Raw genomic sequence first — 353766 nt, forward strand, 5'->3', positions numbered from 1 at the left:
CGCCCTCGTCAGTGAGCGGACTTATAGAGGACACCCCTCAAACAAGTCAACACTGACAATCCAAAAAAATACAGATTTTATGTAAGTTGCTGATTAGGCTGGGGTATTTCGGGTCTACTCAAAATCCGACCCCACCAACGGCCTCGCGGGCCTTCATATTTGGTCTCTGACTTCACCCGACAGCGTCGCCTTGCTAAGGTCTCTCGATCCAGATCATCCGGGAGACCCCTATGCTTGTTCTCAATGAAGACGAAACGCGCCGTGCCTTGCCCTGGCCTGCTCTTATAGGGGCTATAGAGAACATGTTCCGGGTGGGCTGCGTGACGCCCTTAAGGCACCATCATGACGTAGAGGTGCCCGGTGAAAGAAACGCAACGCTACTGATGATGCCCGCATGGGTTCCGGGTTCTTATCTTGGCGTGAAAATCCTGTCCGTCTTTCCCGACAACGCGCAGAGAGCCCTGCCAGCTATCTTTGGTACCTATCTTCTGTCGTCCGGAAAGACAGGCGAGATGCTTGCGGCGATTGAAGGTGGCGAACTGACGGCACGACGGACGGCGGCCACTTCGGCGCTCGCCGCGCGCCATCTGGCACGGGAGGACGCCTCCGCAATGCTGATGGTGGGAACAGGGCGCTTGTCGCTTAATCTGATGGAGGCCCATGCCGCGGTCCGCCCCCTTACCTCTTTTACGGTCTGGGGTCGCAATGCCGACGCGGCGGCAGCAATGGCCCAGAAGGCACGCAAGATCGGTCTGGACGCGCAGCCTTGTGACGATCTGGAGCGGAGCGCTCGGGAGGCTGATTTAATCTCCTGCGCCACACTGTCTGACCAACCTCTTGTCAAAGGCGAATGGCTTAAACCGGGTGCGCATCTCGACCTCGTCGGGGCCTTTAAACCATCAATGCGGGAGAGCGACGACATTGCGGTTCAACGCGCGACGATTTTCGTCGATACCTATGACGGCGCGCTGACGGAAGGTGGCGACCTTGTTCAGCCCCTCGGTTCCGGGGCAATCGAGCGCAGCGAAGTTGTCGCGGAGCTTTCCGAGCTTGTCTCCGGACGTTATGGAGGCCGCAAGAGCAAGGATGAAATTACGCTGTTCAAATCGGTAGGTGCTGCGCTGGAGGATCTGGCCGGCGCGATACTCGCTTACGAAAGCGTCATTGCAGAAAACCATTTGTGAATGAAATGTCGCAGACAAACATGATGATGCTGCCGGAATTGCCAGTAACGGAGGTTCTCGCTGAGATTGGCGGCGCTTTGGCCGACTTCGGCCAGGCGATCTTGTCGGCACCGCCCGGCGCGGGCAAGACCACACTGGTGCCGCTTTACCTCCTGCATCAGCCATGGCGCGGAGATGGCAAGATTATCCTGCTGGAACCGCGACGGCTCGCGGCGCGCGCGGCTGCAAGCCGCATGGCGTCACTGCTTGGCGAAACCGTGGGCGAAACCGTCGGCTATCGTATGCGGCTGGACAATCGCATATCCGCGAAAACACGCATCGAGGTCGTCACGGAGGGCGTTTTCGCCCGCATGATACTAGACGACCCCGAGCTATCAGGTGTTTCGACGGTCATCTTCGACGAATTTCATGAACGTTCGCTGGACGGCGACTTTGGTCTTGCCCTTGCGCTGGATGTCCGCAGTGGACTGCGCGACGATCTTCGCGTTCTCGTCATGTCGGCTACGCTGGACGTGGAGAGAATCAGTGAGCTGCTGACAGACGCGCCGGTCATCAAAAGCCTGGGACGTAGTTTTCCAATCGATATCCGCTACGACGAACGCAATGGGCAGGAGCGCGTAGAAGACAGGGTTGCCAGGGCCATTATCGCCGCCCATCAATCGGAAGCCGGTTCCATTCTTGCTTTTCTGCCAGGACAGGGAGAAATTACGCGGACGGCCGAACGGCTTGAGGGGAAGTTCGCAGCAGAGACGAGTGTCATACCTCTCTATGGCAACCTTTCCCAGAAAGATCAGGATGCTGCTATACAGCCCACCGGGGCTGGAAGACGCAAGATCGTGCTGGCGACGTCCATTGCCGAAACCTCCATCACCATCGATGGTGTGCGGGTCGTCATAGATAGTGGTCTGCAGAGACTGCCGGTATTCGAACCCTCCACAGGCATGACGAGGCTTGAGACCGTGAAGGTTTCCCGCGCCTCGGCCGATCAGCGCGCTGGCCGCGCGGGACGAACAGAGCCTGGGATTGCAATCAGGCTGTGGCACGCAGGCCAGACGGCTGCGCTCCCTGCTTTCACGCCGCCGCAGATTCTGGCAAGCGATCTTTCTGCTCTTGCGCTGGACCTGGCGCATTGGGGTGTGGCTGATCCCGCTTCGCTATCCTTTCTGGACCAGCCTCCCGAAACGGCACTTCGCGAAGCGAGGACCCTGTTGACGAGCCTTGGCGCGCTGGATGCTGCAGGAGCCATAACCCCGCGTGGCAGGCAGATGCGGGAATTGGCCCTCCCCCCTCGCCTTTCCGCCATGGTCATTGCGGCACAAGAACACGGTCATGGCAATCAGGCAGCTCTGTTGGCGGTCCTCTTGACGGAACAGGGGCTTGGGGGAAGCGACATCGACCTTGAGGAAAGGCTACGTCGCTTCAAGCAGGAAAAGGGAGAAAGAGCGACGGCGGCAAGGGGGCTTGCAGGCAGGATCGCGGCTTCGCTCGGAAGAACCGCTTCCGTCGATCCTGTGACTGCAGGACAGCTGCTGCTTCATGCCTATCCCGATCGCATCGCTTTTCAACGTGGTGGACGCGGGCGCTATGTCATGGCCAATGGGCGTGGTGCGGAACTTTCAGAAACGGAGCGTCTCGCTGCCGAGAAAATGCTCGTTGTGGCTGACGTCACTGGCCGCGCAGCGCAGCCACGTATTCTGGCTGCCGCTTCCATCAGGCGCGAAGATGTCGAGGATTATTTGCCGGATTCCATCGCCAGGGAAGATCAGCTGTTTTTTGACAAGGCCAGCGGTCAAGTCCGCGCTCGTCGCGTCACGCGCATCGGCGCGATCATCCTTGAAGAGGCACCGCTTGGCAAGCCGGCTGGCGAGAAGGCCGCGCTCGCCCTTGCCGGTGGCATTCGAGAGCATGGGTTGGGCCTTGTCAATTTCTCCAAGGAAGCGCAGCAATTGCGGCAACGTCTTGGTTTCCTGCATCGGACGATAGGTGATCCGTGGCCGGATACGCGTGATGAGGCGCTTCTGGCTCGGCTTGAAGAGTGGTTCGTTCCGTTCCAGCATGACGTCAACAGCATTCAGGCCATCAAGAGTGGTGCGTTGATGGAAGGGCTGATGTCTCTTGTTCCGCATTCGGTGCAGCGCGAGCTTGGCAAATTGCTTCCCTCCCATTTCGAAGCGCCGACGGGACAACGGCACCCTATAAGCTATGAGGGGGAAGAACCGACACTGACCATTCGCGTCCAGGAGCTTTTCGGCCTGCGCCAACACCCAACACTGGCGGGCGGCAAATTGCCACTGCTTCTGGAATTGACCTCGCCCGCCCACAGGCCGATACAGACAACACGGGATCTGCCGGGTTTCTGGGCTGGATCCTGGAAGGACGTTCGCTCGGATATGAGGGGGCGGTATCCGCGTCACCCATGGCCGGAAGATCCGGCCTCTGCGCAACCGACCACTCGCGTGAAACCACGCGGGACCTGAAAAAGGAAGACGGCAAATGGCAGCTCAGCCAGAAGAAAACACACGACTTGGCCGCGCCAGCCGTCATATCCGCCTGCAAACGATCGTCTGGTTGCGTTGGCTGGCCGTGGCAGGGCAGACGGCAACCATTCTTCTGGTTGGCTTCGGGCTCAATTTTCCCTTGCCGCTTCTGACCTGCGCAGTGCTGATCGGCGCGCTGGCGGTTGCAAATCTGTTTCTATCCGCCAGATTTCCGGCTACCTACCGGCTTGAACCCTGGGAAGCAACGCTTCTTCTGGCTTTCGACCTGCTACAATTGACGGCGCTGATCTACATCACGGGTGGTCTCTCCAATCCGTTTGCACCGCTCATCTGCGTTCAGGTCATCATTGCCTTTGCCTCGCAGCCCATGAAACACTCCCTCATGTTGCTGGCATTTGCCCTGGCGTGCGTTACATCCATCGCGTTCTCCCCCTTTCCCGTTCCATGGTATCCCGGCGAAACATTGCCGATCCAGATCATCATCCACATCGGCATCTGGTGCTCCATCGTGGCGATGATGCTGTTTGCCGCCTTCTATGCATACCGTGTTTCGCATGAGGCCAATCAGCTTGCCGATGCGCTGGCAGCAACGGAACTTGTGCTTGAACGCGAAAAGCACCTCTCCCAGCTCGATGGTCTGGCTGCAGCCGCCGCTCATGAGCTTGGCACCCCTCTGGCGACGATCAGCGTTGTTGCCAAGGAAATGGAGCGGGAACTGGGAAATGACGAACGCTTTGGCGAAGATGTTGCGCTTCTGCGCAGCCAGAGCGAAAGATGCCGCGATATTCTGCGGCGATTGACATCCCTCTCAGCAGACGGTGAGGAGCACCTTCGCAAGCTGCCCCTGTCTTCACTGATCGAAGAGGTCATTGCACCCCACCGCGAATTCGGGATCAAACTCCGGCTCATTGAAAAGAGCGGCAGAAGCGGCGAGCCTGTTGGCGCCAGAAACGCCGGCATCATCTATGGTCTCGGGAATCTTCTCGAAAACGCCGTCGATTATGCCCGTGAGCTTGTGACGGTTACATCCTCCTATGATGCCCATCATGTGAAGGTCGTTATCGAGGACGATGGGCAAGGCTATGCGCCGGACATTCTCGCCCGGATCGGCGAGCCCTATGTCACGAAGCGCCAAAACGAAACCCGGGCTGGCGGACTTGGTCTCGGCCTCTTTATCGCAAAGACCCTTCTGGAGCGCTCCGGTGCGGTTCTGACTTTCGAGAACCGGATCGATGATGGACCCGGCGCACGAGTCGCTATCGTCTGGCCGCGCGAAATTATGGAAGATAAGAAGAACAAATGAGTTTATTCTGCCTTCGGGTGCAATAAGGTCGGTTGATAGAAATAGACTGCGGAGAATGCCGGGATGAGTGACGACAAGCGGGACGAAAAGGGTGCAGCGTCGGCGAGCGAGGCTGCTGACGCGATAGGACCGGATAATTCCCTTCTGATCGTTGATGACGATGGCCCATTCCTGCGCCGTCTGGCGCGCGCCATGGAGACACGTGGCTTTGCCGTCGATACTGCCGAGTCGGTTAGCGAAGGCATCGCAAAGTCCAAGCTTTCGCCGCCCAAATACGCCGTCGTGGATTTACGTCTGGGCGATGGAAATGGACTGGAAGTGATCGAGGCGATCCGTCAGCACCGTGACGACACCCAGATCGTCGTCTTGACCGGATATGGCAACATTGCCACCGCTGTGACGGCCGTGAAGCTGGGTGCGCTCGATTATCTGGCAAAGCCCGCCGACGCCGATGACGTGTTCAATGCGCTGACCCAGCGCGAAGGCGACAAGATGGACCTTCCGGAAAATCCCATGTCGGCAGACAGGGTTCGCTGGGAACATATTCAGCGCGTCTATGAAATGTGCGAGCGCAATGTTTCAGAAACGGCACGACGTCTAAACATGCATCGCCGCACCTTGCAGCGCATATTGGCCAAGCGTGCTCCCAAGTAGACTTGTCAGTTGCAAGGCCGTCGCGTTCTGCCGCGTCTCTTCAGTCTGAATAGCTTTTGCCGGTGGACCACTCGGCCATCATCAGGCGCCTCGCAGCGGTCCTGGAAAAATCGAGCATCAGCGACTTGCGGGCGGCTGGTGGCAGTTTATGCTCCGGTGCTTCACGCACCATATGGGCGCCATAGCCATCGGAAACGAACAATCCGCAGTCTTCCGGGAAAATGTCGAGCGGGACGGCAGTATGGGTGGCAAAGAACAGCCGGTCGCAATGGGCGCGATAATCCGGCCATTTTCGATCCACCCTGAAATCCTCTATCGAGGATTTGATCTCCACGATCCATATCTCTCCCTTGGCGGAAACGCTGATCAAATCCGCCCTGCGGCCACTTGAAAGCGAGAGTTCCGGCAAAATGGAATGGCGCATTTCGTTCAGCAATATCTGCACGCCACGCCTGACCAGCATCGCATTTTCCGACTGGCGACCGTCGATTAACGGGTTGTTATTGACGATGGAAAGAATAGTCATGGAAAAATCCGGCTGGTATGGGTCTATGATGTTGCAAAAAGGCCATCCGAGCGCAATTTCGTGCGCCATATTCTATTGCTGCGGTGCAACGGCTTGCCAAGGCCAGAGTAATCGAAAATAACCCGTCTATTCAATAAGCTTCATGCATCGCCCCGATTTGGTGATATTTCCCGCGAGAACATCATGCGCATTCGCACTTTTTTGACTGCCCTCGGTCTGTCGTCGGTATTTGCTTTGACCGGCTGCGCCTCCACGGCGACCAAGACGACACCTGCCACACCCGCCTCCGCGCCAGCCTTTGTCGAAACGACACAGATTTTCGGTGACGAAGTTTACGGCGCGACAACCGATGCTGGTTACGCCTTGCCGGCAATCCCGATCAACAAGGTGGACAAGCGCTTCCACCGCCAGATCGTTGCGTATGAAACACCCGAAAAGCCAGGCACCGTTATCGTCAATACGCGCGAACGCTTCCTGTATTACATTCTGCCAGGCGGCAAGGCCGTGCGTTATGGCATCGGCGTCGGCAAACAGGGCTTTGCATGGGCTGGTGAAGCCTATGTTGCGTGGAAGCAGGAATGGCCAATGTGGCATCCGCCAAAGGAAATGGCTGACCGCAAGCCGGAAGTCGCTCGCTATGTGGAAGCTGGTATGGGCCCGGGCCTGACCAATCCGCTGGGTGCACGCGCCATGTATCTGTTCAACGAAAAAGGTCAGGACACGCTGTTCCGCATCCATGGTTCTCCAGAGTGGAATTCCATCGGCACCGCGGCTTCCTCCGGCTGCATTCGCATGATCAACCAGGACGTCATCGACCTCTACAGCCGCGTCCGTCCGGGCCGCAGTTCCAAGGTCATCGTGATCCAGTAAGAATCAACGATCTCACCAAAAAAGCCGCCGGAACATCTCCGGCGGCTTTTTTATGTCTGGTCTTGTAACTACCCTGCCTGCGTCGCCTTCAACTCCAGACGGCGGCGGTGCAAGACGGGCTCGGTATAACCGTTCGGCTGTTCCCTGCCCTTCAGCACCAGCTCAAGCGCAGCCTGAAACGCAATCGAGCCATCGAAATCAGTCGCCATTGGCCGGTAAGCCGCATCATTTGCGTTCTGCTGATCGACGACGGCTGCCATACGCTTCATCGTTTCAACGATCTGCTCTTGCGAAACCACACCATGGCGCAGCCAGTTGGCCATGTGCTGGGCGGAAATGCGCAGGGTCGCGCGATCTTCCATCAGGCCGACATTGTTGATATCGGGCACTTTCGAACATCCAACGCCCTGGTCGACCCAGCGCACGACATAGCCAAGGATGCCCTGCGCGTTGTTGTCGAGCTCGCGCTGGATATCCTCGGCGCTCCAATTCGGACGGACAGCGACCGGCACGGAAAGAATATCCGAGAGCCTGGCACGGTCGCGCGTCTTCAGTCCGTCCTGCACGGTCGCAACATCCACGCTGTGATAATGCGTTGCGTGGAGCGTCGCTGCCGTTGGTGAGGGCACCCAGGCGGTGTTGGCGCCAGCTTTGGGATGCGCGATTTTCTGCTCCAGCATCGCCGCCATCAGGTCCGGCATTGCCCACATTCCCTTGCCGATCTGCGCGTGACCGGCAAGCCCGCATTCAAGGCCGATATCGACGTTCCAGTTTTCATAAGCGGAAATCCAGGCCGCCTGTTTCATATCGCCCTTGCGAATCATCGGACCCGCTTCCATCGAGGTATGGATTTCGTCACCGGTGCGATCGAGGAAGCCGGTATTTATGAAGACAACACGGTTCTTCGCTGCGCGAATGCATTCCTTGAGATTGACCGTCGTGCGGCGTTCCTCATCCATGATGCCCATCTTGATTGTGTTGGGTTCCATCCCGACCAGTGCTTCGACACGCGTAAATATGTCTGCGGCAAACGCGACCTCTTCAGGACCATGCATCTTTGGCTTGACCACATACATGGAGCCAGCGCGTGAATTTTGACGGCGTCCCTTGGCTCCAACGTCATAAAGCGCGATCAACGCCGTGACCACCGCATCCATGATGCCTTCCGGGATGTCCCGACCGTCCTTGTCGAGGATGGCTGGATTGGTCATGAGGTGGCCCACATTGCGAACCAGCATCAGCGAACGACCGGGCAGTGAAAGCGATGAGCCATCGGCAGCGACATAGTCACGATCCGCGTTGAGGCGGCGGGTAAAGGTCTTGCCACCCTTGGCCACCTCCTCTGTCAGGTCTCCGCGCATGAGGCCCAGCCAATTGCGATAGGCAACGACCTTGTCCTGCGCATCGACCGCGGCCACCGAATCTTCGCAGTCCATGATCGTCGTCAGAGCAGACTCAAGGACGATGTCCGAGAGGCCAGCCTTGTCGCTTGCACCGATCGCGGTCGACTTGTCGATGATGATTTCGACGTGGAGACCATTCTTGGCAAGCAGGACCGACGACGGGGAGGCAGTCTCGCCCTTGTAGCCGACGAACTGGGCAGCATCGTTGAGGGTCTGCCAATCGCCCCCGATTTCGACATGCAGGGCACCGTCTGCGATCTTCAAGCCGGAGATATCAGACCAGCTGCCATGCGCGAGGGGAGCTGAACGATCCAGAAAATCACGCGCCCAGGCGATGACCTTCTCCCCTCGCTTCGGGTTGTAATCCCGGCCTTTTTCGGCCCCGTCCGCTTCAGAAATCGCATCTGTGCCATAGAGCGCATCGTAGAGTGAGCCCCAGCGCGCATTGGCAGCATTCAGCGCGTATCGCGCGTTCATGACGGGAACGACGAGCTGCGGACCGGCGATCCGGGCAATCTCAGGATCGACGTTTGCGGTTTTTACCGTGAAGTTCTCGCCTTCGGGCAGCAGATAACCGATATCGCGCAGGAATGTTTCGTAGGCAGCAAGGTCTACCGGCGCACCATTGGCGCGGTACCAGTCATCCAGCTGGACCTGAAAAGCGTCTCGCTTTTGCAGCAACTCCCGGTTCTTCGGGGAGAGCTGATGCACGATCTCTGAAAATCCTCGGAAGAAAAGGTCTGCGTCCAGGCCTGTGCCGGGCAGAACCTCCTTCGTCAAGAAATCGAAGAGCGTCTGCTCAATGGAAAGTCCGTGCTGCTCGATGCGGCTCACTTTGCGTCTCCCTATCTGCATATTTGCAGACAGAGTGGACGCTCAAACCACCGCTCGTCAATCAGGCATCACCGCCAAAGTTCTTTTCTTTTTTGGAAACAATCTGGCGCAACCTGTTCCAGCTTTTACAGGAGTCGCTGCAACTCCGGCAGCTTCTCATTGACGAGCCAGCCGTAATAGTTCTCTTCCGGCCATGCTGGCCCCTCGCCTGCTGCTGCCCTCTGACGGTTTTTCTGCGCGAGAACCGCCGCCCGCTGCTGTGATCCGCCGAGATTGTAGAGCGTCGAGGTCACGCCCGGATTTTTGGAGATGTCCATATCCGCAATCGATTTGTAGTCATCGATCGACTTTCGGATCGCCGCTGCCATATAGGCCAGCGAGCGATCGGGATCCATGATCGCGTTGTAAACAGCTGCGGCATCATTCTCATCCAGCTTTTCATAGCCGGAAATTCTGGCGACGGTGTCGGACAGCATCAAAGCGGTCAGCGGGTTGATCTGCCCGAGCCCGAAGGTCTGACCGGCATAGAATGGCTGGAAGAAGACTGCACTGAAACGGTTATCGGGATAACTGACGCCATTGACCTGTTTGCCGCGGAAACTGTCGTCCCAGACATCTTCGCGGCAAGTCCAGAGGCTGACGGATTCCCGCTTGGACTGGCATTTCGAAAACTGCTCATGCGCCAGAAACTGCGCAATGCTTTCGTCCTTGTAGCCGAATCGAAAACTGTTGCCCGCATAGGACGCCGCTTTGACGTAGTAGGATTGAAGCCGGTCATAGGCATCCACATTATAAGTGTGTTCACCGACGATTGCGCCAATCATATGAATGGGGTCAATTCCGTAGCGTCCTGCCGTGGATTTGATCTTGGCAATGAGCTGCTTGTCGCCCGACAGCAGATCCAGCACTTTCTGATATTTGCGATCAAATGTGGAATTGGAGCCCTTGGTGCGGCGGGAAGACGCGCCGGGCACACCGGGCTGATCTTCGTTGCGATTTCCCGGCGGCACCACGCTTGCAGCCTCCGCAAAGGATTGGGAGACGGCGCCAAAAACCATGACGGCAGCCAGGACCAGAAGAATTTTACGCACGAGCGGATGCCTTTTTCTCGGCCGACGCGAGCGCCGGACCATTCCCTCAAGAGCCATTAACGTTTTCATTAGCGAAAAGCGTGGTCAAATGTCGAGACAAGGCCAGTAAAATAAGAGTGCGGCAAGATTTGCCGCACTCCGCATTATCTTAGAGAATGTAGCGCGACAGGTCCGTATCGGCGGCGATATCGCCCACATGCTCCTTGACATAATCCTGGTCGATCTTGACCGCAGAGCCACTGCGATCCGGTGCGTTGAACGAAATTTCGTCCAGTACCCGTTCCATGACGGTTTGCAGGCGACGCGCACCGATATTCTCAACCGAGGAATTGAGATGCACCGCGACGTCGGCCAAAGCATCGATGGCATCATCGGTGAATTCCAGGTTCAACTCCTCCGTTGCCATCAGCGCAATATATTGACGGATGAGGCTCGCTTCCGTCTCCGTGAGAATCCTTCGGAAGTCCTCTTTGGTCAGCGGCTTCAGTTCGACCCGAATGGGCAGTCGGCCCTGAAGCTCGGGAAGAAGATCGGAGGGCTTCGAAACGTGGAACGCGCCTGATGCGATGAAGAGAATATGATCGGTCTTGACCGGCCCGTACTTGGTCGAAACCGTCGTTCCCTCCACCAGCGGCAGAAGATCACGCTGGACACCCTCACGAGAGACGCCCGCGCCCATGCCGCCGTCGCGTGCAGCGATCTTGTCGATTTCGTCAAGGAAGACGATGCCATCATTCTCTACCGATTTTACGGCTTCGCGCTGGATGAGCTCGTTGTCGAGAAGCTTGTCCGACTCGTCGCGAATAAGGTCCGCATAGGATTTCTCGACTGTCGTGCGGACCTTCTTGGTGCGGCCACCCATAGCCTTGCCGAACATGTCGGAAAGATTGAGGACGCCGATATTCGCGCCCGGCATTCCCGGAATTTCGAAACCGGGCATTCCAGAGCCTGCGTCAGCGACTTCGATATCGATTTCCTTCTTGTCCAGCTCTCCATCGCGAAGCTTCTTGCGGAAGCTTTCCCGCGTGGCCGGAGAGGCCGTAGAGCCGACAAGGGCATCCAGCACACGTTCTTCTGCGCTGGCATGAGCCTTGGCCTGTACTTCCGTGCGTTTCTTTTCCCGGACGAGGCCGATGCCGATTTCCACGAGATCGCGAATGATCTGCTCGACGTCGCGGCCGACATAGCCGACCTCGGTAAACTTCGTCGCCTCGACCTTGATGAAGGGCGCTCCGGCCAGTTTCGCAAGACGACGGGAAATCTCGGTCTTGCCGACACCGGTCGGCCCGATCATGAGGATGTTCTTCGGCATCACCTCATCGCGCAGGCTGTCATCGAGCTGCTGGCGGCGCCAGCGATTGCGCAGGGCGATCGCCACGGCACGCTTGGCGTCATGCTGACCGATGATGTGGCGGTCGAGTTCTGAAACGATCTCGCGGGGAGAAAAATTCGTCATTGTCTTCCTTTCGGCGTCTCTGTTGCGACCAGCCATGTCGGCCCGGCCCACAGAACCCATATGTTTGGCGGCCGCAGCTTATTCTGCGTCGAGCGTTTCGATTACGAGATTATGATTGGTGTAAACGCAGATATCAGCGGCGATATCGAGTGCCTGTCGCGCCACTTCTTCGGCCGACTTTTCCGAATCCATCAGGGCACGCGCTGCCGCAAAGGCGTAGTTTCCGCCAGATCCGATTGCGATTGCCCCGTGTTCCGGCTCAAGGACATCGCCATTGCCGGTAATGGCCAGGGTTATCGACTTGTCAGCGACAAGCATCATGGCTTCGAGATTGCGCAGATATTTGTCGGTGCGCCAGTCCTTGGCAAGCTCCACGGCAGCGCGCATCAATTGCCCGGGATATTGCTCCAGCTTCTTTTCAAGCCTGTCGAGAAGCGTGAAAGCATCTGCGGTTGCCCCGGCAAAACCGGCAATCACTTCGCCCTTGCCGATGCGGCGCACCTTGCGGGCATTGCCTTTCATCACGGTCTGACCGAGACTGACCTGACCGTCACCGGCCATGACGACCTTGCCGGCCTTTCTCACAGTAATAATCGTTGTCATCAAACACCTGTTTGCCCAAAATGGGCGTTGTCGGACCGCCCCTGCGGTCCCGTTCGAAGTCTATGTAAGTCCGGTTTTTGCGATTGCAAATCGGCACGCCCGGCTCCACCTTCGGACAATCGGGCCAGGCGATGTCTTGGCTGGATATTTGTGGGTCATGCTGATATGGAACGCCAATATCGATACGGAGCAGCCAGATGGCAGAACGCAGAGCTGAGATTTCCCGCAAGACAAACGAGACGGACGTCTTCGTGCGCGTGAACATCGACGGAACAGGCAAGTCGCAGATTTCCACGGGTGTGGGATTTTTCGACCATATGCTGGAGCAGCTCAGCCGCCATTCTCTGATCGACATGGACATCAATGTGAAGGGTGATCTGCACATCGACGATCACCACACCGTGGAAGATACCGGCATTGCCATCGGTCAGGCCATTTCCAAGGCACTCGGAGACCGTCGCGGTATTACCCGCTACGCTTCTCTTGATCTGGCCATGGACGAGACCATGACAAAGGCAGCCGTCGATATTTCCGGTCGCCCCTTTCTGGTCTGGAACGTGATGTTCTCGGCCCCAAAGATCGGCACTTTCGATACTGAGCTTGTTCGGGAGTTTTTCCAGGCGCTTGCTCAGAACGGCGGCATTACCTTGCATGTTCTCAACCACTATGGTGCCAACAACCACCATATCGCCGAGACCTGCTTCAAGGCAGTTGCACGTGTTCTGCGCACTGCGACGGAAATCGATCCGCGTCAGGCAGACCGCGTGCCTTCGACAAAGGGTATGCTGGCCTGAAAAGGTCAGGATCTGCACGCAGTGACGCAAGAGCAATCACGTATTCGTCACTTAGCGCAAAACGACGTCAGGAACGCCAATGATCTCATATATCGTTCTGGAAGCACCCGGTGGTCCGGATCGGGATCACCGCTCGACACGCCTGATTGCCGATCGTTTTTCCTGGCTCGCCTTTCTGTTTCCCTGGATATGGTTTGCCGTTCAGCGCCTGTGGTGGGTCGCCATCGGGCTGGTCATTTTGCAAGTCGCAGCGGGGCAGGTTTCTGCGCTTAATGGCTTGGCCGCAACAGGTCTTGTTTTCGCCCTTGCCGCGGCCTCGATAGCCGGATTCGAAGGCCGAAATCTTGTCGTTCGAGATCTTTTATCGAGAGGATGGACCTTCAAGACCGTTGTTGCGGCACCAGACCTTGCAACGGCAGAAGATATGTATTTTGCGAGCCTGCCGCTGTCTGAAACAGGTGTGTCCAACACCGTTCCGCATACGGACTGGAAGCGAGATACAAAGAGCGGCAGTTACAAGACGAACGATCCGGCAGGGTCGTTTCAGTTCGATCTGAATGGAAGGCGCTGATCATGCGTGTGGCAATTATCGATTACGGCTCCGGCAATCTTCGTTCGGCGACCAAGGCATTTGAGCGGGCGGCGCACGAAGCCGGTATCGATGCGATCATCGATCTCACCGATGATCCCGATCGCGTTGCATCGGCCGATCGCATCGTTTTGCCGGGTGTCGGTGCCTATGCGGACTGCCGCGCCGGTCTTGCGGCCGTTCCCGGAATGCATCAGGCTTTGACCGATGCGGTGGAGACCAAAGGGCGTCCCTTCATTGGCGTCTGCGTCGGTATGCAGTTGATGTCGTCTCGCGGACTGGAAAAAACGATAAGCCAGGGTCTTGGCTGGATCGAAGGGGATGTCGTGGAGATGACCCCAGCTGACCCGACGTTAAAGGTACCGCAGATCGGCTGGAATACGCTGGAGCTTCACAGGCCGCACCCTGTCTTTGAAGGCATCAAGACCGGCCCGGACGGTCTGCACGCCTACTTCGTCCATTCCTACCACCTTGCCGCAAGAAACGAGCATGACGTTATCGCCACCACCGATTACGGCGGTGCCATGACGGCTTTCGTGGGTCGCGACAACATGGTCGGCGCCCAGTTTCACCCGGAAAAAAGCCAGACACTCGGCCTTGCCCTGATTTCCAATTTCCTGCGCTGGAAGCCCTGACATGATCTTATTTCCCGCAATCGACCTCAAAGATGGCCAGTGCGTTCGCCTCAAGCTGGGTGATATGGAACAGGCCACCGTCTACAACACAGACCCCGGCGCTCAGGCAAAGGCGTTTGAGGGCCAGGGTTTCGAATGGCTGCATGTGGTGGACCTGAACGGCGCCTTTGCCGGCCAGACTGTCAATGGTGACGCCGTCGATGCCATTCTCAAGTCCACCAGCAACCCCGTCCAGCTGGGTGGCGGTATTCGTACGCTCGATCACATCGAGGCCTGGCTGTCGCGCGGTCTTGCCCGCGTTATTCTGGGAACCGTTGCCGTGCGCGATCCGGTTCTGGTTATGGAGGCGTGCAAGCGTTTCCCCGGTCAGGTGGCCGTTGGTATCGATGCCAAGGGAGGCAAGGTCGCGGTAGAGGGTTGGGCCGAAGCCTCCGAACTCGGGGTCATCGAACTTGCACAGCGTTTCGAGGGTGCTGGTGTTGCCGCAATCATCTACACCGATATCGACAGAGATGGCATTCTGGCTGGCATCAACTGGGCATCCACCCTGGAGCTGGCGAATGCGGTATCGATCCCGGTCATTGCATCGGGTGGATTGGCGTCGATTGAAGACATCAAGAGGATGCTGGAGCCTGACGCGGCAAAGCTGGAGGGTGCGATTTCCGGTCGTGCCCTTTATGACGGGCGCATCGACCCGGCTCAGGCACTGGCTTTGATAAAGGAGGCGCGCGCATGACCCTGAAAGCCCGCATCATACCCTGCCTCGATGTGAAAGATGGCCGCGTGGTCAAAGGCGTCAATTTCGTCGATCTCATCGATGCGGGTGACCCCGTCGAAGCGGCGAAAGCCTATGACGCTGCCGGTGCCGATGAGCTCTGCTTTCTCGATATCACTGCCTCGTCAGACAATCGCGATACCATTTTCGATGTTGTCTCCCGCACAGCCGATCATTGCTTCATGCCTGTTACGGTCGGTGGCGGTGTTCGCGCCGTCGGCGATATCCGAAAGCTGCTGCTGTGTGGCGCTGACAAGGTGTCCATCAATTCGGCGGCCGTGAAGGACCCGGATTTTGTTGCGCAGGCCGCCGATAAATTCGGCAACCAATGCATCGTGGTCTCGATCGACGCCAAGAAAGTTTCGAGCGCCGGTGAGACGGATCGATGGGAGATTTTCACCCATGGCGGTCGCCAGGCCACGGGCATCGACGCGGTGGAATTTGCCATCAAGATGGTCGAGCGCGGCGCTGGCGAATTGCTTGTCACCTCCATGGATCGTGACGGGACAAAGAGCGGCTATGACATCGCCTTGACCAGAACGATTGCCGACCAGGTTCGTGTCCCCGTGGTTGCTTCGGGTGGCGTCGGAACGCTTGATGATCTCGTTGCTGGTGTCAGGGATGGCCACGCGACGGCGGTTCTGGCTGCATCCATCTTCCATTTCGGAACATATTCCATTGGCGAAGCCAAAGCCTACATGGCCGATCACGGCATCGCCATGCGTCTTGATTGATCTCACTAGGATATTGCGAGATGACTGCATTTTCCCTTTCCGATCTGGAGCGTATCGTGGCGCAACGCGCCAGCGCCTCGCCGGAGGAATCCTGGACTGCGAAACTCGTCGCTTCGGGCCAGCCACGTGCCGCCAAGAAGCTTGGTGAGGAAGCGGTGGAAACCGTCATCGCCGCCATCTCCAACGACCGCAAGAACCTGACGGATGAGGCAGCCGACCTGCTCTATCATCTTCTGGTCGTGCTGAAGATTGCGGACCTCCCCTTGTCGGAGGTGTATGCGGAACTGGAACGGCGCACGGCACAATCAGGCATCAGCGAAAAGGAATCGAGGCCTGGAAAATGACGACTGTGGCACGCATGGGAGGACAAGGCATGCCAAACACGCTCGATCATTTCCGCCCCGATGAATATTCGCCCTATCACTTCTTCAGTTCAGAACAATGGGCAAAATTTCGCGCCGATACGCCGCTTACCTTGTCCGCTGACGAGGTAAAGCGTCTGCGCTCGCTGGATGACCCTATCGATCTCGATGAGGTCCGGCGGATTTACCTGTCCCTGTCTCGCCTGTTATCGACCCATGTGGAGGCTTCGCAGCTGCTGTTTCAGCAGCGGAACCAGTTTCTGAACATGGCCGACGTCAACAAGACGCCGTTCGTGATCGGCATTGCCGGCTCCGTTGCCGTTGGGAAATCGACGACTGCGCGTATATTGAAGGAGCTTCTTGCGCGCTGGCCGTCGAGCCCGAAGGTCGATCTCATCACCACTGACGGCTTTCTTTATCCCAACGACGTCCTGCGGCGCGAAAACATGATGGACCGCAAGGGCTTCCCGGAAAGCTACGATATCGGTGCCCTGCTGCGCTTCCTGTCGGCGATCAAAGCCGCGCAGCCGGATGTCCAGGCGCCACGATATTCACATCTGACCTATGATGTGGTGCCAAACGAGTTCACCACCATCGATCGTCCTGACATTCTGATCTTTGAAGGCATCAACGTGCTGCAATCCCGCGACTTGCCTGCGGGTGGGCGGATCGTGCCGATGGTTTCCGATTTCTTCGATTTCTCGATCTATATCGACGCCGATGAAAGCCTGATCCACAACTGGTACGTCAACCGCTTCATGAATCTGCGCCGGACCGCGTTTCGCGATCCTTCCTCCTACTTCAACCGTTACGCCACGATTTCGGAAGAAGCGGCGCTGGCAATCGCCGAAGGGCTTTGGGAAAACATCAATCTGAGAAACCTCAGGCAGAACATCCTGCCATCCCGCCCCCGCGCTGACCTTATTCTGCGCAAGGGCAAGGACCATCTGATCGACACGGTCGCGCTGAGAAAACTCTAGTTTTTCGATGGGGCAAAAAAAGAGAACCCTAGTCGTTATCTGGCCTGCCGCGCATCTTCTTGACGTCAGAGCGGCCGGATTTTTCCTTCAACCGGCGCTCAACCGACCCCTTGGTGGGCTTGGTTGGCCTGCGTACCGGTGGCGGTGGCTCCGCCGCCTTGAGAATCAATTCCTTGAGACGTTCGCGGGCGTCTTCGCGGTTGCGTTCCTGCGTGCGAAACCGGTTGGCCTCGATCATCAGCACGCCATCCTTCGAGACTCGCCTGCCGCCGAGCTGCAGGAGATTGGTCTTCACCCGGTCCGTCAGAGAGGGTGATCCGGCAACATTGAAAAACAGCTGAACGGCGGTAGAGACCTTGTTGACGTTCTGTCCGCCAGGCCCCCCGGCCAGCACGAATTGCTCCGTCAGTTCCCATCCGGCAATCGTTATTCTGTTGCTGATAAAAAGCGGTGCACTGGCCATCTTTATTCTCCGGCGGCGGTGATGCCACAGATCGGGGCGAATGGAAACCATCAGCCTCGTGTGAAAAGATTGCAGCGCGCAAGGCTCAGGCCCTCACTGGACGTCACGCGGCGACTTTCCGAAAGGATCCAACGACGGCGATTTTGTGGTTCGCGGGCTCCTAAGGACCAGCCCGAGGATAAGGTTGGGAGTGCAGAAAGGTGTCCGGCCACGAAAAAACCCGGCACAAGGCCGGGTTTCGTTTCACGTGAATCCAAAAGCGACCTTATTCAGCAGCGATCTTCAGGCCAGGCGCTGCTTCGCGCACCTTGCTGTCGACATGGTCTTCGAACTTGGTGAAGTTCGTGACGAACATGGAAACCAGCTTCTTTGCCTGCGCATCGTAAGCGGCACCATCTGCCCAGGTTGAACGCGGATCGAGAATGCCGTTATCGATGCCTTCGAGCGCCGTTGGAACAGCAAAGCCGAAGTTGGCGTCCGTCCGGAACTGCGCGTTCTTCAGTTCACCCTTCAGCGCTGCCGTGAGAAGCGCACGTGTTGCCTTGATGGGCATACGCTTGCCAACGCCATAGGCGCCGCCGGTCCAGCCGGTGTTGACCAGCCAGCAGTCAACGCCATGCTTGCCGATGAGGTCACGCAGCAGATTGCCGTATTCTGCAGGGTGACGTGGCATGAACGGCGCACCGAAGCAGGTCGAGAATGTTGCTTCCGGCTCTGTTACGCCCTTTTCCGTGCCAGCCACCTTTGCCGTGTAACCGGACAGGAAGTGGTACATGGCCTGTTCGGGCGTCAGACGTGCGATTGGAGGCAGGACGCCGAAGGCATCTGCGGTGAGCATGATGATGGTCTTGGGATGACCGGCAATGCCCGTTTCCGATGCATTCGGAATGAAGTGCAGCGGATATGCACTACGGGTGTTTTCCGTCAGCGAGTTGTCGTCGAAATCAGGAACGCGGTTTTCGTCCAGAACGACGTTCTCGAGCACGGTGCCGAAACGACGGGTGGCGGCATAGATTTCAGGCTCTGCCTCTGCCGAAAGCTTGATGGCCTTGGCGTAGCAACCACCTTCGAAATTGAAGATGCCTTCCTCGCCCCAGCCATGCTCATCGTCACCGATCAGTGTGCGCGCAGGGTCAGCCGACAGTGTCGTCTTGCCGGTGCCGGACAGACCGAAGAATACGGCTGCGTCACCTTCAGGCCCGACATTGGCCGAGCAGTGCATGGGCATGACACCCTTGGCAGGCAGCAGGTAATTCAGAACAGTGAAGACGGATTTCTTGTTTTCACCGGCGTAGGATGTGCCACCGATAAGAACTAGGCCCTTGGTCAGGTCGCAGGCAATGACGGTCTCCGTCCGCACACCATGACGAGCGGGATCGGCCTTGAAGCTCGGCAGGTTGATGATTGTCAGCTTCTGCGTGAAGGAAGACAGCTTCTCGCGCGAAGGGCGGATAAGAAGGTTGCGGATGAAAAGACCGTGCCATGCCAGTTCCGTAACAACGCGAGTCGGCAAGGCGTTGCCTTCGTCCGCGCCGCCGATCAGATCTTGAACATAGAGGGTCTTGCCAGCAGCGTGAGCGAGCATGTCCTTGTGAAGCAACTCGAAGTGCTCTGGCGAGAGCGGCTTGTTGTTATCCCACCAGATCTTGTCTTCGGTGGAAGCGTCGCGAACGACGAACTTGTCTTTTGGCGAACGGCCCGTGTGCTGACCCGTCACGGCGCGCAAGGCACCATCTGCAGTCAGATCGGCTTCACCATTTCGGATGGCGTGCTCGTACAATTCGCTCTCAATGAGATTGTAATGCACGGCGGCTACGGCCGACAAACCAAGCGTCGACACGCCATTTTCAGGATTGTGTACTCCAAGTTCCTTCACGGGCGCATTCCTTTTTCAGACAAAGCCGTTCAAAATTCTCCCGGAAATTAATCTGCGTTTTAAAAAAACACAAGACGGTTACTTTAAAATATCTAATAATTTCAATATATTAATCGATTTAAAAGATTTTATTTCATTTTAAATCGGTTTAGTTCGCAGCTCGTGCCGGAAATACCGTCGGCGCTGGAATTTGATCCCGGCGGAGCGACCGATAATGTGGTATTTTCCTTTGCCACAATTTGTTCCACCTTTATACTCAAGACAAAGGCTCACGGCGCGCAACCTTGGCTGGGATGATGTCGGGAGTATTGATGAATGACGATGGAGACCAATATTATGCAAACGATTGCGCTTGTGGACGACGACCGGAATATTCTGACTTCGGTCTCGATCGCCCTGGAAGCAGAAGGCTATAAGGTCGAAACGTATACGGACGGGGCTTCCGCTCTTGACGGGCTCGTCGCGCGCCCTCCGCAACTGGCAATCTTCGATATCAAGATGCCGCGTATGGATGGGATGGAACTGCTGCGCCGCCTCCGGCAGAAGTCGGATTTGCCGGTGATCTTCCTGACGTCCAAGGACGAGGAGATCGACGAATTGTTCGGCCTGAAGATGGGCGCCGACGATTTCATCACCAAACCTTTCTCGCAAAGACTTCTCGTTGAACGTGTGAAGGCGATTCTGCGTCGGGCAAGCAGCCGTGATGCAGCGGTGCCGGGCGCAAGCCCCCTCAAGCCTACCGCGGACCAGCAGGCTCGCACCCTTGAGCGCGGCCAGCTTGCCATGGATCAGGAACGCCACACCTGCACCTGGAAGGGAGAACCCGTGACCCTGACTGTCACAGAGTTCCTCATCCTGCATTCGCTGGCGCAGCGCCCCGGCGTCGTCAAAAGCCGCGATGCCCTCATGGATGCCGCCTATGACGAACAGGTCTATGTCGATGATCGTACGATCGACAGCCATATCAAGCGGCTTCGCAAGAAGTTCAAATTGGTCGACAACGACTTCGATATGATTGAAACGCTTTACGGCGTAGGATATCGCTTCCGCGAAGCAGCCTGAGACACGGCTGAAGAGACAATGACGCCGCGATTGGAGCGGCGCTGAGGAATGACGTTGCTGAACAAGGCGCAGGACAGCGTATCGGATCAAACCGATGCCGACGACCGTGATGGCGGTCGGCGGTATCGCATTCATCCGTTGACGATTGTCCGGCGTATCTTCGGCAATGCTGTGTTCTCCAGCCTTACCCGTCGTATCCTCTTCTTCAACGTCGCCGCGACGGTCGTTCTGGTTGGCGGCATTCTCTACCTCAACCAGTTTCGTGAGGGGTTGATCGACGCCCGCGTCGAAAGCCTTCTGACGCAGGGCGAAATCATCGCCGGCGCAGTTTCAGCTTCGGCGTCGGTCGATACCAATTCCATCACTATCAATCCCGAGAAACTGCTGGAATTGCAGGCGGGTCAAAGCATCACGCCCGTTCCCAATGATGAGGATCTCAGCTTTCCGATCAATCCTGAGCGTGTGGCTCCGGTGCTGAGACGGCTGATTTCTCCGACACGAACACGCGCAAGACTGTTCGACGCGGACGCCAATATTCTGCTGGATTCGCGCCACCTCTACTCGCGTGGTCAGGTTTTGCGGTACGACCTGCCACCTGTAACGCCGGAGACCCAGACCTGGGGTGACTGGTTCGCCAGCGTCTTCAACCGTATGCTTCAACCCAGCAGTTTGCCGCTCTACAAGGAAACACCGGGCGGAGATGGCTCGATCTATCCCGAAGTGATGAATGCGTTGACGGGCGTGCGTGGCGCGGTCGTGCGCGTCACGGAAAAGGGAGAATTGATCGTTTCGGTCGCCGTTCCCGTTCAGCGCTTCCGCGCCGTCCTCGGCGTCCTGCTGCTGTCCACACAGGCAGGCGATATCGACAAGATCGTTCACGCCGAGCGTCTGGCAATCATGCGCGTGTTCGGCATTGCGACGCTGGTCAACATCGTGCTTTCCCTGCTTTTGTCGTCTACGATTGCCACGCCACTGAGACGACTTTCGGCAGCGGCCATCCGTGTGCGCCGTGGCGCAAAGGCGCGCGAGGAAATTCCCGATTTTTCGGCACGTCAGGACGAAATTGGCAATCTTTCCATCGCCCTGCGGGAAATGACCAATGCGCTCTACGACCGTATCGACGCCATCGAGAGCTTCGCTGCCGATGTGAGCCATGAGTTGAAGAACCCTCTGACCTCCTTGCGCAGTGCTGTGGAAACGCTTCCTCGCGCCAAGACCGAGGAGTCGAAACAGCGGTTGACCGAGATTATTTTCCACGACGTGCGTCGCCTCGACAGGCTCATCAGCGATATTTCAGACGCCTCGCGCCTGGATGCCGAGCTCGCGCGGGCGGACGCCTCGCCTGTGGATCTTGAAGTGCTGCTGAGCAGTCTGGTGGAAATTTCCAGGCAGATCAGCACCAAGAAGAAGAGCGTCACCATCGATTACGCCGTCGATCACAAGCCCGGGACCAAGGTCAGCTATATCGTCAATGGACACGACCTGCGCATCGGGCAGATCGTCACCAACCTGATCGAAAATGCCCGGTCCTTCGTGTCTCAGGACGGTGGACGGATTTTCGTGCACCTGCTGCGCCATAAGGATCGCTGCATCATCCGCGTCGAAGACAATGGCCCCGGCATTCAGGCCGAGGATATTGACCGGATTTTCGAACGTTTCTATACCGACCGCCCCGCAAGCGAGGGCTTTGGTCAGAATTCCGGCCTTGGTCTTTCGATCAGCCGTCAGATTGCCGAAGCCCATGGCGGCAGCCTGAAAGCAGAAAATATCATCGACAAGTATGGCGTGATTTCCGGCGCTCGCTTCAGCCTTTCGCTTCCCGCAGCGAAGAACGCGCATGAGCGTTGAGCCAACCAATTTTCATGGCACCGCCATCGTCATCGGCAAGACCGGCCTTCTTTTCGTCGGGCCATCCGGCAGCGGTAAAAGCGAGCTCGCCTTCAGTTTCCTGACCGAGGCGGAACGCTGTGGCCTTGATGCCGCCCTTGTCGCCGATGATCAAATCTTCATATCCGTAAGAGATGGTGCAGTTATCGCCAGACGACCTGCCACTATTGCGGGCCTTCTTGAGCTTCGCGGCAGCGGCATCGTGAAACTTCGAAGCGTTGAAACGGCGCAGATGCATTACGCCATCACGAGCGTTGCATCTCCTGACACGCCACGCCTGCCTCCTGACAATGAGATGCTGGAAATCGCCGCTGGCGCTCACCTGCCCCTGCTGCGAATTGCTCGTGACAGCATCATGCCCTATGGAAAATTTGCTGCACTTGCTCAGAATCTTTTCATGACAAAGGGAATGTGAACGGATATGCCACATTTTGGGGCTTGCGCTTCGGATTTTCCTCATCAAGATGTTGCCCCACCGATGGACATGATTGCGGCATTGCGATAGTCGGCAATCAAGGTGCGTGTGTAAGGGAGCATTTCATGATCGGACTAGTGCTTGTCACTCATGGCAAGCTGGCCGAGGAGTTTCGTCACGCTGTAGAGCATGTGGTCGGCCCTCAGAAATTGATCGAGACAGTCTGTATTGGTCCCGAAGACGACATGGATCAGCGGCGGCAGGATATCCTCGACGCCGTAACGCGCGCCAATGACGGAAACGGTGTCATTATTCTGACCGACATGTTCGGCGGAACGCCATCCAATCTCGCCATTTCTGTCATGAACAGCGGCAGCGTCGAAGTGATTGCAGGCGTCAATCTGCCCATGCTCATCAAGCTGGCCGGTATCCGTATGGAGGATAACATGGAGAAGGCCTTGCAGGAGGCCTCCGATGCTGGCAGAAAATATATCAACGTCGCCAGCCGCGTTCTTAGCGGCAAATAAAAGAAGCCCAATCGATGTCGCCTGTCTCCCGAGAATTGCTGATCGTCAACAAGCGTGGCCTTCATGCGCGCGCATCTGCAAAATTCGTGCAGATGGTTGATGGCTTCGATGCGGCGATCACGGTTTCCAAGGACGGCATGACCGTGGGTGGCACATCGATCATGGGGTTGATGATGCTGGCGGCAAGTCCCGGCTGCACGGTCCTCGTCGAAGCGTCCGGCAATCAGGCTGAGGAAGCGTTGGCCGCCCTTGAAGCTCTGGTTGCAGACCGTTTCGGCGAAGAGGTTTGATAACCAAACCATATAAAGACATAAAGACTTCTTTATATGCTTATTGCCAGAATGAGCTAGGCCTGCTAAACCGCAGCCTATCATTCCAGGCAGCGGCTGGCCCCTGCCATCTTTGAGCAGGAGACCTCCATGAGCGTTGAGAAAGACTACATCGTCGCCGACATCAACCTTGCAGATTATGGCCGCAAGGAACTCGATATAGCTGAAACGGAAATGCCGGGCCTGATGTCCTGCCGCGCCGAATTCGGCCAGAGCAAGCCTTTGAAGGGTGCCCGCATTTCCGGCTCGCTTCACATGACCATCCAGACTGCCGTTTTGATTGAAACGCTGAAGGAACTTGGTGCCGACATTCGCTGGGCATCCTGCAACATCTTCTCGACTCAGGACCACGCAGCAGCTGCCATCGCGGCATCGGGCATCCCGGTTTTCGCCGTGAAGGGTGAAAGCCTGACCGAATACTGGGAATACACCGACAAGATCTTCCAGTGGGCCGATGGCGGCGTTTCCAACATGATCCTCGATGATGGTGGCGATGCCACCATGTATATCCTCCTCGGCGCACGTGCCGAAGCCGGTGAGGACGTCCTGTCCAACCCAGGCTCGGAAGAGGAAGAAATCCTCGTCGCACAGATCAAGAAGCGCCTTGCCGCTTCGCCCGGCTGGTTCACCAAGCAGCGCGATGCGATCAAGGGCGTTACCGAAGAAACGACGACAGGCGTTCACCGCCTTTATGATCTCTCGAAGAAGGGTCTTCTCCCCTTCCCGGCCATCAACGTCAACGACAGCGTTACCAAGTCGAAGTTCGACAACAAGTATGGCTGCAAGGAATCGCTGGTGGATGGCATCCGTCGCGCAACAGACGTCATGATGGCCGGCAAGGTCGCCGTCGTCTGCGGCTATGGCGATGTTGGTAAGGGCTCCGCCGCTTCTCTGCAGGGCGCCGGCGCTCGCGTGAAGGTAACGGAAATCGATCCGATCTGCGCACTTCAGGCCGCCATGGACGGTTTTGAAGTCGTCCGTCTCGAAGACGTTGTGTCCTCGGCCGACATCTTCATCACCACGACCGGCAACAAGGACGTCATCCGCATCGAGCATATGCGCGAGATGAAGGACATGGCGATTGTCGGCAATATCGGCCACTTCGACAACGAAATTCAGGTCGCTGCGCTGAAGAACCTGAAATGGACCAACATCAAGCCACAGGTTGACATGATCGAGTTTGCCAAGGGCAACCGCATGATCCTTCTGTCGGAAGGTCGTCTGCTGAACCTCGGCAACGCAACCGGCCACCCATCCTTCGTTATGTCGGCTTCGTTCACCAACCAGGTTCTGGGTCAGATCGAGCTGTTTACGAAGCAGGGCGAGTACAAGAACGACGTTTACGTGCTGCCAAAGCACCTGGACGAGAAGGTTGCACGCCTCCACCTTGAGAAGCTTGGCGTAAAGCTCACCGAACTTTCTGACGTTCAGGCAGATTATATCGGCGTGTCCAAGCAGGGTCCGTTCAAGGCAGAACACTACAGATATTGATTTTATAGTTAATATCCACACCTAAAGCACTAGATATGGAAATCGCGGACTTGACAAAGTTCGCGATTTCTTTTTGCGCCCTCCCTTCCCGGAGGTTTCCGAAGGCGGTAATGTCTCAAGACTTGATTCGAGTGCGACCCAGCGCTCGGAAATGGGATGTCTTGTCGAAGATGCGGCACATAGGACGGAGACAGACCGGGGATGACGGTAGAAAAATCAAACTCGCAACCGCGGGTTAACATCGACTGTGAGCAAGCTGGCGAGTTCGCGCCTGCGCCTGGACGCGTGGTAAGCGCTGTGGGCGGGGCACTTGGCTTTGTGCGCAGGAAGGCTGCAGCCGTTTCGGCATTGATGGCAGGCACTGTTCTGAGTGGCTTCTTCTCATGCGTGGCACAGGCGCAGCAAAACGTGGTTCTCGAAACGGGTGAGCGCCTGTTTTCGTCGTCTGAAACCATCACCTATTCGCTGTTTATCGGCATTGTCTCGGCAACCCTTTTCTCGATCGTCTGGCTTGTGCGCCAGCGCGGGAATATCGAAGCCGAAACGAATGAATATCGCGCGGCGCTTGCGGAAGCCAACTCCAAGATTTCCAAATACGAAGCGCTGATTTCCGACAAGTCGCGCCGGATCGTTATCTGGGAAAGTGCAGGCGAAAAGCCTGAATTCATCGGGCAGCTGCCGCCGGAAACCGGCGTGCCGCATGCAGATCAGGATTTTCTGGCTTTTGGTCGCTGGCTGCGACCGGCTTCTGCAGCACCTCTCGAGAAAGCCATCGAGAAACTCCGCAGCCACGCCCAGAGTTTCGACCTGACCATTGAAACGCAGCGTGGAGAGGTCATCGAGGTCGAGGGACGTGTGTCCGGCGGAAAGGCCTTTACACGTTTCGTCGCTCTCAACAATGTTCGCGCAGAGCTTGCCGAGTTGAAGGTGGAGCGCGAGCGCCTTGTCTCATCCATTTCGACCTTTCAGGACCTGCTGGATTCGATCGAGCAGCCTGTCTGGCGGCGCAATTCAGACGGCGCGCTGACATGGGTCAATCATGCCTATGCGCAGGGTGTCGATGCCCGCGATCCGGAACAGGCGATCGGTGAACAGCGCGAGCTGCTCAACACGGTCACCCGCCAGAAAATCCGCGCAAGTGCCACGCCCGAATCGCCCTACCACGACCGTATCTCCACCGTCGTGTCCGGCAATAGAACCTTCTTCGATGTCGTCGATATCAAGACGCCGGGTGGTTCTGCAGGCATAGCCATTGATGCGACGGAAGCAGAGACGGTGCGCGAAGAGTTGAAGCGCACGCTGAAAAGCCACGCCGAAACACTCGATCATCTGGCGACACCGGTCGCGATCTTCGATGGCCGGCAGCGGCTGCAATTCTATAATCAGGCTTTCGTCAGCCTCTGGGGTCTCGATCTCGTTCTTCTGGAATCCAAACCGGACAATTCCGAGCTTCTTGATCGCCTGCGTTCCGCCGGCAGGCTGCCTGAACAGTTGAACTGGAAAAGCTGGAAGGAAACCGCGCTGTCCGTCTATCGCTCGCTCGATACGAAGACGGACCTCTGGCACCTTCCTAACGGCCAGACGCTGCGCGTCATCGCCACTGCACATCCGCAGGGCGGCGCCACCTGGGTGTTTGAAAACCTCACCGAGCAGGTCGACCTGCAGATGCGCTACAACACGCTGGTCAAGGTGCAGGGCGAAACCATCGACCACCTTGCCGAAGGCGTGGCGGTGTTTGGCGCAGATGGTCGTATCCGCCTATCCAACCCCGCCTTCCGTGCACTCTGGGCGATTACTGCCGAGCAAGCGGAAGCTGGCAAGCATATCCGATCGATAGAGGAAGCCTGCGCGCAATCCTATGAGAAGCCCGACGGCTGGCGCGCTTTCAGCAAGTTCATTACCAGTTTCGACGATGAACGGCTTTCGAAGCAGGGCACACTGGAACTGCTGTCCGGCCTCGTCCTCGACTACGCGATCATTCCTTTGCCGGATTCGCAGACGATGCTGACCTTCGTCAACATGACGGATAGCGTCAGAGCCGAACGCGCCTTGAAAGAGAAGAACGAGGCGCTTCGCAAGGCGGATGAACTCAAGAATGATTTCGTCCAGCACGTTTCCTACGAACTGCGCTCGCCACTGACGAACATCATCGGTTTTACCGATCTGTTGAAAACCCCCGGCATGGGCGACCTCAACGACCGTCAGGCGGAATACCTTGATCACATCTCCACCTCGTCTTCGGTGTTGCTGACAATCGTCAACGATATCCTTGACCTGGCCACGGTCGATGCGGGCATCATGCATCTCAACTACAGCGAAAACGACCTCAACGACCTGCTGGACGATGTCTCTGTCCAGATTACCGACAGGCTGCAGGAAAGCGGCGTTTCCTTGGAAATTGTGGCTCCTGCCCATCTGGGCATGATCGTTGCGGATCATCAGCGTCTCAAGCAGATTCTTATCAAGCTTCTGACGAACGCCGCCAATTTTGCGCCGGAAGGCACCGTCATTACACTCACCTGCCAGCGCAGCGAGGGTGATTTCGTATTCTCCGTTGCCGACAGGGGCCCGGGAATTCCGGAAGACATGCTGAAAACGGTTTTCGACCGCTTTTCCACACATGGGAATGGTGGTCGCCGCACGGGTGCGGGTCTGGGCCTTTCCATCGTTGAAAGCTTTGTCAGCCTCCATCATGGCAAGGTCACAATCGACAGCCGCCCGGGAGAAGGCACCGTTGTCAGCTGCCGCATCCCATCCGGCAAGCGTCCGCACTCCATCGCCGCCGAATGAACGAGAAGACGTGGCCCTTTTCCATATTTCTTGCCAATGAAGCCGAAACGATCCGGCTTGGCGAGGAACTGGCGCTCACCGTCAAGCCGGGGGACTGCCTGGCACTCGTCGGCGATCTGGGTTCCGGAAAGTCGACACTGGCGCGAGCCCTGATCAGGGCTATTGCCGATGGGGATGAGCTGGAAGTTCCCAGCCCCACCTTCACCATCGTCCAGTCCTATGCGCTTCGTTTCCCGGTTAGCCATCTCGATCTCTACCGCCTCTCGGATGTCTCTGAACTCGACGAGTTGGGCCTTGATGAAATGCTCTCCGATGCCGTCTGCCTTATCGAATGGCCTGAGATGGCAGCCGGCGAATTGCCGTCCGACAGCACAATCACCTTGCGGCTTTCACACGAGGGCGAAGGGCGGATTGCGACCATAGATGCGCCGCCCAGGCTAAGAGCGCGGTTCGAACGCGTGCTGGCCATCCGGGATTTTCTTCAAGAGGCTGGCAGAGCCAAGGTGTCGCGCCGATACTTCAGCGGCGATGCCGCCTACCGTACCTATGAGCGCGTGTGGGACGCTGCCGGTCAATGCCTCCTGATGGACTGGGAACCGCCGCCAGCCGGTCCCGCGATCAAAGACGGCAAGACCTATGCCGAGATCGTCCATCTGGCCCGAAGCGTGACGCCTTTTGTCGCCATCGATCATTTCCTCTCGGGCAACGGCTTTTCCGTGCCTGCGATTATCCACCAGGATCTTGAGCGCGGAATTCTGCTGCTGGAAGATATGGGGCGCGGCGGCGTTCTGGATGACAATGGCGATCCCATCGAAGAGCGGTATTTCTCAAGCGTGGCCTGTCTGGCGGCATTGCATGACACCCCTGCCCCATCCACAATCCGCGTGGACGAAGGCATTACGTATCAGGTCCCGCCCTTTGATGCTGATGCGATGAAAATCGAAACGTCGCTCTTGCTGGACTGGTACTTGCCGCATGTTCGCGGCCATGAAACGCGTAGCGATGAGAGGCAGAGCTTCTTCGTGGTCTGGGACGAGTTGATCGGAAAGCTTGCGGATACTGAGAAGAACCTGCTGCTTCGAGATTTTCATTCTCCAAACATCATCTGGCAGGAGCACGAAACCGGGATCCGCAAGGTCGGCATCATCGATTTTCAGGATGCGATGATCGGGCCAACGGCCTATGATCTGGCATCCATCATTCAGGATGCACGCGTTACGGTGTCCAGCGATCTTCAGGCGCGCCTGATGTCGTATTATCTCGATATTCGTCGCAAGAACCCGACCTTTGACGAAACCGCCTTTCTCAAAGCCTATGCCATCATGGCAGCGCAGCGGAATTGCAAGCTGGTTGGCATCTGGGTCAGGCTGATGAAGCGCGACTCCAAGCCTCACTACATGAAGCATATGCCGCGTACTCTCTCCTATCTTCGCTCGGCGCTCGCCCACCCCGATCTCCGCCCTCTGCGAGCATGGCTTGCGCAGGCTGGTGTCGACATCCAATAGCCGCGGAGTATCCTCAATGACGATCAAACAGGCGATGGTGCTGGCCGCAGGTCTTGGGACGAGAATGCGACCGATTACCGACACCATTCCCAAGCCCCTTGTTCCAATCGCCGGACGAGCGATGATCGACTACGTTCTCGATCTCCTGGTCGCGGCGGGCGTTGAGACGGTGGTTATCAACGTACACCACCATGCAGACCAGATGGTGTCTCATCTGGAAGCGCGACACGATGTCGAAATCCTGATTTCAGACGAGCGCGAGCAACTGATGAATTCCGGCGGTGGGCTGGCGAAGGGGCTAAAACTTTTGTCACCCGGCCCCGTCCTCGTCATGAATGCCGACCTGTTCTGGATTGGCGAGCAGGCGACACAACCAAGCAACCTGAAACAGCTGTCAGCCTTCTTCGATCCTGCCAAAATGGACATGGCTTTGCTCTGCGTCGATATGGACAGGACGACCGGCCATAACGGGAAGAAGGATTTCAGCCTCCCCGACAGCGGCAGACTGACACGATACAATGAAGGCGAACCGCGTCCTGTGGTTTATGCGGGCGCTATTGCCATGGATTCCCGGCTTCTTGAGGATGCCCCGGCGGAAGCTTTCAATCTCAACATTTATTTCGACCGAGCCATTTCCCAAAACCGACTTTTTGGGCTCCCACTTCACGGTCAATGGATTACCGTTGGCACACCGGATGCTATAGAGGATGCGGAACGAACCATCGCAGCCGTAGCAACCGACAAGTGAGATACATCATTGGCGAATGCCAAGCGTATACTAACCATAGCCCCGGGAACGCCATTCCTCAAAACGATTGCGGAAAGCCTATGTGACGGCAGACTGGCGCCCGATTTTCACTATGACGCCTCGGATCCGCTTTCTCTGGCGAAAGTCACCATCTACGTGCCGACCCGCCGTTCAGCCCGCGTGCTGCGCTCGGAATTCGTGGACTTCCTTGGAGGGCAGTCGGCCATTCTGCCGGTTATCAGGCCTCTGGGCGAAACGGATGACGACAGTGGCTTTTTCGATATAGAAACGCCCGCAACGATCGATCTCGCGCCGCCGATTTCCAGCACGGCAAGGCTGGTTGAGTTGGCACGTCTTATCCTCGCATGGCGCAACAGTCTGCCGGATGCGATCCGGGCGGTCCATTCCGATTCGCCCCTGGTGGCACCGGCAAGCCCGGCCGATGCGATCTGGCTTGCCCGTTCGCTCGGTGAAGTCATCGATGCCATGGATACGGAAGACCGGGATTGGGACGCGCTCGCCAAACTCGATACGGCCGACCATGCGCAGTGGTGGCAGTTGACGGCTGACTTTTTAAAGATCGCCAGCGTTTTCTGGCCAGCGCGCCTGGAAGAGCTGAACAAGTCCTCAGCGGGGCGGCACCGCAACGCCATTTTGCGCGCAGAGGCCGAACGCCTGACAAGAAGCGGTTGGGACGGTCCCATCATCGTTGCAGGCTCAACTGGCTCGATTCCGGCGGCAGCGGATCTGATTGCCGCAGTCGCATCTCTGCCGCAGGGCACAATTGTTCTGCCGGGGCTGGATGTCGAGATGCCCGAGGATCAATGGCTGGCAATCAATGAACATCCGCATGATCCTTCCAACCGCACCCATTCGCAATATGGGCTTTTCGTCCTTTTGCAGAAGCTCGGCGTGTTGAGAAGCGATGTCGAGCAGATCGGACGCGTGGATCGCGACCTGAAAAACCGGGCGGCGATTTTTTCCACCGCCATGGCACCTGCCAAAGCCACCAGCGAATGGAACGAGTGGCGTACCGACAAGGACGACACGTTCTTCGACACTGCATTCGCCGCTGCCGCCATCATTGAAGCCGCCAATGAGCGGGAAGAGGCGACAGCCATTGCAATTGCGCTCCGGCTCGCACTAGAAAAGCCTGCAAGCACTGGCCAGTCTCAGGCGGCGCTCATCACGCCGGATCGTGGGCTGGCGCGAAGGGTGGCGACCGAGCTTGCCCGCTTTGGCATCGAGGCAGATGATTCCGCCGGTACGCCGCTATCGGCCACGCCACAGGCAGGCCTGCTGCAGCTTGCCCTGGAAGCGATCCTGCGTCCCGGCGATCCCGTCGCGGCCATGTCTCTTCTCAAGCACCCGCTGTCACGTTTCGGTTTCGAAAATGCGCAGGTGAAGTCGGCAGTCGCAGCTCTGGAGTTGCTGGCTCTTCGTGGCGGGAAGACAGAAACGACACTCGATACGCTTGATGCATTGCTTGAGCAGCAGTTGAACCTACACAAGCTCGACCGGCACCCGCCTCAATGGCGCCAATCTCTGCCGGAAGGCAGCGAAGACCTCGCCGCCACGCTTGCGGCTCGCCTCAAGACTGCAATCGAGCCATTGGACTCAGCCTTTATCCGAAAGACACCCTTTGGTGGCCGTCTGACGGCGCGCCTGACGCTGGCAGATTGGGCCGAGCGCACGGGCCGCATCCTCGAAGCCATCGCAATCGATGAGGCAGGAGATCTGGCGGCGCTTTGGTCCGGTGAAGCGGGTGAAAAGCTCTCCAGCCTGCTTGCCGAGTTGATGGAATGCGGCAGCGTTCTGGAGGCCGACGGGCCTCAATGGATAGACATCATGACGGCACTGGTGGCGGGTGAATCCATCAAACCGCGGGCAATGCGTCACCCGAGAGTGTTTATCTTCGGTGCCCTCGAAGCTCGTCTCCAAAGCGTCGATACGCTGATCATCGGCGGGTTGAACGAAGGCATCTGGCCCGCACAGACGGCAAACAACCCGTTTCTTTCCCGCAACATGAAGACGGCAATCGGGCTTGAACCGCCCGAACGGCGGATCGGTCAGCTCGCCCACGATTTTGAGATGGCAAATGGGACGCGCGAGATTTTCTATAGCCGAGCGTTGCGACAGGGCTCTACCCCGGCCGTCGCATCTCGCTGGCTTCAGAGGCTGCTTGCGCTTGGCGGCGATGCATTTACGCAAAAGCTGAAAGAGCGCGGCAACGCTTACCGTCACTGGGCCAACATGCTGGACGAAGGTGAAAGCCAACAGCCTGCGAAGCGTCCTGCACCCACCCCGCCAGCAGAGCTACAACCAAAATCATATTCCTTCAGCGAGGTCGGCAGGCTGCGACGGGATCCCTATTCGATATATGCGCGTCGCATTCTCAAGCTTGATCCGCTGGACGAATTCAACCGGGATCCCGGCGCTTCTGACCGTGGCACCCTCTATCACCGCATCATGGAAACCTATTCCCGAGAGGGGCACTTACCCGGTACACCCGCTGCTGAAGAAGCGATGTTGCGCGTGCTGCACAGCTGTTTTGACGACGAGAATTTGCCGCCACACATCGATGTCATCTGGAGGCCACGCTTTCTCGCGGTCGCCAGGGAATTTCTGAAATGGGAGAAAGACCGCCGCGCGATCGTGAAACGAAGCCTTATCGAGGCACGGGCCGGTCAGGAAATACCGGAAGCGGGTATTCGCCTGACGGGCGTTGCGGACCGTATCGACATCAAGACCTCAGGGAAAGTCGACATCATCGACTACAAGACGGGGCTGTCGCCATCGGTCAAACAGGCACGTTCACTGCTTGACCCACAATTGGCTCTGGAGGCCGCGGCCCTGATGCGTGGTGCATTCCGCGATACCGGTTCGGCAATACCGGAAGACCTGATCTATGTCCGTCTGCGTCCGGGGGAACGTTTTGGAACGGATACGGTCAACAACGAACATGCGAAGGCGACGGCCAAAACGACACCGAAATCCGCTGTTGAACTCGGCACCGATTCAATCGAGCAGCTGGCAAATTTCGTCAAATCCTTGCGGGAAGGCAGGAACGGCTTCGTGTCCCGGCTGATCCCGGAGGAACAGCAGGCTTATGGCGGTGAATACGACCATCTTGCCCGGGTTTCCGAATGGTCGACGGCTGAACCGGGAGATGGCGATGCGGAATGAGATTCTAGATCACGGCCCGGAACGTGATGATCCGGCCAGCTGGATCGACTGGACAAGTGCACAACAGACCCGCGCTTCAGACCCCGCTAGCTCGGCGTGGGTGTCTGCGAATGCAGGTTCCGGCAAAACGCATGTCCTGACACAGAGAGTGATCCGCCTTCTTCTGGCCGGGTGCAGACCCTCTGCCATCCTGTGTCTGACCTATACAAAGGCGGCGGCTTCGGAAATGTCGAGCCGTGTCTTTGACCGTCTGGCGGACTGGGCGACATTATCGAACGCCGAGCTGAGTAACAGGATCGCCGCGATCGAAGGACGTGCTCCCGATCAGATCAAGCTGAAAGAAGCCAGACGACTGTTTGCCAAGGCGCTGGAAACGCCGGGTGGACTGAAAATCCAGACCATCCACGCCTTTTGCGAAGCGCTTCTTCACCAATTCCCGCTGGAAGCAAATGTTGCGGGCCATTTCTCCGTTCTGGACGACCGCGCGGCCAGTACGCTGCTGGCGGAAGCACGTCGTGCCCTGCTGACTGCCGTATCGACGGAGAACGACAAACCGATCGCGCAGGCTCTGGCCTATGTTCTCGACATCGCCGACGAGAGCGGTCTTGAGTCCTTGCTTTCCTCCATCGTTGCCAACCGTAACCCGATCAGGGCTTTTCTCGATCAGGCCCGGCAATCCGGCGGCATCGATGCCATGCTGCGCCAGAAGGCCGGTGTCGGCAGCGACGAGACCGAGGAGACCGCGGCATCGTCCTATTGGCCCCTCCCCGGCCTTTCCGGACTGTCACTGGAAACCTATCTGACATCGGCAGACGAAATCGGTGGATCACGCGTGATCGATGTCGCCTATGCGCTGCGCGAGGCCGCAAGAGCGACGGATGTTTTCAAGCGTGTCGAGTTCATTGAAGCCGCCCTCCTGACCTCTCAGGGGGCTGCCAAGTCGGATGCCTATGTCATCAACAAAGCCATGCAGAAATCGGCCCCTGCCCTGCTGGATGACCTTATTGTGGCCCGCGCCCATGTGGTGGCCTGCCGGGATCGGTACCGCACCATTCGGATGCTGGAAGCCACGAAACATGCGCTCACCTTGGCGGAACGGCTGATCGGTGACTTCGAGGATCTGAAGAAGCAACGCAGCCAGCTGGATTTCGAGGATCTGATCGAAAGAGCAGCGACACTGCTGAACCGCGACACGGCGGGCGCCTGGGTGCATTACAAGCTCGATCAGGGCATAGATCACATTCTGGTGGACGAGGCGCAGGATACCAGCCCCGTGCAATGGTCCATCATCCAGTCTCTTGCGGCAGATTTCTTCCATGGAGAAACCGCACGCGAAGGCCGCCGAACGCTGTTTGCGGTAGGCGACGAAAAACAGTCGATCTACTCGTTTCAGGGGGCTCGGCCCGAGCGATTCTCGCAGGAAAGCCGGGAAACACAGCGCCGCGTCAAGGCTGTGGAACAAACATTCCATTCCGTTCGCCTTCCTCTTTCATTTCGTTCCACGGCGGATGTTCTGGCGGCTGTCGATCAGGTCTTCTCGCTGCCTGAACATGCCGAGGGCCTGAGTGCCGAGCGCGAACCCGTCGAACATCGTTCGAACCGCCAGGGCCAGGCTGGCACGGTGGAACTGTGGAACATGGTTGCAGCTGAACCAACGGAGGACGACGAGGACTGGACAGCGCCCTTCGATGCCCTGCGTGAAACTGCACCGCCTGCTGTTGTGGCGCGACGAATTGCATCTCGCATCGCAGACATGATTGGCCGGGAAACCGTGATTGAGAAGGGTATCGAACGACCCGTCGAGGCAGGCGATATTCTGGTTCTCGTTCGAAAGCGGCACGCCTTCGTCAACGCCCTGACCAGGGAGCTGAAACAACGAAAGAACATCCCGGTTGCCGGTGCCGACCGCTTGCGCCTGACAGATCACATTGCAATCCAGGACCTGCTGGCGCTCGGCCGCTTCGTGCTGTTGCCGCAAGACGACCTGTCGCTTTGCGCACTTCTGAAAAGCCCGCTCTTCAATCATTCCGAAGAGGATATTTTTGAGGTCGCGGCAAAGCGCCCGCCGGACATCAGCGTCTGGCAGCATTTGCAGGCACTGTCGCAAGAGCAGCCAAGCGGTCCGTTCTCGCACTCGGTTGCGCGGCTGACGCACTTTATTGCGCTTTCCACGACGCTGACGATTCATGATTTTTTTGCAGCGGTTCTGACCCTCCATGAGGGGCGGGCGAAGTTTCTGGGACGGCTGGGCAATGAAGCCAGTGACGTTCTGGATGAATTTCTGTCTTTCGCACTCGACCATGAAAAAGCGGGCCTGCCGGGGCTGCAGTCTTTCATCTCAGTCATGGAAAGTGACGCTCCGGAAATCAAACGTGAGCAGGACAAGGAACGTGGCGAAGTCAGGATCATGACGGTTCACGCCTCCAAGGGCCTGGAAGCCCCTGTCGTCTTTCTGGTGGATGGAGGCTCCAAGGCCTTCATCCATAGCCATCTGCCGAAACTCCGCTTCATTGAAAACAGCGACGCCTCGCTGCCAGTCTGGTTGCCGGGCAAGGGCTTCGATAATGCTCTGGTCTCAAAGGACGAGGAGCGGCTGAAGCTTTCCGCCGAGCAGGAATATCGCCGTCTGCTCTATGTAGCCATGACGCGCGCTGCCGATCATCTGATCGTTTGCGGATATCGCGGTCCGCGTGAAAACCCGGACTGCTGGCATGCGATGATCGCAAGATCGCTGGCTGCCGATGAAGAACGCTGTCAGGCTCACCAATTTTCAGCGGGTGGCGAGGAATGGGATGGTTTGCTGTGGCAATCCACGACACGTGCCGTCAGGTCAGCAGGGATAATCGAACCCCTATCCCCACCGTCTCGCGAGGCGCTGCCGTCGTCGCTTACAACGCCCTTGCCGCCACCGCCGCCGCTCCCGCGGCCCTTGAGCCCTTCCGGTGCCGGCACGATCATCGATGACGGAGCGGAGGATCTGATCGTCAAATCCCCGCTTTTTACGAAGCAGGAAGTCTCATCCGGTCTTGCTTTGCAACGCGGCCGACTGATCCACCGCATGCTGCAGACCTTGCCGGACTATCCCCCGGAGGAGAGACCAGCAGCTGCGTTGCGCTATGCAGAGCGCGCTGCGCGATTCTGGCCGAAAAACGAGCGTGAAAAGCTGGTCCAGTCGACACTTGCCGTGCTGTCGGCACCGGATCTTCAGCCAGCATTTTCCGAAAATAGCCGCGCTGAAATCTCGATCATGGGCACGTTGCGACTGGGCAGGAAAGACTATGCCGTTTCAGGCCGGATCGACCGGCTCGCCGTCGAGGGCGACAGGGTCATATTGATCGACTATAAGACGAACCGCGTTCCACCCGTCAGGGAAGATCAGGTGTCACCGGCGCATATTGCCCAGCTGGCGATCTATAAAAGCATTTTGCAACCTCTCTACCCCGGCAAGTCGTTTACGTGCGCTCTCGTCTACACGGAAAATGCGTCCTTCTTGACCTTGAGCGATGAAGCACTGTCGGCCGCCCTTGCCGCAATCGAGACAAAGTGAGATACCGGGCATTGAAATCGCCCACGAAGCGCATCACATTCTTGCCAACACAGGTCATCCGACCTCAATGACACTGAAAGGAGAGCCATCCATGGCTACCGTGAAAGTCGATACGTCCAATTTCCAGTCTGAAGTTCTTGATTCCGCAGAACCCGTCGTCGTCGATTTCTGGGCAGAATGGTGCGGCCCGTGCAAAATGATTGCGCCAAGCCTTGAAGAAATCTCCACCGAGCTCGCTGGCAAGGTCAAGGTCGTCAAGCTCAACATCGACGAAAACCCGGAACTGGCCGCACAGTTTGGCGTACGCTCCATCCCTACCCTTGCAATGTTCAAGGGCGGCGAAGTTGCTGACATCAAGGTAGGTGCTGCTCCGAAGACCGCCCTTTCCGCCTGGATTTCCAGCGCTGCCTGATGTCTTGAAGGCATGATAACAATGAAGCCCGGCATTGCCGGGCTTTTGCTTTTTTATGGGCCACGTTTCGCCTCAAAGGCTGACTCGACGGTCAGGTCGGCGCTGTGCCGTTCAATGCCAGGGCATTGCCTGCAAGATAGAGCGAGCCACCAATCAGAATACGCGGTGGCTGTTTACCCGGAGCCAGACGTTTCGTCAGCTCTTCCAGCGCTTCCTCTATCGAGGATGTTGGCGCTGCCACCAGTCCAGCATCAAACACGGCGTGCGCAAGCACAACCGGGTCGATAGCCGCATCAGTCCCTTTGATGGGAACCGTAAACACATAAAGTGCGATATCGGCGAAGGCCTTGAAATACCCGACCTGATCCTTGGTATTGATCATACCGGCAATCAGAAAAAGTGGGCGCGCCTGTTTTTCTTCAAATCCCGCCATTGCTTCAGCAATCACCTCGCCGGCACCGGGATTGTGACCGCCATCGATCCAGATTTCGGAGCCAAGCGGTGCCATGTCGACCAACCGGCCTGACGTGATCCGCTGCAGCCGACCTGGCCATTCAACGGACGCCATGGCCGTTTCAATCATGCGATCGGTCACTTCGAATCCCGCTGCCTTGACGGCGCGGATAGCCGCTGCCGCATTGGCCAGCTGATGACGGCCGGGAAGTCTGGGCAATGGCGCATCGACGAGACTGAATTCGTCCTGATAGACCAGCCGTCCAAATTCTTCATGCGCCGAAAAGTCCTGCCCATAAACCGCAGTCGGGCATTTAAGACGCTCCGCGGTCGCTACCAGAACTTCCAATGCCGCATCATATTCCTGGTGACCGATCACAACAGGCGATCCGGCTTTCATGATCCCCGCCTTCTCGGCAGCAATCAGTTCGACACTATCGCCGAGATAGGCCTGGTGATCCAGCGAGATCGGCATGACAACCGAAACCGCCGGATTGGCAATGACGTTGGTGGCATCGAAACGGCCACCAAGGCCGACCTCGATAATGGCAACATCAGCCGGTTGTTCTGCAAACAGGACAAAGGTTACAGCCGTCAGTATCTCAAAGACGGTTATCATCTCCCCGTCATTGGCGGCTGCCACGCGCTCCAGCGCCTCCGCCAGAACCGCGTCTTCGACATAGCGGCCTCTTTCACCGCGCAAACCGAGGCGGTAGCGTTCATGCCAATTGACGAGATGGGGCGAGGTATGAACGTGAACGGCAAGCCCTGCAGCTTCCAGCAAAGCACGGCAGAACGCGGTGACCGATCCTTTGCCATTGGTTCCGGCAACATGGATGACGGGCGGCAACCGCTTGTGCGGATTGCCGAGCCTGTCGAGCAGACGGGTGATCCTGTCGAGAGACAGATCGAAGCCCTTGGGATGGAGCCCCAGGAGCCGCTCTATGATCCGTTCTGCCTCGCTATAGGCGGGCGTCGTCATATCCGTCATCTGCTCCTCCGGAGCCAATTCAGACTTATCAGGCAGAAGCTGCCAAAGGCACCACGTCCGCCGTTGCCTGAACATTAGACTTGGTCAGGATTTTAAGAAGGCTTGCCAGCGTATCGGGAATCTCGCGCCGGTCCACGACCATGTCGACCATACCGTGATCCAAAAGGTATTCAGACGTCTGAAAGCCTTCCGGCAGCTTTTCGCGGATTGTCTGCTCGATAACGCGCTTACCGGCGAAGCAGATTTCGGCACCGGGTTCTGCAATGTGCACATCACCCAGCATGGCATAGGACGCGGTAACGCCGCCCGTTGTCGGGTTGGTGAGAACGACGATATAGGGCTGGCCCGCTTCCTTGAGCATGTTGACCGCAACGGTGGTGCGCGGCAACTGCATCAATGAAAGGATGCCCTCCTGCATACGGGCACCGCCCGATGCCGGGAACATCACAACCGGGCAGCGCTCGGAAATGGCGCGCTCAAACGCCTTGACGATTGCCTCACCGGCCGCAATGCCGAGCGAGCCGCCCATGAACTGGAATTCGTGCACGATAGCGACGATCTTCAAGCCCTTGAGCTTGCCGACGCCGGCAAGGATCGTATCTTCCTGCTCCGTCTTGGTGCGGCTGTCGCGCAGACGGTCGGAATATTTTTTCGAATCGCGAAACTTCAGCGGATCCTGCGCCACCTTCGGCTGGGCAAGGGCTTCGTATTCACCGCCGTCAAAAAGATCTTCAAGACGTGCCTTGGCTGGCATCTTCATGTGGAAGCCAGACGCCGGAATGACCCACTTGTTTTCTTCCAGGTCCTTGTGAAAGACCATCTCGCCAGTTTCCGGGCACTTGATCCAGAGGTTTTCAGGCGTTTCGCGACGGCCCAGCATGGAGTTGATCCGAGGGCGTACGTAGTTGGTGATCCAGTTCAAGTCTAATACTCCTGCCTATCTGCGCTGAACCGAAAACTTACTCGGCAGCTGCAAGGCGTGATACACGCACGCCTGTTGAAAGCCCCTTTACCAGTGTCGTCACTGAGGGCACGGTGTCATTGGTGGCCTTGCCATCCTTGGTCAAACTTCCGGCGATCTGATTGACGATGGCAGAGCCGACGACAACGCCATCTGCAACTGCGCCAATCGCCTTAGCATGGTCTGCCGTCTTGACGCCAAATCCGACGCATACCGGAAGCGCCGTGTGCGATTTGATCCGCTCGACAGCGCCCGAGATCGTCGATGGGTCCGGCAGTGCAGAACCCGTGATCCCGTTCATGGACACATAATAGACGAAGCCCGACGTGTTCTTGAGAACCGCAGGAAGGCGCTTGTCATCGGTCGTCGGGGTCGCGAGACGAATGAAATTGATACCGCGGGCGAGCGCAGGTACGCAAAGCTCGTCGTCCATTTCCGGAGGAAGATCGACAACGATCAGGCCATCTATGCCTGCTTCCAGCGCATCGTCCAGAAACTTCTCAACGCCATAGATATAGATCGGGTTGTAATAGCCCATCAGCACGATCGGCGTGTTGTCGTCCTGCTTGCGGAACTCGCGTGAAAGCGACAGCGTGGTCCTCAGCGTCTGCCCGCCCTTGAGAGCGCGCTGCGCAGCCAGCTGGATCGCAGGGCCGTCTGCCATCGGGTCAGAAAACGGCATTCCAAGCTCAATGACATCGGCACCAGCTTCCGGCAGCGATTTCATGATGCCGAGCGAGGTATCGAAATCCGGATCCCCACCCATGAAGTAAGTAATGAGCGCCGGGCGGTTTTCAGCGCGCAGATCAGCAAAGCGCTTGTCCATACGTGCAGTCATGATCAGGCACCCATTTCCAGAAGTTTTGCCACGGTGAAGATGTCCTTGTCGCCACGTCCGCACAGGTTCATGACGATAATCTCATTCTTGTCCATCTTGGGCGCGCGCTTGACGACTTCCGCCAGCGCATGGCTGGGCTCCAGCGCCGGGATGATCCCTTCTGTGCGGGTCAGAAGCTGGAAAGCATCGAGTGCCTCAGTGTCCATGATGGGCACATATTCGACGCGACCGGTATCCTTGAGCCACGAATGCTCAGGACCGATACCGGGATAGTCGAGGCCAGCCGAGATCGAGTGGCCTTCCTTGATCTGTCCGTCACCGTCCTGCAACAGATAGGTGCGGTTGCCGTGAAGCACGCCTGGCGAGCCCGCTGTCAGGGACGCACAGTGCTCTTCCCCTTCCAGACCCTTGCCGCCCGCCTCTACGCCGACAATTCTGACGCTTTCGTCATCGAGGAACGGATGAAACAGCCCGATTGCGTTTGAACCACCGCCGACTGCTGCGACCAGCAGGTCAGGAAGGCGGCCTTCCGCTTTCATCATCTGCTCGCGAACTTCGTGTCCGATGACGGACTGGAAGTCTCGGACCATCTCCGGATATGGATGCGGCCCGGCTGCCGTGCCGATCATATAGTAGGTGTCATCGACATTGGTCACCCAATCCCGCAGAGCTTCGTTCATGGCATCCTTCAGCGTGCCATGGCCAGCGGTAACAGGCACGACCTCTGCGCCGAGAAGCTTCATGCGGAACACGTTTGGTGCCTGACGCTCCACATCGGTCGCGCCCATATAAACGACGCAGGGTATGCCAAAACGGGCGGCCACGGTGGCCGAGGCAACGCCGTGCTGTCCAGCGCCGGTTTCCGCGATGATGCGAGTCTTGCCCATGCGCTTGGCTAGCAGGATCTGCCCCAGGCAATTGTTGATCTTGTGCGAACCGGTGTGGTTCAGTTCATCGCGCTTGAAATAGATCTTCGCGCCGCCAAGCTCCTGCGTCAGTCGTTCGGCGAAATAGAGCGGGCTGGGACGGCCGGTATAATGGGTGTTGAGATGGGAAAGCTCGGCCTGAAATTCAGGGTCAGTCTTCGCCTTATCCCACTGAGTCTGAAGCTCGAGAATGAGCGGCATCAGGGTTTCGGCCACAAAGCGGCCTCCATAGATACCAAATCTGCCGTCCTCATCGGGACCGGCGCGGAAAGAGTTGGGTTTCGGCGTCTCGTTCACTCTCAAACTCCCTGCGGCCTGGCCGATCTGATCGCATCGAAAAATGCGTCGATCATGGCAAGATCCTTGACACCCGGCGCGCTTTCGACACCGGAAGATGCATCTATTCCCAGAGCCCCGGTCACTTCCAGGGCTTCAGCGACGTTGTTTTTGTTCAATCCCCCGGAAAGCATGTAATCGACGCCTTCGTCAAGAGAGCGCAACAAGGTCCAGTCGAACGACACGCCGTTGCCGCCTGGCAGATCCGAACCTGCGGGTGGCTTGGCATCGAAGAGAAACTTGTCGGCAATTCCTATATAGGGATTAATTTTGGCGAGATCATCGCCATCGCGGATGGAAAACGCTTTTATGACAGGCAGTCCATAGACGGCCTTGACGTTCAGCACCCGCTCCGGGCTTTCGCTCCCATGCAATTGCAGCATGTCCGGTTTCAATAGGTCGATGATCTCATCAAGCTCGTCATTATCCGCATCGACAGTAACGGCGACGATCTTGACGCTACCGCGCACGGCATCTGCCAACTCGCCCGCAACATCAGGCTCGATATTGCGCGGGCTCTTCTCAAAAAAGATGAAGCCTAAGTGGCTGGCGCCCCGTCTTACAGCGCGCTCGATCGCGTCCGCCGACTTCAATCCGCAAATCTTGATATCCGGTTTCATGGCTTTGGAGGTGCCATGAAACAGCCCGTGAGTCGAGCCCTATCGATACGGGGAAACAAAGAGCGGTGATGTTTCACGTGAATCCAAACCGTTTCTGCAGCAACTTAACCGAAATCGATGGCGTGGAGCTGCGACCCGTGCCTTTTCAACCAGGCTTTCGACGCTTCCATATCCGGACACAGCCTGTTGCAGAGTGCCCAGAAATTGGGACCGTGGTTCATTTCTTTCAGATGCGCAACCTCATGCGCCGCCAGATAGTCGATGACACTTTCCGGTGCCATGACGATCCTCCAGGAAAAACTAAGATTGCCGTCATGGGAGCAGGATCCCCAGCGGCTGCGGGTATCCTTCATGGAAATGGAGCGTACCGGCTTACCAATGGCTCCGGCATGGAGGGCAACCAATCTTTCCAGGTCGGCGCGGGCTTCTTTCTTGAGAAAGGTAGCGATGCGGCGACCCATGTGTTCCGGCGCGCCACTGACCCTGAGGACTGCCTCCCCCTCTGCATTTCTCGCCAGCTGCGTAACACCGCGCAATGTGCCGGTATGTTCGATCCGGTGAGCAACGCCGCGAATGGCGATCATTCCGCCATCCCTGATACTGCCCTCTTCCTGCGAAAATTTCGAGAGCTTGGCCTTTAGCCAGCCATTATGGCGCTCTAGGAAGTCATCGACCTCGCGGTGATGCAAACCGTATGGAATTGTCATTTTCAGCGCCTTGCCGCCCGGTTCTATGCGAAGCGTTATGCGTGTGGCGCGCTGATTTTCCTTGATGGTGATGGGTACGCTTCTATTTCCGACGTCCACCATGCGTTGAGCGGGCGGTGCTTTGCCGGATGATGACGGTCTCAAGGATTTTCGAAGCAGGGAGAACATGCCCTTTCATAGCGATTCGGCGCTGAAAAAGCTATTGGCCCGCCATCAACGCGCGCGGCCATGTTTGTGCATGAAGGCGAGCATTCTGGGGACAATGTCTCGCCGGAAACGGGAGCCGTTGAAAACGCCATAGTGTCCTACGTCCGGCTGCATGTAATGATCCCGCTTGTCAGCCGGGATATTCCTACAGAGGTCATGGGCGGCCTTCGTCTGGCCCAGACCGGAGATATCGTCGTTTTCTCCTTCCACCGTCAACAACGCCACGCGCGTGATGGACGCGGGATCGACCGGTACTCCCCGGTGAATCATCGTGCCCTTGGGCAAGGCATGTTCGATAAAGACCCTTTCCACGGTCTGCAGATAAAACTCCGCCGTAAGATCCATGACGGCGAGATATTCGTCATAGAACTCGCGATGCTTTTCCGCCGAGTCCCCGTCATTCTTGACGAGGTTGAGATAGAAGTCCTTATGCGCTGTCATGTGCCGGTCGAGATTCATGGACATGAAACCCGATAATTGCAGGAAGCCGGGATAGACGTTGCGACCAAATCCCTGTTGTGGCCACGGCACCTGCATGACGACATTGTCTCGAAACCAGTCGATGGATTTCCCCTTGGCCAGTTCGTTCACCGCAGTGGGATTGATACGCGTATCGATGGGGCCACCCATGAGTGTCATCGAGGCCGGCGCAAATGTATCGCCATTCGCTTCCATCAACGAAACTGCCGCCAGAACGGGGACCGATGGCTGGCAGACAGCGACCACATGCACGCCCTCACCCAAGTGGTGCAGGATGTCGATGATATAGGTGATATAATCATCGAGATCGAAACCACCTTCAGTCACGGGCACGACACGCGCATCCGCCCAATCGGTGATGTAAATATCGGCCGAAGGCAGAAGCGCTTCGACCGTTCCGCGCAGCAGCGTCGCATAATGGCCCGACATGGGCGCAACCAGCAGGATCTTGGGATCTGCTTTTCTGCTCGCAGGCAAATCCCGCTTGAAGTGAACGAGGTTACAGAAGGGTTTGGAGAAGGTGATTTCTTCTTCAACGGCAACTGAACGCTCGTCTACGGTGGTGGAAGACAGACCGAAGGTCGGCTTTCCGTAGCGTCGCGTAAGCCGCTCGAAAACCTCAAAACCGGCATCCAGGCTGCGCCCGAAAGCGGTGTTGGACAGAGGGTTCATTGAATTGTTGCATGCCTGACGCATGAGTTCAGCGCTGGCTCTCAGCGGTGCCATGGCCGCGTGGTTCATTTCATAGAGGTGATAAAACACGAATGAACGCCTCCCGTCGTTGATCGCAGTCTTTTTGACAGGATAGCACCTTTTCGCAGCTGCACAAAATGCAACAAGCGCCAGCGGTTTTTCCGCAGGCGCTTGTCATATCAGACGTCATCAAAGATGTAGGTGTTTTACCTAGATGTCGGCGACAAAGGTCTGCTTCTGGGTGCCGAGACCTTCGATACCAAGTTCCACGACATCGCCTGCCTTCAGGAAGCGTGGCGGCTTCATGCCGAGGCCGACACCGGGAGGGGTGCCGGTGGAAATGACGTCACCCGGGTGCAGCGACATGAACTGGCTGAGATAGGACACAACATTTGCCACGCCATAGACCATCGTCTGGCTCGAACCGTTCTGCATCGTCTCGCCATTGACCTTGAGCCACATGCCTAGATTTTGAGGATCTGCGACTTCATCCTTCGTGACGAGCCAAGGGCCGATCGGGCCGAAGGTGTCGCAGGATTTACCTTTGGTCCACTGTCCCTGACGTTCGGACTGGAAGGCGCGTTCGGAAACATCGTGGGAGACGCAATAGCCGGCAACATAGTCGAGAGCATCGGCTTCTGACACATATTTGGCAGTCTTGCCGATGACAACGCCAAGCTCGACTTCCCAATCGGTCTTTTCGGAGCCGCGGGGAATGATGACGTCATCATTAGGGCCGACGATTGCAGATGTTGCCTTCATGAAGATAACGGGTTCTGGTGGCACCTTTGCGCCTGTCTCTGCCGCATGGTCGGAATAATTCAGGCCGATGCAGATAAACTTTCCCGTACCTGCAACGCAGGCGCCTATGCGGTCGTCAGAAAGAATTGGAAGCGACGCCAAGTCGATCCGTGCGATCTTTTCCAGCCCCTCTGGAGAAATGGCTTCGCCACCAATGTCTTTCACATGAGCCGAAAGATCGCGGATATGTCCATCTGCGTCCAGAATGGCGGGCTTTTCCTGGCCCGGCTGGCCAACACGCATCAACTTCATAATATCACTCCCAATTGCTGAACGGATTATGCATATATGAACGAACTATTTATCCTTGTCACCCCTCGCGCCCTCATCTGGCGAATGCGTATATTCTTCTGGCACCAGCCACGCGCTTGACACGTTGTTATCGAAATCTCCTATGAGGTTTTACCGATATGAGCCAAGATTGATGTTCCAGTTTTTCGAGGAAACAATATGACCCACAGCAATACCCGCCAGTCCGAATATCCGGTTGATCCCCTTTTTCTGGATCGATGGTCACCGCGCGCTTTTGATGGCGCGAATATGCCAAAAGAACATCTTCTGACCATTCTGGATGCGGCACACTGGGCGCCATCGGCTTCCAATCTTCAGCCGTGGCGCTTCGTCTATGCCCATAAGGGCAGCGCGCAGTGGGACACATTTTCCGAGCTGCTCATGGAAGGCAATCGGGTCTGGGCGAAGAACGCTTCCGTCCTTTTGTTCATCATCTCTCGCAGCTACAGCATCTCCCGCGACGGAGAGAAGAAGCCCGCAGCAACCCATTCATTCGATGCGGGCGCAGCCTGGTTCTCGCTCGCCATGCAGGCACATCTTCTCGGCTATCACGCGCACGGCATGGCCGGCATCTTTACCGACAAGATCGTGGAGACGCTAAAAGTGCCGGAAGGCTATGTTGTGGAAGCCGCGGTGGCGATCGGCACACTCACGGACAAAAGCACGCTGCCGGAAAATCTCGCCGAACGTGAGACACCCAGCAAGCGGCTGCCACTGGCTGACGTCGCATTCGAAGGAAGCTTCACAGGAAAGGCAGACTAGTTCTTTTCTGAGGAAGCGAGCACCAAGCCACTCTTGATGCTGCATTCCAAAAACAAAGGCCCGACAGAGCATCCGTCGGGCCTTTTGTTAATTTTCTGTTTCACGTGAATCGCCCTGACGGAGATCCACAGAGAAATATCAGATATCGAGGTTTGCAACGCTCAGGGCATTTTCCTGGATGAAATCCCTGCGTGGCTCTACCTCGTCGCCCATGAGACGAGCGAACAATCCGTCCGCATCAGTCGCGTCAGGAATCTTTACCTGCAGCAGCGAACGGACGTTGGCGTCCAGAGTCGTCTCCCACAACTGTTCCGCATTCATCTCGCCAAGACCCTTGTAGCGCTGCATGGAAAGACCCTTGCGCCCTGCAGCAAAAATGGAATCGAGAAGCGCGCGCGGTCCGGAGATTGTCTGGCTGCCGTCCTTGCGCTGCAGGACAGGCGGTGTTGCGTAGATTTCAGCCATGCGGGAAGCCAGCTGGTCGATATGGCGGGCGTCCGCGGAGCCGAGCAGTCCCATATCCAATGTCGATACTTCCTTGACGCCGCGCACCATGCGCCAGAATCTCAACCCGCCATCGCCAAGGACCTCACCGGTCCAGCCACGTTCCGTTTCTTCTGCGATCATGTCCAGACGACGCGCGACTTCCGCCACTGTGGCTTCGGCCTTGCTGGCATCAGCTGAAAGTTCCGGGTTGAGGGCACCAGCGATTGCAGCCTGTTCGACAATCGAACGGCTGTAACGCGAATGGAGGCTTTCGATGAGCGTCCGCATCCGCACAGCATCCAGAATGACTTCGCGGAGGTCCTCGCCTACGCGCACTTCACCCGAACCGACGGTTAGCGACGCTTCCTCGATACCCATCGAAATCAGATATTCTTCCAGTGCCTTCTCGTCTTTCAGATACTGCACGGACTTGCCGCGTGTGACCTTGTAGAGCGGTGGCTGGGCGATATAGAGATGGCCGCGCTCGATAAGCTCCGGCATCTGACGGAAGAAGAACGTCAAAAGCAGCGTGCGAATATGCGCGCCGTCGACGTCAGCATCGGTCATGATGATGATCTTGTGGTAGCGAAGCTTGTCGGCGTTGAATTCATCCTTGCCGATGGATGTGCCGAGAGCGGTAATCAGTGTGCCGATTTCCTGGCTGGACAGCATCTTGTCGAAACGGGCGCGTTCGACGTTCAGGATCTTGCCGCGCAAAGGAAGAATAGCCTGCGTTTCACGCGAACGGCCCTGCTTGGCGGAACCACCGGCGGAGTCACCCTCGACAAGGAAGACTTCGGACTTCGCGGGGTCGCGCTCCGAGCAATCGGCAAGCTTGCCGGGCAGCGAGGCTATGTCGAGCGCACCCTTGCGACGCGTCAGTTCACGCGCCTTTCTGGCGGCTTCACGGGCAATCGCCGCTTCAACGACCTTGCCCACAAGCACCTTTGCTTCTGCCGGATGCTCTTCGAACCAGGTGCTGAGTGCTTCATTCACGAGGTTTTCGACCGCTGGTCTGACTTCCGACGATACGAGCTTGTCCTTCGTCTGCGACGAAAACTTCGGATCCGGGACCTTCACCGACAATACGGCCGTCAAACCTTCGCGGCAGTCTTCACCCTGAAGGGAGACCTTTTCCTTTTTGGTGATGCCGGAACTATCCGCATAGGACGTGACCTGACGTGTCAGTGCCCCACGGAAACCGGCCATATGCGTGCCGCCATCGCGCTGGGGAATGTTGTTGGTAAAGCACAGGACGTTTTCGTGGTAGCTGTCATTCCACCACATGGCGACCTCGACGGTGATACCGTCCTTTTCGCCCCTGATGGCAACCGGCTTGTCGACCAGCGGCTTCTTGGCACGGTCGAGATAACGAACGAAGGCTTCAAGCCCGCCGTCATAGGTCATCTCTTCCTGCTTTATGTCGGAATGGCGCTTGTCTGTCAGAAGAATGCGCACGCCGGAATTGAGGAAGGCCAGTTCGCGCAGGCGGTGCTCGAGCGTGGCGTAATTATATTCCGTCATGGTGAAGGTGTCGGAGCTGGCAAGGAAGGTGACTTCAGTGCCTGAACGACCTTCGTAGTCTCCGACAATCTTCAGCGGGCCATCGGCCACGCCGTGGGTGAAGGTGATTTCATGGACCTTGCCGCTGCGCCGGATGCGCAGCTTCAGCCACACGGACAAGGCATTGACAACAGAAACGCCAACGCCATGGAGGCCGCCGGAAACCTTGTAGGAGTTCTGGTCGAACTTTCCGCCAGCGTGCAGTTGCGTCATGATGACTTCGGCGGCGGAAACGCCCTCGCCCGTATGTATGTCGGTGGGAATACCACGACCGTTATCCGTAACAGTCACTGAGCCATCCGCATTCAGCGTGACGGTCACCAGATCGGCGTGACCGGCGAGTGCTTCGTCAATGGCGTTATCGACGACTTCGTAGACCATGTGGTGAAGACCGGAACCATCGTCGGTATCGCCGATATACATGCCTGGGCGCTTGCGCACAGCATCAAGGCCCTTCAGGACCTTGATGGAATCGGCTCCATAAGCTGCACTGGCTGCGTTTTCGCTCGACGATGTTTCAGTCATAAGCACTCTTTCCAACTGTGTCTGCCGCAGCGCGTGCCAATGACACGGCGCGACAGCGAATCACTTTCAATCTGACGTGTGACTATAGAAATTCCGCCTCGATAACCAAAGTCCACAAGCGCCAAAACCCTGCACAAAGCAGGGGATAGCGAGGGTTTCAGTCGCAAGAACGGCTTTTTTGCAGCACGGCTGCCAATTCATCTATCACACTTGGTGGCAGCTTGCGAATATCCCGTGCCAATCCGTTGGCGAGAGCCGTATATTCCTTTGGCAACCCGGCGGTATCGATGACAACGCGGGGATCGGAAACGCCAGCCAGCGAAAACAATTCATCGGCCTCGTCCCAGATAATGTTAAAATATCCGGCTATGCGCTGCAAAAGATCAAAGCTCGGCGTGCCTCGCTTTCCATGTTCCAGCGCCGAAAGATAGGCTGGCGATACGCCTATGGCCAAGGCCATCTGCCGTTGAGTGACCCCTTTTTTCTCGCGAAGAACCCGCACGGCTTCCGAGAAAGGCGTCACGAGGTATCTCCCCGGCGCCGCGCGAGGCGAACATAGAGCGCGCCATCGCCGCCATGGTTCATGGAGGCGTCCTCATAGGACGATATGAGGTAACGGTACTCCGGTTTGGAAAACCACATGGGCACCGCCCTCTTCAACGCGCCGTCACTGCCCAGGGAGCGTCCCTTGCCGGTAATGACGAGGACATGTCTCAGGCCGCGTTCGTGGGCTCGGACGAGAAAATCCAGAAGAACGGCGTGAGCCTCGCTCTGGAACATTCCGTGCAGATCGATGCGCGCCTCAAGCGGAAGCCTGCCACGGGTCAACTTGCGTTTGACCGGTTTTTCCATGGGGCTATGGATGCGTTTTCGATCAGCCTCGGTTGCCGGAAGTTGGGGCACCGTCTCGACGATCATTTGAGGAAACGGTGGAATCGTCTTTACGGTTTTTGGTTCAGCCACCGGCTGGGCTTCAGCTTCAAGGGCCTCAAATTCCAGCAAGTCTTCAACGCGCCCGGAGACAAGCCTCGTCGTCCTGGCGACCTTTCCCCACAAGATGCGTTCGTCCTTGCCGAGTTTGCGGCCGCCCTTCATTACCGAAACCTTTCCGCCGCCCCACGGGGGATCAGTATATAGAAATCCGCCGCATTGCGCACGGTGCCGGCAAGCTCTCCCGCGACATCCCCTGACCCGGTGAAAATGTCACCGCGGGCTGGCCCGACGATGGCGGAGCCCGTATCGAGTGCCAGCATCAATCGCGCAAAGGATTGCCCATCATCCAGATGCGTAAGGCTTTGCGAGGCGATGTAGAACGGAAAACCGAATGTATGAATAAGCCTGTCGACGGCAAGAGAACGCCCTGCGACCAAGGGCACCTTGGCGGCGGCAATCGGCCCAAGATCCAGACTTTCCACATCGGCTTCGCGAAAGAAAATATAAGACCTGTTGTGCCAGAGAACCTCATCAACTTGCTCGGGATGATCGCGTAGCCATTGACGGATGGTCTGCATTGAAACGGTAGCGGGATCCAGTTCACCCTTATCAAGCAAGAGGCGACCGATCGGGGAAAATGGATGTCCTGCTTTTGCCGAATAGGTAATACGCTTGATCGTCCCATCAGCGTATCTCAATCGCGCTGCGCCCTGTACGTGGACGAAAAACAGATCAACCTTCGACTTTGCCCAGGCAATTTCAAGCCCGCGGCCATCAAGATAGCCGCGATCAATCTCGCCCCTGTCTGGATAAGGCGAAATCTCGCCTTCCCGCTCCAGCCCGAAAGCATAGTATGGATCCATGCCGTCAGGCCGATTGCTATCGTCGAGGTCGATGAGATCGTCAGGCCGACGATATATAGGGTATTTCCAGACATCATCCGGCGTGCGGGATACTTCCAGTTCCGGTTCGTAAAACGCGGTAACGAAACCCGCCTTGCCTGATGACAATGAAATCTTGAAGGGCAGACACTGCTCTTCGAAGAATTTGCGAGAAGCGGCAGGGTCCGAGGTTTCGACGGATTGCGCCTGTTCCAGAAGTGGCAGCAGGTCAGACGCGGTAAGACCCAGCTTTCCCGTTCGGTAGGGCTTACCCCTGCGCAAATGTTGCAGAATGGCGCTTAATGCCGGAAACAGATCTGCAGGGTCGTCCCGTTGCCAACCCGGCAGGGCGGCAAAAGGCACTTCCTCCAATCGAAATTCCGGATCGACGCCTGTCATTGTTCGGATTCGGTCGCGATCAGCTTCCAGTTCGGATCACGCGAGCGGATGTCACGCGAGAACGTCCAGATGTCATCGACTTCGGAAACATTTTCGGCATCGCCATCGATCAGCTTTCCGTCCTTGTCATAGGTGGCGGAAATTAGCTGGCTGACGATCCTCAAGGTGATCTGCTCTTCCGCATCACGGATGCTGGCATTGGTGATGTCGATCTTTTCAATGCCGACAAAGGTGGACTTCACGACTTCGCCACGGCTTTCACGGTCCGTAATCGCCGCATTGAAGCCGTCATAAACCTCTTTTGAAAGCAGGTTTTTAAGCGCCTTGCGATCGCCATCTGCAAAAGCCATCACGATCATTTCGTAAGCCATACGGGCGCCGTTCAAGAATTCTTTCGGGCGGAAGGAAGGGTCCGTCTTTGACAGCTCCCGAAGCGAATCATTCAGCGGCGAACCGGCAGGAGCAACGGCATCGATTTCGGCAAATCGGTTCTCTTCGTCGCCTTCTCCCTTTTTCGGCAAGGTCACAACCTTGTTATCGTCAGAGAGTGATTTGGCAGCATCGCGCGGGCTATAGGGATCCATTGGCGGCTTTTCATTGCCTGTACGACGGCCAAGGACGCTACGCAGCTGAAGAAAAATCAGCACCGCAGCCACTAGAAAAAACAATGTTATAAAGTCGCTTGAGCCCATCTTTTACCGAAACCGCCATTTAAATCCAATTTTCTACACATCATATAGTCTGCATCTGCCCATCATTCAAACAGGCAGATTCAATTGCCGGTTTCCTGAGCATGGATTTCGGCAATATGATTTTTGCCGAGGCACCGAATTTTCCGCAAGGAGCAGCGGAAGTGGTTCGGTGTGACTTTTTTCGATAGGTTGTAGTATCAGCGAATAAGCCATCGCAAGGCTGTTGAGCTCCAATACCAAAAGGCAGGATTTATGCGTTTTTCTTTTGTCCCGGTCATCGCTCTGTTGATGCCAATACTGGAAATTGCCGGCTTCATCATTGTCGGCAAGGCTCTGGGCTTGTGGCTGACATTGGGGCTTATCCTGCTGACGTCTTTTATCGGGCTTCTCATTCTCCGTTCAGGCGGTCTTGGAATGGTCCGCGATCTTCAAAACGCTAGCAAGACAGGTGCTGAACCGGCTGCCGCAATGATCAGCGGCGGACTGCGTGTCGTGGCCGGTATACTTCTTTTCCTGCCCGGCTTCATCACGGATATCCTCGGGCTTCTCCTGCTTGTTCCGGCCTTCAGGGCTTTGATCTGGAAAGCAATGGGCCCGCGGATCGTCGTTGCGACATCCTTCAAGTCGCCGAATTTCCGCTCGGGACCTCAGGGCGCAGGCCCGGGCAAGGTCGTGGACCTCGACGAAGAGGACTTTCGTCGCGACGGCCCAAATTCATCGCCCTGGTCGCCCTCCAGAGATGATCGCGACCTGCCCAAACCGTAACGGCCCAGCAGTTCAAAGGGTTGTAAGCCCCTTGCCTAGGTGATAGACGGGCTTCCAATAATTCAATCCGCGAGGACATATCATGACAACTGAAAATGGTGCGCAGGAAGGGGCAAATCCTTCCCTCAACATACTGACCCAGTACACGAAGGATTTGTCGTTTGAAAATCCAGGGGCTCCGCGGTCGCTTCAGGCACGTGATGGTGCACCTGCCATCAACATCAACGTGAATGTCAACGCGAACCCGATTTCCGGTTCTGACTTCGACGTCGTGCTGACACTGAATGCCGAGGCAAAGGATGGCGACAAGGTTCTCTTCGTCGCCGAGCTGGTTTATGGCGGCGTGTTCCGCATCACCGGTTTCCCGCAGGAGCACATGTTACCGGTTCTGTTTATCGAGTGCCCTCGCCTGCTCTTCCCATTTGCACGCCAGATCATTGCTGACGTGACACGCAACGGTGGCTTCCCGCCTTTGATGATCGATCCTATCGATTTCTCGCAGATGTTTGCGCAGCGCGTTGCTGAGGAACAGGCCCGCGCCAAGGTTCAGGCCGTCCCGAACTGATTGCAGTAGAGTCTTAAAAAGAAAACCCGGGTCCAGCACCCGGGTTTTTTGTTTGATCTTACTGAAGGTATTTGTTCCAGATCGCCTTCTCACCCATGGCCTGCACAAGCTTCTCATGCGCGGCGACCGTTGCCGGATCAAGTCTCGGCGGCAAAGGCCGAGTTCTGACAAGTGCTTCCATAGGGACATCGTCCACCACCTCGGTCACCTTGGACTTGACGGCGCCGCCAAAACCAAGCGCGGTCTGACGCCCACCGATCATTTCGATATAGACTTCAGCCAGGAGTTCGGAGTCGAGCAACGCGCCGTGCTTGGCACGGTGTGAATTGTCTATGCCATAGCGTCGGCACAGGGCGTCCAATGAATTGGGCCCCATCGGATGTTTCCGGCGCGCCATGGACAAGGTATCGGTCACCAGCTCGGGCGACACTGGCTCTATTCCCAACCGCGCAAATTCAGCATTGATGAAGCCCATATCGAAGGTGGCATTGTGGGCCACCCAGCGAGCACCCTCGAAGAAATCGCGGATTTCCTGCACAACCTCTTCGAATTTTGGCTTGTCCTGCAAAAATTCGTCGGTAATGCCGTGCACTGCAAGAGCGTCAGGATGGACCTTGCGGTCTGCCGGATTGATGTAGAGATGAATGGTTCTACCCGTTGGAAAATGATTGAGGAGTTCGATCCCACCAATTTCGATGATGCGGTCAAACTTCGACTCAAGGCCCGTGGTTTCCGTATCGAATATGATTTCGCGCATTTTCTAAGTCTCACTTCCACGGTCGGATTTCAGCTTGTCGAGAATTGCCTTCACCTGCAGTCGTGCATCCGCAATTCCGTTGCTCGTATCTATTATGTAATCCGCGCGTCTTCTTTTTTCCTCGTCTGGCATTTGACGCGCAAGGATCATCTGAAGTTTTTCTTCTGTCATTCCCGGCCGATCCATCACGCGCTGCTTCTGTATCTCCGATGCACATGTGACAACGACGACGACGTCCACTCGGTTTTCAGCGTCCGTCTCAAACAGGAGTGGAATGTCCAGCAACGCAAAATCAAATCCTGCCTCACGGGAGGCCTGAAGAAAGGCCGCTTGCCGTTTGCGAACCAGCGGATGCACGATCTCTTCAAGGACTTTAAAATTAGCCGGATTCTCGCGCAAGAGATCGCCGAGTATTTTCCTATTAACTTCGCCGTTCTCAACGACCCCCGGAAAAGCCTTCTCGATCGGCTGAACGGCTTCATCCAGATAAAGTTGGTGGACGACAGCATCTGAATCGCAAACGGCCACGCCTTCATCTTCGAAAAGCTTTGAAGTCGTCGACTTACCCATTCCGATCGATCCGGTGAGGCCGATGGTGATCATGCGTGAACGTCCATATCAGCGATGATGAGGCTTCGCAGTTCTTCATCGACATCAGGTTTTTTGCCGAACCATTTTTCGAACCCGGGTCTGGCCTGATGAAGAAGCATTCCCAGACCGTCTACAGTCGAAAACCCCTGCTCCTCTGCCATTTTCAGAATGGGCGTTTTCAGCGGTACATAGACAATATCAGTCACCACCGCACCGGAAGCGAGCTTCGAGAAATCAATGAAAGGCGCTTCGCTTCCATCCATGCCCAGGGATGTCGTATTGACGAACAATCCCGCTCCAGCGGAGACTTCGCCGAGTGCAGCCACCGAGTGCGCAAAGATATTGCTTCCAAAGCGGTCACGAAGCTCCTGCGCTTTCGAAACAGTCCGATTAAGCACATTGATTTCACGCACACCGCGATTTCTTAGTGCTTGCACGACAGCACGGCTCGCGCCCCCTGCGCCGAATATGACCGCCTTATCTGTGCGGTCCCACCCCTTATGGTATGCATCGAGATTGGCAAGAAAGCCAAAGCCATCTGTATTTGTTGCATGGATCTGCCCGTCTTCTAGCCACAGTGTGTTAACAGCGCCGAGTTCCTGAGCCAGATCATCAGGACGATCCGCCAGTCGATAGGCGGATTCCTTATGGGGTATCGTAACATTGCCACCCACGAAACCATTGGTGCCAGACCGCAGGCCGTTCATGAAATCAGGCAAGGAAGCGGGTTCGATTGCGACCGCTTCGTAAGAACCGTCTATTTTAAATTGTCTGAGCCAATGACCGTGAATAAGTGGCGAACGCGAATGTTTGACAGGATAGCCGGTAACGAACGCCTTGATGGTTAATGTTTCACGTGAATCAGGCATCGACCAGACCCAATTCGCGCATTTTTGTTAACAATGGCAAAAGCGGCAGTCCTAGAATGGTGAAATAGTCACCCTTGATTTCAGTGAAAAGCTGAATGCCCTCGCCTTCAAGCTGGTAGGCACCAACGCTTGAAAGGACCTTCGTCCCTACTTTTTCAAGATGGCGTGCGACGAAGTTGTCGGTCAGTTCCCTTACCGTCATGTCCGCAATCGTCACCACATCCCACAGAATTTCGCCATTCCTCGCAATCGCTGCTCCACAATTCAGGCGGTGCGTCTTGCCCCCGAGCGACATAAGGTGCACGTGCGCCTCGCTCATATCTTTAGGCTTGTGATAGATGCGTGAACCCAGCGACATCGTCTGGTCGCATCCTAAAACGAATGCGTCTGGCTTGAGGATACTGACGGCTGCAGCCTTCGCTTTCGCCAGCTCGCCGGCAATGTCTTGCGGCGAAGCACCGTCTTTCTCTAGTTTTGCGTCGATCGCGCGTTCATCGATCTCTGCTGGCTCGACAGAAAATTCCAGGCCCGCATTGCGCATCAGCATCTGGCGCGACGCACTGGACGACGCAAGTATTAGTTCCGGTCTCATCAACCATGGTCTCCGAACAAGGGTGCGAAGGATTAACGCGTCCTCTGGCGAAGAGCAAGAATGGCTGCTGCCGTCTCTTCAATGGAACGTCTCGTCACATCAATGATCGGCCAATTGTTGCGGGCGCATAGCGAGCGAGCATATTTCAGCTCCTCCATGATGGTTGCCCGATCAATATATTGCCCGCGATCAAAGCCGCCGGTCGCTCCAAGTTCCCTGTTTTCACGAACCTGGGAAATGCGATCCGACGTTGCCACGAGGCCGACGATGAGCGGCTTCGTTGCCTTGTAGAGGCTTTCAGGTAGCGGCACATCTGGCACGACAGGGATATTGGCGGTCTTGATGCCTCTGTTGGCCAGATAGATGCTCGTTGGTGTCTTGGACGTGCGGCTGATCCCCACAATGACGACATCAGCCTCATCATAACTTTCCGGGAATTGCCCGTCGTCATGGTCCATGGCAAAATTCAACGCTTCGATGCGCGCGAAGTAATCTGCATTCAAGGCATGCTGCGCCCCTACCCGCCTTCTCGAGGCCGTGCCGAGATAGGTCTGGAAGATGCCGATAACAGGCTCGAGGACGTTGACACAGGGAACACCTATGGCGTGACAGCGCAGATCGAGAAACGCGGCAAGCTGTTCATCAACAATCGTATAGAGAACGATGCCGGGCTTCTCATCGATGCTGTCTATCACCTTTTGCAGCTGTTTCTGGTTCCGGATCATCGGATACACATGCTCGAGTGGCATGGCAGAATGAAACTGTGCGGAAACAGCCCTACCGGCTGACATCAGGGTTTCGCCCGTGGAGTCAGAAATCAGATGGAGATGAAAGAAACTTTTTTGGTTCTCCACGCTAATTCCGTGCCCCTGTTGATAAAGCTGGACAACATCATCGCTTTTGCCAGCCAGGGATCAGGCTGAGGGAAAAACCGGCTTTTGTCCACAATTGGAGGGACGGTGTAGCAAGTGAAGCGTGCCCTGTGAATTGTGAGGACAAAAACAGTTAAGAAATTCTGCCTAACCGTTATCCACAAGACGGCGCAAAAATACAGGGGATTAAATAATTGAAATTTATGGCGATATATGGGTTTTCAACACTAACGCAGCAAACGTGGCTGGAACATCTTTCATCTTCGTGGCTTAGGTCAGCTTGCGGCATTTCCGCCAGATAGATTTTAATCCTTGCTACCCACAGACTCTAAGAAATAGAAAATCTTATAGATCTCTTAGATTCTTTTTTTAGAAAAGTTGGCCGACATGTCCGAGCGAAGCGTAATGAAGGTTTTAAATGGAGAAGCGCTGTCTCCTCCCCCGATCTGGCTCATGAGGCAGGCAGGTCGTTACCTCCCGGAGTACCGGGAAACGCGGAAGGTTGCCGGAAGTTTCCTTGATCTCTGTTATAATCCTGAACTCGCGACAGAAGTGACTTTGCAGCCAATTCGCCGTTTTGATCTGGATGCGGCAATTCTGTTTTCCGATATCTTGGTGATCCCTGACGCGCTGAAGCGAAATGTAACCTTCACAGAGGGTAGAGGGCCAGCGATGGACCCGATTGATGTGGCGGGCATTTCCACTCTCAAACGTGACGATGTATTGGCCCACCTTCGGCCAGTATTTGAGACCGTTAACAGGCTACGTCGCGAGCTTCCCTCCAAAACGACACTTCTCGGTTTCTGTGGTGCGCCCTGGACGGTTGCTACCTACATGATTGCCGGTCACGGCACACCTGATCAGGCACCTGCCCGGCTTTTCGGCTATCAGGAACCAGAAGCGATGGAAAAGCTTCTGGCGTTTCTCGCAGAGGTGTCTGCCGACTACCTTGTCGAGCAACTCGACGCCGGCGCCGATGCTGTGCAGATTTTCGATTCCTGGGCGGGTGTCCTGGGAGAAGCCGAATTCGAGGCTTTTGCGATAAAACCTGTCGCCCGCATCATCGAGTCCGTCAGAGCAAGACGGCCGGGAGCTAAAATCATCGCCTTCGCCAAAGGCGCGGGCATCCTCCTCAAGGACTATCGTCAGAAGACGTCCGCAGATGCCATTGGCCTTGACTGGAGTGTGCCGCTATCCTTCGCGCAAGATCTGCAGAAGGATGGTCCCGTTCAGGGAAATCTCGACCCGATGCGAATGGTTGCTGGAGGCAAGGCGCTGGAGGAAGGGATAGATGCAATCCTAGACAAGCTTGGCCAAGGTCCGTTGATTTTCAATCTAGGCCATGGAATTACGCCGCAGGCTGATCCGGAAAATGTTGCCAGGCTCGTTGCCCGTGTCAGGGCACGCGGGGCAACAGCATGACGACAGGCAAGCAAACGTCGGCAGATGCGGGCCGCAAAACCCGGCTGCGTGCGGCGGTAGCGCTAGGTGCACTCGTTGCCCTGGCGGCCGTCGTTCTTCATGTCGACTCGGCAGACGCCTATCTCTGGATCAAGTCCCTCCACATCATCGCGGTCATTTCCTGGATGGCAGGATTGTTCTACCTGCCCCGGCTTTTCATCTATCACACGGACGCTGCGCCCGGATCTGAAAAGTCCGAAACGTTCAAGGTCATGGAACAGCGGCTGATCAAGGTGATCATGAACCCTGCTATGATGATTTCCTGGGTGTTGGGGCTCTATCTTGCCTGGTCGGCCTTCGGTTTTTCTGGCGGCTGGCTCCATGCGAAAATCGGGCTCGTCGTGCTGATGACGGTGACGCATGTGTATTTTAGCAGAAGTGCACGGCGCTTTGCCCGCGATCAGAACACACGCTCAGCCCGTCACTGGCGGTTGATGAATGAGGTTCCGACCCTGCTGATGATCGCGATAGTCGTACTTGTGGTTGTGAAACCCCTCTCTTAAAGGTCTATCACGATAAATTTCTCGGAATTGGTGCTTTCCTCTTGCGGCTTTCCCGTTCAATCGCTATTTTCGCGTCACTCATCTCAATGGCATGTGAATTATTCAGACGTCTGCGGGGAATTCCCCAGTAGCTGATTCGCGATCACGCCCTTCCCCACACATATTTAAAGACGGTCTTTCTCTTCATGGCTGAAATGAAGCTTCAGGAACTTAAGAGCAAATCTCCTACCGATTTGCTGACTTTTGCCGAATCCCTGGAAGTCGAAAATGCGAGCACGATGCGCAAGCAAGAGCTCATGTTTGCAATCCTCAAGGTACTGGCAAGTCAGGACATCGAGATCATCGGCGAAGGCGTCGTCGAGGTCCTGCAGGATGGTTTCGGCTTCCTGCGTTCGGCGAATGCGAATTATCTCCCGGGCCCTGACGACATTTATATTTCGCCGTCCCAGATACGCCGCTTCTCTCTGAAGACAGGCGATACGGTTGAGGGACCGATCCGTGGTCCCAAAGAAGGCGAGCGTTATTTCGCGCTGCTCAAGGTCAACACGATCAATTTCGATGATCCGGAGAAAATCCGTCACAAGGTCCATTTCGACAATCTGACGCCTCTTTATCCGAATGACCGCTTCAAGATGGAGCTGGATGTTCCGACATCGAAGGATCTCTCGGCCCGCGTGATCGATCTCGTTGCACCGCTCGGCAAAGGTCAGCGCGGCCTGATCGTGGCGCCGCCGCGGACTGGTAAAACTGTCCTGCTGCAGAATATTGCGCATTCCATCACGGCGAACCATCCAGAGTGCTATCTGATCGTGCTGTTGATCGATGAGCGGCCGGAGGAAGTCACCGACATGCAGCGCTCGGTCAAGGGAGAGGTTGTCTCCTCTACCTTCGACGAACCCGCTGTTCGGCATGTACAGGTCGCCGAAATGGTCATTGAAAAGGCCAAGCGTCTGGTGGAACACGGCCGTGACGTCGTGATCCTGCTGGACTCGATCACCCGTCTTGGCCGCGCCTATAACACGGTTGTTCCATCCTCCGGTAAGGTTCTGACCGGTGGTGTTGACGCCAATGCCCTTCAGCGCCCCAAGCGCTTCTTCGGCGCGGCGCGTAATATCGAGGAAGGCGGATCGCTCACGATTATCGCGACCGCTCTGATCGATACTGGAAGCCGCATGGACGAAGTCATCTTCGAAGAATTCAAGGGTACGGGTAACTCGGAAATCGTTCTTGACCGCAAGGTCGCAGACAAGCGCATCTTCCCGTCCATGGATATTCTCAAGTCCGGCACGCGTAAGGAAGACCTGCTTGTGCCTCGCCAAGACCTGCAGAAGATTTTCGTGCTCCGTCGCATTCTCGCCCCGATGGGCACTACAGATGCGATCGAGTTCCTGATCGACAAACTAAAGCAGACGAAGAACAATGGCGATTTCTTCGACTCCATGAACACTTAAGTCGTCTGTTTTATAAGAAGTGATCAGGCCGCGTCCCATGGGCGCGGCCAATTTCATTGTACTGATGGTGTGAGGTCTTATCGCAGAAAGGTCGTTCCGCTCATCTGCGATGTGAGAGTTGATCTGATGACGATATCGCAAGACACTATTTACGCATTATCGAGCGGCTCACTTCCCGCTGGAGTGGCTGTAATCAGGCTAAGCGGCGCGAAAGCGCAGAGCGCCTTGAGTCAGTTGATTGGCGGCGATCTCCCTAAGCCCCGTTTTGCCGCCTTGAGAACGATTCGTAACCGAAATAATTCTCCAATCGATCAAGCTCTTGTGTTGAATTTCCCGGCGCCAAAATCCTTTACGGGGGAGGATTGCGTAGAGATTCATGTCCACGGCGGACGTGCCGTCGTAGATGCTGTGTTCGCAGAACTTGGCTCCATAGATGGTATGCGTGCAGCGGAAGCAGGAGAGTTCTCCAAAAGGGCCTATGATAACGGAAAGATGGACCTGGTCGAGGTCGAAGGACTTGCTGATCTCCTCAAAGCTGAGACAGAGATGCAACGTCGATTGGCGCTGGAACAGACAAGCGGTAACCTTTCTGAGCTATATGACGACTGGGCTAACAGGCTAACCAGATGTCGAGCATTCATTGAGGCAGAACTGGACTTTGCTGATGAAGATGATGTTCCTGGCTCGATTTCAGACCGGGTCTGGGTCGAAGTGGGGGCAATTCGCGATGAACTTGTATCTCATCTCCGAGCAGCTGAGCACGCTGCGATTATCCGCGACGGTTTTAAAGTTGCCCTTATTGGCGCACCGAACTCTGGCAAGTCCAGCCTGCTTAATGCCTTAAGCGGTAGAGACATCGCCATCGTTACTGATATCGCGGGGACAACACGTGATGTCCTGAGTGTCGACCTCGATCTTGGTGGCTATCTTGTAACGATCTTCGACACCGCCGGCCTAAGAGAGACTGACGACGTCGTTGAGAAGGAGGGTGTGCGACGGGCAGAGAAAACAGCCGCCGCTGCCGATATGGTGATCCAGCTCTCGGCTTTTGATTCGGCTCCGCAACAATTTATCAACGTCTCCGCTGAAGCTTTTGCAATATGGTCGAAATCAGATTTAGCACCGGGGCGCGACGACATTGCCAGCCTGCGGGTGTCTTCCAAGACCGGCGATGGATTAGAGGAACTGAAGAGCCTTATCCGAAATCAGATCGAAAACAAAACTGGCTCCGGCCTTACGCTGGCGCCCGGCAGGCTCAGGCACAAAAATAGGCTTGTAGAGACGTTGAACTATGTTAGTGATGCCCTTAATTCGACCGATACAGATCTGGCAATCAGGTCCGAATATCTTCGTCTCGCTGCGACAGCGCTTGGGCGAATTACTGGCCGCGTTGACGTAGAGCAATTGCTAGGCGTCATCTTCTCCGAATTCTGCATCGGGAAGTGATTCACGTGAAACATTCGGATTTTTCCGACGAGGCATTGAACAATATGACCTATGACGTTGTTGTTATTGGCGGTGGACACGCCGGATGTGAAGCCGCGGCCGTTTCGGCTCGATACGGCGCTGAGACAGCGTTATTAACCCATAACAGGGCGACGATCGGGGTAATGTCGTGTAACCCCGCCATCGGTGGTCTTGGTAAGGGTCACCTTGTCCGCGAGATTGATGCAATGGACGGCCTCATGGGTAGGATGGCGGACGCTGGCGGTATTCAGTTCAGGATGCTGAACAAGAAGAAGGGACCCGCCGTTCGCGGCCCTCGTACGCAGGCAGATAGGCGTCTCTACCGAGAAGCGATGCAGTCCGAAATTGCATCAACGCCCAATCTTACTGTCATCGAAGGGGACGCATGGGACGTCGAGACGCGCGATGGCGCAGTCATTGCTGTCGTTCTCGCGAATGGACATCGGTTGCCTTGCAAGGCGGTTGTTCTCACTAGTGGTACCTTCCTCCGTGGCCTTATTCATATCGGTTCCGAAAAGACACCTGCGGGAAGAATGGGCGAGAAACCCTCCCTGGGTCTTTCTGCAACGCTTGCCAGAGCAGGCTTGGCGATGGGTCGGCTAAAGACTGGAACGCCCGCCCGACTGGATGGCCGGACGATAGATTGGCTTTCGGTTGAGCGACAGGGAGCAGATGAGGATCCTGTTCCCTTTTCATTGATGACCGATACGATCGTCAATCCGCAAATCGAGTGCGGGGTAACCCGAACGACGCCTGCTGGGCACAAGATAATTCAGGATAATATCCATCTTTCAGCAATGTATTCCGGGCAGATCGAGGGCGTCGGGCCACGCTATTGCCCGTCCATAGAGGATAAGATCGTCAGATTTGGCGAGCGCGACGGACACCAGATTTTTCTTGAGCCAGAAGGTCTGGACGACCACACGATTTACCCTAACGGTATTTCAACGTCACTTCCCCTGTCTGTCCAAGAACAATTTGTCAAAACGATACCAGGTTTGGAAAACGTCACGATCCTCCAGCCCGGTTATGCGATCGAGTACGACTATGTAGATCCTCGTGAATTGCACATGTCGCTCGAAGTAAAGAAAATACCTGGACTCTTCCTCGCCGGTCAAATTAACGGCACGACTGGCTACGAAGAAGCCGCGGCTCAGGGCTTGGTTGCGGGCATCAATGCTTCCAGGCATGCGTCTGGTGCTGACGCAGTTCATTTCAGCCGAACTGAATCCTATATTGGCGTCATGATTGATGATTTGACGTCAAAGGGCGTCAGCGAACCTTATCGCATGTTCACGTCGAGAGCTGAATATCGATTGTCTCTCAGAGTCGATAATGCAGACCTCCGACTGACGCCACTAGCGATGTCTTTGGGAATTGTTGGAACATCTCGCTCCGAAAAGTTCTCCAATCTTCTTGAAAAACTCGATGGGGGTCGAAACTATCTAAAGGCATTATCGATTAGCCCTTCTCAAGCCGCCAAACACGGCCTTCAAATCAATCAAGATGGCCAACGCCGTAACGCTTATGAGCTGCTAGCTTATCCTGATATCGATACAGCAAGGCTCAAGATCATTTGGCCAGAGATTGCATCGCTGTCCCCAAAGGTCTCGGAAATTTTGGAGATTGAAGCGAGCTACGCCGTTTACATGCAGCGGCAGAGTGCCGACATTGTCGATATAAAGAGAGATGAACAACGTATCATTCCAGATGATTTCGATTTCTCCACGATTTCTGGACTGTCAACCGAACTGCGACAGAAGCTGCAAAAGGCGCGGCCAGCCAATATATCACAAGCGACACGGGTCGACGGGATGACCCCGGCTGCCATTTCTTTGATATTGGCCCTCATACGTAAATCTGCGGCCCAAGATCGGTTGCAATCACACTCCTAACGAGTCCTATAATGATTATAAACGGTCAGAGTGTTTCACGTGAAACACAACAGCGCCTCGAGCATTTTGTTGAATTATTTAAGAAATGGAATGCTGTTACGAATCTCGTGGCGCCTTCCACGCTTCATGATATTTGGACGCGCCATATTGCTGACAGTGTGCAAATTTTTCAGCTCCTGCCAGAGCCAATCCGCTGGGCGGATCTTGGCAGCGGTGGCGGATTTCCGGGAGTCATAACCGCAATTCTGCTTGCTGAGACAGGCGGCGGATGGGTCAATCTGGTTGAGAGTAACCATAAGAAGGCTGGTTTCTTGCGCCTGGCTTTGGCTGAGACAGGGGCAAGAGGCAGTATCCATCCGGTCAGAATTGAAACGGCACCGGAAACCGTTGGTACGGTTGATGCCATCTCGGCTCGAGCACTTGCAGATCTCGACACTTTGCTCGGATATGTCCATCCCTGGGCGGCTGCGAACGAAAAATTGCGCGCGCTGCTCAACAAAGGCAGGGATTATGAAGCCGAGTTGGAAAAAGCTCGTGGTCGTTGGCAGTTTGATCTGATAAAACACCAAAGCAGCATCGACGCAAACTCCGTTGTTCTGGAGATCAGCAATTTGCATCGACGTGCTGATTGACCAAGTCAGGTGCCGTTCAATGTTGGAAAAGAACCGAATAATAACGATCGCTAATCAAAAAGGCGGTGTCGGTAAAACGACGACTGCCATAAATCTTGCCACCGCCCTTGCTGCAATAGGCGAGAAAGTTCTTGTTATTGATCTAGATCCGCAAGGGAATGCGAGCACGGGACTTGGAATTGATAGGCGTGAGCGCAAGTTTTCTTCCTACGACCTGCTGATCGGCACAAATACGGTTTCTGAAACGGCGGTCCCAACTGCGGTCCCAAATCTCGATATTGTTCCATCGACAATGGATCTTCTTGGATTCGAGATGGAGGTAGCGAACGCGACAAACCGCGTTTTCCTGCTAAAAAAGGCTCTCGAAACCACTGACGCCCGTGCATATTCATATGTATTAGTGGACTGCCCCCCATCCTTCAATTTGCTGACGATGAACGCGATGGCAGCAGCGCACTCTGTCCTCGTTCCTCTTCAGTGCGAATTCTTCGCCCTTGAGGGATTAAGCCAATTGCTCGATACCGTCAGCCAGATAAAGAGCACCGTGAATCCAGCTCTGGATATTCAAGGCATCGTGTTGACGATGTTCGACTCCAGGAACAATCTGGCGCAGCAGGTGGTGAGTGACGTAAGGACCCATCTCGGCGAGAAAGTCTATCATACACTTATACCGCGAAACGTTAGAGTGTCTGAGGCGCCATCTTATGGGAAGCCCGCCATTCTATATGACTTGAAATGTGCTGGCAGCCAGGCCTATCTGCAGCTGGCCTCTGAAGTTATTCAGCGCGAGCGTTTACGCAAGGCGGCATAGTGCCTCGCGTCACCTATTGGCCAGATGCAATCGACCCTAGTTAATGTGTGGAGTATCTTATGAGCGATGATCTATCGAAGCGCCGACTTGGGCGTGGCCTCGCGGCGTTGATCGGCGAGATGGATCAACCCCTTCCTGTTGGGGAACCTCAGCGGACGGTCAACGCCGACCGTACGGTGCCAATCGAATTTGTCGCTAGAAGCCCTCGCAACCCTCGCCGTCACTTCGATGAGAATGAGCTGCAGGATTTGGCATCGTCAATCCGCCAGCACGGGATCGTTCAACCGGTTGTTGTTCGTACCGTGGCAGACAATCGCTTTGAAATCATTGCCGGTGAAAGGCGCTGGCGTGCGGCACAACTGGCAGGCTTCGCAGAGATACCTGTTATCGTCCGCGATGTCGACGATCGGACCGCGCTCGAACTTGCAATCGTTGAAAACGTTCAGCGTTCAGACCTCAACCCCCTCGAAGAGGCTCTGGGCTATGATCAGCTTATCGCGGAACATGGCTATACCCAGAATGATCTTGGCGAAATCATCGGCAAGAGCCGGAGCCACGTTGCTAACAGTCTGAGGCTGCTCAAGCTTCCAGAGCCTGTCAGAGATATGCTCGCAGAAGGGTCATTGTCGGCGGGTCACGCCCGCGCTCTGGTATCAACGTCAGATCCGGTTCAGCTGGCAAAAACGATCGTCGCTAAGGGGCTCTCTGTACGTGATGCCGAACGGATTGCTCAGGCGGACATCAAACAACAACTCGACCCCACGCAAAGTCGCAAAGCGGAAAATGAAAAAGACTCTGACACCGTGGCGTTGGAGCGCACTTTGAGCGACGCACTGGGGCTTGATGTGAAGATTACCCACAAAGGCAGCAGCGGTAACATCCGGATCAATTACCGGACTCTCGAACAGCTCGAGGCAGTTTGCCGCTTGCTTGAACAAAGATGATGAAGAGCATACGTTAAGTGGCCAGGGTAGTTTCTTTCCTCTGGCCGAACTGCGCTCTTAATCAAAAGTCGATAGCGCGCCCCTTTATTTCGTAGTCCCCGAAACGAACTGGCTCTGCGCCGCCTCGCCCACCGGTTTCTGGCGGCAGTTCCAGTTCTTTCGCCTTCAAGCGTCGGGCCTCAGCCTCATCAAGCGCACGTTGTGCTGCTGGCGAGATTTTCCTAGGGTTTTCACCCGTGTTGTCGTTGTCGGCATCGTGCATGTCTTCTGGTCCATGGAGTCATTGAAAAACGTATCTCAGTAACCAGATTATACGCTGTGCTGATCTTTGATAAGCAATTTCATATCTGGAAGGAGCGTTTTAGATGAACTTGATGCGTACGGCCATGTTGTTGGCGTTTATGACGGCCTTGTTCATGGGCATCGGGTTTCTCATCGGCGGCAAAGGCGGCATGATGATCGCGTTCCTCGTTGCCGCAGGTATGAACTTCTTCTCCTACTGGAATTCGGACAAAATGGTCTTGAAAGCCTATCGCGCCCAGGAGGTGGATGAGCGCACTGCACCTGAATTCTTCGTGATGATCCGAGATCTTTCCCAAAATGCCGGTCTGCCGATGCCTAAGGTCTATGTCTATGACAGCCCGCAGCCGAACGCCTTTGCGACGGGCAGGAATCCGCAAAATGCTGCCGTCGCGGCTTCGACGGGCCTGTTGCAAAGTCTAACGCCGCAGGAAGTCGCAGGCGTCATGGCACACGAGCTGGCGCATGTTCAGAACCGCGATACATTGACGATGACGATTACCGCGACACTGGCGGGCGCCATATCGATGCTCGGCAATTTCGCATTCTTCTTCGGAGGAAACAGGGAAAACAACAATCCTCTCGGCTTCATAGGTGTGCTGGTCGCCATGATTGTCGCGCCACTTGCGGCGATGCTGGTGCAAATGGCGATAAGCCGTACGCGCGAATATTCCGCCGACCGACGCGGCGCAGAGATATGTGGCAACCCTCTTTGGCTGGCATCAGCACTTCAAAAAATTTCTGGGGCTGCGCGACAAATCCATAATGACGATGCGGAGCGTAATCCTGCCACCGCGCATATGTTCATCATCAATCCTCTGTCCGGCGAGCGGATGGACAATCTCTTTTCCACGCACCCAAATACGGAAAACCGGGTCGCAGCCCTTCAAGCTATGTCGCAGGAATTCACGCAGCCATCGACCTACGGTCAATCAGATGGTACAGCGATGCGAAAATCCCGCTCCGTGCCCAAAGTTGGCGCATCTGGCGGAAGCAACAGCGATCGCAAAGGGCCTTGGTCTTGACATTGAACAATCCTGCCAAACCGGCAAGGCAACAAAAACGAAATCAGTCTGGCAGGGCGCATGAAGGTTCTGAAGCCAACTCCGATTGGAAGCCCGGACTTGCTGCGCGTGTTGCGGCGGTCAAAATCATCTCTGCGGTTCTCGACAAGAAAACATCTCTCGACGGAATGTTGGACGGGGAAAATGGAAATCCCGCTTATCGCGCACTGAGCCTGGCGGACCGCGCGCTGGTTCGCGCCATTGTCAATACGGCGCTCCGCCACCTGCCGCGGATCGAGGCTGCCCTGGCGTCCCTTCTTGACGGGCCACTTCCGCAAGGCGCACGTTCACTACACCATGTGCTTATGGTGGGTGCGACGCAGATGCTCTATCTCGATGTTCCCGACCATTCTGCCGTGGATCTGGCCGTCGAGCAGGCGCATCGTGACCCACGAGCAAGACGTTTCGTCAAACTTGTGAACGCTGTATTGCGTCGACTTGGACGAGAGAAGCAGACAGTCATCGAGTCAATTTCGGCCGTTCCCGTTCTTCCCGCTTGGTTTTATTCGAGACTGGCGAAGGTGTATGGCGACGATGCGGCCAGCCGTATATCCGACGCTCAGCTTATTCCCTCTGTCATCGATGTCACGGTGAAATCAGATCCTGATTTCTGGGCGGAAAAACTCAATGGCAAAGTCATGCCCAATGGCAGTGTCAGGCTGAATTCCTTTGAAGGTGCAGTTTCTGCGCTGCCTGGTTTTGATGATGGCGAATGGTGGGTTCAGGACTTTTCTGCGAGTATGCCTGTCCGCCTCATGGGCGATCTGACGGGGAAACGCGTTGCGGATCTCTGTGCCGCGCCGGGTGGGAAAACAGCGCAGCTCATCCTGGCTGGCGCTGAAGTTACCGCTCTCGATCAATCTGGAAATCGCCTTCGCCGCCTGCGCGAAAATCTCAAACGATTGAAGCTTAACGCCGAAACGATTGAGCTCAACATGTTGAAATTTCAACCTGATGAGTTGTTCGATGCGGTCCTGCTTGATGCGCCCTGCTCTTCCACAGGCACATTGCGCAAGCATCCGGACGTGTGCTGGACAAAGGATGCCGCCGATATTGCAAAACTGGCAGCCCTTCAGGAGCAGATGCTGCGCCATGCTATCACGCTTGTGAAGCCGGGTGGCATCATTGCCTTCTCCAATTGCTCGCTTGATCCCTCGGAAGGCGAAGAGATGGTGGCCAAAGTTCTCAAAAGCGAGAAGACGCTCGAACGTATCCCGCTGTCGTCCTCTGCCTTTCCTGAAATGGCATGTGCCATTGACGCGAGTGGCGATATGAGAACGACGCCAGATATGTTCGGGGGTGTCGATGGCTTTTACGCGAGCCTTTTGCGCAGACGGTAAGTAGGTCTCGGATTCCGATAGCCATTTTTGGTGTTTGGTACCCGCACGCGGCACCCGCGTGGGGCAGCTGTAGGTTTCTCCGTTAACGAAACATGAAGCTTTTCATGAAAGATTGAATGACTTGTCAAATGCTGCCTGGCAGCCGTAATCATCTGAAATACCACAAGTCCTTGCGTAAACGGGAATTACAGGTTTGGTAGGCTCCCTGAAGAGCGGCTTCGGTGTTGCGAGGTTGTTTTTGCGCATCCTCTGGAACAGTACCATGATTGGTATTGCGCCTTTGCGTATACGATTTTTCACACTCACGGATCGGACGCCCACGGGCCTGGTAGCAGCCCCGACCGATCTCCATGCCGTCGACCCCTATATAGCCGAAGAACTCGTGCGCGGTCGCATCGCGTTGGCAGGGCGCATCTTGGAAACCGGCGGAGTGTCGCCTTTTACAGTGGACATGCCAACGCCGGAATTCGAGGAAGCGCTCCATGCTTTTGGTTGGCTTCGTCATGTCAGGGCCAGTAAATCTGAAGAAGCGTCTGTTCGCGCGCGTATTCTCGTTTCCGACTGGATGGCTGGACATGGACGCAGAATTGTCGGTGCGGCCTGGAAGAGTGAAATCGTCGCTGAGAGATTGATCGCCTGGCTGTCTCACTCCCCGGTTATTCTGCAAACCGCGGATGCGGGCTTCTATCGACGATTTCTGAAGAGCCTCGGCTTTCATGTGCGCTATCTGAGCCTTATTGCGAAGCACGCTCCAGATGGCGAAACGCGGCTCAAAACCCGCATTGCCCTTGCCATGGCATCTATTTCGTTACCCAACCGGCCATCGAGAATTGCCCGCCATGGCATGAAGCTTGATAAGGAACTGGAGCGGCAGATATTGCCGGATGGCGGGCATATCTCGCGCAATCCTCGCATCATGCTGGATCTTCTGCTCGATCTTCTGCCTTTAAGACAAAGCTACATCAATCTGGGACATGATGTACCACCCGGTCTTGTGCCGGCTATTGATCGCATGTTTCCTGCTATCCGCTTCTTTCGACATCAGGATGGCGACCTTGCGCTTTTCAACGGTTCTACAGCAACTCTTGCGAATGAGCTCGCATCTGTGCTGCGATATGATGAGACATCCGGGCGACCCTCCCGTACTTTGCCTGACATAGGCTACCAGAGGCTTTCGGTTGGTGATACGTCAATACTGGTCGATACCGGAATCCCGTCGCGTCTTGAGCTCTCGAAGGGTACGCATTGTGGTTGCCTGTCTTTCGAATTCTCGTCCGGCAGAAGCCGATTTATTGTGAACTCGGGTTATCCAGCTTTCGCAGCCCCCGCATTCCAGCGCGCAAGCCGATCCACTGCAGCTCATTCCACAATCACCATTAACGACACCTCATCCTCTCGTATTTCCCGATCCAGCCTATTTGGGCCAATCATGTATCCGGGCGTCACCGACGTTACGGCAACCCGTGAAACAGATGTTAAAGGCTCCGACATCCTTACAGCGTCGCATGACGGCTATCTCAAGAGCTTTGGATATATCCATCAGCGTCAGATCGAGTTGAATGCCGATGGGAGCAAGATAAAGGGACGCGACCTGGTGCAGGCCCAGCATGACGACCCGAAACGTCTGTCGGTTTCGGATGAGGTCGTCTGTCGGTTTCACATTCACCCCTCCGTCGAACTGGTTTCTCTCGATGAGGAGTCTGTCATGATGCGGGCAACGGACGGGACAAGTTGGGTTCTTGTGGCTCCAGGACATGTCCTCTCCATTGCCGATGATGTGTTCATGGCGCATGCTTCGGGTGTTCGTCCTTCTCAGCAGATAGAAATTTCCTGCATGGTCACAGGCAGCGTTGACATCCGCTGGCTCATAGAGCGACGGGTTTAAGCCTCCGCAAAGGCCATGCACATACCTGCATGAATTGCAGCTTGGACCGTCGGCTCTGTTTATTATTCGACAAAGCTGTGCTAACGCGGCGGCTATCGCTGGAGGCGTGTCTCCGGCCGGTCCTTTCCGCATCACGGAGTTTCCCGATGGCTGTCGTTTCAAAGAAGATTCCCGCCCCAGATAAAGTCAAGATCCGCACTGCTCTGCTATCTGTTTCAGACAAGACCGATATCATCGAGCTGGCCAGTACCTTGATCAAGCTCGGCGTCAAGCTGCTGTCCACCGGCGGGACATCCAAGGCCATCGCCGATGCGGGCCTGCCAGTAACGGATGTTTCCGACATTACCAATTTTCCGGAGATCATGGATGGGAGGGTAAAGACGTTGCACCCGGCTGTTCATGGCGGCCTTCTCGCCATTCGTGATGACGCAGAACATGTGGAAGCCATGCGTGCGCATGGAATAGAAGGCATCGATCTTGCGGTCATCAACCTCTATCCCTTTGAAGACGTCCGGGCCAAGGGCGGCGATTATCCCACCACAGTCGAAAATATCGATATTGGCGGCCCTGCCATGATCCGCGCCTCGGCAAAGAACCACGCCTATGTCACCGTGATCACCGATCCGTCTGATTATCCTGCACTGCTTGAGGCTCTTCAGTCCGACGATGGCCAGACAAGCTATGCTTTGCGTCAGACATTTGCTGCGAAAGCCTATGCGCGCACCGCAGCTTACGATGCGGCAATTTCAAACTGGTTTGCCGATGCTCTCAAGATCGAAACTCCACATTATCGCGCCATCGGCGGCGTCTTGAAAGAGAAGATGCGCTACGGTGAAAATCCGCATCAGAGTGCGGGTTTTTACCTCACGGGTGAAAAGCGGCCGGGTGTGGCAACAGCCACGCTGTTGCAGGGCAAGCAACTCTCCTACAACAATATCAACGACACCGACGCAGCCTATGAACTCGTTGCCGAGTTTTTGCCGGAGTCTGCGCCCGCAGTGGCAATCATCAAACACGCCAACCCTTGCGGCGTGGCGACGGGCAGCACTCTTCTGGAAGCCTATAAGCGGGCGCTCGCTTGCGACCCCGTCTCGGCCTTCGGCGGGGTGATCGCGCTCAACCGCACGCTTGACGCTGAGACGGCCGAGGAAATCATCCAGCTCTTTACCGAGGTCATCATCGCCCCTGACGTGACCGAAGAAGCAAAGCTGATTGTTGCTCGCAAGCCCAACCTCAGGCTTCTGTCGGCAGGTGGGCTGCCTGACGCGCGCTCTCCCGGCATCACCGCCAAGACCGTTTCTGGCGGGCTTCTGGTCCAAAGCCGCGACAATGGCATGGTGGAAGACCTCGATTTGAAGGTCGTCACCAAGCGTGCACCGACACCGCAAGAGCTTGAAGACATGAAGTTCGCCTTCAAGATTGCCAAGCACGTGAAGTCCAACGCGGTGATATACGCCAAGAACGGCCAGACCGCAGGTATCGGTGCCGGCCAGATGAGCCGTATCGACTCCGCGCGAATTGCAGCGCAAAAGGCCGAAGATGCGGCGAAAGCCATGGGCCTTGCAGAGCCGCTGACCAAGGGTTCCGCTGTGGCGTCCGAAGCATTCTATCCATTTGCGGATGGCCTGCTGGCCGCAATTGCCGCGGGCGCAACGGCTGTTATCCAGCCGGGCGGCTCAATGCGTGACCAGGACGTCATTGATGCGGCCAACGAGCATGATGTCGCGATGGTCTTTACCGGTATGCGTCATTTCCGCCATTGATTGATACCTAGCCCAATGAAAAAATGCCGCCGTTGATTTGGAGATCACGGCGGCATTTTTCATGGTTTCACGTGAGACACAATTCAGGTGACGGCTCCGACCTGCCACGGCACGAATTCATTGTCGCCGTAGTCATAGATTTCACTGACTGTCTTATCTCCCGAGGCGACGGCAATGATGTGCTCGAAAATTCTTTCGCCGGATTCTTCTATCGTCTCGTTGCCAGTTACGATCTCTCCGCAGTTGATGTCCATGTCTTCCCGCATGTGCTCGAACATTTCGGAGTTGGTGGCAATCTTGATGCAGGGGGCTGGTTTGAAGCCTGAAACAGAACCACGTCCCGTGGTAAAACAGATGACGTTGCATCCTCCGGCAACCTGCCCCGTTACGGCCACAGGGTCGTAGCCCGGGGTGTCCATGAAGACAAAACCTGGTTCCGTGACTGTCTCCGCGAATTCATAGACGGCCTTCAGCGGCATGGAGCCGCCCTTGGCCACGGCGCCAAGTGATTTTTCGAGGATTGTTGTCAATCCGCCCAGCTTGTTTCCATGCGAGGGATTATTGTTCAACTCGTCGCCGTTGCGAGCCGTATAGTCTCGCCACCAATCGATCCGTTGCAGAAGTTTTTCCGCGACTGCAGGTGTTGCTGCTCGGCGCGTCAGCAGATGCTCGGCACCGTAGATTTCGGGTGTTTCTGCCAGAACGGTGGTGCCGCCATTACGGACGATCAGATCGGAGGCATATCCAAGTGCCGGATTGGCCGATATCCCGGAATAGCCGTCGGAGCCTCCGCATTCCAGCGCCACCTTCAGGGCAGACAAGGGTTGTTCGCTTCTTTGCGCGGCATTCACACCGGGCAGCATTTCCTTGATATGGGCGATGGCGGCATCGATGGTTTTGCGGGTGCCACCATGCTGCTGGATTGTCATGGTGCGAAGGCGGACACCCTCTTCCATTTTGTAGTGCTCTAGGATCGGCGCGATCTGGTTGGTTTCACATCCCAATCCAATCAGCAGAATGCCGCCAAAATTCGGGTGGCGGGCGTATCCCTGGATCGTGCGGATCAGAAGTCGGTAACCCTCGGATTTTGTATTGATCGCACAACCGCTGCCATGCGTCAGCGCCACAACGCCATCGATGTTGTCATAGCCATCCAGACCGCCATCGCGGTTGAAATAATCTGCTATGTAGCGCGAGACGGTCGCGGAACAGTTCACGGAGGCAATGACGCCGATGTAGTTGCGCGTGCCGACGCCACCTGCCCCGCGGTCAAAGCCCATGAAGGTGCGCCTTTGAGCAAGCGGCAACATTCCCTTTTCTTCAATATCGACGCTGAAATGGTGGGCATGTTCCGAGGGCACCATGGCGAGGTTGTGCAGGTGAACAAGCCGCCCGGCCTCGATGTCCTGCGTAGCCACGCCGATTACCTGGCCATATTTCAACACCTCTTCGCCGATACCTATCGTCTTCAGGGCAACCTTATGGCCGCGTCCGATTAGATCCAAAGCCTTCAGGCCATTCCTGCCCGTTTCCCCTCCGGCTGGAATGGAGCGGCGCGCCACCGCGACATTGTCGCGCGTGTTGAGCAAAATGGTTGCCTCTGAGTTCTCGGTCACGCGGTTTCCTCCCTCGTCATTCATCGATCAGTTCTCGACCCATCTGCGTCTGGAACTGTCCAGATGCAGATGCATGGCGGCCTGCGCCAGCAGCGGGTCTCGTGCTTCGAGCGCGGCCAATATGGCCTCGTGCTCCTGCAAGGCAAAAATCCAGGTGTTCTTGTCTTCGAACTTCACCCGAAATTGCGCGGAAATTGGGCTGTGGCGTTCATCAAACAGATTCTCCACCAGTCTCGCCAGAACGCCGTTGCCAGACTGTTCGGCAATGATCACATGGAACTGGCGGTCCTGATCGAGAGGTTTGCGCCCTGCATCGATCTCGTGGCGCATGGCGTCCAGCGTCGCTCGCAGATTTTCCATGGCTGCGGGCGTGATGCGGCTTGACGCCAATTGGACGGAAGCGCCCTCCAGCGCAGCCCTCGCCTGCATCAATTCGGATGGGCTTTCCCCCAGCGACTTCGTGCCAGAGCGGACCTCCGGTGGCTGCACGGAAACATAGACGCCTGACCCCATCCGGATTTCGACGCTGCCGTCAATTTCGAGCGCAATCAATGCCTCTCGCAGCGATGGTCTCGAAACCCCGAGCCTCTGCGCAAGCTCGCGCTCGGGTGGCAAGCGGGCACCTGGCGCGAACTCGCCGCCATCGACCAGTTCTCGTATCTGATCTGCAATTTGCTGATAGAGCCTTCTAGGCTCCGGTGTTTTGGCCTGACCAGTCATAAATTTCTTTCGATGGCTCTTTGAGACTGCCGAGTGGCCTTACCGTATTCATTGAAATGAAAACACGCAAGGAAATGTTTATCCGATTGAAATTCAATAGGTAATTTTTTATCTCCAAAACCTTCCGACCCTGTCTATGAGTTCAAATCACAATCATCTGCCAAATTGGCTTGACCAAATTTCAAAAGCGGCCTAACCATTTCGCACATTAGAAATGCCTTGGGTGGAGTTGAGGCATTTCCGGGAGGGTATCATTTGTCGCAGGACATCTCTGTCAATCTGGATTCCTCCGGGAGCGCGCAGTCGCACCTCGAGCACGGCCGCGTCCTGCTCCAGCTTGAGAATATCAGCAAGGAGTTTCCGGGCGTCAAAGCCTTGAGCGATGTGCATTTCGATCTTCGATCTGGCGAGGTTCACGCCATCTGCGGCGAAAATGGTGCTGGCAAGTCCACCCTCATGAAGATTGTCAGCGGCGTCTATCAGCCGACCAGCGGTACAATCCTGCACAAGGGGCGTGCGGTTCAGTATGCGTCTCCGCTGGAGTCGGAAGCCGCGGGCATCGCCATCATCCACCAGGAACTCAATCTCGTCCCCCATCTCAGCATCGCCGAGAACATCTATCTCGCACGTGAGCCCAGACGCGGGTTTCTGGTTGATCGAAAAAAACTGCGGGCGGATGCAAGCCGGTGTCTGCGCCGTCTCGGCATCGATCTTGATCCCGACCAGTTGGTCCGAGGCCTTTCCGTGGCCCAGTGCCAGATGGTGGAAATCGCCAAGGCACTGTCGCTCAATGCCGAGGTTCTCATCATGGATGAGCCAACCTCCTCCCTGACAGAGCAGGAAACCCGGCTGCTTTTCAAGGTCATCAGGGACCTCAAGGCCTCAGGCGTCGGCATCGTCTATATCTCGCATCGCCTTGATGAAATGGCAGAGATCGTCGACCGGGTGACCATCTTGCGGGATGGCCGCTATATTTCGACGGACGATTTTTCGGCCGTGACGGTGGACGATATCGTGACGCGCATGGTGGGACGTTCTCTTGAAGAGAAGTTCCCGGAGCGGATGTCGAAACCATCGGATGACGTGATATTTTCGGTAAAGGGTCTGAGCCGGAAGGGTGTGTTCCACGATATCAGCTTCGATCTGAGGCGCGGAGAAATTCTTGGCTTCGCCGGATTGATGGGCGCGGGCCGCACGGAGGTGGCAAGGGCTATCTTCGGTGCAGATGGATTTGATGCCGGCACAATTACATTCGAAGGTCGTGAGCTTGCCATCTCATCACCGCAGGACGCCATCGCCGAAGGAATTGCCTATCTTTCGGAGGATCGCAAAAGCGATGGTCTTGCAATCAAGATGTCGGTGGCCGCCAACACGTCGCTCGCCAACATGGATGCAGTCTCCAACCGCTTCGGCCTTATCGATTTCAAGAAACACGATGATGCCGCCAGGCGTTATGTCGATCTTCTCAACATCCGGACCCCGTCGATAAAGCAGACTGTCCGGCTGTTGTCGGGTGGCAACCAGCAGAAGATCATCATCGGCAAATGGCTGTTTCGGCAATCACGCATCCTGTTTTTCGATGAACCGACCCGCGGCATCGATGTTGGCGCGAAGTTCGCAATCTACAAGATCATGGACGAACTTGCCGCCAAAGGCATCGGCGTCATTCTCATCAGTTCGGAGTTGCCGGAAGTGCTTGGCCTCACGGACCGCATTGCCGTTTTTCACGAGGGCCGAATTACCGGCATCGTTGAAACGGCCAGGACCAATCAGGAAGAAATCATGCGCTATGCCTCCGGCTATAGCAGCGGAGACAGACATGTCAGATAATACGCCCGCGCCAAAGAGCTTCTCCTTCAGCGATCGGCAGAAGGATATCATCCAGAAATTTGCGGCCCTTGGCAGTCTTGTCGTGCTGACAATGGTGTTTTCCGCCACCAGCGATGCGTTTTTTACCGTCAACAACGCCATGACGATAGCGCTGCAGGTAACGTCGATTGCCCTTCTTGGTATCGGTGCGACATGCGTCATCATTACCGGAGGGATCGATCTCTCGGTTGGTTCGGTTCTGGCATTGGCGGGTGTCGTTGCGGCGCTGGCGGTCAAGGAACTGGGGATGCCGGTTCCCGTCGGCATGTTCTTTGGTATCCTGACCGGTTCCCTGTGTGGCCTGATCAACGGAGTGCTGGTCACGCGCTTCAAGCTGCCACCCTTTATCGCCACTCTTGGCATGATGCTGATTGCACGTGGCGTTGCCCTGCAGATCACCGGCGCCCGCGCCGTGTCTGGCCTTGGAGAATCCTTTGGCGAACTCGGCAACGGTTCGCTTTTCAAGGTGGTGACCATTGGTGATGATGGTTTCCCGAATGTCGTCTTTCCCGGCATTCCCTATCCGGTCATATTGATGATCGTCATCGCCATTGCGGTGGCCTTCATGCTCAACCGATCCGTGCTGGGGCGTCACATCTATGCGGTTGGCTCGAATGCCGAAGCGGCGCGTCTGTCGGGTGTCAATGTTGCCCGTGTGACCAACTTCACCTACGTGCTTTCCGGCACGCTTGCCGGGCTGACGGGCTGCGTTCTGATGTCGCGCCTTGTCACCGCCCAGCCCAATGAGGGTGTCATGTACGAGCTCGACGCGATTGCCAGTGCCGTAATCGGCGGCACCTCGCTGATTGGCGGTGTGGGTACCATTTCCGGTACCGCAATCGGCGCTTTCGTTATCGGCATCCTGCGCAATGGCCTTAATATGAACGGCGTTTCCGCCTTCACACAGCAGATCATCATCGGTCTCGTCATTCTCGGTACGGTCTGGATCGACCAGCTCCGTAACCGCCGCTGACGCAGTTTTGATGGCGTATGGTCTCTTTCGCGAGAAGAGAAACATATGAGAGGGTGCGGACCCATTCCGCGGGATGACCGGCGCGCGACGAGGAGATATCGCCTGCCGGTACTATGGAGGACATCATGAAAAGACTGACAACTGCCCTTTTGACGTCGGTTATCGCTCTATGGAGCGTCTCGACCGTGCAGGCTGGCGAAATCGCCGTCATCGTCAAGACCGTCAATTCCACCTTCTGGCAGAACGTCCAGAAGGGCGCAGATGCGGCGATGAAAAACTCATCCGGCAACACCATGACCTTCCAGGGCCCGGCGTCGGAATCCGCCATCGCAGATCAGGTCAATATGGTCGAAAATGCCGTCAACCGAAAGGTGTCCGGCATCGTGCTTGCCCCTTCCGATCCTGACGCACTTGTCCCAGCCGTCAAGAAAGCGTGGGAAGCCCGTATCCCTGTTGTGATTGTCGACTCGCAGCTCGCCAAGGGTGCCGAGCAGTATTACCAGTCGTTCCTTGCCACCGATAACAAGAAGGCGGGTGAACTGGCGGCTCAGGCACTGATCGAGAAGGTTGGCAAGGAAGGCAAGATTGCCGTCATGTCCTATGTCGCCGGTGCCGGCTCTGAAATCGGCCGCGTTGGCGGTTTCACTGACTATATCAAGGCCAATTCGAAGCTTGAGATCGTTGGCCCCTACTACTCGCAGTCGCAGATGGCCACCGCCCTGAACCAGACGACAGACGTTCTGGCCGCCAATGCTGATCTCAAGGGCATCTTTGGCGCAAATGAACCGACGGCCATCGGTGTCGGTCGCGCTCTGGCGCAATCCGGAAAGGCAGGAAAAGTCGTTGCCATGGGCTTCGACGGCAATCAGGATCTGCAGGGCTTCGTCAAGGACGGAACGTTGGCTGGCATCGTCGTTCAGGGCTCGTACCAGATGGGCGAAAAGGGCGTGGAAACCGTCACCAAGCTCATCAAAAAGGAAAAGGTCGAGAAGTTCGTCGATACCGGCGTCGTCGTTGTCACGAAGGACAATATCGACAAGCCGGAAGCCAAGAACGTCCTTTACTAAACAACAAACCTTGGGAGGGCGACTGCGGTCGCTCTCCCTGCCCTGATCCAGATGTGAGAGTAGCGCGATGAAAGTCTCCGAAAAACGTAAAATTCCGCGCCGGGATGTGGATGTCACGGTCATGGGCCTTGGTTGCGCGCAAATGGGAAACCTGTACCGCGTTACGCCCTATGAAGAATCGAAAGGTGCTTTCGATACGGCCTGGGAACACGGGATACGATATTTCGATACGGCTCCCTTTTACGGCTACACCCGCTCGGAGCGTCGCCTCGGCACCATGGTGACGGAGCATGAGCGTTCAGATTATACGCTGAGCACCAAGGTTGGACGTGTCATGGTGCCGGATGATACGGTAGGCCCGGAGGAAGATGCCTATGTCGCCCCCCTGCCCTTCCGCCCGGCCTATGATTATTCCTATGACGGAATTCTCCGGTCCTTTGAGGCCAGTCAGCAGCGTCTTGGCATTCTGAAGCCGGATATTCTTTACATTCACGACATCGGTACCGTCACACATGGGGACAGGCACGCGCATTACTGGGACCAGTTGACGAGTGGCGGAGGCTTCAAGGCGCTTGCGAAACTTCGGGATGAAGGCTCCACCGGCGCCGTCGGGTTGGGCGTCAACGAATGGGAAGTCGTCCGTGATGCTATGGAGATTTTCGATATCGACGTGGCGATGCTTGCCGGTCGCTATACGCTGCTGGAGCAGGATAGCCTGACTTTCATGGATACCTGTGCAGCGCGGGGCGTCGCCATCGTCGCAGCCGGTGCCTTCAATTCCGGAATCCTCGCGGGAAATCGCAAGTTCAACTATGCCGATGCGCCCTCCGATATCCTTGCAAAGGTCGATGCCCTGCATGACGCCTGCGATGAAATGGGGGTTTCGCTGCAAGCTGCCGCATTGCAATTCCCGTTGGCGCACCCTGCCTGCGTCACGGTTGTTTCCGGCGCGCGTAACGCGGCCCAGCTCTCCTCAAACATTGAATGGTTTGAGCAGGACATTCCCGCCGAGTTCTGGAGCGAACTGGAGAAGCGGGGATTGATTGCCGAAGGGGCACCCGTACCACGGGCCAGGGCGTCATCATGATCATCGATGCCCACCAGCATTTCTGGCGTCTTAAGGACCGTGATGGCCAATGGCCGCCCGCGTCTCTGGACGCGATCTACCGTGACTTTCTGCCCGACGACCTCCTGCCGCTGATCGGAAAGGCCGGGGTGGAGGGAACGGTGCTGGTGCAGACAATGGAGACGGATGCCGACACCGACTTCATGCTGGACCTGGCGGACGGCCATAGCTTCATCAAGGCTGTTGTCGGCTGGGTAGACCTGAGAGCCGAGGATGCGCCGGAGCAGATAGCGCACCGTTCGTCCCATCCGGCCTTCAAGGGTGTTCGACCCATGCTGCAGGACATTGCAGACATAGGCTGGATCTGTGACGCTGAGCTAGAACCTGCCATCACGGCCCTGATCAAGAGCAATCTTGTCTTCGATGCACTGGTTCGCCCGGCGCAGCTAGAAGACCTCCTCCGCTTTGCCCGCCGTTACCCAGCGCTGCCGGTCGTTATCGACCACGGCGCCAAGCCCCTGATTGCCAGCGGGCATTATAGTGCCTGGCGTCGCGATATGGCGGCGCTGGCAAGTCTTCCCAACGTTTACTGCAAGCTTTCAGGGTTATTGACGGAACGGGGAGAACAAAAGCCTGAGGCCGTACGTCCTTACGCTGAAACCATTCTGGATCTTTTCGGGCCGCAGCGTGTGATCTTCGGGAGTGACTGGCCGGTGTTACGTCTGGCTGGCGACTATCAGGATTGGCTGGATTTCTGCCGGGACATAATTCCCCCTATCCATCACGAAGCAATTTTTGGCGCAAATGCCGTTCGATTTTATTCTCTTTCTGACAGGTGACCTATGCTGGCGATTTTTTGCGATAAACCCGGACTGCTTAGCGCGAAGGAACTGCCAAAGCCCCATCGTGGCGAAGGTGAGGTTCTCGTGCGCATCCGCCGCATCGGCGTTTGCGGAACAGATCTGCACATTTTCACCGGCAACCAGCCTTACCTCTCCTACCCGCGCATCATGGGGCACGAACTCTCCGGCACGGTAGAGGAGGCTCCACAGGGTAGCGCGTTGTCTTCAGGTGATGTCGTCACCATCATGCCCTACATTTCTTGCGGAACGTGCAGCGCCTGCATCAAGGGCAAGAGCAATTGCTGCCGCAATATCGGGGTCCTGGGTGTCCACCGTGACGGCGGCATGGTGGAATATCTGAGTGTACCTCAGCAATTCGTCCTCAAGGCTGAAGGCCTCAGTCTCGACCAGGCGGCGATGACCGAGTTCCTTGCCATTGGCGCGCACGCGGTGCGGCGTGCGTCGGTGGAAAAGGATCAGTCCGTTCTTATCGTCGGTGCTGGCCCGATTGGCATGGCGGTTGCGGTCTTTGCCGTGCTGAACGGTGGTGTCGTGACCATGATCGACAGTCGCAGCGACCGGCTGGACTTCTGCAAGGAGCAGTTGGGCGTCGCCCATATCGTCCAGCTGGGCGATGGCGACAGGGACGCGCTTTCCGATATCACCGATGGAGATTTCTTCGACGTGGTATTCGATGCCACGGGCAATCCCAAGGCCATGGAACGCGGCTTCTCCTTTGTTGGCCATGGTGGCTCCTATGTGCTTGTGTCCATCGTCGCCAGCGACATCACCTTCAACGACCCGGAATTCCACAAGCGCGAAACGACGCTGCTTGGAAGTCGCAATGCGACGATCGAGGACTTTCAGACAGTGCTCGCGGCGCAGCGTGCGGGCAACGTGCCCGAGAGCTTGATTACCCACCGCATGGCGCTTGCCGATGTTCCCTCCCGTTTTGCTGACCTGACGAACCCGAAAGCTGGCGTCATCAAGGGCATGGTTGAAGTGGCCTGATCCATTCACCCTGCCTGCCAGGCATCAGAATTATGACCTCCAGACCGCGAGTAAACGGCCATGACCAAAATCACAGACCTGCGCGTTTTTGACTTGCGCTTTCCCACCTCACAAAGCCTCGATGGTTCCGATGCGATGAACCCGGACCCCGATTATTCGGCGGCCTATGTCATTCTGGATACGGACGACGAGACCCTGAAGGGTCATGGCCTGACATTCACCATCGGGCGCGGGAACGACATCTGCTGCATGGCTATCGAGGCGATGCGTCATCTCGTGGTCGGCACCGAGCTCTCAACGGTCCTCGACAATCCCGGCCAATATTGGCGGCACCTGACCAGCGACAGCCAGCTTCGCTGGATTGGGCCGGACAAGGGCGCAATGCATCTGGCGACAGGCGCGGTTGTGAATGCGGTGTGGGATCTCTTGGCAAAAAGCGCCGGCAAGCCGGTGTGGCAACTGGTAGCCGACATGGGCCCGGAAGAGATCGCAGATATTGTTGATTATCGTTACCTCACGGATGTGCTGACGCGGGATGAGGCTGTTGCCATCCTCCGCAAGGCTGAGGGCGGCAAGGCGCAGCGTGTTGAAACCCTCAAAAACGAAGGTTACGCCTGCTATACGACCTCTGCCGGTTGGCTGGGCTATGATGACGAGAAGCTGCGTCGTCTCTGCCAGGAGGCGATTGATGCCGGATTCAACCACGTCAAGATGAAGGTCGGCCGGGATCTGGCCGACGACATCCGCCGGCTCACCATCGCGCGCGAGGTCATCGGGCCGGACCGGTATCTGATGATCGACGCCAATCAGGTCTGGGAAGTCGATCAGGCGATTGAGTGGGTCAACCAGCTTGCCTTTGCAAAGCCCTTTTTCATCGAAGAGCCGACCAGCCCCGACGACATTGCCGGTCACCGCAAGATCCGCCAGTCCATTGGAGATGTGAAGGTGGCAACCGGCGAAATGTGCCAGAACCGCATCATGTTCAAGCAGTTCATCGCCGAGGGCGCGATCGATGTTGTCCAGATCGATTCCTGCCGCATGGGTGGACTGAATGAAGTGTTGGCGGTGCTGCTGATCGCCGCCAAGTATGATCTCCCCGTCTGGCCACATGCAGGCGGCGTCGGGCTTTGTGAATATGTCCAGCACCTGTCGATGATCGATTACCTCGTCATCTCGGGAACCAAACAGGGACGCGTCATCGAATATGTCGATCACCTGCATGAGCATTTTCTGGAGCCCTGCGACATTAGGGATGCCGCCTATATGCCACCGAAACGTCCCGGATTTTCCATCGAAATGAAGCCGGAGTCGATCATGGCCTATACCTTTGCGGGATAGCGCTGGCCGCTCGAATTCCTGCATGGACAGCATCGTTGCCGCGCACTGGTAATTTACCGCCATTTCCGCCATATAGAGGCAATTGCGCCAGCCAGACTGCGCACTTGCCCCTTACAGGTTCAGGATGATGGTAAACACGGTAGAATTTGCGAAGATGAACGGTCTTGGAAACAAGATCCTGGTCATTGACATGCGCGGACGCAAGGATCTGGTCACGCCTGAGGCTGCGATTGCGCTGGCCGCCGATGCCGAAACCGCCTTCGATCAGATCATGGCAATTCATGATCCGAAAATCGAGGGAACGGATGCCTATATCGATATCTTGAATTGCGATGGCACCAAGGCGCAGGCCTGTGGCAACGGAACGCGCTGTGTTGTCCAGGCGCTGGCTTCCGAAACAGGCAGGAAGGCTTTCACATTCCAGACGGTCGCTGGCATTCTCAACGCGTCCGAGCATGAAGACGGAATGATATCCGTCGATATGGGATTGCCGCGCTTTCGCTGGAACGACATTCCCCTGGCGGAAGAGTTTCACGATACCAGCCGCATCGAACTGCAGATTGGACCGATCGACGATCCGATCCTGCACTCGCCCGCCGCCATGTCTATGGGCAACCCGCATGCGGTATTCTGGGTTGATCGCGATCCGATGACCTTTGATCTGGAACGCTTTGGCCCTCTCCTTGAGAGCCATCCAATGTTTCCTGAAAAGGCCAATATCACCTTGGCGCAGGTTATATCCGAAGGCGCATTGCGCACCCGTACCTTCGAGCGCGGCGCAGGCTTAACGCTCGCATGTGGCTCTGCTGCCTGTGCTGCCGCCGTTTCAGCAGCCCGCACGGGGCGAACCGGTCGCACCGTCGAAATCGATGTCGCCTCCAGTCCGGTGCGCATCCCGCTTAAAATCGAGTGGCGCGAGGACAACCATGTCGTGATGACCGGACCTGCGGAATGGGAGTGGTCCGGAACCGTTGATCCTAAAACGGGGACGTGGCAGCGCGACGTGGGCGGCGAAAAGGCGGCCCTATGAGCGGCGTCGAGGTCATAACCTTCGGCTGCCGCCTCAACACCTATGAATCGGAAGTGATGCGGGCAGAGGCCGAGAAGGCGGGGCTGAACAATGCCGTGCTGGTCAACACCTGCGCCGTGACAGGCGAAGCCGTGCGTCAGGCGCGCTCCGCCATTCGCCGTGCGCGGCGCGAAAATCCCCATGCTCGTATCATCGTCACGGGCTGTGCCGCGCAGACAGAGAAGGAAACCTTCGCCGAAATGCCGGAAGTCGATGCTGTGCTCGGCAATGAGGAAAAGCTGAAGAGCGCTTCCTACCGCGCCCTTCCCGATTTCGGCGTATCGGCGGAAGAGAAGCTGCGCGTCAACGATATCATGAGCGTGCGCGCCACCGCGCCGCAGATGATCAAGCATATTGACGGGCACGTGCGCGCTTTCATTCAGGTGCAGAATGGCTGCGATCACCGCTGCACCTTCTGCGTCATTCCCTACGGGCGCGGCAATTCCCGCTCGGTGCCGATGGGTGCGGTGGTGGATCAGGCCCGCAAGCTGACGGAAAACGGCTATCGAGAGGTCGTGCTGACCGGCGTCGATGCGACCAGCTACGGTGCTGACCTGCCGGGAGAACCGACGCTCGGCTATCTCGCAAAGACGCTGTTGAAGCAGGTGCCGGAAATCCTGCGTCTCAGATTGTCGTCTATCGACAGCATCGAGGCCGACCGGCATTTGCTGGATCTGATCGCCGACGAGCCCCGCTTCATGCCGCATCTTCACCTGTCTCTCCAGCATGGTGATGACATGATCCTCAAGCGAATGAAGCGTCGGCACATGCGCAGCGACGCCACTCGCTTCTGTCGCGACGTGAGGGCACTCAGGCCCGATATTGCCTTTGGCGCGGATATGATCGCCGGTTTCCCGACCGAAACCGAGGAAATGTTTGAGAATGCGGCAAGCCTGGCCGAGGAATGCGGCCTGTCCAGCCTGCATGTGTTTCCCTATAGTCCGCGTCCCGGCACGCCTGCAGCCCGTATGCCACAACTCGATCGCTCCGTGATCAAGGAAAGAGCCGCGCGGCTTCGCCAGCGCGCCGAGGTGTTGCGGTCTGCTCATATGGATGGAATGGTCGATAGTCACCAGACCATCCTTGTCGAGAATAACGGCTTTGCCCATACCGACAATTTCACCCTTGTCGCGGCGCCCGAACTTGCGCCACGCACCCTTGCGCAGGTGGTGATTACGGGGCACAACGGAAACCATCTAGAGATGAAATGTCTGGCGGCGCAAGCTGCGTGAATGAGAGATGCGGAAACGTCATGGCCCTTGGCTTCATCAAAAAAGTTTTTTCGTTCGGCAAGGAAAAGGCTGAGACGGACAGACCGGATAGCGACGTCACGCCTGAGGGTGTCAGCGAAGCCTCATCATTCGAGCAGGTGCTTGTAGAAGCCGAAGCGCACGCGCCTTTGGCAGAAGATCCCGTTTTACCCGTTGAAATGGAGACTGCAGGAGGCCCTTCTCCTGATGAGCAAGAAGCCAGCGACGGTCCAGACAACGACGGCGAAGACGAAGACGCGCCGCTTCTGCCCGGGCCGGAACAAGTCGGCGATATGGGCATGGTGCCATTGTCTCTGCTGCAAGCTGAAGCGCAAGCGCTGGATGAAGGCGCTGACCTCAACGAGCCAGTGCCAGCAGCCGACGCGCCGCTGGATGATGCGGCGATGGACAGGCTGCTCGATGAGGCAGAAGACGCGACGGCAACTGACGACATTCCAGCCCCTGCCGTTCTTCCGAAGGGCTTCAGCACCGCAAGTGAGCGGATCGACCCGGTAGAGCCAGAACCCGAGCAGAAGTTGACCTGGTTCCAGCGCCTGCGCGCCGGGCTTTCCCGGACATCGCTGCAACTCACCAGCCAGATCTCGGCTCTTTTTACGAAGCGCAAGCTGGATGAAGATACGCTGGATGAGCTCGAAGACCTGCTGATTCAATCCGATCTCGGTGTCGAGACAGCCATGCGCATCACTGGCGCGTTGTCCTCGGAGCGCTACGGCAAGGATGTCAGCGGTGAAGATGTCGCCCGGATCATGGCGGGCGAAATTACCAAGGTTCTTGCACCGGTTGCCAAGCCGCTTGAGCTTGATCTTTCGCACAAGCCGCATGTCATCCTCGTCGTCGGCGTCAATGGTACGGGCAAGACGACGACCATCGGCAAGCTGGCCGCCAAGCTCTCCGGCTCTGGCCTGAAGGTCATGCTGGCGGCAGGCGATACATTCCGCGCTGCGGCCATCGAACAGCTGAAAATCTGGGCGGATCGCACCGGCTCGGAATTTATCGGAACCAAGCTCGGTGCCGATGCGGCGGGTCTCGCCTATGACGCCTATGAGCAGGCGCGCGCCAGGAAAAGCGACGTCCTCATCATTGATACGGCCGGTCGCTTACAAAACAAGACGGAATTGATGGCCGAGCTCGAGAAGATCGTTCGAGTGCTTGGCAAGCTCGATCCCGACGCACCGCACACGGTGCTGCAGACGCTGGACGCGACCACGGGGCAAAACGCAATGAACCAGGTGGAGATATTCCGGAATGTCGCGGGTGTCTCCGGCCTGATTATGACAAAATTGGATGGCACGGCCCGAGGTGGCATTCTGGTTGCTATTGCTGCAAAGCATAAGCTGCCGGTGTATTTCATCGGCGTTGGCGAAGGCGTGGACGATCTGGAGCCCTTCGAGGCGGAAGATTTCGCCAAAGCGATTGCAGGAGTTTGACAATGGATGTGGAAAGCAATCAGCGCGAAAGCGAAAAAATGGTCCGCGAGATCAGCCCGCTGCTCAAGTTCGTGCTGGAGCTCGGCCCGCTGCTGGTATTTTTCTTTGCAAACTCACGTGGGGAGTGGCTGGCGAAGACCTTCCCTGTCTTGACGGAGTTCGGCGGTCCGATATTCATCGCGACCGGCCTTTTCATGTGCGCGACAGCCTTGGCTCTGACAGTGTCCTGGCTTCTTACCCGCACATTGCCGATGATGCCGCTGATCTCGGGTCTTGTCGTTCTGGTTTTCGGCGCGCTCACGCTCTACCTTCAGAACGACACCTTCATCAAGATGAAGCCGACCATCGTCAATGCACTCTTCGGCGTCATTCTCCTGGGTGGGCTGCTGTTTGGCCAGTCTCTGCTCGGTTATGTCTTCAACTCCGCGTTCAAGCTGAATGACGAAGGTTGGCGCAAGTTGACCATTCGCTGGGGATTTTTCTTCCTGTTTCTGGCCGTTCTTAATGAGGTTGTCTGGCGCGGCTTCTCTACGGATACATGGGTTGCCTTCAAGGTTTGGGGAACCATGCCGATCACCATCATTTTCACGATGGCGCAGATGCCCCTCATCATGCGGCACTCCGTTGAGCCGCTCAACAAGGACAAGCCATGACGCTCGCCGGGACGTCTCCCTCTCGCTCCTCGTCGCACAAGTGGTATGTCGTGGCAGCAGCGTTGCTTCTGGTACAGGTCCTAGTCCTGTACCTCATGGGGCGTCTTCCCATGTGCGAGTGCGGTTACGTCAAGTTATTTGAGCCGGGCGTAAACACGCCAGGCAATTCCCAGCACCTCGCCGACTGGTACACGCCGTCCCACATCATACATGGCTTCCTGTTCTACTGGTTCGCCTGGCTGTTGCTGCGTCAGAAGCCCTTGTCCATGAGGCTGTCGCTTGCTGTTCTCATTGAGGCAGCGTGGGAAATTCTGGAAAACTCACCTGTTATCATTGATCGATATCGTACAGCGACCATGGCGCTCGGCTACGCCGGTGACAGTATCCTCAATTCCGCGATGGACACCGTTTTCATGGTGCTTGGCTTCTTCTTCGCCGCTCGCGTGCCGGTCTGGCTGACGATTCTCGTCGCCATCTTCTTCGAGATACTGACCGCCTGGCTGATCCGGGACAATCTGACGCTGAATGTCCTGATGCTTGTCGCTCCCATCGAATCCATCAAGACGTGGCAAAACGCGTTGTGATCGCTGACGCACCGCCTCAATCGCCCGCGACAGCCTTTTCTATGGCTGGGATGATGTCGCGTTCATAGGTCGCGGCGTCTATCGGGCCGACCTTCTTGTAGACGATGGTGCCGTTCCTATCGACCAAATAGGTTTCCGGAATGCCGTAGACACCCCAATCGATGGCGGCTTTCCCATTCGGATCGGTGCCGATTGCGGCATAGGGGTTCCCAAGCTCGCCTAAGAACCGCAGCGCGTTTTCAGTTTTGTCCTTGTAATTTATGCCGACCACATTCAGTCGCTCGTCTTTGGACATCTCCTTCAACATCGGGTGCTCCTGCCGGCATGGCACGCACCAGGATGCAAAGACGTTCACGAGGGTGACCTTGCCCTTTATGGCCGCATCATCCAGGGCTGGCAGGCCGGAACCGTCAAGCGGTGGCAGGGCCAGTTTGGGTGCCTGTGTATTGATCAGGGCAGAGGGAATAGCGCTGACATCGAGGCCGTTGACGTCTTGCTCATATAGCATCTTGGCGGCGATGGCGGCGAAACCTGCAAAGGCAACCAGCGGCAGGAAGGCCAGAAATATCCGCGCCTTTTTACCCTTTGCAGCGGTCGCAGGCTCACTTTTTTCTGTCATGCTTTGGCTTCCGGAGAATTGCGACGAGACCGACGCCGGATGCCCGATGCCTCAAGCTGTGCAAGCTCCTTGCGGCGGGCGCGGCCATCCAGCCATACCCAGGCAATCAGGGCGAACGTGATCAGCCCTGTCAGGGCGTAGGACATGCCAATGTAGAATGCATGGCTCATGGCTGGCTTGCCTCCCTGCTTGCCATGCGTGCTGCGAGGCGTCGTTGAGCAGCGATGCGCCTGCGCAGGATTTCGTTGCGCATGGCGGCGATATGGAGCGTAAAGAAAAGAAGCGTGAAGCCCAGCGCCATGACAAGCAGTGGCCAGAGGAACTCAGGGGCAATCGCCGGTCCACTCATTCTGATGACGCTTGCCGGCTGGTGCAGCGTATTCCACCACTCGACCGAGAACTTGATGATGGGGATATTGACGAAACCGACGAGAATGAGGACAGCGCTCACGCGGGCGGCCTTTGACGGATCATCCATCGCCTTGTTGAAGGCGATAAGGCCCAGATACATCAAAAAGAGAATGAAGACCGAGGTCAGGCGCGCGTCCCAGACCCACCAGGTTCCCCACATGGGCTTTCCCCAAAGCGAACCTGTCACCAGTGCAATCAGGGTAAAGGCCGCGCCGATGGGTGCTGCGGCCCGATGGCTGACATCCGCCAGGGGGTGACGCCAGACCAGTGTGCCGATGGCCGACGCTGCCATGACGGTGTAGCACATCATCGATAGCCAGGCTGCAGGCACATGGACATACATGATACGGACAGTATTGCCCTGTTGATAATCGCTATCCGTCGTGAACGACAGATAGAGCCCAATGGCCAGACAGAGCGCCGACAGCGCTGCAAGCCAGGGCAGAACACGTGCCACCAGTGCCAGAAACCGAGTGGGATTGGCAAGATCGCTGAATTTGATGATTGCAAGGCTCGTATCGTTCATGGCGTCTTTCTACAGCGAGACCGGGATTGCCGCAATTGATCCTTATCAATCCATGGAACTGCGCAACGCCAAAGCTGCGAAGAACGGACCGACGACTGATGAAAATAGCGTGATTGCCGCAAGGATAAGCAGGGGTGGCATGAAGGGCGCTGGATCCTCAACTGCCGCATAGGACGCGCTCACGCCGAAGATCAGTACGGGAATGGCAAGCGGCAGCACGAGGATCGATACCAGCAAACCGCCGCGCGGCAAGGCTACGGCCACCGCAGCGCCCACTGCACCAATGAAGGTGAGTGCAGGGGAGCCAATCAGCAAGGTCAACATCACCGCACCGATGGCGATTTCGCTCATATTCATGAAAAGGCCGAGCAGTGGCGAGGCAATCACCAGCGGCAGGCTGGTTGCCGTCCAATGCGCAAGGCATTTCACCGCAACCGTCAGAACAAGCGGCGTCTCCTGCATCAGGATAATGTCGAGTGATCCGTCATCGCGTTCTGCCTGGAACAGGCGGTCGAGACCGAGCAGAGCCGCCAGAAGCGCGCCAATCCAGATAATGGCGGGGCCTATGCGTGACAGGAGATTAAGGTCAGGCCCAACCCCGAAGGGAATAACGGCGACGACAGTCATGAAGAACAGCACGCCGATCAGCGCCCCGCCGCCAGCGCGGATTGAAAGCTTGAGATCGCGCAGGAAAATCGCGGTCATGACAGAGTGACCTCCTGTCTTGAGACGTCACCACATCGCATCGCGGGCAACTGACGTTTCTGCGGTTGCAGGATTGAGTTTCTCACCACGCTTCTTCCACTCCTGCAAAGCCGCTCATTTGCAATTGATGGGCATCGCGCAAGCCAAGCGGCTGATGCGTGGCGGCAAGAACGATCCCTCCCCGCTCAAGATGAGATGTGATCAACCCTGCAAAGATGGCATCGGCGTGCGAATCAAGCGCTGCGGTCGGTTCATCCAGTATCCAGACGGGTCGCCATGCCACGAGCAACTTCGCCATTGCAAAGCGTCTTTGCTGGCCCGCCGAGAGATAGCCGAAGGGAAGATGGGTGATCCCGGACAGGCCAACCATGTCTGCGGCCTCATCGATCTCGAAGGCTTCACCCTGGTTGAAGTTTCCCAGGAAGCTCTTCCAGAACTGAAGGTTTTCCAGAACGGTCAGTTCCTGTTTCATCGCGTTTTTGTGGCCCATATAATGAGCTGCTTCGCAAGCAGGGATATCATCAGCAATTCCTTTGCCGGCTATCTTTACCGCGCCCTTTTCAGGGCGGAGCAGACCTGCAACGACCCGCAGCAAGGTCGATTTTCCCGAACCATTCGGCCCGGTCAACACCAGCGCCTCTCCATTCGTTAACTTGAAGGAAACATTCATGAATATCAGGTCTTCCCCCCGTCTTGCGGAGAGATTTTCTGCTGTCAGCAGCATCTGGCGACCTCGGTTAAGATTTTAATCATCTCGATGCAAAAAAATCGATTTAGGTGTTTTTCCGGTCTGGCACGTTTCGACGAAATTATCTATATGACTTTCAACCACGCCAGCGGTCGGCGTGATCATCATATAGCGCCGGACCTGAAGGTTGTGAAAACAGTCTTCTCGTGCGGACAGCGGAAATGACCGTACCCGCATCCTGATGTGCATGAGTGCATAGGTGTCCGCACGCGCGTGTTGGCTATCAGAGGAAGCGGGGTTTTTATCCGTGGCTAAATCTCTCGACAGTTTCAATTGTCGCTCTATTCTTACCGTTGACGGTAAGGATTATGTTTATTTCAGCCTGCCGAAGGCGGAAGCGAACGGTCTTGCCGGTGTTTCCAAACTTCCATATTCGATGAAGGTTCTGCTTGAGAACCTGCTGCGTTTTGAAGACGGCCAGACCGTTACCAAAGATCATATTCTTGCTGTTGCAGAGTGGCTCAACAACAAGGGCCGTGTTGAAAACGAGATTGCCTACCGCCCTGCCCGCGTTCTGATGCAGGACTTTACCGGCGTTCCCGCAGTCGTCGATCTGGCTGCCATGCGTGATGCGATGGTTGCTCTCGGTGGCGATCCCGAGAAGATCAATCCGCTGGTTCCGGTCGATCTGGTCATCGACCACTCGGTCATCGTTGACGAATTCGGCACGCCAAATGCCTTCGCCCGCAACGTCGAGCTGGAATATCAGCGCAATGGCGAGCGTTACCGCTTCCTCAAGTGGGGCCAGCAGGCGTTCCAGAACTTCCGGGTTGTTCCTCCTGGCACAGGCATCTGTCACCAGGTCAACCTCGAATATCTCGGCCAGACGGTCTGGACCAAGGAAGAAGACGGCGAGACCATCGCTTACCCCGACACATGCGTTGGCACGGACAGCCACACGACCATGATCAACGGTCTGGGCGTTCTGGGCTGGGGCGTTGGCGGTATCGAAGCTGAAGCGGCCATGCTTGGCCAGCCGGTTTCCATGCTTCTGCCTGAAGTCATCGGCTTCAAGCTGACGGGCAAGGTTAAGGAAGGCGTTACCGCGACCGACCTCGTGCTGACAGTCGTTCAGATGCTGCGTAAAAAGGGCGTGGTTTCCAAGTTCGTTGAATTCTTCGGCCCCGGCCTTGATTCGATGACGTTGGCCGACCGTGCGACCATCGGCAACATGGGCCCTGAATACGGCGCGACATGCGGCTTCTTCCCGGTTGACGGCGAAACCATCAACTACCTCACCATGTCTGGCCGCACCAAGGACCGCATCGCGCTGGTCGAAGCCTATTCCAAGGCGCAGGACATGTGGCGTACCGGCGATGGTGCCGACCTCGTCTTCACCGACACGCTGGAACTCGACCTCGGCGACGTTGTGCCATCCATGGCTGGCCCGAAGCGTCCGGAAGGCCGTCTGCCGCTCGAAACCATTGCACCGAATTTCGCAACGGCGCTCGAAAACGACTATAAGAAGCCCGGCCAGCTCGACACGCGCTATGCGGTTGAAGGCGAAGACTTCGATCTGGGCCATGGCGACGTCGCCATCGCAGCGATCACGTCCTGCACCAACACGTCAAACCCATCGGTTCTGATCGCCGCTGGTCTTCTCGCCCGCAACGCCGTTGCAAAGGGTCTGACATCCAAGCCTTGGGTCAAGACATCGCTGGCACCTGGATCTCAGGTCGTTGGTGAATATCTTGCAAAGTCCGGTCTGCAGAAGGATCTGGACGCCATCGGCTTCAACCTTGTTGGCTTTGGCTGCACGACCTGCATCGGCAACTCCGGTCCGCTGCCAGCACCGATCTCAAAGACCATCAACGACAAGGGTCTGATTACCGCGGGCGTCCTCTCTGGCAACCGTAACTTTGAAGGCCGTATCTCGCCCGACGTTCAGGCGAACTACCTCGCTTCGCCTCCGCTCGTCGTTGCCTACGCGCTCGCCGGTACGGTCCAGAAGGATCTGACCAAGGAGCCGATCGGCACGGGTTCTGACGGACAGCCAGTTTTCCTGAAGGATATCTGGCCGACATCGGCAGAAATCCAGGAATTCATCCTGAAATATGTCACGCGTGAACTCTACGAGTCCAAGTACGCGGACGTCTTCAAGGGTGATGAAAACTGGCAGGCCGTTCAGGTTCCTCCGGGCCAGACCTATGCGTGGGACGACAAGTCCACCTATGTCCAGAACCCTCCTTACTTCGTGGGCATGGGCAAGACCGGCACAGGCTTGAAGAACATCAAGGGCGCGCGCGTTCTCGGTCTCTTCGGCGACAAGATCACCACCGACCATATTTCTCCGGCCGGTTCGATCAAGGCAGCATCCCCTGCAGGTGCCTACCTCACCGGAAACGGCGTGGCGGTTGCAGACTTCAACCAGTATGGCACGCGCCGTGGTAACCACGAAGTGATGATGCGCGGCACCTTCGCCAACATCCGTATCCGTAACCACATGCTTGGGCCAAACGGCAAGGAAGGCGGCTACACCATCCACTATCCGTCCAAGGAAGAGATGTCGATTTACGATGCGGCCATGCAGTACAAGGCTGAGGGCGTTCCGCTCGTCATCTTTGCCGGTGTGGAATATGGTAACGGCTCTTCGCGTGACTGGGCTGCCAAGGGTACCAATCTTTTGGGCGTGAAGGCCGTGATTGCGCAGTCGTTCGAGCGTATTCACCGCTCCAACCTCGTCGGAATGGGCGTTGTGCCGTTCGTCTTCGAGGAAGGCACGACATGGGCAAGCCTCAACCTCAAGGGCGATGAAACCGTCGAGATCGACGGTCTCGAAGGCGATATCAAGCCACGCGAGAAAAAGATTGCCAAGATCACCTATGGTGACGGCAGCGTGAAGGAAGTTCCGCTTCTTTGCCGCATCGATACGCTGGATGAAGTGATCTACATGAACAATGGTGGCATTCTGCAGACCGTTCTTCGCGATCTGGCCGCCTAAGGCGCACGCCTGATGAAGTTTGAACGCCGGGAGCAATCCCGGCGTTTTTGCGTGAAAGGTAGTGCGATGGTCGTGCTGACTATTGCCTCACCCCATCGTGACTTTCCATTGAAGAGGCTTAGGCGTTATTTTCGCCATCGGCTTCCCGACATGAATTGATTGCATCAATAGTCTGGAAAAATGTCCAGGCAAGGGTTCTCGCAATGTCTCTCAAATACGGGTCTCTGAATTTCGGTCTTTCGGTCTTCGCCTTGAGTATGCTTGCTTCCGTCTCGGTCCAGGCGCAGGAGCAGGTGAAGGGCGTTGTCGAATTGTTCACGTCGCAGGGATGCGCGTCCTGCCCGCCTGCTGATGAGGCCTTGCGCAAGCTCATCCAGAAGGGTGATGTGGTTGGACTGTCTTACCATGTCGATTACTGGAATTATCTTGGCTGGGCAGATTCGCTGGCTTCTAAGGAAAATACTGAGCGTCAGTATGGTTATGCCAGAGCGCTCGGTCGCAACAATGTCTATACCCCTCAAGCGGTCGTCAATGGCCGTGACCACGTGAAAGGGGCGGATGTGCAGGCCATTTATGGCCGCCTGGACGCTTTCACTCGCGCTGGCGAAGGCTTGAGTGTGCCAGTCAAAGCCTCGCGTGTGGCAGATGAGATCGCCATCGATATCGGAGAGGGGAAGGGCAAAGCTGACGTGGTGGTCGCTTACTTCAACCGAGAGCAAGTGGTCGACGTGCAGAAGGGTGAGAACCAGGGAAAGAAGATATCATACTGGCATAGCGTTTATGACGTGCAGACGGTTGGGATGTGGGACGGAAAGTCCATGTCCGTTAAACTTCCCGCCAGCATTCTCAGCAAGGCCAAAAACGGCGGCTGTGCGGTGTTGCTGCAGACGTCCGATGCGCAGGGCAATCCGGCAGCGATCGTCGGGGCGAGTGTCCTGCTGCAGTAAGGGGAAGCATCTCAGGGGGCTGAGGGAGATCCGATCCGGGCATTGGGGGCTGGGGGTAAAGGGTCAATGCACCGGACCGGGTCATCTTGGTGCCTAGGCATCAATTGACAATAGCTATATTCCACTCAATTCAGGCCATGGTTTGACCGAAATAGGGCATTTGCTAATGCACTTCCTGCCCAAATCCTTACCGCGTAAAGCCGGCCAGCCTGGCCAGAACGAAGCTTGCAATTTCGCCGACAGAGCGGCAGACTGTCTTGAAATTGTCATTTGCCGTCGAGCGGGGTTACCTGATGACCGATCAGCCGGATGCGCAGCGCGCAGCTTCTTTTCACAGAGATAGTTCACCCGTTGTCGATCTTCGCGAGTACAAGCAGAGCAAGGACCCCTTGCCGATTACCTTCCACCGGCGTGAACTGGACGCCATCCTGCGCATCTACGGACGCATGGTGGGAGAAGGTGAGTGGCGGGACTATGCTATCGACCATCTGAAAGACAAGGCGGTGTTCTCGGTCTTCAAGCGGTCAGGGGAAATGCCTCTGTTTCGCATCGAGAAGAACCCGAAGCTTGCCGCAAAACAGGGCGCTTTCAGCGTCGTCAATGTCGATGGCCGCATCCTCAAACGCGGACATGAACTGTCACAGGTCCTCAAAGTGTTTGATAAGGTACTGCGACTGATCGAGTGACTGCTCATCTTCGTTGAGCCGAAAGCATAAAAAAAAAGGCGGCCCGAAAGCCGCCTTTCTTGATTCAAGTCTGATCGGTTACTCGTCGCGGTTACCAAGAAACTGCAGAAGGAACGTGAACAGGTTGATGAAGTCGAGGTAGAGCGTCAGTGCGCCCATAATAGCCTTGCGACCAGCAACGGCCACATCGTCACCATCGAAATACATTTCCTTGATCTTCTGCGTGTCATATGCGGTCAGGCCAGCAAAGATCAGCACGCCGATGGCGGAGATCGCAAAGCCCATTGCGGATGACTGCAGGAAGATGTTGACGATGGACGCGATGATCAGGCCGAACAGACCCATGATCAGGAACGAGCCGAGGCCGGAGAGGTCTTTCTTGGTCGTATAGCCGTAAAGCGACAGGGCGCCAAAGGAAGCAGCTGTCACGAAGAACGTCTGTACGATGCTCTCGCCGGTAAAGACGATAAAGATCGACGAAAGGGAGACGCCCATCAGCGCAGCGTAGGCCCAGAAGGTAGCCTGTGCAGCAGGTACGCTCATCTTCTCAATACGGAAGCTCAGGAAGAACACCAGCGCGAGCGGTGCGAACATGATGACCCAGCGCAGCGGCGATGTGTAAAGCAGCTGTGCGAAGGCAGGATTTGAAACCGCCAGAGTGTAGGTGCCGAACGAAGCCACGCCGGTAATGACCAGCGCAAGAGCCATCAGGTTGTAAACCTTCAGCATGTATGTGCGAAGACCTTCATCGATCATCGCACCAGACTGGGCACGGCCTTGGGCCATGCGATTCTGGTAGTTGTTGAAATCAGCCATTGTTTCCTCTTTTGAGCTCCGAAGTTCCTACGGTGTCGGGATATGACCGTACTCGGGATCATAACCCAGGCGCCGCTGCGGAGCTACAGCAAGCCTACCGGAGAATATGAGGATATCCCATTTCAGTTACAAGAGCTTTCAATGTCGAAAAAACACCGTATGCGCGAAAACCGATAACGTTTTGGAGATTGAACTTCCCGATTAATCGCAAAGGTTAAGTTGCGCGCAATTTTCTAGCGCCACGCTATGCATGTGGCCACCCGAAATATTCATTCTCCGCTCAGGCAATTTATCTCACAAGACATGAGAGCTACTCGCCGGTTTGACGCAGCACGGGCGCTGCCTTCTGGCCGAGGATTCGCCATGTCCCGATAAGGCCAATGCCAACCGTCATCACCAAGGCGATAAGGATGGTTGCGATCGCAACATCCGGCAGGAAGCTGGATGGCAGCTTCATGATCCGGGCGACGACAAACCATGCGGAGACCCCACCTGCGAGGAGTGCGAATACCGCAGTGGCCAGACCAAGCATCATATATTCATACGAGAAAGCGCGGATTAGCATGGCACGGGTGCCACCGAGCGTTTTGAGAATGACAGCGTCGTGGGTCCGTGCCCGGTTTCCAGCCGCCAAGGCACCTGCGAGAACCAGGACAGACGCAATCAGGGCAACAGCCGCTGCGGCCCTGATCGCCGTCGCCAACTGTTCAACCAGACTGTTGACCAGATCGAGCGCGTCCTTGACCCTGACCGTGGTGATGGTGGGGTAGCTCGCGGTGACCTTTCTCAATATTTCGCCTTCCTGGGCGGCAGTCGCGCTCGGGTCTGCAAGGGTTGCCAGCCAGGAGTGAGGTGCGCCGCGGAACGTGTTGGGCGAAAAGACCATGACGAAGTTGAGCGAAAGCGACTCCCACTGCACGTCGCGCAGGTTGGCAATTTTTGCGGTAATGTTACGTCCCAATACGTTGACGGTCACGCTGTCGCCGATCTTCAGACCCAGTTCGCCCGCCTCTTCCGCCGCAAAGGAAACGAGAGGCTCGCCGCTATAATCGCCGCTCCACCACGTGCCCTCTGTGAGCTTGGCATTGTCGGGCATGGTTTGGGCATAGGTGATGCCACGGTCTCCGCGCAGGACCCATCGGCCCGCAGCAGGCACTTCCATCTTGGTCACGTCCTGGCCGTTGAGAGCAAGGATGCGACCCCGCAGCATGGGCACCTCCGTCAACGTACCCTCCGGCGCTTCTTTTTGGACAAGCGCCTTGAACCCATCCCGGTCGGCACCTTGAATGTCGACGAAGAAGAAATTCGGTGCCCGCTCTGGCAGACTGCCCGTGAGTTCCCGTCTAAGATTGCCGTCGATCAGCGTGAGCGTGACCAGCAGGGTCAGACCGAGCCCCAGTGATAACACTACGGAGGGTGTCAAAGCGCCGGGGCGATGAATGTTGCCGATCGCCAGCCGCAATGCTGCGGAATGGACGCGAGGGCTTCTCTTGGCAACGGCCCTGATGCCCCAGGCCACAAGCCTGAGAACGATAAAAGCGAAAGCGACCGCTCCCAAAAAGACCGACGCGATATATCTCTGTTCAGCCGAATAGATCGCCATGCTGGCCAACAGGGCAAGAAGCAAGCCAGTGGCGGCCAGATAGGGCCATGACGGCAATCGGTTGGCTTCAAATCCCTGTTCGCGGAACAATGCGGTGGCAGGGACTTCGCGAGCCTGACCCAATGGCAAGATCGCGAAGGCCAGTGTTGTCAACAGCCCGAACAGGGCGGCCATGAACAGCGCGCCGGGGTAGATCGCCAATTCGTCCGGAACAGGCAGGACACCTTCGAGAAAGCGCATGGCCACGAGCGGAGTAACCGCCCCCAACGCCAGTCCGATTGCGATACCGATGATGGCAATGAAGGCGATCTGGAAGAGATAGGTTAGTGTCACGACGCTGGCCGGTGCGCCGAGGCATTTGAGCGCTGCTATGGTGGTACGCTTGGAGTCGAGGAAGGCGCGCACCGCGTTGGCAACCCCAACGCCGCCAACGATCAATGCTGTCAGCCCGACCAGTGTCAGGAATTGAGAGAAACGGTTGACGTTTTCCGTGAGCGACGGTGCTGCCCGGTCGCTCGTTCGGATCGACCAGCCGGCACTCGGAAACTCACGATTGGCCTCTTCGGTGATCCCGCTTCGCCTGGCTGTGTCGTTCAAGCGGATCTTGTAGGCGTGCTCCACCAGGCTGCCATTCTGGATGAGCCCGGAGGTTGCGAGCGCCTCGCGGCTGATGAGAAGTCGCGGCGCAAATCCAAAACCATCCGACAGCGCGTCGGGCTCAGTAACCAGCGTCGCTGAGATTTTTAGCCGGACGTTGCCCAGCAGGACCTCATCGCCCCGTTTGATGCCCAGCCGCTCCAGAAGAAGCGGAGCGACGACCGCGCCATAGGCTTCGCCCTGCCTTGCCAGCAGTTGGGGAAGTGGCATTGCGGGGTCTGACTCCAGCTTGCCATAGAGCGGATAGGCTCCGTCGACAGCCTTTACCTCGGCAAGGGTCTGTTGCGACCCATCGGCGAGCCTTGCCATCGACCGCAGACCGGTCGAGACGGCAACGGTCCCCAGATTGTCGAGATAGGCCAATTCATCCGGCGAGGCTTCGCGGTTGCGCAGTTCGAAACGAACATCGCCCGCCAGAATGGATTGCCCCTGCGTTGCGATGGAACTGGTTATGGCGCGGGAGACGGAATTGACTGCAGCAATGGCGCCTGTGCCGAGCGCGATGCAGGCAAGGAAAATGTAAAAGCCGCTGAGGCCGCCACGTATTTCACGTCTTGCCAGACGCAGCGCATTACCAAGGCGAAAGAAAAAAAGCGATCTGACCTTCATACCGACGCTGCCTGTCTGGCAACTGAGGTGGCGCTGTCACTTTCGATTTGACCTGACCTGACCTTGATCTGGCGAGAGCAGCGCGCGGCAAGCGACACATCATGGGTAACCAAAATCATTGTCATGCGGCGCTCCATCTGTTTGGAAAACAGAAGGTCGGCAATCTGCTTGCCGGTATCGGTATCGAGGTTGCCTGTCGGCTCGTCGGCAATCAGGACCGCAGGGGAAGGCGCGAGTGCGCGAGCAATGGCAACGCGCTGCTGTTCGCCCCCGGACAGCTGCCCCGGATAGTGGTTGAGCCTTTCACCCAGGCCCACCGCGACGAGTTCCTTGCGCGCGATATCAAAGGGATTGGCTACATTCGCCAGTTCCAGCGGCACGGCAACATTTTCAATGGCTGTCATGTTGGCAATCAGGTGGAAGGATTGGAAAACGATGCCGACATTGCGGCCGCGAAACTCGGCCAGCGCGTCTTCGCCCAATTTGTGAAGCTCCGTTCCCGCAATTGTGATCTTACCGCTGTCGAGCCGCTCCAACCCGGCAAGAACCATCAGCAGGGTCGACTTTCCCGAGCCGGAAGGGCCGACAATTCCAACCGCTTCGCCTTCATTGATGACGAGGTCGATGCTCTTGAGAACGTGGACGGACGCGGCGGCATTACCGAGGGTTAGATCAGCCTTATTCAGATCTATGATGCTTTTCGTCACAATTCGCGTTCCTATATGTAAGAGACATTGGCAGCTCGATAGCGATCTTGGGCAGCCCGAAAGACATCAAATGTTTCGGCATTGCCAGACAAATTAGGGAGGCCGATATGGGTTTTAAAGCTGCTACCGCTCAATTCATCGTCATATGCGCAGCATTGCTGCCAGCAGGGGTCGTGCATTCGCAGTCAAAGCCGGTCGAACTGGTCGGCTTTGGCGACAGCCTGATGGCGGGATATCAGCTGCCGCCGACAGAAAGCTACACGGCTCAACTGGAAGCGGCGCTTCGAAAGAAGGGTATGAATGTTGCAGTCGCCAATGCCGGTGTTTCAGGAGACACGACCGCTGGCGGTCTGGCGCGGGCGGACTGGTCTGTCCCTGACGGAACCGACGGCGTCATTCTCGAACTCGGTGCCAACGATGCTCTTCGCGGTGTTTCGCCTGATGAGACCGAGAAAAACCTCGACCAGATCATTGCCGGTTTCAAGAAACGCAACATCCCTGTTTTGCTCATCGGCATCATGGCTCCTCCCAACATGGGCGGGGATTTTGCGGCCCGGTTCAACGAGATCTATCCGCGGCTTGCCAAAAAATACGATCTGCCGCTCTATCCGTTTTTCCTCGATGGCGTGGTGCTAGATCAGACCCTTCAACTGGAGGACAGGATGCACCCTAATGCAAAGGGCGTGGGCATCATGGTGGAAAGAACGCTTCCGGTCGTTGAGAACTTTGTAAACGCTATTGGTGCTCAATAGAAATAAGCGCTTGCGCTGCGCTGCGTTGCATGATTCGCTAGACTTGTTCTGCCAAGAGATTCGGGGAGCTCGCCATGCCGAGACTGTTTACCGCCCTCGAAATTCCGCGCAATGCGGCCATGAGCCTCTCATTGTTGCGCGGTGGTCTGCCGGGTGCCCGGTGGATTGACGTGGAGAATTACCACATCACATTACGGTTCATCGGGGATATCGATGGTCGAACGGCAGACGAGGTGGTCAATCGCCTAGACCGGATCGACCGCCCCGAATTTGAAGTCAACCTCACCGGCATCGGTTCTTTCGGTTCAAAAAAGCCGCATTCCATCTGGGCGGGCGTCTCGCAATCTCCAGAAATGACGGCTTTGCAGGGCGAAATCGAAAGGATTTGTCAGCGGCTTGGCCTGCCGCCGGACCCGCGCAAATTCACGCCGCATGTGACACTCGCGAGGCTTCGGAATTCAAGACTGGACGACGTCGTGCATTATCTCTCCGGGCGTGGGGACTTCAGAACGACGACATTCAAGGTCGGTCGCTTCGTTCTCATGTCGTCCAAGGAATCGGTGGGGGGCGGCCCTTACATCGTTGAAGAAGCGTTTCCGCTTCAAGAGGCTTGGCCGATATCGAATTTCTCCGGCGCTGAACTACATCCTTCGAAGGGAATGGTTTAGGCGACCTCTGTCTATCCGCAGACCGACGCCCTCGTTATCGTGGGCTCCTGAAACGCCGATATTGAAATTCGACTAGCGCTGCAACGCGTCGAGACGGTTGCGAATGAGCCGCGCTTTTTTGCAAACCGGCGCAAAACTCCCATGCAAACAAAAGAAGCGTTGTGCGTTTGACAAGACGGCAGCGAGCAAAGAGGCAAGGCAATGAAATTTCCCAAACTCGAACAGGCAGCCATAGAGAGCGAACTTGCAAAACTCGACGGCTGGACATTGCGCGACGATGGTCTAGCCATCCTCAAGTCGTTCAAGTTTTCAACCTTCGCCGAGGCTTTCGGTTTTATGACGGAGTGCGCCATCGTTGCGGAAAAACTCAATCATCATCCCGAATGGTCAAATGTCTATTCCCGGGTCAAGGTCTGTCTCACCACCCATGATTCCCAAGGAATAACCGAAAGAGATTTCCTTCTGGCCAATGCGATGCAGAAGGCCGCTGCGGGCAGGGGATGATTGAAGTGCTTTCGTCTCGTCCTATATAGTTGGCATGACCAGAGGACCTACGACCATGGATGATGTGAAAATCGGCGAGATACTTCTGCCGGGCGATCCTGACACCCAGGAAAGTCGTGAGCAGCAGGTCCGGGCAAAGTTCTGGCCCAAAATGAAGCGTGTCATCAGCAAGGTGCCATTTGCGCGCGATGCGGCAGCCGCATATTACTGCGCGGTGGACAAAAACACGCCGTTTCGCGCCAAGGGCGTTCTTTTTGCGGCTTTGGGCTATTTCATTTTGCCGATGGACGCCATTCCCGATATTTTTGCCGTCGTCGGGTTCACAGACGACATAGCCGTCTTGACGGCGGCGCTGGCGATGATCCGTGCTCACATCAAGATGGAGCATTATGATGCTGCCGATGCGGCGATAGAGGCTATGAAGCAAGAGTAACGCCTCTGTGATTGCCCGTATGAGGCCGCGCTAAAAGCTGACAAATTCTTGCCTGAATTCTTGTGTCATTGCTGATGACGCAGGCTTTTCTCTCGCCTGCTTCGCTGGCGCTTGGAGTGACCAATCTGTAACACGCCGATGCAACCCTCTATTTTTAGCATTGGTGTTGACGGTTTGGTAACTGATCTTTAGCCAATATCAGGATGACGGACTTCACCTAGCATCGGCCCGGCGCAGCCGTTCGGCCAACTGGAAGACAATAAACCCGGCAGGAAATTCAATGTTTGTAAGAAGTGTAGCAACCGCAGTCGCCATTTTGCTGGCCAGCATCAATGTAGCCTCTGCACAGTCGCCCACGCGCATCCAGCAGTTCAATGCATGGGGTGCCTATTCGTACAAGTCGGGTAACAGCACCGTTTGCTATGTTCTTTCCATCCCCACCGCCAAGGAACCTGCAAGCGTAGATCACGGTGATATCTTCTTCATCGTTTCGCAGCGCCCCGGGCAGAACATTTCCTACGAGCCGCAGGCCATGGTCGGCTACAGCTTGAAGGAAGGCTCGAAGGTCAATGTGACCATCGACAACAAGAACTTCGTGATGTTCACCAAGGACAAGGCTGCCTGGGTTGAAAATGCTGCAGAAGAGCCAGCCCTCGTTGCCGCCATGAAGGGTGGCAAGTCGATGACGGTCAAGGCCACGTCTGCCCGTGGCACGGCAACATCCTATTCCTATTCGCTGTCAGGCATTTCTGCTGCCTTCAAGCAGATCGAAAGCTGCAAGTAAGCCCAGCCTGCACATGGTTTTTGAGTGGCCGGTCATCGACCGGCCATTTGCGTTTTGGCGATTTTGGTGCTAAAGGCCGCGCCAACACTGACGAGTGTCTGCGCAACAGGCGCATTACTCTTGATTTTTCTCGACATGCAGACGCTTTCAACCTTTCTCTAGAGGGTGACGTAGCGCTGTATGGGATGATGGGATAGGGACGATGTCCACACTGGAAGCCACTGCTGGTCTTGCAATCAAAGCCCCTCTGATCGCCAACAGCGATCTCATGTCCGGCAAGCCGTCTTTGATCGGCCTGACGCGTGAGGACATGGCCGAGGCTTTGCTGGATGCCGGCGTGCCGCAAAAGCAGGTCAAGATGCGCGTGAGCCAGTTGTGGAACTGGCTTTATGTGCGCGGCGTCTCAGATTTCGACCATATGACCAATGTGGCGAAGGATCTGCGAGAGACGCTGAAGGCGAAGTTCACCATTGCCCGGCCCGAAATCGTCGAGGAGCAGGTCTCCAATGACGGCACCCGCAAATGGCTGATGCGCTTCCCGCCCCGTGGCGCCGGTCGTCCGGTCGAGATCGAAACGGTCTATATTCCCGAAGAAGGTCGCGGCACGCTGTGCATTTCCAGCCAGGTCGGCTGTTCGCTGACCTGTTCCTTCTGCCATACCGGTACGCAGCGTCTGGTTCGCAACCTGACGGCAGAAGAAATTCTGGCGCAGCTTCTTGTGGCGCGTGATCGCCTCGGTGATTTTCCGGACCGCGAAGCACCGCAGGGAACCATCATGCCCGCGGAAGGCCGCAAGGTCTCCAATATCGTGATGATGGGCATGGGCGAGCCGCTCTACAATTTCGACCATGTGAAGACCGCCCTTTTGATTGCCACCGATGGCGATGGCCTGTCGCTTTCCAAGCGACGTGTGACGCTGTCGACCTCGGGCGTGGTGCCGGAAATCTTCCGCACCGGCGACGAAATCGGCGTGATGCTGGCCATCTCGCTTCATGCCGTGCGTGACGAGTTGCGCGACATGCTGGTACCGATCAACAAGAAATATCCGCTGAAAGAACTGATCGAGGCCTGCCGCAACTATCCCGGCCTGTCGAATGCCCGTCGCATCACCTTCGAATATGTGATGCTCAAAGACGTCAATGACAGTCTGGAAGACGCCAAGATGCTCACGCAGCTCCTGAAAGGCGTTCCGGCCAAGATCAACCTCATCCCGTTCAACCCATGGCCGGGTACGAATTACCAGTGCTCGGACTGGGCGCAGATCGAGAAATTCGCCGATTTCATCAATCAGGCAGGCTATGCTTCTCCGATCCGTACCCCCAGAGGACGTGATATCCTTGCTGCCTGCGGCCAGCTCAAGTCGGAATCGGAGCGGATGCGCAAGACAGAGCGCATGGCATTCGAAGCCATGATGATCGCCAATCACGGTGCGGATGACGACTAAGAAGAAGAATTGATAGGTGACTCTTGGCTTGCGCGATTGATTTCGTTTTAACCCTTTCCTAAAGAAGGCGGCAACAACAACGAAACAGTCGGAGGAATTTCTATGCGCACACTCATTCTGGCGCTTGCCGCTGCCACAGCTCTCATCGTGCCCGCAAAGGCCGAGGACGTGACCGTCGCCGTTACGGCCATCGTTGAGCATCCGGCGCTGGATGCTGCGCGTGATGGCGTAAAGGCCGCACTGGCCGAGGCTGGCTACAAGGAAGGCGAAAACCTGAAATTCGTCTACCAGTCGGCGCAGGGAAATCCTGCCACGGCTTCACAGATTGCCCGCCAGTTCGTGGGTGACGCGCCCTCTGTCATCGTGCCGATCTCCACGCCTTCGGCGCAGGCCGTTGTCGGCGCCACGCGTGATATTCCCGTCGTCTTTACGGCTGTCTCTGATCCAGTCGGTGCGCAGCTGATCAAGAGCATGGAAAAGCCGGGCCGCAACGTGACCGGCCTTTCGGATATGTTGCCGGTTGCCGAGCATCTGGCACTGATCAAGGAAATCACGCCGTCGGCGAAGACCATCGGCTACATCTACAACTCCGCAGAGGCAAATTCCGTTTCTACATTGGAACTTCTGAAAGCCGAGGCTGAAAAGGCCGGCCTGAAGGTCGTGGAATCCGTGGCGACGAAATCGGCAGAAGTTCAGGGTGCGACCCGCGCACTGGTGGGCAAGGCGGATGTGATCTACGTCCCAACCGACAACACGATCGTTTCCGCCTTCGAGGCCGCTGCCGGTGTTGCTGCCGAGGCAAAAATTCCGCTTTACGCCGCCGATACGGATTCCGTTGCCCGTGGTGCCATTGCCGCTCTGGGCTTCAACTATTTCGACGTCGGCAAGCAGACGGGCGCTGTCGTCGTTCGCATCCTCAAGGGTGAAAAGCCCGGTGACATTCCGGCAACCGTTGCTGTCGGTACCGATCTCGTTCTCAACAAGAAGGCTGCCGAGAAAGCCGGCGTGACCTTCCCCGAGAGCGTGACGAAGCGCGCGACGAAGATTATCGACTGATCCTATCCGTCTTTCGGCCTTGAGCCGGAATCCAGCAGCGCCGCGTCTGCGGTGCAAGAACCTCTTGCGATCAAGGAATTGATCGCGCTGGATCCCGGCTCAAGTCGGGGATGACGGAAGAGAGACGGCACGACTGGCAGTCTATGACTGTTTCAATTGCAGCCCCTCCCATGGTGGCGGGCAAACCGAGGAATTCTACCGTGAGCCAAATCGCCTTCTGGGGCGCCGTCGAACTGGGGCTGGTCTTTGCCTTCGTTGCTATTGGCGTTTATCTCGCATTTCGCGTTCTCGACTTCCCCGATCTGACCGTCGATGGGTCGTTTCCGCTGGGCGCTGCCGTGGCAGCGGTCATGATTGTTGCGGGGTTCAATCCTTGGCTGGCAACGGGCGTCGCCATGGTTGCCGGTGCTGCGGCTGGTATGGTCACGGCGGTTTTGAACGTCCGCTTCAAGATCCTCAATCTTCTCGCCTCCATCCTGACCATGATTGCGTTGTTTTCCGTGAACCTGCGGGTCATGGGCAAGCCGAATGTCGCGCTGCTCAATCAGGAAACGGTGCTTGAGCCCTTCTATGGAATGGGCGTTCCCGAGTATCTCCTGCGTCCTCTTTTCGTGGGCGTCCTGGTGGTGATCGCGGTCATCCTTGTTTGGCGCTTTCTGGAAAGCGATGCGGGTCTTGCCATGCGTGCAACCGGTGCCAATGCGCGGATGGCGCGGGCGCAGGGCGTCAAGACGGGCAATCAGATCTATCTCGGAATGGCTCTCTCCAATGCTCTGGTGGCATTGGGAGGTGCATTGTTTGCACAGACCAACGGCTTTGCCGATGTTACTTCCGGCGTCGGCACGATTGTCGTCGGTCTTGCCGCCGTCATCATCGGTGAAACCTTGTTTGGCTCACGGGGGATATTGGTTGCCCTTATCGGCTGCATAATGGGCTCGATCGCCTATCGTCTCGCCATTCAGCTGGCACTTTCCAGCGATGTGCTTGGACTGAAGGCCTCTGACCTCAATTTCGTGACCGCTGCGCTGGTTGCCGTGGCGCTGATTTTGCCACGCCTGCGTCGTGGGGGAGCCGCATCATGATTTCGCTTTCGGATATCCAGGTCGTCTTCGGGCGAGGGACGCCTTTGCAGAAGCAGGCTTTGGCCAAGATAGACCTGACCATCGAGGACGGTTCTTTTGTCACCGTCATCGGATCCAATGGTGCGGGAAAGTCCACGCTTCTCGGTGTCCTGGCGGGCGATGTGCTTCCCACGGCAGGCAAGGTGATCATCGGTGGTGTGGATGTCACCCGCAAGCCGACTGCGAGCAGGGCGGGGCAGGTGGCCCGTGTTTTCCAGGACCCTCTGGCGGGCAGCTGCGGGGCTCTGACCATTGAAGAAAATCTGGCGCTCGCAGCTGCACGCGGTAAAGCCCGCGGCCTCCTGCCGGCGCTCGGCGGCGGACGACGGGCGTTTTTTCAGGACCGTATCGCTTCCCTCAACCTGGGACTGGAAAACAGACTGAAAGATCGAATGGACCTGTTGTCGGGCGGTCAGCGGCAAGCGGTTTCGCTTGTGATGGCCACCCTTGCGGGGTCGGATGTCCTGCTGCTCGATGAGCATACCGCTGCTCTGGATCCAGGCATGGCCGAGTTCGTCATGGATTTGACGCGAAAGGTCGTGGCAGATCGAAAGCTGACCACCTTGATGGTGACACACTCCATGCGCCAGGCCCTTGATTACGGCGACCGCACCATCATGCTGCACGCAGGAGAAATCGTGCTGGACGTGGCTGGCGAAAGCCGAAAAGACCTGCAGGTCGAAGATCTGATAGAGATGTTCCGCAATATTCGCGGCCAGACCTTGGATGATGATGAGCTGCTGATCGGTTGATGCGGGCGGCTCGCTGCCCGAGCCGTCTACCTGGCTTGCACGAGGAAGATTTTCACCGCAAACAGCGAGAAAACCCCGGCGATCGTGTAATCGAGCCCGCGCAAAACCTTCCGGTTCTGCTGCAGCCAGGCCGAAAGCTTGTCCGCTCCAACGACGATTCCGACTCCGATCGGAAGCGCAACGATGATGGACCACAGGCCAAGGAAAATGAGTTTTCCGGTTACATGCGGGTCGGATGCACTCACGAACTGCGGCAGAAAGGTCATGAAAAATATGATGATCTTCGGGTTCAGCAAATTGACCCAAAGGCCATTGAGCAAGGCAGACTTCTTGGACGATCTGGTCTTCTGTTCATCCGGGCGCTCGACCGCAAAATTCGACCCTTTCCGGATGGCCATGATGGCCAGCCAAACGAGGTAGGCGGCACCACCTGTTTTCAGCACCATGAAGGCAGTCGGCGAGGCTACAATCAGTGCCGCTACGCCAAATGCAACAAGCATCGTATGCACTGTAATGCCGAGATTGGTACCGACGAGCGTCATGAAGCCTGATACGCGGCCATCGCGCAGTGAACGGCTTATCCAGAGCGTCATGTCGGGACCAGGGGTCACCGCCAGAAGCAGAATAGCAATTGTGAATCCAATCAATGTCGGCAGGCTGGGTAGCATTTCCATGGGACATCACTCGCGGGATCTGATCCACTTGCTTACCGCCATTTTACAGAACTGCCAACTGCCGGATTGGGTATGCCGCACCTAAGGGTGCGGCACCCGTGTCAACTGTTCAGGAAAGACTTGAACTCATTGCTGTATTCTTCATGCCATCGCGACAGTGGCGGCCTGTTTTCGATGATGTCATTTGCGGCCCAGAGAATACGCTTCTCGTCGGTTTTACGATCCACTTCTCCATCAGGGCAGAGAATGTAGAAATCACCTCTTCCGATGCTGTCGATCATGAAATCAATCGTTTGGTCCGGCGTCCATGCGCCGGTTGGTTTTTCAGTGCGGCCGTTGGCGGTGAGACCTGTAAAAACAAAACCCGGAATCAGCAGGTGGGATGAGACGCGGCCATTTGGGGCGTTTCTCAGCTCGTACTCAAGTGCCTCCGTAAAGGCCTTCACGCCAGCCTTGGACACGTTATAGGCGGGGTCGCCGGGCGGTGTGGTGATGCCCTGTTTCGATCCCGTGTTGATGATCAGGCCCGGTTCGCCGTGGGCGAGCATTCCAGAACCGAAGACCCGGCTGCCATTTACGACGCCCATGAGGTTCACGCCCAGAACGTTGTCCCAATTTGCCTGCGGTCCGAAGATCGCACTGCCGGGCTGCACTCCGGCATTGTTCATCAGAACATGGACGCGGCCGAATCTTTGAATGACGGCGCTCTCGAGGGAAACGAGTTCATCCAGTTTCGATACATCGGTGGGTATCGAGACGACGTCAGTCGTGCCGTCCCTTGCAAGCGCGGCAACTTCCAGCTGGGCTGCCGCAAGTTTTTCTCCGTCGAGATCCACCAGCACGACGCTCATTCCGAAACCGGCGAATTTCCGGGCGGCTGCCAAGCCTATGCCCGATGCCGCACCGGTGATGACGGCGACATTGTCCTGTGCAAATGCGTTGTGAAGGGTCGTCATAGGTTTCTCCTTTTTCGTTGCCGCATGTCATCGCGACAAAACGTTTCCTGGAACCTTGCGCTTTACGAACGCGACGGGAGCTTAGTGTTTTTATCGCAGCAAGTCACATGACAATGAATATGCTCCATGCCTTCACGCCACTGCATTTTTGTTGCACGGGAAGATAAACTCGCTAAAAGTGCCGAAATCCCAAGGAAATGGCGACATCCCAATCTCGCCTGTACGCAAATGGATTTCACTGATGGCTCTTCCGAAAGACGTAAAGAAAGTCGTTCTCGCCTATTCCGGCGGCCTCGATACCTCGATTATCCTCAAATGGCTTCAGACGGAGCTTGGCGCAGAGGTGGTAACATTTACCGCTGATCTGGGGCAGGGCGAAGAGCTTGAGCCTGCACGCAAGAAAGCCGAGATGCTGGGCATCAAGGAGATTTTCGTCGAGGATGTCCGCGAAGAGTTCGTGCGCGACTTCGTCTTTCCAATGTTCCGTGCCAATGCCGTTTATGAAGGCGTCTATCTGCTCGGCACCTCCATTGCCCGTCCGCTGATCTCCAAGCACCTGATCGATATCGCCAAGAAGACCGGAGCTGATGCCATTGCTCATGGCGCGACCGGAAAAGGCAATGACCAGGTTCGCTTCGAACTTTCGGCCTATGCGCTGAACCCCGACATCAAGATCATTGCGCCATGGCGCGACTGGACCTTCAAGAGCCGTACCGATCTTCTCAACTTTGCCGAACAGCACCAGATCCCTGTCGCCAAGGACAAGAAGGGCGAGGCGCCGTTCTCCGTTGACGCCAACCTGCTTCACTCTTCTTCCGAAGGAAAGGTCCTCGAAGACCCCTCCATTGAGGCGCCGGAATACGTTCACATGCGGACGATTTCGCCGGAAGCTGCACCGGACAAGGCCACCGTCATCAAGGTCGGCTTCCGCAAGGGTGACGCTGTCTCCATCAACGGTGTCGAAATGTCTCCTGCGACCCTGCTGGCCGCACTCAACGATTACGGTCGGGACAACGGCATCGGTCGCCTTGATCTGGTCGAAAACCGCTTCGTGGGCATGAAGAGCCGTGGCGTTTACGAAACGCCTGGCGGCACCATCCTGCTTGCCGCCCACCGCGCCATCGAATCCATCACGCTTGACCGAGGTGCCGCCCATCTGAAGGATGAGATCATGCCGCGCTATGCGGAACTCATCTATTACGGCTTCTGGTTCTCTCCAGAGCGCGAAATGCTTCAGGCCCTGATCGACAAGAGCCAGGAACACGTCGAGGGTGAAGTCACGTTGAAGCTCTACAAGGGCAACGTCATGGTGACCGGCCGTGAGAGCGACAAGTCGCTTTACTCCGACACCCTCGTCACGTTCGAGGATGACCAGGGCGCCTACGACCAGAAGGATGCGGCGGGCTTCATCAAGCTGAATGCATTGCGTCTGCGCACCCTTGCCAAGCGCAATCTCGGCAAGTAAATTTTCGGCTATGACGTCAAAAGCCCCGCTTGCGGGGCTTTTTTTATGTCTGCCTGCCTCTGTCGCTCGCGGCTGCCTGCAAATTTCGTTGCAGCAGTTTAAGCATCTCGTAAAAGCGCGACAGGTCGGCTTCACTGCAACCTTCCGTCGCCTGGCCGATAACGCTGTCCACCTCACGCCGTACGGCAATCAGGAGATCGGACGAAGCGTCGGTGAGGAAGATGCATTTGGAGCGGCGGTCATCGGGATTGGGCCTGCGTTCGACCAGGCCGAGAGACTCCAGCTTGTCGAGGTAGGTGCAGACCGTCATCGGTTCCAGCCCTATCCTGCCGGCTATATCGGCCTGCTTGCTGCCATCGATGGCTGCCACGGTCAAAAGAGCACGCGCTTCACCTGGTGTCAGCCCCAGCCCAGCTTCGCTGATGCGTCGCTCAAACACACTGTTGAGAAACCGCGTGCTGCTGTTGAGGAGGAATGCCAAGGACTCTTTTTCGATCGACGTCGTCATGATGCGCCTTTTTCGTAAGGCTCTCTTATTAAAAATTCCCGTGTGACTGGCAAGCCTCCCGACATGGGTGCGACGGATCGGTTGATGAAAGAAGCGTATTGAAACCGGGCTTGCACCGTGCCCATATGGCGCAAATCGCATCTGCATGAGGACGAACCCATGACATCCACCACCGCGCTCTACGCTTCTCTTACTCACTGGGACGGGAAAAATGGTCTCCCGAGGTTCGAGAATGTCCGCGACGAAGATTTTGCCGGCGCCTTCGATGCTGCCCTTGTCGCCCACGATGCGGAAATTGACGCAATCGCGCAGGCCGGTGAAAAGCCGAGTTTCGCAAACACCATCACAGCGCTAGAAATCGCCGGTGACGAGCTCTCGCGGGTTTCGGCACTGTTCTGGAACAAGGCAGGCGCACATACCAACCCGGCCATTCAGGCGCTGGAACGCGAGATCGCGCCGAAGATGTCCAGGCATTATTCCAGGATCAGCATGAATGAAGCGCTGTTCAGGCGGATTGACAGCCTCTGGGAACAGCGTGAGGCGCTGGGTTTGAGCGGCGAAGAACTGCGCGTTCTGGAGCGTCATTGGAAGGGCTTCGTGCGATCCGGCGCAAAGCTGCCAAAGGATAGCCAGGAGAGGCTTGCTGCCATCAACGAGGAGCTTGCAGGGCTTGGTGCGAAGTTTGGACAGAATGTTCTGGCCGACGAGAAAAGTTGGAAGCTCGTTCTCTCCACCGAGGAGGAACTTGCAGGCGTGCCGGACTTCCTGCGCGATGCGATGAAGGGTGCCGCACGCGAGCATGGCGATGATGGTGCTTATGCGATTACTTTGTCGCGCTCGATCATTGAGCCTTTTCTGACGTTTTCAGAGCGCCGCGACTTGCGCGAACAGGCATTCAAGGCTTGGGTTTCCCGGGGCGCCAACGGCGGAGAAACCGATAATCGCGCCACGGTCAAACGGACGCTTGAATTGCGCGATGAAAAGGCGAAGCTTCTGGGTTACGCCAATTTCGCCGCCTACAAGCTGGACAATACCATGGCGAAAACGCCGGAAGCGGTCAATGATCTGCTGACGCGCGTCTGGACCAAGGCTGTTGAGCGCGCTGGTGAGGAGGAAGCCGAACTGGCCGCCCTGATGCGTGAAGAGGGTAACAACCACGATGTCATGCCGTGGGACTGGCGTCACTACGCCGAAAAACTGCGGGCAATCAAATTCAATTTCTCCGAGGCCGAACTGAAGCCATATCTGCAACTGGACAAGATTATCGAGGCCTGCTTCGAGGTTGCCCATAGACTTTTCGGCATCCGTGCACTCGAAGTCACCGACGTCATCGCCTACCACCCGGACGTGAGAACATTCGAGATCCACGACGGTAACGGTAAGATCGTTGCGGTGTTTCTTGCCGACTTTTTTGCCCGGCCTTCGAAACGGTCTGGCGCATGGATGAGCTCGTTCCAGTCTCAGCACAAGCTGCGCCTCAAGAACGGCAGGGAGGGCGAGCTTCCGATCATCTACAATGTCTGCAACTTCGCCAAGCCTTCGCAGGGAAAGCCAGCACTTCTTTCACTCGATGACGCCCGCACCCTGTTCCATGAATTCGGGCACGCTTTGCATGGTATGCTATCCAACGTCACCTATCCATCTGTGTCAGGAACCGGTGTCTCACGTGATTTCGTGGAGTTGCCGTCGCAGTTGTACGAACATTGGCTGACGGTCCCGCAGATTCTCGAGACCTACGCGCTGCATTACGAGACCGGCGAGCCGATGCCGAAGGCCTTGCTGGACAAGGTTCTGGCCGCGCAGACCTTCAACGCCGGTTTCAACACGGTTGAATATACCTCATCCGCCCTGGTGGATATGGCGTTCCACACGCGTGGTGTTGTTGAAGATCCGATGGCTGTCCAAAGCGACGTTCTGGCTTCGCTGGGAATGCCGAAATCCATGGTCATGCGGCACGCAACTCCGCATTTTCAGCACATATTCTCCGGTGACGGGTATTCGGCAGGCTACTATTCCTACATGTGGTCGGAGGTTCTGGACGCAGACGCGTTTGAGGCGTTCGAAGAAACGGGCAATCCATTCAACCCCGATGTGGCACGAAGGTTGAGGGACAATGTCTATTCTGTCGGCGGCTCTGTCGATGCCGAAGAAACCTACAAGGCGTTCCGTGGCAAGATGCCGAGCCCGGACGCAATGATGAGGAAACGCGGTCTGGTTTGACATCAGGCGGTCAGGTCCGGAAAATCCCGGTTTTGACCACCTCAAAACTGTCATATAAGCCTGTTACGGCATTTTCGCAGGGGGCTTATGTTACAGGCCCCCCTTTCGCATTTGCAAAAAAAAGGTTATGAGCCCGCCAAACTAAATTGGCGCACACCCGTTTGATAGCGCCCAACCTCAGAGATCTTGAACAATGGCACTTCGCAACATCGCGATTATCGCGCACGTTGACCATGGCAAAACGACGCTCGTTGACGAGCTTCTGAAACAGTCCGGCTCGTTCCGCGAAAACCAGCGCGTTGCAGAACGCGTCATGGATTCGAACGACCTCGAAAAAGAACGCGGCATTACCATTCTCGCCAAGGCGACTTCGGTTGAGTGGAAGGGTGTTCGCATCAACATCGTCGACACCCCCGGCCACGCCGACTTCGGCGGTGAAGTTGAGCGTATCCTTTCGATGGTGGATGGCGCGATCGTTCTGGTCGACTCGTCCGAAGGTCCGATGCCACAGACCAAGTTCGTCGTGTCCAAGGCGCTCAAGGTTGGTCTTCGCCCAATCGTTGCGATCAACAAGATCGACCGTCCCGATGGCCGCCATGAGGAAGTCATCAACGAAGTGTTCGACCTTTTCGCGAACCTCGACGCGACCGACGAGCAGCTCGACTTCCCGATTCTTTACGGTTCCGGTCGCGATGGCTGGATGAACGTCAATCCCGAGGGGCCGAAGGACGAAGGTCTTGCTCCGCTTCTCGATCTGGTTCTCAAGCACGTTCCTGAGCCAACGGTTGAAGAAGGTCCGTTCCGTCTGATCGGTACGATCCTTGAAGCCAACCCCTTCCTCGGCCGCATCATCACCGGCCGTATCGCTTCCGGTTCGATCAAGCCGAACCAGGCCGTCAAGGTTCTCGGCCAGGATGGCAAGACCATCGAAACCGGTCGTATCTCGAAGATCCTCGCTTTCCGCGGCATCGAGCGCACAGCCATCGAAGAAGCCCATGCGGGCGACATCGTTGCCATCGCCGGTCTGTCCAAGGGCACCGTTGCCGACACCTTCTGTGATCCCTCGGTCAACGAAGCGATGACGGCACAGCCGATCGACCCGCCAACCGTCACCATGTCCTTCATCGTCAATGACAGCCCGCTGGCTGGCACCGAAGGTGACAAGGTTACGTCGCGCGTCATCCGCGACCGCCTCTTCAAGGAAGCCGAAGGCAACGTCGCGCTGAAGATCGAAGAAGCCGAAGGCAAGGATTCGTTCTTCGTTTCCGGCCGTGGCGAATTGCAGCTTGCCGTTCTGATCGAAACCATGCGCCGCGAAGGCTTCGAACTTGCCGTCTCGCGTCCACGCGTCGTCATGCACAAGGACGAAAACGGCCAGACGATGGAGCCGATCGAGGAAGTCGTCATCGACGTCGATGAAGAACATTCCGGTATCGTCGTTCAGAAAATGTCCGAGCGTAAGGCTGAAATGACCGAGCTTCGCCCATCCGGCGGCAATCGCGTTCGTCTCAAGTTCCTGGCTCCGACCCGTGGCCTCATCGGCTACCAGTCCGAACTGCTGACAGACACACGCGGCACGGCGATCATGAACCGCCTGTTCCACGACTACCAGCCCTTCAAGGGTGCCATTGGCGGTCGCGTCAACGGCGTTCTCTTGTCGAACGGCGCTGGTGAGGCGGTGGCCTACGCCATGTTCAACCTGGAAGATCGCGGCCCGATGATGATCGAGCCCGGCGAAAAGGTTTATGCTGGCATGATCATCGGCATTCACACGCGTGACAACGACCTTGAAGTCAACGTTCTCAAGGGCAAGCAGCTGACCAACATCCGCGCTGCGGGCAAGGACGAAGCCGTCAAGCTGACACCGCCGATCCGCATGACGCTCGACCGCGCGCTCTCCTGGATTCAGGACGATGAGCTGATGGAAGTGACGCCAAAGTCGATCCGTCTTCGCAAGATGTATCTGGACGCCAATGACCGCAAGCGCTTCGAAAAGGCTAAGCTTGCCGGCTGATTTTCAGCGTCTAACTCGTAATTTCGAAAGACCCGGCCTTCGCGCCGGGTTTTTTGTTGTCCTGACAGCGTTAACCCTGTCTCCGTTTTGTTTGGGGGCAAAGCACCATGCTGCTTGCCTCAATGGTAAATTTAGCGTTAATTTTTACCCTTAATCCACATGAATAGGCTGTGGGTAAGCTTCACGCCGTTAACCTTTGCGGCTGGTAAGTTCGCTCCGCTGGGGTCAGAAACGCGTTATGAAAACGTTATCCATAGATATTCGCCGTGCAGAGTCCGACGATGCGTATGCCATTTCAGATGTGCACAGATCATCGTGGCAGCAGGCCTATGGGGGATTGATACCGCACAAGCCGCTGCGGCAAATGCTGGATCGGCGCAATGAGAACTGGTGGCGCAAGGCGACCCGCGGTTCAGCCACCATGCTCGTGGTGGAAGTTGCAGGCGTGATTGCCGGCTACGCAACGCTCGGGCTTAATCGTGCCCGTGGATTGCCCTATGATGGCGAAGTCTATGAGATTTACCTGCGCCCGGAATATCAGGGCATGGGCCTCGGCTCGGTTCTGTTTACCGAGAGCCGTCGGCTTCTAAAGTCGCTGGGCTGCAGGGGTCTCGTCGTCTGGTGCCTTGAAGACAGCGATGTTGCCAGTCGCTTCTTTCGCTCTCACGGGGGCGAGGACGTCGTGGAAGGCATGGAGGATTTCGCCGGGACGCAATTGCGCAAGCTTGGCTTTGTTTGGCACTGAAGCAGCGCACGGTAACCGAGACGCTTTTGCAGTTGTTTTCACGACTGTACCGCCTTTGCCCGCTTTGGCCTTCAAATATTCCCGATTTTACGCTATTGCGAGAAAAAGCTGGCTTTGGCCGCGCTGCAATTCGTAACATTTCGGAGTGAGAGATGGATAAGTTCACCAAGCTGACGGGCGTTGCCGCTCCTATGCCGGTCGTCAATGTCGATACCGACATGATCATTCCGAAGGATTACCTTAAAACCATCAAGCGCACCGGCCTTGGCAAGGGCCTGTTTGCGGAATCGCGATATCTGGAAGATGGGTCTGACAATCCGGATTTCGTGCTGAACAAGCCAGCCTATCGAAATGCGAAGATCCTTGTCGCCGGGGATAATTTCGGCTGCGGCTCCTCGCGCGAGCACGCCCCATGGGCGCTTCTCGATTTCGGCATTCGCTGCGTCATCTCCACCAGCTTCGCCGATATCTTCTACAACAACTGTTTCAAGAACGGCATTCTGCCCATCATCGTCAGCCCGGAAAATCTGGAGAAGCTGATGGATGATGCATCGCGCGGCTCCAACGCCGTCGTCACCGTCGACCTTGAAAAACTGGAAATCAGCGGACCCGATGGGGGAACGATCGGTTTTGAACTCGACGAATTCAAGCGTCATTGCATGTTGAACGGCCTCGACGACATTGGCCTGACGCTGGAACATGCAGGTGCCATCAAGGGCTTCGAAAAGTCCAACGCCTCTTCCCGCCCCTGGGCTTGAGGTCAACTCGTATTCCGTCATGCCGGACCTGATCCGGTATGGCGGATTTGTTGCAGCGTTACTCGCCACCTGAACGCTCTTGCAATGTCGTTTCGAAATCGCTCCATTTCTGCGCGACGTACCAAATCGGCTTTTGCGTTCCTTGAAATGAACCATCGCCAAGGCTAAGAAGCCCGCACACTGCAGCGACTTACGTTGCAGACATACGGATTTTTAGATGCGCCCCGCCGTTTTGAAACCACCAAGGTTTCGTGGTGTGGCCAAGGAGGGTTTTCATGACGACGCGCACGCTTTTCCTGTTGCCGGGTGATGGCATCGGCCCCGAGGCCATGGCGGAAGTCCGCAAGCTGATCGATTATCTCAACAGCGAAAAGGCCGCAGGCTTCAAGACAGAAGACGGTCTTGTCGGCGGCAGCGCCTATGACGCCCATGGCGTAGCGATCTCCGACGCTGACATGGAGAAGGCGCTGGCCGCCGATGCCATTCTGTTTGGCGCAGTCGGCGGTCCGAAGTGGGATGGTGTTCCCTATGAGGTTCGACCGGAAGCAGGCCTCCTGCGCCTGCGCAAGGACCTGGAGCTTTTCGCCAACCTGCGCCCTGCCATCTGCTACCCGGCCCTGGCGGCAGCATCGTCACTGAAGCCGGAGCTTGTCGAAGGGCTCGATATTCTGATTGTCCGCGAATTGACCGGTGGCGTCTATTTCGGCGAGCCAAAGCAGATCATCGATCTCGGCAATGGGCAAAAGCGCGGTATCGATACGCAGATCTATGACACGTTCGAAATTGAACGCATCGCCAGCGTTGCTTTCGAACTGGCGCGCACCCGCGACAACCGCGTCTGCTCCATGGAAAAGCGCAACGTCATGAAGTCGGGCGTATTGTGGAACCAGGTCGTTACCGAAACGCACGCGGCCAAATACAAGGACGTTGTGCTTGAGCATATGCTGGCGGATGCCGGTGGCATGCAGCTGGTGCGCAAGCCAAAGCAGTTCGACGTCATCGTCACCGACAACCTGTTCGGTGATATGCTGTCCGACGTGGCGGCGATGCTGACCGGCTCGCTTGGAATGCTGCCTTCCGCTTCACTCGGCGCCCCGGATGCCAAGACGGGCAAGCGCAAGGCGATGTATGAGCCCGTCCACGGCTCGGCGCCTGATATCGCCGGCAAGGGCATTGCGAACCCGATCGCGATGATCGCTTCCTTTGCGATGTGCCTGCGCTACTCCTTCAACATGGTCGATGAAGCCACGAAGCTGGAAGCAGCCATCGCCAACGTTCTCGACAAGGGTGTCCGCACCGCCGACATCATGGCGGATGGTTGCCGTCAGGTCAGCACGTCTGAAATGGGCGATGCGGTTCTTGCGGAATTCAAGGCGCTGTCGGCCTGATCGATACGGTCTGGGCAGGCGGCGTCGCTGTCTGCCCACCTTCCTGCTCCGTCAGGAGGTGCTCGTAGCGCCTGTCGGTCAGCGTTTTCAGGAAGGCCACAATGGCGTCCACCCGCTTGTCGTCAAGCGCAGGCGCTGCCGTCAGTTCTTCAAATGCGATATTCTCCGGCACTTCCGGCGCATCCCACCTTTCGCCGGTTTCCGGATTGATCTGGCGGCTGGGCTTCTTGCTTTTGTATTTCACATAAAACAGCACGACCGTGCGCAGATCCTTGAACACGCCATTGTGCATATAAGGACCCGTCACCGCGACATTGCGCAGCGTCGGCACCTTGAACTTGCCGCGCTGGGCCGGATCGCCCGCGACGGCCGGGTTTTGGTAAAGGCCGAGATCGACGGCATCAGGCTTTGAGCCATTTGCCGCCCTGACCGACTTGTTGGCGGGAACGCCGATATTGAAATATTTGTGGTTGGTGAAGACACCGTCGGAAAGACCGCTCTCACCTCTGATTTCATGGCAGGTGTTGCAGTTGGTAAACTGGCTGGACGACATTAGAACGCGGCCCAGTTCTTCCTGGTCGGTGAGCTTTTCCTCGCCACGCAGGAAGCGGTCATATTTGGAATCGAAGGTCGAAAACTCGTCCGAGCGTTCGAAGGCGGCCAGCGCCTTCGTCATCGCCGCAAAGGCGGCATCGTCGCTCTTGAAGACATCTCCACCGAACTGCGTGCCGAAGGCTGCCGCGTAATCCGGGTTTTCCTTGAGACGCTTGGCGATGGTCGCCTTGTCGGGCATTCCCATCTCAACCGGGTTCAAGGGCGGGCCGCCGGCCTGCTCTTCCAATGTCGAAGCACGACCGTCCCAGAAATGGCCGCCGACATATTCGCCTGCGGCATTCCTTCCGAATGGTGGCGAGAATTTCGCGTAAGCGGCACTCGGCGCATTGCGGTCACCCAGAGAGGCGCCATCATCGCCCAGAGAGACATCATGACCGACCTTGTCGCTCTCTCGCGCATCGGTAAAGCCCGCCGCTTCCATGTGGCAGGTGGAGCAGGACATGGTGCGGTTCATGGACAGGTTGGTGTCGTGGAAGAGCGCTGCGCCGAGCTTTTCCAGCGTCGCATAGTCGTCGCCGCCATGGGCAATGTCGCCCGCGCCGGTACCGGCAGGCAGCAGGAGACACGCACTTGCAGTGATGACGCAGAAAATATGCCTGAACATGGCAGACGCCGAAATGGATGAAACTGCGCGCTCTATATCATTTCAGATCGGCAAAGCACAGAATCTTTCTGCCCCCGCTCCACTTTGTCGCAGAGACGGCTTTCAGTCGATCTGAAAATAGTTCTCGAAGGATTCGGGGAAATTCTGCCGTGCAACCCGCTCATCTATGACAAGCATCGCCTCATAGGATGTAGGATCGAAATTCTTCTCCGCAGGTACGACTTCCCGCCCGAACAGCAGACTGAGGCGCGCTGCATCGAGATTGCCACGTTCGAAGGGCTCATTGCCGAAGTGGTGCCACAGGGCGTGCAGGAACGCCGCATCCACCTTGTGTTCAGGCGAATCGTTCCGGGCGCGCCGGGGAATGTGCTTGATGGGCGTTACGCCGCGCGGATTGGCGCGGCGTATGGTGAACTGGATACCCGTGCTCGGCATGCCGGATGGAAAACCGCGATGTTTGGTCATGTCGGGCAGGTTAGCCATTCTCTTCTCCTTAGGCCTTGCCGATTTTGTCCTGTGTCTTCGTGTCGAAGTCGGACGCATCGTGGCGTTCATGCAATTGTTCTGAAGGATCGCCATTGGCCTTGTTGACCATGCGACCTCTTTTCACCGCAGGACGTGCTGCAATGTCTGCTGCCCAGCGCTGAAGGTTCTTGTAGCTTTTCACATCAAGGAAGACATCGGCCTTCGGATAGGACTGCCCGAGCGCCAGATTGCCATACCATGGCCAGACGGCAATATCCGCAATCGAATATTCCGAACCGGCCAGATACTGGTTCTCTGCCAGATGACGGTCCAGCACGTCAAGCTGACGCTTGGCTTCCATGGCGAAACGGTCGATGGCATATTTGATGTGGATCGGCGCATAGGCGTAGAAATGGCCGAAACCGCCGCCGAGATAGGGGCCGGATGCCATTTGCCAGAACAGCCAGTTGATCGCTTCCGTGCGCGACTTGTGATCCTTGGGGAGGAACGCGCCGAATTTTTCCGCGAGATAGAGCAGGATCGAACCGCTTTCGAAAACGCGCGTCGGCTCTGTCGTGGAGTGATCGATGAGAGCGGGAATCTTGGAGTTCGGATTGGCCTTGACGAAACCGGAGCCGAACTGGTCGCCATCGCCGATCTTGATCATCCAGGCGTCGTATTCGGCACCCGTATGGCCTGCGGCCAGCAACTCTTCCAGCATGATGCCGACCTTCTGGCCGTTCGGCGTTGCGAGCGAATAGAGCTGCAGCGGGTGTTTGCCAACCGGCAGTTCCTTGTCATGCGTCGGACCTGCGATCGGGCGGTTGATATTGGCGAACTGACCGCCATTGCCCTTTTCCCATTCCCAGACGTCGGCTGGTTCGTAACCGGCGGGAAAATTATTCTCGGGGGATTTCTCGGTCATGAAAATCTGTCCTTGTTCAACGGATCAAGCGCCAGCGTTCAGCACTCGAAAGCAATATAGGCATCACCGGGGATTTCCTCCACCGCATCATCGATGAGAAAAATTCAACCTTTGGCGATGGCGTGAAAAAACGTACCAGTCACGAAGCCGCGTCTGCCACCGGATGCTCCAAGCGGTTTTCCCTGTCCATCGGCAATCTGCGCGAAGGGCTCATCGTGACCCGGATCGGTCACTCGCGCATAGTGAAATTCATGGCCGCGCAGGACATCACCCTGCCGTCCCAGCGCTCCATCGGTGGCAATCGTCGCCTGCCGATAGCCGAGGTTCATCTTGCGCTGGGCAAAGCTCGTGGAATGGGAAAGAAGCCCGGTCATGTCATGCGTAACACCGTCAGCATCTTCCAGCGTTTCGCCCAGAACCATATAGCCCCCGCACTCCCCGTGGACCGGCTTCGTCTCGCTGAAGCGCCTGAGCGCGGTCTTGAAGCCGTTTGCGGAGGCGATCCGGCCCGCATGGAGTTCGGGATAGCCACCCGGCAGCCAGCAGACATCGCAGGATGGGTCCGGCCCTTCATCGGAAAGCGGTGAGAAAGGCATGATCTCGGCACCCGCCTCATGCCAATGCCGGTGCAGGTGGGGATAGAGAAAGGTAAAGGCGGCATCCTGCGCCAGTGCAATACGTTGCCCTGGTGGGGCGATTGCCGCAAGGATGGAGCCGGGCGAGAGATCGACAGGCATGGCCGCGGAATACAGCGCGTCGAGATCAATCGCCTTTTCCATGGCGTCTGCCAGGCGTTCGATATGCGCGTCGATTTCAGGGTGTTCGCTGGCTTGCACCAGCCCCAGATGTCGTTCCGGCAGCACAAGCGATGGATCACGCATCACGCAGCCTGCAACGGGCAAGCCGATCCTTTCGATGGCGTCGGTGCAAAGTGTGCGGTGCCTTTCGCTTCCTGCTCGATTGAGGACCACGGCAGACATTTTCACTGCCGGATCATAATGCGCAAAACCATGGGCGATGGCCGCAGCGGTCTGCGACTGGCCAGAAACATCCAGCACCAGAAGCACGGGAATAGAAAACAGCCGCGCCAGATCGGCCGCAGAGCCGGTGCGATGATCGGGCACCACAATGCCGTCAAACAGGCCCATGGCGCTTTCGATCAGCAACAGCTCGGCATCCTGCGACTGCTGGGCGAACAGGTGTCTCAGCAGGTCCGGCTCCATCGCCCAGCTATCGAGGTTCAGCCCATCGCTTCGCGCTGCCAGCGTATGGAAACCCGGATCGATGTAATCCGGTCCGGTCTTGATGCCCCGAACCTTCACGCCTCGCCGGGCAAATGCGCGCAACAGGCCGATGGTGACGCTGGTTTTGCCTGAACCGGAACGGGGTGCCCCTATGATGATTGCTCTTGCTGTCATTTGCGCTGTCCGTTCGGTTGGTCCTGATATCGTTCTTCATCAGATCAGGCCCAGACCTTCTATTGTTGTTTCCCGATGACGGGCAGTTCCGCAACCGCTATAGACATGGAATGGAAACGGATGGAAAAAATCTGCGTCGCGGCTGGACGACCGGAAGCTGCGCCACGGCAGCGGCCAAAGCCGCCTGCAGCGCGCTGCTGACCGGCGAGTTTCCATACCCTGTCGAGATCGAACTTCCAAGCGGCAAGCGCGTCAGCTTTTCCCTGGCAACGAGCAAGCTGGGTAAGGGCATCGCTTCGGCTGGTGTCATCAAGGATGCCGGAGATGATCCCGATGTCACGCATGGCGCCATCGTGGAAAGCACGGTGCGGCCAGGTAAGCCCGGCACCGGGGTTACGTTCAAGGCGGGCCGCGGCGTAGGCATCGTCACCCGGCCGGGCCTTCCCCTTGCCGTGGGCGAACCCGCCATCAATCCTGTACCACGCAAGATGATCACGAAGGCTTTGCATGAGGTGGCGGGCGATAATGCTGATTTCGAAGTCGAAATTTCTGTCGAGAATGGCGAGAAAATCGCTGAGAAAACCCTGAATGGCAGGCTCGGGATTGTCGGGGGTCTTTCCATTCTCGGTACCACGGGAGTGGTCATTCCGTTCTCGTGCTCATCATGGATACATTCCATCTGGCGCGGCATCGACGTAGCTCGCGCCGAAGGCCTGACCCATATTCTGGGCGCTACGGGAAATGCTTCAGAAAAAGCCGGGCAGGCCTTGCATGGCTTGCCGGAAACCGCGCTGATCGACATGGGCGACTTTGTCGGGGGCATGTTGAAATATCTGAAGACGCATCCCATCGAGAGGCTGACCATTGCCGGTGGCGTTGCCAAGATGACCAAGCTTGCCCAAGGAATGCTGGACGTCCACTCCAAGCGCGGCCTGGCTGATCTCGATGCCTTGGCCAAGCTTGCGATGGAGGCGGGCGCGAATGACGCCCTGGTTGACAGCATTCGTCATGCCAACACCGTTTCTCATGCCTTCACCATGGCCGACGCTGACGGCATAGATCTGGGTGATGTGGTTGCTGAGCGGGCATGGAGGACAGCAGCAGACGCGCTCAACACGCCCGAGACGCAGCTTGAAATTCTGGTCTTCGACAGGGAGGGTTCGTTGAAGGGGCGCTACGGCTTCGCCCCGTCCCATCACGTGCCGGCTTTTCCCTCGGGAGAACGGAACCGGCGGACATAATCGGCGCTATAGAGTGCGCTTTCGCGGAAATCCTCAGATTCCAGTCCTTTGCCGACGAAGATCAGGGCGGTTCTCTCAACCGGTTCGGCGGCCAGCTTCGCTTCGATGTCGCCGAGGGTGCCTTTGATGATGCGCTCTTCCGGCCAGGATGCGCGCACGACGATCACGACCGGGCAATCGGCTCCGTAGAGCGGAGAAAGATCCTCCACCACTTTGGCGATTGCGTGAATTGCAAGATGGATGGCCAGTGTTGCACCCGTTGCGCCGAAGGCCTTCAATGTTTCCGTTTCCGGCATCTTTGATGCACGCCCGGATACGCGTGTCAGGACGAGGCTCTGCGCCACTTCCGGCACTGTCAATTCGCGCTTAAGCGTCGCAGCCGCTGCCGCAAAGGAGGGAACGCCGGGCGTAACCGTGTAGGGCAGCTCCAGACGCTCCAGGCGGCGGATTTGCTCGCCCATGGCGCTCCAGACGGAAAGATCGCCGGAATGCAGCCGCGCGAGATCGTGGCCCTTTTGTGCTGCTGCCACGAACTCTGCTTCGATCTCGTCCAGCGAGAGTGCTGCGGTGTCGATGATACGGGCGCCGGGCGGGCAATAATCCAGCAGCGCTTTGGGCACCAAAGATCCCGCATACAAGCAGACAGGGCTGGCCGCAATCAAATCGCGTCCTCGAACGGTGATGAGATCTGCTGCGCCGGGGCCCGCGCCGATAAAGTGGACTGTCATTCGTCATCTCCAGAGGTGGCGATTGCCACCGTAATGTCACCCATCACCATACGCGGCGCAATGAGTGTTGATCCGGGCCCCAGCGCAGCCAAAGCTGACGCTTCGCACAGGCATGGGGAGCCGGAATGTTTGAGGCTTGTTTCTGAGCGGGTCATGGTCCGATGCGCGGCGCTCTCGAAGTCCGCCTGGGCCACGACGACAAGAGCGATGTTGAGCCGCGTCGCTGCCTCCAGCAAGCCCGGCTCCTGCGCCTTGATCGGAGCGGTCGCGATAAAGTCGAACTTGACCCCATGCTTGCGGGAAGCATCCTGCAGTGCCGTCAGCACTGCTTCGACGGTCGTATCCTTCCGACATCCTATCCCGGCAACGATCACGGCTTTACCCACGTCCATTGCGTGACTGGCATTGCTGGACGCCAGCCCTGCATCGACCCGACTGGAGACGCACGCGACACATCCAGCCGAATCAGCGATCCACCGAGGCGCGCTTGTGCTGCCAGCAAGATTGCTTCCATCTCCAGCGTCACCGCATTGGCGACCAGACGGCCGCCGGATTTCAGGGCCGTTATAGCTCCCTCCAGGACGCCCGGCCTGCTGCCGCCGCCACCGATGAAAATCGCGTCAGGGGTCGGCAGTCCTTCGAAGGCGTCCGGTGCCGTTCCAATGACGATTTCAAGCGATGGTACGCCGAAAGCCTCGGCATTGCGGACCGCCCGTTGCGCCCGTTCCACATCCTGTTCTATTCCGATTGCGCGAAGGGAAGGGTGGGCGAGCATCCATTCTATGCCAATGGAACCGGAGCCAGCGCCAATATCCCAGAGTAACTCCCCGTGGCGTGGTGCAAGCGAGGACAGGCTGACTGCGCGGATTTCCCGCTTCGTCATCTGGCCGTCATGCTCAAACAATGCATCGTCCAGCCCTTGCGAGAAGGGCAATATCCTGGCCTTTTCATCCGCGACGACCTCGATTGCCACTACATTCAAAGGGTCGACATCGGTCAGGCAAAATTGATCTGCTCTTGTATGACGCACCTTCTCGTCAGGGCCACCCAATGCCTCAAGCAGGATGAAGTTCGAAGTCCCAAATCCCGCCTCTGCAAGGAGCCTGGCCAGGAGGGATGGTGCTTTCTCGTCCGACGTCAGGGCTATCAGTCTTGCGCCAGGATGAAGATGCCGTCGCACGAGATCGATGGAGCGGCCATGCAACGAGATACAATCCACCTCCTGCAGGGCCCAGCCAAGGCGCGAGGCAGCCAGGGAAAAGGCAGAGGGAGACGGAAAAGACATCACCTCATTTGCAGAAATGTGGCGTAGCAGCGTCACGCCGACGCCGTAGAAAAACGGATCGCCCGAGGCCAGAACGCAAACCTTGCGGCCCCTCAAGGCCACGACGTCGGTCATCGCCACATCGAAGGGCGCGGGCCAGGGCCGTGCCTGGCCCTTGATCGCCGCGGCTGCCAGCGAAAGGTGTCGCTTGCCCCCGAAGACGAAATCCGCATTCTCTACGGCTTGCAGCGCATTCGTACCCAGCCCCGCCAGTCCGTCTTCGCCGATGCCGACGACGGAAAGCCATGGTTGCGATGTCTTTTCACTGGATGCCCCCTGGTTTCCGGCATATTCAGAGGTCATGACACGCTCCATACTCATTCTCGGTGGCACGGCGGATGCCCGTATTCTGGCTGGCAAGCTTGCCGACAAAACCGGATGCCGGATTCTTTTGTCGATGGCCGGACGCACGCGCGAACCAGTGCAGCAACCGGTGCCGATGCGCACGGGAGGCTTTGGCGGCGCCAGCGGTCTTGCTGAGTTCATTACCCAGCATGGGTTCGATCTTCTGGTGGACGCAACGCACCCCTATGCGTCGCGCATCTCTCCCAACGCACGTCAGGCGGCGCAACAGGCCAATATTCCGTTGGTCGCGCTTGAACGACCCGCATGGGAGCGTCATCCGGCTGACAGGTGGGAAAGTGTGGCCGATGTCGAGGGTGCCGTTGTGGCATTGGGTTATCATTGCACAAGGGCTTTTCTGGCGCTCGGACGTCAGGAGCTGCTGCCCTTCGAGGCCGCGCCGCATAATGACTATCTTATTCGCAGTGTCGACCCGGTCGAGCCGCCGCTCAATCTTCCCCGCGCGCGTTACATCACCGCAAGGGGGCCGTTCACCGTCGAGGATGAACTTTCCCTGCTCTCGGAAAACCGGATTACGCACATTGTGTCCAAGAATTCCGGCGGCGCAGCGGCCTATGCGAAGATCCAGGCGGCGCGCGAGCTTGGCATCACCATTGTGATGATTGATCGCCCAGTCCGAGGGGAGGGTGAGACGGTGCCAAGTATCGATGCTGCTTTGGCGGCCATTGACCATCAGCTCTCCCTTTTGGAAGAACGTGGGGAGTAAACGATCGGCGCTTGTCCGGCCCGGTCGATCAGTCTGGTTTCCACCGAACCGACGATGATGCAGGTAGCCATATCCGCCATGTCGGATGAGGCCTCCGACAGGGGGACGACGTTGATGCGCTCGTCAACGCGTCCAGCCGCGCGCCCGAATATAACCGGGACGGTGCCGGGAAGATGAGCGCGCAAGACATCAAAGGCGGTGGTCAGTTGATGCGGGCGCGCCTTGCTGACGGGATTGTAGAAGGCCATGACAAAGCCCGCATCCGCAGCCGCAATCAGACGTTTTTCGATCAGCGACCAGGGCTTGAGGTTGTCGGAAAGGGAAATGGCGCAGAAATCATGTCCCAGCGGCGCACCCGCCTTGGCGGCAACAGCCAGCATGGCCGTTACGCCAGGCACAACGCGCAGATCGATCTGCCGCCAGTGCTCCGGACCGTTTTCAATCGCCTCGCAGACAGCTGCGGCCATTGCAAAGACCCCGGGGTCACCGCCGGAGACGACGCAGACCTTGCCGCCCGCCGCTGCGATTGTCAGGGCCGCCTCAGCTCGTGAGATTTCCTCCCTGTTGTCGGATGCATGGCGGCGCTGATGGGGTGCCAGCGAAAGCCGGTCGAGATAGGGGATGTAGCCGAAAAAATCATCCGCCTCGCGGACGGCTTCCAGTGCTTCGGGCGTGACTTGTCCAGTATTTCCGGGGCCGAGGCCGACGACGGTAAGGCGTCCGCTCATTGGGCCTCTCCGCCTGCGGGTCTATCCTTCCAGCCGGGTACCAAGACGAGCGAGAAATAGGGTGCGGGAGAGCCGTCACGCTCCACCAGCCGCATGGCATGACCGTTTTCCATGGTGCCGCGCTCGACATAAAGAGCGCTTTGCAGCTTTCCAACCCTTTCCAGAGCTCGGCGAATTTTTGGCAGGTTGCGCCCAACCTTCATGATGACGGCACCATCAGTGCCGGAAAGGCGCTCGGCGAGCGTTTCCTCACCCAGCGTGCCCGGCAGAACGCTCAGGATGTCATCGCCCTGGACAAGCGGCAGACCGGCCATGGACCAGCAGCCGGACATGGCGGTAATACCCGCCACCACCTCTGCCGGATAGGATGGCGCAAGCCGTAAATGCAGATGCATGTATGAGCCGTAAAACAGCGGATCGCCTTCCGAGAGCACGGCGACGCTGCGCCCGGCATCCAGATGCACGGCAATGTCTTTTGCGGACTGATCGAAAAAGGACGCGATGGCGTGACGATAATCGTCGCCGTTCTTGTCGCTCTCGACCGTGACCGGATAAACAAGGGGCATTTCCAGCGTGCCCGGCCGGATAAAGCTTTCCACAATGCCGCGTCCGTTACCCTTGCTGCCCCTCTTGCAGAAAAAAGCGAGGACGTCGGCATTTTCAATGGCGCGCACGGCTTTGAGAGTCAGAAGTTCCGGATCGCCTGGACCGGTTCCGACGCCAATCAGCTTGCCTTTCAGCGCAGTTCCCGGTGCTGGATCGAACAATGCCGCGCTCATAGGCCGGGCCTCGCGACGGCGTTGATGGCAGCCGCAGTCATCGCCGAACCGCCAAGACGACCCTTGACGATGGCATAGGGGATACGAAGCGGGCTTTCGGCGAGTGCGTCCTTGGATTCCATCGCTCCGACAAACCCCACCGGCATACCGATGATCGCGGCGGGACGGGGTGCCCCGCTTTCCAGCAGTTCAAGCAGATAGAACAACGCCGTCGGTGCGTTGCCGATCGCGACGACCGCGCCATCTAGCTTTTCGGCCCACAGGTTGAGTGCGGCAGCGGAGCGGGTATTGCCGATGGTCTTTGCGATCTCAGGCGTGCGGGGATCGCGAAGGGTGCAGATAACCTCATTGCGGGCTGGCAGACGTGCGCGGGTCACACCGTGGGCCACCATTTCAGCATCGCACAGCACGGGCTTGCCCGCCTCCAGTGCACCGCGTGCGGCGGTGACGAAATCCGGTGAGAACCGAAAATGCTGCGCTGCCTCGACCTGTCCGCAGGCATGGATCATGCGAATGGCGATTTCAGCCTGGTCGGGCGTAAAGCCGGAAAGATCGGCCTCTTCCCGCACCATCGCGAAGGAGCGTTCATAGATCGCGTTGCCGTCGCGAATATAGTCGTATTCAGTCATCGATCATCCTGTCGGAGCGCCGCGACAATCCTTTGTTTGCCGAGGCGGGCAAGCAGGGCGCGGGCATTTTCTCCGGGCTTATGTTCTTTTTCGTATAATCGGGCAAGCCGCGAAAGTGCGGCCCGTTGATCGTTGCGTGGCAAAATCGCATCCGCAACGCCGGAAACACTCCCGGAATGAAAGAACGCCAGCCCTTCTTCGTGGCCCGAAAAGGCCAGCGATGCAGCACCGGGATGGGCGCAACCCTTGCCGCAACCGGAAAGGTGAAGCGTTAACGAGCCGTCAAGCAAATCGCCGCACTCCGCTGCCGCATGGCTCGCCAGTTCGCGTGTTGCGATGTGGGCCGACGCGCAGCCCGGCTGTCCGGCACAGGCCGCGATGCTGGACCTTGGGTCGCTGGCGATGGTGATGAACTCGTTCTCACGCGCATAGCCAAGAAGCGCGTCGCAGGCTGCTTCGTCGCCAATAAAGAAGAGGGCGTGTGCCGGTCCCGGTCTGACGCTTGTCATGCCAAGGCTGGACGCGAAGGCGCATAGGAAGGACAGTCTTGCAGCGGGTGTCTGGCCGAATGCAGGAGCAAGGACGGCAGCGAAGCGATTGTTTGAGAGATGCCGCAAGCCGTAAGGTGATGCTGCGGTTCCGACTTGCGTTTCCATCCCGGGACCGGCAACCAGCCGGTCACCGCAAATAGCGCGAACCTGTAAGAGAGCAAGGTCGCGTCCACGCGCATTCGGACCGAGGTCGGCAAGATGCGACAGAAGATCGATCACAACGGTGGCCGCGTCTTCTGTCGCAACGAAGCCTGCCCGCAACGCCTTGTCTTCGTTGCCCCCAAGCATCAATTGCCACATGGAGGCTTCGCCGACGCGTGCAGCCTTCAAACGAATATCCGCCAGCAGATCGGCCAGGGCGACGTGGCCGCCGCCATCGATGATGACGGACATTTTGGCGGCCAGTTTGTCGTGCAGGGCAAGAGCGGCCGCTGCTTCGCTTATCCGGCTCACTATTTCGCGAGGGTCGCAGATTGCCGTGTCGTCCATTCCAGCGAGCGGAGAGGTTTCCACGGCCAGTCCCTGTCGCAACGGCAGGCCAAGCGCGAGCACGTCACGCTCCAGATTCGCGGCACTTTCTAATGTCAGGCCACGAAACTGCAGGCCGCCACGGGCGGTTATATCCAGCAGTCCATTGCCGTGCCGGATTGCGAGAGTGCAGAGTGCATGGAGGTCGTCAGGGGAACAATGTTCCGTAAACGCAATTCGCGATAACAGGCCGTCCCCCGTCTGCATGGGCGCAGACAAGGCCGGGCAGAAGCCGCGGCGTGCAAAGGGTTGAACAGGGACGGAAGACGATGCCTTCATGCCTCCATCCTCCTGGATCGAGGCTGGATCAGCATTTCGAGTTCAGCGTCAACCGCATTGCGCCGCGTGTGCCAGAGGCCCCGGTTGCGCGCGGAGATGAAACGTCTTGCCATGACCTCCGCTGCCTGCGGATTCTCCCTCATGATGAAGTCGCGAACATCCTCATTTCCGAAATAGGCGTGATAGAGAGCCTCTATCAGGGACGAGGCGACAGCGTTCGTCGTTTCGGCAAAGGCAATCAGCCTGTCGACGGTTTCGGCGAACTCCGAGGCTCCGCGTGGTCCGTGTCGCATCTGCCCGGAGATAAAGCGTGGGTTGATTGCACGTGCCCGCACCACGCGCGCAACGGCCTGCGCCATTGAGCGGGCCCTGGGGCGGGCAGGGTCTGTCGTGTCCAGCGCGACGATATCCGCTGACAGACCAAGCGCTGCCTTTGCCGCTGCATAGCCTCCCATGAAGGCGACGTCGGATGAGCCATCGAGCAAATCCCGTCCGGGATCGTCGCCGGTGTGAACCAGCAGATCGGCCTTGGCTACCTGCAGGGCAAAGCCATTATCGACGGTGACATCGAGGCCGTCCGCTCCACCGAAGGAATGATTTGCCGTCTTAAGGTAGGCCTGACCGAGCTCATCGCGGTCGTTCCAATCTCCGTCCGACAGTTTTTCCTCGATGCCTGCACCATAGGTTCCGGGCGCTGAGCCGAAAATGCGGGAGGGTATGTGGCCAAGCCTGTCTGCTTCTTCGGAAAGGGGATTATCCCCCGGCGATTCCGTGCGGCGCGCAATGGCCTTGGCGGCGGCATCCAGCAGCGCGATGAGCGCCGGGAACATGTCACGGAACAGGCCTGAAATTCGAAAGGTCACATCCACCCGTGGGCGCCCGAGAGCCGCTGGCGGGAGTATCTCGACGCCGGTCACGCGACCGGTGCTGCGATCATGGATCGGCCTGGCACCCATCAGATGCAGGGCCTGCCCGACATCCTCACCGCCATTGCGCAGGGATGCGGAGCCCCAGAGATCGAAAACGAGGTTCCTGGGCCAGTCGCCATGACTTTGCAGATAATGGCGCAGCACCTCCTCGCCTGCCACTCGCCCCAGTTCGAAGGCGGTTGGCGTCGGCATCGTGCGCGGATCGGCTGCGTAGAGATTTCGGCCCGTGGGAAGCACGTCCAGTCGTCCCCGCGCGGGAGCACCCGAGGGACCGGGGCGGATGTGGTGTCCATCAAGCGCTGCCAGCAAGGCTGCCTTTTCGGCAATGGCGCTTTCCCGTCTCAACGGGTCTGTTTCCTCCTCCGCACAGCGTGCGAAGACATGCTGCCCATCCTTGATCGCGAAATCCTTGAGATCACACAAAAATGCATCGATCTGCGACAGAGCCGTGTCGGCATCGTCACCGGCAGCCACTCCTGCCTCCGATGCCAGTCCCGTTTCCTGCGCCTTATCCACGATCAGCTTTGCCAGCCGGTCACGGCGGCGGCGATCAAGCCCATCGGCCTGCGCATACTCATCAACGAGCTGCTCCAGTTCCATCTGCTCGGGAGAAAGGCCTGCTTCCATGAGGACGGGAGGAATATGTCCGATGGTGACGGCGGCGATGCGTCTTTTCGCAACCGCGGCTTCACCGGGATTGGACACGATGAAGGGATAGATGACGGGTAAAGCGCCTGTGACGATTTCTGGAAAACAGCTCTCCGACAATGCAACGGTCTTCCCGGGCAACCATTCCAACGTGCCGTGAGCACCGACATGGATGACGGCGTGAGCATCCAGATGATGCCGCATCCAGGCACCGAAAGCGACAAGTGCATGGCGCGGCGGCAAGGCGGGATCATGGTAATCGACGCGTCTGTCTGCGTTGCGGCCGCGATCCGGCGCAAGCGCAACCACCACGGACCCAAACTGCGCAGCACGAAACCGGAAGGCGTCGTCTTCTACCGCTTCATCATGGTCAGCCTCGCCCCATGTCTGGCTCAGGGCCGAATTGGCAGCTTCCGGCAATGTTGTTCTGAAGCTTGCGTATTCGCGAAGTCCGAAACGCGCGGTCTCGGTTTCGATCCGGTCCATCAGCGCCCGTGCCGAGGCGGGAATGCCGTCGACAGCGTAGCCTGCGTCACGCAGATCGTGCAGCATTTCCAATACGCTTTGTGGCACGTCGAGCCCGACGGCGTAACCGGTGCGTCCAGGTGCTGCACCGGGATAATCTGGCATGAGTATGACGATACGACGCTTGCGCGGCGGCGTGTTCTTGAGCCTCAAGAATGCGCAGAGACGATCGGCGACCTGCGCGACACGGTCCATTTCCGGCGTGTGGACAAGGCCACGTCCACCTGTGGGATCTGGCTGCTTGAAGGAAATCGCGCCGGAGAGGATTCGACCATCCAGTTCCGGCAGGACCACATGCATGGCAAGGTCGGATGGGTTGAGGCCTCGCATGTTTTCGGCCCAGCCCAGCCGTTGCGTGGTGGCCATGATGACCTGGAATGTCGCGACGCCCAGCCTGTCGAAAAGCGTCATGCCTGAAGCATCAGACTGGCTTGCGAAAGATGTGGCTGTCACCATCGCCGATGGATTTAACCGGCTTAGTGTCTCGGTCAAAAAATGGATCGCGTCTTCGTCTTTCAGGCCGGAGACGAAGATTGGAAGCGGTGAAATTCCGCGCTGATTCAGCGCTTCGTAAAGGGCGTCGATGGGTGCAACGTCACCTGCCATCAGCATCGAGCGATAGAAAAGGACAGGTATAAGCGGCGCGTCCGCAGCAAAGCCTGTCCGTGCTTGTTCAAGCTCGACGACGCCTTGGCCGGGCCTGTAGAACCCGGTTTTTGGCAGTGGCTCAGCCGCAAGGTCAGGCCATTCGCCTTTTGAATAGGCCGCAAGACCCCGGGCGGCCCTGTCCATGTTTTCGGGGCCTCCCTCGCGGAAGAAGGAAAGAATGGAAGACAGCGTCGGCAAATCGACCGTGGACGCCGCTTCCAGCTTTTCATCGCGTTCGGAGCATTCGCCCGGCAAAAGAACGAGCTTGATGCCTCGCCGCTTTGCCATGCGCGAAACCTCTTCGACCCCGTATCGCCAGCGGTCAGCGCCGCCGAGGATCCGGATAAGGATCAGTTTGGCATGTTCCGCCGTCTTTTCGATCCAGAGATCGACTGACATAGGGTGACGAAGATCGGTCAGATTCGCTGACACAAGCGAAACCGATCCGTCCGTTGTCCGCTGCCATGCGCGTTCAAGCCCACCGAGGTCGCTGGCTGAAAATGACAGCACCACCACATCTGCCCGGCCGAGGTTGAGATCAACCGGCTCTGCCAGATCGTCCAGGGACGAGGATGTGGTGGCGAGAATGTGCATGGATCAGGCCGCCAGCATCCGCTCGATCTTTGCACGGTCCAGACCCTTTTCGCCGATGACGACGAGACGGCTGCGACGAACCTCTCCAGCGCCCCAGGGGCGGTCGAAATAGTGATTGACCCTCGAGCCGACCGCTTGAACCTGAAGCCGCATCGGTTTTGCCGAAACGTCGACAAAGCCCTTGATGCGCAGAACGTTTTCGGAGGCTGCCGTTTGCGAGATACGCTCTGCAAGCGCGTCCGGGTCGCTCACGGCGTCAAGCTCCACGACAAAGCTGTCGAACTCGTCGTGATCGTGGTCCTCTTCGTCGTCGTGATGGGTGTGGCGGTTCTCGATGTCGTCTTCGACGGCAAGTCCGAGGCCGATCAGCACGGCTGGATCGATGGCGCCATTGGATGCGACAACAATCTTGGCAGCTTTTGGCAGATGGGCGTTGATATGGGCCTTGGCGCGCTCCAGACCTTCGGCATCCAGCAGGTCGCCCTTGGTGAGAACGATGAGGTCGGCACAGGCGATCTGGTCCTCAAATACTTCCTCGACCGGATCGTCATGGTCCAGGGCCTCATCATTCTGGCGCTGGGCAGCAAGGGCTTCGAGATCGTGCGACACCATGCCCTCGGCAAGAGCTGCACCATCGGCCACGGCTACAACAGCATCGACGGTCACGCGACTTTTGATCGCGGGCCACTGAAATGCCTGTACGAGCGGCTTGGGCAGAGCAAGACCGGATGTCTCGATCAGAATATGCTCGACGCGAGGCTCACGGCTGAGAATCTGTTCCAGGGCTGGCTGAAAGTCGTCCGCAACCGTGCAGCAGATGCAGCCATTGGCCAGCTCCACAATGTTTTCTTCCGGGCAGCTTTCGATGCCGCAACCCTTGAGAATCTCTCCGTCGATGCCGACATCACCGAACTCGTTGACGATGATGGCCAATCGCTTGCCTTCGAGCTTTTCGAGAAGACCCCTCAGCAATGTGGTCTTGCCCGCGCCCAGAAAGCCGGTAACGATGGTGCAGGGAACGCGATCGAGCGTGGTCATGGTGTCTCCTCGGTGTGATGTAAAGGGGGAATGCGGGCAACCATGCCGCGCTTCAAACTATCGGGCCGTCCACGCCATGGCATGAGCCCGTCCGGCGCGTTTTCCAGCAGGCGGGCGCCGACCAAAAGATCTGCGGCATCGTCCTGTGCGAGGCCACCGAAAATGTAGGACCAGCCGTCCTGGGTGCGGATCGCAGCGCTCAGGCCGCGTTTGCAGTTTGCAAGGCAATTGACGCTGCGCACGGTTATGCCCTCATCCTGACCGAGAGCCGAGACGCTTTGTGCAAGCGTTGCCCCGGCGCGTGGTTCTGCGGTCGGATCGGCCTCCGCGCGGCAACTGCGGCAGACAAACACGACAACGCCTTGAGCCTTGCTCTTATCCGTCACGTCCGTCAGGCTGGGTACTGTTGCTGTCATATCCAAGGGTCTGCTTTCCGCGCCTTCACAATGGTCTCGGGGTGCGGAAATCGAAAATGGCACGCGAAGACGCGCGGCCAGGCCCGAACAACCGACTGACCGGAGCACCCCGCCCGGCAGACGTTTTTCCTGAAACGGCAGGTCTCCTGGCTTGCGGCTTCAGCGCCCTTTCGCTGCCTTCCCGGACATTTCGTCCAGTGGCTTCCAGCGTGGGCTCACCGCTTACAGTTGCGGGGGCAGCCACGGATTTATCCGCAGAGCGGGTTACACCGTGTTCCCTCTTAGCTTTTCCCGTTGCCGGAAAAAGACCGTCAGTGCTTAACCCTTATGCCCTGCCATGCTTTTGTGTCAATGGCGCGCGTCATTGCCCGGCGGGACGTTTTGGGTATAGTCGCCGCTTCGAAAACCGAAAATGCCCATAAGGATCGACCTGCATGACCCGTGATATCAGCGACAGCGAAGCCGAAAGGCACCGCGCCAAGATGGTCAATCGAAAGGCCGTGCAGGATGCGGAGGTTTCGGAAAAGACCATCGAAAAAGGTTTGCTGATGGTCCATACGGGGCCGGGGAAGGGCAAGTCCACGGCAGCCTTCGGACTGGCCTTGCGTATGCTGGGGACGGGCCGTCGCGTCGGTGTCGTCCAGTTCATCAAGGGCGCCTGGTCAACGGGAGAGCAGCAGGCGCTGGCCTTGTTCGGCGACCGTGTTGCATGGCGCACGATGGGCGAAGGCTTCACCTGGGACACGCAGGATCTCAAGCGTGATGTCGCTGCCGCTTCAAAGGCGTGGGAGGAGGCAAAGCTTTTCATGGCCGATGAGACGATCGGTCTTGTGGTTCTCGATGAGCTTAATATCGCACTGCGCTACGACTATCTCTCCCTCGAGGAAGTCGTGGAAACGCTGCAGGCTCGCCGGCCAGGCTTGCATGTTGTGGTGACCGGGCGAAACGCCAAACAGCCGCTTCTCGACGCTGCCGACATGGTCACAGAGATGACGTTGGTGAAGCATCACTTCAGGGCGGGTGTCAAAGCTCAGTCCGGCATCGAGTTCTAAACCCATGACAGCGCGTGTCTTGATGTTTCAGGGGACCGGCTCGGATGTCGGAAAGTCGTTGATGGTCGCAGGATTGGCGCGCGCCTACACGCGCCGGGGTCTTTCCGTCATGCCGTTCAAGCCTCAGAACATGTCGAACAATGCCGCAGTGACCGAGGATGGTGGCGAGATCGGACGGGCACAGGCCTTGCAGGCGCGGGCCGCCGGTGTGGCGCTGTCGGTTCATATGAACCCGGTTCTGTTGAAACCGCAAAGCGAAACCGGTGCGCAGATCGTGGTGCAGGGCAAGGTTATCGGTAGCGCAAAGGCAGCCGACTACCAGCACATGAAGGCGTCTCTCATGGGGCATGTGCTGGATAGTTTTAATCACCTCAAAAGCAAGGCAGGCCTCGTTCTGGTCGAAGGAGCGGGCAGCGCCTCGGAGATCAATCTACGGGCCAATGATATCGCCAATATGGGCTTTGCCCGGGCTGCGAACGCACCGGTCATTCTCATCGGCGATATTGATCGCGGAGGGGTCATCGCAAGTCTTGTCGGCACACGCACGGTTCTTGCCGCCGATGACGCAGCCATGATCAAGGGCTTCATCGTCAACCGTTTTCGTGGAGACGCGAGCCTGTTTGATGAAGGGATGCGCATTATCGCGGACATGACCGGCTGGAATGCGGTTGGTCTTTTGCCGCACTTCGATGATGCGAGCCGCCTGCCAGCTGAAGACGCTCTGGGATTGGTCGGTCCAGGCCATCGGAAAATCGGCGCAAAGATCAGGATTGCGGTACCGATTCTGCCCCACATTTCCAACTTCGATGATCTCGATCCGCTCGATGCCGAGCCGGACGTTGAGCTTGTCAGGGTGCGACGGGGAGACGTCATTCCGCCGGATTGCGCCATGGTTCTGCTCTGCGGATCCAAATCCACGATTGCCGATCTGAATGCGTTGAAAGCGGCGGGCCTTGATGTGGATATCAAGGCGCATGTGCGCCGGGGTGGTTATGTGCTTGGCCTTTGCGGTGGCTATCAGATGCTTGGCAAAACCATCTCTGACCCAGAGGGGATAGAAGGCGTGCCATCGACCGTTGAGGGACTGGGGTTGCTTGATGTCGACACCGTTCTGACGGGTGACAAGAGGCTGGTTTCCGTCGCGGGCCAGAGCTTCGACGGCAAGTCCTTCGTCGGATATGAAATGCATGTCGGAGTGACCACCGGTCCAGACCGTAGTCGCCCGTTCGCGACTATTGAAAACCATGTGGATGGGGCGTTCTCGGCGGATGGGCGTGTCTTCGGGACATATGTCCACGGTCTTTTTGCCGATGATGGCCAGCGCAGCGCATGGCTGGAACGCTTGGGCGCATCATCCTCTCTTCTGAACTACGAGGAACAGGTCGATGCCGTGCTTGATCGCTTAGCTGATCACATGGAGCGTCATCTGGATCTGGACATGCTTCTGTCTATGGCGCGATAGCAAGCGCAAGCAGGCCGAAAAGGGCGATGAGCATGGCATCAGCGATCCGTGCCAGCCGTATTGCTCTCCGGATATCTGCCGCATTCAAATCACGCCGCCCGCCTTCTCCCATGAAACGGGCCTCGATCATCTGCCCGCCATAGGAGCGTGGCCCCGCGAGCGCAAAACCCAGCGCGCCTGCCATTGCCGCTTCGGGCCAGCCGGCGTTGGGCGACCGGTGATGGCGAGCGTCGCGGAAAATCGCGCGCAAGGCTATGCGGGGGGATGCTTCCTTGATAAAGCAGGCCGCCAGCACGAAGAGCAGTCCGCTCAGGCGGGAGGCTGGCAGGTTTACGAGGTCATCCAGCCGTGCCGACGCCCAGCCAAACGCCTCGTGGCGTGGTGATCGATGGCCAATCATGCTGTCGGCTGTATTGATTGCCTTGTAGCCTGCGCCGCCGGGCAGGCCCAATAAGCCAAGCCAGAGGGACGGAGCCACGATACCGTCGGAGAAGTTTTCCGCCAGACTCTCGATTGCGGCGCGGCAGACTGCCGCTTCATCCAGTTTTTCCGGGTCGCGGCCAACAATCATCGAAACCGCTTTTCGCCCTCCCGTCACGCCATCACGCTCCAGCGCAGTCGCGACTGCCTCGACATGCTGCTCCAGACTCTTCTGTGCTGGCAAAGATGCACCAAGCAGTGCGACAAGGATCAGGCCAAAGGGAAGAGCAAGGAGAAGGGATTGCAGACCAAGGGCGATCAAAAGCGTGAGGCCAAGAAATATGGCCAGTGCCGCCAGACCCATCGCCTTGCGACGCAAAAATGAATCGTCCTGCCGGTTCCATTTTTTGTCGAGGAGGGCGATAAGCGAACCAATCCAGGTGACTGGATGACCGATGCGTTGAAACAGCCAATCCGGGTAGCCGACTAGGCGTTCGATCAGCAGGGACAGAAAAGCGAGAGCGAAAAACATGAGCGAGACGGTACCAGACAGAGCGCAATCGGCGATCCGGCATGGTGGCGATCTGGGACGTGCGCGCCAGCTTTTTCCTGATGCGCCCGAGCCATGGATCGATCTTTCCACCGGGATCAGCCCTCACTCCTATCCGCATTCGCCCATTCCTGCCAGCGTCTTTGCCCGCCTGCCGGAACCCTGTGCTCTCGATGCTTTGAAAGAGGTCGCGGCAAGGGCCTTTGCAGCACCCTCTCCCGCCAATGTGGTAGCGGCTCCCGGCACGCAGATGCTGATGCCGCTTCTCGCGCAGCTGGCACTGGAGCGTGGCGCGAGGCGAGGTGCCGTTTTGTCTCCCGCCTACGCGGAACATGCCCGCACCGCGCGTATGGCAGGATTGCCCGTCACGGAAGTCTTAGCCGTCGAGAATCTTCAAGCCTGCGACTATGCCGTCGTCATCAATCCGAACAATCCCGATGGTCATGTGACGGAGAGATCGAAGCTTCTGTCACTGGCAGGCGCAATGCGCGAAAAAGGTGGCCTTCTCGTCGTTGATGAAGCCTTTATCGAGACGGGTTGTGGTGAAAGTCTCGGTGGCGATGTGGCTTCAGAGGGGCTCGTTGTCCTCAGGTCTTTCGGAAAATTTTATGGCATGGCCGGTATAAGGCTCGGTTTTGCGGTGGCTCATCCCGATCTTGCTGGAGAACTGGAAGCAAGACTTGGGCCCTGGGCCGTTTCGGGTCCCGCTCTGCACATTGCAACGCAAGCCCTTGCCGATGATGAGTGGAAAAATGCCGTGAGAGGCCGGTTGAGACAAGACGCCGAGCGGCTGAACGATGCTTTGCGCCATGCCAGTCTGGCCGTGGTCGGCGGAACGCCGCTGTTTACTCTTGTTCGAGATGCGCGCGCGCCGGATCTTTTCCGCCATCTCGCACAACACGGGATACTGACCCGCATCTTTGACGAAAGACCGGGCGATATTCGATTTGGTCTGCCCGGAACCGAAGATGAATGGCTGCGACTGGAGACTGCGCTCTCCAGCTTTGAGGCCGGTGAGGAAATTCGGGCTTAAGCCTGTTCCAGCGGTACGTCGAAGACTTCGCCCGGTCGCATGGGGTGGAAGCGGTCTGGTGCTACGCCGTGTTCGCTCAAGGCAGCTTTCAGGGCGACAAGCGGCGCATCGATCGCTTCGTCGGTCAGCTGAACCGTACCCCAATGGTGGCCACAGGCATAAGCGGCGCCGCAGATCTTCATGCCTTCCACAGCTTCAGATGGGTTCTGATGCTGGCCTTTCATGAACCAGCGCGGCTCGTAAGCCCCGAATGGAAGATTGGCGAGGCGGAAGCCGCCATGCTTCTTGCGGGCCGCATGGTAATTGAGGCCGCTGTGAAAGCCGGTGTCTCCGATATGATAAATCTTGCCGCCCGGGGTCTCGATGACGAAGGCTGCCCAGAGCGCCATGCGGCGGTCATTGAGGCCTCTGGCTGACCAATGATGGCACGGCTCGAAGTGTATCTTGATATCCGGTGATATGCTCAGTTCGTCGCCCCAATCGCCGGTCGAAATCCTCGCTGCCTCAACGCGCGTGCGGATCACCACGTCATTGCCCAGCGGCGTGATGAAATGTGGCTTGTGGGCAATGTGCAGCTGGTGGAGCGTTTCCAGGTCAAGATGGTCGTAGTGATTGTGCGTGACGAGCACAAGGTCTATGGGCGGCAGATCCTTGAACTGGATCCCCGGCGGGTTGACGCGCTTGGGACCGGCAAAGCTGAAGGGGCTGGTCCGTTCCGACCAGACCGGATCGACCAGAATGTTCAATCCCGCCGTCTGTATGAGAAACGAGGCGTGGCCCACGAGAGTGACCCGCAGGTCCTTGCCGTTCACGCGCTTCTCAGGCACGGCGAAAGGGAAGGGGCTTGGATAGGCGTCTGGCCATGTGGCCTTGTTTCCATCGAAACGCCATTTCATCAGGTCGAGAAAGCCGTTTGGCGCTTCGCCGCCCGGATTGAAGAATCGCACGCCATCGAAATGATCCGACAGGGGGCCGCTGTAATAAGCGCTTGCCTGGGATTGCCGCGCATAGAGGCCGCCGCCAGCAAGCAGGGCGCTGAGAAAGGAAAGTTTGAAGAGCGTGCGTCTTTTCATTCAACAAGATATAAGCTGTAGCAAAGCTCTCATCAAGGCGCTGGTGAGACTGCCCCCCATTCGGTCTGGAAGGGTGCCTGTCGCCAGAATCGCGACGTCGGCTTGACTCTTGCGGCATTTTGCTGTTAACCCGCGCCGATCAGCTGGCAGTTTCATGACTCCGAGCCGCCGACCGGGACCCGCAAGGTATAGAAGATCCCGGAGGCAAACATCCGACAGCGCGATGCGCCCTCGGGTGCTTTTTGGCTATGCGTCTTGTTTTTGACAGCAAAAGCACCGACGTTTCGGAAACCCCGGAACGAAGAAGGATGACGCAATGTTTGAAAACCTCCAGGACCGCCTTGGCTCCATTCTGAATGGACTGACCGGCCGTGGCGCGCTTTCGGAAGCCGATGTGACGGCTGCCCTGCGCGAGGTTCGCCGTGCGCTTCTGGAAGCGGACGTGGCGCTCGAAGTGGTGCGCTCCTTCACCGACAAGGTTCGTGAAAAGGCCGTCGGCGCCTCGGTTCTGAAATCCATCAAGCCCGGCCAGATGGTCGTCAAGATCGTCCATGACGAGCTGGTCGAAATGCTGGGCTCCGAAGGCGTGGCGATCGATCTCCATGCAGCGGCCCCCGTCGTCATCATGATGGTGGGTCTGCAGGGCTCTGGTAAGACGACCACAACAGGCAAAATCGCCAAGCGCCTGACAGATCGCGACAAGAAGAAGGTGCTGATGGCATCTCTCGACACGCGTCGTCCGGCAGCGCAGGAACAGCTGCGACAGCTCGGCGTCCAGACTGGTGTCGACACGCTGCCGATCATCGCTGGACAATCGCCGACCGATATTGCTTCGCGCGCCGTGCAGGCGGCCAAGCTCGGCGGTCATGATGTCGTGATCCTCGACACCGCCGGTCGTACCCACATCGACGAGCCGTTGATGATGGAAATGGCCGACATCAAGAAAAACGCAAGGCCGCATGAAATCCTGCTGGTCGCGGACAGCCTGACCGGTCAGGACGCTGTTAATCTGGCGCGTAACTTCGATGAGCGCGTCGGCATCACCGGCCTCGTGCTGACCCGTATGGACGGCGATGGCCGTGGCGGTGCTGCCCTTTCGATGCGCGCCGTCACCGGCAAGCCGATCAAGCTGATCGGTACCGGCGAGCGCATGGGCGAGCTGGACGAGTTCCACCCCCGCCGTATTGCCGACCGTATTCTCGGCATGGGCGACATTGTTTCGCTGGTTGAGAAGGCTGCTGAAAACATCGATGCGGAAAAAGCCGCAGCGATGGCCAAGAAGATGCAGTCCGGCAAGTTCGATCTCAACGATCTCGCCGATCAGTTGGCGCAGATGAAGAAAATGGGCGGTATGGGCGGCATCATGGGTCTGATGCCCGGCATGGCCGGCATGAAGGACAAGATGGCGGCGTCGGGTCTCAATGACAAGATGTTCGATCGCCAGATCGCCATCATCTCGTCCATGACCAAGGCCGAGCGCGCCAATCCTGACATTCTCAAGCACAGCCGCAAGAAGCGCATTGCCGCCGGTTCCGGCACGGATGCCGCCGAAATCAACAAGCTGCTCAAGATGCATCGCGGCATGGCCGACATGATGAAAGCCATGGGCGGCAAGGGCAAGGGCGGCATCATGAAACAGATGATGGGCGGTCTTGCGGGCAAGATGGGTCTGGGTGGCGGAATGGGTGGCATGCCTGATCTGGCCAATATGGACCCCAAGCAGCTGGAAGCGCTTCAAAAACAGGCTGAGGCCGCAGGTCTCGGTAAACCGGGTGGCATGCCACCGGGTCTTGGTGGCATGGGCGGTATGCCGGGTCTCCCCGGTCTTGGTGGACCAAAGCTGCCGGGCCTTCCCGGCCTGCCTGGTTTCGGCAAGAAGAAGTGAGGGCGGCCATGACCAGTGAAGACGTAAAGGCGCAGCTGTCGCAATATCGCCAGTCCATCGACAATATCGATGCGGCGCTGGTGCACATGCTGGCGGAACGGTTTCAGCGCACCAAGGCAGTTGGCATCCTCAAGGCCACCTACGAATTGCCGCCGGCGGACCCGGCGCGCGAAGAATTTCAGATCGAACGCCTGCGCCGCCTGGCAAAGGACGCCAATCTGGACCCGGATTTTGCCGAGAAGTTCTTGAACTTCATCATCAAGGAAGTCATCCGGCATCATGAAGCAATCGCCGCTGAACACAACGGCACAGAAAAGTCCGTCTGACGACGGGAAGTCATCCTAAGGAGTATATGACATGGCACTGAAAATTCGTCTCGCACGCGGTGGTTCCAAGAAGCGCCCGTACTACCAGATCGTCGTTGCTGACGCCCGTTCGCCACGCGACGGCCGTTTCCTCGAGAAGCTGGGTTCCTGGAACCCGATGCTTGCCAAGGACAATGCCGACCGCATCCAGATCAATGGCGACCTCGTTAAGGAATGGATTGCAAAGGGCGCACAGCCAACAGACCGCGTTCTGCGCTTCCTCGCAGAAGCTGGCATCGCAACGCGCGACGCACGCAGCAACCCTGAAAAGGCAAAGCCAGGCAAGAAGGCTCTCGAGCGTATCGCCGAGAAGAAGCAGAAGGCTGACGACGCTGCCGCCGCTGCTGCTGAAGCTTCTGCTGCCGAATAATTCCGGTTCGCATTCTGACAAAACGGGTGGCGTGGATTTCCGCGCCACCCGTTTATGTTTCTTTCGGCAGTAATTTGTCGTAAAAATTCCCGACACGACAACCAGAAGACGGACCACCTATGGCAAAGCTCGAAAATCCCATTTTCATGGCCAAGATTGGCGCGGCGCAGGGTCTGCGTGGCGAGGTGCGGGTGAGCTCCTATACCGAGGATCCAACGGCGCTCGGCGATTACGGAAACCTCGTCGCCGCTGACGGTCGTGTTTTTGAAATCCTTGAGGTTCGTGAAGGCAAGAACGTCGTCATCGTCCGCTTTCGTGGCATCAATGATCGCAATGCCGCAGAAAGCCTGAACGGGATTGAGCTTTTCATCGACAGGGACAATCTGCCGGATGACGATCTCGACGAAGATGAATTCTATTATACCGATCTCGAAGGGCTGGAAGCGGTTGATGCGGAAGGCAAGAGCTACGGTTCTGTCACTGCCGTGCACGATTTCGGTGCTGGCGATCTTCTCGAATTAAAGGGTGCAGGGCGTCGCCCGGCGCTCATTCCCTTTTCCGAAGCAGCGGTGCTTGAAATCGATCTCGAAGGTGGAAAAATTCTGATCGATCCTTTCGCTGCCGGTCTGATCGATAATCCCGAAGACGGCAAGGACGATCCGGATCACCCGATTTTTGGCAAGAAGCAGTAAGATGGCATTCAAGGCGACGGTGTTGACGCTGTACCCGGATATGTTTCCGGGTCATCTCGGATATTCGCTAGCGGGCAAGGCGCTTGAGCGCGGCCAATGGATAATCGAGCCGGTACAGATCAGAGATTTCGCGCTCGACAAGCATCGCAGCGTCGACGATACGCCAGCCGGTGGCGGCGCTGGCATGGTGCTGAAGCCCGATGTTCTCGCAGCCGCCATCGATTCAGTTTCGACCGACGATACCCGTCCTCGCCTGTTGATGAGCCCGCGTGGCAATCCTTTGACGCAGGAACGCGTGCGGCAACTGGCAGCGGGCGACGGCGTGGTCATCATTTGCGGCCGTTTCGAGGGCGTGGACCAGCGGGTGATCGATGCACGCGGTCTCGAAGAGGTTTGCATCGGCGACTATATTCTTTCCGGCGGAGAACCGGCAGCGCTGACGCTTCTGGATGCCGTCGTGCGTATTCTGCCCGGCGTCATGGGCAACGACCTCTCGGGCGTGCATGAAAGCTTTGAGGGCGGGTTGCTGGAGCATCCGCATTACACACGCCCACAGGTGTGGGAAGAGCGCGACATTCCCGCCGTCCTCACCTCAGGCAACCACAAGGCCATCGATGCCTGGCGGCACAAGCAGGCGCTGGCTTTGACCAGGGAGCGCCGCCCCGACCTTCTGCCGAAAGCGGCTCAGCCCGAGACGAAATAATAGGCCGACAGCAGCAGCCCCACGGAAATGACGAGCGCGCGGACGATCCATTGTGGCACGCGGCGGGCGATATAGACGCCGCTATAGCCGCCAATGGCCGATGCCGGGATCATGATCAGAGCCGCAGGCCACGTCACGACACCGCCCCCGACGAAGACGACGATGGCAACGGCGGCGATAACGACCGCCAGCAGGTTTTTCAGCGCATTGAGATGGTGATAGGTGCCGCCAGCCGTCAGACCCAGCACGGCGAGCATCATGATACCCATGCCAGCCCCGAAGAAGCCACCATAGATGGAGGTGAGGAATTGGCCGACGAGGCTTGCGGCATTGCCGGGGGAACGCTCGGCGCTTGTGCGCGGGCGCAGCCACGGACCGGCGGCGAAGAGCAGCGTTGCGGCAAGCAGCAGCCATGGCACGAGCTGGCGGAAGGCGGGATTGTCCAGCGACAGCAGCAGGAAGGCCCCAGCCGTCGATCCGGCGATGGAGAGCAGCGCAAGGAACACCGCCCCTTTCCAATGGGTGCGGATTTCCGGCCAGTAGGCGATGACGGATGTGACATATCCGGGAAACTGTACGATGGAAGAGGTGGCATTGGCCGAAATCGGCGCGATACCCGCCACCGTCATGGCCCCGAAGGTGAGAAATGTGCCGCCGCCCGCGATGGCATTGACCGCACCGGACAGAAAACCGCTCGCAAAGAGCAGCGAAATAATGAAGAATGACATGGCCCCTCCCGGCGCGTCTTGCGGCGCCTGGACAGTGCATAGCCGTTGACAGCAGTGGCGACAATCCGGCGACGACCGACAAAATAATGTCACAAGAGGGATGACAAATGCGTCATCTTGCTGTAATGGCCCGCGTGGAACTGGGGTTTACCCCTTTAACCGCAAGCAAAGAATGGTGAACCCGCTCCTGCCGCAAGGCATGGTCCCGAGACTTGGTTTCAAGGGATGACAGTTGAGCGCTCTGGCTGTTTCAGAAGAAATCAGAGGTTAACATGACCAACATTATCGCACAGCTGGAAGCCGAACAGGCTGCCAAGATCGAAGCAAAGCGCACGCTTCCTGAATTTTCTCCAGGTGACACCGTTCGCGTCAACGTGCGCGTTACGGAAGGTAACCGTACCCGCGTACAGGCTTATGAAGGCGTTGTAATCGCCCGTTCCGGCGGTGGCATCAACGAGAGCTTCACCGTTCGCAAGATTTCCTACGGCGAAGGCGTAGAGCGCGTATTCCCGGTTTACTCGCCGCTGGTTGAAGGCGTTGAAATCGTTCGCCGCGGTAAGGTTCGCCGCGCGAAGCTCTACTACCTGCGCGACCGTCGCGGCAAGTCCGCTCGTATCGTTGAAGACACCGGCGTTCGCGCTCGCAAGCTCAACGACGCTGAGCGTCAGGCCGCTGCCGAAGAAAAGGCACGCATCGAAGCTGAAAAGGTTGCAGCAGCACAGGCTCTGGCCGCCGAAAAGGCAGCAGCAGAAGCCGCTGAAGCCAAGGCAGCCGAAGAAGCTGCAGCAGCAAAGGCTGCTGAAGGCGCAGCTGAATAAGCTGCAGCAGCAAAGGCTGCTGAAGGCGCAGCTGAATAAGCTTTCCCTTCGGGATTATTTGAAAAGGCGGTCTTCGGGCCGCCTTTTTCTTTGGCCGCCTGTTGGCGGACATGAGCGCGACGAAGGTTGCGGATAGCCATAACCCAAAATCCCCTGTCTTTTGGTAGGCGATACCTTGCCCGGCTCTGCCAAACCATGTCATTTTCGACTATTGCCAGCAGGAGAAGCCATATTGTTCCGACGCTCATTTTTCGCTGCCCTCGCCCTTGCCGTTGCGACCCTGTCGCCTGCGCTGACCTCAGCCGCCGATCTGCCGAATCTCAAGGGGCGCAAGGTGGTCGTGGTTACCGAGAATGCCTATCCGCCACTGCAATTTGTTGACCCTTCCTCGGGCACGGCAATCGGCTGGGAATATGATGCAGTCAACGAAATGGCCAAGCGGCTGAACTTCAAGGTCGAGTATCAGAACGCCTCCTGGGATGCGATGCTGCAGGCGGTGTCGGACCGGCAGTATGACTTCGGCATGACCGGAATTACCATCAAGGAAGAGCGCAAGGAAAAGGTGGACTTTTCCGATCCCTATATGCGCTCGCAACAGGTGATGCTGGTGCGTGGCGATGAAGCCCGCTTTACCGATGCCAAGAGCTTCAAAGCATTCGAAAAGGGCCTGATCGGCGCGCAGCCGGGCACCAGCCCGTTTTACACAGCTGTCTATGAGCTGCTCGATGGAAACGAGCAGAACCCGCGCATCAAGCTGATGGAAACCTTTGGGGCAACCATGCAGGCCCTCAAGACCGGTGACGTCGATCTGGTGCTGAGCGACAGCTTTGCCGGAAAAGCCTATGTGGAAGCCTCCAATGGCGGGCTGAAAATCATTGGTGAGCCGATGGGTGCTGAAGATTTCGGCTTCGTTTTTCCCAAAGGCTCGGACCTGATCCCGCCAATCAATGCAGCCATTGCCGCCATGAAGGCCGATGGCACGATGGACGCGCTGAACCAGAAATGGTTCGTCACCTACAAGATGGGCCAGTAAGCGTCAGGACCTGATAGTATGGGACCGCAGACATCGCCGGGCAGCAAGACGGATGATTATCCCTGGTGGCTGGTGGCGCTTGGCCTGATTGCGTTGGCGCTGGCCATTCTCATTGCCGTCAACAACGTCTATCGGCAGGTGTTCGAAACCGTCGCCAACGGCATTGGTATCACCATCTTCGTTACCATCGTCAGCTTTGCACTGGCCTCCCTGCTGGGCCTGCTGATTGCGCTGGCGGGCATGGCTGACAGCATCATCCTGCGGCAGGTGTCCCGATTCTATATCGAGGTCATTCGCGGCATTCCTGTCCTCATCCTGCTGTTCTACATCGCCTTTGTGGGCGCCCCCGGCTTTGTGACGCTCTATAATGCGATCATCGCTCCGCTGGTGCAGGCAGGCTGGGCCGAGCCGCTGCTGGTGCGGGATGTCTCCTTGATGTGGCGGGCGATCATTGCGCTGAGCATCGGATATTCAGCCTTCGTTGCCGAAGTTTTTCGTGCAGGTATCCAGTCGGTCGACAAGGGGCAGACCGAGGCTGCAAAATCGCTGGGCCTCAATCGCTTTCAGCGCTTTCGCCTCATCGTGCTGCCGCAGGCGATCAAGGTGATCTTTCCGCCGCTTTCCAATGATTTTGTCGCCATCGTCAAGGACAGTTCGCTCGTCTCGGTTCTCGGCGTTGCCGACATCAGTCAGGCGGGCAAGATTTACGCCTCCGGCAGCTTTCGCTTCTTCGAGACCTATTCCATCGTGGCCTATATCTACCTCTTCCTGACCATTGGCCTGTCCCTGCTGTTAAGGCGCATCGAAAAGCGGATGCGCGCCCGGGACAGTTCCGGCCACTAGCATTTCCTTATTAGTTGGAGAGACGCTCTAAGCGGAAAGTGTCGCTCCGTCATCATCGTCACTTTGACACATGTCAAAGCGAGCTCAGCGAAACTGCGACATGTTTGCGCATCGTCCATTCTCGCAACGATTTAACCCAATCGGAGATTTGCTTTGATCAAGATGCAGAAACACCTTCTGGTCACGGCCATGCTTGCAGTGGCTCTTGCCCAGCCGAGCTCGGCAGCTGACAATGACAAGGCGTTGAAGAGCCGCTTCGAGGCCCTGTGGAGCCGATTGTCCGGTCAGAAGATCTCGCCCGATATTGCCACATCGAACGGACGGATAGAGGCTCAGCAAATTCTCGTTGCAGCCAAGCTTGGTGGTCGTGTGGCGGAAATATTCGTTGAAGAAGGCAAGAGCGTCGAGGCAGGCACGGTGCTGGCGCGTATGGATACGGCCGATCTCGATGCGGAACTGGTCGGCGACAAGGCCAAGGTGCGCCAGAGCCTGACCAATGAGGTCGGGGCCGATGCGACCATTGCCCAGCGGCAAAGCGAACTTGCGCTTGCCAGGCAGGAATATGAGCGCGCAAAGACCATGAGCGAAAAGGGCAGCGGCACGCTTCAGCAGCGCGATACGCGCGAAAGCCAGTTGCGGGTTGCCGAAGCCGCGCTGAAATCGGCCATTGCCAGCCGCGCCGATGCGGCGGCAGCGTCTGAAGCGGCGCAGGCCGAAGTGGCGCGCATCCAGTCCCAGATCGACGATTCCGTTCTCAAGGCCCCCACACGGGGGCGCATCGAATACAAGCTGGTGCAGAAGGGCGAAGTGGTATCCGCAGGCGCGCCCATTGCCACGATGCTCGACCTGACCGATGTGACAATGACCATTTTCGTTCCGGCAAAGGCTGCGGGGCAGCTGGCCATTGGCGACGATGCTCGCATCATTCTCGATCCCATCCCGCAATATGTCATCCCGGCCACCGTCTCCTTCGTTGCCTCAGAGGCGCAGTTCACGCCCAAGACCGTGGAGACCGCCGACGAGCGCGAAAAGCTGATGTTCCGCGTCAAGCTCAAGATCGCGCCCGAGCTGTTGAAGGACTATGAAAGCCGGATCAAGACCGGTATTCGCGGCATAGGCTATGTGCGCACCAATCCGGCAACCGTCTGGCCTGGCGAATTGCAGGCAAAGCTGCCGCAATGACAGACTTTGTCGCACGCTTCCAATCCGTCACCCACTGCTATGGTGAGGTGACGGCCCTTGATGGGATCGATCTGGATATTCCGGCAGGCTGCATGGTGGGTCTGATTGGCCCTGATGGCGTCGGGAAGTCCACACTTCTGGGCATCATAGCGGGCGTGACGCGTATCCAGCAGGGCAAGGTTGAGGTGCTCGATGGCGATATGGCCGGTTCCAGCCATCGCCGCACGGTTTGCGCCCGTCTGGCCTATATGCCGCAAGGGTTGGGGCGCAATCTCTATCCGACCTTGAGCGTGGCCGAAAATCTCGATTTTTTCGGCAGGCTTTTCGGGCAGGACCAGGAGCAGCGCCGCACACGCCTGGACGAGCTGCTTCTCGTCACCGGACTGGCGCCCTACCGCGACCGCCCGGCGGGCAAGCTGTCCGGCGGGATGAAGCAGAAGCTCGGCATTTGCGCCTCCCTGCTGCATGATCCCGATCTGCTCATTCTGGACGAGCCGACCACCGGCATCGATCCTTTGTCACGCCGTCAGTTCTGGCAATTGATCGAGCGTATCCGCGCCCGGCGGCCGCGCATGAGCGTGATCGTCGCTACCGCCTACATGGAGGAGGCAGAGGGCTTTGACTGGCTCGCTGCGCTTCACGCCGGGCGGATTTTGGGTACGGGAAGTCCCGATAAGATAAAGAAGCTGGCTGGCAAATCCACCCTGGATGAGGCCTTCGCCGAATTGATGCCAGTTGCGCAAAAACCGGAGCCGCTGGTCGCCCTGCCTGCGCGCGTATTTGCCGATGGGCCGCCTGCCATTGAAGCGGAAGGGCTCACGCGCCGCTTCGGTGATTTCAAGGCTGTCGACAATGTCAGCTTTCGCATTCCAAAAGGCGAAATTTTCGGCTTCCTCGGATCGAATGGCAGCGGCAAGAGCACGACCATGAAAATGCTGACGGGTCTTTTGCCTGCCAGCGAAGGTGTGGCCAAGTTATTCGGCCAGCCGCTTCTGGCAAGCGACATGGAAACGCGAAAACGCATTGGCTATATGTCGCAAGCCTTTTCGCTCTATGGCGAATTGACGGTCCGGCAAAATCTGACGCTCCACGCGCAGCTTTACGATTTGCCCCAGCAGGAGGTAGGGCCGCGGGTCGACAAGATGCTGGACGAGTACGACCTCGTTGAGGTGGTGGAAAAGCGCCCGGACGACCTGCCTCTTGGTATTCGCCAAAGACTGCAATTGGCGGCGGCGGTCATTCACCAGCCGGAAGTGCTCATTCTGGATGAGCCGACCTCGGGTGTCGATCCTGTTGCACGCGACTCGTTCTGGCGTTCCCTGATGACGCTGTCGCGGACCGATGGCGTCACGATCTTTCTCTCCACCCACTTCATGAATGAAGCTGCTCGATGCGATCGGATCTCGCTGATGCATCAGGGACGGGTTCTGGCCGTTGGCCAACCCGAGGCGTTGTGCAGGCAGCGGAAAAAGGACAGCCTTGAAGAAACCTTCATCGATGTTCTTACCGAAGCGGGCATGGGGGCCGACAGTATCAAGGATACAACAGAGACAATCGAGCACGAGCAGCAGCCTGCACCGTTGCGCAGTTTTGCACCCGGAAGGCTCTGGGCTTACGCGCGGCGAGAAATGCTTGAGGTTCTGCGGGATCGCGCCCGTCTGGTCTTCGCCCTCCTGGGACCTGCCATCCTCCTTCTGACCTTCGGATATGGTGTTTCCTTCGACGTGGAACATCTGCCATTTGCCGTTTACGATCAGGACCAGTCCGCAGAAAGCCGGCAATTGATCGAAAGTCTCCAGGGCTCCCGATATTTCACGGAACGTGCGCCGATTACCTCCTCCCGGGAATTGCAGGAGCGACTGCAGGACGGAAGCCTGAGCGTGGCGGTCGAGATACCGCCGGATTTCGGTCGGGATCTCGAAAGAAACACGACGCCGGAGGTTTCGGTCTGGCTTGATGCAGCAATGCCGTTTCGTGCCGAAACAGCGCGTGGCTATATCACCGGGCTGGTCAATAACTATCTCGCTGACGTGCAAGCCCGGCACACTGGCAAATACACGTCCTCAGCCGTGGTTCAGATCAGCAGCCGCTATCGGTACAACCAGAGTTTTGAAAGCGCCAATGCCATTGTGCCGAGCGTGATTGTTCTGGTGCTCATTCTCATTCCGGCAATCATGTCGGCGCTGGGCATCGTGAAGGAGAAGGAAACCGGCTCTATCGCCAATTTTCAGGCAACTCCCGTGACGCGGCTGGAATTTCTGCTCGGCAAGCAACTGCCCTATGTTGCCATTTCCTTTGCCAGCTTCATTCTTCTGCTGTTGATCACCCGTTTCATCTTCGGGGTGCATATCAAGGGATCGCTTATCATGCTCGTCCTGTCTTCGCTGGTCTATGTGTTTGCCGCAACCGGGTTCGGTCTGGTCGTCTCGAGCTTCGTGCGCAGTCAGGTGGCGGCGATCTTCGCGACGTCCATCATTGCGATGATCCCCGCTGTCAACTTCTCCGGCCTGCTCGTCCCCGTGTCGTCCCTGTCGGGTGGTGGACGCCTGATGGGGCTCGTCTTTCCCTCGGCATGGTATCAGCCCATCAGCGTCGGCATCATCACCAAAGGGCTTGGATTTGCCGAACTCTGGACCAATCTCTTGATGCTTTCGGGCTTTGGCATCGGCTTCATTGCCATGGCGCTTGTGGCCTTGCGCAAGCGGAGTGCATGACATGAGACAAAGTCTTTCCCGAATTCTGCGCCTCGGCATCAAGGAGCTTTATAGTCTCCGGGCCGATTCCGTCATGCTGGTGCTGATCGTCTATACCTTCACCATTGCCATTTACACCGTGGCGACGGGTGCCAATATGGAGGTCAGGAACGCCTCTGTCGCTGTGGTGGATGAGGATCGCTCCAGATTGTCGGAGCGGCTTCGCGATGGCCTGATCGCGCCGTTCTTCAAGGAGCCGGCACTGATCGACGCCACGGATGTCGATGCCGCGATGGACAGAGGCAAGTATGTTTTCGTTCTGGAAATCCCACCCGGCTTCGAGCAGGACACGATCAAGGGTCTCGAGCCCACGGTTCAGATCGATATCGATGCGACTGCCATGTCCCAGGCGGGCAATGGCGCCGCCTATATCCAGAGCATTGTCCAGCAGGAGGTGGCTGCCGCCCTGCCACAGACGGAGACCTCCTCGCCCATCAATCTGGTGGTCAGCGCCCGTTTTAATCCCAACCTGCTGTCGATGTGGTTTTCCGCCGTCATGCAGGTCATCAACAACGTCACCATGCTGTCGGTGATTTTGACCGGTGCTGCGCTCATTCGTGAACGCGAACGGGGAACGATCGAGCATCTTCTGGTCATGCCTGTCAGCCCGGGAGAGATCATGTTCGCGAAAATCTGGTCGAATGGCACTGTTATCGTGGTTGCGGCAATCTTATCGCTCGTGGTCGTGGTGGGCCAAGTGTTGAAGGTTCCAGTGGCGGGGTCGCTCGGCCTGTTCATCCTGGCGGCCGTTCTCTACCAGTTCTCGGTAACGTCGCTTGGCATCCTCATCGCCACAGCCTCGACCTCCATGGCGCAGTTCGGCCTCATCGCCATTCCGGTGCTGATTGCCATGAACATGCTGTCAGGCAGCACCACGCCAATGGAAAGTATGCCGGACTGGCTGCGCTATGTCATGCAGCTATCACCCTCGACGCAATTCGTCGCATTGTCGCAGGCCATCCTGTATCGTGGCGCCGGGTTCCCGCTCGTCTGGCACCTTATGGCAGCGCTGGTGCTGATCGGTGTAGCGTTCTTCACCATCGCGCTGTTCCGCTTTCGCCGCACACTGATGTCTGCGGCTTGATGGACATTCCCCGGTCGGCGTCTGGCAATGTTTGAATTGCCGACGCCCGCGGAAACTGCTAAAAGCGGTGTCATGGGATCGAAATTCGGATGTCTGGCGCAAAACATTTTCGTGCTGCAGGACCACAAGCGTCTGCCGGCACGCTTTTTCGCGGATATTTCCGGGGCGCTTAATACGCGACTTACGTTCGCCTGATAGCCACGCGCTATCAGCCTTTTCGCGAACCCAAATCCTTTTTCAGAAACTCGATGGATATAGCCATGAGCGCACCTCGCACCCTGTATGATAAAATCTGGGACGATCACGTCGTCAACCGCGACCCTGATGGAACCTGTCTTCTCTACATCGACCGTCACCTCGTGCATGAGGTGACGAGCCCACAGGCCTTTGAAGGCCTGCGCATGGCCGGTCGCCCGGTTCATTCGCCCAAGCGCACGCTGGCGGTGGTGGACCATAACATACCGACCACGTCCGACCGTCTTGAAGGCATCAAGAACGAGGAAAGCCGCATTCAGGTAGAGGCTCTCGCCCAGAATGCTGCCGAGTTCGGTGTCGAATATTATTCCGAGCGCGACAAGCGCCAGGGTATCGTCCACATCGTCGGCCCGGAGCAGGGCTTTACGCTTCCCGGCATGACAATCGTCTGCGGCGATAGCCATACATCGACGCATGGCGCTTTCGGTGCCCTCGCACATGGTATTGGCACGTCCGAGGTGGAACATGTTCTTGCAACGCAGACGCTCATCCAGAAGAAGGCCAAGAACATGCTGGTGCGTGTGGATGGCAAAATTCCGGACGGCGTTACCGCCAAGGATATCATCCTGGCCATCATCGGTGAAATCGGCACCGCGGGCGGCACCGGCCACGTGATCGAGTTTGCCGGTGAAGCAATCCGTTCTCTTTCCATGGAAGGTCGCATGACGGTCTGCAACATGACCATCGAAGGCGGCGCGCGCGCTGGCCTGATCGCGCCTGACGAAACCACCTTCGACTACATCAAGGACAAGCCGCGCGCGCCCAAGGGTGAAGTGCTGGAGCAGGCGATCGCCTATTGGAAGACATTGAAGTCAGACGAAGGCGCGCATTACGACAAGATCGTGGTGCTGGACGCCGCCAACCTGCCGCCGATCGTATCGTGGGGATCGTCACCTGAAGACGTGGTGTCGGTGCAGGGCACCGTGCCTGACCCGAATGAAATTGCCGACGAGAACAAGCGCAACTCCAAGCATCGCGCGCTGGAATATATGGGCCTCAAGCCTGGCACCAGGATGACGGACATTGCCATTGACCGCGTCTTCATTGGTTCCTGCACCAACGGTCGTATCGAGGATTTGCGCGCAGCCGCCAAGGTCGTGGAAGGCCGCAAGGTGGCCCCGACCGTGTCAGCCATGATCGTTCCGGGTTCAGGCCTCGTGAAGGAGCAGGCTGAGAAGGAAGGTCTGGACAAGATTTTCCTTGAAGCCGGTTTCGAATGGCGTGAGCCGGGCTGCTCGATGTGTCTTGCCATGAACGATGACCGTCTGGCTCCGGGCGAGCGTTGCGCTTCGACCTCGAACCGGAACTTCGAAGGCCGCCAGGGGTATAAAAGCCGGACCCATCTCGTGTCTCCGGCCATGGCTGCGGCTGCCGCTGTGGCCGGTCACTTCGTCGATATTCGCGAGTGGCAATAAGCGAAAGAGCTCGTGGCCGGGACCAACAGACAGGTCCCGGCCATTTCACATCGAGTGCCTAGAGCACCCTGATTTTCCTGCCCTTGCAGAGATAGGGCAGCACGCGGCGCATGTCGCGTGGATGAAGTGCTATGCAGCCAGCCGTCGGCTCATAGCCCGGCCGGATCATATGCATGAAGATGGCCGAACCGGCATTGCGACGCCGCGAGGTGACGTTCCAGTCCAGAACGAGGCAAACGTCGTAAAGTCCATCCTGTCGCAGCATCTCCTCGTGGCTGCTTTTGAAAGGGGCTTTGACCAGCCGATTGTAACTCGGGCTTGAAGGCGCATCGCACCACAACATGCTCCTCTGAATACGATGCATCGTTAGCGATGTTTTGGCCATCGATCCCTTATCGCCGCGATAGAAGCCGCTCAGTATTGGCAAGGTCGCAATCGGAGTTTTTCCGTCTCCCTCGCGTTTTTTGGCTGTTCGTCCGTTGCGGCCGATGGAAACCGGAATGGTGATGTGGCCAAGTTGAAGCAAAGCCCTGCTTTGCTTGCGCGGGGCGGGGCGAACCAAGAGTGCAGATTTTGATTTTTGCGGTTTTGTTGGGCGAGTAACCATCATTCTCACGAGATTTTGCTTTGCAGGTGTGCCAACGTGACTCCATAGCTCGGCGTTATAAGGTGACGGAGGGTTGACGCAGCGGCGCCAAACCGCTGAATTAGCTCACGAAAGCATAGTTATGTCTATAATGCGTGCATCAATGCCCTGAGTGAGGCATATTTGACGATATAAGGAAAGGCTGAGACCATATGACGGCCCGTACACTTTTGCTGGTGGATGATGATGACGACCTGCGCGAAACGCTCGCTGAGCAGTTGTCGCCCTATGAGGAATTCTCTCTTCTGACCGGTGCCAACGCCAATGCCGCTATCCAGACTGCTAAATCCACGCAGGTCGATCTTTTGATCATGGATGTCGGTCTTCCCGATATGGATGGCCGTGAAGCAGTCAAGCTGATGCGAAAGAATGGATTTAAGTCGCCTATCATCATGCTGACAGGGCATGATACGGACTCCGACACCATCCTCGGCCTCGAAGCTGGCGCCAATGATTATGTCACGAAGCCATTTCGTTTTGCCGTGCTGCTTGCCCGCATTCGCGCGCAGTTGCGCCAGTATGAGCAAAGCGAGGACGCCGTCTTTACGGTCGGACCCTATCAGTTCAAGCCCAGTCAGAAATTGCTGACGACCGAGGACGGCAAGAAGATCCGGCTGACTGAAAAGGAAGCGGCGATCATCCGTTACCTCTATCGCGCCGGAAATGCCGTGGTCACGCGCGATGTGCTGCTGGAAGAAGTGTGGGGCTATAATTCAGGCGTTACGACCCATACGCTGGAAACCCATGTTTATCGCCTCCGGCAGAAGATCGAACGCGACCCCTCCAACGCCGAGTTGCTGGTAACGGAGAATGGCGGCTACAAGATCGTTCCCTAAAGTTCGGTAGCTTGCACAGGTGCCGGCCGAGCAATATCTCGGTGCGGCACTTGTCTTGACGGCATTTTTGTTCGAAACCGTTGAGACTGCGGGACTTCAGGACGTGAAACGCGATGGCACTTAACGACGACATTCAGCTTCTGGCGAAAGTGCCATTGTTTCAGGGACTCTCCGACGATCAGCTGCGGCTGATCGCATTCGGCGCAGAGCGAAGAAGAATAAACGAGGGGCAGGCTTTATTTCGCGAGCACTCTCCCGCGGAATGCGCTTTCGTCATCGCCCGTGGCGGCTTCTCTCTCTACAGCTCCGGACGCGGCGGGCAGCCCGAGCTTCAGGCAACGACCTCCGCCGGCACGATGCTGTCGGAACTTGCCTTGTTTACGCTCTGCGAGCGCAAATACACGGCGGTTGCGGTAGAGGATTCAGAGGTGATCCGCATAACACGGATCCTTTTCCATCGCATGATTGAAGAATTCCCCGACGTCGCCAATGTCGTTATGGCTCGCCTTCGTGACAACATCGCTGCGCTTGCGGCAGGCGCGACAGCACTGCAGGGACGTTTTTCCCGAACCTAGAACTTGAAGTGAGCGGTGACCGGCACGTGGTCGGAGGGGCGGTTCCAGCCACGCGCTTCCTTTAGAATATCGACGCGGTCAAGCGCCGGTCCAAGATCGTGTGACGACCAGATATGGTCAAGGCGTCGACCGCGATCGGCAGCTTCCCAATCCTTGGCGCGGTAACTCCACCACGTGTAGATTTTCTCGCTTTCGGGAACCTTCAGGCGCATGAGGTCCAGCCAGTTGCCTTCTTCCATAATTTTCAGCAATCCATCGGTCTCGACCGGCGTATGGCTGACGATCTTCAAGAGTTGCTTGTGAGACCAGACATCGTTTTCGAGTGGTGCGATGTTGAGGTCGCCGACGAGAATGGATGAGGTGCCTGGTACCGTGTCGGCCTTGAGAGCCCTCATCTCTTCAATGAAATCCAGCTTGTGACCGAACTTCGGATTTATCGAGCGGTCCGGCTCATCGCCACCTGCTGGAACGTAGAAATTATGAAGGCGTATGCGGCGTGCGCCGACCTGAACGATGCCGGATATGTGCCGCGCGTCGCCAATGCCGCAATAGTCCTGTCGGTGATCTTCAACGATCGGAAGTTTGGAAGCGATCGCAACGCCATGATATCCCTTCTGACCATGGATGATGACGTGCTCATAACCCAAAGCTTTCAGCGGCTTGAGGGGGAATTCACCGTTCGGGCATTTGGTTTCCTGAAGGCAGATGACATCCGGCTGGTAACGCACAAGAAACTGCTCGACAATCGGCATACGGAGCCTGACCGAGTTGATGTTCCAGGTCGTTATCGAAAAGGTCATGCCTGCGTTCCATTCTTCACGGGGAAAGATGGCGCAGGCTTATATCATCGGTAGGGAAACGGGAATCCCTTTCTCCCGACGTTCACGCCGAAAGAGCAGAGTTGGTCGACTACATTCGGCCCCACAGCGGACGATACGTCGATCAGCCCCTGCCGCGAACTTCTTCGTAGTTGATCGCAAACACCTTGTCGTCCAGGGCCATACCGGTCTGAACGTTGAAGATCATCACCGTCGTGTCCTTGTTCTGGGCATCGGTGGTGGTCCATTGGCGCAGATCGAAGGTCTTGGGGTCGAACATCAAGGTGATGGTCGAATCGCCAAATATGCTCTTGTCTCCCAAGACGATGGTCGTCAGATCGGATTCTTCCTTGACGTCGCGAACCTTCTGGTTGTTGAGGTCGATCTTGTCGGCAAGAAGCAGGCTCAGAGGTGTCTTCGACAAAGGATAAAGATCCCAGGTCTTCAGCTTGTTATTGCCGATGACGACGTTTTTTCCGTCGGAAATCACCCGCATCGGCGAGGGATCCTCGTAGTTGAAACGCAGTTTTCCAGGGCGGGCGATATAGAATTTACCACCGGTCTGTTCACCGCGTGGGCCGAACTGAACGAACTCGCCCATCATGGTTTTCACAGAAGAGAAATGATTTGCAATTTTTTGTGCGGTGGCATCGCCCTGTGCCAAGGCAGCAAAGGGCTGCATTGCTGCAAATGCGGCCGTTGCTGAAAACAAGGTCAATGCGCCACGTCGCGTCATGTGGCTTTCAAGGCCAGTGGACCGTGCGGAAACGACCGGAATAGTCTTTTTCATTCTTTTCTCCTTCATCGTTTTTTCAATGCCCAAAAAACGCGGCGGCTTCATGACATCAGGGGTTTGCTATAACGCCGAAAGCTTGGCTTGGTTGCCGACATCAGATGGGTAGCGGGTGGTACCCCGCAACCGATCCGATTCGTCAGTCCTGTTCGGTCGGAACCAGGATCTCACGCTTGCCCGCGTGATTGGCGGGGCCGATTATGCCTTCCTGCTCCATGCGTTCGATAAGCGATGCCGCACGGTTATAGCCAATGCCGAGGCGGCGTTGGACGTAGGAGGTCGAAGCCTTTCCGTCGCGCAATACCACTGCGACGGCCTGATCGTAGGGATCGTCAGATTCGGCCATGTTGCCTGTCCCGGCGGGGCCGCCGCCATCTTCGTCCTCATCCTCTTCGGTGATGGATTCGAGATATTCCGGTGACCCTTGCGTCTTCAGGTAGGCAACGATGTCTTCAACCTCGTTGTCCGCCACGAATGGACCGTGCACACGCTGGATGCGCCCGCCGCCCGCCATGTAGAGCATGTCGCCCATGCCGAGAAGCTGTTCGGCACCCTGTTCGCCGAGGATCGTGCGGCTGTCGATCTTGGAGGTGACCTGGAAGGAAATGCGGGTCGGGAAGTTGGCCTTGATCGTTCCGGTGATCACGTCGACGGACGGACGCTGCGTGGCCATGATGACGTGGATGCCCGCAGCACGCGCCATCTGCGCCAACCGCTGGACGGCGCCTTCGATGTCCTTGCCCGCCACCATCATCAGGTCGGCCATTTCATCGATGATAACAACGATGTAGGGCAGGGGCTTCAGGTCGAACTCTTCCGTCTCATACATGGCTTCGCCGGTCTGTCGGTCGAAACCGGTCTGGACCGTGCGCGTCAGTACTTCGCCCTTGTCCAGCGCCTGCTGAACGCGGGTGTTGAAGCCATCGATGTTGCGCACACCGATCTTCGACATTTTCTTGTAGCGCTCTTCCATCTCGCGCACTGTCCATTTCAGCGCAACAACGGCCTTCTTCGGATCGGTGACGACGGGAGAAAGCAGATGCGGGATGCCGTCATAGACGGAGAGTTCCAGCATTTTTGGATCGATCATGATGAGGCGGCACTGCTCCGGCGTCATGCGGTAGAGCAGCGACAGGATCATGGTGTTGATGGCAACGGATTTACCCGAGCCGGTGGTGCCGGCCACCAGCAGATGCGGCATCTTGGCAAGGTCAGCAATAACGGCTTCGCCGCCGATCGTCTTGCCGAGCGACATGGGAAGCTTGGCCTTGTTGTTCTCGAAATCACGCGATGCAATCAATTCCCGCAGATAGACGGTTTCGCGGATCTTGTTGGGCAACTCGATGCCGATGGCGTTGCGGCCAGGGACCACGGCGACGCGGGCGGCAATCGCGCTCATCGAGCGGGCGATATCATCGGCCAGACCGATGACACGCGAAGACTTGATGCCTGGTGCGGGTTCCAGCTCGTACATGGTGACCACGGGGCCGGGGCGCACATGGATGATCTCTCCCTTGACGCCGAAATCTTCCAGAACGCCCTCAAGTCTGCGGGCATTCTGTTCCAGAACGTCGGCGTTCAGGGTGGCATCGCGCACGACGCTTTTCGGCTCTGCGAGAAGATGTACCGAGGGAAGCTGGAAGCCGTCGGAGGCAATGAATGAAGCCTGGGCATCGCGCGCAACCCGCTCGCTTGGCTTGGGCCGGGCAGAGGGGGCGGTGATCCGCGTCTGTCCCGCGGGCGGGCGGGCGGAGAACTTCGCTTCGCCAGACTGGACGCCGGACAAATCGCTCTCGTCATCCTCATCATCATCGTGGCCCATGGAGATCGGCGGCGGAGACATTTCGCCGCGCGCACGGGCTTCCGCGCGCTCTTCGAAGGAGGGTTCGGCCCGATCCAGCCTGTTGATGGCTGTCTTGAGGCGCGATGGTTCGTTCAGCGTGCCAAATTCGTAGTCATTGAAATCATAGGGCTGCTCGAACTCATTTCGCATGGATTTCGGTTTCATGCCAAACAGCCGACGGAACCGCGCCTGGGTAATGTACCAATAGTGGGTTACTGCGCCAATCGCCAGGAAGTTGCCGAGGAAGCCTTCGGAATCGTCTTCATCCTCATCGGCAGGTATCTGACCCTTTTTGACCCTTGCGGACACCGAGGCTTGCGCCAAGGCGAATTCATCCTCTTCGTCCGGGTGGCCGAGAAGACCTGCCGCAAAGAGCATGAGCCAGGCAGCCGGGGCTGCAAATGCGATGCCCAGAACGGTTGCGAAAGTGCCCGTAGGATAGGCGCCGATGAAAAGGGCGGGAAAGCGCAGGATCATGTCACCGACAACGCCGCCAATGCCGTTCGGCAGAGGCCATGTCAGCGGAGCGGGAAAGCAGCCAAGGGATGCCGAGGCAATGACCGCACCGCTGATCCATGCGACGAGGCGGGCAGGAATACGGTTAAACCTGCGGCCCGAAATGAGCGCGAAGGCCCATGCGAGGATTGGAAGCATGGCAATCAGAGCTGAAAGGCCGAGAAACTGCATCATCAGGTCGGCGAAGATGGCGCCTCCGTGACCCAGCAGATTGGTGGGCTCGTTACCGGTCGCATAGGACAGGCTCGGGTCTGCGACATTCCATGTGGCCAAGGCCGTCATGCCGAGCGCCAGAGCGGCAAGGATGCCGAAACCACACAGGGCCATGACCTGGCGCATTACAAATGCCGTCAGCACGAAGCGGTTATCACGACCGTGGAACGTCGCTGAATTCACTCTGTCCATATCTGAACCTGTCATTCTTTCGTTGCTTCCGAGATCCGCGCCATAGGTCACGCGGACGGGGATGACAGGCTAAGGTACCGGTGCGGTGGTTAATATGCCATTAACCATGCAAATTCAGATGCCGTGACAGGTTCCAAAAATGTGAAAGCCCGGCGGTGGCCGGGCTTTCGTGTCTGAGACGGTGTCTCTGTCTGCTTAGGAGTGGTAGGCCGCTTCGCCGTGGGTGGCGAGGTCGAGACCTTCGCGTTCTGCCTCGACAGGGACACGCAGTCCAACGACGAGGTCTACAATCTTGTATAGGATGATCGAGCCGATACCCGACCATGCGATGGTGACGAGAACGCCCTTAAGCTGTGCCCAGACCTGCGTTGCCGTGCCAGCGTAGCTAGCAGCGAAGTCAGCTGTCGAATAATCGACGATGCCTGCGCCACCGAGCGCCGGGTTGACGAACACGCCAGTGAGCAGAGCACCGATGATGCCGCCGACGCCGTGCACGCCGAATACGTCTGCCGTGTCATCGTAGCCGAACTTGTTTTTCACTGTCGACACGAAGAAGTAGCAGACCGGCGAAACGATCAGACCCATGACGATTGCGCCCATTGGACCGACGAAACCGGCTGCTGGGGTGATGACGACGAGGCCTGCAACAGCACCCGAAGCAGCACCAAGCATGGATGCTTTTCCGCGTGTGAAGTTTTCGACCAGTGCCCAGGACACGACGGCCGCTGCCGTTGCAACGAAGGTGTTGATCATGGCAAGAGCGGCATAGGCGTTGGATTCCAGGTTGGAACCGGCGTTGAAGCCGAACCAGCCCACCCACAGAAGGGCAGCGCCGACCATGGTCAGCGTCATGGAGTGAGGAGCCATCATGTCCTTGCCGAAGCCGGTACGCTTGCCAACCATGATCGCGCCGACGAGACCCGCAACACCTGCGTTGATGTGAACCACGGTGCCGCCGGCAAAGTCGATTGCGCCGAAGCTGAAGATCAGGCCGGTTGGGCCGTCATAGGCGCTTGGGCCGCCCCAGAACCAGACCATGTGGGCAATCGGGAAGTAAACGAATGTCAACCAGAGGATCGTGAACAGGATGACGGCAGAGAACTTGATGCGTTCAGCAAATGCACCGACGATCAGCGCGGGCGTAATGGCCGCAAAGGTCATCTGGAAGCAGACGAAAACGAGCTCAGGAATGGCTGCACCCTTGGTGAAGCTTTCCGACAGCGTCGTCGTATCGACGCCTGCCAGGAACATTTTGGAGAAGCCGCCAACGAAGCTGTTGAGCGAACCGCCATCGGTAAAGGCAAGCGAATAGCCGTATGTGACCCAGACGATCATCGCGACCGCCGCAATCATCATGACCTGCATCAGGACAGACAGCATGTTCTTGGTGCGAACGAGACCGCCGTAAAACAGTGCGAGACCGGGAACGATCATCAACAGAACCAGGATGGTCGAAATCATCATCCAGGTCGTGTCACCCTTGTCGACCGTCATTGCCGGTGCAGCCGCGGCAACCGCAGGCGCTGCGGCATCCTGGGCAAATGCAAGCGCCGGGGCAAAGAGAGCCGCCGTGCCAGCGCCGAGCCGACCAAGTGTTGAAAGCTTGTTTAATTGCATGATTGGAAAACTCCCCTGTCAGCCGTGCTTAGAGCGCTTCTGTGTTGGTTTCGCCGGTACGGATGCGCACGGCCTGTTCAATCGAGTAAACGAAAATCTTGCCGTCACCGATCTGCCCAGTCTTCGCGGAGGAGGCGATAGCATCGACGGCCTTCTCCACCAGATCGGACGCAACCGCGATCTCGATCTTGAGTTTGGGAAGAAAGCTCACGGCATATTCGGTGCCGCGATAAATTTCGGTATGTCCCTTCTGGCGTCCGTAACCCTTCACTTCTGTCACGGTCAGGCCCTGGATACCGACTGCAGTCAGTGCCTCGCGCACCTCATCCAGCTTGAACGGCTTGATTATGGCCATCACAATTTTCATCTGGTTTCCCATCCTTTGTTTGCCTCGGCATGAAGCCGGCTCTCCTCGACGCTGGCAGATCAGTAACAGCGACTGATCTCCTACATTCAAGGCGCGTGCCAGTTTGGATGGTTGCGCGTAACTCCCTGAAAAATATCGGTTAATTTATAAAAGATCGGAAAATAGGCACGCGTCTCCGCTCAAAAGGCGCAATAACTATGCAGAATCGAAAAAATGCCTAGTATTTAATCATTTGCCAGTTTGCGGATCAGGCCTTCCTGCGCCATCGATGCGACAAGAACGCCGTCCCTTGTAAACAGGCTGCCTCGTGTCAGGCCACGAGCGCCCGATGCGCTTGGGCTGTCCTGTGTGTAGAGCAGCCAGTCATCGAGTTTGCACGGGCGGTGAAACCACATAGCGTGATCGAGACTTGCCGCCTGAACCGCCGGATCGAAGATCGTGGTGCCGTGGGCGTAAAGCGACGTATCAAGCAACGTCATGTCCGAGAGATAGGCGAGAATCGCTGCCTGATAATGGCGGTCGTCTGGAACGTCGCCGGTGGCTCTGACCCAGATGTCCTGTTGGGGATCCAGCTTTTCCTTGGAAATATAATGGGTCAGAGAAACCGGCCGAATTTCGATGGGGCGTCGGTTTTCCCAGTATTTCCTTATGGCAGGCGGCGCCTTGGCGAGAAACGCATCGCGCATCTGATCTTCACTGAGGAGTTCCTCGGGTTGCGGCACCTGGGGAATGCGAGCCTGATGGTCGAAGCCGCCTTCGTCGATCTGGAAGGATGCCGACATGGAGAATATTGCATGGCCATGCTGGATCGCCACGATGCGGCGCGTCGCAAAGCTTGATCCATCCCTGATGCGATCGACCTGATAGATGATAGGTACTGCAGGGTCGCCCGGGCGCATGAAATAGGCGTGAAGCGAGTGGACGAAGCGGTTGTCAGGCACCGTCCTTTGAGCGGCCATGAGCGCCTGGGCGATAACCTGGCCTCCAAAAACGCGCTGCCATCCAACCTGGGGGCTCGTTCCCCGATAAAGGTTTTCCTCGAGTTTTTCGAGGTCAAGCGTTGAAATCAGCTTCTGGAGTGGCTCGGTGTTTTCGATAGGGCGCGACATTTTCGACATGCTCCGGCAGTAGGAAGACCTGTGCCTATGGTCTATAGTGCGTGCATGAGATGCACAAGAATGCAGGAGAAGGCGTTATGCTTGACGTGGTTGTGGCGGGCGGCGGATATGTCGGTCTGGGCGTTGCGGTGGCAATCAAACAGGCGGCACCGCATCTGGGCGTCGAAGTCATCGAGGCGGCACCGGAGGGCGTCTGGAAAAACGACATGCGTGCTTCCGCCATTATTGCCGCGGCGACGCGGATGCTCGACGTCTTCGGTATATGGGATGAACTCCTGCCGCAGGCGCAGCCCATCAACAAGATGATCGTTACCGATTCCAGGACCTCCGATCCCGTGCGTCCCGTCTTCCTGACCTTCGACGGAGAGGTCGCGGAAGGTCAGCCTTTTGCTCACATGATCCCGAATGTGGCGATGGTCGGTGCTTTGCGCGGAGTGTGCGAGCGGCTTGGCGTGACGATCCGGCATGGTCTGAGTGTTTCGGGCTTCGACGCGGGCAACCGCAGCAACCAGGTAACACTTTCGGACGGCTCGACCCTTGAGACCCGGCTTCTGGTGGCGTGCGACGGTGTTCGCTCAGCTCTGCGCAGCATGGCGGGCATCAAGACCGTTCACTGGAATTACGACCAGTCCGGCATCGTCACGACAGTGGAGCATGATCGACCCCACCACGGCTGTGCGGAAGAGCATTTCCTCCCCTCCGGCCCCTTTGCCATCCTGCCGCTGCCAGGAAATCGGTCTTCTCTTGTCTGGACGGAGCGCACGGCGGATGCCGACCGTCTCGTGGCCTCCGACGATCTTGTCTTCGAGGAGGAACTGGAGCGAAGGTTCGGTCACAAGCTTGGTCCCGTGCGCCCGGTTGGGCCAAGGCGCGCCTTTCCGCTGGGGCTGACGCTGGCTCGCGCCTTCGTGGCGCCGCGTCTGGCGCTTGCGGGTGATGCCGCCCATGGAATTCACCCGATTTCGGGGCAGGGCCTCAATCTCGGCTTCAAGGACGTGGCCGCCCTTGCGGAAACAATCGTCGAGGCGGATCGCCTCGGCCTCGACATCGGATTTCTCAATGTGCTTGAGCGCTATCAGTCTTGGCGCCGGTTCGACACCGTGCGAATGGGGGTCACAACCGATGTGCTCAACCGCCTGTTTTCCAACGATATCGCACCGATCCGCATCGCCCGTGATTTCGGGTTGGGGGTGGTCGACAGAATTCCAGCTCTCAAATCCTATTTCATCGGCCAGGCTGCGGGCACCGCCGATCCGAACGGCCCACGGCTTCTTGCCGGACAGCCTCTCTGAACCAGTAATGGTGAGCTAGACGGGAGAGAACAAAAGACGAATTGCTGGATTAAGCGATTCGTCTCCGATTCGTTCGCTGACTGTTCCGCACCCGGTCCGTTTCACTATTCATGTAAAACGAACGGCTTTTGCAGCTTTTGTGGTTTCTTTCCTTGCCTTTGAGCTGCGCGATTGCCATGTGTGTGGGGCGATGCGGCGGAATCTATTCCGAATGTGTTGTGAAACAATCAGTTAGTCGATTTCACGGATAGTACGTTGAATTTTCGCCCCATGATCTTGAGCGGCCGCGGTGTTACGGCCGTTCTTGGCCCTACCAATACCGGCAAGACGCATTACGCCATCGAGCGGATGGTCGCGCACGGAAGTGGCGTCATCGGATTGCCGTTGCGGCTGCTTGCGCGTGAGGTTTACACCCGGTTGGTGGAAAAGGTCGGCGCACCGAATGTCGCGCTGGTGACCGGCGAAGAAAAGATTTCACCGCCAAAGGCAAAGTATTCCGTCTGTACTGTGGAGGCGATGCCGCGTGAAACGACGGCCGCCTTCGTCGCTATCGATGAGGTGCAGCTGGCCGGCGATCTTGAGCGCGGCCACATCTTCACAGACCGAATTCTGCACCTGCGCGGACGTGAGGAAACACTGCTTTTGGGCGCAGGCACGATGCGACCCATCCTTGAAAAGCTTTTGCCGGGCATTGTGGTGGTCGAGCGGCCACGGCTTTCGCAGCTCTTTTATGCCGGACAAAAAAAGATCACCCGCCTGCCGCAACGCACCGCCATCGTCGCCTTTTCCGCTGATGAGGTCTATGCGATTGCCGAGCTGGTGCGCCGCCAGCGCGGCGGTGCCGCTGTGGTGCTGGGCGCGCTTTCTCCCCGCACCCGCAATGCGCAGGTCGGCCTTTACCAAAACGGAGACGTTGAATATCTGGTCGCGACCGATGCGATCGGCATGGGCCTCAACCTCGATGTCGACCATGTCGCCTTTGCGCAGGACCGCAAATTCGACGGCTATCAGTTCCGCAATCTCAATCCCGGCGAAATGGGCCAGATTGCCGGTCGCGCCGGTCGCCATCTGCGTGATGGTACGTTTGGCGTCACGGGTCGTGTCGATCCCCTGGACGATGAACTTGTCGAACGTGTCGAGTCGCACCAGTTCGATGCAGTCAAGGTTCTCCAATGGCGCACGAAGAATTTCGATTTTTCTTCCATTGCCAATTTGCGCGGCAGTCTGGATGCGGCGCCAACCGTGCAGGGACTATCCCGGGCACTGCCCGCCATCGACCAGCAGGCGCTGGAATATCTTTCGCGCTATCCTGAGATCATCGACGTTACCACCAACGCCGAGCGTGTGGAGAAACTGTGGGAAGCCTGCGCGCTGCCGGATTATCGCCGCATCGCTCCTGCACAACACGCCGACCTGATTTCAACGCTCTATTTCGATCTGGTCAAACGCGGCGCCGTGAACGAGGATTTCATGGCGGAACAGGTGCGCAGAGCAGACCGTACAGATGGCGAAATCGATACGTTGTCTGCAAGGATTGCGCAGATCAGAACATGGACGTATGTATCAAACCGCCCAGGATGGCTTGCCGATCCGACACACTGGCAAGAAAAGACGCGGGAAATCGAAGATCGATTGTCCGATGCTCTACATGAAAGGTTGACGAAACGCTTTGTTGATCGCAGGACATCTGTGCTCATGAGGCGCCTAAGAGAGAATGCGATGCTTGAAGCTGAAATCAGTGTGAATGGTGATGTCTTCGTTGAAGGACATCATGTCGGCCAATTGGCGGGTTTCCGGTTTACACCGGTGGCCGGAGCTGAAGGGCCAGATGCCAAGGCTGTGCAAGGCGCAGCGCAGAAGGCGCTTGCGCTGGAATATGAGGCGCGCGCCGCGCGGCTTCATGCCAGCGGGAATGGCGACCTCGCGCTGAGCTCGGATGGTCTCGTCCGCTGGTTGGGTGAGCCTGTCGCTCGCCTTGCAGCCGGTGACAACATCATGAAGCCGCGTGTCATCATGCTGGCCGACGAGCAGCTGAGCGGAAATGCGCGCGACCACGCCGTCGCCCGCATCGAGCGATTCGTCAATCATCAGATCGCGACCGTGCTGAAGCCGCTGGACGATATTTCCCGTGCGGAAGATCTTCAGGGTCTGGCGAAAGGTCTGGCGTTTCAGCTCGTGGAAAACCTGGGCGTACTCTTCCGTCGCGACGTGACCGAAGAGGTCAAGACGCTGGATCAGGATGCGCGCGCCTCGATGCGCCGCTATGGCATCCGCTTTGGTGCCTATCACGTATTCCTGCCCGCTTTGTTGAAGCCAGCTCCGGCTGAGCTTGTCACGCTGCTCTGGGCCTTGAAGAATGACGGTCTCGGAAAGCCCGGCTATGGCGATCTTATTCCGGTATTGGCGGCTGGACGCACGTCCGTTGTAACCGATCCAAGTTTCGAGCGCATGTTCTACAAGCTTGCAGGCTTCCGTTTCCTCGGCAAGCGCGCGGTTCGTATCGATATTCTCGAACGCCTTGCCGATCTCATTCGTCCGCTGTTGCAGTGGAAGCCGGGCACACAGCCGCGTCCGGAAGGCGCCTATGACGGCCGCCGCTTCACCACGACGACAGCCATGCTCTCCATCCTCGGCGCCACGCTCGATGACATGGAAGAAATCCTCAAGGGTCTCGGCTATCGTGCGGATCAGGTCAGCGCAGAAGAGGCTGCTGCTTTCCTCGGCGGTCAATCCGCTGATGCTGCCAAGGCAAGTGCCGATGCTGGCGAGACCGTGGCTGAGGCTGCTGGCACACAAGAGGCCGCTGCTGAGGAAACGTCTCAGGACGATGCCGACGCGCAACCAGCTTCCGAAGAGGCCGCAGCACCCGCCGAAACGCCGGTTGAGGCCAAGGCGGACGATGCGGCTGCGACCGATGCCGTTGCTGCCGAAGCTGCCGAGCCAAAGCCTGTTCTTCTGTGGCGTCCCGGTGGCCGCAATGACAACCAGCGCAGCGACAACCGCCGCCCTGCCAACCGCAACCACGGCGAACGCCGTGCAGACGGTGGCGAGGAGCGTCAGGGCCAGCCGCGTGGCAATAACGCCAACCGCGATGGCGACCGCAAGCGTGACGGTGACCGCAAGCGCGAAGGCGCCCGTCCGGACCGCAATGGCGGCAACAATAACCGCAATGAGCGCCATGACCGTGGCGAGCGCAAGGACCGCCCCGATCGCAATGACCGCGGTGGCAAGCCGCAGGGTCAGCAGCGCTTCGAGGCAAAACCACCGCGCAAGGAGAAGCCACTCGATCCGGATTCACCTTTCGCAAAGCTGGCTGCTCTCAAGGAACAGCTGAAGAAGTAAGATCATGGCCTTCTGTTTTCGTGAAAAGCAGAAGGCCTTTTCATTTGCGCCGATGCATGTCCTGTGGGACCCCACGGCGCAATGTTCCTGGAATGCATGATGGGCGAGAAGCAACCAACACAGGACCAAGGACGCCAGCGTCTCGACAAATGGCTATTCTTTGCCCGCATGGCAAAATCCCGATCCCTTGCGCAGAGCTATATCCAGTCCGGCAATGTGCGGGTGAATGGCGCGCCGGTTCGCCAGCCAAGCCATATGGTGAAGATCGGCGACAGGCTGGATATCAGCTTCGAACGCATGGATCGCATTCTGGTCGTCAGAGCGTCCGGAGAGCGGCGTGGGCCCTATGAGGAGGCAAAGCTTCTTTATGACGACGAAACCCCTCCACGCCCGCCCGGTGAGCGCCTGACGCTTCTGGAACAGGCGGTCCGGGAACCGGGTAGCGGCAGACCGACAAAGAAGGAGCGCCGCGCCCTTGATCGGTTGATGCCCGAGAATGGCGACGACTAGGGACGCGGGCTTCCCGATCCGGACGATCTACGCGCCCGCTTATGCCTGAGACTGCGGCGAACTCGACGTGCAGATTGGAATAAACCACCAAGATCGGCCGGTTTTTCAGTATCGTTTATCCTTGCTAAATCTGGTCAAAGGCATTACCTCACTTGCGAAAATGCCCTGTCTGAATTCCGGGCGATCGCTTGTCTTCCAAGCTATTTGATCCGGCCTGCATATCTGGAGTCCATCATGACGTATGTCGTGACCGATAACTGCATTCGGTGCAAATATACCGACTGCGTCGAAGTCTGCCCGGTTGATTGTTTCTATGAGGGTGAGAACTTTCTGGCGATCAATCCCGACGAATGCATCGATTGTGGTGTATGCGAGCCGGAATGTCCTGCCGAGGCCATCAAGCCCGATACCGAGCCGGGCCTCGACAAGTGGCTGAAGCTGAACGCCGAATATGCGGCTATCTGGCCCAACATTACGGTGAAGCGCGATCCGCTGCCGGAAGCCAAGGAAATGGATGGCGTCGAAGGAAAGCTCGATCTCTATTTTTCGGCAGAGCCTGGCAAGGGCGACTGATTGTTCCAATCCGCTCCGTCACCCCGGACTTGATCCGGGGGCGGCAGTTCGCTCACGTCCGTGATCGAAAAGAACTCCTCCGTGCCGCAGACACGGCGCTGCTGGATTCCGGCTCAAGGCCGGAATGACGGAAAAAACCAAAACTCCATATGCTTTCGAGGCCTCACGTTTTTACCGTGTAGGCTTTTTTAATTTCTGAAGACGCCTACCCGGCACGCCCGGATTGCAAGGTGGTGGACAGCAGCGTCAGCAATGCCACGCTTTCCTCCAGGCTTTGCCGCTGGCGGCTTTGCAGGATGGCGGCCTGTAGTCGGTTCATTTCACGCGCAATCGCTGCTGGCTGCCATGTACGCAGCGCGCGTTCGATGACCGGCTTGCGACGAAAATGGACGCCTCGTCCCATCGTCTGCATGACCTGACCCGCCTGCAGCTTTTTCTCGTCCATCTCAGCCCGCATCTGATCCAGAAGTTGGAATTGCCGAAGGCATCCTTGCAGGACCAGGAAGATGGGTGTCTTGGACGCGATGATTTTCTGCGTGGCGTGAAAGAAAGCGTTTCGGTCGCCCTTCAGTATCGCATCCACGGCATCATCTGCTGACACCATGCTGGCATCGCCGATGATCGACATCACGTCATCCTCTTCGATCACATCGCGACCGCGACAATAGAGCGCCAGCTTGCGCACCTCATTGCGAGAGGCAATGCGATCACCACCCAGCGATTCCGTCAGTCTCTGGCGTGCCGCTGGCGAAATGCGCAGGTTCTCGGTCGATAGCTCCTGATCGATCAACGCATTGATGGCCCTTGCATCATCGGCATAGCATGGGATGGCGGCAATCGCGCGGGATGGCTCCGCGATCTTGCGCAGGCCAGTGCCTTTCTTGAGATCGCCTGCCTCGACAATCAGAAAGCTCGATTCGGGGGGATTGTCCGATAGAACCTGAAGGGCGTCCACAAGTGCCTTCTCATTGGCCGCGCCCTTGACCCAGACAAGCTTTTCGCCGCCAAACAGGCCAATCGAGTTCACCTCGTCCAGCAGTCGACCGGGATCGCCTTGCAGATCGGAGGCCGTCAGCTTGAGCGAGGCGAAGGCGTCATTGGGATCGATGCCGGTCTTGGCCGCAATGAGGGAGGCCCGTTCTGAGACCAGGCCGCGATCAGGGCCGTAGAGCACGAAAACGCGAAAACGCTCCGCCGGTTTTTCGGCGAAGCGTTCGAATTCATGCGACTTGATTTCCGTCATCAAACGGATCTCAGCGGCTGAGAGTGGCGGCGATGTCCGTGCCGATGATTTCGGCAAGCTCACGGGCGGCACGATTTTCACCATCGCGCACGGCGCGAATATTGGCGAATTGCTGCTGCGGAAGATCGATCATTGCCGTGACGTTGCGCGTTGCCGCGCGCAGAACCTGGCCGTCCGAAATGCGGGTCAGCACGTATGAGCCCTTCATGTTGACGCGACCGGGATATGGGCCGTCATAATTGTTCTTGCCGATGGAAAGGCTGGTGTCGTCAGTGACTTCCGTCGAGGTCGCGCTCGAGGACACCGTAATCTTGACCTCGTATTCCTTGCGCGTCGGCTCGCCTACGCCGCCATAGGCCATGAAGACGAGATGATTGCGGACTTCCTGTGAGACGCGGCTGTTGGCCGAGGCGAAGTTCACGGTCTCAAGCTTCTGGCGCGTGCCGGATGCTTCGCCATAGAGCGGTCTCACCTGGCATCCGGCCAGAATGCCGGCAAACAGAATGACGGATAGTGCGGCTGCTACGCGGCCCCATCTGGAATAGGCATCAGACAACAATGTTCACAATCCTTTGTGGAACCACAATGATCTTTTTCGGTTCGGCCCCGGCCAGAGCCGCTTTTACGGCATCCAGTTCGACGACAGCCGCGCGCACGGTATCTTGATCCGCATCGCGTGCGATTGTCAATTCGCCGCGTTTCTTGCCGTTGATCTGGACCGGCATGACCACGTCATTTTCTTCCGTGAGAGCCGGCACGAATGTCGGCCATGCCGTTTGTGCAACAAGCCCTTCATTGCCCAGCACCTTCCAGCACTCTTCAGCCAGATGCGGTGTCATCGGCGCGATCATGCGGATCAGGATTTCGGCTGCATCGCGCGCCGCTGCCCTTTCCTGGGTCGACTTGCCACCACCCGCTACCTCAGCCAGAGGACCGGCCAATGTGTTGACCAACTCGTAAATGCGAGCAATGGCCTTGTTGAAGGCCAGCTTGTCCAGATCGTCCTGAACAGCCTTCAGCGTCTTGTGGGCGGCCTTTGACATTACAAGGCCCTGCCCGTCATTTGCGGGGGCCGGTGTAACAGTCTTCAACTCTTCAGCAGCTTCGCCGATGATGCGCCAGACACGCTGTACGAAACGATGAGCGCCTTCAACGCCAGCTTCCGACCAGATGACGTCACGATCCGGCGGGCTGTCGGACAGCACGAAGAAGCGGGCGGTATCCGCACCGTAGGAAGCGATGATATCGTCGGGATCGACAACGTTCTTCTTCGACTTCGACATTTTTTCGATCGAGCCGATCTGAACTTCGTCGCCGCCAGACAGCAGGAATGCGCGGCGCTTGCCGTCGACTTCTTCGATACGGATATCAGCGGGCACGATCCACTGACCGTTCTGGCCTTCGCCCAGACGGTAGGTTTCATGCACCACCATGCCCTGGGTAAAGAGGCCCTTGAAGGGCTCCTTCACGTCCACATGGCCGGTCGCCTTCATCGCACGCGTAAAGAAACGCGAGTAGAGCAAGTGCAGGATCGCGTGCTCGATGCCGCCAATATACTGGTCGACAGGCAGCCAGCGATTGGCGATCTTCGGATCGGTCGGCTGCTCCTCCCACGGCGCGGTAAAGCGGGTGAAATACCAGCTGGAATCGACAAAGGTGTCCATCGTGTCGGTTTCACGGCGGGCATCATGACCGCATTGCGGGCATGACACATGCCGCCAGGTTGGGTGACGGTCCAGCGGATTACCGGGGGTGTCGAAAGTGACATCGTCGGGCAGTTTGACCGGCAAGTCCTTCTTCGGGACAGGGACAACACCGCAGACTTCGCAATGGATGACCGGGATCGGGCAACCCCAATAGCGCTGGCGGGAGATACCCCAGTCACGCAGACGAAAGTTCACCTTGCGCTCGGCTTGCACAGCACCGCCGAGCATTTGCGACGAGAGCCTGGAAACGACGGCCTCAAAGGCATCCGTCGTTGTCATGCCATTCAGGAATTGCGAATTGATCATGACGCCGTCATCGACAAATGCCGTTTCGCCAATGGCGAATGTCTCTGCATTTTCGCCTTCCGGCATGACGACGGGTATGACCGGCAGGCCGTATTTGCGTGCAAAATCGAGGTCGCGCTGGTCGCCGGAAGGGCAGCCGAAGATGGCGCCCGTACCATATTCCATCAAGACGAAATTGGCGACGTAGACGGGCAGTTCCATCGAGGAATCGAGGGGGTGGACAACCTTGACGCCCGTATCGAAGCCCCGCTTTTCCGCCGTTTCCAACGCAGCCAGCGATGTTCCCTGACGACGGCATTCGTCGCAGAACTCCGCCAGTTCGCTGTTGGACTGGGACAATGCCTTGGCAAGCGGGTGGTCTGCCGCAATAGCAAGGAAAGATGCGCCGAAGAGCGTGTCAGGACGGGTTGTATAAACCGTAATGTCATCAAAACCGGAGGGCACGGTGGAGGTGACCGTCTGCCAGCGCAACGACAGGCCTTCCGACTTGCCGATCCAGTTCTTCTGCATCAAACGAACTTTTTCCGGCCATTGGTCCAGAACGTCAAGTTCGTCCAGCAAATCCTGGCTGAAGTCAGTGATGCGGAAGAACCACTGGGTCAGTTCGCGTTGTTCAACCAACGCGCCAGATCGCCAGCCGCGGCCATCGATGACTTGTTCATTGGCCAGAACGGTATGATCGACAGGGTCCCAGTTGACCTTCGACTGTTTGCGATAAACCAGACCCTTTTCCATGAAATCGATGAAAAGTGCCTGCTGCTTGCTGTAATATTCAACATCGCATGTCGCAAACTCACGGGTCCAGTCGAGGGAAAGGCCCATGGATTTCAGCTGTCCACGCATGGTGGCTATGTTCTGGTAGGTCCAGTCTTTCGGATGAACCTTGTTCTGCATGGCGGCGTTTTCAGCCGGCATACCGAATGCATCCCAGCCCATGGGGTGAAGAACGTTGTATCCCCTTGCACGCTTGTAGCGCGCCACAACGTCACCCATGGCGTAATTGCGCACATGGCCCATGTGAATGCGACCGGACGGATATGGAAACATTTCAAGAACGTAATATTTCTCGCGCGGATCGCTATTGTCTGTCACGAAAACACTGTCTTCGTTCCATTTTTGCTGCCAGCGCGGCTCGGCGTCGCGAGGATTATAACGTTCGATGGCCATACTTCTGAAATCCGGGTATCAAGGGGAAAATTTGCGCTGACCTTCACCACGAAACTGCCTATGCGTCAAGTTTGGCGGGTCAGGTAAGGGCGCAATCTTGGTAACCGCGTTCAAATGGTGACAATCCGTCTTGGCATCAAGGCCGGTGGCGGCTACTGAAACCGGATCCTGATGGATGCAATAGAGAATGTTGAGGTGGTGTGATGGAAATCGAAGCGCGTCTTGAAGATGTCAGGCAGCGTATTGCGTCGGTAGCGGAAAAGGCCGGGCGCGAGGAGAACAGTGTCAGCCTCGTTGCAGTCTCCAAGACATTCGATGCAGCCACGATCCAGCCGGTAATCGATTGCGGCCAGCGGGTCTTCGGCGAAAATCGCGTTCAGGAAGCCCAGGGCAAGTGGCCTGCGCTGAAAGAGCGCAACCAGGGCATAGAATTGCATCTCATCGGGCCATTGCAATCCAACAAGGCTGCCGAGGCCGTGGCGCTGTTCGACGTGGTCCAGAGTGTCGATCGGGAAAAGATCGCAAAGGTGCTTGCGGATGAGTGCCGTAAGCAGGGCAGGACGCTGCGGTTTTACGTCCAGGTCAATACCGGGCTTGAACCGCAGAAGGCAGGTCTGGACCCGCGCGAGACGGTCGCTTTTGTGGCCATGTGCCGCAACGAGTTGGAGCTTGATGTCGAGGGATTGATGTGTATTCCGCCAGCCGACGAGTATCCCGGCCCACACTTCGCGCTTTTGGCCAAGCTTGCGAAAGAGTGTGACGTGCAGAAGCTTTCCATGGGGATGTCGGGGGACTTCGAGACGGCGATTGAATTCGGTGCCACGAGCGTCAGGGTTGGTTCGGCCATTTTCGGCACGCGATAGTCGGCAGCCATAACGTAGTTCTTCGCCGCATTTGATCGCTGAGTGACGGCAACCGCCTGTCGACAATCACGTCAGCGGCTTGACGCTAATACGCAACAAAAAGCCACGGCCTCCATTTGGAGCCGTGGCTTTTTGTTTGGCGGTCGGGGCCGAAGCCCCGGTCGCTTAATCGAACGGTATCGCCCTGTCCTTGCCCGTCACAGGCTTTCCGTCGAGGGAGACCTCTATATCCGGGCTTCCGGCGGTCCGTTTGACGGCCACTTCGCGAACCTTGCCATCCAGCGTGATCTTGGCGGAGAAGCCATCCCACGCATCCGGTAGCGATGGATCAATGTGCAGAGTACCGTTGACACGGGTAATCCCGAGAATGCCCTCGACGGCGGCGCGGTACAGCCAACCGGCCGATCCCGTGTACCAGCTCCAGCCGCCGCGACCTGAATAGGCACCGGCACCATAGACGTCCGCCGTTACGACATAGGGCTCGACGCGGTAGGTCTCTGAAGACGGTCTGTCGAGCGCATGATTGACGGGATTGAGCAGCGAGAAGCACTTCCACGCATCTTCATGGCGGCCAAGCTTGGCCAGCGCCAGCACGACCCATGTGGCTGCGTGCGTATACTGGCCACCATTCTCGCGAACACCGGGCGGGTAGGCCTTGATGTAGCCCGGATCCTGCGGCGAGCGGGAGAAGGCTGGCGTGAACAGGCGGATGATACCAGCCTCTTCGTCCACCAGTTCCTTCATGACCGCGTCCATTGCCTGAGCCGACCGCTGTTCCTCACCTTCGCCGGAAAGGACGCTCCAGCTCTGGCCGAGCGAATCGATACGGCATTCCTCGCTGGTAATCGAGCCAAGTGGCGTGCCGTCATCGAAGTAGCCACGACGGTAGTAGTCGCCGTCCCAGCCCGCCGTTTCCAGCGCCGCACGCAATTTGTCGCGATGGGTCTTCCATTTCTCGACACGGTCCAGATCGCCGCGCTCTTCTGCGATTTCGATGAAATTGCGAAGGGTGCCAGCGAGGAACCAGCCGAGCCACACACTTGTGCCTTTGCCAGCCACGCCGACACGGTTCATGCCGTCGTTCCAGTCACCGCCAAGGATGAGAGGCAAGCCGTTTTCGCCCGTCCGGTGGATGGCCAGATCGAGGGCAAGTGCTGCATGTTCATATAGGCTTGCCGTCGTTTCGCTGGTTTCCGGCTGGAAGAAGGCGTCGTGCTGCCCAGGGGTCAAGGCCGGTCCCTTGAGGAACGGGATGCTTTCATCAAGGATAGCCTTGTCGCCGGTGGCGGCGATGTACTGGTGGGCGGCGTAAGCCAGCCAGACCACGTCGTCGGAAATCGTGGTTCGTACACCGGCACCCGTCAATGGCAGCCACCAGTGTTGCACGTCGCCTTCCGCAAACTGACGTCCAGCGGCCCGCAGGATCTGCTCGCGGGCAAGTTCCGGCTGGTAGAGCAGGAAGGCGAGCGTGTCTTGCAGCTGGTCACGGAAGCCAAATGCACCACTGGACTGATAGAAGGCCGTGCGCGCCAGAATGCGGCACGCAAGCGCCTGATAGGGCAGCCAGCTGTTGACCATGTGGTTGAAACCGGCATCGGGCGTGGAGACCTGAAGCTGTCCGCTGAACCCGCTCCAGAAACGCTTGTTTGCTTCCAGAACATCATCGAAGTCGCTCTGGCGAATATCCTTCACCAGTGCACGGGCCTCTTGCGCCGTGTCGGCATCACCCATGTAGATCAGGACATGCCGCTCTTCACCTGGCTTGAGGTGAATTTCCTGCATGAGCGCCGCACAAGGTGCACCGTCAAGCTCAACGCTTCCGGAAAGGGCAGCGCCTGACAGAATAGCCTGCGGTGCCTGAACCGACCCGTAACGTCCGATGAACTCGCGTTTGCTGGTGGTAAAGCCGCTTGCTGGGCCATCGAGAGACAGGAAGGCCGTGCGGGCGTTGTAATCGATGCTGTATGGGTTTGAAGCAAACAGCGCGCCGGTTTCCTCATCATGGTTGCTGAGAATGAACGGCGCCGACTTCTGGGTATTGTTGCCCAGTACCCATTCGACATAGCCATAGGTTCTGAGACGGCGGTTCTGGCTGCCGACATTTCGAACCGTCAGACGTGACAGCTTTACCGGCTTTTCGCGATCCACCGTCTGGATGACTTCGATATCGAGACCATCGTCAACACTGCGGAAAACCGAATAACCAAGGCCGTGACGGGTTTCGAATACCGCCTCGGGATTTCGCGACAATGCGGCGAAAGGCGAGTGAATCTTGCCGCTGTCGACATCCGACACATAGATCGCTTCACCGGGACGGTTGATGACCGGATCATTGCTCCATGGAGTCAGCTGGTAATCGCGCGAGTTGCGGCTCCATGTGAAACCGGCACCTTCTGCGGAGATGTGGAAACCAAAACGTTCGTTGGAAATCACATTGATCCACGGCTGCGGCGTGGACTGCCCGCCGTGAAGCCGCACGACATATTCATCGCCGGTTTTTGCGAAACCGCCGAAGCCGTTCCAGAAATCCAGATCATGCGCGTCTTCGACCGGCTCACCCTGTGGGAAGACCGGGGCAGGCAGACGTGCCTGTGCCAGATCGCTTCCTTCCGGCCCACGATGGGCGGCAAAGAGCGAGACGGCGCGGTTGACCTGATCGACGATCTTGCCGTTGCGAACGTGAAGAACGACGCGGGAGGCAGCCAGCAGGGCCGACCATGTTTCCTCATCCATCAGGTCGCGACGGACGGAGAAGACGTGCGGTCTGCCGCCATCGGCCGGATTGATACGGCGCTGGGCTTCGGAAATGTAATCCAGCGCGTGCTGCATGTCCTGCGCGTAGGATGCTGCGCGTTCATTGACGATGACGAGATCGAAAATGACGCCACGGGCGCGCAGATATTCATGGGCGCTCAAGGCTTCCTTGGCGATATCCATGTCCATATCGTCATTGATGCGCAGGCTGAAGATCGGGAAGTCGCCCGAAATCGCCAGCGGCCACAGGGACCGTTGCGAACCAAGACCCGTCTTCAGCGTATCGGCATCCGCACGCAGATGCATATCTGGATAGACGAGATAGCGGGCGAGATGCTGGAAGGCTGCTGCCTGCTGCGAGGTTACGCCCACATGGCGCATCTGCACCTGTGTTCGCGTCCAGGCATGAACGAGTTCATGCGCGAAGGCATCCGGGTGACGGTAACGATCAATGGCCTTGTCGACATCTTCGCGGCTTGGTGCTGCAATCGTCCAGAAGATGACGCTGACCTTCTTGCCGGCGGGAACGCGCACCACGCGTCGCAGCGACAGGATAGGGTCGAGCGTGAAGCCATCGGTGCCGGAAAGTGTGGCACCCGCATCGAAAGCAGCCGCCTCGCCGAGAGAACGGCCTCGGCCAATGAACTTGGCGCGGTCGGTCTCGAATTCGGTCGGACGCGCCGGGCCGGCATTGTCCGCGGCCAGATGCGCGATCACCGTGCTTGGTTCGCTCGGAGACCGCTTGTTGCGCCACGCACGAATGACATCGCCACGCTTGCCGATTTCCGTCTGCACGAACATGCGGGAGAACAAGGGGTGAGCATTGTCATCGTCTTCATTGGCAATGACGGGCTCCATGTAGGACGTGACTTCGATGTAACGATCCTCAGAACCGACATTGAGAAGGGTCACACGGCGGCCTTCGGCATCATGCTCCGTCGCTACGATGCACTCGACGACGCTTTGAATATCGCCGACCGTCTTGTGGAATTCGGCCTTGTCGTCGGTAAAGACCGTCTTGGTCTTTTCGCCCAAGGCAACGCGCGGTTCTGCGGTGGCGCTCCACCAGTCGCCCGAAACGGTATCGCGCAGGAACAGGAACGTGCCCCAGCGGTCTTCTGTCGGATCGGCCTTCCAGCGGGAAATCGCCAGACCGTTCCACTTCGAGTAACCGGCACCTGTCGATGTCAGCATCGTGGAATAGTGACCATTCGACAGGAACACGACCTCGCGGTCCCGTACGGCAGGATCGGCAATGGTGCGAACTTCTGCGCGCAGCAGGTCGGCCTGTTCCTTGCCGGGTGTCTCCGGCTCGTACTTGGAACTGACCACTGGAACTTCGCGTGGCGCCTTTTCCTGAAGCAGCAGTTCAGCGGCTTCGATGACGGGGTCGGCGTGGAAGAGTTCACGCAACACACCATCCAGAACCACGTTGGCAACAGCCGCAATCGACATGCCATGGTGGTGGGCATAGTAGTTGTAAACGACAGCGCAGACCTTGCCATCGGGAACGCGGGTCGGTGTGAAATCGACCGCATCATGGAAGCCGTACTGGCCGAGCGCGCCGAGTTTGCGCAACTTCTGCAGGTTCTCAAGCGCGGCATCCGGGTCATATTGCGATGCCAGGATGGAGGCGTAAGGCGCAATGACGGCATTCTGGCCGAGGCCGCGCTTCAGGCCAAGCGTGGGTACACCGAAGTTGGTGTACTGGTAGTTCATGTTGTGATCGCGGGCATTGAAGGCTGCTTCCGAGATACCCCACGGGGTGCCCAGACGGCGACCGTGATTGACCTGTTCCTTGACGATCAGATTGTTGGTCTGGTTCAGGATACCACCATGACGCTCCTGCATGACAAGCGGCGGCATCAGATATTCGAACATCGAGCCGGACCAGGAAACCAGCGCGCCCTGCGCGCCGATCGGCACGACCTGACGGCCAAGACGATACCAGTGTTCGGTCGGCAGATCGCCCTTTGCGATGGCAAAAAGGCTGGTCAGGCGGCATTCGGAGGCGAGGAGGTCGTAGCAGGCCTCGTCAAGCTCCTTGCTGTCGACGCGGTAGCCGATCGACAGAAGACGGCGGTCCTTGCGATAGAGAAAGCCGAAGTCCATCGAGAAGGCGAGGTTGCGGCTGCGGTCGCGCAGCGAGTTCAGCCGGTCACGCAACGGATCGATGGTGGCGAGATCGAAGGCGCTGTCGGAAATATGCGCTTCGCAGCAATCGACCAGCGACTGCGCCCAGCGCGTGACTTCCGCACTTTGCTCCGACTTGACTTCCAGATTGAGGTTGGAAGCCAGCTTCTGGATGTCGCGGGCCAAGACGGCCAGATTGATGACGCGGATCGATGCGAACTCATGCTCACGCTTGACCGAGGCGAGCGCGTTGGAGAAGCCGATGATACGCTCTTCCAGGCGGCGATGGAGAGGCCGCAGGTTCTTGCGATCGTCAGGCAGTTCCTTAAGGGTTTCGCGCAGGATGCCGGCGACATCGCCAATACCGTCGAGATTGCCCTGAAGATGCGCAGACGGTGCTTCCGCCCACTGACGGCAGGCCGACGAGATGGCGATGAGGTGACCGGCAAGGTTACCGCTATCTACCGCAGAGACGTAGCGGGGGCCAAGCGTCTGAAGCGTATCGGTATGGTACCAGTTGTAGAGATGGCCGCGATATTTCTCCATCTTCTCGACCGTCTCGATGGTCTTTTCCATCCGCTCGACGGTTTCCGAGAAGCTGATCCAGCCGAATTGACGGGCCGAAATCACAGACAGCAGGTAGACGCCGATATTGGTCGGCGAGGTACGGCTGGCAACGATAGGCTCCGGCGTTTCCTGGAAGTTGTCCGGCGGGAGGTAGTTTTCACCCGAGGTAACGAAGGCTTCGTAATAGCGCCATGTGCGACGGGCGATCTTGCGAAGCTCGCTCGACACATGTTCGGAGACGAAGAGACGATCTTCGGTCTCGGCGGACTGGCTGACATACCAGGCAACGGCGGGCGAGAAGACCCACAGAAGTGCGAAGGGAATGCCGACCAGGAACGCGTTATCACCCGGCAGTGAGGCAAACAGCAGGCCGAGCAGCGAAACGACCGGCGCGTGCCACATCTGGCGATAGTAATCGAGAATGCTGCCCTGCGCGCTGGACTGAATGCTGGCGGCGGTGCGCCATTCCAGCATCAGCTTGCCGCTGACGAACAGACGGTAGAGCGAGCGGCCGATGGCATCCGCCATCATGCAGGCACTGTCTGCGATAAAGACGATTCGCAGTGCAACCTGAGCATTGGTGGCGCGGATTTCTGACCACAGCGTATGGAAATGCGCCTGCGGCACGATATCGGTCGAGCGCGGAACGAGGCCGGACAGCAGTGACAGTGTGGGTGCGACGAAGAGCGAGAAGATCAGCAGGATCTGCCAGATCAGCGCGCCGAGCGGACCCATGAAGTACCAGCCAAGAACGGAGGCAACGAACCATGCAATCGGGGTGAGAGAACGACGAAGATTGTCGATCATCTTCCAGCGACCAATGGCGGTCACACCGCGTTTTGCTTCCATGATGTAAGGCAGAAGCTGCCAGTCGCCACGTGCCCAGCGATGCTGGCGCGAAACTTCGACTTCGTAACGGGTTGGGAAGTCTTCGACGAGCTCGACATCCGTTACCAGGGCGCAACGGGCAAACGAGCCTTCCAAGAGGTCGTGAGAGAGAACTGCATTTTCCTCGATCCGGCCCTTCAGCGCCGTCTCGAATGCATCCACGTCATAAAGACCCTTGCCCGTGAATGTACCTTCGGAGGTCAGGTCCTGATAGACGTCAGATACGGTGAAGACGTAAGGATCGATACCGCGATTGATGGAGAAGACGCGCTGGAAGACGGAGGCGTCCTTGCCAGTTGTCAGCGATGGGGTCACGCGCGGCTGCAGCAGGCCGTAACCGTGGATCACACGACCGGTTACTGGGTCGTGAACAGGACGGTTGATCGGATGGTGCATCTTGCCGACGAGCTTGGTCACGGCGTCGCGCATCAGGCGTGTGTCAGCGTCCAGCGTCATGACGTATTTGACGTTTTCCGGCACCATATTGGCACCGTTGAGGAATGTCGTGTCCTTGTCGCCGCGAAGCAGCATGTTGAGTTCATGCAGCTTGCCGCGTTTGCGCTCCCAGCCCATCCAGCAATCTTCGGCTGGATTGTATAGACGGCGGCGATGCAGAAGGAAGAAGCGTGTCCTGCCGTCAAACGCATAACGGGCCGACAATGCGGCCACTTCGCGCTTGGCATATTCGAGAATTTCGACATCTTCTGCCGATTGCTCGTATGGGGCATCGCGCCAGTCGCTGATCAGCGCGAAGGAAATCTCTCCATGCGGATTGGCGAGATAATGGACCTCGAGATTGCGGACCATTTCATCGACGCTGTCGCGGCTTGTCAACATGCATGGGACGGCCAGCAGCGTGCGGGCGTCTTCTGGAATGCCCTCCTTGAACTCATATCCGACCAGACGGAACGGCTTGACGAAGAAGGTCACCAGCGTGTTGAAAAGTCCCGTCGCACCTTCGGATGCGGGCAGGGCAAACATCAAGAGGAATGCCGTGACAACATACCAGGGCATTCCGGCATCGGCCAGGAACCATCCGACGATGCACATGGCAAGTGCGGTCAGCGCAATGACGGGAACGGCGACCGAGAGCCAGTTGAACTGGCGCATGAAGCGCACGACGCTTTGCGAGATAAGCGGCGTATATCCAATCCGTCTTTCCAGTTCCTCACGGCGCTGGCCGATCAGGAAGCTGCCGACATTGGGCGCGTGGGGGTGCTTTTCATCCGAATTGGCGGTTTCCGTCACCATGTCGACGGCGGCCTGCGCAACTTCGATTTCTGTCTTGGGCGAGCGGCGAGCGAGAAGCTCGACCGTGTTGCGGTAGGTATTGCGGGAGCCGAAATCGAGCGTTTCGTAATCGGTCTGCTCACGCAGGACCTTGTCGATATGGCTGACTTCCTCGAACCAGACAGACCATTCGGTATCGTCGATTTCGCGCAGGCTCTTGACGATGTTGCCCATGGTGACGTTGCCGGAGGCGAGGCGGTTATGTTCCGCCATCATCGTGTTCTCGGCATCGGTACCAGCGCTTTGCAGACGCTCTTCGAGCCAGTTCAGTGCGAAGCCAGAGGTCTGTGAACCGTTTCGGAGGCGATACAGGAACTGTGTGGAGAATGTGGGGTCGTCAACCAGATTGTCGATCTGCTTGAGGAGGGTGGCGGAGGCTTCGGCATCGTTCAGCCGGATGATCTCGTCCACGACCTCGTTGGCCTTCTGGCGCATCCGGCGGGAGCGTTCCACGCGAATGGAGATCCGCCGCAAATTTTCGATCAGAACGAAACGGAGGATGGAGGGCAACGCCCACAATTCACCGATCTGCAGAGTCTTGGAAGTCTGGTACCCCTCCACCAGCGCCGTCATGCTTTCGCGCGACACCGTGCTGTGGGTATGGGCGACATAGAGCCATGCGAGCGCCATGACGCGCGGGATTTCCGTATTGCCAATCCTGACCGTCGGGAGCTGACGGTAGAACTTGCGCGGAAAGTCGCGCCGGACCTCCTGGATCGCTTCCTCTATCACATAGTGATTGTCGAGCAGCCATTCTGCAGCAGGCGTGATCGTTGCGCCGTTTTCAGAGTCGACGGCGGTCGTTCGATAAACGCGCAGGATTTCCTTTTCGTTTTCACGATGGCGCGCGAAGAAATCGAACTCCATGAAGCCCGGCAAGTCGTCGGCCCCGGTCCTGGAGAGCTCGGCTCCACAGTCCCTCAGCTCATCGATTGTGAAGTAAACGGAGCGTATCGAATCATTGTGATCGATCTGCTTTGCTTCTGAATCACGGGCGGCGGCGGTCGGCGTAATATGAAATGACATCGGCTCGTATTCTGCACTCTGGTGAGGATCTGGCTATTTAACCGGAACTTGTTTCAGATTGCTCTTGGAAATTGAAACAACTTTGGCAGCTTTATTTCTTGCTGATCCTGAACCTTTGCTGAACCATCGCGAACCAGCACACGATGATCGAAGTGAAACTGCTTGCCCATCAACATGGCATTTTTGGGCAGAGCGCTTCACATCTGAAGAAAATCAACTATTTGACACTGATCTGGCAGATAGAATGCGCCATCGCGCCATGCTTTTCGTGAAACATTTCGCAAACTCCCCCAAAGCGAAACCACGTCATGCTGTGCCCCTGTCGCATTTCTTCATCCAACCCCTCGGGCGCGAGCATCTTTCGATACAAAAGAAGCGACCCAATGGAGGGAATGAATAAATGCGATATCAGTTCCATGCCACCTGTCGCGCCTCTGCGCAAGCGCCGAAATCAATGGGCATGATCATGGCAATCTTGGCTTGCCCGTCCCTTACCAGACACTGGTAAAACTGCTAGGCATGAACGACGTTACGTCGCTCACATGCAGAATATTCCGGACCTAAAAAAAATGACGATACAGCCAAATAACGCAGCCGCATTCGACAATCACATGCCGGATGTCCGTGCAATCCGTCATCACCTACATAAAAACCCTGAAATCGGGCTTTCAGAATTCAAAACGTCTGACTTTGTCGCGTCGCAGCTGGAAGCAATGGGATATGACGTGACCCGCGGGCTTGCCGGAACGGGTGTCGTCGCAACCTTGCGCAACGGCAATAGCAGCAAGACGGTGGGTATTCGCGCCGATATGGACGCCCTGCCGATTGTTGAAGAAACCGGTGCCGATTATGCAAGCGTCAATCCCGGCGTGATGCATGCCTGCGGCCATGACGGGCACACGGCGATGTTGCTGGGCGCAGCGCGGATCATCGCAGAGCGGCGTAACTTCGATGGCACCGTGCACCTGATCTTCCAGCCGGCAGAAGAAAATTTCGGTGGCGCCCGCATCATGATCGAGGACGGTCTGTTCGAGCGCTTTCCCTGCGACGCGGTCTTTGCGCTTCACAATGAGCCAAGCCTGCCCTTCGGCCACTTCGTGCTGCGTGAAGGGCCGATCATGGCTGCGGTGGATGAATGCAAGATCACCGTCAATGGCTATGGCGGCCATGGTGCGGAGCCGCAAGACGCGCTTGATCCCATCGTTGCCGGTGCCAGCATCATCATGGCGCTACAGACCATTGTCTCGCGCAATATTCACCCCTTGACGCCAACGGTCGTGACGGTCGGCGCATTTCACGCGGGTGTGGCAAGCAATGTCATTCCTGAAACAGCGGAAATGTTGCTGACCATCAGGTCCTTCGACGCTGCCGCGCGCGACGAGCTGGAAAAACGCATTCGTCTGATTGCTGAAGGGCAGGCCGCAAGTTACGGGATGGGTGTCACGCTCGATTACCAGCGTGGCTACAATCCCACGGTCAACCACAAGGCGGAGACAGATTATATTGTTGATCTAGCCACGCGATTTGCTGGAGCCGACAAGGTTATGGAAATGCCTCGGCCTACAATGGGAGCGGAGGATTTCGCCTATATGCTGGAACAGCGCCCCGGCGCTTACTTTTTCCTTGGTACCCAAAGGACCAAAAACGATCCTCCGTTGCATCATCCCAAATTCGATTTCAACGACGATATCCTGCCTGTCGGCACGGCTTTCTGGGTGGAACTGGTGGAAGATTTCCTCAAGGGAAATAGAGCTTGAGCAATGAGCACGGCTTCAACCCGGCCAAGCCTTCGACGAAGTCGTGCTCCCTGTCGTTCAAGCGCTTGAGTCTTAAGGCACCAGCCCAAGGATGACAGCGGCGACGAAGCCGAAGCACAGGCTGATGAGGACCGTGTGAACAACCGGCTGCCAGCCACGCGACGGCGTTGTTGCAGGGGTGAAATCTTTGATTTTTCCGGCTTTGGAATAAGACATAGAACCCTCCCTCGTTGATACACTATCGGCCATGCCGACCTTCATAACTTATGTCGAATATCGCCTTTTATGCTGACGTTCTGTAGAGATGTTTTTCCATATGTTGGCCACATCGGGGAAAATACTGATCGTTACATGCCTCCCAACGCGTAATGATCAACCCTCCTGTGCCAGCATCAACGCGCGGCGTGATTTCCGGTTCAATGTGAAAACCAATGGGAGCTGATTTGGTGGATATCGACGTTGTCGTCGTTGGCGCAGGGGTCATTGGGCTGGCAACCGCGAGAGCATTTGCGCAGGCGGGCCTGTCCACCGTCGTTCTGGAACAGGGCGATGATTTCGGCACAGAGACGTCTTCGCGCAACAGCGAGGTCATCCATGCGGGCCTGTATTATCCAGCTGGCAGCCTGAAAGCCAGATTGTGCGTCGAGGGCAGGCGGAAGCTTTATGACTTCTGCGAGAGCCACGGAGTTGGGTACAGGCAGTGCGGAAAACTGATCGTTGCGACTGAGGACGACGAGGTCCCGCTTCTCGATACATTGCTGGCGCGTGGCAGCCAGAACGGCTGCGACGATCTTCACTTGCTCGATGCGGCTCAGGCGCAAAATCTCGAGCCGTCGCTTTCGTGCCTCGCAGCGCTCTTTTCACCATCGACCGGTATCATCGATAGCCATGGCTACATGCTGGCGCTGCTGGGCGATGCCGAGGATGCCGGTGCCGCGATAGCCTATCAAACGCCCTTCATCCGTGCGGATAAAATTGACGGGGGCTTCAATGTGGAAGCTGGCGGTTGCCAGCCGATGCGTCTGACCTGTCGCATTCTCGTCAATGCGGCAGGGCTCCACGCTCCCCGGCTTGCCGGCGCGATCAACGGACTTCCAGCCAGTCACGTGCCGGTAGCGCGTTTCGCAAAGGGATCGTATTTTTCCCTGGCAGCAAGGTCGCCGTTTTCACACCTGATTTATCCGGCCCCGCAAAGTCATGGGCTGGGCGTGCACCTGACGTTCGATCTGGCAGGTCAGGCGCGCTTTGGCCCTGATGTGGAGTGGGTGGAGACCATCGATTATGCGGTCGATCCACGGCGCTCGGAAGGTTTCGACGAAGCCATCCGGCGGTACTGGCCAGGATTGCCTGATAATGCGCTGGTGCCTGCATATTCCGGCATCAGACCCAAGATTTCGGGCCCGGAGGACACCGCGATGGATTTTCGGATCGACGGCCCGCAAGTCCACGGTGTCGAGGGGCTTGTCAATCTGTTCGGCATCGAGAGCCCGGGACTGACCGCCTCTCTGGCCATTGCAGAAGAGGTCTATCGAAGGCTTTCCTAATGGCTGAAGCGGGAAAGCGCCTGCGCCATGATTTCGGGATCGACATTGCCGCCGGAGGCGACGGCAATGATCGTATCGCTCTTGAGCTCTGCTCCATGGAAGAGCGCTGCCGCGAGAGCGACGGCACCGCCTGGCTCCACAACCACCTTCAACCGCAGAAACGCCAGCACCATCGCGTGCAATGCCTCATCTTCGGTCACCGCAATGCCCGGGCCGCAATGGTGTGTCATGATTGGAAACGTGATGTTGCCGGGCTGAGGTGTGATGATGGCATCGCAAACAGAGCCGGACAGTTTCTCATTGCGTTCGATCCTGCCTGAGGCCAGAGAGCGGGCAACATCATCAAACGCCTGCGGCTCGCAGGTCCTGACCGTGTATCCGGGCGCCTTGGCACTGAGCGCAATGGCGGTGCCGGATGTCAGCCCGCCGCCGCCACAGGGCACGAGAACCTCGGCATTCTCGATGCCGAGTTCGCGGCCCTGTTCAGCGATTTCCAGACCCACCGTGCCCTGACCCGCGATGACCAGAGGCTCGTCATAGGGACGGATGAGCGTGAGGCCACGGTCCTTGGAAAGAGTGGCGCCGATGGCGTCCCTGTCATCTTTCGATCTATCGAACAGAACGACCTCGGCCCCATACTCTCGGGTGTTTTCGATTTTAATTTTTGGCGCGTCGTCAGGCATGATGATGACGGATGGAACGTCGTGCAGCGCTGCGGCAAGAGCCACGCCTTGCGCATGATTGCCGGAAGAGAAAGCGATGACGCCCCGTTTGCGGATCTCGGGGGCAAGCCCTGAAACGGCTGACCAGCCACCGCGAAACTTGAACGAGCCAGTGCGCTGAAGGCATTCTGCTTTTACCAGAATTCTGCGACCGGCAATGTCGTCCAGAAAGGGTGAAGACAGCAAAGGTGTGCGAATTGCTTCAGCGCCGATGCGTTCGCGCGCAGCCTCGATCATGGCGATGTCTGTCATCTCGTCTCCGACTTGCCGACTATATTCTGGAGCTAGGATAAGCAGGCATCGTGCATCTGAAAACCCCGGCCGTGGGCCGGGGTTGGTCTTTTTTGTGTCGGATCAGGCGAGTGTGTAAGCCGTCTTTACCGTGGTGAAGAACTCGCTGGCATAACGCCCCTGTTCGCGCGGACCGAAGGATGATGCCTTGCGGCCTCCGAAAGGAACATGAAAATCGACCCCTGCCGTTGGCAGGTTGACCATGACCATGCCGGCTTCCGCATTGCGCTTGAAATGGGTGGCGTGCTTCAGGCTTGTGGTCGCGATGCCTGATGACAGGCCAAAGGGCGTATCATTGGCAACCGCCAGCGCTTCATCATAGTCTTTCACCCGGATGACGGCGGCGACAGGTCCGAAGATTTCTTCCTGCGAGATGCGCATATCGTTGGTCGCTTCGGTAAACAGCGTTGGCTGCAGGAAGAAGCCAGGCGTTTCCCGCTTGACGAGATCGCCACCGAAGGCAACCTTCGCGCCTTCCTTTTTGCCGATTTCGATGTAGTCGGTATCCTGCTTCAGCTGTTTTTCATCAACGACCGGGCCGACGTGGGTTTCCTTGTCCATGGCGTGTCCGACATTGATCTTGGCCAGACGCTCCGTCAGGGCTGCAACGAACCGGTCGTGAATGCCCTCGGTCACGATGATTCGCGACGATGCGGTGCAGCGCTGGCCGGTGGAGTAGAAACCGGAATTGGCCGCAGCCTCCACGGCGACGCCAAGATCGGCATCATCAAGCACGACGAACGGATTTTTGCCGCCCATTTCCAGCTGGAACTTGCGGTTGAAAGGAAGCGATGATGCCGCCACGCGCTGGCCGGTGCCGGTGGAGCCTGTGAAGGTGATGCCTGCAAGATGCGGGCTGTCGAGCATCGCCTGCCCGACGATAGAGCCGCGGCCCATGACCAGATTGAGGACGCCCTTCGGCAGACCGGCGCGGTGCAGGATATCGACGATGGCCCAGGAGCAGCCGGGAACCAGTTCCGCTGGTTTGAAGACAATCGTGTTGCCGTAGCAAAGGGCCGGGGCAATCTTCCAGGCCGGGATCGCAATCGGGAAGTTCCACGGCGTGATGATGCCGATGACGCCGAGCGGCTCGCGGGTGACTTCGACGCCGATATTGGGCCGGGCAGACGGAATGACCTCTCCTGCCAGACGAAGCGCTTCGCCAGCAAAGAAATCGAATATCTGGGCAGCGCGAATGGTTTCACCAATGCCTTCTGCCAGAACCTTGCCTTCTTCTCGGGCCAGGAGCGCGCCAAGCTCGTCCTTGCGCGCCAGGATTTCGTCAGCGGTCTTTTTCAGGATCGCGTGGCGTTCCAGAATGCCGGATCGCGACCATGCCGGGAACGCGGCCTTGGCGGCGGCGATGGCGCGCTTCGCATCGTCGGCATTTGCCTGCGCATATAGGCCCACGATTTCCTTGGTGTCGGACGGATTGATGTTTTCCGACGTCTCGGCACCGATCCATTCGCCGTCGATGAGGTTCTGGTGGATGGTCATGAACTGTTCCCTTTCAAGTGAACCGGGCAGCTACGCGCCACCGTTCTGATGAGATTTGTGGATCGCCGCGTGTCAGATCGCATCCGCCCACGGTCGCTGCGATCTGTGATATGATCTGTTCAAGAAAATTGCCATATAAGAGATGTAACAAATTCTCTCAGGCAATAGAAATAACCGCGCAGAGTGGTGATGCGATCAGGCTCGGTGACTGTTGAGTTTTTCCAGATATATCAAGATACCGCTGTGGTCGACGTCGGCACCACCGTCATGAACGAACTCGGCAAATTCCTGGGTGATTTTCTGGGTGAGGGGTAGATCCAGCGATAGATCTTTCGCTGTCGCGAGCACGCCGTTCAGGTCTTTCAGTTGGAACTTTGATGGTCCGCCGGGCTCGAAATCGCGCTTTACCATGCGCTCACCGTGCAATTCCAATATGCGGCTTTCGGCAAATCCGCCGCGTATGGCATTGCGAAAACCTTCCCGCGATGCGCCTCCGGCTTCAACCAGCATCATGGCTTCGGCAACGGCGCCGATGGTGATGGCGACGATCTGCTGGTTGGCAAGCTTGCACAATTGCCCCGCGCCCGAGGGGCCGACATAGGTCAGCCGACCCATGGGCGCGAAAACGTCAGACAGAGTTGCGATAAGCTGCTCATCGCCACCCGCCATGATCGCAAGCGTACCCGCTTTCGCCCCAACAACGCCGCCTGAAACCGGGGCATCGATGTGATGAAGGCCGAGCTCTTCGAGTTTCTTTGCGTGAGCCCGTGCAATCGACGGGGCAATCGAGCTGCTGTCGATAATGATCGCGCCTTTTTCGAGCGCATTTGCCACGCCGGCACCGAATAGAACGTCGCCGACCGCATCGCCATCGCTCAGCATCGTCACGACGATGCTTGCGCCGCTTGCCGCCTCCGCCGCAGATGACGCGATAACCGCTCCTTCAGAGGCAAGTGCCTGGGCTTTTTCGGTGCTGCGGTTCCAGACACGGAGGCTGAAGCCTGCACCAAGAAGGTTTTTCGCCATTGGCCCGCCCATCAGGCCCGTCCCGATAAAGGCGATTACGCGGCTATTGTCTGTCGTCATGTCAATTCTCCTCCAACTGCTCCCCAATGTGCACAGAAAAAATCAGGCCGAAAGTGCAGTTTTTGAAAGGTTGGTTCGAGCAGAACGGAAGCTTGCAGCAAAGCCGCTGTTTTCACCGGGACTTGGTGTCGAAGGGGCAGTCCAGGGATTTCAAAGCCCGGCAGCTGAGTACCGCCGGGCTATAGGTCTCAGGCGCCTGTCACGCGGCTTCTTGCCTGTTCTGCCTGTTTTCGATGAGGTCATCGACGACGGCTGGGTCTGCGAGGGTCGAGGTATCGCCAAGCGCGCCGAAGTCGTCCTCGGCGATCTTGCGCAGGATGCGGCGCATGATCTTGCCCGAGCGGGTCTTGGGAAGACCGGGCGAGAACTGGATTTTGTCCGGCGTGGCGACAGGACCGATCTCGTTGCGCACATGCTTGATGAGTTCTGCCCGCAGCGCATCGTCACCCACCTGCCCCGCCATCAGCGTCACATAGCAATAGATGCCCTGACCCTTGATGGAATGCGGATAGCCCACCACGGCCGCCTCCGAGACCAGATTGTGCGACACCAGCGCCGATTCGACTTCTGCCGTGCCCAGCCTGTGGCCCGAGACATTGAGAACGTCATCGACGCGCCCGGTAATCCAGTAATAGCCATCTTCATCGCGTCGGCAGCCATCGCCGGTGAAGTACTTGCCCTTGTAGGTGGAGAAATAGGTCTCGACGAATCGCTGGTGATCGCCATAGACCGTGCGCGACTGTCCCGGCCAGCTGTCGACAATACACAGATTGCCATCGGCTGCACCTTCCAGCACCTTGCCCTCGGCATCGACCAGTTGCGGCTGCACGCCGAAGAAGGGTCGCGTGGCCGAGCCCGGTTTCAGGTCGGTCGCCCCCGGCAAAGGCGAGATCAGAATGCCGCCGGTCTCCGTCTGCCACCAGGTGTCGACAATCGGGCTCTTGTCCTCGCCCACCACGTGGTAATACCACTCCCAGGCTTCCGGATTGATCGGCTCGCCCACCGTGCCGAGAAGCCGAAGGGACGAGCGCGAGGAACGCTTGACGAACTCGTCGCCCGCGCCCATCAGCGAGCGCAATGCGGTTGGGGCGGTGTAGAAGATGTTGACCTGATGCTTGTCGATGACTTCCCAGAACCGGCCCTGATCGGGAAAGTTCGGCACGCCCTCGAACATGACGGTGGTGGCGCAATTGGCAAGCGGTCCGTAGACGATATAGGAATGGCCGGTCACCCAGCCGACATCGGCGGTGCACCAGTAGATATCGCCATCGTTGTAATCGAAGACATATTCATGCGTCATCGACACATAGACCAGATAGCCGCCGGTCGTGTGCAGCACGCCCTTGGGCTTGCCGGTGGAGCCTGAGGTGTAGAGGATGAACAGCGGATCTTCCGCCTTCATCTTTGCCGGCTCGCAATGGGGTTTTACCGAGGCGACTTCCTGATGGTACCAGAGGTCGCGGCCCGGCGCCCAGTTGGTCTTGCCGCCGGTGCGGCGCACCACCAGCACCTTGTTGACGATGACATGCTGGCGTGCGGCGATGTGGATGGCCTTGTCGGTGTTTTCCTTGAGCGCAATCGGCTTGCCGCCGCGCACGCCCTCATCGCAGGTGATGACGAAGGTCGACTCGCAGTCCACGATGCGACCCGCCAGCGCATCCGGCGAAAAGCCGCCAAAGACCACGGAATGCACCGCGCCGATGCGTGCGCAGGCCAGCATCGCATAGGTGGCTTCCGGGATCATCGGCATGTAGATGGTCACCCGGTCGCCCTTCTTGACGCCGTGCTTCTTCATCACATTGGCCAGACGGCACACCGCATCGTAAAGCTGGTTGTAGGTGATCTTCTTGTCGATATAGGGATTGTCGCCTTCCCAGATGATCGCCGTGCGCTCGCCATGGGTCTTCAGATGCCGGTCGATGCAATTGTAGGAGACATTGGTCAGCCCGTCCTCGAACCACTTGATCGGCACCTTGCCCTTAAACGACGTATTCTTGACCTTGGTGTAAGGCTTGAACCAGTCTATCCGCTTGCCGTGCTTGCCCCAGAACCCATCCGGATCCTCGACACTCTGCTCGTACCATCTCTGGTAACGCTCATTGTCGATCTTCGTGCGTATCTTGGCAGATTTCAAAACCGGGTAGATTTTGGCAGACATGATTTCCTCCTCAGGCCGCTTTATTTCACCTTACCGGGAGACTCCTTTTCCCCCAGTCATGTGTCAGATTCATAGCAGTTCGGCGACATCCGGCAATTAGACAATGGTCATTTGTCTTGCAAAGAATTGCAATTATGATGCAATCCGGTTATAGACCGCTCATATCCCGGAAATCAGTGGTTAACATCCACGGCCCGCGCCCCCGGAGCGGACGGACAGAAGGACTGTATCTATGGCTCAAACACTGCTTATGCCGAAAGCGACGGCCGTCTGGCTGGTGGACAACACCGCGCTGTCGTTCGATCAGATTGCTACGTTCTGCAAACTGCACCCGCTTGAAGTCAAGGCAATCGCCGATGGCGAAGCCGCCCAGGGCATTAAGGGCCTCGACCCCATTGCCACGGGTCAGCTTTCGCGTGATGAAATCGCGCGTGCGGAAGCCAATCCTGCTCACAAGATCAAGCTTTCCGAACCGAAGGTTCGCGTGCCTGAATCCAAGCGTCGCGGTCCGCGTTACACGCCGGTTTCCAAGCGTCAGGATCGCCCAAACGCCATTCTCTGGCTGGTGCGCAACCACGCTGAACTCAAGGACGCGCAGATTTCCCGCCTCGTCGGTACGACCAAGTCCACGATCGAACAGATCCGCGACCGCACGCATTGGAACTCGGCCAATCTGACGCCGATGGATCCGGTCACGCTCGGCCTGTGCAGCCAGATCGATCTCGACCTTGAAGTAGAGCGCGCATCGCGCGGTCGTCCGCTTCCAACGCAGGAAGAACTGGACGCGACCTTGCAGCCTGCTGCTGCTACCGAAAGCCTCGGCTACAACTATGAGCGTGAGGAAGAAAAAGAAATCGACGCCAACGCCGTATTTGCAAAGCTCAGCTCGCTCAAGTCTTCCCGCAAGGATGAAGACGAAGACGATAATTACTGATCTTTCCCTTCTTTATGCACTGACGAAAAAAGCCCCGTTATGCGGGGCTTTTCTTTGCGTGGAATTTCTAGAACGGTGATCAGGCTGTTTTCGCAGGCAGGGAAAGCACTGGCGCACCGGTCTTTTCATCGTCGTTCAACAGACCACTTGCCCTCAGAAGCGAGGAGAAGCGACCGCCGCGCATGCTCAGCTCGTCAAAGGTGCCCTTCTCGACAATCCGGCCATTGTCCATGAAGAGGACAAGATCGGCGTCGCGCACCGTAGACAGCCGGTGGGCGATGATGAATGTCGTACGGTCCTTGCGCAGGGCATCCACAGCGTCCTTGACGCGGGCTTCCGTCTCGACGTCGAGCGCGCTGGTTGCCTCGTCAAGAACAAGGATCGGCGCGTTCTTCAAAACGGCGCGAGCAATGGCGATTCGCTGGCGTTCGCCGCCGGACAGGCGGTTGCCGCGTTCGCCGACTTGCGTCATGTAGCCGTTCAGTCTGCTGTCGATAAAGTCCGTTGCTGCCGCAGCGGCTGCCGCCTGCGCGATTTCGTCGTCCGTGGCGCTGTCACGCCCCAGCCGGATATTGTCGCGGATGGAGCGGTTCAGCAGGCCCGCATCCTGGAAGACCGTGGCAATAGAATTGCGCAGCGACTGCCGGGTGACCGTCGAAATATCCGTGCCGTCGACCAGAATCTGGCCGCCATTCGGATCGTAGACGCGCTGAAGCAGGTTGATGAGCGTTGTCTTTCCGGCGCCCGTGGGGCCAACGATGGCAACGGTTTCGCCCGCGTTCGCCGTAAAGGAAACGTCGTGAACACCCTGTTTAGTATTGGCGAAACCGAAGTCGACATTCCGGAACTCGACCTTGCCGGAGACCTGGCCGAGTTCGACGGCGCCACTGGGTTCTTCACGCTCCTGGACGGAATCCTCAAGCTTGAAGAAGTCGATGAGTTTCGCACGCGCCTCGAAAATCTGCGTCGCGAAAGCGCGCATCTGGTCAAGACGGCCGATGAGAAGATTGGCAAAACCGATGAAGGCAATGACGTCACCGACCTTCAGCTCGCCGTTCTTGACGAGGATCGTACCGATAATCAGGATCACCATCATGGAGAGTGTGGAAGCCGTGCGGTTGAGCGCGCTGGCGAAGGCCCACCAATCGAGAACGGGATATTGCGCGCTCAGCAACCTTTCGGTGAAAGATTTTAGCGCCTTTGTCTCTGCTTCGATGCGATTGTAGCTATGCAGGACGGACACATTGCTGATCGAGTCGCTCACATGCGCAAACACGGAGTGATAGTGCTCCTCGACAGAGGCCTGGCCTTCCTTGGTGCGCTCCATCACCCATTTGCCGATGAACCAGTAGACGGTGCCCAGCGCCATGAGTACGCAGCTGAGGCGGAAGTCCATCGAGATGGCGGTCGGGATAAGCAGGATCAACGCCACGAATGTTGCCAGATGCGTGCGCATGAACTCCAGCCAGAGACCGAACAGGGTCTCGCTGGCTCGCAACAGCGTATGCAACGCATTGGAGGTGCCGCGCTGGTGGTGCCACGAGAGCGGCATCGAGATGATGCGACCGAAGGCTTCCGTTAACAGGGATGCACGGCGCCCGTGGGCAAGGCGGTCGGCCTCTCGCGCCACGGCGACATAGGCAACCGTGTTGAACACACCGAAGGCGGCCCAGAGAATAAGGATGTTTGTCGCGTCCGAACCCGACGATATTGCGTCGATGATACGACCGAACAGAACGGGCTCAGCGATGGTGATTGCTGCCAGAATGATGTTTGCGACAACGACGATGGTGACACGCCACTTGTTGTTGGCGAGATAACGCAGGGCGCGTGTATAAACCTGAAACAGTGTCAATTCCCAAATCCCGTCTTCATGTCCGCAGCGCCGGATCTCCAGCGCCTTTTAACTGCAGTGCTTTCAATGGCGATGCAGATTAAGCAAGTCTTTGTTTTATCGCTTTTTCCACATGAATGCGGGCTTAACGGAGCGGCTGCACGGATCAACTTCTCTAAAAAATATTCATTTCGGGATTGCAGGAGCCGCGCTTGAATGCCATTCAAGATTTCGCGGTATGGTTTTAATCATCGATTACCTTTTAAGGTATAACCTCTAACGGGCGCGTCATACACGTTGCTCGGCGTCGGGAGAAAATATCATTTTAGAGCGCGTCGACGAATGTCTAGTTTCTTCCAAGGTTTTCGGCTCCATGCACGATGTGTTTCAGTTTTTGACCCTGTGCAAAGAGGCGAGAACGAAGGAAAAATTTCTTTCATCTTTCCATGATGTTACCCGTCGAATGGGGTTCAATTTCTATCGGATCGTTCGACGCGATGAAGAGGATCTGACCTTCACGGGAACAGTCCTTGCGGAATATCTGCCAAATGGTTGGAAAGAGTTTTATCACGCCAAGAAATATTACGAAATAGATCCGGTAAAGCGTACGCTCGGCCTGTTGCATCAGCCGTTTCGTTGCCGTGACGTTGTGGGTCTTCTGCCGCACGCAACGCAACGCAAGCGCGCGTCCAAGCTGTTTCAGGATGCTGCTCGCTTTGGCCTGCGCGATGGCTTTGGTTTTCCGATTCATGGTCGAAGCGGTTTGCTCGGAGGCGTTTTCGTGCTCGGTGAGGGGCGCCATTTTTCAAAGCAGGAACTGACTGTCGCTGACATGGCAATGCGTGCGGCTTTCTGGAAAGTGCTGGAATTCTCCGGTCAATCGGAAGAGCTTCTGTCATTTCCCGACCTGACTGTCACGCAGCTGACACGGCGCGAGCTGGATGTGCTGACGCTTTTGGCCCAAGGCAAGACATCGCCGGAAATCGGTAAAACCCTGTCCATATCCAGCCACACCGTCGATTGGTATATAAACGGCATCCAGCGCAAGTTCGACGCTCGAAACAGGCAGCATGTCGTTGCACTTGCCCTTCGTCACGGCATCATTTCCTGAACGATCAAAAGCGGCCAGTCGTACGCAGACTGGCAAAAACGCCCTTTCCAAGCGCGAAGTTTACTGCTTAATTTCGCGCTGCAGCATATATGTGTGCTTGTCTGGTTTGGGAGGCCGTCTTGAAAATATCGAAAATCCTTGTCGCCAATCGTTCAGAAATCGCGATCCGCGTGTTTCGTGCTGCCAATGAACTTGGCATAAAAACGGTTGCCATCTGGGCGGAGGAAGACAAGCTTTCGTTACATCGTTTCAAGGCGGATGAGAGCTATCAGGTCGGCCGCGGCCCGCATCTGACCAAGGACATGGGGCCGATCGAAAGCTACCTGTCGATCGAGGAGGTCATCCGGGTTGCCAAGCTTTCGGGCGCCGATGCCATCCATCCCGGCTATGGTCTATTGTCGGAAAGCCCGGAATTTGTAGAGGCGTGCAACGCGGCCGGGATCATCTTCATCGGCCCGACGGCAGATACGATGCGCCGTCTTGGTAACAAGGTGGCTGCGCGAAATCTTGCCATCTCCGTCGGCGTGCCCGTCGTTCCCGCCACCGAGCCGCTACCGGACGATATGGCCGAAGTCGAGCGGATGGCCGAAGAGATCGGCTATCCGGTCATGCTCAAAGCGTCATGGGGCGGCGGCGGTCGTGGCATGCGCGCCATCCGCAAGAAGGAGGACCTGGCGCGCGAGGTGACCGAAGCCAAGCGCGAGGCAAAGGCTGCCTTCGGCAAGGACGAGGTCTATCTCGAAAAGCTGGTGGAACGTGCTCGCCACGTGGAAAGCCAGATTCTCGGCGACACCCACGGCAATGTCGTGCATCTGTTCGAACGCGATTGTTCTATCCAGCGCCGGAACCAGAAGGTGGTCGAGCGCGCTCCGGCACCCTACCTTTCCGAAGAGCGTCGGCAGGAACTGGCGAATTACTCGCTCAAAATCGCCGGGGCCACCAATTATGTCGGTGCGGGCACGGTCGAATACCTGATGGACGCCGACACCGGCAAGTTCTATTTCATCGAGGTCAATCCGCGTATTCAGGTCGAGCACACGGTGACCGAGGTTGTGACCGGCATCGACATCGTCAAGGCGCAGATTCACATTCTTGAAGGTGAAACGATCGGGACGCCGGAATCTGGCGTGCCAGCGCAGAAGGACATCCGCCTCAACGGGCATGCGCTTCAGTGCCGCATTACCACGGAAGATCCGGAGCACAACTTCATTCCCGATTATGGCCGCATCACCGCCTATCGCTCGGCTTCGGGCTTCGGTATTCGTCTGGATGGCGGCACGTCCTATTCGGGCGCGATCATCACCCGCTATTACGATCCGCTGCTGGTCAAGGTCACGGCCTGGGCGCCGCAGCCGGATGAGGCTATCGCGCGAATGGACCGCGCGCTGCGTGAGTTCCGTATTCGTGGCGTTGCAACGAACCTGACCTTCCTTGAGGCCATCATCGGCCATTCGAGTTTCCGCGACAACACCTACACGACGCGCTTCATCGATTCGACGCCGGAACTGTTTGCGCAGGTCAAGCGCCAGGACCGCGCCACGAAGCTGCTGACCTATCTTGCCGATGTGACCGTCAATGGTCATCCGGAAACGAAGGGTCGCGTGAAGCCTGCAGCCAATGCGCCCGCACCCATCGTGCCCTATATCGACCAGCCGACGCCTGACGGAAGCAAGCAGCTTCTCGACAAGCTTGGACCAAAGGGTTTTGCCGAGTGGATGCGCAATGAAAAGCGCGTGTTGGTCACCGATACGACGATGCGCGACGGCCACCAGTCCCTTCTCGCAACCCGCGTCCGCACCCATGACATAGCCCGCATCTCCAGCGTTTACGCCAAGGCCCTGCCGCAGCTTCTGTCGCTGGAGTGTTGGGGCGGCGCGACATTCGATGTATCCATGCGCTTTCTGACCGAAGACCCGTGGGAGCGTCTGGCGCTGGTGCGTGAAGGTGCGCCGAACCTTCTGCTGCAAATGTTGCTGCGCGGGGCCAACGGCGTTGGCTACAAGAACTATCCTGATAATGTCGTCAAATATTTCGTCCGTCAGGCGGCAAAGGGCGGCATCGATCTGTTCCGCGTCTTCGACTGCCTGAACTGGGTGGAGAATATGCGGGTGTCGATGGATGCGATTGCAGAAGAGAACAAGCTCTGCGAAGCGACCATCTGCTACACGGGCGATCTGCTGAATTCGGCCCGTCCGAAATACGATCTGAAATACTACACCAACCTCGCCGTCGAGCTCGAGAATGCGGGCGCCCATATCATCGCCGTCAAGGATATGGCAGGATTGCTGAAGCCAGCTGCCGCACGGGTTCTGTTCAAGGCGTTGCGTGAAGCGACCAGCCTGCCGATCCATTTCCACACGCATGATACGTCCGGCATCTCGGCCGCAACCGTGCTTGCGGCGGTGGAAGCCGGTGTGGATGCCGTGGACGCGGCGATGGATGCGCTTTCGGGCAATACATCGCAGCCATGCCTTGGCTCTATTGTCGAGGCACTGAAAGGCACCGAGCGCGATACGGGTCTTGATACGGAATGGATCCGTCGCATTTCCTTCTACTGGGAAGCGGTGCGTGGCCAGTATGCCGCCTTTGAGAGCGATCTCAAGGGACCGGCGTCGGAAGTCTATCTGCATGAAATGCCGGGCGGCCAGTTCACCAATCTCAAGGAGCAGGCCCGCTCGCTTGGGCTGGAAAGCCGCTGGCACGAAGTGGCGCAGACCTATGCAGACGTCAATCAGATGTTTGGAGATATCGTCAAGGTGACACCATCGTCCAAGGTGGTGGGCGACATGGCGTTGATGATGGTTTCCCAGGATCTGACGGTGGCCGATGTGGAAAACCCGGATAAGGAAGTCTCCTTCCCGGACTCGGTCGTCTCCATGCTGAAGGGTGATCTCGGCCAGTCGCCGGGCGGTTGGCCTGAGGCCTTACAGAAAAAAGCGCTTAAGGGTGACAAGCCCTACACCGTGCGTCCGGGCTCGCTTCTGGCCGATGCCGACCTCGAAGCAGAGCGCAAAGAGATCGAAACCAAGCTTGAGCGCGCCGTCGATGACTTCGAATTTGCATCCTATCTGATGTATCCGAAGGTCTTCACTGACTTTGCACTGGCTTCGGAAACCTATGGTCCGGTTTCGGTGCTGCCGACCCATGCTTACTTCTACGGTATGGAAGACGGCGAGGAACTGTTTGCAGATATCGAGCGCGGCAAGACGCTTGTCGTCGTCAACCAGGCATCATCAGGCACCGACGACAAGGGCATGGTCACCGTCTTCTTTGAGATCAACGGCCAGCCGCGCCGCATCAAGGTTCCGGATCGTGCCCATGGTGCCTCCGGTTCTGCCGTGCGCCGCAAGGCAGAACCCGGCAATGCCGCCCATGTGGGCGCACCGATGCCGGGTGTCATCTCCCGCGTCTTCGTCAATCAGGGACAGGATGTAAAGGCAGGCGATGTGCTGGTTTCCATCGAAGCGATGAAAATGGAAACGGCGCTTCACGCAGAGCGCGACGGCAAGGTGGCCGAAGTGCTGGTCAAGCCCGGCGATCAGATCGATGCCAAGGATTTGCTGGTCGGCTTTGCCGACTGATCCGGACTGCGCAAATGCAAAAGCCCACCGAGAGGTGGGCTTTTTTATGGGCTGCCGCTTTGCGGATCGAAGCGGGACGCTTACCGATTAGCCGTTTTGCGTGAGCGGCGAGATCAGCACTTCGACGCGGCGGTTCTGGGCGCGGCCATCGGCAGTCGCGTTGGAGGCAACGGGCTGCGATGGGCCGAAGCCCATGGTCGAGATGCGGCGTTGGTCCACACCGCCACGTTCACCGAGATAGTTGGCAACGGACGCTGCGCGGCGCTCGGACAGGCCCTGATTGTGCGCCAGGCTGCCCGTGGAATCCGTGTGGCCGTTGATGTCGATATAGGTCTTGTTGAACTTGTTCAACACGATCGCAACCGAGTTCAGCGTCGGGTAGAATGGCGGGATGACTTGATCCTGATCCGTGGCGAAGGTCACGTTGGATGGCATGTTGAGAACGATGCTGTCGCCACGGCGTGTCACGGAAACGCCTGTTCCCTGAAGCTGCTGGCGAAGCTCTGCCTCCTGATTGTCCATGTAACCGCCGATGGCGCCACCGGCCAGAGCGCCGATACCCGCGCCGATCAGGGCATTGCGGCCCTTGTTGCCGCCACCAATGGCAAGGCCGCCAACAGCGCCTGCGAGTGCGCCAAGACCAGCGCCTCCAGCCATGTTGGACACCTTCTGCTCACCCGTATATGGGTCAGTGGTGGTGCAGGCGGAAAGATAGGTCGCGCAGATGGCGACAATCGCGATTTTCTTCAGCATGGAATCAGTATCCCCGTCATTTCGCTCGCCGTTCCTTTAGCAAGAAATACGGCAATAACAAGGTGGAGGGCCCGGTCCAACGGTGCCCTCTCAAACAGCTGATCAACCGAGCGATGGCTGGTGTGATGGCACGCTTTTGACAGCCGTGGCTACCGTTGCGACAACCATCAGCCCACCGACGACGGTGATGTGTTCGAACGCAAACATCATTTCCATAAATGCCTTTTCACCGGTCATTTGCCAGAATGCGTGTGCGATCGGGATCGTCATGATGGTGAAGGCAGCAAGGGCTCCGGCACCAAGCCAGACGTGCCTTCCAGAGATAACCAGTGCCGAGCCAGTCAGTTGCACAAAAATGACAGCCATCGCCATCGGTGCCGCAGGCAGGACGCCAAAATGCTCCATTTCAGCGACTGCAGCCTGAAAATCAAAGAGTTTTGCAAGCCCGCTCGACCAGAAAATGAAGGTGAGCAGAATGCGGGAAGCCAGTGCGAACACCGGCGAAAATCGGATCTTCTCTATCATTTGGATGGCTCCTTCACGCGTTATCAGGAACAGGAATGTGGATACCGAATTGCGCGGCAGTCTGAACGATTGCTGCAATGTCGGGTGCCTTCATCTCGGGAAACTGCGTTGTGCCAGATGGAAGCGGGTCTCCAGTGGTTTCAAAGAAAGCTTCGTGCAGATCGCCGGGGAAATTGATCAGCAACATGCGTGACGGCGTATCGGCAATATTGCGGAAGCTATGCATGGACCCCGGGGCAACGTGAATGAAGGCGCCGGGGCCACAGTGTCTGACATCGCCGTCCACTGTGATCTCGTAAAGTCCATCAAGGACAAGGAATGCCTCCTGATCCGTCTGGGTGTGCGGAGGCGGCCCCGCGTTCGGTGCCGTCAGCACCTCAATCACCGTAAAGTTCTTCCTCGTGTCGTTGTAGCGCGCGCGGAAAGTGAGAATGTTACCAAGGAAATGAACAGTCAGGGGTGAAGCATTCGCTGCATGAGATAAGCCTGCGGAAATTACGGACATCTCTTGTACCTCTAGATGTTTATGATACAATAACTCGTAATGAGATATATGTCTCATAATGAGGTTTGAATGAGCAGTCAAGATAGAAGTTTCGAGCGGGTCAATCAGAAGCGAAGAACCCGAGCTGAGTTGTTGCGTTCAGCACGTGCGATCATAGAGGGGGGAGGCAACCCGTCCGTGCCCGATGCGGCAGATGCGGCAGGCATATCAAGGGCTACAGCGTACCGCTATTTTTCCACAGCGGACGACATGATCAGGGAGGCCGTGCTCGACGGTGTTGCAACTGGCATAGGGGTGGAACGCCCCGCAAACGACGCGGATGACGAGACGGTTGGCCTGTTACTCGACAAGCTTGTGTCAGATGTTTTCGGAATGATCCTCGAAAACGAAGCGGTTTTCAGGGCCATGCTCGGCACCTCTGTAAATGGCCAGAACAAAAACCGCCGGGGAGGGCGCCGTATTTCGTGGCTGAGGGATACGCTGAGCCCTCTTGAGGATCGCTTGTCCCAAGCCCAGTTTCAGCGGCTCGTCCATTCGCTTTCTCTCGTTCTGGGTATCGAGTCTGTCATCGTCATGCGTGACATTTGCGAACTTGAGCCGAAGGACGCCGAGCAGGTGCTTCGCTTTACGGCGAGAGCTGTCCTCGCAAGCGCCTTGGCTGACCCGGATCGCAAAGCATCATGACCGGCACCATGTGCCGCGTCAGATATTGTCCCCGGTTATGCCCGGGGACTTATTCGGCGGCTGTCTTTCGGCCAAAGCGCTTTTCGATGTATTCCGCAACCAGATTCTCGAAGTCCTTGGCGATCTCCGGGCCCCGCAAGGTCATGGCTTTCTCGCCATCGATATAGACGGGTGCTGCCGGATTTTCTCCGGTTCCGGGAAGTGAAATGCCGATGTCTGCATGTTTGCTCTCGCCAGGTCCGTTGACGATGCAGCCCATGACCGCGACGTTGAGAGCCTCGACGCCCGGATACTTGTCGCGCCAGATCGGCATGTTCTTGCGCAGGTCGTTCTGGATGTTCTGCGCCAGTTCCTGGAAGACGGTCGATGTGGTGCGCCCGCAGCCCGGACAGGCGGCAACGACAGGAACGAACTGCCGGAAGCCCATGACCTGAAGCAATTCCTGCGCAACCTGCACTTCGCGCGTCCGATCGCCATTCGGCTCAGGCGTCAATGAAACGCGGATCGTATCGCCGATGCCATGCTGCAGCACGTAGCCCATGGCGGCAGAAGATGCGACGATGCCCTTTGAGCCCATGCCTGCCTCGGTCAATCCGAGGTGAAGCGCATGGTCGGAGCGGGCGGCCAGCATCGAATAGACGGCGATGAGGTCCTGGACCTGGCTGACCTTGGCAGACAGAATGATACGGTTGCGCGGCAGGCCGATATCTTCAGCCATTTCAGCCGAAATCAGCGCGGACTGGACAATCGCTTCGCGCGTCACCTGACGGGCGGAAAGGGGGAACCCCTCCTCCTTGTTCTTGTCCATCAGGGTCGTCAGCAATTCCTGATCTAGCGAACCCCAGTTCACCCCGATTCTGACCGGCTTGTCATAGCGGATGGCCATTTCGACGATATCGCCGAATTGCTTGTCCTTCTTGTCCTTGAAGCCGACATTGCCAGGATTGATGCGGTATTTCGCCAAGGCTTCCGCGCAGGCCGGATGATCGGCCAGCAATTTGTGGCCGATATAATGGAAGTCGCCCACCAGGGGCACGTCCATGCCCAGCCGCAGAAGACGGTCGCGAATTTTTGGAACGGCAGCTGCGCTTTCGTCGCGGTCGACGGTGATACGCACGATTTCTGAGCCGGCGCGGAAAAGGGCAGCAACCTGCTGCACTGTCGCATCGATATCGGCGGTATCGGTATTGGTCATGGACTGCACGACAACCGGCGCGCCGCCACCGACAATAACGCCGCCGACATCGACAGCAACGGAAGCGCGGCGCGGCGTGGGATCGAAGTCGGCGTGTGACGTCATTTTTTTCTCGGGCGATTGCGGTAAGTCTAGTCTCAGGTGGTACAAGGCAGGCTGCTTGTCAACATCCAAGCGATCAACTCCTACTTTAACCCAATCATGGCAAAATTCGAGATCCTGCCTTTCCTGTCATGATACGCGCCGAAATTTGCCGTCTTCCCGTCTCAGTGACCGCTGGCTCCATCGGCGTGACGGGCAAGTCTGGAGAGCATGAGAACCACGACATGGAGAAGAGGCAGGCCGACAAAGACGCTGGCAAGGCCGGTATGTTCGGCTATGAAGCCAATGGCCGAGGGGGCGACGAGAATGCCGGAATAGCCCATGGAGGTGACCACCGAAAGTCCGATGCCGGGTGCCAGACCGGGCATGTTGCCAGCTGCGGAAAAGGCAATCGGTACCATGTTCGAGATGCCGATACCGGCAATGGCAAAGCCCATAATCGCAACGAGAGAATTGGGTGCAAAACCTGCGATCAGAAGGCCGAGGATGGAGATGACGCTGCAGAATTGCAAGGTCCGCACCGCCCCAAAACGATCCCGCACCAGATCGCCGGCAAACCGCATGATGGCCATTGTTAGTGAGAAGGCCGCAAAGCCAAAGCCGGAAAGGGTGACCGATGCGCCAAGTTCATTGCGCAGATAGAGAGCACCCCAATCCAGTATCGCGCCCTCTGGAATCATCGAGAACAGCGCCATCAGGCCGATGATCCATGGTAGGGGCGTAAGAGGCAGTCCACCTTTCGGACGTTCCGCTTCCGGATGTGGACGATCTGCCAGCACGCGTGGCCAGGCGATGGCGAGAAGGGCCGCTGCGATGATGGTCAGCGCGACCGAGTGGCCGTAAATGCCGATTTTGTTGATCAGCACACCGCCGACGCCCGCGCCAATGAGGCCGCCCAGGCTCCAGAAGGCGTGGCAGGAAGACATGATCGCGCGGCGCATATTGCGCTCGACTTCAACGGCATTGGCATTCATCGCCACGTCCATCGCCCCCGTCAGTCCTCCAAACAGGAAGACGGTGATGATCCCTGCCCAGAGCGTGTTCGAAAGCGTGATCAGCAGCAGGGTTGGCACAAAGACGGCGGCCACGGCCAGCGTGACTGTTCTTGAGCCAAAGCGGGCAATCTGGGAGCCTGCGACCGGCATACAGGCCAGAGAGCCAAGGCCGAACACCAGAATGACAAGACCCAGAGCGCTTTCACTCAGCGAAAGCCGCCTTGCAAATTCAGGTATCATCGGTGCCCATGAGCCCATCATGAAGCCGTTCATGAGAAACAGCAGTGCGACGCCGAGGCGCGCGCGGGTCATATAGGGCAGGCGGGCGGTCGTCTGCGTGGCAGTGCCGTTCATCGGACTGGTCCTTCGATCATGGCTAGGTGTTTCGTGTGGGAGATGGGGGAGGCGCCCGGTGGACGATGGCGCCGCTGTCTTTCAAGGTCTCGACGATCTCATCATCGGCATCGCTTTCGAGAACAAGCGTGAGCGTCGAGGAAAGGGTGCGAACGTGAAATGGCGCGCCTGCACCGAGCTTCTCGGTTGTTATGGCCGCCATTGTCCTTGCGCTCGTATTGCAGGCCAATTGCTTGAAGACGGAGTCTTCGTAGATATCGGCACACAAACCGCGCTCCATGGCCAGGCCGCAAACGCCGATGATGCAGAGATCGGGTCTGATCTGCTCCAGCTGGCGAATAGCTGTGGTGTCGAACGAAGCTCCAACCGCAGGGTCGATCCGCCCGCCAATCATGATGAGCTCGATACCTTCATGCCCGGTCAGTTCTGCGGCGATTGCCGGCGTGTTGGTGACCACGGTCAGTTTATGGGGCAGCAAATGTCTGGCTATGGCCAGATTGGTGGAGCCCGCATCAAGAAAAACCGTCATGCCGTTCTCCACCAGCGAGGCTGCTGTCTGGCCAAGAGTGGCTTTACGATCCGGCATTTCGGCAAGGCGCGTCTTGAATGGCACGGTGGTGCCGGGCGTCAGCAACGCGCCACCATAGACGCGCTGGCACTCGCCACGCGCTGCCATTTCGCGCAAATCCCGCCGTATCGTATCTTCCGAGACGCCGAAATCCTGGGCGAGTTCCTGCGCAAGCACGCGACCATTTTGTCGGAGCTGGGCTAAAATTGCGGATTGTCTTTCGCTGACAAAATGATCGATTTTGGTCACCCGGCATCATCAGGAGTAATCGTGCAGAAACATGGATAACCCGGCACTCATATTTTCTCAAGCGAAAATATTGGGTCAGCGCCAGGCGCGGGACCCAACCCAAGTCTGCATCATCAGGACGGTTCAAAGCCGCTGGACAGGAAGGTCCTAGCTTTTGCGATCTGCAACGAATCTTGCAGTATCGATCAGTATCTCGGCGCGGGTGCCATAGGGGGCCAGCAAATCAGCCGCCTCCTGCACCAGTTGCTGCAGGCGGGCATTCGCCCATGCCTCGCCATGGAGGGCAACCAGCGTCCCCTTGCCGCGGGTGGCATCCTTGCCTGTGGCCTTCCCCATGGTGGCAGCATCAGACGTCAGGTCGAGGAGGTCATCTGCAAGCTGGAAGGCGAGGCCTATCTTTTCGCCGAAACTCCGAAGCCTTTGCCGCTCACCGGCGTCGCTGCCAGCAATGATGGCGCCCGCCTCGCAGGCAAAGCGGATCAGCGCACCGGTTTTCATAGCCTGCAATGTTATGATGCCGGCTTCATCGGGCGGTTTTTTTTCGGCGGCGAGATCAAGCGCCTGCCCGCCCGCCATGCCGCCAATACCGGCAGCTCTTGCCAGCGCCAGCACCAGTGCGGCCTTGCGGTCGTCGGCAAGGTCGGTCTTCGAGGCAATGACGTCGAAGGCGAGTGTCAGGAGACTGTCGCCTGCCAGAATGGCCGTGGCTTCATCATATTTCTTGTGAACGGTGGGCTGGCCGCGTCGCAGGTCGTCATTGTCCATTGCCGGCAAATCGTCATGAACGAGCGAATAGCAATGCAGGCATTCCAGTGCCGCGCCGACATGCAATGCCGCTGTCGGGTCGCCGCCAAGCAGGTCTGCCGTCTCGATGACCAGAAACGGGCGAAGACGCTTGCCGCCGTTCAGGACGCCGTGGCGCATGGCCTCCAGCAGGTTTTCCGGTCGGGTAATCTCGTCGGGGCGCGCATCGCCGGAAAGGAGTTCGCCCAGCAAGGCTTCGGTTCTTGCCGCATTGTCGCGCAGCCGCGTCTCGAATGTCATCTTGCCAGTTTCCTTACCATGTCAGGTGACGGTGGCTCTTTCGCATGGGGAAAAATGGCTGGCAATCGTTTTTGTGAGGTCGCTGTGGAACTTCGTTATCGCAAGTAGCCTTGATGCGTGGTGCGGAATATGAAAGGCTTTATTCCATAGCCAAGTGGGGGCAGGTTTTTTGAGCAGTACGCCGGACAGCGAGACGGATTATGAAACGCTCGCCGAAAGCGGGAGAAAACCGAAGGTGGATGTTCGAAGCCTCATCAGACGCGCCTTGCTCGTCGTCATCGCACTGCTTGTGTTGCCCTATCTGCTAATCCCGGTCTATGCACTGCCTTTCATGCGTCCTGTTTCCACATTGATGCTGGCGGATCTCGTTACATTTCAGGGTTATGACCGCCGCTGGGTGCCGCTTGAGAACATATCGCCCCGCCTCGTCCAGTCGGTCATGATGTCCGAAGACGGTCAGTTCTGCGCCCATGGCGGCGTGGACTGGAACCAGATGCAGACAGTGGTCAACAGCGCGCTGGAAGGCGAAGCCACCCGTGGTGCCAGCACCATTCCAATGCAGACGGCAAAGAACCTGTTTTTATGGAATGGCCGGTCCTTTTTGCGCAAAGGGCTGGAATTGCCGCTGGCCGTGGTTTCCGACTTCGTCTGGTCTAAGAAGCGGATGATGGAAATCTATCTCAACGTCGCCGAATGGGGCCCGGGTATCTATGGTATCGAGGCGGCGGCGCAATATCACTTCAAGATACCCGCATCCAAGCTCAGCTCCCGACAGGCCGCATTGTTAGCGGTTGCGCTTCCCAACCCGATTGACCGCGTTGCCAGCAAGCCGGGACGGGGAATGCAGCGGTTGGCCGGGCTCATCGAAAGACGAGCCCGTGGTTCCGGCGCTTATGTCAGCTGTGTGCTCGACTAAGCTTCTATGTGTCAGGGCAACGTCCCAGTCTAGCGCTTGGTAAAGACGTAGTCCGTTTCCTGCCTAAGCGTTTCGCCGGGGCGCAGGACCGCATCCGGGAAGCCTTCGTGATTGACCGAATCCGGCCAGATCTGGGTTTCCAGGCAAAAGCCTGCCGATGGCCCATAGTGGCGGCCCTCAAGCCCGGGAACGGCGACGTTGAGCTTGAAGGCAGAGTAGAATTGCACACCCGGTTCGGTTGTCAGCACATCCATCGTCACATTTGACGCAGGTGCATAAAGCCGTGCCACCTTGCGCTTTGCCACGCGCTGGGCTGAAAGGCAGAAATTGTGGTCATAACCAACCTGTGCACCATCGATCTCGCGGCGCATCGGTGTCGAGCTTCGCAGGTCGAAGACAGTACCGTCAACGGCGCGGATTTCACCGGTTGGAATCTGTCGCTCGTCCGTGGGAAGGTAATGATCGGCGGCGATTTCGATTTCATGGCCGAGCGCCGATTCCGCGCCGTCCAGATTGAAATAGGAATGCTGGCAGACATTGGCGAGCGTGGGCTGATCGGTCGTCGTTTCGTAAACGACCGACAAAACGCCTCCCTCGCGAATTGTGTACGTTGCCGTTACAGCACAATTCCCGGGATAGCCGGCGCGGCCATCGGGATCGATGATCTGCAGCACGACATGACTGGGGCCATGTTCCATGATCATCCAGTTGCGCTTGCCGATATTGTCGCTGCCGCCGTGAAGGTGGGTAACGCCTTTTTCGTTCAGCTCCAGCTGATATGCCTTGCCATCGATGGAAAACTTGCCGCCACCAATACGATTGGCGTTTCTGCCGGGTGTGGCGCCGAAATAGGAGGAATATTTCGGATAGTCATCGAAATTTTCGAAGCCGAGAAGAAGCGGCGGCTGATGGCCTTCAAGCCGCAGATCCTGGATGACGGCGCCCCATGTCATGACATTGGCACTCAATCCGCCAGCAGCAATGCCCACGCGCTCGACCTTTTCTCCCGTCGGCGTAAATCCGAAGTTTTCACGTGTCCCGGCTTCCAGCATAGCGATACTCTCCCAATCGATCGTTTCGGGCCGGACGTTGCGTTATTTTCCGACCCTTCGCAATCACTGAATTACTTTCTGCCCGTGCCGATCGCTTCCAGTTCGTACGGCGTGGTCTGATAGATCTCATTGATCCAGTTGCCAAAAAACAGGTGGGCATGGCTGCGCCAACGGTTGAGGGGCTTCAAGGTCGGATCATTGTGCGGGAAGTAATCATGCGGCAGCTTGATCGGGACGCCCGCATTCACATCGCGAAAATACTCGTCCGACAGCGACGTCGAGTCATATTCGACGTGATTGAACATATAGAGGCGCTTGCCCTTGGCTTCATGGGCCAGACACACGCCCATTTCCTCGGATTCCATCAGGATTTCCAGTTCCGGATGTTGCTCGATGTCGGCGCGACGCACTTCTGTCCAGCGCGATACCGGAACCTGAAAATCGTCGGAGAAACCGCTGAGATAGATCGAGGATGGGCAAAGATTGCGGTGTCTGTAGACGCCGAATGCCTTTTCCTTCAACTCGTGCTTCGGCACGCCGTGGAAGTGATAGATTGCCGCCATTGCACCCCAGCAGACATTCAGCGTCGAGTGGACGTTGGTCTGTGTCCAGTCGAAGATTTTCTGCATTTCGTCCCAGTAGGTGACTTCCTCGTAGTTCAGCGTTTCCACCGGTGCGCCGGTGATGATGAAGCCGTCAAACTTGCGGTTCTTCACCTCTTCCCATGTCTCGTAGAAGGAAAGCAGATGTTCTTCCGAGGTGTTCTTGGCGCGGTGTCCGCCGATGCGGATCAGCGAGAGTTCAACCTGCAGCGGCGATGCGCCCACCAGTCGCGCCATCTGGATCTCGGTCTTGATCTTGTTTGGCATGAGGTTGAGCAGCCCGATCTGCAGCGGGCGGATATCCTGACGGATGGCTGCCGTTTCTGTCATGACCCGCACGCCCTCATTCACGAGGGTCTGGAAAGCGGGAAGCGTATCGGGAATCTTGATTGGCATGTCAAACTCACTTCCATGGCGGCGTAGGCCGTGAAAACAAAAAAACCGGTGGCGAAATCGCAACCGGTCCTCGGAAATTGACTTTTTCCTCGACCCTTTAGCGACTTCTTTAAAGTGGCTGCAAGCCGGTCGGCAAATCACCACTGACGGGTGTCATAATCCCGCGCGGCCAGAAAATCAATATCGCAGGCCAATCCGGCGTTTGTGTCTTTCCATCCGTGACCGATCCGGGCTATGGCAGGGGAATGACGCCTACCCATTTCACCATACTTCTCGGCGGCACAATCACCGTCACGGATCGTCTGCGAAAAGCAGTGGCGGACACGCGCGTGATTGCGGCCGATAGCGGAATGCGTCACGCCGAGCCTCTCGGTCTGACGCCGGAATTATGGGTGGGTGACTTCGATTCCTCCGACAGGGACCTCCTGGCACGGTGGCCTGATGTGCCGCAAAGGCCGTTTCCCGCGTCCAAAGGTGTGACCGATGGCGAAATTGCCGTGTCTGAGAGCATCGAGCGCGGTGCCGCCCGGTTGACCCTGGTGGGTGCACTCTCCGGCGAACGGTCGGATCACGCCCTGTTCCATCTGCTCTATGCCGTTTCACTGGCTGAAAGCGGCATCGATGTCACTCTGACATCCGGCGAGGAGGAAGCCTATCCCTTGCTGGCAGGGGAACGCACGCTCGACCTGCCGGCAGGATCGTTGTTTTCTGTCGCCGGTTTTACGGCGCTGTCGGGTCTCGAAATCAGGAATGCGCGCTATCCCCTGACGGATTTTGCGCTTGCTTTTGGCTCGTCCCGTACTATTTCCAACGTGGCGGAGGGGCCATTGCACCTTCGTCTTGAAAGCGGCAAGGCCATCGTGCTCGCCCGTCCCTATGATTTGACCGGAGCCTGAACCTTGGCACCCCCTATTCTGAAACTCGACGATATCAAGCTCACCTTCGGCGTTACTCCGCTGCTCGACGGTGCCAATCTGCAGGTGGAGCCGGGGGATCGTATCTGCCTTGTCGGCCGCAATGGTTCGGGCAAATCGACGCTGATGAAGATCGCGGCGGGTCTCGTAGAGGCGCAGTCCGGTGAGATATTCCGTCACCCTTCGGCTACGATCCGTTATCTCGAGCAAGCACCTGATTTCGCCGACTTCGAGACGGTTCAGGCCTATGCCGAAGCCGGTCTTGGCCCTGGCGACGATGCCTATCGCGTCACCTATCTGCTGGAACATCTCGGTCTGACCGGGCAGGAGCATCCGTCCAGCCTTTCTGGCGGCGAAGCTCGCCGCGCTGCTCTCGTGCGCGTCATGGCACCAGAGCCCGACATTCTGATGCTGGACGAGCCGACCAACCATCTGGATCTGCCGACAATCGAATGGCTGGAAAGCGAATTGCAGCAGACGCGAAGTGCCCTGGTCCTGATCTCGCATGACAGGCGCTTCCTTGAAAAGGTCTCCACAGCCACTGTTTGGCTGGATCGTGGCCAGGCGCGGCGTCTCAGCCGCGGGTTCGCGCATTTCGAGGAATGGCGCGACAAGGTGCTCGAAGAGGAAGAGCTGGAGCAGCACAAGCTCGGCAAGGCCATTGAGCGCGAAGAACACTGGATGCGCTATGGCGTGACTGCGCGGCGCAAGCGCAATATGCGGCGTGTGGGCGAATTGCAGGCCATGCGGGCTGAATATCGCGGGCACAAGGGGCCGCAGGGCTCGGTTCAGGCCACCGTGACGGAAGGGCGCGAGTCCGGAAAGCTGGTGATCGAAGCGGATGCGATCACCAAGTCCTATGGTGATCGGCCTATCGTCACGCCATTCTCGTTGCGTGTCCACCGTGGCGATTGCATCGGCTTCGTCGGTCCCAACGGTGCGGGAAAGACGACGCTTCTCAAGATGCTGACCGGTCAGCTGGAGCCGGATAGCGGCTGGGTCAAGCTTGGCACCAATCTGGAGATTGCGACGCTCGACCAGAAGCGTGAGGATCTCAACCCCAACGATACGCTGGCGCATTATCTGACCGACGGCCGTGGTGAAAACCTGCTGGTCAATGGCGAGTTGAAGCATGTGACCGGCTACATGAAGGATTTTCTGTTCCAGCCGGAACAGGCCAGAACTCCGATCCGTAATCTTTCGGGCGGCGAGCGCGCACGTCTCATGCTGGCGCGCATTCTGGCACGGCCGACCAATCTTCTGATCCTCGACGAACCCACCAACGATCTCGATATCGAGACGCTTGATCTCCTGCAGGAGATTGTTGCCGGTTTTGCAGGCACTGTCATCCTCGTCAGCCACGACCGCGACTTCCTTGATCGCACGGTGACTTCCACCATCGCTCCTGCCAATCCGGATGCGCCTGACGGTCGCTGGATTGAATATGCAGGTGGCTATTCGGACATGATGGCGCAGCGCAAGGGCGCCTCGGACGAGAAGCGAAAGGCCGAAAAGCAGGAAAAGGCCAAGGCTTCCGCTTCGTCCAACTCCGCTGCCGAGCCTTCGAAAGCCAAGGGGAAGCTGTCCTTCAAGCAGAAATTCGCGCTGGAAAATCTTCCCAAGGAGATGGAGAAGGCGCAGGAAGAAATCGCCCGGCGCGAGCAACGTATGGCTGATCCCAACCTCTTCACCAAAGATCCGGCGGCCTTCAATACGCTTGCCGATGAGATGTCGAAGCTTCGCCAGAAGCTCGAAACGATGGAGGAAGAGTGGCTGGAACTCGAGATGCTGCGTGAGGAACTCGAAAGCTAGACGGGCCTCATTGCGGCGACGGCGTCACGGCACCATCTATGACAGTAACGCAGATCGCGTTTTCTGTTGCAGCGGAGGAGCCAGACATGCGCATGATTTTCGTCAACCTTCCGGTCAAGGATGTCGCAAGATCCAAGGCGTTTTTCACCGCGCTTGGCTTTAACTTCAATCCTGAATACTCGGATGATCGCACGCTATGTATGATCATAGAGAAGAATATTTTCGTCATGCTGCTGCAGGAGGAGCGGTTCCGCGATTTCATCAATGGCGACATTGCCGATGCGATGCGCGCCAAGGAGGTGCTCACCTGTGTTTCTGCCTCTAGCCGTGAAGAGATCGACCAGATGATCGCCGCCGCGCTGGCCAATGGCGGGGCGGAGTGGAAGCCCGTGCAGGATCATGGCTTCATGTATGCGGGTAGCTTTCAGGATCCCGATGGCCATGTCTGGGAACTGGTCCATATGAGCGCCCCGGCCTAGACGTTGCCGTCTTGCTAATTCTCTCCTGAGGCACTACATCTTCGGCAGATCTAACGGGGTGCTTTGTTCTGACACGGACAAGGCTGAGAGGCTCTGCCAACCCGAAGAACCTGATCCGGTTAACACCGGCGGAGGGATTAGACGGCTTCCATCAAGACGCCCTTTTCCCCTTGTCGCTTGAGGAGGTGCTTTTGATGTTCCGTCGTATTTTCCTTCATGGCCTGATGCTGGCATCGGTGATGGTTCCTGGTCTTGCCGCCGCGCAGGACAAGAAGACGCTCACCGTCTACACCTATGAAAGCTTTGTTTCGGAATGGGGCCCCGGTCCTAAGGTCAAGGCCGCATTCGAGAAAGCGTGTGACTGCACCCTCAACTTCGTCGGCGTAGCCGATGGTGTGGCGCTTCTCAACAGGTTGAAGCTGGAAGGTCCATCGTCAAAAGCGGATGTCGTTCTGGGTCTCGACACAAACCTGATTGCGGAAGCCAAGCAAACCGGGCTCTTCGAAAAATCCGGGGTCGATGCGTCTGCGGCGAAGGTGCCGGGTGGCTTTCAGGACGATGTCTTCGTTCCCTATGATTACGGCCATTTCGCCGTTGTCTACGATACGCAGGTGATGAAAACGCCGCCGAGAAGTATGAAGGAACTGGTCGAGGGCGATCCGGCCCAGAAAATCGTCATTCAGGATCCGCGCACCTCGACACCGGGTCTCGGCCTGCTGCTCTGGGTCAAGTCGGTCTATGGCGATCAGGCGCCGCAGGCCTGGGCGAAGCTTAAGGACCGCATCTTGACGGTCACACCCGGATGGTCTGAATCCTACGGCCTCTTTACCAAAGGCGAAGCGCCGATGGTATTGTCCTATACGACGTCGCCTGCCTATCACATGGTGGCGGAAAATAGTGAAAGATATCAGGCTGCCGCCTTTGATGAGGGGCACTACATCCAGATCGAAGTTGCCGGTGTCTTGAAGAATGCCCCGCAACATGCGCTGGCGCAGCAGTTTCTGGCATTCGTTCTCACCTCCGGCTTCCAGGACACCATTCCTGAAAACAACTGGATGATGCCGGTGGCACCGACCTCCGCGCCCCTGCCTGCTGCGTTCTCCAAGCTGGTGCAGCCATCAAAGACCTTTCTGATGTCGCCGGAGGATGTCGCCCGCAACCGCAAGGCCTGGATCGATGAGTGGCTCGCGGCAATGAGCGTCAAGTAGGATCGAAGCAGGTCATGGTCGGACGCCGGGAAGGCCGATGGTTCATCTTTGGCGGGGCCGCGACGGTTACCGCTGTCGTCCTTTTCATCGGGCTTGCAATTTATGCGCTTCTGTCCTTTGACGTCAGCGCCGCGTCTGTTGGCCTGATCGATGCCTATACATGGCGGATACTGCGCTTCACGCTCTGGCAGGCGATGCTTTCGACGGTGCTGTCCGTCGCGCTTGGATTGCTGGTGGCCTTGGCACTTGCCCGGCAGCGCAACTTCCCCGGTCGCATATGGATCATCCGCCTGATGGCGGTTCCCATGGGCTTGCCGGTCATTGTCGGCGCGCTTGGACTGATATCGATCTGGGGCAGGCAGGGTGTCCTCAATATGCTTCCGCAGACTGCGGGTCTGGACGCGCCTGTCAGTATTTACGGTCTGTCCGGCATTCTTGTTGCCCATGTTTTCTTCAATCTTCCGCTGGCAACCCGCTTATTTCTGGCCGGACTTGAGGCGGTGCCGGGAGAATATTGGCGCATGGGCTCGGCGCTGGGCTTTGGACCTTTTGCTACATTTCGCTTCGTGGAATGGCCTGCCGTCGCACGAATTTTGCCAGGGGTCGCAGGACTTATCTTCATGCTTTGTGCAACAAGCTTCACCCTCGTCTTGCTGTTGGGCGGGGGACCTGCGGCCACGACAATCGAGGTGGCGATCTATCAGGCGCTGCGGTTTGATTTCGATCCACCGCGCGCAATCGCGCTTTCGGTGATGCAGATCGCCATGACAGGGGCGTTGCTGGCCTTGCTCGCGCTGCTACCCTCGGCCGAGCCCGACAGACAAAGCCAGAGTCCCTTGCTGCGCATGGATGGCAGAAAAGCGGGGCCTCGCTTGTGGGACAGCGCTGTCATTCTTTCCGTACTGTTTCTGGTCGGGGCTCCCTTGTGCGCGGTCGCATCTGCGGGCGTTTCAGCGGATCTGTGGCGGTTACTTTCTGCCCCCACTTTCCTGCAGGCGGCGGCGACAAGCTTTCAGATCGCGCTTTTTTCCGGGCTGCTGGCCGTCTTTGCCTCTTATGCGCTTGTGCGCGCGCGCCATGCCATTGCTCTGCGCAGAGAGGCCGGTTTGAGCCTGAAGGCGTTTCTTGTTCTGATGGGCGCAGGCTCATCTCTCGTCCTGCTTGTACCGCCCGTCGTGTTGGGAAGTGGCTGGTTTCTGCTGTTGCGGCCCTTCGGCGATGTGGCGGCGTTTGCACCTGTTATCGTCGCCATCATCAATATGTTGATGTCGCTGCCCTTTACAATGCGCGTTATCGAGCCGGCATTCCTGAGCCATGATGCGCGCACCGGCAGGCTTTCTGCCGCGCTGGGTCTTCGTGGAATATCGCGATTCCGGTTTGTTGATTGGCCGATCCTGTGGCGTCCCACCGCAACGGCGTTCTTCTTTGCGATGGCGCTTTCGCTTGGCGACCTGGGTGCGGTTGCGCTTTTTGGATCAGAGAACTTTGTCACCCTGCCTTGGCTGGTCTACAGCAATATGGGAAGTTACAGAACACAGGATGCTGCCGGTTACGCCTTCATTCTCGGTGTCATCTGCCTTGTCCTTGCCGCAGGCGGCGTTTCCCGTCGTTCAATGAAAGCAATTGTATGAAGAATCCTGCGGATTGGGGAGCCTGCCTCGACAATGTCTCACTGAAACTTGGACAACAGCAATTTTTGCTGGATTGCGCGTTTGAGCGCGGAAAAATTACAGCCGTGGTGGGGCCGTCGGGATCTGGAAAGTCGACACTGCTTAATCTCGTTGCCGGTTTTGAGAACCCCGGCGAAGGGCGCGTTCTTATCGAGGGGCGCGAGATGGCGGGGCTCGATCCGGCAGAGCGGCCCGTCTCCATCATATTTCAGGACAACAATCTCTTTTCTCACCTCGATATCGTGACCAATGTCGGGCTCGGTGTCAGCCCGTCGCTGTCCCTGTCGAACTCGGACAAAGCCGCAATCAAGGGTGCGCTTGAGAAGGTTGGACTTTCAGGCTTCGAAAAGCGCTTGCCCTCGACATTGTCGGGCGGAGAGCGACAAAGGGCTGCTCTTGCCCGAGCTCTGGTAAGGCAGCGCCCGTTGATGTTGCTGGATGAGCCCTTTGCGGCTCTCGATCCGGGTTTGCGGTCGGGCATGGCCAATTTGCTGAAGGCCCTTCATCAAGACATGAGCAACAGCATTCTGCTAGTAACACATCATCCCGATGACATACGTCGTCTGGCAGACGCCGTTGTTTTCCTCTCCAACGGACGCGTTCTCTTTCAAGGAAGCGTTCAGAATTTTTTCGATGCGACCGATATCGAGGAGATCAGCATGTTTCTCCATGTCTGATTGTTGCCTTAACGCTCGCATCTCTTCGACGTCGCGTCACAATTTCGACGCGACGCACTGTCAAGCCTTGAAAAACAGAGAGGCGATGCACCATTTTTGCACTTGCGAATTTTGAATAACTGCTTGAAGTATTATGCGAACAATCTTCCCCTCGAAACGTCTTTGCATGATGGATCATTTTCGTTGTTCGCGCATTCAAGTGCCCTTGGGGGCGTTATGGTATTCTGGTCTGCAATTAACGGATGATCAGGAACGTTAGGAGCAGACGAGCAGAATGATGACGTGTGTGAAGGCTCAGCAGAGCCACACCTCCGGTCACAATGTATGGCACAGGGGCAAGGCATTAAGAAGAGGGCTGGCGCTGGCGACAGCGAGCTTCGTGCTGTCGTCTTGCCAATCTCTGCTTAGCCCGTCCTATCAATCGACACTGAAGCCCTCGGACAATCCGCAAACCGTGGAGCAGGTTCAGAAGAACGATCCGCGCGCGCAGATGGGCGCCCGTGAGCATCCGCGCATCGTTGCCAGCTATGGTGGTGAATATCACGACGACAAGATGGAACGCCTTGTCGCGCGTATCGCCGGTGCGCTGACCGCCGTTTCTGAGAATCCACAACAGTCCTATCGCATCACCATTCTCAACTCTCCTGCCATCAACGCCTTTGCATTGCCGGGCGGCTATCTCTATGTGACCCGCGGTCTTCTGGCGCTTGCCAATGATGCTTCCGAAGTCGCGGCCGTCCTGTCGCATGAGATGGGTCACGTCACCGCCAACCACGGCATTGAGCGCCAACGTCGCGAAGAGGCGGAAGTCATTGCCAGCAGGGTCGTGGCAGAAGTGCTTTCAAGCGACCTCGCCGGCAAGCAGGCGCTCGCCCGTGGCAAGCTGCGTCTTGCGGCCTTTTCGCGCCAGCAGGAATTGCAGGCGGACGTCATCGGTGTGCGTATGTTGGGAGAAGCGGGATACGATCCCTTTGCATCGCCGCGTTTCCTCGATTCAATGGCGGCCTATGCCCGCTTCACCTCGGCTGATCCGGACAGCGATCAAAGCCTCGACTTCCTTTCCAGCCACCCAAACACGCCGCAACGCATCGAGCTGGCGCGCAGGCACGCCCGCGCCTTCGGTCAGGAAGGCCAGGTCGGCGACAAGGGGCGGGACTGGTTCCTCAATGGCATAGATGGACTTCTCTATGGCGACAGCCCGCAGGAGGGCTATGTCCGTGGCAACACCTTCCTGCATGGAACGCTCGGCATTCGCTTCGATGTGCCGGAAGGCTTCCAGATCGACAACAAGGTGGAGGCGGTTCTTGCCACAGGACCTGGCGAGATGGCCATTCGCTTCGATGGCGTTGCCGATCCCAAGCAGACCACGCTCGCCAACTATCTCACAAGCGGCTGGGTCGCTGGACTGGTTCCAGACACCGTACGGGAAACCGAGATCAACGGCCTGCCTGCCGCAACGGCACGCGCGACTGCGGATAAATGGGATTTCGACGTGACCGTCATCCGCGTCGGTCAGCAGATTTTCCGGTTCCTGACGGCGGTGCCGAAGGGCAGTCCGCAGCTGGATGGCGTCGCAAACATTCTGCGCACAAGCTTCCGCAAGATGACACCCACCGAAATTGCCGCGCTTAAGCCGCTTCGAGTCAGGGTGGTCACGACGAAGCCAGGGGACACGGTCGCTTCATTGTCTGCCCGTATGATGGGCACAGATCGCAAGGTGGAACTGTTCCGTGTGCTCAATGCCATGAGCGCAACATCGACCGTGCAAGCCGGTGATCGCGTGAAGATCATCTCTGAATAACAAAAACCCGGTCTTCAATGCGGCCATGTTCTTGGAACATGCGCCGATTGAAAGCCGGGTTTTTTGATTTGAAAATGACGCTGATTAAGCGGCTTCTTCTTCCTGCGTGTCTTCTTCTTCGACGGTCTTGCCGCGCTTTGGTCCCTTGTTGAGGTTCACTTCAACAAGACGAACAGCTTCCGTTTCGGACATCTTGTTGACGGCCGCAATTTCGCGAGCCATGCGATCAAGAGCAGCTTCGTACAGCTGGCGCTCCGAGTAGGACTGTTCCGGCTGGTTCTCGGCACGGTAAAGGTCGCGAACCACTTCTGCGATTGCAATAAGGTCACCGGAATTGATCTTGGCATCATATTCCTGCGCGCGGCGCGACCACATGGTGCGCTTTACACGAGCCTTACCCTGAACAACCTTCAGTGCGCGCTCGACGAAATCCCCTTCGGAAAGCTTGCGCATACCAATGCTGACAGCCTTGGCCACAGGAACTTTCAAGCGCATTTTGTCTTTTTCGAAATCAATGACGAACAGTTCGAGCTTCATGCCCGCAACTTCCTGTTCTTCAATTGCCGAAATGGTACCGACGCCATGAGCGGGATAAACGATCGCTTCACCGGTCTTGAAACCGTGACGCGCTGGAGATTTCTTCTGCTGGGTCGTCATTCGTTCTTAAAACTCCCTGTTACATACACCCGGTATTTCCGGGGTCGGGTCGGTCAGGCCCGGATGAGACGGGGGAAACCGTCAGGTGACTTCGTACTGGTACAGTCGTGCACTCAAAAATAATTCATCTCGCAACCCGGAGGCTGACAACACAAACAATCGATATGTCACGGAGACCGCGTGCAAGTGATGATTTGCTTTCGTGGTGTTTCTGGGCACGCAAATGCCACGCTGTGGATCAGTTTTTCTGGTCTATCACAAAAATACGTGGAAATCAATAATTTGCTTCTACCGTGACTATGCCGTCACAATAGGCGTGGCGGTCGTCAGCAGAACCGAGTCGTTTGATACTTGCGCGGGAAGGCCGACGATAAAATGTCGCGAATTCAATCGAATAAATTTACCGCTCGTCGTTCAAAGCATTGATGCACACTTAAACTATTCATAATTCCGCGCCAATATCCGATTCGAAATCGGCGTAAATGACGATATTTTTCGATTTTTCTTCATAAACCCTCATCCTTCGGGAGGAAAAAGACAAAATGGGCTACCGGAACAATCCAAAACGCGACAAACAACTTGAAAAATCCAGAAAACTGGCCGAAGCATCCGGAAAGCCCTTCATAGACCCTATGATCGTCTATGGCCGAGCAAGCACCGATGATATCCAGTATTATTCTCCAGAAATGCTTTCCATTGCTTCACAGCACACGGCAGAAGAGCTTCTTCGCTGGAAAAAGGATGCGCCATATATTGGCGTTTCCCAAGTAGATGGCATTTCTCCCCGCGATGTTCCGGTTTCTGTTCTGACGATTATCGGGCGCAACATGCCCTTCCTCTACGATTCCGTGATGGGGGAGGTGACCAGCAGCTATCGCAGCCTTTACCTCGCCGTGCATCCGATCATGGCGGTGGATGGAAGTGTTGGCGGAGGATATCGCCTTGCTGATCCTGAAAAGGACGCTCCGCAAGACAATGTCAGCTTGATCCAGCTTCATATCGCGCCGGTAAGCCCGCAAGCGGCCGAGATTCTTGTGGAGCGAATACGCTTCGTTTTGTCGCAGGTGCAGTCTGCATTCACCGACTGGAAGCCGATGCTCGCCAAGGTCGACGAGGCGATGAGGGAGCTCAAGGAAAGGGGCTCGAACCGTCGGAAAACGGAACGGGCCGAGGCACTGGCCTTTCTGGAATGGTTGCGCAACGACAATTTCACGTTCCTTGGGATGCGCGACTACAGCTATTCCGGAGCAGGCAAGAACGCCAAGGTGGAGCGCGGAGAAGGAAGCGGGCTTGGTACGCTGACAGATCCGAACGTCCGTGTGCTGCGTCTGGGCAAGGACGCAGTCACGACCACGCCGGAAATCCTTGCGTTCCTCGATGGTCCCGATTTCCTCATCGTCACCAAGGCGAATGTGAAATCCATCGTCCACCGGCGCGCCTATATGGACTATATCGGCATCAAGCGCTTCGATGAAGACGGCAATGTCATCGGAGAACTGCGCATCGTCGGTCTGTTCACCGCAACGGCCTATACCCATTCCGTGCGGCACATTCCCCTGCTGCGGGCAAAGGTTGCGGAGGTCGAGCATCATTTCGGCTTCGATCCCAACAGCCACTCCGGGCGCACCCTCTACAATACGCTCGAGGCCTATCCTCGCGACGATCTCTTCCAGATCGATACGGATCTGCTCATTCGCTTCATCGAGCAGATCATGGAACTTAGTGATCGACCACGCGTGCGTGTTCTGCCGCGCATCGATCGCTTCGACAGGTTCGTGTCCGTCATCATCTTCGTGCCGCGCGAGGAATATAATTCCTACGTCCGCGAGAAGATTGGTGACTATCTGGCGCAGGTCTATGACGGGCACATTTCCGCCTACTACCCTGCCTTCCCGGAAGGCGCAGTTGCCCGTGTGCATTTCATCGTCGGGCGTACGAATGACAAGACGCCCAGAGTGGCGCAGGACAAGCTCGAACAGGCCGTGGGCGATATCGCTGCGCGCTGGATCGACCATTTCGTGATGCTTTCCCCGGTCGGCGCACCGGTCCTGGATGTGGATCAGGCGTATCAGGAGGCGTTCACGCCCGACGAAGCATTTGCCGATATGGCTGACATCGTTGCCACCGCAGAGGGTGAGCCGGTGCGTATCGAATTCTATCGTCGCGACGATCAGAGCGAGGACCAGCTGTCTCTCAAGATTTTCCACCGCGATGGACATCTGCCGCTGTCGCGTCGTGTGCCCTTGCTCGAAAACCTGGGATTTGGCGTTACCAGCGAACGGACCTTTGATATTGGCGTGGTGTCTGGCGAGACGACCCGAACCATTGTTCTGCACGACATGGAATTGAACGTGCCGAAGGACGTCAAGCTTGACCTGGCTGTCTACGGGCCACGGCTGGAAGAGGCCTTTCTGGCGGTATTCCACGGTTCGGTCGATAATGACAACTTCAACCGCCTTATCCTGGCGGCTGGCCTGAATGTGCGGGATGTTTCGGTTCTGCGGGCCTATGCGCGCTATCTGCGTCAGAGTGGTATCGTCTATTCTCAGGAGCACATTTCCGAGACGCTCTTTAAATATCCGGCAATTGCCGCAAAGATATTCGACCTGTTCGCCAGCGGGTTCGACCCCAAAATTGGCGAGAAGTCACGCCTTCGCAAGCTGTCCGATCTTCACAAGGAAATTGAAACGGCGCTCGGCGGCGTTCCGAACCTGGATGAGGACCGTACCCTGCGGCGTTATGTCAATGCCGTGGATTCGACCTTGCGCACCAACTATTTCCAGCGCGATGAAAATGGATTGCCAAAGGCCATGCTTGCCTTCAAGTTTGATCCCAAGCTGCTGGATGGCCTGCCCGATCCCCGCCCGTTCCGGGAAATCTTCGTTTACGGCACCGAAGTCGAAGGTGTTCACCTGCGGTTCGGCAAGGTGGCGCGCGGCGGGCTGCGTTGGTCTGATCGGGGCCAGGACTATCGGACGGAAGTGCTGGGACTTGTGAAGGCGCAGCAGGTCAAGAACGCTGTTATCGTACCCGTTGGCGCCAAGGGCGGGTTCTTCCCGAAGAACCTTCCGGCTGGCGGCAATCGCGACGAAATCTTCAATGCCGGCAAGGAAGCTTACAAGACATATATTCGCACGCTGCTTTCGATCACGGATAACATCGTTGGCGATGATATCATCGCGCCGCCCGATACCTTGCGGCTCGATGGCGACGATCCCTATTTTGTCGTGGCGGCGGACAAGGGCACGGCGACATTTTCCGATACCGCCAATGGTCTGGCGCGCGAGGCCGGTTTCTGGCTCGACGACGCCTTTGCGTCTGGCGGGTCTGCCGGTTACGACCACAAGAAGATGGGCATTACGGCGCGGGGCGCATGGGAAACGGTCAAGCGCCACTTCCGCGAAATGGATACCGATATTCAGACGACGCCGTTCAAGGTTGTCGGTGTCGGCGACATGTCCGGTGACGTATTCGGTAACGGCATGTTGCTATCGCAGAAAATCGAGCTGATTGCAGCCTTTGACCACCGCGACATCATCATCGACCCGGCTCCGGATACGGACAAGTCGTTTGCCGAGCGCAAGCGCCTTTTTGAACTGCCACGGTCCAGCTGGCAGGATTATGATCGCTCGGCCCTTTCCAACGGTGCCATGATCATTTCCCGCGCCGAGAAATCCGTGACGCTGACACCGGAAGCCGTTGCCGCCATCGGTATCGACAAATCGGTGGCTACGCCATTCGAAATCATGACGGCGATCCTCAAGGCGCCGGTCGATCTTCTGTGGTTCGGCGGTATCGGCACCTATGTGAAGGCAGCGGTGGAGACCAATGCCGAGGTGGGTGACAGGGCCAATGACCCGATCCGTATCAACGCAACCGAAATCCGTGCCAAGGTGATCGGTGAGGGTGCCAATCTCGGCATCACGCAGAAGGCTCGCATCGCTTATGCTCTGGCAGGCGGGCGATGCAACTCTGACGCCATCGACAATTCGGCGGGCGTCAATTCCTCCGACGTCGAGGTCAACATCAAGATTGCGCTGACATCGCCTGTCAATGACGGTCGCCTGACGCTGCCCAAGCGCAATCAATTGCTGGCCTCCATGACATCGGAGGTGGCGCAGCTCGTGTTGCGCAACAACTCTCTCCAGTCTCTGGCAATTTCTCTTACAGAACGCCGGGGTACCGAAAATCGTGAGGAGCTTGGCCGTCTCATGAATGCGCTCGAAAGCGCAGGGCAGCTGAACCGCAAGGTCGAAACGCTGCCAGGCGATGTCGAGTTCAACGAACGCTATGCTGCGGGCAAGCCGTTGACGCGACCTGAAATCGGCGTTCTGCTCTCTTATGCCAAACTGACACTTTTCGATACGCTGGTGGCAAGCCCCTTGCCGGACGAGCCCTATCTCCAGCATCTTCTGACGGATTACTTCCCGAGCAAGATGCAAAAGACCTATGCCGCCGACATTACGAGCCACAGGCTGCACCGGGAAATCGTGGCGACGTCGCTCGCAAACCAGGTCGTCAATCGCGGTGGACCGGGCTTCGTGCAGAAGCTTGTCGATGCCAGCGGTTCATTGGCGCCTGCCGTCGTCAAGGCAGCAATGATCGTGGAAGACGGTTTTGGCCTCAAGCGTCTCTGGAGCGAGATCGACAGGCTCGATGGCCAGATTTCCGGAGAGGTCCAGAACGCGCTCTACGCCAACGTGGCGCGCATATTCACCGATGCAACACGGATTTTCCTCCAGACCACGTCGGCCTCCTCTGGCTCCATGTCCGAAGAGATCGATCGTCTGAAGGCAGCGATCAAGGCATTGTTGCCGGGTGCGGTGAGATATAGGGAGGAGATCGGCTTCAGCGAGATCGAAGGCGTGGCTCCGGCTCTGGTTCGCGAGTTGGAAACGTTGTCGCTGCTGGTCTACGTTCCCGAAATCATGCTGATTGCTGAGCAGGCGGGCACCACCCTCGCTCGCGCCGCAGAAAGCTATGCTGCGGTGTCTGCCACGTTCCGCGTTGCGAGACTGCTCGAGGCAGGCCAGCGCGTGACACCTGCTGACCACTATGAAAGTCTGGCTTTGCTGCGCAGCCAGGACCAGATCGCCTCGTCACGCCGACGGATCGTGATTTCTGCCCTGACTGAGCATTCCAAGGAGAAAAACCCGGTACAGGCCTGGTATGCTGCAGACCGCGTGCGGGTCAACCGCATCGTGTCTGAGCTGGGCGCGCTGAGTGACAGTGGCGAAACCAACCTTGCCCGCCTGACGGTGGCTGCCGGCTTGCTTTCCGATATAGTGCAGGCACGAAACGTCTGATAACAGATACTCCTGCCCGGTGTCGCAGCCGGGCAGGTTTTTTAAGTCCTGAACGGTCGAAAAGGTGACGAATGGCTTCCTCCTCCCTTGAGACTGGACATCCGGTAACGAAGCGCGGCATCTGGGGATGGATGCTGTTTGACTGGGCGGCCCAACCCTTCTTTACTGTGGTCACCACCTTCATTTTTGGCCCCTATTTCGTCGCGCGGCTGACTGCGGACCCGATTTCTGCCCAGACCATCTGGAGCAATATGGCGACGATTTCCTCCGTGATTATCGCGATATTCTCGCCGATCCTCGGCTCCATCGCCGATCAATCTGGTTCTCGCAAACCATGGATAGCGTTTTTTGCGTGCCTGAAGATCGCAAGCCTGTCGATGCTGTGGTTCGCGGCGCCCGGTTCGCCGATCTTCTGGCCTGTGACCTTCATGATCATCGCCTCCATCGCTGCTGAATTTTCGATTGTCTTCAACGATTCCATGATGCCGCGGCTGACCACTCCGGAGAATGTCGGTCGGATCTCCAACACGGCATGGGGCCTGGGTTATCTGGGGGGCATCATCGTCCTGATCTTCGTCGTCCTGTTTCTCGCGGCCTCGCCGGACAAGGGCGTAACCATTCTCGGCATACCGCCGCTGTTTGGGCTGGATGCTGCATCCGGCGAGGACGCGCGTATCACCGGGCCCATTGCCGCGCTCTGGTATTTCATTTTCATCCTGCCAATGTTTCTTTACACACCGGATGTCACGAAAGGCCTGCCTTTGGCCCAGTCCGTCCGTTCAGGCCTGTCGGAATTGAAGACGACGCTGCATGAGCTGAAAGGCCGCCCCGTTCTCACACGCTTTCTCATCGCGCGAATGCTCTACCAGGATGGCGTCAATGGCGTCCTCATTCTCGGAGGCGCGTTTGCGGCTGGCCTGTTTGGCTGGGGCACGATGGAAATCGGGATTTACGGCATTATTCTCAATATCGTGGCGATTGGCAGCTGCGTCGCAGCGGGTCTCGTCGACCAGCGGCTGGGATCACGCAACACGGTGCTGCTCAGCCTCGCCCTTCTGATCATTGCGACCATCGGCATCTTTTCCACCCAGGCTGACTCGACGCTCTTCGGATTGCTTGCGCTTCCGGTGTCTGATGCGACGGGACTGTTCTCTTCCGGGGCGGAAAAAGCCTACCTTGTATACGGCATTCTCATCGGCATCGCCTTTGGTCCCGTTCAGGCGTCGTCTCGCTCCTATCTGGCGCGAAACATCACCATTGCGGAATCCGGTCGGTATTTCGGGATCTATGCGCTTTCCGGTCGCGCGACCAGTTTCATGGCGACGCTCGGCTTTTCGCTTGTCACCTATGCGACCGGTTCAGCGCATCTGGGCATGGCGACGCTGACCTTGTTTCTAGGTGCGGGCTTCGTCCTTCTTCTGCGCGTTCCCGAAAGGGTTGCGCCTGCTCAGAGTTGATCGAGCTTGGTCTGCAGAGTGCGCAATTGAGCCTTGAGCTCATCGATTTCGGATGCATCCGGCTTCTTGCTCTCCTTGGGAGCCGGGGGCACCGGAAAGGGTGTGAAGACCTGCATGGCCTGCCGGAACAGTTCAGTGTTACGCTTGACCTGCTCTTCCATGAACCCGAAAGGGGTGGAGAAATTCTTCGACGCAGCCGTATCGCCAAATGCCTTGGACATATGTTCCTGCATCTGGCTCTGCTGCTCGGAAAAGGTCTTCATCGAATGTTCGAGAAAGGTCGGCACCACCATCTGCATGTGGTCGCCATAATAGGAAATAAGCTGACGGAGAAAAGCAGTTGGCAAAAGCGTATTGCCTGTCTTTGCCTCCTGCTCGACAATGATCTGGGTCAGAACCGCGTGGGTAATGTCCTCTGACGTCTTTGCGTCCTGGACTTTGAACTCATCGCCTCGCTTGACCATCTTGGCGAGATCTTCCAGCGTGACATAGGTGCTGGTCCCCGTGTTGTAGAGACGCCGGTTCGCGTATTTCTTGATGATTGTTTCGCCGTGGTGTTTCGCCATGCTCGCCTCCTCGCGATGATGGTATTTTCTTTTTATGTGGTGTTTTTGCTCTTCCCGTCTTTAAGATTATGCTCAAATCGCCCGAGGTGACAAACGTTTTGTGCGATGCAACAGCGAAAATTTTGCGCAATATATGCCGGGCGGGGCGAGCCTGAGCGAAGCAACCGGCATTGCGCCAAGATGGTTTGACTTGGCCGGAAAGCTTTGACACTCTCGCGCCGCAAAATGGGAGATTCATAATGACTTCGTCTTCAATCGTCATCGTCAGTGCAGCGCGCACCGCCGTCGGCTCGTTCAACGGCAGTTTTGCCAATGTGCCTGCTCATGAGCTGGGCTCAACCGTGATCAAAGCTGTTCTGGAGCGCGGGGGCGTGTCGCCTCAGGAAGTCGACGAAGTCATTCTGGGACAGGTATTGGCGGCGGGTGAGGGCCAGAACCCGGCGCGGCAGGCTGCGATGAAGGCAGGCATTCCGCAGGAAGCAACATCTTTCGGTGTCAATCAGCTTTGCGGATCCGGCCTTCGCGCCGTTGCGCTCGGGATGCAACAGATCGCCACCGGCGACGCGTCGATTGTCATCGCTGGAGGCCAGGAGTCGATGTCGATGGCGCCACACTGCGCGCATCTGCGCGGCGGTGTGAAGATGGGTGATTTCAAGATGGTCGATACCATGTTGAAGGACGGCCTGACGGACGCCTTCTATGGCTATCACATGGGCATCACCGCCGAAAACATTGCCCGCCAGTGGCAGCTCTCCCGCGACGAACAAGACCAGTTCGCGGTGTCCTCCCAAAACCGCGCCGAAGCGGCACAAAAAGAGGGTCGGTTTGTTGACGAAATTGCCCCGGTCACCATCGCGGGCCGCAAGGGCGACATCATCGTCGATGCGGACGAGTATATTCGCGCAGGCGCCTCGCTGGAAACGATGGCAAAGCTTCGTCCGGCATTTGACAAGGAAGGCACCGTTACCGCAGGCAATGCTTCTGGACTGAACGACGGTGCGGCCGCTGTTCTCCTCATGACAGAGGCGGAAGCCGCCAGACGGGGTCTGGCACCCATCGCACGCATAGCGTCCTGGGCAACTGCGGGTGTCGATCCGCAGATCATGGGCACAGGGCCAATTCCCGCATCACGCAAGGCGCTGGCAAAGGCCGGTTGGACTGTCGGGGAACTTGATCTTGTTGAGGCCAACGAGGCCTTTGCTGCGCAATCCTGCGCCGTGGTTCGCGATCTCGGGCTTGATCCATCCATGGTCAATGTCAACGGTGGTGCCATCGCCATCGGTCACCCGATCGGTGCATCTGGTGCACGCGTGCTCAACACACTGCTTTTCGAAATGAAGCGACGCAGCGCACGAAAAGGTCTTGTGACATTGTGCATTGGCGGCGGCATGGGTATCGCCATGTGCGTTGAAGGTCTGTAACAGGCTTTCTTCACTGCCAATAGGAGGGCCGTCATGAGCCGGGTTGCATTGATAACGGGTGGCACGAGCGGCATTGGTGCCGCCATTGCAAAGGCGTTTCACGCTGCAGGCTACAGGGTTGCTGTCAACTACGCCTTTACGGAAGCGCGCGCTGCCCAGTTCCGCGAGGAAACGGGCATTCCGGCCTATTGCTGGGACATTCGCGACTATCAGGCTTGTGTCGAGGGAATTGCCGAGGTCGAGCGCGACCTTGGTCCCGTCGAAATCCTTGTCAACAATGCTGGCATTACCCGCGACGCGATGTTCCACAAGATGACGCCGCAACAGTGGCGTGATGTCGTTGACACCAACCTGACCGGCGCTTTCAACATGACACATCCCATCTGGCCTGGGATGCGGGAACGTGGCTTCGGACGGATCGTCAGTATCTCTTCCATCAACGGGCAGAAGGGGCAGGCCGGTCAGGCGAACTACTCTGCCGCGAAAGCGGGCGATCTCGGGCTGACCAAGGCTCTGGCGCAGGAAGGCGCATCTCGGAATATCACCGTCAACGCCATCTGCCCGGGCTATATCGGCACGGAAATGGTGCGGGCTATACCGGAAAACGTTCTCAATGAGCGTATCCTGCCGCACATTCCCGTTGGACGGCTGGGTGAACCCGAAGAAATAGCGCGCTGCGTTCTATTCCTTGCGTCGGACGATGCAGGTTTTATCACTGGCTCCACGCTGACAGCAAATGGTGGCCAGTATTTCACGTGATCCACAAAAAAATTACTCTTTTTCCGTCCTGACAATTGGCAAGTTACAAAAACTTGATCGGTTCAGATTTGCGAGGACATCACCCTAACCGAATGAAAATACGATATTTTTGGTATAGTTTAGAATTGATCTAAAATTTCAGAGGTAGGGACATTAGAGGTTTTTCTTGACAGGCAATCTCCTGTTTTGGTTTAAGAATGAAAACAACGTGTTGCGTCATACAGGCAAGAAACCATGCTCGTTTGCAGCTGCAATTACATCACCGATAATGATATTCGCGATGTCATCAATGAGATGCTCGACGAGGACTGTTGGCAGCTCATCGTGCCTGCGAAAGTCTATCATGCGATGGAAAAACGCGGACGGTGCTGCGGATGTTTTCCGACAGTTGTCGATCTTATAATCAGCACAACCGAACAATATCACGCTCGTCGGCACTCGACGGAAGCCGATGTTTTTGATTTTATGTTACGCCTCAGGCAATTGCATGAAGAAAACAGGAGAGCGGACATTGAAAGGCGACAAAAGAGTCATCGAGCAGCTTAACGAGGCATTGTTCCTCGAACTCGGTGCGGTCAATCAATACTGGTTGCATTATCGACTGCTGAACGACTGGGGATACACGAAGCTCGCCAAGAAAGAGCGTGCCGAGTCCATCGAAGAAATGCAGCACGCCGACAAGATCATCGATCGGATCATCTTCCTCGAAGGTCACCCAAACCTGCAGACGGTTGCGCCTCTGCGTATCGGCCAGAACGTCAAGGAAGTCCTTGAGGCTGATCTTGCCGGTGAATATGACGCACGCACAGCCTACAAGAAGTCGCGCGATATTTGTCATGACGCGGGCGATTACGTTTCCATGAAGCTATTTGAAACACTGCTAATAGATGAGGAAGGCCATATTGATTTCCTCGAAACCCAGCTCGATTTGCTCAACAAGATCGGTGAAGCGAAGTACGGCCAGCTGAATGCTGACTCTGCCGACGCTGCTGAAGCCGAGTAAAAGAGCACACATGTAAAAAAGGCGGCCTTGGGCCGCCTTTTTTGTTTTCATGCGCCAGCCAAATGCCGGAACTCGGAGACGACCTTCTCGTAGACACCGCGCTTGAACGGCACGATCAAATCCGGCAGAGTTTCCATAGGCTTCCAGGCCCAGGCGTCGAACTCCGGTTCATGACCCGTCGGCGGTGGATTGATCTGAATCTCGCTTTCGTCGCCCTCGAAGCGGAATGCAAACCAGCGCTGGGCCTGGCCACGATATTTGCCACGCAATCCGATACCGATCAGTTGCGGTGGCAGGTCGTAATGGATCCAGTCACGGGCCTCGGCCAGCAGAGACACGGTTTTCATGCCCGTCTCTTCGTAAAGCTCCCTGAGTGCCGCCACCAAAGGCTTTTCACCCTCATCGATGCCGCCTTGTGGCATTTGCCAGAGCTGCGGTGAGCCATCGAATTCGGAGTTGCCCTCGGCGATCCGGCGCCCTGCCCAGACCAGCCCCTGGGCATTGAGAACCATGATGCCCGCACAGGGACGGTAAGGAAGATCGTCTGCTTTGATTGTCATTCTGGATCCTTGAAGGAATGAGGATGCAAGAAGGATTACTGACCGGCCTTGTCAGAAACAAGTGCGGAAACACCGACTATTTCAATGCCGCGCCCGGACGCTTCGATCGCCCATTTGGAAATGGCGGAAATGCTCTCGTCAAAAGCGGACGCTACGCCAATAGCCGATCCGTTGCGACGCGCGATTCTCTCGAGATCGTCGAGCTTGCGCAAAACAGCGTTTTCATTAACCTGGTCGTCGAGTTGCATATCCGCAAAGCCTGCCGCTGCGTTCAGCGTCTTGGCGACGGCAGAGGTCCGCGATTGTGCCGAAGAGCCGTCGTCCAGAAAGAAAAGGCCCCTTGCGCTCATGTCGCGCAGGATGGGGCTCAGCGCCGCCTCATCCGACATGAACTTTCCGCCAAGATAGTTCATGACGCCGGTGTAGTTGGTGATCTTCGCCATGGAGCGATGCATCTTTTCCAGATTGATCTTTGCAGGACTGGAAACAAGCAGCGTATCGGGTCCCGGATCTGTGCCCGGATAGCCGAAAGGTTCGAAGGGAAGCTGAAGCAATATCTCATGCCCTCCGCGACGGCCCTCCTGCATCCAGCGTTGGAGGCTGTTGCCGCTTGCAGCAAAGCCGAGCGTGACCTCCGGTGGCAGGTCGCGGATGGCTTTTTGCGTCCCTGTCTGGCTAAGCCCCAATCCGCCAACGACAATGGCGATACGGGTCCCTCTGGCACCGGACCATGGCCGGGCATATTGCTCCATGGGTCGCAACCCGTCCGGACCGATTTTGGGCAGCCTGCCAAAGGCTGAATCTTCCAGCAACTCTTCATTGGGCTGCGCAGCCATGCGCGGATCCTGGCCGTATCTTTGCCCCGTCATCAAAACGGGATCCTTTGTCTCTCTTTCGCGCGGCGAATATACGGAAACGACGTTGCCATCCGGCATCGTCGCTCGTCTGACGTTTGCGCCGGCATGCCCGCTCTGCGGTGCCATGGAACCATCAGCCGGCCTGTTTGGAGCTCTTTGTGCAATCTCTTGCTTATCGGCAATGGCCGATGCCGGAACATCCTGAGCGGTTGAGCTACCCTTCAGATTGCCGGGTGAAAGGGCGGCATACAAGGACAATGCGCCGATGCCCCCCACCGTCACGACGACCAGAGCCGCAAGCGCAGAAAAGCGCCGGAATGATCCGGCGCTTTTCTTTTTCTGTCGACCCATGAGCGGTTTGCGCAGGTCTGAAGACAATGATCTATCCGTAAATAACTGCGAGCCGGGCGAAAGCGCAGGTCTGCCCTGCGCTCCCAGACCTTACTGCTTGTTGACGACAGCCTTTTCCGGATTTGGCGGGAACGAGGCATCGGTCTTCGTTCCGTGGAACAGATCCAGCGCGTAGTTCAGCTGAATATCGTCCTTGGCCTCTGGCGGGACATAGGCTGCCGAGCCCGAACCCTCTTCGGTTTCGCTCTGGCCCTGAATATGTCCGGGCAGGCTGGATTCGCCCTCGGCACGAACACGTCCCTGCAGCTCTTCCGGCAGCGGCTGGTCCACCTTGATATCAGGCGTGATGCCCGTGCCCTGAATGGATTTGCCCGATGGCGTGTAGTAGAGCGCCGTCGTCAGGCGAAGCGCGCCTGTATCGCCCAGCGGAATGATCGTCTGGACGGAGCCCTTGCCGAAGGAACGTGTTCCGAGAACCGTTGCACGGCGAAGATCCTGCAGCGCACCCGCCACGATTTCAGATGCCGATGCAGAGCCGCCATTGACGAGAACGATGACAGGCTTGCCATCGGTCAAATCGCCAGCCGTTGCGTTGAAGCGACGGGTTTCCTCAGGGTTACGGCCACGGGTCGAAACGACTTCGCCGCGCTCGAGGAAGGCGTCGGACACGTTGATCGCCTGATCCAGAAGACCGCCCGGATTGAGACGCAGGTCCAGAACGTAGCCTTTCAGCTTGTCGGCGGGAACATCGGTCTTGATTTTCTTGATCGCCTTTTCGAGGTCGTCATAGGTCTTTTCCGTGAAGGAAATGACGCGGAGATATCCGACATCACCGCCTTCAACACGGGACTTGACCGCGCGCACGGCGATGATTTCACGCATGACGCTGACTTCGAGCGGCTTGTCAGCGCCCTGGCGAATGATCGTCAGCTTGATCGGCGTCTTGACGGCGCCGCGCATCTTCTCGACGGCTTCTTCCAGCTTCAGACCACGAACCGGCTGTCCGTCGATCTCGGAGATGAAGTCGCCTGCCAGAATGCCTGCCTTGGAGGCTGGCGTATCGTCCATCGGCGAGATGACCTTGACCAGCTCGTTTTCCATCGTGACTTCGATGCCAAGACCGCCGAACTCACCCTTGGTCTGGGTGCGCATGTCGTTTGCGTCCTGGGCATTGAGGAAGCTTGAATGCGGATCAAGCGAGCTCAGCATCCCGTTGATGGCGTTTTCAACCAGCTTCTTGTCATCCGGAGGCGTCACATACTGGGCGCGAACGCGCTCGAAGACGTCACCAAAAATCGACAGTTCCTTATAGGTGGAAGGGCCAGCGGCTTGCGCGGGCATACTTGCCGAGTAGATGACGCTCATCGCTGTGGCACCCATAAGTCCACCGATGAGGAGAAGTGAAGCCTTACGAATCATTGCGCGCCCTTCCGGTATTTTTCGCGGTCCACCACGGTTGAGAATCAACCGGTACACCGTCTTTCCTGAATTCAATGTAAAGTGTCGGCTTGTCAGTTTCCAGCGCCAATGCAGCGGCACTGGCCACTCTTTTCGCGCCCATGGAAGCGATGGGTTCACCAGAGAACACAAACATGCCCTGCCTCGTCCTCACATTGTCCATGCCTGTCAGCACCAGATGATAACCGTCGCCGGCATTAAGAATGATCATGCGGCCGTAACTGCGAAATTCCCCGGCGAATACGACGAAGCCGTCCGCGGGCGCCGTCACCAGTGCTTCGGGGCCGGTTGCAACGACAATGCCCTTGGAGAAATGGCCTGTACCGTCCGCATCACCGAACCGTCGCAAGACCTCTCCGGACACCGGCATCGCCAGTTTACCCTTCAGACTCGAGAAGGCATATGCGGGCGCAATGCGGTTTTTATCGGGCATTCCCGCGTCGGTCTGGGCCTCCACCTTGTCGCGTTCGGACTGGGACAAAGCGGCGAGGCGCTCCTGTTCAAGACGCTCTTTTTCTTTCGCTTCACGTACAGAGGAAATCTCGTTTTCGAGCGAAGAAACCAGTCCTTCAAGGCTGGTCGCCTTGGCTGCAAGTTCTTCAGAACGTTTGCGTTCTGCTTCCAGCGCGCTTGCGGTCTGGGTGTTGCGTTTTTCGTTTTCGAGCCGCAACAGGTCCAGCCGCTTTTCTTCCTCAAGGCTGGCGGTCATGGTGCCCGTCAGCTGCTCCTTCTCAACCGCAATTGCTTGTCGCAGGTCGGTCAACTCTTTGAGAGCGAAGACCAGCTTGTCCGTTTCGGAGCGGATGCCTGGAACCACGGCGCCCAGAAGGATGGCGCTTCGAACCGATGCCAGCGCATCTTCAGGCGAAACCAGCAATGCCGGTGGCGGATTGCGGCCCATGCGTTGCAGCGCAGCCAAAACCTCCGCCAGAACATCGCGGCGCTCCCGCAATGATGCCTTGACCGCGTCTTCGCGAATACCAAGCTTGGCGAGGCGGTCTTCGCCGTCGCTGATCTTGGCTTCCAGATCCTTGCGGCGCGCAGCCGAAGCGATCAGCTCGTCCTTGATCCGAGCCGTATCCTGATTGAGCGCGGCAATGCTGTCCTGTAATTGCCGGGATTTGTCTTCGGAAAGGCCGATACTATCAACGAGCTCCTGCAGATCCTGTCGGTTCTGGTCGCGACGCCTTTCAAGCGCATCGACATCATCCGCCGGCTGCGCCGAATCTTGCGTAGCATCCTGTGTAGAAGCAGGTGGTGCGACGTCTTCCTGCGCAAAGGCGTGAAGATATGGGAAGGACACGACCATGCAGGCAGCAAGCATCGCGCCCGAAAGGGCCGTCCACCTGTTGCTGCGGGGTGCATCTGCCATAAACTCTGTCTAACCGTCGAAAAGATTGGCGACCATACGCTGCTTCGGCGCTTTACGCCAAGAGGGTCGGCACCGGACTAGAAAATATGATGGCCGGATTTGTGGCGAGATGCGATGCGCAGGTTTTTTAAACGCGATGATAGGGATGGCCGGACAGGATCGTTACTGCACGATAAAGCTGTTCCGCGATCAGAATTCGCACGAGCTGGTGCGGCCATGTGAGTTTTCCGAGGCACAGCGTAGCGGTCGCTTTCTCGTAAAGCGAGGGATCAAGTCCGTCTGCCCCGCCGATCGCGATGATCATATCACGCTTGCCGCTGTCGCGCATATTACCGAACAAGTCCGCAAAGGCAGGGCTGTCGAGCGCCTTGCCGCGCTCGTCGAGCAGGATGAGGGCAGCGCCGTCGGCGAGATGCTTTTCGAGAATGGCGGCTTCTTCGCGCTTGCGTGTCTCGGCGTTGGAGGCGCGGCTTTCCGCCACCTCTATCATGCGGACAAACTCAAGTCCGATGGCCGGTCCGGTCTTGGCAAACCGGTCCAGATAGCGCGACGCCAGATCTTTCTCGGGGCCGGATTTAAGCCGTCCCACCGCAAAAATTGAAATCCGCATTCACACATCCATCCATATCGCAAACTTAGTCGTTTGCGTCTCTAGCAGGATGGGCTGCGGATTTCCATGCGGCCGACGCTCAGGCATCGGCCATGAAACCGCATCAGTGCAGTGTTTCTTCCTCGATATCAGGCGCGGCCCACATTTTTTCGATGTTGTAGAACGCTCTGACTTCGGGGCGGAACACATGGATGATGACATCGCCTGCATCGATCACGACCCAGTCTCCGGCCTCAAGGCCTTCGACGCGAGAGTGACCGAACCCCTCATCCTTCATATCCGAAATGAGGTGTTCGCAAATCGCAGACACGTGCCTGTTCGAACGCCCGGACACAATGACCATGTAATCCGCAAGCGCCGATTTTCCGGCAATGTTGAGATAGACGATATCTTCTGCTTTGGAATCCTCGACGCTGGCGAGGACGGTTCCGAGGGCACGACGGGCAGCATCAACGCCACTCTCCATGCTCTTTGGGATAGCGCTGAAAGCTCTTCCCTTGGTGTGTACTGTTGTCAGTGGTTTCCCTTTCCAAAATGACAAACCAGATACTGCGCAGCGATTCTTCACGCCACCCAGTAAAGTTGGCATCAAAGTGTTAAAGTTTCAAGATGTGGGGACGCAATCCAGTCGCTATACCTTATATATGACCGTTGCGGAGCGCCGTGGAACTCAGCGTGGAGCGTGGTCCATGGATAAAGACCCAGGCCGGAGCCGTCTTGGTCCACAAAATGCCCGCATCATCCTCATCCACGCGGGACTGGCTGTAAGCCTGTGCCATGGTGGAGGAAAGATAGGCGAGCGTTGCGCCGGGCCGGTCGATGACGGCAATCGGGAAGGTCTCGGCAATCTTTCGCCATTTCTGCCAGCGATGGAAGGTGCGCAGATTATCCGCGCCCATGATCCAGATAAAACGGACATGCGGATTTCGCGCTTTGATTCTGGCCAGCGTATTGGCCGTATAGCTGATGCCCAGTGACTGTTCGAAAGCCGTCACCTTGATGCGCGGATCGCTGATCAGCTTTTCGCAAGCCTCAATCCGGGACTTCAGCGGCGCAAGCTCTGCTTTGTTTTTCAAGGGATTGCCGGGTGTGACCATCCACCAGAGCTGGTCCAGCCCAAGCCGTCGCAGGGCGATCTCGGCAACCAGCGCATGGCCCGCATGGGGCGGATTGAAGGAACCGCCAAACAGACCAATGACCATGCCGCGCTCTGTATGCGGCATGGTGAGGTAGCGCTTGTCCAGACCGGGCTTGTCAGTCACATCAGGGCCGTGTCTGGCCGGTGCCATGCACCCGGTATTTGAAGGACGTCAACTGTTCCACGCCAACCGGGCCTCGCGCGTGCATCTTGCCAGTCGCGATGCCGATTTCCGCACCCATACCGAATTCGCCACCATCCGCAAATTGCGTGGAGGCATTGTGCAGGAGGATGGCGGAATCGATTTCATTGAAGAAGCGTTCGACAACCTGCGCATCTTCTGCAATCACCGCTTCGGTGTGATTGGAGGAGTATGTGCCGATATGTTCGATGGCGCCGGAAATACCGTCCACCACAGTCACCGAGATGATGGCATCGAGATATTCCGTGCGCCAGTCTTCCTCAGTCGCGGCCTTCACGCCCTTGACCGTCTCTTGCACGGTCCTGGAGCCACGGACCTCGCAACCGGCGTCCAGCAAGACCCTGACCAGCGGCTCCAGATGGGTGGAAACGGCGCTAGCATCGACCAGCAGCGTTTCCGCCGAGCCGCAAATACCGGTTCGCCGCATCTTGGCGTTGAGAACGATGTTCTTCGCCATGTCGAGGTCAGCGGATTTGTCGACATAGACGTGGCAGATGCCTTCCAGATGCGCAAAGACAGGAATGCGGGCTTCAGATTGTACGCGTGCCACAAGGCTTTTGCCGCCGCGGGGAACGATAACATCCACCGTGCCGCCAAGGCCGCCAAGCAGGCTGCCTACGGCTGCGCGATCCGTGACAGGCACGAGCTGGATCGCATGCTCTGGAAGCCCCGCGATCTTCAAACCTTCCACGAGGCAGGCATGAATAGCGCGCGATGAATATTGCGAGTCCGAGCCGCCGCGCAGGATCACGGCATTGCCTGCCTTGAGGCAGAGCGCGCCAGCGTCAGCCGTGACATTGGGGCGGCTTTCATAGATCACGCCGATGACGCCGAGCGGTGTGCGGACGCGCTCAATCTTCAGGCCATTGGGACGATCCCACGCCGCGATGACCTCACCAACGGGATCGGCCAGGGCAGCAATAGAGCGAATGCCCTCGGAAATGCTTGATATCCTTGCGTCGTCCAGTTTCAGCCGGTCGATGAAGGATGCGGCAACGCCTGAATTTTCGGCCGCAGCGAGATCTTTCGCATTGGCCTCGAGAATTCTGTCTTTCGATGCTTCGATTGCGGAAGCCATGGCCAGAAGCGCGCGGTTTTTCTGGTCGGTGCTGGCGATGGACAACGGTCGCGAAGCAGCTTTTGCCTGAGCGCCGATGGACATCATCAGCGTTTCAATATCATGGCTCTGCTTCACGGCCTGTTCAGGCATCGACCTCATCCTTCTTCGTTTCGCTTATTTTGACGGACACACCCGTCATGACTAGATCATCGCGGTGGATCATCGCGGCGCGACCGACATAACCGAGGATCGCCTCAATCTCATTTGATTTATGGCCGTTGATCTGGCGCGCTTCTTCGGCATCGTAACCTGCAAGACCTCGGGCAATCTCGCGGCCCTGCGCGCCCATGATGGCAACGGCATCGCCACGCCCGAAGTTACCTTTCACTGCGGTAACACCGGCGGGTAAAAGGCTTTTTCCGGCATAGAGCGCCTTTTCGGCCCCCGCATCCACATGCAGTTCCCCGGCAGGCTGAAGCTGTCCGGCAATCCAGGTCTTGCGGGCCGTAACGGGGGTGCCTGATGGGGCAAACCACGAGGAGCGTACACCGTTCTCGATGGCTTTCAGTGGATTGAGCATCTTGCCCGACGCGATGATCATGCCGCAACCGGCAGCGGTTGCGATCTTTCCGGCATCAATCTTCGTGCGCATTCCGCCACGCGACAGTTCCGATGCAGCACCACCCGCCATCGCCTCGATCTCAGGCGTGATTTCGGCAATGGTTTCCAGAAACCGCGCTTCGGTATCAAGATGCGGCGGGGCCGTGTAGAGGCCGTCAATGTCAGACAGCAGGACCAGAAGGTCTGCACCTGTCATGGTCGCTACGCGTGCTGCCAGACGATCATTGTCTCCATAGCGGATTTCGGTGGTCGCCACCGTGTCATTTTCGTTGATGATCGGGATCGCACCGATCTTCAATAGCTGGTTGATCGTCGCCCGCGCGTTGAGATAACGGCGGCGCTCTTCCGTGTCAGAGAGCGTCAGCAGGATTTGGCCTGCGACGATATCGTGCCGTGAAAGGCTTTCAGACCATGCCCGTGCCAGCGCAATCTGCCCGACGGCAGCTGCGGCCTGGCTCTCTTCCAACTTTAGCGCACCTGAGGGCAGGCCAAGCACTGTCCGCCCAAGGGCAATGGCGCCTGAGGATACGACCTGCACATCCGCGCCGTTCTTCTTCAGCGCCGCGATATCCTCGCAGATCGCATCCAGCCAGTCTGTCTTGAGGCCGCTTTTGCGGTCAACCAGCAGGGCAGAGCCGATCTTGATTACGATGCGGTGGTGTTTGCCGAGAGGTTTTCGCGCCAATGTCATAGGCGGTCGTCCCCGTCCTCGATCTCGTCTTCGACAGGCATGGAACGATCCGGCATGGCGGTGCTGCCGCCACGGCTGTCGGAAACGATGATGTCACGAAGCTCACGCAGCGCCTCCAGCATGCCTATATGGGCTGCGGCAGACAGAAGCAGCGGCGGGCGGCCACAGGCCTTCTCCAGTTCCTTTGCCTTCTTCTTAAGCTCTTTTTCGTCCAGAACGTCGATCTGAGAGAGCGCCACGATTTCGGGCTTTTCCGTCAGTCCGCCGCCATAGGCATCAAGCTCTTTCTTGACCGTCTTATAGGCCTTGCCGACATTCTCTTCCTGCGCCGATACGAGGTGCAGCAGAACGCGGGTGCGCTCCACATGACCTAGGAAACGGTCGCCGATGCCGACGCCCTCATGTGCGCCTTCGATCAGGCCGGGAATATCGGCCAGAATGAATTCGCGTCCATCGATGGTGGCGACACCAAGGTTCGGATGAAGCGTGGTGAAGGGGTAGTTGGCGATCTTCGGACGTGCCCGCGTGACCGTCGCCAGGAAGGTGGACTTACCCGCATTGGGAAGACCGACGAGGCCGGCATCGGCAATCAGCTTGAGGCGAAGCCAGATGGTCTTTTCTTCACCGGCCAGACCTGGATTGGCGTGAGTGGGTGCCTGATTGGTGGAGGACTTGAAATAGGCATTGCCGAAGCCGCCATTGCCACCGGCGGCCAAGCGGAAACGCTGGCCTTCCTTGGTCAGGTCGATGATGAGCGTTTCATTGTCTTCTTCGAAGATTTGCGTTCCCACGGGCACGCGCAGAACGACATCGGCCCCCTTTGCGCCGGTGCGGGTCTTGCCCATGCCGTGCTGGCCGATCGTGGCCTTGAAATGCTGCTGGAAGCGGAAGTCGATCAGCGTGTTGAGGCCATTGACGACCTCGACCCACACGTCGCCGCCGCGTCCGCCATCACCGCCATCGGGGCCGCCGAATTCGATGAATTTTTCACGCCGGAAGGATACGGCACCTGCGCCGCCATCGCCGGAGCGAATATAGACTTTTGCTTCATCGAGAAATTTCATCGTCTTGGCCGTTCTGTCAGCTTAGTGGCAATTCCTGCAATGGTTTGCGGTCTTGCTTTTTTAAAAAAGGATCTGCCGATCCAAATATAGGCGCAGGCCCTCTAGGTCAAAGATTATCGTGACGTGAGAGTGCCCAGGGCAAGGCCGGTTTACGTAAAAACAGGCCTCGCTTGGTATTCTTTACGGTCGGGCAGCGCGAAAGGCCGTCTCAGTCAAGGCCGTATCGAGATGCGTGACCATCGATGCCCGTGCGACAGCATAGGCTTCATGGCAGCCAGTGATCTGAAAACCGAGTTTGTCCTGGACCCGCATGGATGCAGGATTGTCGGCAAAGACGCCGGAATAGAGCACTTCGCCGGGCATCTGCTCGAAGAAACGCTTGACGACGGCCTCTACCGCTTCGGTCATGTAGCCCTTGCCCCAATGATTGCGATCAAGCCAGTAACCGAGATGCCATTCGCCGTGCCGCTTTTCGATCGACACGACTCCGATCAGCGTGTCATCACCGCAGGTGATCGCAAAATCCCAATCCGGCAGGGTGCCTGATGTCCGCAGGATCAACCATTCCAGCGCATCCTGCTTGTAATAGGGAGCGGGGACACGCGCGAGCATGCGCGTGACCTGAAAATCGCTGAGCGATTCTGCAATGCTGCCAGCGTCCGAAAGGCGCTGCGGGCGCAACACCAGACGGTTGGTCTGTAATGTCGGGCAGGGGCTCTGCCTGGAAGCATTTTCAACGGCCGGAGCACGTGGTGATAACCGCGCGACGCTCATCGTGTATCTCCCCAACTTCTCAGCGATACCCATGTCTTGCGATCCAGCCTGTACCATTCGACCGGAACCATGCCGCCAAGCGCCAGCGAACCGACCATGCCGGAACCCTGAAGCTGAAAACCGCACTTTTGTATGACGCGGCGCGATGCGATGTTGGTTACGCGGCAACGGGCATCGATCTGGTCGATGTCGCGTGTGCGGAATGCCATGTCGATCAGGGCATGGGCAGCTTCCGTGGTGTAGCCGTTGTTCCAGTAGGGCTCGCCCAGCCAATAGCCCATTTCGAGCGTCTTGCCGTCCTCCTGCGGTTCCAGCCCGCAGCAGCCCATGAATTCGCCGTTCTCCATGCGGGTAATCGCATAGACGCACTTGCCAATCTCGCCCGCTTTCGCACGTCGCACGAAATCCGCGGCATCCTTGGCCGTGTATGGGTGCGGCATACGCGACACCATGGTCGCGATGTTGGCGTTGTTGGCAAGATTGGCAAGGGCGTCAATGTCTTCGTCGTGTGGCTTACGCAGAACCAGCCTTTGCGACAATAAGACGGGGCAATCGCTCCTCGACCGATCAGGTCTCGGCCGTTCTTCGGGTGACCGTGATTGGTCTTCCCTTAACAATTCAGCTTGCATGGTTCAGTCCTCCATAGGGTTAAGAAAAAAGGGGAGTTGGGTGGTGCCCCAACTCCCCTTTTTCTATGACTGAACCTGTTACGTCTCAGCCGGGTCATTGGGACACCGGCTGCATATGACGCTACCGGCTTATTCTGCTGCTTCGGCTTTCGGTGCCACAGACACGTATACGCGGCCATTGCCCTTCGTGCGGAAGGATACATTGCCGGCGGTCAGCGCGAAAATCGTGTGGTCCTTGCCGAGGCCGACATTGGCGCCCGGATGCCACTGCGTGCCGCGCTGGCGCAGAATAATGTTGCCTGGAATGACGGCTTCGCCGCCGAACTTCTTTACGCCAAGGCGCTTGGAGTTGGAATCGCGACCGTTACGCGAAGAACCACCAGCTTTTTTATGTGCCATTGGATTGCTCCTTTAAACCTAGTTTCCCGTGTCGCGCCGATCAGGCAGCAACGATGTCCGTGATGCGGACGACAGTGTGGTGCTGACGATGACCGCGTGTGCGCTTGGAGTTCTGACGACGACGCTTCTTGAAGGCGATGACCTTCTTGCCGCGGTTGTGCTCGACAACTTCAGCCTTGACCGTTGCGCCAGCAACGAAAGGAGCGCCGAACTGTGCGTCAGCGCCAACGCCGATCACGAGAACTTCGGTGAATTCTACAGTTGCGCCAGCGTCTGCTTCCAGCTTTTCGATGGTCAGCACGTCGTTGGCTGCTACGCGGTACTGTTTACCGCCGGTCTTGATGACTGCGAACATTTTTTATCCTTTCATGTTCGTTCCGGCTCTGCCTGCAAATGCGTGCTGGCCGTCTTTTTATCAGTCGAATAGCAAAGATTTGAGAGGTTTATGCCTCTTGAAACCCAGCCGGTGAAACCGCTTTTGACAAAGCGATGCAAACAGAAGGCGCAATACGCCCTCGATTTTCGTGTGGGATATGCGAGGTGGCGGTTTCTGTCAAGATCATTCACACCCGAAAAATAACCCAAAACGTCAAGAATCTCAGGTGATTTTGCCGCTTGTGGCAAAGAGGTCTCGAAATTTCGTCGGCAAGGGTTTATATGGGCGGCACACAAGGAGCAGAAATGGCCCGCATAGACAAAACCGACGACTGGCGCGACCGCCATGCGCCGACGATTTCAGCGTTTGAATCGCTTGCCATAGAGGCATATGGCCACCTGCCGGAAGAGTTTCGCGCGCTGACCAAGGATCTCATCATCGAGATCGCGGATTTTCCGACTGATGAAGTGTTCGAGGACATGGCGCTTGAGACGCCTTTCGATCTTCTGGGTCTTTTCGAAGGCCGCGGCATTTCAGAGCGCTTTACGATGGAAACGGGAGAGATGGTCAACCGCATCACTCTTTACCGTCGCCCGATCCTGGATTACTGGGCCGAAAACGAGGAAACGCTGGGCGATATCATTACCCATGTGCTCATCCACGAAATCGGCCACCATTTCGGCCTGTCAGATGATGACATGGAGCGCATCGAGGAAAGTGCCGACGAGGCAGCGACGGATCGTTGATCGTTAAGGCCATTCTTCTACCGTCATTCCGGCCTTGATCCGGAATCCAGTCAGCTCAAGTCGTTGGGCTGAAAAGTGTCTTTCGATCCGACGGACGTCGGATCACTGGACCCCGCAGCAAGTGCGGGGTGACGTGGGAAGGGGCTTACATCTTCCTCCCGCCGCCAGCGGCGCAACCCTATACTACTGCTCGCCCAGCTTCATGTCCGGGTGGTACTCTTTGCCTTCGACAGTTTTGATCACAGGCTGGCCGCAATGCATTACGCCTGTCGCTGCATTAAAGGCGTAGGTCGGTGATCCCGCCAGTTCCCAGCCCTTGTTAAGAGCTTCGGTGACACGGTGACAAAACTTCGCGTCGTCCGGACCGGTGATGAAGCGATAGACTTTCATGGTTTTTCTGCCTTTCTATGGTCGATGATCTCAGCCATTGCCACCAGCCTTTCGGCCTGGCCGACATGCAGCCTCTCGATCATGCGCCCGTTGGAGTTGATGACGTTCAATCCCACAGATTCCGGCTTTGCGAAAGCCGCAATGATCTCGCGCGCCTCGGCCAGTGCCTCTTCCGTGGGAGCAAAGGCCCGGTTTGCGGCGTCGATCTGGGCTGGATGGATCAACATCTTGCCATCGAAACCCATGGCGCGGCCCTGATCGCATTCCGCTGCAAAAGCATCGAGATCGTGGAAGTCGTTCGATACGCTGTCAAAGACATCCAGCCCATAGGCGCGCGCCGCCAAAACGGTCTGCATCAGCCACGGCACGAGATAGGCTCGGCCCGGCTGCGCGGGAACATGGGTTGCCTTGCGCAGATCATTGAGGCCGACGACGAAGGCGCCAAGCCTGGCAGCCTCGGTGTGCGAGGATTCGGCAATGGATGCTGCATTCAGGATGCCTTTTGGCGTTTCGATCATGGCCCAGATTTTGATATCATCGGGCGCATCTGCTTCGGCCAGAAGGTCCGCGACGTCCTGAATCTGGGACGGCTGCTCAACTTTCGGCAAAAGGATCGCGTTTGGCCCGCATTCCAGTGCAGCGATCAAATCGCGTTGCCCGACATTTACGGAAACCGGATTGATGCGGATAATGGTTTCACGACCCGCCAGCGGCGTGTCCTTGAAGAAGGCCAGAAGATTGTTTCGCGCCTCATCCTTGAGGTCGGGTGCAACGGAATCTTCAAGGTCGAAGATGACGCCGTCGCAATCCAGCGTCTTCAGTTTCGCTAAAGCGCGCTTGTTGATTGCAGGCACTGAAAGCAGTGAGCGGCGGGGGCGGACAGTATTGTTGAAATAAAAATCGACCATGCCGCACTTGTGTCAACCTTTTGTGACATTCGCAAGCATATAGGCGGTGTGCATCCTCTTGCAAGCAACGCAAAGAAGGCCCACATTCGTTTGGACAGAAAGGTTTGAACCATGCAGGGCATTCGTACATTCTTTATCGCGGCTTCCAGCATCGCAGTTCTGGCACTTGCCGCTCTCTTTACCGCTTCATTGACGGTCGCACTGGTCGGTACCTTGGCCGTGCTGAGCTTGGCGCGCATGTTTTCAGCCCGCCTCAAACCTGCTCCAATACCCGTCAATCCTAAACACCGCAAACCACAGAACATGCGCGTGTGGAACGACGGTCGCGGAACGATCATCGACCTCTGATCTCAAACGGCTCGGCTGATTTTCACGGCAGCGTCGGGGGCTTGTGAGCCCCGACAGACGTCGAAACGGCTCGCCCCGATGAGCGTCGTTGCCACATATGCAGGAGCGAACCTGCCCGCATATTAGAGCGGGACTTTCATCGCATTGGGCTAAGTTATGTTGCAATGCCTCTCCTTTCAAAGTATCGACATGCGAGTTCAACCCACCTAATCGAGGGAAGCGAATGCGTATCGATGCAATTTCTGTCGGCAAGAACCCGCCGAATGACGTCAATGTGATCGTTGAGGTGCCGGTTGGCGGTCACCCGATCAAGTACGAGATGGACAAGGAAGCGGGCGCCTTGATCGTCGACCGCTTTCTCTACACTCCGATGACCTATCCGGGTAACTACGGCTTCGTGCCGCATACGCTTTCAGAAGATGGCGACCCTATCGATGTTCTCATCTGTAACACGCGCCCACTGGTGCCCGGTTGCGTCATCAACGTTCGTCCAATCGGCGTGATGATCATGGAAGACGATGGCGGCAAGGATGAAAAGATCCTGGCTGTGCCTGCTCCAAAGCTGACCCAGCGTTACGACAAGGTTCAGAACTACACGGACCTGCCAGAAATCACGCTGAAGCAGATCGAGCACTTCTTCGAGCACTACAAGGATCTGGAGCCCGGCAAATGGGTAAAGATGGGCGGCTGGCAGAATGTTGACGTTGCCCGCAAGCTTATCATCGAAGCGATCGAGCGCTACAAGGCTCAGGCCTGATCAACAGCTTCCAAATAGCTGAATAAAGAAAACCTCCGGATCGAGATCGGTCCGGAGGTTTTTCTTTGGACTTGCCGAGGCTCAGGCAACCAGCGGATAAATCGTGTTCCACATCAGCGAGCGAATGAAGAAGATCAGCAGCAGAAGTATGATCGGCGAGATATCAATGCCGCCGAGATTGGGAAGCACGCGACGGATCGGGCGCAGCGCAGGCTCGGTGACGTTGTAAAGAAAGCTCCCGATGGCGCTGACGAATTGGTTGGAGGAGTTTATGACATTGAAGGCGTAGAGCCAGGAGAAGATTGCACTGGCAATCAATATCCAGGTATAAAGGTTCAAAGCCAGATCTATCGTCTGAAACAGGGCAAGCATCAATGTCTCCATTTGTTGTTGGATGACATTTAGACATTGGCGGAGCAACCGACAAGTGCCGCTCGCTCATCAAGCTTTATGCAGTATTGCCAAAATACACGTGATCCGCGTCTCGTGAGCATGAGGGCCATGGCCAGCTCGGCTGGCAGCCCACTTCGCGCACCAATCAGACGGGATCTTTGTGATCCTCGATGTCCTGTTGCGCATCGACATGGCTGGACGCCTGCTGGCGTTGAAGGACCCGGTCGCGTACGGAGACGCCCAGGAGATCAGCGACGCGCCAGATGACGTGATCCTCCATCTCATTGCGCTCACCATCCGCATAGACGATGTCCCAGAGGATGCCGATCAGTTCGACCCGCTTTTCCTCATCGAGATGACGGCGGATGTCTGAGGTAAAGCGGTAATAATCGACCGCTTCCCGGCCAGCTTCCCGGCCGGCCTCCATCAGGGCATCGAGTTTGCCGGAACTCAGCTGGTAGTGTTCCTGAAGCAATTGCCGCAGGCGCTGACGCTCAACCTTTGAGACGGTACCATCCGCTTCCATCACCTGAAAACAGAGGGCTGCGATAGCCACACGCAGATCATCCGGCGGAAAATCACGCGATGCGCTTGATTGCGTCAAATTCTGGAAAAACGATTGGATATTTTCAAACATGGCATCCTATCCAATCAAAACAACTTCAATCGTGTTTTCTCGTCCGGTTCAGCATTCGCCTTTTTGACACCGGGATCATCCGGCAGCCCGCCAAAGAACGGCACCGGCTCAGGTGTCTTCTGGGCTGTTTTCTGTTGGTCCCTTGCGGTTGACGCAGGTTCAACAATCGCCTTCTTGGCACCCGTAGAAGGGTCATCTTTTACGGGCGACTGAACAGACGCAACAGCGGTCTCCCGCACCGCGACGGGAACCTCTATGATTTTCTCGCGGATTTCGGGTTTGGCCAGATCGGGCAGCGACGAGAGAGCTTGGTCGACGCTCATTTCCTCAATCGGCCCTTCCACATGTCCGAAGGGCATCTTCCACTCGAATGCGTCAAGCCTGCCCGTAACGGGAGATGCCGGCAACCATTTCTCCGAGACAATGCCATCGGCAACCCAGGCATGATCGCGGGGCGCGCGCAGCGCCTGTGCCATCCAATGGCGTATCCGGCCCTGATCTCCGGTTTCGGCCTCCTCGATGTCAGCCATCAGCAGAAAGATGCTTTCTCTGGGCTCCATGCGCGCAGCGGCTTCCGCTTTTGCACGGGCCCGGCCGAATTCCTTGGCGTCGAGTGCTGCCTGAGCGACCGCGATCAGGGACTCGACATTATTGGGTTTAAGGCTTTCCAGCCGCTCGGCACGTTTCAGCCGATCCGTTGCCGTATCTCCACTGCGTGCGCGGACATAGAGCTGCGCGACCTGCGGGTGCGGCGCGTTCTTCCACACCGGTTCGAGAACGGAGGCTGCCTTGCGAAGATTGTCTTCGCGAAGATAAGAGCGAGCCGCGACAAGCGCCGCAGGGACGAGGTCCTTCGACAATTTCAAAGCCTGCTTTGCATCCTCGCGCGCGGCTTTTGGATCGCTTTCGAACTTTTCCTCTGCTTTCGCAGTCAATAGCACGGCTTTCAGGCGTTCTGCTTCACCACGGTCTATGACACCTGCAGCCTTTTGCTGATCGAGCAGCCGGATCGCATCGTCCCACTCGCCATTGCGGGATTTGCTTTCCAGGGTCGCTTGCGCCGCCCAAGGAAGGTATGGCGCGTTTCTCGCGGCATCCTCTGCATATTCGAGCGCTGCTTCATTGGCACCCTGGCGCCGCGCTTCCATATAGAGGCCACGCAGACCGAGTTCGCGGGTCTCCGGGTCCTGTGCCATCGCCTCGAATTTCCGCCGGGCCGCGTCATATTTGCCTTCGATCAGATCGGCCTGCGCTTCCAGCAGATGAATGAGCGGCTCCTGATCTGCGCTGAGAAGGCCCTGCGTGCGCGCTGTCATCTTGCGTGCAAGTATGGCGTTTCCGGCGCCCGCAGCGATCAAGCCGGTGGACAGCGCCTGATATCCGCGGTCGCGTTTGCGCGCCCGAAAATAACGTTTTGCGGCCCGTGGGGAATTCCAGACCGTGTTGAACAGCCACCAGACGATCATGATCGTGGCGATCAATCCGCCCAATATGGATGCGGCGACCATCAGGCTCATTTCGATGAGCTGACCTTGCCAGACGATGGAAAGAACGCCCGGCCTGTCTGCGAGCCAGGAAAAGCCGAAGCCAACAAGAAGTACGATGACGGCGTAACTGATAATTTTTGTCATGTCTTATCCCTGTTGCCCCGTGCTGTTGATGGCACGCGTCAGCGTGGCATTGACGAGGTCCTCAACCTGGATGCGTGCATCGAGCGACTTCTTGTAGTCTCCAGACACGGCCTTGGCTGCATCGGGCACCCCGTCCCATTCAAGGGCGGCACCCTTTAGATCGCCATTGCGCAACTTGTCTTCCATCCGGGCGATCTTGGCTTCCGCGCCTTCACCCTCAATATTTCCAACAGGTCTAACCTTGACCAAGGACAGAGCGCTGTCGGTCAGTCGCGCGAAAATTCCCTGGTTGGGGTCTGCCTGGTCAAGCGAATCCAGCATGGCATTGGCGACATCAGGGAAATTGCGGGTCAATTCAGACCGCGATGGCACGCCCGTATTCGCAAAAGGCCGTAAAGACTGGATTGCCGGATCGTCGGGCGTTACGCGCGACAGCGTGTCGAGCTCGGCCAGAAACGGGCCTCCCCTATCGATTGCTGCTTTCAGCCCGGCAGAGGCGATGGCACGCGCAACCTCGATATCGTCACGCGGCTCGTTAAGCTTGGCTTCCGCTTCGCTCAGACGCCTCGTCAGATCCGAGTTGGCCGTATCCTGCGCCGCCTTTTCGGATTGAAGTGTCGCGACCGTCGTTTCCAGCGCCTCGATCTTGCCAGCGAGATCGCCGCCGGTCGAAGCATTCTCCAAAGCAGCCAGACGGCTTTCCAATTGAGATGTGTCGCCTGCTGCCTGAGGGGCCTGGTCAATCTGAGCGCGCAGGTTTGCGATCTGCGTCTTCATGGCCGTCAGCTCGTCAGACGAGGTCGACGTACCCGCAAATGGCGGGAGGTAACCGGCATATTGCATACTGCCGGCAGCCAAGAGGGCGATCAGGCCACCGACGATACCGGCGGCGAGCAATCCTGAGTTTCCGCTGCGGTTGTCAGCCGTACTCTTTGGGCTCGACGTCGCAGAGCTCGCGCTCTTTGCTTGTGCTGACGCCGTCGTTTCCACCTTCGGAGCGGATAATTTTGGTTCGTTGACTTTGATGGATTCAGCCTTCGTGGGAGGGACCGATGACGCCTTGGGGCTCTCCTGGGCTTTCGAGCTTTCGGCCTTCAATTCTTCCGTCTTCTGTATATTCGGCTCCGGCTCGATAGGCTTTTTGACCGGTTGGTCCCAGACGGGTTTGGGGCTGTCCTTAGATGTGTCTGAGGGCGCAATCGGCGCTGTTGCTGCAGCCTTTTCAGGTTCAGACGTGTGCTCAGGTTCAGACTTGCCCTTTACATCCGCTGCGGCGGCGTCCTTTTCCTTGCCAATTTCCTTCACGTCCTTGGCGTCCAGGTCAATTGTGACTGGCTCGGTGCTGGATTTGGAGTGGCGTGGCGGCTTTCCCGATACCATGACAACCTCATTCTGCCTGCATTTCCCTAAACCTAGTCAGTGATAACGGCAAAGGAAAGGGGAAAGAGGGAATTAGGTTCCCGCTTTTTGTTCAAGCAGATTGAACATCTGGTCTTCGACGGGGTCGGCCCTGGCCCATGCAACATGTCGAAAGGGTTCCGGCACGTGAGAACGCACTTTTTCGCTGATGCAGACAAAATGCGCTCTGGCGAGCCGGGTTGAAAGCTGAAGCTGATCACAGAGCGCGAAAAATCTGCGCGCAGCGTCTGCAGAATAGAGCAGCACCCCATCAACGGGTTCGCTGCCAAGCGTGTGTTCGAGTTCGTGTCTGCTCCAGTCAACGGCGCTCATCCCGTATACCTCGACCGTTTCGAAGGGAATGTCGAGCGAGGACAATCTTCGCTCGAAACCATCTTCGCGAAGAGTTCCGGCGAGATAGGTTATGCCGCCGCTAATTCTCCCAGCCGTGCAGTCGTTCGCAATGAGTTCTGCCAAGGCGGAGCCATCGCTTTGACCGGCGGAGACGGTTTTGAAACCGGCCTCTTGCGCTGCCTTGGCAGATGCTGCGCCGACCGCGTAAAGCGGCACGTCCGGGATCGCCGGATGCCGGGGCAGGTGCTCTTCAAGCGCGCGGATGGCTTCTGCGCTGGTCACGGCGAAGGCGCCCGGTCTCGACGCGAATGCGTCCACACAGGCTTGTGCCAAATGAAGGGGGCGAACCAATGGCAGCAGAATGGCCTCGTGGCCTCGCTGCCTCAACAGCTGTGCCGTCTTCATGCCCGACGCTTGCGGGCGCGTGACGACAACGCGCATGGTCACCCCCAGCTTTCGAAGAAGCCGGTTCCCGCTGCAGTTCTGACCTTCTCACCGGCTTTTAGCCCCAGCGCTTCGGCTTCAGTGCGTTTGCCCGAAACTTCGATACTGTGTTCGGTCCGCCCATCCGGTGTCAGGATCATGCCGTGGAAATTCAAGATGTCGCCGTCGCAGGTCGCATAACCGGCAATGGGGGTTCGGCAGGAGCCATCCAGAGCGGCCAGAAACGCTCTTTCGCAGTTTACCGCATCGGTCGTTTCGCGATGATCGACAGCAGCGAGCAAATTCTCCACGCGGGTGTCGCCAATGCGGCTTTCCAGCGCAATCGCCCCCTGACCGGGAGCGGGCGGGAATGTCGCGGCGTCCAGTATTTCCGTGGGGACGGTTTCCTTCTCAAGCCTTTTCAGGCCAGCAAGGGCGAGCAATGTCGCATCGGCCTGCCCCTCTTCAAGCTTGCGAAGGCGCGTGTCCACCAGACCGCGAAAAATGATGACGTTGATATCGGGGCGCAAGCGACGGATGAGTGCCTGACGTCGAAGCGAGGCGGAGCCGACCGTTGCCGCATGGGGAAGCTCGATCAATCTTGCAGCCGTCCTGCCGATGAAGGCATCTCGAACATCTTCGCGCGGGAGATAGGCGGAAAGGTGCAGCCCATCCGGCAGCCGTGTCGACATGTCCTTGGCGCAATGCACGGCAAAATCGAGGTCTCCGGACAGGAGCTGGGTTTCCAGCTCTTCGGTAAACAGTCCTTTGCCGCCGATTTCCGACAGGGGGCGATCCGTCATCCGGTCTCCCTTGGTGGAAAGCGGAACGATCTGGAACATGTCCTGAGGAAGACCGTGCGCAGCCATCAGGCGGTCACGGGTTTCAAAGGCCTGTACCAGGGCAAGCGGGCTGCCGCGCGTGCCAATTCGGAAAGGTTTTGTTTGCATCCGCTTCTATCCATTGTTACCGGAGGTGTTCGTACCCAAGTTTCTGAAAAACCGCAATCAACGAACCGGCTGATGACCCCCATTCTTCGTATCCTCGGTATTGAGACAAGTTGTGACGAAACCGCTGCTTCCGTGGTGGTTCGCCATGAAAACGGTCAGGGTGAAATACTCTCCGACGTCGTTTTGTCGCAGCTTGAAGAACACAGCGCCTATGGCGGTGTTGTCCCCGAGATTGCAGCGCGAGCCCATGTCGAGGCTCTCGACAGGCTGATCGAGGAAGCTTTGACGTCAGCCAATGTGTCCTTGTCGGAGATCGATGCTGTCGCCGCGACATCCGGTCCGGGATTGATCGGGGGTCTGATCGTCGGCCTGATGACCGGAAAGGCCATCGCCAGGGCGGCGAACAAGCCTCTTTACGCCATCAATCATCTGGAGGGCCATGCGCTCACGGCGCGTCTGACGGACGGGCTGCCATTTCCCTATCTGATGCTGCTTGTCTCCGGCGGCCACACCCAGCTCATTCTTGTGCGGGGCGTTGGTGAATATGAACGATGGGGCACGACGATCGATGACGCCTTGGGCGAAGCCTTCGACAAGACGGCCAAGCTCCTGGGGCTGCCTTATCCGGGTGGTCCGGCCGTTGAGAAGGCAGCAGCGAAAGGAAACGCAGATCGTTTCAATCTGCCCCGTCCCATGGTCGGGGAGGCGCGGCTCGACTTTTCCTTCTCCGGCCTGAAGACGGCAGTCCGGCAGGCGGCGACCGCGATAGCCCCCCTTTCGGAGCAGGATATCGCCGATATCTGCGCCTCTTTCCAGAAAGCCGTCTCGCGGACACTTAAGGACCGGATCGGTCGCGGTCTTCAGCGGTTCATGGAAGAATATCCTGATGTGTCCGGCACGCCGGCGCTTGTCGTTGCCGGTGGTGTGGCCGCCAACCAGGAAATCCGCCGCACGCTTCAGCAACTGTGCGAGATCCACCATTTTCGATTTGTCGCGCCGCCTTTGCATTTGTGTACGGATAATGCGGTCATGATCGGATGGGCAGGGCTGGAGCGGATGGCGCTCGGCATCGCTCCCGATAGTTTGGACGTCCAGCCGCGATCGCGCTGGCCTCTGGATGCGCAGGCGCAAACACTGATCGGCTTTGGCAAGCGAGGCGCAAAGGCATGACGGCAAGGGACCGGATCGTCGTGATCGGTGCAGGTGCCTTTGGTACCGCGATAGCGGTTGTGGTGGCACTTGAGAACAGACACGATGTGACACTTCTTGGCCGGGATGCCAGCTTGATGGCGGATTTGCGAGACAGCGGCTTTCACGATGCAGCACTTCCTGGCATTTCATTACCCGACGCCCTGCAATATTCGGCTGAGGCCGACGTTCTGAAAGATGCAAGTCTCGTCCTTTTCGCCATGCCGTCCCAGGCGCAGGCCGATGCAGCCCGGACTTATGGTCCTTATCTGGCTAAGGATGCAGTCGTTGCGACTTGCGCCAAGGGGATCGACCGGCTGTCTGGCCAGTTGTTGACGGATGTGCTGGAGCGTGAACTGCCTCATCATTCCATATGCGTTCTATCCGGCCCGGGCTTTGCAGCCGACATCGCGAAGGGACTGCCGACCGCGATGGCTTTCGCTGCGCATGAGACGAGCCTCGCAGAGCGTCTTGCGAAAATGATTTCCGGAAGCACATTCCGGCTTTACGCATCCAGTGACCGGATCGGCGTGCAACTGGGTGGGGCGTTAAAGAATGTTCTGGCCATCGCTGCCGGAATCGTCGAGGGCGCTGGTTTGGGCGAGTCCGCCCGGGCAGCATTGATCTCGCGTGGATTGACGGAAATGTCTCGTCTGGTCGTGGCAATGGGTGGCAATGCGGATACGGTCCGCGGCCTCTCGGGCCTGGGAGACCTGGTGCTGACGGCGACCAGCCATCAGTCCCGCAACCTGCGCTTCGGAATCATGCTGGGGCAGGGTGGTGATCCGGGATCGTTCCATGGCGGGTTGGTGGAAGGTGCCTACGCCGCCTCGGTCGCTTCGCGGCTGGCTGACGGGCTTGGCGTGGAGATGCCGATTACCGATGCCGTTGCGTCCATCATCGATGGCAGGCTGGAGATCAGCGCCGCCATCCAACAGTTAATGACCCGGCCCATCACCACGGAATAGGGCCTTACGAGGAGACGAGAATGCTGTTTGCTTTCATTTGCAAAGACAAGTCCGATCATCTGCATGTGCGGATGGAAACACGCCCTGCTCATCTTGAGCATTTGAACGCGCTCAATGCAGCGGGAACGCTGAAAATGGCTGGCCCCTTTCTGGATGCCGAAGGCAAGCCCAATGGCAGCCTGGTAATTGTCGAAGCTGCCGATATCGATGCGGCACGGGCCTTGGCCGATGCTGATCCTTACGCAAAGGCTGGCCTGTTCGAGAGCGTCGAGGTCAGACCGTATAACTGGGTCTTCAACAATCCGGGAGCATGAGACCATGCCGAATTACTGGCTGTTCAAGTCCGAACCTTCCACCTGGTCATGGGACCAGCAGAAGGCGAAGGGAGAGGCGGGCGAGGAATGGGGCGGCGTTCGCAATTATCAGGCGCGCAACAACATGCGCGCCATGAAGCTGGGCGACAAGGGATTTTTCTATCATTCCAACGAGGGTCTTGAAGTCGTCGGCATCGTGGAAGTGTGCGAATTGTCCCGGCCCGATTCGACGGCTGAAGGCGACGCGCGATGGGATTGCGTCCACATCAAAGCTGTCTGCGACATGCCGTCACCAGTCACGTTAAAGGATGTGAAGGCCAACCCCAAGCTTGCCGAAATGTCCCTTGTCACCTCTATGCGCCTGTCCGTACAGCCTGTCACGGAGGCGGAATATCGTGAAGTCTGCCGTATGGGAAAGCTGGCCGATCCGCCACAATCGCCGGAAACGGACGAGTGAAAACCGATCCTGAGACCTTCATCCGGGAAAATACATCCGTTCAGTCGCCGCCACACGTGCCGGAAATCCTACTTCATCTGGCAAGCGAGGCGCATGATCTATGGCTGAAGACGGAAGATGAGTTGCAGGAAATCGGACTCCCGCCGCCGTTCTGGGCATTCGCCTGGGCCGGCGGCCAGGGCCTTGCGCGCTATATCATCGACCATCCGCAGGAGGTGGCAGGCAAGCGTGTGATAGATTTTGCCAGTGGATCGGGGCTGGTCGCCATCGCGGCGGCCAAGGCTGGCGCCTTGAGCGTTACCGCCATCGATATCGATCCATGGGCGCAGACGGCGGTTGGCCTCAACGCGGCGCTGAATGGTGTGCAGGTGGATTTTTCCGGCGATGGCATTATCGGCCGGGATGTGGAGACCGATGTCCTTCTCGCTGGCGACGTCTTTTATGACAGCGCATTCGCCGGACTGCTTCGGCCATGGCTTCGCGAACTGACTCGGTGCGGTATTGGCGTTCTCGTCGGCGACCCTGGGCGCGCCTATCTTCCCAAAGACGATCTTCTCGCCTGCGCGACCTATCAAGTGCCGGTAACGCGGGCGCTTGAGGATAGTGATGTCAAGAAGACAACGGTTTGGCGGTTTGCATGATGGTCTCTCAGGGCCTTATGACGCACACGCCTGCCTCATAGGAACATGAGGCATCCGACCTGGCCTTGTCGACGTGGATAATGCGCGGTTTGGGCAGACCGCCAGCGCCAGGCCTTGAGAAAGCGCCTCCCTCCACTGCGAAATAATTGCCATTTCTTCTCTCCCGAAAGGCCGTGATGCCACCTGAAAAGGTTCCCAATCGGCGGATGGAGGTCGTCAGGCTGTCACCACTATAAATTGATTTGTCATGGCGCCCATAAGAATGATGATGCCGGAAAGGGCTTTTCGAGTATTCCGCATGAGCGACAGAAACGCCGGAAATGGCCGTCAGGAGCCCCAGAAACGGTATCAGGTTACGGTGCGCAAACATGAGATTTTATCTCCTGAATAAATGGAATCTGCCGCATTTTTTCTAACGTTTACGTAAGAAAAAATATGCGTCTTGGCTTGGAAACGCTGGATATTTTATTTTTGATCCTTCAATCGCAAAGAATCTTCGATACACAATCGATTAAATTCGTTTTGGCGCCCAAATGTGCTTGTGGTTGCCGCCTCGTGCGATTAAAGGTCGCGGTTGGTGCAATGCACATTCCTCCGTCATGTGCGTTGTTTGGGGGCGTCCGGCTTGCGGGCGCAGGAAACGCCGTGAGGTCCATATGGCGAATACGACAAACAATCGGCCTTTGTCGCCGCATCTTCAAATCTACAAGCCCATTCCGACGATGGTCGCATCCATCATGCATCGCGTCACCGGTGGCGCACTGTATTTCGGCACGGTGCTTGTTGCCTGGTGGCTGATTGCGACCGCTTCTGGCGTCGACGCCTACAGCTGGGTGCAGTGGGCAATGAGTTCCATCATCGGTAAACTGATCCTGATCGGTTATACCTGGGCGCTCGTCCACCACATGCTGGGCGGCCTTCGCCACTTTATGTGGGACCTCGGGCATGGCTTCGACAAGCATTTCACGACCAGGATCGCGAAGGCGTCCTTCGTCGTTTCGATCTGTCTGACCGCGCTGATCTGGGTTGTCGCCCTGATCGTGCGCTGAGGAGATATTTTCATGGATATGCGCACACCTCTCAACAAGGTTCGCGGACTTGGCTCGGCCAAGGATGGCACTGAGCATTTCTGGCGCCAGCGCCTGACCGCAGTGGCAAACGTACCTTTGCTTATTTTCTTTGTCGTTTTCCTGGTCATGTATGGCGGCGCACCCTACGAGGAAGTCGCCTCCGCTCTGTCGAACCCGCTTGTGGCCGTTGTCATGGGGCTTGTCGTCGTTTCCGGCATCATCCACATGAAGCTCGGAATGCAGGTCATCATCGAAGATTACATACATGCCGAAGTGCCCAAGCTGGCGCTTTTGATGCTCAACACTTTCTTCGCGGTCATCATGGGCGGACTTTGCCTCTTCGCCGTACTGAAAATCGCATTTGCAGGATAATTTGTCATGGCATCGATCAGTTCACCTTCACAGAACGGCAAGGCCTACAACTACGTCGATCACTCCTATGATGTGATTGTCGTCGGCGCTGGTGGCGCGGGTCTTCGCGCGACGCTCGGCATGGCCGAACAGGGCTTCAAGACGGCCTGCATCACCAAAGTCTTCCCCACCCGCTCGCACACGGTTGCAGCGCAGGGCGGCATTGCCGCATCGCTGACCAACATGACGCCAGACTGCTGGCAGTGGCACCTTTACGATACCGTTAAGGGCTCCGACTGGCTGGGCGATGTTGACGCCATGCAGTATCTCGCCATGGAAGCGCCAAAGGCGGTCTATGAGCTGGAGCATTACGGCGTTCCCTTCTCGCGTAACGCGGAAGGCAAGATCTACCAGCGCCCCTTCGGCGGCCATATGCAGAATTACGGTGAAGGCCCGCCGGTTCAGCGCACCTGTGCTGCTGCCGACCGCACCGGTCACGCCATCCTGCACACGCTCTATGGCCAGTCGCTGCGCAACAACGCCGAATTCTTCATCGAATATTTCGCGCTCGACCTCATCATGTCGGATGACGGTAGCCGCTGCACGGGCGTCGTTGCCTGGAACCTCGATGACGGTACGATCCACCGCTTCTCCGCCAAGATGGTGGTGCTGGCGACGGGTGGGTACGGACGTGCCTATTTCTCCGCTACATCCGCGCACACCTGCACGGGCGATGGCGGCGGCATGATCGCACGCGCCGGGCTTCCGCTTCAGGATATGGAGTTCGTCCAGTTTCACCCCACCGGCATCTATGGTGCGGGCTGCCTGATTACCGAAGGCGCGCGCGGTGAAGGCGGATATCTCGTGAACTCCGAAGGCGAGCGCTTCATGGAGCGCTATGCGCCTTCCGCAAAGGACCTGGCTTCGCGTGACGTCGTTTCGCGCTGCATGACCATGGAAATCCGCGAGGGCCGTGGCGTTGGCAAGAACAAGGACCACATCTTCCTGCATCTGGATCACCTCGATCCGGCTATCCTTCATGAGCGTCTGCCGGGTATTTCCGAGAGCGCGAAGATCTTTGCAGGCGTTGACGTGACCCGCGAGCCTATCCCGGTTCTGCCGACCGTTCACTACAATATGGGTGGCATTCCGACCAACTATTGGGGCGAAGTGCTGAACGCCGACAGCGAAAATCCAGAGCGCATCATCCCCGGCCTGATGGCAGTGGGTGAGGCCGGTTGCGCCTCCGTCCATGGCGCGAACCGACTTGGCTCCAACTCGCTGATCGACCTCGTGGTCTTCGGGCGTGCCGCAGCCATTCGCGCAGCAGAAGTCATCGATCGCAACAGCTCGATCCCGGCTCTCAATGTCGCTGCCTGCGACAAGATCATGGATCGCTTCGACCGTCTGCGCAACGCCAATGGCAGCACGCCAACAGCCGTTCTTCGTGACAAGATGCAGCGCGCCATGCAGGACGATGCAGCGGTGTTCCGCACGCAGGAATCGCTGGAAAGCGGCTGCAAGCGCATCTCGGCCATCTGGAAGGAACTGCCAGACATCAAGGTCACCGACCGCTCGATGGTCTGGAATTCCGACCTTGTCGAGACGTTGGAACTTGAGAACCTGATGGCCAATGCCATCACGACCGTTTACGGGGCGGAAGCGCGCAAGGAAAGCCGCGGAAGCCACGCCCGCGAGGACTTTGTCGACGGCCCGTTCGGTGGCCGTGATGACGTCAACTGGCGCAAGCACACGCTGGCATGGGTAAATGAGCAGGGTGACGTCAAGCTTGACTATCGCCCAGTGCATACCGACCTGATCGCCGATGGCATTGATCTTCAGAAGATCGCGCCAAAAGCCCGCGTCTACTGATAGAGGATTTTGGACATGGTTGAACTGACTCTTCCCAAGAACTCTCAGATGACCGAAGGCAAGGTCTGGCCAAAGCCTGCGGGCGCGAAGAATGTTCGCGAATACCGTATCTACCGCTGGAACCCTGATGACGGTCAAAATCCGCGCATCGATACCTATTATATCGACGTGGATGATTGCGGCCCGATGGTTCTCGATGGCCTTTTGTACATCAAGAACAATATCGATCCGACCCTGACGCTCCGTCGCTCCTGTCGCGAAGGTATCTGTGGCTCCTGTGCCATGAATATCGACGGCACGAACACGCTCGCCTGCACCAAGGGCATGGAAGACATTAACGGCACGGTGAAGGTCTATCCTCTGCCGCATATGCCTGTGGTCAAGGACCTCGTTCCTGACCTTTCGAACTTCTACGCACAGCACCGTTCGATCGAGCCATGGCTGAAGACTGTCTCGCCAACTCCTGCCAAGGAGTGGAAGCAGAGCCACGACGATCGTATGAAGCTTGACGGTCTGTATGAGTGCATTCTGTGCGCCTGCTGCTCCACGTCCTGTCCGAGCTACTGGTGGAATGGTGACCGCTATCTTGGCCCGGCAGTCCTGCTGCAGGCCTATCGCTGGTTGATCGACAGCCGCGACGAAGCCACCGGCGAACGTCTGGACAATCTCGAGGATCCTTTCCGCCTTTATCGTTGCCACACCATCATGAACTGTGCACAGGCTTGCCCCAAGGGTCTGAATCCCGCCAAGGCCATTGCCGAAATCAAGAAGATGATGGTTGAGCGTCGCGTGTAAGCGGCACGCCATATTGACTTAATAGACAGGCCATGACGCATGTGAATGGCCTGTTCACCAGACAGAGGGCTGAAGATTTGCATAAAATTCGGCTGAAATCGTAATTATCGAAGCATCGGCTTGCCGTGACTAATTCTTTGGTAATAATTCAGCCGTTTTGTGTAGACATGTTCTTTCCGAAGCAGAGAATCGGGAGCTTGAGATGCAATTCAGATATGTGGTGACAGGCCTTGCGGTTGTGATGAGCCTCGCCGGTTGCCAGCGTACCTCTTATGACTACAACAACAGCCCGAGTGGCAATTCCGGCTACACGCCGCCCCTTCAGGCGCAGCCGGTGCCTTCCGTTCAGTCCGGTTCATTGCCGCCACCCGGTGGTTCCACGCAGTTCCCGACAGCTCCTGGCAATGCGGCCCCTGCTGGCACCAACGTCGCTTCCGCGGCACCTGCTGCCGCGATGGACGTGACGAAAGAAGCCATGGTTGGCAACTGGCGCGTTTCGAATGGCGGCGCAAGCTGTGACATGTTCCTGACCCTGACCAACCTCGGCAGCGGTTCGCGTGGCGGCACACGTGGCTGCGCAGGTGAGCTTTCGTCTATGGGCTCATGGGAAGTTTCCAACAAGATGGTGCTGTTCAAGAACAGAGCCGGTGACACGATCGGCCGTGTCTACAAGACTGGCGAGACCAAATATGATGGTACGACAAACAGTGGCCAGCCATTGACCCTCAGCCGATAATTCCATCCCTGCGGGCGCATCCGTGTGCCCGCACATAAGGCTCTTTCATGCAGCCATTGCCCGATTATAACCACAGCGTCGTAGAACAGCTCCAGGCATTGACCGCTTCTGGAGAGTTGAAGGCAGATGCTGCCCAGCTTGATGTCGCTCATAATCTCGACCGCATTCTAACCGACTTGAAGATCCGCAAGCCGGCGAGAAAGAAAAGCGCTCTCGGCTGGATGTTCGCCAAAAAGGCAGGGCCAGCTCCTTCGGTCAAAGGCCTCTATGTTCACGGTAGTGTCGGCCGTGGCAAGACGATGCTGATGGACATGTTCTTCAACATAGCCCCGGTGGAAAAGAAACGACGCTGCCATTTTCATGAATTCATGGCAGACGTCCATAATCGCGTTCATGCCCATCGCCAGAAGCTCAAGAATGGCGAAACCAAGCAGGCCGACCCCATTCCTCCCGTTGCGGCACAAATTCTGGAGGAAGCGGAGCTCCTCTGCTTCGATGAGTTTACGGTCACCGACATCGCTGACGCCATGATCCTGGCGCGTCTCTTCACTGAACTCTTCGCGCATGGATGCACGCTGGTGACGACGTCAAATGTCGTTCCGGACAATCTTTATAAGGACGGCCTCAATCGCGGGCTCTTTCTGCCATTTGTCGATCTGCTGAAAGGCCACGTCCAGGTCGTCACGCTCGATAGTCCAACGGATTATCGGATGGAGAAGATCAGAAGTCTGCCCGTATATGTTACGCCGCTTGGCGATGCAGCGGACGCAGCCATGGAAAGAGCCTGGCAGCAATTGGTGAACGGGCAGGCTGTAGCATCGACCGAGATACAAATGAAGGGACGGTCGATCCACGTTCCACGTTCGACCGGTCGCATCGCCCGGTTCTCGTTCTCCGACCTTTGCGAAAGGCCTCTCGGTGCTTCCGACTTTCTTGCGATCGCGGCTCGTTTCGACACGGTATTCATCGATCACATCCCCCTTCTCGACGCGAATAAACGCAATGAGACAAAACGTTTCATCATTCTGATCGACGCGCTCTATGACCACACGGTCCGCGTCATCGCATCGGCAGCAGCAATGCCGGAAGAGCTTTTGGTGACGCGTAAAGGCACCGAAGGTTTCGAATTCGACCGAACGGCGTCGCGACTTTTTGAAATGCGCAGTGCCGACTACCTCGCGCTCCACAACGAAAAACGTGAAGCAGCATGACAGAAACGTGTCTGAAATTCTTACGTTCACGTAAGAATTATTCCATCTAAACGATTGAAAATACTGAGCCTAAAAGAATCTGTTGCCAATTGGAGCCAATAAAGCTAAGTCGAGTGCGACAATTTAAAGCCGCCATACATTCGCGGCGAAATTGAATTGAAGCTCGAGAGGAAGCATTCGATGGCTCGCAAAAAGATTGCACTTATTGGTTCTGGCATGATCGGCGGTACGCTGGCGCATCTGGCCAGCCTGAAAGAACTGGGCGATATCGTCCTCTTCGACATCGCTGACGGCATCCCGCAGGGCAAGGGTCTGGATATTGCCCAGTCCGGCCCGGTCGAGGGCTTCAATGCAAAGCTCACCGGCGCATCCGACTACGCCGCAATTGAAGGCGCCGATGTCTGCATCGTGACCGCCGGTGTTGCCCGCAAGCCAGGCATGAGCCGCGACGATCTTCTCGGCATCAACCTCAAGGTCATGGAGCAGGTCGGCGCTGGCATCAAGAAATATGCCCCCAATGCTTTCGTGATCTGCATCACCAATCCGCTCGATGCGATGGTCTGGGCACTCCAGAAGTTCTCCGGCCTGCCGAAGAACAAGGTTGTCGGCATGGCTGGTGTTCTCGACAGCGCGCGCTTCCGCCTGTTCCTCTCGGAAGAGTTCAATGTTTCCGTTGAAGACGTAACAGCATTCGTTCTGGGCGGCCACGGCGACACGATGGTTCCGCTTGCCCGTTACTCCACGGTTGCCGGCGTGCCTTTGACCGACCTCGTCAAGATGGGTTGGCTCACTGCCGAGCGTCTGGAGGAAATTGTTCAGCGCACGCGTGATGGCGGCGCCGAAATCGTCGGTCTGCTCAAGACCGGTTCTGCCTATTACGCGCCTGCGGCTTCCGCAATCGAGATGGCTGAATCCTACCTCAAGGACAAGAAGCGCGTTCTGCCAGCTGCTGCCTATCTTTCCGGTCAGTACGGCGTCAACGACATGTATGTCGGCGTACCAACGATCATCGGTGCTGGCGGTATTGAACGCATCATCGAAATCGAACTGAACAAGGACGAGGAAGCTGCCTTCCAGAAGTCCGTCGGCGCCGTTGCGGGTCTTTGCGAAGCCTGCGTCAACATTGCTCCGTCGCTGAAGTAATTGCCGTTCAAGCTACAAACAGGGATTAATCCATGAATATTCATGAGTATCAGGCCAAGGCTCTCCTGAAGGGCTATGGTGCGCCGGTGGCCGAAGGGGTTGCTATCCTCAAGGTCGAAGAAGCCGAAGCGGCTGCAAAGCAGCTTCCCGGTCCGCTTTACGTGGTCAAGAGCCAGATCCATGCTGGCGGTCGCGGCAAGGGCAAGTTCAAGGAACTCGGCCCAGATGCGAAGGGCGGCGTTCGCCTGGCCAAGTCCATCGAGGAAGTCGTTTCCCACGCCAAGGATATGCTCGGCAACACGCTGGTCACAGCGCAGACCGGCGATGCCGGCAAGCAGGTCAACCGCCTCTACATCGAAGATGGTGCGGATATCGAGCGCGAACTCTATTGCTCGCTGCTGGTTGACCGTTCCGTTGGTCAGGTTGCATTCGTGGTTTCCACGGAAGGCGGCATGGATATCGAGGCCGTTGCGCATGACACGCCTGAAAAGATCCACACGATTGCGATCGAGCCGGAAGCTGGTGTGACGGCTGAGAATGTCGCTGCAATTTCGAAGGCACTCGAGCTTTCCAGCGCAGCAGCAGAAGACGCCAAGGCGCTCTTCCCTGCGCTCTACAAGGCCTTCGTCGAAAAGGACATGGCTCTTCTGGAAGTGAACCCGCTGATCGTCATGAAGGACGGTCACCTGCGCGTTCTCGACGCCAAGATGTCCTTCGATGGCAACGCGATCTTCCGCCATGACGACGTCAAGGCGCTGCGCGACGAGACCGAAGAAGATGCCAAGGAAATCGAAGCCTCCAAGTGGGACCTCGCCTATGTGGCGCTCGATGGCAACATCGGCTGCATGGTCAACGGTGCCGGTCTTGCCATGGCAACGATGGACATCATCAAGCTCTACGGCAAAGAGCCTGCAAACTTCTGCGACGTCGGCGGTGGCGCTGGCAAGGAAAAGGTTGCGGCTGCGTTTAAGATCATCACGGCTGACCCAAAGGTCGAGGGCATCCTCGTCAACATCTTCGGCGGCATCATGAAGTGCGACGTCATTGCTGAAGGCGTTATTGCCGCGGTGAAGGAAGTCGGCCTGAAGGTTCCTCTCGTCGTGCGCCTTGAAGGCACCAATGTCGAGCTGGGCAAGAAGCTTCTGAATGAATCGGGTCTTGCGATTACGGCTGCTGACGATCTGGACGATGCGGCCAAGAAGATCGTTGCGGCGATCAACGGCTAATTGAGGGACTGGAAATAATGTCTATTCTTGTAAACAAAGACACCAAGATCCTCGTTCAGGGTCTGACCGGCAAGACCGGTACCTTCCACACCGAACAGGCGCTTGCCTATTACGGCACGCAGATGGTCGGCGGTATCCATCCTTCCAAGGGCGGCACCAACTGGACGGGCTCCAAGGGCGAAACCCTGCCGATCTTCGCTTCGGTTGCTGAAGCCAAGGAAAAGACCGGCGCTGACGCATCGGTGATCTATGTTCCGCCAGCAGGCGCTGCAGATGCAATCATCGAAGCCATCGATGCGGAAATTCCGTTCATCACCTGCATCACCGAAGGCATTCCTGTCATGGACATGGTTCGCGTCAAGGCTCGCCTCGACCGCTCCAAGTCCCGCCTGCTTGGCCCTAACTGCCCGGGCATCATGACGCCGGAAGAATGCAAGATCGGCATTATGCCGGGCTCCATCTTCCGCAAGGGCTCCGTCGGTATTGTCTCGCGCTCCGGCACGCTTACATATGAAGCTGTGTTCCAGACATCGAACGAAGGTCTCGGCCAGACGACGGCTGTCGGCATCGGCGGCGACCCGGTCAAGGGCACCGAGTTCATCGACGTGCTGGAAATGTTCCTCGCGGATGAAGCGACGACATCGATCATCATGATCGGCGAAATCGGCGGCGCTGCAGAAGAAGATGCGGCACAGTTCCTGATCGACGAAGCCAAGAAGGGCCGTAAGAAGCCAATGGCTGGCTTTATTGCCGGTCGTACGGCTCCAAAGGGCCGCACCATGGGCCATGCTGGCGCTGTCGTTTCCGGCGGCAAGGGCGATGCGGAATCGAAGATCGCGGCCATGGAAGCAGCTGGTATCAAGGTTTCGCCATCCCCGGCTCGCCTTGGCAAGACGCTGGTCGAAGTCCTCAAGGGCTGAGATAACAAAGATTTGGCAGCGGGCAGGTGTCGGAAACGGCAGCCTGCCCGAAGCCGCAAGAAAAGAGACTGACGCTGCATCGGATAGAGACGCGGCGTGGACGAAAGCGGCAGGCCGGAAACGGTCATCAACGGGATTGAGGAGGCGGGCGAATACGTCCGCGAAAACACCATGGCAAGGCAAGACGCCAACGAGCAGTTTCAGATCACGTCGTTTCTAGACGGCGCGAATGCAGCCTATATCGAGCAGCTCTACGCCCGGTACGAGGAGGATCCGTCCTCCGTTTCTCCAGAGTGGCAGAGCTTTTTCAAAGGGCTTTCCGACAATCCCGACGACGTGAAGAAGGCCGCCAAGGGTGCTTCGTGGAAGCGCGCAAACTGGCCTATCGCGGCCAATGGCGACCTTATCTCGGCGCTAGACGGCAACTGGGCAACGGTTGAGAAAGCGATCGAAAAGAAGGTACAGGCCAAGGCCGAAGCCAAGGGCGCAGAAACCGGCAAGGGCGTCAGCGAAGCAGAAGTCTTGCAGGCCACGCGCGACAGCGTGCGCGCCATCATGATGATCCGCGCCTACCGTATGCGCGGTCACCTGCATGCAAAGCTCGATCCGCTCGGCATTGCCAGCGCGGTTGAGGATTATAACGAATTGTCGCCGAAGTCCTACGGCTTCGAAGAGAGCGATTACGACCGCAAGATTTTCATCGATAACGTTCTGGGTCTCGAATACGCGACCGTTCGTGAGATGATCGAAATTCTCGAGCGGACCTATTGCTCGACGCTCGGCGTCGAATTCATGCATATTTCGAGCCCGGAAGAAAAGGGCTGGATCCAGGAGCGCATCGAAGGCCCGGACAAGGGCGTTGCCTTCACAGCCGAAGGCAAGAAGGCCATCCTGTCCAAGCTGGTCGAAGCCGAAGGCTACGAGCAGTTCCTCGATGTTCGCTTCAAGGGCACGAAGCGTTTCGGCCTTGATGGCGGTGAATCGCTCATCCCGGCGCTGGAACAGATCATCAAGCGCGGCGGCCAGGACGGTCTGGAAGAAGTCGTTCTCGGCATGGCCCACCGTGGCCGTCTCAACGTTCTGACCAACGTCATGGGCAAGCCGCACCGCGCCGTGTTCCACGAGTTCAAGGGCGGTTCGTTCAAGCCCGACGACGTCGAAGGTTCCGGCGACGTGAAGTACCACCTCGGTGCGTCTTCCGACCGCGAATTCGATGGCAACAAGGTTCACCTGTCGCTGACGGCCAACCCTTCGCATCTTGAAATCGTCAACCCTGTCGTCATGGGCAAGGCTCGCGCCAAGCAGGACCAGCTTGCAAAGTCCTGGGACGGCGATACCATTCCTCTGTCCGAGCGCGCCAAGGTTCTGCCACTGCTGCTGCATGGCGATGCTGCCTTCGCAGGTCAGGGCGTGGTGGCCGAAATCCTCGGTCTGTCCGGCCTTCGCGGTCACCGCGTTGCCGGTACCATGCACTTCATCATCAACAACCAGATCGGCTTTACGACGAATCCGGGCTTCTCGCGCTCGTCGCCTTACCCATCCGACGTTGCCAAGATGATCGAAGCGCCGATCTTCCACGTCAATGGTGATGACCCGGAAGCGGTTGTTTACGCGGCGAAAGTTGCGACCGAATACCGCATGAAGTTCCACAAGCCTGTCGTCATCGACATGTTCTGCTACCGCCGCTTCGGCCACAATGAAGGCGATGAGCCGTCCTTCACGCAGCCGAAGATGTACAAGGTCATTCGCGCTCACAAGACGGTCGCGAATATCTATGCCGAGCGCCTGATTGCCGAAGGTCTGCTGACCGAAGGCGAATTCGAAAAGATGAAGGCCGATTGGCGCGCCAATCTGGAGCAGGAATTCGAAGCCGGTCAGAGCTACAAGCCGAACAAGGCCGACTGGCTCGACGGCCAGTGGTCCGGCCTGCGTGCCGCCGACAATGCCGATGAGCAGCGCCGTGGCAAGACCGGTGCTCCGATGAAGCAGTTGAAGGAAATCGGTCGCAAGCTGTCGACCATTCCTGAAGGTTTCAAGGCGCACAAGACCATTCAGCGCTTCATGGAAAACCGCGCCAACATGATCGAGACCGGTGAAGGTCTTGACTGGGCGATGGCGGAAGCCATGGCATTCGGTTCGCTCGTCGTTGACGGCCACAAGATCCGTCTGTCCGGTCAGGATTGCGAGCGTGGCACCTTCTCGCAGCGTCACTCGGTTCTCTACGATCAGGAGAGCGAAGAGCGGTACATTCCGCTGGCAAACCTTGCGCCAACGCAGGCTCGTTACGAAGTCATCAACTCGATGCTGTCTGAAGAAGCCGTCCTTGGTTTCGAATATGGCTACTCGCTGGCTCGTCCGAATGCGCTGACGCTTTGGGAAGCCCAGTTCGGTGACTTCGCCAACGGTGCGCAGGTCGTCTTCGACCAGTTCATCTCGTCTGGTGAACGCAAGTGGCTTCGCATGTCCGGTCTCGTCTGCCTTCTCCCGCATGGCTATGAAGGTCAGGGTCCGGAACACTCGTCTGCCCGTCTGGAACGCTGGTTGCAGATGTGCGCTGAAGACAACATGCAGGTCGCAAACGTGACCACGCCATCCAACTACTTCCACATCCTGCGCCGTCAGGTGAAGCGCGACTTCCGCAAGCCGCTGATCCTGATGACGCCGAAGTCCCTGCTGCGCCACAAGCGTGCGACGTCTTCGCTGACAGAGCTGGCTGGCGAGTCCTCGTTCCACCGCCTGCTGTGGGACGATGCTGAGGTCATCAAGGACGGCCCGATCAAGCTGCAGAAGGATTCCAAGATCCGTCGCGTCGTATTGTGCACCGGCAAGGTCTATTACGATCTTCTCGAAGAGCGCGAAAAGCGCGGCATCGACGACATCTACCTGCTGCGCATCGAGCAACTCTATCCGTTCCCGGCCAAGGCGCTCATCAACGAGCTGTCGCGCTTCCGCAATGCCGAGATGGTCTGGTGCCAGGAAGAGCCGAAGAACATGGGTGCGTGGTCGTTCATCGACCCTTATCTGGAATGGGTTCTCGCCCACATCGATGCCAAGTACCAGAAGGTCCGTTACACGGGTCGTCCGGCTGCTGCATCGCCAGCAACGGGCCTGATGTCCAAGCACCTCGCGCAGCTCGCGGCATTCCTGGAAGACGCGCTGGGAGAGTGAAAGCTCTCCCGCAGGCACCCTTGCAAAACAGATTTTTGATGAAACGGAACTAGATCATGGCCACTGAAATCCGCGTACCAACCCTCGGCGAGTCCGTCAGCGAAGCGACTGTCGGCACTTGGTTCAAAAAAGTTGGCGATACCGTCAAGGCTGATGAGCCGCTGGTAGAGCTGGAAACCGACAAGGTTACCGTTGAAGTTCCAGCGCCGGCTTCAGGCGTCCTTACAGAAATTGTTGCGCAGAACGGCGAGACCGTCGGTCTCGACGCGCTGCTCGGCCAGATCGCTGAGGGTGCAGCAGGCGCTGCTCCATCCGCACCTGCTGCTGCACCGGCAAAGGCTCCTGAAGCCGCACCGGCTGCTGCTGCACCTGCCGCTGTTTCTTCTGCACCAAGCTCCATGCCACCAGCACCTGCTGCTGGAAAGCTGCTGGCTGAAAACAATCTGTCGGCCGATCAGGTTGACGGTTCCGGCAAGCGTGGCCAGGTTCTGAAGGGTGACGTTCTGGCGGCTGTCGCCAAGGGAACGTCTGCTCCTGCCGCAGCACCTGCTGCCGTTTCCGCACCACGTCCGGCCTCTTCCGAGGGCGATGCTGTTCGCGAAGAGCGCGTGAAGATGACCCGCCTGCGCCAGACCATTGCGCGCCGCCTGAAGGACGCACAGAACACAGCCGCGATGCTGACCACTTACAATGAAGTGGACATGACTGCGGTCATGGAACTGCGCAATCGCTACAAGGACGTGTTCGAGAAGAAGCATGGCGTCAAGCTCGGCTTCATGGGCTTCTTCACCAAGGCTGTGACACATGCGCTGAAGGAACTGCCAGCGGTTAACGCCGAGATCGATGGCACCGACATCATCTACAAGAACTATTGTCACGTCGGCATGGCTGTCGGCACGGACAAGGGCCTCGTGGTTCCTGTTATCCGTGATGCCGATCAGCGCTCCATCGCTGGCGTTGAAAAGGAACTGGGTCGTCTTGCCAAGGCAGCACGCGATGGTTCGCTGGGCATGGCAGACATGCAGGGCGGCACCTTCACCATCACCAATGGCGGTGTCTACGGTTCACTGATGTCTTCGCCGATCCTGAATGCGCCTCAGTCCGGTATTCTTGGCATGCACAAGATCCAGGATCGTCCGGTTGCCATCGGCGGCCAGGTCGTGATCCGTCCGATGATGTATCTCGCGCTGTCCTACGATCACCGCATCGTTGACGGCAAGGAAGCCGTGACCTTCCTCGTCCGTGTCAAGGAAAGCCTTGAGGATCCAGAGCGTCTCGTTCTCGATCTCTGATCGAACTTGCTTTTTCGGTCAGCGGGGTTTCAAGTGAAATCCCGCTGAAATTGTCTCAGGAGCTTGCTCGTGCAACCCACTTTCCTCGCCGCATCACCGTTTCTACCCCTCATAGGGGTCAGTGTGCTCATTCTGATGGTGCACATCGCGCTGCAGGCCATGACGGCGACGAAAGAGTTGGGGAGCAGCTGGAATGCCGGTCCGCGTGACGACGGCAAAAAACCGCAGGGCAAGCTTGCTGGCCGTGCAGAGCGCGCAGTCTCGAATTTTCTCGAAACCTACGTTGCCTTCATCGCTCTCGCCTTTGGGGTCATCATGGCGGGCGATCCTGCAGGGATTGCTTTGATTGGCGCATGGATCTGGGTCATCTGCCGCATTGTCTACATCCCGCTCTATCTGATGGGCATTCCCTATGTCCGGTCACTGGTCTGGATCGGTTCCATGATCGGGCTTCTCCTCATGCTCTTCGTCTTGATGTTCTAGGGGAAAGATCGATGCACCAGTATCTCATCGAGCTTGCATCCCTGATGGCGATTTTCTCGTTTGCCATCGTGTCTCCCGGGGCCGACCTCGCCATGGTCATGCGTCAGGCCATGGTGAATGGGCGCAGAGCGGCGATCATCACCAGTTTCGGTGTGGGAACATCCCTGATGTTCCACGTCACCTATACGATCCTTGGGCTCGGGCTGGTCATTTCTCAGTCCATTTATCTTTTCAACATCGTAAAGTGGCTTGGCGTCGCCTATCTAATCTATATCGGCATCAAGGCTTTGCGCGCTGGCAAGATGGACATGCCGGAGGTCGATGCGGTCGATGTCGCCAAGCAGAAAAGACAATCGGGCCTCAAGGCCTTTACCCTTGGTTTTGCGGCCAATGCGCTCAATCCCAAGCCGGTGTTCTTCTTTCTGTCGATCTTCTCGACGGTGGTTCATGCGCATACGCCCGTTCCGATCAAGTTCGGCTACGGTTTCGTGATGGCAAGCTGCCTCATTCTCTGGTTTGTCGGTGTCAGCATGTTCATGACGACACCACGGATGCGCGCGGCTTTCGCCCGTGCCAGCCAGTGGATCGACCGCACGAGTGGCGTTGTGTTCATCGCCCTCGGAATCAAGCTTGCAACTGAAAAATCGGCCTGAATTTCAGGTCAAACGAAAGAAAGGGCGGCGGTCGCCGTCCACAATCTATCAGGAACAAAGACATGGCATATGATGTAGTTGTGATCGGCACAGGCCCGGGCGGATATGTTTGCGCAGTCAAGGCAGCGCAGTTGGGGCTTAAGGTCGCTGTTGTCGAAAAGCGTGCGACCTATGGCGGCACCTGCCTCAACGTCGGCTGCATTCCCTCCAAGGCACTGCTGCACGCGTCGGAAGTTTTTGCCCACGTGGCCCACGGCGTCGATAGCCTTGGCATCGAGGTCGCAGCTCCTAAACTGAACCTTGAAAAGATGATGGCGCACAAGGACGGCGTCGTGAAGGCCAATGTCGATGGCGTATCCTTCCTGTTCAAGAAGAACAAGATCGATACATTCCAGGGCCTCGGCAAGGTCGTTTCTGCCGGCAAGGTCTCCGTGACCAATGATGCGGGCGAGGTTCAGGAAATCGAGACCAAGAACATCGTCATCGCGACGGGTTCTGATGTCGCGGGCATTCCGGGTGTACAGGTCGAAATCGATGAGCAGGTTATCGTGTCCTCGACGGGCGGCATTGCCCTGTCGAAGGTTCCGGAAAAGATGATCGTTGTTGGTGGCGGCGTCATCGGTCTCGAACTCGGTTCCGTTTGGTCACGGCTTGGCGCGAAGGTCACCGTCGTCGAATATCTCGACAACATTCTTGGCGGCATGGACGGCGAATTGTCCAAGCAGGCCCAGCGCCTGTTTGCCAAGCAGGGCATGGACTTCAAGATGGGCGCCAAGGTTACCGCTGTTGAGAAGTCAGGCGATGGTGCCAAGGTGGTGTTTGAGCCGGTCAAGGGTGGCGCTGCTGAGACGCTGGAAGCCAATGTCGTGCTGATCTCGACCGGTCGCAAGCCATACACTGAAGGTCTTGGTCTGGCAGAGGCCGGCGTGGTGCTGGATAGCCGCGGTCGCGTTGAAATCGATGGTCACTACAAGACGAATGTCGCAGGAATCTATGCCATCGGTGACGTGGTCAAGGGTCCGATGCTTGCTCATAAGGCCGAAGACGAAGGTGTGGCACTTGCGGAAATCCTTGCCGGTCAGCATGGCCACGTGAACTATGATGTCATCCCGGGCGTCGTCTATACCCAGCCGGAAGTCGCGTCGGTCGGCAAGACCGAAGAGGAATTGAAAGCCGCAGGCATCGCCTACAAGGTCGGCAAATTCCCCTTCACGGCCAATGGCCGCGCCCGCGCCATGCAGGTTACCGATGGTTTCGTGAAGATCCTTGCTGACAAGGAAACGGATCGCGTTCTGGGTGGACACATCATCGGTTTCGGCGCTGGCGAACTGATCCAGGAAATTTCGGTCCTGATGGAGTTTGGCGGTTCGTCGGAAGATCTGGGCCGCACCTGCCACGCGCACCCGACCATGTCGGAAGCGGTCAAGGAAGCTGCCCTCGCAACCTTCTTCAAGCCGATCCACATGTAATCGGCCGGGCCGCGAGCGGCTCCATCATTATATTTTGGTAAGGCAAAAGCCGCAGCTTGATTGAAGCTGCGGCTTTTATCATGATGCCTGGACGCTTCTGAGGGGTTAAGGGCATGGCTGCTGCGTCACGAACTGGCTACACGTTTCCACAAAAGACGCTTCACTGGCTGATGGCGCTGGCGATCTTTTTCAATCTCCTGTTTGCGGATGGCATGGAGCAGTGGAACAGGCTGGTCCGGCGGGGCGAACCCGTAACCGCTGCCGACATTTCCTCGGCGAATATCCATGCCTATGTCGGCATCGCCATTCTGCTGCTTTGTCTTGTGAGACTGGTTTTACGCTTGGTACAAGGTGTACCCGAGGCGCCTGCCAACGAGCCGAAACTGGCAAAATTGGCAGCCAAAATTGCGCATTGGGCGTTCTACGCGCTGTTCGCCGTCATGCCGCTTGCTGGGATCGGAAAATACTACTTCGGCAACGAAGTGGCTGGCGATCTGCATGGCGGCCCGCTCAAACTACTCCTGTGGGTGTTGATCGTCGTTCACATTACGGCGGTGCTCGTCCACCAGCTCTACTGGCGGACGAACCTTATCAAGCGGATGACCTGAGCATCCTTCCGCTTGGCCTTGACGCAGTCTTTAGCTCCGGATGGCGTGGAGGTACTGGAAGTGCCTGTCATATTGGAGCAGGACGTCCTGGATCAACTCCTCCTTGGTGAAGCCCATGACGTCGTAGTCCTGCCCACCGTCCGACAGAAAGACTTCGGCGCGGTAGTAATGGTCGGCGGTCTTGCGGTTTGACTGGCTCTCGAAGAAACTGTAGCCGGGTGTTTCATAGCGGCGCATGCGGATGCCATAGATGAATTCCTCCGCCTCGCCCGGTGTTACGACCAGCTTCAGCCTGTCCGCCTGATGATCGAACTTTGAGGTGAGCGCACGTTTCTCCAGCTCAAGCGCGACGGCCTCAAGGGCAGGCGTTGCGACGTCGTGGAGAAAACGCTCCGTTTCGGCCTTTCCGGGATGGTTCAAGATGCCCTGCAACTGACGCTGCCAGCTGGCCGACTGGCGTGGTCTCAGGCTTTGTACCAGTGCGTTCTGCCGCAAGCCCTCGCGCTGCAGTCCCTTCCAGAGGCCCCAGCACATCAGAAGCATGACAAAGGTGAAGGGCAGGGCACCGGCAATGGATGCGGTCTGCAAGGCATCCAAGCCGCCTGTCGACAGCAATATCGCTCCGATTATCCCAGAGACGATTGCCCAGAAGACACGGCGTGCCGTCGGGCCATCCTCACGCCCGCCTGATGTCAGCGTATCGATGACCAGTGCAGAGGAGTCCGCGCCTGTGACGAAGAAAAACACGATCAATGCCATCGCAAACCACGACACATAGACACCGAGCGGGAACTGCTCAAGAAACACGAACAGTGCAAGGGTTACGTCATTTGCCACGGCTTCTGAAACGGCAGTCGTCGCGCCTGTCAGATGCATGGAAAGCGCCGTGTCGCCGAAGACAGTCATCCATGCAAAGCTGAAACCAGCGGGTACGAGCAACACGCCTGCAATGAATTCACGTATCGTCCGTCCGCGCGAGATGCGGGCAATGAACATGCCGACGAAGGGCGACCAGGCGATCCACCAGCCCCAATAGAACAGCGTCCAGTCACCCAGCCAGTCACTCGGGCCTTTATCGGGGGCATAGGCGTACATGTAGAAAGTACGCAGGACGAAGTGGTCCAGATAGGCTCCCAGATTCTGGACGAATGCGCGCAACAGGAAGGTCGTCGGCCCCATCACGAAGACGAACAGCATGAGGGCAACGGCCATCATCATGTTCAGATTGGACAGGAACTTGATGCCCTTATCGAGACCGGTTGCGACAGAGACGGTCGCCATGCCGGTAATGATGACAATCAGCGGCAACTGTATCCAGAAGCTGATTGGCCAGCCAAGCACGTGGTTGAAGCCTGCATTGACCTGCAGAACACCCAATCCGAGCGATGTCGCGACACCGAAGAGAGTACCGATAACGGCGAAGATATCGACGGCGTTGCCGATGGGACCGTAAATGCGATCACCGATCAGGGGGTAGAGCGCCGAGCGCATGGTTAGGGGCAGACCGTGACGGAATGAAAAATAGGCAAGTGAAAGACCGATGACGGCATAGACGGCCCAGGCGTGGAGTCCCCAATGGAAATAGCTGATTTCCATGGCGGTGCGGGCGGCATCGATGGTGGCGGGGTCTCCCACCGGGGGTGCCGTGAAATGTTTGACCGGTTCCGCCACGCCAAAGAAGACAAGGCCAATGCCCATGCCTGCCGCAAAGAGCATCGAGAACCATGCACCATAGCTGTAATCCGGCTCGGAGTGATTCGGCCCCAGCTTGATCCTGCCGTGGCTGGAGAAGCCCAGGTAAAGCATGAAGATCAGAAAGACAGCCACTGACAAAAGGTAGATCCAGCCAAGCTCCGTCACGATCCATGACTGCATGGCGCTGAAGACGGCGGCAGAACCCTGGGGCGCAATCACGCCAGCGATCACGAAGACCAGCGTCAGACCGACTGACCAGATGAAGACGGGCTTGTTAACCCCCTCTGTCAGACCCACACGCTTCGGTTCACTTGGTTCGTGTGCCATCTCTTTTCCCCTCGAAAACAGGTTTCCAGGCCGCTGTCGCAGCCTTGATGCGAGGAAATAATGAATTGCGCGCGATATGGTTGCACCAAAGGTGCCGATTTTGAACTTAAGAAAATGCTAAATTTACAGTGGCTTACCACTCGTTGACAGCGGTCAGCGTGAAGCCGCTTTTACGCAGGAGTTCGATGACCCCTACCTCACCGGGAAGATGCAGGGCGCCGACTGCCATGAACACATTGCCCTTTTCGAGATGTGGTGTAGCGCCCTTAGCCATGACGTAATTGCGATCATCGATAACGCGCTGTTCAAATGCTGCATAGCCTTCATCCGAACTCTCGCTGGCATCGAGATGCTTCATCATGGGCATGATCATTCCGACCTGTCCATCCTGATAGAGTTCGATCATCGTCGTCATCATGTCATCCATTCGCGCGCCAAGCCGAAGCATTTCGACCAATGACTGGACATGGAAGGACATTGGAAGTTCCGACAGGGCCGTAATCTGCCCAAGAAGCGTCTCGAGGCCCACGAGTTTCTTGCCCTGAGCGACGGCATCTTTTGCAAGCTTCATGTCCAGAAAGCTGGCACCGCTGGCTTTGCGGGCGTATTCGCAGGCCGGGAGTGCGACGAAGCTGGACAGGATCCAGGGTTTCATCTTCGCAACGGCGGCGAGGGGAATGCCGCGCTCCTTCAGGCCACGTTCAAGCGTTGCTGCATCTTCTTTCGACAGCATGTCGGTCATGGATGTCCCGTCGAGAAACATCATGAGTTCGGGCTTTGCGAGAAGTGCTGCCGCAGCCTGCTTCTCATCGGTGATCTCATCGGATTCCACGATGACGGTCGTCGCTTTCGCGAAGGCTTCGGGCGCGCCCTGCGGCATTTCAAGCACGCGCGGGTCGGACAGATGCATTGTTCCCAGAAGCCACGACGGCTCGACCCCGTCTTTTTCGATCTTCCAGAAGGTGCCTTGACCATTCGGTATCTTCGCAGCCTCTTCGACAATTGCGTCGTAGCCTGCCTTGTCCGACTGCTGCATGTCCACCAGCAGATTTTTCCCCGGGCAGGCTGTTTCCTGCGTAGCGGCATTCGCATCCGTGAGTGACAGAAGGGTCGCCAGCAGAACGGCAAGCGCCGCCAGGTGCATGGAGGCGAACAGCCACAAAAGCGCATTTCCCATGCGGCCCATCAATAAGGACGTCAGGCTCTGAGGCTTGGAAATAACAATCATCGAATCACCCCCTGTCATTTGCGATTGCTTATAGGGCGGCGGATTTGCATGGACGGTTAACGCGTTTGGTTAGCAAACAGTAAACGCTTGCGTCTTTTTAATCCTGTTGGGTATGACATCCTTCGTTTCAGGCGCGAGGATGCGCCTTGTCGTAGATTTCCAGCAATCTGGCGGTGTCGACGCCGGTATAGATTTGCGTCGTCGACAGGCTGGAATGACCCAGCAACTCCTGAATTGTGCGCAAGTCACCGCCGCCCGCCAGAAGATGCGTGGCAAAGGAATGGCGCAGTGCGTGCGGTGTCGCATTCTCCGGCAGGCCGAAGGCGCCCCGCATCTTCTGCATTTCACGCTGAATGATTGCCGGCTGCAGAGGCCCGCCACGCGCACCGAGGAAAAGCGGCTCGTCTTGTGCCAGATGGTATGGGCAAAGCTTGCGGTAGGCCTCGACTGCTTCCAGCACGACGGGGAGCAGCGGCACGACGCGCATCTTGTTTCCCTTGCCGGTGACCCGAAGGCTTCGCGTCCCGGCGGTCAGGTCGGATGCCGTCAGACCGAGGGCTTCGGAAATGCGCAACCCGCAACCATACAGCAGCGCAAGCACCGCCGCATTGCGTGCGGCGATCCACGGTTCGTCTGAAAGCTGCCCCTCGGCAGTGGTGATTGTCAGCGCCTGCCGGTCGGTCAGCGGTTTGGGCAGGGACTTTGGCTGTTTGGGAGAGCGCATGGCCGTTGCGCCTGCCGCATTGACCAGCCCCTTTTTTTCCAGGTAACGAAGAAAGGAACGCAGGCCAGCGAGGTGCCGCCCAAGTGAACGCGCACCGGTTCCCTCCTTGCGCCGAAACGCCAGAAAAGAGCGCAGATCGACGGGCCGAAGCTTTCCGATATCGGTCAGGCGAGTGGAATGCCCGAGGTGACCTGTCATGAACATGAGGAATTGCCGCGTATCGCGCTCATAGGCCTCCACGGTGTTTCCGGCCAATCGCCGTTCGCCCTCAAGCGAAGCCAACCATGATTGGCGCAGCGCAAGAAGCTCAGTATCGGCAAAGGTCAGAATGTCCTGCAAGTCGCTGTTTCCCGTCGTTTCATACGACAATACGCTGCCGCCCTCAGCATTTGGTTAAACTTTTCATGATGTGCGGCCATGGCGCCTAGCTGAAGAGGCCTGACACGCCCAAAAATGATTCCGATCCCGGATGTGATGCGCTAAAGGTTCCCTTTCCTATCCGTAGAGGGCATTGTCGCCTGCATCATGGCAAAAGATTCGACCGATCTGTTTGGCGCGCTGTTCGATCAACGCAAGCCTTCTCCGTCTGACCCTGTTTCGGCTGTGCCCGTGCTGGTGCCGTTGCCCGCGCCGGGGCCCTATAGCTATGCGGTGCCGGAAGGAATGATTGTCGAGCCCGGTTCCATCGTGCAGGTGCCGCTGGGCCCCAGACAGGTCATTGGCGTTGTCTGGGATGAGAGCGATGGTGCGCCTGTCGATCCCAAGAAATTGCGACCGATCACCAAAGCCTTCGACTGCCCGCCCATGCGCACGGAAATGCGCCGTTTCATCGATTGGGTCGCTGCCTATACCCTGTCAGCACCGGGTCTGGTGGCGCGCATGGCCTTGCGCGCACCGGCTGCCTTTGATCCTGAACCGATGATCGAAGGCCTGCGCCTGACAGAGGCTCGCCCGGAACGGTCGACCCCGGCGCGTGCGCGCGTGCTGGAGCTTGCCGCTGAGGGGCACGCTTGGACCAAGAGCGGCCTTGCCAATGCGGCGGGCGTTTCCGCAAGCGTCATTGATGGCCTTGCGAAGCAGGGGGTGTTTGAAACCGTCTTCCTGCCAGCGCCGCCAGTCGTTGCGGAGCCTGATCCGGACTATACCGCACCCCGACTTGAAGGTCCGCAAAAGCAGGCTGCATCGGAAATCCTCGAAGACGTGGTGAAAGGCAGCTTCGCCGTCTCCCTTATTGATGGGGTGACGGGATCTGGAAAAACCGAGGTCTATTTCGAGGCCGTTGCCGAAACCCTGCGGCAGGGAAAGCAGGTCCTTATCCTGTTGCCGGAAATTGCCCTGACGGCCTCGTTTCTTGAACGCTTTCAGGATCGCTTCGGCTCCAAGCCGGCAGAATGGCACTCGGACCTGTCACCGCGTATGCGGGAAAGGGTATGGCGTCAGGCGGTCACCGGAGAGGTCCGGGTTGTGGCTGGTGCGCGCTCCGCCCTGTTCCTGCCGTTCGACAATCTGGGCCTCATCATTGTCGATGAAGAACATGACCCTGCCTACAAGCAGGAAGATCGCGTCTATTACAATGCGCGCGACATGGCCGTGGTGCGCGCCCGTATCGCGGATTTCCCGGTGGTGCTCGTGTCGGCCACGCCATCCGTCGAAAGCCAGGTCAACGGCACGTCAGGCCGCTACAATACGATTCATCTGCACACGCGCTTCGGTGATGCGGCGATGCCGGATCTGCATCTTGTGGATATGCGTCGCCATCCGCCGGAGCGAGGTGGTTTCCTGTCGCCTGTTTTGCTCCGCGGCATTGCAAAGACACTGGAGAAGGGCGAGCAGTCGCTGCTGTTTCTGAACAGGCGCGGTTATGCACCGCTTACCCTGTGCAGGGTTTGCGGTCACCGCTTCCAGTGTCCGCAATGCTCAAGCTGGCTGGTGGAGCACCGTTTCCGCAGCCAGTTGCAGTGCCACCAGTGTGGCCACAGCCAGCCGACGCCCGATCATTGCCCGGAATGCGGAACTTTCGATCATCTGGCTGCTTGCGGCCCCGGCGTCGAGCGGATTGCAGAAGAGGTCGAGAAGCACTTCCCGGAGGCGCGGACAATCGTGCTGTCGTCCGATCTCATGGGCGTCAAGCGCTTGAGACTGGAACTGGAAGCAATTGTCAAAGGCGAGGCGGATATCGTGATCGGCACGCAGCTTGTTGCCAAAGGCCATAATTTTCCGCTGATGACGCTGGTTGGCATTGTCGATGCCGATATCGGTCTTGCAAATGGTGATCCGCGCGCGGCGGAACGGACATTCCAGCTCCTGTCCCAGGTGACCGGTCGCGCTGGTCGCACGGGTCGCAAGAGCCACGGGCTGCTGCAGACTTACCAGCCCCAGCATCCCGTTATGCAGGCCATTGTTTCAGGAGATGCGGCCGCATTTTACGAGCGTGAGGTGATTGAGAGAGAAAAGGCGCTGCTGCCACCCTTTGGCCGTCTGGCCTCGGTTATCGTTTCTGCAGATACCCGGGCCGAGGCCGAAGCCCATGCCCGCGGCTTGCGTGCATCGGCACCCCCTGCCTCCGGCATCATGCTGCTTGGACCGGCGGAAGCACCGCTTGCGCTGATCCGCGGACGCTACCGTTTTCGTTTGCTCGTTCACGGCAAGCGCAATTCCGACATGCAATCCTTCATGCGGGCCATGCTCGGTAACGGGCCGAAGGAGCGAGGATCGATCCACGTTCAGGTGGATATCGACCCACAAAGTTTTCTCTGAGCTTCTTTCGATGGCGCAGTCTTCGTGCCATAAGGCGGCCACGAGAATATTGATTTGAGGGACATCATGGAGTTCTATTTTCCGGTGGAGTTCGGCGAACAGCTCGCCTTTTTCGCCGCAGCCCTTTCCGCTGTCATCGGCCTTGTCATCATGTTTGCACCGGCGCTCATCTTCCGGTTGTTTGGCCTTCAGGTCACGGCAGAGCGCCGCGACGGCCTCGTCCTGCTTCGATCTTCCGTGGCAGCATTCTATCTCGGGTTTGGCGCAACGGCGATGCTGCTCGCCCAGCCCATGGTTTACCTCGCATTCGGGGCTTCATTCGCCCTTGCTGTCTTCGGTGCTGTGCTCTCAATCCTGTCGGACGGTGGAGCAACACTGCGAAATTGCCTACTCCTGGTTGTTCACGCCATTCTCGCGGCCTTGCCGCTCGGCTACGTATTCGGAATGGTCTAAAGCGGCGGTTTTGACATTTCTGCCGCAGTTATCGCTCCCAAGGGCATGATGTCGGAAAATTTAACGCCATCCCTCTTGCCCAAACGACACTTTCCGTTACTACGCGTGTTGCGAGTCCCGGCTTCCTATGCTAGACGGACCGCGAAATCGAGATAAGGCAGGGGGGAATTCCGGCCTTTTTCGGGGAAATTGAAACGATTTCAAGAATTTGGTGGAGCTGGTCCTCAGCTTGGCCTTCTTGGACGATTAGCAGGGAAAAAGTGCCCGTGGCAGATACCTCCCATGGAACATCCGGTGTAGCGGAAAGGTATGCGTCGTCGCTTTTCGAGCTTGCTCTGGAAGCGGGTGTGATTGAAGCGGTCGGTGCTGACCTCGACAAGTTTCAGGCTATGCTGGATGACAGCGATGACCTGAAGCGTCTGGTTGCGAGCCCGGTCTTTTCTTCGGAAGATCAGTCGAAGGCCATCTCAGCCATTTCTGCAAAGGCCGGTATCTCCGGTCTTGCGGCAAATTTTCTGAAGGTCGTCGCAGGCAATCGTCGTCTGTTTGCCGTTCCCGGCATGATCGTTGCTTATCGTGAAATCGCTGCCGCTCATCGCGGTGAGATTACTGCCGAAGTGACTTCGGCACATGCGCTGGATGAGGCGCAGGAAACTGAACTGAAGGCGGCGCTGAAGAGCGTGACTGGCAAGGATGTGAAGGTCGTATTGACCGTCGATCCATCCATTCTTGGCGGTCTCATCGTCAAGGTTGGCTCACGCCAGACCGATACGTCTCTTCGCACCAAACTTTCCACCCTTAAGCTTGCACTGAAAGAGGTTGGCTGATGGATATCCGCGCCGCGGAAATTTCCGCAATTCTAAAAGACCAGATCAAAAATTTCGGCAACGAGGCAGAAGTCTCGGAAGTCGGCCAGGTGCTTTCCGTCGGTGACGGTATCGCCCGCGTTTACGGCCTCGACAATGTTCAGGCTGGTGAAATGGTCGAATTCCCAGGCGGCATTCGCGGCATGGCACTCAACCTCGAAAACGACAACGTCGGTGTTGTTATTTTCGGTTCCGACCGTGACATCAAGGAAGGCGACACCGTCAAGCGGACTGGCGCTATCGTTGACGTTCCTGTCGGTCCAGAGCTTCTCGGCCGTGTTGTCGACGCTCTCGGCAACCCGATCGATGGCAAGGGTCCCATCAACGCCACGCGTCGTTCGCGCGTTGACGTAAAGGCTCCAGGCATCATTCCGCGCAAGTCGGTTCATGAGCCAATGTCGACAGGCCTCAAGGCTATCGACGCTCTTATCCCTGTCGGCCGTGGCCAGCGCGAGCTTGTCATTGGTGACCGTCAGACCGGCAAGACCGCCATCATTCTCGATACGATCCTCAACCAGAAGGCCATTCACGACAATGGCCCTGACAGCGAAAAGCTGTACTGCGTCTACGTGGCCATCGGTCAGAAGCGTTCGACGGTTGCCCAGTTCGTGAAGGTTCTGGAAGAGCGTGGCGCTCTGCAGTACTCCATCATCGTCGCCGCAACCGCGTCCGATCCTGCTCCTATGCAGTATCTGGCTCCGTTCGCCGGTTGTGCGATGGGTGAATACTTCCGTGACAACGGCCAGCACGCGCTGATCGGTTACGACGACCTTTCCAAGCAGGCTGTTGCCTACCGTCAGATGTCGCTCCTTCTGCGTCGTCCTCCGGGCCGCGAAGCCTATCCTGGTGACGTTTTCTACCTCCACTCCCGTCTTCTCGAGCGCGCTGCAAAGCTCTCCGACGAAAACGGCGCTGGCTCGCTGACGGCTCTGCCGGTCATCGAAACACAGGGTAACGACGTTTCCGCGTTCATTCCGACCAACGTGATCTCTATCACCGACGGCCAGATCTTCCTTGAAACCGACCTGTTCTACCAGGGTATCCGTCCGGCTGTTAACGTCGGTCTGTCGGTGTCTCGCGTTGGTTCTGCTGCGCAGATCAAGGCCATGAAGCAGGTTGCCGGGTCGATCAAGGGTGAGCTTGCCCAGTATCGCGAAATGGCAGCGTTTGCCCAGTTCGGTTCCGACCTCGATGCATCTACCCAGCGTTTGCTGAACCGTGGTGCGCGTCTGACCGAACTGCTCAAGCAGCCACAGTTCTCTCCGCTCAAGACGGAAGAACAGGTTGCCGTGATCTTCGCCGGTGTTAACGGTTACCTCGACAAGGTTGCTGTTGCCGATATCGGCAAGTTCGAGCAGGGTCTGCTGTCCTACCTCCGTTCGGAAGGCAAGGACATTCTCGACACCATCCGCACGGAAAAGGCTGTTAGCGATGACACCAAGAGCAAGCTGAAGACCGCTCTTGAAAACTTCGCCAAGTCTTTCTCCTGATTAGCCTCGTGACTGGGACGGATAACGGATGCCTTCACTAAAGGATCTGAAAAACCGCATTGCCTCCGTAAAGGCGACGCAGAAGATTACCAAGGCGATGAAAATGGTCGCCGCGGCGAAGCTTCGGCGCGCCCAGGAAGCTGCGGAGGCCGCCCGGCCTTACTCGCAGCGCATGGGCGCCGTTCTTGCCAACATCGCGCAGGCGGTTGAAGCAGACGTTGCTCCGGTTCTGATGACCGGTACGGGCAAGGACGACGTGCATCTGCTCGTCGTCTGCACCGCTGAGCGTGGTCTTTGCGGCGGTTTCAACAGCCAGATTTCCCGCTTTGCCCGTGATCGTGCCCGCAAGCTGATCTCAGAAGGCAAGACGGTCAAGATCATGACTGTCGGCAAGAAGGGCTACGACAGCCTTCGTCGCGAATTCGCATCCAATATCATCGAGCGCATCGAGTTGCGTGACGTGAAGCGGGTCGGGTTCGAGAATGCGGATGGCATTGCCAAGAAGATCATCGCGCGTTTCAACGCCGGTGAATTCGATGTTTGCACGTTGATCTATTCCGAATTCAAGTCGGTGATCAGCCAGGTGCCGACAGGCCTGCAGCTCATCCCTGCTGCTGCCCCTGCCGCTGACGCTGTGCAGCCGACCACGACGGCTATCTACGAATACGAGCCGGATGCGGCTTCCATTCTGGAAGACCTTATTCCGCGCAACATTTCGGTTCAGGTTTTCCGGGCTCTGCTCGAAAACGTTGCTGGCGAAATGGGTGCCAAGATGAGCGCGATGGACAATGCCACGCGCAACGCCGGTGAAATGATCCACAAGCTGACGCTTTCCTATAACCGTCAACGCCAGGCTCAGATCACCAAGGAACTGATTGAAATCATTTCGGGCGCGGAAGCGCTCTGAGGTTAAGGAAAGAGGGTAAGGATAATGGCTAAGGCAGCTACCCCCAAGAAAACCGCAGCGATCACTGGCGCGACCGGCAAGGTTACGCAGGTTATCGGCGCTGTTGTCGACGTGGCGTTCGAAGGCGACCTGCCTGCGATCCTCAACGCGGTCGAAACTGACAACATGGGCAACCGTCTGGTTCTCGAAGTTGCGCAGCATCTCGGCGAAAACGTTGTTCGCACGATCGCCATGGACTCGACCGAAGGTCTGGTTCGCGGTCAGGCCGTTCGCGACACGGGCGCTCCGATCACCGTTCCAGTCGGTCCCGAGACACTCGGCCGTATCATGAACGTTATCGGTGAGCCAGTTGACGAAGCAGGCCCGCTGGTCACTTCCGGTCGCCGCGCCATCCACCAGGAAGCTCCTTCCTACGTGGACCAGTCCACCGAAGGCCAGATTCTGGTTACGGGCATCAAGGTCGTCGACCTCTTGGCACCTTACGCAAAGGGCGGCAAGATCGGCCTCTTCGGCGGCGCCGGCGTTGGCAAGACCGTTCTGATCATGGAATTGATCAACAACGTCGCCAAGGCACATGGTGGTTACTCGGTGTTTGCCGGCGTTGGTGAACGTACCCGCGAAGGTAACGACCTCTATCACGAAATGATCGAATCCGGCGTGAACAAGCACGGCGGCGGCGAAGGTTCCAAGGCTGCACTCGTGTACGGCCAGATGAATGAGCCACCAGGCGCGCGTGCTCGCGTTGCTCTGACAGGTCTGACCATCGCTGAAGACTTCCGCGACAAGGGCCAGGACGTTCTCTTCTTCGTGGACAACATCTTCCGCTTCACGCAGGCTGGTTCCGAAGTGTCGGCTCTTCTCGGCCGTATTCCTTCTGCCGTGGGTTATCAGCCAACGCTGGCAACCGACATGGGCCAGATGCAGGAACGCATCACGACAACAACCAAGGGCTCGATCACCTCGGTTCAGGCAATTTACGTGCCCGCCGACGACTTGACCGACCCGGCGCCTGCAACATCCTTTGCCCACTTGGATGCAACGACCGTTCTGTCGCGTTCGATTGCTGAAAAGGGCATCTACCCGGCTGTTGACCCGCTCGACTCCACGTCCCGTATGCTCGACCCGATGATCGTTGGCGAAGAGCACTACGAAGTGGCTCGTAAGGTTCAGTCGACCCTGCAGCGCTACAAGGCTCTCCAGGACATCATCGCCATCCTCGGCATGGACGAACTGTCTGAAGAAGACCGTCTGGCTGTTGCGCGCGCTCGTAAGATCGAACGCTTCCTGTCCCAGCCATTCTTCGTTGCCGAAGTCTTCACCGGTTCGCCGGGCAAGCTGGTTGCTCTCGAAGACACGATCAAGGGCTTCAAGGGCCTCGTCAATGGCGAGTACGATCATCTGCCGGAAGCGGCCTTCTACATGGTTGGCTCCATGGAAGAAGCGATCGAAAAAGCCAAGAAGATGGCTGCAGAAGTCGCCTGATACTATGAAAGAAGGCGCGTGTTTTGACACGCGCCTTTGCCCGTCGCGCAACAAAAAAGAAGTGAAAAGCCATGGCTGACAGTTTCAAATTCGAACTTGTTTCCCCAGAGCGTCTGCTTGTTTCCGAAACGGTTACTGAAGTTGTCATTCCTGCCACGCTTGGTGAAATGACCGTGCTGCCAAACCACGCACCGGTTATGACGACAATCAAGCCTGGTATCGTGACCGTAAAGCTGGCTTCCGGCGAGTCCCACAAATATGTGGTTTTCGGTGGTTTCGCAGATATCTTGCCCACAGGTTGCACGCTGCTTGCCGAATCCGCCACGCCGGCTGACGAACTGAGCGCCGATGACCTGCAGAAGCGTATCGATGCCGCCCGTTCAGAGATCGACGAAGGCAGCCACCATCACGAACATCTGACAAAGCTTGAAAAGCATCTCTATGAATTGACGAACCTGCACGAGGTTCTTGTCGCTGCTTGAAAGCACCGGGCGGGTTCGTAAGAACGACTGCCCAAAAAGCGGAACCTTCAAGCGGCCCAACGGGCCGCTTTTTCTTTTGGGCTGCACTTAATCGCGCATGGTCGCCCTACGCTGGTATAGTATGTCTCTTCAGAGATAGCTAAAGAAGCCGAAAGCGTTGATCGAGATCGGCGCAATCGCGTTTCAGGCAATCATTCAGTATTTGCAATAAGGTCTGTCCATGCCCGCAACTTCCCCGTATCGCTCCGTCAAACGCATATCCCGCCGTGATGGCGTCGTCAGCGAGGGCCTTCGGGATTCTCCTGAAGAAGTCGCCGTTGCTTTCTCATATGGCGGAACCACACATGCCGTTATGATGGCCACACCTGCGGATCTGGAAGATTTTGCGGTTGGCTTCAGCCTCACCGAGGGGATCATATCGAGCGTTTCGCAGATTGATGCTGTGGACGTGCTGGAGACCGGGCAGGGTTTCGACGTCCAGGTGTCGCTCTTCGATGAGCAGGCTGACGCCTTGCGCTCACGCAGGCGTCACATGGCGGGGCCCGTTGGGTGTGGCCTATGCGGCATTGAATCGATCGAGCAGGCATTGCGGCCCATTCCGGATGTGTCGCATTGCGATCTCAAGGTTTCCGCTGATGATCTCGTGGCTGCCATGGATGCGCTCCATGAAGCCCAACCCTTTTTCCGGCAAACCCGTGCGGTGCACGGTTGCGGCTTCTATATTCCTGGAGAGGGACTTCAAGCCGCGCGGGAGGATGTCGGGCGGCACAATGCGTTGGATAAGCTGGCAGGGGCGGTTCTGCGCAGCGGCGGTACCGGCAGCGCAGGCGTAGTGGTCGTGACGAGCCGGATCTCCGTCGAGATGGTCCAGAAGGCCGCGATCCTCGGTAGCGGTATCCTCGCGGCGGTGTCAGCTCCAACCGCCCTGGCGATCGAAACCGCCGAACGTGCCGGCATGACACTCGTCGCCCTGGTCAGGGGTGATGACATGGAAATATTCACGCGCTCCGACAGGGTTCTTGTTGACTGAGGTAAGATATCGGCAAGCACGGCATCAGCATTCCTTTTGCTTTCTGATGCAGTTTTGCTATTCCTCAACTCCGTAACGCGCGCGGCTGGCCCTGAGCGCGAAACCGGCGTCTCCACGCAAAAATCTGACGGTCCGCTGATGTTGCGTGCCGGGAGAATACCATGCAACATGACATGATCCCGAAGACCAAGGCAAAAGGACAGGAGCCGGATTTCGGCCCGTGGCTAGCCAAGGCCTCGGTTCTCATCATCGATGACGAGCCCGGCATGCGCAACTTTCTCATGCGGACGCTCGAGACGCGTTGTGCCTTTGTGGACGAGGCCGCAGATACCGCAGAGGCGACCCGAAAGCTGGACGAGCGCCATTTCGATATCGTCATTCTCGACAATATCATGCCGAAAAAAACAGGCCTTGAATGGCTCGCGGAACAGAGAGCGGTCGGCTTCTATGCCGATGCAATCCTGATGACGGCCTATGCGGATCTCGACACCGCAATCCAGGCCATCCGCGCTGGCGCTGCGGATTTCGTTCTCAAGCCGTTTCGGTCAAACCAGATCCTGAATGCGATCTCACGTGCGCTTGATCGTTCCAATCTCCAGCGGGAAAATTCGGCACTCAAATATCAGTTGAGGACGGCCGCCGACCATATTTTCCTCAGGGATCGGCTGGTCGGCAGTTCTGCCACCATTCAACAGACGCGCGACATGATAAGCCGGGTTGCACCGTTGCCAACCTCCGTTCTGCTGACTGGCGAATCCGGAACAGGCAAGGAAGTGCTGGCGCACTCCATCCATGATCTGTCCGACCGTGCCAGCAAACCATTCGTGCCGGTCAATTGCGCAGCCATTCCCGCCGACATGCTGGAAACCGAACTCTTTGGCCACGTGAAAGGTGCGTTTACGGGGGCGGATACGCGTCGGGAAGGATTGTTTCTGCACGCGCAGGGCGGAACATTGTTTCTGGATGAGATTGGCGAAATGCCGGTCCCCTTGCAAAGCAAATTGTTGCGCGTTCTCGAAGATCGGAAAGTCCGACCCGTCGGTGCCGAGCGCGAAGTACCGATCGATATACGCTTCATCTTCGCGACCAATGCCGATCTGGCTGCAGATGTGGAGAAAGGCAGGTTCCGGGCAGATTTGTTCTACCGTATCAACGTCATGCAGATTTATCTGGCGCCGTTGCGTGACCGTGACCAGGATGTTCTGGAACTCTGCGAGTTATTCATGCACAAGCTTTCGCAGCAACTGGGAATGCCGCCTGTGGCGATGGACGATGCGGTTCGTTCAATGCTTCTTTCCTACCATTGGCCGGGAAACGTGCGGGAACTGCGCAATTTCATCGAGCGAAGCCTCATCCTTGGCCGTTTTCCGCTCGATCTGAAGGGCAGTGTGCCGCTGCAAAGCTCTTCCGGGACGCTGGAGGAGGTCGAGCGACGTCATATACTGGCTGTCTTGAGTGACGTTTCGGGGAACAGGGACGAGGCTTCAAGGCGGCTTGGAATTTCACGAAAGACGATCGATCGTAAGATGTCTTTCTGGCATGGCTGAAAAACCGGGGCTTTTTAGCGTATTTGGCGCATTGAAATCAGTCCGGTTTCGGCTTCTGGCCATCGCCTTGTTGCCGACGCTCGTCATTCTGCCGCTGCTGCTCGGCGTAACCATGGTACGGTGGAGCGGCAAGTTCGATGCGCTCCTGACCACCAAGGTCAACAGTGACCTGACTGTTGCCCATCAGTATCTCGCAACAATCCTGGAGAACACCGGCGAACGGCTGGGTGCGATCAGCGCTTCCGCCCGCCTCAGAGACATCACCACCGAGGGGGATGAAGACGCGCTCAGGCTCTTTCTGGAAGACAGCAGACAAAAGCTCGGCCTCGACTTCCTTTTCGTCGTGGATGGCGGGGGAGCGATTTCCGCAAGCGCCGGTACCGGAACAGGCCGGACGCGCGTCGATTGGCCGGTGCGTTCGTCTGCCCTTGCAGGCAAAGCATCTCATGCTATCGATGTCTTTTCCGAGGAGGATCTGAAGACGCTGTCGCCTGCTCTTGCACAAAGAGCGCGGCTTGACCTCGTGCCGACCGCCAACGCCCAGAGGGGAGAAAAACCTACCGAAACCCGCGGAATGATGATTCATGCGGCAAGCCCGCTGCAGCTGCGTGATGGAACGACGCTTGCGCTGGTTGGCGGCAGGCTGCTCAACCAGAACCTCGATTTCATCGATACGATCAATGATCTCGTCTACCGAAAGGCCAGTCTGCCGGAGGGAAGCCAGGGTACAGCCACCCTTTTTCTGGATGATGTCCGCATCAGCACCAATGTGCGGCTGTTCGAGAATCAGCGGGCTCTGGGGACCAGAGTATCGCAGGTGGTGTATTCCGCCGTTCTGGGTTCCGGTCAGGTCTGGCTGGACAGCGCCTTTGTCGTCAACGACTGGTATATTTCAGCCTATGAGCCATTGGTGGACAGCTATGGCAAGCGCGTGGGAATGCTCTATGTCGGTTTTCTGGAGGCCCCGTTTGCGCAGGCCAAGTATGAGACGCTTGGATCTGTTATTGCGGCGTTTCTGGGCATCACGATTCTCAGCATTCCCGTTTTTCTGCGCTGGGCACGGGCCATCTTCAAACCGCTGGAACGCATTACCGAGACGATTTCACAGGTTGATGACGGCAATCTTTCGGCGCGCACCGGCCTGCCACCGAACGCAGACGAGATAGGACAGGTGGCCGTTCACCTTGATGAACTGCTTGATCGGCTCCAGCAGCGCGAGGGTGAGCTGCGCGCTTGGAACGAGGAGCTCAACGTCCGGGTAGGCCAACGCACACAGGAATTGCAGCTTGCCAATCTGCGTCTGGAGGCAACGACGAAGCAATTGGTCATGTCGGAAAAGCTGGCGACGATCGGCGAGATTACCGCGGGCGTCGCCCACGAGATCAACAATCCGATTGCGGTGATCCAGGGCAATCTCGAAGTCGCGCGTGTGATTCTGGGCGATCAGGCGGATCTGGCGAGGACGGAGTTCAATCTGATCGATGAGCAGGTCGAGCGGATCAGCCGGATCGTGGGCAAGCTTCTGCAGTTTGCCAGACCGGAGGAATTTGCCGGATATGTGGAGCGTCTCAGCCCGGACGCGGTGATCTCAGACTGTATGCCGCTGGTCAAACATGTGCTCAGCCGCGCAGGCATCGAAATCGTCAGGGCAGACAAAGCCACCGGCCTTCTGGCGATGAACCGCACCGAACTGCAGCAGGTACTGGTCAACCTCATCGTCAATGCCGCTCATGCCATGCCAGAGGGCGGAACCCTTACATTGACCAGCTTTGATGAGGAACGGCATGGGTCACATGGGGTCGGGCTTGCCGTGAAGGATAATGGCGTGGGCATGAGTGAAGATGTCGTCGCCCGAATTTTTGATCCCTTCTTCACCACGAAGCGGCAGGAGGGAACGGGTCTCGGTCTGTCCGTCAGCCAGATGCTGATTGCCCGGCAAGGCGGTGAAATTACTGTCGAGAGCATTCCCGGCCAGGGTACGTCCTTCACCATATGGCTGCCGCAGGCCCTCTAGGGGCAGCCAAAGCCATCCGATCGTGGCGAAAAGAAAGCAAAAATGTGGACATTTTGTCGGGCCCGCTGGGACATTTTGTCCCACTACCTGATGAATGCCTGTCTATCTCGTTGATAAACCTCAATTTCGTTTCTGGCACATGAATTGCTGAGCCTTGGATGGCAACACATCAGGCCAGTGCATGTGAGCGTCCCGTAGAAGGAGCCGCCCGCGCATTTTGGCCCCGTGGGCTTGGGACATTGTTTCCAATGTATCGGAGCGCGCCTTGCGCCAGGAAGCGCCAGACGCTGCTCCGACACCGTGGAAATGAATAACAACATCGAAATTCATCGCCTGGCGCGGTGAATGGAGGGACACAAATGACTGCGACCAACGAAACATTCGCGCCAACAGGTGCGGGTGCAGGTCTTCTGGACCGCGAAAGAATTATCGCAAAACCTGGCTTCAACCGCTGGCTGGTTCCCCCGGCCGCTTTGGCCATCCATCTGTGCATCGGCATGGCTTACGGCTTCTCGGTTTTCTGGTTGCCGCTCACCAAGGCAATCGGCATCACGTCGTCCGTTGCATGTACCGACCTTAACCTCGCATCTGCGCTGTTCACCACGACCTGCGACTGGCGCGTCAGTGACCTCGGCTGGATCTACACACTCTTCTTCGTTCTCCTGGGCTGCTCTGCCGCCATATGGGGTGGATGGCTGGAGCGTGCGGGTCCCCGCAAGGCAGGCTTCGTATCGGCAATCTGCTGGTGCGGTGGCATGACCATCGCTGCCATCGGCATCATGACACACCAGCTTTGGCTGATGTGGTTCGGCGCCGGCGTTATCGGCGGTATCGGCCTTGGCCTTGGCTACATCTCTCCGGTTTCCACCCTGATCAAGTGGTTCCCGGACCGTCGCGGCATGGCAACCGGCATGGCCATCATGGGCTTTGGTGGTGGTGCTATGATTGGTGCGCCTCTTGCTGACGCTCTCATGCGCCATTTCCGCACCGACGTTTCCATCGGCGTGTGGGAAACCTTCCTTGTCATGGCAGCGATCTATTTCGTCTTCATGATGGCCGGTGCCTTTGGCTACCGCATTCCACCAGCTGGCTGGAAGCCGGAAGGCTGGACAGCGCCTGCTGCCAAGAATTCCATGATCACGACCCGTCACGTGCATCTGAAAAACGCGCACAAGACGAAGCAGTTCTGGATGATCTGGCTCGTTCTGTGCCTCAACGTTTCTGCCGGTATCGGCGTTCTCGGCATGGCATCCCCTATGCTCCAGGAAATCTTCGCCGGTTCGCTGATTGGCCAGCCGAACGTTAAGTTCGCTGATCTTACCCCGGAGCAACTGGCGCAGATCGCCGCAATCGCCGCCGGTTTCACCGGCTTGCTGTCGGTATTCAACATCGCCGGTCGTTTCTTCTGGGCTTCGCTCTCTGACCGCATCGGCCGCAAGGGCACCTACTTCACCTTCTTTGCTCTCGGCATCCTGCTTTATGCATCGGCTCCCTGGGCGGCAGGTCTTGGCAACAAGGCGCTCTTCGTTGGAATGCTCTGCATCATCGTTTCGATGTATGGTGGTGGCTTTGCGACCATCCCGGCCTATCTTGCCGATATCTTCGGTACCCAGTTCGTTGGCGCCATCCATGGCCGCTTGCTCACAGCCTGGGCAACGGCGGGCATCATCGGGCCTGTCGTCGTCAACTACATTCGTGAAGCGCAGATCGCCGCCGGTATTCCGCGCGCCCAGGTCTATGACTTCACGATGTATATCCTGGCTGGCATGTTGGTCCTCGGCCTCATCGCCAATCTGATGGTGAAGCCGCTGGCCGACAAGTGGTACATGTCGGAAGAAGAAGTTGCGGCCCTTCAGGCCAAGACGACAGCTGCTGGCGCCGGTCCGACCGGATCTTTCGGAATTGGCAAGGGTGGTTTCGACGCCAAGGCGCTGATCGCATGGGCAATCGTCGGTATCCCAATCATCTGGGGTATCTGGATTACGCTGCAGAAGACATTCGTATTGTTCACCTGAGCGACACGATATGACACATGAAAAAGGCGGCAGATTGCCGCCTTTTTTTGTTGGCCGGGAAAGTCTCGGCTTAGAAGTCTTCCCATTTGGCTGCCGCTGCAGTCTGTCTGGACGATGCTACCATCCTGACTGGCGATGGCGCGACACGTGCCTCCGGGGCGCGGGGAGAGGGGGCGGAATTGCCGATCTTGAACTGGCCCAGCAATTCTCTCAGGCTCTCGGCTTCGCGCGCCAGGCCGTGGCTCGCGGCGTTGGTCTCTTCCACCATTGCCGCATTTTTCTGGGTTGCCTGATCCATGATGTTGACTGCATCATTGATTTCCGCAAGACCGCTTGCCTGCTCCTTGGTTGCCTCAACGATAGCCGCGACATTGGCATCGATCAGTCCGACCTTGGACGCAATCTCCTTGAGGGCGCTCCCCGTCTGGCCGACGAGATCAACGCCGTTGGCGACCTGTTCCCGTGATTTGTTGATCAGTTGCTTGATTTCCTTTGCTGCACTTGCCGAGCGCTGCGCAAGTTCGCGAACCTCCTGTGCGACGACGGCAAAACCCTTGCCAGCTTCGCCTGCGCGGGCGGCCTCTACCCCGGCATTCAGGGCAAGTAGGTTTGTCTGAAAGGCGATATCGTCGATAACGCCGATAATGTTGGTGATCTCACCGGAAGACTGTGAGATTTGGTCCATGGCCCCGATGGCCCGGTCGACAATCGCTCCTGAAACTTCGGCGCTTTGTTTTGTGGAGTTAACCAGCTTTCCGGCCTCGTTGGCCCGCTGGCTGGAATCCTTTACCGTCGTCGTTATCTGCTCCAGTGCCGCCGCGCTCTCTTCCAGAGATGCCGCCTGTTGGCTCGTTCGCTGTGCAAGCTGGTCTGCCGCGACACGAATTTCCGCCGAGCCTGAGGCAATGGTCGTGGCATTGTTCGCCACGGTTTGCATGGTCAGGCGCAGTTTCTCGATGACTTCATTGAAATCGGCTCGCAGCTTTTCCATGCTGGGCACAAAAGGCGTGTCCAACTTCTGGCGAAGTTCTCCATCTGCCAATTGGCGCAAGGCCTCGCCAAGCGTAGAAATCGCGCTCATGCGCGGCGTCACGTCCGTGGCGAGTTTGACGACTTTTACAACATGCCCCTTGTCGTTCAGGATGGGATTGTAAGCCGCCTGGATCCAGACTTCCTTGCCGTTCTTGCTGTATCTCACGAATTCGTCCGAGATGAATTCACCCGCTGCCAGACGCTTCCAGAAATTGGCGTATTCCGGTGAAGCTGCATAGTTTGGTTCGCAAAACATCCGGTGGTGCTTGCCGACAATTTCGTTCAGGCTGTAATTCAGCGTGGTGCAGAAGTTCTCATTCGCGGTCAGAATCTCACCGGTCGGCGTAAATTCAATAACGGCCTGCGAACGTGAGAGGGCGTTCATCTTGCCCTTGTCGTCGTCAGCTTTCAGCTTCTTCGCCGTAATGTCGGTTGCAAGTTTCACAACCTTGTAAGGTTTGCCATTGCGGCAGATGGGGTTGTAGGAAGCTTCGATCCAGACTTCCCGACCGTCTTTGCGAATACGCTTGTATTCCCGTGCGTCGTATTTCCCGTTTCCGAGGCTCTTCCAGAAGTCGATATAGGCTTGAGAATTTCTGTAATCCTCTTCGCAGAAAATCCGATGATGTTTTCCAACGATTTCGGCCAGCGAGTACCCCATCGCCGAGCAGAAGTTTTCGTTGGCATCAAGAATGTTTCCCGTCAAATCGAATACGATCATCGCCTGAGATGCTGAAAACGCGTCCAGGACTTGCTTGTTGTCCGCACTCTTTCCCCGCCAAAGCATGTTTTCTCCAGGTTTGCTGATGATGCCGCGGCAATGAAGCCATCCAGTGCCGCGCGCATATTGTTTTCAAGAACAATCATTATGAATGATTGTTTTCGCTCTGGGATTGAATTAGATATCTATAATATTAAAAATTCATTTATGAATTTCTCTTACAGCAGTATTTTCCCGTGTACTGCAAGTATAAATCGACTATTATTGCGAATAAATCTTTTGTTAATTCAAAGGTTTATAGTATTTAAATGTATATCCGCATATTGTTTTATGAAACAACAGTAATGAAAAAAGCCGCCCAGTTTTGCCGGGCGGCTTCGCAATGGTAGAAAACTATACTTGGCAGTATCAGGCGGCCAGATCTTCCAGATCGGTGCCCTTGAACATCTTTGCGAGGTTCAGGAAGCAAATCATCCCATGTTCGTTTGCGATGATGCCTTCCGAGAAGGACTTGTCGAAGGACGCCGAAACTTCAGGGACAGGCTGCACCTGGCTTGCTGGAATTGTCAGAATGTCCGAGACGCGATCAACCAGCATTCCGATGACCATGTTGTGGACTTCGGCAACGACGATGGCGCTGCGTTCATTCGCAACAGTGCTCTTCATGCCAAGCTTGTAGGCCAGGTCGATGATGGGGATTACAGAGCCGCGAAGGTTCATGACGCCGATGACATCCTTCGGCGCGTGTGGAAGCGGAGTCGATGGAGCCCAGCCGCGGATTTCACGGATGGTGGTCGTTTTGACGCAGAACTCCTGATCGTGCAGACGAAACGCGATGATTTCCAGCGTATCGCCGCCAAAGTTCGTAGAATTAATCGTAACCATCAGAATTCTTCCCAATCCTTGTTCTGGGCTAGTGCAAGCGCACCGACGCTCGCGTATCCGGACTTCGGCTTCCTGCCTGGTGTAAGAACAACCGGAGCATGGCGTTCCGGCTTCATCCGTATAGTTGTAACAGCAGATTGTTGCTTAAATCTAAACTGCGTTAACAAATTTCTCAGAATCGGCTTGATGCGCAAGACTGTGGCTTGCTGGGTGGTCTGTTCCACCGTCGCCGTGTTTTGCTGTGCACTGGAATTCAGCGCTTGAAGGGCGTGGCTTCTGGATCGAGAGTTCTTCACCCACTTCTGCTGCGGGTTTCAGTACTCTTTCTCGTAGAAAATGCCTGCAGCACCTTCGCCATCACCACCGGCTTCGCCGCGCAGTTTCACGCCTCGCCCGACATCGAGATTGATGATCGCTTTTGCACCTGAACTGCCGCTCTGCTCAAGCTCCAGATAGGTCCGGTCATTCAGATATTTACCGGCAGAAACGCGCGCCTGGCCTTCCGAATCCGTTGAAATATCGAGATCGTCGATACCGAGGTTGCTGCGCAGGCTGTCGAAAAGAGATGTGGAGCGCCCGCCCGCGAGCTGACCGGCCGCATCTGCCAGACGCGCGATCTGGAGTGCTGACAGTTTTGACATGGATTGGCCGAAAATCAGCTGAGCCATCACCTCGTCCTGCGGCAATGCCGGGGAGGAGGTAAAGGCGAATGCCGGATCATTGGCATTGCCGGTAACCGATACCGTTACCGTTGTCGACCCGGCGGTCGATTCGGCTGCCATGTTGAGCACGGGTACGAGACCACCGCCGAAGGTGATATCGCCGGTGGTGAAGTCCAGACGGCGCGTCAGGATTTCCAGTCGGCCCCTGCGCATTTCAAAGCCGCCTGATACGGCCGGTTCCGCTGCCGTGCCCCGCACCGTCAGGCTACCCGTCAACTCCGCATCGATGCCTCGTCCGCGCACGAATATGCCACTTGGTGCATTGATCTGGAGATCGAGAGCGATGGGTGACGCGTTCCCCCCGCTGCCCTTGTCCGCCTTGAGCTTGCGGTCCTGCGCTCTTACCGCTGCCGGAGCGTTCTTGTGCTTGACATTCAACTGTGACAGCGAAGCGGGCAGACGCTCTGGAATGGTGATCGAGCTTTTTTCGAGTGTGATCGTGCCGCCCAACACCGGTGAATTCAGCACCGGGCCCTTCAGGGTCAAGGTGCCGCTTGCGATCGTGGTGAACAACGTCCCGTCATTGTAGGCTGCGCGATCAAGCGTGATGGTCAGATCGGCGGGAAAGCCCGACGCGGCAGACATTCCGACCGAGCCGGTACCGGATATGGTTCCCCCACCGGCGAGACGGCCCGTCAGGCGCGAGATCGTCGCCTTGTCACGGTCAAAGCCAATCGTGGCTCCCAGATTGTTGATCGTCAGGTTGCGACGGACATCGGTCACGCGCGTACCGTCCGTCGTTATGCCGCCGGTAATGACCGGCGCACTGGTGGTGCCGTCGATCTTGACATCGATTGCTGCCGAACCCTGAACATCGAACCCTTGCGCGGAGGTTTGCGCTGCGAGAGCCCCGAAGGGCAGTGTACCCTTGAACGCCATCGCCAAAGGCCTGTTGCCGGTGACGCCCAGCGTACCTCCGCCGGACAGCGTGAGGCCACCCTGTCCTGTGACCGTGGTGTCGAGACGCAAGGTTGCCCCTGCAAAACGCCCATTTGCCTTTATGCCCAGGGCACCCAGACCAGCGGCCCGTGTCTGGCTGATTGCAGCGTCAGACCATGTCAGATCGTAATCCACCGCAGGATCGGACGAGGCGCCGGTGGCGGCCACAGTGCCGGAAATAGTTCCCGCTGCATCAAGCCCCGGTGAAAAGGCATTTGCGAGGTCGGCTGGCAGGCTTCGGATCTGCGCCTTGAGATCGAGCGCAGATCCTGCCGTACCGTTGACCTCAATGCGACCATTTCCCGTCTGGATGGAGAGATTGCTGATGCGAGCCGTACCATTGGTGATGGTAACGGTTGTTGGCTGCACAAGCTTGACCGGAATACCCCGTGGGGTCGCTGACAGCGCATCCACCGTTACCGCTATCGGTCCTGCGCCGGTATCTGCGCTTCCTTTGAGGGTCAGAGGCGCGTTGTCGTAACGACCATTGAGATCGAATGTTGTTGCCGTTCCGGCATGATCGACGTTGAGGTTCAGCCCTGAAATGGCAACAGCACCGGCATTGATGGTTTCCGCGCGCACATTTCCATTGGCAGCCAGAGCCGTGAGATCATCGATCTTCAGATCGGCGGCCAGTTTCGAAATCGTTGTGGTGCCCTGCGCGATGGTTCCGCCGGTTGCGCGAATGGTGGCGGCAATCTTTCCGCCGGAGTTTGACAGCGCAATGTCGCCCTTTACGTCACCACTGGCCTGCTGTGCCGCAAGGGCCGCAAGCAACGAAAGGTCCGGGAAATCAAACGTCAGCTGACCGGAGGGAAGAAACTCTCGGCTGAACTGAAGGTCGCCTCTCAAAACGTTGCGACCGACCTTGATGTCAAGTTCCGGTATTGCTGTGCCGTTTTCACTCTGAACCAGCTGGCCCGATGCATCGATGACCTGGCCATCCAGGGTGCCGCTGGCCTGAAGTTTGGCTTGCGGCGCATTCAGATCGGCCTTGCCGTTTGCAGTTACCGTCAGAGCTTCCAAAGCCCGCCCCGCCAAGAGCGCCTTTGCAGAATTGAGGTTGATCTGGAAATCCGCGGCGGTTAGCGGACCATTGGCTTCCAACGAAAAACCGACCGCGCCGGATGCCTGAGGCGTCAGCTTTTCAAGCGCGGGCAGGCGTCCGCCGAGCTTTGCGACGATATTGCCGTTCTCAAGCGAGAGGTCGCCATTGGCTTCCAGGGTTCCGGATTTGACTACCAGATTTTCGATGCGCGTCGCCCCGCCCACGGTCGCATTGACGTAGCCGTCCACTGCGATGGTGGTATCGAATTTCGCTGCCAGATCAGGGGGAAGAACGGCTGGCATGACGAAAAGACGGAGATTCGTGGCAACTGTGCCGGTGGCGATATCATAGGTGCCGCTGCCTGTGCCGCCAATGCTCGGGCTTTCCAGGGTCGCACCTTCAAAGGCAATCGTCTGGGGCGAAATGCGCAGCGGTGCGTTCAGTGTCAGCGGTGCCTTGACGACGCGCTGGAGGTCCGGTGCAGTCATTGTAGACCGGGCGATGCTGACCGACGTCCTGATCGTGCCGCTCTGGCTGGCCAGATTGAGGTCGTCACTCATGGCCGAAAGCTTGACGTCTTCGAATTGGCCCTGAGGCAAATCAAGCCGCCTGAGAGCGGCGCTCAAGGAGAGCTTGGCGGCATCCGCACCGCCACGGAGCGATAGATCCATGCCATCGATCAGGGTGTTCAGCTCGCCGCCTTCCAGCGGCAAACGAAGATTGATCGGTCCATCCGTGCCGATGAGATTGGCGGAAAGGTCGTTTTGACCCTGCGGGTCGATGGCGCCTGATGCTGTCAGAAGCAGCTTGCCGGTTTCCAGTGTCCCGCTTTCGACGCCGATGCGTCCTTCCGGCGAGATGGTTGCGGCGAGATCGAGTTTGGTCTGGCCGGCAAAGAGCTGGCGGGTAAAGGGTGGCAACAGCATGTCCGGCTGTCCGCCGCCGTGCAGTTCCAGACGGCGTGTACCATCGGCGGCAAGCTGGTGTCGACCGGTGACGTCTAGAACCTGCGTATCCGCCACGGCGCCATTCAATTTACCGGTCCAGTCTGACAGGGCCCCTTCGCCGCGAAGGTTGAGCGCGACCGCAGGTGCCCCCGGCAGGCGCAAAAGATTTGCCAGCAAGCCACCCTGTGGCTCGTTGAGTGACGCATCCAGCTTCAGAATGTTGTCATTCGGTGCAAATGCGATATCGGCAACGACAAGCGCCTTGGCGTCATCCTTGCGGTTGGCGGTGAGCGACAGTGAAATTGCGTTGCTTGTCGCGTTCCCACGACCTCTGGCGGCCAGAGCGAATGTCCTTCCGGCCAGTTTTTCACCAAGCATGATATCGGGCAGGGAAAGATCGTCGATGGAGATTTCCACCGGCAAAGAAAAATCTTCCGTGCTTTGCGGGGCGGGCTCTACGGGGGGCAGGGGAGCCCGCTCGATATCGACGCTTGCGGCGGTTACGCGCTCTGCTTTGAACGTGCCTTTCAGGAGCGCAAGCGGTGACCAGTCCACTTCAATGCCGCTCAGCCGGGCATAGGGGCCTTGCCTGTCGGATACGGTCAGGCTTGCAACCCGCAGATCGCCTGTCAGCAGTCCCGACGGGGCAGAGATTTCGAACGCCTGGTCCGGGGTGGAGATGAGAGAGGCAATTTGTCTTGCTGCAAATTGAGCGCCCGTCGATGTGAAGCCTAAAAACAGGACAGCTACAAGCACGAGTGCCACACCTGCCAGGGCGGCGTAGACGATCCATGTCAGGGTACGAATCAATGCTGTCATCGAAATCAATCTACACTTTGCTGGTTACGCCCGGCATTGCTCTTCAGAACGCCTGTCCAATGCCGGCATAGATGCCGAAGCTGCTGCCACCGTCATATTTTTCGAGCGGCATGGCCACATCGAGACGCAGAGGGCCGAAAGGCGTTGCGTAACGAAGTCCGATACCTGCACCTGCGCGAATATCGGAAAAATCCGGCGTGATTTTGGATGATACCACGCCTGCATCGACAAAGGGAACCAATCCGATCGTTTCCGTGACCTTGAAGCGTGCCTCCAGCGAGGCCACGACATAGGAACGGCCTCCTGTTGCTTCGCCGTCATCGGTGTAAGGCGAGATCTCCTGATAGCTGTAGCCGCGAACCGAGCCGCCGCCGCCCGCATAAAAGCGTCGTGTCGCAGGGACGTCTTCAAGTTCGCTGACACCGACAAGAACGCCGCCGGCAATCTTGCCAGCCAACACCACCTGATCATCGGCACCGAGGCCCTTGTAGCCGGTGGTAGATCCCTCGAAGCTGGTGAAGAAAGTGCCGTTCAACGCTTCGTAACTCGGTTTTGCAGAAACAGCAGCGCGAAACCCGTCGGTCGGGTTCAGCTTGTCGTCACGCATGTCGCGCACGAATTCCAACGGTATGGATGTCGTGAGATACTGGTTATTGCCGAACGCATCGTCCGTATCGGTAAACTCGACCTCAAGCCCGGCTGAAGCCGTATCATAGTCGTTGAACTCATAGGAAAAACCGCCATAGCCGGTGACGGATCTCGCGTCATAGGTATCCGGATGTTCCGTCTTGGCCTTGAGGCTGGCGGTGAATGTCGTCTCCGGGTTGAAGATGCCCGGCTTGGTGAAAATGATCCCGGCGGAATAGTCCATGTCCTGGACATTCGATGCCTCGCCCAGTCGCGAAACCGCGCCTTCTATCCGAAGCGATTCGGCTTGTCCGAAGAGGTTTCTATGTCCCCAGTAGCCCTGAAGACCGATACCTTCGGTGGTCGAATATTGAGCGCCAACGCCGAGATACCGGTGCTTGCCTTCCGAAACCTCGATGGTGAGCGGAATGGTGCCATTGGGCGCAAGAGCGCTTGCTTCCTTGATGGTGATGCTGGAAAAGACCCCCAGCTTGCGCAATCGTTCAGAGGCTTTCCGCAGTTTCTCAGGAGAATATGGTTCGCCGCCATTCAGACGCGAATAGCGCTCAATGAATGCCTGATCGACGGTGCGCTGGCCCTTGACAGTTACATTGCCCAGCGGCGCAACCGGCCCGCCCTTGGCCGCAAGTGTCAGATCGACCGTGCTGTTGGCATGGTTGGCGACGGCTTCTCTTTTTGTCAGCTCAGCAAGCGGGCGGCCTTCGGCCTTCAGATCGTCAATCAGCTTGTTGCCTGCCTTGATGATGGCAAGGGAGCCTGCATCGCCACCCGTTACAAGGCCGTATTGATCGAGATCCCGCCCTGCGACATCACCCTCCAACCTTACGTTTCCAAGGGTGAAGGCAGGTCCTGGAACCACTTCGAAGACGACTGGAACGGGCCCGGAGCGATTGAACGCCGGATTTGGAGGGATGGAATCGATATCCCGCCCTTCGATGGTAACCTTTACCGTGCCGCCATATCGCGCATTCTCATAGAGCGCGGCAATGAGCCTCTCACGGTCATCGCGCGCCCTGATCAACAGGCCAAGGTCCCCGGAGGCCGGCTTGTCGGGTTCGGATGACAGAAGGGAGCTGTTTTCCAGGCTTTGCTGGAGCTTGGTGTCGGCGCCGGGTGCATTCAGCGTGACGGTGAAGTTGACGGGATCGAGGACCTGTTCCTCGTCCTTGTCCGATCCGAATATGGTAATGCCGAAAATCTTGAAGGCGAAGGCCTGGGATGCGAATCCCGGATAAAGCGATATGGATGCTGCAACCGCCAGCGCGGTGCCTGCCTTCCAGAACGCAATACTCTTCTTTGGGTCAGTCCGTCTTGCTGGCATACGCTACTTTATGGTTGAGCATTTATTATCGGCCCTACCGGTTTCCCGTCCGTTAATATGACATTTTAATCATAAATGGACAGGTTGGTAACCCGCAAAAGCATTTTCGCACCACAAACGCAAAAGCCCCGGCGAACCGGGGCTTCCTCGATAGAATTTTCAGGTATTAGCGGCAACGAGCCGTGTAACGCTGACCGTACTGGTCGCGGTAGTAGCAATAGCCAGGCTCGGAAGCGTTGCCGATCAGAGCGCCGCCCACACCGCCGATAGCTGCGCCAACCGCTGCGCCACGGACGTTGCCGGTTACTGCACCACCGATGACAGCGCCGGAAACGGCACCGATCGAAGCGCCCTTTTCAGTCTGCGTGCAACCTGCAAGCGTCAAACCGATTGCGGCGAAAATAATAGCCTTTTTCATGAACTCTCTCCAACGTTACATACGAGCTCTATGGCTCTTGGTAGGCGTCCCATAGGTTATCTGCGGCGACTGCTACCTCCGACCGCAACAGATATCTAACAAGTCGAATGTGTTTATGGAAGCCTCCCCTTGTCAGGCTACGCTCCCGGCCCAAATCGATTGTGCCCTACTGAACGGCATCAGAAAGAAAAAGTTCCAATTTGATTGCTGATTGATGTGAATCAATTTTGCGGTTTGGCAATTCCCTTATATGTGTTTTTGGAATAGTTCAAAATTGGAGGCGAATTGACGCAGTTTATCTTAAATGGCGTCAAGGGGGGTTGACGGTTCAGGGAGGTGAGCCGACAACGAATACAAGATTTCTGGAGCATGGAATGGACTTTGAGGCATACTTCAAGACCGAGCTGGATGGCTTGCATTCGGAAGGTCGCTACCGCGTATTCGCCGATCTGGAGCGGCAGCAGGGCAATTTTCCGCGCGCCACCCGCTACACGGAAAAGGGCGAAAAGCAGGACGTCACGGTCTGGTGCTCCAACGACTATCTCGGAATGGGTCAGAACCCCAAGGTGATCGAGGCGATGAAGGCCGCAATCGATCACTGTGGCGCGGGTGCGGGAGGCACCCGGAATATTTCTGGCACCAACCATTATCATGTTCAGCTGGAACGCGAGCTTGCCGATCTTCACGGCAAGGAATCCGCGCTGATCTTCACCTCCGGCTACATCTCCAACTGGGCGACGCTTGGTACGCTCGGACAGAAGATTCCTGGCCTCATCATTTTCTCCGACGCTCTGAACCACGCTTCGATGATTGAAGGCATCCGCTATGGCCGCTGTGAAAAGGTCATCTGGAAGCACAATGATCTCGAAGATCTTGAAGCAAAGCTGAAGGCCGCCGATCCCTCTGCGCCAAAGCTGATTGCCTTCGAATCCGTCTATTCGATGGATGGCGATATTTCGCCGATCAAGGAAATCTGCGACCTTGCCGACAAGTACGGCGCGATGACCTATCTCGATGAAGTTCACGCCGTTGGCATGTACGGTCCGCGCGGTGGCGGTATCGCTGAGCGTGAGGGCTTGATGGATCGCCTGACGATTATCGAGGGCACGCTGGGCAAGGCATTTGGCGTCATGGGTGGTTATATCGCTGCGTCAGAGGCGCTTTGCGATTTCATCCGCTCCTTTGCGTCGGGCTTCATCTTTACCACGGCATTGCCACCGTCACTGGCGGCCGGTGCTGTTGCGTCCATCCAGCATCTGAAGGCAAGTCCGTTTGAGCGGTCCCGGCATCAGGAGCGCGTCCGCACACTTCGTTCCATGCTCGACAAGAGCGGCATTCCGCACATGCCAAATCCAAGCCATATCGTCCCGGTCATGGTCGGCGATGCGGCCAAGTGCAAGTGGATTTCCGACATCCTGCTCGATGATCATGGCGTTTATGTGCAGCCGATCAATTATCCCACCGTGCCACGCAAGACGGAACGTCTGCGCATCACCCCGACACCGCTTCACAGCGATGCGGATCTGGAGCAGCTGGTTGGAGCACTTCACCAGTTGTGGTCGCGATGCGCTCTGGCGCGGGCTGTTGCTTGATAAGAATGAGAAATTTCGGAACGAAGGGCCGCGTTATGCGGCCTTTTGTTTATTGAGAATGGTTTCCTGCGCATAAGTCCGCGCCTGCGCATCAGCAGCAAGGACATCCTCGATAGTCTGGGCGGTCCTTCCGTCGTTCATGCGGTCCATCACGATCTCCACGATGTCCGCCATATCCAGAAAGCCGATCTGCCCGTCAACGAAGGCGTGATATGCGGCTTCATCGGCGGCATTGAGGACGGCGCCCTGCGCACCGCCACGCTGCAAGGCGGTTCTGGCCAGCCTGAGGGCAGGGAAGCGAACCTCGTCAGGTGCTTCAAAATCCAGCCTCGCCAACCTGGCAAAGTCCAGACGCTCCACCTCGATATCGCCGCGCGCGGGGTAGGTCAGTGCGTAAGCGATGGCCGTGCGCATGTCCGGGCACCCGAGTTGCGCTATGACGGAGCCATCCGTGTAGGCCACCATGGAATGGATGATCGATTGTGGATGAACGATAACCTCGATCTGGTCGGGCGAAAGATCGAACAGATATTTCGCCTCGATCATTTCCAGCGCCTTGTTGAACATGGAGGCACTGCCGATGGATACTTTGAGGCCCATCGACCAGTTGGGATGCGCCCGCGCAACGTCGGCAGTCACCCCGGCCATCTGCTCGCGACTATGCGTACGGAACGGACCTCCGGACGCTGTCAACACGATGCGTTCGATGGCCTTTCTGTTATGGGGTTCCAAGCATTGAAAAATCGCGCTGTGTTCGCTGTCGACGGGAATAAGTTGGCCGCCCCCTTCGGAAACGGCGCGAAGAAAGACGTCTCCGGCGGAAACGAGACATTCCTTGTTCGCCAGAGCAATATTGGCGCCACGCCGTGCCGCGGCAAGCGTCGGCTCAAGCCCCGGCGTTCCGGCAATGGCCGCCATCACCCAGTCTGCATCCATGCCGGCGGCTTCATCAAGGCCGCTTTGGCCGCTTGCGACGGCAATGCCTGTTCCAGCAAGAGCATCCTTCAAGGCAGCGTATTTATCTTCCTGCGAGGTAACGGCAAGCTTGACGCCGAGGTCGCGGGCCTGTTGCGCCAGAAGGTCGATATTGCTCGCTCCGGTTAATGCCATCACCTCGAACCGGTCACGACCGCCCAGCTGCCGGATGACGTCCACCGTATTCGTGCCAATGGAGCCGGTGGAACCAAGAATGGTCAGCCTGTGTGGTGAAGTCGGGCCTTGAGCGTTCGTCATAACAATCCGGTTCATATCGATAATGTCTTTCAAGCCTCTACAAGGCAAAGGCGGGCATAACAAGGAGGAACCCACACTTGTGTTTGGCGGTTGCTGCCCGCATAGTCTCACCCCTGATGCTGAGGAATGACATGCGGCGCTTTTTTGTTTCAAGTGGTTGGATTTTTATTGCGACTATCGTTCTCGTGCTGGCATTCATCCCTTTTGATCCGCTGATCTCGCAACGGGCGCAGGCACTTCCAGCCGCTGTCATCGGCTTCAACCAGGCAATAACGGATTTCGGCACGTTCCGCTGGATGCTCTACACCACAGGGTTTCTGGCAATCCTCGCCTATACGGCTGCCCGTGCATTCGGGACGCGCGCCTATGGTGTGCGCATAAGAACGACGTGGCGTCTCCTCTTCTATTTTTTCTCGACAATCGGTACGGCAAGTGTGCTCGTCCATCTGCTGAAATTCCTCATCGGACGCGCAAGGCCGGAGCTTCTGATGGAGATGGGGGCCTACAGTCTCACACCCTTTACCGGCGACAATCTCTATGAGAGCTTTCCGTCCGGACACTCAGCCGCAGCGGGCTCCTTTTTCGGCGCCTTTCTGATGCTTGTTCCCCGCTTCCGTTTTCTTTTCATCGGTCTTGCCCTGGTCATCGGTGTCTCACGCGTCATTGTTGGGGCGCATTATCCCAGCGATGTTGCTGCCGGGCTGTTGCTGGGCACCTGGACGGCGATTGCCTTTGCCTTCATCTTTGCGCGGGGGGGATGGTTGTTCAGTTTCAATGAGAATGGCTGGCCGCACCCGAAACATGCCGTGTCTCGGCGGAGCTAGCCATTGGGCGAAGTGGAATCCAGATCATGCAGTCGATAAGAACGACCGTGGCGATTGCCGGTGGCGGACCGGCGGGGATGATGCTCGGGCTTCTCCTGGCGCGCTTCAACATCGACGTGACCGTGATCGAGAAACACGCCGATTTCCTTCGCGATTTCCGCGGCGACACCATTCATCCGTCAACGCTTGAAATCATCGAGCAGCTTGGCTTCATCAAGGAGTTTCTGGCGCTTCCGCACACGAAGGCGGAAAAACTCCATGCACAGATTGGCGAGCGAAAGATCACGATCGCTGATTTTTCATGGCTGCCGGTTAAAAATCGCTTCATCGCTTTCATGCCGCAATGGGATTTTCTCAATTTCATCGCGGGCAAGGCCGGTCACTATGAGAATTTCCGACTGTTGATGGGTGCGACCGTGACCGATCTGGTCGAAGATGGAGGAAGAGTGCGTGGCCTTCACCTTGAAACCGCAAACGGCCCTTTGACTGTCGAGTCGGACCTTGTGGTCGGAGCGGATGGGCGCAACTCCGCAATTCGGGAAAAGGCTGGTCTGGAAATCCAGAGATTCGGCGTGCCGACAGAAGTGCTGTGGATGCGGCTGTCAAAACAGCCGGGGGATCCGGTTGAAACGATGGGACATGCCGGCCCGCAACAGGGCTTCGTCCTCATCGACCGCGGCGACTACTGGCAATGTGGCTATGTCGTTCGCAAGGGTGTCTTCGCCGAGATCAGGTCAAAGGGGCTGGATGCATTTCGCAAACAGGTCGCGCAGGTCTGCCCGCTGCCGCAGGAACGGCTTCTGGAGTTGGAAAGCTGGAACGATGTCCAGTTGCTGACCGTGCGGATCGACCGTCTCACACAATGGTGGAAGCCGGGCGTTATCTGCATCGGAGATTCGGCGCACGCCATGTCGCCCATCGGCGGTGTGGGCGTCAATCTGGCCATTCAGGATGCGGTGGCGACAGCAAACGTGCTCGTTCCCATCCTGACCTCTGGCCGGGCCATCACCGATGCCGATCTGGCTGCGATAGAGAAACGTCGGACTTTTCCGACAAAGGCGACGCAGCGGCTGCAATTGATGATGCGCAGCAAGAACAGAAAAGATCAGGCCGATGCGAAAAAGGCAAAGGGTCCGCCAGCTTTCGTTCTGGCCATCATGCGCTTTCCACTTCTGGCGCATCTGGCAGGCAGGTTGATAGGGCTCGGCTTCCGACGCGAGAAGCTCAGACACTGAGCCTGTCATGTTCGCGCTCGTCGTAGAGCTGGCGCAATATCCGCGCCGTCCCGGCCGCTCCATCCAGATCAAGGTCGATATGGCCGGGTTCAGGCAGGTCCAGCGCCGCATTGATGGCGTCAGCCATGGATTGCGGAGATATGGCATCCTCTTCAAGAACCTGGGCAAGACCCAGTTTTGCAAGGCGGCTGGCGCGTGCGCCCTGTTCCGTCTCTCCGCTGGCTGCGAAGGGAATGAGCAGGGAGCGGCATTTGGCCTGCAGTATGTCGCAAACCGTGTTGTAGCCGGCTTGCGATATCGAAAGACGGGCTCCTGACAAAAGGTTGGCGAAGTCCTTCCGGAACCGGAAAACCTCTATTCCGTTGCCTGCTCGTGCGGAAATGGCATCCACATCCGCCTGCGGCATGTTCGGCCCGGTGATCAGGCACCAGCTTTTGACGCGGTCGATGGCGGGAGCCGCATCCAGTGCCGCGCCGATAAGCTTTGCGCCGACCGCTCCACCGCCTGCTGACACGACCACATCGAAACGGTCCCGGGGAGCCTCCGGTCTGGCAGGTGCAACAAGGCCGGTATAGACGATCCGCTGGCTGATCTGGTGGGCGAGCGGAAACGTATCTTCCAGCCGCACGAAATCCGGGTCGCCATGCACAAGCACCGTATCGAAATGCTTTTTGACGAGGGCGATGGTTTCTTCGTCGCGCCCCGGCTTGGCGCGTTCCTGCAGGATGTCGCGCAGCGAGGTCATGACCAGCGGACGCTCCAGACTGTGGTCGATGGCGCTCAGCAGCGGCATAAGCTCAAAGCGTACTTGCCTGCGACCGAAAGGAAACGCCTCGATGATGACGATGTCTGGCCGTGCGCCGTGATAGGCACCGAGCAACATGCTCGTGCGATCATCCTTGAAGGCATCGTCAACCGGCTTGCCCGTTGCATCCACCAGACCGGCAAAGTTACCGTCGCTGACAGCAATGGGCGGCAGTTCGATATGGCGGATGCCCTCGCCGGGAAATCCCGGTACCGGGGTTCCACCCGTTACCAGGGTCACGTCGAAACCGTCGGCAACCAGGGCACGGGCAATCCGGCTGGCGCGGGCAATATGGCCGATGCCGAGCAGGTGTTGCACATAGAAGAAAACGCGCGGCGCTGATTTCTTGGCGATCACAGCTTTGCCTCCCATTCCTGTTCGAACAATGCCTTCAATTCTGTAATGGAATTGCGATGATCGAATGAACTGCGCACGCGGTTTTCTGCCGCTGCGCCAAGTTTTGCGCGTTTTTCGGGGTCAACGATCACGCTGCGCAGGGCATCGGAGAATGCTGTCGCGTCTTCCGACTCCGTCAGAACGCCATTCTCTCCATCGATGAAAAACTCCGGGATACCGGAAATATTTGTCGATACACAGGCGAGATTCTGGCTTGCCGCCTCCACCAGAACGTTTGGCAACCCATCGCGGTCGCCATCGCTGGTGATGCGGCAGGCCAGTGCAAAGAGATCGGCCTGCCGGTAATGTTCCAGCACCTGCTTCTGGTCCATGGCTCCCGTCCACGTGATACGGTCGGAAATGCCAAGTTCGGCAGCAAGAGCCTTCAGCCCTCGCAGCTCGTCACCGCCGCCGATGTGGGTGAATTGCCATGACAGCGATGAGGGCAGGGCCGCCAGGGCGCGAAGGAGAATGTCGATGCCCTTTTTCTTGACGGCGCGTCCGACGCTGAGGATTCGGACAGGATCATTCGGATCCGAACCGTCGCGCGGTGTCCTCGGACCTTCGAAATGCGGAAAGCGCGTCAGATCAAGGCCGTGATAGCTAAGGTGGACCTTGCCCTTGTCACGCGAGAGATTTTGCAGGTGCCGAAAACCGCTCTCCGTGCAGGTTACCGCCCAGCGGGCGCTATCCAGCTTGGCGGAAAGGTCCCTGTCGCTTGAAGTCCAGATGTCCTTGGCGTGGGCCGAAATCGTCCAGGGAATGCCGCTGATGACATGCGTATAGGCTGCAACCGATGCCGGTGTGTGGATGAAATGCACATGCAGCCAGCCGGCGTCTTTAGGCCACCCATGAGCAAGTACGGCGGCCTGACCGAAGCGGCGGAAGCGATTGCGGGTAAAGTCATGGCGCAGATCGCGCGCCAGAAGCTTCAGCGCCTTGGCGAAACCGGGCTTCTTCCGGCAGGCCCACAGGGCTTTGAGAACGCGCAAGGGTTCTTCATGCAGATATTCCGGCAGATAGGTGACACGTGCCTGTATCTCGTCGTGCACGGGGTGGCGCTTCTTGTCCGTCGGCCGCCTCATGGAAACGAGTTCCAGTTCCAGCCCTGCCTTTTCCAGCCCCAGAAGTTCCTGTGCGATGAAAGTTTCCGACAGACGCGGATACCCCTTCAGAAGAACCACGATCTTATGTCTGATGGTCACGATGTCCGTGTCTCTTTTTAAATATTAGCCGCTGGCGGGGATGACCTTGACGGCATCCTGCGGCTGAAGCCATTCGGCAATGCGTTTTGAAATATTTTCCAGCCCGTCAAGCTCGATACCCTTGCCATTGGCGGAAGGTGGAGCCCGGGTGAGCAGGGCTTTGAGTGCCTGCGCCATCTTATGCGGGTCTTCCGCATCTTCCGGCAGCAGCATGTCGAAAAGGCCGAGCTCGGAGGCTCGTGTTGCGCGGATCAACTGTTCCTCGCGCGGAACGATGCGCGGCACGATAAGAGCAGGCTTGTCAAAGGAAAGGATTTCGCAAACCGTGTTGTATCCGCCCATCGAAACGACTGCTTTCGCTCCAGCGACGATATCCTCCATCCGGTTATCGAATTCGATGATCTCGATATGCGGAATGCCGGACGTGTTCTGCATGAAGCGCTGGCGCTGTTCGCCAGGCATATAGGGACCGAGAACGATCAGCGTCTTTTGCGTCAGCTCGGGAGCGGCCTTGTAGGCATTGATGACATTGTCGATCAGTTCGCTGCCATCCCCGCCACCGCCGGTGGTCACCAGAATGTAGTCACCTTCGGCGCGGTAAGACGTGCTTTCAGACTGCGTCTTGGAGCGTTGCAGAAAGCCGACAAAGTCCATTTTCTCGCGCACCGCGGATGGCACGTCGAGGCCGAGAAGCGGATCGTGAAAATCCGGCGGACCGTAGACCCAGACGTGATCGTAGTAATGTTCGATCTTGCGCAGAATATCGTTTCGCTTCCACTCCGCTTCCAGCAAATTCGGCGCGTCCATCACGTCACGCAGGCCGATAACCAGCTTGGTGCCCTTTTGTTGGAGGTAGGCCAGCGTTTCCTCCACCTCACCGCGCAGGCCCATGGGTTCCTTGTCCACGATGAAGATGTCCGGCTGGAAGCTTTCGGCGGTGTGGTAGATGATCGAGCGGCGCATCTTCAGCGTTTCCTGAAGATCGATATGCCGGTCGAGCGAGGTATATTCGCCATTTCTGAGCTTGATGACGCTGGGGATTTTGACGAAATCCACCCGGGCACGGTAGTCGAATGCACCGGCGATAGTGGCGCCGGAGATGATCAGAACATTGAGCCCGCGGTAATCCTCGACAAGGGCGTGGGCAATCGTCCGACAGCGACGCAAGTGGCCCAGACCGAAGGAATCGTGGCTGTACATCAGGATGCGGACGTCGTTCAGACGGGCGCTCACGCTTGGCACCTCGGGTCCAGCTTCGAATAATGCGTCATAGGGGGTCGATATATCACTGGAAGGTCCGTCGTTATTTGAAAGGATCTGCCGCATCACGTAGTCCGTCGCCAAAGAAATTAAAGGCCAGGATGACGAGCACCACCGGGATGGTCGGCAAAAGAAGCCAGGGATAAAGGGCAATCACGCTCACGCTTCGCGCTTCTGTGAGCAGAATGCCCCAACTTGTGATGGGGGGGCGCAATCCAAGGCCGAGGAAGCTGAGTGCCGTCTCACCAAGAATCATGCCCGGTATGGTCAGTGTCGCCGACGCAATCAGATGCGACATGAAGCCGGGGATAAGATGTCGCCCGATGATACGCGGTGTGCTTGCTCCCATCAACTGGGCAGCAAGAACATAATCCTCTTCACGCAGAGCCAGAAGTTTTGAGCGCACCGCGCGCGCCAGTCCCGTCCAGTCCAGAAGCCCGAGGATGAGCGTAATGCCGAGATAGACGAGGATAGGGCTCCAGGTCACGGGCATGATGGCCGCGAGCGCCAGCCAAAGGGGAATGCTTGGGATAGACTGCAGAACCTCGATGATGCGCTGGACGATCAGATCGAACACGCCACCGCGGTAGCCCGCCAGACCGCCGATGACAATGCCCAGGACAAAGCTCATGGCGACGCCGAAAAGCCCGATCGTCAAGGAAATGCGTGCGCCATAGATGATACGCGAAAGCACATCCCGCCCAAGCCGGTCGGTGCCGAGCAGGTACATTTGTCCACCCTCCGCCGGGCAGACCAGATGGACGTTGCTGTCGAACAGGCCCCAGAAACGATAATCATCGCCACGGCAGAAGAAGCGCAGTTTCTGGACGTCCGTCGGCACGTCGCTATAGACGCGCCGCAGATTTTCCATGTCGAGGCTCATCTTTCGCCCATAGACGAAAGGCCCGACAAACTGCCCGTCATGGAACAGATGAACGGCCTGAGGCGGTGCGTAGATGTTTTCGACGTTGCGGGTATGCAGATTATAGGGCGCCAGAAATTCGCAGATCAGGATGGACAGATAGACGACCAGCAGGAAAATGCCGGAATATAGCGCGACCTTGTGCTGGCGAAACTGCCACCACATCAGCCTGAACTGCGATGCCTTGTTGAAGGCTGCAGCCCCCGAAGTCGTTGGCTCGATAAGGTTGGGATCGAACGGGGCCGTCGATACATAGTGGGGCAACGGCTCGCCGGGCTTGGGAATGGTGGAGGTCATTTTACGTTACCACCCCCAAAGCGGATACGAGGGTCCAGAATGGCGAGTGCGATATCGGAAACCAATACGCCGATCACCGTCAGGAACGCCAGAAACATCAGGAAGGAACCGGCCAGATACATGTCCTGACTTTGCAGGGCACGGATCAGCATTGGACCGGTCGTTTCCAGTGACAGAACGACAGCGGTGATTTCAGCACCGGAGATGATGGCGGGCAGAATGGAGCCGATATCCGATATGAAGAAGTTCAGCGCCATGCGCAGCGGGTATTTGGTCAGCACCTTGAAGGGGTGCAGACCCTTGGCGCGGGCCGTGACGACATATTGCTTCTGCAATTCGTCCAGCAGGTTTGCCCGCAGGCGACGGATCATGCCGGCGGTTCCGGCCGTGCCGATGATGAGGACGGGTATCCACAGATGCTCCAGAATGGATTTGAACTTCGCCCAGCTCATGGCCTGGTTCAGATATTCCCGGTCCATCAGGTGCCCGATGGAGGTTCCGAACCAGATATTGGCAAAGTACATCAAGATGAGCGCAAGCATGAAGTTGGGGATGGCGATGCCGAGCAGTCCCAGGAAGGTGAGGCCATAGTCACCCCAGCTGTATTTGTGGGTGGCGGAATAGATGCCGATGGGGAAGGCGAGAATCCAGGTCACGAAGATAGTGACGAAGGATACGAGCATCGTCAGCCACAAGCGATCACCGACGACTTCGTTGACGGGCAGCTGATATTCGAAGGAATAGCCGAAATCTCCCACCAGCATTCCCGTCACCCATCGGAAATAGCGGATCGGTGCCGGCTGATCGAAGCCGTAGCGAACGCGCAGCTCCTCGATCTCCGCCATGTTGGCGGACTCGCCCATGGCCCGCATTTCCGAAACATAGCTTTCGAAATAATCCCCCGGCGGCAATTCGATGATGGTGAAGACCAGCATCGAAATCAAAATGAGAGTGGGGATCATGACCAGCAGGCGCCCTACGACGTATCTAAGCATGTCATGCTTCTCCGTCGTACCAGAACGCGTCTGGCATATAGACACCGAGATAGGATGTGGGCTCAAAACCGTAGAGGCCCTTTTCCGGAACATTCCGCATTTTCGCCGCGTGGACGATCGGTTGCAGGGCGCTGTTGACGATGCCGATGGAAAAGACCTGCTGGGAATAGATGCTGAGCATCTCAAGCCAGATATTGCGACGGTCTTCTTCCTTCACGCTTCGCCGCCATTGTTTGAGAAGGGCCAGGAGATGCGCGGCCTCAGGCAGGTCTGGCTCGACACCCTCGCGTCCGCCAGACAGGTAGTGCACGCCCCAGACAGGCCATTGCAGCTGGTCGTCGCCGGTTGGAGCTAGTCCCGCGGGCAGCATGTCGGGCGTCGGCACGGCATTGTCCATGCCGAACCACACCGACATCATCACCTCGCCACCCATGGCCCGCTTTCTGAACACGTCGCGCTGGGTCGGACGGCTGGAGAGCGATATGCCGAGCTGACGCCAATGGTCGGTCACGAGTTCAAGCACGTCCGTTTCAAGCGTGCTTTCACCGGCGGTTTCGACGATGATATGCGCCGCCCGCCCGTCGGGCAGCAGCCGGATGCCCCTGTCGTTGCGCTTGGTCAGGCCAAGTTCATCCAGCAGCGCATTCGCCATTTTCGGATTGAAGTCCGACCAGGCCCTGGCAAATTCCGGGCGGAACAGCGAGCTCTCAGGCAAGACCGTGTCGGCACTTTCCTTGGCGAGGCCATAGAAGCAGACCATGTTGATCTCGTGCCTGTCGATGCCGACAGAAAGAGCCCGTCGCATCCGCACATCGCGGAACAGGTTGCGCCAGACGTCGTCGCCGCAATTGAGGTTGGGCAGAAGACAGACGCGCGAGCCCTGGCTGCGTGTCCACAGATTGACCTTCAGCGGAAAGCGATCTTCCGCCTCCTTGAGGTAGGTATAGTCGTTGAAATCGAGCCCCATGAACTGCAGGTCGCTGTCGCCGGACGCAGTTTTTGCGGCAATGATTTCCGATGAGGTGACATTCAGCAGGAAGCGATCGAGATAGGGCAGCTGCAGGCCGTTTTCATCGACCCGGTGATAATACGGGTTGCGTTCGAAAATGAACTGCTCGGCAGGCGGCGGGGTGATATTGCGCCAGGCGTCAAGCGTCGGAAGGTCAGGGTTTTCAGGCCTAAGCTGCCGCGACATCTTGATATGCAGGCTGCTCCAGTCATCCGCCTTGTTTTTCTTCGCCAACTTGGCAAGATTTTCCGGCGTCTGATATTTGATGTGGAACTGCTTCATGTAGGCCGATGGCAGGAAGATGCGGGCAGGAGATGCGCCCGCGAGCTTGGCCAGAAAATCGGGATTGGGACCTTCCCACGTGTAGCGAATGGTCAGGCGGTCGATGACCTCCACCTTGGGCGGCTTGTCGTAGACCAGCAATTCGATGGGCGGGCCACCCTTGTGGATCTCCAGGTTGAGAGCGACGTCTTCCCAGAAATAGCGGAAGTCTTCCGAGGTGAAATCGCTGCCGTCAGACCATTTGTGTCCATCACGCAGTTTCAGCGTGAAGATGCGCTCTTCATCGATCGTATAGCCTTCCAGAATATCCGGCTGGAAGTTGAAATTCTCGTCATAACCGACAAGGCGCGCATAGCTGTTGATGGGCATGAGGCGGATATCGCGCTGTCCGCCAATCAGCATACGGACGGAGCCGCCATGGCGACCCGGCTGGCGACCATGATCTGCGAGATTTATGACCCGAGGATTTTTGGGCAACCGCTGCTCAACCGGCGGAAGCTCTCCCTTGTCGCGCTTTTCCTTGAAGAAATCGGAATCGATGTAGGCAGCGTTTGCTTTCCAAGGCGCGAAAACAGAGGCCAGAAGGGCAAGAGTTGTTCTACGGGTAATCACGAGCGCAGCTCCGACACATCGACATTTCCATTGGCCAGCACGAGATGCCCGTCGCCGAGGTCTGCGGTTACGAGAGTATCATTGTCATTGGCGCGAAACTGCTTGCCCCAGTCGAATTTGCCGGTCGCGCTGATCTTGCCGATGGTGCTGAAATCGAGCGGCCTGTCGAGATCCGGGAAAGGAACGGCAGCCAGCAGGGATTTTGTGTAGGGGTGGACGGGGTTGCGCATCAAGGCTTCCCTCGGCGCCAGTTCCACGATCCTGCCTTCGCACATCACGGCAACCCGGTCGGCCATGTAATCGACAACAGCCAGATTGTGAGAAATGAACAGGTAGGTCAGCCCGAGGTCTTTCTGCAAATCCTTCAGGAGGTTCAAAATCTGCGCCTGAACCGAAACGTCGAGGGCCGAGACCGGCTCGTCGCAGATCAGCAGTTCTGGCCCAAGCGTCAGCGCCCTTGCAATGCCGATGCGCTGCCGCTGGCCGCCGGAAAAACTATGCGGGTAACGATTGAGCGCGCTGTCGCCAAGCCCGATTGCTTTCAGGAGGTTGCGAACCTTTTCGGATCGATAGGCAGCATCGCCTCGACCATGAATTTCGAGCGGCTCGCTCAGGATGTTGCTGACGGTCATGCGTGGTGACAGCGACGATATGGGGTCCTGAAAAACCATCTGGATCTTCGTGCGCAGTTCCCGCAGGTCGCCATCCTTTGCGTCGAGAACGTCGATATCGCCGGTGCGGCTGTGGAAGGTTATGGAGCCCTCGTCCGGTCGCACCGCGCGCATCAGGATCTTGCTGACCGTTGTCTTGCCGCTGCCGCTCTCACCGACGAGCCCCAGACATTCGCCGCGCCTGATGTCAAAGCTCACGCCATCGACGGCCTTTGTTTCCAAGGATTTTCCAGAGGTGAACCAGCTCGATTTGCGGGTCGTGAATGTCTTGCTGACATTGTTGACGGTCAACAGCACGCCGTCCGCCTTGTCGACATTGGCGGATGACTTGCCGATCAGGCTTTCCTTGTCGATGACGACATCGCGAAGCGCCTTCAGCCTTTCGCCCGGTTTCATGTCGAAATGCGGCACGGCGGCCATAAGGCCCTTCAGATAGGGGTGGGACGGTGCGCGGAAGATGTCGTCCACCGTTCCGGACTCCATGATTTCGCCCTGGTAGATAACAGCAACTTCATCGGCAATATTGGCAACCACACCGAGATCGTGGGTGATGAGCAACATGCTCATGTTGAGCTTGTTCTGCAGATCGCGAAGCAGCTTGAGAATCTGCGCCTGGATCGTCACGTCGAGTGCCGTCGTCGGCTCATCTGCGATCAGCAGGGCCGGGCGACAGATCAGCGCCATGGCAATCATGGCGCGCTGGCGCATCCCGCCAGACAGCTCGAAAGGATACATGTTGCAGATTTTTTTTGGATTGGGAAAACCGACGAGGTCCAGCGTCTCCTCAAGCTTGGCCTGTCTTTCCCTAGGTGTCAGCACCGAGTGAATTCTCAAAGCTTCATCGATCTGGTTACCGATCGTGTGGAGCGGCGAAAACGACGTCATCGGCTCCTGAAAGATAAGCCCGACGCGGTTGCCACGGATGGCTCGCATTGGCTTGCCATCGGGATCGAGGCTTAAAAGATCGACCGCACCCGTTTCCGGGCGTGCAGGATCGGAGAACAGCACGCGGCCACTGACCCTGGCGGTGCGTGGCTGGATACCCATGATGGTCTGGCCGATGACCGATTTTCCTGAGCCGGATTCTCCCACCAGCGCGGTGACCTTGCCGGGCAGAATACGAAGACTTGTATTTCTGACGGCGTCAATTTTGCCGCCCATCAAGGAAAAGGAAACCTGAAGATCTTCAATGCGAAGCAAATCGGCGCCTAAACTCATGCCAAGGGTGTCCTCACCGTTTCTTATCTTGCCTGGAGCAATTGTTTTGGGCCATTGAAATCACGTTATCGCAGCCCCCTAGTTCTGTCTATGCTCCTGAAACATCGAAAATTTAAGGATGTTCCGAATATCGCTCACATAATAGAAAACATGTATTTCGAAGATGTGTCCGAGTTATTAAACTCTGAGGGAGTTGCCATGTCTGATAAGGCCAGTCTGGATAAAAAGCTGTCGGAGATCAGGCAACTGATTGCGGTCAGGCAATTTGAGGAAGCCCGCGAACGTCTCGCCCGGCTTTCCGATGAGCCGGATAGACATTTGATGGGTGAGACGACGGCGCTTGGGCTCCCAAGGAAGCTTCACTCTGCCTTTCTGGCTCTTGCGAAGGCGCAGCGCGACAAGGTCAGCACGACGGGCCATCAATATCTCCTTGTTCCGCCGCCTGACGTTCTTGAGCCCTTTGGCCGCTTTTCGCTCGATGAGCGTCGCTCGATTGCGGCGTTGAACCGCAAGCCGGTCCCAAGGATCATCCATCAGATATGGATCGGCGATCGCCCGGTGCCGGTGTCAACACAGGCATGGTCGGACCACGCCCGTCAAAACGGGATCGAGTATCGCCTGTGGCGCGAGAGGGACCTGGATGAAGCCGGCATTTCATCAAACCCTGTCTTTTCCAGAATGGTTGAAGACGGGGATTATCCCGGTGCCGTCGATGTTGCCCGTTACGTCATCCTTTCGCGCTTTGGCGGAATCTACCTCGATTGCGATTTTTATCCTGCCCGGGACGATGTCAGCTTTTTCGATATGCTGCCGATGATCGGTTTGACCGCATTCGGCGAGGATGTGCCCCGCAAGACGGGCCAGGGCAGCCTGTTGCTGGCAAATTCCTTCATCGCCACGCCCGCCGGTCATCCGGTGTTCGAGCGAATGCTGCAATCTTTCCCCGAGATATTTCAGAAGTTGCCGAGGGCACCCGCCTGGTGGGCGACGGGGCCGTTGATCTTTACGGAGGTTGCGCGCGGAGCGGGATCGGTATCGCTCGCGGGCGGAAATTTTGTCTTGGCCGCGCTGCCGGACCGTGCGCCACTCAGCGCGGTGGACGATCTTCGACGCGGTGTGCAAGCTGCAGATGGTGGGTTGCTGATCGCATGGAAGTCATGGTGAAATTTCCTTGAGCCAAAGGCGGGATGAGCGCCAGCGGCAGGCGGGATGGCGGGATGTGACTTCGAAGAGCGATCGAAGGAAAGCCCATACGGTTTCGTCATGGTCGAGATGATGCGTCAGGATCCCGGTCATGCGGCCGCTGCCATGTGCGGTGCGAAGGCGCATCGCTATGTCTGCAAACAGAGTGTCGTGGTCCTTGCCGCCGCGCGAGCCACGCCAGTCGATGACATCAATATGGGTGTTGAGAAGGGAAAGGCTGGTTTCCTCCTCCGGCCCATAGACTGAAAGGGCCTTGTAGCCGAGGTCTGGCAGACACTCGATCACTTCGGCGTCGATACGGTTCCATGGCGGCACAAGCATGGGAACACATCGGTCCCCATGCAATGCCTGAAGCTTGGCGAGCCCCTGGCGTAACTCTCCCAGCACGAGGTCGAGGGGTCTGTGCAGTCCCAGTTCGCGCTTTTTTTCTTGCGGCCCTGCGTGGTTGCGATGTGCCCAGCCGTGAACGGCAACATCGACCTCGGCGTATTTCCCAAGATGAGCGGCCAAGGCCTTACCCGTTGGCTCGGGAATGACCGCAAGCGTTGGGGGTATGGCAAACTCTCCGCAGAGGTTCAGAAATCTGTCCAGCGCCGGTGTCGGCTCGACCGCGTCATCGTCACGCAACCAGAGATCCGCAACGATATTGCGTGCGGCGAAGTCATCCAGCGTATCAAGTAACAGTCTTTTACTCATGATGTCTCTCCCGGCAGGGATTTGATAATGGCGTCAAGCGCGGCGGAAGCGCTGCCGAGCGAGCGTTCGGCGATGGCGAAATGTCGGGCCCTGGCCGCCATTTCCAGCCGCAGGGTTTCGTCTTTCATCAACAGCAGCAATGCATCGGCATAGGCTTCTGTGTTGCCCGCTTCCGTCAACAGGCCGGTTTTACCACTCGTGACGACAGCGGGAACGCCAGCGACCTTTTCGGCGACCACTGGCAGGCCCGCTGCCTGTGCCTCCAGATAGGCAAGTCCATAGGCTTCGCCGTGCCCGGGCCAGACATAGAGCGACGCGCGGGAAAGAATGGTGGCGATGTTTTCTGGCGTCTGTTCGCCATGCCAGATGATGCGCTCATGGTCGAAGCTGTCGAACAGCCCGTGTACCGTCTCGCGCTCCGGCCCGTCTCCCACGATATCCAGCGACCAGGGACAATCCTCCGGCAGGTGCTGCAACGCCTGTGACAGCGCACGATAGCTGCTCAGCTTGTCGCCCGCGCGCATCATGGCCACGGCCGCCATCCGGTAGCGAATGGGCGATGAAGCTGTCTTTTCGAAGAGGGCGGTATCGATGAAGGGGGGCAAAAGCGCCGATTGAAGCAGGGGCTCAGCATTCAGGAGACCCTGTCTGTCGCGTTCCGTAAAGCAGATATTGACCGCAGCTAACCGTAGATCTGCCAGCAATTCGGCCTGGATCGTCTCCCAGCCCATGCCGTTGCGCTTCGGTGAATAGGAGGCTTCCGCTGTCACATAGGTCACGCCGAAACTTTGGCACAGCGATGGCCCCAACAGGTCACGGGCCTTGTAATAGGGGTGGTAGCAGAACCAGACATCCGGTGTGCCGTCGCGCTGCCATGCCGCAGCGATGCCTTCCCGCTCCCTTTCAGCCGCCAGTTTCAGACTATCCTGTCCCTCGCCAACCGGTTCGCGTTGAAAGCTGCGAAGCTCGGAAACGACCTCTACCTCATGCCCACCCAGCTGGAGTGCCCTGATCAACAGGCGCGCCATCAGCCTGTCGCCGGAGGGAACGGGGTGGTTGGGCGATTTCAGCGGAGAATAGAATGCGATTTTCATGTGCTAGTTCTGCTTTGCCGCAGAAGGCTTCGTCAATGGGAAATCGAGGCACCTAACCTTGACACTCTGCTTCTTCTTGCCCAACTGATGGACATCTTTTTCCATGCGCGGAGCGCAATCAGCTTTGACATCCTCATCCAACGCACAACACCTTCTCGAACTCGTCCAGTCCAGAAAAGCGACGGCAGGCGTCATCGGCCTTGGCTATGTCGGCCTGCCACTGGCCATGACCATTGCCAATTCCGGTTTCAAGGTCGTGGGTTTCGACATTGACCCCGGCAAGATCACGGCAATCGATGCCGGCAAAAGCTATATCGAGGCGGTATCTGACGATATCCTGAACGGAGCGCGCGAGAATGGAGGGTTCATTGCGACCTGCGATTTTTCGCGGCTTGCAGACTGTGATGTCATTGCCATTTGTGTGCCGACGCCGCTGACCAAATACCGAGATCCCGATCTCTCCTACGTGGAAAACACCTGTCGCGAGATAGCCAGAAGCCTGCGTCCGGGGCAGCTTGTCGTGCTGGAATCAACGACCTATCCCGGCACCACGGATGGGGTGGTCAAGGCCATTCTGGAAAAGACCGGCCTGCGGTCGGGCACCGATTTCTTCCTTGGCTTTTCTCCGGAACGGGAAGATCCCGGCAACCGCGACTTCCAGACCTCGACCATTCCCAAGGTGGTATCTGGCGATGGCGCTGATGCAGCGACATTGATGACGGCGTTTTATGGGGCCGTAGTAAAGACCGTGGTTCCGGTTTCCACCAATGCGACTGCGGAAGCGGTGAAGATTACCGAAAACGTGTTCCGGGCCGTCAACATCGCGCTCGTCAACGAATTGAAGGTCGTCTACGAGGCGATGGGTATCGACATCTGGGAAGTTATCGATGCGGCCAAAACGAAGCCCTTCGGGTACATGCCCTTTTACCCCGGTCCCGGGCTTGGTGGACATTGCATTCCCATCGATCCGTTTTACCTGACCTGGAAATCACGCGAATACGACTTGCCAACACGCTTTATCGAGCTTGCGGGGCAGATCAACACTGCCATGCCGGGCCATGTCGTCGGTCGCCTTGCAGAGGCTCTCGACCTGCATCTGGGCAAGGCTCTCAGCCGCTCCAAGGTTCTTGTCGTCGGGCTGGCCTACAAGAAGAACGTTCCCGATATTCGCGAAAGCCCATCTTTGAAACTGATCGAGCTGATTTCCGAGCGAAAGGGACAGGTGTCCTATTTCGATCCTTTCGTGGCCGAAATCCCGAAAACACGCGAATATGGCGATCTGCTTGGAATGAAGTCCGTCTCCTGGGACAAGCAGACAATCGAAAGTTTCGACGCGGTTCTGGTCGCGACCGACCATGACAATATCGATTATGCCAGCCTCAGCGAGTGGTCGCCATTGATCATCGACACCCGCAATGCCTTTGCCAAGCGCGGGATTGTGGCCAAGCATATCATCAAGGCTTGATGGAAGAGAAAAATGAGCAGACTGGACAGCTTCATTCGCCGTTTGACGGCACAGAGGGACATATTGAACCATGTCCAGGCCGATCTCGACCTGCCTGACAATGGCCCCGTCATGGAGATAGGGCTCGGAAACGGTCGCACCTTCAATCACCTGCGCGAAATTTTTCCCGGCCGTCGCATCATCGCCTTCGACCGTGCCATGGGCGCCCATGCGTCTTCGGTGCCGGAAGAGGGCAATCTTGTCATTGGTGAGATATCCGAGACAGCGCAGGCCTATCTCGGCGTTGATGCGTCGCTGGTTCATGCCGATATCGGCACCGGTTATCCTGAAAAGGACGCGGTCACACTGACCTGGCTGCCGCAGCTCGTTGCCGGAATGCTGGCGCGCAACGGTGTCGCAGTCAGCGGGCTGCCGCTCGATGATGCTTCGCTTGTGCCACTTCCCGTCCCGGTCTCCGTACCAAAAGACAGGTACTTCCTCTATCGGAAAGCCTGATCCTTAAAGGAACCTTCGGCTTTCCAATTCCGAGATGAGGAAGACCCTCATCTCGTTGCGTTTGCCGCGAATAGCAATCGTGCGTCGCTCCAATGTCTGAGCATCATGGCCGGACTGCCGCAATAGGGGCTCCGATACCACAATCGACGTATCGAATTCCTTGGCCGCGCTTTCGAGGCGGCTGGCGACATTGACCGTGTCGCCAATTGCGGTGAGGTTTTTGGCGTCGCCATATCCCATGACCCCGACGATGGACGGGCCCGCATGGATGCCGACCACCACCTTGAGCTTCACCGCGAATTGCCGCTCGAGCTCTTCATTGAGCGTTTCGACATTGCGCAGAATATGCGCTGCGGCCTTGAGCGCGTTTCGGCTTGCCAGATCCTTGTCTCCATCCAGGCCGAAAAGCGCCATCGCGCCGTCGCCGATGAACTTGTCGAGCCTTCCACCCGCATGTTCGACAGCCTGACCAACCATCGTGAAGTAGCGGTTCAGCAAAAACACCATATCATAGGGAAGACGCGCTTCCGAGAGCGCGGTGAAATTGCGCAGGTCACAGAAGAGGACAGCAATTTCCTCTTCCCGGCCCGGGCGGATCGGTTCGGCATTGGGAGGCATATCTCCCTTCTGCCGCGAGGATAAGAGAAGCGCCACACTCAGATTATGCCGAGGTCGCAACTGGCAGCCCAGCCGGACATCGTCATCGGCGTGAACACGCTGCAATGTCGCTCTTTCCAGGCTGGAAGGTTCCGGCAGCGGCCCATCTGTCTGGATGATCCGCACGCGGCACGTCGAGCAGCGACCTTTACCGCCACAGGCTGAGAAGTGGGAGACACCGCCTGACCGGCTGGCCTCCAATATGCTCAACCCGGCGGGCACGCGCACCAACGCACCGTGATCGTAGCGGATTTCGAAGGAGTTGGATCGTTGTCGCCAGCTGCGTGCGCCGCGCATCACGAACACAAGCAGCACAGCACCGCCAAAAATGGTCTTCAGGCCAGCGGTGACACGATCAACAACCGCCTCCAACTCAGCCTGATTGGGGTGGACGACACGAACCGGCGGGTTGGTTTCCATGGCCCGGCCCGCATCGCTGAAGCCAAGAAGTGCGAGGATTGGCAGAAGAACGGCAAATGTCAGAAGATAGGGCGAGATCTGCTTGTACCAGTCTCGGTATCGCAGCCAGTAAAAGACGCCGAGGCACCCGTGCAACCAGATGAGGACGAGCACAGTGCTTTGGCGCAATCCCAGCATCGGGTTGCGGATCCAGAAGTTGTTGATGACAACCTCATAGCCGATATCGATACTATAGAGCGCGCGTGCCAGCCGAATTCCGGCGGCATGATCGATGATCATGTAAGGTATCAAAAGTCCCAGAATAATCTGGGTTGCTTCGCGCACCGGCATTTTCAGGGTTCTGCGTGAATAGATCGTACGCAGGACAAGGATGACATGCACAAGAGCGGCGCCATAGAAGATGACGCTGCTGACGGGGTTAAGCCAGATGAGGCTAAACCAGCCGCGCCCGTATTCGGCGGCTTCCAGCGAAATCAATGCCAGCGCATGATTGAGCAAATGGCTGAAAACGAAAGCAAGCATGACAAGGCCGGAGAGCAATCGCGCACGTCTGAGCGACGTCTCCGACACGATATCATCCATGCTTGATGTCTCCGTTGCCTAAAACCTGTTGCAGCGTGGCGACGGACAGGGGCGTCCCAGTCGAAACCGTCTGTTGCTATACTTGAACGCGGGGAAATTCAGAATAGAGCGATGATCACGTCGTCGGCATTTCAGCGAGCCTGCACGGCTCGTTGCCGGTCATCCCGTCTCAAAGCTCAATCGTGTCGCCATCACGCGCTGCAAAGGCACCCGAGAACTCTTTTTTTGCATCGGCCTCGATGGCGTCCAGATCATCATCCGTGCGGAATGGCGCGTGGTGAATGAAGCCGACACGTTTGGCATTCGCGTGTTTCGCCAGAAGGCAAGCCTGCTGCCAGGAGGAGTGGCCATACCCGCGATAGGTCGACATTTCCGCCTCGGTAAAGGAGGCATCGTAGAGAAACAGATCGACATTATCGATCAATTTCAAAACGGATTTGTCCAGCTTGCCGTCCTCATGCTCGGTATCGGTGATGATCGCCAGACTGCGACCTTGCCAGTCGATGCGATAGCCTATCGCATTGCCGGGATGATTGAGCATTCCCGTGGTGATCTCAAGCTCGGGATGGACCGACAGGACGTCGCCGGCCTTGAAATCCTGGGTAATGATTTGCGCGCAACAGATATCCAGAGGTGCTGGAAACCATGGTGGGCTCATGAATTCGGCAAGCATTTCCCGCGTGGTTTTCTGGCCTGCCAGATGGCCGGACCAGATACGAACGTCATTCTCGCGGTTGAAGAAGGGCTTGAAATAGGGGAAGCCGACAATGTGGTCGTAATGGCAATGGGAAAAGAACATGCTGACATCGCCGATGCCTTCGGCCTTGAGAGCCTGTCCCGCCGGCAACAGGCCCGAGCCTGCATCGAACAGCAAGACGTGTTCTCCGCATCTCACCTCAATGCAGATCGTGTTGCCCCCATATTTCTGGAATTTTTCTCCTGAGACGGGAAGCGTTCCTCTTGCTCCCCAGATCTTGACCCGAAATTCCTGCTTACTGTCCCGACGATGATCGTCGGACTTCAACGCCATGATACACCCCAGTTTATCACATGTGTCCAAGCTCCTCCTTCGGACACCGTGCCTCTTTCTGTCTTGCCCCAGCTCAGGCGAGAACCAATACCGCTCTGCCTTATTACGTTCAGCATTTCAGTTTTATTACAATAGCACCACTTTTATTTTTATTTCTTCCGTGCTGCTGCGGCAAATGCCGCTCTATGCCTTGTTCTCGGACCTGGCTTTGCTCAATTCGGTGGTGGTCTGTGTCAAGCGTTCGGCAAGAACCCGCATCACCTTGATGGTAATTTCTGGAAAGTCCGACATCAGCTTGAAAAACTGTTCCTTGCCAATTCTTAAGGCTTCGACGGAGGTGGAAGCACGAACGGTCGCGGTTCTGACGCTATCGCAAAGAATGGCGATTTCACCGACGATGGCGTTTCCGCTCATTTCCGTCAGTTTTATCGGACCGGAAGGCGAGTCTATGAGAACGTCAACCTTGCCGGTCAGAAGAACATAAGCGGCATCGCCAAGGTCACCCTGACGGAACAGCTCGTCACCGGCATGGTATGAAACCCGATCGGATGCAAATGCGAGCAACTTCAGCTTGGAAGGTTCCATTTCGCTGAAGAAGGGAACGCGTTTCAGCATCTGAATTTCGTCTTTGAAAAGCATTGCCTTTTCCTGTCCGTGTTCCTGACCGCATGTATTACCCATCAGGCTGCGATCATTTCTTTGAATGTACCGTTTTCTTCTGCAAGAGTCTCATAGGGGCCGTCTGCAACAACCGATCCGTGGTTTATTACGATAACACGGTCAAACATTTTTGATAGTGACGGGTTGGACAACACCCACAGAACGGCCGGATTTGTCCCGTCGCTTCTGAGAAAGTTGATGACATTGTCAACAATCTCCTGCTGCAGCCGGTGATCGAGGCCGGGCAGGGGTCTGTTAAGGACGTAATAATCCGATTTGCGCATCAATGCCCGCGCCAGATTGAGCTTCTGCCGCTGCAGCGGTCCAAGACGCTTGCCGCCAGCCCCGAGATTGAATTCAAGCCCCACGGCCAGAACCTTCTCGTAAAGGCCCTGCTTCTTCATTGCATCTGCAACAATCCTGGTGATGCGTCGTGAGGCATCGGCATAGCGATGGCTGATCTTGCCGAACAGGATATTGTCGAGAAGACTGGTGGATGTGGCGTATTTCTCCGGATCATAGGGCTCGATCCAGCTGCGAAGGTCATCCGGCAGTTTCTCATGGAACATGTGGCGCACCTCCACAATCTTGTCCATCACCTCCTGCGTCAGAAGGCCGAAACGCTGGCGGGGCTCGATATAGAAGAAACTCAGGCGCAGCATGGCCCGCTTTTCCGCTTCGGTCGCATCCTTGTAGCCCTTGCCCTGCAGGCGCTGCAGCATCTGCTGATAGCCGGGAATATCGTCCGCGGTCATGAAGGTAAGCTGCTGGAAGAAGGGGTGGTCTGGCGGAAGATCGCTGAAGATTTCAACGACGTTTTCCGCGATTGTGTAGCCCATATGGAAGAGCGTGTCGGACAGGCCGGTTCCACGCATCAACGCGCGGAAATAATCGCTGTTGATGATCATGCTGCTGCCGGTGGTGGCATCCCGCATGGTGCCGAACATGATGTTTTCACCGACCGTCGCTTCGGTGTTGTAGCTGTTTGGCTCGAACGGCACGATGAGCCCGCTGAGGTTCTCTCGGTCAAGTTCCGTGCGCAGGGCCTGTCGCAGTTCAACGATCCGGGCCGCCAGATGCAGGTCGGTCAGCGGGTCGATGGACGAGCGCAATGCAAATTCCAGCACATCAGGCGATAGCTGCACCGTATCGAGCACCGAGAGCATGGCCTTGAGAAACTGCTCTTCCTCGTCGCTTCCCGCCGGACTTGACGCATAGTCGATCCAGTCGCTGTTGATGTCGATGTCAGGGTTCTGGGCAAGCTTTGCTTCGCGGACTTCCCATTTGCGATGTTCCAGTTCAGCGCCGCTATAGACTTTCGGCTTCAGCGGCGCGTGTTTGAGGCCGTAAACCAGATTTTCCTTTAGGCTTGCATGGAAGAAATAGGTGTCTGCTGAAACGTAGGAAATCCGTCTGCCGGTAACGGATTCGGGCAATTCGTGAAGGTCGGTGTCGCCAAGGGTGATCTTGCCCGAGGTCGGCCACAGTGTTCGCCCAAGTGCATCGGCAAGCGCTTCTGCGCCAGCGGTGCCGACGATGGCGATTGTTTCCCCCGGATTGATCGTCAGACTGGCCTGATCGAGCAAACGTGTGCCGCTATCGTCATCGAGGGATAGTCCGGCGATTACGATGGGGCCGGTAATCGCTGCTGCTGCCTGTGGTGACAATTCCTGGATTTTCGCGGCCATCATCAGCGGTGAGTCGAACTGCTCGAAGACCTGCTCGTACTTTACCTGCACGTCCTGGCGCGCCTGATCCCAGTCGATCAGTTCCTTCAATGGCCCGGGAAGCTCCTTGTAGGCGTTGATGACGGCCACGAGCTGGCCCACGTCCAGACTGCCTCGCAGGGTCAGATATCCGCCCAGCGCATAGAAGAAGAAAGGCGTCAGCTGTGCCAGGAAATTGTTGATGAACTTGACGATAAATTTCCACTGGTAGAGGTCGTAGCGGATTTTGAAGATCTCACCCAGACGGTGTGCCGCATCCGCCCGTTCGTAATTGGATGTGTCATAGGCGTGAATCGTACCGATGCCATCGACCATTTCGCCGATGCGGCCCGCGAGTTGGCGGGCGCTCAGCTGGCGTTGTCTGCCAAGCTCGATAAGACGACGGCGCATCTGCGGAATGATGCCAACCTGAATGGCGGCCATGAAGGCTGCAATGAGGCCGAGCCAGAAATTCTGCACGAGAATGAAGAAAAGGGCCGACAGCGCCTGCCCGCCCAGAAGTGCGGGCTGCACAAAGGCATCGCCGGTAAATCCGCCCAGCGGCTCTACCTCGTCCTTGATCATGCTGGAGATTTCCGCACCCTTAACCCGTTTGAAGTGGGATGGCGGAAACAGAAGAATGCGGTCGATCAGCTGGAAGCGTATGCGGCGGAGAAGACGTTCGCCAAGACGACCCTTGTAGGTGTTGATGTAATATTTGAAGAGCCCGTTGACGATGACGAGAGCCAGAAATGTCAGGCTCAAGCCCATCAACATTCCCAGTCGGCTCAGTTCGATGCCTGGAAACAGCGTGACCGTCCCGATATAGGGAAGATCAAAGGCAATATGCATGAAGAGTTGCGTCGAGTTGACGCCTTCAAATCCGTCCCCCTGAATGGGGCCGTTGACGATCTGTTTTGGCAGGTCGAAGGCAAGAAAATAGGGAATCATCGAAAGAGCGACGATCAGCAGGATGTAGAGCTGCTGCCGCCGCGTGTGATTCCAGATGTAACGGGTTAGACTTTTTTCCATGTAGGATTTCTACGCCTTGCCGGGCCGAGCGGTATGATTTTCAGACCGGATAAACCTGGAAATCATACGGCTCGTCTTCAGACTATGAACGGGACTGGATGGCGCGATCATAAAAATTCTCGCCCTCCGGAATGGTCAGAAGGTAATCGATGTTTGCAACTGCGTCAAAGCCGCAGTCGTGGGAAGAAGGGTGCGTTTCAGAATAGTTTAATAGGCGGTTATATAGGTCAGAAACCTTGGAAAATAAGGTGCCGAAGTTGGCGAATACAATATTGCCGACTTAAATTTCATCCGTCCAGTTCAGAAGTGAAAGGCACGTCGACTGCCAAGGGATTTCAGTGCACCCGAGGGCCTTCCTCCGCTTTGGCCGTCGAGCCTCTCAAGGTCGATGTGCCTTGTCTGACCGGGTGCCAGATGAAACCAGTCGTCCGATGGTCTGAAACCTTCAGTCTCGACATGCACCGACTGGGCGAAAACGTCCGTCTTTACCCGCAATGTCCATAGACCGTCGTTATGAACAAGCTCGGTTTCCAGCGTTGCTGGATGCATCGCCATCTGCCGTCCCTGCGGGAAATGGAAGGACGATGCTAGATGCGCGCCGCTTTTCTGATCGTAGAGATTTGCTACCGTGACATCATGCGATGGCGGCCCGAAACGGTAGGCGTAGGTCGTATCGAAGAATGCTCCGAACAAATCGGTTGCCGGGATTTTCTGCCTGTCGCGGGCGGCAAGGGTGACCGATCTTTTACCCGTCACGACCGGCTGAAGGCCGTCGCGCAGACATGTGACGTCAACGACAAGATCCATGTCGACGGCGGTTTCATTGATGACGTGGATATCGAGCCCATTTGTACCCTCATCCGTCAGCGCCAGCTGCAGCGGACGAAAGGCGCGCCTGAGCCCATACCAGATGGACTTGGGCTCTCCCGTTGCGTCGATCACACCCCAACCCGGCCCAGGTAGCAGGTCCTGAAGTGTCCAGACCAGTGCGCCATTGCAACTGGAGCCGCAACGCCGCCATTCCGCAAACGTCGCCTCGACAAGTTCGGCGGTGACGGCGCGGGACAGATCGAGGTAACGGTCGGCATCCTGCCGCCGCAAGACGCTGGGCTCTACGGCGTAGAGCAATGCGAGATAGTGATCTCTCACATCCTCGAAATCCCATGATGCGCCACGATCCCTGGGCACGCGCATTTTCCACATCGGATCATGTACCGGTTTTACCGGAAGATGCTTGTCCAGTGTGCTCTGCTGCGGCACGTTAGCAAGGGCGAGGCATTCCGCCGCAAAGCGCAGATCGGCACGCCTTGCATCGTCCAAAGGTCGGCAATAGGCGCCGACGCCGTAATAGTGGCCAACCTTTTCATTCGGGAAAAACGGCAGGGCTCCACCGAACGGCGAGTTGGGAACATAGGCCACGTCCGGGCGCAGCCGTGCCACATGGGCTGGCAACAGGTCTTCCGTCAATGGGCCTTTCCAGAACTGTTCGGAAAGGCCCATCATCGCGCCCTGCTGGTACATTTCGCTGCCGCCGCACAGCACGGTCAAGGATGGAGACAGCGCCGTGGCGCTCAGAAGCTGCGAGATTTCCGTTTCTATGTGCGCGAGAAATCCTTGATCCTTTGCCGGATAATCAAAGTTGGCCAGCATCATATCCTGCCACACCATCAGCCCCAGCTCATCGCAGAGCGCGAAGAATTCCGGTGTTTCATAGGCCATGGTCCCGCCGATGCGGATCATGTTCATTCCGGCCTTCGCAGCAAGGCGCAACCAGGGTTCGTAGTCGGACCTGCCACCCGGCAGCCGTACGATATCCGCTGTCGTCCATACGGCTCCCCGGCAGAAGACGGGAACGCCGTTGATCCTGATACCAAAGCTTTTGCCATCCTCGCCATGTTCCGCCTCGATGCGCCGGAAACCGGTCGTGCCGAGCGTGAAGACCCGCTCGTCGATACGAAGCGTCACATCATGAAGCGTCGGCGTGCCGTGCGTTGCAGGCCACCACGGCTCAATATTCTCCAGCCGCAACGTGCCCTCGAAAATACCGTTCTCTGTAGCCGTCAGCTTTTCCGATCTGCCGGCGCAAGTGACTTCGACATTAGCGGCGTTGCTGTGGATACGGATCGCGAGATGAAGCAGACCTGCTCCGTCCACCGCCAGTTCAGTGCGCGATGAGACCATGTCAAAGCTACGTTCTGTCCGGCTTGTCAGGCGAACGGGCCGCCATGGGCCTACTGCGTGAACCTCGGGGCACCAACCCGGCATATAGCCGAGCGCCGTCGTTCTGATCAGGCGCAAGCCTTGGCTGCTCATCATCTGCGGTCGCCAGCGCGCCCTCGGACCTGTTGCCTTGAGGCGTGGAGCCAGAGCGCGGAAGCAGATCGCGAGGTCATCGGTGCCTGAGGGAGTGAATGGCACTTCGGTTGCTTCGAACATGCTGTCCGAGTGCGCCACGCATTTGCCATTAAGAAAAATCTCGGCGACCGTCGCCAGCCCCTCAAAGCGCAGGATCGCGGGTTCCAGTGTCTCAGAAGTGATCGATACTCGATACCATGCGTCCTGGGTGTCGAGCGGCGTCGGGTTGAGCCGGTCAAACGTTCCGAGGATTTCCAATGCCTGCGCGACGGTTCCGGGAACTGGTGCCGCGATGGTCTTCGCCTCCGCAGGAATGTCGGCGGGTGCCTGGAAGGCATCGACGGGCGTTAGCGTCAGTGTCCAGCCGTGGCTCAAGAGCCGGCCCTGCGCGGTTCTGGTTGCGGACATCGCCGTCACGCTGCCTCGCTCGCCTTGCCAAGCGCACCCTCAAGTTCCGCCATCATCTCGTCCCATGCGTCGATTGCGGGATCAAGAGCTGCCGCGAGTGGATCAAACCTGCGCCGGGCGATGGCACGGGCAAGCTGAAACTGCACGGATTTGGCGACTTCGGATATCCGCAGAGCCTGAACCGTCGCGCCGGAACGGCTTATATCCCCGCCAAGCCAATCCAGATGGCTGGCGGCCAGTTCGAAATTGGCGCCAAGCTGACGCAGCGTGTTGAATGCGTATTTATGGAAAAAGCCGAAGGGTCGGTCCGCCACTTTTTTCACCTGCGACGGGAAAACCTCGGCAAAGGCCCTTACAGGGTTTTTCTTCGGTCGCCGTGCGAAATGCTGGATCAGCAGGCGCTGCGCCGCTTCCCGTCTGTCGCGGTCATCAACAGGATGTTCGGGAAATTTGGCAAATTCCGTGTAGGGAAGAAAAGGAAGATCGGCATCACCGAGGTGATGCTGGAAAATGCCGGAGAAGTCCTCACCTTCAAGCGCGAAATAACCGGCATTGTGGAAATATTCCAGTCTGCGGTTTTGCAGGTCCATGCGGTTTATCGCAACCGTCGTCTTGCCGTGCTCCTTGCGATAGCCGACGCCCTGCGTGTCGGGCATGTAGAAGCTGTCCATTTCGATCAGGCAGATGCGACCGCGCTGCAATTGCGTTTCGACGTGGCTCTCAAGCCTGTCGAAAATCGCGAGCTCCGTCACCCGGATGCCATAGAGCGTTTCCAGGTCTTCCAGCGGCACCTTGAAGAAGGTGAACTGATCGCCTTCGAAGTCCTGCGCCAGTGTAAAACCCAGCATGGCCTCCGGCGGCAAGGCGCTCGCCGCCAGAAGTTCGATCCACAGATCGACGTAGCAATTGGTTTCCGGCCACATCCGCTCCGATGAATGCAACGGATGTGCAAGATAGGCTTCGGCACTCAACGCCGGAAATATGCTGGTCATGCCGTCCTTAGCCCCACAAAGCGTCCCGCACGGATTGTGGCCATGTCTCGACATCCAGTCCATGTTTTGCAAACAGGGCAAGCGCAATGCGCTCCAGTCCGAAGCCGACGCAGGCGGTATGGGCAACGGCACCATCGGTGAGATTGAGGCCCCATTTTGCGCCGAATGAGTCCTGATGGTAGTTGAAGCTCATGCAAGCGGTCAGGTTGGCCGTGGATGTGACGGGCATCAGCAGCTCGAATTTCAGGTTCTGGTCGCGCTGGTTGTTGGCCAGCATCTTTCCAGCCCGCCCAAAGAAGGGATCGTTGGCGATCTCGAGTTTGACGTCGAGCCCGACCTTTTCCATCATCTCCACGCCGCGATCCATCCACAGCTGGCGGAAGTCGGTAACATCGCCTTGCGTGCCGATACGGACATATTCACGCATACGGAAAAGCTGCTGCCGGGCCGGATCCTTGGATGGTTCATGGCGGAAGCAGTAGGACTGGATATCGTAAAGACCGCCGCCGTTGGGCAGGTTGCCGCGCTTGGCGATGGTCGGATAGAGCGGGTAGCAGGCAGCAGGGGTCAGGACGATATCGGTAATCTTCTGGTCTTTCGTCCAGTCGGTGCCCTCATCCATGCTTTTGATCAGGCTGACATGATCCAGTTCGCAGCCGCAGAAGGAGTGGACCGTGCCGGCCAGTTGCGGAAAGCTTTTCATGTAACCGCTTTTTTCGAAATAGGCGCGGTTAATGCCGGGCGGGAAGCGGATCACTTCCGCATTGTCTGCACCGCCGAACTTGCCGATGAGGCGTTCAAATCCTGAAATGACGTCTTCGAACTGGCCGCTGCGACCGTAGAGTCCATCGACGCCGGTATCGATCAGCAGTCCCTTGTCGAACAGGCGATCGAGAAACGATGTTTGCATATCCATGGTTTTATCCCGAGAGGCTGGTGTCCTGCTTCTGCACGAGCAGGAGATTGGCGGAGTTGCTGAGGATTCGGTCATTGGAGATCATCAGCTGTGCCGAATGGGCATCCCGAAGATGCCGCCCGAGGCTGAAGGGCGTACCGTTCTTGTAGCCCATGATGCCGCAGATCAGCATGGCATGGTTGATGATTTCCAGAATGGTTTCCGACGAGCATATCTTGACGTTGTTCATGGCGATGGCAAAGGCCATCGACATCAGCCGGTCGGGATCGTTTCTGGTGTCTTCATAGGCCTTGAGACCAGCAATGACGTTCGATTTCACAATCTGCAGCTTGCTGGATACTTCTGCCAGACGAATAGCGCCTGGAGGTGCGACACCGGGCGACTTGCGGGCAGCTGCGCGAACGAATGCCTGGGCGCGGAGGACAGCATCGGCGGCGATCCCGTACCACACACCGCTCCACAACAGGTGGGAGGTTGCCAGCATGGATTGCGCGGCGATTTCCGCAAAGGGTTTCGGGAAAATCTGCTGTGCCGGCGCTTGGCCCTTGAACAGAAATCCGTCCGAGCACGTGCCTCGCATACCCAGCGTGTTCCAGACATGCGTCTTTTCAAGGCTGTACTGGTTCTTCAGGAAAACCGTCATCACCTGGTCGGCAGGCGCAGCATCGGCATGGGCGCGCGATGTAATGAGAATGGCGTCCGCTTCACTGCCGTAGGAAATGACGGTGGCGTCTTTTTCCAGCGTGCAATTCTCGCCATCGACATGGATGGCGCAGATCGAATTTCGTAGATTTCCGCCTATGCCGCCTTCCGTCGTTGCCGAACCCAGCAGAAGCTGCTCAGCTGCCACACGTCGCATGAATTCGGTATGCCAGGCGCTCTCCTCTCCATGCTCGACAAGGCTGGATGCCTTGATGTGGTGCATGGCGAAAATCATTGCCGTTGCAGAGCAGGACTGCCCAAGGGTGCAGCAGATGTCCGCAATCTGCGAAAGGCTGGCACTCTCGCCGCCGAGATGTGCCGGAACCTGAATCCCCAGAAGCCGTTCCGAGCGCAGAGCATCGACAGCTTCCTTCGGGAACCGTGCGGCCGCATCGACGTCATCCGCATGGTGTGCGGCGATTGACGCGACCCGAGCCGCGCGCGCAGAGAGCGTGGCATTGGGCGGTGCGACGGAAAGGTCCATTACGCCGCCTCTTTGCCGTCGAGAATCGTCTTCACTGTGGTTTCGATTGCGTGGATGCTCGCAAATGACTTGCGATTGAGCATACTGTCAGGAAATTCGATATCGAATGCGTCTTCGATACCAAGCATCAACTGTACTGATGCGAAAGAAGAAAGTCCCGCTGCATAAAGATCAGCGTCGTCAGCGATTGTATCGACCGGCGCAGGGAGCTGCCCGAATTTCGATAGTATTTCACGAATTGTTGAATTCATTCCCTATATTCTCCCATATTAGCGCGTCATCATAACGCATTCTTCGAAATAAGCTGGAAAAAATAACATTCGTATAAATGGCTAGGTTAATTTGTCGTGACCGCTAAAAAGCGACCAATATCGCAACTTGACAAAAGATGACGCCGGGTCTTTCATTGCGACATTCACCAGGGGGGTCCCGGCAAGGGGCTGAGATACTGCTAGCGCGCGCAGTGACCCGTTGAACCTGATCCAGTTCATACTGGCGTAGGGACGGTGCAAACGCGGAACTGGCAGTTCGACCTCGTCGAACATTATCGCTATTCGTCCGTGGTTTTTCGTCTTCATGCTCGAACTGGGTCTCCACTGTCTTTGCTTTGGAGCCTCACGATGAACATTGTCACTAAAAATCTCTCGCCTGTCGTCACCACAGGCCCGCTTCCTGCCTCCACCAAAATCTACAAGCCGGGAACCCTTCACCCCCATATCCGTGTGCCGATGCGAGAAATCGCCGTGCATCCAACAGCCGGCGAGCCGCCGGTCACGGTCTATGACTCCTCCGGCCCCTATACCGACCCTTCCCATACCGTCAGCATAGAGAGCGGATTGCCTCGGCTGCGTCATGACTGGGTCGTCGCCCGGGGCGATGTGGAGGTCTATGATGGCCGCCACGTCAAACCGGAGGATAACGGCTTTGCGACTGGCGAGCGGCTGACACCTGAATTCCCGCTGCGCCATCGGCCGTTGAAAGCCAGGGACGGGAAGGCCGTCACGCAGCTCGCATATGCTCGAGCAGGTATCATCACACCGGAAATGGAATTTATCGCCATTCGTGAGAACCTTGGCCGCGAGGCGATCAAGGACAAGCTGGTGCGGGATGGCGAAAGTTTTGGTGCACATATTCCAGATTTCGTCACGCCGGAATTTGTGCGTCAGGAAGTCGCCGCTGGCCGGGCGATCATTCCCGCAAATATCAACCACCCCGAAGCCGAGCCGATGATTATCGGCCGCAATTTTCTGGTCAAGATCAACGCCAATATCGGAAACTCTGCGGTGACCTCCTCCATGGCGGATGAGGTCGACAAGATGGTCTGGGCCATCCGCTGGGGTGGCGACACCGTCATGGACCTTTCCACCGGTCGCAACATCCATAACATCCGGGAATGGATCATCCGCAATTCTCCGGTCCCGATTGGCACCGTGCCTCTCTATCAGGCGCTGGAAAAGGTGGGCGGCATTGCCGAAGACCTGACCTGGGAGGTGTTTCGCGATACGTTGATCGAGCAGGCCGAGCAGGGCGTCGACTATTTCACCATCCATGCGGGCGTCCGGCTGCACTACATTCCGCTCACCGTCAACAGGGTCACCGGCATCGTTTCGCGTGGTGGCTCCATCATGGCCAAGTGGTGTCTGCATCACCACAAGGAGTCCTTCCTCTACGAGCATTTCGAGGAAATCTGCGACATCTGCCGGGCCTATGACGTTTCCTTCTCGTTAGGCGATGGCCTGCGTCCCGGCTCTATTGCCGATGCCAATGATGCTGCGCAGTTTGCGGAACTGGAGACGCTTGGAGAACTGACACAGATTGCCTGGGCGAAAGATTGTCAGGTGATGATCGAAGGGCCCGGCCATGTGCCAATGCACAAGATCAAGGAGAACATGGACAAGCAGTTGAAGGTCTGCGGCGAGGCACCCTTCTATACGCTTGGGCCGCTCACAACCGATATTGCCCCCGGCTACGACCACATCACATCAGGCATCGGCGCTGCCATGATCGGCTGGTTCGGCACGGCCATGCTTTGCTACGTCACGCCAAAGGAGCATCTCGGTCTGCCCGATCGCAATGACGTCAAGGTTGGCGTGATTACCTACAAGATCGCCGCTCATGCTGCCGATCTCGCCAAAGGACATCCGGCGGCACAGATCCGGGACAATGCGCTATCGCGTGCGCGCTTCGAGTTTCGTTGGGAAGATCAGTTCAATCTGTCGCTCGACCCTGAGACGGCCAGGTCCTTTCACGATGAGACCCTGCCCAAGGAAGCGCACAAGGTCGCCCATTTCTGCTCAATGTGCGGACCCAAATTCTGCTCGATGCGAATTTCGCACGACATTCGTGCCGAGGCGCAGAAGGAAGGTCTGGAAGCCATGGCGCAGAAATTCCAGCAGGGAGGTGATCTCTATATGCCGCTGGAAAAACCGGCAGAGGGCTGAGATGGATGTTCTTATCAAGGGCGCAGGCGTTGCAGGTCTGACGGTTGCGCTGGAACTTGCGCGCCGTGGCGCCCGCGTCACCGTCTGCGATCCGGCGCATCAACCAGGGCGCGGTGCGTCCTGGTTTGCGGGCGGCATGTTGGCACCCTGGTGCGAAAGGGAGAGCGCGGAGGAGGCGGTGTTGACGCTCGGCCAATGCGCACTCGACTGGTGGGACGAGGCCACGCCGGGTCTTGTTGTCCGCAACGGCACGCTCGTCGTGGCCCAAGGCAGGGACAAGGCTGAACTGTCGCGCTTTGCGTCGCGCACGACCGGTTATCGCTGGGTGGATGAGGCCGAAATTGCGGCGCTCGAACCTGATCTCGCAGGGCGTTTTCCGATCGGCCTTTTCTTTGAGGGCGAAGGGCATCTCGATCCACGAGCCGCCCTCAATGCGCTTCATGAGCGGCTTGTCTCTCTCGGCGTGGATTTCCATCTGGGGGCAGACGTCGTTGACGAAAAAGCCTTCCCCCATCGCGTGGATTGCACGGGCGCCGCGCAGGCGGGCGGGCTTGCCGGTCTTCGTGGGGTGCGGGGTGAGATGCTCTATCTCGCCACGGACGAGCTTGCGCTGTCGCGTCCCATTCGAGTGCTTCATCCACGCATCCCGCTCTACATCGTGCCTCGCGACAAGGGGCGCTTCATGGTGGGGGCAACGATGATCGAAACGCAGGAGAGCGGGCCGATAACCGCCCGCTCGATGATGGAGCTTCTCAACGCCGCCTACGCGCTTCACCCGGCCTTCGGGGAGGCACAGATCATCGAGACGGGAACGGGCATCCGTCCTGCCTTTGCCGATAATCTTCCACGTGTCGTCGAGAAGGATGGCACGCTTTTCGTCAATGGCGCGCACCGGCACGGTTTTCTGCTTTCGCCAGCCATGGCGCAACAGGCGGCCGGTATTTTGCTTTCAAAGGAGGTTTCCCATGAAAATTCTTGTCAATGGGCAAGAGCATGATCTTGCTGCCGACCGGCTTTCGACCGTGCTGGCAGCGCTTGACTATGAAGGCGAGTGGCTGGCGACTGCCGTCAACGGCGACCTCGTCCACGCGCAGGATCGCAGCGACTTTCGCCTCAAGGAATTTGACCGGGTTGAAGTTCTTTCACCCATGCAGGGAGGGTAGGCCATGCTGAAACTCTACGAACGCGAGATTGGCTCACGGTTGCTGCTTGGCACCGCACGTTATCCCTCGCCTGCCGTTCTGGCCGATGCGGTGCGTGCCAGCAAGACGGACATCCTGACCATTTCGCTGCGACGGGAAATGGCCGGAAGCAGGAAAGGCGGGCAGTTTTTCGAGCTTATCCGGGAGCTGGACCGCAATATCCTGCCCAATACTGCCGGTTGCCATACCGCAAAAGAGGCTGTTTTGACGGCGAAAATGGCACGTGAGGTTTTCAAGACAAACTGGATCAAGCTGGAGGTGATCGGCAACCACGATACACTTCAGCCGGATGTGTTTGCGCTGGTGGAGGCCGCCCGCATTCTCAGCGATGACGGCTTCGAGGTATTTCCCTATACGACAGACGATCTTGTGGTGGCCGAAAAGCTGATCGATGCCGGTTGCAGGATATTGATGCCCTGGTGCGCGCCCATCGGCAGCGCCATGGGGCCGTTGAACGTGACCGCCTTGCGCTCCATGCGGGCCCATTTTCCGGAGGTGCCGATGATCGTCGATGCGGGGCTGGGACGCCCTTCCCATGCTGCAACCGTGATGGAGCTAGGCTATGACGCTGTCCTTCTCAACACGGCCGTTGCCGGAGCGGGCAATCCCGTCATCATGGCGGGTGCCTTTGCGAAGGCGGTGACCGCCGGGCGCGAAGCCTATCTTTCCGGTATGCTGGAGCCGCGGGATATGGCGGTTCCTTCGACGCCGGTCATCGGGACGGCGGTGTTTTCCTGAGGCGTTGACAAGAGGATGGCACGGCGAGATACCGGCAGAGATGACCTGAAAGGTGTTGCGCCGTGCACAATCTGCTGATCGATATCGAAGGTGTCTCCGTTGGCCATGTGACGGATCTCCAGCTGGGTTCGGGCGTCACGGCCATTCTGTTCGATGAACCCGCAACCGCGTCCGGTTGCATTCTTGGTGGTGCGCCGGGCGGGCGTGATACTGCCTTGCTCGACCCCTCAATGACGATAGCCAAAGTAGATGCCTTCGTGCTGTCCGGTGGTTCTGCCTTCGGGCTGGATGCGGCGGGCGGGGTGCAGGCGGGCCTTCGCGGAATCGGTCGTGGCTTTCCCGTCGGGACGACCCGTGTACCCATTGTCCCACAGGCTATTCTCATGGACCTGCTCAATGGCGGCAACAAGGATTGGGGCGTCCACTCCCCCTATCGCGAAATGGGCTATGCTGCATTCAAGGCCGCCAGTGCCAAGCCCTTCTTGCTGGGCAGCGTCGGGGCTGGCACAGGTGCGACCACGGCAACATGGAAGGGTGGGCTGGGGTCTGTCAGCGCAACGACGACAGGTGGCCACAGGATTGCAGCCGTTGTGGCCGTCAATGCATTGGGATCGACAACAGTTGGAACGAGCAGGCACTTCTGGGCCGCCCCGTTCGAGCAGAATGGTGAATTTGGAGGCTTCGGGTTGCCATCGCAGTTTTCGCCAGCCGATACGGCCATGTGCATCAAGGGCGCGACGCAGACTGCAACGACCATCGGCTGTGTGGTGACGGACGCCATTTTGACCAAGGCGCAGGCGCATCGGCTGTCGATCATGGCGCAGGGCGGGCTTGCGCGTGCTGTCATGCCGTCGCATCTGGCCAGTGACGGCGATACCATGTTTGCTGCGGCCACGGGAAAGATGCCATTGGAAAACGCGAATGATTTTGCCGAGCTTTGCCACCTCGCGGCGATGACCGTCAGTCGTGCGATTGCGCGCGGTATCTACGAGGCTAGCTCCCTGCCTTACCCGGGGGCGCAAAAAGCGTGGCGCGATCAGTTCGCTGGCGAGGCAGAATGAGTGGACGCGAATCGCCCTTGAAAACGACCCTTCGAATCGATTTTCCCTTGGGGGATCGGTTGGGGCCTGGGAAAGCCCAGCTCATGGAACTGATTGCTTTGACAGGCTCCATTTCCGCTGCCGGGCGGGCCATGGATATGTCCTATCGACGTGCGTGGCTTTTGGTGGATGCGCTGAACCATATGTTCAAGGACACGGTCATTGAGCGCCAGCGTGGCGGCAGCCAGGGCGGCGGGGCGGTTCTGACGGAGTTTGGTCAGACCTTGCTTGAGCGCTATCGCAACATGGAAAGACGCCTCGAGAATGCGTTGAAGGAAGATCTCGACTGGCTTGAGGCCCATCGTAACAAAGATCAATAGGGATCAAGCGCCGCCGATTTAACGATTGCGAAAATCGTCTGCCCCTTGGCCAGGCCCAGCCTCTCGCCAGAAAGGCTCGTGATGCGCGACGTGACAACCGTTCCGTCACAGTTCACCGCAACCATCGCTAAACCGTCCCTGAAGGGCCCGATGTCCGCAATCTGGCCCGCCAGAATATTGAGAGCGCTCAAGCCTTCAGGCCTGACCGTTGCCAGCAATACTTCGCGGGCGGGAATGTGGATACGCACCCTTTGTCCGACCCGGGCCGTCGTTGCAGGGATCTGTAACGCCGATCGACCCACCCTGACGGTGGCGAGCCCATGCACCGTATCGAATGCCTCGACATTGCCGGACAGAATGCTGCCTATGTCCCGGCGTTCAAGCTGTTCACCGAAGGTGGGATGGGACAGGATTTCCGCTGCCGGGCCCGCCGCATCGACCTTGCCGCCCTTCATGACCACGATCTGGTCCGCCAGGCGCGAAACCTCGCTGATTGAATGGCTGACATAGATGATGGGGACGCCGGTCTCGTCACGAAGCCGTTCCAGATAGGGAATGATTTCGGCCTTTCGGGCTTCATCGAGCGCCGCAAGCGGTTCGTCCATCAAGAGCAGGCGCGGGGAGGAGAGAAGAGCCCGGCCGATGGCCACGCGCTGTTTTTCGCCACCGGACAGTTTTTCCGGGTACCGTTTCAAAAGATGCTCGATACCCAGCATTTCGATGATTTTGCTGCCGTCTCCGCCAGTCTGGACCTTGGATGCAAACCAGCGACCGTAAACCAGATTTTGGCGCACGGTCAGGTGCGGAAAAAGCCGCGCCTCCTGAAAGACATAGCCAAACCGACGCTTGTGACAGGGGGTGAAGAGGTGCCTCTTGCTATCTGCCAGAGTGATGTCATCGAGAGCGAGGGTTCCATGATCGGGCCTCATCAGGCCCGCTATAATCCGGACAAGTGATGTCTTGCCTGAGCCCGAGCGGCCAAACAGGGCGGTCACGCCCTTGCCTGCGGTAAATTGTGCGTCCAGCGCAAAGGCACCCAGCCGGTGTTTTACATCGAGCGTCAAGGTCATGGCGCGTGAACCCTCCTGCCGACAATGCGTGCCAGAAACTCGGACGCGAGAAGGGCTACCACGGAGATGACGATGGCGACCAATGTCAGCCGCAGCGCGCCGGCATCGCCTCCGGGAACCTGCGTGAAGGTGTAAATTGCTGATGACAGGGTCTGGGTCTCTCCGGGAATGTTGGAGACGAAGGTGATCGTTGCACCGAACTCTCCCATGGCTTTGGCGAATGCCAGAACCATTCCGGCGATGATGCCGGGCAGTGTCAGCGGCAGGGTGACGGTCACGAATATCCAGAACGGGCTTGCGCCCAGGGTGCCCGCCGCTTCCTCGAGTTTGCGATCAACCGCTTCGATCGACAGCCGGATGGAGCGAACCATCAACGGAAAGGCCATGATACCGCAAGCCAGCGCTGCACCCGTCCAGCGGAAGGAAAAGACGATGCCGAAATACTGATCCAGAAACTGCCCGATGACCCCTTTGCGCCCGAAGAGGATCAGAAGAAGAAAGCCGGTAACGACGGGCGGCAGAATGAGGGGCAGATGCACGATGCTGTTGAGAAGTGATTTTCCCCAAAAATTGCCCCTTGCCAGCACAAGTGCGGTGACGATGCCGAAAGGCAGGCTCACGACCATGGCGATGGTGGAAACCCAGAGGCTTAAACGTATGGATGTCCACTCTTGCGCGCTGAGGCTAAGCCAATCCAATATGATGTTCCCGTTTATGCCGCACCCGGAAGACCGCCTGTTGATGCAGGCGATCGGTCAGATCTTACTTCAGAATGGTAAAACCTTGCTCTTCAAAAAAAGATGCAGCCTCTGGCGATTTTAGAAAATCCAGATAGGCGGTTGAGGCAGGGTTGCCGGATTGGGACAGAATGGCCGCCGGATAGATGATGGGCTCATGACTGTTTTCCGGAAATGTGCCGACGATCTTCACTCCCTCGTCTGCAGCAGCGTCGGTCTGGTAGACAATGCCATAAGGGGCCTCACCACGAGAGACGAGAAGCAGAGCGGCACGAACGCTTTCTGCGGCGGCAACTTTTGCCTCCACTGAAGACCAGACCCCCAGCTTTTCCAACGAAGCCTTACCGTATTTTCCCGCGGGAACGGAATCGACAGCGCCCATGGCCAGCTTTCCGTCACCCACCAGCTGCGCCAGTCCAAACCCCGGCTGGATGTTTACAGGTGCAGCCTTGTCTGCGGAGGCGATCAGGACAAGGCGGTTTCCAAGAAGATTGGTCCTTGTGCCTTCCTTGATGAGTTTCCTGGCCGCGACATAGTCCATCCATGAAAGATCTGCGGAGATGAAGAGATCAGCTGGTGCACCGGCTTCTATCTGTTTTGCCAATGCCGAGCTTGCCGCATAGGAGGCGACGGCGGTGTTGCCGGTCCTTTTCGACCATGCCTCATTTGCGGCATCGAGTGCGTTCTTCATGCTCGCCGCCGCGAAAACCGTTACCTGTTGCTGCGCCGGTGCCGCATGTGCCAGACCAAGGTTGGACAGGCAGCAGCCGAAGGCAACGACGCCTGTGATGAATAACCTGCGCAAGATTGTCATGGCCGTCAGCTCCAGCTAGCGAAATATCCGAAGGAATATAACGCTTCTTAAAGGGCTGGCATTATATACGCAAGAATATAACGGTTACCCTGCCACCAGTGCTCCAAACTGCGGTCGATATCAGCCTTCAGCCACGCTCGCCGGCAAAATGGGCAATCTGCGCCCCGGCCTCGTAATAGGCTTCCCGCAGGGCGCGGAAGCTTCTGGCTTTTGCAGATGTGACCGGCAGGGGAAGGGCATCTTCTGCCACGTCACCTGCAACATGGGCTGCAAGCGTCTTGCCGAATACGGTGCCGGGGGCGATGCCGCGCCCGTTATAGCCGCAAAAGCCGACGACGTTTTTTGCAAATTTATGGAATCTCGGCACGGAATCGTCGGTCATGCCGATCTGACCGTACCACTCACATTCAAATTCGACGTCGCCCAATTGGGGAAACAGTCTTTTCAAGGCGCGCTTTGCCCATGCGGGATGGATGGTTGCGCCCGTGTTGCGCAGAGCCCCGACGCTGCCGAATACGAGGCGACCTGCCTTGTCCATGCGGAAGGACGACAGGATTTCATTGGTGTCCCAGCAGCCTTCTCGGTTTGGCAGGATTGTCTTTCTCAGATTGTCGCCCAGAGGCTTCGTTGCCGCATTGAAATAGGGCAGGTAGACCTGCTCCTCGCGGATGATTTTCCAGGGGCCGTCACTATAGGCTTCGGTCGCGACCACCACCCAGTCGGCGCGTACCGAACCGCTTGCAGTCTTGACCCGCCAGCCCTCTCCATCCTGCTCATAGTCGATGACCGGGCTCGATGTGTGGATGGTGGCACCTGCCTTGATGGCTGCGGATGCAAGGCCCCGCACATAGGCCAAAGGCTGCAGCGTGCCTGCGCGCTCATCCAGCAAGGCGCCGCTATAGGCTGACGAACCAACGCGCTGAGCGGTTTCTTCTGCATCGAGAAGCCTGACGGGAGCGCCGCGAGCCGCCCATTGGGCACAGCGTTCGCGGATTTCGGCCAGACCCTTGTCTCCGACGGCACAGTGAAGGGTGCCATTCTTCTCGAGTTCGCACTCGATCTGGTGTTTTTCAATCAGTTCACGAACAAGGAAGGGGGCGTTGCCAAGAAGCGAGAGCAACCTTTCGCCGTAGACCGGGCCGAGCACATCAGGCAATTCCTTCGGCATGACCCACATACCGCCATTGATGAGGCCGACATTCCGACCCGCACCGCCGAAGCCGATCTCCTTGCCTTCGAGAACGGTGACGCGAATACCGCGTTCTGCAAGATGAAATGCGGTCGAAAGTCCGGTAAAGCCGCCGCCCACGACCACGACATCGACCGTGGAATCACCTTGCAGCGAGCACGTCGCCGGGGGCTTCGGCGCGGTTTTTTCCCAAAGGCCGTGTGAACGCGGATCATTATACATCGAAATCACCCAAGGACGTGACAGGTCATAGGTCGTGGCATCTGCCAGCAGGCCGATTGTCTTTTCCGGCTGTTATGAAGACAGATTAGTGGCAGTCCTTGCAAGTGAATACCGACATCTCGTCATGACATGATGCCTGGCGGGAATGTGGAGGAATGGCCAAGATGCGCCATCGGGGTTGAAACATGCGCTCTGCTCGGACAATAGTGCAGCCAGCGCGCAAGGCTGTCTGCGTTTTGCGCATCATCCATCATGTGACGGGAACCGATTATGAAGCCAATTTTCGTTCAGCTTCAATGCACGCCCGGCAAGACCTATGACGTTGCCGATGCCATCTACAAAACGGAACTGGTTTCCGAGCTTTATTCGACGAGCGGCGAATATGATCTCCTGTTGAAGATCTATCTCTCGCCGGAGCAGGATATCGGCAAATTCATCAATGAAAATATCGTCAGCATTCCGGGCATCGTGCGGTCTCTGACGACCCTGACATTCACAGCGTTCTGACAACGCCCTCCAGCGGCGGGAAGGCGTCTCAGATGGATGCGACAACGTCTAAACTGTGCGCTGTCGCATCATTGGCACGGTAAGGTTGTGTTATTGCGTTTGTGGTCTGTCGAAGGCTGCGGATTCTCAGACCAGTGACGCGACATTGCGATTGCGCACCAGGTTGCGAATGGCCGTGCGGACATCGTCTGCGCTGTCAAAGCGCTGTTCGTCGAGATCGTGAACATGAAATTTGACAGCGATGAACTTCAAACGGTTCTCGTCCGGTACGACAATACCGACAGGTTCACCTGCGAATTCAATAACTTGCTTTTGCATTATACATACTCCCGCTGTGGCTTGTGACACAGCAATTCGTCGAATTGAATTTTAGATAAGGGTGGACCGTAAGGTCACATTCGACAGCAGCGGGAACACATCGCTGTGTATCCGGCAGTCACGAACCGCACTCCAAGGATTGCGGCAATGTGTTTCGGTTTGGACATGACACTCTCCCTGCGTTGGTGTTGACCCGGAATACCGGAGAATCGCTCTCCAGTTGAAACACTGATACTCCGGATTTGCGGCGTGATCAATGATTTTCAATATAGGTAGAATATTTTTCTTTATGATGACAGGATGGGGGCGGAATTGTGAAATTTTTGTTTCTCTGCCGCCACCTCTCCAAAGTGCCTGTGACGCCGCATTTCGCGACCGCATTTTTACAAGGCGATCACGGATAGAGGTGATCGTTGCCGTTGAAATCCGAAACCGTGTAGCAACCGTCGGCATGTTTCGATGCCGCATTCTGACCGATGACGGCTTTTCCATGGCCTCCGGGAAGATCCAAGACATAGGTCGGCTGGCAAAGGCCGGAGATACGGCCTCGCAGAGCGGCAACGATACGCTGACCCTCTTCTATATCCAATCGGAAGTGGCTGGTGCCGGGCGCCAGATCGGGGTGGTGGAGGTAGTAGGGCTTGACCCTCATCTCAACGAAGGCGCGCATGAGCTCTGCCAGGACTGAGGGATCGTCATTGATGCCCTTTAGCAGCACCGACTGGCTGACCATTGCAATGCCTGCATCGATCATACGGGCGCAGGCTGCCCGTGCCTCTGTCGTGAGTTCGCGTGGGTGGTTGGCATGAAGCGCAACATAGGTCGTCTTGCCGCTCGACTTTAGGGCATTCACAAGCTCCGAATCGATGCGATCTGGATCGACAACGGGAACGCGGGTGTGGAATCGGATGATTTTCACATGCGAAATGGATTTGAGACCGTCCATGATCGCGGACAGACGCCGCGGCGATAGCACGAGCGGATCGCCACCGGTGAGAATGACCTCCCAAATCTCATCATGGTCGCGGATATAGTCGAGCGCTGCGGAAAGCTCCTGCGGCGTCAACGTCCCGTTGCCCTGTGGTCCGACCATCTCCCGGCGGAAACAGAAGCGGCAATAGACCGGGCATATGTGAACGGCTTTCAGCAACACCCGGTCCGGGTATCGGTGGACTACGCCGTGGACGGGGCTGTGCGCCTCATCGCTGATGGGATCAGCGCGTTCCTGCGGCGTCTGCACCAATTCCGCATCGCTTGGAATGAATTGCAGGCCGATTGGATCCTTCGGATCGCTGGGATCTATGAGTTTGATCATGGCCGGCGTTACGGCCACGGCGTATCTGTCTGCAACGGGACGCAGGCTTTCGAGAGACTGCCTGCCGATCAGGCCAGCATCATGCAACTCTTCCACCGATTTGAGGCTGCGTATCGTCATGAACCATAATCCGGTACTGGCGCCCACATGACAAGGTCAATCCTCGGTGCACCCGTTGCCAACATCACCAGACGGTCAAAGCCAAGTGCAATGCCGCTGGCCGCCGGCATGATTTCGAGCGCTGCCAGCAGGTCTTCATCGATCGGGTAGGTCTCGCCGTAGACACGCTGTTTCTCACGCATTTCCGCTTCGAAGCGGCGACGTTGTTCGGCGGCATCCGTCAGTTCGCCGAAGGCATTGGCGAGTTCCACGCCGCAGGCATAGAGCTCAAATCGCTCAGCAACGCGGCTGTCTGCCGGAGAACGACGGGCGAGTGCGGCTTCGCTTGTCGGGTACTCATCAAGAATGGTCGCCCGCTCGAAGCCGAGCTGTGGCTCGACACGCTCTACGATGACACGACTGAACATATCCGCCCAGCTGTCATCATCGGCAATGCGGATGCCGGCTTGTTTCAGCTCTGCTGCAAGATGATCGCGGTCGGTTTCGCCATCTTGGGCAATGGTTGCCAGAAGATCGATATTTCCGAAGCGATCAAAGGCTTCCGCCACGCTCAGTCGCTCAGGTTCAAGAAACGGGTCGATGCTCCGCCCCCGGTAGGTCAGGGTCTTCGTCTTTGCTGTTTCTGCGGCAAGCCCCAGCAATTGCGCGCTGTCGCGCATCAGCGTCTCATAGGTTTCGCCGACCCGGTACCATTCCAGCATGGTGAATTCCGGATGATGCAACGGTCCGCGCTCGCGATTGCGGTAGACGTGGGCAAAGCAACTGATGCGCTTTTCTCCGGCCGCCAGCAATTTCTTGCAGGCGAACTCCGGCGACGTGTGAAGATACAAGGGCGCGCGCTCGCCGCTGGTGCTTATTCCGGTCGTTGTAAAGGCGTGCAGATGTGCCTCGTTGCCGGGAGAGATCTGCAAGGTCGCGGTATCGACTTCAAGAAAATCGCGGGCGGCGAAAAAGCTGCGCATGGCTGCCTGTATCGCATTTCGACCCAGGAGGAAGGGGCGGCGATCCAGGTGAACGTCGGGCGTCCACCAGGCAGATGCTGTGTCGAGCTTCGAGCCCATATGCTGCTTTCTTTTCATCAATACGGTTGGTCGGCAGAAGAATTGTTCAGATCGAAGGCGTTGAAACTCCGCCTTTTATCGAAATATTCGAAAACTGCCGCACAGTTTTTGGTTCAATGCTGTTGAAGGCTGGCAATTCCCGCAAATTTAGGATAGTTGCGCCCCAGAAAACTTACAAAACGTCCGTCGGGTCGGTGCAGCCGCGCGGTCCTTTACGACGCATTTCATTGAGTTACAAGGAAATCCTATGGTCAAGGTTATCGCCTCATCCGTCCGCAAGGGCAATGTTATCGACGTGGATGGCAAGCTCTATGTCGTTCTCAGCGCCAGCAACTTCCATCCCGGCAAGGGCACGCCTGTGACCCAGGTCGATATGCGCCGCATCGTTGATGGCGTGAAGGTGTCTGAGCGTTGGCGCACGACCGAACAGGTTGAGCGTGCCTTCGTTGAAGACCTGAACTTCCAGTTTCTCTACGAAGACGGTGAAGGCTTCCACTTCATGAACCCGGAAAACTACGATCAGGTCGTGGTTGACGTTGAAACCATGGGTGAGCAGAAGGCCTATCTTCAGGAAGGCATGACCTGCGTCCTGTCGATCCACGAAGGCTTGCCGCTGGCCGTGGAACTTCCGCGTCACGTTACGCTCGAGATCGTTGAGACCGAACCGGTCGTCAAGGGCCAGACAGCGTCTTCCTCCTACAAGCCAGCGATCCTGTCGAACGGTATCCGTACGATGGTGCCGCCGCATGTTGATGCAGGCATCCGGGTTGTCATCGCGACGGAAGACAATTCCTACGTCGAGCGCGCCAAGAACTAAACGCTCCGTGACCCTGCATGATAAAGGCCCCGATCCGGGGCCTTTTTTGTGCGCGGTTTACAAACATAAAAAAACCCGCGGTCGAAGCCGCGGGTTCTTTTGTCTGTTCGAATGCTGAGCTTATCACATGCCCTTGGGAGTGTTGGCTGCAGCTACCTTGGGTCCGGTAACGGCTTGCGTTTCGCCGACCGCGTAACCGCCGCCAAGCGCGATGCTCAGAGATACATAATCCTGAGCCGTCTTTTGAACGGCTGTCGCGAGATTTGCCTGCGCCGTGGACACCTGGCGCTGGGCATCCAGTACGTCGAGCAGAGACGAGGCACCGTCACGATAGCTGGCTGTCGCGAGCGAGAGAGCTTCCTGATAGGACTTCACGGTTCTGCGAAGGGCGTCTTCGGTCTGCTTGTCGCGATTGACGGCTGCCAGTGCGTTCTCAACTTCTTCAATGGCGTTGAGAACAGTGGATTTCCAAACCAGATACTGCTCACGAGCCGATGACTTGGCGATATCGACATTGGCGCGCAGGCTGCCACCATCAAGGATTGGCAGAACGAGGCTTGGGCCGAAGGACCAGGTGTTCGATGTTCCACGCGAGCCATTGTTGGAGAGGTTCACGTAGCTTGGCGAAATCGAGCCGCTGATGGTGATGCTTGGATAGAGGCGGGATTCGGCAACACCGATCTGTGCGGTGGCGGCAGCCAGGTTGCGCTCGGCAACGCGAATGTCTGGACGATTGCGGATCAGGTCAGCAGGAATACCTGTTGTCGCAGGTCTGCGAGCAACCGGCTGGCGTGCGCCACGCTGCAATTCGACAACCAACGAAGAGGCCGGCATGCCGAGAAGTGTAGCGATGCGGTGCGCGGCCTGACGGAAACTTGTTTCAAGACCAGGCATGTCCGCAAGCGTGGAATTGACAAGGCCTTCAGACTGGACGACGTCGAGGCGCGATGCTGCACCGGCTTCAAGCTGAAGCTTGGTCAGGTCCAGCGTCTCGCGACGAGACTTCAGGTTCTCGCGGGCAATTGCCAGACGTTCCTGATAGTAGCGAACATCGATATAGGCTGAAACGACGGAAGAGATCAGCGTCAGACGCTGTACGTCGGCCGTTGAATAGGCGGCATCAAGCTGTGCGCTCGCGTTTTCCTTGGACCGGCGATACTGACCGAAAAGGTCGAGCAGCCAGGACACATCCAGACCGCCTGTGGACTTGTTCTGGACGCTAGAGTTGTTGCTCGGGAAGCTACCCGTGGTCTGTCCGGTGGCGTGGGAGGCAGAACCAGTAAGGCTTGGGAGCGCGCCAGCGCCAGCGACCGTTATCTGCGACTGAGCCTGGTTGATTCGCTCCAGTGCCTGCAGAACAGTGAGGTTCTGGGAGAGGCCCGTTGCCACGTAGCCGTTCAGGCGGCTGTCATTGAACGCGTTCCACCAGGCCACTGTTGCCACGTCGCCGTTGGTGGCGGTTCCGCCCTCGGCAAATTTCCCAGGCATCTGGGTTTCTGGTGCCTTGTGGTCCGGACCGACAACGCAGCCGGAAAGCAGCAGCATTGCAAGAGGAATGGTAGCGCGAATGGACGACATTGAAATTATCCCAATTTTATTTGGCGCACTTGGCACCTCAGTCAAAACGAGCGTAGCGCCGGATACTGAAGAAAAATGCGGTTCACAATTGCCAACATTTCTAACAGCGTCTTTCGGTTTTGCTAGCATATTTTTTATTTGTTAACGTTTAGATATCCGCCGAATAATGACGAAAAACGACGGGATGAAGAAAATTCCGAGCAGTGTTGCAGAAAGCATACCACCCAATACCCCGATACCGATCGCATTCTGCGCCGCAGAGCCTGCACCGTTGGCAATTGCCAATGGTACGACGCCGAGAATGAAGGCGAGCGATGTCATGATAATCGGACGTAATCTCAGCTTTGCAGCTTCGAGGGTAGCATCCAGCAAACTCAAGCCGTGCTCCTGGCGCTCCTTTGCAAATTCGACGATGAGGATGGCGTTTTTCGCGGCAAGGCCGATGGTCGTCAGCAGCCCCACCTTGAAGTAGACGTCATTGGATTGGCCGAAGAAGTGCGCTGCGACCAGCGCCCCCAGCACGCCCACGGGCACGGCCATGATGACCGAGAAGGGTATCGACCAGCTTTCATACAGTGCGGCAAGGCACAGAAACACGATAAGCACCGAGAGCGCATAGAGCATGGGTGCCTGTGAGCCAGACAAGCGTTCCTGATAGGAGATGCCCTGCCATGCCACGGTGTAACCGCCCGGCAAAGCCGTGGTCATCCGTTCCATCTCGTCCATTGCATCGCCAGAAGCGACTCCCGGGCCGGCAGCGCCTTCCATCGAGATCGCGCTTGTTCCGTTGAAGCGAGCGAGTGTCGGCGGACCATTGATCCAGGATACTTCGCTAAAGGAGGAAAAGGGCACCATTTCCCCGTTTGTATTGCGGGCATACCAGTATTTCAGATCTTCCGGCTGCATCCGGTAAGGTGCATCGCCCTGAACGTAAACAGGTCTCAATTCGCCATTCAGCGTAAAGTCGTTGACGTCGCGACCGGCAAAGATCGTGGACAGCATCAGGTTGACGGAAGCAAGATCGACTCCCATCGCCCCCATCTTTTCCTGATCGAGATTGATCTTCATCTGTGATTCGTCGTCACGGCTGTTGCTGCGAAGGGAGCTGAGATTAGGGTTTGTCCCTGCCTGTCTGATCAATTCCTTTGAAGCGGCTGTCAGGGCATCGGTGCCGTTTTTGCCGCTATCGACGAGATACATCGAAAAGCCGCTGGAATTGCCCAGGCCCTGAATGGCCGGCGGCAGAAGTGCGAAGACCTGAGCGTCACGCATTCCGAAGAATGCCTTCTGGGCACGCCCGACGATCGCAGCCGCGTGGCTTTCAGCAGACGTGCGGACTGAGAAGTCCTTCAGCTTGGTGAAAACCATAGCGTTATTCTGGCCGGAACCGGTGAAGCTGAAGCCAAGAACGCCGAAAACCGATTCGACATTGTTGCCCTCTTTCTCGCGGTAGAAGGCCTCCACCTGCTTTACGACAGCATTGGTGCGTTCGATGGTCGAGCCGGTCGGGGTCTGAACGATTGTCAAAAGCACACCCTGGTCTTCCTGCGGCAGGAAGGATGTGGGAAGGCGGGTGAAGAACCAGGCGCAGCCGCCGATCACGACGAGAAACAGGACCAGCACGCGCAGTGGCCGCTTGAGCAAATAGCCGATGCTGGAAACATAGCCGTTGGTCGTGCGGTTGAAGTTGCGGTTGAACCATGCTGCAGGGCCGGTCTGCTTCTTCTCGTGCTTGACCGGCTTCAACATGGTTGCGCACAGGGCAGGGGTCAGAACGATGGCGACCACCGCCGACAGCAGCATCGCAGAGACGATCGTGATCGAGAACTGGCGATAGATGATACCAGTAGAGCCGCCGAAAAAGGCCATGGGGATGAAAACGGCGGTAAGGACGAGTGCGATACCGACGATGGCACCGGTGATTTCCCCCATCGATTTTTCGGTCGCTTCCAGAGGGGAGAGCCCCTCTTCCGACATGATTCGTTCGACGTTTTCAACGACCACGATGGCATCGTCAACGAGAAGACCGATGGCCAGCACCATGGCAAACATGGTCAGCGTGTTGATGGAATATCCGGTCAGCGCCAGAATACCGAATGTTCCAAGAAGAACGACCGGCACGGCAATCATGGGAATGAACGTTGCCCTGAGATTCTGCAGGAAGACGAGGAGAACAACGAAAACCAGAATGATCGCTTCGATCAGCGTGTGTACCACTTTTTCGATCGACAGCTTGACGAAAGGCGTCGTGTCATAGGGGTATTCGATGGCCACGCCTTCGGGAAGAGAGCTTTCTGCGTTGACCAGCACGGTCTTGACACGCGCCGCCGTGTCCAGCGCATTGGCACCGGTGGCGAGGTTAACGGCAAAGCCCGCAGACGGACGGCTGTTGGAGCGCGAATCGCCGCCATAGCTTTCCTGCCCGATCTCGATGCGGGCTACGTCGCTGAGGCGAACAGCTGCGCCGTCCTTCTCGACCTTGAGGATGACGGATTCGAAGTCGGCTACTGTCGTCAGCTGGCTTTGTGCCGTTACCGTTACGTTGAGCTGCTGTCCCACGACGGCTGGTAGCGCACCGAGCGATCCCACCGAAACCTGCGTGTTCTGGCTTTCGATGGCGCTGGTAACATCAGCGGTGGTCAACTGATATTTGTTGAGCCTGAACGGGTCCAGCCAGATACGCATCGCATATTCGGAGCCAAAGACGTTGATCGAACCTACGCCCTCAAGACGTTTGACCTGATCTTCCAGCGTGCTCGAAAATACGTTGCCGAGATCTGCGGAGTTGCGCTTACCGTCGGTGGAGATCAGCGCGCCGACCATCAGGATGCTGGATGTCGAGCGGCTGACATCGACCCCCTGCTGCTGAACGACGTCAGGCAACTGCGACTGGACGAGCTGCAACTTGTTCTGAACCTGGACCTGCGCGATGTCAGGCATGATGCTGTTGCCGAAAGTGAGCGTGACCGAGGCGCTTCCGGTGCTGGAAGACGAGGTCATGTAAGTCAGGTCGTCAAGGCCGGTCATACCGTCCTCGATCACGGTCGTAACCGACTTTTCCACCGTTTCGGCGCTTGCACCATTATAGGTGGCGCTGATGCGGACGGTTGTCGGTGCAATTTCCGGATATTGGGAAATCGACAGGGTCGAAATTGCGAGTGCACCGCCAAGCATGATGACGATTGCGATAACCCACGCAAAGACGGGGCGCCGTATGAAGAAATGAGCCATTTGGACTGCGCCTTACATATTGCAGATGTGCATGGGGAACTCGGACGAATTTACTTTGCTGCGGGCGCAGCCGCGGGTGCGGCTTGAGGCTGCTGCTTCGGTGTCACCAGACCTCGCTCGTCGATTGTTGCCTCGACGGGCGCAACGGTTGCGCCTTCGGTAATCCACTGGAAGCCATCAACCACAAGCTTGTCGCCGTCTTTCACGTTCTCCGTCACCAGCCAGGCGTTGCGGGATTCCTTGCTGGTCGGGAAGATACGCGTTTCAATCTTGTTTTCGGCAGTCACGAACTTGGCCGTCAACTCGCCATTGGCATTGCGGGTCGCTGCGCGCTGCGGGATCAGGAAACCCTTCTCATTGCCAATCGTCAGGGTTGCCCGCATGTACATGCCGGGCAGGATGGTCGCATCGGGATTCTTGAACAGCGCGCGGATAGAATAGGTGCCAGTCGTTTCGCTGACAGACATGTCGGACATGTCGACCTTGCCGTCCTGCGAATATTCGGTGCCGTCCTCAAGCGTCAGATGAATGCCTGCGGTTGCCTCCCGTTTCCCAAGCTGGCCAGATTCAACAGCGCTTCTCAAACGCTGCAGGTTGGCGCTGGACTCCATCAGTTCGATGTAGATGGGGTCGATGCGACGAAGCGTGGTCAGGGCAGATGTCTGGTTGGCTGTGACGACGTTGCCGATGCTGAAATTGGTCGAGGAGGTAATGCCATCAAATGGCGCGCGGATCTTGGTAAGGTCGAGATTGATCGTCGCGGTCTCGAGCGCGGCCTGCGCCTGCGCTACATCGGCCTGTGCCTGTGCCAAGGTCGTTTTTGCATTTTCATATTCGATCTGGGTCGCACCGCTGTTTACCAGTCGTTCGTAACGGGAAAGATTGGCCTGGGCGCCCGGAATGCTTGCCTGCGCCTTGGCAAGACTTGCCTGCGCCTGCGCGACTTCTGCCCTGTAGGTGTTGTCCTCTATCTGGTAGAGAATGTCGCCCTGTTTTACCGCGCTGCCTTCCTTGAAGGGAATTTGACGGATTATACCGGTCACACGCGGTCGAATTTCTGCCATCTGATAGGCGCTTGCTCGGCCTGGCAGAACCGTGGTCAGTGGGTGCTCGCTCATGGACATTGTAATGATGCTGACGGGAGAAGGTGGGCGCTGGTTTGCCTGCCCTGCAGCCTTGTTTTCTTCGCCGCCCTCGCTGCAACCCGCTATCGCGCCTGCCATGAGCATTAGTGTCAATAAAGGACCAAAACGTCTTTTCATCGGAGTTCTCATGTTCGGCGGCCAAGATTTCAGTGATGCTTCATGGTTCACAGCGCATCGGCTCTGCGTCAGTCTTCCGCTTGCGGCGCTTTCAGGCGCCGTTCAGGAGCTTGGTGACGTATAGCCGTTATCGTCACTTAGCAATCCCATACCGCAGTGCACAATCGACTAGTTCAGCAAGTTCTCTACATCGTGTTGCTAAAATGTCGACTTCCTCATGTGCGATGAGCGCAGGATGAAGGACGCTTGTCAACGCCATCAGTGCGGTGCGCGCAGACGTGTCGATATCCGTCTGCGCGTAGATACCGGCCGAAACACCGTCGCGGATGATTGTTGCCAGCAGATCGGAAATGACATTCTCGTAATAACGGCCGCAGGCGAGTTCTCGCTTGGCCGTCATGAGGATCATTTCGAAGATATAGGGATTGTCGTTCAGGTCGCGGCGATGGTTCTCCATCAGGCTTCGTGCCAGATGCGCCAGGCGCTCGAAAGGTGGATGGGATGCGTCCAGCGGCATCAGCTTCTGTTCGAGCAGGCGGATCTGCTGCAGAAACATCGCATCGACCAATGCGTTCTTGGAGTGGAAGTGCTTAAAGACATTGGCGGGTGACATCTCCAATGCCGCAGCAATATCGGCAATGGAGACAGCCCCGAACCCCCGCTCACGAAAAAGACATTCCGTCATTGCCAGAATGTCTCTGCGGGTTTCCTCAGCCGAACGCCGGGGACGGCTTTTCCGAGGGGGATGCTCCTGCGTCCGGGACGGTGAGTTCTCGCTGTTCGTCTTGGTCAAATTACACCCCCTGAAAGAAGGGCTCCAGATTCTTTCGCACCCTTTCAATTGGAGAGCTGCCGCTATCATCGGGCTGGAACGCTTTTCCGGTTATGCGCTCGAACGCCTCGATATAGACTTTGGACGTCTGCTCAACGAGTTCCTGTGGAATTTCGGGAATGGCGTCCTTATAGGGGTCGCACCGCTCAGCCACCCAGGCGCGCACGAAATCCTTGTCAAAGCTTTGGGGCCGCGTCCCGTTCTGGAAGGCTTGCTCATAGCTCTCTGCAATCCAGTAACGACTGCTGTCCGGCGTGTGGATTTCGTCCGCCAGAATGATCGTGCCGTTTTCATCCGTGCCGAACTCATACTTTGTGTCGACGAGGATAAGCCCGCGCTCTGCCGCAATTTCCTGTCCCCGCTTAAACAGTGCCAGCGCATAGGCAGAAAGCGTTTGCCACTGCGTTTCCGTCAGCAGCTTCTTCTCTATGATCTCCGCTGGCGTCAGCGGTTCATCATGGCCGCCATCGAATTCCTTGCTGGTCGGGGTGATGATCGGTTCCGGCAAAACCTGATTGTCTCTCATGCCCTCTGGAAAGGTAACTCCATACATATGTCTCTCGCCCTTCTTATAGAGCGTGAGAATGGAGGTCCCTGTCGTGCCAGCGAGATATCCGCGCACAACGATCTCAACGGGCAGAATATCAAGCCGCTTGCCAATCACCACATTCGGGTCCGGGTAGGACACGACATGGTTCGGACAAATGTCTTTTGTCTGCTCAAACCAGTAGCGAGCTGTTTCGGTCAGAACCTGACCCTTATATGGGATGCAGGTCAGTATCCGGTCGAAAGCACTCAAGCGGTCGGTGGAGATGATGACCCGGTTGCCATCAGGCAGATCATAGTTCTCGCGGACCTTGCCACGATAGTATTTCGGCAGTTCGGGAATGACGGCTTCAGGCAGTACGCGCACGGGATATCCAATCTCTTATATCAGATGAGAACCGACGACATGGCGTCGGAGACTGTGGATACCCTATGGCATGTTTCCCAGCGGAGGACCAGTACGCGCCACATGGTCGCCCTTTCGGGGAAAATCGCCACCCGTCGGAAATACCCCTGCCTTTTCCACGACTTACATAAAATCTGTATTTTTTTGGATTGGCAGTGTTGACTTGTTTGAGGGGTGTCCTCTATAAGTCCGCTCACTGACGAGGGCG

At 57.4% G+C, this 353766-nt stretch carries 308 protein-coding genes and 4 riboswitches; of the genes, 163 read left to right on the top strand and 145 right to left on the bottom strand.

The window, feature by feature from the left end; all coding sequences use genetic code 11:
* Positions 1–230: 230 nt before the first annotated feature.
* From lhpI to QRN85_RS18925, 4 genes are all read left to right on the top strand, one after another.
* Positions 231–1184, top strand: coding sequence for a bifunctional Delta(1)-pyrroline-2-carboxylate/Delta(1)-piperideine-2-carboxylate reductase (lhpI, locus tag QRN85_RS18910; RefSeq protein ID WP_284759757.1), 954 nt, complete (start codon positions 231–233; stop codon positions 1182–1184).
* Positions 1185–1204: 20 nt separating this feature from the next.
* Positions 1205–3661: an ATP-dependent helicase HrpB gene (gene hrpB / locus QRN85_RS18915; protein WP_502870810.1), complete on the top strand. Its 2457-nt coding sequence runs from the start codon at positions 1205–1207 to the stop codon at positions 3659–3661.
* 16 nt (positions 3662–3677) lie between these two features.
* On the top strand, positions 3678–4985 hold the full coding sequence (locus QRN85_RS18920) for an ActS/PrrB/RegB family redox-sensitive histidine kinase (protein ID WP_113093203.1): 1308 nt from the start codon (positions 3678–3680) through the stop codon (positions 4983–4985).
* Positions 4986–5048: 63 nt separating this feature from the next.
* Entirely contained in the window at positions 5049–5639 is a 591-nt protein-coding gene (locus tag QRN85_RS18925) for an ActR/PrrA/RegA family redox response regulator transcription factor (protein ID WP_113093202.1), read from the top strand.
* Between the two features lie 40 nt (positions 5640–5679).
* On the opposite strand, the gene QRN85_RS18930 is transcribed toward QRN85_RS18925, so the two are convergent.
* Positions 5680–6165: an MmcB family DNA repair protein gene (locus QRN85_RS18930; protein WP_062589328.1), complete on the bottom strand. Its 486-nt coding sequence runs from the start codon at positions 6163–6165 to the stop codon at positions 5680–5682.
* A gap of 183 nt (positions 6166–6348) precedes the next feature.
* On the opposite strand from QRN85_RS18930, the gene QRN85_RS18935 reads away from it, so the two are divergent.
* A complete protein-coding gene (locus tag QRN85_RS18935; protein ID WP_062589301.1) occupies positions 6349–7035 on the top strand; it encodes a L,D-transpeptidase in 687 nt (228 codons plus the stop codon).
* 68 nt (positions 7036–7103) lie between these two features.
* Here the strand turns inward: QRN85_RS18935 and QRN85_RS18940 are convergent, their stop codons facing one another.
* The 4 genes from QRN85_RS18940 to hslV all read right to left on the bottom strand — a co-directional run bounded on the left by QRN85_RS18940 (position 7104) and on the right by hslV (position 12422).
* Positions 7104–9272, bottom strand: a complete 2169-nt coding sequence (locus QRN85_RS18940; protein WP_284759759.1) for a malate synthase G — start codon at positions 9270–9272, stop codon at positions 7104–7106.
* Between the two features lie 125 nt (positions 9273–9397).
* Positions 9398–10363: a DUF1402 family protein gene (locus QRN85_RS18945; RefSeq protein ID WP_162726705.1), complete on the bottom strand. Its 966-nt coding sequence runs from the start codon at positions 10361–10363 to the stop codon at positions 9398–9400.
* 148 nt (positions 10364–10511) lie between these two features.
* Positions 10512–11819 carry an ATP-dependent protease ATPase subunit HslU gene (hslU, locus tag QRN85_RS18950; protein ID WP_112964573.1) on the bottom strand — a complete coding sequence of 436 codons (1308 nt, stop codon included), beginning with the start codon at positions 11817–11819 and terminating at the stop codon, positions 10512–10514.
* A 78-nt stretch (positions 11820–11897) separates the two neighbouring features.
* Positions 11898–12422 (bottom strand): ATP-dependent protease subunit HslV, encoded by a 525-nt coding sequence (gene hslV / locus QRN85_RS18955; RefSeq protein ID WP_062589299.1) that lies wholly within the window; start codon positions 12420–12422, stop codon positions 11898–11900.
* 197 nt (positions 12423–12619) lie between these two features.
* Between hslV and hisB the strand changes: the two genes are divergently transcribed.
* The 7 genes from hisB to coaA all read left to right on the top strand — a co-directional run bounded on the left by hisB (position 12620) and on the right by coaA (position 17291).
* Positions 12620–13216 (top strand): imidazoleglycerol-phosphate dehydratase HisB, encoded by a 597-nt coding sequence (gene hisB, locus QRN85_RS18960; RefSeq protein WP_112964350.1) that lies wholly within the window; start codon positions 12620–12622, stop codon positions 13214–13216.
* A 79-nt stretch (positions 13217–13295) separates the two neighbouring features.
* Positions 13296–13787 carry a DUF2628 domain-containing protein gene (locus QRN85_RS18965; RefSeq protein WP_284759760.1) on the top strand — a complete coding sequence of 164 codons (492 nt, stop codon included), beginning with the start codon at positions 13296–13298 and terminating at the stop codon, positions 13785–13787.
* A gap of 2 nt (positions 13788–13789) precedes the next feature.
* Entirely contained in the window at positions 13790–14440 is a 651-nt protein-coding gene (gene hisH / locus QRN85_RS18970) for an imidazole glycerol phosphate synthase subunit HisH (protein WP_284759761.1), read from the top strand.
* A 1-nt stretch (position 14441) separates the two neighbouring features.
* Entirely contained in the window at positions 14442–15176 is a 735-nt protein-coding gene (gene hisA, locus QRN85_RS18975) for a 1-(5-phosphoribosyl)-5-[(5-phosphoribosylamino)methylideneamino]imidazole-4-carboxamide isomerase (protein ID WP_284759762.1), read from the top strand.
* On the top strand, positions 15173–15949 hold the full coding sequence (hisF, locus tag QRN85_RS18980; protein ID WP_062589294.1) for an imidazole glycerol phosphate synthase subunit HisF: 777 nt from the start codon (positions 15173–15175) through the stop codon (positions 15947–15949). The genes hisA and hisF overlap by 4 nt, the downstream gene beginning before the upstream one ends.
* Before the next feature lie 20 nt (positions 15950–15969).
* A complete protein-coding gene (locus QRN85_RS18985; protein ID WP_062589292.1) occupies positions 15970–16293 on the top strand; it encodes a phosphoribosyl-ATP diphosphatase in 324 nt (107 codons plus the stop codon).
* A gap of 14 nt (positions 16294–16307) precedes the next feature.
* Complete coding sequence (gene coaA, locus QRN85_RS18990; RefSeq protein ID WP_200939101.1) at positions 16308–17291, top strand: type I pantothenate kinase; 984 nt, start codon at positions 16308–16310, stop codon at positions 17289–17291.
* Positions 17292–17319: 28 nt separating this feature from the next.
* Here coaA and arfB read toward each other — a convergent pair whose 3' ends face one another.
* Positions 17320–17754, bottom strand: coding sequence for an alternative ribosome rescue aminoacyl-tRNA hydrolase ArfB (gene arfB / locus QRN85_RS18995; RefSeq protein ID WP_062589288.1), 435 nt, complete (start codon positions 17752–17754; stop codon positions 17320–17322).
* Between the two features lie 265 nt (positions 17755–18019).
* Complete coding sequence (locus QRN85_RS19000) at positions 18020–19630, bottom strand: phosphoenolpyruvate carboxykinase (RefSeq protein ID WP_062589286.1); 1611 nt, start codon at positions 19628–19630, stop codon at positions 18020–18022.
* 336 nt (positions 19631–19966) lie between these two features.
* Here QRN85_RS19000 and chvI point away from each other — a divergent pair, with 336 nt between their 5' ends.
* From chvI to trxA, 12 genes are all read left to right on the top strand, one after another.
* The gene (gene chvI, locus QRN85_RS19005; RefSeq protein WP_103587306.1) at positions 19967–20692 is read left to right on the top strand and encodes a two-component system response regulator ChvI; all 726 of its coding nucleotides are present in this window, start codon (positions 19967–19969) and stop codon (positions 20690–20692) included.
* A gap of 48 nt (positions 20693–20740) precedes the next feature.
* Positions 20741–22540, top strand: coding sequence for a sensor histidine kinase (locus tag QRN85_RS19010; protein WP_502870803.1), 1800 nt, complete (start codon positions 20741–20743; stop codon positions 22538–22540).
* Complete coding sequence (locus QRN85_RS19015) at positions 22530–22994, top strand: HPr kinase/phosphorylase (protein WP_062589284.1); 465 nt, start codon at positions 22530–22532, stop codon at positions 22992–22994. Before QRN85_RS19010 ends, QRN85_RS19015 begins: the two co-directional genes overlap by 11 nt.
* Positions 22995–23119: 125 nt before the next feature.
* Positions 23120–23521 (top strand): PTS sugar transporter subunit IIA, encoded by a 402-nt coding sequence (locus QRN85_RS19020; protein ID WP_062589283.1) that lies wholly within the window; start codon positions 23120–23122, stop codon positions 23519–23521.
* A gap of 14 nt (positions 23522–23535) precedes the next feature.
* Entirely contained in the window at positions 23536–23811 is a 276-nt protein-coding gene (locus tag QRN85_RS19025) for an HPr family phosphocarrier protein (RefSeq protein ID WP_062589282.1), read from the top strand.
* A gap of 129 nt (positions 23812–23940) precedes the next feature.
* Complete coding sequence (gene ahcY, locus QRN85_RS19030) at positions 23941–25341, top strand: adenosylhomocysteinase (RefSeq protein ID WP_062589281.1); 1401 nt, start codon at positions 23941–23943, stop codon at positions 25339–25341.
* Between the two features lie 351 nt (positions 25342–25692).
* Positions 25693–28131: a sensor histidine kinase gene (locus QRN85_RS19035; RefSeq protein WP_244475503.1), complete on the top strand. Its 2439-nt coding sequence runs from the start codon at positions 25693–25695 to the stop codon at positions 28129–28131.
* A complete protein-coding gene (gene tsaE, locus QRN85_RS19040) occupies positions 28128–29636 on the top strand; it encodes a tRNA (adenosine(37)-N6)-threonylcarbamoyltransferase complex ATPase subunit type 1 TsaE (RefSeq protein WP_284759763.1) in 1509 nt (502 codons plus the stop codon). The genes QRN85_RS19035 and tsaE overlap by 4 nt, the downstream gene beginning before the upstream one ends.
* Before the next feature lie 16 nt (positions 29637–29652).
* Complete coding sequence (locus QRN85_RS19045; RefSeq protein WP_284759764.1) at positions 29653–30384, top strand: nucleotidyltransferase family protein; 732 nt, start codon at positions 29653–29655, stop codon at positions 30382–30384.
* Positions 30385–30393: 9 nt separating this feature from the next.
* The gene (gene addB / locus QRN85_RS19050) at positions 30394–33570 is read left to right on the top strand and encodes a double-strand break repair protein AddB (RefSeq protein WP_284759765.1); all 3177 of its coding nucleotides are present in this window, start codon (positions 30394–30396) and stop codon (positions 33568–33570) included.
* Positions 33560–37117 carry a double-strand break repair helicase AddA gene (addA, locus tag QRN85_RS19055; protein WP_284759766.1) on the top strand — a complete coding sequence of 1186 codons (3558 nt, stop codon included), beginning with the start codon at positions 33560–33562 and terminating at the stop codon, positions 37115–37117. Before addB ends, addA begins: the two co-directional genes overlap by 11 nt.
* A gap of 91 nt (positions 37118–37208) precedes the next feature.
* Complete coding sequence (trxA, locus tag QRN85_RS19060) at positions 37209–37529, top strand: thioredoxin (protein ID WP_062453095.1); 321 nt, start codon at positions 37209–37211, stop codon at positions 37527–37529.
* Positions 37530–37620: 91 nt separating this feature from the next.
* On the opposite strand, the gene QRN85_RS19065 is transcribed toward trxA, so the two are convergent.
* The 8 genes from QRN85_RS19065 to QRN85_RS19100 all read right to left on the bottom strand — a co-directional run bounded on the left by QRN85_RS19065 (position 37621) and on the right by QRN85_RS19100 (position 45794).
* Entirely contained in the window at positions 37621–38964 is a 1344-nt protein-coding gene (locus QRN85_RS19065; RefSeq protein WP_284759911.1) for a bifunctional folylpolyglutamate synthase/dihydrofolate synthase, read from the bottom strand.
* A 37-nt stretch (positions 38965–39001) separates the two neighbouring features.
* Complete coding sequence (accD, locus tag QRN85_RS19070; protein ID WP_112964372.1) at positions 39002–39895, bottom strand: acetyl-CoA carboxylase, carboxyltransferase subunit beta; 894 nt, start codon at positions 39893–39895, stop codon at positions 39002–39004.
* Positions 39896–39932: 37 nt separating this feature from the next.
* Positions 39933–40772, bottom strand: a complete 840-nt coding sequence (gene trpA, locus QRN85_RS19075) for a tryptophan synthase subunit alpha (protein ID WP_113219006.1) — start codon at positions 40770–40772, stop codon at positions 39933–39935.
* 2 nt (positions 40773–40774) lie between these two features.
* Entirely contained in the window at positions 40775–41995 is a 1221-nt protein-coding gene (gene trpB, locus QRN85_RS19080; RefSeq protein ID WP_062589273.1) for a tryptophan synthase subunit beta, read from the bottom strand.
* 2 nt (positions 41996–41997) lie between these two features.
* A complete protein-coding gene (locus QRN85_RS19085) occupies positions 41998–42654 on the bottom strand; it encodes a phosphoribosylanthranilate isomerase (protein WP_113098388.1) in 657 nt (218 codons plus the stop codon).
* A gap of 104 nt (positions 42655–42758) precedes the next feature.
* Positions 42759–43529, bottom strand: a complete 771-nt coding sequence (locus tag QRN85_RS19090) for a M48 family metallopeptidase (protein WP_113098387.1) — start codon at positions 43527–43529, stop codon at positions 42759–42761.
* Positions 43530–43574: 45 nt separating this feature from the next.
* Positions 43575–44810, bottom strand: a complete 1236-nt coding sequence (locus QRN85_RS19095; RefSeq protein ID WP_113098386.1) for a polyhydroxyalkanoate depolymerase — start codon at positions 44808–44810, stop codon at positions 43575–43577.
* 141 nt (positions 44811–44951) lie between these two features.
* Positions 44952–45794 (bottom strand): fumarylacetoacetate hydrolase family protein, encoded by an 843-nt coding sequence (locus tag QRN85_RS19100; protein WP_062589269.1) that lies wholly within the window; start codon positions 45792–45794, stop codon positions 44952–44954.
* A 198-nt stretch (positions 45795–45992) separates the two neighbouring features.
* On the opposite strand from QRN85_RS19100, the gene QRN85_RS19105 reads away from it, so the two are divergent.
* Positions 45993–46595 (top strand): nitroreductase family protein, encoded by a 603-nt coding sequence (locus QRN85_RS19105; protein ID WP_284759767.1) that lies wholly within the window; start codon positions 45993–45995, stop codon positions 46593–46595.
* Positions 46596–46733: 138 nt separating this feature from the next.
* Here the strand turns inward: QRN85_RS19105 and QRN85_RS19110 are convergent, their stop codons facing one another.
* The 5 genes from QRN85_RS19110 to QRN85_RS19130 form a co-directional block, all read right to left on the bottom strand.
* Positions 46734–49169 carry a DNA gyrase subunit B gene (locus tag QRN85_RS19110; protein ID WP_284759768.1) on the bottom strand — a complete coding sequence of 812 codons (2436 nt, stop codon included), beginning with the start codon at positions 49167–49169 and terminating at the stop codon, positions 46734–46736.
* Positions 49170–49326: 157 nt separating this feature from the next.
* Positions 49327–49692, bottom strand: a complete 366-nt coding sequence (locus tag QRN85_RS19115; RefSeq protein ID WP_112964383.1) for a helix-turn-helix domain-containing protein — start codon at positions 49690–49692, stop codon at positions 49327–49329.
* Entirely contained in the window at positions 49689–50264 is a 576-nt protein-coding gene (locus QRN85_RS19120; protein ID WP_284759769.1) for a Smr/MutS family protein, read from the bottom strand. The genes QRN85_RS19115 and QRN85_RS19120 overlap by 4 nt, the downstream gene beginning before the upstream one ends.
* Positions 50264–51382 carry a murein transglycosylase A gene (mltA, locus tag QRN85_RS19125; protein ID WP_284759770.1) on the bottom strand — a complete coding sequence of 373 codons (1119 nt, stop codon included), beginning with the start codon at positions 51380–51382 and terminating at the stop codon, positions 50264–50266. The genes QRN85_RS19120 and mltA overlap by 1 nt, the downstream gene beginning before the upstream one ends.
* Positions 51379–52074 (bottom strand): Tim44/TimA family putative adaptor protein, encoded by a 696-nt coding sequence (locus QRN85_RS19130; RefSeq protein ID WP_062589263.1) that lies wholly within the window; start codon positions 52072–52074, stop codon positions 51379–51381. Before QRN85_RS19130 ends, mltA begins: the two co-directional genes overlap by 4 nt.
* A 252-nt stretch (positions 52075–52326) precedes the next feature.
* Between QRN85_RS19130 and QRN85_RS19135 the strand changes: the two genes are divergently transcribed.
* Positions 52327–52839 (top strand): FxsA family protein, encoded by a 513-nt coding sequence (locus QRN85_RS19135; RefSeq protein WP_112964393.1) that lies wholly within the window; start codon positions 52327–52329, stop codon positions 52837–52839.
* A gap of 82 nt (positions 52840–52921) precedes the next feature.
* A complete protein-coding gene (gene secB, locus QRN85_RS19140) occupies positions 52922–53404 on the top strand; it encodes a protein-export chaperone SecB (protein ID WP_111841287.1) in 483 nt (160 codons plus the stop codon).
* 58 nt (positions 53405–53462) lie between these two features.
* Here secB and dnaQ read toward each other — a convergent pair whose 3' ends face one another.
* From dnaQ to QRN85_RS19165, 5 genes are read right to left on the bottom strand one after another with little or no spacing between them, the layout of a single operon-like run.
* Positions 53463–54161, bottom strand: coding sequence for a DNA polymerase III subunit epsilon (gene dnaQ / locus QRN85_RS19145; RefSeq protein ID WP_062589260.1), 699 nt, complete (start codon positions 54159–54161; stop codon positions 53463–53465).
* A 3-nt stretch (positions 54162–54164) separates the two neighbouring features.
* Positions 54165–54764: a dephospho-CoA kinase gene (gene coaE / locus QRN85_RS19150; protein ID WP_284759771.1), complete on the bottom strand. Its 600-nt coding sequence runs from the start codon at positions 54762–54764 to the stop codon at positions 54165–54167.
* Positions 54761–55621, bottom strand: coding sequence for a shikimate dehydrogenase (locus QRN85_RS19155; RefSeq protein ID WP_284759772.1), 861 nt, complete (start codon positions 55619–55621; stop codon positions 54761–54763). The genes coaE and QRN85_RS19155 overlap by 4 nt, the downstream gene beginning before the upstream one ends.
* Entirely contained in the window at positions 55614–56213 is a 600-nt protein-coding gene (locus QRN85_RS19160) for a Maf-like protein (protein ID WP_284759773.1), read from the bottom strand. Before QRN85_RS19160 ends, QRN85_RS19155 begins: the two co-directional genes overlap by 8 nt.
* A 32-nt stretch (positions 56214–56245) precedes the next feature.
* Positions 56246–57067, bottom strand: coding sequence for a pyruvate, water dikinase regulatory protein (locus QRN85_RS19165; protein ID WP_112964401.1), 822 nt, complete (start codon positions 57065–57067; stop codon positions 56246–56248).
* 405 nt (positions 57068–57472) lie between these two features.
* On the opposite strand from QRN85_RS19165, the gene hemE reads away from it, so the two are divergent.
* From hemE to QRN85_RS19205, 8 genes are all read left to right on the top strand, one after another.
* Entirely contained in the window at positions 57473–58507 is a 1035-nt protein-coding gene (gene hemE, locus QRN85_RS19170) for a uroporphyrinogen decarboxylase (protein WP_284759774.1), read from the top strand.
* Entirely contained in the window at positions 58504–59049 is a 546-nt protein-coding gene (hemJ, locus tag QRN85_RS19175; protein WP_284759775.1) for a protoporphyrinogen oxidase HemJ, read from the top strand. The genes hemE and hemJ overlap by 4 nt, the downstream gene beginning before the upstream one ends.
* 185 nt (positions 59050–59234) lie before the next feature.
* Positions 59235–60500 carry a transcription termination factor Rho gene (rho, locus tag QRN85_RS19180; RefSeq protein ID WP_112964404.1) on the top strand — a complete coding sequence of 422 codons (1266 nt, stop codon included), beginning with the start codon at positions 59235–59237 and terminating at the stop codon, positions 60498–60500.
* 126 nt (positions 60501–60626) lie between these two features.
* A complete protein-coding gene (gene mnmE / locus QRN85_RS19185; protein ID WP_284759776.1) occupies positions 60627–61946 on the top strand; it encodes a tRNA uridine-5-carboxymethylaminomethyl(34) synthesis GTPase MnmE in 1320 nt (439 codons plus the stop codon).
* Between the two features lie 44 nt (positions 61947–61990).
* Positions 61991–63862 (top strand): tRNA uridine-5-carboxymethylaminomethyl(34) synthesis enzyme MnmG, encoded by a 1872-nt coding sequence (gene mnmG / locus QRN85_RS19190; protein WP_284759912.1) that lies wholly within the window; start codon positions 61991–61993, stop codon positions 63860–63862.
* Between the two features lie 11 nt (positions 63863–63873).
* Positions 63874–64494: a 16S rRNA (guanine(527)-N(7))-methyltransferase RsmG gene (gene rsmG, locus QRN85_RS19195; protein WP_284759777.1), complete on the top strand. Its 621-nt coding sequence runs from the start codon at positions 63874–63876 to the stop codon at positions 64492–64494.
* Positions 64495–64513: 19 nt separating this feature from the next.
* A complete protein-coding gene (locus tag QRN85_RS19200) occupies positions 64514–65305 on the top strand; it encodes a ParA family protein (protein WP_284759778.1) in 792 nt (263 codons plus the stop codon).
* Between the two features lie 59 nt (positions 65306–65364).
* Complete coding sequence (locus QRN85_RS19205) at positions 65365–66249, top strand: ParB/RepB/Spo0J family partition protein (protein WP_062589246.1); 885 nt, start codon at positions 65365–65367, stop codon at positions 66247–66249.
* Positions 66250–66310: 61 nt separating this feature from the next.
* Here QRN85_RS19205 and QRN85_RS19210 read toward each other — a convergent pair whose 3' ends face one another.
* Positions 66311–66511, bottom strand: coding sequence for a DUF1674 domain-containing protein (locus QRN85_RS19210; RefSeq protein WP_062589245.1), 201 nt, complete (start codon positions 66509–66511; stop codon positions 66311–66313).
* A 103-nt stretch (positions 66512–66614) separates the two neighbouring features.
* On the opposite strand from QRN85_RS19210, the gene htpX reads away from it, so the two are divergent.
* From htpX to purH, 4 genes are all read left to right on the top strand, one after another.
* Positions 66615–67574, top strand: a complete 960-nt coding sequence (gene htpX, locus QRN85_RS19215) for a zinc metalloprotease HtpX (RefSeq protein ID WP_113093169.1) — start codon at positions 66615–66617, stop codon at positions 67572–67574.
* Positions 67571–68953, top strand: a complete 1383-nt coding sequence (locus QRN85_RS19220) for an RsmB/NOP family class I SAM-dependent RNA methyltransferase (protein ID WP_502870804.1) — start codon at positions 67571–67573, stop codon at positions 68951–68953. Before htpX ends, QRN85_RS19220 begins: the two co-directional genes overlap by 4 nt.
* Before the next feature lie 262 nt (positions 68954–69215).
* Positions 69216–70838 (top strand): heparinase II/III family protein, encoded by a 1623-nt coding sequence (locus QRN85_RS19225; RefSeq protein WP_284759780.1) that lies wholly within the window; start codon positions 69216–69218, stop codon positions 70836–70838.
* Between the two features lie 146 nt (positions 70839–70984).
* The gene (purH, locus tag QRN85_RS19230) at positions 70985–72601 is read left to right on the top strand and encodes a bifunctional phosphoribosylaminoimidazolecarboxamide formyltransferase/IMP cyclohydrolase (protein WP_284759781.1); all 1617 of its coding nucleotides are present in this window, start codon (positions 70985–70987) and stop codon (positions 72599–72601) included.
* An 83-nt stretch (positions 72602–72684) separates the two neighbouring features.
* On the opposite strand, the gene QRN85_RS19235 is transcribed toward purH, so the two are convergent.
* Both QRN85_RS19235 and QRN85_RS19240 read right to left on the bottom strand, forming a co-directional pair.
* On the bottom strand, positions 72685–74217 hold the full coding sequence (locus QRN85_RS19235; RefSeq protein ID WP_502870805.1) for a UxaA family hydrolase: 1533 nt from the start codon (positions 74215–74217) through the stop codon (positions 72685–72687).
* A gap of 27 nt (positions 74218–74244) precedes the next feature.
* On the bottom strand, positions 74245–74937 hold the full coding sequence (locus QRN85_RS19240; protein WP_113098366.1) for a FadR/GntR family transcriptional regulator: 693 nt from the start codon (positions 74935–74937) through the stop codon (positions 74245–74247).
* A gap of 267 nt (positions 74938–75204) precedes the next feature.
* Here QRN85_RS19240 and QRN85_RS19245 point away from each other — a divergent pair, with 267 nt between their 5' ends.
* The 12 genes from QRN85_RS19245 to QRN85_RS19300 all read left to right on the top strand — a co-directional run bounded on the left by QRN85_RS19245 (position 75205) and on the right by QRN85_RS19300 (position 88107).
* Positions 75205–76767 carry a sugar ABC transporter ATP-binding protein gene (locus QRN85_RS19245; protein ID WP_502870811.1) on the top strand — a complete coding sequence of 521 codons (1563 nt, stop codon included), beginning with the start codon at positions 75205–75207 and terminating at the stop codon, positions 76765–76767.
* Entirely contained in the window at positions 76757–77779 is a 1023-nt protein-coding gene (locus tag QRN85_RS19250) for an ABC transporter permease (RefSeq protein WP_062589239.1), read from the top strand. The genes QRN85_RS19245 and QRN85_RS19250 overlap by 11 nt, the downstream gene beginning before the upstream one ends.
* A gap of 125 nt (positions 77780–77904) precedes the next feature.
* The gene (locus tag QRN85_RS19255; RefSeq protein WP_062589320.1) at positions 77905–78846 is read left to right on the top strand and encodes an ABC transporter substrate-binding protein; all 942 of its coding nucleotides are present in this window, start codon (positions 77905–77907) and stop codon (positions 78844–78846) included.
* A 67-nt stretch (positions 78847–78913) separates the two neighbouring features.
* Positions 78914–79933 (top strand): aldo/keto reductase, encoded by a 1020-nt coding sequence (locus QRN85_RS19260; RefSeq protein ID WP_112964425.1) that lies wholly within the window; start codon positions 78914–78916, stop codon positions 79931–79933.
* Positions 79930–80751 (top strand): amidohydrolase family protein, encoded by an 822-nt coding sequence (locus QRN85_RS19265; protein WP_284759783.1) that lies wholly within the window; start codon positions 79930–79932, stop codon positions 80749–80751. The genes QRN85_RS19260 and QRN85_RS19265 overlap by 4 nt, the downstream gene beginning before the upstream one ends.
* Before the next feature lie 3 nt (positions 80752–80754).
* Positions 80755–81765 carry a zinc-binding alcohol dehydrogenase family protein gene (locus tag QRN85_RS19270; RefSeq protein WP_284759784.1) on the top strand — a complete coding sequence of 337 codons (1011 nt, stop codon included), beginning with the start codon at positions 80755–80757 and terminating at the stop codon, positions 81763–81765.
* Positions 81766–81825: 60 nt separating this feature from the next.
* Positions 81826–83103 carry an L-fuconate dehydratase gene (locus QRN85_RS19275; RefSeq protein WP_284759785.1) on the top strand — a complete coding sequence of 426 codons (1278 nt, stop codon included), beginning with the start codon at positions 81826–81828 and terminating at the stop codon, positions 83101–83103.
* Between the two features lie 127 nt (positions 83104–83230).
* A complete protein-coding gene (dapF, locus tag QRN85_RS19280) occupies positions 83231–84133 on the top strand; it encodes a diaminopimelate epimerase (RefSeq protein WP_284759786.1) in 903 nt (300 codons plus the stop codon).
* Positions 84130–85404, top strand: coding sequence for a tRNA (N(6)-L-threonylcarbamoyladenosine(37)-C(2))-methylthiotransferase MtaB (gene mtaB, locus QRN85_RS19285; RefSeq protein ID WP_284759787.1), 1275 nt, complete (start codon positions 84130–84132; stop codon positions 85402–85404). Before dapF ends, mtaB begins: the two co-directional genes overlap by 4 nt.
* Before the next feature lie 20 nt (positions 85405–85424).
* Complete coding sequence (gene ftsY / locus QRN85_RS19290) at positions 85425–86870, top strand: signal recognition particle-docking protein FtsY (protein ID WP_284759788.1); 1446 nt, start codon at positions 85425–85427, stop codon at positions 86868–86870.
* 2 nt (positions 86871–86872) lie between these two features.
* The gene (locus QRN85_RS19295) at positions 86873–87523 is read left to right on the top strand and encodes a septation protein A (protein WP_062589232.1); all 651 of its coding nucleotides are present in this window, start codon (positions 86873–86875) and stop codon (positions 87521–87523) included.
* Positions 87520–88107 (top strand): DUF2585 domain-containing protein, encoded by a 588-nt coding sequence (locus QRN85_RS19300; RefSeq protein WP_284759789.1) that lies wholly within the window; start codon positions 87520–87522, stop codon positions 88105–88107. The genes QRN85_RS19295 and QRN85_RS19300 overlap by 4 nt, the downstream gene beginning before the upstream one ends.
* Positions 88108–88123: 16 nt before the next feature.
* Here QRN85_RS19300 and QRN85_RS19305 read toward each other — a convergent pair whose 3' ends face one another.
* The 5 genes from QRN85_RS19305 to ccmA all read right to left on the bottom strand — a co-directional run bounded on the left by QRN85_RS19305 (position 88124) and on the right by ccmA (position 91092).
* The gene (locus QRN85_RS19305; protein WP_284759790.1) at positions 88124–88726 is read right to left on the bottom strand and encodes a DsbE family thiol:disulfide interchange protein; all 603 of its coding nucleotides are present in this window, start codon (positions 88724–88726) and stop codon (positions 88124–88126) included.
* Complete coding sequence (gene ccmD, locus QRN85_RS19310; protein ID WP_062589229.1) at positions 88723–88896, bottom strand: heme exporter protein CcmD; 174 nt, start codon at positions 88894–88896, stop codon at positions 88723–88725. The genes QRN85_RS19305 and ccmD overlap by 4 nt, the downstream gene beginning before the upstream one ends.
* Positions 88893–89663, bottom strand: coding sequence for a heme ABC transporter permease (locus tag QRN85_RS19315; RefSeq protein WP_284759791.1), 771 nt, complete (start codon positions 89661–89663; stop codon positions 88893–88895). Before QRN85_RS19315 ends, ccmD begins: the two co-directional genes overlap by 4 nt.
* A gap of 45 nt (positions 89664–89708) precedes the next feature.
* Complete coding sequence (gene ccmB, locus QRN85_RS19320) at positions 89709–90368, bottom strand: heme exporter protein CcmB (RefSeq protein ID WP_284759792.1); 660 nt, start codon at positions 90366–90368, stop codon at positions 89709–89711.
* An 82-nt stretch (positions 90369–90450) separates the two neighbouring features.
* Entirely contained in the window at positions 90451–91092 is a 642-nt protein-coding gene (gene ccmA / locus QRN85_RS19325; protein ID WP_284759793.1) for a heme ABC exporter ATP-binding protein CcmA, read from the bottom strand.
* A gap of 271 nt (positions 91093–91363) precedes the next feature.
* Here ccmA and acnA point away from each other — a divergent pair, with 271 nt between their 5' ends.
* The 3 genes from acnA (at position 91364) to QRN85_RS19340 (ending at position 95690) form a co-directional block, all read left to right on the top strand.
* Entirely contained in the window at positions 91364–94057 is a 2694-nt protein-coding gene (gene acnA, locus QRN85_RS19330; protein WP_112964450.1) for an aconitate hydratase AcnA, read from the top strand.
* 203 nt (positions 94058–94260) lie between these two features.
* Positions 94261–95004: a DUF1223 domain-containing protein gene (locus tag QRN85_RS19335; RefSeq protein WP_502870806.1), complete on the top strand. Its 744-nt coding sequence runs from the start codon at positions 94261–94263 to the stop codon at positions 95002–95004.
* Positions 95005–95297: 293 nt separating this feature from the next.
* The gene (locus QRN85_RS19340; protein WP_122070180.1) at positions 95298–95690 is read left to right on the top strand and encodes a DUF2794 domain-containing protein; all 393 of its coding nucleotides are present in this window, start codon (positions 95298–95300) and stop codon (positions 95688–95690) included.
* A gap of 78 nt (positions 95691–95768) precedes the next feature.
* Here the strand turns inward: QRN85_RS19340 and QRN85_RS19345 are convergent, their stop codons facing one another.
* The 3 genes from QRN85_RS19345 to QRN85_RS19355 form a co-directional block, all read right to left on the bottom strand.
* Positions 95769–96506, bottom strand: a complete 738-nt coding sequence (locus QRN85_RS19345) for a Bax inhibitor-1/YccA family protein (RefSeq protein ID WP_112964452.1) — start codon at positions 96504–96506, stop codon at positions 95769–95771.
* Between the two features lie 310 nt (positions 96507–96816).
* Positions 96817–99375 (bottom strand): ABC transporter permease, encoded by a 2559-nt coding sequence (locus tag QRN85_RS19350; protein WP_284759794.1) that lies wholly within the window; start codon positions 99373–99375, stop codon positions 96817–96819.
* On the bottom strand, positions 99372–100082 hold the full coding sequence (locus QRN85_RS19355; protein WP_284759795.1) for an ABC transporter ATP-binding protein: 711 nt from the start codon (positions 100080–100082) through the stop codon (positions 99372–99374). Before QRN85_RS19355 ends, QRN85_RS19350 begins: the two co-directional genes overlap by 4 nt.
* Before the next feature lie 107 nt (positions 100083–100189).
* Between QRN85_RS19355 and QRN85_RS19360 the strand changes: the two genes are divergently transcribed.
* From QRN85_RS19360 to QRN85_RS19400, 9 genes are all read left to right on the top strand, one after another.
* Positions 100190–100834: an arylesterase gene (locus QRN85_RS19360; protein WP_284759796.1), complete on the top strand. Its 645-nt coding sequence runs from the start codon at positions 100190–100192 to the stop codon at positions 100832–100834.
* Positions 100835–100908: 74 nt separating this feature from the next.
* Entirely contained in the window at positions 100909–101502 is a 594-nt protein-coding gene (thpR, locus tag QRN85_RS19365) for an RNA 2',3'-cyclic phosphodiesterase (RefSeq protein WP_062589217.1), read from the top strand.
* A 201-nt stretch (positions 101503–101703) separates the two neighbouring features.
* A complete protein-coding gene (locus QRN85_RS19370; RefSeq protein WP_113170540.1) occupies positions 101704–102006 on the top strand; it encodes a 4a-hydroxytetrahydrobiopterin dehydratase in 303 nt (100 codons plus the stop codon).
* A 55-nt stretch (positions 102007–102061) separates the two neighbouring features.
* On the top strand, positions 102062–102439 hold the full coding sequence (locus tag QRN85_RS19375) for a YkvA family protein (protein WP_062589215.1): 378 nt from the start codon (positions 102062–102064) through the stop codon (positions 102437–102439).
* A gap of 280 nt (positions 102440–102719) precedes the next feature.
* On the top strand, positions 102720–103223 hold the full coding sequence (locus QRN85_RS19380; protein ID WP_113170538.1) for an invasion associated locus B family protein: 504 nt from the start codon (positions 102720–102722) through the stop codon (positions 103221–103223).
* A 268-nt stretch (positions 103224–103491) separates the two neighbouring features.
* The gene (rlmN, locus tag QRN85_RS19385) at positions 103492–104667 is read left to right on the top strand and encodes a dual-specificity RNA methyltransferase RlmN (RefSeq protein ID WP_112964585.1); all 1176 of its coding nucleotides are present in this window, start codon (positions 103492–103494) and stop codon (positions 104665–104667) included.
* 102 nt (positions 104668–104769) lie between these two features.
* Positions 104770–105723, top strand: coding sequence for an ABC transporter substrate-binding protein (locus QRN85_RS19390; RefSeq protein WP_284759797.1), 954 nt, complete (start codon positions 104770–104772; stop codon positions 105721–105723).
* A 200-nt stretch (positions 105724–105923) separates the two neighbouring features.
* Complete coding sequence (locus QRN85_RS19395) at positions 105924–106805, top strand: ABC transporter permease (protein WP_284759798.1); 882 nt, start codon at positions 105924–105926, stop codon at positions 106803–106805.
* On the top strand, positions 106802–107596 hold the full coding sequence (locus QRN85_RS19400) for an ABC transporter ATP-binding protein (RefSeq protein ID WP_112964462.1): 795 nt from the start codon (positions 106802–106804) through the stop codon (positions 107594–107596). Before QRN85_RS19395 ends, QRN85_RS19400 begins: the two co-directional genes overlap by 4 nt.
* Positions 107597–107622: 26 nt before the next feature.
* On the opposite strand, the gene QRN85_RS19405 is transcribed toward QRN85_RS19400, so the two are convergent.
* Entirely contained in the window at positions 107623–108270 is a 648-nt protein-coding gene (locus QRN85_RS19405) for a LysE family translocator (protein WP_284759799.1), read from the bottom strand.
* Between the two features lie 101 nt (positions 108271–108371).
* A complete protein-coding gene (locus QRN85_RS19410) occupies positions 108372–109226 on the bottom strand; it encodes an SDR family NAD(P)-dependent oxidoreductase (protein ID WP_062589209.1) in 855 nt (284 codons plus the stop codon).
* Positions 109227–109467: 241 nt separating this feature from the next.
* Here QRN85_RS19410 and QRN85_RS19415 point away from each other — a divergent pair, with 241 nt between their 5' ends.
* The gene (locus QRN85_RS19415) at positions 109468–110691 is read left to right on the top strand and encodes an argininosuccinate synthase (protein ID WP_284759800.1); all 1224 of its coding nucleotides are present in this window, start codon (positions 109468–109470) and stop codon (positions 110689–110691) included.
* Positions 110692–110734: 43 nt separating this feature from the next.
* Here the strand turns inward: QRN85_RS19415 and QRN85_RS19420 are convergent, their stop codons facing one another.
* Complete coding sequence (locus QRN85_RS19420; RefSeq protein ID WP_062589208.1) at positions 110735–111199, bottom strand: MarR family winged helix-turn-helix transcriptional regulator; 465 nt, start codon at positions 111197–111199, stop codon at positions 110735–110737.
* 159 nt (positions 111200–111358) lie between these two features.
* Between QRN85_RS19420 and QRN85_RS19425 the strand changes: the two genes are divergently transcribed.
* The 5 genes from QRN85_RS19425 to leuB all read left to right on the top strand — a co-directional run bounded on the left by QRN85_RS19425 (position 111359) and on the right by leuB (position 118324).
* Entirely contained in the window at positions 111359–113419 is a 2061-nt protein-coding gene (locus QRN85_RS19425; protein ID WP_284759801.1) for a M3 family metallopeptidase, read from the top strand.
* Between the two features lie 193 nt (positions 113420–113612).
* Positions 113613–115433 (top strand): translational GTPase TypA, encoded by a 1821-nt coding sequence (gene typA / locus QRN85_RS19430; protein ID WP_062589206.1) that lies wholly within the window; start codon positions 113613–113615, stop codon positions 115431–115433.
* A gap of 238 nt (positions 115434–115671) precedes the next feature.
* The gene (locus tag QRN85_RS19435) at positions 115672–116178 is read left to right on the top strand and encodes a GNAT family N-acetyltransferase (RefSeq protein WP_062589205.1); all 507 of its coding nucleotides are present in this window, start codon (positions 115672–115674) and stop codon (positions 116176–116178) included.
* 152 nt (positions 116179–116330) lie between these two features.
* On the top strand, positions 116331–116936 hold the full coding sequence (gene leuD / locus QRN85_RS19440; protein WP_062589203.1) for a 3-isopropylmalate dehydratase small subunit: 606 nt from the start codon (positions 116331–116333) through the stop codon (positions 116934–116936).
* Between the two features lie 275 nt (positions 116937–117211).
* Positions 117212–118324 (top strand): 3-isopropylmalate dehydrogenase, encoded by a 1113-nt coding sequence (leuB, locus tag QRN85_RS19445; RefSeq protein WP_284759802.1) that lies wholly within the window; start codon positions 117212–117214, stop codon positions 118322–118324.
* Here leuB and QRN85_RS19450 read toward each other — a convergent pair.
* The 4 genes from QRN85_RS19450 to QRN85_RS19465 form a co-directional block, all read right to left on the bottom strand.
* Positions 118305–119543 carry a cytochrome-c peroxidase gene (locus QRN85_RS19450; RefSeq protein WP_284759803.1) on the bottom strand — a complete coding sequence of 413 codons (1239 nt, stop codon included), beginning with the start codon at positions 119541–119543 and terminating at the stop codon, positions 118305–118307. The genes leuB and QRN85_RS19450 overlap by 20 nt on opposite strands.
* A gap of 102 nt (positions 119544–119645) precedes the next feature.
* On the bottom strand, positions 119646–120026 hold the full coding sequence (locus QRN85_RS19455; RefSeq protein WP_112964484.1) for a hypothetical protein: 381 nt from the start codon (positions 120024–120026) through the stop codon (positions 119646–119648).
* 10 nt (positions 120027–120036) lie between these two features.
* Positions 120037–120933 carry a glutathione-dependent disulfide-bond oxidoreductase gene (gene yghU / locus QRN85_RS19460; RefSeq protein ID WP_062589195.1) on the bottom strand — a complete coding sequence of 299 codons (897 nt, stop codon included), beginning with the start codon at positions 120931–120933 and terminating at the stop codon, positions 120037–120039.
* 104 nt (positions 120934–121037) lie between these two features.
* On the bottom strand, positions 121038–122351 hold the full coding sequence (locus QRN85_RS19465) for a cobyrinic acid a,c-diamide synthase CobB (protein ID WP_284759804.1): 1314 nt from the start codon (positions 122349–122351) through the stop codon (positions 121038–121040).
* 110 nt (positions 122352–122461) lie between these two features.
* On the opposite strand from QRN85_RS19465, the gene QRN85_RS19470 reads away from it, so the two are divergent.
* Entirely contained in the window at positions 122462–123592 is a 1131-nt protein-coding gene (locus tag QRN85_RS19470) for a cobalt-precorrin-5B (C(1))-methyltransferase (RefSeq protein WP_284759805.1), read from the top strand.
* On the opposite strand, the gene cobM is transcribed toward QRN85_RS19470, so the two are convergent.
* Genes cobM through cbiE form a run of 3 tightly spaced genes read right to left on the bottom strand, consistent with a single transcriptional unit; the run spans position 123547 to position 125947 of the window.
* Entirely contained in the window at positions 123547–124320 is a 774-nt protein-coding gene (cobM, locus tag QRN85_RS19475; RefSeq protein ID WP_284759806.1) for a precorrin-4 C(11)-methyltransferase, read from the bottom strand. The two genes, QRN85_RS19470 and cobM, sit on opposite strands and share 46 nt — an antisense overlap.
* Positions 124317–124712 (bottom strand): cobalamin biosynthesis protein, encoded by a 396-nt coding sequence (locus tag QRN85_RS19480; RefSeq protein ID WP_284759807.1) that lies wholly within the window; start codon positions 124710–124712, stop codon positions 124317–124319. The genes cobM and QRN85_RS19480 overlap by 4 nt, the downstream gene beginning before the upstream one ends.
* Complete coding sequence (gene cbiE, locus QRN85_RS19485) at positions 124691–125947, bottom strand: precorrin-6y C5,15-methyltransferase (decarboxylating) subunit CbiE (protein WP_284759808.1); 1257 nt, start codon at positions 125945–125947, stop codon at positions 124691–124693. Before cbiE ends, QRN85_RS19480 begins: the two co-directional genes overlap by 22 nt.
* Here cbiE and QRN85_RS19490 point away from each other — a divergent pair.
* Positions 125946–126713 (top strand): cobalt-precorrin-6A reductase, encoded by a 768-nt coding sequence (locus QRN85_RS19490; RefSeq protein WP_284759809.1) that lies wholly within the window; start codon positions 125946–125948, stop codon positions 126711–126713. The two genes, cbiE and QRN85_RS19490, sit on opposite strands and share 2 nt — an antisense overlap.
* On the opposite strand, the gene QRN85_RS19495 is transcribed toward QRN85_RS19490, so the two are convergent.
* From QRN85_RS19495 to QRN85_RS19525, 7 genes are read right to left on the bottom strand one after another with little or no spacing between them, the layout of a single operon-like run.
* Complete coding sequence (locus tag QRN85_RS19495) at positions 126680–127441, bottom strand: precorrin-3B C(17)-methyltransferase (protein ID WP_284759810.1); 762 nt, start codon at positions 127439–127441, stop codon at positions 126680–126682. The genes QRN85_RS19490 and QRN85_RS19495 overlap by 34 nt on opposite strands.
* Positions 127438–128220 (bottom strand): precorrin-2 C(20)-methyltransferase, encoded by a 783-nt coding sequence (locus tag QRN85_RS19500; protein WP_284759811.1) that lies wholly within the window; start codon positions 128218–128220, stop codon positions 127438–127440. The genes QRN85_RS19495 and QRN85_RS19500 overlap by 4 nt, the downstream gene beginning before the upstream one ends.
* Positions 128217–128849, bottom strand: a complete 633-nt coding sequence (locus tag QRN85_RS19505) for a precorrin-8X methylmutase (protein WP_113098336.1) — start codon at positions 128847–128849, stop codon at positions 128217–128219. The genes QRN85_RS19500 and QRN85_RS19505 overlap by 4 nt, the downstream gene beginning before the upstream one ends.
* Positions 128846–130207 carry a precorrin-3B synthase gene (gene cobG, locus QRN85_RS19510; RefSeq protein ID WP_284759812.1) on the bottom strand — a complete coding sequence of 454 codons (1362 nt, stop codon included), beginning with the start codon at positions 130205–130207 and terminating at the stop codon, positions 128846–128848. The genes QRN85_RS19505 and cobG overlap by 4 nt, the downstream gene beginning before the upstream one ends.
* A complete protein-coding gene (cobN, locus tag QRN85_RS19515) occupies positions 130204–133551 on the bottom strand; it encodes a cobaltochelatase subunit CobN (RefSeq protein ID WP_284759813.1) in 3348 nt (1115 codons plus the stop codon). Before cobN ends, cobG begins: the two co-directional genes overlap by 4 nt.
* Positions 133552–133554: 3 nt before the next feature.
* Positions 133555–134589, bottom strand: coding sequence for a cobalamin biosynthesis protein CobW (cobW, locus tag QRN85_RS19520; RefSeq protein ID WP_284759814.1), 1035 nt, complete (start codon positions 134587–134589; stop codon positions 133555–133557).
* Positions 134586–135005 (bottom strand): DUF1636 family protein, encoded by a 420-nt coding sequence (locus QRN85_RS19525; protein WP_284759815.1) that lies wholly within the window; start codon positions 135003–135005, stop codon positions 134586–134588. The genes cobW and QRN85_RS19525 overlap by 4 nt, the downstream gene beginning before the upstream one ends.
* A 119-nt stretch (positions 135006–135124) precedes the next feature.
* Positions 135125–135333: riboswitch (cobalamin riboswitch) on the bottom strand.
* 106 nt (positions 135334–135439) lie between these two features.
* Between QRN85_RS19525 and cobO the strand changes: the two genes are divergently transcribed.
* Together cobO and QRN85_RS19535 are read left to right on the top strand one after the other, a co-directional pair.
* Positions 135440–136057 (top strand): cob(I)yrinic acid a,c-diamide adenosyltransferase, encoded by a 618-nt coding sequence (gene cobO, locus QRN85_RS19530; RefSeq protein ID WP_284759816.1) that lies wholly within the window; start codon positions 135440–135442, stop codon positions 136055–136057.
* Between the two features lie 4 nt (positions 136058–136061).
* Positions 136062–137519, top strand: a complete 1458-nt coding sequence (locus QRN85_RS19535; RefSeq protein WP_284759817.1) for a cobyric acid synthase — start codon at positions 136062–136064, stop codon at positions 137517–137519.
* On the opposite strand, the gene cbiB is transcribed toward QRN85_RS19535, so the two are convergent.
* Positions 137506–138471 (bottom strand): adenosylcobinamide-phosphate synthase CbiB, encoded by a 966-nt coding sequence (cbiB, locus tag QRN85_RS19540; protein WP_284759818.1) that lies wholly within the window; start codon positions 138469–138471, stop codon positions 137506–137508. The genes QRN85_RS19535 and cbiB overlap by 14 nt on opposite strands.
* Between cbiB and cobD the strand changes: the two genes are divergently transcribed.
* A complete protein-coding gene (cobD, locus tag QRN85_RS19545; RefSeq protein WP_284759819.1) occupies positions 138470–139522 on the top strand; it encodes a threonine-phosphate decarboxylase CobD in 1053 nt (350 codons plus the stop codon). The two genes, cbiB and cobD, sit on opposite strands and share 2 nt — an antisense overlap.
* Here the strand turns inward: cobD and QRN85_RS19550 are convergent.
* On the bottom strand, positions 139519–140595 hold the full coding sequence (locus QRN85_RS19550) for an MBL fold metallo-hydrolase (RefSeq protein WP_284759820.1): 1077 nt from the start codon (positions 140593–140595) through the stop codon (positions 139519–139521). The genes cobD and QRN85_RS19550 overlap by 4 nt on opposite strands.
* 316 nt (positions 140596–140911) lie before the next feature.
* On the opposite strand from QRN85_RS19550, the gene ffh reads away from it, so the two are divergent.
* The 5 genes from ffh to trmD all read left to right on the top strand — a co-directional run bounded on the left by ffh (position 140912) and on the right by trmD (position 144610).
* Positions 140912–142480, top strand: coding sequence for a signal recognition particle protein (ffh, locus tag QRN85_RS19555; protein WP_062589162.1), 1569 nt, complete (start codon positions 140912–140914; stop codon positions 142478–142480).
* 8 nt (positions 142481–142488) lie between these two features.
* Positions 142489–142806, top strand: a complete 318-nt coding sequence (locus QRN85_RS19560; RefSeq protein ID WP_113093126.1) for a chorismate mutase — start codon at positions 142489–142491, stop codon at positions 142804–142806.
* Positions 142807–142837: 31 nt separating this feature from the next.
* Positions 142838–143215, top strand: a complete 378-nt coding sequence (rpsP, locus tag QRN85_RS19565) for a 30S ribosomal protein S16 (RefSeq protein WP_062589159.1) — start codon at positions 142838–142840, stop codon at positions 143213–143215.
* Between the two features lie 119 nt (positions 143216–143334).
* Positions 143335–143907 (top strand): ribosome maturation factor RimM, encoded by a 573-nt coding sequence (gene rimM, locus QRN85_RS19570; RefSeq protein ID WP_284759821.1) that lies wholly within the window; start codon positions 143335–143337, stop codon positions 143905–143907.
* Position 143908: 1 nt separating this feature from the next.
* Positions 143909–144610, top strand: a complete 702-nt coding sequence (gene trmD / locus QRN85_RS19575; protein WP_284759822.1) for a tRNA (guanosine(37)-N1)-methyltransferase TrmD — start codon at positions 143909–143911, stop codon at positions 144608–144610.
* Here the strand turns inward: trmD and QRN85_RS19580 are convergent.
* Positions 144592–145338, bottom strand: coding sequence for a sulfite exporter TauE/SafE family protein (locus tag QRN85_RS19580; protein ID WP_112964536.1), 747 nt, complete (start codon positions 145336–145338; stop codon positions 144592–144594). The genes trmD and QRN85_RS19580 overlap by 19 nt on opposite strands.
* Before the next feature lie 272 nt (positions 145339–145610).
* Between QRN85_RS19580 and rplS the strand changes: the two genes are divergently transcribed.
* The 8 genes from rplS (at position 145611) to leuC (ending at position 154721) form a co-directional block, all read left to right on the top strand.
* Complete coding sequence (gene rplS, locus QRN85_RS19585; protein ID WP_062589152.1) at positions 145611–146156, top strand: 50S ribosomal protein L19; 546 nt, start codon at positions 145611–145613, stop codon at positions 146154–146156.
* Positions 146157–146385: 229 nt separating this feature from the next.
* Positions 146386–147189, top strand: coding sequence for a transporter substrate-binding domain-containing protein (locus QRN85_RS19590; protein ID WP_284759914.1), 804 nt, complete (start codon positions 146386–146388; stop codon positions 147187–147189).
* Between the two features lie 18 nt (positions 147190–147207).
* Positions 147208–148032 carry an amino acid ABC transporter permease gene (locus QRN85_RS19595; protein WP_284759823.1) on the top strand — a complete coding sequence of 275 codons (825 nt, stop codon included), beginning with the start codon at positions 147208–147210 and terminating at the stop codon, positions 148030–148032.
* Between the two features lie 162 nt (positions 148033–148194).
* Positions 148195–149214, top strand: a complete 1020-nt coding sequence (locus QRN85_RS19600) for an HlyD family secretion protein (protein WP_284759915.1) — start codon at positions 148195–148197, stop codon at positions 149212–149214.
* Entirely contained in the window at positions 149211–151928 is a 2718-nt protein-coding gene (rbbA, locus tag QRN85_RS19605; protein WP_284759824.1) for a ribosome-associated ATPase/putative transporter RbbA, read from the top strand. The genes QRN85_RS19600 and rbbA overlap by 4 nt, the downstream gene beginning before the upstream one ends.
* A 1-nt stretch (position 151929) precedes the next feature.
* Positions 151930–153051: an ABC transporter permease gene (locus QRN85_RS19610; protein ID WP_284759825.1), complete on the top strand. Its 1122-nt coding sequence runs from the start codon at positions 151930–151932 to the stop codon at positions 153049–153051.
* A gap of 27 nt (positions 153052–153078) precedes the next feature.
* Complete coding sequence (locus QRN85_RS19615) at positions 153079–153246, top strand: hypothetical protein (protein WP_162238090.1); 168 nt, start codon at positions 153079–153081, stop codon at positions 153244–153246.
* A 65-nt stretch (positions 153247–153311) separates the two neighbouring features.
* The gene (gene leuC, locus QRN85_RS19620; protein ID WP_284759826.1) at positions 153312–154721 is read left to right on the top strand and encodes a 3-isopropylmalate dehydratase large subunit; all 1410 of its coding nucleotides are present in this window, start codon (positions 153312–153314) and stop codon (positions 154719–154721) included.
* A gap of 58 nt (positions 154722–154779) precedes the next feature.
* Here the strand turns inward: leuC and QRN85_RS19625 are convergent, their stop codons facing one another.
* Entirely contained in the window at positions 154780–155328 is a 549-nt protein-coding gene (locus QRN85_RS19625; RefSeq protein WP_284759827.1) for a L,D-transpeptidase family protein, read from the bottom strand.
* 191 nt (positions 155329–155519) lie between these two features.
* Between QRN85_RS19625 and QRN85_RS19630 the strand changes: the two genes are divergently transcribed.
* Positions 155520–156203: a response regulator transcription factor gene (locus QRN85_RS19630; protein ID WP_062589139.1), complete on the top strand. Its 684-nt coding sequence runs from the start codon at positions 155520–155522 to the stop codon at positions 156201–156203.
* Positions 156204–156316: 113 nt separating this feature from the next.
* Positions 156317–156778, top strand: coding sequence for a cyclic nucleotide-binding domain-containing protein (locus tag QRN85_RS19635; RefSeq protein WP_284759828.1), 462 nt, complete (start codon positions 156317–156319; stop codon positions 156776–156778).
* On the opposite strand, the gene QRN85_RS19640 is transcribed toward QRN85_RS19635, so the two are convergent.
* The 6 genes from QRN85_RS19640 to tesB all read right to left on the bottom strand — a co-directional run bounded on the left by QRN85_RS19640 (position 156775) and on the right by tesB (position 164246).
* Positions 156775–157578 carry an exodeoxyribonuclease III gene (locus QRN85_RS19640; protein WP_062589136.1) on the bottom strand — a complete coding sequence of 268 codons (804 nt, stop codon included), beginning with the start codon at positions 157576–157578 and terminating at the stop codon, positions 156775–156777. The genes QRN85_RS19635 and QRN85_RS19640 overlap by 4 nt on opposite strands.
* A 142-nt stretch (positions 157579–157720) precedes the next feature.
* Positions 157721–158437, bottom strand: a complete 717-nt coding sequence (locus tag QRN85_RS19645) for an outer membrane lipoprotein carrier protein LolA (protein ID WP_502870807.1) — start codon at positions 158435–158437, stop codon at positions 157721–157723.
* A gap of 91 nt (positions 158438–158528) precedes the next feature.
* Positions 158529–161153: an FtsK/SpoIIIE family DNA translocase gene (locus QRN85_RS19650; RefSeq protein WP_284759916.1), complete on the bottom strand. Its 2625-nt coding sequence runs from the start codon at positions 161151–161153 to the stop codon at positions 158529–158531.
* A 195-nt stretch (positions 161154–161348) separates the two neighbouring features.
* A complete protein-coding gene (locus QRN85_RS19655) occupies positions 161349–162770 on the bottom strand; it encodes an ammonium transporter (protein WP_062589134.1) in 1422 nt (473 codons plus the stop codon).
* A 28-nt stretch (positions 162771–162798) separates the two neighbouring features.
* Positions 162799–163149, bottom strand: a complete 351-nt coding sequence (locus QRN85_RS19660) for a P-II family nitrogen regulator (RefSeq protein WP_062589132.1) — start codon at positions 163147–163149, stop codon at positions 162799–162801.
* Positions 163150–163361: 212 nt separating this feature from the next.
* Positions 163362–164246, bottom strand: a complete 885-nt coding sequence (tesB, locus tag QRN85_RS19665; RefSeq protein ID WP_062589130.1) for an acyl-CoA thioesterase II — start codon at positions 164244–164246, stop codon at positions 163362–163364.
* Between the two features lie 59 nt (positions 164247–164305).
* On the opposite strand from tesB, the gene QRN85_RS19670 reads away from it, so the two are divergent.
* The 4 genes from QRN85_RS19670 (at position 164306) to fdxA (ending at position 169972) form a co-directional block, all read left to right on the top strand.
* Positions 164306–165547 (top strand): ubiquinone biosynthesis hydroxylase, encoded by a 1242-nt coding sequence (locus tag QRN85_RS19670; RefSeq protein WP_284759830.1) that lies wholly within the window; start codon positions 164306–164308, stop codon positions 165545–165547.
* Positions 165548–165817: 270 nt separating this feature from the next.
* The gene (locus tag QRN85_RS19675) at positions 165818–168889 is read left to right on the top strand and encodes a helicase-related protein (protein WP_113170503.1); all 3072 of its coding nucleotides are present in this window, start codon (positions 165818–165820) and stop codon (positions 168887–168889) included.
* Positions 168890–168985: 96 nt separating this feature from the next.
* Positions 168986–169399 (top strand): RNA-binding S4 domain-containing protein, encoded by a 414-nt coding sequence (locus QRN85_RS19680; RefSeq protein WP_162238091.1) that lies wholly within the window; start codon positions 168986–168988, stop codon positions 169397–169399.
* Between the two features lie 234 nt (positions 169400–169633).
* Positions 169634–169972, top strand: a complete 339-nt coding sequence (gene fdxA, locus QRN85_RS19685) for a ferredoxin FdxA (protein ID WP_062589308.1) — start codon at positions 169634–169636, stop codon at positions 169970–169972.
* A gap of 205 nt (positions 169973–170177) precedes the next feature.
* Here fdxA and holA read toward each other — a convergent pair whose 3' ends face one another.
* Genes holA through leuS form a run of 3 tightly spaced genes read right to left on the bottom strand, consistent with a single transcriptional unit; the run spans position 170178 to position 174394 of the window.
* A complete protein-coding gene (holA, locus tag QRN85_RS19690) occupies positions 170178–171215 on the bottom strand; it encodes a DNA polymerase III subunit delta (protein WP_112964558.1) in 1038 nt (345 codons plus the stop codon).
* 10 nt (positions 171216–171225) lie between these two features.
* A complete protein-coding gene (locus QRN85_RS19695) occupies positions 171226–171774 on the bottom strand; it encodes a hypothetical protein (RefSeq protein ID WP_284759831.1) in 549 nt (182 codons plus the stop codon).
* The gene (gene leuS / locus QRN85_RS19700) at positions 171764–174394 is read right to left on the bottom strand and encodes a leucine--tRNA ligase (protein WP_284759832.1); all 2631 of its coding nucleotides are present in this window, start codon (positions 174392–174394) and stop codon (positions 171764–171766) included. Before leuS ends, QRN85_RS19695 begins: the two co-directional genes overlap by 11 nt.
* 203 nt (positions 174395–174597) lie before the next feature.
* Between leuS and QRN85_RS19705 the strand changes: the two genes are divergently transcribed.
* The gene (locus QRN85_RS19705) at positions 174598–175257 is read left to right on the top strand and encodes a YggS family pyridoxal phosphate-dependent enzyme (protein ID WP_162734742.1); all 660 of its coding nucleotides are present in this window, start codon (positions 174598–174600) and stop codon (positions 175255–175257) included.
* A 165-nt stretch (positions 175258–175422) separates the two neighbouring features.
* Here QRN85_RS19705 and QRN85_RS19710 read toward each other — a convergent pair whose 3' ends face one another.
* Positions 175423–183915 (bottom strand): glycoside hydrolase family 94 protein, encoded by an 8493-nt coding sequence (locus QRN85_RS19710; RefSeq protein ID WP_284759833.1) that lies wholly within the window; start codon positions 183913–183915, stop codon positions 175423–175425.
* 64 nt (positions 183916–183979) lie between these two features.
* On the opposite strand from QRN85_RS19710, the gene QRN85_RS19715 reads away from it, so the two are divergent.
* Together QRN85_RS19715 and QRN85_RS19720 are read left to right on the top strand one after the other, a co-directional pair.
* The gene (locus QRN85_RS19715) at positions 183980–184315 is read left to right on the top strand and encodes a hypothetical protein (RefSeq protein ID WP_284759834.1); all 336 of its coding nucleotides are present in this window, start codon (positions 183980–183982) and stop codon (positions 184313–184315) included.
* A 169-nt stretch (positions 184316–184484) separates the two neighbouring features.
* Positions 184485–185672, top strand: a complete 1188-nt coding sequence (locus QRN85_RS19720) for a M20 aminoacylase family protein (protein WP_284759835.1) — start codon at positions 184485–184487, stop codon at positions 185670–185672.
* A gap of 72 nt (positions 185673–185744) precedes the next feature.
* Here the strand turns inward: QRN85_RS19720 and QRN85_RS19725 are convergent, their stop codons facing one another.
* A complete protein-coding gene (locus QRN85_RS19725) occupies positions 185745–185888 on the bottom strand; it encodes a hypothetical protein (protein WP_162928033.1) in 144 nt (47 codons plus the stop codon).
* A gap of 227 nt (positions 185889–186115) precedes the next feature.
* Here QRN85_RS19725 and QRN85_RS19730 point away from each other — a divergent pair, with 227 nt between their 5' ends.
* The gene (locus QRN85_RS19730; RefSeq protein WP_284759917.1) at positions 186116–187216 is read left to right on the top strand and encodes an NAD(P)/FAD-dependent oxidoreductase; all 1101 of its coding nucleotides are present in this window, start codon (positions 186116–186118) and stop codon (positions 187214–187216) included.
* On the opposite strand, the gene QRN85_RS19735 is transcribed toward QRN85_RS19730, so the two are convergent.
* The 4 genes from QRN85_RS19735 to acs form a co-directional block, all read right to left on the bottom strand.
* Positions 187213–188190 carry a threonine ammonia-lyase gene (locus QRN85_RS19735; RefSeq protein WP_284759836.1) on the bottom strand — a complete coding sequence of 326 codons (978 nt, stop codon included), beginning with the start codon at positions 188188–188190 and terminating at the stop codon, positions 187213–187215. The genes QRN85_RS19730 and QRN85_RS19735 overlap by 4 nt on opposite strands.
* Positions 188191–188292: 102 nt before the next feature.
* Positions 188293–189726, bottom strand: coding sequence for an aldehyde dehydrogenase family protein (locus tag QRN85_RS19740; protein ID WP_062589113.1), 1434 nt, complete (start codon positions 189724–189726; stop codon positions 188293–188295).
* A 195-nt stretch (positions 189727–189921) separates the two neighbouring features.
* On the bottom strand, positions 189922–190812 hold the full coding sequence (locus QRN85_RS19745; RefSeq protein ID WP_284759837.1) for an NAD(P)-dependent oxidoreductase: 891 nt from the start codon (positions 190810–190812) through the stop codon (positions 189922–189924).
* A 199-nt stretch (positions 190813–191011) separates the two neighbouring features.
* Positions 191012–192970, bottom strand: a complete 1959-nt coding sequence (gene acs / locus QRN85_RS19750) for an acetate--CoA ligase (RefSeq protein ID WP_284759838.1) — start codon at positions 192968–192970, stop codon at positions 191012–191014.
* A 232-nt stretch (positions 192971–193202) separates the two neighbouring features.
* On the opposite strand from acs, the gene QRN85_RS19755 reads away from it, so the two are divergent.
* Positions 193203–193904 (top strand): DUF1013 domain-containing protein, encoded by a 702-nt coding sequence (locus tag QRN85_RS19755; protein WP_062590216.1) that lies wholly within the window; start codon positions 193203–193205, stop codon positions 193902–193904.
* 79 nt (positions 193905–193983) lie between these two features.
* On the opposite strand, the gene QRN85_RS19760 is transcribed toward QRN85_RS19755, so the two are convergent.
* Entirely contained in the window at positions 193984–195759 is a 1776-nt protein-coding gene (locus tag QRN85_RS19760) for a glucan ABC transporter ATP-binding protein/ permease (RefSeq protein ID WP_062590217.1), read from the bottom strand.
* A 352-nt stretch (positions 195760–196111) separates the two neighbouring features.
* On the opposite strand from QRN85_RS19760, the gene QRN85_RS19765 reads away from it, so the two are divergent.
* Positions 196112–196849 (top strand): helix-turn-helix transcriptional regulator, encoded by a 738-nt coding sequence (locus QRN85_RS19765; RefSeq protein ID WP_082469815.1) that lies wholly within the window; start codon positions 196112–196114, stop codon positions 196847–196849.
* Positions 196850–196968: 119 nt separating this feature from the next.
* The gene (pyc, locus tag QRN85_RS19770) at positions 196969–200430 is read left to right on the top strand and encodes a pyruvate carboxylase (RefSeq protein ID WP_284759839.1); all 3462 of its coding nucleotides are present in this window, start codon (positions 196969–196971) and stop codon (positions 200428–200430) included.
* Positions 200431–200517: 87 nt separating this feature from the next.
* Here pyc and QRN85_RS19775 read toward each other — a convergent pair whose 3' ends face one another.
* From QRN85_RS19775 to QRN85_RS19785, 3 genes are all read right to left on the bottom strand, one after another.
* Positions 200518–201183, bottom strand: coding sequence for a YiaD family glycine zipper/OmpA-like lipoprotein (locus QRN85_RS19775; protein WP_062590221.1), 666 nt, complete (start codon positions 201181–201183; stop codon positions 200518–200520).
* Positions 201184–201285: 102 nt separating this feature from the next.
* Entirely contained in the window at positions 201286–201708 is a 423-nt protein-coding gene (locus QRN85_RS19780) for a DoxX family protein (RefSeq protein ID WP_284759840.1), read from the bottom strand.
* A gap of 13 nt (positions 201709–201721) precedes the next feature.
* Entirely contained in the window at positions 201722–202213 is a 492-nt protein-coding gene (locus QRN85_RS19785) for a cupin domain-containing protein (protein ID WP_284759841.1), read from the bottom strand.
* A gap of 69 nt (positions 202214–202282) precedes the next feature.
* On the opposite strand from QRN85_RS19785, the gene QRN85_RS19790 reads away from it, so the two are divergent.
* Complete coding sequence (locus QRN85_RS19790) at positions 202283–202897, top strand: TetR/AcrR family transcriptional regulator (RefSeq protein ID WP_284759842.1); 615 nt, start codon at positions 202283–202285, stop codon at positions 202895–202897.
* Between the two features lie 49 nt (positions 202898–202946).
* Here QRN85_RS19790 and ispG read toward each other — a convergent pair whose 3' ends face one another.
* From ispG to QRN85_RS19810, 4 genes are all read right to left on the bottom strand, one after another.
* Positions 202947–204197, bottom strand: a complete 1251-nt coding sequence (gene ispG, locus QRN85_RS19795; RefSeq protein ID WP_062590227.1) for a flavodoxin-dependent (E)-4-hydroxy-3-methylbut-2-enyl-diphosphate synthase — start codon at positions 204195–204197, stop codon at positions 202947–202949.
* A 161-nt stretch (positions 204198–204358) separates the two neighbouring features.
* Positions 204359–205543 carry an MFS transporter gene (locus QRN85_RS19800; RefSeq protein WP_284759843.1) on the bottom strand — a complete coding sequence of 395 codons (1185 nt, stop codon included), beginning with the start codon at positions 205541–205543 and terminating at the stop codon, positions 204359–204361.
* Positions 205544–205565: 22 nt separating this feature from the next.
* Positions 205566–206360, bottom strand: coding sequence for a DeoR/GlpR family DNA-binding transcription regulator (locus QRN85_RS19805; protein ID WP_284759844.1), 795 nt, complete (start codon positions 206358–206360; stop codon positions 205566–205568).
* A 147-nt stretch (positions 206361–206507) separates the two neighbouring features.
* The gene (locus QRN85_RS19810; RefSeq protein ID WP_284759845.1) at positions 206508–207404 is read right to left on the bottom strand and encodes a polyprenyl synthetase family protein; all 897 of its coding nucleotides are present in this window, start codon (positions 207402–207404) and stop codon (positions 206508–206510) included.
* Between the two features lie 169 nt (positions 207405–207573).
* Here QRN85_RS19810 and mtgA point away from each other — a divergent pair, with 169 nt between their 5' ends.
* Positions 207574–208320, top strand: a complete 747-nt coding sequence (mtgA, locus tag QRN85_RS19815) for a monofunctional biosynthetic peptidoglycan transglycosylase (RefSeq protein ID WP_062590232.1) — start codon at positions 207574–207576, stop codon at positions 208318–208320.
* Positions 208321–208349: 29 nt separating this feature from the next.
* On the opposite strand, the gene QRN85_RS19820 is transcribed toward mtgA, so the two are convergent.
* Both QRN85_RS19820 and metA read right to left on the bottom strand, forming a co-directional pair.
* On the bottom strand, positions 208350–209372 hold the full coding sequence (locus tag QRN85_RS19820) for an aldose epimerase family protein (protein ID WP_062590234.1): 1023 nt from the start codon (positions 209370–209372) through the stop codon (positions 208350–208352).
* 71 nt (positions 209373–209443) lie between these two features.
* Complete coding sequence (gene metA, locus QRN85_RS19825; protein WP_284759846.1) at positions 209444–210370, bottom strand: homoserine O-acetyltransferase MetA; 927 nt, start codon at positions 210368–210370, stop codon at positions 209444–209446.
* 77 nt (positions 210371–210447) lie between these two features.
* Positions 210448–210524: riboswitch (SAM riboswitch) on the bottom strand.
* 91 nt (positions 210525–210615) lie between these two features.
* Here metA and QRN85_RS19830 point away from each other — a divergent pair.
* The 7 genes from QRN85_RS19830 (at position 210616) to QRN85_RS19860 (ending at position 218931) form a co-directional block, all read left to right on the top strand.
* The gene (locus QRN85_RS19830; RefSeq protein ID WP_284759847.1) at positions 210616–211266 is read left to right on the top strand and encodes a thiamine diphosphokinase; all 651 of its coding nucleotides are present in this window, start codon (positions 210616–210618) and stop codon (positions 211264–211266) included.
* A 3-nt stretch (positions 211267–211269) separates the two neighbouring features.
* A complete protein-coding gene (locus QRN85_RS19835) occupies positions 211270–213096 on the top strand; it encodes an ABC-F family ATP-binding cassette domain-containing protein (protein ID WP_284759848.1) in 1827 nt (608 codons plus the stop codon).
* Between the two features lie 86 nt (positions 213097–213182).
* Positions 213183–213575, top strand: a complete 393-nt coding sequence (locus QRN85_RS19840) for a VOC family protein (protein WP_284759849.1) — start codon at positions 213183–213185, stop codon at positions 213573–213575.
* Positions 213576–213619: 44 nt separating this feature from the next.
* Positions 213620–213729, top strand: a riboswitch (TPP riboswitch).
* A gap of 40 nt (positions 213730–213769) precedes the next feature.
* A complete protein-coding gene (thiB, locus tag QRN85_RS19845; protein WP_112961071.1) occupies positions 213770–214783 on the top strand; it encodes a thiamine ABC transporter substrate binding subunit in 1014 nt (337 codons plus the stop codon).
* 14 nt (positions 214784–214797) lie between these two features.
* A complete protein-coding gene (gene thiP / locus QRN85_RS19850) occupies positions 214798–216414 on the top strand; it encodes a thiamine/thiamine pyrophosphate ABC transporter permease ThiP (protein ID WP_284759918.1) in 1617 nt (538 codons plus the stop codon).
* Positions 216411–217130, top strand: coding sequence for a thiamine ABC transporter ATP-binding protein (locus QRN85_RS19855; RefSeq protein WP_284759850.1), 720 nt, complete (start codon positions 216411–216413; stop codon positions 217128–217130). The genes thiP and QRN85_RS19855 overlap by 4 nt, the downstream gene beginning before the upstream one ends.
* 277 nt (positions 217131–217407) lie before the next feature.
* Positions 217408–218931 carry a M48 family metalloprotease gene (locus QRN85_RS19860; RefSeq protein ID WP_502870812.1) on the top strand — a complete coding sequence of 508 codons (1524 nt, stop codon included), beginning with the start codon at positions 217408–217410 and terminating at the stop codon, positions 218929–218931.
* 84 nt (positions 218932–219015) lie between these two features.
* Here the strand turns inward: QRN85_RS19860 and QRN85_RS19865 are convergent, their stop codons facing one another.
* Positions 219016–219588 (bottom strand): CarD family transcriptional regulator, encoded by a 573-nt coding sequence (locus tag QRN85_RS19865; RefSeq protein WP_062590247.1) that lies wholly within the window; start codon positions 219586–219588, stop codon positions 219016–219018.
* Positions 219589–220130: 542 nt separating this feature from the next.
* Between QRN85_RS19865 and QRN85_RS19870 the strand changes: the two genes are divergently transcribed.
* Together QRN85_RS19870 and QRN85_RS19875 are read left to right on the top strand one after the other, a co-directional pair.
* Positions 220131–224894, top strand: a complete 4764-nt coding sequence (locus tag QRN85_RS19870; RefSeq protein ID WP_284759852.1) for an NAD-glutamate dehydrogenase — start codon at positions 220131–220133, stop codon at positions 224892–224894.
* Positions 224895–224965: 71 nt separating this feature from the next.
* A complete protein-coding gene (locus QRN85_RS19875) occupies positions 224966–226351 on the top strand; it encodes an MFS transporter (RefSeq protein ID WP_284759853.1) in 1386 nt (461 codons plus the stop codon).
* Here QRN85_RS19875 and phaR read toward each other — a convergent pair.
* Positions 226342–226917 carry a polyhydroxyalkanoate synthesis repressor PhaR gene (gene phaR, locus QRN85_RS19880; protein ID WP_062590252.1) on the bottom strand — a complete coding sequence of 192 codons (576 nt, stop codon included), beginning with the start codon at positions 226915–226917 and terminating at the stop codon, positions 226342–226344. The genes QRN85_RS19875 and phaR overlap by 10 nt on opposite strands.
* A gap of 239 nt (positions 226918–227156) precedes the next feature.
* On the opposite strand from phaR, the gene QRN85_RS19885 reads away from it, so the two are divergent.
* The 4 genes from QRN85_RS19885 (at position 227157) to bfr (ending at position 230100) form a co-directional block, all read left to right on the top strand.
* A complete protein-coding gene (locus QRN85_RS19885; protein WP_284759854.1) occupies positions 227157–228338 on the top strand; it encodes an acetyl-CoA C-acetyltransferase in 1182 nt (393 codons plus the stop codon).
* A 33-nt stretch (positions 228339–228371) separates the two neighbouring features.
* The gene (gene phbB / locus QRN85_RS19890) at positions 228372–229097 is read left to right on the top strand and encodes an acetoacetyl-CoA reductase (protein WP_284759855.1); all 726 of its coding nucleotides are present in this window, start codon (positions 228372–228374) and stop codon (positions 229095–229097) included.
* 234 nt (positions 229098–229331) lie between these two features.
* Positions 229332–229643 carry a (2Fe-2S)-binding protein gene (locus QRN85_RS19895; RefSeq protein WP_284759856.1) on the top strand — a complete coding sequence of 104 codons (312 nt, stop codon included), beginning with the start codon at positions 229332–229334 and terminating at the stop codon, positions 229641–229643.
* Positions 229609–230100 (top strand): bacterioferritin, encoded by a 492-nt coding sequence (bfr, locus tag QRN85_RS19900; protein ID WP_062590259.1) that lies wholly within the window; start codon positions 229609–229611, stop codon positions 230098–230100. The genes QRN85_RS19895 and bfr overlap by 35 nt, the downstream gene beginning before the upstream one ends.
* Before the next feature lie 47 nt (positions 230101–230147).
* On the opposite strand, the gene QRN85_RS19905 is transcribed toward bfr, so the two are convergent.
* From QRN85_RS19905 to rplU, 14 genes are all read right to left on the bottom strand, one after another.
* Positions 230148–230660, bottom strand: a complete 513-nt coding sequence (locus QRN85_RS19905; protein ID WP_113099586.1) for an RNA pyrophosphohydrolase — start codon at positions 230658–230660, stop codon at positions 230148–230150.
* Between the two features lie 35 nt (positions 230661–230695).
* On the bottom strand, positions 230696–231895 hold the full coding sequence (locus tag QRN85_RS19910) for a divergent polysaccharide deacetylase family protein (protein WP_284759857.1): 1200 nt from the start codon (positions 231893–231895) through the stop codon (positions 230696–230698).
* Between the two features lie 63 nt (positions 231896–231958).
* Positions 231959–233287 carry a S41 family peptidase gene (locus QRN85_RS19915; RefSeq protein ID WP_284759858.1) on the bottom strand — a complete coding sequence of 443 codons (1329 nt, stop codon included), beginning with the start codon at positions 233285–233287 and terminating at the stop codon, positions 231959–231961.
* Positions 233277–234698, bottom strand: coding sequence for a murein hydrolase activator EnvC family protein (locus tag QRN85_RS19920; RefSeq protein ID WP_284759859.1), 1422 nt, complete (start codon positions 234696–234698; stop codon positions 233277–233279). Before QRN85_RS19920 ends, QRN85_RS19915 begins: the two co-directional genes overlap by 11 nt.
* Before the next feature lie 127 nt (positions 234699–234825).
* Complete coding sequence (rlmH, locus tag QRN85_RS19925) at positions 234826–235308, bottom strand: 23S rRNA (pseudouridine(1915)-N(3))-methyltransferase RlmH (protein ID WP_284759860.1); 483 nt, start codon at positions 235306–235308, stop codon at positions 234826–234828.
* 103 nt (positions 235309–235411) lie between these two features.
* Entirely contained in the window at positions 235412–235897 is a 486-nt protein-coding gene (rsfS, locus tag QRN85_RS19930) for a ribosome silencing factor (protein ID WP_113092324.1), read from the bottom strand.
* A 49-nt stretch (positions 235898–235946) separates the two neighbouring features.
* Positions 235947–236597 carry a nicotinate-nucleotide adenylyltransferase gene (locus tag QRN85_RS19935; protein ID WP_284759861.1) on the bottom strand — a complete coding sequence of 217 codons (651 nt, stop codon included), beginning with the start codon at positions 236595–236597 and terminating at the stop codon, positions 235947–235949.
* A complete protein-coding gene (locus tag QRN85_RS19940) occupies positions 236572–237858 on the bottom strand; it encodes a glutamate-5-semialdehyde dehydrogenase (RefSeq protein WP_284759862.1) in 1287 nt (428 codons plus the stop codon). Before QRN85_RS19940 ends, QRN85_RS19935 begins: the two co-directional genes overlap by 26 nt.
* On the bottom strand, positions 237851–239020 hold the full coding sequence (gene proB, locus QRN85_RS19945; RefSeq protein ID WP_284759863.1) for a glutamate 5-kinase: 1170 nt from the start codon (positions 239018–239020) through the stop codon (positions 237851–237853). The genes QRN85_RS19940 and proB overlap by 8 nt, the downstream gene beginning before the upstream one ends.
* Positions 239017–240084, bottom strand: a complete 1068-nt coding sequence (gene obgE / locus QRN85_RS19950) for a GTPase ObgE (protein WP_062590277.1) — start codon at positions 240082–240084, stop codon at positions 239017–239019. The genes proB and obgE overlap by 4 nt, the downstream gene beginning before the upstream one ends.
* Positions 240085–240264: 180 nt before the next feature.
* Positions 240265–240858: a GNAT family N-acetyltransferase gene (locus tag QRN85_RS19955; RefSeq protein WP_112961039.1), complete on the bottom strand. Its 594-nt coding sequence runs from the start codon at positions 240856–240858 to the stop codon at positions 240265–240267.
* On the bottom strand, positions 240855–241487 hold the full coding sequence (locus QRN85_RS19960) for a GNAT family N-acetyltransferase (protein WP_062590281.1): 633 nt from the start codon (positions 241485–241487) through the stop codon (positions 240855–240857). Before QRN85_RS19960 ends, QRN85_RS19955 begins: the two co-directional genes overlap by 4 nt.
* A gap of 129 nt (positions 241488–241616) precedes the next feature.
* The gene (gene rpmA, locus QRN85_RS19965; protein ID WP_062452938.1) at positions 241617–241886 is read right to left on the bottom strand and encodes a 50S ribosomal protein L27; all 270 of its coding nucleotides are present in this window, start codon (positions 241884–241886) and stop codon (positions 241617–241619) included.
* Positions 241887–241926: 40 nt separating this feature from the next.
* Positions 241927–242241 carry a 50S ribosomal protein L21 gene (rplU, locus tag QRN85_RS19970; protein WP_045230876.1) on the bottom strand — a complete coding sequence of 105 codons (315 nt, stop codon included), beginning with the start codon at positions 242239–242241 and terminating at the stop codon, positions 241927–241929.
* 326 nt (positions 242242–242567) lie between these two features.
* On the opposite strand from rplU, the gene QRN85_RS19975 reads away from it, so the two are divergent.
* Positions 242568–243008: a metallopeptidase family protein gene (locus tag QRN85_RS19975; protein WP_062452937.1), complete on the top strand. Its 441-nt coding sequence runs from the start codon at positions 242568–242570 to the stop codon at positions 243006–243008.
* A 183-nt stretch (positions 243009–243191) separates the two neighbouring features.
* On the opposite strand, the gene QRN85_RS19980 is transcribed toward QRN85_RS19975, so the two are convergent.
* Positions 243192–243398, bottom strand: coding sequence for a DUF1737 domain-containing protein (locus QRN85_RS19980; protein ID WP_062452936.1), 207 nt, complete (start codon positions 243396–243398; stop codon positions 243192–243194).
* Entirely contained in the window at positions 243395–244306 is a 912-nt protein-coding gene (locus tag QRN85_RS19985; RefSeq protein WP_284759864.1) for an HpcH/HpaI aldolase/citrate lyase family protein, read from the bottom strand. The genes QRN85_RS19980 and QRN85_RS19985 overlap by 4 nt, the downstream gene beginning before the upstream one ends.
* Before the next feature lie 111 nt (positions 244307–244417).
* Between QRN85_RS19985 and QRN85_RS19990 the strand changes: the two genes are divergently transcribed.
* Together QRN85_RS19990 and ppa are read left to right on the top strand one after the other, a co-directional pair.
* Positions 244418–244654 (top strand): hypothetical protein, encoded by a 237-nt coding sequence (locus QRN85_RS19990; protein WP_113092330.1) that lies wholly within the window; start codon positions 244418–244420, stop codon positions 244652–244654.
* A gap of 223 nt (positions 244655–244877) precedes the next feature.
* Positions 244878–245411 (top strand): inorganic diphosphatase, encoded by a 534-nt coding sequence (gene ppa, locus QRN85_RS19995; RefSeq protein WP_062590286.1) that lies wholly within the window; start codon positions 244878–244880, stop codon positions 245409–245411.
* An 81-nt stretch (positions 245412–245492) separates the two neighbouring features.
* On the opposite strand, the gene QRN85_RS20000 is transcribed toward ppa, so the two are convergent.
* The 6 genes from QRN85_RS20000 to hemC all read right to left on the bottom strand — a co-directional run bounded on the left by QRN85_RS20000 (position 245493) and on the right by hemC (position 251197).
* Complete coding sequence (locus QRN85_RS20000; RefSeq protein ID WP_062590288.1) at positions 245493–245783, bottom strand: YggT family protein; 291 nt, start codon at positions 245781–245783, stop codon at positions 245493–245495.
* 166 nt (positions 245784–245949) lie between these two features.
* Complete coding sequence (locus tag QRN85_RS20005) at positions 245950–246441, bottom strand: tellurite resistance TerB family protein (protein WP_062590289.1); 492 nt, start codon at positions 246439–246441, stop codon at positions 245950–245952.
* A 14-nt stretch (positions 246442–246455) separates the two neighbouring features.
* On the bottom strand, positions 246456–248072 hold the full coding sequence (locus QRN85_RS20010) for a heme biosynthesis protein HemY (protein ID WP_284759865.1): 1617 nt from the start codon (positions 248070–248072) through the stop codon (positions 246456–246458).
* Positions 248073–248075: 3 nt separating this feature from the next.
* A complete protein-coding gene (locus QRN85_RS20015; RefSeq protein ID WP_284759866.1) occupies positions 248076–249452 on the bottom strand; it encodes a COG4223 family protein in 1377 nt (458 codons plus the stop codon).
* 72 nt (positions 249453–249524) lie between these two features.
* Positions 249525–250265 carry a uroporphyrinogen-III synthase gene (locus QRN85_RS20020; RefSeq protein WP_284759867.1) on the bottom strand — a complete coding sequence of 247 codons (741 nt, stop codon included), beginning with the start codon at positions 250263–250265 and terminating at the stop codon, positions 249525–249527.
* Positions 250266–250267: 2 nt separating this feature from the next.
* Positions 250268–251197 (bottom strand): hydroxymethylbilane synthase, encoded by a 930-nt coding sequence (gene hemC / locus QRN85_RS20025; protein WP_284759868.1) that lies wholly within the window; start codon positions 251195–251197, stop codon positions 250268–250270.
* Between the two features lie 72 nt (positions 251198–251269).
* Between hemC and tsaD the strand changes: the two genes are divergently transcribed.
* The 20 genes from tsaD (at position 251270) to QRN85_RS20125 (ending at position 271762) form a co-directional block, all read left to right on the top strand.
* Positions 251270–252367 carry a tRNA (adenosine(37)-N6)-threonylcarbamoyltransferase complex transferase subunit TsaD gene (gene tsaD / locus QRN85_RS20030; RefSeq protein ID WP_284759869.1) on the top strand — a complete coding sequence of 366 codons (1098 nt, stop codon included), beginning with the start codon at positions 251270–251272 and terminating at the stop codon, positions 252365–252367.
* Positions 252364–253353 (top strand): NAD(P)H-dependent glycerol-3-phosphate dehydrogenase, encoded by a 990-nt coding sequence (locus QRN85_RS20035; protein WP_284759870.1) that lies wholly within the window; start codon positions 252364–252366, stop codon positions 253351–253353. The genes tsaD and QRN85_RS20035 overlap by 4 nt, the downstream gene beginning before the upstream one ends.
* A 20-nt stretch (positions 253354–253373) precedes the next feature.
* The gene (locus tag QRN85_RS20040; RefSeq protein WP_062590301.1) at positions 253374–253667 is read left to right on the top strand and encodes a YciI-like protein; all 294 of its coding nucleotides are present in this window, start codon (positions 253374–253376) and stop codon (positions 253665–253667) included.
* Positions 253668–253671: 4 nt separating this feature from the next.
* Positions 253672–254124, top strand: a complete 453-nt coding sequence (locus tag QRN85_RS20045) for an EVE domain-containing protein (protein ID WP_062590303.1) — start codon at positions 253672–253674, stop codon at positions 254122–254124.
* Positions 254121–254765 carry a class I SAM-dependent methyltransferase gene (locus QRN85_RS20050; protein ID WP_284759871.1) on the top strand — a complete coding sequence of 215 codons (645 nt, stop codon included), beginning with the start codon at positions 254121–254123 and terminating at the stop codon, positions 254763–254765. Before QRN85_RS20045 ends, QRN85_RS20050 begins: the two co-directional genes overlap by 4 nt.
* Before the next feature lie 656 nt (positions 254766–255421).
* The gene (gene sdhC / locus QRN85_RS20055) at positions 255422–255814 is read left to right on the top strand and encodes a succinate dehydrogenase, cytochrome b556 subunit (RefSeq protein ID WP_062590309.1); all 393 of its coding nucleotides are present in this window, start codon (positions 255422–255424) and stop codon (positions 255812–255814) included.
* Between the two features lie 12 nt (positions 255815–255826).
* Complete coding sequence (gene sdhD / locus QRN85_RS20060) at positions 255827–256207, top strand: succinate dehydrogenase, hydrophobic membrane anchor protein (RefSeq protein WP_062590310.1); 381 nt, start codon at positions 255827–255829, stop codon at positions 256205–256207.
* Positions 256208–256213: 6 nt separating this feature from the next.
* On the top strand, positions 256214–258058 hold the full coding sequence (gene sdhA / locus QRN85_RS20065; protein WP_062590312.1) for a succinate dehydrogenase flavoprotein subunit: 1845 nt from the start codon (positions 256214–256216) through the stop codon (positions 258056–258058).
* Between the two features lie 15 nt (positions 258059–258073).
* The gene (locus QRN85_RS20070) at positions 258074–258853 is read left to right on the top strand and encodes a succinate dehydrogenase iron-sulfur subunit (RefSeq protein WP_062590315.1); all 780 of its coding nucleotides are present in this window, start codon (positions 258074–258076) and stop codon (positions 258851–258853) included.
* Between the two features lie 202 nt (positions 258854–259055).
* Complete coding sequence (locus tag QRN85_RS20075; protein ID WP_062590316.1) at positions 259056–259589, top strand: protease inhibitor Inh/omp19 family protein; 534 nt, start codon at positions 259056–259058, stop codon at positions 259587–259589.
* 47 nt (positions 259590–259636) lie between these two features.
* Positions 259637–260800, top strand: coding sequence for a cell division protein ZapE (zapE, locus tag QRN85_RS20080; protein ID WP_284759872.1), 1164 nt, complete (start codon positions 259637–259639; stop codon positions 260798–260800).
* 180 nt (positions 260801–260980) lie between these two features.
* Positions 260981–261943, top strand: coding sequence for a malate dehydrogenase (mdh, locus tag QRN85_RS20085; RefSeq protein ID WP_062590318.1), 963 nt, complete (start codon positions 260981–260983; stop codon positions 261941–261943).
* A 32-nt stretch (positions 261944–261975) separates the two neighbouring features.
* On the top strand, positions 261976–263169 hold the full coding sequence (gene sucC / locus QRN85_RS20090) for an ADP-forming succinate--CoA ligase subunit beta (protein WP_062590319.1): 1194 nt from the start codon (positions 261976–261978) through the stop codon (positions 263167–263169).
* A gap of 17 nt (positions 263170–263186) precedes the next feature.
* Complete coding sequence (sucD, locus tag QRN85_RS20095; protein ID WP_062590320.1) at positions 263187–264089, top strand: succinate--CoA ligase subunit alpha; 903 nt, start codon at positions 263187–263189, stop codon at positions 264087–264089.
* Between the two features lie 171 nt (positions 264090–264260).
* Positions 264261–267257 carry a 2-oxoglutarate dehydrogenase E1 component gene (locus tag QRN85_RS20100; protein WP_284759919.1) on the top strand — a complete coding sequence of 999 codons (2997 nt, stop codon included), beginning with the start codon at positions 264261–264263 and terminating at the stop codon, positions 267255–267257.
* Between the two features lie 56 nt (positions 267258–267313).
* Positions 267314–268549: a 2-oxoglutarate dehydrogenase complex dihydrolipoyllysine-residue succinyltransferase gene (gene odhB, locus QRN85_RS20105; RefSeq protein ID WP_112961015.1), complete on the top strand. Its 1236-nt coding sequence runs from the start codon at positions 267314–267316 to the stop codon at positions 268547–268549.
* A gap of 69 nt (positions 268550–268618) precedes the next feature.
* Positions 268619–269032 carry an MAPEG family protein gene (locus tag QRN85_RS20110; RefSeq protein ID WP_062590450.1) on the top strand — a complete coding sequence of 138 codons (414 nt, stop codon included), beginning with the start codon at positions 268619–268621 and terminating at the stop codon, positions 269030–269032.
* Positions 269033–269043: 11 nt separating this feature from the next.
* Positions 269044–269685 (top strand): LysE family translocator, encoded by a 642-nt coding sequence (locus QRN85_RS20115; RefSeq protein ID WP_112961013.1) that lies wholly within the window; start codon positions 269044–269046, stop codon positions 269683–269685.
* Between the two features lie 62 nt (positions 269686–269747).
* Positions 269748–271154 carry a dihydrolipoyl dehydrogenase gene (lpdA, locus tag QRN85_RS20120; protein WP_284759873.1) on the top strand — a complete coding sequence of 469 codons (1407 nt, stop codon included), beginning with the start codon at positions 269748–269750 and terminating at the stop codon, positions 271152–271154.
* A gap of 113 nt (positions 271155–271267) precedes the next feature.
* Positions 271268–271762, top strand: coding sequence for a cytochrome b (locus QRN85_RS20125; RefSeq protein WP_284759874.1), 495 nt, complete (start codon positions 271268–271270; stop codon positions 271760–271762).
* 30 nt (positions 271763–271792) lie between these two features.
* Here the strand turns inward: QRN85_RS20125 and QRN85_RS20130 are convergent, their stop codons facing one another.
* The 3 genes from QRN85_RS20130 to QRN85_RS20140 all read right to left on the bottom strand — a co-directional run bounded on the left by QRN85_RS20130 (position 271793) and on the right by QRN85_RS20140 (position 276075).
* The gene (locus QRN85_RS20130; protein ID WP_062590325.1) at positions 271793–273784 is read right to left on the bottom strand and encodes a BCCT family transporter; all 1992 of its coding nucleotides are present in this window, start codon (positions 273782–273784) and stop codon (positions 271793–271795) included.
* A gap of 133 nt (positions 273785–273917) precedes the next feature.
* On the bottom strand, positions 273918–275012 hold the full coding sequence (locus QRN85_RS20135; RefSeq protein WP_284759875.1) for a TraB/GumN family protein: 1095 nt from the start codon (positions 275010–275012) through the stop codon (positions 273918–273920).
* A 127-nt stretch (positions 275013–275139) separates the two neighbouring features.
* The gene (locus tag QRN85_RS20140; protein ID WP_284759876.1) at positions 275140–276075 is read right to left on the bottom strand and encodes a tyrosine recombinase XerC; all 936 of its coding nucleotides are present in this window, start codon (positions 276073–276075) and stop codon (positions 275140–275142) included.
* Between the two features lie 186 nt (positions 276076–276261).
* Between QRN85_RS20140 and QRN85_RS20145 the strand changes: the two genes are divergently transcribed.
* From QRN85_RS20145 to QRN85_RS20195, 11 genes are all read left to right on the top strand, one after another.
* The gene (locus tag QRN85_RS20145) at positions 276262–278493 is read left to right on the top strand and encodes a primosomal protein N' (protein ID WP_284759877.1); all 2232 of its coding nucleotides are present in this window, start codon (positions 276262–276264) and stop codon (positions 278491–278493) included.
* A 66-nt stretch (positions 278494–278559) separates the two neighbouring features.
* Positions 278560–278946: an AGROH133_08824 family phage infection protein gene (locus QRN85_RS20150; RefSeq protein WP_284759878.1), complete on the top strand. Its 387-nt coding sequence runs from the start codon at positions 278560–278562 to the stop codon at positions 278944–278946.
* A gap of 260 nt (positions 278947–279206) precedes the next feature.
* Positions 279207–279773, top strand: a complete 567-nt coding sequence (locus QRN85_RS20155; RefSeq protein WP_200939120.1) for a F0F1 ATP synthase subunit delta — start codon at positions 279207–279209, stop codon at positions 279771–279773.
* Positions 279773–281302, top strand: coding sequence for a F0F1 ATP synthase subunit alpha (gene atpA, locus QRN85_RS20160; protein ID WP_062590333.1), 1530 nt, complete (start codon positions 279773–279775; stop codon positions 281300–281302). The genes QRN85_RS20155 and atpA overlap by 1 nt, the downstream gene beginning before the upstream one ends.
* Positions 281303–281330: 28 nt before the next feature.
* Positions 281331–282209: a F0F1 ATP synthase subunit gamma gene (locus tag QRN85_RS20165; protein WP_062590335.1), complete on the top strand. Its 879-nt coding sequence runs from the start codon at positions 281331–281333 to the stop codon at positions 282207–282209.
* A gap of 24 nt (positions 282210–282233) precedes the next feature.
* Complete coding sequence (gene atpD / locus QRN85_RS20170) at positions 282234–283691, top strand: F0F1 ATP synthase subunit beta (protein WP_062590336.1); 1458 nt, start codon at positions 282234–282236, stop codon at positions 283689–283691.
* A gap of 71 nt (positions 283692–283762) precedes the next feature.
* A complete protein-coding gene (locus QRN85_RS20175; protein ID WP_062590338.1) occupies positions 283763–284173 on the top strand; it encodes a F0F1 ATP synthase subunit epsilon in 411 nt (136 codons plus the stop codon).
* A 220-nt stretch (positions 284174–284393) separates the two neighbouring features.
* The gene (fdhD, locus tag QRN85_RS20180) at positions 284394–285203 is read left to right on the top strand and encodes a formate dehydrogenase accessory sulfurtransferase FdhD (RefSeq protein ID WP_284759879.1); all 810 of its coding nucleotides are present in this window, start codon (positions 284394–284396) and stop codon (positions 285201–285203) included.
* A 161-nt stretch (positions 285204–285364) separates the two neighbouring features.
* Positions 285365–286750 (top strand): sigma-54-dependent transcriptional regulator, encoded by a 1386-nt coding sequence (locus QRN85_RS20185; RefSeq protein ID WP_113092352.1) that lies wholly within the window; start codon positions 285365–285367, stop codon positions 286748–286750.
* Entirely contained in the window at positions 286743–288764 is a 2022-nt protein-coding gene (locus QRN85_RS20190; protein ID WP_284759880.1) for a sensor histidine kinase, read from the top strand. The genes QRN85_RS20185 and QRN85_RS20190 overlap by 8 nt, the downstream gene beginning before the upstream one ends.
* Before the next feature lie 359 nt (positions 288765–289123).
* Positions 289124–290779 (top strand): OFA family MFS transporter, encoded by a 1656-nt coding sequence (locus tag QRN85_RS20195; protein WP_284759881.1) that lies wholly within the window; start codon positions 289124–289126, stop codon positions 290777–290779.
* Between the two features lie 70 nt (positions 290780–290849).
* Here QRN85_RS20195 and QRN85_RS20200 read toward each other — a convergent pair whose 3' ends face one another.
* The 5 genes from QRN85_RS20200 to QRN85_RS20220 form a co-directional block, all read right to left on the bottom strand.
* Entirely contained in the window at positions 290850–292598 is a 1749-nt protein-coding gene (locus QRN85_RS20200) for a methyl-accepting chemotaxis protein (RefSeq protein ID WP_284759882.1), read from the bottom strand.
* 342 nt (positions 292599–292940) lie between these two features.
* Positions 292941–293417 carry a chemotaxis protein CheW gene (locus tag QRN85_RS20205; protein WP_062590348.1) on the bottom strand — a complete coding sequence of 159 codons (477 nt, stop codon included), beginning with the start codon at positions 293415–293417 and terminating at the stop codon, positions 292941–292943.
* A gap of 314 nt (positions 293418–293731) precedes the next feature.
* On the bottom strand, positions 293732–297892 hold the full coding sequence (locus QRN85_RS20210; RefSeq protein WP_284759883.1) for a translocation/assembly module TamB domain-containing protein: 4161 nt from the start codon (positions 297890–297892) through the stop codon (positions 293732–293734).
* A 43-nt stretch (positions 297893–297935) separates the two neighbouring features.
* Entirely contained in the window at positions 297936–299861 is a 1926-nt protein-coding gene (locus QRN85_RS20215; protein WP_113092357.1) for an autotransporter assembly complex protein TamA, read from the bottom strand.
* Positions 299862–300027: 166 nt separating this feature from the next.
* Positions 300028–300279 (bottom strand): YMGG-like glycine zipper-containing protein, encoded by a 252-nt coding sequence (locus tag QRN85_RS20220; RefSeq protein ID WP_045230832.1) that lies wholly within the window; start codon positions 300277–300279, stop codon positions 300028–300030.
* Between the two features lie 374 nt (positions 300280–300653).
* Between QRN85_RS20220 and hemA the strand changes: the two genes are divergently transcribed.
* Positions 300654–301871 carry a 5-aminolevulinate synthase gene (hemA, locus tag QRN85_RS20225; protein WP_113092358.1) on the top strand — a complete coding sequence of 406 codons (1218 nt, stop codon included), beginning with the start codon at positions 300654–300656 and terminating at the stop codon, positions 301869–301871.
* 33 nt (positions 301872–301904) lie between these two features.
* On the opposite strand, the gene dxr is transcribed toward hemA, so the two are convergent.
* Positions 301905–303104: a 1-deoxy-D-xylulose-5-phosphate reductoisomerase gene (gene dxr / locus QRN85_RS20230; RefSeq protein ID WP_502870813.1), complete on the bottom strand. Its 1200-nt coding sequence runs from the start codon at positions 303102–303104 to the stop codon at positions 301905–301907.
* Positions 303105–303235: 131 nt separating this feature from the next.
* On the opposite strand from dxr, the gene QRN85_RS20235 reads away from it, so the two are divergent.
* Both QRN85_RS20235 and QRN85_RS20240 read left to right on the top strand, forming a co-directional pair.
* Positions 303236–303928: a phosphatase PAP2 family protein gene (locus QRN85_RS20235; protein ID WP_112960981.1), complete on the top strand. Its 693-nt coding sequence runs from the start codon at positions 303236–303238 to the stop codon at positions 303926–303928.
* Positions 303929–303954: 26 nt separating this feature from the next.
* Entirely contained in the window at positions 303955–305163 is a 1209-nt protein-coding gene (locus QRN85_RS20240; RefSeq protein WP_284759885.1) for an FAD-dependent oxidoreductase, read from the top strand.
* Here the strand turns inward: QRN85_RS20240 and QRN85_RS20245 are convergent.
* From QRN85_RS20245 to QRN85_RS20275, 7 genes are all read right to left on the bottom strand, one after another.
* Positions 305153–306340: a glycosyltransferase family protein gene (locus tag QRN85_RS20245; protein WP_502870808.1), complete on the bottom strand. Its 1188-nt coding sequence runs from the start codon at positions 306338–306340 to the stop codon at positions 305153–305155. The two genes, QRN85_RS20240 and QRN85_RS20245, sit on opposite strands and share 11 nt — an antisense overlap.
* Positions 306322–307569, bottom strand: a complete 1248-nt coding sequence (locus QRN85_RS20250; protein WP_284759887.1) for a glycosyltransferase — start codon at positions 307567–307569, stop codon at positions 306322–306324. Before QRN85_RS20250 ends, QRN85_RS20245 begins: the two co-directional genes overlap by 19 nt.
* A gap of 24 nt (positions 307570–307593) precedes the next feature.
* Positions 307594–308802: a glycosyltransferase family protein gene (locus tag QRN85_RS20255; RefSeq protein ID WP_113092362.1), complete on the bottom strand. Its 1209-nt coding sequence runs from the start codon at positions 308800–308802 to the stop codon at positions 307594–307596.
* A 70-nt stretch (positions 308803–308872) separates the two neighbouring features.
* The gene (locus QRN85_RS20260) at positions 308873–310048 is read right to left on the bottom strand and encodes an ABC transporter permease (protein ID WP_062590365.1); all 1176 of its coding nucleotides are present in this window, start codon (positions 310046–310048) and stop codon (positions 308873–308875) included.
* Positions 310045–311043 (bottom strand): ABC transporter permease, encoded by a 999-nt coding sequence (locus QRN85_RS20265; protein ID WP_062590367.1) that lies wholly within the window; start codon positions 311041–311043, stop codon positions 310045–310047. The genes QRN85_RS20260 and QRN85_RS20265 overlap by 4 nt, the downstream gene beginning before the upstream one ends.
* 1 nt (position 311044) lies before the next feature.
* Entirely contained in the window at positions 311045–312946 is a 1902-nt protein-coding gene (locus tag QRN85_RS20270) for an ABC transporter substrate-binding protein (protein ID WP_284759888.1), read from the bottom strand.
* Positions 312943–314835, bottom strand: coding sequence for an ABC transporter ATP-binding protein (locus QRN85_RS20275; protein WP_112960964.1), 1893 nt, complete (start codon positions 314833–314835; stop codon positions 312943–312945). The genes QRN85_RS20270 and QRN85_RS20275 overlap by 4 nt, the downstream gene beginning before the upstream one ends.
* A 198-nt stretch (positions 314836–315033) precedes the next feature.
* Here QRN85_RS20275 and QRN85_RS20280 point away from each other — a divergent pair, with 198 nt between their 5' ends.
* A complete protein-coding gene (locus tag QRN85_RS20280) occupies positions 315034–315999 on the top strand; it encodes a glycosyltransferase family 32 protein (RefSeq protein ID WP_284759889.1) in 966 nt (321 codons plus the stop codon).
* Here the strand turns inward: QRN85_RS20280 and QRN85_RS20285 are convergent.
* Together QRN85_RS20285 and QRN85_RS20290 are read right to left on the bottom strand one after the other, a co-directional pair.
* Entirely contained in the window at positions 315991–316734 is a 744-nt protein-coding gene (locus QRN85_RS20285; protein WP_284759890.1) for a polysaccharide deacetylase family protein, read from the bottom strand. The genes QRN85_RS20280 and QRN85_RS20285 overlap by 9 nt on opposite strands.
* Positions 316731–317828, bottom strand: a complete 1098-nt coding sequence (locus QRN85_RS20290) for a glycosyltransferase family 4 protein (RefSeq protein ID WP_284759891.1) — start codon at positions 317826–317828, stop codon at positions 316731–316733. The genes QRN85_RS20285 and QRN85_RS20290 overlap by 4 nt, the downstream gene beginning before the upstream one ends.
* 103 nt (positions 317829–317931) lie before the next feature.
* Between QRN85_RS20290 and QRN85_RS20295 the strand changes: the two genes are divergently transcribed.
* Positions 317932–319293, top strand: coding sequence for a nucleotide sugar dehydrogenase (locus QRN85_RS20295; protein WP_502870809.1), 1362 nt, complete (start codon positions 317932–317934; stop codon positions 319291–319293).
* A gap of 12 nt (positions 319294–319305) precedes the next feature.
* Positions 319306–319788, top strand: coding sequence for a class I SAM-dependent methyltransferase (locus QRN85_RS20300; RefSeq protein WP_112960954.1), 483 nt, complete (start codon positions 319306–319308; stop codon positions 319786–319788).
* A 3-nt stretch (positions 319789–319791) separates the two neighbouring features.
* On the opposite strand, the gene QRN85_RS20305 is transcribed toward QRN85_RS20300, so the two are convergent.
* The 9 genes from QRN85_RS20305 to QRN85_RS20345 all read right to left on the bottom strand — a co-directional run bounded on the left by QRN85_RS20305 (position 319792) and on the right by QRN85_RS20345 (position 331983).
* Positions 319792–321447 (bottom strand): adenylate/guanylate cyclase domain-containing protein, encoded by a 1656-nt coding sequence (locus QRN85_RS20305; RefSeq protein ID WP_284759892.1) that lies wholly within the window; start codon positions 321445–321447, stop codon positions 319792–319794.
* A 169-nt stretch (positions 321448–321616) separates the two neighbouring features.
* A complete protein-coding gene (locus QRN85_RS20310; RefSeq protein ID WP_284759893.1) occupies positions 321617–322477 on the bottom strand; it encodes an MBL fold metallo-hydrolase in 861 nt (286 codons plus the stop codon).
* 183 nt (positions 322478–322660) lie between these two features.
* The gene (locus QRN85_RS20315; protein WP_062590462.1) at positions 322661–323116 is read right to left on the bottom strand and encodes a cyclic nucleotide-binding domain-containing protein; all 456 of its coding nucleotides are present in this window, start codon (positions 323114–323116) and stop codon (positions 322661–322663) included.
* 41 nt (positions 323117–323157) lie between these two features.
* Complete coding sequence (locus QRN85_RS20320) at positions 323158–325875, bottom strand: ABC transporter ATP-binding protein (protein WP_062590387.1); 2718 nt, start codon at positions 325873–325875, stop codon at positions 323158–323160.
* A 300-nt stretch (positions 325876–326175) separates the two neighbouring features.
* Positions 326176–328638, bottom strand: coding sequence for a glycosyl hydrolase 2 galactose-binding domain-containing protein (locus QRN85_RS20325; protein WP_284759894.1), 2463 nt, complete (start codon positions 328636–328638; stop codon positions 326176–326178).
* Positions 328639–328643: 5 nt separating this feature from the next.
* Complete coding sequence (locus QRN85_RS20330) at positions 328644–329630, bottom strand: DUF1839 family protein (RefSeq protein ID WP_284759895.1); 987 nt, start codon at positions 329628–329630, stop codon at positions 328644–328646.
* Positions 329631–329637: 7 nt separating this feature from the next.
* Positions 329638–330546 (bottom strand): amino acid--[acyl-carrier-protein] ligase, encoded by a 909-nt coding sequence (locus tag QRN85_RS20335; protein ID WP_284759896.1) that lies wholly within the window; start codon positions 330544–330546, stop codon positions 329638–329640.
* A gap of 4 nt (positions 330547–330550) precedes the next feature.
* A complete protein-coding gene (locus QRN85_RS20340; RefSeq protein WP_284759897.1) occupies positions 330551–331732 on the bottom strand; it encodes an acyl-CoA dehydrogenase family protein in 1182 nt (393 codons plus the stop codon).
* A complete protein-coding gene (locus tag QRN85_RS20345) occupies positions 331732–331983 on the bottom strand; it encodes an acyl carrier protein (RefSeq protein ID WP_062590408.1) in 252 nt (83 codons plus the stop codon). Before QRN85_RS20345 ends, QRN85_RS20340 begins: the two co-directional genes overlap by 1 nt.
* 159 nt (positions 331984–332142) lie before the next feature.
* Positions 332143–332254: riboswitch (TPP riboswitch) on the top strand.
* Positions 332255–332352: 98 nt separating this feature from the next.
* On the opposite strand from QRN85_RS20345, the gene thiC reads away from it, so the two are divergent.
* From thiC to QRN85_RS20375, 6 genes are all read left to right on the top strand, one after another.
* Positions 332353–334173 carry a phosphomethylpyrimidine synthase ThiC gene (gene thiC, locus QRN85_RS20350; protein WP_284759898.1) on the top strand — a complete coding sequence of 607 codons (1821 nt, stop codon included), beginning with the start codon at positions 332353–332355 and terminating at the stop codon, positions 334171–334173.
* Position 334174: 1 nt separating this feature from the next.
* Positions 334175–335170, top strand: coding sequence for a glycine oxidase ThiO (gene thiO / locus QRN85_RS20355; protein ID WP_284759899.1), 996 nt, complete (start codon positions 334175–334177; stop codon positions 335168–335170).
* Positions 335139–335336, top strand: coding sequence for a sulfur carrier protein ThiS (gene thiS, locus QRN85_RS20360; protein ID WP_112960943.1), 198 nt, complete (start codon positions 335139–335141; stop codon positions 335334–335336). Before thiO ends, thiS begins: the two co-directional genes overlap by 32 nt.
* A gap of 3 nt (positions 335337–335339) precedes the next feature.
* Entirely contained in the window at positions 335340–336113 is a 774-nt protein-coding gene (locus QRN85_RS20365; protein WP_284759900.1) for a thiazole synthase, read from the top strand.
* 62 nt (positions 336114–336175) lie between these two features.
* A complete protein-coding gene (locus QRN85_RS20370; protein WP_284759901.1) occupies positions 336176–337174 on the top strand; it encodes a P1 family peptidase in 999 nt (332 codons plus the stop codon).
* On the top strand, positions 337171–337533 hold the full coding sequence (locus tag QRN85_RS20375) for a winged helix-turn-helix domain-containing protein (RefSeq protein ID WP_284759902.1): 363 nt from the start codon (positions 337171–337173) through the stop codon (positions 337531–337533). Before QRN85_RS20370 ends, QRN85_RS20375 begins: the two co-directional genes overlap by 4 nt.
* Here QRN85_RS20375 and modC read toward each other — a convergent pair.
* The 4 genes from modC to QRN85_RS20395 all read right to left on the bottom strand — a co-directional run bounded on the left by modC (position 337527) and on the right by QRN85_RS20395 (position 341565).
* Positions 337527–338603, bottom strand: a complete 1077-nt coding sequence (gene modC, locus QRN85_RS20380; RefSeq protein ID WP_284759903.1) for a molybdenum ABC transporter ATP-binding protein — start codon at positions 338601–338603, stop codon at positions 337527–337529. The two genes, QRN85_RS20375 and modC, sit on opposite strands and share 7 nt — an antisense overlap.
* A complete protein-coding gene (gene modB, locus QRN85_RS20385) occupies positions 338600–339301 on the bottom strand; it encodes a molybdate ABC transporter permease subunit (protein ID WP_162723298.1) in 702 nt (233 codons plus the stop codon). The genes modC and modB overlap by 4 nt, the downstream gene beginning before the upstream one ends.
* Positions 339302–339365: 64 nt before the next feature.
* On the bottom strand, positions 339366–340154 hold the full coding sequence (gene modA / locus QRN85_RS20390) for a molybdate ABC transporter substrate-binding protein (RefSeq protein ID WP_284759904.1): 789 nt from the start codon (positions 340152–340154) through the stop codon (positions 339366–339368).
* Between the two features lie 127 nt (positions 340155–340281).
* Positions 340282–341565, bottom strand: coding sequence for an NAD(P)/FAD-dependent oxidoreductase (locus tag QRN85_RS20395; protein WP_284759905.1), 1284 nt, complete (start codon positions 341563–341565; stop codon positions 340282–340284).
* Positions 341566–341835: 270 nt separating this feature from the next.
* Between QRN85_RS20395 and QRN85_RS20400 the strand changes: the two genes are divergently transcribed.
* Positions 341836–342072: an Lrp/AsnC ligand binding domain-containing protein gene (locus QRN85_RS20400; protein WP_062590421.1), complete on the top strand. Its 237-nt coding sequence runs from the start codon at positions 341836–341838 to the stop codon at positions 342070–342072.
* 126 nt (positions 342073–342198) lie between these two features.
* On the opposite strand, the gene QRN85_RS20405 is transcribed toward QRN85_RS20400, so the two are convergent.
* The 3 genes from QRN85_RS20405 to epmA all read right to left on the bottom strand — a co-directional run bounded on the left by QRN85_RS20405 (position 342199) and on the right by epmA (position 344886).
* Positions 342199–342390 carry a hypothetical protein gene (locus QRN85_RS20405; protein ID WP_062590423.1) on the bottom strand — a complete coding sequence of 64 codons (192 nt, stop codon included), beginning with the start codon at positions 342388–342390 and terminating at the stop codon, positions 342199–342201.
* A gap of 394 nt (positions 342391–342784) precedes the next feature.
* A complete protein-coding gene (locus tag QRN85_RS20410; RefSeq protein WP_113099637.1) occupies positions 342785–343825 on the bottom strand; it encodes a lysine-2,3-aminomutase-like protein in 1041 nt (346 codons plus the stop codon).
* Positions 343822–344886, bottom strand: coding sequence for an EF-P lysine aminoacylase EpmA (epmA, locus tag QRN85_RS20415; RefSeq protein ID WP_284759906.1), 1065 nt, complete (start codon positions 344884–344886; stop codon positions 343822–343824). The genes QRN85_RS20410 and epmA overlap by 4 nt, the downstream gene beginning before the upstream one ends.
* Before the next feature lie 247 nt (positions 344887–345133).
* On the opposite strand from epmA, the gene efp reads away from it, so the two are divergent.
* A complete protein-coding gene (gene efp / locus QRN85_RS20420; RefSeq protein ID WP_062590428.1) occupies positions 345134–345703 on the top strand; it encodes an elongation factor P in 570 nt (189 codons plus the stop codon).
* Between the two features lie 123 nt (positions 345704–345826).
* Here efp and QRN85_RS20425 read toward each other — a convergent pair whose 3' ends face one another.
* The 5 genes from QRN85_RS20425 to QRN85_RS20445 all read right to left on the bottom strand — a co-directional run bounded on the left by QRN85_RS20425 (position 345827) and on the right by QRN85_RS20445 (position 353519).
* Positions 345827–347281 carry an efflux transporter outer membrane subunit gene (locus tag QRN85_RS20425; RefSeq protein ID WP_284759907.1) on the bottom strand — a complete coding sequence of 485 codons (1455 nt, stop codon included), beginning with the start codon at positions 347279–347281 and terminating at the stop codon, positions 345827–345829.
* Between the two features lie 141 nt (positions 347282–347422).
* Positions 347423–350512, bottom strand: coding sequence for an efflux RND transporter permease subunit (locus QRN85_RS20430; RefSeq protein WP_284759908.1), 3090 nt, complete (start codon positions 350510–350512; stop codon positions 347423–347425).
* A 50-nt stretch (positions 350513–350562) separates the two neighbouring features.
* Positions 350563–351774, bottom strand: coding sequence for an efflux RND transporter periplasmic adaptor subunit (locus tag QRN85_RS20435; protein WP_112960933.1), 1212 nt, complete (start codon positions 351772–351774; stop codon positions 350563–350565).
* A gap of 133 nt (positions 351775–351907) precedes the next feature.
* On the bottom strand, positions 351908–352567 hold the full coding sequence (locus tag QRN85_RS20440) for a TetR/AcrR family transcriptional regulator (RefSeq protein ID WP_284759909.1): 660 nt from the start codon (positions 352565–352567) through the stop codon (positions 351908–351910).
* 1 nt (position 352568) lies between these two features.
* Positions 352569–353519, bottom strand: a complete 951-nt coding sequence (locus QRN85_RS20445) for a phosphoribosylaminoimidazolesuccinocarboxamide synthase (protein WP_284759910.1) — start codon at positions 353517–353519, stop codon at positions 352569–352571.
* Between the last annotated feature and the right edge of the window lie 247 nt (positions 353520–353766).

This window comes from Agrobacterium sp. fls2-241-TYG-188a, assembly GCF_030209845.1.

Bases quoted from the DNA above. Each gene is read 5' to 3' on its own strand.
- lhpI (WP_284759757.1), top strand. From the start codon at position 231: ATGCTTGTTCTCAATGAAGACGAAACGCGCCGTGCCTTGCCCTGGCCT.
- hrpB (WP_502870810.1), top strand. From the start codon at position 1,205: ATGATGATGCTGCCGGAATTGCCAGTAACGGAGGTTCTCGCTGAGATT.
- QRN85_RS18920 (WP_113093203.1), top strand. From the start codon at position 3,678: ATGGCAGCTCAGCCAGAAGAAAACACACGACTTGGCCGCGCCAGCCGT.
- QRN85_RS18925 (WP_113093202.1), top strand. From the start codon at position 5,049: ATGAGTGACGACAAGCGGGACGAAAAGGGTGCAGCGTCGGCGAGCGAG.
- QRN85_RS18930 (WP_062589328.1), bottom strand. From the start codon at position 6,165: ATGACTATTCTTTCCATCGTCAATAACAACCCGTTAATCGACGGTCGC.
- QRN85_RS18935 (WP_062589301.1), top strand. From the start codon at position 6,349: ATGCGCATTCGCACTTTTTTGACTGCCCTCGGTCTGTCGTCGGTATTT.
- hslU (WP_112964573.1), bottom strand. From the start codon at position 11,819: ATGACGAATTTTTCTCCCCGCGAGATCGTTTCAGAACTCGACCGCCAC.
- hslV (WP_062589299.1), bottom strand. From the start codon at position 12,422: ATGACAACGATTATTACTGTGAGAAAGGCCGGCAAGGTCGTCATGGCC.
- hisB (WP_112964350.1), top strand. From the start codon at position 12,620: ATGGCAGAACGCAGAGCTGAGATTTCCCGCAAGACAAACGAGACGGAC.
- QRN85_RS18965 (WP_284759760.1), top strand. From the start codon at position 13,296: ATGATCTCATATATCGTTCTGGAAGCACCCGGTGGTCCGGATCGGGAT.
- hisH (WP_284759761.1), top strand. From the start codon at position 13,790: ATGCGTGTGGCAATTATCGATTACGGCTCCGGCAATCTTCGTTCGGCG.
- hisA (WP_284759762.1), top strand. From the start codon at position 14,442: ATGATCTTATTTCCCGCAATCGACCTCAAAGATGGCCAGTGCGTTCGC.
- hisF (WP_062589294.1), top strand. From the start codon at position 15,173: ATGACCCTGAAAGCCCGCATCATACCCTGCCTCGATGTGAAAGATGGC.
- QRN85_RS18985 (WP_062589292.1), top strand. From the start codon at position 15,970: ATGACTGCATTTTCCCTTTCCGATCTGGAGCGTATCGTGGCGCAACGC.
- coaA (WP_200939101.1), top strand. From the start codon at position 16,308: ATGGGAGGACAAGGCATGCCAAACACGCTCGATCATTTCCGCCCCGAT.
- arfB (WP_062589288.1), bottom strand. From the start codon at position 17,754: ATGGCCAGTGCACCGCTTTTTATCAGCAACAGAATAACGATTGCCGGA.
- chvI (WP_103587306.1), top strand. From the start codon at position 19,967: ATGCAAACGATTGCGCTTGTGGACGACGACCGGAATATTCTGACTTCG.
- QRN85_RS19010 (WP_502870803.1), top strand. From the start codon at position 20,741: ATGACGTTGCTGAACAAGGCGCAGGACAGCGTATCGGATCAAACCGAT.
- QRN85_RS19015 (WP_062589284.1), top strand. From the start codon at position 22,530: ATGAGCGTTGAGCCAACCAATTTTCATGGCACCGCCATCGTCATCGGC.
- QRN85_RS19020 (WP_062589283.1), top strand. From the start codon at position 23,120: ATGATCGGACTAGTGCTTGTCACTCATGGCAAGCTGGCCGAGGAGTTT.
- QRN85_RS19025 (WP_062589282.1), top strand. From the start codon at position 23,536: ATGTCGCCTGTCTCCCGAGAATTGCTGATCGTCAACAAGCGTGGCCTT.
- ahcY (WP_062589281.1), top strand. From the start codon at position 23,941: ATGAGCGTTGAGAAAGACTACATCGTCGCCGACATCAACCTTGCAGAT.
- QRN85_RS19035 (WP_244475503.1), top strand. From the start codon at position 25,693: ATGGCAGGCACTGTTCTGAGTGGCTTCTTCTCATGCGTGGCACAGGCG.
- tsaE (WP_284759763.1), top strand. From the start codon at position 28,128: ATGAACGAGAAGACGTGGCCCTTTTCCATATTTCTTGCCAATGAAGCC.
- QRN85_RS19045 (WP_284759764.1), top strand. From the start codon at position 29,653: ATGACGATCAAACAGGCGATGGTGCTGGCCGCAGGTCTTGGGACGAGA.
- addA (WP_284759766.1), top strand. From the start codon at position 33,560: ATGCGGAATGAGATTCTAGATCACGGCCCGGAACGTGATGATCCGGCC.
- trxA (WP_062453095.1), top strand. From the start codon at position 37,209: ATGGCTACCGTGAAAGTCGATACGTCCAATTTCCAGTCTGAAGTTCTT.
- QRN85_RS19065 (WP_284759911.1), bottom strand. From the start codon at position 38,964: ATGACGACGCCCGCCTATAGCGAGGCAGAACGGATCATAGAGCGGCTC.
- trpA (WP_113219006.1), bottom strand. From the start codon at position 40,772: ATGACTGCACGTATGGACAAGCGCTTTGCTGATCTGCGCGCTGAAAAC.
- QRN85_RS19085 (WP_113098388.1), bottom strand. From the start codon at position 42,654: ATGAAACCGGATATCAAGATTTGCGGATTGAAGTCGGCGGACGCGATC.
- QRN85_RS19090 (WP_113098387.1), bottom strand. From the start codon at position 43,529: ATGTTCTCCCTGCTTCGAAAATCCTTGAGACCGTCATCATCCGGCAAA.
- QRN85_RS19100 (WP_062589269.1), bottom strand. From the start codon at position 45,794: ATGAAGTTGATGCGTGTTGGCCAGCCGGGCCAGGAAAAGCCCGCCATT.
- QRN85_RS19105 (WP_284759767.1), top strand. From the start codon at position 45,993: ATGACCCACAGCAATACCCGCCAGTCCGAATATCCGGTTGATCCCCTT.
- QRN85_RS19110 (WP_284759768.1), bottom strand. From the start codon at position 49,169: ATGACTGAAACATCGTCGAGCGAAAACGCAGCCAGTGCAGCTTATGGA.
- QRN85_RS19120 (WP_284759769.1), bottom strand. From the start codon at position 50,264: ATGAAGGGCGGCCGCAAACTCGGCAAGGACGAACGCATCTTGTGGGGA.
- mltA (WP_284759770.1), bottom strand. From the start codon at position 51,382: ATGACAGGCGTCGATCCGGAATTTCGATTGGAGGAAGTGCCTTTTGCC.
- QRN85_RS19130 (WP_062589263.1), bottom strand. From the start codon at position 52,074: ATGGGCTCAAGCGACTTTATAACATTGTTTTTTCTAGTGGCTGCGGTG.
- QRN85_RS19135 (WP_112964393.1), top strand. From the start codon at position 52,327: ATGCGTTTTTCTTTTGTCCCGGTCATCGCTCTGTTGATGCCAATACTG.
- secB (WP_111841287.1), top strand. From the start codon at position 52,922: ATGACAACTGAAAATGGTGCGCAGGAAGGGGCAAATCCTTCCCTCAAC.
- dnaQ (WP_062589260.1), bottom strand. From the start codon at position 54,161: ATGCGCGAAATCATATTCGATACGGAAACCACGGGCCTTGAGTCGAAG.
- coaE (WP_284759771.1), bottom strand. From the start codon at position 54,764: ATGATCACCATCGGCCTCACCGGATCGATCGGAATGGGTAAGTCGACG.
- QRN85_RS19155 (WP_284759772.1), bottom strand. From the start codon at position 55,621: ATGCCTGATTCACGTGAAACATTAACCATCAAGGCGTTCGTTACCGGC.
- QRN85_RS19160 (WP_284759773.1), bottom strand. From the start codon at position 56,213: ATGAGACCGGAACTAATACTTGCGTCGTCCAGTGCGTCGCGCCAGATG.
- hemE (WP_284759774.1), top strand. From the start codon at position 57,473: ATGTCCGAGCGAAGCGTAATGAAGGTTTTAAATGGAGAAGCGCTGTCT.
- hemJ (WP_284759775.1), top strand. From the start codon at position 58,504: ATGACGACAGGCAAGCAAACGTCGGCAGATGCGGGCCGCAAAACCCGG.
- rho (WP_112964404.1), top strand. From the start codon at position 59,235: ATGGCTGAAATGAAGCTTCAGGAACTTAAGAGCAAATCTCCTACCGAT.
- mnmE (WP_284759776.1), top strand. From the start codon at position 60,627: ATGACGATATCGCAAGACACTATTTACGCATTATCGAGCGGCTCACTT.
- mnmG (WP_284759912.1), top strand. From the start codon at position 61,991: ATGACCTATGACGTTGTTGTTATTGGCGGTGGACACGCCGGATGTGAA.
- rsmG (WP_284759777.1), top strand. From the start codon at position 63,874: ATGATTATAAACGGTCAGAGTGTTTCACGTGAAACACAACAGCGCCTC.
- QRN85_RS19200 (WP_284759778.1), top strand. From the start codon at position 64,514: ATGTTGGAAAAGAACCGAATAATAACGATCGCTAATCAAAAAGGCGGT.
- QRN85_RS19205 (WP_062589246.1), top strand. From the start codon at position 65,365: ATGAGCGATGATCTATCGAAGCGCCGACTTGGGCGTGGCCTCGCGGCG.
- QRN85_RS19210 (WP_062589245.1), bottom strand. From the start codon at position 66,511: ATGCACGATGCCGACAACGACAACACGGGTGAAAACCCTAGGAAAATC.
- htpX (WP_113093169.1), top strand. From the start codon at position 66,615: ATGAACTTGATGCGTACGGCCATGTTGTTGGCGTTTATGACGGCCTTG.
- QRN85_RS19225 (WP_284759780.1), top strand. From the start codon at position 69,216: ATGATTGGTATTGCGCCTTTGCGTATACGATTTTTCACACTCACGGAT.
- purH (WP_284759781.1), top strand. From the start codon at position 70,985: ATGGCTGTCGTTTCAAAGAAGATTCCCGCCCCAGATAAAGTCAAGATC.
- QRN85_RS19240 (WP_113098366.1), bottom strand. From the start codon at position 74,937: ATGACTGGTCAGGCCAAAACACCGGAGCCTAGAAGGCTCTATCAGCAA.
- QRN85_RS19250 (WP_062589239.1), top strand. From the start codon at position 76,757: ATGTCAGATAATACGCCCGCGCCAAAGAGCTTCTCCTTCAGCGATCGG.
- QRN85_RS19255 (WP_062589320.1), top strand. From the start codon at position 77,905: ATGAAAAGACTGACAACTGCCCTTTTGACGTCGGTTATCGCTCTATGG.
- QRN85_RS19260 (WP_112964425.1), top strand. From the start codon at position 78,914: ATGAAAGTCTCCGAAAAACGTAAAATTCCGCGCCGGGATGTGGATGTC.
- QRN85_RS19265 (WP_284759783.1), top strand. From the start codon at position 79,930: ATGATCATCGATGCCCACCAGCATTTCTGGCGTCTTAAGGACCGTGAT.
- QRN85_RS19270 (WP_284759784.1), top strand. From the start codon at position 80,755: ATGCTGGCGATTTTTTGCGATAAACCCGGACTGCTTAGCGCGAAGGAA.
- QRN85_RS19275 (WP_284759785.1), top strand. From the start codon at position 81,826: ATGACCAAAATCACAGACCTGCGCGTTTTTGACTTGCGCTTTCCCACC.
- dapF (WP_284759786.1), top strand. From the start codon at position 83,231: ATGGTAAACACGGTAGAATTTGCGAAGATGAACGGTCTTGGAAACAAG.
- mtaB (WP_284759787.1), top strand. From the start codon at position 84,130: ATGAGCGGCGTCGAGGTCATAACCTTCGGCTGCCGCCTCAACACCTAT.
- ftsY (WP_284759788.1), top strand. From the start codon at position 85,425: ATGGCCCTTGGCTTCATCAAAAAAGTTTTTTCGTTCGGCAAGGAAAAG.
- QRN85_RS19295 (WP_062589232.1), top strand. From the start codon at position 86,873: ATGGATGTGGAAAGCAATCAGCGCGAAAGCGAAAAAATGGTCCGCGAG.
- QRN85_RS19300 (WP_284759789.1), top strand. From the start codon at position 87,520: ATGACGCTCGCCGGGACGTCTCCCTCTCGCTCCTCGTCGCACAAGTGG.
- QRN85_RS19305 (WP_284759790.1), bottom strand. From the start codon at position 88,726: ATGACAGAAAAAAGTGAGCCTGCGACCGCTGCAAAGGGTAAAAAGGCG.
- ccmD (WP_062589229.1), bottom strand. From the start codon at position 88,896: ATGAGCCATGCATTCTACATTGGCATGTCCTACGCCCTGACAGGGCTG.
- QRN85_RS19315 (WP_284759791.1), bottom strand. From the start codon at position 89,663: ATGAACGATACGAGCCTTGCAATCATCAAATTCAGCGATCTTGCCAAT.
- ccmB (WP_284759792.1), bottom strand. From the start codon at position 90,368: ATGACCGCGATTTTCCTGCGCGATCTCAAGCTTTCAATCCGCGCTGGC.
- ccmA (WP_284759793.1), bottom strand. From the start codon at position 91,092: ATGCTGCTGACAGCAGAAAATCTCTCCGCAAGACGGGGGGAAGACCTG.
- QRN85_RS19335 (WP_502870806.1), top strand. From the start codon at position 94,261: ATGTCTCTCAAATACGGGTCTCTGAATTTCGGTCTTTCGGTCTTCGCC.
- QRN85_RS19340 (WP_122070180.1), top strand. From the start codon at position 95,298: ATGACCGATCAGCCGGATGCGCAGCGCGCAGCTTCTTTTCACAGAGAT.
- QRN85_RS19345 (WP_112964452.1), bottom strand. From the start codon at position 96,506: ATGGCTGATTTCAACAACTACCAGAATCGCATGGCCCAAGGCCGTGCC.
- QRN85_RS19350 (WP_284759794.1), bottom strand. From the start codon at position 99,375: ATGAAGGTCAGATCGCTTTTTTTCTTTCGCCTTGGTAATGCGCTGCGT.
- QRN85_RS19360 (WP_284759796.1), top strand. From the start codon at position 100,190: ATGGGTTTTAAAGCTGCTACCGCTCAATTCATCGTCATATGCGCAGCA.
- thpR (WP_062589217.1), top strand. From the start codon at position 100,909: ATGCCGAGACTGTTTACCGCCCTCGAAATTCCGCGCAATGCGGCCATG.
- QRN85_RS19370 (WP_113170540.1), top strand. From the start codon at position 101,704: ATGAAATTTCCCAAACTCGAACAGGCAGCCATAGAGAGCGAACTTGCA.
- QRN85_RS19375 (WP_062589215.1), top strand. From the start codon at position 102,062: ATGGATGATGTGAAAATCGGCGAGATACTTCTGCCGGGCGATCCTGAC.
- QRN85_RS19380 (WP_113170538.1), top strand. From the start codon at position 102,720: ATGTTTGTAAGAAGTGTAGCAACCGCAGTCGCCATTTTGCTGGCCAGC.
- rlmN (WP_112964585.1), top strand. From the start codon at position 103,492: ATGTCCGGCAAGCCGTCTTTGATCGGCCTGACGCGTGAGGACATGGCC.
- QRN85_RS19390 (WP_284759797.1), top strand. From the start codon at position 104,770: ATGCGCACACTCATTCTGGCGCTTGCCGCTGCCACAGCTCTCATCGTG.
- QRN85_RS19400 (WP_112964462.1), top strand. From the start codon at position 106,802: ATGATTTCGCTTTCGGATATCCAGGTCGTCTTCGGGCGAGGGACGCCT.
- QRN85_RS19405 (WP_284759799.1), bottom strand. From the start codon at position 108,270: ATGGAAATGCTACCCAGCCTGCCGACATTGATTGGATTCACAATTGCT.
- QRN85_RS19410 (WP_062589209.1), bottom strand. From the start codon at position 109,226: ATGACGACCCTTCACAACGCATTTGCACAGGACAATGTCGCCGTCATC.
- QRN85_RS19415 (WP_284759800.1), top strand. From the start codon at position 109,468: ATGGCTCTTCCGAAAGACGTAAAGAAAGTCGTTCTCGCCTATTCCGGC.
- QRN85_RS19420 (WP_062589208.1), bottom strand. From the start codon at position 111,199: ATGACGACGTCGATCGAAAAAGAGTCCTTGGCATTCCTCCTCAACAGC.
- QRN85_RS19425 (WP_284759801.1), top strand. From the start codon at position 111,359: ATGACATCCACCACCGCGCTCTACGCTTCTCTTACTCACTGGGACGGG.
- typA (WP_062589206.1), top strand. From the start codon at position 113,613: ATGGCACTTCGCAACATCGCGATTATCGCGCACGTTGACCATGGCAAA.
- QRN85_RS19435 (WP_062589205.1), top strand. From the start codon at position 115,672: ATGAAAACGTTATCCATAGATATTCGCCGTGCAGAGTCCGACGATGCG.
- leuD (WP_062589203.1), top strand. From the start codon at position 116,331: ATGGATAAGTTCACCAAGCTGACGGGCGTTGCCGCTCCTATGCCGGTC.
- leuB (WP_284759802.1), top strand. From the start codon at position 117,212: ATGACGACGCGCACGCTTTTCCTGTTGCCGGGTGATGGCATCGGCCCC.
- QRN85_RS19450 (WP_284759803.1), bottom strand. From the start codon at position 119,543: ATGTTCAGGCATATTTTCTGCGTCATCACTGCAAGTGCGTGTCTCCTG.
- QRN85_RS19455 (WP_112964484.1), bottom strand. From the start codon at position 120,026: ATGGCTAACCTGCCCGACATGACCAAACATCGCGGTTTTCCATCCGGC.
- yghU (WP_062589195.1), bottom strand. From the start codon at position 120,933: ATGACCGAGAAATCCCCCGAGAATAATTTTCCCGCCGGTTACGAACCA.
- QRN85_RS19465 (WP_284759804.1), bottom strand. From the start codon at position 122,351: ATGACAGCAAGAGCAATCATCATAGGGGCACCCCGTTCCGGTTCAGGC.
- QRN85_RS19470 (WP_284759805.1), top strand. From the start codon at position 122,462: ATGGAAACGGATGGAAAAAATCTGCGTCGCGGCTGGACGACCGGAAGC.
- cobM (WP_284759806.1), bottom strand. From the start codon at position 124,320: ATGACAGTCCACTTTATCGGCGCGGGCCCCGGCGCAGCAGATCTCATC.
- QRN85_RS19480 (WP_284759807.1), bottom strand. From the start codon at position 124,712: ATGGACGTGGGTAAAGCCGTGATCGTTGCCGGGATAGGATGTCGGAAG.
- QRN85_RS19490 (WP_284759809.1), top strand. From the start codon at position 125,946: ATGACACGCTCCATACTCATTCTCGGTGGCACGGCGGATGCCCGTATT.
- cbiE (WP_284759808.1), bottom strand. From the start codon at position 125,947: ATGACCTCTGAATATGCCGGAAACCAGGGGGCATCCAGTGAAAAGACA.
- QRN85_RS19495 (WP_284759810.1), bottom strand. From the start codon at position 127,441: ATGAGCGGACGCCTTACCGTCGTCGGCCTCGGCCCCGGAAATACTGGA.
- QRN85_RS19500 (WP_284759811.1), bottom strand. From the start codon at position 128,220: ATGAGCGCGGCATTGTTCGATCCAGCACCGGGAACTGCGCTGAAAGGC.
- QRN85_RS19505 (WP_113098336.1), bottom strand. From the start codon at position 128,849: ATGACTGAATACGACTATATTCGCGACGGCAACGCGATCTATGAACGC.
- cobG (WP_284759812.1), bottom strand. From the start codon at position 130,207: ATGAAGGCATCGTCTTCCGTCCCTGTTCAACCCTTTGCACGCCGCGGC.
- cobN (WP_284759813.1), bottom strand. From the start codon at position 133,551: ATGCACATTCTCGCCACCACATCCTCGTCCCTGGACGATCTGGCAGAG.
- cobW (WP_284759814.1), bottom strand. From the start codon at position 134,589: ATGACCACGCTCGATCGCGTTCCCTGCACCATCGTTACCGGCTTTCTG.
- QRN85_RS19525 (WP_284759815.1), bottom strand. From the start codon at position 135,005: ATGACAGCAACAGTACCCAGCCTGACGGACGTGACGGATAAGAGCAAG.
- cobO (WP_284759816.1), top strand. From the start codon at position 135,440: ATGACCCGTGATATCAGCGACAGCGAAGCCGAAAGGCACCGCGCCAAG.
- QRN85_RS19535 (WP_284759817.1), top strand. From the start codon at position 136,062: ATGACAGCGCGTGTCTTGATGTTTCAGGGGACCGGCTCGGATGTCGGA.
- cobD (WP_284759819.1), top strand. From the start codon at position 138,470: ATGAGCGAGACGGTACCAGACAGAGCGCAATCGGCGATCCGGCATGGT.
- cbiB (WP_284759818.1), bottom strand. From the start codon at position 138,471: ATGTTTTTCGCTCTCGCTTTTCTGTCCCTGCTGATCGAACGCCTAGTC.
- QRN85_RS19550 (WP_284759820.1), bottom strand. From the start codon at position 140,595: ATGAAAAGACGCACGCTCTTCAAACTTTCCTTTCTCAGCGCCCTGCTT.
- ffh (WP_062589162.1), top strand. From the start codon at position 140,912: ATGTTTGAAAACCTCCAGGACCGCCTTGGCTCCATTCTGAATGGACTG.
- QRN85_RS19560 (WP_113093126.1), top strand. From the start codon at position 142,489: ATGACCAGTGAAGACGTAAAGGCGCAGCTGTCGCAATATCGCCAGTCC.
- rpsP (WP_062589159.1), top strand. From the start codon at position 142,838: ATGGCACTGAAAATTCGTCTCGCACGCGGTGGTTCCAAGAAGCGCCCG.
- rimM (WP_284759821.1), top strand. From the start codon at position 143,335: ATGGCAAAGCTCGAAAATCCCATTTTCATGGCCAAGATTGGCGCGGCG.
- trmD (WP_284759822.1), top strand. From the start codon at position 143,909: ATGGCATTCAAGGCGACGGTGTTGACGCTGTACCCGGATATGTTTCCG.
- QRN85_RS19580 (WP_112964536.1), bottom strand. From the start codon at position 145,338: ATGTCATTCTTCATTATTTCGCTGCTCTTTGCGAGCGGTTTTCTGTCC.
- rplS (WP_062589152.1), top strand. From the start codon at position 145,611: ATGACCAACATTATCGCACAGCTGGAAGCCGAACAGGCTGCCAAGATC.
- QRN85_RS19595 (WP_284759823.1), top strand. From the start codon at position 147,208: ATGGGACCGCAGACATCGCCGGGCAGCAAGACGGATGATTATCCCTGG.
- QRN85_RS19600 (WP_284759915.1), top strand. From the start codon at position 148,195: ATGCAGAAACACCTTCTGGTCACGGCCATGCTTGCAGTGGCTCTTGCC.
- rbbA (WP_284759824.1), top strand. From the start codon at position 149,211: ATGACAGACTTTGTCGCACGCTTCCAATCCGTCACCCACTGCTATGGT.
- QRN85_RS19610 (WP_284759825.1), top strand. From the start codon at position 151,930: ATGAGACAAAGTCTTTCCCGAATTCTGCGCCTCGGCATCAAGGAGCTT.
- QRN85_RS19615 (WP_162238090.1), top strand. From the start codon at position 153,079: ATGTTTGAATTGCCGACGCCCGCGGAAACTGCTAAAAGCGGTGTCATG.
- leuC (WP_284759826.1), top strand. From the start codon at position 153,312: ATGAGCGCACCTCGCACCCTGTATGATAAAATCTGGGACGATCACGTC.
- QRN85_RS19625 (WP_284759827.1), bottom strand. From the start codon at position 155,328: ATGGTTACTCGCCCAACAAAACCGCAAAAATCAAAATCTGCACTCTTG.
- QRN85_RS19630 (WP_062589139.1), top strand. From the start codon at position 155,520: ATGACGGCCCGTACACTTTTGCTGGTGGATGATGATGACGACCTGCGC.
- QRN85_RS19635 (WP_284759828.1), top strand. From the start codon at position 156,317: ATGGCACTTAACGACGACATTCAGCTTCTGGCGAAAGTGCCATTGTTT.
- QRN85_RS19640 (WP_062589136.1), bottom strand. From the start codon at position 157,578: ATGACCTTTTCGATAACGACCTGGAACATCAACTCGGTCAGGCTCCGT.
- QRN85_RS19645 (WP_502870807.1), bottom strand. From the start codon at position 158,437: ATGAAGCCGCCGCGTTTTTTGGGCATTGAAAAAACGATGAAGGAGAAA.
- QRN85_RS19650 (WP_284759916.1), bottom strand. From the start codon at position 161,153: ATGGACAGAGTGAATTCAGCGACGTTCCACGGTCGTGATAACCGCTTC.
- QRN85_RS19655 (WP_062589134.1), bottom strand. From the start codon at position 162,770: ATGCAATTAAACAAGCTTTCAACACTTGGTCGGCTCGGCGCTGGCACG.
- QRN85_RS19660 (WP_062589132.1), bottom strand. From the start codon at position 163,149: ATGGGAAACCAGATGAAAATTGTGATGGCCATAATCAAGCCGTTCAAG.
- tesB (WP_062589130.1), bottom strand. From the start codon at position 164,246: ATGTCGCGCCCTATCGAAAACACCGAGCCACTCCAGAAGCTGATTTCA.
- QRN85_RS19670 (WP_284759830.1), top strand. From the start codon at position 164,306: ATGCACAAGAATGCAGGAGAAGGCGTTATGCTTGACGTGGTTGTGGCG.
- QRN85_RS19675 (WP_113170503.1), top strand. From the start codon at position 165,818: ATGATCTTGAGCGGCCGCGGTGTTACGGCCGTTCTTGGCCCTACCAAT.
- QRN85_RS19680 (WP_162238091.1), top strand. From the start codon at position 168,986: ATGATGGGCGAGAAGCAACCAACACAGGACCAAGGACGCCAGCGTCTC.
- fdxA (WP_062589308.1), top strand. From the start codon at position 169,634: ATGACGTATGTCGTGACCGATAACTGCATTCGGTGCAAATATACCGAC.
- holA (WP_112964558.1), bottom strand. From the start codon at position 171,215: ATGACGGAAATCAAGTCGCATGAATTCGAACGCTTCGCCGAAAAACCG.
- leuS (WP_284759832.1), bottom strand. From the start codon at position 174,394: ATGGCCATCGAACGTTATAATCCTCGCGACGCCGAGCCGCGCTGGCAG.
- QRN85_RS19705 (WP_162734742.1), top strand. From the start codon at position 174,598: ATGGAAATCGAAGCGCGTCTTGAAGATGTCAGGCAGCGTATTGCGTCG.
- QRN85_RS19710 (WP_284759833.1), bottom strand. From the start codon at position 183,915: ATGTCATTTCATATTACGCCGACCGCCGCCGCCCGTGATTCAGAAGCA.
- QRN85_RS19720 (WP_284759835.1), top strand. From the start codon at position 184,485: ATGACGATACAGCCAAATAACGCAGCCGCATTCGACAATCACATGCCG.
- QRN85_RS19725 (WP_162928033.1), bottom strand. From the start codon at position 185,888: ATGTCTTATTCCAAAGCCGGAAAAATCAAAGATTTCACCCCTGCAACA.
- QRN85_RS19735 (WP_284759836.1), bottom strand. From the start codon at position 188,190: ATGACAGACATCGCCATGATCGAGGCTGCGCGCGAACGCATCGGCGCT.
- QRN85_RS19740 (WP_062589113.1), bottom strand. From the start codon at position 189,726: ATGACCATCCACCAGAACCTCATCGACGGCGAATGGATCGGTGCCGAG.
- QRN85_RS19745 (WP_284759837.1), bottom strand. From the start codon at position 190,812: ATGACGACAGACAATAGCCGCGTAATCGCCTTTATCGGGACGGGCCTG.
- acs (WP_284759838.1), bottom strand. From the start codon at position 192,970: ATGTCTGCCAAAATCTACCCGGTTTTGAAATCTGCCAAGATACGCACG.
- QRN85_RS19755 (WP_062590216.1), top strand. From the start codon at position 193,203: ATGGCTCAAACACTGCTTATGCCGAAAGCGACGGCCGTCTGGCTGGTG.
- QRN85_RS19765 (WP_082469815.1), top strand. From the start codon at position 196,112: ATGCACGATGTGTTTCAGTTTTTGACCCTGTGCAAAGAGGCGAGAACG.
- QRN85_RS19775 (WP_062590221.1), bottom strand. From the start codon at position 201,183: ATGCTGAAGAAAATCGCGATTGTCGCCATCTGCGCGACCTATCTTTCC.
- QRN85_RS19780 (WP_284759840.1), bottom strand. From the start codon at position 201,708: ATGATAGAGAAGATCCGATTTTCGCCGGTGTTCGCACTGGCTTCCCGC.
- QRN85_RS19785 (WP_284759841.1), bottom strand. From the start codon at position 202,213: ATGTCCGTAATTTCCGCAGGCTTATCTCATGCAGCGAATGCTTCACCC.
- QRN85_RS19790 (WP_284759842.1), top strand. From the start codon at position 202,283: ATGAGCAGTCAAGATAGAAGTTTCGAGCGGGTCAATCAGAAGCGAAGA.
- ispG (WP_062590227.1), bottom strand. From the start codon at position 204,197: ATGACGTCACACGCCGACTTCGATCCCACGCCGCGCCGCGCTTCCGTT.
- QRN85_RS19800 (WP_284759843.1), bottom strand. From the start codon at position 205,543: ATGAACGGCACTGCCACGCAGACGACCGCCCGCCTGCCCTATATGACC.
- QRN85_RS19810 (WP_284759845.1), bottom strand. From the start codon at position 207,404: ATGACATTCGAGACGCGGCTGCGCGACAATGCGGCAAGAACCGAAGCC.
- QRN85_RS19820 (WP_062590234.1), bottom strand. From the start codon at position 209,372: ATGCTGGAAGCCGGGACACGTGAAAACTTCGGATTTACGCCGACGGGA.
- metA (WP_284759846.1), bottom strand. From the start codon at position 210,370: ATGCCAATCAAGATTCCCGATACGCTTCCCGCTTTCCAGACCCTCGTG.
- QRN85_RS19830 (WP_284759847.1), top strand. From the start codon at position 210,616: ATGACGCCTACCCATTTCACCATACTTCTCGGCGGCACAATCACCGTC.
- QRN85_RS19840 (WP_284759849.1), top strand. From the start codon at position 213,183: ATGCGCATGATTTTCGTCAACCTTCCGGTCAAGGATGTCGCAAGATCC.
- thiB (WP_112961071.1), top strand. From the start codon at position 213,770: ATGTTCCGTCGTATTTTCCTTCATGGCCTGATGCTGGCATCGGTGATG.
- thiP (WP_284759918.1), top strand. From the start codon at position 214,798: ATGGTCGGACGCCGGGAAGGCCGATGGTTCATCTTTGGCGGGGCCGCG.
- QRN85_RS19855 (WP_284759850.1), top strand. From the start codon at position 216,411: ATGAAGAATCCTGCGGATTGGGGAGCCTGCCTCGACAATGTCTCACTG.
- QRN85_RS19860 (WP_502870812.1), top strand. From the start codon at position 217,408: ATGACGTGTGTGAAGGCTCAGCAGAGCCACACCTCCGGTCACAATGTA.
- QRN85_RS19865 (WP_062590247.1), bottom strand. From the start codon at position 219,588: ATGACGACCCAGCAGAAGAAATCTCCAGCGCGTCACGGTTTCAAGACC.
- QRN85_RS19870 (WP_284759852.1), top strand. From the start codon at position 220,131: ATGGGCTACCGGAACAATCCAAAACGCGACAAACAACTTGAAAAATCC.
- QRN85_RS19875 (WP_284759853.1), top strand. From the start codon at position 224,966: ATGGCTTCCTCCTCCCTTGAGACTGGACATCCGGTAACGAAGCGCGGC.
- phaR (WP_062590252.1), bottom strand. From the start codon at position 226,917: ATGGCGAAACACCACGGCGAAACAATCATCAAGAAATACGCGAACCGG.
- QRN85_RS19885 (WP_284759854.1), top strand. From the start codon at position 227,157: ATGACTTCGTCTTCAATCGTCATCGTCAGTGCAGCGCGCACCGCCGTC.
- phbB (WP_284759855.1), top strand. From the start codon at position 228,372: ATGAGCCGGGTTGCATTGATAACGGGTGGCACGAGCGGCATTGGTGCC.
- QRN85_RS19895 (WP_284759856.1), top strand. From the start codon at position 229,332: ATGCTCGTTTGCAGCTGCAATTACATCACCGATAATGATATTCGCGAT.
- QRN85_RS19905 (WP_113099586.1), bottom strand. From the start codon at position 230,660: ATGACAATCAAAGCAGACGATCTTCCTTACCGTCCCTGTGCGGGCATC.
- QRN85_RS19915 (WP_284759858.1), bottom strand. From the start codon at position 233,287: ATGATTCGTAAGGCTTCACTTCTCCTCATCGGTGGACTTATGGGTGCC.
- QRN85_RS19920 (WP_284759859.1), bottom strand. From the start codon at position 234,698: ATGGCAGATGCACCCCGCAGCAACAGGTGGACGGCCCTTTCGGGCGCG.
- rlmH (WP_284759860.1), bottom strand. From the start codon at position 235,308: ATGCGGATTTCAATTTTTGCGGTGGGACGGCTTAAATCCGGCCCCGAG.
- rsfS (WP_113092324.1), bottom strand. From the start codon at position 235,897: ATGCCAACTTTACTGGGTGGCGTGAAGAATCGCTGCGCAGTATCTGGT.
- QRN85_RS19935 (WP_284759861.1), bottom strand. From the start codon at position 236,597: ATGGCACCGGCCAGACACGGCCCTGATGTGACTGACAAGCCCGGTCTG.
- QRN85_RS19940 (WP_284759862.1), bottom strand. From the start codon at position 237,858: ATGCCTGAACAGGCCGTGAAGCAGAGCCATGATATTGAAACGCTGATG.
- proB (WP_284759863.1), bottom strand. From the start codon at position 239,020: ATGACATTGGCGCGAAAACCTCTCGGCAAACACCACCGCATCGTAATC.
- obgE (WP_062590277.1), bottom strand. From the start codon at position 240,084: ATGAAATTTCTCGATGAAGCAAAAGTCTATATTCGCTCCGGCGATGGC.
- QRN85_RS19955 (WP_112961039.1), bottom strand. From the start codon at position 240,858: ATGAGCGTCGCGCGGTTATCACCACGTGCTCCGGCCGTTGAAAATGCT.
- QRN85_RS19960 (WP_062590281.1), bottom strand. From the start codon at position 241,487: ATGCAAGCTGAATTGTTAAGGGAAGACCAATCACGGTCACCCGAAGAA.
- rpmA (WP_062452938.1), bottom strand. From the start codon at position 241,886: ATGGCACATAAAAAAGCTGGTGGTTCTTCGCGTAACGGTCGCGATTCC.
- rplU (WP_045230876.1), bottom strand. From the start codon at position 242,241: ATGTTCGCAGTCATCAAGACCGGCGGTAAACAGTACCGCGTAGCAGCC.
- QRN85_RS19975 (WP_062452937.1), top strand. From the start codon at position 242,568: ATGGCCCGCATAGACAAAACCGACGACTGGCGCGACCGCCATGCGCCG.
- QRN85_RS19980 (WP_062452936.1), bottom strand. From the start codon at position 243,398: ATGAAAGTCTATCGCTTCATCACCGGTCCGGACGACGCGAAGTTTTGT.
- QRN85_RS19985 (WP_284759864.1), bottom strand. From the start codon at position 244,306: ATGGTCGATTTTTATTTCAACAATACTGTCCGCCCCCGCCGCTCACTG.
- QRN85_RS19990 (WP_113092330.1), top strand. From the start codon at position 244,418: ATGCAGGGCATTCGTACATTCTTTATCGCGGCTTCCAGCATCGCAGTT.
- ppa (WP_062590286.1), top strand. From the start codon at position 244,878: ATGCGTATCGATGCAATTTCTGTCGGCAAGAACCCGCCGAATGACGTC.
- QRN85_RS20000 (WP_062590288.1), bottom strand. From the start codon at position 245,783: ATGCTTGCCCTGTTTCAGACGATAGATCTGGCTTTGAACCTTTATACC.
- QRN85_RS20005 (WP_062590289.1), bottom strand. From the start codon at position 246,441: ATGTTTGAAAATATCCAATCGTTTTTCCAGAATTTGACGCAATCAAGC.
- QRN85_RS20010 (WP_284759865.1), bottom strand. From the start codon at position 248,072: ATGACAAAAATTATCAGTTACGCCGTCATCGTACTTCTTGTTGGCTTC.
- QRN85_RS20015 (WP_284759866.1), bottom strand. From the start codon at position 249,452: ATGGTATCGGGAAAGCCGCCACGCCACTCCAAATCCAGCACCGAGCCA.
- QRN85_RS20020 (WP_284759867.1), bottom strand. From the start codon at position 250,265: ATGCGCGTTGTCGTCACGCGCCCGCAAGCGTCGGGCATGAAGACGGCA.
- hemC (WP_284759868.1), bottom strand. From the start codon at position 251,197: ATGCAAACAAAACCTTTCCGAATTGGCACGCGCGGCAGCCCGCTTGCC.
- tsaD (WP_284759869.1), top strand. From the start codon at position 251,270: ATGACCCCCATTCTTCGTATCCTCGGTATTGAGACAAGTTGTGACGAA.
- QRN85_RS20035 (WP_284759870.1), top strand. From the start codon at position 252,364: ATGACGGCAAGGGACCGGATCGTCGTGATCGGTGCAGGTGCCTTTGGT.
- QRN85_RS20040 (WP_062590301.1), top strand. From the start codon at position 253,374: ATGCTGTTTGCTTTCATTTGCAAAGACAAGTCCGATCATCTGCATGTG.
- QRN85_RS20045 (WP_062590303.1), top strand. From the start codon at position 253,672: ATGCCGAATTACTGGCTGTTCAAGTCCGAACCTTCCACCTGGTCATGG.
- sdhC (WP_062590309.1), top strand. From the start codon at position 255,422: ATGGCGAATACGACAAACAATCGGCCTTTGTCGCCGCATCTTCAAATC.
- sdhD (WP_062590310.1), top strand. From the start codon at position 255,827: ATGGATATGCGCACACCTCTCAACAAGGTTCGCGGACTTGGCTCGGCC.
- sdhA (WP_062590312.1), top strand. From the start codon at position 256,214: ATGGCATCGATCAGTTCACCTTCACAGAACGGCAAGGCCTACAACTAC.
- QRN85_RS20070 (WP_062590315.1), top strand. From the start codon at position 258,074: ATGGTTGAACTGACTCTTCCCAAGAACTCTCAGATGACCGAAGGCAAG.
- QRN85_RS20075 (WP_062590316.1), top strand. From the start codon at position 259,056: ATGCAATTCAGATATGTGGTGACAGGCCTTGCGGTTGTGATGAGCCTC.
- zapE (WP_284759872.1), top strand. From the start codon at position 259,637: ATGCAGCCATTGCCCGATTATAACCACAGCGTCGTAGAACAGCTCCAG.
- mdh (WP_062590318.1), top strand. From the start codon at position 260,981: ATGGCTCGCAAAAAGATTGCACTTATTGGTTCTGGCATGATCGGCGGT.
- sucC (WP_062590319.1), top strand. From the start codon at position 261,976: ATGAATATTCATGAGTATCAGGCCAAGGCTCTCCTGAAGGGCTATGGT.
- sucD (WP_062590320.1), top strand. From the start codon at position 263,187: ATGTCTATTCTTGTAAACAAAGACACCAAGATCCTCGTTCAGGGTCTG.
- QRN85_RS20100 (WP_284759919.1), top strand. From the start codon at position 264,261: ATGGCAAGGCAAGACGCCAACGAGCAGTTTCAGATCACGTCGTTTCTA.
- odhB (WP_112961015.1), top strand. From the start codon at position 267,314: ATGGCCACTGAAATCCGCGTACCAACCCTCGGCGAGTCCGTCAGCGAA.
- QRN85_RS20115 (WP_112961013.1), top strand. From the start codon at position 269,044: ATGCACCAGTATCTCATCGAGCTTGCATCCCTGATGGCGATTTTCTCG.
- lpdA (WP_284759873.1), top strand. From the start codon at position 269,748: ATGGCATATGATGTAGTTGTGATCGGCACAGGCCCGGGCGGATATGTT.
- QRN85_RS20125 (WP_284759874.1), top strand. From the start codon at position 271,268: ATGGCTGCTGCGTCACGAACTGGCTACACGTTTCCACAAAAGACGCTT.
- QRN85_RS20130 (WP_062590325.1), bottom strand. From the start codon at position 273,784: ATGGCACACGAACCAAGTGAACCGAAGCGTGTGGGTCTGACAGAGGGG.
- QRN85_RS20135 (WP_284759875.1), bottom strand. From the start codon at position 275,012: ATGATTGTTATTTCCAAGCCTCAGAGCCTGACGTCCTTATTGATGGGC.
- QRN85_RS20145 (WP_284759877.1), top strand. From the start codon at position 276,262: ATGGCAAAAGATTCGACCGATCTGTTTGGCGCGCTGTTCGATCAACGC.
- QRN85_RS20150 (WP_284759878.1), top strand. From the start codon at position 278,560: ATGGAGTTCTATTTTCCGGTGGAGTTCGGCGAACAGCTCGCCTTTTTC.
- atpA (WP_062590333.1), top strand. From the start codon at position 279,773: ATGGATATCCGCGCCGCGGAAATTTCCGCAATTCTAAAAGACCAGATC.
- QRN85_RS20165 (WP_062590335.1), top strand. From the start codon at position 281,331: ATGCCTTCACTAAAGGATCTGAAAAACCGCATTGCCTCCGTAAAGGCG.
- atpD (WP_062590336.1), top strand. From the start codon at position 282,234: ATGGCTAAGGCAGCTACCCCCAAGAAAACCGCAGCGATCACTGGCGCG.
- QRN85_RS20175 (WP_062590338.1), top strand. From the start codon at position 283,763: ATGGCTGACAGTTTCAAATTCGAACTTGTTTCCCCAGAGCGTCTGCTT.
- fdhD (WP_284759879.1), top strand. From the start codon at position 284,394: ATGCCCGCAACTTCCCCGTATCGCTCCGTCAAACGCATATCCCGCCGT.
- QRN85_RS20185 (WP_113092352.1), top strand. From the start codon at position 285,365: ATGCAACATGACATGATCCCGAAGACCAAGGCAAAAGGACAGGAGCCG.
- QRN85_RS20190 (WP_284759880.1), top strand. From the start codon at position 286,743: ATGGCTGAAAAACCGGGGCTTTTTAGCGTATTTGGCGCATTGAAATCA.
- QRN85_RS20195 (WP_284759881.1), top strand. From the start codon at position 289,124: ATGACTGCGACCAACGAAACATTCGCGCCAACAGGTGCGGGTGCAGGT.
- QRN85_RS20200 (WP_284759882.1), bottom strand. From the start codon at position 292,598: ATGCTTTGGCGGGGAAAGAGTGCGGACAACAAGCAAGTCCTGGACGCG.
- QRN85_RS20205 (WP_062590348.1), bottom strand. From the start codon at position 293,417: ATGGTTACGATTAATTCTACGAACTTTGGCGGCGATACGCTGGAAATC.
- QRN85_RS20210 (WP_284759883.1), bottom strand. From the start codon at position 297,892: ATGACAGCATTGATTCGTACCCTGACATGGATCGTCTACGCCGCCCTG.
- QRN85_RS20215 (WP_113092357.1), bottom strand. From the start codon at position 299,861: ATGCCAGCAAGACGGACTGACCCAAAGAAGAGTATTGCGTTCTGGAAG.
- QRN85_RS20220 (WP_045230832.1), bottom strand. From the start codon at position 300,279: ATGAAAAAGGCTATTATTTTCGCCGCAATCGGTTTGACGCTTGCAGGT.
- hemA (WP_113092358.1), top strand. From the start codon at position 300,654: ATGGACTTTGAGGCATACTTCAAGACCGAGCTGGATGGCTTGCATTCG.
- dxr (WP_502870813.1), bottom strand. From the start codon at position 303,104: ATGACGAACGCTCAAGGCCCGACTTCACCACACAGGCTGACCATTCTT.
- QRN85_RS20235 (WP_112960981.1), top strand. From the start codon at position 303,236: ATGCGGCGCTTTTTTGTTTCAAGTGGTTGGATTTTTATTGCGACTATC.
- QRN85_RS20240 (WP_284759885.1), top strand. From the start codon at position 303,955: ATGCAGTCGATAAGAACGACCGTGGCGATTGCCGGTGGCGGACCGGCG.
- QRN85_RS20245 (WP_502870808.1), bottom strand. From the start codon at position 306,340: ATGGGAGGCAAAGCTGTGATCGCCAAGAAATCAGCGCCGCGCGTTTTC.
- QRN85_RS20260 (WP_062590365.1), bottom strand. From the start codon at position 310,048: ATGACCTCCACCATTCCCAAGCCCGGCGAGCCGTTGCCCCACTATGTA.
- QRN85_RS20265 (WP_062590367.1), bottom strand. From the start codon at position 311,043: ATGCTTAGATACGTCGTAGGGCGCCTGCTGGTCATGATCCCCACTCTC.
- QRN85_RS20275 (WP_112960964.1), bottom strand. From the start codon at position 314,835: ATGAGTTTAGGCGCCGATTTGCTTCGCATTGAAGATCTTCAGGTTTCC.
- QRN85_RS20280 (WP_284759889.1), top strand. From the start codon at position 315,034: ATGTCTGATAAGGCCAGTCTGGATAAAAAGCTGTCGGAGATCAGGCAA.
- QRN85_RS20285 (WP_284759890.1), bottom strand. From the start codon at position 316,734: ATGAGTAAAAGACTGTTACTTGATACGCTGGATGACTTCGCCGCACGC.
- QRN85_RS20290 (WP_284759891.1), bottom strand. From the start codon at position 317,828: ATGAAAATCGCATTCTATTCTCCGCTGAAATCGCCCAACCACCCCGTT.
- QRN85_RS20295 (WP_502870809.1), top strand. From the start codon at position 317,932: ATGCGCGGAGCGCAATCAGCTTTGACATCCTCATCCAACGCACAACAC.
- QRN85_RS20300 (WP_112960954.1), top strand. From the start codon at position 319,306: ATGAGCAGACTGGACAGCTTCATTCGCCGTTTGACGGCACAGAGGGAC.
- QRN85_RS20305 (WP_284759892.1), bottom strand. From the start codon at position 321,447: ATGGATGATATCGTGTCGGAGACGTCGCTCAGACGTGCGCGATTGCTC.
- QRN85_RS20310 (WP_284759893.1), bottom strand. From the start codon at position 322,477: ATGGCGTTGAAGTCCGACGATCATCGTCGGGACAGTAAGCAGGAATTT.
- QRN85_RS20315 (WP_062590462.1), bottom strand. From the start codon at position 323,116: ATGCTTTTCAAAGACGAAATTCAGATGCTGAAACGCGTTCCCTTCTTC.
- QRN85_RS20320 (WP_062590387.1), bottom strand. From the start codon at position 325,875: ATGGAAAAAAGTCTAACCCGTTACATCTGGAATCACACGCGGCGGCAG.
- QRN85_RS20325 (WP_284759894.1), bottom strand. From the start codon at position 328,638: ATGTCCGCAACCAGAACCGCGCAGGGCCGGCTCTTGAGCCACGGCTGG.
- QRN85_RS20330 (WP_284759895.1), bottom strand. From the start codon at position 329,630: ATGACCAGCATATTTCCGGCGTTGAGTGCCGAAGCCTATCTTGCACAT.
- QRN85_RS20335 (WP_284759896.1), bottom strand. From the start codon at position 330,546: ATGGATATGCAAACATCGTTTCTCGATCGCCTGTTCGACAAGGGACTG.
- QRN85_RS20340 (WP_284759897.1), bottom strand. From the start codon at position 331,732: ATGGACCTTTCCGTCGCACCGCCCAATGCCACGCTCTCTGCGCGCGCG.
- QRN85_RS20345 (WP_062590408.1), bottom strand. From the start codon at position 331,983: ATGAATTCAACAATTCGTGAAATACTATCGAAATTCGGGCAGCTCCCT.
- thiC (WP_284759898.1), top strand. From the start codon at position 332,353: ATGAACATTGTCACTAAAAATCTCTCGCCTGTCGTCACCACAGGCCCG.
- thiO (WP_284759899.1), top strand. From the start codon at position 334,175: ATGGATGTTCTTATCAAGGGCGCAGGCGTTGCAGGTCTGACGGTTGCG.
- thiS (WP_112960943.1), top strand. From the start codon at position 335,139: ATGAAAATTCTTGTCAATGGGCAAGAGCATGATCTTGCTGCCGACCGG.
- QRN85_RS20365 (WP_284759900.1), top strand. From the start codon at position 335,340: ATGCTGAAACTCTACGAACGCGAGATTGGCTCACGGTTGCTGCTTGGC.
- QRN85_RS20375 (WP_284759902.1), top strand. From the start codon at position 337,171: ATGAGTGGACGCGAATCGCCCTTGAAAACGACCCTTCGAATCGATTTT.
- modC (WP_284759903.1), bottom strand. From the start codon at position 338,603: ATGACCTTGACGCTCGATGTAAAACACCGGCTGGGTGCCTTTGCGCTG.
- modA (WP_284759904.1), bottom strand. From the start codon at position 340,154: ATGACAATCTTGCGCAGGTTATTCATCACAGGCGTCGTTGCCTTCGGC.
- QRN85_RS20395 (WP_284759905.1), bottom strand. From the start codon at position 341,565: ATGTATAATGATCCGCGTTCACACGGCCTTTGGGAAAAAACCGCGCCG.
- QRN85_RS20400 (WP_062590421.1), top strand. From the start codon at position 341,836: ATGAAGCCAATTTTCGTTCAGCTTCAATGCACGCCCGGCAAGACCTAT.
- QRN85_RS20405 (WP_062590423.1), bottom strand. From the start codon at position 342,390: ATGCAAAAGCAAGTTATTGAATTCGCAGGTGAACCTGTCGGTATTGTC.
- QRN85_RS20410 (WP_113099637.1), bottom strand. From the start codon at position 343,825: ATGACGATACGCAGCCTCAAATCGGTGGAAGAGTTGCATGATGCTGGC.
- epmA (WP_284759906.1), bottom strand. From the start codon at position 344,886: ATGGGCTCGAAGCTCGACACAGCATCTGCCTGGTGGACGCCCGACGTT.
- efp (WP_062590428.1), top strand. From the start codon at position 345,134: ATGGTCAAGGTTATCGCCTCATCCGTCCGCAAGGGCAATGTTATCGAC.
- QRN85_RS20425 (WP_284759907.1), bottom strand. From the start codon at position 347,281: ATGTCGTCCATTCGCGCTACCATTCCTCTTGCAATGCTGCTGCTTTCC.
- QRN85_RS20430 (WP_284759908.1), bottom strand. From the start codon at position 350,512: ATGGCTCATTTCTTCATACGGCGCCCCGTCTTTGCGTGGGTTATCGCA.
- QRN85_RS20435 (WP_112960933.1), bottom strand. From the start codon at position 351,774: ATGAAAAGACGTTTTGGTCCTTTATTGACACTAATGCTCATGGCAGGC.